A 426,214-nucleotide genomic window follows, 5' to 3' on the forward strand; every position below is an offset into this window, starting at 1 on the left:
CCCGGCGGTCAGTGAACCGTTGTCGGCGCTCATCACAGCCCTTTCGCGTGGCAAGGATCAAAGCCTTGTGATCTTTGAACGAGGCATCCGCGACGGCTGTTCCAAGCCGGTGCAGGGGCAGTGGCCGAGGCGGCGGCGCAAGCCTGAAGGGCCGAGGGGATGCTGTGCCCCTGGTGGATCTTGGCGCGTGTGTCCGGATTGTGTCAGGAGACCCCGTTTGTCATCCAGCTTGGGGAATCGGGCGTCCTGCTGGGTACGGGGCCCGATCTGACCCGGGAGGCTCGATGCGTCGACGAATCAGAACAGTGAGCGGGCTGGCGGCGGCGGTCGTTGTGGTGGTGGCGGGTACGGGTGGCACGGCGGCGGCGACGCCCTCGGCGAAGGCGGCTCCGCTACCGGTGTTCATCCAGAACTTCTCCCTCTTCCAATGCCTGGACCAGCACTTCGATGCGGCGGGCCAGCCGACGGTCCTGGTGTTCGGTTGGCCGCGCCCCTGCCATTGGCAGGGCAACCAGCAGTGGCGGTTCTATCCGGACCCGCGCTATAACAACGCCTACAAGATCGTGAACGAACGCCGGGGCTGGTGCCTGTCCCATGCGGGGGGCCGGGACGGCCGGGTGTACGCCGAACTGTGCGTCGATCATTTGAAGCAGATCTGGGTCCCGAGAGTGTGGCCATCGACGGGCCGCAACCGCCTCCAGAACCTGTGGACGAACCAGTGCCTGGCGCTGAACGCCGACATCGACGTATTCGGATTCGACTGCGATGAGCGTTACTGGACTCAACACTGGTCCTGGAACACCATTCCCGTGTGACGACCAGGTCGGCGGCCACGCGGTCGTCGTGAAGGCCTCAGCCGCCACCAGCGCGCCTGATCAAGGCCCTCCACTCGGGTCCGCGCGACCAGCCCAAGTAGCTGTAGGTAGTCGACGTAACTGACTGTTATTGAGTCGGGTGGCTCAGGGGGCTGACGCCGCTGGTGATCCTCAACGTGATTTCGGGATCGTTGATCTCGGGCCGGGTCGGAGGCTGGATCTCACTGCAGGGTAGGCGGCCGACAGCTGCGAGGCGGGGCCTGTGAGGGTGAGGGCGGCTGGTCAGTGGGTGCGGCGGGGTGGCGAGGATGCCGGTGATCTCGGCGATGGCGCTGGCGAGCACATGCGCGCTGGCGTGGCCGCGTCCCCAGAACAGCTCCGGCGCCTCGGCCGCGAGCCGCGGCTTCCCCGCCCCGGACGGTCCGGTGATCAGCACCGCCGCGCAGTCGCGTCCTCCAGCGCGTCGCCGATCCGCTCCAACTCGCCCCGGCGGCCCACGAACGGCCACTGCCGGGCAGACGGCCCCGCCACCAGCGCCCCGTCCTCCGCAGTCCTGCCGGCACGACGAGAGCAGTATGGCAGGGCGTCCGCCCCTCGCCGACTGCGTCAGCTGGTCTCCACCCGGAACTGGACCACCGCGTTGTTGCCGCTGCCGCCGCTGCGGGTGATCTTCACACCCGAGCTGGTGCCGCTGTTGTCGTAGGAGTTGGCGCCGACGTACGGGTTGTTCCAGTGGAACTTGACCACCTTGAAGTTGTTCGCCGGGTTGACGCATTTGCGCAGCAGGGAGCTGGCGGTGCCCTCGGTGCCGGTGAACACGCCGTTGGACTCGGAGCTCCAGTCGCCCCAGGTGCTGTTGATGATCTCGCTGGGCGGCCAGTTGGTCCCGCTCCAGACGCCGTGGCTCAGGTCGGCATCGTGGAAGTCCATCTCGCACTGGGTCCAGTTGTTCACCTCGACGAAGACGCTGCGGGCCGCGCCGGAGGCCGAGGCGGAGGCGGCCGACGCAACGGCGGCGGCGAGAGCGGTGCGGAACACCTCGCCCCACCGGGTAACCGTCTCGGGCACGCTGGTGGTCTTGACGTTGATCAGGAACGCCGACCGCACGCTGTACAGCAGCGCATCGACGTAGGGCACCGGCTCGCCGGGGAACCCGGCGTACTTCACCCCAACCGCGACCAGCGCCACCACCACCACAAGCGTGGCGATCACCCGCCAGGCCCGCAGACCGTAGCCCGACACCAGCCAGTACAACCCCACCAGGGTCCGTTCGGCGGCACCGCGGCTGCCGGCGCCGCCGCCGAGCCACCGCATCTGGTCGGGTAGCCCGGCCGCATTACTGCGACCGGGCCCCCTCAGAACCGGCCGTGCCCATTGCTGAGCAACCGGCTCAAGCAGATCTATGCATCACACGCCTGCAGAAACACTATTCGCAGGATCCTCACTGCGGCGTTGGCAATGAGTATGTACAAGGGATGTTTTGGGCGCGTTCTTTCGCTGCGATGACCTGATGCCCGGCCATTCTCAGACAGTCCCGAATCGCGTTCAGGAGCCACCGACGATAGGGAGGTCATTGATGAGATTGGTGACAGGGCTGGTGTTGAGGCCGGTGGTGGCCGAGGCGCTTTGGGTGAGGTTGTCAATGATGTCGCCGAGGTCCTGGGCGTGGGCGGGCGCCGTGAGGGTGGCCAGGGCGGCTGTCGCCGTAGTGGTGGTCAGGGCCAGTGTGAGGAGCCTGCGCATGAGGGTCAGTGCACCGCTGGCGGTCCTTGCCATGATCTGCTTCTCCGCTCCGTGAGCTCTGGGCTTGGTGTCACCTAAGAGAGAAACTCCATAACGTGTCCGGGGGGCCACGCTCTGCTTTCGGGCGAGGATTCGCTGGATCCAACTCTCCAGTCGCCACGGCGGCAGACCTGCCGCCAACCGCTGGCCCGGACGAGCACTCACCGTCCGCAGCAGGTTCTCCTCGCCGGCGCCGACGGCCACCGCCGAGACGTGCTCACTCAGATCAAGGCCACTACCTGCAGCCCAGCGCGCTCGCCGCCCGAACCGCAACTCCACCGACAGACGCAGGCGCGGCAGCGCCCCCCAGCACTCGCCGACTACCTTCACCAGGTGCTCAACAGCCGGCGCCTGACCCTGCAGGCGGACAAGGACCCCTCCAGTTGCGTGCCGTCTTCGGCCAGGTGGGTGAGCCGGGAGTGGCGGAGCTGGTGGAGGGTGTAGCCGCGTCGGCGCGGGTCGTGCTGCTTGGTGTCCCGCTTGAACAGGTACTCGGCGCTCGTAGGAGAGCCTGCCGCGGCCGGTGTGCGGGCACACGTCGGCGGCCGCGGGCATTCGGGTCGGCGCGAGGCGGCGGTCGGCCAAAAACAGCGGACCTGAGGTGCGGGCCCCGACCAGCCGCGGCAGCAGGCGGGCGGTGCCGGATTGCCAGTGGATCCAGCGGACGGTGCCGCCCTTGCCGGTGATCCGGCCGCACTTGTTGTCCAGGCCCAGGTCCTCGATGTTGAGCGCGAGGACCTCGTCGGCGCGGGCCGCCGATTCGTACAGCAACCGCCGCAGCGTCTTGTCCCGTAGCGCGACGTCGCGGCGGTTCAGGAGCGCGGTGACGATGTGGCGGTCGATGGCGCGGGTGCGGTCGCGGGTGTCGGGCCTCCGTTCGATGAGCGCGGCCAGGTCGGTGGTGACCCAGCCGCGGCCGGGCCCGGCGGCCCAGCTGGTGAAGGAGCGCAGCGCCGAGCGGTGACGGTTCCAGGTCCGCGGGGCCGCCTCGCCCCATGCGGCGGTGAGCACCGCGGCGGTCTGGTCGGCGGTCAGCTGGGCGAGCGGGACGGTGTCGCCGAGTGCGCGGCGCAGCCGCCGCAGCATCTGGCCGTAGGAGCGCAGCGTGTCGGCGTCTAGGTCACGGCGGGCCAGGAACTCCCCGGCGGCCCGGCCGAGGGTGACGGCCGGCAGCGGGACGATCTGGGTGGTCACGGGGTCGGCGGAGATGAGGAGACGCCCGCCTCTCTCAAGTATCTGGTCGAGCGCGTACCGGCCCGTCCTCACCGACCTCGACCAGGCGGCCAGCGCCGGTGGAGACGATCTGCAGGCGCACCCACCGCTCACCGCGCGGGCCGTCCAGCGGGTAGACGACGTACCGGCCTGCGTAGGCGCGCTCGGTCGCCGCGCTCACGCCGATCATCGAGTTCCGCCGCAACCTCACCCGCGACCACGAGATGAACGGGCACACCTGCAAAAAGGGCGACAAGGTCATGCTCTTTTACAATTCCGCCAACCGCGACGCCGCCGTGTTCGACGACCCCGACACCTTCGACATCACCCGCGATCCCAATCCGCGCCTCGGCTTCGGGGGGCCCGGTCCCGGTCCCCATCTCTGCCTCGGCACCCACCTCGCTCGCCGCGAGATCACCGTCATGTTCCGCGAGCTCTTCAGCCGCCTGCCCGACATCCGTGCCGCCGGTGAGCCCGACCGGCTGTTGTCAAGCTTCAGCAACGGGATCAAGCACCTGCCCTGCACGTTCACCTTGCCCCGGACCGGCCGAGCAGATCGAATCACGGCTCGGGCAGGGTGACCGGCTGTTCAGTGCAAGCCGGCGACACCGCGGATGCGGTGGAGCAACTCGACCGGATGCGGGCGCGGTTCTTCGCCAACCGCCCAGACGACCGCCCGGCGGCGCGTCGACTTACGGGCCGTGCCCTTGTCAGCGGTGGCGCGGGCGAGGCAGCAAGGCGAACGCGTTCTCCGCAATCGAGGTCAGGCGGGCGGGACTGTGGCCGTACGCGCCTACGACATCGGTCCCGCGGATGATGGTCAGCAGAAGGTACGCGAGGTCGTCGGGATCCGCGTCGGGGTCGATGTCACCGTTGCGCTGCGCCGCTCGCACACACTCGGCCACCGCCGCCGCGACCACGGAGAAGCAGTCGTTGGCCAGGCGTTTCACCTCGGGGTCGGAGGTGCCGACCTCCAGGGCCATCTTGGCGGCGAAGCAGGCCGCCGCCGCCCGGTCAGAGGCGGGGGGTACGTCGGCGGCGAGTGGCACCCCGTGGACGGCGCGGAGCAAGTATGCGTGCAGTCGTTCCAGGGCGCCCTCGTCCGGTCCGGCGAGCATCTTCCGCGGACCCTGCCCCAGCCGGGCGAAGTAGCCGGCCATCGCCTGCAGCAGCACTCCGTGCTTGCCGTCGAACGCGGCATAGAGGCTGCCGCGGCCCAGGCCGGTGGCGGCACTGATGTCGTCGACGCTCGTGCCGTTGTAGCCCGAGGCGCGGAACTGCCGCTCGGCGGCATGGAGGACGTGGTCGCGGTCGAAGCTTCGTGGTCTTGCCATACACAGAAGGTAAAGCTGACCCGCCGTACTTGACAAATCAGTACAGAACTACCTAGGTTTCTGACTGTTCAGTACACAACCATCCTGAGCTCACCGGACAGGGTGCGTGCACGCCTGGCGCGGTGGAGAGCAACCCATGCCTTTGCACTCCTCCGCGCCGCCCGGCATTGCGACGCCTTCCAGGCCGGCAAGGCCCGGTCGGATCCTGGCGATCCTGGCGACGGCGAGTTTCATCGCCGGACTGGATCTGTACATCACGAACGTCGGGCTGTCCTCGGCGCGGGGCACTTCCTGGGCTTCCTGAACAGCTGACCCCCTGCAACCACCCAGAACTCGAAGGGCTGACCGAACCATGACTGACAAGGAAAAGCAGGAGGCCATGGCTGTGACCACTCCTCCGTACGCGAGCGACGCACTGGCCGAGGGGACCGTCGACGCGGTGGTGATCGGCGGGGGCGCCGCGGGGTTGAACGGTGCACTGATCCTCGCCCGCTCCCGCCGCTCGGTCGTGGTGATCGACAGCGGCTCCCCGCGCAACGCGCCCGCGGAGGCCGTGCACGGCCTCCTCGCCCTGGACGGCACCCCGCCGTCCGAGATCCTTCGACGGGGCCGGGAGCAGGTGCGCCAGTACGGCGGACGCGTCGTGTTCGGCGAGGTGGTCTCGGCCGAGTCCGCCGCCCCGTCGGCGGACGGGGACCTGCGGTTCACCGTGAGCCTGGCCGACGGCCGCAGCATCACCGCCCGCCGCATCCTGGTGGCCACCGGCCTCACCGATGTGCTGCCACAGGTGCCCGGGCTCGCCGAGCACTGGGGGCACAGTGTGGTGCACTGCCCGTACTGCCACGGCTGGGAGGTGCGCGATGAGCCCATCGGTATCCTCGCCACCGGCCCGGCCTCCATCGGCCACGCGTATCTGTTCCGCCAGCTGACCGAGGACCTGACCTACTTCACCCACGGCACCGACCTGGACGAGGACAGCCGCGCCCGCTTCGCCGCCCGCGGCATCCGCGTCATCGACACCCCGGTCACCGAGGTCGTCAACGACCAGGACGGTGCCCTCGCCGGGGTGCGCCTGGCCGACGGCCAGGTCGTGGCCCGCCGCGTCGTCGCGGTCGCCTCGCCGATGCAGGCCCGCACCCAGGGCCTGGAAGGGCTGGGCCTGCCGGTGCGGGACCTGCCGAACATGGGCCGCGGTTTCGCCTCCGGCATGGCCGGCACCACCGAGGTGCCGGGTGTGTGGGTGGCCGGCAACGTCACCGATCTGGTCGCCCAGGTCGGGGCCTCCGCAGCGGCCGGCGCACTGGCCGGCGCCGACATCAACAGGATGCTGGCCATCGCGGACACCGACGCGGCCCTCCAGGGGATCGCCGAGGGAAGCACCAAAGCGGCCACAGGATGATCTTGAAGCCCTGAGATCTCAGCCCGTCACCCTCGCCTCACGAGCAATGAAGTGATTCCGCTCGTCCGCCCCGTCCCTCTCAGGAGCTACTGATGTCCTTCCTTGCGAACACCCCCGTGGAGAAAATGACCGGCCCCTACGCGCGGCGCTGGTGGGCGCTGCTCGTGCTGTGCCTGAGCCTGCTGATCACGGTGATGGCGAACACGTCGCTGATCGTCGCCGCCCCTGACATGACCACCGACCTGGGCCTGAGCAGCAGTGATCTGCAGTGGGTCGTCGACGGCTACACCGTTCCGTACGCGGCGCTGATGCTGGTGCTGGGCGCAATCGGCGACAAGTACAGCCGGCGCGGCGCGCTGGTGCTGGGTCTGCTGATCTTCGCCGGCGGTTCGGTGATGGGGAGCATGGTCGACGAGACCTCGCTGGTCATCGTGGCCCGCGCGATCATGGGTGTCGGTGCCGCGGTCGTGATGCCGGCCACGCTGTCCCTGGTGGTCGCGACCTTTCCCCGGAGCGAGCGGGCCAAGGCCATCACTGCCTGGGCCGCGACCTCCGGGGTGGCGGTAGCCGTCGGCCCGCTGGTCTCCGGCTGGCTGCTCGAGGACCACGCCTGGGGCTCGACCTTCCTGATCAACGTGCCGATCGCCCTCCTCGCCGTGTTCGGCGCGCTCGCCCTGGTACCGCCGTCCAAGGCTGAGGGCATGGGCCGGATCGATTACGTCGGTGGTCTGCTCTCGATCGTCACCGTCGGCTCCCTGATCTACGCCGCCATCGAGGGCCCGCACTCCGGCTGGGGCGTCGGCCCCGTCACCGCCGCCGTGGTCGCCGGTGCCGGTCTGGTCGCCTTCGTCGCCTGGGAACTGCGGCACCCGCACCCGATGCTGGACGTCCGAAAGTTCGCGCTGCGGCCCTTCAGCGGCTCGATGCTCGCGGTGATGTTCTTCTTCTTCGGCATGTTCGCCGTGATCTACTACGCGACGCAGTTCCTGCAGTTCGTCCTCGGCTACGGCGCCCTGGACACGGGTGTACGGCTGCTGCCGCTGGGCGGTGCGGTGTTCCTCGGGTCCGCGCTGACCGGGAAGCTCACCCCGAAGCTGGGGGTCAAGATGATGGTCGTGACCGGCCTGGCCGTCGGCACGGCGGGCATGTTCCTGCTCACCCAGATCGACAAAGGGTCGACGTACGGGGACTTCCTGGCACCGCTGATGATGCTGGGCCTCGCGCTCGGACTGGCCATCTCCCCGGCGACCGACACGATCATGGGCTCCTTCCCCGAGTCCGAGCTGGGCGTCGGCGGCGGTGTCAACGACACCGCGCTCGAGCTGGGCGGGGCGCTGGGCATCGCGGTGCTGGGCTCACTGCTGGGCACGGCCTACCGGGACGAGCTGACCGACCTGGTGGGCAACCGGCTCCCGGGCGAGGCGATGGAGACCGCCAAGGACTCGGTCGGCGCCGGCCTGGCCGTCGCCCAGCGGATCGCGCAGGATCCCTCCGCCGGGCCCCAGCAGGCCCAGACCGCCGTGGACGCCGTCCACCAGGCCTTCGCCCACGGCGTCGCCCAGACCAGCCTCATCGGCGGGATCATCATGGCCGCCGGAACCCTGATCGTCCTCGCGGTCCTGCCAGGCCGGCGCGGGTTCGCGAAGCAGAGCGCCGAGCCGGGGGCCGCGACGGCGGCGAGCGATGCGGCGACCGTGCGAGAGCACACCGGGTCCACCCGCTAGATCGCCGGCAGGGCGTCCACTGGATCGTCGGGGACGCGTCCGCCGGGTCGCCGGGCACCGGGACAATCTGCAGGCGATCGCCGAGATCGAGGCTCTGCTGACGACAGGTTGATCAGGCGATGAGGCCGTACTCGTCCTGGTCGGTGGCGTGGTGAACGCCTCGACCAGGATCGAGCAGCCCGCCGCGAGCGCCGGGATCCGGCGCACTACCTTGTGCGGCACCGGGCGATGTGGGTAAGGGTGGCTGGTTCGCCCATCCCCCCGCGGCCGTATGAGCGGGCAGCTCCAGGTAGCTCCCATGACGCCCGTGCGGTCGCGGTGATCAGGTGGCCTTGCCGCGGGCGATGTAGACGTTCATGTCGGTGAAGTCGAGGGTGATGTTGTAGGGCTTGTAGAAGGAGTGGAAGAAGCCTCCCAGCGAGTCGAACCCGTATTCGTCAGCCTGCATCTGTGGGGCCGCGTTGCAGTAGATCTCCCTGGCGACGGCGTTGCCGATGCGGATCTCCGTCGGGTAGCAGGGGTAGACGACCGTTGGGTGGCTGTGGCCAAAAGTCTCGAGCGGGCGGTCGTAGTCGGTGCGGATCCGCAACTGCTTGGCCACCTCCCCCTTCATGACCGCGGCGCACTCGCTGAGTCCGCCGATGTTCACGCCCACCACCCGGGGGCCGGAGCCGGCGAAGCTGCCCGTGCTGTGCACATACTGCTCACGGGCCAGCCACAGCGGCAAGGGCTTTGCGCCCGCCCGGATGGCGTCGGCGCGTACCTTCCTGGCCACCTCGGGGGTCCGGCGGCGCAGGATCAGCGACCGGCCCGCGTAGTCAAAGGTGGTCAGGAAGTGGTAGAAGACCCACGTGCCGATGATGCCGTCGCCGGACGTGGGATCATCCTGGTCCGTCTCCGTCCACTCGACGGGGATGTTGCGCAGTTCGATGCCGCCCAGCTTGAAGGAGTTCGCCACCCCGAAGTACATCCATGCGGTGCCGTTCTTGTAGTCGATCTTTTGCTTGGCCACGGCGCGTAGCCCGGCTTCCTCGGCTACTTTTGCGGACATGCCCAGCCACGGGGCGCCGGTGTAGAACGTGAAGCGTTTCGGCGGTCCGCCGTTGACCGAGGCCTCCACCAGCGGTGACGGATCCATCTGCTTCCATGGCACGCGGCCGATGTCGCCGTGGATCTGATACGGCTTGCCGCGGACTGCCGCGAACCACTTGGCCCGGGTTTCCTGGCTGGCCGCTTGCCAGTGTGGTACGGAGAGGGAGAGTTTGTCTTGCCGGATGTAGCAGTCGCCCAGGAACCGGTTGGTCTGCTTGTCGTCGGGCGCCAGTGTGAGGGCCATCGTGAGATACTTTTCCGCGTCGGGGAACTTGTTGCCCAGTAGCCCGACGTAGCCGCGCTGGCGGGCCGCGTGCAGGTTCGTGGGGTCTGTTTTTAGGATCTCCTCGTACGCGCGGTCGGCCTGCTCGAACTTCCCGGCCTTGAATAACGCGTCCGCGTCACCGCTGTCGGCGTGCGCCCTGGCCGCCTCGCCCAGCAGCGGCGCCGCGGCGGCACCGGCCACCACGGCGGTGCCCCGGAGCAGCGAACGCCGGTCCCATTCTCCGCCATCAGCCACGGCCTTCTCCCTTTTCGTGATCACCTTCCGGAGCCGGGGCACCATGCCCTCGGCACGGACCGCTGTGGTCCATGCCTCCACTGAAGACGGGAGACTGTCGCGGTGGCGTGTGCGTTTTTCGATACGCCCGCGATACATGCAATCCCCGGCATCCCCGCCATCGAGGAACCGGCGCAAGCCGGCGGTGAGAGCGGCCCGCCGCTGGTGATCGCGGGAGCCCGGCTACCCCAGTGGATGGCGGGGGCGGCCACAGAACGGTTGCCGCTGGGGGGAGCCCCTGACGGAGTCGACGGGCCGTTCGGCCGCCTGTTCCTGCAAAGCCTGGCCATGGTCGCTGAGTTCGAGGCCAACCTGGGGCACCTGCGCACCCGCGAGGGCATGAGCTGGCCAAGCGCCAGCGCAAGCAGTCCAGGCTCCCCGGATCCACGTAGCGGCCGTTCCGGGGCCGCTACGCCACCGGCGGAGTCTCCCTCGCGGAGCCGGCCACCGAGTTTCCAATGGCCTGCGACCCGAGCGCATCCGCTCCTTGCCTCCACGTCCCGTCGCGGTCGATGGTCAGCTCGTCGGTGTCGAATCCGCTGGAGCGCAGCGCCTGCGCGACCGCCGTGGCAGTCGCCAGGGAGACCTCGTGCTCGGCGTTGGCTCCGCCGCCGATAACCACGATGCGCCGTGTCATGCGGTGCTCCTTTTCACGCGCGGCCCGATGCCGGTGACGATGGTGTGCGGAATGGTCCCGGCCCAACGAGCCCAGTCCCCGATGGTCGGGGTCGCGCCCCCGGCCGGGCTGAACATGGTCGCGGACGTGCCGACCGGGAAGAACTCGGCACCGGTATCGATCACGATCTGGTCCATCGAGACCCGTCCGACGACCGGGAAACGGCGCCCGCAGATCTCAACGGACGCGTGGGGCGAGAGCTCTCGCTGGATCCCATCGGCGTACCCGACAGGCAGGACGCTCAGATGGGTGGCACGATCGGTGACATACGTGCCGGCGTAACCGACCGGGGTGCTGGCCGGCGCCGCCGTCGTGTGCGCGATCGGTGCGGTCAGACGGGACGCGCCGTGCATCTCCACGGTCCCGGAGGGGTCGATACCGACAAGTCCCGCCCCGACGCGGACCATGCCGAAATGTGTCGCCGGGTCGGTCACCGTCCCCGACGTGGCCGCAAGATGGGCAAGCGGCGAACCGAGCCCCGCCGCCCGGACCGCCTGCCGCGCCTGGCGCATACGTGCGACCGCCGGCGCGTTCGCCGCGGGGTCGGCCCGGTCGGCCCGGTCGGCCCGCGGAAGGTGTCCCATGACACCCACGACACGGACCCTCCGAGCCTGCTGACCACGCTGTGCGAGACCGATCAGTTCGTCCCACTGCCCGCGGGGGCAGCCGCCACGGGACATTCCAGTGTCCACATGTAGATGAACCCGCACCGTCGACGCGGCTTGCGCAAGAAGCGCGCCGAGCTCGTCCACCGACCCGACCGCGACATCGATCCTGGTGGCTGCCGCCGCCTCGGCGTCGATCCCGGAGGGGTGCAGCCAGGTGAGGATCGGTACCGCCAGCCCCGCGGCGCGCAACGCACAAGCCTCTGCGACACTGGTCGTCCCGAGCCACTCGGCACCGGCGGCAACGGCGGTCTTGGCGACCGTGACGGCGCCGTGGCCGTAACCGTCGGCCTTGACCACGGCCATGATCGTGCTCGCGGTCCGCGCACGAATCTTGGCCACGTTCGTCCCCACCGCCACCGGCAGCGTCTGCAAGGTCGGCGGTCGAAAGGCACCTGCCCGGCGCTCAAGCGCGACCGGCACCCGATTCACGGCTGCCTCCTCGGGTCCTCAGCCGGATCCGCGTACATCGGCGGGCAACGGTCGTCGACAGCATCGGGACGCAGCTCGTCACGCCAAGGCTCATTGCCGTGGATCTGACACAGCCCGTGCGCGGCACCATGCTCAGACAGCCAAGGCGCGCGCCGCGCAGTGGACCTGCTGGAAGCGGACGCCCTGCAGATCCACCTCAACGCGGTGCAGGAGATCGTGATGCCCGAGGGCGACCGGTCCTTGACCGCCTGGCCCGCGCAGATCGAAGCCATCGCCGCCGCCGCAGGCGTCCCCGTCATCGTCAAGGAGGTCGGCTTCGGTCTCAGCCGCACGACCATTTGCCGACTGCGCGACGCCGGTGTCGCGGCGGCCGACGTCAGCGGACGCGGCGGCACCAACTTCGCCCGCATCGAAAACCAGCGCCGCCCCGCCGGCGACTTCGCCTTCATCGCCGAATGGGGCCAGTCCACCCCCTGCTGCCTGCTGGACGCCGCGGACATCACCGGTAGCGACATCCTGGCCTCCGGCGGTGTCCGCTCCCCCCTCGACGTCGCCCGCGCCCTGGCCCTGGGCGCCACCGCGGTGGGCCGGGCGTTTCCTCGGTGTCCTGGTCGAGCGGGGCGCGCAGGCGCTGATCGAGAAAATCGGCGGCTGGCTGCAGCAACTCCGACTCATCATGACCGTCCTCGGGGCGGCCACACCGGCCGCCCTTGCGGGCTGCGACCTGCTCCTCACCGGCGAGGTGGCCGGCTACTGCCAGGCCCGCGGCATCGACCCGGTTCCCTACACCTCCAGGAGTACCCGCACATGACCACGCACACCACCCCGCCTGCGACTGCGCAGGCAACTGATTCGCACGCCACCGATTCATTCGCCTCGGTACCCATGAAATGGGTGGGGCCGATCCGCATCACCGGCAACACCGTCAACGAGGAGGTGTCGGTGCCGCTGGCCACCTTCGAATCACCGCTGTGGCCCTCGACCGGGCGCGGCGCACGCCTGTCCCAGCACGCCTGTAACGGCATCGTCGCCACGCTGGTCGATGAGCGGATGACACGCTCGATCCTGCTGGAAGCCGACGACGCCGCCACCTCCCACCGCGCTGTCCAATACCTGGCCGTGCACTTCGCCGACCTGCAGGCCATCGCCGCCGCCTCCAGCCGGTTCGCCCAGCTCATCGACTGGCACCACCAGATCGCCGGAAATCTGCTGTTCCTGCGGTTTGAGTTCGCCACCGCCGACGCCACCGGGCACAACATGGTCACCCTGGCCTGCGACCACCTCATGAACCACATCCTGACCCAGGTGCGCGGCCTGCGGTACGGCTCGATCTCCGGCAACTACTGCACCGACAAGAAGGCCACCGCCGTCAACGGCATCCTGGGCCGAGGCAAGAACGTCATCACCGAAATCCGGCTGCCCCGCCAGGTGGTCGAGGACAAGCTGCGTACCACCGCCGCCGCCATCGCCACGCTCAACATCCGCAAAAACCTCATCGGCACCCAGCTGGCCGGCGGCATCCGCTCGGCCAACGCCCACTACGCCAACATGCTGCTGGCCTTCTACCTGGCCACCGGCCAGGACGCCGCCAACATCGTCGAAGGCTCCCAAGGCCTCACCCACGCCGAAGACCACGGCGGCGACCTGTACTTCTCCTGCACCCTGCCCAACATCATCGTCGGCACCACCGGCAGCAGCAAAACACCGGCTTCGTCGCCGACAACCTCACCCGGCTCGGCTGCCGCGACCCCCGCGAACCCGGCGCCAACGCGCGCCGCCTGGCCGTCCTGGCCGCGGCCACCGTCTTGTGCGGCGAACTGTCACTCATGGCCGCTCAGACCAACCCCGGCGAACTCATGCGCGCCCACCTGAAACTCGAACGCCAACCCAGCCCCGGCAAGCCCGCCACCAGCTGACCCTGCCACCCGTTCAGCCTGCTACCAGCTGAGCGCTGCGCGACAAGACGCTGCGGCGGTTGCTGTACGAATCGGCGGCCCGCGCCGACGAGGTCCTCGCGCTCAACATCGAGGACCTGGGCCTGGACAACAAGTGCGGCCGGATCACCGGCAAGGGCGGCACCGTCCGCTGGATCCACTGGCAATCCGGCACCGCCCGCCTGCTGCCGCGGCTGGTCGGGGCCCGCACCTCAGGTCCGCTGTTTTTGGCCGACCGCCGCCTCGCGCCGACCCGAATGCCCGCGGCCGCCGACGTGTGCCCGCACACCGGCCGCGGCAGGCTCTCCTACGAGCGCCGAGTACCTGTTCAAGCGGGACACCAAGCAGCACGACCCGCGCCGACGCGGCTACACCCTCCACCAGCTCCGCCACTCCCGACTCACCCACCTCGCCGAAGACGGCTGGTCAGCCCCGATGCTCATGGCGCTGTCCGGACACGAGAACATCCGCAGCCTGGCCATCTACACCAAATCTCAGGAATTGCATCAGACGGGCGAGAATCCGCAGGTCGCCTCCTGAAGGCATTACCGGAGTGAGGTGCTCGGTCTGTGGGTTCATGCTGCTTGACCTGAACCACTTACGGGGTGCTCCCGTTAGATGCAGGATCCAACCGTCAAACGGTTGCGATTGTGGGGGCTGGAGGGGCGTGTGGGACAGAGCGACCTGGCGGGCGCAGCCCATCTCGAACTGGTCTCCGGGGTCGTGCAGTTGCGGCCGGAAGACGCGCTGTTCGAGGCGATGCTGAGAGGATGGCGGGCGCAGCAGGCCGCCCGCGGATTGCAGGAGAGCACCATCGCGCCGCGCGAGCGCTTGGTCCGCAGCTTCTTGGCGTTCTGCAACGAGTACCCCTTGCAGTGGCAGCCCGGCCACGTGGACGAGTGGACACTGTCGCTGACCAGCGAACATCACCTGGCGCCGTCCACGATCCGCAACTATCAGACCGATCTGCGGTTGTTCAGCGAGTACCTCACTGACGCCCGCTACGGCTGGGCGGCCGAGTGTGAGGCCGCGTTCGGGCCGGGCGTTCACCCGGTGCCGATCTGCCACGAGTGGAACACCATTGCCCACCTGAATGACTACGAGGGTCGCCCCGAGGCCCGCCCGTTTACCCGCGATGAGCTGCAGCGGTTCCTGGACTATGCCGACGATCAGGTGGAACGCGCGGTCAAGGCCAAACGGAAGGGGGCGCTGGCCGCCTACCGGGACGCGACGTTGTTCAAGGTCATGTATGGGTGGGGGCTGCGCCGCACCGAGACCTCCGAGCTGGATGTGGTCGACTGGGGCCGCAACCCGGCGGCTCCGGAGTTCGGCCGGTACGGCATGCTGCACGTCCGCTACGGCAAGGCGGTGCGGGGGCAGCCGCCGCGGCGGCGGAACGTGCCGTCGGTGATGGGCTGGGCGGTGTCGGCTGTCGCCGACTACGTGGAGAACATCCGGCCGCGGTTCGACTGCGCCGATCATCCGGCGTTGTGGGTGACTGAACGCGGGGGCCGGGTGAAACCGGCGGAGATCAACGCCCGGTTCGTCACCTACCGCGACGCGCTTGGCATGCCCAAGGATCTGTCGCCGCACTCGGCCAGGCACGCGTATGTCACGCATCTGACCGAGGACGGCGTGGACCGCCGGTTCATCCAGGAGGCTGTCGGGCACCGCTGCGACACCTCCACCGCGATCTACACCCACGTCAGCGGGGACTTCATGAACACCGCACTGCGCAAGGCCCTGAGCCCTGCTCTGGACGAGGCCAGCGGCGAGCAACCGGGTTGAGGATCGGAGGGATCGATGACGCGCAAGTTCGACTACCGGTGGAATCTGCGGCAAGTGATGGCGACCCGCGAGATGTTCCAGACCACGGACCTGACCGAGCCGTTGGCCGAACGCGGTATCCACCTGTCGTCCAGCCAGGTCTACCGGTTGGTGGCTGAGCGGCCCGAACGGCTCAGCCTCAAGGTTTTGATGGCACTGCTGGACATCCTGAATTGCTCGATGGAGGAGCTGATCGAGCCGATCGCGAACGCCACTCCGTCGCGCGGACGCAAGACCGCTTCTGGAGACGAGGCTGGCGTTGGTGACCTGCGGCCTAAGCGTGCCAGGATCACCCGACCTGGTGAGTGAGCGATGACCATCGACGCTTCTGAGGCCGACCCGATCAGCGCCATCGTCGACCTGATCGCCGACGTCGAGCTGCGCCTGGACCGGATGACGCTTGAGAAAGTCGCCACTGGGGTCGCTGGAGGGCGGGCCAAGCGGCGCAGGATCGTCAAGGCTCTGCTGGATCGACCGGCAGTCCTGACTGATGGACGGTCGCCGGCCCCCCGCGCCATCGGGGACCTGCTCATCTCGCTGCGAGCGGCAGGCGCCACGTCGGTCTCGCCGCCGGTCTGTGCCGAGTGCGGCAAGCACCTGCGGACTCTCCAGCGCCGCGGCCAAGACTGGTACTGCGGGGTCTGTGGTCCGAAGCGCGAGACTTGCGCTGTCTGCCGAAACCTCCGCCGGGTCCGTACCCGCGATGCGGAGGGAAAGCCTCGATGCGTTCGGTGCCCGCCTGATGATGTCGGCGCTGCTATGGACGCCATCGTGAACGTCGTCGCCGGGATCGACCCCACCCTGCCCGCCGAGGTGGTGATCACGGCCGTGAAGGCGGCCGTCCCTCAAGTGGGCAGACGCCACCAGCTCGCACGGGCCTTGCGGGATCAACCCGAGCTGCTCACCGGCTCCGGAGCCGAGGCGCCTGTTCCATCGGTGCTGAGGCTGATCGACGAGCTGAAGGCTGTGGGCTCCTCCCGCATCGTCCCGCCGGGATGTGCTCGGTGCGGCCGCACAATCCGCCTGACCAAACGGCACGAGGGCAGGCGGATCTGTCGGACCTGCTACGCGCACCTCCACCTTGAGGAATGCGCCCGGTGCGGCACCGTTCAGCAGACGGCGATCCGCGACGGCCATGGGCGGTCGCTGTGTCCCCGCTGTTTGATCACTGATCCGGCGAACCAGGAGACCTGCACCCAGTGCGGCCGCCGTCGTCCCGTGGGCGTCCGTACTCCCGACGGGCCCTTGTGCGAGAACTGCCGGCCCTGGAAGATCTTGATCTGCAGCATCTGCGGCCGACAAGCACCCTGCCTGATCTCGAAGACCACCGGCCAACCGTGGTGCACAGCGTGCAAACAACGATGGGCTCGATGCAGTGGCTGCGGCGAGGTCAGGCCGATCCGCGGTGGCACCACCTCCGAGCCCTTGTGCTCGACATGCACACGCCCCGACCCCGAGTTCTGGCGCAGTTGTCCGATCTGTCGGCAGCCCGGCCGGATCCACGCGGGCCGATGCGCCCGCTGCACCCTGAACCGACGGCTGCGGGAAGCAGTCAGCGATGAGACCGGTCAGATCCGTCCCGAGCTTGAGGATCTCTACCAAGCCCTGGTCTCGACGGAACGTCCCGGCACCGCCGCCACATGGCTCGATCGCAGCTCGGCACCACAGATCCTGCGCGAGCTCACGCCCGGCCAACAGCTCACCCACCAAGCCCTCGACGAACTGCCTGAAAGCAAGACCGTCGAACACCTGCGCGCCGTCCTGGTCGCCATCGGCACCCTCCCACCACGGGATGATCAGATGGCCCGCCTGGAACGTTGGATCACCCGCACCATCAGCGAACAGCCCGACCCAGACCAACAACAATTGCTGCACCGCTACGCCACCTGGCACCTGCTCCGACGGCTTCGCCGCAGACTCAACGGTGCCCACACCGTCCACAACCAGATCGTCAACGTCCAGCAGCACGTCAGAGCCGCCATTACCCTGCTCAACTGGCTCACCGCCCACCATCTGACCCTCGCGACAGCTCAGCAGGGAGACCCGGAAACCTGGCTGACCAGCAACGAAGCCACCCATCGTCGCGAAGCCGGGAGCTTCGTCCGTTGGGCCAAGAACAACAAGCTCACCCAGCTCGATCTGCCTGCTATCAGGTGGGGCGGCCCGTCCGGCCCCATCGACGCTGAGACCCGGTGGAAACAGGCCCGCCGACTCCTCCACGACGACACTCTCAGACCCGAAGACCGGGTCGCCGGGCTGCTCGTCCTCCTCTATGCCCAACGGCCCGCCACGATCAGTCGGCTCACCATCGACCACGTCCAAACCAGCGACGACCAAGTACGTCTCGCCCTCGGCCACCAACCGGTCATCGCCCCCGAACCCCTGGCCACTCTCCTCACGCAGCTCCTCACAACCCGGCAAGGACATGCCGCCATCGGTGACCAGCACAACTCGACCTGGCTGTTCCCCGGCGGACAGCCCGGGCGACCAGTCAGCGCGTTCCAACTCGGCGAACGACTCCGCCGGCTCGGTCTGCGTCCTGGCCAAGCCCGCTCCACCGCGCTGTTCCAGCTCGCCACCGACCTTCCAGCCGCCGTCCTTGCCCGCATGCTCGGCATCCACATCAGCGTCGCCGTCGCCTGGCAACGCGCCTCCGCCGGCGATTGGACCGCCTACGCCGCCGAGGTCAGCCGACGAACCAAGCACCCGTGACCAGACCACCCCGAACTGAAAGGCACGATCATCGGCATGCGAAACGACCAGCCGGCGCCGGACGAGGAACCGCTGATCGGGGATGGCGTTACCCCGGACATCGTCCGTGTCGCCGACACCGTGCGTCGTCCGGTCAGGCCCTTTACCGCCACGATCCAGGCCTACCTCGCACACCTGCACCAGGCCGGGTTCTCCGCCGCTCCCAGGCCACTGGGATTCGACGAACAAGGCCGGGAAGTACTGTCCTTCGTGCCGGGTGAGGTCCCGCGCGAGCCGCTCCCGCCCGAGGCGACAGGCGACGAGGTCCTCATCGCCTTGGCCCGTCTCATCCGGCGACTGCATGACGCCGCGCAAGGCTGGACACCCCCCCAAGACGCAGTCTGGGCCACCCCGCCCGGGACAGCGGGAATCCCGTTCGTCGACACCGGCGCCGAACTGGTCAGCCACCGCGACTACTGCCCGGGCAACGTGGTCTTCCGCAACGGCCTCCCCGCGGCGCTCATCGACTTCGACCTCGCCCGGCCGACCACCAGGATCTACGACATCGCCAACGCCCTCTACTGGTGGGCGCCGCTGGCACACCCCAAAGACCGAACCCCCGCCCTCACCGACGCCGACATCCCACACCGCGCGGCAGTATTCGCCGACGCATACGAGATGACCCATCAACAGCGCCATGAACTGGTGCCCCTGGCCACGCGGATGATTCAACGCTTCCACCGGACCAGCCGCGCCGCAGCCGCCCTCGACCCGGTGTTCCGGCGCTTCTGGGAAGAAGGCGTCAAGGACCGCCTCCCCCGAGCCGAAGCATGGCTCGCACACGAAGGTCCCGCCATCGCCGACCGGCTCACAGCAACCACCCCCGACCGCAAGCCATGAAGCAGGCATTCGGAGAGTTGCGATATCTGAGTCCGCCAGAGAACGTCAGCACCGAAGCCGTCGGCGCAGCCCTCGCCCAGCAAGACCCGGGCCGCCGACACCGCAGTCGCTGACGAGCACATCCGCATCGCCGCGGTGGATGGCGGTAACTCCGCCCTCGGCGAGCCACTAACGCCACTGGCCGAGTGGTTGTCGCTCAAGCCCGGAATCGTCGGCGTGTCCGGACCGGGCTGCGCGATCCTTGGCCCTTTGCCCCGATCTTCCCCCCAGGAGGCACACAGTGGTTGAGAAGACGCACCCGGCCCTGGATGACGTTGTCGACGACCTGGCAGACGATGACCTGGACGGCGACGACCTGGACGACGATGAGGGCGGCGGGGTCGTCATCATCGAGGAGCGTGATGGGCCGCCGCGCCGCCGGTGGGTGCGCTACGTCATGCCGGTGATGGTGGAGGTTGACCCCGACAGCGACCAGATCACCCGGGTGGTGACGCTGCCCGAGGAGACCCGCGACGACGGGGGCGACTTCCTGGTCTATGACGAGAAGTTCGTCCGGCGCCGCATGGACTACGACCCCGTTGACTAGCCCGAGCTGCACGCCTGGAACGTCGCCGAACCGCGGTGGAACTCCCGGTTCCGGGTCGGCGGCCCCGACAACTGGCCCGACACCGGCCAGTGGGAGGAAGGTTCGACCTGACCGAGGCCGACGACGCCTACGCCGAGATCAACCCCTACGACGCCCCTAAGTAATCAAGGTTCGGAGGGCGGCGGCCGTTCCCATGGGGTGACCGTGCCGTCTGTGTTGAGTTGCAGTCGGCGGACGTTCTCGTACGCCACCGACGGCGCCAGCGGCTTGACGTTCCCCGCTCTGATCTCGACCAGCATCCGCTCGGGGGGCCGCTCGCCCGCGAGGTGGCTGGCCGGGTTAATCCGCCCAGCTCAGATCACCGCAAGGGGGTCTAGCGGAGTCACGTACGGCCGGGCCCCCGGATTTCCGCAGGCGAGTGGCCAGGCGCGAAAAAGAGTGGGCCTGGCGATCAGCGCGCTGCCACCATGACCGCATGAGCAACGAGGCTCCTCCTTTTCTGCCCGGTGGACGCCTTCCTGCCCATCGAGGACGTGGTCGACGAGACTCCGGTCTTCTACTTCGCTTGGGCTGGCGGTTTCCTCACCTCAGACACCGCGATCATCGTCCTGCTGGGAAGGACCAAGGACGATCCGGAGTGGTCTCGCAGCTACCGCGTCGATGTGCGGTCCGGCCAGGTCGAGGGGCAGTTCGACGGCGGCAACGAGCATCCCTATGACCTCCAGCCCCTCGGGGATGGCACCTGGCTCACCACGGATCCAGGTGGCCACCCGATCCGCTGGTCGAACCGTGAACAGCGTCATCTTCCAGAAGGAGCGACAGCCGCTCCGGCCGGCCAGTCGTCGGGAGGCTGGTGATGGCGCTGCCCGGTTCCCGCACCAGGTCGACCGACGTGTGGCTCCTGCCCTCAGATGAAGATCTCCTGGACGTCCAGGTCGCTCGCACGCTTCCCGGAGCCGGGTGGATGTGCAGCCATCCCGGCCCGGTCGGGCTCCATCAGGTGCATCTCCACCGCTCGCTATCGCAGGCGATGGAATGCGGTGGGCGGCAGGCATTCATCCCGCTGCCGGCGTGTGCGGCTCTGCCTGACACCGTCCAACTGGCCGAGGGGATCGAACCTCGCTCGGCGGAACCGCAGCAGGCGATCGTCCAGTTGCTGCGGTCCGACCTCTACGAGGACGAACTCGGCGAGCATTTCCGGCCCGGACGGCTCGCCGTCCGCTGGTTCGAGGACGAAGTCGGCCCGGACATGCATGATCTCCTGACCGACCAAACCCGCCTGATCTGGCAGGCCCTGCGCGCAGCGACCAAACCCGCCGCGGTCGTCCACGACTCCGGCCGCCGCACCCGCGGCATGCGCATCGGTCCAGCAGCCCGCGAAATGGTCATCGACCAAGACCTTCCGCTGACAAGGGGCGGCTGGATCCGTCATCGGCTCGGCTGAGTTGGACGCCATAGGGGTTCGGGACCAGCTCCGCCTTTCCGAGGTCGTCAGCCCGAAGCTGCGGGCTGGGCGTCGATGGTGCTGAGGGTGAGGCGCTTGTGGAGGTTGAGCTGGATCTCGCCGTACGGGGTCATGTTGGTGTGGAATACAGGGGTCAGGCCGCGCCGGTCGGCGTCGGTGAGGGCGTCCTGCCATTCGGAGAGGGCGAGGGTGTCCTGGATCATGAGGGTGTTGATGTAGCCGAGGCAGCTCTGGAGGATGTGCAGGCACAGCATGCCGAGCTCTTGTTCCTCCTTGCGGTTGGAGGCGAGCTCGCCGCGTTTGCCGAAGCGGATGTAGTCGTTGACGCCGTTGTAGTTCTCGACCACGTTCAGCCCGCACTCGGTCTCCCGCTGCAGGTCGCGATCACGCAGGTAGCCGGCGAGAAAAATCGACCTCTGGGCGCGGCCGACCTCGAGCATGGCGGCGTAGGCCGGGTGGGTGGTCTCGCTGGTGAACCGGCGCAGCAGCGCTTCGGTGGTGGCGGTGCGTAGCCGGATTGCGGTGGCGTATTTCATCATCAGGTCGTAGTTGTTGGCGATGATGTCCCATCTGATCGGCCGGGTGAGGGCCGGGCCGAGGAGCGGGTAGGAGAAGTTGTCGCCGCGTCCGGGCACGTACAGCTTCATCCGGTTGATCAGTTTGAACCGGGCGACCAGGTCGAAGTCCAGGAGCCGGGTGATGCCGAAGCCGATGATGCTGGCGCCGTGAGAGTCCACGAAGTTCTGCTGGATCTCCATGTCGGTGCCGTGCCGCATAGCGCCCTCGACCATCGCGTGGACCTCGGAGGCGGAACAGCTGATCAGCTGGCTGTGCACGGCCATCGCGCCGGACGTCTCGACCGTCCAGTAAATCAGGACGCCCCGTTTGGAAGCGCGCAGGTTCGTCGATTCCTGACCATAGGTCGGACGGAACCCGCACCTGAAGGTGGCCGTGAGCGGCGTGCTCGGGCGGGTTCATGAGTTGGGGCTAGCCGGTGCTGGGTGCGACCTCTGCTTGCCGGAGGTACTGGTGTCAAGGGCTGAGGGTGACCGTGGCGTTGTCCAGTCGGCGGTGCATGAACGACAGCGTGGAGAAGAGATCTAGGGCGTCTGGCTCCGAGATGGCCCATCCAGCAGTGGCGCGAGGAGTGTGCGCCGGAGGGTTGCGGAAGGTGCCGAAGACTCCCTTGAGCAGGTTGGCGAATCCCTTGTGTTCGCTGATCTCAGTCTCGGTAGCGAAGCTGTTGATCCGGATTACCGGTGGGGGGTTCCGAGTGCTGAAGCAGTGGTCGACGAGGTCGGCGCCGTCGAGAGTGGAATGGGCCATTTGGCGTATGCGTTCGGCCAGGCCCTTGGTTGCTTCGAAGACGGCATGGAAGAGCGATTTGCGGAGAACCTCTTCTTCGCAGTACTTCATGATCTCCGTGTGAACGCCTCGGCGTTTGAGCTCGGTTTGCAGCCGACCGGCGAGCCTCGCCAGGTCGTCCAGGGTCCTCGCGGCCTTGGCTCTGGCGAGGAGCCCTTCGTCGTTGACACGTAGGCCCATCAGGGCAAGGGCCTCGCTGAGGCCATCACGGAGAGCCTCGAAGCGAGACGGATCTTGTAGGTAGCGTCCGGGAGCCATGGCTTCGGTGATGAACCGGATGATGCAGTTGCCGGCTTGGTTGGCCTGCTGCTTGGTGATCAGCGCGGCCACGAGCCGGTCCCGCTTGTTGGCCGTGGGGCTCACATCGGGGATCCCGAGCATCGTGAGCAGCTCGCCGATCTCCTTGCCGGTCAGTCCCGGCCATTCGGTGCTGGCCAGGACCTTGCAGACAGCTTCAACGCTGGCAGGAGGCCACATGGGGTGCAGGGTCGTGGCCATCGCTATCCAGCCCCCATCCGGCCGGTCTGGCGGAGGACAAAGGCGATGAGGCTGGCGAGGCGGATGAACACGTAGTCGAAGGCGGCGTCACTGGGAAGATCGTGTTTGTCGTGCTCGTGATGCCGGATCGTGAAGTTGTTGCCGATACCGGTGAGCGTTTTGAACTCTGCGTCGAGCTCGGTGCGGAACGGCTCAGGTGCGGTGGCGTCGAGCAGTTTTGCCGCGGAGTCCTTCTTCTGTCCGCCGAGTTCAAGGGTCTTGAGGCGCTCGAACGCGTCCCAGAGCTTCTCGAGGGCGTCCTGGCGGTCGGCGGGCGCGCGGGAGAGGAACCGAGTCATCGCGTCATTGAGCTTGGCGTCAAGCTGAGGGTCTCCGGTGGCAGGCTTGAAGTCGGAGATCAGGGGACGCGCCTCCGGGGGGCCCAGGCGGTGGACGCGCATGTCCTCGTTCAGGGTGAACGTGATCCCGTTCCGAGCGAAGATCAAGTTGATGTCATCCCGGAGCCCGGCCTGACCGGGGGTGAGCTCATCACCCAGCCAATCGTCGGCGCGGTGATCTCCGAAGTAGAGATGTTCATGGCGGAAGTAGCTGTGTGAGCTTCGCCTGCTGGGCCGGTCGATGTGGAGCGCGACGAAGTCGATGATGTCAAGCACAGTGGTGGTGTCCGGCGGCTGCCGCTCAAGCAACACGTCGTGACTGATCCTGGGGATGTGCCCTGCGAGTGAGTCGAGGAACATCTCCTCGTCAGTGCCGGTGATGGCGCCGCCCTCGTCCGGACAGTGCTGTTCGGGAAACGCTCGCGCAAGTGACCCGTTGCTGAGGTGACGCCGGATGAGCGCGACGAGACCGCGCCATGCGTCTCCTGAGACCTCTTCGATCGTCCGCGGGATGGCCTTGCCAGCGCGGTCGGAGTAGAAGGTGCTGTCGGTGTCGGACACAGGTTCAGCCTGGCAGCAGGCAAGACCGAGCAACAACAAGGTTTCGTGTTAGCCGTCCTGCCAATCAGCTTCAAACAGTCGAGCTATCGAGGCAGTATGGATCGCCGTTCGGGGTGGGCGGTGTAGACGTACTTCATCGCGGTGGCGGCGGAGATACCGAACACGCGCATGAGGTGGACGGGGTCGGCGGTGTGGCGAGCCTCGTCGAGGATGCGGTCCTGGCGGAGCTTGGACGGGCTGATGCCGAGCGGTCGGAAGATCTCGTTCATGACCATGAGGGAGGCCGGGGCGTCTGTAACGGCGGTCTGCTGGCTGACCAGCAGATAGCGGTTGGTGCAGCGGGGCCAACGGCGACGGCGTTCGCCCAGCCAGGCGATGGCGAGGGTATGGGTGAGTTCGTCGAGGTAGACGGTGTGACGGGCGAGCTCACGGCGGACGAGAAGCGTCCCGTCTTGAAGGTCGAGGTCGTCCAGGAGGAGTTTGGGGGTTTCATTGCGGCCGAGGCCGTGGATGGCGACCAGGGCGACAACGAGCTTGGCCATCGGCCCCTCAGCCCGGTCGATGAGTCCGCGAAGCCGGTCGGTGGGAATTGGGACGGGCAGGCGAACGACGGCGGTCATGGTGATGCCGCGGGTGGGGTCGCGGAAGATGAGCCGTTCCTGCTTGAGCGCCTGGAACAGGCTGCGCAGCGCGCTGGCCAGGTCCAGGCCGGGTTGCCCGGGGCGTTGCTTGAGAACGGCGTCGACGTCGTCACGGGTAATCTCGCGCAGGCTGGTGACCTGCCCGGCCCAGAGGCCGAGGACGGGGATCAGGTAGCCGAGGTACTTGCGGATCGTCTCGAACGGCATGGCGCGGTGCTCGCGGCGGCCTTCCCCGCGCAGGACCCGGACCCAGGCGCGGAGCTCGTCGGCGATGCCGGCGGGGAGTTCGGCGAGCCGCTGCCCGATGGCGCGCTGGTGGATGTCGATCTGGCGGTCGGGGTCGGGAATGACCAGAGCATGCTGGTGCAGGAAGCCGAGGATGTGCCGGGCGCTGGTGCCGGGCCGGTCGGCGGGCAGCGACCAGATGTCGGCCTCGTGGACGGGGGCGTCCGCGCCCAGCCAGGCCAGCACGATCCGCAGGCTCCGAGCGGCGATCCGGTCGACCTGCTCGTCCAAGCCACGCTCGGCGGCGTGTCGCCGGAACTCCTCAAGCAGGGCCTGGGCGTTCGGGGTGAGCGACGGCAACTGGTCCAGGGTGCCCTTGGCGAAGCAGCTCCAGTCCCGGCGGGAGTCGAACAGTGCGCCCTGGCCGGGGTCGATGAGATGCGGTGAGATCGGTGGGGGCAGCGGTCGGCGGGCCGCGGCTCGGGCTCGCTTTTTCTGGTGCGGGGCGACGTAGTCGAGGGTGCCAGTCCGCGTCGCCAGGCGCGGGGCGAGGTCTCCGCCCAGCCAGAGCTGGGTCCACGATTCGGCCCGCGCCTCGGGGCCGTGCTCGTTGATGTGCAGGCAGCAGGCTCGGCAAAGCCCGTCGAGCAGGGGAACCTGTGAGCGGCTGCAGCGGCCGCAGTCGCCGACGTGGTGCAAATGCGGCAGGTGCTTCCACGGGGTGCAGCCCGTGCAGGTGGCGCGGAATCCCCAACAATCGCAGTACCGGCAGCTGCGGTGCGGCTTGTGCAGAACGACGGGACGGGGGCGACGCCGCGGCCGCAGGAACCCTGCGCTGGTCAGGCCCGCGTGGCGCAGCACGTCGGCGACCGCGTTGCGGGAGTGAGGAAGCTCGTCGAGGGTCTCCTCCGGGATCACCTCGTCTCCGTCGGCTTCGCGGATGGCCAGGGCCAGCCGGAGCATGAGGCAGGTTCTCCGCCACCATGCCTTGCTCAGTCCGCGCTCGGCGGCCAGGGCGATCGCGGTGTCCTTGAGGCGCTCGTAGTCGGCCAGGTCGCGGTGCTTGATGCGGCGGGCGTAGGTCTCGGTAAGGTGTCGGCGCGGCCGGAACAACAGGAGCTGGCCGCGGATCGCGGCCGCGCAGACGTATGGGTCGTCGACAGGTTCGGCGGTGGCGATGCGCAGCTGGTCCAGGAGCGATCGGGGACGGGTGCGGTCGGGTGCTTGGCCGCGGACCGGCCGGTCGAGTGGCTGGGATCTGGGGAGCCGGTCTCCCGGCAGGATCAGCATGAGTTGCGCAGGTCGACCGCCGCACGGGTTGGCGACCCATTCGGGGTCGTCGAGGCGGATGGTCAGCAGACACAACCGGCAGAGCCCGTCGGTGTTGACGTGGCTGCCGTGCCCGCAGCGTCGGCAGGACACCTGCTCGGGGTGCAGCTGCCGCCAAGAGGAGCATGCGCCGCAGTCGGCGAACTGCGGTTTCTCACCCCAGCCGAAGCAGACCCGGCACTGGCCGATCGGCCATGACCTATGGGGTTGCGCCATGGTCAGTTCGGCGGCAGCGAACGGCGTGACCCGCCCCGCCGCGGCGTCGGCCGGGCCGGCCCGGCGGGCTGATCACCGGCGCCAACCGCCCGCTTGGTCTGCTCCTGGCCGCTCTCGGCGGTGGCGAGCGGTTCGGCCTCCAGCAGGTCGGCGATGGTGCAGCCGAGAGCGGCACACATCTTGTCCAGGTCGTCCAGCCGCACCGAGATCGGTTTGCCGCTCCAGAGCGCGGCGACCTTGCTGAGCGAGGGGGTGAATCCGACCTCCTCGAAGGCCTTCAGCAGATCGCTGGGCCGCCAGATGTCGCGCTTGGCCGCGGCCCAGCGTAGGTTCCATTTCACCGCAGGTTCCCCTTGTCCATCGTCAGCCGTTGCACCGCCCGCCCGGCGGCCTCCAGGCTGGCCTTCTCCGGATCGGCATGGGCGGTGGCCAGGTACGAAACCGTGGTCGTTGGACGATCATGACCGAGCATTTTCTGTACCTCCCATAGCGACATCCCGCGCTCGTAGTTGTGCGTGGCCGCAGCATGGCGGAGCAGGTGAGGGTGCAGGTGCTGAACCGGACCGGTCAGGAACCGGTGCCCGGCGTCCTTCAAGGCGCGCCGGAAGGTCGACGGCGTGACCGCGATCCCCGGCACTGCCACGTTCAACGCCGCCACCGCCTGCGGGATCCGTTCGGACGGGAACAGCGGCGCGTTCGGGTCGTCGGGGTCATCGCAGAAGCCGCCGCGGCACTCCTCGACCCACCACCACAGCAGATCGCGGCCATCGGCGAACATGTAGGCCTCACGCGGTCTGGGCCCGGACCCGCGCGCGCCCTTGCCGTTCACCAGGAACCGGCCCCACTGCCCCGACTCCCAGTGCAGATCACCCATCGTGACACCGCACAGTTCAGCGGCCCGGACGGCAGAGATGTAGGTGAGCTTGCCCATCACATAGTCGCGGCGGGCGATCAGCGGCTTGCGCGCCGAATCCAGCGACTCGCGCCACCGGGCGAAGAACTCCCGGGTCGCCCGCTGCGACGGCGGGATCCGCAGCCCGAAGTCGCCGCGGTGCTGTGGCCGGTTGAACGGATCGATCGGCGACTCGACGGCCACCCCGTAGCGGCGAGCGATCTCGCCGGCGTACCGCTGCTCCAGGAAGGCGAAGTAGCTGTCGATGATGTTCGTCTTCTGCCGGACGGTCGAGCGGCCGCGCTTGCCGACCCCGGCGAAGTATTTGTCGAGGTGGCGGGGGGTCAACCGCCAGGGTGCCAGCCCGTAGTGCTCGCAGATCTCCAGGACCGGCTTGGTCAGCCGCTCCAGCGTGGTCGCCGCCAGCCCGGCCGCGTCGCGAGCCCACTGGTACTCGGCCAGGGTGTCCAGGAAGAAGCTCTGCTCGTCGGCGTCATCGAGCTCGGCGTCCTTGCGGCGTTGCAGCGTGACGACATCGGCCAGGCCCGGCTCCAGCAGCAGGCCGTCCGCAGGAAGCTCGCCGGGGTCGACGGAGGTCGCTGCCTGTACGACCGACAGCAGACGACTCCTAGAATCACTCACGGACCGTGAGATTACACGAGTTACTCCAGGAATCCTGGTTACGGTGGCAGAATCCCGTTGGGTTGAGACCAACAGCCGAAGCAGGCAATGACCTGCTGAGATGCGGCTACGCAGCCAGCGCGAGGCTCAGGGAACCCGTGCGTACTCCAGTTGCCCGTCGGTAGCGGGAGTGCCATTCGGTGAAGATGTTCTGGTCGTAGGCGGAGAAGTGGGTGGAGTCCGAGGCGACCGCGGTCGTCCCTTCGCCCCACAGGGTGGTGTGCCGGGCGGCGAAGGTGGCGTTGGCGATGATGCGTGCCACCTCGCGGCAGCCCTCGACGGTCAGGAACCTGCGCCGCACGTACCTGAGGCCGTCCTCGCTGCGCACACCGACCGGGTTGAGGACGGACAGGCAGCTGGTGCGCAGAGCGGTCTCGGCGAACATGTCCATCAGCGGGACCACGCCCCATCGGGAGCGGATCGCGGCCTTGAGCCGGCGCAGGTTGACCGGCTCGGGCGCCGCGCCCAGCGAGGATAGCTGGATCGCGCCGGTCTTGCGGTCGGAGATCTTCAACCAGGGCAGGCCGCGCCCGCCCAGCGCGTCGTTGAGCTGCGACAGTTCGAAGTCGAGCTCATCGCGTAGTCCGTCGATGAACACGCTCGGGTCGAGGGGCTTGCGGAGCTTGGCGTAGTTCTCGGCGCGCCGGGCCTCGTAGTCGGCGGGTAGGTCGTCGTCGGGATTGCGCCACCGGTCCGCCCCGACCACCCAGATCTCCTTGCAGCGCAACTTGTCGCGCAGGCTCTGGAACACCCCGCACTCATACACCGTCCGCAAGATCCGCTGACGGCGCTGGCTGTCGGCCCGGTACATCAGCTCCACCAGCTCCGTCGGCATCACGCCGTCGACCGGCACATGCTCACCGAGCGCGTAGCACTTGATCCGGTTCGACTGCTCAGCCTTGTAGCGTTTGATCAGCGCCAGCGCGGCCATCATCGGCGCGTGCACCGTGTTCGTGGACCCGAACTCCAGCACCTCGATGATCTGGATCAGGCCGGTCCGGTAGTGGTTGGTATAGGAGGCCTTGAAAACCCGCTGCTTGTGCTGCCGATACGAAGTCCCTTTGGCCTTGAACTCGTGCAGCAGCGACACCAGCGTCTTGTAGCCGCCCGGCACCGCCGGATAGATCACGTCCTCCACTCGGGACTCTGGTGCCTCCAACGCGGCCTCGGCCATCTTGAACAGAATGTTCTCCTTGCCCGACACCCGCTTCAGCTCCGCCACGAAATCGCTGGTCACCTTCGTGTCCGCGCGGGCGTTGATCCGGTGCACCGTCGCGATCAGCAGGTCGACAAGCGTGTCGGTGATCTCGCGGCCGCGGCACGACAGGTACGCGGCCAGCAGCGTCACCTTGATGTCATGCGGATGCCGACGCAACTGACTGGGCGCCTCGGCCGCCACCCGCACCCGCCAGGAGACGAGATTCCTCGGCGCGACATCGCCGAACAGGCCATCGGGCAGACCGACCTGACGCACCGCCTTGAGCTTGGCCACCTCCTTCTCGATCGTCTTCACGCTCACGTTCCCCGGCTCTTCCCGGATCCGCGCGAACACATCCGTCCCCGACACCTCAGCCGCGTCGAACAACGCACCCTCTTCCCCGTCCTCGGCGTCCTCCTCCGCGCCGGGATCGGACGTCCGCGCGATCAGAGCCAGCATCCGGGCGACCGCCTCTGGCGGGACCCGGCTGGCGATCAGCGCGGTCTGTGCCTTCTCGGCCTGGCTGATCGCCGATCCGATGATCCGTTTCATGCGGTCCCGGGTGGGCTGCTCGATCTTCTCCTCCCGCAGGTGCGCCAGGAGCTCCTCGCGCACCCGGTCTTCCTGCCACTCCTTGTCGCACACGTTCGCCGCAAGCCAGTCCGCGGCCTTGTCGGCGTCCGCGACCGAGCACTCCCGGAACCCAAAGAACTCGCGGATGTCCTTGCGGTGACCCTTGATCGTCCGGCCGTCCCACTCATACAGCGCCAGATCCTCCGCCGGGACCTTCACCAACCGCGCCACGTAACCAACCGCCTGGTCCGGCAGCTCATAGCGCCTCTTGGGGAAGCGGCCGTTCAGCGCGTAGAAGCGCAGCAGCAACGCGAACGCCAGCTTGGTCGGCCCGCGGCGATTCGACAGCAGCGCCAGCTCTTCCCCGACCAACGTCCAGTTCCCGACGAGCTCGTCCTCGTCCAGCACACGTGCCACGATGCACCCGGCTCTCTCGCAAGCCGCAGGCACCAGCTCGCGAACCGCAGCAAACCGACGAATCCGGATCAATACTGGCCGCACAAGATCGAGCCCACCTGTCGATCCAGGAAAACGAGCGCAGATCCGCCGCTGACCTGGGCAAGCGTCAACGCGTGTACTTCATGACAGCTTCGTTACCGACACCCCGGGACCTTTCTCCCCGGCGCCCGTGCGTCAGCCGTCCACGACACCGGCCGTCCCGAGACCCGATGGCGGACGCGGTGCAGCGGGAGGAGTCGCAGATGTTGAGGCGATCTGGGCCCGGCGGCGGCGCCACTGAGCGAGATGCTCGCTCAACCGCCGCCGATGCAGCAGGTCGGCAGGAGATCCGGCGTTGCTGCCGGGACGCAGGTGTTCTGGGCACCCGGAGCCGTCTCCGGGTGGGTGCTGGTCGGCCCAGACGAATCCGCATGCGCAGCGCGCCCGGCCGTAGTCTGGGTCGGTGGGGGTGTGGATGGGACGGCCGCTCGGTGTGCGGCCGTAGCGAGGGATCTGGGCGCGGATGGCAGCCGGCCATGTGCGCGCCGTACCGCCCAGGACCGTGTCGCCTGGTGCCATTCTGGGCCGGCGCACCGTCAGGGGAAAGCAGGCCCGGCGATGGACCGCTATAAGCAAATCCGGTACATTGGTTATATGGCTAGTACGAGAACGATCGCGGTGAGCGTCCCCAACGAGGTCGCGGATCTCCTCGACAGGCAGGCGAACAAGTCCGCGTTCGTCACCGCCGCGCTGCAGGAGAAGATCCAGCGCGACGCCGACAACGCCATCATGGACCGGCTGTGGGGCGAGGGCTGGCGCGACAACATCCCGGCCGACGCCATGGCCGAGGTCGAGCGCCGCCACATCGCGCACTTCGGACAGGACGACAACGCACGACGGGCCTCGTGATCGCCCCGTGCCTGTTGATTACCTGACCGGCTATGTCCTTGGATACTCCGGCGTCATGGCGATGGGCGCCGACAAACCCTCTCCGCTTGCCGCCGCGCTGCGCGCATGGGTCGGGCAGCGCAGCTCGGCGATGCTGATCCCGGCGCTGGCCGCGCAGCTGGTCCCGCTGGAGTTCACCGAGTTCCTCGACCAAGGCCTGGTACAAATCGCCGACCTCACCGCGACCAGCGCCCGCGAGGCGGCACCGGTGATGCGCGCCTTGGCGATGACCGGCGACAGGCCATCCGGTACCGACTGGACCGGGGATCTGAACGCCGAACTCGACGCACGCCTGGACGAGACACTGGAGGCCACCGTTGGCGGCCACGCGGTGCTGCTCGCCCGCGAAAGAAACTGGCCGCTCGTCACCAGCAAGCCCTGGATCTACGAGCCTTACGTCGGCGAAATCAACCTCTGGGATCTGCAGTGAATCCGGTGATCGGAGAATAGATCTCCGGCGGAAAGTCTCAGCGCCAGCTATTGTTTATGATGCTAATTTACTAGTATGCACCTGTGGCTCATCCAGACGCCGAGGGAGCGCCTGTAGGCGGCATTGTTGCTGCGCAGAGTTGTGCATTGCGTGTACCGGATGTGCGCAACTTCCGCGACGCTGGCATCGCCTCGATGAAGAGCGGTCTCCTCTTCCGGTCGGGGTCCCTCAACCGCCTCGTAGAGGCGGGGGCCGAGCGTGTGCGTGAACTGGGCATCCGCACAGTGATCGATCTGCGCGGCGGCGCGGAGGTGGCCGTGTGGCCTGGACAAAAGCACGGCTTGGACGTGGAGTGGATCTCACTTCCCGCGCTGCCTGATCGTCTTGGCCTAGAACGGGCTGGGCTGAAGGACTTTTCGGGGTTCGAGGGCAAGGACTGGCCGGTTGATCCTGCGCAGTTGTACCCGTTCATGGCCATCTACAGTGGGCCTTCGGTACTAGCTTCAAGAACCCCGATACCGTGGTGTACCGGGCGTAACTGGCCAGCTCCGCCAACCTGCGGGGCGGCACCAGCGCCTCCACCCCGAGCTCGGCCGTGCCCAGCCCCATCACCTCGGCGACCTGGTCCAGCGCCTTGATCATTGTCGGCGATCCCGAGCCGCTCGGCAACGAAATCCAGCACCACCCCGGGGACATCCAGTGGATCCTCCAGGAACGTCCCCACCCAACGCACCGTCACGAGCTGGAGGCTGAAGCCGAGCCTCATGTGCTCACCGCGATGCCGATCGACCAGTACCCGATCCTCATCATCGAGGAAGAACACCCGCTCCAGATCCGTCCGCGACGGCGGGCCCGTGTACCGGCCGTACGCCATCGCCTCTTCGTCGGTCAGGAAGTCCACCATCGGCATACGCCGCAAAGTAGGACCGACCAACCGGTAACCCACTCACAGCAACCGAACCGGCACTTGGCCGAGTGGTTGTCGCTGAAGCCCCGTCTACCAGATGCTCGACGAACGCGGCCCCGACGGCCGGTCCGTCTGGAACGTCACCGGCATCGCCCGGCACTTCACGGTGTCACGCCCGACCATCTACAAACTCATCGAGGACCGAGCCGAACTGGCCGCCCGCCTCACCGGCCGATAGCCGTACCCGGCGGCCACCTCGGAGAAGAGCAGCGCGGGGCACTCCCGGCCAACGGAGCCTCCCCAAAGCCGCTTCGGCATGTCGTTGCTTTTCGCTGAAAACTACGGCTGGGCCCGTATGCCAAGGGCTTGACCACCGGCGAGAGTGCGTCGTGAGGCGCTGGTTGGTCGTGAGGGGTGAAAGGCATTCTCCTTCGGGTCGTCGCAGCGGCCCGTTGAAGCTGAGGGCAGCCTGATCCGGGAGGTGCCGGGGAGGGCGGCAAGCGGCCCCTGACAAAGCCGGGGGCCTGGCCAGGACTGCCAGATGGTGCGGGCCCGGCGAGCGAATCGAAGGTGCACGCAAGGAACCGACGTGTTACGTCCCAAGCTGTGATCAGAAGGCACGAGAGCATCCGTGGGTCATCGGGGTCACGGCAAACCGCAGTGGCCGCTGCGAAACACGGGCCAATTGGTTACAGGATGTAACCGAGTAGGGCATCGGGTTAATGGGAGGACGGAACCTACGATGTCGGCGTGGCGATGCGGCGACGAAGGTTCCCCTGCAACTTCTACCTGGTCGCGCTCGGTGTTCTGCTTTCCGCGGCGGTGGCTGGTGCCTGCACGGGTAGGGGCGACGGCAAGAAGGTACAGCTGGGTAGCGTTGGGCGCTCGGATGTCGTGGAGGTCGTCGAAGCGCCTGCCTCGGTCCTACCGCGGGCGTCGGCGACGCAGCGTGCTTCGGCAGAAGGCACGATCAGGCGGGTGTTCGTCGACGACGGCGATCGCGTGCGCAAGGGTGAGGTGCTGGTCAAGATCGATTCACCCATGGCCCTGGAGCAGCTTGATCAAGCTCGGGAGGCCGATCGCATTGCCTCAAGTGGCGCGTCGGCGGGTGTCAGGGCGGTCGGGTTCCGAGGCCATGATGGTGGCAGTGTTCGCCGGGGGTTTGACGCGGCGCGGCAGGTGACCCGGCGAATTGCCGATCCTGGGCGGCGTGCCCGTGTGTTGGCAGAGATCAGCCGGGCCGAAGGCGACTACAGGGCTGCGGAGGCCGGCGCCCGTACCGCTGTGGCGCAGGTGACTGTGGGATTGGCAGGCATCACTCGGGCGATGTCGTCGATGGGTGCGGCGCAGCGGGTTCAGACGGGGGCAGCTGTGCGTGCGGCTGAGCGCACGGTGTCGGACTTGACCCTGCGGGCTCCGTTCTCGGGTGTCGTAACCCTGGGCGGGCTGGCCGCCGGAGGTGCGGGTGGGCTGGGCGAACTGGCTGACCGGCTTCCTCAGCAGCTCCGAGGCCAGGTGACAACCGACCAGGGCGCCCCATCTCTGGCCGGGGCGGGCGGATCAGGCCAGTTGGGCGGCGCACCGCGGGTGGGGGCTTTGGTGACCGCAGGGAGCTCGGTAGGCCGGGGGGATGCGATGGTCACGGTGGTCGATGTGTCTGAGTTGGCGTTGTCGGCCGATGTGGACGAGACCGACGTGCTGAAGGTGCGGCCGGGGGTGCCTGCCGACGTGGAGCTGGATGCGGTTCCGGGCGGCAGGTATGCCGCCGAGGTGACCGGGGTCAGAGTGACTCCGAACACCTCCGGCGGCGGAGGAGTCAACTACCGGGTCACCTTGAAGCTGCGGCACGGCACCACCGTTGACGGTGTGGCGGCGCCTTGGCCCAAGCCAGGAATGAGTGCGGTGGTGAAGCTGCGCGTGCGGCAGGTGCTGGGCGCGGTGTCGGTGCCATCAGCGGCGGTGGTCACCAGCGGGCAGGTCCCGACAGTGTGGGTGGTCTCCGGTGGCCGGGCGCAGCGCCGGGTGGTCAAGCTGGGCGCTCGTGGGGAGGCGGCGGTACAGGTGCTCTCCGGTGTCCGGGAAGGCGAGCGCATCGTCCTCGGCGGTGCCGATTCCGTCCGGCAAGGCGAGGAGATCTCAGGATGACGGGACGAACGGCGGGAGGGGCCGGCACGCCATATCAGCGTGACGCCGGACGGGTTCAGCGCCGGCGGGCGGCGTGACCGCCGCGGCGCTGGAGGCTGTCGAGATCACCCGGACCTACGAGATGGACGGCATCGCCGTGCAGGCTCTGCGCGGGGTGAGCCTGACGCTCGGTGAGGGGGAGTTCGTAGCGATCCTAGGTCCCTCTGGATCGGGCAAGTCCACGCTGATGCACCTGCTGGGCTGCCTGGACCGACCCTGCAGCGGGATGCTCCGTGTGGGCGGCCGCGATGTGGCCCGCCTCACTGACACGGCACTGGCCGAGCTGCGTAATTCGCGGGTGGGTTTTGTGTTCCAGTCCTTCCACCTGCTGGCGCGCACCAGCGCGCTCGACAACGTGGCGCTTCCCTTGGTCTACCGCGGGGTGGCGCGCGGGCAGCGCCGTCGCCGGGCCGCCGAGGCCTTGGCGATGGTGGGGTTGTCGCACCGGCTGGAGCATCGGCCCAGCCAGCTGTCGGGTGGTGAGCAGCAACGGGTGGCGATCGCGCGGGCACTGGTCGGCACGCCCCGTGTGGTGCTGGCCGACGAGCCGACCGGCAACCTCGATACCCGCACCAGCGAGGACATCATGGATCTGCTGACCCGGCTCAACCATGAGCGGGGCGTCGCCATCGTGCTGGTCACCCACGAACGCCACGTTGCCCAACGGGCCGCGCGGCAGGTCCACATCCGCGACGGCCTGATCGAACACGACACCGCACGTCCCGAACGCGACTCCGCAGCCGGGTGGTTGGAATGAGGTTCGGTGAGTTGTTGTGCATGGCGCTGGAGACATTGCGGGCCAACCGAATGCGCAGCGCCCTGACGATGCTCGGCGTCATCATCGGGGTGACCGCCGTCGTGCTGCTGGTGGCGGTCAGCAGCGGCGGCCGCGACCTGGTGCGGCGCGAGATCGAGGGCATGGGATCCAACGTCATCGTCGTCGGACCCGGACACGTCTCCCTCGGCTCCTTGCCCGCGACACCGACCATCAGCCGCATGCAGCTCGAAGACGTCGACTACCTCGGCCGGGTGGTGGGAGACCAGCGAAGCATCGTGGGCGGGCTCAACTCCCGAGAGACGATACGTGCGGGCCACACACAGATCTTCGCCACGGTCCAGGGATTCAACGACAACGTCCAGAACGTCTTTGACCGGCCGCTGCGCAACGGCCGCTATCTGGTTCGCAGCGACCTGCTGGCGCGGCGCCGGGTCGTGGTCCTCGGCTCGCTCGCCGCCCGCAGGCTCTTCGGCCACCGCGACCCCGTCGGCCAGAATGCCACGATCGCCGGCGGCGGCCGATTCCGCGTCGTGGGCGTCTACGAACCGGTCGGTGACAGCTTCACCGAAAACCGTGACACCGCCGTGCACATCCCCGTAACTACCGCGCAGCGGCTGTTCGGAGTCCGCCGGATCAACTATCTGGCGTTGCGCGCCCCTTCCGCCGCCGACGTACCTCGCCTGCAGCGCGAGTCGGTAGACGCACTGCAGCGCAAGTATCCTGGCGAACAGTTCACGGCGGTCACCCAGACCCAGCTACTCGGAACCATCGAAACCATGTTGGGCGCCCTCACCGGCGTGCTGGCCGCCACCACTGCCATCTCCCTGGTGGTCGCCGGCGTCGGGGTCTCCAACATCCTGCTCGTCAGCGTGCGGGAACGAACCCGCGAGATCGGACTGCGCAAGGCACTGGGCGCCCGGCAACGCGACATCCTGGCCCAGTTCCTTCTCGAGGCCGTCCTGCTCACCACCATCGGCGGCCTCATCGGCATCGCCATCGGCATCAGCCAAGCCCTTGCCATCTCCGCCGTCTCCCCCATCCCCGCCGCCATCACCTGGTGGTCACCGGTCCTGGCATTCGTGGTATCGGTCAGTGTTGGCGTCTTCTTCGGGGTCGTCCCCGCCCGCCACGCCGCCCGCCTGCCCCCTGTCACCGCACTGCACGCCGAGTAGCCGAGCCAGCCCATTGCCCAGAATGACTGATGAGCAGCCCGAACAAGCCCTCTCCGCCGAACGCAGGTCGTGCAGACGGGATGCTCGCCGCCCAGGCCTGGAATCGTTCTGGGGAACGATGCACCTCGAACTCCTCGACACCAAGCAATGGCAAATCAGTAGGTGGCTTCACCCAGCTTCCGGACTATCCTGAACTGGGTGAACCCCGTGCCTCGCGAAGGGCGGCGTCCTCCGGAGTCTCCTCCGGTTGGATGCTTCCGGCAGGGACTTGGATTCCGACCTCCTCGTAGCTGTGGTCGGTGTGCCGGAAGACCCAGCAACCGGCCGTCACGAACGACGTAGCACAGCACTTGTTCTTGATGACTTTGTCCGTCATCAGTTCCTTCCCTGGATCAACCTGTAGTGACAGAACCAGCCAGGCTCGGTCGTCTTCGCCGTGATCCTCGGTGGCGCGGGCGGTCAGCAGCAACGCCGCCGACGGCTCGGCGCACCAGTCGCATTCGAACGTCGGGGTGAGGGTGTCCGCCCACGCATACAGGTCGCCGTAGTACATCCCGTGCCACCATGGCCGAACTCATCCCCGACTAGCTAGGCCGCCGCCAGAGCGTCTCCCCTGGTGATCGCCTCAAGATATGGCGAAGGCTTGGGCCGCGCTTGGCGTGTCCGATGGTTCCGTGGGCAAGGATCACGAACGTGTGCGCTCGTTGGGGTTGTGAAGGCTGGAGGCGGAAATGCGACGCGGCGGACGACCGACGGGAACCACCCAGAACTTCGAGGAGGCGGACGGCGGCTACGTCACCTCCGCACGCGGGCAGCAGGTCCTGCGCGAGCCGCTGCTGAACAAGGGGACGGCCTTCACCCCCGAGGAACGCGACGAACTCGGGTTGCACGGCCTGCTTCCGCCGACGGTCGAGACGATCGACCAACAGGCCCGCCGGGCGTACGCGCAGTATCAGGCGCAGGCGACCGATCTGCTGAAGAACGTCTACCTGGAGGCCCTGCGCGACCGCAACGAGGTTCTCTACTACCGCCTGCTGTCCGATCACCTGGAGGAGATGCTGCCGATCGTCTACGACCCCACGGTCGCGCAGGCCATCGAGACCTACAGTGACGAATACCGTCGGCCGCGCGGTGTGTACCTGTCGATCGACGACGTCGACGGCATCGAGCGGGCCTTCGCGAACCTCGGCCTCCACTCCGATGAGGTGGATCTGGTGGTGGCGTCCGACGCCGAGGAGATCCTGGGCATCGGCGACTGGGGGGTGGGCGGCGCCACCGGGATCGCGGCCGGCAAGCTCGCGGTCTACACCGCCGCGGCCGGGATCGACCCCGCGCGTGTCATTCCAGTGGCGCTGGACGTCGGGACCGACAACGAGGCGCTGCTGAACGACCCGGGGTACGTCGGCAACCGGCACGCGCGGGTACGCGGGCAGCGCTACGACGACTTCATCGACGCGTACGTCACCACGGTCACCCGGATGTTCCCCGGCGCGATGCTGCACTGGGAGGACTTCGGGCCGTCCAACGGCCGGCGGATCCTGGAGAAGTACACCGGCCGGATCCCCACCTTCAACGACGACATGCAGGGCACCGGCGCGATCGTGCTGGCCGCGATGCTCGGGGCGGTACGGGTATCCGGCACGCCGATGCGGGACCAGCGGATCGTCGTGTTCGGCGCCGGCACCGCGGGCATCGGGATCGCCGACCAACTGCGCGCCGCGATGGTCCGGGACGGGCTGGACCGCGACACGGCCACCCGCCGGATCTGGCCGATCGACAAGCAGGGCCTGCTGGTCGACGACATGGACGACCTGCGGGACTTCCAGGCTCCGTACGCGCGCCCGGCCTCCGAGGTCGCCGACTGGAAGAAGGATCTGCTCGGGGTTGTCCAGCGGGTCAAGCCGACCATGCTGCTCGGCACCTCGACCGTACACGGCGCCTTCACCGAACAGGTCGTACGCACGATGGCCGACGCCGTCGACCGGCCCGTCATCTTCCCGATCTCCAACCCGACCGAGCGGATCGAGGCGATGCCCGGCGATCTGCTCCACTGGACCGACGGCCGGGCGCTGATCGCCACCGGCGTCCCGGTCGACCCGATCACGCACGGGCGCGTCACCTACTCCATCGCCCAGGCCAACAACGCCCTGCTCTACCCGGGCCTGGGGCTGGGCACGATCGTCTCCCGCGCGCGGCGGGTCAGCGACGGCATGCTGCAGGCCGCCGCCGAGGCCGTCGCCGGCATGGTCGACGCGGCCGATCCCGGCGCGTCACTGCTTCCCCAGGTCGAGAATCTGCGGGTGGTCTCCGCGACCGTCGCGGTCGCGGTCGCCGAACAGGCGGCGCGGGAGAACCTGGCCGACGCCGACCTCAAGGAGCCGGTGCAGGCCGTTCAGGACGCGATGTGGCAACCGGAGTACAAGCCGGTCAGCAGGCGGCGGTCATGACCGGCGGCGACCCGGACGCCGGCACCGCACCGCGGGTCAAGGACCTGCCCATCGGTCTCACCGCCACCGGCACCCGCACCGAGACCGACTCGATCGGCGAGATCGAGGTGCCCGCGGACCATTACTGGGGCGCGCAGACGCAGCGTTCGCTGATCCACTTCGACATCGGCGACGACCGCATGCCCAAGGAGATCTACCACGCCTACGGCCGCATCAAGAAGGCCGCGGCGATCGTCAACGCCGCGGCCGGCCGGCTCCCTCGGTGGAAGGCCGACCTGATCGCCCGCGTCGCCGACGAGGTGATCAACGGTGAACTCGACGCGGAGTTCCCGCTGTACGTCTGGCAGACCGGCTCGGGCACCCAGTCCAACATGAACGTCAACGAGGTCATCTCCAACCGGGCGATCCAGTTGCTGGACGGGCGGCTCGGCGGCAAGGACCCGGTGCACCCGAACGACCACGTGAACATGTGCCAGTCCTCCAACGACACGTTCGTCACCGCGATGCACATCGCCGCCGTCGAGCTGATCGAGACCAGACTGCTGCCCGCCCTCGACCGGCTGCGGCACGCGGCGGAGACCAAGAGCCGCGAGTGGGAACACGTCGTGAAGATCGGCCGTACCCACCTGGAGGACGCCACCCCGCTCACGGTCGGCCAGCAGTGGTCCGGCTACGTCGCCCAGCTCACCGACGCCGCCGACCACCTGCGCCATGTCACCCGCGGGCTGTACCGGCTGGCGATCGGCGGGACCGCCGTCGGCACCGGGCTCAACGCCCCGCCCGGCTTCGGTGACGAGGTCACCGCGAAGATCGCGGACCTGACCGGCCGGCCCTTCAGCAGCGCGCCCAACAAGTTCGCCGCCCAGGCGTCCTGCGACGCGCTCGTGCGCGTGTCCGCGGCGATCCGCGCCCTCGTCGCGCCGCTGTTCAAGTTCGCCAACGACCTGCGCTGGCTGGCGTCCGGCCCACGAACCGGTCTCGGAGAGCTCACCCTCCCCTCGAACGAGCCGGGCTCATCGATCATGCCCGGCAAGGTCAACCCGACCCAGGCCGAGGCGATGCTGATGGTCGCCATCCAGGTGATCGGCAACGACACCGCCGTCTCCATCGCCGGCGGCGAGGGCAACTTCGAGCTCAACGCCTTCCGCCCCGTGATCATTAACAACGTCCTGCACTCGACGCGGATCCTGTCGGACATGATCGAGCACTTCCGCCTCTACCTCGTCGAAGGCGCCGAGCTCAATGCCGAAAAGCTCAGCGACAACCTCGAACGCTCGGTCATGATGGTCACCGCCCTCAGCCCGGTCATCGGCTACGACAAGGCCGCCCGCATCGCCCACCGCGCCCTCGACGAGGACTTGACCGTCAAGGACGCCGCGCTGAGATCCGGGGTCAGCCGCGACCTGTACGAACGCGTCGTCGTCCCCGAGAATCTCACCCGGCCGGGAGTCGCCGACGCCGACGGACCGACGGCATCGAGCGGCCACACGCGGCACGACCACACGTGAGCAGCGCCCGGGTGCACGGTCACCCGATCACCCGGCGGAAGCGCTCGCCGAGGCCAGTTAGCTGGCCCTGGAGCAGTTGGTCGGCGTGCCTCTCACCCAAGATCCGCCCTTCGGCAGCGACCAAGGGCGACGGGGCCGCCGCCCTTCCGGCGAGCCGGTCATCGGCTCGACCGGTCCTGACTCGGCACGCTGGCCGTGGCCGCGGTGGGGTTGATCTCGGGCGGGCGTTGGCGGGCGAGAGCGGTGGCGGTCAGGGCGGTGACCGCCATCGCGGCGATGCCGACCAGCGCTGCGGTGGTGTAGGCGTGGTCGTTCGGGAAGAGATGACCGCTGTCGGTGCCAGTGGTCAGGACCAGGCCGCCTATCGCGCTGCCCAGGGAGTACCCGACGCTCCGGACGACGTAGTTGAAGCTCATCGCGCTCGACGTCTCGCTCTTGGGCGTGACGGCCAGGATGACGCCGGGCATGGCCGCTGAGAAGCTGCCGACCCCAAAGCCCAGCACACCCATCGCGACGAGCAGTTCGGCCAGGTTCGACCGGGCCACGGCGAAGAGGACGAACCCGCCGCCGACGATGACGGCGCTGCCGGCCAGGAGCACGGGTGCGTCGATCAGCGTCCGAACCCGGGGCGTGAGTTTGCCGGCGACGAACCCCAGTACCGAGAATGGGACGAGGACCAGCCCGGCGACGAAGGTGGTCAGCCCGAAGCCGTAGCCGGCGCTGTGCGGCGTCTGCGCGTACCGCGTGATGAGCGTGAGCAGGAGGTACATGCCGCTCCCGCCGACGAACATGGCGATGTTCGCTCCGGCGACCGCCGGGTGCCGTACCGCCCGGACATCGACCAGGGGCGCCTTGCTGCGCAGCTCGGAGGCGGTCCAGACGCACAGCAGGAGCACGGCGACGACGGCGAGGATCACCGCCACGGCGAGGTGACGGCTCCACAGGCTCCGCTGGCCGGTCGGGAACAGGACGAGGAACAGTCCACCCGCGAGGACGAGCGCGCCCGCCACGGTCACGTGAGCGGAGCGGCCTTCGGGAGCCGCGGGTATGGAACGCCACGCGATCACGAAGGCGACAGCGGTGACGAGCAGACCGAAGCCGTAGGCGGCCCGTACGCCGCCGATCTCGGCGAGCAGTGCGGTGAGCGGGTAGCCGACGCCGGCCCCGATGATCGACACCACCGAGATCAGGGCGATCGTCGCCGTGCTGCGCTCCTCGGGAAGATGGTCCCGGGCCACGCCCATCATCAGCGCCGTCAGACCGACCCCGACGCCTTGGGCCGCCCTGCCGATGAGCAGCCCCGCGAACGGCAGCGGCAGCACGGTCAGCGCACTGCCGACGACGACGACCGCCAGCGTGACGAGGATCGTGGCCCGCCGGTGCGGACCGGCTCCGAGCCGGCCGAGGACGGGCGTGGCGACGGCGCCGCTCAGCAGTGCGACGGTCAGCGTCCACTGCGCGCTGCCGAGCAAGACGTGGAACGAGGTCGCCACACTGGTGATCAGCGGTGTTCCGAGGCTGGCGACCGCCGCCACGACCAGGGCGATGAACATCAGGGCGGGGACCAGCAGCCGCGCCTCGGACCGCTCCACGGCGCGCCCCGTCACCGCTTCGGCCCTTCGCGGTCCCGGCTCTCGAGCTCTGCCGCCCGGCCCGGGGCGGGTACGGCGTGGAGCGGGTCAGCAGTACTTGCTGTCGCCCGTGGATCCCCACGAGCAGGAGTCGGCGGTGGTGCCGCCGGGGTAGCGCAGGGTGGCGGTGTCGCCGGTGTTGTTCCACACATAGGCGCGGCGGCCCCAGTACCGGTGCGTGGCGGTGTTGTGGCCGCGGCCAGTGTGGATCTTCACCGTGGCGCGGCCCTTCAGGGTGAAGGAGCCGAAGGTGTAGGTGTAGCCGGTCTTGTCGTGCAGCCGGTAGCCCTTGAGCTGCCGCGCGGTCCGCGTCTTGTTGATCAGTTGCACCCACTCGCCGTTCAGCGAGGCGTTGGAGCGGGTGTCCTTGCCCGGCGAGTCGTAGTAGACGCGGTAGATCTGGATCGCTGATGCCGCCTGGGCGGGCGCTGCGGCCAGTCCTACTCCCGCGGCCGTTATCACTGCGGCCGCCCCCGTCGCGAGAACCTTCTTCAACCCCGTGTCCCTCCTGTTGAATGAACCCCCAGGTCCATCAGCCACCGAGCGGTTACAGAATGTGATGGCCGGGAGTGGACCTGCGGTGAACCCGCAGGTCGCGCCCGGCGTCCGCGAGGCCGCCTTGAACGATCCGCATGAGCTCCTGGGGTCGTTGCGATCCTCCGCACGGGGCCGCTCCACAACTGCGCGTGTCGAGTCCCCCCGCCAAGGCCACCCAACCCCCCGAGGTCAGCGCGGATCGTCCAGGCCCCCATCCATCAGTCCGCCTCGGTCGCCGTGCTGCCACAACCGACTGTCGTCAACGCGTGATGGAAGGTGTCCTGACCTGGACGCGGGCTTTGCTGCGGGAACGACGGGGTGGTCGGGTGGCTGGTCTCTACGGTGAGCAGATGACCGGGGATCAGATGCAGCCGGTGCCGAGCGGGCGGCGGGTCGCGGTGGCGTGGCGGTTGGGATTGGTGGTCGTGGCCGCGGGGGCGGTGCTGCTGGCGGCAGGGGTGGTGTGGGTGCTGGGGCCGGGGGCGGCGTGGTGGCTGGAGCACGTCGACAAGGTGCCGGTGGACGGCAAGGACGGCCTCAAGGGCAAGGAGCGGGCCGAGGCGCTGGACACCATCCGCGGCCGCGCGATGGCGGTCGGCACCGGATTGCTGGCCGCAGTGGCGATCTACTACACCGCCAACAACGCCGTCTCGGCCCGCCGGTCCGCGCAGGCCGCCCAGGACACCGCCGAAGCGGCCCGGCGCAGCGCCGAGATCACCGAACGCGGCCAGCAACGCAGCCACGAGCTGACCGAACAGGGCCTGGTGACCGGCCGCTACACCACCGCGATCGAGCAACTCGGTTCCGGCAGCCTGGACATCCGGCTGGGCGGCATCTACGCCCTGGAACGCATCGCCGCCGACTCCACCCGCGACCACCCCACCGTGATGGACGTGCTGACCACGTTCGTGCGCGAGCACCTACGAGATACCGACGCCCGCAGCGAAGAATCCACCACCCATCCACCAAGCACAGCCAGGCGAGTCCTGCGGCCTGACTTGCACGCGGCCTTGACTGTCCTCGGCCGGCGCAATCTTGATCACGACACCCGTCCACCTGATCTGACACGCCTGGGCCTCACTGGCTTGGACCTGCACCGCCTGCCCCTCCGCAAGATCAACCTCATGCACACAGACCTGAGCGAAAGCGATCTGTATGGCGCAGATCTAGACGGCGCGAACCTGTATTGCGCCAACCTGAGCAGAGCCCACCTGGCCAGCGCAGATCTATCCCGCGCAAATCTAAATGGCGCAAACGTGAGCGGTGCCTACCTGGGCAGCACGGACCTGTCCAACGCGAACCTGACCGACGCGAACTTGTCCAGCGCGAACCTGACCGACGCAGACCTGACCGACGCGGACCTGAGCCGCGCAGACCTGAGGGAGGTACAGGGCCAGTCGGCTGCAGAGATCCGGGCGCAGGCGCGGTCGGTGGAGGCAGCCGTGTTCGATCCACCCGATGGCACAGCCCAGCCCCGGGGGTCCCAGGCCTGACCGCCGGTGGTCGGGCGGTCGGCCCCATGCAGTTGAGATCGACATCGGGCATTCCCCCTTGATTGTGGACACCTCGTGGCCTGGGCCATGATGGGTGGTTCGGGGAGAGGAGTCCTGTTGGGGACGTATAGGTATCCGGCGGAGTTTTGGGCTGACGCGGTGGCGTTGGTGCGTTCGTCGGGTAGGCCGGTCGCGCAGGTCGCCAAAGAGTTCGGGGTGAACCACGAGACGCTTCGGTCCTGGGTCCGTACCGCTGAGCGGGCTGAGCGGCCCGAGGCGGTGGCCGAGTCGGTCAAAGACGCCGAGTTGGCCCGGCTGCGCCGGGAGGTTGCCGAGCTGAAGCTGGAGCGGGAGATCCTGCGCAAGGCAGCCGCCTATTTCGCCAGGGAGACGTTGGATTGAGCCGCTTTTCCTTCGTTGAGGCCCACCACCGCGCGTTTGGCGTGAAGCGGCTGTGCAGGATCTTGAAGGTGTCGCGGTCGGGGTTCTACCGGTGGCGCCAGGCCGCCCCGGCTCGGGCCGCCCGCCAGGCCTGCGATGTGCGTCTGGCCGAACAGATCGCCGCGATCCACGCCGGCTCCGGCGCGACGTACGGGTCGCCGCGGGTGCACGCCGAACTGCGCGACCAGGGGCAGCGGGTCAACCGCAAGCGGGTCGAGCGGGTGATGCGCGAGCACGCCATCGTCGGCCGGCGCCTGCGGCGCCGGTGCCGCACCACTATCCCCGTCCCCTCGGCCGTACCGGTGCCCGACCTGCTGAAGCGCGACTTCAGCACCGGCGCCGCCAACGCTCGCTGGTGCGGTGATGTGACCTACCTGCCCGTCGCCGGGAGATGGATGTATCTGGCGACCGTGATCGACATCGGCACGCGGCGGCTGATCGGCTACTCCATGGCCGAGCACATGCGCGCCGACCTGGTCATCGACGCACTGAACGCCGCCGTGACCACGCGGGGCGGGAACGTCGCCGGGGTGATCTTCAACTCCGACCACGGCGCTCAGTACACCTCCCAGGCCTTCGCTCAGGCGTGCGCGAAGGTCGGAGTCCGCCAGTCGATGGGCGCGGTCGGGACCAGCGCCGACAACAGCCTGGCCGAGGCGTTCTTCGCCAGCCTCAAGCGGGAGATCCTGCCCGCCGGTGGCTGGCCCACCGCCCGCCAGGCACGGCTGGAGGTGTTCGGTTGGCTGACCTTCTACAACACCCGAAGGCGGCACTCAGCCCTCGGCCACCTCAGCCCAATCGAGTACGAACATCGAGCATCTATGCTGGCAGCCGCCGCATAGCAACCGGTGTCCACGATCAAGGTGGAAGCCCCGATGGTTCAGAACAGATTGTTACCCATGTGGACGGTGGACAAGAAGGCGGCGGCTTGCTATTGCGAGTGAGAGGTGTCGAGGGCGCGGGGTGCGATGAGTTTCGAGCGGGGGACGCTGATCGGCGATGAGCTCGGGCAAGCGCCTAAAGGGCGTTGGGCCTGTGCTGAGGCTGTCCCGGCGCCGGGAAGAGACATATGGAGGCACCGATGCGGAAGTTGATTCTGGGTTTTACGTCTCGCTGGACGGCAAGGGCCCTGACGGGGACAACGGAATCCGGGACGTCATGATGAGCATCGAGCGAGGGTGGCACTCGTTTCTGGCCGACACGCTGCGCATCCTCAGCCGCGCCTACCGGGCGGACACCGCCGAGGACGCGGCCCAGCGGATGTGGTTCGAGGCACTCTGGCTGGACGAGCGGCTGGACGACAAAGACGCGGTCGCCGAGCTGTCCGGGGCTTCTCAGCGAGCAATGCATCACCGGCTTGCGGGACTGACACGCGAACCCGGCGCGAGCGCCGTCCGCGATGCCGATCCAAGAACTCCCGGCCAGGGCTGGTGCTCAGGGCCGATCTAAGTACTCGCGCCCATGTGGCGGCCGGTCGGCTTGCGAGAGCGTGGACCAATGGACACCACACGCTGGCGCCCTCTCGCCATCTCGTTCAAGGCCGCCCTGTTCGTTCTTCTGGCAATCGCACTGCTGTTCCCCGAGTGGGACCGATTCGCCGACAAGGCAATGGGCACCCGCGCGCTGGCCTATCCTGCGGCGGTCATGCTGGTCGCCGCCATCTGGGCACTGCGCAGACGCCGCGCCCCTTATCCGTGGGACCTCGACGCCCTGCTCACGGCTCCCTTCCTCGTCGACGTCGCCGGCAACGCCGCCGACCTGTACGACACCGTCGAGTGGTTCGACGACGCCTGCCACTACGGCAACTGGGCGCTGCTCACGGCCGCCGCCGGTCTCTCGCTGCGCCGCTGGAGCCCCCTGCCAGCCTGGGCCCTGGCCCTGACCTGCACGGGCATCGGCGCCATCACCGCGATCCTGTGGGAGTTCGCCGAGTACGCCATCTTCATCCTCGACACCCCCGAATCGGTGTCGATCTACCGCGACACCATCGGCGACCTCATGCTCGGCCTCCTCGGCGCCGCCACGGCGGCCCTGGCCACCGCCGCCCGCAGCCGCAAGACCGCGGCGGACGTGGCGGAACGCAGAGACGCCACACGCGGAGACCTCGTAGGCGCCGAGTCGGCCCTTGCTCCGTGACGTATCCGGTGGCCGGCAGAGCCGTTTGATCTGCCGATCAGGTACCACACAGTTTCTCCTGCACGTCCTCGCTCGGCGGCCTGGGCTGCCAGTTCAGCGTTAACAGCCCAGTGGTCGGAGCGGCGACAAGCCGACGAGCAAGCCGCAACGGGCAGATCATCAGCCCATAACAGGGCGAGAAGCGGACGGGCGTGCGCGTACCGGAGGGAGTGACTCTCCCGTCTCAAGAGAATCTGACAAGCGCGTGAAGTCGGAGGCCAACTGATGCCCGTTCCGGCTCGGGCAGGCAACGACCAAGCTGCTGGCTCACCGCCGGCTAATTAACCGCAGCAACGACGGGCCTGAACGCTCCACCCGGCGACGCCCGAAAAGCCGGTGCCGCAGGATCCGCTGCGGGCGGTTCATGCCAGCGCGCCGACGGGCACGCCGTCGTCGAGCAAGGCGGGGCTGGCATGTGGGTCCAGCAGGCAGATGGAATCCAGCCGCTTGGGCCGAGCGCGCAGGACCCGGGCGCGGTAGCCCAGGCGGAACGGCACACGTGGCGCTCCATGCCTGCTGGATCAACGGTCGGGACGTCACAGGCTCGATCGAGTTTGATGCCACCAGCGTGGTGGACAGGGTGTCGTTGGCGGACTCCTTTACCAATGTGCCGCTCAATTCGCGGACTATCGACGCGGCGGTGAACCGATCTCGTCGTGCCATCGGGCAAGCTCGCCGCGAGACCACGCGGCTTCTCAAGGGCATGCTGGCTTTGCTACTGAGTCCAAGAGCCACATGCAGGTCAGTTTGGGAGCCGGGTGTCGATCTCCCGGTCCGCAGCATGTCGGTGAGAACGAGAGCCACCTGGTCTTGCTGCCGACGCGTGACTGTGCCGGAAGTCTCGGTTCGATCCCGGCCCCGTATCCCGATCGTGGTCCGCGACAGGCGCAGTAGGGAGCCGGCCAAGCGGGATTCGGGGGAAGGGGCTGATCAGTCCCCGGGGCTTTGGCCGGGCTGTGGATCGATGCCGACCGATCGCCAGGCGTCTTCAGTTGCTGCATATTCTGGGCTGTGGGCTCCGTATCGGTTGCTGGCGGCGGTCAGGGTACGGCCAGCGAAAGTTGCGAAGTCGAGCGGCGCCGTCGTTGCCTCCACGGCGTCCCACCAGATCAGTCCGGCCCTCTCCCATGCGTTGCCGCCCAGCGCGCATGCGAGCTGGTAGAACGCATGACTGGGGATGCCGGAGTTGATGTGGACTCCTCCGTTGTCCCGCTGCGTGGTGACGTAGTCGTTGATGTGCGCGGGCTGCGGGTCCTTGCCTAGCACCGGATCGTCGTAAGCCGTTCCTGGTGCGCGCAGGGAACGAAGTCCGACACCTTTGACGCCCTCGGCGAGCAGGTGCTCGCCCATGATCCAGGAAGCCTCAGTGACCGGCTGACGGCGGTGGTACTGCAGCACAAGCGCGCCGAAGATGTCGCAGGTGGACTCCGATAGGGCGCCGTGTTGCCCCCAGAACTCCAAGGCGACGATTCCCGGGACGCCGTGGAAGAATTCGTGCGCCAGGACGTCCAGGCAGCCGCTGAACCTGCGGAAGATTACGTTGTCGCCTTCGCCGATCGCCAGAAGCTGGCCGTTCCAGAAGGCGTTGTTGAAACGGCGCCCATAGCGGACCACGGCACTCAGCGGCTCGCCATCGTCGGACAGCGAATCACGGCCCAGCACCTCTCGGGCGAAGGCCCAGGTGGCGACCATGGCGTCATAGGTATCGTCGACCGTCGGGTCTCCAGTGGGCGGGTCACCCGAACTGCGCACCAGCTTGAGCCTCCGAAGAGACTCCCTGCCGCGCGCATCGTATACAGCCAGCCGCATGCCGTCAGCGATGGGGCGGGGGGATGCCGCAGGAAGATCCGAATGCCGAAGCGCCTCGGCGGACGGCGTGGACCTCGCTGCTGTCACCTGAACCTCGACGCCGCCGCGGTCGACGATCCTGGCGAGCACGAACGGCGGCACCGCCCCAGAGAGTACAGGCGGGTGAAGTGCGCGCGTTGCCGCTACCGGCGTCGTGGTCAACCGCCTGGCCTCGGCGTCCAGTCGCTCGCGGGGAATCCTGGCGACCTCACCGATCGCGCGCACTGCCACGACGAGTTCACCGATCGCATGGTCCAGCAGATCACGACGCTGCTGGACGGCGAGCGCGGAGTCGTGCGCGATGTACTGAACCGCCTCCAGCGCGGCGTAACCACGGTGTACGGCATCGAACGCGGCACTACGGCGCAGCTGAGCCAGCGCCTTGCCATGCTGATCCCATGCCGTGTAGGTCATGGAAGTCACCGGCCAGGTGCCACTGGCCCGGAAGTAGGCGACCGACGCCCCATTCCGGGTGAGTTCGGCATAGATCAACCGCGCAGCGGTACGGGCCCCACCACGATCCCGCAACACCGCACCCCAAGCCGCAACGATTCCGCCTCCGAGGGCACCGATACCGGCCACGACCACCGCGCCGATCTCCACACCCGCCATGGGCAGCGCTCCATCGATAGAATCGTGAACTGTCGCCATGCTCTCATGCGGAAACGAGCAGCGACCACGTGTGGCACGGTTGACCCTTACATGGGCGCGCCGAGGCACACCATCTGGTTCAATTCCCGACCGACCGTTGGCACTGTCGCCGTCAAGGCGCGGGCCATCGATCACCTCCCCGCCCCGGTCCGACCCAACCCGGCACCCCGATTCGCACGCCGAGGCCGCCGCCCGCGGCGCCGCCCTGGCCCGCCGCCTACTCGCCGAAGCGCGCACATCGGCGTAAGAAGCTGTTCGAGAACCTCAAGGTCAACAAGACATCGGGGTGCTGGCGTGACGCTCTGCGCGTTCCTTGGGCACCTCATGTGGCGGGTTGGACCCACTGGCTCCTCACTGACATCACGGCACGGCGCCCGGACCGCCGATGTGGCGGCCGCGGGACGCTTAGACCCCGCCACCTGGGGCAGTCTGTGACCAACCAATTCCATATAGTGATCGGGGTTGTCTGTGCGTACCACCCGCAACCTGCTGACCACGCTGGCCCTGGCCACCGCCATTCTGACCACCGCCACCCCGGCCCACGCCGACCCGCCCCCTATCGGAGCCGAGGGGCCCGCCGCCGGGGCCGCCGGCATTGGCCTTCTCGACAGGCTCATCAACCTCAAACTCCTCCTCAAGTTCCTCAACTCTGAAGCTGGGCTGCTAGCCAAGGGCAGCAACGCCGGTGCTAACGGATAACGACGAACGCCATTCGCTGTGGTGATGGCCCGGAGGGCCTCAAGCACGGCGGGCCGCAAGGTAGGGGTGCAGGTAACCGTCGTGTCATATGCCGCAAAGCCGGGGATGCCGCAGCGCGCTCCTCCTCCCCTCACTCGCGGAGAAGCCGCCGGTTCCCAGGCCCCAAGTCCGTCAGTGCCCTGCCCGGACCGAGACGCAAACGATCACATCTTCCTGCCGTTCGCCGTCATGACCAGCGACACCAGCGACACCACTGCCCGCATCGGGCGGCCCCTCAGGCTCCTGAATGACGATGTACGCGATCAGCTCCTGGAAGCGATCTCCCACGGCGCCACCATCGAGTCCGCGGTGGCCGCCGCCAGCATCAGCACCACCACCTACTACCGGTGGATGGAACGCGGCCAAGACGCCCTCGACACGCTCCAGGAGACCGGCGAGCTGGACCCGGCGGAGGAGCCCTTTCGGGAGTTTCGGGAGGCGGCTACGCGCGCGCACGCGCAAGGCGAGGTGTTCAACGCCGCCCTGCTCCGCAAGATCGCCGAGGGTGGGTACGTGGTGAAGACCCGCACCAAGCGGTACCGCGACGCCGCCAGCGGCCAGGTGGTCGAAGAGACCGAGGTCGACCTGGCGCCGCCGGACCTGCGGGCGGTGACGTTCTATCTGGAACGCCGGCATCCGGACGGCTGGGGCAAGACCGTCGAGCAGTTGGAGGTGTCCGGTCCGGAGGGCGGCCCGATCCCGATGGTCGGGCCTGGCGGGCTGGCGCCGTCGGCGGCGCGGGTGGAGGAGAACCTCGCCGAGTACCGCGCCGAGCTCGAAGCGACGGCTGCGACCGACGCCGACGAAGTCGGGCCTGGGCAGGCGTGAAAACGATTGACGAAGCTCTGCCGCCTCAGAATCGCACACCGTAGCAGTTGGTAGCGCATGGTCATATTTGGGGCTCTGGGGGCACCAAATCCTCGGTTTTATGGCGCACAGCGCATCGCGGCCTGGCAGTCTCTCAGCGGTTGCTCTGTCCGCCGTCCCGGTCGGGCAGCTGCCGAACCGGTCCGGTCCGGCAGGGTGACCCCGACCCCCTTGGGGTGGGAAGGGAAAGGGGCCTCATGGCCACTGACCCCAACGGGAAGCAGCAGCACGGGAACGAACGGGCGTTCTGGACGATCCGTACTGGCCTGGAGATCCTTAAGGCCGGCGCGTGGATCGCCCTCCAGTACATCCGGACCTTCACCGGCTTCTGGTCCCAGTAAGCAAGAGCCCCCGTCGCGGCGGCGTCCTTGGCCAAATCCCAGTTGGCCAAGACCCCCACCGGCGGGGGCTTCTTGTTGTGCGCGTAATGTGACCTGGATCACATCGAAGGTTCGCGAACGCCACACACGATAGGGGTGCTGCGGAAGCTCAGGGAACATTTTGGAACATTTTTGAGAGTCTCTGCAGGTCAACTCAACTATCCGGGCATCCAACAGGCAAGATCAAGTTTCCGAAAGGTGAGGAACATTCATCTTTGGTCCCGTGGAAGCGCCCTATGGACTATGACCCCGTCGCCCAACCCGAGCTGCGCGCCTAGAAGGTCGCCGAACCACGGTGCGGACACGTCCGGGAGCGGAGGGCCGTATACGCCGACGCGGACCCGTCCGAGTTCGGCGGCCTGCCCCGATGTGGCCATGCGGTGGTGAGAAGGAGCCCTACCTCGTTGACTCGGCCCTTGAGCAGCAACCGACCGGCCAACGGCGTTAGCGCCCGGGGGTGACCGGAGTTACCGCCGTCGAGCGCTCGGATGCGGGTCGGTGTTCGGAGGGCGTCTGGGGCGGGTGTGGCGCGATGCGGTCAGTGCCGGTTTGGTTACTGTGAGCCGGTTACGGTGGGTCGGCCCTACTTTGCGGCGCATGCCGGTGGATTTCCACCTTGGCGCCCCGCCCGATGCCCTGGTCGTTCATGGCGTTGAGCCAGGTCATGCCGCGGCGGGAGCCGAAGAACTTACGGTTGGGTCGGGCGAAGGCGGCCGGGACCGGGACCACGAACCGCATTCCGTCGACCGCGGCGACCAGGCCGCCGCCCCATGCCTGGGCCAGCGGCAGCCCTGACTGCCGCGCCACCAGCGGCGCGTTGGCCGGCGCGAGGGTCTCGGGCCGGAAGTAGTTCTGGAACACATGTGACAACCGTGACCGCTCCAGGGCGGGCACGCCCTTCTTGGCGATCGGCCGGTACCCGACGTTCATGGAGTGGGCGGCCAGGCACGCCGCGATCGAGGTGGGCAGGTCCTCCAGCCGGGACCGGCCGCCCGACACCGCGGTGAACGCCTCCACCAGCTGCGGCTCCCACGACATCACCTCCAAGATGACCTCGGACAGGTCCACGCGGGGCAGCATCGCGGTGGTGCGTGCGCGCAGGTCGACCAGCGGCGGCGGTTCCTCGATCGCCTTCACTCCGGTCAGGTGGATCTTCCCCGCGTCGTCGACGTGGACCTCGGTGTTGGCGACCAGGCGGCCGCCGACCTGGCGGTAGGCGGCATCCAGCGTGCGGGTGTGCTCGGCCAGCAGCGCGTCCGGGCTGGTCGGCAGGCCCAGCGCGGTCAGCACATCCGGCCTGACCTGCGCCCACTGCTCGCCCTCCAGCAGCTGAGCCTGGGGATCGCGCCACTTGGTGGAGGCGTCGGCGTAGATCTCGCGGCGCTTGAGGTGCCGGTAGAACTGCTCCAGCACGCAGAAGGTGTAGGCGTGGCGGTTCACCGCGCCGCCCCCGTGCCCGCCACTGTGCGCGGGGTGGCCGAACACCAAGCGCTTCCACGGCCCGTTCACCACCGCCGCGTCGATCATCTTGGCCGGGATCAGCGGCGCGGTCAGGCGGCTGCGGTAGGCCAGCACGTCCGGCAGCATCTGCATCGCCGCCAGCACCGCCGCGCCCTCGGCGTTCGCGCCGAACTCGATCACCTTCGGCAGCACCTTCAAGAACCCCGACACGGTCGTGTACCGGGCGACCAGCTCGGTCCGCCAGTCATCGGGGTCGGAGGCGTCGGCCGGCGCCACGTTCTGGTTCACCAGCACCAGCGCGGCCCGCAACTCCGCGCGCGACACCACCGCCTCGATCGCCTCCCACACCTCGGCCACACCCGGCTCCTCCTGCGGGCCGCCCCACCCGTCGGACTCAAACAGCGCCTCCACCGCCACCGCCAGCCGGGCCGAGGCCTTGGCCAGCTTGGGGTGCTTGCGGATCGTCTCCTTGTTCGCCGCCGTCTGCGCCTTGTTCAGCAACTCGATGGCCATCAGCAGGTCCAGCAACTCCAGGGTGTCGTCGACCGACTTGGCCTCCAGCAGCCGCACGGTGGCCACCAACGTCGCCAGCCGGCACCCGTCGCCATGGCGGCGCAGCTGGGAGGCGTCCGCGTTCATCCCGTACTTGGCCAACTCCGCCAACCGGCGCGGCGGCACCAAGGCCTCGGCGCCCAGATCGGCCATGCCCAACCCCATGACCTCGGCGACCTGATCGAGCGCTTTGATCATCGTGGGGCCGCTGCCGCGCGGCGCCGGACCCTTGCGCCACCGTTCCAGGTCCGAGACCCGCGACCCGGGCGGCACCTCCAGCAGCTGATCCAGCACGTACCGCTGGCCCACCGTCAACCGCCCTTCCAGCACATCCCACAAACGCCGGGTGGTGTCGTCACGGACCTGGGCGACCAGCCGCGTCAACGTGGTCAGGCCCGGCAGCAGCACGCGCCGCTCCCGTAGCCACCCCACCGCGTCGGTGAAGATCGCCTTCGGGCCGTCCCCCGACGTCCACGAACGGGCCGCCACCCACTCCCGCAGCTCCGCCTCGGCGGCCGTGAACTCCCTCAGCCCGTGCACCCGGCGGATCTCCCACTGGTGATCCAGCTTCGTCTTAACCCGCTCGATGTACCGCTTCGCCGTCGACGGATCAGCGATCTCCAACTGCTCGGCCACGAAGTCCAGCACCACGGTCGGCACGTCGAGGGGATCCTCCAGGAACGCCCCGAGCCAGCGGACGGTCACCAGTTGCAGGCTGAACCCGAGTTTCATGTGCTCGCCACGACGGCGATCGATCAGCGCCCGGTCCTCGTCATCGAGGAAGAACACCCGTTCCAGGTCCGCCTGCGACGGCACCCCGGCGTACCGGCCATAGGCCGCCGCCTCATCATCAGTCAGGTTGGTGTCGGGCACCGTCCGCGACTCGTTGCACATGGTCGACGTCATCTTCGGGCTGGACGGCGGGGAACTCCTCGAGATCGTGGTGTCCGACACCGGCTCCTACAGCGACGTTGTCTTCGGGCTGCTGGAGCTGCTGGGGATCTCCTACCGGCCCGCGCTGGCCGACCTGCCCGACCAGAAGGGCTGGCGGATCAGCGCCGACGCCGACTACGGGCCGCTCAACACCTTCGCCAGGGGCAAGATCGATCTGCGTAAGGTCCGCAAGAACTGGGACGACATCCTGCGGGTGATCGCCTCGATCTACACTGGCACCGTCCGCGCCTACGACGTGGTGACGATGCTGCAGCGCGACGGGCACCCGACCGCGCTCGGCGAGGCGATCGCCGCCTACGGCCGGATCTTCAAGTCGCTGCACATCCTGGCGTTCATCGACGTCGACGAGACCTACCGGCGCGACATCAAGCACATCCGCAACCTGCAGGAAGGCCGCCATTCCCTGGCCCGCAAGATCTGCCACGGCCGCAAGGGCGAGCTGTACCACCGGTACGAACGCGGCCTGGAGAACCAGCTGGGCGTCCTGGGGCTTGTTTTGAATTGCGTGGTTTTGTGGACAACTGTCTACCTTGACGCCGCCGTCCGCCAGCTCAAGGCCCAGGGCTACCCGGTCCGCGACGAGGACATGGCCCGGCTCAGTCCGTTCGTTCACAAGCACCTCGGTGTGCACGGCGCCTACTTCCTGCTCCCCGATCTGGCCCCCGGCGCCATCCGCGACCTGCGTGACCCCGACGCACCCGACGACGAAGATGAGAGCTGACGACCCTGCCCCCACAGGGAGCGCCCGACCCCCGAGGGAGCACACATCGTGACTGTCGCAGGAGCGCGGATCGACACGGTCACCCGCGACCGGCTGGGCCGTGAGGGACTCGCTGAGGTCACCGGCTGCCATGGGCCAAGGACTGCCAGACTTGCGGGCGGCCGCTGGCCGACGGCAAATCGGCACCGGCCCTGACGGTGGACGACATGGGCGAGTTCGCGCTGGCGGGCCTGCATCACGACCGGTGCCGGCAGGCCAGGTGGAACGACTCGGGGCACATGAGCGGGCCCGCCCTCGTCGATGCCGACGCTGAGCAACGCCAGCCAGATGCTGGTGCTGTCGTTTCCCGGCCGCCCCGGCCAGTGGGCGATGATGGTCGCCAACCCGGCGCTGGAGGCGATCCCGCTCGTCCGCGACGACCAAGGCCGCTGGCAAGTGAGCCTGCGCCCGTTCACCGACGTCGGGCTCAAGAGCGGAACGCTGGACATCGGACCCGCAGCCGCGGTCAATGGTGCGACCGCCACCGTGGGCCGCGGCCAGGCCACGGTGACGATGTCGGTGCTGCCGTTCGACTCCTACACCGCCCCAGGCGCCGCCACCGCCGAACTCAAGCTGGCCCGCGAGCAGGGCGGGCTGGTGTGGGGCGTGTCGTACGCGCTGCACCCGGAGAACCTGACCGATGAGGCGATGGGCGCGGCGATGAAGTCCGGACGCCTGATCGCCAGGTGGGTCGCGCTGGGCAGCGGCTGACCGGGGGCGCTGGTAAGGATCGTGTCACCAGGTGCAGACGAGCCAGGCGCGTGATCTGGCGATCAGTCCGTTGAGCTGTCGTGCCGTTGGAGTGTCCGGTACACCGTGGTGCGGGAGACCGTGAACAGTTCGGCGAGGTCGGCGATGGTGTATTCGCCGGTGCCGACCATGCGGACGAGTTCGCGCCGTTGTTTGGGTGAGAGCTTGGGCTGTTTCCCGCGGATCGCCCGTGTGATTGAAGCAGGCGATGCCGATGGGCGGTGCAGGCACGTCCACCCTGACTATGGTGCCTGGCCGACCTCGGTCTCACCTTGTCGAGGAGGTCCACACCGACGACATCCACGCGCGTCTTGCCGAGCTCGACCACTCGGCCAGCTGACCGCCGGTTCAGCTCGTCATCGCCGCACGACATCGAACTCCGTGCCGAACGGGTCCGTGATGTTCGCGACCCGCCCGTAGATCATGTCGTAGGGCTCGGTCGAGGTCCCACCCGCGTCGACCGCTCGCCGCGCCGCCGCATCGGCGTCGTCCACCTGGAACAAGGTCCCCCAACGGGACTTCGTGGCCTTTGGGTCACCGGCGATGCCGCCGATCTCGTGGCCATCCGGTCTGCGCAGGAACGTGAAGTCGAGCTCGGGCATGTCCGGGTTGGCATCCAACGTGTAGCCGAAGACCGCGACGTAGAAGTCGCGCGCGGGCCCGGATTCCGCGGTGACCAGGTCGTTGCGGAGCAGGGCGTTCGGCTCGTTGACGATCTCGCAGCCGATGTGGGCACCGGCCTGCCACAGTCCACACTGCGCACCGGTGGTGTCCTTGATGATCGCCGTCCGGCCCTGGTCCAGCACGTCCATCGGACCGGTGATGATCGAGCCGCCCGCGTCCCGCGCTCGGGCGGCCGCGGCGTCACAGTCATCCGTCGCGAAGTAGACGTTCCACCAGAAGTCCGTGGCGTCGGGATCGGGGTTCGGCCTGATGGCCGCGACGGGTCTGCCCCGTAGCAAGCACTGGGTGTAGTGGCCGAACTCCGCCGGTCCCACATCGAACTCCCAACCGAACAACGCGCCGTAGAAGGTCATCGCGCGGTCGAGATCCGGGATGCCCAGGTCGATCCAGGTCGGTGTGCCAGCCGGCTGTGTGGTGGTCAGCTCGCTCATCGTCTCTCCTTGTCGTGTCCCCATCTTGTCCTGCATGACCCCGGAACCTAAAGCACCGGTGTAAACCCAGCTCACACCGACGTGGGCTGCCCCCTCCGTCACTTGCACTTCGGGCCAGGTTCGGGAGTTCCGGGCTTGGTACCGGTGATGGCGTTGGCCGAGTGGGCCGGGTTGTCGGAGTTGATTTCGACCAAGTGCTCGCGGTAGCGGCATCTACTTCTTGTTGCGGTAGAGGCCCAACCGTGTCGGCCCACGCTTGCCCGCCACCAACGCCAGCTCGTCATCAACCAGCATCCATCGATCGATCAGCTCATCTTGATCAAGCTCCCGCGCCACGCGCGGACGCTACTCCCATCACCCGCACCCTGACCAGGCCCCATTCGACGCGACTTGCACCTGATGACACGTCCTTACCGACACCCCGACCGGAAAGACCTCCCAGTGTCGACAAACAGTCATATGCCGACACAACCAAACCCCGGAACCCCATACCCCGACCGTCACCAGAAGCCACCACAACTACACACAGCTACCTTTCGGGTGGTGACACGGACCCGAGTGGAGGGCCAACCGCCCCGTTCCAACGTCCTCAAACCGGTGCGCGACTCGCTGCAACGAGGGGCGGAATCGGTCGACTCCGCCCCCTCGCCAGATCAGAACTAACTCTGCGCCCGCCCTCCTGGAACAGAGCGCCAATCCAATCAGCTCCGATCAAGCTTTCCGCCTCCCCTTTTCGCCCCCTACGATGGCGATCACGGCACGTTGAACACGCGGAAAGATCGGAACATCATGAGCCACGAACCGGACCCAGCCGTCCTCTATCCGGACGTGGCCGCCCACGGCAGCCTTGCCGCAGCTCTCCAGGCCGCAGCCGCCGACTACGGCCTGTCCCTTCTCTTAGAGATCACCCCGTCCGATCCACTGCGTCATGCCACGATCGCCAGTGTCGTCCCGCATCGCGACTCGGCCTACGTCTCAGCGTGGCACCACGAACGAGCCTGGACCATCTGGGGTTCGTCCAACAGAAAGCTCATGATCTGCGGATCCACCAAGGACCTGCGTGAGCTTCCCGACGTGATCCGCGGCTGGGTCGAAGGGGCCAGCTTGGAGGAGATCGGCCAAGCCGCGACCTTCGACCTGCTGACCGGACGTTTGGAGGTCCCCGACAACAACCTCACCGACGTCATCGAGTCGGAATGGCAATATCTCCTCAAGGAAGCCCGCGACCGCGACTGGCCCGAATATCAGACGCTCATCGAGGCCGCCTATGCCGAGCCGAAGCTCCGCAGGCTGTACCCATTCACCAGCCACTGGACGCTGGGCTTCTCCACCACTCCCTACCCCTTCAGCCCCGAGTTCGTCGGGGTGAGCTCGCCGAGTGGAGAGGGCGGCTACACCATCAGGGACCGGGCGAACGGGATCGCTCTCACCCAAGTCACCACGCATACCGAAGCGATCGCTGTCGCTGTCGACCGGATATCCGCTGGCCTGCTCCAGCAGCCGCCCGAGGTCCCTGCGCAAGACTCCTGATCTCGGGCCCCGGGAGACTTGGGAAAGGGCACGATCGGGCATGGCCGACCGCATCTATCTCCGGCACTCCACCGACAAACAGAGCGACGCACGCCAACGGCACGCCCTGGCCGCCCTGCTGACCGCCGGCGCCCCCGTCTATGAGGACCCCGCCACCTCCAGCCGCCAGCTCTCCCTGGACCGCGCCGGATTCACTCTGCTCCTGGACGAGGCCGCAGTCGGCGACACCATCCGCATCGCCGACGCCGCCCGCCTGTTCCGCTCGGTCGCCGACATCCTCGCCCTGCGCCCCGTGCTCATTCGCCGCGGCCTGCACCTGCGGGTCGAGTCCGGACTGCTGTCGGGCATCGACTTGGCCTCCGATGACCCCGGCACCAAGATGATGGTGTCCGTCCTCGCCGCCGTGCTGGAGTTCCAGCGCGACATGATCAGCGAGAACACCCGCAAGGGCGTCGCCGCCGCCGAGGCCGCCGGAAAGAGCCTCGGCCGCCCTGCCGCCCTCGACTCCGACCAGGCGGCCGCCGTCGTGGCGGCCTACCGGGAGGGCACCGCCGTCAAAGCCCTGGCCCGCCAGTACCAGGTCGCCCCCAAAACCATCCGCCGCATCCTGGACGTCGCCCGCGTCCGCGAACTGCCCGACCAGCTCGACATGCCCCCGGCCGCCCCAGGCCACGAGCGCCACGTGCCCGCGGCGGACCAGGAGGTGGTGCTCGACCTGCCCGGCCTGCTCGCCGACCACCTGCGCACCGTCGGCGATGACGCCGTCCGTGACGCCATCGGCGCCGGGCGGGCCATCCGCCGCGGCCAGGGCCACACAGTCCGTATCACCGCACCGCTCGCGCTGCACCGTGCCGCGCTGCGGCAGGCCACCGCCCTCGCTGCCGAGGCCGCCGGACCGGCCGCGCGCAAGGCGCATCGCGTGTATGCCGCCCGGATCACAGCCGCCGATCAGCAGATGACGCTCGGCACCTGAACCGATCCGCGCCGCCCGACGGCCAACGCGAATGACGCTGACCACCAACTACCTCGGCCCGCGGCCCGTTTCTGCCGTATTCCGGGAATGGCGCGTATTGCATCTGATGCGAATACGTCAAGGATCGCGTGGTCCGCCGGTGTGGAGCTCCGGAGAGGTTGCTGACCTGGGCGAGCAGCGCCGAAGAGGCTGTGGGCGAGAGTAGCGGGACTCTTGGTGCAGGTGCGGCTGGTTGGCCGAGTTTGGCCGTCTGGGCTGGTTCTTCCCGATGGCTCGCATCTGATGCGAATAATTCGCATCAGATGCGGTCTACGGAGGGTGACGAGAATGACGAGTCTGGACGGCGCCTGCTGCGGCACCTCCGCGGCGGACACGGCATCGACCACGAGCGGCGCGGCTCGAGGCGAGCCTGCCAAGTTGATCGCCGAGGTGGTCTTGCCGAACTCGCCCACTTGATTGCTGAGAACGACCTCCACCACAGCCCTCCGTAAGCAAGGAAGCCAGGCTGGCGCGATCTGGACCGTCACGTAGCGAAATCAGCTCAGCCGGGTGGATGCTCTTCACCGTCCTGGCCGAGCACGGCTTGCGCGTCGAGGATCCGGACCCGGCAGGCCTGCGCGATGTCGCCCCACAAGGCGCCGTCCTGTCCCAGTCGCCGCACCGCGGCGCGCAGCGAGCCCTGGTGGGGGCGGCGGGCTCGGGTGAGCGACCGTCACCGGGCCGGTTCTGGGGAAGGGTGGGGAAGGCCGCAGTTGTGTTCGCACCATGGGTCCTCACAGCGGCTGCTGGAGTGGTTCTTTGGCCGGGGTGCGTCGGGTCGTTGGCCTGTGAGGTCGCCGGGTGCCCACTCGATGCAGCTGGGTCGGTGTCCGGTGGCCTCGCGGCAGAACTCCTGGACGGCGGCGCGGATCTGGGCTGCTGGCAGCGTGCTGCGCGGGTGGTGGTAGCTGGGGAGGCAGGGGTCGGCGAACACGTGGGGATCGGAGGCCGGCGGGCTCGGGTTGTCCGACAGCCAGATCTGATCGGCGAGTTCGGGTGCGACCGGCAATCTGGTGTCTGGAGAGACCAGCCATGTCAGAGCGCCGTATCCGGTCAGGGCGTTGACCGTGACGGCCAGGTAGCTGTCGAAGCCGTGAGTGAAAGGGGCACGGTGCTCGGCGTCGAGGGTGAAGATCGCCGTCGTCCCGCCGTAGGGCCGGACCGGCCTGGGAAGCTCTGCGAGCACTTCCGGTATGAGCGCGGGCACGTTGTCATTGACGGCTTCTGGCGCTGTGGGAGGTCGTAGATCGGGAAGGTTGTCCATCATCTCGGCGATCAGCTGTTTTGCTCGCGGCCGGGACAAGGCGAAGTACTGGGCGCCTCCCACATGGGCGTTCAGAATCAATGCCGGCGCCACGTGAGCGAGTTTCTCAGCGATCACGAGCGTGGATCATGCCAGGCCGTCAGGACAACCTGCACGTCAACCTCGCACAAAGGGGCCGTTCTGTAAGGGGAGATCCCCCACTGGAACACCACCCGCATCGATTCCTGATGTCGAGGGGCCGGTTCTTTCCGGCGCGGGCAGTGGGTGTGCGCTTGGATCGGGCTGCTCAGATCCAGGTCACTCTGGTGACGACCACGCGGTGTTCGTTGATCTCGTGGTGTTCGATGATCACGTAGCTGGCGAGTCCGCGTCCGGCTCCGAACGCTTCTGTCGGCTGAGGTCGCTGACGCCGAGGCGTTCGAGTGCGACTTCTCCACCAGCACCGACGTCGAGCGGATGGCAGGGAAGGTCGCCCTGCTCGACGCGTACTCGCCTTACTTCGCGTACTGGATGACGTTCGTCTGCGGGATCCCGTCCATCACCCTGACCGGTACCGTCGAGGACTGGCGGAAGATCCGCGCGCGGGTCGACACGATCGCGACGTTCGGGCTGGACACCTGGTGCCGGTCGCTGATCCCGATCACCGACCAGTTCGTCCGGGCGGCGGGCGGCGACGTCGACACCGCGTTCTGGCGGCGCATCTACAGCCCCGCCGACGCCTACGGCGGCAAGGTGATCACCGGCTGGATCGCCCGCCTCTACCCCCACCTGACCGGAAAGACCATGGCCGAACGGCCGAACCCGCTGCTGGACCTGCCGATCGACCAGCCGCGCGACCTCACCGTGAAGGGGCACATGGGCTACGACGGCCCCGGCGTCCGCAGCGATTCCGTGCCCGCCACCTTGTCGATGGCACGCGTCGACCTCAACGACCGGGCCGAGGGCGAGAACCGCAGTGTCGCGCTGCACGCCGGTCTGGTCGGAGTCGCCCAGGACGGCGACGGCACGCTGCGGCCGGTCGCGGGCTGGCACCTGGCCCCGGCGGAGGTCGAGATCGACGACGTGGTCGACCGGATCGTGCGGGACCACGAGACCACCCCGCCCGAACCGGTCGCGCTGTGGCAGGCGTCCGCCGACCTCATGGGCCTCTACCGGCGCATCGGATCGGCCGCGCTGTTCGACGGCGCCTGGCGGCTGCGGCCCGCCGCCGCGCACCGGCGAGTACGGCCCTTCCCGAAGGGCCACTCCCTTCACACGATCATCGACCTGCCCGACGGCAGATGCGTCGCCGCGGCCAACGACTCCAGGACACAGACCAGCCACTGGATCGTGTGCCACGTCGAAGAGGACGGCAACGACCTCCGCCTGATGGACGACCCATCCGACGTGCCCGTGTACGGGACGTCGCTCGCGCTCCTGCTGAACGCCGCCCTCGACTCTGACGGCGACATCGCCCATCTGGAAGTCGGGCGACTCGACGGGCTCACCACTCCGGAGTGAGCCCCTATCGCAGGTCGGCTATGGCCCGTCCGATGATGCCGATGCGCTTCACTGTGCCTGCTCCGATAGTGCGTGGTGGCCCCGTCCGGGCTGGGGGCGTCAAGTCTGCACCAGCCGCCTGCCTGCCGCGGGGGCAGCGCGGTGCCCGCGGCAGGCAGGCGGTGCCTCAAGGACGCGTGCGGCCAGCGCACAGCGCGTCGTCGATCAGCTTGCTCTCGGCCTGGGTGATGCGCAGGACGTGGTCCTCCGACTCGGCGACCGCCCCCGACATCGAGAGCGTGACGCTGCGCCGGCCGTCGGCCGTGACGCCGACGGCGGTGATCCAGCCCGCATCACCGCCCTCGTGACCCCAGTAGGTGCCACCGCAGGTCAGGGGACGTGAGAAGAGCCCCAGCCCGTCACGGGCACCCGGCATGAGGGGCTCGAACTTCTTGCTGATCTCGATGGTCTGTTGCATCTGCGCCATCTGCGCAGGGCGCAGAAGCCGTCCGCTGAGCACGGCGCGGAAGAACCGGCCGAGATCGGCCGTGGTGGAGACGAGCCCAGACTCTCCATTGGTGAGTCGGCCGACGTGCTCGGTGACGTTCACGAGCGGTTCGCCGGGCTGGAACCTCTGATAACTCTCGGCGTGCGGCCGGGGCAGTTTGGGCGAGGCGCCCGGCCAGAAGGTGTGCTTGAGGCCGAGCGGCCGGACGATCCGATCCCGCACCTCCTCATGCCAGGGGTTCCCGGTGACCTTTTGGACGACCATGCCGAGCAGGACGTAGCCGGTGTTGGAGTAGCCCCAATCCTTTTCGGGCTTGAAATCCGGACGGTGGCGCATCGCGCGGGCGACGGTCTCCTCAGGTGTGTAGGTGTCGTATCGGTGCTGGTAGAAGTCCTTCGCCGAGGTGTAGTCCGGGTAGTCGTCGTGGATGCCGCTGGTGTGCTGGAGCAGCTGGCGGACGGTGACCGCGCGGCCGTCGTTGCCGTTTCCAGAGACGACGCCGGGAAGCCATCGCTCGACTTTGTCGTCCAAGGAGAGCCTGCCGTCGCCGACGAGCTGCAAGATCACGGTGGCCACGAACGTCTTGGTGACGCTGGCGATCCGGAGGTAGCCGTCCGGGGAGACCGGCCGCCGGCTCGTCAGGTCGGCCACGCCGCTGGTGGCGGTCACGTTCCGGTCGCTGGAAGTGATCAAGCGCGCCTGGACTCCCGTGACGCCGAGCGCGGTGATCGCGTCAGCATCGCGCTGGAGCCGGGCCCTGTCGTCGCGCTGGAGCAAGGCCCCGTCGTCATGCTGGCGTTGAGTTCGGTCGTCATGACCCTTGGCGGCGGTCGCGCCGGTGGAGAGAGCACCGACGGAGAGGGCACCGGCCACAATGGCGGCCAGGGCCAGGTTGCGCCGCCGTGATGAATGCGTCATGGGGCTCGAAGCTACGTTCGGCAGGACGGGCGGACGATACCCCTCACCAGTGGGAAAAGGGGGTAGCAGGCTGTAGTGCCGGGCTCGGTCGCCATGGCCCAGACTTGTCCGGATGAACGTCCATGGAACCGATCGGCTTCCGGCGGTATGGCGTGGCCTGGGCTACCTGCTCGGCAGCCTGCTGACCGCTGCGGTCGCCCTGCTCGCGCTGCCCGTGCTCGTCGTCCCGGCGATGACCCGCGCCTGGGCGTCCTGGCATCGCCGCCGCGCCGACCGGTTGCTGGATGCCCCTCGTTCCGCCCCCGTTCGCGCCGGGACGTGGCGTCTTCTCGGATGGCTGTGCACCTACATCGTGACCAGCCTGACGTTCGGGCTCGCGGTGTTGCTCTGCGCCGGCAACGCGTTCGCCACCGCCGTCACTGTGCCCTTCTGGTGGGCGTTTCCCGCCGACGACCGGCTGCGCTTTTTCTTCGACGTCGTTCCGCTGTCCGGGTGGGGCACGGTGTTGACCTTGGGGACGCTCCAGCTCATCGTCCTCACCGCCCTGACCTCCTGGATCGTGCCGCCCCTGGCGCGCCTCCACGCCCGGATCAGCGTCGCGTTGCTGTCTCCCTCGTCCGCCGAGCGGCTGGCGCAGCGGGTGGAAACCCTGACCGAGACGCGGGCCGGCGCCATGAACGCGCACGGCGCGGAACTCCGCCGGATCGAACGCGACCTGCACGACGGCACCCAGGCCCGGCTGGTCTCCATCGCGATGCGGCTGGGCGCGGCCCGCGAGTCGCTGAGCGAGGACCCTGAGATGGTTGCCAGACTCCTGCGGGAGGCGCACGAGGGGACCGAGGAGGCCATGGCGGAACTTCGAGAGGTGATCCGGACGATCTACCCGCCGATCCTGGCCGACCGCGGCCTCGCCGGGGCGCTGACGGCGCTGGGCACCCAGTCGGCGATCTCCCCGACGCTCGACATCGGCGACCTCGGCACCGTTCCGCCCGCGGTCGAGGCCGTCGCCTACTTCACGATCGCCGAGGCGCTCACGAACGCCGCCAAGCACAGCCAGGCCACCCACACCACCGTAAGCGTCACCCGAGCAGGTGACCGCCTGACGGTCGAGGTCACCGACGACGGGATCGGCGGCGCCGACGAGACCCTGGGCACCGGCATCGCCGGGATCCACCACCGCGTCCTGGCCCTCGACGGCACCGTCCACGTCCACAGCCCCGCCGGCGGCCCGACCACCATCACCGTGAGCCTGCCGTGCGGGTCGTGATCGCCGAGGACAACGTCCTGCTCTCCAGCGGCCTGGAGCTCCTCCTGAGCACCCGCGGCTTCGACGTCGCCGCGATCGCCCAGGACGGCCCCGGCTTCATCGCCGCCGTCGCCGAGCACCGGCCCGACATCACCATCGTCGACGTGCGGCTGCCGCCGACCTTCCGCGACGAGGGCATCCACGCCGCGCTCCAGGCCCGCCGCGAGCACCCCGGCCTGCCGGTGCTCGTCCTCTCCCAGTACGTCGAGCAGCAGTACGCGGGCGAACTGATCTCCGACGCGCGCGGCGGCGTCGGCTACCTCCTCAAGGACCGGGTGAGCCGGGTGAGCGCGTTCATCGACGCCCTGCGCCAGGTCGCCGCCGGCGGCACCGTCATGGACCCCGAGGTGATCACGCAGCTCCTCGCCCGGCACGCCCACGACCCGATCGCCGGCCTCACCCCACGCGAACGCGAGGTCCTCGCCCTGATGGCCGAAGGAAAGGACAACACCACGATCGCGGCCCGGCTCGTCATCACCGAGAACGCCGTCCACAAGCACATCGGCAACATCTTCGCCAAGCTCGGCCTCTCCCCGGCAGACAGCGGCCACCGCCGCGTCCTGGCCGTCCTCACCTACCTCAGCACCCAGTAACCGCAAGAGCCGGAAAGTCGATCTTTAGGATCGAGCGATGCGTTTGTATTTGTCCTCGTATCGGCTGGGGGAGCGCCCGGATCGGCTGCTCGGGTTGCTGCGGGCGACCCGCTGGCGGTCACTGTCGTTCATGGTGCTCCGCCGATCTGGGACGGGCTCGGCGTGATCGACCGCGCGCTGGTTCCCCACGTCGACTCTCCTGATCATCCTGAGAGCGAGATCTTGACCGCCGTCGCCGCACGTTACGCGGCGGAGGGCGTCCCTCACCATGCTTTGCGCGACGGTCAGGTTCTCGTCGTGGATGGCGTGCTGTAGTGCGTCCGCACTAGGACGGCCTGGCGGGTCGTCCGGGTGCACCAGAGGACGACGGTGGCCGGGGACGATGCCCGGCGGGGGCGCCGGAAGGAAGTGTTGGAGACGCGAATTCCCCTTCCTAACGGTGTCTGGAGTGATCAACAGGTGGCGAGATTTCTTTACCGGGTCGGACGGTGGGCCTTCCGGCGGCGCCGGCTCGTGGGCGGCCTGTGGCTGGCCGCCCTGGTGCTGGCCGTGGTCGCCGCCGCCACGGCGCCGGCCGGGGAGGAAGAGGACCTCTCCATGCCCGGCACCGAGTCGCAGAAGGCGTTCGACCTGCTGGACGAGCGCTTCCCCCAGAGCAATGCCCAGGGTGCCGAGGCGCGCCTGGTGTTCCAGGCCCCGGACGGGCAGCGGGTGACGGCCGCACAGAACAGGGCGGCCGTCGAGAACGCGCTCCGCTCGCTGGACGGGGACGATCAGGTCGCGTCGACCACCAACCCCTACAAGACCGGCGCCGTCAGCGAGGACGGCACCATCGCCTACTCCACGATCGCCTACACCGCTGACGTCGCCGACCTGACCGAGTCGACGAAGAGAGCCCTGGAGGACGCCGCGGGCCAGGCCCGGAACGCGGGACTGACCGTCGAGATCGGCGGCTCGGCCCTGGATTCGGAAGAGTCGCCGGGCGGTACCACGGAGATCATCGGCGTGGCGGTCGCGGCCGTGGTGCTCGTTCTCACCCTCGGATCGCTGGCCGCGGCCGGGTTGTCGCTGCTGACCGCCTTCGTGGGCGTGGCCATCGCCTTCGGCCTGGTCTCCGCGCTGGCCGTTCCGCTGGGCCTGACGTCCACCGTCGCCATCCTGGCGCTGATGCTGGGGCTGGCGGTCGGCATCGACTACGCGCTCTTCATCACCTCCCGCTTCCGCGACGAGCGCGCCCAGGGCCGCGAGCCGGAGGAGGCCGCCGGCCGGGCGGTGGGCACGGCCGGATCCGCCGTCGTCTTCGCCGGCGCGACCGTCTTCATCGCCCTGGTCGGGCTGGGGGTCGTCGGAATCCCCGAACTCACCAAGATGGGCCTGGGCGGCGCGGGCGCCGTGGCCCTTGCCGTGCTGGTCGCACTGACCTTGGTGCCCGCGCTGTTCGGCTTCTTCGGCCGGCGGGTGCTGTCGCGCGCCGTCCGCAAAGCAGCCCGGAAGGGAAGCGAGAGCTCGGTGGGTCGGCCTGGGCTTGGCACTCGCTGGGCGCGGTTCGTGCTGCGCCGGCCGGTGACCGTGCTGCTGATCGCCGGACTCGGTCTCGGCGCCGTCGCGCTGCCGGCGCTGAGCCTCGAACTCGGGCTGCCCGGGGACGAGGCCAAGTCGGTCGAGACCACCCAGCGCCGTGCCTACGACCTGCTGTCAGAAGGCTTCGGCCCCGGCTTCAACGGTCCGCTGACCGTCGTCGTGGACACCGCGGAGTCCAAGAACGCCCAGGCCGCCACCGACCTGGTCGCCAAGACCGTACGGGGACTGGACGGGGTCGCCTCAGTCGGTGATCCGTTCCTGAGCCCGGCCAAGGACACGGCCGTCCTCACCGTCATCCCGAAGACCGCGCCGAACAGCGGCGAGACCAAGGACCTGGTGCAGGCGATCCGGGGTGCGGCCGCCGGCGTCGAGGCCGACACGGGCGCCGGGATCCTGGTGACGGGCACCACCGCGCTGAACATCGACATCTCCGAGGCGATGTCCGACGCCCTCATCCCCTATCTGAGCGTGGTCATCGGCCTGGCGGTGCTCCTGCTGATGGTGGTCTTCCGCTCGATCCTGGTCCCGGTGAAGGCCGCGCTCGGCTTCCTGCTGTCGGTGGGCGCCGCCTTCGGCGTGCTCGTCGCCGTCTTCCAGTGGGGCTGGGCGGCGGACCTGATCGGCATCGAGCAGACCGGTCCGGTGATGTCGCTGATGCCGATCCTCATCATCGGGATCGTCTTCGGCCTCGCGATGGACTACGAGGTCTTCCTCTTCACCCGGATGCGGGAGGCCTACGTCCACGGCGCGTCCCCAGGCGAGGCGATCGTCAACGGGTTCCGGCACAGCGGACGGGTGGTCGCCGCGGCGGCGATCATCATGATCAGCGTGTTCGCCGGATTCATCGGGATGAACAACCCGACGATCCAGACGATGGGCGTCGGCCTGGCCGCCGCCGTCGCCTTCGACGCCTTCGTGGTCCGGATGGCGATCGCGCCCGCGGTGCTGGCACTGCTGGGCCATCGTGCCTGGTGGCTGCCCCGTATCCTGAACCGTGTGCTGCCGAATGTGGACATCGAGGGTGAGGCATTGAGCAGGCACGTCCCGGAGCCCCCGGCCGCACCGGACGCAGCCGTGCCGCCGCCGCTTCCCGTCCGCTGGCGATGACGAGCGCGGGTGGCGGTGGCCCTCGGCCACGCTTCGCGTGGTGGCGAGAGGGAGCGATCACGGCGAGCGTGTTCGCGATCTGCCTGATCGGCGGCTTCCTCCAGGTCGACGACACGCTGTCACCGCCGCCCGGCGCCGCCTACATGATCGCCGTGATGTCCTGTGCCGTGCTGCCGGTGCGGCACCGGGCGCCCCTGACCGCCGTGGCGGGCACGACCGCGGTCGGCATGCTCGTGCCGCCCCTGGACCTCCTGCTGAGCCCGCTCACCGTGGCCCCGGTCGTGGTCACCGCCTACTCGCTCGCCGTCCGCACCGAACGGCGGACGGCTAGCGCGGTGCTGCTCGCCTCCGCGGCGCTGCTGGTCATCTCTCAGATCGTGTCCGGGTTCGGGACCCTCTCGTGGCAGGACGCGAGCAGGATAGGAGTGGTCGCGGCGTTCCCGCTGGTGGCCGGCGTCCTCGGCCACGCGACGCAGAACCGGCGGGCCTACCTGGCGGCCGTCGAGGAGCGGGCCCGGCGGGCCGAGAAGAGCCGGGAACGCGAGGCGCGCCGCAGAGTGGCCGAGGAACGGGTCCGCATCGCCCGGGAGCTCCACGACCTCGTGGCCCACCAGATCACCCTGGCCAACGCGCAGGCCACGGTCGCCGCCCACCTCTTCGACGTCCGCCCTGAACAGACCCGCAAGAGCCTGAACGAGCTCGTCGAGACCACCCGCAACGCGCTCGACGAACTGCGGGCCACGGTCGGCCTGCTGCGCCAGTCAGGGGACGCGGCCACGCCCGCCGAACCGGCGCCCGGGCTGTCCCAGCTTCCCTCGCTCTTCGAATCCTTCCGCCGCGCGGGCCTGGAGGTTTCGGTGCACCAGGAGGGCGCGGCCAGGCCGCTGCCACCGGGAGTGGACCTCACCGCCTACCGCATCGTCCAGGAGGCCCTGACCAACGTGACCAAGCACGCAGGCACCGGCAGCGCCCGGGTGCGCCTCGCCTGGGACCACGACCGCGTGACCATCACCATCGCCGACGACGGAGGCGCCGCCCCCACCGCACCGGACCGTCCGTCCGGCTACGGTCTGATCGGGATGCGTGAACGCGCCACCGCGGTCGGGGGACAGCTCTCCGCGGGCAGGCGTCCGGAGGGCGGCTTCCTCGTCTCCACCCACCTGCCCCTCCCGCCCGCCAGGGATATGACGGCCGACCGGCCGGACGACGCGGAGGCCGGGGACACGCCGTGACGCTCCGGGTACTGCTCGCCGACGATCAGGCCCTGCTGCGCGGTGCCTTCCGGATCCTTCTCGACACCGCCGACGACATCACCGTCGTCGGCGAGGCGGCCGACGGCAGGGAGGCGGTGCGCCTCACCCGGGAGCTGCGGCCGGACGTAGTGATCATGGACATCCGCATGCCCGAGGTGGACGGTCTCACCGCCACGTCGGAGATCTGCGCCGACCCCGACCTACATGCCCGCATCCTTATCCTCACCACCTACGAAACCGACGAGTACGTCGCCCAGGCGCTGCGCGCCGGTGCCAGCGGCTTCATAGGCAAGGGCATCGGCGCTGAAGACCTGCTGGAAGCCGTGCGGACGATCGCCAGCGGCGACACCCTGCTCTCCCCGGCCGCGACCCGCTCCCTGGTCGCCCGTTTCCTGGCCACCCCAGACAACGTCCGGCCGCACCACCCCGAACAGCTCGCCGCGCTCACCCCGCGCGAACGCGAGATGGTGGCCCTGGTCGCGACCGGCCTGTCCAACCAGGAGATCGCCGAGCGGATGTTCCTCAGCCCCTTCACCGTCCGCGCCCACGTCCAGCGCGCCATGACGAAGCTGGACGCACGCGACCGGGCACAACTCGTCGTCATCGCGTACCAGACCGGCCTGGCCCAAGCCGCCCCCGACCACCTGCCGTAGGGGTTGCACCAACTCAGCGGTTTTGGATAAGTCTCACCCTTTATCGATCAGTAGCGTGACGGTCGGCCGCCTCAACGGCTCGGCGGAGATCAGCACCATGCAGGGCGACATCCGCGTCACCGAGGCCCGGCGCGGCGCGGTCGTGCTGCGCACCGGGGCGGGCCACGTCGCGAGGCGCCGCCGAGCTCACCATCCACGCGACCGCCGCCTACGGCGACATCACTTGCCCGCAGCCTCTGATCCCGTCCCCATCCGCCGCCCACGGCGGGAACCGGCAGGTGCCGGCGGCCGCGAACCGACCGGCACAGTGCGCACAGACTAAAGATGTGTGCGCTCACATGTAACGACAGGCATGACCGTGGCCCGCATCCTTTGGTGCAGGGAACGAGCAAGTGCTCTGGACGGGTACATGCGCACCGCGTTTCCGAAAAGCCTCGCCGTCACCGGTGCTCGCATTGGGGTCTGACCGACCGAAGCGGGTGCCGCGAGAAGGGAAGACCATGGCATCCAAACTCTGGCTCAAGGCTGGTACGACGCTCCTCGCCGCCGCGGCCGTCGCGGGCTTTGCCCCCGCGGCACAAGCCGAGGCCGCTCCCTTGGCCGTGCCTCCGGGGTGCACCCTCCGCAGCCTTGACGGCAACCGGTCGTCCGAGGCCAGGTGCCAGCCCGGCAACCACGTCCACTCCGTCGTCTGCAAATGGGGCGAGGACCTGACCGCCTACAGAAGGGCATTCACGACCTACAGCATGATCGTCTGCCCGAACGGCTACCGCATCTATTCACACAACATCTCCAATGCGTGACGAGCTGCGCGTCGGCGTTGCGTGTCGGGCTGAGGGCGGGCAGACCCCTCAGGTCTCCTGGTTCAGGCTTGCCCGGCGTGTCTGCAGGAAGGCTCGTTCGGTGTCGTTGGTGGCCAGGGCGATCGCCTCGTCGTAGGCGGCGATGGCGTCGGTCGTGCGGCCGAGGCGGGCGAGCAGGTCGGCGCGGGCGGCGGGCAGCAGGTGGTATCCGGGCAGGTCGAGCTCGTCGACGGCGGCCAGCGCGAGTGCCGGTCCGTGGACCTCGGCGATGGCGACGGCGCGGTTGAGCGCCACGATCGGGGTCGGGGCGTGTTGCCATAGCTGGTCGTAGAGGGCCAGCACCTGTGTCCAGTCGGTCGCCGGCCCGTCGGTGTGGACGGCGTTGATCGCGGCTTGCAGCTGGTACGGACCGGGCCGGCCACGGCGCAGGCACCGCCGCACCAGGTCATGCCCTTCGGCGATCAGCTCCCTGTTCCAGAGCGACCGGTCCTGCTCGGGGAGCACCACCAGTTCACCCGCGGGACCGACGCGGGCCGGGCGCCGGGCCTCGGTGAGCAGGAGCAGGGCCAGCAGCCCGAGCACCTCGGGTTCGTCGGGCATCAGCTCGGCGAGCGCCCTGGCCAGGCGGACGGCCTCCTGGCTCAGGTCGGTGCGCAGCAGCTGCCCGGAGGTGGACGTGTATCCCTCGTTGAAGATCAGGTAGAGGACGGTGAGGACCGGCGGCAACCGGTCGGGAAGTTCGGCGGCGTCGGGCACCCGGTAGGGGATGCCCGCGTCCCGGATCTTCTTCTTGCCGCGGACGATCCGCTGGGCGACGGTCGCCTCGGGCACCAGATGGGCCCGCGCGATCTCCGCCACCTCCAGGCCGCCGAGCAGGCGCAGCGTGAGCGCGGTCTGCGCGAGCGGCGACAGCGCCGGGTGGCAGCAGGTGAAGATCATGCGGAGCTGGTCGTCGCGCACCGGTCCCACCTCCTTCGGCTCGTCGGGTCGGTGCAACAGCAGCGCCTGCGTGTGGCGATCCTGGCGAGTGGACTCGCGGCGCAGGCGGTCGATCGCCCGGTTGCGGGCGGTGGTCACGATCCAGGCGCCGGGATTGGGCGGCGGCTCGTCCCACTTCTGGACGGCCGTCGCGAACGCCTCCTGCACGGCCTCCTCGGCGAGTCCGATGTCACCGAGGAGGCGCGTCAACGTGGCCACGCACCGGCCGTACTCCGCCCGGTAGATGCTGTCCAGATCCATCCGCGCTCATTCCCCCCGCGCCGGGCCGTCCCACTGCGCGTCCATGAACGGGCGCACCTCGATCGGAGCCCCGCAGGCCAGCGCGCACTTGTCGGCCCAGGCCAGCGCCTGGTCGAGGTCATCGCACAGGACCACCCAGAACCCGCCCAGCTGTTCCTTGGTCTCGGCGAACGGGCCGTCGGTCATCGTGGTCGTCCCGTCGCCCGGACGCACGACCGTGGTGGCGTGCGAGCCCAGCAGACCACCGACGAACACCCACGAACCCGCGGCCTGCATCTCGGCGGTGACCTTGGCCGTCCGGTCCATCTGCCGCTGCATCTCCTCATCGGACAGGGCCGGAGCGCTCTCGTCGAACTGGACGGCGAGCAGATACTTCTTCAACGCGGACTCCTTCGAAGGGTCAGGCGGACAGGCGGCGTGCGACGACCGGGATCACGATCGCGGCGGCGACCAGATGCGTCAACATCAGCAGCAGCTTGGTGGCCGCGTCCGCGTCCGCGACCACGTCGGGCACCAGCGACAGCGCGGTCAGCACGATCGTGGTGCGGACGAACACCACGCGCGGACGCCGCACCCAGCGAGCCAGCACCAGGGCCAGCGCCAGCCCCACGACCGAGAAGACGGCGGTCAGCAGGGCGAACCCGGACGGCGGGATCGGCTTGCCGCCGACAGCGAGGCTGATACCGGCGAAGTCGCCCGCAGCGGCGACGGTCGCGGTCGCCGCGGCGGCGACGGCTGCGGCGATCAGGCCACCGGCGATCAGGGACTTGGCCGGGGCGGTGGGGGTGGTGGCGATAACGGACATCGGGGACCTCCAGTGAGGAGCGACCGGCCCGTTGCCGGCCTCTCACCTTGGCTACGAACGGACTCGACGCCAATCGACACCCTCGGCAGAAAAATTCAGAAGCCCGTCATGAAGCTTCATCGCTGCGACGCGGCTTCGCCGCCCAGGAGGGGAGCCAGGTCGGCTCGGGAAGCGGAGCCAGGCTCGCGAAGTGGCTGATGATCGCCCGGAGCCCGGGGTGCGGGTTGGTTCTGGGAAGGATGAGCGACAGCGGATAGGCGAGCGTCGGATTCACGATCGGGATGCGGCGCAGGTCGTGGTTCGTCGGCCAGATGTAGCGGTCGCGCGCGCCAACGAGGGTGGCCACGTCCCCAGAATCCGCGAGGGTGTCCTGCAGCACCTCGTTGCCGAAATTGGGTCCTGCCGCGTCGACGCGGAGGTCGAAGCCGGTGGCGAGCTGATCGTAGAACTCGGCCCATTCGCTTCGCGGCGCGATGCCCGGCACCCAGATCCGGTGCTTGCGCAGCTGATCCGGCGTCAGCGTCCGTGCGGACGCGAGCGGATGCCTTGGGCCGACGAGGAGTTCCAGCGCGGAGTCGAACGCGCGGATCATCCGCACCTCCCGCGGCAGCGTGGCCGGATCAGTGACCGTCCGGAACGAGGCGTCGATATCGCCGGCCTGGACGGCGGCGACCGCCACCCTCGGATCGTTGACCCTGAGGGTCACCACGTCCAGATCGATGTCGGGATGCGACCGCCAATAGTCGTGCAGGACGACAGCCTGCGCCGATCGCAGCCCGAGAACGTCGATCCGAAGGGCCCGCGAGCCCGGCCTGACCGCGGTGATGGCCCGCTCGACACCCGCGACGATGCTCCGCGCGTGAGGCAGGAACGCCTGACCATCAAGCGTCAGCTCAACCCCGCGGGCGGTCCGTGTGAACAACCGAACGTTGAGATGGCGCTCAAGAGTCGCGATCCGCTTCGACACGGCCTGCTGCGTGACGCCGAGCTCATCAGCAGCGTGCTGCAACTGCCCGAGCTCAGCCGCACGGACGAACGATCGCACCGCCTCGGTATCCATCGATCAAGCCTATGGCCGCCCAACCAACCGTTGTGGCTCCCGCAAAACCGGTTGGGGGCCAACGTAACCAGCCGGCCCTCTACTGCTCCCGGGATGGACGGAGTACTCGGCGCACGGCGCTGCGCAGCCATTGGTGGGCGCCGTCGGCGGTGTGGCGGGGGTGCCAGGCCATGCCGATCGTCAGGGGCGGCAGGAGCAGCGGGATCTCCAACAGGTGCAGTCCCAGGGTGTGTGCTGCGTCGGTGAGTGATGACGGGGGTTCGTCCGCCAGGGCGGTCGGCACCAGGCAGACCACGTCGCTCACTGCGGCCAGCGTCATCGCCGCTAGATGTCCGGGCAGGACGGCGCTGACCCGCCGGCCGAGTCCTTGTTCGGCCAAGGCCGCGTCCAGCGGGCCGGTGAAGCGTCCCCGGCGGCTGACCGCCACATGCTCGGCCGCGGCCAGCCTGGCGGGCGTCAGGGTTCCTTCGATGAGCGGGTGTCCGGCTTTGACGGCGGCCGCCATTCGGAGCGTGATCAGTTCTTCGACCCGGGTTTCGGGGTCGACGTGGTCGATGGCCCCGATCTCCAGGTCGATCCGGCCCTCGCGCAGCGCGGGGCCCGCCTCCCACTCCTCGGCCAGCACCCGCAGCGAGACGCCCGGCGCCTCGTGCCGGGCCAGGTCGAGCAGACCCGGCGCCAGCGCCGCGCCGACCAGGTCCGAGGCCTGGACGGTGAAGGTGCGCCGCAGGGCGGCAAGGTCGATGCCGCCGCTCGGGGTGAGCAACGCCTCCAGCCGGCGCACCACCGCGGCGGCCTCGTCCCGCAGGGCCTCGGCGCGGGGCGTGGGCACCATCGCCTGTCCCGCCCGCACCAGCAGCGGATCCTGGAGAACCCTGCGCAGCCGGGCCAGGGTGCGGCTCATCGCCGCGGGCGAGGTCTGCAGTCGTGCGGCGGCACGGGTGACGCTCTGCTCGGTCAGCAGGGCGTCGAGGGCGACGGCGAGATTGGCGTCGAGGTTCGGGACTGGGCTGCTCACCGGTATTATTCCATTTCAGGCAATGATTGGATGCTGAAGTTCCCATTGTGGCAATGCGGGTCGGATCCGCACGCTGAAGGGGTCGTACCGATCCACAGATCGCGTGAGGTTTTCATGATCGTCATTACCGCACCTACCGGGAACATCGGCCGGCGGCTACTGTCGCTGCTGGTAGAAGCCGAAGAGGAGCTGCGCGTCGTCGTCCGCGACCCTGCCCGGCTCCCCGAGGCCGTACGCGGACGAGTCGAGGTGGTCACCGGCTCGCACGGCGACGCCGCCACCGTCGAGCGCGCCTTCACCGGAGCCGACGCCGTCTTCTGGCTGGTGCCACCGGACGCCTCGCTCACGCCCGACGAGGGGTTCAGCGGCTTCACCCGTCCGGCCGCGCGGGCTTTCGCCGCCCACGGCGTCAGCCATGTCGTCGGCGTCTCGGCGCTCGGCCGCGGCACCCCGCAGGCCGCCCAGGCCGGGCTGGTCACCGCCTCCCTGACCATGGACGACCTGATCGGAGACTCCGGCGTCGCCTACCGCGCCCTGGCCTGCCCGTCCTTCTTCGAGAACCTCCTGGAGGAGGCCGACTCGATCCGCGAGCACGGCGTCTTCACCGACACCGTCGCCGCGGACCGCCGCGCCCCGATGGTGGCCGTCGCCGACATCGCCGCGACGGCGGCCGGGCTGCTGCTGGACCGCTCCTGGACGGGCGTCGGCAGCGTTCCGGTCCTCGGCCCGCAAGACCTGTCGCCCAACGACCTCGCCCGCATCATGACCGAAGAGCTGGGCCGTCCGGTTCGCTACCAGCGCCAGCCACTCGACGAACTGCGATCCACCCTGCTCGGCTACGGCCTCAGCGAGGCGTTCGTCGAGGGCGTGGTCGACATGAAGCGCGCCAAGGACCAGGGCCTCGACGCGGGCGTCCACCGCTCGCCGCAGGCAGGCACCGGATTCGCGCAGTGGTGCGCGCAGACTCTCAAGCCCGCCACCATCCGGGAGGCAGCCGACGCCCACTGACCGTAACGAGCGGCCGACTCACCTCGCTTCCCGAACCGTGAAAGATGTCCGGGCACCCCCTGCTGACCTGGTCTGAGTCCAACGCTTGTACCTGGCTGCACGAGTCTTACCGACACCCCGTCTACGTGTCGTCGTCGTTGGTGGGGGAGAGGGCGGCTTCGGCTTGGAGGGCGCGTTGGAGGTGGGTGGTGGCTTCGACGCGGGCTGTGTCGCGTTCGGCGGTGAGGGCGTCGAGGGTGGCGGTGAGTCTGGCGGTGGTGGTGAGGTGGGTTTCGCGGACGGTGTCGCGTTCGCGGTGGGCGGCGGCGATCGTCTCGGCGGCGGCAGTGCGCTCCCGCTCTGCCCGCTGTTCGGCGGTGTCGGCTCGGGCGGTGGCGGTCTGGGCGGTGTGCTCGGCTCGGGTCAACGCCTGACGGAGTGTGCTGATCTCGTCCTGCAGAGCGTTTAGTTGTTCGGTGGCGTCGGCGAGCCGGCTGCCGGTGGCGGCGAGTTCGCCGGTGCGCTGGTCCAGGTCGGTGCGGGTGCGGGCGTGCGCGTCCTGAGCCCCGGTCAGGGCCTGACGGAGCTGACGCAGATCCTGTTCGGCCTCGGCCAGCCGCTGCTCGTTCTGGCCGAGACGATCCTGCGTGGTGCGTGCGGCGCGTTCGGCGGCCTGGCGGGCCTGGGCTTCGGTGCGGGCGGTCTGGTGGGCGGCCTCGGCGGCGGCCCGGGCGGTGCGGGCGATCTCTTCGGCTGCCAGCGCACGTTCCTCGGCGTGGTCGCGAGCGGTCTGGGCCGTGCCAGCCTGGACGCGGGCGGCGTCGGCGTCGAGCTCGGCGCGGTGCCGGGCTGACTCGGCCTCGCGGGCCCGAGTGTCGGCCTGGACGGCCTGCTGTTCCAGTTCGGTGTTGCGCGCCACGACCGTATCGATGATCTCTTGCAGCCGATCGGCGGCCTCCCGCTCGCGGTCGGCGCGGTCGCGGGCTGCGGCGGCCATCCCGGTCAGGACGGTGCGCAGCGCGGACAGCGGCTCGGCAACAGCGGTCGCCCCCGCGCTGCGGTTGGCAGCATGCGCCTCGGCCTGGCAATCGGAGATCACGTTCTGCTCAGCGTCCAATTGCGGCGGGCAGTATTCCGGACGGCGCCCACGGGCCTTAGGCGGCCGCGGCAACGCCGTGTCGCAGTACTTACACCGCCCCCACGGCGCCGCCGGATCCGCCCCAGGCCGCCGCCCCCCGCGGCCCGGCGGGATCTCACTGTCGGCTGCCTGCTCGATGGGCACCGCTACCGGCCCGGACTCTCCAAGGGCATCAAGATCACTGCTCACCGCACCATGCTCCCATTTCTTTTCTTGACAAGCAATGAAATCAGATAGGTCGATTGTCTGGGCAGGAAACCGAGACAGCGCATAATGACGGTTATGCGCCAGTCCGCCGCCGGCAGATGATCACGAATCGCAGAGAAGCAGACATCGGGCGTCGCTGATCAAGGAAGAGGCGTTGTCCACCAACGCCTTCCTCGGGCTGCAGGCCGCCGGGCTCCACGCGGTCCTGCCGCATGCCAGGCCCAGGCACGCGCTCTGCACCCATCCCGCCGACTGTCGATTGCCGAACGCAACCGCCGGTGGGATGGATCCCTCCGGAACTGACCGCCCGTCAACCACCGAAAGCACGGCCGATGGTGCCGCGTCCGCGCAGCTCAGTGCCCGACCCGCGCTCCAGTACACCGCGGCGGACCGGCCAAGTGCGTGTCATCACCACGCCGGGCGGGCTGGGCGGGCCCGCGACTCTGCAGATAACAACGCAAGCGCCACCAGATCCGGCCAGCTGGCGGCCGCAGGAGATCGTGTCAGAACCGGCTCCGACCGCCAGACCACAGGTCGGGCCAGGGTGGAGATGTTCGCCTCGATCCGGCGGGACGCGCGGATCGAGGGTTTGGGTGTCTGTGCGCTCGCCCGTAAGTACGGCATGCACCGTCGCACGGTGCGTTGATGTCGGCGTGGCCGAAGCCGCGCAGGTCTCGGCTTGATCCGTTCAAGCCGGCGATCGATGTGATGCTGTGGGCGGATTTGGACGCGCCGCGCGAGCAGCGTCATGCCAACAAGCGGATTCTTGATCGGCTGGTGGCCGAGGCGCGGAGCCTGGCCGAGCCGACCTGCCGAGCCGCTGACACCGTCGTCTGTGAGTTGCGGTCGCGTTGGTCAGGGCCGTTCGCGGTGGCGAGCATCGAACGTCGCGTATGGTCATTCAGTGGTTTGCGAGAGGGAGGCAAGCCATTCTTGGAGGACTGCGACCGTCGATTCCGCATGCTCTTCCAGCATGTTGAAATGGTTTCCCTGTGCCGTAAGTGCTTGGTGTGGAGGTGACCAGCTGAAGGTTATCGGCTCGCCGTCGGGAGCGGTGATAGGGTCTTTCGGCTTGATGACGACGCATGGCACGCCTGTGGGTTCTGGGGTCCAGCCGGCGAACACTCGCAGATAGGCGCCCATCGCAATGACCTTGCGGCTGTCCATGAGGCCGTACTGCTGGTCGAGGTCGATGGCGTTCGCGCTGACGCCTTTGGCGATCACAGGGAGTGTGTTCTCGTCGTCGGGCGCCGGAGGATCCATCAGCACCAGAGCTCTCGGGGACGCGCCGGTGCGTTCTAGTCGGGCCGCCACGGCGTGGGCCACCCATGCCCCTGAGGATCGGCCGACGATGACGAAGGGGCCGTCGGCGTGCGCCCGGACCGTCTCGGCTTGCAGATCGATGAGGGCTTCGACGGCCGCCGGGAGTGCTTCGCCTTCACGGAAGCCGGGGTGGGGCAGGATGGTCACGTCCCGCTGCCCGCGATATTGCTGGGCGAACCTGGCATATTCCTGGATCCCCGAGACCATGACCAGGGAGGGGAAGCAGAAGAGGGCCGGCCGCTGTTGTCCTTGGGCGAGCCGGACAGGCCGGAGATTCCTGCCGAGTTCCTCCGGAGTTTCAGCTGATCGAGACATTCGCGCGGCGGCCTGAATCATCTGCATGCCATCGTCGATCTTCCCCTGTGCGCAGGCTTGGAGGAATAGCGCCAGGATTGAATTGTCTGTCTCTGGCGTATCGTTTGGCGGGGTCTGTGGCGAAGGTTTCGCTTGGCCGTCGGTGGTGGGAAGCCGCTGTTCGATGTAGTGCGCCAGGGCCGCGGGCGTCGGATGGTTGAACACCGCCGAGACGGGGATGCGGAGCCCGGCTTGCGCGAGCAGGTTCCGGAATTCGACGGAGACCAGCGAGTCGAACCCCGCGGCAAGGAACTCCTGTTCTGCTGGGATCAGATCGGAGCCGTTGCGGCCGAGGGCGGCTGCCGCCTGGGCGCGGACAGACTCCAGCAGGACGCCTTCACGTTCCGTGGACGGCAGTCCCGCGAGACGGGCACGCAGTTTCCCTCCGCTATCGGGGTCTCCTTCTCCGGAGGCTCTCCGTAGCGGTAGCCGCACCAGTTCTCGGAACAGGTGCTGGACTGATCCCGTCCTTGACGCGCGTGCCTGCAGCCCGGCCGTGTCCACCCGCGCCGGCACGAGTGCGGGACGCCCGCTCCGCAGGGCGGTATCGAGGAGCGCGACGCCTTCGTCGGTGCTGAGTGGTGCCGCCATGCCCAGCCGGGCCATCCGGGCGAGATCGGAGTGGTCGAGGTGCTTGGTCAGGTCGCTGGCCTGAGCCCATAGACCCCACGCGAGTGACGTGGCGGGGAGCCCGTGAGCGTGACGGTGTGACGCCAGCGCGTCGAGGTAGCTGTTGGCCGCGGCGTAGTTCGCCTGGCCTGGCGACCCGACGGTCGCGGCGACCGAGGAGAACAGGATGAAGGCGTCCAGTCGGCGATCGATGGTCAGCCGGTGCAGGTTCGCGGCGGCGTCGACCTTCGGGCGCATCACGCGCTCGATGCGCTCCGGTGTGAGCGTCGGCACGACACCGTCGGCGAGTGCTCCGGCCGCGTGGACGACCGCGGTCAACGGATGGTCTTCTGGTATCGAGTCCAGGAGGAGTGTCAAGGCGGCGCTGTCGGCTACGTCGCAGGCTCTGATGGTGATGGAAGCGCCGAGGGCGGCCAGTTCTGAGTGCAGTCGCCTGGCCTCGTCGTTGTCCGGCCCGCGCCGATTGACGAGAAGCAGATGCCGGACCTGGTGTTCGGTGATGAGGTGCCTGGCGACGATGCGGCCGAGCGTCCCGGTCCCGCCCGTGATCATCACCGTTCCCCGCTCGGTGAACGTGACGGGTTCGGCGTCCTCGGGAGAGGTCGCGGCGACGAGCCGGGGAACCAGCAGGACGGACGACCGAATCGCGATCTGCGGCTCGCCGGTCGCGATGGCGGCCGGAACGTCGCGGAGCGACCGGTCATGCCGGTCGGCATCGATGATCACGATTCGCTCGGGGTTCTCCGCCTGGGCCGCGCGGAGCAAACCCCAAACGGGTGCGTGTGCCAGGTCGGTGACATCTTCGCCGGTAGCGGTCGATATGGCCTGCCGAGTCACGACGGTCAGCCGAGATTGCTGAAGCCGTTCCTCGGCGAGCCATTCTGAGACGAAGTCGAAGACCCGTTGTGTCGCCTCCCGTGTGGCGGGGCCGGTCCGTCCGTCCTGCGGCGGGAGTGACAGCAGGATCTCGTTCGGCGGCGCGGCGGGCGAGTCGAGCAGAGATTCCAGGCTCTCGTAGCTCTCCACCGGCTGCCCGGCCTCGATGAGCCTGGTCGTGAGCCGAAGGCCGTCGGAGTCGATGACGGCCCAGCTTGGCCCCGTTTCACAGGCGCCGCTCTGTGGAGCCTTGACCCATTTCACCTCGTATAGATCGTGCTGCCCTGACTCGTCGCGGAGCCGGCCGACTTCGGCGGGCCGCATGCTCAGGGAGGTCGCGGACAGTACCGTCGCCCCCGAGTCGTCCATGGCGACGAGGGAGATCTCCGCCGGCCCGCGCCTGGTCAGCCGGAACCTCGCAGCCGCGGCGCCGGGGGCGTGCACCCGCACTCCGCTCCAGGAGTACGGCAGCAGAATCTTCTGACCGGCAGCGTCGTCAGCGGCGGACGCGTCGTCGGCGGACGCGGCGTCGTCGGCGGACGCGTCGTCGCCCAGCGCGTGCAGCGCCGCGTCCAGCAGCGCGGGATGGAAGGCGCACCGGGACGCATGCTCCCGCTCCTCCGGTGGAAGGCTCACCTCGCAATAGAGATCGTTTCCAAGTCTCCATGCTGATCGCAGTCCGAGGAACGCCCCACCGTACTGGTAGCCGCGCCCGGCAAGGCTCGCGTAGAGCTCGGGAATGTCGATGGCGGCGGCATCGGCCGGCGGCCATGACGGGTTGTCGAGCGGCTCGGCCGGCTCGGGTTCAGCCTGTGAGAGGACTCCTACCGCGTGCGCGGTCCAGGGCTCCGTTCTCCCCGGCGCCGGCTGGCTGCGACGGGCATGGACGGTGAAGTGGCGGGAACCGATCTCGTCCGGCGGTTGAAGGGTGAGCTGAACGTCGATGGCGGAGTCGGCCGGAACGACGAGCGGCGTCTGGAGGATCAGTTCCTCGACGTGCGGCCGGCCGACGTGGCGGCCGGCCTCGGTCGCCAGCTCGAGGAAGGCCGTCCCGGGGAGCAACACGCGGCTCGCGATGGCATGTCCGGCCAACCAGGAGTGCGTCGGCAGGGAGAGCCGCCCGGTCAGCACCGTCTGTCCTTGGTCCGCGAGGTCGATGACCGCGCCGGCCAAGCAGTGATCGGTCGGCGTCAGGCCGGTGCCGCCGATGTCGCTGTGACCGCGGCCGGTGAGCCAGAACCGCTGGCGTTGGAACGGATAGGTGGGAAGTTCCACGTGATCCGCGCTCGTCTCAGGAGCGAGGGTCGACCAGTCGATTTCTTGGCCGTGGGAGTGCGTCCCGGCGACGGCTGCGCCGAAGGAGAGCAGGTCCGGCCTGTCCCTCCTGAGGGTCGCGGTGATGAACGGCCGGGCGGCGGTCGTCTCCGCCATGACGTGCTCGGCGGTATCGGCCATCGCGGCGGCCAGGAGCGGCTGCGGCCCGATCTCGATGAAGGCTCGCTTGCCGGATTCGACCAGTGCCGAGATGACGTCGTGGAACTCCACACGGTCGCGCAGGTTGCGATACCAATAGTCGCATCCCAGCGCCATGGAGTTCATGGGTGTGTCGTGGGGTTGGCCGGCGACGGTCGAGTAGAAGGGGATGTCGGCTGGTCGGGGAGTGATATCGGCCAGGGCGTCCATCAACTGGTCATGGATCTGTTCTACGTGGAAGGAATGGGCCGCGTACCCGACCGCGATCTGTCGTGCTCTCAACCCCTGCGCCGCGAATTCGCTGAGCATTTCTTGGATGGCCGGTTCATCGCCGGAGACGGTGACATCCTCCGGACCGTTGACGACTCCGACGCACAACCGGCCGTCCCATCCGGCCAGGTGTCCGCTGATCTCCTCGACGGGCATCTGTACGGCGGCCATTGTGCCTCGGCCTCCTTGGAGACCGGCGAGAGCCTTGCTGCGGAGCGCGACGATCCGGGCCGCGTCGTCGAGGGACAGCGCGCCGGCCACGTGGGCGGCTGAGATCTCTCCTTGGGAATGGCCCACGACGGCATCGGGATGAACACCATGGCTGCGGTACAACGCCGCCAGTGCGGTCATCAAGGCGAACAGCACCGGCTGGACCACGTCCGTGCGCTCCAGTGCGGGGGCTTGAGGTTCTTCACGCAGGACGTCCAGCACCGACCATCCTGTGTGCGGCCGGAGTGCTTCGTCGCAGCTGTCCAGGGCGTCCCGGAACGCCGGCAGAGTGGAATGGAGTTGCAGGCCCATGCCGGGACGCTGCCCGCCCTGCCCGGGGAAGACGAACACGATCCCGCTCCCGCTCCGGGCCGTGGACGCCGTTCCCCGCACGAGATGAGGGCTGTGCCGACCCTCTCTGAGTGCGTCAAGGCCGGTCATCAGCTCTTCCGCCGAGGTTCCGAGAAGCACCGAGCGTTGTTCGAAATGGGTGCGCCCGGAGGCCAGACGGTACGCGACGTTTCCGGTATCGACGTCGGTGAGTTCGGTCAGGCGGTCGTGGAGCCGGGCGGCGGCTGCTTTCAGAGCCTTGTCGCTCTGCGCGGAAAGCGGCCACAACAACAGCGGCGGCGTCTGAGCGGGAGAAGGGGCGGGGCAAGGCTCGGCACGAAGGGGAGGCGCTTGTTCCAGTATCAAGTGCGCATTGGTACCGCTCATTCCGAACGCGGAGACGCCGGCGCGAAGCGGGCGGTCTCCGCGTGGCCAGGGGACGGTCTCGGTGAGGAGTTCCACCGCCCCGCCGGCCCAATCGACGTGCGGGGAGGGGCGGCCGATGTGGAGGCTCTTGGGGAGCACACGATGGCGGAGCGCCATGACCATCTTGATGAGGCCCGCGACGCCGGCCGCGGCGACGGTGTGCCCGATGTTGGATTTGAGCGAGCCGAGCCGCAGGGGATCGTCCCGGTCCCGTCCGTAGGCGGCCAGCAAGGCGTTCGCTTCGATCGGATCCCCCAGCGGGGTGCCCGTCCCGTGTGCCTCGACGGCGTCGACCTGGTCCGCGCTCAGGCGGGCGTCGGTGAGGGCATCGGCGATGACACGCTGCTGTGCGAGCCCGTTGGGGGCTGTCAGACCGTTGCTGGCACCATCCTGGTTGATCGCGCTGCCGCTGATCACCGCGAGGACCGGATGCCCGTGGCGTAGCGCGTCGCTCAGCTTCTCCAGCAGGACGACGCCGCCGCCTTCTCCCCATCCGGTGCCGTCCGCGGCCGCCGAGAAGGATTTGCAGCGGCCGTCGGGAGCCAAGCCCCGCTGACGGCTGAACGCGATGAACCCGCCGGGGGTGGCCATCACGGTGATCCCGCCGGCGAGCGCCAGCGTGCATTCACCGCGGCGCAGCGCCTGGCAGGCGAGGTGTACGGCGACGAGCGACGAGGAGCACGCGGTGTCGACGGTCAACGCCGGACCCTCAAGGCCGAGCACGTACGCGAGCCGGCCTGCCACGACGCTGCCCGAGCTGCCGGTCAGCAGATGGCCTTCCATGGGGTCGTGCATCTTGTCGAGCCTGGGGCCGTAGTCCTGCCAGGCCACCCCGGCGAAGACCCCGGTCCGGCTGCCGCGCAACGCGGTCGGATCGAGTCCCGCGCTCTCGACCGCCTCCCACGCGATCTCCAGCAGAACGCGCTGCTGGGGATCCATGGCCAACGCCTCGCGCGGGCTGATGCCAAAGAACTCCGCGTCGAATCCGGCCGCGTCGCGCAGGAAACCACCTTCGCGCGCATAACTCGTCCCAGGCTGGTCGGGATCGGGGTTGAACAGGCCCGTGAGGTCCCACCCCCTGTCGTCAGGGAACGGAGAGATCGCGTCCACGCCGTCCCGGGCCAGCTTGAACAACTCCTCGGGGGATTCGACGTCCCCTGGAAACCGGCATCCGGCACCCAGGACGGCCACCGGCTCGTGCGCCTGTTCCCTCAGCTCCCGCAGCTCGGTCCGCGCACGGAGCAGGTCGGCCGTGGTCTGTTTGAGCAGCGATCGGAGCTTCTGTTCGCGCATTGCTCTACCCCTGCCTGCCGCGGACCGCTCGCTGGTGATGAGGCCTCATTTGATTCCGAACTCCTGCTCCAGCAGCTGCTCGAGCCGCTCGTCCGTCTCGTCTTCGAGATCCGTCTCGTCTTCGAGATCCGCCTCGACGGCATCGGCTTCGCCGGTGCCGCGGTCGAGGCTCGCCGTGAGCGACCCGAGCCGTTCGCGCAGCTTCATCCGTACCTCGCTGCTCAAGGCCGAGTTCCGGGTGGCCGCCTCGAGCCGATCCGCCAGGGCGAGGAGCTCAGTGGGGGCGGCCTCACCGGTGGCGCTCAGCAGCTCGTCCAGGTGGTCTGCGAGCGCTCGGGCAGAAGGATGGTCGAAGACAACGGTGCTGGTCAGATCGAAGCTGGTCGCTTTGACGAGCCGTTCGCGGAGGCGCATGGCGGCCAGGGAGTCCATTCCCGCCTCGGCGAAGGGGCCGATGTCCGGACGGCCGGCGGAGGCATCCAATCCAAGGACGGCCGTGACCTCGGTCTCCACCAGACGCAACAAGGCCTCCCTCCGCTCGGTTCGCCGAAGGCCGCTCAGTCGCTGGACCAGGTCGGGTGCCTTGGCTTCGTCTCGCGAGTCCTTGGCCTCCTCTGGGGAGCCCTTGGCTTCCTCCCGGGAGCGCGCATCGGCATGGCGGGTGGCCGACCTCTGGCCGAGCCAGTAGCGCTCGTGCTGGAAGGGATACGTGGGCAGGTCCACCCGTTTCCCGGACGGATAGAGCGTGCGCCACGAGGGGCACACGCCGCTGACGTAGAGGGCGGCGACGGCCTCACCGATCCCACCGAGCTCGTCGATGTCGCGCCGCAGGGCCGGTATGGCAGCGGCGCCGCGCTGGTTCTCAGCGATGAGAGGGGCGAGGACCGGGTCGGCACCGACCTCCAGATAGGTCAGCGCCCCTTGGGCTTGGAGGGTGCTGATTCCGGCCGCGAAGCGCACCGGTTCACGAATCTGCCCGGCCCAGTGGTCGGCTGAGCCGAGTTCCTCGGTGGTGATCAGCCGGCCCGTCCGGCTGGACACGATCGGCAGCTGCGCCTCAGCGAAGTGGCACCGTGCCGCGATGGGCCGGAACTGCTCGACCGCTGATTCCATGAGCGGCGAATGGAAGGCGTGGCTGACGTTCAGGTGCTTGGTGCGCCGGCCCTGGCCGGCGAAGTGGTCGGCGATCCGCTGAACATGGTCCTGATCGCCTGAGATGACGGTCGATGTGGGGCTGTTCACCGCTGCGATCGCGACACTCGCGCGGCAGTCCGCCAGCAGCGGCTCGACCTCGTCTTCCGCGGCCTGAATCGCGATCATCATGCCGGACGGGCAGGCTTGCATGAGCCGGCCGCGGGCCGCCACCAGGCCCGCGGCCTCGTCCAAGGTGATCGCCCCCGCCAGGTGGGCGGCGGTGAGCTCGCCGATGGAGTGGCCGAACAGGAAGTCCGGCGTGATGCCGAAACCGGTGAAGAGCCGGTGGAAAGCGGTTCCCACGGCGAACAGCGCCGGCTGGGCGTAGGCCGTCTGTTCCAGCAGTTCGGCGAGCGGGCTGCCTTCGTCGGCGAAGATCACCTCGCGCAGCGGCCGGTCCAGGTGGGGGTCCAGCGCGGCGCAGGCATCGTCGAAAGCACCGGCGAAAGCGGGAAAGGCCTGGTGGAGCGTGCGGCCCATACCCGCGCGTTGAGAGCCCTGCCCGGGGAAGACGAATACCGTATCGCCCGCGTCGTGGGAGTCACGATCCCCTCCCATCAGGCCGGGGTGCGGGCGGCCGGCGGCCAGCGCGTCCAGAGCCTGCGACAGGCCTTCCCTGTCGTTGGCGATGACGGCGGCGCGACGGCGATGGTGCGTGCGGGTCATGCCGAGCGAAAGGGCCACATCGACCAGGTCCAGGCCCGGTTGCCGGGTCAGATGCTCGCGCAGCCGAACCGCCTGATCGGCGAGGGCGCCCTGACTGCGCCCCGAGAGAGGCAAGATGGTGGTGAAGGGCTGTATTTCCCCTGCGGAGACGGGTCTCGTATCGGCCACGTCACCTGCGGCTTCCGCCGGTGCCTCCGCCAAGGCGATGTGAGCGTTCGTGCCGCTGATTCCGAACGACGACACCGCCGCTCGCCGCGGCGCACCGCCGGTATGCGGCCATTCGACGGGCTCGGACGGCAGCCTGACCGCGCCCGCCGACCAGTCGACGTGCGGGGTCGGCCGATCCACGTGGAGTGTCTTCGGAATGACCCCGTGACGCATCGCCTCGACGATTTTGATCATTCCCGCGACGCCCGCGGCGGCCTGCGTGTGACCGATGTTCGACTTCACCGACCCGAGCCAGAGTGGACGCCCTTCCTCTCGTTCACGTCCGTAGGTCGAGAGCACCGCGCCGGCCTCGATCGGGTCGCCGAGCGCGGTCCCCGTGCCATGGGCTTCGACCACGTCGACCTGGGCCGGGGTAAGGCGGGCATTCGCCAGTGCCGCACGGATCACACGCTCCTGCGAGGGGCCGTTCGGGGCGGTGAGACCGTTGGAGGAGCCGTCTTGGTTGATGGCGGTACCGACGATGAGGGCGTGCACCGGGTGGCCTTCGCGCAACGCGTCTGACAGCCGTTCCAGCAGGAGGATTCCGGCGCCCTCACCCCAGCCGGTTCCATCCGCCGCGGCGGCGAACGACTTGCACCGCCCGTCCGGCGAGAGGCCGCGCTGCCGCGCGAACTCGGTGAACGTCTTGGGTGTGGCCATGACCGTGACTCCACCGGCCAGGATCAACGGGCATTGGCGATCGCGCAGCGCCTGAACCGCCAGATGCGTCGCCACCAAGGACGAGGAGCAGGCGGTGTCGACGGTTATCGCGGGACCTTCGAGTCCAAGGGCGTAGGCGACACGACCCGACGCCACACTCGTCGCGGTCCCGGTCAACGCGTAGCCTTCGGCGTTCGCGGAGTCCTCGTCCTGGCGACCGGTCCCGTACCCCTGCGACCAGGTTCCGACGAAGACCCCCGCCGGCGTTCCGGACAGCGAGTGCGGAGCGATGCCCGCGGACTCGATGGCCTCCCAGCTGATCTCCAGAAGCAGCCTCTGCTGCGGATCCATCGCGGCGGCCTCAAGGGGGGAGATGCCGAAGAAGGCCGCGTCGAAATCGGCCGCATCGGGAAGGAAGGCGCCGTTGCGCGTGTAGGTGGTGCCAGGAACGTCCGGGTCGGAGGCGAACAGGGTCCCAAGGTCCCAGCCGCGTTCTTCGGGAAACCCGCCGACCGCGTCGCGTCCTGACGAGACCAGCTCCCACAGCTGCTCCGGAGAGGTCACGCCGCCCGGGTAACGGCACGCCATCCCGATGATCGCGATGGGTTCTCCCGCGGAGTCGACCAGCCGCTGGTTCGCCTGACGCAGGCGCTCGTTCTCCTTCAGCGCCGACCGGAGCGCGCGGATGACCTGATCATCGGATTTCGTCATCATCACTCCCGAGTGCGAGCCGCACCAGATCGTTGACGTCCAGGTCGTCGATCGGGCTTGCCGACGCCGGCTCGTCGCCGTGAGCCGCGCTTTCGTCGTCGTCGACACGACCGTTGTCCGGCTTGGCGTCCGACAGCCTTTGGTGCAGGTATTGGGCGAGCGCCGTGGGGGTCGGATGGTCGAAGACCAGGGTGGCCGGGAGGTTCAGCCCGGCTTCCGCGGCCAGGCGTTTGCGTAGCTCAAGGGCGGTGAGCGAGTCGATGCCCAGGTCCTTGAACGTCTGATCGGCAGCGGGCGTGTCGGAGTCGGGAAGGCCGAGAACCGCGGTGGCCTGGGTTTGAACGAGCGTCAGAAGGTGCCGGAATTGCCGCTCGGGGCTCAGCCGCACCAGGTGTGCGGCCAGATCGGGTTCGGTCTCGCCAGTGGTGGCGACCGGCCTCAGGGCCGGAACCAGTTCCCGCAAGATGGGCGGAACGTTCTCGTCCGGTTGCCGACGCAGGTCGCCGACATCGACGGTCATCGGCACCAGCGCGGCATGTCCGGAAGCCAACGCGAGGTCGAACAGCGCCAGGGCATGCTCGGTGCTGAGAGGGTTCATGCCGAGCCGCTTGAGACGGCTGGTATCCGCCGATGTGAGATGACCGGTCATACCGGTCGGGATCTGCCAGTAGCCCCACGCGAGGCTCGTGGCGGTCAGGCCGAGGTGGTGGCGGCTGTGGGCGAGCGCGTCCAGGAAGGTGTTGGCTGCGGCGTAGTTGCCCTGGCCGGGGGTTCCGAGGGTGCCCGCGACAGCAGAGGAGTACAGGACGAAGGCTGCCAAGTCCATGTGCCGTGTGAGCTCGTGAAGGTGCCAGGCGGCGTCCACCTTGGGCCGCAAGACCTCGTCCAGGTGTTCTGCGGTCAGGTTGGTCAAGGACGCGTCGGAAAGGACGCCCGCCGCATGGACCACGGCGGTGAGCGGATGTTCGGCGGGAACGGAGTCCAGGATCGCGGCGAGTTCAGAGCGATCCGCCGTGTCGCATGCGGCGATGGTCACGTCAGCCCCGAGGCCGGCCAACTCCGACCGCAGGCCCGCGGCGCCATCGGCCGCCATGCCGCTCCGCGAGGTGAGCACCAGCCGCCGGACGCCGTGTTCGGTCACCAGGTGGCGGGCCAGCAGGCCGCCGAGCGTCCCGGTACCGCCGGTGATCAGGACGGTGCCTTCCGCGTCGAGAGCGATGGATTCTTCCGCTTCGGCCTGCGGTGCCGGAGCCAGCCGAGGGGTATAGAGGGTGTCATCGCGCAGGGCGTACTGGTTCTCGCTCCCGGGACGCAGGCGCCGAAGCAGCGCGGTGAGGCCCGTGACCGATTCGGCGCCGTCGATGTCCAGCAGCGTGACGCGATGTGGATGCTCGTTCTGGGCGGTTCGGACCAGTCCCCAGAGGGCGGCATGCGCCAAGTCGGGGGGCGGGTCGTCGCGGGTGGCGTTGACCGCGTTGCGGGTGATGATCAGCATGTGGTCGTCGGCCGTCTCGGGGGCGGTGAGCCAGTCCTGAAGGAGCTTCAAGCCCTCCTGGCACACCTTCCTGACGGCGGCCGGGACATCGGCCGCCTCGTTCGCCGGCGGCTTCGGAACCTGCCAGGTCATCGTCTCCGGCAAAGGCCTTTCGGGCTCGGCGGCGGGGCGGGCGGACACGCGCTCCCAGGTCACGTGCAGCAGGTCGCGATGTCGCTCCGGTCCGCGGAGGCTGAGCGCTTCGGGCTCGATCGGCCGCAGGGACAGCGACTCGATGGTCACGACCGGCTGATCGGCCGGGTCCGTCGCATAGATGGCGACCGTGTCGGCTTCCGCTCTGGTCAGGCGGACCCGCAGCCGGGTCGCGCCGGTGGCGTGCAGGGTGATCGTTTCGAAGGCGAAGGGGACTCGCAGCGGCTGTTCCGGCTCGCTGGGGGCATCGCCGCTGATGAGCGGATGAAGGACCGCATCGAGCAGAGCGGGGTGGATGCCGTAGCCGGTGGTCGTCGTATCGCCGGGCAGTTCGATGTCCGCGTAGAGATCCGACCCGTGCCGCCAGATGGCGGTCACGCCTCGGAAGAGCGGCCCGTAGTGGTATCCGCGATCGGCCAGCCGTTCGTAGATGCCTTCCATCTCGACGGGCTGGGCGTCCGGCGGTGGCCAGGCCTCCCAGGGCGGCGCCGGCACCGCGGGAGCGGTATCCGCCGGAGCGGTATCCGCCGCGAGCCGGCCGTCGGCGCACAGCCTCCACGGAGGCTCTGGCTCAATGGTCTCGGTGGTCCGGGGCCGGGCATGGACGGTGAAGGAGCGTTGCCCACCATCGCTGGGATGTACGGCGATCTGCACGTCGACCGCGCCTTCAGCCGGGATCACGAGGGGTTCGCGCAGGGTCAGTTCCGTTACCGCTCGGCAGCCCGTCTGATCGGCGGCATGCAGTGCCATGTCGGCGAACGCCGTGCCGGGGACCACGATGGTGCCGTGCACGCCGTGGTCGGCGAGCCAGGGATACGTCGTCTGGGAGAGCTGGCCGGTGAAGACCGTCCGGGAACCGTCGGGGACGTCGAGGACGGCGCTCAGAAGAGGGTGATCGGGCGTGTGGAGGCCGGCGGCATCGACGTCGGCGGCCGGGGCGGAGTCGAGCCAGTACGACCGGCGTTCGAAGGGATAGGTGGGCAGTTCCACCGAGCCTCCGTGCTCGCCGAAGAAGGCGCCCCAGTCCGCGGGCGAATGGTGTGCGTGCACCCTGGCCAGGGACTTGGCGAACTGCAGGAGGTCCTCCTCGTCACGATGCAGCGTGCCCCCGACGAACACCCGCTCGGCCTCGCCCTCGCCGAGCCGCTGTTCAGCGGTCTGTTCCATCGCCGGTACGAGCACCGGATGGGGGCTGACCTCGAGAAGAGCGTGGTGACCGTCGTCGAGCAGGGCTTGGGTGGCGTCGGCGAAGCGGACGGTGCCCCGCAGACTGTCGTACCAGTACGCGGCGTCCAGCCGGCTCGCCTCGACCACGCCCGCGCGGAGCCCTGAATAGACCGGGATCCCGCCGGGCTTCGGTTCGATCTTCGCCAGATCGCGGAGAATCCTGTCGCGCACCCGCTCGACCGCGGCTGAGTGGGAGGCGAAGTCGACAGGCAGGCGGTGTGCACGGATGCCCTCGTCCTCGCAGAGCCGCAGGAGTTCTCGGACCGGCTCGGGCTCACCGGAGACGACCGTGGCGGAGGGGCTGTTGATCGCGGCGACCGAGACTCCGTCCTCCCAGCGGCGCAGGAGCCGGTCGGTCTCCTCGGCGGGCAGGTTCACCGCCGCCATGGCGCCGCTGCCGCTCAGGTCGCGCAGGGCCCGGCTGCGCGCGGCGACGATCCGGGCCGCGTCGTCGAGCGACAGGACTCCGGCGATATGGGCGGCTGCGATTTCTCCCTGCGAGTGGCCGGCCACGGCGTCGGGCTCGATACCGTGGGCCCGCCAAAGTCCGGCGAGCGAGACCATGACCGCGAACAGCGCGGGTTGGACGATGTCGACGCGTTCCAGGGCCGCGTCGTCCGCCACGGAGAGCAGCTGGGCCGGCGGCCGGTCGAGGTAGGGCTCGAGTGCCGCTCCGCAGGCGAGGATGTTCTCGCGGAAGATCGCAGAGGTCTCCAGCAGACCGCGCGCCATGCCGATGTACTGCGATCCCTGCCCCGGGAACACGAAAGCGATCTTCCCGGGACGGCCGGCCTTGCCGCCGATGACGTTCGCCGTCGCGGCGCCGGCCGCGAGGTGGCGCAGACCCTCCAGAAGCTCTTCCTTGCCGTGTCCGAGAACGACCGCCCGGTGCTCGAAGACCGTGCGTCCGCGAGCGAGTGAACGTCCAACTGACACCGGATCGAGCTCTTCACGCGTCATCGCCGCGAGCAGGCGCTCGCCCTGTTCGCGCAGCGCACGTTCCGATTTCGCGGAGACCGCGAACGGGATGATCGGGGGTCTCGTCGCATGCTCAGCCTCAGGCTCGGTCTCATCCGTCTTGGCCGGCGCTTCGAGGATGAGGTGCACGTTCGTACCCGAGATCCCGAACGAGGAGATCCCCGCGCGATGCGGCCTCGCCCGGTCCGGCCAGGCCCGCCCGTCGGTGAGAAGTTCGACGCTTCCTGCCGTCCAGTCGACCTGCGGGGTGGGCTCGTCCACGTGCAGCGACTTGGGGAGGTATCGGTGTCCGATGGCCTCGGCCATCTTGATGACGGCGGCGATGCCGGCCGCCGCCTGGGCATGCCCGATGTTCGACTTGAGCGAGCCGACATAGACCGGCTGCCCCGGCGGCCGGCCGGCGCCGTAGGTCGCGATGATCGCGTCGGCTTCGATCGGGTCGCCGAGCACGGTGCCGGTTCCGTGCGCCTCGACCGCGTCGATCTCCTGTGCGGTCAGGCCGGCGTTGGCCAGCGCGGCCCGGATGACGCGCTCCTGTGCGGGCCCGTTCGGTGCGGTCAGCCCATTGCTCGCGCCGTCCTGATGCATCGCCGAGCCCCGGATCACAGCGAGCACAGGGTGACGGTTGGCTTGTGCGTCCGACAGCCGCTCGAGCAGCACGACGCCCGCACCTTCGGCCCAGGCTGTCCCGTCCGCCGCCGCGGCGAACGGCTTACACCGCCCGTCGGGCGCCAGGCCGCCCTGGCGGGCGAACTCGGTGAACATTCCCGGTGCGGACATCACCGTGCCTCCGCCGACCAGTGCCACCGAGCACTCCTGCAGACGGAGCGCCTGTACGGCCAGGTGGGCTGCCGCGAGCGAGGAAGAACATGCCGTGTCGATGGTGACGGCGGGACCTTCGAACCCGAAGGTGTAGGCGATCCTTCCGGACATCACGCTGGCTGAGGTTCCCGTCAACAGCAGACCGGCGACGTCTTCCGGGGCGTCCTGCAGGCGGGGGCCGTACTCCTGTTGCATGGCGCCGATGAAGACCCCTGTGGCGCTGCCCCGCAGCGAGGCCGGGGGTATGCCGGCCCGTTCGAAGGCCTCCCAGCTGATCTCGAGCATGATCCGCTGCTGCGGATCCATCGCCGTGGCCTCGCGCGGACTGATGCCGAAGAAGGCAGGGTCGAACTGGTCGGCGTCGTGCAGGAATCCGCCCCTGCGTACTCGGCACGTGTCGTGGCCGTCGAGATCCCAGCCGCGACCGCGCGGGAACTCGCTGGTGCCGTCCTCGCCGCCGGCCACGAGATCCCAAAGTTCTGCGGGGGAGCTCACCCCGCCGGGCAGGCGGCACCCCATGCCAATGATCGCAATGGGTTCCGCCGCGTCGGAGGTCTCCGCCGCGCCGGAGGTCTCCGTCAGCGCCGCCGACCGGCCGAGGATCCCTTCGTGCAGGTGCGCCGCAAGCGCGAGTGGCGTCGGATGGTTGTAGATCAATGCGGCCGGCAGCCTCATATCGGTCACCGCGGCGAGCCGGTCACGGAACTCGACGGCTGTGGGCGAATCGAATCCAAGGTCCGTGAAGGGCCGGTCGGCGTCGATTTGCTCACCGTCCTCGTAGCCGAGGACGGCCGCGACGTGCTGCCTCACGAGCTCAAGGAGAGCCGGAGTCCGGTCTGCCGGGAGCATGATCTGCAGACGTTCGGCCCAGCTTTCGGGCTCCGGCTCCGGCTCCGGTTCCTGAGCCGCGGCCGGTTCGGCGATCGGATTTTCAGGCGGGTTCGCTGCGGGTCCCGGGGCGAGATCCAGCCAGAAGTGGCGCCGTTGGAACGCATAGGTCGGCAGCGGCACGCGACGGGGAGTGTCCGTCTCGAACAGGCCTTGCCAGTTGACGTCGATGCCGTTGGCCCACAACCGCGCTGCTGACCGGACGAACTCCAGCGGGCCCTCCGTGCCCCGCTTGAGGGTGCCCACCACGAGGGGGTCCTCCGCGACGCCTTCGAGGCTCTCGTTCAATGGCATCTTGAGGACAGGCTGGGCGCCGCATTCGACGAACACTCCGTGGCCGTCGCGGGCCAGTGCTTTGATCGCCTGATCGAACCGGACTGGACGGCGGAGATTGGCGTACCAGTAGTCCGGTCCCAGCGTGCTCGTGTCGATCTTCGCTGCCGTCACCGTCGAGTAGAAACCGGCCCGTCCGTGCTGGGGCGTGATCCCTGAGAACACGTCCATGAGCTGGTCCTTGACGGCGGCAACCACACCGGAGTGGGAGGCGTAATCGATCGGAACACGCTGGGCTTTGATCCCGGACGCGGCACACACCTGGAGGAGTTCCTCGAGCGCTCGCCCATCTCCGGAGACGACCGTTTGCGAGGGCCCGTTGAAGGCGGCGACATCGAGCGATCCAGGCCACCGCTCGAGCATCGTCTCGGCCTGAGCCGACGACAGGTTCGTCGACACCAGGCCGCCGGCACCCGCCAGCGAGGCCAGGACTTCGGCACGCTGCGCGACGATTCTCGCCGCGTCGTCGAGGCTCAGCGCGCCTGCCACGTGTGCGGCAGCGATCTCTCCCTGTGAGTGGCCGACGACGGCGTCCGGCCGGACACCCATGTGCTCCCACATCCGAGCCAGCGAGACCATGACCGAGAAGAGAAGAGGCTGGACGACGACGTCCCGGTCGATCGAGGGAGCTCCCGGCCCAGCCTCCAGCACGTCCCACAGTGACCAGGCGATGTACGGGGCAAGGGCGGAGGAGCAGGCGTCCATGGAGTCGCGGAACACGGCCGATCGGCCACGCAGGTCCTTGGCCATTCCGGCCCACTGCGATCCCTGGCCGGGGAAGACCAGTACGACCCCTCCGTGATCGCGTGCCGTCCCGCGGACGAGGCCGGGCACCTCGCGGTTGTTGGCGAAGCCTTCGATTCCATCCAGCAGTTCGTCTTTTCCGCTTCCCACGATCACGGCCCTGTGGGCGAACATGGTGCGGGTGGTCGCCAGCGACCAGGCGACCTCGGCCGGCTCTGCTTCGGTCTCGCGGAGTCGGCGGCTGAGCGATGCGGCTTGGCCGGTGAGCGCCGCAGGACTCCTGGCCGAGATCATCCAAGGCACGGCGGGCAATCGCGTCTGCGACCGTGCCGGGCCTGCCGGCGGCTCGCCGACGACGATATGGCAGTCCGTCCCGCCCATCCCGAAGGAACTCACTCCTGCCAGAAGCGTGCTGTCGGGTCGAGGCCAGCCGTCCAGCGTTTGCTGTACTCGCAGGCCGAGGCCGGCGAGGTCGATGGCGGGATTCGGCCGCTCGAAGTTCAAGCTCGGTGGTAGCCGCCGGTGCCTGACGCTGAGGGCCGTCTTGATGAATCCGACGATGCCGGCGGCTCCCTCGAGATGGCCCACGTTGGTCTTGGCGGAGCCGACGAGGAGCGGAACTCCGTCAGGACGTCCCGATCCGGCAGCCTCACCGAGCGCGGCAGCCTCGACGGGATCGCCGACCTTGGTGCCGGTACCGTGCAGTTCGACGTACTGGAGTGCGGCAGGGGCGACTCCGGCGCTGTGGCAGGCCGCCCTGATGACCTCCGCCTGGCCCCGGGCGCTGGGAGTCACCAAGGAGCTGGTCGTCCCGTCGTTGTTCACCGCGCCGCCGAGAATCACACAGTAGACGCGATCACCGTCCTCCAACGCTCGCGCCAGCGGTTTCAGGACGACCAGGCCGCCGCCTTCTCCCCGGACGTAACCATTGGCGCGGGCGTCGAAGGTGAAGCACCTGTGGTCCGGGGACAGGCCCCCGAACTCCTCGACCGCGGACATCCCGGAGGGGGCGAGGTTCAGATTCACCCCGCCTGCGATCGCCAGCGGAGCCTCCCCCCGCCGGACGCTCTCGGCCGCGTGGTGAACCGCGACGAGGGACGACGACTGGGCCGTGTCCAAGGTGATGCTCGGCCCCCTCAACCCGAGCACGTGGGAGACTCGGTTGGCGATGATCCCGCGGTTGGTCCCGACCAGCGTGTGCGGTGTGATCGATCGTTCCCCCTGGCCGAAGGTCAGCGTGGCGTAGTCGTCGCGGATCGCTCCGACGAAGACGCCGGTCCCGCCGTCCGTGAGCGTGCCCGGGACGATGCCCGCGTCCTCCAGGGCCTCCCACGCCAGCTCGAGCACCAGCCGCTGCTGCGGATCCATGGCGCGGGCCTCACGCGGTGAGATCGAGAAAAAGTCCGGGTCGAACTCACCCACCCGCTCCAGGTACCCGCCGGGACGCTCCATCCCCGTCCGGTCCGATGGCGGTTCGCTGATCGCGTGCCGGCCGTCGCGGAGCAGGCGCCAGAAGGCGTCCGGATCGGGAGCGCCAGGAAACCTACAGGCCATTCCGACCACGGCGACAGCGCCACTACCGGAGGTGTCGGTCATTGCGTTCATCTCTCGACTCCGTCGGGTCGGCTGATGGAACAAAGGTCGGAAAGCCACGTCAAGCCAGGCTCCGTGTCGCGATAGCCGCCCCATGCCCGTAGGTCGATCGCAGCCCGGCCGAGGCAGGGGGACCAGGCCACCCTCGTTCCGCCGACCGGACCTGCCGAGAAAGATCTTGGTCTGCGGCCTCTGCCCGCTCGACAAGCTCTCGGCACCTTCCATTACGCATCGACGCGTCCCGAGCGATCCAGGGGCTGGGGTGATCGAGATGTCGCGCTCCCGGCCTGTGTCGCGCTTTCGGGCATGTCCCGGTGGGCGACACCGAGTTGCCGACCGGACTACCGAGAGAGACGCCGCGAGGTAGACCCCGGCCGAGACCGCCCCGGCGTTCCGGTGCCGTCAACGTGCTGTCGCAGCGCCTGCGAGAGCTCGAGGACTCCGGCATCGTCGCGCGTCGCGTCCTGGCGCCGCCCGCCGGAGCCCGGGTCTACGAGCTGACGCCGCGCGGCCGCGAGCTCGAGCCAGTTCTGCTGGCGCTCGGCCAGTGGGGCAGCTCCATCCCACCTGCGAGCACGTCGGCGACCGAGTTGAGCACGGACGCGCTGGCTTTCGCCCTCAAGACCACGTTCGTCCCTGCCGCAGCGAGCGATCTGTGTGGCGGCTACCAGCTGCGCCTTGGACGCGACGCCTTCCACGCACAAGTCGCCGAAGGACGCCTGCACATCACCCGAGGCGAGGTTCCCGACGCGACGGCCACGATCATCTGCGAAGCCCGCGTCCTGCAGGACCTGGTATTCGGCGGCCGGGACCTCGACGACGCCGTGCATGCTGCAGACGCCGCCGTCACCGGCGACGCATCCACCCTGCGGCGCTTCCTGCGGTGCTTTGCGACCTGACCCCGGCCGTCGCGCCGACTGCGCCACCGCCGCATAGCGCTCCCGCCGCCCAGGGGCTGGAGGGCTACGCCTGGATCGGCCCGGTCCGTCCGGCCTGACGAGCGGACCGGTGTCTGCGGCTTCACCGCTCAGAAATCGTCCGCCACGCCGTCAGTTCTGGTGGCCCCTCGCCACTCGCGGAAGGATTGACGACTATGACCGACGCCAGATTGCCAGGCGACGACGAGGCCGCGTTCATCGCGGCGACCCGCTCAGATGACGCAGCACAGTTCGCGCTCATCACGGAGCGTTACCGGCGTGAGCTGCAAGTGCACTGCTACCGGATGCTCGCGAACTACGAGGACGCCCAGGACATGACGCAGGAGACGTTCCTGCGGGTGTGGAACAAGCGGGAGTCGTTCAAGGGCCACGCCGCGCTGCGGACCTGGCTGTACCGGATCGCGACGAACGCCTGCCTCGACTTCCTGGAGAAGCGCAACGACCGCACACCCGTGCCTGCCGAGCTGCCGGGCGCGGGCTCGGAAGTGCGCTACCTGCAGCCCTACCCGGACCGGATGCTCCCGGAGGACCCGCAGGAATCGGTGGTGGCGCGGGAGACGATCGAGCTGGCGTTCATCGTCGCCGTCCAGCACCTGCCGCCGCGGCAGCGGGTGGTGTTCATCCTGCGCGACGTCCTCGGCTGGCCGGCGTCGAAGGCCGCCGACACCCTCGAGCTGACCGTCGCATCGGTGACCAGCGCCCTGCAGCGGGCGCGCGTGACGATGCGCGAGCAGTTGCCCGACCGCCGCCTCGACTGGCGGAGCCCCGCCACGCACGAGTTGTCGGATGACGAGCGCGGCGTGGTGAAGTCGTATATGGACGCCCATGAGCGCAACGACCTCGACGGGCTGACGGCCCTGCTGCGCGACGATCTGCGCTTCGCGATGCTGCCCGACCCGGGCACCGTGATCGTCACGGCCAAGGACGCGGTGGACGGCTGGGTCTCCGGCGGACTCTTCCAGCGCGGCCACGACGACTGGCGCTGCATCGCCACGATGGTCAACCGCATGCCTGCCACCGTGCTGTACCTCCGCGGCCCCGACGACCCGGAGTACCGTTCGTTCGCCATCGCGGTCCTGCACATCGTCGACGGGAAGATCGCCGAGCTCACCGGATTCGACGTCACCGACGAACCATGGCTGGGCCTGCCCGCGACGCTGTGATCAGTCATCGCCGGGACCGGCGTCACCGCGGAATGAGCACCCCGGCCAGCTGAACACCAACGCGAACACCACCGCCCCGCCGGCGTTGCCGGCGGGGCATCGAACATCGTCACGATCAACGAGGCCCGGTCAACGCAAGGAAGGGCCCGGGGAAGGGCTCCCTCATGATCGAGGGTCACGGTGAGCACGCCAGGAAGGATTTCGACCTGGCCTTACGAGCCGGGCATTTGGCCCGTGCTCATCGCCTCCTCTCGTATCGGGTCATTATCACGCCGCCGGGAAATGTCCGCGTCTCGACCAGGTTCAGGTTCACCCAGCTGTCCAGCGCGGTGAAGAACGGCGTGCCGCCGCCCACCAGGACCGGTGCGGTGACCAGCACGTACTCGTCGATCAGCCCGGCCCGCATGGCCGCCCCGGCGAGCGTCGCGCCGCCGATGTCCATCGGGCCGCCGTCCTCCGCCTTGAGCCGGGCGATCTCGGCGACCGCATCGCCGGTGACCAGGCGGGTGTTCCAGTCGACCTTGTCGATCGTCGATGAGAACACCACCTTCGGCATGTCCCGCCAGCGGCGGGCGAACTCGATCTCCGCCGGTGTGGCGCCGGGCTGCTGGTCGGCGGTCGGCCAGGGGACGCTCATCGTCTCCCACAATTTGCGCCCGTACAGCGCCAGGCCGGTCGCCCCCACCCGGTCGGACCACCACTGGAACAGCTCGGCGCTCGGCGACGAGTCCGGCCCGTCACCCCCACTCCAGCCGATGTCGTCACCGGTCGCGGCGATGTAGCCGTCCAGGGTCACGTTCATGGCGAAGATCAGTTTCCGCATCGTGCCAGCCTTCCTCGAATCGATCTCACACGTACAGACGGGCACGGCGCGGAAACCTCATCGGTGCGCGATCTGCGTCCGCAGATAGTCCCGCCCGGCCGCCTCTGAGTCGCTCCTGGCCTTAACCTGATTCGCTCGCTCGGCGCTTCGGTGGGAGGCGTTCCTGCCGGGAGCGACGGGGCGTCATGTCTCTTCGTGCGCAGGCGCGGTGACCAGGCCTGCTTCGTGCACGAGTATCGCGGCCTGGACACGGTTGTCCAGGCCGAGGCGGGTGAGGATGCGGTTGACGCGGCTCTTCACGTTGGCCTCTGTCAGACCGAGCGCATCGGCGATCTGACGGTTGGACAGACCTCGTGCGATCAGGATGAGAACCTGCGGCTCGCGTTCGGTGAGCGAGTCGATGAGTCCGTGGCGCCCGGACGCGGACCGGCAGGTCCCGCCGAGGAGGCCTTCGGGCAGTGCGGCGAACGTGTTGATGAGCCGGTGCGTGACGCTCGGGGCGAGCATGGCCTCACCTGCGGCGACGACGCGGATCGCGTGCGCGAGCTGGTCGGGTGGGCTGTTCTTCAGCAGGAAGCCGCGAGCGCCGGCGCGCAGAGCGGAGTGCACGTACTCGTCCAAGTCGAAGGTGGTGAGCACCAGGACGCGGGGCGGCGGGTCGTGCGGCGGCCGGGGCCCCGCCGCCCCTGCCGACTTCTGACTCCAGAAGGTCATGCTAGGACGGTCGAGGAGCGGGGACGCTCAGCGCGATGCCCGCGTGCGTTGGGCTTTCGGTGCTTGAGACGACGATCGATATCCATTCCTGTATGACTGGATGATCAATATCTGTATTGGACACTCCCGGACGGTTTCTGATCTTCTCTCCGGCATGACACGACATCTCCGGCTGCGACTCGGGGCCGCGACATTGACAGCTTCTGCGCTGCTGGGCGGCCTCGCCTACGTGGCGGGCGCCGGCACCGGCGAGACGAGTGCCGCCAGCGTCGCCGCCCGGACGGGGGGCAACGCCTCTTCCGACCTGAACACCACGTTGCAGGAATTGGAAAAGTCCTATGCGGGGCGGATCGGGGCGGTGGGCATCGATCTGGGGACCGGCCGGACGGTCGGCTACCGCGCCGATGAGCGCTTCCCGTTCAACTCCATGTTCAAGGTGTTCGCGTGCGCGGCGGTGCTCCACAAAGCGCGCACCAGCGATCCCGGGCTGATGGACAGGGTGATTCGCTGGAAGCCGTCCGACATGGCCGAGCTGACCTCGAACTCCCCGGAGACCACCGAATACACCGACACCGGCATGACACCCGCACAGCTGTGCCGCGCCGGGATCACCAAATCCGACGGCTTCGCGGGCAACACGCTGCTGAAGCAGATCGGCGGCCCACGCGGGCTGACCGGGTTCTTCCGCTCCACCGGTGACCGGACGAGCCGCCTGGACCGGCCAGAGCCCAGGCTGACCGAGTGGACGCCCGGCGAAGAGCGCGACACCACCACCCCCGCGGCGGCCGCACGGACCTTCATCAAGCTCACCACCGGCAAGACCCTCCACACGCGCGACCGCGCCCGGCTGGTCGGCTGGCTGAAGGCCAACCGCACCGGCGCCAACCGGATCCGGGCAGGCCTCCCCACCGACTGGACGGTCGGCGACAAGACCGGCACCGGCGGCGCGAGCAACTACGGCACCGCCAACGACCTGGCGATCGTCTGGACGCCCGGATCGAACGCGCCGATCATCCTGTCGGTGTTCACCAACCGCAACACCGACGAGACCCCGCACGATGACAAGGTGATCGCCTCCACCGCGACCGCGCTGGCCAAGGCCATGGGTAAGTTGTGACCCGGCCGCCGGGTCGTGACTCACCCGGCGAGGCAAGACGAATCTGACAGGTCGGCACCAGCCAGCCACGGTCGTGCGGACGTGAGCATCAGTCCAGACCGATGTCCCCTGGGATGTTCCTAGGAGATCGCCGCCGCGCCGGATCGACACGAGTCGCGCGTTCAGGCAGGTGACGCCCTGAGTTCGGCTTGTTCGAACGTTCGTTGAATCGACAGAAGGGCGGGCATGGTCGGCACGGTGGGTTCGCCGCGTACCGGCGTCATCGACGCGGGTTCGCGCGCGCCGTTCGGCTGGGCGCCGCTGGTCGTCCTGTTCATCGTGGGACTGGTGGACCGGATCGAGCACAACCTGCTGTCCGGCGTGCTCCCGGCCGTGCAGAAGGAGTGGGGGTTCAGCGACACCGCCGCGGGCTCGATCCCGACCGCAGCGGCCCTGGCCGCTGCGGTGGTGTGCTTGCCCGCCGGGTATCTGGCGGACCGGCTCAACCGCACCCGGCTCATCGCGGTGGTCGTCCTCTTCTGGGCGATCGCCACGCTGGGCTCAGGCCTGGCCACCGGGTTCGTCACGTTCTACCTGATGCGCGTGCTGCTCGCGGCGGCCGAGAACATCGACAATCCCGCCGCGGGCAGCCTCCTCGCCGACTATTACCCGCCGGCCAGCCGAGCCACGGCCTACGGCCTCACACGCGCCACCACGCACCTCGGAGGCATCGGGACGCTGCTGGGAGGAGTTTTGGCGGAGGCGTTCTCTTGGCGCACGGCGTTCCTGGTCATGGTGGTGCCGGGTGTGCTCACGGCGCTGCTCGTCTGGCTGCTGCGCGAGCCGCGTCGCTGCGAGCTCGACCGCCTGGTGGCGGGCGGCGACGCGTCGCCGTCCCCGCCCGCGCTGAAGCCGCCGCCGTTCTGGCGGCAGGTCCGGCAGGTCCTCGCCATCCCCACTCTGGTCTTCGTCTGCGCCGGGCTGTCCCTGCTCACTCTCGGCCTGGCCGGGATCTTCTACTGGCTGCCCACGCTCATGGTGCGCACCCTCGGGGCCGGCACGGGCACGGCGGGCGCGCTGAGCGGACTGATCCCGGTCGTGGGCACGCTGATCGGCACTCTGGTCGGCTCCTGGCTGGGCGGCAAGTGGCACGGCACCCGCAAAGGCGGCCGCCTGCTGGCCGGCGGAGGCGGCATCACGGCGGGCTCGTTGGTCCTGGCCGTGGCGCTGTCGATGGAGTCGATCGTCTCCCTGGCCGCGCTGGTCCTGCTGTCCTGCTCGCTGATGGCCATCGCGATACCGAACATGACGGCATGCCTGGCGGACGTGGTCCCGGCCGCCTCCCGCGGGCTCGGCTTCGCCGTCCTGCAACTGCTCATCACGGGCGGCAGCGCGTTCGGCTCCCTGGTCGTCGGTATCGCCTCGGACCAGCTGGGGTCACTGCTCGCCGGAATGTACGTCCTGGTGATCCCGACGGTCGCCGGCGGGCTCCTCACCCTCAGGGCGAGGACGTCGTTCGAACGCGACGCGCGCAAGGTCATGGACGAGGCCGCCGGTTAGCGCCGACAACGCAAGAGCAATGCACATACATGAGAGCAGTGCTCTTGACATCAGCGCTCACAAACAAGATCATTGCTCTCATCAACAGATTGTGAGGACGTCATGGGAAAGCACGTCATCGTCGGGGCAGGGCAAGTCGGACGAGGGTTGGCCGGCCTGCTGGCCGAGCAGGGGCACGAGGTCGTGGTGGTCAGCCGATCGGGTTCGGGGCCGGACAACGTGACCAACGTGGCGGCGGACGCCACCGACCAGAACCGGCTGATCGAGATCACCAAGGGCGCGGACGCCCTCCACAACTGCGCCGCGCCGCCGTACCACCGCTGGCCGCAGGAGTGGCCGCCCCTGTTCGCCGCGCTGCTGGCGACGGCGGAGGCGACCGGAGCGGTGCTGGTCACGGCCGGCAACCTCTACGGATACGGGCCGGTCGATCAACCGATGACCGAGGACCTGCCGCTCGCCGCGACGCTGGCCAAGGGCCGGGTGCGCGCGAAAATGTGGACCGACGCGCTGGCCGCGCACCAGGCGGGGCGTGCGCGGGTCACCGAGGTGCGCAGCTCCGACTACTTCGGGCCCGGCGCGGGAGACCAGACCCCGGTCGGTTCGCGGTTCGTGCCGCCGTTGCTGGCGGGTAAGCGTGCGATGTTCCCCACCGACCCGACCGTCCCGCACAGCTGGACGTACCTGCCCGACGTCGTACGCGCCATGGCGTTGGCCGCCACAGACGAGCGCGCCTGGGGGCACGCCTGGCACGTGCCGACCAATGCGGCGATGTCACCCCAAGAGCTGGCCGAGCGGCTGTGCACGCTCGCCGGCGCACCGGCACCACGCGTCACCCAGATGCCACGATTGATGATGAGCGCCATCGGAGCCGCGTCGCCGGTGGTCCGCGAGCTCAAGAAGACCCGGTACCAGTTCGACCGGCCGTTCCTGCTCGACTCCACCGCGTTCGAGACGACCTTCGGCGTCAGCCCCACCCCGATGGACGACGCGCTTCGCGCGACCATCGCCTGGGAACGACGCGCGTAATTCAGCCAACCCGACAGGAACGCGTTATCGGTGGCTCAGCCGTCGAAGTCGGTCCACGGGATTCCGAGCCGTCCCAGCGGCCGGAGAACGCTGCGATGTACCGCGCCGACCCACACGGAGGTGTTCTCGTGCCACTGGTCCGTCGTCTTGGCGATCACGCCGGGTGTGACGTAGAAGCGTGTGGAGTCGTTCGGCCAGCGCCAGGGCTCCCACGGCACCGGAGTGAGTGCGGCTGTCTCCCGGCGCAGCTCGTACCCGTCCTGGTCGATCCATACGTCAGGGTCGGGGCGCGATGGATCGAACAGCCAGGTGAATCCGCCCTGGTTCTCGTCCCCGAAGACGATCAGGCCGTCGTGCTCCTCCCGCCACGCGTGTGGGGGCCGCAGACGGTTCTGAACGCCGAGCAGGGCGGGCCGGTGCCGGGCCAGCCGGTAGAACACGGCAAGCGGTGCGGGAACGTCCCATGGGGCTCCGGCGAACGTGCCGAGGTCCTGGCAGGTCTCGGGGATCCATAGCGGCGACCATGGCGAGGTACCAGAAGACCAGGAGGAAGTAGGTGGCGTTGTCTGCCCGAGGTCCGCGATAGCGGACCAAGCGGAAGGCGATCAAAAGGCAGATGGCAGATGCGGGCAGCTCCGCCAAGGGGAGGTTCTCGCGCCTGGTCGCGATCGCCAGGCCGCTGAGGTGGACGATGACGGGGCTGGCGAGCGCCGCCACCGCCAGGCAGGTGCGGGTGGTGCGTTCACCGGCGATGACTCAGCGGGTGTTCGATGTATGTGGGGGAGCTCGCAAGGCTGGTCGGTGGCCGGCGCCCGCGAGCGTTGTGGTTTAGCGCAGGGTTGAGATACCGGCGAGGAAGATGTCGACTCCGGCGAGGAATTGCTCGCGGTCGTCGTGCTCGCCCAACTGAGTCGCCGCCGCGTGCACGAACGGGTACCGGCCAGGGTCGATCTGCGCCCATCGCGCGGCGGTGTTCTCCAGGAAGGTCTCTCGGTCCGTGCCTGCGCGGAGCCTTGCGTTCGCGGCGTTCTGCGCGGCGACGCCGAGGACATAGTTCACGAGCGTGCCGGCCGCGTCGAAGCGCGCCTTTTCTGGGACGTCGAGGGCGTCCAGCAGGCGGCCGACGTTCTCGTAGAAGTCCAGCAGAGCGGGCCGCCACGGTTGGCGGGAGAGTTCCGCCCCGATCCAGGGGTGGGCATCGATCGCGTCGAACAGGCCGAGGACGAGGCGGCGCAGAGCGGTGCGCGGGTCCGCGTCGGCGACCCCGCCGGACAGGACGCCGGTGATGACGTCGTCAGTGGCCGTGGCGAGCAGATCGCCCTTGTCCGCGACGTGGTGATAGATCGCTCCGTAGCCGGTGCTCAGGCGCACGGTGAGCGCGCGCAGCGTCAGCGCCTGCTCGCCGCCGCCGTCCAGGATCTCGATCGCCGTCTGGATGATCAGCTCCCTCGACAGGCTGTCCGTTCGCCGCGCAGACCTCTTCGCCATGGCTCCAGCATCGCATGAATGGAGCGTCGATCCAACTCCGTGCTAGCGTGATTGGAGTGACGATCCAAAGTTTCGAGGAGCAGCCATGACGACACCTGTGACGATCATCGGAGCAGGCCTGGGCGGCCTGACCCTGGCTCGTGTACTGCACGTGCACGGCATCGTGGCCACCGTCTACGAGGCGGAGCCCGCGCCGGACGCCCGACGCCAGGGCGGACTGCTCGACATCCACCCCCACAACGGCCAGGCGGCGCTCAAGACCGCGGGCCTGTTCGAGGAGTACCGCAAGCTCATCCTTCCGGGCCGCGAGGCGTACCGGGTGATGGATCAGGCGGGGAACGTGCTGCTCGACCTGCCCGATAATGGAACCGGCGAACGTCCGGAGGTGCCGCGCGGCGAACTGCGGCAGATGCTGCTCGACTCCTTGCCCGCCGGCACCGTCCGCTGGGGCCACAAGGTCACCGCCGTGCGGGCCCTCGGCGAGGGCCGCCACCAGGTGGAATTCGCCGACCACACCACCGTTGTCGCGGACCTGCTCATCGGTGCCGACGGCGCCTGGTCGCGCGTACGACCGCTGCTGTCCGACGCTGTTCCGCAGTACTTCGGCGTCTGCAGCGTGGAGACGTTCCTCTTCGACGCAGGATCCCGCCATCCCGCCTCCGCGGACGCGGTCGGGGCCGGATCGCTGTTCGCGCTCGCACCGGGCAGGGGCCTGCTGGCCCACCGGGAGGGAACCGGGACCCTGCACGCCTACGCGCAGGTGAAAAAGCCCCAGGACTGGTTCGCCGACCTGGACACCGCCGCCCTCACCGAACGGGTGGCGAAGGAGTTCGACGGCTGGGCTCCCGAACTCACCGCCCTGATCACCGACAGCGACACCCCGCCGTCCCTGCGCCCCATCTTCACACTGCCCGCCGGACACCGCTGGGACCGCGTACCGGGGGTGACCCTGCTCGGCGATGCCGCCCACCTCCGGGCGCCGAACGGCGAAGGCGCCAACCTGGCCATGCAGGACGGCGCGGAACTCGGCCGGGCCCTCGCCGCGCACCCCGGCGATGCGGAGGCCGCCCTCACCGCGCACGAACAGGCCATGTTCGCCCGCGCCGCCGATGTGGAGGCGGACGACGACGGCTTCTACACGATCATGATCGACGACCGTGCGCCGCACGGCCTGCTCGCCCTGATGACCGGCGCCGAGCAGGACGCGTAGCAGGCAGGTCGCAGATCACTTGTGCCATGGGTCATGCCGTCCTCACTCAGCGTCGTGGACGAGCAGGGCGATCTGGACGCGGTTGTTCAGGTCGAGCTTGCGCATGATCCGTGACACGTACGTCTTGACGGTGGTGACGCTCATGTACAGCTCGGCGGCGGCTTCGGCGTTGGACAGCCCGCGGCCGACGGCCTCTGCCACCCGGCGCTCGCTGTCGGTGAGGCGGGCGAGCCGGGTGCGGGCGGCCGTGCGGGTCTGGTGGTCCCGGCCGATGGCATGGGTGATGAGCTTGCGGGTGACCGACGGGGAGAGCATGGGCTCGCCGGCGGCCACCCGGCGGATCGCCGTCACGATCTCGGCCGGTGGGGTGTCCTTGAGCAGGAACCCTCCGGCGCCCGCGCGCAGGGCACGCAGCACGTGCTCGTCGGTGTCGAAGGTGGTCAGGACGATGACCTCGGGGGCGCCGTCGGCGGCGCGCAGCAGGCGGGTCGCCGTCAGGCCGTCGGTCCCCGGCATCCGGATGTCCATGAGGACGACGTCGGCGCGGGTGGCGCGCACCGCCGCGGGCACCGCGGCGCCGTCGGCGGCCTCGCCGGCGATCTCGATCCCCTCGACGCCGCCGAGCATGGTGGCCAGGCCCGCGCGCACCAGCCATTCGTCGTCGACCAGCAACACCCTGATCGGTTCCGGCATCACGCCTCCCATGGCAGCCACGCGCGCAGCAGGTGGGCGCCCGCCACCGGGCCGTGCTCCAGCCGCCCGCCGGCCAGCGTGGCACGCTCGGACAGCCCGGTCAGGCCGGTGCCGGTCCCCGGGATCGCCGGGCACCCGCGATCGAGGCCGGGGCCGGGCAGCGGCTGGTGGATCCGGACCTCCAGCCCGTGCCCGGCCTCGCCCCGCACGGTGACGGTGACCGGCATGCCCGGCGCGTGCTTGCGCGCGTTCGTCAGTCCCTCCTGGACGACCCGGTAGGCGGTACGTCCGGCCAGGGTGGGCACGGCCTCCGCGTTCCCGACGTCCATGTCCAAGGTGACCTGTGCGCCCGCGCGCCGCGACTCCTCGACGAGCCCGGCCACGCCGGCGAGCGAGGGCGGCGGGGCGTCCACGCCGTCGACCGGGTCCTCGCGCAGCAGCCCGATCACTTCGCGCAGGTCGACGAGCATCTGGTGGACGCCGCTGCGGATCACCCCGGCGGCACGGGATATCTCCTCCGGCGAAGCGTCCGGGCGGAACTCCAGCGCACCGGCGTGCACGCTGAGCAGGGACATGCGATGGGCGAGCACGTCGTGCATCTCGCGGGCGATCCGCACCCGTTCCAGCCGCCTGGCCTCGCCCTCCCGCAGGTGCCGGTCGCTCTCGGCGCGGCGGGCCCGCTCGGCGAGGGAGGCCAGGAGCTGGCGTCGCGCGCGGATCGCCTGCCCCCAGCCGACCGTCGCGGCGGTCAGCAGAGCGATGATCGCGACGCTCGCCGCGTAGGGCAGCTCGGGAGGGGGACGCAGCGCCACGGCGATCATCCCGGTCAGCACGCCGAGCGCGCCGATCCCCGCCGCCACGGGCCAGGGCCGCCGCACGGCGACCGACAGCGTCGCCACGAACGCCGCGCCGCCGGCCGCCAGGGACACGGCCGAGACCGCCGTGACGACCAGCGCCAGCCCGACCGGCCGGCGGCGGCGCAGCACCAAGGCCGAGCAGCAGGCGAGCCCGGCCGCCAGGTCGGCGTTGGCGAGCGTGTCCGCTCCTCGCGCGTAACGAGGCCAGAGGTTCAGCGCGCCGATCACCACCGCGACGGTGATGGCGACGGCGTCGACCATGGGGGCCGGCGCCGACCCTGCGGTGGCCGGGCCGCGATCCGGCTCGGCCCGACGCGCCTTCGGTGCCGGCCACCACGGAGTCCTCATGTCCGTGACGTCCAGAATCGGCATGGTGACGGGCGGCCACATCGGTCTGGGAGATCCCACCGCGCGCGGAGTCCAGCGACTGGGTGGCCGGGAACCTCGGCCAGCGGGGGAGTCCCGCCCTGTTCGGATCGCCCTGGGCGGCGAACGCGGCCCAATACATGATCATCGATCTGGACAGGTTCCGCTGCGCGGCGTCGAGCGGCACAGACGTGCCCGCGATGTCGAAGAGCAAGGGGAGCTCCGAGCCGTGAAAGGCGCCGGGCGGGTAGCCCTTGGGGAAGATGCCGAGGAAGTCCGGGACGTTCGGCTCGGCGAACTCGAAACTGAAGACGGGCACATGCCGGGCCAGAAGCCGGTCGGCGGCCAGGGCCGGGCACACCCATCCGACGTCGGTGCCGACCGCGGCCCAGGCCAGCGCGGCCGGAGAACCCGACTGGCCGGAGTACGCCCGGGGCGGATACCGGACGTGGACGCGACGGGCCATGCGCTCTCCGAAGGACGTCGCCAGCAGAGCCCGGTAACGGGCGTCGTCGATGGGCTTCTCCGCCTCGAAAAGGCTCCCGAACAGCCGGTGTTCGTCCCGGGTGTTGCCCTGCATCACCGGTACCCGATGGAAGGCGCCGGTCCGCAGTGCCTTGACCGGGTCGGTGGGCAGCGCCCGGGTCCCGAACGCCGGCGTGACGAACTGGCCGTTCAACGCCAGGAGCTTTCCGGTTTCCTTCCGGCGCAGGCATGCCGGTCCGTCCGGTCCCGCGCAGCCCAGCTTCGCCGCCGCGGCGGCGCCCCGAGCCTGCACGGCCGTTCGGGGCGCCCAATAGGAGATGGCGTCGAGCCTCGGGGCCATCACGTTCTTGGGCCACCTCTGCAGGCAGGATCCACTCTGGATGATCGCGCGATGGAAGAGCCCGGCCGCCGGGGGCGAGACCAGCTGGGCGCAGACGCTCGCCCCGCCCGACGACTCTCCCATCAGCGTGACGTTACCCGGATCGCCGCCGAACGCCCGCGCGTTGGCCCGTACCCAGCGCAACGCGGCCCGCTGGTCGGCCAGAGCGAAGGTGCCCGACCCGGCCGTCCGGGGATGGCCGAAGAACCCGAACACGCCGAGCCGGGAGTTGACGGTGACCACCACCACGTCGCCCGTCGCCGCCATGCGGCGGGCGTCGAAGTCGCTGCCCGAACCCGAACTGAACGCGCCCCCATGCAGGTACACCACGACCGGCCGGCGCTCAGAACGGTTCCGGCGGGGCCTGGTGACGTTGAGGTAGAGACAGTCTTCGGAGGAATTCGCCGCGACGCCACCGGTCTCGTCCAGCTGCGCGCATGCCGGTCCGGGCTTGCTCGCGTCCCGTACCGCCGTCCAGGGACGAGGACGGACCGGCGGGCGCCAGCGACTGGACCCGGTCGGCGGCTGGGCGTAGGGAATGCCCTGAAAAAGCTCCGTGCGTCCCGTCGCGACTCCGCGCACCGGACCCAGATCGGTGCGCACCACCGGGCCTGCCCCGCCCGTCGTGACCGACGCGCCGACCGCCGGGACGCTCAGGGCGATCGTCATCAGGGCCGTCACCGCCCCTACCGGCTTGGCCGTCCGCCACCTCCGTCTCACGCCCGGCTCAGCCATCGCCCGGCACCAGCCAGCTCCTCAGCAGGCGGGTCCACTTGCGGTTGGCGGTGGTCTCCAGGAACGTCTTGTGATCCACCATCAGGTAGATCTCGCCGGCCGTGACCGTGTCCACGATGAGCGGCCTGCCCGAGTTCAGCAGCCCGCCGACGAACCGTCCGTACAGGTCGGTGTACTCGTTGGCCACCGACCTCACCTCCTCCGGCCGCAGCACGAGATCGGCGCCACCATGCCAGCCGCCGATCACGAGGCGGTCGGGATGGAGCTCCAGCCGTCCGGTCCGCGAGAACAGCACCCGCTGGTCCACGCCCGCGGCGATCCGGTGACCTCGCTTGCGCCCAGCGAGCTCCTCAGCCGGGGAACCGACGTACGAGCCCGCCGCCAGGGGAACCTTCGATTCGCTCATGATCCCAGGCTCCCGCCACGCCCGGTACGCCCACAGCCTCCAAAAGAAGGCAACGCGACACCGACTTTGGATGACCCACCGTCTCGCCCGCAAACAGCCAGGAAATCAGGGGGAGTTTCATTCCGTAGCCAGGGGCCATGAAGCCGACTACTTCCGTTCTGACCTGGAACGATATGGATCTTGATATTTTCGGACGATCAATATCAGTATTGGACACCCGGCGGCTGGTTCTGATCTTCTCGCCTCGTGATCGAACTTTCCTCTCGGATTCTCCGTTTCCGGCTGGGCGCCGCCGCGCTCGCCGTCCTGCCCCTCTTCGGCACCGCCGCCTGCGGGGCCGCCGCTCATGAGGCCGCCCCGCGCGGCGCGGCCGTCGCCGCGACCACCGGCGTCGTCCGGCCCGGCATGACCGTGCGCGACGACCTGCGCGCGGTGTTCGACGCGGCGGGCGTGCGCGGCTCGTTCGCGCTGCTGGACGTGACGGCACGGCACACGACCGTGGTGGACCGGCGGCGCGCAGAGACGCCGATGGTGCCCGCCTCCACCTTCAAGGTCCCGCACGCGCTCGTCGCGCTGGAGACCGGCGCGGTCAAGAGCCCCGACGAGGTGATCCCGTGGGACGGGACACCGCAGCCGTTCCCCGAATGGGAGCAGGACATGAGCATGCGGGAGGCCGTCCGCGAGTCCAACGCCGCGGCGTTCCAGGTGATCGCTCGCCGCATCGGCCTGCAACGCGAACGGCAGTGGTTGCACCGGCTGGGCTACGGAAACCGCCAGATCGGGACGGCGGTGGACCGGTTCTGGCTGGACGGCCCGCTGAAGATCTCGGCGGTGGAGCAGACCCGGTTCATGCAGCGGCTGGCGGCGCGGCGCCTGCCCGCCTCGCGTGACCACCAGCGCACCGTCGCTGAGCTGATCAAGCAGGAGGAGAAGGACGGATACACGCTGTACGCCAAGTCCGGCTGGCAGAACGCCCCCGACCCCGGCACCGGCTGGTGGGCCGGGTGGGTCGAGCACGGCGGACGCGTGCACACCTTCGCGCTGAACATCGACATCGCCAAGGACGGCGACGCGGGCAAGCGCGCCACGGTCGCGCGTGAACTGCTGAAGCGGCTGAGCGTGCTGCCCACCGCGTGAGCGTGTCCGATCCGGGCCACGGCGACCGTCACACGGTCGCCGTGGTCGTCGCCGTCCAGGCGGCCATCTCGCTGGGCTACTTCGCGGCGATGACGCACCTCGTGGTGCACCTCAGGGAGAACCTGGGACTGGCCGCCGGACTCATCGGCCTGGTGCTGGCGCTGCGCAACCTCGTGCAGCACACGCTCTCCCTGCCGGTCGGGGCGCTGGTGGACGCGCTCAACCCGGTCCGGGCCGGCATATTGGCGTGCCTGCTGCGCGCCGCCGGGTTCGCACTGCTGGGCAGCGTGTCCTCCCCGTCCGGGCTGATCGCCGCGGCAGTGCTGCTGGGCACGGGCGGGGCGCTGTTCCACCCCGCGGCGCAGTCACTGCTGGCCGGACTCGCCGAGCGGCGACGCGCCCGTGGGTACGCGGCATACACGATGACGTCGCAGGCGGCGGCGGTGCTGGGCCCAGCGCTGGGGCTGGCGCTGCTGAACATCGGCTACTGGCTGGTGGCGCTGACGGCGGCCGGGCTGTGGGCTTGCGCGGCGTTCCTGTTCTCGTTGCTGCGGCACGTCCCGTCCGTTCCGACCCGGGGCGGAGTCGTCACCGGCGTGCGGACGGCGATGCGAAACCGGATCTTCCTCTGGTTCGCGGCCGTGTCGATGCCGACGATGCTGCTGACGGACCAGGCGTCAGTGGTGGTCCCGCTCGGCGGCGCGGACCCGGGCGCGGTGACCGTGTTCTCCTGCGTGCTCGCGATGGTGTCGGCGGCGGTCCAGCCGTGGTGCGCGGCGGCGGGCCGCGCCGAACGGCCCGGCACGCTGCGCGCCGGGCTGCTGTTCGCCGGGGGCGCCTACCTGCTGCTGGCGGCCGGCGCGGCCGGTCGTCCGGCGGGTCTGATCGCGGTGGCCGTGCTCCATGGTCTCGCCGACGGCCTGCTGCAACCGGCGGTGTTCCAGACACTCGCCCGGCTCGCCCCACCAGCGCGCTTCGGGACGTACCTGGGCGTGCGGACGTTCTTCTCCGGTCTGCTCGCGTTCGCCGGTGGCCTCGCCGTGGGCCGGCTGTATGAATGGGGGCCGCGCGGAGCGGCGACGGCGCTGACCGCCCTGGCGTTGATCGCCTGCGCCGCGGCTGCCGCCACCCGCCCACGCACCGGGCAGAAGGTCCACGGTGAGCTGGGCGCAGCATCGCAAGGCACCACCGACCCTGAGCCCATGGTCGGCGCAATCAGCCAGAGTGACCTGTGTTCGCGCCCGCGGTAAGTGAGAGTCCTGTATCTCCGGCTCAAGTGCACGGGTTCGCCGGTGACGCGGCGGTCGATATGGACGAACATCATGCCGCGGCAATGCGAGCATGCCTGGCCGCGGCTCCGGCCTCCTCGGCCGCCGCCGGTCATGACCGTGGTGATGGTACGGGCCCGCTGCCCGCACAGATCACCTTCCCCGCCCCCGGCAAGATCACCAAGACGTTCACCGACACCTACGAGTACAGGCCCCCAGCCTGGCGGCTCTTCCGAGCAGCCGCAGCAGCAGCCGCCGTCCCAGCAGGCACCGCCCGCCGCCCGAGCCGGGCCCGGTCACCGAGGCCAAGGACGGCGTGGCCACCCAGGTCCAGACGGGCACCAACACAGTCTCCTCGGCCAGCAACGCCGCGTTGAAGTGACGGACCGGTCTGCCCGCCCCTCCGAGGTGGGCGGGCAGACCACGCGTGTCGTGGGGCCTGCGGTCTTGGCCGACCGCAAGCCTCGTCGGGTCACCTGGGTGGTGCGGCGCGCGAGGACGGCCTTGTCGCGCAGCTCCGGATCCGGCCCGTCCGGCGCCGCGGACCGCGAAGGTACGCACCGTCTCTGCCGAAAGGCAGTGATCAGGATTGGCCCAGCAACCGGTCGACCAGCCCGGCGATGTAGTCCGGGGTGAGCGGGCCCGCGCCGAACAGGACGCGGATGTACATCGGGGCCATGACGTGGTCGAGCACGCCCAGCACGTCGGGTGGATGCTCGCCGCGTTCGCTGGCGCGGTCGAGCATGGCCTGCACGAGCCGGGTGCGTTCGGCGAGAAAGTCGTCACGCGCCCGCAGACCCCGTTCGCCCCTGTTCGACAGGGCGACGGTCAGGCGCAGCACCGCCAGGCCGTCGGGCCCGGTGATCTCGCGCGCCACCTGGGCCGCGTAGGCGTGCAGGTCACCGGCCAGGCTCCCGGTGTCGGGCATCGGCGACCGCGCGTTCAGGCGCGTGAGCGTCACGTCGGTGAGCAGGGCCTCCAGGGTGCCCCACCGGCGGTAGACGCTGGTGTCGGCCACGCCCGCGCGGGCCGCGACGTCACCGACCGTGAACTCGCCGTAGCCGCGCTCGCCGACCAGGTCCGTGACGGCCCGGTGCACCGCCGCCCGGACGCGGGCGCTGCGCCCGCCGGGCCGCCGGACGGGCTGTCGCTCCTCCATGTCCTCACCTTATCGCAGCTCGCAGTTGCGTTTATGGGCTCCACTGTCTAGATTCCTAAAGCAGTAGACAACTGCTTTAGGGAGAACGATGAAGTCTGCACCGAACCGGGCGGCGTTGCTCGCGGTGACCTGCCTGGGGCAGTTCATGGTGCTGCTCGACAACACGATCGTCGGTGCGGCGCTGCCCGACATGCAGGAGCGGCTGCACACCCAGTTGACCGGGCTGCAATGGATCGTCGACGCCTACGTGCTGCTGGTCGCCATGCTGCTGCTGTCCGGCGGCGTCTTCGCCGACCGCTTCGGCCGCAAGAGGGTGTTCCTGGCGGGCGTCGTGGTGTTCACCGCCGCGTCCGTGGTGTGCTCGGTGGCGCCCTCGATCGGCTGGCTGATCGTCGGGCGGGTGCTGCAGGGCATCGGGGCCGCGGCGCTGAGCCCCGCCTCGCTGGCCCTGCTCGTCGCCGCGTATCCCGTTCCGCAGGAGCGGGTCAGGGCGATCGGCCTGTGGGCCGGATTCAGCGGCATCGGCCTGGCCGCCGGACCATTGGCCGGTGGCGTTCTGGTGGAGGCCTTCGGCTGGCCCGCCATCTTCCTCGTCAACGTGCCGGTCGGCGCGGTCCTGCTGGTCGCGGGCCTGCGCGTGCTGGGCGAGTCCCGCAACCCGAGCGCGCCGGCGATCGACGTCCCGGGAACGGCCCTGTCCGTCCTGGGCGTGGGGGCGCTCACCTACGGGCTGATCGAGGGCGGCTCCCGTGGCTGGACCTCGCCTGTGATCCTGAGCAGCTTCGCCGCCGCGGCGGTGATCCTCGTCGTCTTCGTGGTCGTCGAAGGACGGGTTCCGGCGCCGATGCTGCCTCTGCGGCTCTTCCGGCAACGGCTGTTCACGGTCTCCAACACGGCGATGATCGTGGTCGGTTTCGCCCTCATGGGCTCGGCGTTCTTCTTCTCCCAGTTCTTCGTCTACGTCCAGGGCAGCTCGATCCTGCGAGCCGGGCTGCAGACCCTGCCCGCCACGCTCGCGATGGTCATCGTCAGCCCGTTCGCGGGCCGGTTCGCCGCCCGGTACGGCTTCCGGATCATGGTCACCATCGGCCTGACGCTGGCCGGGCTGGGACTGCTGGCCCTGGTCTTCGTGCACGCCGACACCGGCTACACGAACGTGTGGTGGCGGCTGGCCGTCGTCGGGATCGGTTTCGCCCTGACCATGTCCCCGCTGACCGGCGCCGCCATCCAGTCGGCCGGCCCGCAGGAGGGCGGCCTGGCGTCGGGCGTCAGCAGCACCACCCGGCAGATCGGCGCGGTCCTCGGCGTGGCGGTGCTCGGCGCCGTCGTCCGCACCCGGGAGTCCGGTGGCGCCTCCTTCGAGGACGGGCTCAACAGCGCCTTCGTCGTGGCCGGCGTCGTCACCTTGGCCACAGCCGTGTTCACGGGCCTGTGGCTGACCAGGAGCACCGAACCGTCACGGCCGGCGAGCCCGGCCCCGCGCGTTCACGAGAACACCACGAGTCACTGACGCGGCCTTTCAGTGAAGATCCGGCTGGACTCGGTCAGTCGATGCCTTCGACGATGCGGAAGTCGCGCTCGACGCCGTCGGAGAGGGCGGCCAGCGCCTCCTGGTAGGCCGCGCTCTCGTGCGCCGCGACGGCCTGTTCGAAGCTGTCGAACTCGACCAGGACGGTGCGCTCGGCGATTCCGGCGTCATGCGCCACGACCCGACCGCCACGGACGATGGTGCGGCCGCCCCCGGCCTCGACGGCCAGCCGGGCCAGCTTGTTGTAAGCAGCCAGCTTCTCAGGGTCTGAAATGGTGCGGTAGGAGCTGACCCAGTAGCCCTTGGGCATGGAACCTCCAGTGTTGGGATGACTGCGGCTGAACTTACGGGGTGGTCTCGGACGAGTGACGGCGGGCGGCGAGGGCGAGGCTTGTCAGCGTCGTGATCGCCATGGCGCCGATGCCGGCCAGCGCCGCGGTGGTGTAGGCGCTGTCGTCGGGGAAGAGGTGGCCGGGGCCGGTGCCCGCGGCGAGGATCAGGCCGCCGATGGCGCTGCCCAGGGAGTACCCGACGCTGCGGACGACGTAGTTGAGGCTCATGGCGCTCGACGTCTCGCTCTTGGGGGTGACGGCCAGGATGACGCCGGGCATCGCGGCCGAGAAGCCGCCGACGCCGAAGCCGAGCACGCCCATCGCCGCGAACAGTTCGGCCAGGTCCGACCGGGCCGCCGCGAACAGGGCGAACCCGCCGCCGACCACGACGGCGCTGCCGGCCAGGAGCAGGGGGCCGGCGATCCGCGTCCGGACCCGCGGCGTGAGCTTGCCGGCGACGAACCCCAGCACCGAGAACGGGATGAGGACCAGCCCGGCGACGAAGGTGGTCAGCCCGAAGCCGTAGCCGGCGCCGTGCGGCGTCTGCGCGTACCGGGTGATGAGTGTGAGCAGGAGGTACATGCCGATCCCGCCGACGAACATGGCGAGGTTCGCCCCGGCGACCGCCGGGTGCCGCACCGCCCGCACATCGATCAGGGGCGTTCTGCTGCGCAGCTCGATGACGGCCCAGACGCAGAGCAGCACCCCCGCGACGACGGCGAGGCCCGTCGCCACGGCGAGGTGCCGGCTCCACAGATTCCGTTCGCCGGCGAGGAACAGCACCAGGAGCAGCGCAGCGGCCAGGACGACCGCGCCTGCCACGTCCACGTGGGCGGAGCGGCCTTCGGGGGCCTCGGGCATGGAGCGCCACGCGGTCAGGAGGGCGGCGGCGGTGACGACCAGGCCGAAGCCGTAGGCGGCCCGTACCCCGCCGAGCTCGGCGAGCAGCGCGGCCAGCGGGTAGCCGACGCCGGCCCCGATGATCGAGACCACCGAGATCAGGGCGATCACGGCCGCGCCGCGCTCCTCGGGGAGGTGGTCCCGGGCCACGCCCATCATCAGCGCGGTCAGCCCGAGCCCGACGCCCTGGGCCGCCCTGCCGGCCAGCAGCCACGCGAACGGCAGCGGCAGCACGGTGAGCGCGCTGCCGGCGACGACGACCGCCAGCGTGACGAGGATCGTGGCCCGCCGGTGCGGGCCGGCTCCGAGCCGGCCCAGGACCGGCGTGGCGACGGCGCCGCTGAGCAGCGCGACGGTCAGCGTCCACTGCGCGCTGCCGAGCGAGACATGGAACGAGGTCGCCACGCTGGTGATGAGCGGCGTTCCGAGGCTGGCGACCGCCGCCACGACCAGAGCGATGAACATCAGGGCGGGGACCAGCAGCCGCGCCTCGGAACGCGCCACCGCGACCCCGCCGACCGGCTGCCCGCTCACTGCTTCGCCCCTTCGCGGTCCTGGCTTTCGAGCTCTGCCAGATGCTTCAGCGCCGGAAGGGCCGCCACCAGCGCCTCGACCTCGTCGCCGGTGAGCTCGCCGATCAACCGCTCGAACGCCTGGACGCCCGCCTGGCGCCGCGTCCGGACATAGGAGGCCCCGGCCTCGGTCAGGCACACCAGCGTGACCCGCTTGTCGGACGCGTCGCCCCGCCGCTCGACCAGGCCGGCCTCCTCCATCACCCGGACCAGGGCGGTCATCGCGGGCTGGGTGACGCCCTCGACCGCGGCCAGATCGGTGATGCGCCGCGGCCCGGTCCGGTCCAGGGTGGCCAGGGTGGCGGCGGACGTCAGGCTCATGTCCCGGGGCAGGCGTCTCGCGGCCCTGGTGGCCAGGCCGTAGAGGGCTGCCCCGATGGCGGCGGACGCGCCAGGAGCGGCGCCTTGACGACTCACGCTCGAAGCATAGCACTTTTATATACATAGTTTATGTAAACCGATCGCGGCCACCGAGCAGGAGGTTGTCGCCGCCCCGCACGACAAGCTCGTGGATACGGACGACCGCGACCCTTGCTGCGGCCGCGGCACCTTCTGACCGAGGCTGATCTGGTGGTCCGGTTCGTAGGCGTCACCGGAGGGTTCCGCCCACACCTGGTGCTGGAGTTCGAGGACGCCTCGGTCACCTCGCCCCTGAGCGCTACCACTACGACTGGGGGTGGACGCAGAAGAACGAGCAGGGCGAGGAGGCATATCTGCCCGGCTACTCCTACTACCTGCTCAAAGATGGCAAGCCGTACCTGACCTACATGACCACCGCACGTGGCACCGAGGCGATCCTGCCGGTGCCGCACATCATGGACCGCACCGTTTATGGCCGCCAGCAGGACTGGGAAGACAGTCCCGAAGGCTGGCCGCAATATCCGACGTACGGGTGAAGGCCCGCGATCCTGACCGTGTCAGACGCCCACCCTGACCAAGGCGGCCTTCACTGCTCGTTGGAGGCTGCGGAGTGCGCCTTCACGATCACCGTCGCCAAACCGGCCGTTCGTAGGGGACGCTGCGCCAAAGCATGAAGGCGCGCGGGAGACAAACATCGGTGGTGGGCCGGAAACGGTCACGCGAGCCCGATCTTGGGTCTGGCGCGCCGGCTCGTGAGTGATCAAGCTACCTCCGAGACTGCCTGATCCGGTCGGGCAGAGGCGCGATGGCGATGGGAGCTGTAGTGGAGCTTGGCGTCCACGTTCGCGCGCGCGGGGCAGGCCGGCGGGTCACCGCGGGTTGCGCCGGGCTCGCCCTGATCGGCGGCCTGCTGGTCGGGCCGCTCAGCGGAGCCGCCGCGGCGGCGACCCCCGACACGACCCGTAACAACGCCTGGACGGGCTTCGTCAACAACAGTGACACCGAGAAGGCGCAGTGGAGCGGCGGCGACGGGACGATCGGGGTGAAACTGCCCGACGGGCGGGTGTCGTTCGCCTTCAGCGACACCATGCGCGGCCCGGTGACGCCAGAGGGGTTCCACCCGCCGTTCCAGACGGCGATGGTGCCCAACTCGATGGTCATCGCCAGTTCGTCGGCGGCCAACGCCACCCTGAGCACGGTGAAGGTGCCCAACGAGGGCAACAACTGGAACGCCAGACCGCTGATCCCCAGCACCGGGGCCGACAGCGACCCACCCCAAGATCGACAGAAGCGGTGGGCCGGGGACGGCATCGTCCACCAGAACCAGCTCGTCCGGTTCTACACGGGCACGTCCTTCCTCGCGGAGGGCTGTTACTCCTACAGCAAGCCGAAGAACACCGTCGTGGCGAAGTTCAGCCTGGCCGCCGAGCCCGTCCTGCAGTCCACCGAGATCGTCTACCACCAGGAGGGCGTCGCCAATCCCATCGCCTGGGGGACCGCGCTGCTCAACGACGGCGGCTACACCTACATCTACGGTGTTCAGGAACTGTGGACCGGAACGGCGCCCAATTGCACGCTCAATGGACGCAGGCTGCACATCGCCCGCGTACCGACCGGCCAGTTCAGCGGGAACTGGCAAACCTTGACGCCGACGGATGGACTGGCTCTTTCTGGGGGCCTGTTCAGTGAGTTCAGCGTGGCCAAACTCGGGAGCACCTATCTGCTGGTGACGCAGAACTACGGCTCCGGAATCGTCGCCTACGCCTCCAGCACACCCACCGGTTTCGGCGGGACCCCGACCCACCTGTACTCGATCCCGAACTACAAGTCGGTCCTGCCGGGGTACTCGGGGCGCATGCAGCCCGCCCTGACCACCTCCAGTGAGATCGTGCTCAGCTACAACATGCTCACTTCCCGGGTCAGCCAGGACGGCTGCCTGGACGAGAACACCCTGGACGCCTCGATCTACCGGCCCCGCTTCGTCCGCGTGCCCCGCTCGGCGCTGCCGACGGTCGGCTCCGCCGCGTCGACCGCCCCCGCGAACGCGGCACGACCACCGGCCGTCATCTCCCAGCGGCCCCGCCTTGCCTGGCGACCTGCCCAAACCGCCGCTGCCCGCCCGCTGACGTCAACTGCCAAGAAGGCGGCCGCGGACGTACCCATTCCTGTTGGGAACATCAACTGGATCCCGCGGGTGTTCCAAGGCGAACCTCCGACGTGCGGGCTCAACGTCAACAACGACAACCACTTCACCGCTGAGTCCTACACCGACGCCGGAGGACTCAAGGCCCAGGTCTCCTGGGACTACAAGGGACCGACCGTCGACACCAGCGTCGCCCGCCAGCGGCCAGGAGAGGACTGGACCCCGTTGCCGCTGATGCTGCTCGGAGCCTCACCGCTTCCGGCGGTCCCGGCGATCGAGGGGCCGCCGATCACGGTCCTGCCCGGCAGTCCCCAACGGATCCGCTGGACCGACTCTCCCATGGTCTTCGGCGGCCAGACCGTCAAATACCGGCTCTGCATGAGGGCCTACGACAACAACCCGCCCTACGAGGAGCACTGCACGGAGACCTCAGTCACCCTCTGAGCTCCGCTTCCTGCGGGGACTGGCCGAACGGGCTGTGGCTGGTTCCCGCAGGAGCCGTCGCCGGGTTGGCGCCGGTCAGGACGCGGTCGATCAGATCGGGCAGATACCGGCGCACGGGGGCGGGGCCGCCGCGCAGGCCGACGTGGGAGAAGAACAGTTCCTGCCCGTCGATCGCGACGTCGTGGGGGACGCCGACGAAGCCCACGTTGCCGCCCGGCCGGGCCGAGTGCAGGGCTTGGCGCATCGCCTCGGCGGTGCCGACGCATTCGAGCACGCTGTCGGCACCGATCCCGCCGGTCAGCTCCTTGATCCGGGCCACGCCCTCGTCGCCGCGCTCGGCGACGATGTCGGTCGCGCCGAACTCGCGGGCCGGCTTCTGCCGGGGTTCGTGCCGCGACATGACGATGATCCGCTCGGCGCCCAGCTGTCTGGCCGCGATCACCCCGCACAGGCCGACCGCGCCGTCGCCGACCACCACGACGGTGGAGCCGGGCCTGACCTCGGCGGCGTCGGCGGCCCACCAGCCGGTGCCCATACTGCTCCGCGCATGATGAGATTCCTTCGCTTTCGCCATGCGCCTCCACAGGTAAGTGCGGGCGCGCCGGGTGCCGGGACTGCGCCGCAGCGAGGTCGCGGCCCTGGCCGACGTGAGCGTCCGAAGAAGGTCTGCGTCTGCTCGCCTCCTGGGCCGCCACCCCCTCACCGCACCCCGGCAACTGAGCTGAGAGCGGCCCTAGTCGTGCTTGGGCCAGATCGGGCCCTGGTCGGTCCAGATGACGCCCTTGTTGTGGCACAGGCAGAAGGGGTGGCCGATCGGGTCGGTGAAGATCCGCCAGCCGTAGCCGTCGGGGCCGATGAAGTCCTTCCGCAGCGTCGCGCCGAGGCCGAGGACGCGGCGCTGCTCGGACTCGATGTCGTCCACTTCGAAGTCGAGGTGGAACTGCTTGGGGTGCTCGCTGTCGGGCCAGTTCGGAGCGCGGTAGTCGTCCACCCGGATGAAGGCCAGCTCGATCTCGCCGAACTGGATGCCGGCCCAGTTCTCGTGGCTGCCTTCCTTGACGGGACGGCCTGTCACCTCGGAGTAGAAGGCCGCCAGCCTCATCGTGTCCGGACAGTCGATGATGAAGTCGGTGAGTCGCAGCATCCCGCGATCTTGTCACAACGCCGTCACGTCCAGCGTCGGCCCGGGCCGCGGTACGTGATGAACACCGGCCCGCGCCGCCTTTTCTCGTGGGAGCCGGACGGGGGGCCGGTAGCCGGTCAGGTCATCGGTCGATTCGGACCCGCGGGCCGCAGTCGCTGACGTCCTGGGTGCCGCGGCAGATCATCAGTTTCGCCGAGCTCAGCATGCCGGCGTCCTGGCTGATGTTGACCGGCGCGGATCCGGGACCGCACAGGCTGGCGTGCTTGGCGTAGTAGTAGGTGAAGTCGAGAGTCCAGACGCCCCAGAGCGTGTAGCACTCGGAGCCGGTGTTCTCCAGGTTGCCCTGGGCCTTCAGGTAGCCGTTCTCGTACCACCTGGTGCCTGAGGCCGTGGCCGTCCCGTGGCCGACCGACCACGGAACCGGGTCCGCCTTGCCGGTTGCGGCCGCAGCAGGCAGCGCCGACACCGACAGGCCGGCTAAGAGGGTCGTCATACAGAGGATCGCCCAACGCGTTCTCATGCTTGCCTCCACTTTGTCCGCAGGCGGTGACTCACCTGCTCTCCTATCTCCGGTCGCTTGAATCTATGAGCGGCCCCACAACTGGACCATCTCCGAATGGACGCCCATCGGGCATGCCCGACCGGCTCTTAGCTCGCCCTTCTACCTTCGCGGGCCGTCAGGCTCAGGGAGTGAAGCCGGGGCGCGTTGGTCAGTTCACCAGCACGATCCTTCCGGGCGAGTGGCGGCTCTCGCTCAGCTCGTGCGCCGCGCTCGCCTCGGTGAGCGGGAACGCCGCCGCGACCGGCACCCGCAGCCGGCCCCGCGCGGCGAGCTCGACCGCGATGCCGAGGCCGTGCACCGCCAGGGGGTCGGCGGCTCCGACGGCCGCCGCCGTGTCGCCGGCCGGCACGCCATGCGACAGGTGCACGCCGAGGGACGCCGCGGTGAGGTCGGGGGCGATCGTCACCACGCGCGCTGGGTCCCCGGCGATGGCGATCAGGTCGGGCAGTGCCCCTCCCGCGCAGTCGAAGACCGCGTCCACCCCGCCGGGTGCCAGCGCGCGAACCCGTTCGACCAGGCCCGCCCCGTACGTCGTCGGCTCGGCGCCCAGCGAGCGCAAGAAGTCGTGGTTGTGCTCCCGTGCCGTGCCGATGAGGGTGGCGCCACGGGCGGCCGCGAGCTGCACGGCGACCGTGCCCACCCCGCCGGCCGCGCCCTGCACCAGCACGGTGTGCCCGGCGCCAACCGCGAGCCGGTCGAGCACACGGGTGGCCGTCTCGACGCCGCCCGCGGCGCCACCGGCCTCCTCCCAGCTCCACCCGGCCGGTTTCGGCGCCCAGGCGACCAGGACCGCGTGATCGGCGTTGGCGCCGCGCGCGGTCGTCGCGGTCATCCCGAACACCTCGTCACCGACCCCGACACCCGTGACGCCGTCGCCGATCTCGTCCACCACGCCGGCGGCGTCGAACCCGGTGCGGTACGGGAACGTCACGGACACCACGTCACGCATCTTCCCTGAACGGACGGACGTCTCTCCCGTCGACAGCCCGGACGCCCGTACGGCGACGCGGATCGTCCCCGGCCCGGCGTGCGGCTCCTCGACCTCGGCGACCCGCACCACGCCGGCCGGGCCGTACTCCGAAAACTGAACAGCTCTCATGCGCCGCACCGTAACGGAACACCCCGTCCGTTTAGCTAAAGTGAGAGCGGTGACGACCGAAGTGAGTCAGAAGCTGCGTTCGGACGCCCGCGACAACCGCGCGCGCATCCTCTCGGTCGCCCGCGCGACCTTCGCGGCCGAGGGCCTCGATGTGCCGATCCGGGAGATCGCCCGGCGCGCGCAGGTGGGCGCGGCCACCGTCTACCGGCACTTCCCGACCAAGGAAGCGCTGCTCAGCGAGGTCTTCGCCGAGCCGATGGCCATGTGCTCGGCGGTCGTCGAGGAAGGGCTGGCGCAGGCCGACCCGTGGCACGGATTCTGCCTGGTGATCGAGAAGCTCATGGAGGCGCACGCCCTCGACCGTGGCCTGTCCGACACGTTCACCTCGCAGCTGCCGTACTTCACCGCTGACCGCGACCGGACGATCCGCCTGCTGGTCCGGCTGATCGGACGGGCGAAGGCGGCGGGCGGCCTGCGGGAGGACTTCGTCCTGGAGGACTTCATCCTGGCGATGATGGCGAACGAGGGCATCCGCGCCGAGTCACCCGAGCGACGCGCGGCGGCGTCGCGCCGTTTCGCGGCCCTGATGATCCAGTCGTTCCGTGCCGACCCCGTCCGCGCGCCGCTTCCGCCGGCGGTCCGGCTGATGCTGGACGTTCGGTAGCGTCTCGGCGGCGATCCGATCACGAGTCCTGGCAGCCGCGTTGTCAGCTGAAGGAGCGGCGGTAGGCGTGCGGGGTGACGCCGGTGGTGCGTTTGAAGCGGTCGCGGAAGGCCGTGGGCGAGCCGAAGCCGACCTGGGCGGCGATGCGTTCGATGGAGTGGTCCGTCGTCTCCAGAAGGTGCTGGGACCGGCGGATGCGCGCCCGGTGCAACCACTGGAGCGGGGTGCTGCCGGTCTGCTCGCGGAAGTGGCGGATCAGGGTGCGGGTGCGGGTGGCCGGGGACGATGAACTGGGCCTGCCCGCCTTCGCGTTCGAGCGACCAGAGCATCACCCGCACCCGCTGGCTGACGGCCAAGCTCGGGCTCGTCGGCCTGGCGGCCATGGCCGCCGCCGGGCTGGGCAGCCTGACGGTGACGTGGTGGGCCGGCCCCCTCGACAAGGCGGCCGCGGGCAACTCCCCCAGCCTGCCGCGCATGACGCCGCTGCTTGGTCCACGGCCGCCGCGGCCGGGCTGTCCGCCGTCCTGCTGGCCAGCCCCACCGCTGACCCGCAATGGGCGCGGATGCGCGGCTCGGACTGGCGTTGCGGCTGCGGCGCCGACCGTGGCGAGCGGTCGGCGCCCCGCCGGCGACACGGCCGGTTGCGGGTCAGCAGCAGGACGAGCCCGCGGCGACCTTCTCAGCGCCGGTCCGCGAGCCGGCGCTGGTGGCGGTGGCCTGGGGGGTGCAGCAGGCGGAGCCTGTGGCCTTGTCCAGGGTGTCGGCGTCGCCCTTGACCACGTACACCTCCCAGGGCTCATTGCCGGGGCCGGTAACCCACACCTTGTCCTGCAGTGCGTAGCAGCACTCGGTGTCGTTCTCCTCCAGGGTGACCAGACCGGACTCGGTCAGCCGTTCGGCGGCGTCGGCGACCAGGCCGGAGTCCTCCACCTCCACGCCGAGGTGGTCCAGGCGGGTCGGCTCGTCGCTCTCGCCTTCGATCAGGACGAGCTTGAGCGGTGGCTCGGCGATGGCGAAGTTGGCGTAGCCGGGACGCAGCTTGGCCGGCTCGACGGCGAACAGCTTGGAGTAGAAGGCGATCGAGCCTTCCAGGTCGGACACCCGCAAAGCGAGTTGAACACGGGACACCGGAACCTCCTGTTTCGATGTTTGTCTAATCAGTCCGAGTTTGCGCTTTGGATAGATGGATGTCAAATTAGAGCTATGTCGAAGCAAGAGCTTCCGGTGATCTCCTCGGTGTCCGCTCAAGGGGCCGAAGGGTGTTGCGCGCCCCTGGTGTGCGAACCCCTCACCGAGCCGGAGGCGGCTGAGCTGGCGCCGCTGTTCAAGGCGATCGCCGATCCGGTGCGGTTGCGGCTGCTGTCGCTGATCGCCTGCCATGAGGGCGGCGAGGCGTGCGTGTGCGACCTGACGGGCGCGTTCGAGCTGACCGCCCCGACGATCAGCCACCATCTCAAGGTCCTCAAGCAGGCCGGCCTCATCGATTCGGAGCGGCGCGGGACCTGGGTCTACTACTGGCTCAACCCCGCCGTCCTGGAGCGGCTGTCGGCCATGCTCGGGCCGGGTGCCGGCGTGCTGGCGGCCGCGGCGGCACGGACATGACCGGCCCAGTTCCAGCGCCGGTTGCGGTGCCCGAGGTGCTGTTCGTGTGCGTGCACAACGCCGGACGCTCCCAGATGGCCGCCGCGCTACTGGACCACCACGCCGCCGGACGCGTCCGGGTCCGCTCGGCCGGATCCGCACCCGCCGACTCCATCAACCCCGCGGTGCGGGCCGTGATGCGAGAACTCGGCCTGGACCTGTCCAAGCGGTTCCCCAAACCGCTCACCGGCCAGGCCGTCCAGGCCGCCGACGTCGTCATCACCATGGGCTGCGGCGACGTCTGCCCGGTCTTCGCCGGCAAGCGCTACCTGGACTGGCAGCTGCCCGACCCCGCCGGCCTGCCGCCCGAGCAGGTCCGCCCGATCCGCGACGAGATCGACGCCCGTGTCCGCGCCCTGCTCGCCGAACTGGTCCCCGCCACCTCCTAACTCGGCACGTCCGCAAGCGGCGACCTCATCTCCCGGCGGCGTGGTGGGTGCCGTGGCTGTTCGCCCAGATCTTCCCTCTCCACCTTTCATCGTTTATCGTCGATGGACGATGAATGAGGAGAAGGGGCCGCTCGACCGGCCCACCGCCGCCGAGTACGCGTCCTGGTTCAAGGCGCTGGCCGACCCCACCCGCGTGCAGATCGTCTCCCTGCTGGCCCGCCAGGGCCGCCCGATGAACGTGGGGGAGATCGTCGACCATCTCGAGGTCGGCCAGTCCACCGTGTCGGCACACCTCAAGGTCCTGGCCGAGGTGCGGTTCGTGCTGGCCGACCAGCAGGGCACCGCCCGCTTCTACCGGATCAACGACACCTGCGTGAGCTGCTTCCCCTCGGCCGCCGACATCGTCATGGGCCGCCCCGCACCCGCGACTCCCGCATGCGCGCCCCCCGACCAAGGAGGACCACGATGACCGACCACGCTGCGGTCCCGGTCGACCAGGTCGTCGACCGCTACTCGGGCCTGGCCCGCCTGGCCCAGGCCGGCGGCACCCCGCTCGACTGCGAATCCGACGACTTCGAGCAAGGCTGCTTCGGCGCCGCCGCCTACCGGCAGGACCGGCAGGACGTGCCGGAAGCAGCGCTGCGTGCCAGCCTCGGGTGCGGCAACCCGCTCGCCGTCGCCGAGCTCCGCGCCGGGGACACCGTGCTGGACCTGGGGTCGGGCGGCGGCCTGGACGTGCTGCTGTCGGCCCGCCGCGTCGGCTCGGCCGGCACGGTCTACGGCCTGGACGCCAGCGAAGACATGCTCGCCCTCGCCCGATCCAACGCCGCCCAGGCCGGCGTGGCCAACGCGCGGTTCCTGCACGGCCACATCGAGGACATCCCGCTGCCCGACGCCACAGTCGACGTCGTCATCTCCAACTGCGTCATCAACCTGTCCGCCGACAAGCCACGCGTGCTCGCCGAAACCTTTCGCGTGCTGCGGCCCGGCGGCCGCCTGGGCGTCAGCGACGTCATCGCCGACGACGATCTCGATCCCGCCCGCCGCGCCGCCGCCGAAGCACGCGTCGGCTGTGCCAACGGCACCCTCACCGCGTCCGGCTATGAGCGGTTGCTTCAGCGGATCGGGTTCGTCGACATCCAGATCACCGTCACCAGCGGCGCCGGAGACGGCCTGCACTCGGCGATCGTGCAAGCCACCAGATAGGCGCAGGTGACGACCGGGAAACTGGCTGAGTCTCGTCCCCCAAGCAAGAGCAGCAGCGGCACCAGATGATCGCGAGCCAGGGAGCCCACCTGCTCATCGCCGATCGCCAGATGCTGGTGATCGTTTGCGGCGGTGTCGTGGCTGCCCGCGCTGCTCAGGCGGCGCGGAACACGATGGTCGTGGTGAAACTCGTACCGTCGACCTGGATGGCGTAGCAGCCGGGTCCGCTGACCGTCGTGGTCCCTGGCAGGTCGCTGGTGGGTGAGTCGAGCACGGCGTAGTGTCCGCCGTCGCGCTGGGTGCCCCTGTAGGAGAACCTGCTGCTAGCGGTTCCTTCGGCGTCGATTCGGGCGGCGCGGACCAGGACCGGCCCGCGGTAGCCCGCCGCGATCCAGCGGACCTTCTTCACGTAGGAGCCGTCGGGCTGGCGGTCTTGAGCGCGCAGCGCGAGTACGGTGCCGTTGGTGAAGTAGTCGGCGACCGGATAGACCGGTCCGTCGCCGAGCACCGCCGTTGCCACACCGGGTCCGGTCCACGGGTGCGGTGCGGTCGTGGGACATTTGTTCCCGGCTGCGACGCGGGGGAGTCGGAGCGGCCGGGGCGCCATCGTCAGAGCGGGCGTCGAAGTGGAGGCCGACGGCGGCTCCGGGGACGCCAGACTCGATGGTGAACGATCGTTGCAGGAGGCGGCGACCAGCGGGAGCAAGGCGAGTACCGCCGCTGTATACCTTGATGGCTTCACCAGAGTCACTATCGACCATCTTCGTGTTCCTGGAGCTGCGGCACAAGGTCGAGACTCATCAGGTGACCGGCCGGGTCAACGTAATCCTCGGTGGTCTTGACGATCTCATGCGTAAGCCGTAGCTTACGGTTCGTGGACGCTTACCAAGATGGTTCTGGGTGGGAGGCGTTGGGCGATCCCACCAGGCGCGCCATCGTGGCCTGCCTGGCCGAGCGGCCGCGGGCCGTGGGGCAGCTGGCCGAGGTGTTGCCGATCAGCCGGCCGGCGGTGTCCCAGCATCTGAAGGTGCTGAAGGATGCCGGGCTGGTCAGCGATCACGCTGAGGGCACCCGGCGGGTGTATCGGCTCGATCCGGCGGGTCTGGCGGCGTTGCGGGATCAGCTGGAGACGTTCTGGAACCGGGCGCTGGACGGCTATCAGGACGTTGTCGACCAATCGAGCGAGGAGCAGTCATGACCCAGGCAGCGGATGTCGTTGTCCGCAGGCAGATCATCGTCGACGCGCCGGTCGAGAGGGCGTTCTCGGTGTTCACCGATCGGTTCGGCGATTTCAAGCCGCCCGAGCACAACCTGCTCGGCGCGCCGATCGCCGAGACCGTGTTCGAGCCGAAGGTCGGCGGTCACATCTACGACCGGGGCGCCGACGGCACCGAGTGCCGGTGGGCGCGTGTCCTGGCCTACGAGCCGCCGGACCGGGTGGTGTTCAGCTGGGACATCAGCCCGCAGTGGCAGATCGAGACCGAGCCCGACAACACCAGCGAGGTCGAGGTCCGGTTCATCGCCGAGACCCCGCAGCGCACCCGGGTCGAACTGGAGCACCGCCACATTGACCGGCACGGTCCGGGCTGGGAGTCGGTCCGCGACGGCGTCGACCACGACCAGGGATGGCCGCTGTACCTGGCCCGGTATGCCGCCCTGTTCACCGAGAACGGCTGAACCGGGGCCTGGGCGAGAAGCCGGCTGTCGGTGTCGTTGGTGCGCCGGGTGCGCAGCTCGGCCACCATCGTGATCAGATCCTTGAGCGACTGGCCGGAGCGTCGGTCACGCCCGCCATGATCTCTGCGGGGTTGTTTGTTGAAGTCTTGGGAGTCTGATCGGGCATCATGACGGGGCTGATCGGCCAGCGCGGTCGCCGACTCCAAGTAGACACTGCTATGCACCTACCTGTCGGCAGTACTCCTGGTCGGCCTGGCCGTCAACTCGCTGTTCGGGTGGGCGTGGACCGACCCGATCGCCGCCTTGGTGATCGCCGCGGTCGCGGTCAGGGAAGGCCGCGACGCCTGGCGCGGTGATACCTGCTGCCCCCGCGGTGGGCACCCAGGCCGTCCCGCGAACCAGTGCGGCCGGCTGCGGCGAGGCCGTTCAGCCCCCGGGGTGAGGTGGGTCGCAGCTCACAGGAGCATGTCCGTGACCGGGGTGGTGGAGTCGGCCTTCTTGCGCGACTCGTCCCCGAACCAGCAGCCCTTGAGGGTGTCGCTGTCCCGCATGCGGTGCGGCAGCGTCGTGCGATGCCGGGCGGCGCGCGTGCCGTCCCGGTAGAGCACCCAGAAGTTGGCCGACTCGACGGTCTGCACCCAGCCGATCTTCCACGCCTCTTTCCCGGTGAACTGCACCGTCGCGGTGAATTCGACCCCGAAAGAGCCCATCGCGTGGGACGGCGGTTCGGCGGCCTCGTCCCCTGACTCGCTGGACTCCGAGTCGGGCTGGTTCTTCTGGACGATCAGCCGGGAGTCGAAGCCGAGGGGCACGCTCAGCACTCGGAACCGTTCTCCGCGCGGGCCGACGATCTCCGGGGACGGCTCCTTGCTGCCCGCTTCCTTGTGCACGCTCTGGTTGGCCTGGATTGGCTGATCGGTCATGAGGGGCCCTTTTCTTCGACTTTGTTCCCCATGGCACCACAGCATCATTCGCGTCACAAGAACCGTTGGCCGGAGCGACCTCGCCGCGGACTGAGCGACGTCCGGACACCGGCCCGGCTGCCACCCGAGCAGGCCCAGGCCTGGGACCCTGCACCAACGGCGGTTGCCAGGAAGACCAGTCTCAGAAGGAACAACTGCGCGCAGATCGCACTTCTGGCGCGACGAGATCGCTCCCGAAAGATCGGCGGCGGTGAACGGCGAGGTGGGAAGGTCGAGCCGGTCGCGGCCGGATGCGGTCATGACAGGGAATGGGTCATTGGCCCGACGACGGACCCGCTTTCAGACAGCCGAAAACGGGGACATCTTTTCTTGAGAAGAAGTGCGGGAAGCTTGAAGTAGGATTTCTAGTCGAGGAATGCTGGCGCCGCGCGGCGTGTAGTCCTGGGTTTCGCTTATGTCTGTACGACGGTCTGGTTCTGTGGCAGCCGGTCGGGCGCCGAATCGGCGGTTGCGGGCACTGCTGGACGAGGCCGGCTGGACAGAGGACGAGCTGGCGCGGCGGGTCAACGGGGCGGCCGCCGAGTCGGGGCTGATGTCGCGGTTGGATCGCCGGTCGGTGACGCATTGGCTGGCGGGGCGCCGGCCCCGGCCGCCGATGCCCGCGCTGATCGCCGAGGCGTTCTCTCGTGGCCTGCGCCGGACGGTCACCCTCACGGATATAGGGCTCGGCCCGGAGGGGTGCCAGCAGGATGGGGCCACTGTGCCTGCCCGGCCGGATGCGGGGGCTGAGTTGACGCATTTGGCCCAGTTCACTGGAGGTCGTGCCCAGGCGTTGGCGGGCGGCGCTTACCGGTTGGCGTCGCTGACGGTTCCGGGGTGGGCCCAGGCGGTTGAGGCGCGTCCGGTGAGGGCGAGTGTGCCGGAGATTCCGCGGCCGGGGCCTGGTCAGGTCGCCACGATCGAGTCGATGGTCCAGGTGTTCTCCGACAGCGACACCACCTTCGGTGGCGGTCGTGCCCGTGCGGCGTTGATGGCCTATCTGGCCAGTGACATCGCGCCCTGGCTGCGTGCGTCGATCGACCGGCGGCTGCGTCGCCGGCTGCTGTCGGCCGCCACTGAGCTGACCTATCTGGCCGGGTTCATGTGTTTTGACGACGAGTGTCATGGGCTGGCGCAGCGGTACTACCGGGCGGCGCTGGAGATGGCCACCGCGAACCGTGACCCGGCCGCCTACGCGGTGACGTTGCGGGCGATGTCGGTCCAGGCCCGAGCGCTGGGGCATCGGCGGCACGCCGAACACCTCGCCGAGGTCGCCGTGGCCACCAGCCGCGGCGCGGCGCGTCCGGTGCACCAGGCCTTCTTCTGGGGGCAGCTCGCGGTCGCCACCGCCGCCGCCGACAACCCTCGCGGCGCGGTGTCGGCGTTGTCGGCCGCCGAACGCCACCTGGACCAGGCGACCTCGTCGGTCACCGCGTCGGCCGACGAGGCCGCCATGGGCGGCTACCACCCGGCGGCGCTGCTCCACCAGGAGGCAGCGGTCCGCGCGCTCCTGGGCGACGGCAAAGGCGCGATCACCGCACTGAGCGCCTCGATCCGGCACCGCCCGCTCAGCGAACGACGCTCACGCGCCATCCTGCACGCGCGCCTGGCCGAACTGCACCTGGACCAGGGTCACCTGGAACCGGCCATCGCCGCCTGGCAGACCTTCCTCGCCGACTACCCCCAGCTGTCCAGCGGCCGCGCCTGCACCGCACTGGACATCATGCGATCCCGGCTACGCCCCCACGGCGCCCACCCAGCCATCCGGCAACTGCTGGCCCGCGCCGCCGCCGCATGACCAGCCACCGCATGGCGACTCCCGCATTCTCGGCAGACGCTCAGACCTGCGCGGGAACCTCACTGTGGACGTCGTGATGGCGTGCGTCGTGATGCCGGTCGAAGGTCACCGTGCCGGTGCCGTCCGGGCGGGTGCGCATCCCGCGCCGGCGCACTGACAACGGGCCCAGCCCGGACAAGGCGTGGATCACCTGCCGGTCCAAGCCCTCGGGAGCGGTCAGGGTGGCGATCAGCCCGATCGTCGTGGCGGTCGCCAGGTCCTCCGGGCGCAGGCCGGACAGTCCTGTCACCACGCGCACCCGCGCGCCGGTGGTCTGAGCGGCGCGACTCGCCCGGGCATGGACGGCCCGGGTGTCGGTGTCGCCGGTGTCGCCGGTGACGATCAGGGTCAGGTCGCCGGCGGACGCGATGGCGGCGACGGTCTCCGATCGGTCGGAGGCGGCTTCGCACAGCACATCGAGATGGTGCCCGGCCAGGCGCGGATAGCGGTCTCGCAGGGCCGTCACGATCGGCATGGCCTCTTCGACCGGCATGCCGGGCTCGACCACGAAGGACAGCCGCTCGGCGTCGGGCACCGGCAGCGCCCGGGCATCGGCCACCGTCTGTACGACTCTTCCGGCGTCACCCGCCTGCTCGGCCAGCGCCGGCAATGCCGCATGTTCCTGGCGTCCGATCAGAGCCACGGTGTCGCCGCGGTCGGCGTAGACGGACGCGTCGGTGTGCGCCGCGGACACCAGCGGGCACGTCGCGTCCACCACCTTCCAGCCGCGGGCGGCGGCATGCGCCCGCGTTCCCGCTCCGTGCGCCGGGATCACCACCTGAGCGCCGTCGGGAATCGTGTCCGGATCATCGGCGAAGACCGCGCCCGCTCGTCGCAGCCCGTCGGCCACCGAAGGACCGGCGACCGGGCGCCCGAGGACGTACACCGGTCCGGAGCCCCGCGCCACCGCCTTGCTGATCATGTCGAGGGCGCGGGCGCCTCCCCAGCACAACGGTGCCGTGTCCGCCACCACGAGCCGGCGGCTGCGCAACGCCGCCCCCCACTCCCGCACCGTCCGTTCGGCCATCGTCAGCCCTGCGGGATCGTCGCGATGAGCTTGGACCGCGATACCCAACGCCATTCCATCGCGATTGACGTACGACATCGTGAACATCACCGCGTCGCCGGGCACCCCACCATCGGGCGACACGACGCCCGAGCAGACCGAAAGCGACATACCCGCGTCGGAGACCTGCTGCCGCAGGGCCGCAGCAAGCAAGGCAGCCGCCGGGCACCGTACACTCCCTCGCTCGGCATCGATGAAAGAACTGGCGACCAGCACCTTCCCTGGCAGCACATCACCCTTCGCCGGGAACCACCGAAACCGCAGTGTCCGCTTCACCATCGCCCCCCCGATAGACCTCACCACGACGATCCCCGCCATTGCGTCACCCCGTCACCAGAGGCAAGTCAGGAATCGCCAAATCGCCGGGCCGCGCGGACTCCCGCCCGAGAGCCGTGGTCAGTGCTCTCGTTGCAGGATCAGATCGGCCAGGACGGTCAGGTAGGCTGCCCCGTCGGCGGTGGGACGGGCGGAGTGCAGGGCGTCCATCGCTGCGGCCAGCCGGCGCTCGGCTTCCGTGGCGGCCCAGCTGCGGCCGCCCGCCGCCTCGACCAGTTCGGCGGCCTGCGTCACGTCCAGTTCGTCGGAACTGCGGTACATGCCGCTCAGCCGGAAGCTCGCTTTGGTGCCTGAGCGCAGGGCCGCCACTACTGGCAACGATCTCTTGCGGGAGGCCAGATCCGATCCGGCGGGCTTGCCGGTGACTTCTGGGTCGCCCCAGATTCCCAGCAGGTCGTCGACCAGCTGGAACGCGACGCCCAGCTGGCGCCCGAACTCCCGGTACCGGCCTGCGGTGTGCTCGTCGGCACCGGCGGTGATGGCTCCCAGCTCGCAGGCGGCGCCCAGAAGCGCGCCGGTCTTGCCCTCGGCCATCGCCAAGCACTCGGCAAGGTCGACATCGTCTCGCTGCTCGAATGCCACATCGGCCCATTGACCGGCGCACAGGTCCTGGACGGCGCCGGTCAGCGTCCGCACGGCGGCCCCGGCAGTGGGCTGGGTGTTCAGTTGCTGCACCGCAGCCGTCAGCAGCACGTCCCCGACCAGGATCGCCTGGCCGACTCCGAACACCGTCCAGGCTGTGGGCCGGTGCCGCCGCAGCTCATCGCCGTCCATCACGTCGTCATGCAGCAGCGAGAAGTCATGCACCAACTCCACGGCCACCGCCGCCGGCACTGCCTTCTTTACGGCGGCAGCTCCACCGACTGCTCGGGCACACGCCAGCGCCAGCGCCGGACGTACCGCTTTTCCGCCCTCATCAGCAGGGCGGCCCTGGGCGTCCCACCATCCCGCGTGATATCCCGCCGCATGCTTGATCTCCGCCGTCAGTTCCTCGACCGCTGCCCGCTGTGCGGGCTCGACGATCCGATGAGCTTCGGCCAGCACCGTCTCGGCTGAGCGTGGCGTCAGCGCTGCGGAGTTGAGCCGGGAATTAGTCGCCACTCTGCTTTCCATCACCACTCCATGGCCGAGACGGCCTGACTGCGTTGGCTGTTTCCGTCGGGTCGGCTACTACTCGCAGAGGCTGCGGAGGGCCTCCTCGAGACAATGCAGCTGGTCGGAGATCCAGGGCAGGTTCGCCGGGTCGCTGCTGTTCAGTGCTTCGGCTCTTTGGTCGGACGTGGTGCCGTACAGCTGGCTGGTCGCCACGCGCAGGCGGAGCGGGTCGTGGTGTTCTCCGAAGTCTCGTGCCGGCAGCACTTCGATGCCGTGAGCCTGGCGCAGGTGGGCGACCAGTTGCGTGCCGGTTCCGATCTGCCGGGCTGACCATAGGTCCGCCTGCAGCGGTTCGAAGTCGGGGTACAGGTAGAAGGCTCCGGCCGGCAGCGGGGTCAGCGCTCCCGCAGACCGGAACACTGCTACAGCGGCCTGCGCCACTTTTGCGTGCAACTCTCGTGCGGAGTTCAGGTATTCGGTGATCTCTGGAGGCTCGCTGAGAGCGTGCGCGGCTGCCTCTTGCACCGGTGTGCTGCCACATGACCAGATTTCACTGCCGATACCTAGAACATTGGATTTCAATTCGTCGCCGAGTTCGCTGCTGGGGAAGCGGGCTATCCCGATACGCCATCCACCCAGCGCCAGGTTCTTGCTGAGGCCGGTGGTGACGACGGTCCGTTCTGGAGCGAGCTGGCTCGGAGACAGAAACGTCTGGGCCGGGTCGTGGACGAGGTCACGGTAGATCTCGTCGGAGACGATGGTGAATTCGTGTTCACGCGCGACGGCGCACAGCGCCTCCACGGTTTCCGGACGCGCCAACGTACCTGTCGGGTTGTCTGGAAGGGTCACGATGACGGCCTTGAGGGGAGTTCCCATCTGCCGTGCCGCCGTGGCGATGGCGGCGAGCGTGCCGGGATCCGGGATCCCGCCGTCGTGGTCTGAGATGGGGATGGAGACGGGTTTGGTGCCGATCATGCGTAGCTGGGCGGCGTAGCTGATCCAACTGGGCTGGGGGATGGCGATGGGACCGCCGAGGGAGAGCACCAGGGCGTACAGCAGTGCCTTGCTGCCCGGCCCGGCCAGCACGTTTTCAGGATCGGTCGCCAGGCCGCGACGGGCCCAGTATCCGGCGGCGGCGGCGCGGAGTGTGCTCGAACCTTCGACCGGGCCGTAGGCGTTCAGATGCGCATGGGTCGCCAGAGCCTCGATCAGAACGGGCGGTGCGGGGATGTTGGCGTCGCCGAACGCCAGCGGGATGCGCCGCGCGGGACTCGTGTCGGCGCGCACGGCCGAGGTCCGCAAGGTCGCCGACACATCCGCCGTCAGGCCATCGGCCGGCTGCCCCTGGATGGACGTGGGTTCGACAGAAGTTGTTTCCGCAGGCATGGTTTTCGTGTCCATTGGTCGTGCCGGGTCAAATGGTCGTGCCGGGTCAGATCGTGGCCTCATAGATCCGTTGGTGGTCGGCGATCGCCGCCAGCCGGTAGGGGGCGGTGGTCTGCTCTTCGATCTTGCGATCGGCGTCGTCGGTCAGGTCGCTTTCGTGGTGGAGCCGCTGGTAGTGCTCGTAGTCGATGGGGTGGCGCCGGGCGATGGCGTGGGCGTTGACGGTGGTCCGAAGATGGTCGCGGTAGCCGGGGACCACCGTGCCGCCAAAGAATTCGGCGACGGCGCCTGAGCCGTAACTGATGATGGCGACGGGTTGGTCGGCGAGGTCTTTGCGGTGGTCGAGCAGGGACGCCAGGGCGACGTAGGCCGACGCGGTGTAGCTGTTGCCGATGGCGCGGTTGTAGTGGGTGGTGGCGGCCAGCGCCGCGTCCAAGTCGGCGGCGGAGTCGCCGGCGGGGCCTGCTGCGCCGGCGTGCTTGAGCAGGTGCCGGTGGGCTTTATAGGCCATCTTGGTGAACGGCTGGTGATAGCAGAACGCTGCGAACTGATCCAGGTCGCGGCCGCCGCGGCGATGATAGTCGGCGAAGGCGTGCTGGGTGGCGCGTTTGTAGGCGTCGATGGACAGCTTCCCGTCCACCACCGCTTCGGTGCGGTAATTGGGGCGCCAGAAGTCGGAGACGTCCTCGGAGTAGACCCCTGAGCACGGTTCGATGCGCAGGATGGCGGGATCGGCGGTGAGGAGCATCGCCGCGGCCGCCGCCCCCTGCGTCGGTTCCCCGTCAGAGCCGAGTTGGTATTTGGCGATGTCGCTGGCCAGCACCAGGATCTGCTGCTCCGGGTCGCGGGCGATCAACGCCGTCGCGAACTGCAGGGCCGCGGTGGCCGAGTAGCAGGCCTGCTTGAGTTCCACGACGCGGCACGTGGCGGGCAGGCCGAGAAGGCCGTGCAGGTAGAGCCCGGCGGCCTTGGACTGGTCGACGCCGGTCTCGGTGGCGAACAGGATGGTGCGGATCCGCTCCTGGCCGTGCCGGGCGATGATCGGCTGCGCGGCGGTCGCGGCCATGGTGACGATGTCCTCGTCGGCGGCGGGGACACTGAAGGCGTCCTGGCCCAGGCCGGTGTGCAGCTTGGCGGCGTCGACGCCGAGGTGGCTCGCGAGGACGTCCTGGTCGAGGCGGTAGTGGGTGGTCGAAAGCGACAGGTCCTCGATCCCGATCGGCCGCTCAGTGGTGTTCGGTGTCATGTCCGGCTCCTTGTGGTCTCTCTTCATGTGGCGGGCTCAGCAGCGGGGCGGCGTTCGTATTTCACGTGGGCCTTCATGAGTTCGCCGGGGTTGGTCTGCGCCGCCATCAGCGACAGCTCGCCGCACAGGACGGTGGCGGCGGCCAGAACGGCCAGGCGGCGGGCGTTCGCGCCGGGCTGGTGCTCGTCGCGGCAGCCCAGGCGAGTGAGGTTGTCGGCGACAAAGCCGTGGTTCTTGGCGCTTCCAGTCGTGCCGACGATGATGTTGGGCAGCGTGCAGGAGAAGTACAGGTCGCCGTCGCGGTCCTCGGCATGGGTGATGCCTTGCGATCCCTCGACGATGTTGGCGGCGTCCTGCCCGGTCGCCAGGTAGAAGGCCAGCAGCAGGTTGGCGTAGTGGGCGTTGGCCGAGCGGATCCCGCCGGCGAGCATGGTGCCGATGAGATTCTTGTGGACGTTGAGCTCGGCGATCTTCGCCGCGGTGGTGTGCAGCCGGCCGTCGACCAGCTCGGCGGGCAGCAGGATCTCGGTGACGACGTTCTTGCCGCGGCCCAGGATGCCGTTGATGGCCGTGGCCTTCTTGTCGGTGCAGTAGTTGCCCGAGATCGAGCCGTAGCGCAGGCCGGGCACCGTGGTCAGGACGTGGTCCATGAGATGGTCACTGGCCAGGGTGACCATGTTGTGCCCGGCCGCGTCCCCGGTGGCGAACTCGAAGCGCAGGAACAACAGGTTCCCGGTGATCTCGTGGTTGAGGTCGATGAGCCGCGCGAACCGGCTGGAGTCGGACGTGACCTCCTGGAGTTGGCCGAACTCGGCCGACAGTTGCTGCACCGCGTTGTGGGCGGTGGGCGCGTCGTCGGCCTCCAGCAGGATCGAGCGGGTCATGCGCTCGTCCACCAGGGTGGCGACGATCCCGTTCTCCACTTGGGCCGACAGACGGGCGCCGCGCTGCGCCGAGGGCCACAACGGGGACTCAAAGGTGGCCAATGGCACTGACACCTGGTCGTTGATGGTGTTGCCGGTGATGTGAATCGGGCCCACCCATTTCATGGGCACGACCGCGGAGCCTTCATCGGTGTGCTCTTCGTTGGCGTGCGTTTCGTTCGTGTCCGTGCTGTTCGTGTCCGTGCTGTTCATGTGCGGGTACTCCTGGTGCTGTAGGGGGCGGGGTCGATGCCACGCGCCTGGCAGAACGCGGCGACCTGGCCGGTCAACAGCAGGTCACAGCAGGTCAGGTCGGCAGGTGTGGGCGTGCCGAGGACGGTCATGAGGCGTCGAAGGGCTTCGAGCCAGTCCGCGATCTCGTCCACCAGCGCGGCCGTCCCCTGCTCGACGAGGACACCGAGGAAGCGGCCGGCCACCCCCACCGCCGTCGCGCCGAGCGCCAGGGCTCGGGCGACGTCCAGGGCAGAGCGGACACCGCCGGACGCGAAGACGCCGATACCGTCGACCCCTGCGGTGTCCAGCAGGCAGCAGGGCGTGGACTGGCCCCAGCTTTGGAGGAACGCGTAGTCGCCGCGGGACCGGCGGTTGTTCTCGATACGGGCGAAGTTGGTTCCGCCGCGCCCGCCGACATCGGCCGCCGCGACACCCAGTTCTCGCAGCCTGCGGACGGTGTTGAGACTGAGGCCGAACCCGACCTCCTTGACGATCACGGGCACCTCGACCGCGGCGGTGATGGTCTCGATGCGGGCGGGCCAGGCGGCGAAATCCCGGTCGCCTTCGGGCATCACGATCTCCTGCAGGGCGTTGAGGTGGATCTGCAGGGCGTCGGCCTCGAGCAGGGCCACGGCCCGCCGCGCCTGGTCGGCGTCGGCGTTGGCGTTGAGATTGGCGATCACCACGCCGTCGGGATTCTCGTCGCGCAGGACGCGGAAGGTACTGGCCAGGCTCGGATCGCGCAGGTAGGCGCTCATCGAGCCGGACGCGATCGGGATCCCCGCCTCGCGGGCCGCCACGGCCAGCTCCCGGTTGATCTTCCCGGTTCCGGCGCTTCCGCCGGTCATGCCGTTGATGTACAGCGGGGCCTGCCACGTGCCTGCGGGCGTCTTGACCGCCAGCTCGACGGAATCGCGGTCGATGCCGGCCAGAGCGTGGTGCACGAAGTTCACCGCGTCGAAGTCGCCGGCCGCGTGGTCGGAGGGCCGGCCGGCGTCCGGGCCGCTGTGCTGCTGGTCGACGGCGTGACGGACGTGGTCGTCCTTACGATTCCCAGTCCCGTCCGTGGCGCCGTTCGTGGTGCCGCTCGTGGTGCGGTCTTCGGTACGGCTTTCGGTGTTGTCCTCGGTCATGCCCGGTCCTGTTCGGTGGGGTGGACGCGCAGGTCGAGTGGCTGGATGCCTTCGCGTTTCCATCGGTCGTGCAGCTCGGCCACCTGGTGCTGCTGGTCGCGGCGCAGCAGGGCGATACCGCAGTCACCGCCGCCGGCGCCCGAGGGTTTGGCCGCCGCGCCGATCGCGTCGGCGGCGGCGCACAGTGCGCGCAGCCGGGGCGTCATCCAGCCCAGCGACATCTGGCGGTCCAGAACGCCCAGCACGTAGCGGGCACATCTGATCTGCTCCTGCATCCGCGTGACATCGCCGTGCGTCAGCCAATAGACCAGGGCTGACACACAATCGGCGCTGACGTTGAAGAACGTGCGGTGACCTGCGGCCCTGTGCTGGTCGCCCAGCAGCCGCCGGACCTGCTCAGTGGTGGCGGCGGGTTCGCCGGTCCAGCCGATCTCCAGATGGGCGTCCACCGGAGTCGGCAGCGGCCGCAATGTCAGCTCGCGCCACGGCGCGTCGAGTGCGGCAGTGATACCGCCGCCGTCTGCGAGGGAGGCCACACTCTGACGGTCGGGAGCGCAGTACAGCAGCCAGCCACCGAAGGCGCTCGCCGCCACATCGCCGCCGGAGGCGTCCGGTGCCACGGCGAGGGTGGCGAGCATCGCCAGCCGGTACAACTCCTCGCGGCCCAGCTTCAGGCGGTGGAAGCGCGCCAGTGCGTCACACGTCGCGACCGTGACCGCTGCGCTGGATCCAAGCCCCAGCTTGCGGCCGTCCGGCGCGGCCAGATCGGTACTGACCGACAGGTGGAAGCAACAGGTGGGCATGCCGCGTTCAGCGACCAGGCGCTCCACGACCCGCACGGCCGACAGCACGTACGAGAACGGTCCGTTCTTGGCGGCCTCGATGCCCGGCTCAACATGCGGCTCGGCCGCCGGTCGGCTGAGCCGTCCGCCAGAACTCCTGCCCGACGGCCGGCGCGGCAGGACGAGCTCTCCCGCGCGGTCGGAGGAAAGCGTGGTGGGGCCGCTCGTGGCGGTCACGGTCACGGTGGCGTAGCGGTCCACCGCCACCAGCACCGCGGGACAGCCCGGCTCCAGGACCGCATACTCTCCCGCGACGAACAACTTGCCGGGCGCCGTGCGGGTGATCATCGCTCATCACCGCCCGGGTGTTCGCTCTGGAGCCGTACGCCGGGACCGGGGCGCGCGAGGTGAACCGACCTGACCGCGTCGATCGCGTCCGCCGTCTCAGCGACGCGGTCGGCATCGGCGCGCGGGCAGAGCACGACGACGTTGGGGCCCGCGTCGGCCGTGGCGTAGGCGGCCACGTTGTCGGCTCGCAGCGCGTCCACCGCGTCCAGCACCGCCAGCGAACCCGCCGACAGATAACGCACGGCCGGACGCGCGGCCAGCATCGCGGCATGCATGCCCAGCGCATTGCCCTCGGCGATCGCGCCGATCGCCGGCAGGTCCCCGCGAGCCAGCGCGTCCCGCATCCGCTCCAGATCCGTGGCGCTGGCCTGGGCCCAGGCCCGATACAGCGGGGACGTGGCCACCGTGTGCCGCATCGCCTCCCGGCTCGGCACCTTCTTGGAACCCGCGTCGGTCACAGCGACCACCAGGACCAGATCGAGGGGCCCGACCGGCACCGGCTCGGCGAACGAGCTCACATCACCCGCACTGCCGTCCCCGCTGCCCGCGTGCCACTGGACGAATCCGCCGAACACCGAACGGCACGCCGAGCCCGACCCCCGCCGAGCCAGCCGCGACAGCGCACGGCCGTCCAGGTCGAGCTCGTAGGCCGCCGCCGCGGCGGCGGCCAGCGCCGCGAATCCGGCCGCCGACGACGCCAGCCCGGCCCCGGTCGGGACCTGGTTCACCGACTCCACCACCGCACGCTCCCGCCGGCCCGCCAGCCTCCGGACCAGGTCCAGAAATGCCTGGACCCGCTCAGCAGCGGCGCCCCCGGCCGTGTCGCCGTTCAGGGTGATCATGTCCGTGGACGCCTGGGGAGCGAGCGTGACGTGGGTGGTGGTCGCGAAGATGTCCAACGTCACCGACAGGCTGCCGGTGACCGGCAGCGCCAGCGACTCGTCCCGCTTGCCCCAGTACTTCACCAGCGCGATGTTCGGATGCGCCACGGCCGTGACACCCGCGCGAACATCCACCGATCCTTGGCTCAGCATGATGCGCCCCCCAACTCGACGGGCCACGTCCGCGCCGCTCCCGCCTGCTCCATCGCCTCGCACAGATGGGCGGCGTCGTCGCGGGGGTCGGCGAGCGCGATGACGCAGCCGCCCAGCCCGCCGCCGGTGACCTTCGCGCCCAGCGCCCCGGCCTCGATCGCCGCCGCCACCAGCCGATCGATCTCCGGAGTGTTCACTCCCAGCCAGGCGAGCACGTCGTGGAAATCGAGCATGCGCTGCCCCAACGCCGCGACGCGGCCCGCGGCCAGGTCGTCGACAGCCCCCCGCACCAGCCACGCGGCCCGTGCCAGTGTTTCCTCAGCGGACCTCGGATCGGCTGCCAGACGCGCACGGACGCGGTCCACCGCCTTCCGGGTACCGCCCGGCACCCCGGTGTCGGCCACGACCACCACCGCGTCTACTCCGACGGCGAGCGGGCGAGCATCCCCGTCCTCGAACCAGATCGGCCCGCGGGCGACCACCGCGCGGGCATCGACGCCGCTGGCCCGGCCGTGCGCCACACGTTCGCTCTTCTGGACCAGTTCATGCAGCGTTTCCGCGTCCACCGTCTCGCCGTGCAGGTCGGCGGCCGCACGCACAGCCGCCGCGGCGCAGGCGGCGCTGGACCCCAGACCCCGCCCGGACGGAATGGCACTGTCGAGCGTGAACTCCAGACCGTCATCGACCGCGACTTCCAAGTCCGGCTTCCCTTGCGTCCTCGCGCCATCACGCCGCACCCGAGCCGAGGCTGAAACAGCCAGCGCGGGAATGGGAACCGCGATCGCCGGCGTCCCGTAGACCACGGTGTGCTCACCCAGCAGAACCGCCTTACCGTGAGCGACACCGACACCGACACGTTCGTCCGAGACGCTCATCGACCCGCACACCACGACCACTCCGAAGCAGAGAATCGGTTTCGACTTCGCCGGCGGTACTGCCGACGTCCCTGAGGGATGACCCCGCGCGCACCCTGACCAACACGATCCGCCGAGGAGATGTGTCGCGCTTTACCCCGGTGTCGCGCCTTCCGCTCTGACCAGCCACCGAAGCACAGGGTCGTCGCAGACCTCGATCTGCCAGGAACTCGCTGTCATCGATGTGTGTTGTGGCTGGCGAGACACCGGCGGCACCGGCGGCCCGACTTCATCACAGTCGGTCTTGGAATGGACGACCATTGCCGGTGAGTGCGAGCAGGGCCCAGATGTCGGCGAACACCGGTGCGTCGAACAGCAGGGGCCGGGGAGCGACCTGGTCGGGGAGGGCCGTGTAGCCGCCGTCCGATTCCTGGCGGCGCAGCAGGTGGGTGATGCCACGGCGGATGACTTCGGCCTGTTCATCGATGGCCGACAGGGCGAGCAGCGAGTAGGCGGTGCTGGCGGTGTCACTCGGGTCACCTGGCCGGTAGCCCCATCCGCCGTCGTCGTTCTGGGCGGAACGCAGGAAGCCCAGGGACCGGTTCCGCGCTCGCTGGATCTCGTGGTCGAGGTTCGAGGCTTGCGGGTGCGGCAACGATCGGAGCGCCCACATCGTTCGCCAGATCGTGTTCGACTCGCTCAACGACCAGCTTCGTTCGAAGGTCCCATCCGGTCGCTGTGCCTTGAGCAGGAAGTTCGCCGAACGGCCGAGCAGATCGGCGTGGCGCTGCGGAAGGAAGCCCAGCGCGCAGGTGGCTCCGGCGGTCATTCCCACTTCGGGCGGATCCCCGGCCACGTAGGTCGGCAGGCCGCCGTCCAGGCCCGCCATCCCGGCCAGATACCGGCCGGCCCGGTCGAGGCAGGACCGGTGGCGGACGGGATCGGCGACGGCAAGGAAGGCGGTCGCGTAGGAAGTCGTGTCCACATCGCTCTGCGACGTACCTTCGCCGAACGGCCAGCCGCCGTCCGGCAGTTGCTGTCGCTCCAGGTAGTCGCCCATGCGCTGGAGCAGGTCCGGTTCGGCTCCTGCCCTGGCCAGGGCGAGACCGGCGGGGCCACTGGCGAAAACGGCCAGGTCGGCGATGGCCGGCATTCCCCCGTCGCGGTTCTGGCGTGCGACCAGTTGCTCGGCGCCCTCGGCCACCACCCGATGGCCGGGCGTGGACGTGCTGATCGCGAGGAGCCCCAGCACATTCGCTGTCATGTGGTTCTCCCAGACACCGTCGGGGCCGGTATCGAGGAGCCGCACCAACTGGTCGCATTCGGCGGCATCAGCGAGGTCCGGCCGTGCCAGACCAGAGGCGATCAGTACGCGCAGGCTGAGCCCTATCAGGTTCACCCAGCGCACCCGGCTGTTCGGGTGGATCTTGTCCGGCCGCATTCCCTCGTCGAAGGGAATGGCGCCGACGACCGCCAGGCACGCGTCGAGCAGCAGCCGCTTACGCTCCGTCGTGAAATGATCGAAATCGCCGAGCAGGTCGTCGTGAACGGCTTCGGCGTCGGCGGACCGCCCGTGGAGAAGCGCGTCACACAGGGCACTGTCGAATCGTGTCGTCCGCACTCCGGTGTCGCTGAGATAGCCGGCGAGGCGGTCCTGAGCCGCCGGATGCAGGCGCTCGCGGCGCAGCAAGCTCAACATCAGTGCCGATTCCAGGACTCTGCTGGCACAGCCGCCGGGTGCCGCGCCTGTCGTGCCGATCTGCCGGGCAAGATGGTCGACCAGCCGTCGCCGCGCTGACTCCATCACGCTCACTCCTCGCCGCGACGCGCCGCGACCAGTCCGAGCCGTACCGCGGGCTTGACCGTCATCCGGAAAGGGTCCAGGGCGATCGCCCTGCGGGCCTGCCCCTCCGGGAGCCGGACGGGCAGCCGGCGCGACCACGACGCGAGCCGCATCCTGGTCAGGCCGGGCCGGCCGCGGAGGCGGCCGGGCGACAACACGCGCTGGCCGTCGACCTCGCCGAGACCGGCCGTGAACAGCGGAAGCGCGGGGAGCCTCGACCGGTGCCGGCCGACCTGGACGGTGGCCACCGGTCCGTCGTCATCGGTTACCTCGACCATGCCGTCTTCCCACCTGAAGGTGGCCAATTGTTTCGGCAGCCCCCAGATCCGCCGGCCCCCCAGCTGCGACGCCCGGTCATCGACCCAGATCAGGTGAACGAACAGGCCCAGATGGCGACCGCGCCGCGCCATCGTGCCGACCGCGAACTCGTCGTAGCGCAGCGTCCCCTCCAGGTAGCGGATCAGCATCAGGGCGGTGAGCGCGGGCCGGACCGGCGTGAGGTCGGCCGGCAACGCCGGAGCCGGCTCGGCCCTGAAGAAGCCCGTCCACATCCGGCCCCTCGACCGCCAGGGCGGCGGCGGGTAACCGCTCTGATGGGGATCGTTCATGGTCAGCCGTCCTTCCACCTCGTGGAGCCGGTCCCGCCGACGGCGGTGTAGCCGCCGTCGGCATAGAGCACCTGTCCGGTGATGTAGCGGGCGTCATCCGAGCACAGGAAGGCCACCACGCCGGCGATGTCGCCGGGGACTCCGAGCCTGCCGAGCGGTAGTGCCCCACCCCGGCGCTGGACGACCGCCGCATCGCCGAAGTCCGATGCCGTTCCCTCGGTATGGATCAGCCCGGGCCCGACGGCGTTGCATCGGATTCCCAGCGGCCCGAACTCGACCGCGGCCTGCCGCGTCAGCGTCTCCAGCGCGGCCTTGGACGCCGGATAGATGCCCACCTTCGGTGTGGGCGTGTGCGCGGTCACCGAAGACAGGTTCACCACACATGCCCCCTCGGTCATCGTGGGGACGAACGCCTGCATGAGCAGGAGCGGCGCGAGCAGATTGGTGTCGATCACCTCCCGCGCCTGTTCCGGCCGTACGTCGGCAAGTGGGCCATATCGCCAGATTCCAGCGTTGTTGACCAGTGCTCGGCACTCGCCGACCCGCTCTGCCAGCCGAGTCACGGCCATCGGGTCGGTCACGTCGCCCACGAACGGCAGGGCATCGGACCCGGCGCACGCGCGCTCCAGTGCCGGGCCGTCGCGGTCGACCGCCGTCACCTGGTAGCCGTCCTGGATCAGCCGCAGGAGGATCGCCCGCCCGATGCCGCGAGCCGCACCGGTGACCACCGCCCGCGGCGCCGCCGTCCCGCTCATCGCCGCACCCGTACGGGCAGGCTCGTCCGGCCGCGGAGCAGGAAGCTGGACAGGTATCGCGGCTCGTGATCGACCACCTCGATTCCGCGGGTCCGCTCGGCCAGCACCTCCAGCGCGATGCGCGCCTCCATCCGGGCCAGCGCGGCGCCGACGCAGGCGTGGATGCCGTGGCCGAAGGCGAGTTGCCTGCGCAGGCCGGTCCGGTCGGGGGCGAACCGGTCCGGATCAGGGAAGACCGATTCGTCCCGATTAGCCGAGGCGAACGAGACCAGGACGGTGGCTTCGGCGGGCAGTCGCACGCCGGCGACCGTCACGTCACGGGTGACCCGGCGAAGCATCTGCTGGATCGGGCTGGCCAGCCGCGCCATCTCCTCGACCAGCGGTTCCGCGCGGTCAGGGGTGCGGCGCAACCGGTCCCATTCGAGCGGGTGCGCCGCGAGGAGCGCCATGCCCTCCGCCAGGAGCCGTGTGGTCGTCTCGTTTCCGGCCGCGAGCAGCTGACGGACCAGGCCGATCAGTACCGCCGACCGTTCGTCGTCGGCGGGCTCCGCGGCGTCGACCGCGCGCACGAGCCCGGTCAGCAGGTCCTCGCCGGGACGCTCACGCCGCCGCCGGCATTCGTCCATCAGCACCGCCTCGAACTCCGCGAGGTCGCGCTCGGCGGCGATCCATTCGGAGCCGTCGGCGGAACCGCCGATCGTGCCGGTCATCGCGCTGGTCCAGCGGCGAACCGAACCCCGGTGCGCCTCGTCCAGCCCCAGCACCTCGGAGATCACGAAGACCGGCAACGGGATCGCGAAGCGCTCGACGAAGTCGGCCTCGTCGGGGAGAGCGGTGGCGAGGTCCGTGGCGACGGCCCGTACCCTGCCCTCCATCCAGCCGAGCGCCCGTGGTGTGAACGCCTTGTTGACCATCCGCCGATAGGTGTCGTGTTCTGGCGGGTCATTGCTGAGCATCGGGCTGGTCGCGAGCCGCGCCGCCCGCAGCCGCGTCACCTCGTCCCGCACCTCGTCCGGCGGCGTGGTCCGCTTCCGGACCCGGGAGGAGTAGACCTCCGGATCGCTCAGGACGGCACGCGCGAGGTCCATCGTCGCCACGAAATACCAATTGCGTCCTGGCACGCGACATACGGGAGCGTCCCGGCGCATTGCCGCATACCAGGGATAGGGTCGCTGCTGAAAATCGGCACTATCGATATCCAGGCACGACAGATCTATTTCGGTCATGACGACCTCCAGAAGGTCCACATGGCCCTGCGTCTACATTAGGCAGACCGGAAGATCATTTCAAAGCCGCAGTTCTGCAAGGCGGCGCAGGATGTGGATCGGCGGCAATTTTTGCATGACAATGGGCCATGAGTACTTTGCAGGCGGAGATCACGACCTGGGCGAGGGAATTTCAGTTGATCTCCGATGACACTGCATGCCGGCGGCTGGCGGACATGCGGATCGAGCGTTTCGCCGAACGAGCACTTCCCGAAGCCGGCAGGGCCGACCAGGTACTGATCGCACAATGGACGGCCTTCATCTGCCTGGTCGACGACGAGCTGGACGTCACGCCCATGGGCGGGCGGCCCGAGCAGGTGGGGTCCGCGATGCACCGGCTGGTCGATGTGCTGGAACAGGATGGCCACGACGAGGTCCGTTCTCCCGCTGAGACCGCGCTGGCGGACCTGTGGCGGCGCACGGCCCCGCGCATGACCGGTGGACTGCGTGATCGTTTCATCGCGCACTACCGCGACTTCGTGGAAGCGACCCACGAGGAGGCCCTCGCGCGGGCTTCCGGCACCCGGCTGTCGTTGAGCCGCTACCTGCGACAACGTCATCGCAGCATCACCGCTCACCCGATGCTGGACCTCGTCGAGAGCACATATCCGGTGTCCCTGCCCGATGAGTGGCACTCCCGGTCGGCTGTCCGCGCACTGCGGGACGCGGCGGTCGACACCGTCGGATGGGTCAATGACCTCGTCTCGGCCGGTCCCGAGCTGACTCGAGGACAGGACAACCTCCTGACCGTCCTCGCACGCGAGCGTGGCTGCTCATACGCGGAGGCGAGGTCCACGGTCGTGGCCATGCTCGGCGAGAGCCGGCGCAAGTTCGATCAGGCGGCCGCCGAGCTGTCCCAGACGCCGGACGGACGGCGGTATGCGGCGTCCCTGTGTTCGTATCTGGACGCCGTGCTGAGCTGGCTGAGCGAGACCGCCCGCTTCGAGCAGACCGAGGATCTGATGGCGTACGGCCCCTCGCTCCTCGAGGCCGACAGGGAAAGCGGTCCCTGAAGTCATGATCAAATTGATGGCGCTGCTCACCAAGCTGCCGGAACTGACGCTGGAGCAATTCGACGCGCACTGGCACCGGCCGCATGGCGATCCGCTTACTCTGGCGATCCCGCTGATCCGCCACGCCGTGCAGAACGCACGGCTCGCCGCGGCCGAGGATCTCACCGATGCACCATTTCACGGCATCGCCGAAATCTGGCTGGACAATATGGCGGCGGTGCGCGGCCTGCCTTCCGATTCCGCGTATCTGGCGGCGGTGGCGGATCAGAAGTTCTTTATGGACGCCGGAAAACTACAGTTCCTGTGCACCCTGGAGACATCGGTCGACAATGCCGCCGTGCCCGCCGGTCCGCCCGCCGTCAAGCTGATCCGGCTATTTCGCGGTGAGGTCGCCCCAGGCCCCGCCGGGCTTGAGGCCGGCCCGCCCGACCCGCCCGACGTGGCGGATCGAGAGCGGGGGCGCGCTGTGGGTGCCGTCGGGCACACGTGGTCCCGATGCATCCCGATCGGCGACGGAGGCGAGGACGAGGACGGGAACGGGGACGGGGAAACGCCCGCTTTCGACGCGATCCGCGAGCTGTGGTTCCCCGATCTCGGCGCGCTGCGGGCGGCCCCGGCACGCGACCCGGTCGCCTGGGACGCCCTGTGCATGCCCACCGGAGCCGATCCCGGCTCTTCCAATACCTACGTGGCCACTGAGCGCAGGCTGCGGTGAGCTTCGCTGGAAAGGACCACCATGGCAGGAAGGCAGGCTCTGGACGCGGTCATCGTCGGTGCCGGGCTCTCTGGCCTGTACATGCTCCACAGGCTGCTCGGCCAGGGGATGTCCGCCCGGGTGTACGAGGCCGCGCCGGAGGTGGGCGGGACGTGGTATCTGAATCGCTATCCGGGCGCCCGCTGCGACGTCGAGAGCTTCGACTATTCCTACTCCTTCGATGAGGATCTGCAGCAGGAGTGGAGCTGGAGCGAGCGCTATCCCGCGCAACCGGAGATGCTGCGGTACCTGAGGCACGTCGCGGACCGGTTCGAGCTGCGTCGCCACATCACCTTCGGCGCTCGGGTGCGCGCCGCGCACTACCACGATGGCTGCTGGACGGTACGCACCGAGCGGGGTGAGGAGGCCGTCGGCCGCTTCTGCATCATGGCCACCGGGTGCCTGTCGATTCCGAAGGAGCCGGACATTCCCGGGCTCGGCGAGTTCGCCGGAGAGGTTCACCGCACGATGGACTGGCCCGCACACATGGACCTGTCCGGTCAGCGTGTCGGCGTGGTGGGCACCGGGTCGTCGGGCGTCCAGGTGATCCCGATTCTGGCCGAGCAGGCTCGCCATCTGACGGTGTTCCAGCGCACACCAGCCTTTTGCGTGCCCGCCAACAACGGCCCCCTCGATCCTGGAACCGAACGCGAGGTCAAAGCGGCCTATGCCGAGCGCCGGCGGCACAACCGCAGGTCGCAAGTGGGGTTTGTGCGTGACGACAACCCGCGGGCCGCCTTCGAGGTCGGCGAGCGGCAGCGCCGGGACGAGTACGCCCGCCGATGGGAGATGGGCGGCTTCGCTCTGCTCGGTGCTTTCGCGGACCTGCTGACCGACCAGCGGGCCAACGACACTGCGGCCGAGTTCATTCGCGCCAAGATCCGCGACACGGTGAACAACCCCGACGTCGCCGAACGCCTGCTGCCTTGGGGTTACCCCGTGGGGGCCAAACGCCTCTGCGTCGGGACCGGCTACTACGAGACCTTCAATCGCGACGACGTCACGCTCGTCGATCTGGCCAAGGCGCCGCTGGAGACCGTGACGGCCGCAGGGGTACGTACCCGGGAGCGCGAGCACCGGCTGGACACCCTCGTCCTGGCGACCGGATTCGACGCCATGACCGGTGCGCTGGAACGCATCGACATCCGTGGCAGAGACGGCTTGGCGCTCGCCGACAGATGGGCGCACCGGCCGCACAGCTACCTCGGGCTGGGTGTCGCGGGCTTTCCGAACCTGTTCATCATCGCCGGGCCGGGCAGCCCTTCGGTCCTCACGAACATGGTCACGGCCATCGAGCAACACGTCGAGTGGACGGCGGACTGCCTCGCCTACCTCCGCGGCCGTGGTCATCGCAGCATCGAGCCGGCCATCGAGGCCGAGGACGCGTGGACGGCGCACCTCGACGAGGTCGCCGGCCAGACTCTCTTCCCGCGAGCCCCGTCCTGGTACACGGGTGCCAACGTGCCGGGGAAACCGCGGGTCTTCATGCCGTACGCCGGCGGGCTGGCGACCTACGAGGAAACGTGCCAGGACGTCGCCGCGCAGGGCTACCGAGGCTTCATCCTCACCTGAGCCCGATCCGGACGGGAGATGGTCCGATGTCCCTGGACGAAGCCTCGGCCGCGCTCCTGGCCACGCTGGCCGAGCTGGGAGGCAAGCCGCTGCACGAGCTGAGTCCACACCGGGCGCGGGAGCAGGCTGCCGGGCTCAAAGAGCTCTACGGCCCTGGTCCTGAGATGGAACGGGTAGAGGAGCACATCACCGGTCCGGGCTCGACGCCGATCCGGCTGCTGGTCCCCAACGATCAGCCGCGTGGACTCGTCGTGTACTTCCACGGCGGTGGCTGGATGACCGGGACGATCGACGAGTTCGACACGCTGGGCAGGCAACTCGCCGAACGGACCGGCTGCGCCGTCGCGCTCGCCGGATACCGGCTCGCTCCTGAACACCCCTACCCGGCGGCGGTCGACGACGCGTGGTCCGCATTGCGATGGCTCGACGGGAACGCCGAACGGCTCTTCGACGTCCGGCTCCCGCTCATCGTGGCCGGAGACAGCGCCGGCGGGAACCTGGCGGCGGTGATGGCGCACCGAGCCCGCCGCGCGGGGACGCCCCGAATCGCGCTGCAGATCCTCATCTATCCCATCACCGACTGCGACCTGGAGACCGCCTCGTACGCCGATCCGGAGAACGAGCAGCTCCTCACCAGGAAGGCCATGGCCATGTTCTGGGACAACTACGTGCCGGACACCTCCATGCGACGCGCCGCCGACATATCACCGCTGCGGGCCGCCGATCTCACCGGGCTGCCGCCCGCCGTGGTGCTCACGGCCGAGCACGACGTGCTCCGGGACGAGGGCGAGGCTTACGCCGAACGCCTGAGGGCCGCCGGGATCGTAGTGACGCATCGGCGCTTCACCGGTCAGATGCACGGCTTCTTCACGATGGTCAACGTTCTTCCGGGCAGCGCGGCCGGACTTGACCACGTCAGCGCGGAGATCGACATGCGGCTCCGCGATCTGGAATCACGTCCCTGAGGTGGCAGACAGAAGCGTGACATGTTCCGAAAGCGCGACAAATCCGGACGGACATCCACGTTGGCAGGTGCCGCCCAGGGGTTAAGGACTAAGAGCCCCGTCGACCGGCCGCAAGGCGCCGGTCCAAGGGACACCGTGTGTCTGAGCCAGGCAATGAGACCGCGGCGATGGCGCTGTGAGAGGAGTCATGACGTGACCTACGTCATTGCGGAGCCCTGTGTGGACCTGCTCGACAAGTCGTGCATCGACGAATGTCCGGTCGACTGCATCTATGAGGGCAAGCGGATGCTTTACATCCACCCGGACGAGTGCGTCGACTGCGGCGCCTGTGAGCCGGTCTGCCCGGTCGAGGCCATCTACTACGAGGACGACACACCGGAGCAGTGGAAGGACTACTACAAGGCCAACGTGGAGTTCTTCGACGACCTCGGCTCGCCGGGCGGCGCCTCCAAGGCCGGGAAGATCGACAAGGACCACCCGCTCGTGGCGGGGCTGCCGCCGCAAGAGCACGACGAGTGATCCCGAGAGCCTGATGCCATCACGGCTGTGATCTTCTTATGCGTCGGCGGGTGCGGATGCGCTGTGGTGGGCTCGGTCGTTGCCGATTTTTCCTGGTTGGGCTTCGACCAGGCTGCCGAGCCCTTGCGCGTAAATGATGCCGGACCACCACTGTTCCATCACCAGGAGGCTGAACGCCGTGACGAATTCTCTGCTGAAGTGTGTGCGGTGGCCGGCTCCCACGAGGATGGCGTGGTGTTCGCAATAGTCCTCGTCCATGTGTGCCAGGAACTCCGCGGGGGTGATGGCCTTGTGGAAGAGCAGCCGGGGAATGATGAACTGCCATTCGACGGCTTTCATGGGGAGGACGCCGGCTTCGACGGCGTCGACGATCGTGCTGTGTATCTTGACGCGACCTCGGTGCCGTCTTCCCCTGACCGTGAGATCGTAGGACAGTTCCCGGCGGGGCACGGAAATGCGTGTCGAGGTATCAGGCATGGTGGGCCGCAGGTCGTTCGTGTAGCAGTCCGCGAGCTGGCAGGACCGGTACGGGTCGAGCTCCTGAAGCTGGGCGCAGGCGTCGGCTGCGATCGCATAGTAGCGCCACACATCGTGCCGGTGATTGCACATGTTCCAGACGTTCACCCCGAGCGTTATCGCCGTCATGGAGAAGCGTTCGTCCCGGATGCCCGCGTCTGGAGTCAGATGCGCGTTGAGCATCCACAGGGCGCGTTCGTAGCACGCGCCGAGCGCGTCGGTGGACAGCGATCCGCGGGTCAGCGTCAGCACGCTTTGCGCGCACTCGCCGAAGCGGAGGTCGGGGCCGAGGTCGGCCCAGTCGTTGACCAGCCCGCTCACCATCATGTCGTCACGACCGATCTCTCCGGGGACACAGGAGAGGTAGTGGCCCCAGATCGCTGAATCGCAGGCCTTGAAGTCACGCCAGCGGTCTCGGTCTTCGAACACCCAGGCGGTCGCCCCGGCCGTCGGCACCGAGCGAAGGGTCGTCTCACTGTTGCGTTTTTCGTCGAAGTACGCCAGGTCGCACATCATGTGCGCCCTTCGCGCCTTCAGGTCCGCGGGCAGGTTCGGCATGTCCCACATGCACACCAGATCCCGCAGGATGTTGTTCGGGTGCTCGCTTCCGACGCGATCCCAATTATATTCGAGATAGAAATCGAAGGTCAGGCACGCCAGGTAATCCTGACGCCAGTCTCCGTATTCGCCGGTGCTCAACCCGCCGAGCCACCCGCCGGAGGCGAAGGTCGGATAGGCCGCGGTCCCGCAAAGGCCGTATTCGTTCGTCACCTGCAGCCACGAGGGCTGGGCACAACCGGCGAGCCCTGTGGATTTGGTGCTGCTGCCGTCGTTGGCGCCCGCCCGTGCTCGCCCAAGGATTTCCCTGGCCAGTCCGGTCTCGCCGTGCACGGTCACCGGCCACACCGGCCCCGTTCTCGGCGGCCTATTTGAATTATTCTTCTTGTCTTCGGTGCGGATCTCGTTGATGTCGGCCAGGAGAGCGCACCCGTTCTCGATGACCTCGCTGCATTCCCGACTTCGATCCTCGTATTCCTGGCCGAAGACTCCGGGGTCCTCTCGCATCAGGCACCGAAACGACTGCGGATCGTAGCTCCATTCGATCTCGGACGCGCCGGCGTCGCTGGCTTCGTACAGCCTCTTCCGCAGCCGCCTGATGTGTTCAGCGAATGGCGACCCCGAAATGGCCGCCCTGTACTGAAGTACGTCGAGCAGAGATTCGCCGAACGTCGGGGCGGTCTGCCCAGCATGAACACGCTCGGCCAGCTCGGGCGTTCCACCGAGGGCGCTTCCATCCTCGTCCTTGCGCGTCACGTCACGTTCCCTTCGAGTGCCGGGCGGAGCGGCCGGGGGAGCTTGCTCCCTCCAGAATGCGCGGTTGCCCACCGGCGTTCAGGGACTGCGCTTGAGCGATGTGTCGCGCTTGGCCACCACGTCGCGCTTGAAAGGGAAGTGGAGGTCAGGAGGATGTTGCGGGGGCGGGGCCCAGTGCTTGGATCGCGGCGTCGATCGAGGTGGTCAGACGCGCTGGGTCGTGGCCGGCGCGTTCGCGTACCCGCAGACCGAGCACCGTGGTGAACAGCAGTTCCACGGTGGCGTCGATGTCGAGGTCAGTGGGCAGTTCGCCATCGCGACAGCCCTGGTGCAGCAGTGATCGCAGTGCTTGCCGGGTGACCTCGAAGGCGGCCTCGGTCCGCTGACGGGCTTCGGCGTCGGCGGTGCCGAGTTCGGTGGCGGTGTTGACCACGAAGCAACCTCGTCCGGACTCTCCGTCGGACGGGCAGGAGACCAGCCACAGCAGCCAGTCCCGCAGCACTTGGCGGACCGGACGGCCGGCGCCGTCCAGCCGCTGCTCGGCCTCGGCGGAGTCGGTGGCCCGGTAGTGGTCGAGCGCGCGCAGGAACAGCGTGTGCTTGTCGGTGAACGTCCGGTACAGACTGCTGGGAGTGAGTTCGAGTTCGGCGCCCAGATCGCGCACCGAGGTGGCGTTGTAGCCGCGGCGCCAGAACAGGTCGGTCGCCCTGACGACCGCGTCCTGCTCGTCGAATTGTCGGGGACGTGCCATGCCCGTCACTCTACCGAACTTGTGGAGCGATCGTTCCCGTACTAGGGTCCGTCAAGTATGGGAGCGATCGCTACCAAATGAGGGGTGCCCATGACGACCAAAGAGCAGACCACAGCCGAGCCGGCCGGCCGGCGAGCCCCGCAGCGGAGTCACTGGCCGGCGGTCACCGCGGTGGCCTTGGGAACGTTCCTGCTGGTGACCGCCGAGCAACTGCCGATCGGGCTGCTGACCGCCGTGGGGTCGGCGCTGTCGGTCTCCGAGGGGACGGCCGGGCTGATGGTGACGGTGCCCAGCCTGGTCGCCGCCGTCGCGGCGCCGCTGGTTCCGGTGCTCGTCGGCGGGATGGACCGGCGGCTTCTGCTGCTCGGCCTGATGGGGCTGATGACGCTCGCCAACGTGGTCTCCGCCCTGGCACCGAGCTTCACCGTGCTGGTGTCCTCCCGGGTGCTGGTCGGGGTGGCGATCGGCGGCTTCTGGGCCGTCGCCAGCGGCCTGGCCGTCCGGCTCGTGGCCCCCGCGAACGTGCCCCGGGCCACCGCGATCATCTTCGGTGGTGTCGGAGCCGCGAACGTGTTCGGCGTCCCCCTCGGCACGCTGCTCGGCGAGTTCTCCGGCTGGCGCATCGCTTTCACGACGCTGAGCGCCCTCGCGCTCGTCGCGTTGCTCGCCCTGCTGGCCGTGCTGCCGCCGCTGGCCGCCTCCCAGCCCGTCCGCCCTCGGCTGCTGGCCGAACAGTTCCGCAACCCAGGCGTACGCGTCGGCATTCTCGCGACGTTCCTGATCGTGACCGGCCACTTCTCGGCCTACACCTTCGTGAGCCCGGCCCTGCAGAAACTGTCGGGCATCGACGAACGACTCGTCGGCCCGCTGCTGTTCGGATTCGGCCTCGCGGGCATGGTCGGCAACTTCATCGCCGGCGCGGCGCTGGCACGTCACCCGCACCGGACGGTACTGATCATCACCGTGACCCTGGCCGCCGCGATGCCCCTCTACGTGCTGCTCGGCCGGGGCCCCGTCGGCGGGGCCGCACTGTTGATCGCCTGGGGCCTGGCCTTCGGCGGCGTGTCGGTCGGCCTGCAGACCTGGATGATCAAGACCGCGCCACAAGCAGTGGAAGCGGCCTCCGCCCTGTGGGTCGCGGTGTTCAACCTGTCGATCGGCCTCGGCGCGCTGACCGGCGGCGTCATTGTCGACTCGCTCACCCTCCAGGCCGTCCTGTGGCTCGGCGGCGCCTGCGCATTGGCCGCCGCACTGGCGGTCTGGAGCGCCCGCACCAACGAGAACCTGCGATGACCTGGTGAGGCGGGCGACCTCGGTCGTGGTGCCGGTCCGCAGCTCTCAAGCTGACGACTGGCAGGCGGCCGGGTTGGGCACTGGCCACGGGGCTAGTACCTGCGGGGGAACGGGCGGGAACGGGGTCCACCTGCGTGGGGGAGGCGTGTGGCAGGGGTGATCGCAAGTATTGCAGGGCCAGGTCAAACCCCCCTTGAGGAGCATCAGATGAGCACGATTGTGAACCTGCCGGCCGCCCCGGTCCGCTCGGCGCGGGCGAAGCCGAGGTCGCCGTTCCGTACGGTGCCGGGTGTGCCGCGGTGGGCCGTGTGGGCGGCGCATGCGGCGGCGTTGGCGGCCGTCCCCTCGGGGCTGTGGCGGTTGCCGATGGCGTGGGGGAACTCGATGGGCTTCGACCAGGAGTTCATGGACGCGCTGCAGGCACCGGGCTGGGGCTCGGTCTACGTGGTCGTGCTGGGTCTGCTGACCGAGGTCTTCGCGTTCCTCACTCTGGGCCTGATTCAGCCGTGGGGTGAGAGATGGCCGCGCTGGGTGCCGTTCGCCGGAGGCCGGCGCATCAGGCCGTTGGCGGTGATCGTCCCGGCTGCTGTCGGAGTGGCGGGGGTGACGCTGTACGACGTCGGCTACATCTACACCACGTTCTTCGCCAACGCCGACCAGCCCACGGGGGCGGCGCTGTGGCTGATGAACGCCTGCTACGCCCCGATGCTCGCCTGGCCGCCGCTGCTGGCCGTGGTCACCGTCCACTACTGGCGGCGCCGCGAGACCGAGGCAACGGCCTAGAGCCAGCCGGCGTCGCGGGAGATGCGGATGGCATCGATGCGGTTGCGGGCGCCGACCTTGCTGATCGCGTTCGACAGGTAGTTGCGGACGGTGGCCTGCGACAGCGACAGTTCGGTCGCGATCTGGGTCACCGGCACGCCGGTCGCGGCGACGCGCAGGACCTCGGTCTCGCGGGCGGTGAGGGGGCTGCTGCCGGTTTCGAGGGCGGCGGCCACCAGGTCAGGGTCGATCACCCGTTCGCCGCGGGCGATGCGGCGGATGCCGTCGGTGAGGTCCCGCGCGGGGGCGTCCTTGACGATGAAGCCCTGGACGTGGACCTTCAGCGCCCGCAAAAGGTTGCCGGGCTGGCTGAGCCCGGTGAGGACGAGGGTGCGGCAGCCGGGCAGCTCGTCGTAGAGGTGCTCAGCCGCCGTCAGCCCGTCCAGCCCGGGCATGTCGATGTCCAGCACCGCGACGTCGGGCCGCACGCGCAGTGCGGTGGCGACGACCTCGTCCCCGCGTTCCAGCTCGGCGACGACCTCCATGTCGTCCTCGAGCGTCAGCAGCGCGACGAGCGCACCGCGGATCATGTGCATGTCCTCGGCGATCAGGACGCGGATCACAGGGCCTCCTCGGGGACCTCGACCTCGGGAACCTCGACGCGGAGCCGGAACCGTCCGTCGCGGACCGTGGCCGACGATGTTCCCGAGACCGCGCGGGCCCGTTCGGCGACGCCGGACAGGCCCGAGCCGTGCTCGGCCGTCTCGCGGACGCCGTCGTTGACGATCTCCAGCCGCACGGTCCCCTGATGGCGCGACAGGCTGATGGCGCAGGACTGGGCCTGGCTGTGCCGCAGCAGGTTGGTGGTTCCCTCGCGGATCGCCCAGGCCAGTGCGCTCTGGACGGGAACGGAGAGCGCCGGCAGGTCGGCCACGTCCAGGCGGGTCTGGACGCCCGCGGCGCCGAGCAGGGCGGCCGCCCCGTCGATCTCGGTGCTCAGCGACACGGCGTGCTCGTCACGGGTGATGGCGCGGGTGTCGCGCAGCGCCTCCCGGGCCACCTCGGTCAGGCTCTCGATCTCGGCGCGGGCGGCGGCGGTGTCCCTGGCGAGCAGCCGCAGCGCCAGGTCGCCCTTGAGGGAGATCGCCGACAGGCTCTGGCCGAGCAGGTCGTGCAGGTCGCGGGAGAGCCGCACACGTTCCTGCCCGACGGCGTTGACGGCCAGCTCGGTCCGGGTGGCGTACAGCTCGTTCACCAGCCGCACCAGCCGCGTCCCGCCGATCAGCGCACCCGCGTACAGGACGGGCATGACGACGTTGTAGACGCCGATGACGATGACGAACGCGGTCGTGGATCCGGACATGGACAGGGCGCCCAGCACGCCGACCAGTTCGGTGATGAGCAGTTGCACGCCTGCCAAGGCCCACCTGGCCCAGCCGCGCAGCAACATCGCCGAGACGATGACGAAGATGCCCAGCGCCTCCCAGTCCTGCCCGAACCACGGCAGCGGGACGTTGACCAGAACGGCGAGCGCGGTGAGGGTCCAGGGCCATGCCGTGGGGAGCTCTCCGCGGGCGGCGTGCAAACTGTGCCGCAGCTGCAGGGCTCCGATGGCGGCCGCCATCGGGACGGTGAGGAGCGGGCTGTGCTTCGTGCCGTCGCTCAGGCCGATGGTCGTGTAGAACGGCGCCTGGGCGGTCAACAGCACGATCAGCGCGATCAGGGGCCAGTGGGGGCGCCGCATCACCCAGGCCGGCGGGATCATGCCGCTCACGCGGCCACCTCGATCGTCTCGGCCGAGTCGCCGGTGCGCAGCTCCAGCTGGACACGGCCGCCGCGAGCGGAGACCGTGATCACGCACGTGCGGGCCGTGTGGTCGCGCAGCAGGCGGGTGACCGTGGAACGCAGAGCCGCCCGCGGCCGATCGTCGATCGTCGCGGGGATCGGGCCCTGCGGCAGGTCCAGGCGGGTCGTGATGCCGGCGGCCGACAGCAGCGCGGCGGCGGTCTCCAGCTCGGCGCGCAACGACGGCCGCCGGTAGCCGCGCACGCGCTGTCTCGCGTCGGCGAGGGTGGTCCTGGCGTCCTCGGAGAGCCTGGTCATCTCCACCGCGAGACGGTCTTGATCACCGCGCGCGAGCAGGTCGCGGCTCCGTTCTCCCCGGGCGGCGATCGCCGCCAGCGCGGCACCCAGCGTGGAGCGCAGGTCGTCGTCGATCCGGCGGCGTTCCTGCGCGACCGCCTGCTGAGCCAGCGCCTCCCGGGCCGACTGCAGGCGGATGAGCGCCGCCGCCAGCCAGACCAGCAGAAGCAATGCCGTACTGCCGGACATCAGGGTGAACCAGACCCATGGGACCTCCGTCCATGCCAGCCCCAGCTCGTAGCCCACCGGGCCCGACGCCAGGACGAGCACAGCGCCCGCCGGGTAAGACCAGCGGCTGGGCAGCACCAGGACGGCCGACACGACCAACGCCACGTAGGCCCGCACCCACGTGCCCCCGGCCAGCGGCGTCGCACCGAGGATCACGACCGCCATGGCCGCCAGGCTCCAGAGCCCGGCCGGCGGTCGAGCGCCACGGGCCGCGTGCCAGAGATGACGCATGTGAAGCGGCAGGTAGGCCGCGGTCGCGGCCAGGCTCCAGAGTGCGGCGCGGGTGCCGCCCGGATATCCGAAGGCGAGGGCCACCTGCACCGTGGGGAACAGCGCGCTGCAGGCGACCGCGCCGCCCGGCGCCAGCCGGACGACGCGGTCGAGATTCCAGCGCTGCTCGGCCCCGTCCACCACCCGTCCTCCCATTTCGGACGACCAGGGTAGAGGCTGCGGCACGGTGACGTCCGCCGGCGGCCAGCGCCGGGCCGGTACGAGCAGGAAGGTCATCAGGCGACGGGCGCCTCGTATCGCAGCACGACGCTGTCCGAGCCGTCGAGCCTGCGGATCTCCGCGAGCCGCAGCCGGCCCGACGCGCCGGTGAAAACGGGCGTACCCGTGCCCAGCGCCGCGGGGCCGACGACCAGGTGCAGCTCGTCCACCAGGCCCGCCTGGAGGAGCGCGTTCCAGGTGATCCGGCTGCCGAAGGTCACCAGGTCGCCGTCGGCCTGCTGCTTGAGCTCCTTGACCCGGGACTCCGCCTCCGCGCGCCCGATCACCGTGGTCTGCTCCGACCAGGGCGCGATGTCGTCGGACGTGAGCGAATCGGAGATCACGTTCACCTTGATCCGCCCGTAGATCCCGCCGAACTCCTGGTGCACCGCCGGGGCCTCGGGGTTGCCCGCCTGGGCGGGCCAGAATCCCATGAACATCTTGTAGGAGTCGGCACCGAGCAGGAGCGCATCGGCCGCCCGTAGGCGTTCCAGGTTGTAGGCATCGAACGCGGCGTCCATCTCCAGCACGAGCGGGTTGCCGTCGCTGTCGGCGTAATAGCCGTCGAGGGACATGATGTTGCAGACCACCAGCTTGGCCATGGGGTGCTCCCTGCGATGAGGTTTTCGTGGCCCCCATACCTTTGTCGCGCTCGCGGCCCGTCAGTAGATGCAAATGTCACGAGGAGCATCGTGAATTTCGCGAGACCGGTCTCCAGGGGGTCAGCGGCGCGGCAGGGTGGCCAGCACCAGGTTGGGGTCGGTGGCGGTGGTGTAGGCGGCGCTGAGCACGTAGACGGTGCGGCCGCGCACGGCAACCGAGGTCGGGTTCTGCAGCCCGGCGGCAGCCGTCAGGCCACCATGGCCGGCATCATCCAGCGCTGTCGCCCCACTGGAGTGGGGTGGGTCAGGCGTTGGCCGGGGCGACCGGTTCGCGGTCGGTGGGGGTCACGCCGGCGGCGATGACGTGCTCGATCACCCGGTCGAGTTTGGTCAGCGCCGCGTTCAGTTCCTGGATGCGTTCGGCGATGCGGGCCCGTTCACTCATGATCGTGTCCAGCATCTGCTGGGTCGCCATTCCCGTGGACACGCAGGGCAGCAGGTCGACGATCGCCCTGCTCGGCAGGCCGGCGGCGTAGAGCTGCTGGATCAGCCGCACGCGGTCGACGGCCCCCTCGGGATACTCGCGCTGCCCGCCGGACGTCCGGGACGACTCCAAGAGCTCCTGCTCCTCGTAGTAGCGCAGGGCCCGGACGCTCACTCCCGACCGGGTGGCGAGTTCACCGATGCGCATCTCGCGGCTCTCCGTCCCTCAGATTTGCAGCTGACGTCAACGTCAGGTTCTAGCTTAGTCCCGCAGGCCTGGAGGAGCGAATCCCCTCTGACCGGCACGGTCGTGCACCCCACGGCCGTCCGAACCGATCCGGCCCCGGTGGCCGGTGATCATTCAAGGAAGCACAGCATGGACATCGCTGGATCGATCGCACTGGTGACCGGCGCGAACCGCGGCATCGGCCGTCACTTCGCCGCGCAGCTCCTGGAGCGGGGCGCCAAGAAGGTGTACGCGACCGCCCGGCGCCCCGAACTCGTCGACCTGCCGGGCGCGCAGGTGCTCCGCCTCGACATCACCGACCCGGCGTCGGTGCGGGCCGCGGCCGAAGCCGCCCAGGACGTCACGCTCCTGGTGAACAACGCCGGCATCGCGACCGGAACGAACCTGGTCACCGGTGATCTCGACGGCATCCGCCGGGAGATGGACACCCACTTCTACGGCACCCTCCACATGGTCCGCGCCTTCGCGCCGATCCTGGCCGCGGGCGGGGGAGGGGCGATCATCAACGTGCTGTCGGCGCTGTCGTGGTTCTCCCATGACGGGGCGAACGCCTACGCGGCGGCGAAGGCGGCCGAGTGGAGCCTGACCAACGGCGTCCGGCTCGAACTGGCGGGCCAGGGCACGCTGGTCACCGGCCTGCACCTGGGAGCCGCCGACACCGACCTCATGGCCGACTACGACGGCGACAAGATCGACCCCGCCGAGGTCGTCCGCGCCGGGCTCGACGGCGTCGAACGCGGCGCGTTCGAGGTCCTCGCCGACGAGTGGAGCGCCCACATCAAGGCGTCCCTGGCCGACGACCCGAGCCGGTTCTACACGCAGGCGCACCCAGCGGCCTGACCCATCGGACACTGCTCAGGACGTGTGGCCTGGCGGGGTCCAGCGGGGGTCGCGGCCAAGGAGCGCGACGATGGTGTCCATCTCCGAGTTGGCCGGATCCTCGCCGAAGGGCGGACGGTAGGCACCGCCAGGCTGGTTCAGCGGACTGCCAGGGGCGGTGTTGGCGCGGGCGAGCGGCAACGCGGCCTGCTCCAACGCGGCCGGTACGGTCAGCGGGACCTGAAGTGCACGGGCCAGGTCCCAGCGGTGGACGAGCATGTCGACGACGTGAACGCCGAGTACCCATTCGGTCGAGACGGGTCCCCGGCTCGGGAGGTTCAAGGTCGGACCAGTGGTCTGGAGCGCGACCGACCAGCGCGCCGCGATGCGAGCGAAGTCAGCGCGCGGGTCGTCGTCCTCCTCGCCGAGCGGGCCGAGCATGGTCTGCGCGACGGCGTCGTGGCGTTCGTTCATGTGGCGGAGCAGATCCGCGACCGTCCAGCCCTCGCACGGGGTCGGCCTGGTCAGTGCGGAGTCGGCGATCAGAGCCACGTCATGGCCGATCAAGGCGAGTGCGGTCGCGTCCAGGCGCAGCAGTTCGGTCACGTTCATGAGAGCCCTCCGAAAAATAGCGAACGAACGTACGCCAAAATAGCGTACGTTCGTTCGCTATGCTTGGCCGCATGTCTCCTCGTCACTCGGCGCACGAAGCGGAGCGGACGCGGGCGCGGATCGTGCGGACCGCGGTGCACGAGGCGTCCCGGCTGGGCCTGGAAGGGTTGACGGTCGGGTCGCTGGCGCAGCGTCTCGACATGAGCAAGGCCGGGCTGATCGGGCCCTTCGGCTCCCGCGAACGGCTGCTCGAGGCCGCGCTCGACCAGGCCGGCGCCGTCTTCCGCGCGGCGGTCCTGGAGCCGTTGGACGACCTGCCGCCCGGCCGCCACCGGCTCGAACGGCTGATCACGTCCTGGGTGGACTACCTGGCCGACTGCCCGTTCCCCGGCGGCTGCTTCGTCACCGCGGCGTCCTCCGAACTCGACGGCCGCCCCGGCCCGCTGCGCGACCGGCTGCGAGGCATCGTGGTCGCCATGCGCGCGTCACTGGCCACCGAGGTCGCCGCCGCCCAGGCCGAGCTGCCCGGACCGCATCGGCCGCCCGACGAGGTCGTCACCACCCTGATCGGGCTCTCCATGGCCGCCAACCAGGAGATCCAGCTCCTCCAAGACCCATCGGCCGCGTCCCGCGCCCGGACGGCGATGTGCCACGCGGCCGGCCTCGACCGCTGACCCTCGGCGATGGCCGGTCTCCGGACCGATGCAACCGATCGGGCGGTCGGCGGCATTAGGAGGGTGTGGAGCATTCGATGAGAGGGCCGAGCGTATGAGGGCATCGGCCCGCGACGAGGAGTACACCGCGTACATGACGGCCAGACTGCCCTGGCTGCAGCGGGTGGCCTACCTCCTGTGCCAGGACTGGGACCGTGCCGACGACCTGGTCCAGACCGCCATGACGCGGCTGTACGTCAACTGGCGGCGGGCCGGGGCGGTCGAGAATCTCGACGGCTACGCCCGGACGGTGCTCGTCCGCGTCTTCCTTTCCGAGCAGCGCACCGGCTGGTGGAAGCGCGTGGCGGTCGGGTCCGATCCGCCGGAGCCGGCGGTGACGACCGACCATGACGCGCGCCTGGATCTGCGGACGGCGCTGGCCGCCTTGCCGCCCCGGCAGCGGGCCGCGGTGGTGCTGCGGTTCTACTGCGACCTCTCGGTCGAGCAGACCGCGGACGTCATGCACTGCTCGACAGGCAACGTCAAAAGCCAGACCGCGCGCGGGCTGGCGGCGCTGCGCCGTGCCTTCGAGCCGGCGGGCGTCCAGGAGGGGGAGTCATGAACCAGGACCTGAAGGGCCGGCTGGAGGAGATCGCGCGGACGCCCCGTCCCGGCCCGGCTCCGGACGTCGCCGCCGCGGCCGCGCGCGGGCGCAGGGTCCTGCGGACCCGCCGCGTGACGACGGCGCTCGCCTCCGCCACGGCGATCGGCTTGGCGGCCACCGTCACGGCGAACGTGCTGACCGGCGAGCCGGGGGACCCGCCTCCGGTGACGGCGGCGGGGCCCGGGACGCTGACGCAGCCAGGCACCTTCGGCTGGCTTCCGAAGGGATACGAGGTGACCCGCCTGCAGACGGACGGCCGTATGTCCTCCGCGGAGGCGAACGCGGCGGGCAGGAGCGGCGGCCAGGGCGATCCTGCGGCCATCAGCCTGAACGTTCTCCAGGCGGGAGCCAAGGTGATCACGGGCCGGGAGCCGTCCGCCGGCCAGATCAAGGGACGTCCCGCCTGGTGGAAGGTCCGGCCGGGCCCGCAGGTTCCCACCGAGGCCCAGCTAATCTGGCAGCGCGGCAAGGATGTCTGGGCCAGCTTGATCGTCACCGATCCAAAGGTCGCAACGGACGGCGTGATGCGGCGGATCGCCGAGTCGGCCGTCTTCTCCGCACAGCCGATCGCGCTGCCGGTGAAGGTCAAGGGTGTTCCACGCGCGGATTTCGTCGCCGTGGCCCTCACCCAGAAGCCGCGCCTGAGCGTCACTCTCGGCATCACGCTCCACCAAAGCCGTTCGGAGCAGGACCTGACCATCACCGTGGCCCCGGCCCGTCCGCCGTTGAGTCACGGGAAGCCGCTCAAGCCCAATGCCCGCGTCGACGGCCACTCCGCGTACACGGGGGTGCGGCGGCCTGGTCAGGGACAGCCCGACTACTCGTATCTGTGGGTCTTCGGCACCGACGGTTTCGACGTCAAGATCGAGGCGGCGGACGATACCGTCCAGCGGCTCCAGGCGTCGGGCGGGCTCGCCGGGCTGTACCGGCGGATCACCCTGCTCGGCACCGACCCCGCCCGCTGGAGCAGGACGCCGCCGCTGGAGTGATCACCTTCGCCGGTCACGTGGGCGAATCGGAAGTCGCCATCGAAGCCTGCCACGTGGGAGGCGCTCCGCCTTCCCGGAGCCGTCCAACGCGCGACCGCCCTAAAGGCGCGCTTGCGCGTAGCGAGCCGCGAGTGAGGGCTGGTTGCCGCCCGTGACGAAGGCGGCCTCGGCGGCGAGCAGGGCGTCCAGGGCCGGGTCCTGGGCGTCCAGGCCGGGCGCGCAGACGGTCTCGCCGAGGCGCAGGCCGGTCAGGCTGGCGGACGCGACGTCCTCGGGCGACATCGCCCAGGGGATGTCGTGGCCGGCGCCGTTGTTCCAGTCCGTCGCCACGACGCCGGGGCACACGACCTGGACGCGGACCGGGGTGTCGGCGATCTCGGTCGCGAGGGTGCGGGTGAAGCCCAAGGTGGCGGCCTTGGCGGCGACGTACAGGGTGCGCCGGGGCGCTCGCGGATCGGTGACGCCCGCGCTGAAGGCCAGCAGCGAGGCGACGGTGATGATCGAGCCTTCGCCCGCCGCGAGCATTCCGGGAAGCGCGGCGCGGACCAGTTGAATGGGGGCGACGGCGTTGAGGGTGAGCAGGCGGTCGATGTCGCCCGGCTCGACATCGGTGAGCGGGGCGTAGATGAGAGCAATGGTGCGAGTCATGGAATCAACTCTCCTCAAACGCTGGTCTTGAGTCAAGCGTTTGATATGCGTGAAATGTCATACTCTTGTCCTGTGAGACGAAACGACGAGGAGCCCGTCGGGCCCGCCGCTCTCGACCGCGTCACCTGGGCGTTGCGGCGCGCGGAACTGGCGGTGCAGACACTCAAGGAACAGCGATTGCGCCCGCTGGGCCTGGCGGCCTCGCACTACACGCTCCTGATCTCGGTGCACTCCGAACCGGGACTGACCGGCGCCGAGCTGGCCCGCCGGCTCAACGTCACCCCCCAGGCCATCGCCTCACTGGTGGCACGCCTGGAAGGCCGCGGGCAGGTGGAGCGACGCGAGCACCCGCGCCACCGGCACGTACAGGAACTGCACCTCACCGACGCCGGACGGGAGACGCTGCGCGCGGCCGACAAGGTGATCGCCGGCATCGAGCAGCAGATCACCGCTGGCGTCGGCCGGCAGGAGTCGACCCGGCTGCGAGAACTGCTGGACCAGGTGGCCGACGTGGCCCGGAAGGCATAAGTCCAACGTTGAGAGGCAATGAAGGGCGTCGTGTCCCCTGGTAGCCTGAGTTTAGGTCTAAACTCAAGGAGGGGTCGACATGACGCGCACAATCGTGGTCAGCGGCGGTGGCAGCGGCATCGGCAAGGCGGTGGCGGCGCGCTTCGCGGCCGACGGGGACCGGGTGGTCGTCATCGGCCGCCGCGCCGACGTGCTGGAGAAGGCGGCAGGGGAGGTGGGCGGCACGGCGCTGCCGGCCGACCTGAGCGACCCGGCAGAGGTCGAGCGTGTGCGCGCCGAGCTGGCCGGGCGTTTCGGCACGATCGACGTGCTGGTCAACAACGCGGGCGGCAACTCCGAACGGCACGGCGGGCACGGCGGCGTCGCGGAGCGGTGGACCGCCAACTTCCAGGCCAACGTGCTGACGGCGGTGCTGCCGACTGAGGCGTTCACCGAGCTGCTGAACCCGTCCGGCCGGATCGTGTTCCTCAGCTCGATCGCGGCCTTCCGGGGGTCGGGCGGCACCTCCTACGGGCCCATGAAGGCGGCGCTGCACCCGTACGCGTTCGACCTGGCCGCCGCGCTGGGGCCGCGCGGCATCACGGTGAACGTGGTCGCCCCCGGGCTGATCGAGGACACCGAGTTCTTCGGCGGCACGCTCGACGACGAGCGCCGCGCGATGCTCGTCGAGCAGACCTGCACCGGCCGGGCCGGGACGCCGGACGACGTCGCCGAGACCGTGCACTGGCTCGCCTCGCCCGGCGGCGCGCACGTCACCGCGCAGATCATCCAGGTGAACGGCGGCGCCGAGCGTGGCCGCTGAGCCGCCGCGCGACCGCGCCGACGCCATCCAGGACGCCTGGCGGCGCGAGCTGCCGGGCGTCCCGGTGGAGTCGATCGGGATCATCACCCGGATCTGGTGGGCCGCCAAGGTCTTCGGCGACCAGCGCCGCCGTCTGCTCGCGGACTTGGGCGTGGACGTCGCGACGCTGGACCTGCTGTCCACGCTGCGGCGTTCGGGCCCGCCGTACCGGCTGAGCCCGGGCGAGCTGGCCGACGCCTGCATGGTGACGCGGGGTGCGATCACCCAGCGGGTGGAACGGGCGGCCCGGGCCGGGCTCGTCGAACGGACCACCGCCGGATCGGGCTACCACGCACGTGCGGTCGCGCTCACCGACGCGGGCCACGCACTGCTCAACCGCGTCGTCGCCGACCTGCTCGCGACCGAGGAGCGCCTAGTCGGCCACCTCGCCCCCGAACGCCGCGAGCAACTCGCCGACCTCCTGCGCGAGCTCCTCGTGGGCCGCGGCCCGGACCTGGCCGGCCAGGTCGGCGACTGAGCCTCAAGGCGTACCTCCCAGACCACGGCGTTGTCGGCGGTGTAGTAGATCGCCATTGCGGCCAGCAGCCCGGTCCCGACCGCCATCACGCGGCCGCGGATGGTGCCCAGCGCCTCGGCCCGGTCCTTGCCCCCAGCCCGTCCTTGCCACCCACCGGCACCTTGTCGACATGCTCCAGCCACCATGCCGCCCCCCGTCCCAGCACCCACGCCACCCCGAAAGCCAGCAACAGCCCGCTCACGGCGACGATCACGACCACCACCTGCCGCGGCGCCGCCCGCTCGGTGCCGGCTCTACCTGATCCCCAGCCATCTGCTCACCGTAGAGACCAATTGCCCGGCGAACCCGCCGTTCTCACCACTTTAGTTCGAATCTGTCAGCGCTTGGAGGATCAGATCGGTGAACTCCTTGGTGGTGGCGGTGCCACCCAGGTCTGCGGTGCGGGCGTCGGTGGTGGCCAGGGTGGTGGCGAACGCGTTGAAGACCTCGGCGGCTGCTTCTGGATGCCCTAGATGGTCGAGCATCATCGAGGCGCACCAGATGGCGCCCAGGGGGTTCGCGGTGCCCTGGCCTGCGATGTCGGGGGCGGAGCCATGGACGGGTTCGAACATCGAGGGGTGGTCACGTTCGGGGTTGAGGTTGGCGGCGGGGGCGATGCCGATGCTGCCCGCCACGGCTGCGGCGAGGTCGCTGAGAATGTCGCCGAAGAGGTTGGATCCGACGATGACGTCGAAGCGTGCGGGGTCCAGGACGATCTTCGCGACGAGGGCGTCGATGTGCTCCTGGCGCCATGTCACGTCGGGGAATCGGGCACCGGCCTCCTTCACCAGCTCGTCCCAGAACGGCATGGTGTGCACGATGCCGTTGGACTTGGTCGCGGAGACCAGCTCGCCTCGCCTGGTGCGGGCGGTCTCGAACGCGTAGTCCAGGATTCGCTCGGTGCCCTGCCGGGTGAAGATCGCTTCCTGGACGGCCATTTCGGTGGGCAACCCGCGGTTCACACGGCCGCCGATCTCGGAGTACTCGCCCTCGACGTTCTCTCGCACCACGACGAGGTCGACGTCCGGGGTCGCCCTGGCGAGGGGGCTCGGCACGCCTTCGAGGACTTTGATCGGACGCAGGTTCACGTACTGCCGGAACTGCCGGCGGATCGGGATCAGCAGGCCCCACAGCGACACGTGGTCGGGAACGGTCGGCCATCCGACGGCGCCCAGCAGCACGGCATCGTGGTGGCGGATGAGGCCGAGGCCGTCCTCGGGCATCATCGCGCCTTCGGTGACGTATCGCTGGCACGACCAGTCGAAGGTGTCGTAGGTGAAGTCGAGCCCGTGGCGGCGTCCGGCGGCGTCCAGGACGGCGCAGGCCGGAGGCAGCACTTCGGTGCCGATGCCGTCTCCGGGGATGAGCGCGATGCGATGCCGTGTGGTCATGGAACAAGTGGAGCGCCGCGCCGGCCTTCATGTCCAAGACGCGTTGGCAGCCCGATCGATAGCCGGAGCCTATCGACCTTCGACGAGGGCCACGAAGGCGGCCGCCGCGGGGCTGAGGCGGTGCCGTTGCCAGACCAGCGCGACGTCGAGCCGGTCGTTGATGTCCAGACGTCGGACCCGCAGCCCCACGGCGTTCGCGAGCCCGCTCCAGGCGTCGGCGACGACCGCGACGCCCACACCGCTGAGCACCAGAGGGAGCAGGCCCTCCCGGTGCTCGATCTCGACGACGATGCGGCAGTCGGTCGCGGCGGTGATGGCGTCCGCGACCCGCCGCATGCCGGTGCCCGGCTGACCGGCCACCAGCCGCAGGCCCGCGAGCTCGTCGACGGTCAGCGCGTCGTCGCCGGGTGGGAGGGGGGCGTCGTCGCGGGCGACCAGCACGAACGACTGGGACTGGATGGGCAGCCGGTCCAGGTCGGACAAGGCCTCGGTGCGGCCCGCCGCGACCAGTCCGATCTCCGCGACGCCTCGCCGCAGGGTGTCGCGGACGTCGTCGGGACGGGCGGCCGCCGCGACGGCGACGTTCACCTCGGGGTAGCGGCGCGAGAATTCGGCGACCAGGCCGGTCAGCGGGCTGACGACCTGCGAGGGCATCGAGGCGATCCGCAGTCGCCCGCCACGCAGTCCCTCGACGGCGGCTACGGTCTCCCGGGCGACGTCCAGGGACCGGACGACCTCGCGAGCGGGTTCCACCAGGGCGGCTCCCGAGGGGCTCAGGATCAGGCCGCGGGACTGCCTCAGGAACAGCTTGGTGCCGAGTTCGGACTCGAGGCGGCGAATCGACTGGGTGATCGAGGGCTGCGCCACGAACAGGTGCTCGGCCGCGCGGTGCACGCCGCCGTGGTCCACGACGGCCAGAAAGTAGCGCAGCTGTCGAACGTCCATGTCCACCCCCTGAGCGGCCGGCGACAGATCGTCCAAGCCCTGTCCGATAGGCGAACCCTATCGATTGGCCTGCATGGCCGAGATGCCTGTCGTCACCATCTGGTCCGCGTCTCACCGGCGCTCGAGCGCAACGAGCCGCGGTCGATCAGGTTTTGCGTGAGATGACCATGATGTATTCGCAGGGGGCGTTCGTTCGGTTGGCGAAGCCGTGGTCGGCGTCGGCTTGGAAGAACATGGAGTCGCCCGTGTTCAGGGCCTCGCTGATCCCGCCGATCGCGACGGTGAGGGTGCCTTTGAGCACAAGGAGTTGTTTCTCGCTGCCTGCCGGATACCCGGGCAGCAGCCCGGTGGAGACCTGCGCGGGGAGGTAGTGGACGACCATCTCGGCTCCTCCCGCGCCCGGGGCCGCTGACACCATGTGCCGCTCGAAGCCGGTTTCCGGGTCACGGAAAACGGGGCGATCGTTCTTGCGCATGACGATGGCCACGGCGGACGCGGCGGCGGCCGGCGCACCGACCAGGTCCGAGAGCGAGGCGTCCAGCGCGTGGGCGATCCTGGACGCGACGCCGATCGTCGGGCTCTTCTCACCGCGTTCGACCTTGGACAGCATCGCCCGGCTGACCGACGACTGTGTGGAGAGCTGCTCCAGCGTCAGGCCCGCCTCCTCGCGGCGTCGCCGCACGTTGCCGCCGAACGCGCCGGCCAGATCGTCACCGTGCCGCGGTCCGGCCTCGTTCGCGTCTTGCTCGACCACCGTGCTCCTCGATCGATGGATACCTCGCCGCCCACAGTGTAGGGTTTCTCCTAAAGAAGATTTGATCTTCTATTGGAGACACGCGATGGAGGTTCCATGCGATTGATCTCGAGTGGCCGGCACCATGCCACGTTCGAATTCGGCGAGCTGCAGGTGATCTCGTTGCGAGACGGGTACATCGACATGCCGCCGACACGGCTCCGCGACGAGGACGGGCGCACGCTCGACGAGTTGCCGGCCGCCGTCCCGCTGGCCGGCGACAACCTGCGGCTGTCGGTCAACGCCTTCTTCGTCACCGACGGCACGCGGTCGGTTCTCATCGACACCGGCGCGTCCAACGTCTGGCACGACCCCACCATGGGATTGATCTACGACGCGCTCGACGAAGCGGGAATCGACCGCGCGCAGATCACCGATGTGGCCATCACCCACAAACACGAAGACCACGTCAGTGGCCTGATCACGCCGGACGGTTCAGAGGCGTTCGGCAAACTCGAGCGCGTGTGGATCGGCGCGGGCGACACCTCGGTGTTCACCGGGCGGCTTGAGTCGATCCGCGACCGGGTCGTGCCCGTGTCGGAGAAGGTCGCGATCAACGACTGGACCACCGCGATCCCGACCCCGGGCCACACTCCCGGCCACACCGTCTACGAGGTGAGGAGCAGCGCCGGCCACCTTCTCGCCTGGGGCGACACCGTTCACGTTCCCACGCTCCAATTCGACCAGCCGAACGTGTCCTGGGAACTCGACGGCGACCAGCCTCAGGCCCGCGCCGCGCGAGCCGCGCTCCTCGAACGACTGACCCGACCACACCACTTCGTAGCCGGCGCCCACCTCGACTCACCCGGCATCGCCCGCGTAACCCCCTCCGGCGACGGCTACGCGCTCGAATACCTCGCACCACCGATCGGCTGAAGACCCGTCAATCCCCGGCCGGCGTGATCACTTGGCTGGAAAAGGGTTGGACGGGGTGATGCTCGGGCTTGTAGCTTCCAGGTGACCGTGACTCCGCCCGAGGAGGTGAGACCCATGAACGCTGTATCGATGTGGGTGCTCCGCCTCCCGTCATGGTCGGGCGATTGACGTAGGTGTCGCCGGGAGCGCCTCGACAACAAGGCACTCCCGAAAGGCAACACCAATGCGTTCTCTGCCGTTCTCCGCCGAGTCGTCATCGAACGACGTTCTCGGATCACCGGCCTCCGGCGCCGATCGTCCCCCGCTCATGTTCGATGTGATCATTGCCGGCTGCGGGCCGACCGGTGCGATGCTGGCCGCCGAACTGCGGCTGCACGATGTGCGGGTACTCGTTCTGGAGAAGGAAACCGAGCCCGTGTCGTTCGTCCGCATCGTCGGTCTGCACATTCGCAGCCTCGAACTGATGGCGATGCGAGGCCTGCTGGAGCGCATTCTCGAACACGGAAGGCAGCGTCCGGCCGGCGGTTTCTTCGCCGCCATCAACAAACCCGTTCCTGCGGGCCTGGATTCCGCGCACGCCTACCTGCTGGGCATCCCGCAGCCGGTCATCGTTCGACTGCTTGAAGAACACGCGATCGACCTGGGTGCGCAGGTCCGGCGCGGATGCGCGGTAGCCGGATTCAAGCAGGACGACGAGGGCGTGACCGTCGAACTGTCCGACGGAGAACAGGTGCGTGCGCGCTACCTCGTCGGCTGTGACGGCGCGCGCAGCACGGTGCGCAAACTGCTCGGCGTCGGATTCCCCGGCGAGCCCTCGCGGACCGACACGCTGATGGGCGAGATGCACGTGGACGTGCCGCCGAAGGAGATCGCGGCCAAGGTGAAGGAAATCAACGAGACGTACAAACAATTCTGGCTCAGGCCGTTCGGCGAAGGGGTCTACAGCGTCGTCGTCCCCGCAGCGGGAGTCAGCGATCGCACCGAACCGCCCACTCTCGAGGATTTCAAACAACAGTTGCGAGCCATCGCCGGAACCGATTTCGGCGTGCATTCCCCGCGCTGGCTGTCCCGCTTCGGGGACGCCACCCGGCTGGCCGAACGTTACCGGGTCGGACGCGTGCTGCTGGCCGGCGACGCGGCGCACATTCACCCGCCCACCGGCGGGCAGGGCCTCAACCTGGGTGTTCAGGACGCATTCAACCTCGGCTGGAAACTGGCCGCACAGATCCGCGGCTGGGCGCCGGAGACACTACTGGACACCTACCACGCCGAACGCCATCCGGTCGCCGCGGACGTGCTCGACAACACCCGCGCCCAGATGGCACTGCACTCCACCGAACCGGGGCCGCAGGCCGTGCGCAGGCTGCTCACCGAGCTGATGGACTTCAACGAGGTGAACCGCCATCTGATCGAGAAGATCACCGCGATCGGCATTCGCTACGACTTCGGCGAAGGCCCCGACCTGCTCGGCCGCCGCCTGCGCGACATCGAGGTGAAACAGGGCCACCTCTACGATCTGCTGCGTCGCGGCCGCGGCCTGCTGCTGGACCGCACCGAACGCCTGACCGCCGATGGCTGGTCGGACCGCGTCGATCACCTCGCCGATCCCACCGCGGCACTGGATGTGCCGTGCGTCCTGCTACGCCCCGACGGCTACGTCGCCTGGATCGGCGACGATCAGCAGAGCTTGAACGACCAGCTCTCCCGCTGGTTCGGCAAGCCCTCCGACTGATTTCGCCTAAAGCCGCGGTCGCGATAGATCTGCCGGCCAGGAGTCGGCATTCTCGTCGGACGATCACCGCCCGCCGGCATGGCGGAAATGGCCATGCCAGCGGGCGACAGCGACCGCATCGGCGTCCACGGAGATCGCTACGACCAGCACCACATGTCGCTGGTCGACAAATAGAGCTCAGAGGGCGCTGCGGGCGGCGGCGCCGCGCAGCGCGTGATTACCGTCGCAGAACGGCTTGAGGGCGGACAGGCCGCACCGGCAGAGCGCGATCGTCTCCCGCCCAGGGTCGATCTCGTTGCGGTCTCTGTCCTGGAGCTTGTAGGCGCCCCGCACGATGGCCGGTCCGTTCTCGTAGACGGTGATCTCGACCGGCGGCTGCTCGTCCGACATGATCTGCTCCCTCAAACCGTGGCGAGTTCGCGCAGCGACGTCGTCTCCGCCGCCCACGCGTCGGTGACCGCGCCCGCGAACAGGCCCCGGATGTTGAGCGTGGCCAGCGCGCCGATGACGACGCGGTCCCATTCGTCCGGGTAGTCGGCCACGAACGCGCCGCACATGTCGTGGGCGGCCAGTTGCTCGTGGACGGCGTCGGCGAGGACGTGCTCGTCGTAGAACCAGCGCGCCTTCTTCGACCCGCCGACCCGGGCCAGGCCCTCGCTGAAGCGGCGGTTGATGAACGACGAGCCGATCTCGGTCGCCGCGAGGTTGCCGAGGATCCCGCCGCGCCAGCGGTGGTGCAGGCCGAACATCGACCTGAGGTTGTGGATGGCGAGCGCGACGGCCGGGATCTGATCGATGTACGCCCCGTACTCGGGGTCGAGCTCCAGCTCGGACATCAGGATCGCGTACAGATCGGAGTGGCTGCGGCCCGGCATCCCGCCGCCGTACTCGTCGGCCTGGATCTCGATCAACGCGCTCTTGGCGCGGCCGGTCACGCGCGGGATGGCCCACGTGTGGGCGTCGGCTTCGTGCAGCCCGTCGATCGACCGGTGGATCGCCAGTTCCTTGAAGTGCTCGAGGGTCGCGTTCTGGTGCATGAACTTCAGCAATCCGGCCGGGGTCGTCGCGGGGCCGCAGATGTCCATGAGCCACGCGGGCACCTTCTCCGGAGTCAAGTCTTCGGGCATCCGCACCTCGGCGAGGACGTCCCGCTCGAAGACCGCCTCCAGGACGCCGCGCACGGTCAGCAGCGACGGCTGCCACTCCCACCGCTCGTCGACGCCGTCGAAGCCTTCGTAGGTGAGCCCGTAGCAGGTCCACAGGCTGATCTGGACGTCCTCATCGGACCTGGCGTCGGCGGTGGTCTCCGGGAGCGCGCCGACCAGCTCGGTGAGCCGCGACGGCACCGGCCCGGGTTCGCCGAACAGGCAGGCGAACAGTGCGGTGCTAATGGGTCCTCGGGGGGCGGGCAGCCGCATGGCGTTCTCCGATCTGACGGGTCGGCGCGGTGGCGCGGGCCTTGAGCACCGCCGTGGCGTGGATGCCGGTCGACATGACGTTCAATATGCCAACCACCGTTGACATGCCGCTGGCCGAGCGCTGACGCGCAGCCCCGGCCGGCGGACGGCCATGGGGGCTTCCTATGCCGGAATCAGGCCGAGCTGTTTCATCTGCGCGAGGACGTCGACGATTCCCCATGTTTCCGCGATCCGGCCGTCCCTGAAGCGGACGATCATGATCTCCCGGTAGGTGATGGATCGTCCGGTCGGCGGAACGCCCATGTACTCGCCCTGGTGCGTCCCGGTGACCGTGTTCCTGAAGACGACCTTGTCGCCGTCCGCGATCACGTCCTCGACCTCGACGTGAAGATCCGGGAACGCGCGAAGGAGCATCGTGCCCACCTGCTTGAGCGCCTCCGCCCCCGTCGCCTCGATCGGCAACGGTGTGCGGATCAGCACGTCCGGCTCGACGACCTCGTCGACCGCCTTCCGGAAGACCGCCACGTCGCCGCTGCTCTGGGCGTCGTGGAGACGGGCGAACGCGGCCTTGTTGCGTGCGATCTGATCCGTTGACATTTCGCTTTTCTCCTCCGCGTCAAAGTTGATGTGGGTGGTTCAGAATCCGATGGCTTCACGGAGCAGCAGGACGGTGCCGCGTCCGGGGTGGGGTTCCGCGTTGAGGACGAGGAGGCGGTTGAGCGCGCTGGGCTGCCCGTAGACCTCCATGGCGCGTTCGTTCTCCAAAGGAAGGCAGTGGTCTTCGATGCGACTCAGCGCGGCATTCAGGTCGGGTACCACTTTCTGCGCCCCGACGATCCAGATCGCGCGCGCCGCGGCGCCCGAGTAGCCGGCCAGCTGGCTTCCGCTGGCCGAGGCGGCCACCAGGGACCCCGTCTCGGTGACCGCGGCGACGCTGCCGACGATGACGTCCGGGCAGGCGATCATCCGCCAGATCTCGGCCGATTGGGTGGCGCGGTCCATGGTCCGGCTGCGCGCCTTGACCGACTCGTAGCGTCCACTGGCGTTGAGGTCCTCGTCGATGCCCGACAGACGAAGGGTCTCGCTGGCCCCGGTGAAGACGCTGGCGCCCTCTGGGATCAGCTCTTTGACGCGGGCACGCGCGGCGGCGGCGTCATCGAGGATCTCGACGTCGAAACCGTGTGCGGTCAGCGCGGCGGCGGTCCGCTCCAGGCGCCGCGCGGGCGCCGGTTCGGTGAACGGTGGTACCGGAGTCTGGGTGGTCATGATGCCTGTGAGCTCTCTGTTCGCTGGATGATGTGTTCCGTCTCAACCGTTCGACAAGACAGCCCACGCGAATGTGAGGCGGCGCACCGGCCTGACATTCCGGAGGGCTGTGTTGTCGAACCGGTGAAAGCAACTGCGACCAAGGGAGCCGTCGACACCATGACCACCCACGGCACGGGCGGGCCCGATTCCGGCCTGGAGGCGATCATCAGCGAGCGCCGCCGGCTGATCAACCTCGCCTACCGGCTGCTGGGCTCCCTGGCCGAGGCCGAGGACGCCGTCCAGGAGACCTACACCCGCTGGTACGCCATGTCCCGGCAGCAGCAGGACGCGATCGAATCTCCCGCCGCCTGGCTGACCACGGTCGCCAGCCGCATCTGCCTCAACCTGCTCGGCTCGGCCCGGGCCCGCCGCGAGACCTACGTCGGCGAATGGATCCCCGAACCACTGCCCGAACACACCCAGTGGAGCACCGGCCGGCCCGAGGCCACCGACCCGGCCGACCGCATCACCCTGGACGAGTCGGTCAGCCTGGCCTTCCTGGTCGTCCTCGAATCGATGACCCCGGCCGAACGCGTCGCGTTCATCCTGCACGACGTCTTCCGCTACCCCTTCACCGAAGTGGCCGAGATCGTCGGCCGCACCCCGGCGGCCTGCCGCCAGCTCGCCTCCTCGGCCCGCCGCCGCGTCCAGGCCTCCCAGCCGTCCGCGACTCCGGCCGCCCAGCGCGCCGGCATCGTCAAGGACTTCAACCAGGCATGGCAGGCCAACGACATCAACGCCCTGATCGGCCTGCTCGACCCCAACGCCACCGCCATCGCCGACGGCGGCGGCCTGGCCACCACCTTCCCGCACCCCATCCACGGCGCCGAAGACATCGCACACGCCTGGATCGAAATCGCCCGTCACAGGCCCGGCGACATGACTTTCCTGGAACGCACCGTCAACGGCCAGCCCGGCCTGGTGGCCCAGCAGAACGGCATCACCGTGACCGTGTTCGCGTTCGAGATCACGGGCGACCGAATCACTCACATCTGGGTCATCCGCAACCCCGAAAAACTCCGCCACTGGACGACAAGCTGACTGCGGGCGCATTCAGCTTGACGTTCCGTGGTGCGCGGATGCTCTATAGGTGAGCGCGCAAAATCAAGGACATGGCTCCGCCTGTAAAGGACGGTTGGACCGCAAACCTGTGTGGATCTGATCGCCTCGAAGGAGCGCCATGCAATTCCGGAAGCTCGTATCCGCCGCCGCCGCCGTCGGCTCCATGCTCGCCTTGACCACAGCGTTGGGCGCCACTCCGGCGAACGCGGCGACGTGCTACTGGCTGTACGCGAACGGAATGGACGGCGACCGCGGAAGGCTCTACTACTGCTACGCCAAGAACTCGTCCGGCTCCTACACGGCCTGGGCGGAGAGCATCCTCATCACCGACACGACGAGTGACAACGCCACGGCGATCATCCAGGCCCGGGGCGACGGGTTCGGGCAGAAGACCATCGCCGAGGACAACTACGGAGGCGATGGCCACGGCGGATACTTCCGCGAGACGAACACCGCCAACGTCAGCTTCCATGTCTGCGGCAACCTGGGCGGGATCATCGTCAACTGCTTCAGGATGACCAAGAACGGATGACCCACAGTGACAGCGGCAGCCCCTGACGGGTCCCGTGGGGGCTGCTTCTAGACTTACGGCATGCCGGATACGCAGTACGAAGACCTCCTCCGCCACGTCCTCACCACGGGAGCCCGCAAGCAGGACCGCACAGGCACGGGGACGCGGTCGATCTTCGGCCACCAGCTGCGCTACCGGCTGTCCGACGGCTTCCCGCTGATCACGACGAAGAAGGTCCACTTCCGCTCGATCGCCTACGAGCTGCTGTGGTTCCTGCGCGGCGACGCCAACGTCGGGTGGCTGCGGGAGAACGGCGTCACGATCTGGGACGAGTGGGCGGCGCCAGACGGTGATCTCGGCCCGGTCTACGGCGTCCAGTGGCGGTCATGGCCGACCCCTGACGGCGGGCACGTCGACCAGATCGGCGAGGTGCTGCGCACGCTGCGCGAGAACCCCGACTCGCGGCGGATCATCGTATCCGCGTGGAACGTCGCCGACATCCCGCGCATGGCGCTGCCGCCGTGCCACGCGTTCTTCCAGTTCTACGTCGCCGACGGCGAGCTCTCCTGCCAGCTGTACCAGCGCAGCGCGGACCTGTTCCTCGGCGTGCCGTTCAACATCGCGAGCTACGCGCTGCTGACGCACATGATCGCCGAGCAGGTCGGGCTCGGCGTCGGTGACTTCATCTGGACCGGCGGCGACTGCCACATCTACGACAACCACGAGGACCAGGTCCGCACGCAACTCGCACGCGACGTGCGGCCGTTCCCCACGCTGAGCCTGAAGCCGGCCGACAGCCTGTTCGACTACACCTACGAGCACTTCGCGCTGGACGGCTATGACCCGCATCCCGGCATCAAGGCACCGGTGGCGGTGTGATCGGACTCATCTGGGCGCAGTCATCGAACGGCGTGATCGGCCGTGACGGCACGCTTCCGTGGCACCTGCCAGAGGACCTGAAGCACTTCCGGTCTGTGACCGCTGGCGCGACCGTGCTCATGGGCCGCCGCACCTGGGAGTCTCTGCCGCCGCGGTTCCGTCCCCTGCCGGGCAGACGCAATCTTGTGCTGTCACGCACACCGCAGGAGGACGTGGAGACGTTCCCCGACCTGCCGCAGGCGCTCGCCGCGGCGGCCGGGGACGTGTGGGTGATCGGCGGCGCGGCCGTGTACCGCGCGGCGCTGCCGCTGGCAGACCGGATCGTGGTCACCGAGATCCGCGAGGTTTTCGAAGGAGACACGCACGCGCCGGACGCGGGTCGCTCGCCGGACACCGTCGGGCCCTGGCAAGAGTCCTCGACTGGATTGCACTACCGGTTCCTGACCTGGGACTGAGGCCGGCACCAGCCGATGGATCATCGCCGCGACCAGAGCCACCCGGCGATTCTCCGGATTCCAAAGCGTGACATCACCTGAAAGCGCGACATGTTCGCGGCCTGCTCGGGGTTGGCCAAGGGCCGCCAACGGCTATAGGGGTGAGCATGAGCGCTACAAGGCGACTCCATGCAGAAGGGGTCGTAGAGGAGTTCCGAGAGTTGGTCGGGTCGAACATCAGCGTCCGCCAGCCGGAGCATCTGCGGCGAGAAGCGGCTGGGCTCGCCCGTCTCGCCGCAGCGGGCGGCCGATCCGCACCGGTGAATCGAGCGCAGATTCTCGTCGATGGCGCGCTGGCTCATCCGTCAACGGAACTCATGTGCCCCGACGAGCAGGGGCAGGCCCGGTTGCTGGAACTGGACCGGAGGCTGGCGGCCATCCGGGACGAGTTCCCGTTCGCGTCCACCGACACGCGGATGTGCAGGCTCGCATGTGAGTTGCTGGAATCGGCCTGGCGCCAGCGAGCCGAGGCCGCGCTCGCAAAGACTTCGGATTCCACCGGCTGCACCTGTCCGCTCTGCTCGCACCTGCCGACGCCACCTCCGCGCCGGCTCGAAGACTACGACTGGAGGAAGAGCGCAGGCGCGCCACTCCTGATCAAGACGTGGCCTTATCGGCGAGAACTCGACAGCGTCCTGTCCGCCGGATGGTCATGGACCCGGAAAATGAACGACTCCGACCACGACCTCGGGCTCCGATTCCGATTCGAGGACGACATCCTCGTCTTCCAGGAGTACAAGCGTGTCGCGAACTCCGTCGATATCGCGGGCCTCCGCCGCAAGGTCGGTCGAGAGCTCGGACACCAGGCGAGCACGAATGGGGTCCGCGCGCTGGTGAGCGGCCTTTTCGCCACTCATAAGCGCATCGTGGACGAGTACTGGCTCGCTCGTCGCACCTGTGGATCCATCAGGCTCCCGCAGGCGAATCCGCTGGACAAACTGACCTATGCGCTGCTGCAAACGTTCGACTGCCTGTTCTGGCATGTGGCGCCTGACGCGGAGTTGTGGCAGGAGGGAAATCTCGTCCCACTGATCCTGTCCCGGGCGCTGGACGACATGACCGACGCCAGAGCGGACGCCGTCACAGGCGAGATCAGCAATTTCTGGCTCAGCTCCATGTCCACGCACGACAAGGCCATGTACGCCGCGAACGCCATCGCACTCGTCAAATACGGCTGCATGCCTGAATCACATGGCGTTCTGTGGAACACGTGGCTGATGGACACCACCATCGTCTGGATGGCCCTCACCGGCCGCCACGCGCTGTGGTTCGACGGCATCATCGACGAACTGCCGCCCTTCGAGGACTGCCCGCTCTGCGGCATCGAACCGAACTCCTGCATCGGACTCCTCAACGGCGGCATCACCCTGAGATTCGGCCCGCAGATCCGTGTGAACGCCCTGGGCCCCCAGGCCAGTCGCCTCTCGAAGCGGTGCCGTGTGTACGCACCCGATGTCTGGCCTCTCTTCGATCGAGAGCTGGCAGCATTCGAGGCACTCCACGGCGAATGGCGCGGAGACCTCGAGACCACCTGGAAGATCCTCAGCCGCACTTACGTGGCGGGAGCGCGAGCCTGCCAGGCCGGAGGGAACGGCGCTCGCGAGGTCCAACTCGACGCCGGCGCCGTGGGAGCTGAACTCTTTCACGCCCTCAACGAGCCTCCGACCTGGAAAGAGGACACGGCACTCCTCGCCTACATGTTCGGCTGCGCACACCCGCATTTCCTCTGGAACTGCGTGGGCTACCGCCGTGGAGCAGTCGTCGGCGACGAACTGGATGGCTAGAACGGCGGGATGGAGAAATGAAGCGCAACTCCAGCCGATCGAACTCATATGACTACGTCGTGGTCGGCGCCGGATCCGCCGGATGCGTGCTCGCGGGCCGGCTGACCGAAGATCCGGGAACTCGCGTTCTGCTCATCGAAGCGGGGCCACGCGACAAGAGCCTGAAGATGCGAATTCCCCTGGTATTCGCGGCGCTGTTCGACAGCGAATATGACTGGGCGTTCCGCACCGAACCGCAAGAACAGTTGGGCGGACGCAGCATCCGCTTGCCCCAGGGCCGGACACTCGGCGGAAGCTCATCCCTCAACGGCCAGGTCTACTGCCGCGACCGCGCCACTGACTTCCAATCATGGGGGCCTGGCTGGTCCTTCGACGATCTAGAAGGCGTCACAGAAATGGTCAGCTACGATCGCGGCCCACTCTCCACGACCACGCCGCTGTCAGAACGCCGCCTTCAGCTCCTTGAAGAGGGCTGATCCCAAGAGGGGCCAGAATCATAGAGCGGGTCGGCGGGTGCTGGGTGAGGACTATCCCGGGGGGCGGACTCGCGAGGGGGCTGGGCTCGGCTGTCCGCGCCATTGGTACAGGCGGGTCAGTGGGCGTGGTGCCCACCAGTTGGCATGGCCGAGCAGGCGCATGGTGGCCGGGACGAGCAGTGCGCGCACCACGGTCACATCGATGACCAAGGCGATGATCATGACGACGCCGGTCATTTTGATCGAGGTGACGTCCGAGGTGGAGAAGGCCGCGATCACGACGATGAGGAGCAGGGCGGCGCTGGTGATGATGCGGCCGGTGCGTTGCAGGCCGGCGGCGACGGCGCCGGTGTTGTCGCCGGTGAGGTCGTAGTGCTCGCGGATCCGGGACATCAGGAAGACCTCGTAGTCCATGGAGAGCCCGAAGACCACGGCGAGGACGAGGACGGGCGAACCGGCGTCCAGGCTGGTGGCGGGGGTGAAGCCGAGCAGGCCGTCCAGATGGCCGTCCTGGAAGATCCAGACCATGGCGCCGAAGGACGCGCCGAGGGAGAGCACGTTCATCAGCAGTGCCTTGATCGGCAGCACGACCGATCCGAAGGCGAAGAACAGCAGGGCGAAGGTGCTCCCGGCGGTGATCAACGCCATCCAGGGCAGCCGGTCGGTGAGGGCGGTGAGCATGTCCGCGGTCTCGGCGGGCCTGCCTCCGATCAGCACCTGGCCGCCGGGCGGCGGGGGCAGCCGGCGGAGCCGTCGCACGAGATCCCGGCTCTGCGCGCCGATGGGATCGGCGCGGTGGCCGATGGTGATCCGGACGGTGTTGCCCGCCGCGGCGGTGACGTCGGCGGCGCTGACACCGGGCACGGTCTTGAGCGATCGCAGGTAACCGTCCAGTGCCGTCTTCCCGGCGGGAGAGCCGGCCGGCCGGCTGAGAGTGACGATCGCTTCGGCGGGGCCGGTCAGGCCGGGGGCGAGACCGTGGCTGAGGGTTTCGCTGACCCGCCGGCTCTCCGAGTCGGGTGGCAGCAGCCGGTGATCCACCCCGCCGAGCTCGATGCGCAGGAGGGGCAGCCCCAAGAAGATCAGGAGGGCGGTCACGCCCAGGGCGACGGTGGCAGGCCGGCGCATCACGATGCGGGCGAGGCGGTACCAGGCCCCGTTCTGGTCGCTCGTCTGGCGGGCGGCCGTGGGGCTTGCCGGGAGAGCGGCTGGAGGGCCGGTCGTGTGCCGTTTCAGCAGGCGTAGTGCGTCCACGCGAGGCCCGAGCATCCCCAGCAGAGCCGGCAGGAGGACGAGTGTGACGAGCATCGTGCTCAGCACCGCCGCCATACCGCCCAGCCCCATGGACCGGTGAAATCCGGCGGGAAAGATGAGCAATCCCGCCAGGCAGGCCGCCAGAGTGACTGCGGAGAACGCCACCGTGCGCCCGGCCGTCGCCATCGTGCGCGCCACGGCGTCCTCGACGGCCAGGCCCCGCCGGATCTCCTCGCGGAACCGGGTGACCATGAAGAGCCCGTAGTCGATGGCCAGGCCGAACCCGATGAGCGTCACCATCTGAACCGCATAGACCGAGATGTCGGTGACAACGGTGAGGCCGTACAGGGCGGCCAGGGCCGCGACGAAGGCCGTGACGCCGACCGCGAGGGGAAGCGCGGCGGCGACCAGACCACCGAAGATCACGACCAGGAGCACGAGCAGGACGGGGAGCGAGAACATCTCGGCACGGACGATGTCCGCGGCCACCCGATCGGCGATCTCACGGTCGACGGCGGCGCGACCGCCGATCTCCGTCTCCAGAGTGGGCGTGCGCAGCGTGCCCTCGATCCTTTTGAGCCCCTCCATGCGCTGCTTGGGGTCGTCACCATGCAAGGTGAGAGCCACCAGGGTCGTCCGGCGGTCGGCACTGACCAACCCGGCCGACCCGTTCGTCCAGTACGTGACCGCGCGAGCCACCACCTCGGACGGCAGCGCGTCGACCATGGAGGTGACGGCCTGCCGGTAGGAGGGGTCGTCGACGGTGGCCCGGTTCGAAGCGCGATAGAGCACGACCACGTCCGCGTCGCCACGGCCCAGCCGCTCGGCACCGAGCTGCGCCGCTCGACGGCTGTCACTGCCGGGGTCTTCGGGCCCGCCGCTTCCGAGCCGGCCGAAGACCTGAGCGCCGAGGCCCCCGGCCGCGAGGACGAAGCCCACGGCGATGCCCGCCACCCACCGACGGCGGCGATACATCACCCTTGCCAGCAGCGCGTACATCGGATCCCCGGCTCACCACGTCAGCGGCAGCCTGGTGGGGTAGCGGACGAACAGCCCGGTGAACCACTGAACCTGATCGGGCGGCACGGCCAGGCGCAGACCGGGCAAGGTGCTGGTCAGCGCGGTGAGGCCTGTCTGCAGCATTTCCCGGCCGAGATTGGCGCCGACGCAGTAGTGCGCGCCATGCCCGAGGCCCAGGTGGGGGCATTCGGCTCGGTCGATGTCGAAGCGATCCGGATCGGCGAAGGCCTGGGGGTCGAAGTTGGCGGCCACGGTCGAGGCCAGCACCGTCTGCCCCTTCTGGACCGTTCCGGAGGGCAGCCTCACGTCCTCTCTCGCCATGCGCAGCATCTGGGCGACGCCACCGGTGTAGCAACGCAGGATCTCCTCGACGGCCTGGGGGATGCCCGCCGGGTCGTCGACCAGGGCCCGGTAGGCGCCCGGAGTGCTGAGCAGGCCGAAGACGCCCCCTCCCACGGTGGTGGGAGCGGTCCTTCCGCCCAGGATGAGGGCCGTCGTGATCGAGTCGAGCTCGGCCTCCGACAGGTCGCCGGCCGCGTGCGCATCGATCAGCGAGTCGATCAGGGCGCAGCTGAAGTGCCCGCCCGAACGTTCGGCGCGGTCGGCCTGCCGGTCGCGGACCAGCCCCTGGGCGAATTCGAAGCATTCCAACCCGGCCGACATGCGATCTTCACTCGCCGCGACGCCGGTCATCGCCAGGGTGACGTCGGACCAGTGGCGCACCCGGGCGCGATCGGCCGCCGGAATCCCCAGCAGCTCGTCGAGCACCTGATCTACCAGGGGGAAGGCGAAGCCCTCCATGAAGTCGCCGGGCTGGGCGCGCGCGGCGAAGTCAGCGGTGATCTGCTCGGCGAGCTCGGTGATGTACGGACGCCAGGCCCGGATGTTGCGGGGGCTCATGGCCTCGATCGCGGCCCGCTGCGCGACGGTCTCGACCTCGTCGGACTGGATGGCGTCCTGGACGATGTCGGCCCATTCGCACAGCTGGTCGCCGCCGTGATCGTCCGGGTAGTACCGGATGCGCGTGAACCGCGGATCGCCGAGCACCTGACGCACGTCCTCATAGCGGACCGCCACCAGCACCTGGTTCCCGTTGGGCAAGGTCACCGGCGCGAGAGGGGCCGCGAGGCGACGCTCAGCGAACTCCGCTGGAGGGTCGCCTCGGTCGTCGGGGGTGAAGGGCAGGTGTTGCGACATGCTTTCCTCCCGATGAGAGCAGGTCGAACCGGCACTATTCGGTGGCCACTCTGCGGCAGATCTTGAATTGCATGACCCTCCATTGAGGCTCCGGTAATCGCGGCGGAGCCCTCTCACAAGGACATTGGCAGTACCCCACCTTCTTCGGCCGGCTCCGTTTAACTAAACAACATGTTGACCAAGAGCGCAAATGTGCGATACGCCTGTACGAATTATATTACTAATGACCGAGAAGTGCTAATAAAGGGAAAGTTCGAAACACGGCAAACGTGGCAAAATTGGGGCCGTGGCATGCGACAGGGTCAGAGGGTTAAAGCGGGCCGGTCAGCGGTGTGCCTGGTCGTCTGCCGGCAGGAGGCGCGGGAACGCCGGCGGCCGGTGCGGCCGGTGTTCGGGTGCCTCGACTTCGGTCAGTCCCGCGCGTTGCTGCAGCCGGGCGAGCGGCCTCGGTGCCCACCAGTTGGCGGGGCCGGTGAGCCGCATGAAGGCCGGTACGAGCAGGCCTCGTATCACGGTGGCGTCGACCAGGACGCCCAGCGACGTGCGCAGATGTCCGTCTTGGAACACGGCCACCACCGCGCCGCAGATGGCGGTCAGGCTGAGCGCGCCCATCGCCACCGCCTTGGCCGACACCAGCAGGCCGCCGGTGAACAGGAACAGCAGCACCAGCACCGAACCGGCCGCCAGCACTCCGGGTCCCCGCGGTCGATGCGCCGGCCGACCGCCGCCAGCATCACGGGCTGGACGAGCATCGTGGACGTGGCCGCCATGAGCACGACGACGATCGTCGCCCACGCCGGCGATCGCACCACGCCGAGCGGAACGGCCAGCAGAGCGGCCGTGGCGGTGGCCACGGTCAGGCCCGAGAACAGGACGGTGCGGCCCGCGGTCATCATCGTCCGCTGCAACGCCTCGTCGACCGTGGACCCGCCGCTGAGCTCGTCGCGAAACCGGGTGGTGATGAACAGGCTGTAGTCGATCGCCAAGCCGAAGCCCAGCCCCACCATGACGTTGGGCGCGTACACCGGCACCGGCGTCAGGTGGGTGGTCAGCCGGAGCACGGCCATCGTGGCGACGACGGTCAGGCCGCCGATCAGTGACGGCAGCAGCGCCCCGTAGGCCGACCGGAACGCCACCAGCAAGATGACGGCCAGCAGCGGCGTGGTCAGCAGTTCGGCACGGCGCAGGTCCTGTCCGACATTGCGCAGTGTCTGCACCGACGCCCAGGCGTACCCGGTGGCCGCCACACGCAACGATCGTGCCCGCTCGGCAAGCCGCGGCACCAGATCTTCGGCCGACCGGGCCGCCCGTGCCTGGTCTCCGGACAGGTCCACCTGGATCAGCGCGGATCGCCGGTCGGTGGATCGCAGCACCGCATTCCCCGACGTCCAGTACGACTGGACACCGTTGACGCTGACCTGGGCGGCGATCCAGCGGGTCAGCCGGACGCCGGTCCTGATCGCCTCGGGCGATTCCACGCGACCGCCGGCGGTCACCCGCAGCACCAGGTCGGCCGTGCTGATGTGGAATCGCCGTGCCAGCACGGCATCGGCCCGCACCGACTCGGTGCCGGCGGTGACGTACCCGCCGTTGGACAGCCGCCGGTCCAGTCCGAGCGCGGTCAGCCCCAGGACCGCCATCAGCAACAGCGCCGTGGCCAGCAACCGCCGGTGATGGCGCTCGGCGACGGCGAAGCGGCCGGCCGGAACGCCACCGGCAACGCGGCCGCGATCCGGGCGTTCAACGCCATCGTCCGCGACGACCCCGGGTCGAGTCGGTCATGCTGCCCGTCGCCGACGGCCTGACGCTGGCCCGCAAGCGAGAGGCCGGACCGTGATCCCGTCCGCGGGCCCCCTTCCGGCCGGATCCGATCCCGCCCATGGTCGCCTCGCGGGAACCACCGCGCTGGTCACCGGCGGGCTGGGCGGGGTGCTGGCGACGGCGCTCGGCGACGCCGGCGCCGACCTGGTGCTCACCGGCCGGAACCGCGCCGGCCTGGCGAGCCTCCGCGACCGGCTCGCCGCTCGCGGCATCGCGTCGTCCGCCGTACCGGCCGACCTGACCGACCCCGACGCCGCCCTGCGCGTCACCCGTACCGCGACCGAACTGTTCGGCGGCATCGACCTGCTGGTCAACTGCATCGGCGTGGCCGGCCCGCACGGGCAGAACCCGGACGCGGACTGGTGGCACACCACGGAGGTCAACCTGCACGCCACGGTCCGCGCCGTCGTGCCCGGCATGATCGCCCGAGGCCGGGGCCGCGTGGTCAACGTCGTCAGCGCGGCCGGCCGGCATCGCTGGCCCGGCGCCTCGGCGTACTCGGTCTCCAAGGCCGCCGTGATCAAACTGACCGAGAACCTCGCCCAGGAAGCGCCGGGCCGGGGCGTCACGGCGTTCGCCTTCCATCCCGGGCTGCTCCACATCGGCATTACCGCCGCACACCTGGCCAGAGGGCAGGTAGGAGACCCCACCTCCGACCACATCTGGGCGTGGCTACGCCAAGAAAGAGACACCGGAGGCTTCACTTGCCTGGACAGCACCGTGGATGCCTTCCTGCTGCTCTCCGACGGCACGGCCGACCCGCTGTCCGGCCACTACCTGACCACCGACGACATCTTCGGACTGCGCGAAGAACCCGACGCGTGACCAGCACACCGCGCGGGAATGACAGACTGATCCCGCAACGAGAACGCACCCTTCTGCTGCCGGGTGTCTGAGCTCGCACCACGTCGGGGGAGACGATTGGTGGACGAGGAGGCCGCGCCGGTCATGTCACCCACACAACCTGATGGTGGTGCAGACCGGTCAGAGCCGGTGCTGCTGCACGGAGCGGTGCTCGGCACAGACCTCACGAACGCTGCGACGCCACGCAAGACCGATCAGGGACCCGTGGTTGTACCGGTGCCCCGGCAGGACGGGACGCTGGCGTGGTCCACCATGCCGCTGGCCGCCGACGCGTTGGCCAAGCTGGACGATGACCTGGGCCAAGTGCAGGTCGCGCGAGTGGGTGGCCGCCGCATCTACCGGCGCCGGATCGAGCTGCTGGCCGAGGCGTGCACGGCTGAGACGTTCGGGCTGGTGCTCGACTGGCTCAGCAGCACCCGCCGCGCCTCGGCTGCCACCAAACGCAACTACGTCGACGACCTGCGCCGCGTCTGGGCGCCGCTGGCCCGCGAACTCGGCCACGACGCCTTCGCCGTCGGCTGCCTGACCCGCGAACACGTGCGGATGTGGCGGCTGCGCCAAGAGGCCGACGGGGTCGCCCAGCGCAGCATCGCCCGTTACGTCGCCTGCCTGTCCTCGCTGCATGTGCATGCGGCCGGACGGCTGGACGCGCCGCTGCTCAACCCCGTCACCGAGGACGACCGGCCGCGCATCCCCACCGGCAACACCGCCACCTCCACCCCCGTCCTGGAGGTCGCCCAGGTACGCGCCGTGGCCGCCTGCGCGCGCAGCGACCTGGACCTGCTGGCGGTCATGCTGCTGTACACCCTCGCCGGCCGGGTCACCGAGATCTGCGCCGCCAACGTCACCGACCTGGCCGTCGAAGGCGACCGCACCGTCCTGCACCTCACCCGCAAAGGCGGCAAGCAACGCGCCCTGCCACTGCCCGACCGCTGCACCCGGCTCCTGCGCCGCGTGATCGGCGACCGCACGTCCGGGCCGCTCCTGCTCGACGCGGCAGGCCACCGCCTGGACCGCCACGACCTCGACCGCATCAGCACCCGGCTGGGCCGCGCCGCCGCCGTCCTGCCCGGCCGCGACCTCACCCCGCACGTCTGGCGCGCCTCCCGCATCACCCACATGCTCGACGCCGGAGTACCCCTCGCCGAAGTCCAGGAATTCGCCGACCACGCCAACCCCGCCACCACCATCGGCTACTGGGAACGCCGCAACCGGGCCCAGCGCGCCACCGCCCACGTCGACCAGGCCATCACCGTCTTCGACGACCTCGTCCCGCCCCGGTGACGATCATCCGGCGGAGGCGGACCGGCTGCGGGCCCTCGGCGCCACCGACCTCGACATCGGCCAGCGTGACGTTCCGTGGACGGTGCTGGCCGACCCGGAGGGCAACGAGTTCTGCGTCCTCACCCCGGCCTGACCGCGGACACGGCCGGCCGGGAACCCGTTTGAGCCGTCCCTCCGCGTGGACTGCCGGTCGCAGTCGGCCACTACCGGCGAGGGCAGGTTCCGCGTCTACGCCAGCGGTCTTCGATGATCCGAGACCGTTCCGGTGTCTCCGGCGATCAGCTCTGGGCGATCTTGTCGAGGAGGAGGCGTGCGGCTCGGTTCGCGCCGTCGGTGCGGATCGTCTTGGCCACGGCGGCTGCGCGGGCGGCGGTCTCGGGGGCCAGGGCGATCTTGAGTGCGGCCGACAGGGACTCGGCGGTCGGGGTCGGACCGTCGTGTCCCGTGCCGATGCCCAGCTCGGCCACCCGGCCCGCCCAGTACGGCTGGTCCGCGACCTGGGGCACGAGCACCTGCGGCGCGCCGGCCCGGGCCGCCGTCCTCGTGGTGCCCGCGCCGCCGTGGTGCACGACCGCGGCCACCCGGCGGAACAGCTCCTGCTGGTTGACCTCGCCGATGACGAAGCAGTCGTCCCGGTCGTCGACCAGGGTCAGGTCGGCCCAGCCGCTCCCGAGAAGAACGCGGCGGCCCTGCGTACGGACCGCCTCGACGACGGCCTGGGAGAGGTCCTGCGCGGTCGCGCCGCGCATCGGCATGCTGCCGAAGCCCACGTACACCGGCTCCTCGCCGGCGGACAGGAACGCCTCCAGGTCGGCCGGGAGCGGGCGCTCGTCGGGCCGGATCCATGCGCCGGTGTGCGCCACGGCGAGCTCCGGCGTCTCCTGCCACGGCCCTAGGACGGGGTCGGCCGCCAGGAACGGGTGGTCGGTGAAGACATGGTCGCGGAGGCGGTCCACCGGCGGCAGACCGACCGAGGCCCGGTGGGCGTTGACCGTCTCGCCGAACATCGTGTTCATGCGCTCGGCGTTGAGCTCCCACAACTCCCGGTTGCCGGTCACCTCAGGGGGGATCACCTGGCCCGGCCAGCGGAGCGGCGGGTGATGCGGCGACGGCAGGTAACAGGGGGAGAGGGACGCGTGCATGTAGGGCACGTGCAGCTTCTCGGCTGCACTGCGGGCACCGGCCACGGCCGGGAACGAGCCGGTGGCCACCACCGCGGCGCAGTCTTCGGCCAGCTCGGTGACCGCCTCGTAGGCCATGGCGGTCAGGTCTGCGGCGATGTCGGCCAGGCTCGTCTTGCCGGGAACCCCTCCCGTCGCCAAAGCGCGGATCGGCCAGGCGAAGGGACTCAGTGGCACGCCGACATCGTCCAGCAGATCCGCCAAGTCCGGCGGCGCGCACACCCGCACCTTGGCGCCGAGAGCCTGCAGTTGCAGCGCCAACCCCGTCATCGGCTCGACGTCCCCGCGGGACCCGTAGGTCACCAGTACAACGCGCATTCCGCGCCCCCAATTTTCCTTGCGTTCCGGCGTCGAGGGGTGATTGTGCGTCATGACCGGGGTCTTGTGGCAAGGCCCCCTGTGCGCTATACCTTGGAAATGCGGGGAGTGGTCATTCCTCCCAGCTCATTGGCGGCTTCGACGGCGAGGTCGATGGCTCGGGTCGCGAGCGGCGATCGGGTGCGTCCACTCGGCCAGTACAGGTACCACGTGCAGACCGGTGACGGCCGCAGCCGGTGGACGCCGAGCCGGTCGTCGGACCAGACATCGGACCCGTGGAGCGCGAGCCAGGGCATCACCGCCGAGCCGATGCCCGCCCGCACCATCGACACGATGGACTCGTGGCCGCCGGTCCGGAAGACGATCCGTGGCCGGGCGCCGGCGCCCGCGAGCGTCCTCTCCAGCCATCTCTGGTGATGGGTCGGAGGCCAGGAGACCATCGGAACATCGTCGAGCTGCTTCACTTCTACTGGCCCCTCGGGGAACGCGCCGGCGCCGGCCACCAGAAGGTACGGTTCGTCGACCAGCTCGACGTGCTCGACGTCGCCCTCGATCCGGCCGTAATGGAACAGCAGGTCGAGGTCTCCGATCTGCGGATCCTCCGGTTTCACCTCGGACAGCCTGATGTCGCAGCCGGGGTGCTCGCTCAACAGTCCGCGCACGACGGCCGGCAGGATCAACCTGGTCGCGCCCTGGAAGGTGCCGATGTCGATCCGGCCGTGACCCGCCCTGAAGCGATCGACGGCGTCGGCCAGCCCCTCCGCCTTCGTGAGCAGATCGCGCCCATGGGCCAGGACCACCTCGCCGAGGGGAGTGATCCGTACGGGCCTGGGGCCGCCGGGCCGGTCGAAGACGGCGCCGCCGACGGCCTTCTCCAGCGCGGCGACCTGCTGGCTCACCGACGACTGGGTGTAGCCGAGCCGGGTCGCCGCTCGCCCGAACGTCCCTTCCTCGGCGATGGCGGCCATGGTCCTCAGGTGGCGCAGCTCGACGTCAGCCATAGCTCAAGCATAGCCAATGGCGATTGACTCGATCAGAAACAATCGCTTTTCATGATGGGCTAGGCACTCTTAATGTCATCGACATGACGACCTACAGCACCACAGCCCAGGAGCTGCCACGCCTCGTCCGGGGCCTGGCGGCGACTCATTTCGTGAGCCGAGCCGGGGGAGTCGTGCAGCCGTTCCTCGTCCTCTACCTGACGCAAGAGCACCAGCTCACGCCGACGACCGCGGGCGCTGTGGTGGCGGCGGTCGGCGTCGGAGGCATCGGATCCCAGATACTCGGTGGCTGGCTCGGCGACCGGATCGGCCGGCGCCACACCATGCTGGTGGGGCTCTTGGGCACGGCTCTCGCGCTCGTCGCACTCGGCTCGGCCGGCACGGTCCCGGCGATCTGGGCGGCGGCCGTGGGCGTCGGGCTGATGGCGGACCTGTTCCGGCCGGCCGGGGCGGCCGCGGTGGCCGACCTCCCGCCACAGCAGCGGATCCGGGCCTTCGGGTTGCTGTTCTGGACGGCCAACCTCGGCTTCTCCGTCGCGACGGTCACCGCCGGGATCCTGGCCCGGTACGGCTATGGGCTCCTGTTCTGGATCAACGCCGCGACCTCGATCTTCGCGGCGCTGATCGTCTGGCACCAGGTTCCCGAGACTCGTCCGCCGGCGCGGGAGGAGCCCAGGCGAGCGCTGCTGCCGGTGCTCCTGCGCGACCGGCTGATGATCACCATGACGCTGCTCTACGTCGCCTACTTCACGCTGTTCCTGCAGACGTTCGCGACGATGCCGCTCGTCATGACGGCGGACGGTCACGGCCCCGCCATGTACGGCGCGATGCTGGCGCTGAACGGGATCCTCATCGTCGTGGGCCAGCCACTTGCGGTACGGCTGCTCGCAGGTCGCGACCCCAGCGCGGTGCTGGCGGTTTCCATGCTCACGGTCGGTGCCGGTGTCGGTTCGAGCGCCATCGTGCACAGCGTCACCGGCCAGGCGGCGTCGGTCCTGGTCTGGACCCTCGGCCAGATCGGCATCGCCGTCATGTTCGGCGCCACCTTCGCCAATCTCGCACCGGCTGACCTGCGCGGCAGCTACATGGGCGTCGCCTCCGCCACCTTCAGCTTCGGCGCCGTGCTCGGCCCGCTGGCCGGCACCGTCCTGCTCAACCATGCCGGACGGGCGACCCTGGCGGCGGCGTGCGTGGTCGCCGGGATCGCTCTCTGCGCCGCCCAGCACGCGCTCGGCACAGCGCTCCGCTGCCGAACCGCGACGCGACGTCCCCCCCGCCGGCTGCGAATCGTCCCGCCCGAGCCACCTGGCCTACGCGAACGCATGAGCCAAGCAGACGGTCAGCCACAACAGCGAGCGCCGCGCCGCCGACCGCACGACCTGACCCGAACGAGGAGAGATCATGATGCGACTCATCCAGACCAACGGCGCGACCCTGGCCACCGGCAGCTTCGGTGCCCCCACGGCTACGTCAGCCTGAGGCCCCGGCACGATGAGGAGCCTGCCCGTCGCTGTTCACCAGCTGATTCCGGCGGTCACGGGCAGGTGGTCGCTGCCGGTGGCCGGCAGGACTCGCGAGCTCCTTGGCTCCACGCCCTCGACCAGGATCTGGTCGATCCGGGCCATCGGGAAGGACGCCGGCCAGGTGAAGCCGAAGCCGTCCCCGGCCGCGTCCTGGACCGAGCGCATCTTCGAGGTGATGCCGGCGAACGCGCGGTCGTCCACGGTGCCGTTCATGTCGGCGAGCAGGACGACCCGCTCGTTCCGCTCGGCGGCGATGGCCTCGGCGAGCGCCTGCGCGTTTCTGTCACGGTGGTTCGTCCCGAAGCCCGCCCTGGGATTCACGCGTACCGACCCCAGATGGGCCACATAGACCGCCAGCGGCCCGTGGTTCGTCGCCACGGTGGTGCGCAGCCCGCGGTTGTAGGACATCTTGACCTCTGCCGGTTTGGCGGCGCCCAGTGGCCCGGCGTCCATCTTGATGTCGACCGGCTGGGTGTCCGACATCGGCAGCTTGCTCCACAGCCCGACCGTGCCCTGCACAGCGTGGTGCGGGTACGTCTTCGCCAGCTCCTTCTCGTACGTGCCCGTGGCCTCCTGGGCCAGCTCCTGCAGCGCCAGTACGTCCGCCCCCGAGGCGGCCAGGCGGCGGGCGGTGCCGGCCGGATCGGGGTTGTCGGCACCGACGTTGTGGCTGAGCACGGTGAGGTCGCTGCCTGGGCCTGACTTGTCGTTGAGCATCCCGCCGAAGAGGGTCAGCCACACAGTGACCGGCAGCAGGAGCGCGGTCACCGCGGACGCGGAACGGCGCCACAGCGCTGCGGCCAGCAGCACCGGGACGAAGAGGCCGAACCACGGCAGGAACGTCTCGACCAGGCTGCCGAGATTCCCGATCCGGTTCGGGATGTACGCGTGCAGCATCATGAGCAGGCCGAGCAGCAATGCCAGCGCTGTCAGAACAGGGCCGCGCTTCCAGGTCTCCGGCTGGGAGGCGATATGGATGGCCTTGCGGAGACGCACGCGCCAGGTGCCGGAGTCCGTCTCCCGGGGGCCGGTGTCGTCCTGCCTGGTCTCCACCGTCTCTACCGTCTCCACCTGCGCCATTGCCTGCTCTCGCTCACTGCCGGTCACTGCTGCATCCTCGAGGTCACCTTCCGCACACGAACTTTCTAGCCACCCGGCGGTCACAGCACGGTGCCCAAAGCTGTGACCCGGCTGTGACCGGCTCTGCGGTCGGAGATCCGGTTGTCACCCGCTTTCCGGCAACGTAACGTTCTGTATATGTTTCGTGGCGGAAGGCTGCAGCATCGAGGGTGAGCGATACGGCCCCATGTGCGGTCAGGTGGCCGGCTACAACAAGTGGACGCCGATCAGAGTGGGCGACCTGTCCGGTTGGCTCCAGGACGTCTGCCTCTTCCTCCGGACCGAGTGACGCCCCGAGGCAGCGATGCCCCGGGGCGTCCGGTGGTCAGCGGACGCTGAGGACCTTGCTCATTGGTGGGTCGCCTTTCCGAGTTTCGTGTGGCTCCGCTTGCGGCGGTACGGGCTAACGGTCGTGCTTTCTCAGCCAGTCGACGTAGTCCGGGACGGCGCGTTCGACGTCGTACTCCGGCTCGAACCCGGTGTCCGCCTGGAGCCGGGTGATGTCGAGGTAGGTGTCCGGGGGCCGGTCGGGATTGCGTCCCTCCGGGAGCTTGAGGTTCGCGCCTGGAGCGGCGGCGTTGATCGCGGCGGCGACCTCGCCGTAGCGCACCAGCCGTCCGGACGAGACGTTGTAGGTGGTGTGGTTCAGCCGCTCCGCGAGCATCAGCCGCGCGATCGCCCGGCCGCAGTCCTTCACGTAGCAGAGGTCCGTGCCGTCCTCGGCGTACGCGGGCGCGGCGAGATCGGGGTCCTCGCCCCGGACCGCCGCGCTGACGAGGCGGGGGACCGGCGTGAACGGGTTGTCCGGCACACCGAGGGGCCCGTAGACGGTGCCGATCCGCAGGTTCACCGTCTCGAATCCGGCGCTGTCGCCGGTCAGCGCGGCGAACAACTCCGCGGTCTTCTTGAACACCGGGATCTGGTGCGCCGCCACCGCCGGCAACGGCATCTCCTCGCGCAACGGAACCTCGTCCACCCCCATGTACACGGCGATGCTGCTGGCGACGGAGAACCGCCGCACGCCCCACTCCGTCGCCGCCTTGAGCGCGTTGAGCAAGCCGCGGGTGTCGGCGCGCAGGTACTCGACCGGGTCGGGCAGGTCGTACCGCGCCGCCGCGAGGTGGACGATGCCGGTGATCTCGTACCGCGTCCCGAGGTCGAGGAAGGCCGCCTCGTCCATGGTGTCGAGCGGTTCGACGACGACCCGGCCGGCGGGCTCGCCGGTGAGGTACTCGGGCGGCCGGGTCGACCGGTGCGCGGTGAGCACGACGGATTCGCCCAGGTCGAGCAGTGCCCGTGCGGTGTGCGACCCGATGGAACCCAGGCCGCCGGTGATGAGGATCATCCGAGCACTCCGTCCACGTGCACGATCAGGGCAGACATTTCGCTCCAAGGATTCGGTGTCAGATGCATTGCGGAAAATCGAAGAGCCGGTCGGGGTCGTAGGTCTTCTTGACCGCCGCCAGCCGGGATCGGTTGCCCGCGTGATAGGCGCCGGCCCAGTCGTCCAGCCGCGGATCAGGGAAGTTCGGATAGATGCGCCCGGACCCGTCGGCGTGGGCGATCTCCCAGGATTGGTCGATCCACGCGTTGGGCGTCTCGGCGGTGTGTTCCAGCATGAAGAGCGCGTTTCGATGGGCGAAGGCGGTCGCGGTTTCCGGTACGCGGTTGTAGGCGCCGCCCATCGCCGTGAACGCCAGTTGCCCGCGTCCCCTGCGCTCGCCGAAGAACGCGGAGAGCAACGCGTCGGTCGTCGACGGACGCATCGGCCGTGCGAACAGCTCCGATCGGCTGCGAAGAACCGGAGCGCCGGGCTCCTCGCGCAGGTCGAGGTCGTCGAACGAGGTTTTGAGGCGGTGATGGGGCAGCCCACCGCGCACGTCGGCCTCGGGATCCGCCCCGGCCGCGCCGCGGAACTCCTCCAGCAGGTCACGGGTGGCGGCCTCGTCCAGCAGCGAGGCCCCGAACAGGACGGCCGTGAACGGCTCGGCGGTCACGGTGAGGTTGGTGGTGATCTCATCGGGCGCGTCCGGCGCCCACCGCTGCCAGGCCTCGACCGTGCGCGCGGCCTCGTCCGGGGACAGGTGCCAGCGCAGTTCGAAGCGGGTCGTCACCGGCTCGGGGACGGTGTCGAAGACCAGCGAGGTGACCACGCCGAACCGGCCGCCGCCCGCGCCGCGCAAGGCCCAGAACAGTTCCGGCTCCCGGTCTGCGTCGCAGTCGACGGCGCGTCCGTCCGCGAGCACGACCCGGGCGCCGGCGAGGCGATCGCAGGTGAACCCGTATCTGCGTCCGAGCAGGCCGATCCCGCCGCCGAGCGTGAGGCCCGCGATGCCCACGGTCGCGCCGCAGCCGGCCGGAACGGTACGTCCGTGCAGGTGCAGTGCGGTGTACACGTGCGCCAGCCGGGCTCCGGCGCCGATCGTCGCGCGCCCGTCGCCCGTCACGGCGATGCCGTCGAGCCTGGCCAGGTCGAGGACGATCCCGTCGGTGGACGACCGTCCCGCGAAGCAGTGGCCGCCACCGCGCGGGACGATGGGAACGCCGGCCTCCCGGGCGTAGCGGATCCCGCTGGCCACGTCCGCGGCCGAGGCGCACCGGATCACCGCGCGGGGACGCACCTCGCGGAACGCGGGGTTGGCGGGACGCCTCACGTCCTCATAGCCGGGGGATCCGGGGGCGAACAGCTCGCCGTCGAGTTTCGCCCGCAACCCGTCCAGATCGGTCACGGGTGTGAGGCTAGGAGGGGCGCGATCTCGCGGGCTTGAACGAAACGAGCATCCTTCTAGGCCCGCAGGAGCGGCATGGCGCGGGTGGCCAGGAAGGGTTCGTAGGACGCCGAGTGATCGTGGCCGCAGCCGCATCGATCGACATCGCCCTTGAGAAGTTCGCTGGGGGTGACCCCTGTGAGGCGTACGCACTCGCGGCTGAGGTGCGCGTGGTCGGCGTACCCGACGTCCACCGCGAGCCCGGCCAGCCCGTCCGCGCCGATCCGTCCGCTGGGCGTCGCGCCCGCCTGGGCGAGAGCCAGGAATCCTTGGAATCGCAGCGTCCGTTGCAAGACCTTCGGGCCGACACCCACCAGATGCAGGCAGCGGCGGCGCAACTGGCTGGTGGAGATCGCGAGGTGCCCGGCGAGCGCATTGATCTCGATCGGGTGCCACGGCATCAACCGCCGCGCCGCCTCTCCCACCAGCGGATCGAGATGGCCCGCGCAGCGGAAGGTCTGGAGGAGATGAGCCTGGACAGCGGCCATTGCCTTCTCCGGATCGGGCGCAGTAGCCACGTCCTCGGCCAGTCGCTCGGCCGTGACGCCCCACAGGTCGCCGAGGCCCACCCGCTCGTCCAAGAGATCGTCCAGGGCGATGGGGAGCGGTGGCGCCGTCCCAGGGTGGAAACGGACCCCAACGAGCGTCGTGTTGGGCGGGATGACTTCAACCTTGGGGCCGGTGAGTGGCCCGAGCAATCGCGGCGGTCGGCCGATCGGAAAGTGGAGCTCCACGCCTCCCGTCGGCAGATGCCGCTGCACGTACGGCGCCTCGCCCGTCCGTTGAATCCAGACCGTCCGCACCACACCGCGCAACTCGACGATGGGCGAATGCTCAACATAGGACTCCGCCGTCACATCGGCAGATTATCCCCGCGACAGCGGGCGTCAGCTGGGATCACCGGCGTCGGCTGGCGCGCACGACGACATCGTCGAGAGGGACCGCTCGGCCGCCGTCGCCGGTGAGCGTGCGACGGCGCTCCTCGGCGGTGACGATCTCCCACTCCGCGCCGTCCATGCGCGCGGTGATCGCCGCGGACGTGGCGGACGCTTCGGCAGGAGGATGGTGCCCGTGGCCAGTAGAGCCGGGGGTGTGCAGGTGCCCCACGATGAGCAGCGTGCCGCCGGGAGCCACCCATTCAGAGATGCGGTCGTAGAAGTCCAGCTGGGGCATCGCCGGGTGGGCGTAGTGGGTCGTGACCAGGTCGAACCGGGTGTCGGGGCTCCAGCTGCTCAGATCCGCCTCAACCCACTGCAAACGCTCGGAAACCCCGCTCATCGCCGCGTCCTCACGACCCTCGCTTGCCGCCGCGTCTTCCAGCGCCGCGCTGGTCGCCGCGCGCTCGGCGGCGCGGGCGAGTGCCTCGGACGAGATGTCGGCCGCGGTGACGTGCCAGCCGCGGGACGCGAGCCAGATCGCCTCGGCACCGGCGCCGCACCCCGCGTCCAGTGCCGTGCCGGGCGTCAGGCCGCTGGTCTCGCTCGCCAGGTACGGGTTCGGCGGGTGGCCGCCCAGGGATCCGGGGTCTCCGGCTCGCCCCTCTCGCCAGTGCCGCTCCCAGAAGTCCTTGTCGAATCCTTGCGTCACAGGTTGTTCTCCTCGTTCGCGATTGCTCGTTCTTCATGCTGCTGAGAGGGCGGCGGATGCGCAAACGTTGTTGCCGAACGGCAAAATGGAGCGGTGGACGAAGCCATTGATCGCACCCTGGACGCCGTCGGATCGAGGTTGAAGCGCCTCCGGACGCAACGCGACGTCACGCTCGCCGACCTCGCGGAGGAGACCGGCATCTCCGCCAGCACCCTGTCCCGGCTCGAAGCGGGCCTGCGACGGCCCACGCTCGAACAGCTGCTTCCGCTCGCTCGCGCGTACGGGGTCACCCTCGACGAGCTCGTCGACGCGCCGCCGACCGGCGATCCGCGCATCAATCTGCGTCCCATCCCCGGCGGCGACGGCTCGGTGGTCCTGCCGCTGACCCGTAGGCCCGGCGGGATCCAGGCCTACAAGTTCGTCCTCCCGGCTCGAAGCGACACCGCCGAACCCGACCTGCGCACCCACGAGGGCTACGACTGGGTCTATGTCCTGAACGGAACGCTCCGGCTCGTCCTCGGGGAACACGACCTCGTCCTCAAGCCGGGGGAGGCCGCGGAGTTCGACACGCGCACGCCGCACTGGTTCGGGGGGACCAGCGCCGGCCCCGTCGAGTTCCTGAGTCTCATCGGAAGGCAGGGCGAACGCGCGCACGTCCGCGCGGCACCAGGACAGGGCACGCGCCCTCCCGAGGCATAGTTCGTTGTACGAATTACCGGGGTATCCTGCCCGCGTGAGTAAGAGTGATGGCCGAATCGGGGTCGTGGCCGCGCTGGTGCGGTCGTCGTTTCTGGTGAACGCCGTGTACGCCGAGTCGGGGCGCGAGTACGGGGTCACCCCGCAGCAGGGCCAGCTGCTGTGCGTGCTGATGGTGCGTCCGCATGGCATGAGCGAGCTGGGAACGATGCTGAAGCTGGCCAAGTCGAGCCTGACCGGCCTGGTGGACCGCACCGAGCGCAACGGCCTGGTGCGGCGGGAGCCAGACCCGCAGGACACGCGTGCGGTGCGGGTCGCACTCACCGCTCAGGGCGAACGCGTGGCGGAGGAGTTCTACACCGAGACCTGCAGGCGCGTCGAGGCGTTGCCGTCGAACCTGAGCCCGTCCGAACGCGAAGCGCTCGCCGCCCTGCTGGGCCGCGTCGTGCTGGACAACGAGGTTCCGGCGGTCTTCCAGGAGCCGGCCGAAGGAGCACGCTGAGACGCGACACCGCGTTCCCGTTTGCAGTTCGTAGTACGAACTAATATAGTTCGTGACACGAACTCGCCCACTTTGCATACGGGGGCGTTAAAATCATGAATCGTACAGTCGCGGTCATCGGTGGTGGCTGCGGAGGCAACTCGACGCCCTGGGCATCGACGTGCGCCTCGGCACCGGTCTGACGGCCCCACCGCTGAATGAAAGGCAGAACATTGTCTACACAAGAAGTCGTCTTCGGTTTCGGCGCGCACAGCACCATCGATGACGGGCCAGAGCTACTACGCATGGTGCAACAGGCCGACCGTGACGGCCTTGACCACTTCTCGCTCTCAGACCATCCCTATATCGGCGAACGCCTGGATGCCTACGCCACCGTCGGCTTCCTCCTGGGACGCACGCAGCACATCGCGGGCTTCGCCAACGTCACCAACTTGCCGACCAGGCCCGCCCCCATGCTGGCGCGAACGGTGACGACGCTGTCGGCGCTCTCCGGCGGCCGCATCGTTCTCGGCATGGGCGCGGGCGGGCTGTGGGATCGGATCTCCGACATGGGAGTGCCGCGACTTTCGCCCGCCGATGCCGTGGACGCGTTCGAAGAGGCGATCGTCCTGGTCAAGCGGCTGTCCGGCGGCGGACCGCCGGTCACGTACCAGGGCCGCCACTACCAGGTGAACGAGATCGAGCCTTCACCAGTGCAAGCGGCCCCAGTCTGGACGGGATCGGTCGGCCCGAAATCCCTGGCGGCCACAGGCCGGGTAGCCGACGGCTGGATCCCGGGCCACGCGGCGGACTGGCTCAGCGAGCGCTACCGGACGTCGCGGCCGCTCATCGACGAGGCAGCCGCGACCGCGGGCCGCGACCCGCGCGAGATCCGCACGATCTTCAACTTCCCCGGCCGCATCACCGACCGGCCGCTGCCCGCCACGCGCAACGATGACGGACGCTGGATCGGCGGTTCCGTGGACCAATGGGTCGAAGAGTTGACCAACGCCGTACTCGAGCACGGCGCGTCCGGCTTCACGCTCTTCTCGCCCAGCGGCGGAACGCAGGACACCACCTCCCTCGCCCGCTGGGGCAGCGAGATCGTCCCCGCCGTCCGCGAAGCGGTCACGAAAGCCCTCTAGCGCATGCTTATCCACCCGGATAAACTTATCCGCATGGATAACAAGCTGTACGAGAGAGTCCGTGCCCTCTTCGGCGCAGTCCTGGCCATCTCGATCGCCACCCTCGGCGTTGCCGCCCTCATCGGCGGCAACGCCGCCGTGTGGGTCCGAGGCGCCATCGCCACCGTGCTCGCCGCCCTGCTCATCGTGCTGGCCAGGCGCGCCTTCCACGGCAACCGCCGCGCCTACCTGCGCATGCGGTTGATGTCCACCGTCGCACCGGCGGCCATAGTGGTCATCGTCGCGCTGCCGCACGACGGCTTCCCGGTCTGGATGAAGGGGGAGCAGGCCGCCGTCGGCCTCCTGCTGGCCCTGGCCGCGATCATGGTGAGCCGCAAGCCCGTCCGCCGCGCCTACCAGTGACCACCCGCCAGGCGGCGACCGCCGCCCGCAAGGAACAGATCACCCGCGCCGCCATCACCTTGCTGGCCGAGCGCGGCTACCAGGCCACCACCTTCGAAGCGATCTGCAAGGAGGCCGGCCTCAGCAGCAAGCGGCTGATCACCTACCACTTCTCCAGCAGGGGCGAACTCCTCGCGGCCGTCGCCGACCAGATCGTCGCCGACGCCGAGACCTTCATGCGGCCCGCCCTCGACACCGCGACCGGCCCCCGCGACCTGCTCGCCACCGTCATCCGCGCGAACATCGCGTTCATCGCCCGCAATCCGCCACAGGTACGGGCACTCCAGCAGATCCTTCTCAACGGCCTAGGCGGCTGGGAGCGGCACCACGTCGAAGCACTGCGCAGGCTGGCCACCCTGTTCGCCGACGGCCAGCGCACCGGAGCCTTCCGCCCCTTCAACCCACGGGTGATGGCCTCCGCACTACGCGCCTCGATCGACAACGTGCCCGCCCTCCTCGCCACCGGCCTCGACCCCGACGAATGCGCGAACGAACTGATCGAACTCTTCGACCGCGGCACCCGCCCCCAGCCCGGATAACGTGGAGACGTCGACCCGCTGCTCACGGCCTGAGCGACGCCGCCTGATCGTGGTCGGCGGGTGGTTGTCCATGCTCGCCGCGACGTGCGACATCGACCCTGGCCGCCGTCCGGCCGCCACCGCCCGCCTGCGGACCGCCGCACAGGGGCATGCCGAGATCCTCGCTTGGACGCTGGAGACGGAGGCGCGGGCAGCAGGAACATGAGCACGGCCGTGGCGAGGTCAGGTGCCGAAGATCGCGGTGGGGTCGCCGGTGTACCAGGCGTTGTCGATGCGCATGCGGCGGATGACCCAGCGGTCTCCGTCGCGGACGAGATCGACGTCGTACGGGTTCTTCAGCAGGGCGAAGGTGCCGTGGTCGGCGGTGAGCAGATGCTGGGCCTCCACCAGGGCGGTGAGGTGCGCGGTGTCGCCGGTCACGACGATGCGCGGGTTGGTCACCTGGTGCGTGGTGTCCACCCGGCCGCTGAACAGGTCGAGGATGGGCGTGACGATCGCGTCCCGTCCGGACATCAGCGGCGGCCGGCCGCCCCACTTGGCGGCGGCGGGACGGAAGTCGAGCTCGGCGTCGGCGGCGAAGGCCGAGGCGAACAGCTCCCTGTCCTTGAGGTCCTGGCCCAGGCCGAATCGATAGAGGGCGTCGAGGATCTCCGTACGGTCCTGAAGCTCCCGGACAACCGCGTCCGTGTCGTACATGGCTACTCCTGTGCAGGTCAGAGGGATCTCTACTCTCGGCCGGGGCGAGGTGTCGATCAATGCGGGCCTGTGCAAGGATCGTGAAGCCTGCGTTAACGATGGGAGCGTCCATGCTGGAACGACATGAGCTGGAAGCGTTCCTCACGCTTGCGGAGGAGCTGCATTTCGGCCGCACTGCCGAACGCCTGCACGTGTCCACCGCCCGGATCAGCCAGACCATCGCGAAGCTGGAGCGCCGGATCGGGCTCCCGCTGTTCGACCGCACCAGCCGCCGGGTGGAGCTGACCGCGGTGGGACGCCAGCTGTACGAGGACGTGCGGCCCGCCTGGGACCAGATCACTACTGCGGTCGAGCGGGCGATCGACACTGGGCGCGGCCTGGCGGGCACCCTCCGCGTCGCCTTCGTTGGCGCGGCCGGCGGGCAACTGCTCGTCGGAGCCACCGAGCTGTTCCGCGAGGCCCATCCTGAGTGCGACGTTCAGCTCCGCGAAGCGCAGATGGCCGACCTCATGCCCTGGCTGCGTGACGGCGAGATCGACATCGCCCTGGGAACGTTCCCCATCGATGAGCCCGGCATCGCCACCGGGCCGGTCCTGGTGTCCGAGGCGCGGATGCTCGCGGTCCCCGTCCAGCATCCCTTCGCCCGCCGCGAATCCGTCTCCATGGAAGACCTGGCCAGGGTGAAGGTGCTCCAACTGCCGGACACGCTGCCCGTCTCCCTGCGCGAAGACCGCACCCCGCGCACCACCCCCGCCGGCCGCCCGATCGAGCCCGGCCCCTCAGCCTCGACGTTCAACGAGATGCTGACCCTGATCGGCGCTGGCCACGGCGTGCTTCCGGTCGGCGCGCAGGCGAGGCGCTACTACGCCCGTCCAGACGTCGCCTACGTCCACATCCGCGACGCCCCGCCACTGCAATGGGGCCTGCTCTGGCGCGCCGACAGCGCCACCGCCCGCGTCCGCGCCTTCGTCCAAGCCGCCCACGCCCTCCTCGCCGACGCGAAAAGGGAGGACGCTGGGGAGTCAGGCTCCCCAGCACTCACTGCGTGGGCCTAGCGGAGCCAGAGCGTGTACGGCGGGTAGATCGCGGGACCCGCGTACGTGCACTTGTACTCGTTGAACCCCTCACGAACATACTGCTGACCAGCGTCGATGCACTTGCTCTTGGTGGTGTAGCCGCCGTAGGACTTCCACGGGGCCGCCTGCGCGGGGACGCCCAAGCCGACGACCGCCGTTACGGCGATTCCGACGCTGGCGACTGCGGTGCGGACGCGCATCTGGTCTCCTTGCGATGGGGGAACTCGGACTTGCGTCAAGGACCGTTCCGTATCGACGGCAAGCTCGCGCGACCCGCCGGGAAGCGTCCCGACAGGCTGCTCACCAGGATCGATCCATCAAAACGATCTTGACGCGACGAAGATCAGGATGCCCCGGCGCCCCGGCTCGTGCAAGGGCCCCCGGACACTATTCCGGTCCGGTGGCAGGGCTCGCGCCGGCGGTTCAGCATGGTGCGGACCTCATCGGTCATCGGAACGCTGTGGCGGTGGGTCGGGTGCCGACGGCCATTCCCACAGGCCCTCGCAGCTCCGGCCCAGGTCGAGCAGGCGCGGGTCGCAACCGGGCGGTGCGCACAGTTCCAGGCCGATCGGCAGCCCGTCGTCGCTCAATCCGGCGGGCAGCGCCAGCGCCGGCCAGCCGATGATGCTCGCGAGGTCGGTGTTGCGTATGCAGGTGGCGAACAGAGGCACCTGGCGTCCGTTCAGGCGGACGGTGTCGTCGTGCCCCACCGGTTGCGCGGGCAACGGGCAGGTGGGGTAGACGAGAGCGGCCAGGTCGTGGTCGCGGACGTAGCCGGCCACGACCGCTTCGAAGGCGGGCACGACCGAACGGCACGCTTCCTGGTATGCCGACGCCGGAGTTCGCACGACGTCGTCGAGCAGGGCGCGCACGTCAGCCCCGGCGATCTGCTGGACCAGCTCGTCGAACGTCGGGGCGGGAGGCGTCTGAGCGAGGTAGTACGGCAATTCCCAGTGCGCCTCGTACAGGGCCATCGCCATCCCGGCCTTCGACGCTTGCTCGACTGTCTGTGGCGGCAGGTCCGCCTCGACCAATACCGCACCGGCACGGCGCAGATCCTCGAGCCGCCGCTCGGTCACGGCCGCGGTCGAGGCGTCCAGATCCTGCCAGAACGGCGCGCGGGGGACTCCCAGCCGGACGCCGGCCGGACCGCCGTCCCGGCCTTCGCCGGTGCGTCCGCGCGCGGCCGGTGGGGCTATGACCGAGTCCAGCAGGGCGACGTCTCCGACCGAACGTGCGATGGGGCCGACCGTGTCGCGGGTGCGGGACACCAGCAGCACACCGTGCCGTCCGTAACGGCCTCGGCTCGGGCGAAGCCCCACGGCCGCGCAATGGGCCGCGGGGATGCGGACGGAGCCGCCCGTGTCGGTCCCGAGACCGGCCGGGGCCAAGCGGCCCGCGACCGCGGCGGCGGTGCCGCCGCTGCTGCCACCGGCGGTCCGGCCGGGATCCCAGGGATTGAGCACCGGTCCGTACGCCTGATTGTTGCTCGTGACGCCGAAGGCGAGTTCATGCATGTTCGCCTTGCCCAGCAGGAGAGCCCCGGCCGTCTGGAGGCGCGTCCAGACCTCGGCGTCCCGCTTGACCGTATGGTCGCGGAGAGCGGGCGTTCCGCCGGTGGTCGCCTGCCCCGCGACGTCGATGTTGTCCTTGACCACCAGAGGTATGCCGTGCAGCGGGCCCGGCGTGGAGGCCTGGTCCCCGTGGGCGCGCAGCGCTCTGTCGGCCCGCCGCGCCCGGTCGAGCACCGCGTCCGGATCCAGCGAGGTGAAGGAGTTCAAAGCTTCGTGGCGCCGGCATCGACTCAGCAGTTCTTGCGTATATTCAACTGCGGAGATCGTTCGATCGCTGATCCGCGCGGCGGCCTCGGCGATGGTCCAATAAACCGGATCGGCGTTTTCCATCACATTTTCTTGTCCCGGGTGTTCGTCTTCAAACTCCGGTACTCGTGAGGCCCACGTTCAACGAATCGAGCCGACCGCCCTTATTGACACCTGGGGCGCAAGTGAAAGGCAATTCCTCTAGCGTCGTGTTACGCTGGTTTTCGGGCCGAAATTGCTGATGGGGCCGCAGTTTGCGGAGGCGCGATATGTCGTCGATCCTGTCCGAAGTCATGGAAGACGCGAGCGTGCGTCGCCGTTTCGAGGACACCGCGTGGGTCGACGAGTATCTCCAGGCCGGTTCGGCGCACGGTGAACCGATATATCTCAGTGTCGGCGAGACGTGGTCACAGGCACCGGACGGCCTGACGCGGCTGCTCGGTGCGGAGATGCCCGATCACGTCCACGGCTATGTCATCTCCCAGTACGGCCTCCCCGCACTGCTGCGCGTCCTGCGGTCCTACATTCCACGGACGGCCGGGTTGCCCGGCGACGTCGGCGCGAGCGGGGACTTCGACGTCGCGGTCGCCTGCTCCGGGACGCGCAACAGCATGTACGACTTCGGGAGGTTAATCCGGGACCGCGCCCGGGGCCGCCCCGTCGTGATCATGTATGCGCCCGGCTGGGACTACCACGGCGTCTTCCACGGCCTGGGCTTCCGGTTCACGTATCTGCCGCTGCGTCCCGACGAGGCGTTCCAGCCCCGCCCGGCCGACCTCGAAGAGGAGTTGCGAGATCTCGACGTTCCCGGGGACGCCATCGTCGTCGTCAACGCCCAGCACAACCCGACGGGAATGAACTGGGACGAGGACAACGTCCGCCGGATACTGGGCGCCGCGGCCGGCGCGGGTGCCAACATCCTGATCGACGACGCCTATTTCGGGGTGACCGACCCGGGTACCCCGGCCACCTCGGCCCTGCGGCTGCTGCTGGAGGACCGTCCGCGCCCGTCCGGCCGCTGGCTCGCCGTCCGGTCGCTCGGCAAACAGTTCAACTGCAACGGCTGGGGTGTCGGCTCGATCGCGGCAGGCCCGGACACCATCGACGAACTCGTCAATAGATATCTGGCGAATCGCTCCTTCACCTGCGCGGTGCCATTGCAGTACGCCATGGCCCAGTGGCTGGAGAGTGAGGCGTCGCGAACCTATCTGGATTGGTTCCGGAGACTCTGCGCCGAGAACAGAGCACTGGTCAACGATTTCCTCGTCCGCGAACTGAAATACCCGGCCGAATCGTTCCAGGCGGGGAGTTGCACCAGCTATCTGGTGTTCCCCATCCCACCGGCATACCAGGAACATGCCGACGGAGTGCATCGATACCGGCGCGACTGCTTCAACGAAACGGGCGTTCTCCTCGGGGCGGGCACCATGACGCCAGAGAGTTCCACTGACCAGAACCGGCCCGATCCGTTCCCATACGCGCGCATGTTCCTCGCGCCGTCGAGCGACACGGTCATCACCGCGCTGCGCCGTATGGCCGAGGCCCGTTTCTCGTGGGATCGCCCATGCTGAAACGGTCACGCGCAGGCGGCCAAAGCGACGATCTGACGTACGAGAGCTATCTGGGCCTGGACCGGCTTCTCACCGCGCAGCACCCGCTCGCCGATCCGCCGCATCCCGACGAACTGCTGTTCATCGTCCAGCATCAGACGGCCGAGTTGTGGGCCAAGCTGATGCTGCACGAGTTCTCCCGCGTCGTGCGGCTGCTTCGCGAGGACGATCTGCCCGGTACTTTTCGCGTGCTCGACCGCATCTTCTGCGTCCAGGCACAGATGATCAGCCAGTGGACCGTGATAGGCACCCTCACCCCGGACGCCTTCACCGAGTTCCGTCCCGTTCTGGGCGGGGCGAGCGGATTCCAGTCGGCCCAGCTACGGGCACTGGAATTCCGGCTCGGCAACAAGCATCCGGAGTATCTGGCGGAGTACGACTGGTCGGCGCAGCGCGAACTCCTCGAATGCGCGTTGAACGAGCCGACGCTCTACGACGAATTTCTCCTTTTCCTTGCGCGGCAGGGGCATCCCCTCCCGGACCACTGTTCCGATCGCCGGTACTGCGGCGGCCAGGAGCCGGACGAGGCCGTCGTGGCAGCCCTGCGCCGCATCTATGAGAATCGCGCGAGGTACATGGCCGAGTACGAGATGGCCGAGCGGTTGGTCGAGCTCGAGGAAAGGCATCAGCTCTGGCGGTTCCGGCACATGCGGACCGTGCGCCGCATCATCGGTGACCGGCCCGGCACCGGTGGCACTCGGGGAGTCCGCTACCTGGCCGAGATGGTGAACGATCCGCTGTTCACCGAGATCTTCGCGGCGCGTGACGTGATCGACCCCTGATTCGCGAACAACCGGCGAGGGAGCGCAATGACGAATGTTCCGAACGAGCGCCGCCGGCGCGGCCTGGAGACGATGCGCCAGGTCAACGAAAGCGGCGGCGAGCGAATGCTCGACGAACTCGCAGAGATAGCACCCGACCTCGGCCAGTTCTTGCTGGAGTTCGTGTTCGGCGACATCTACAGCCGATCGCAGCTTTCGCTTCGTGAACGGCAACTCATCCGCCTCACGGCATTGGCCACCCTTGGCGTCGACTACGAGCCCATGAAGGCCAACGTCGATTCCGCGCTGAACGTCGGGGTCGAGCAGGCCGACATCATCGAGGTGTTCGTGCAGTGCCTGCCCTACATCGGATTCCCGCGGGTGCTGGCGGCCGTGCAGCAGACCAGGAAAGTGCTCGACGAACGGCCGCCGCAGAAATGACCGCAGGCCGCCGGCACGGCGTACCGCACAGAGAGGAGACGTTGTTGACCGACACCGTAGTCATCGCGGAACGCTGCTGGGACGGCCAGGCCGAAGGGCTGCTCGGACACCACGAGGTGCTGGTGCATGACGGCCGCGTTCAGGAGATCGGCGCGCGGGTACGCCGCCCGTCCGGTGCGGACGTCGTGGACCTCGGTGACGCGGTACTGCTGCCAGGCCTCATCGACTGCCACGTGCACCTGGCGAAGGCGGAATCGGCCGCGCGGGAAGCACTGGCGGCGGTCCCGGTCCTGCGAACGTTGCTCGACCAGGGCTTCACGACCGTCCGCGATCTGGGCGGCCGGAGCCCGGGGCACAGCATGATCGCGGTGCGGGAGGCGGTGGCCGCCGGGGCCGTCCCGGGTCCGCGGCTGTTCGTCGCGCCCCGCATGATCTCCGCCCGCGCCGGGCACGGCGACGACACGTCCTACGGCTCCAGCGACGAGACGGGTGCGCTCGCGGACGGCATCGACGAGATCGTACGGGTGGTACGGGAACAGGCGCGCGACGGCGCCGACTGGATCAAGTTCGCCGCCACCGGCGGAATGCTCGCCAGACAGGACGAGCCCCATCACCGCGGCTACAGCGAACGGGAGATGAAGGCGCTCGTCGGCGCGGCACGCGACCTCGGTTTGCCCACCGCGGTGCACGCCTTCGGCGATGAAGGCGTGCGGCGCGCCCTGCGCGCGGGGGTGACGACGATCGAGCACGCCCACCTGTGCTCCGATGAGACCCTCGCTCTGATCGCCGAGAGCGGCCTGCCGGTCGTCCCCACTCACTACGTGGCACGCCTGCATCTGGATCTGCTGGACGATGACGCCTTCTGGGCGGACAAGCCACCCGGATCCCGCGACCAGGTCGCGCGCAACGTCGGTGACATCCGCGCAGGGCTGGCCCGGCTCGCCCGCGGAGATCTCACTCTCGCCTTCGGCACGGACGCCGGCATGTTCGACCACGCTGACGGCTGGCGGGAGTTCCCCGCGATGGTGAGCTCCGGTGTCGGCCCGCTGCGGGCGCTGCGCGCGGCGACCTCGGTGGCCGCCGATCTCCTCGACCGGCCCGACCTCGGCCGCCTCAGAGAGGGAGCCACCGCGGACCTGATCGCCGTTCCGAACGATCCGTTCACCGACATCGAAGTGCTGGGCGAGGTCTGTTTCGTCATGACCGAGGGGCGGATACACCGCCACCCGAAGTAGCAGGACGCTCATGGCGCCAAGCGTTTCCTGGGTCCGCCCAGGCGGACGCGGCATGCGCTGGGGGTCAGGTTGGCGGGGTAATGGTGATGACTACGTTGCCTAGCTTCTGGCCGGTTTCGACGTAGCGGTAGGCGTCGACGATCTGCTCCAGCGGGTATCGGCGGTCGATGACCGGCTTGAACGCTCCTGCTTCGATCACGTCGCGCAGGTCTCGTACCATCTGCTGGCCTTGCACGGGGAAGGGGAACTTCACCCTTCTGCCGCGGAACAAGGGCGTGACGAGGGGGAGAAGTAGGTTCTGCGCCCAGGGGCCCAGGTCTGAAGACAGATATAGGCCGCCGGGCTTCAATAGCCGCTTGCAGCGACCGAACGTGCTCTTGCCGACGGCGTCGAAAACCGCGTCGTAGCTCTGCTCGTCCTTGGTGAAGTCCTCGGTTGTGTAGTCGACGACACGGTCCGCCCCTAGGCCCTTCACCAGCTCTATGTGGGCGGTGGCGCATACCGCTGTGACGGTGACCCCGCGATGCTTGAGCAACTGCACCGCCGCGGAGCCGATGGCGCCGGTCGCGCCGTACACCAGGACGTCCTGGCCGGGCTGCACGTCTGACGTTCTGAGGAATGCCAGCGCGTAATGCGACCCTTCGGTTCCGGGAGCGATCTCCTCGAAGGTCATGTTCGCCGGCATGGTCGCGATGACGCCGTTCTGCGGGACGGAGAGATATTCGGCATGGGCACCGAACGCGCCCTCGTTGTAGCCGAACACCTGGTCGCCGACCGCGAAGGACGTGACGCCGGCGCCGACCGCCTCCACCACGCCCGCGTACTCGGTCCCGAGGACGCGGCGCCGCGGGCGGGTGAGGCCGGTGATCGCGCGAATGAAGAAGGGCTTGGCCGCCCGGTAGCCGCAATCCGTCCGGTTGACCGTTGTCGCGTGCACCTTCACCAGGACGTCGTGGTCCCCGATCGAGGGTTGGTCCACCTCGACGACTCCGACCACGCCCGGTGGCCCGTACCGATGATGCACCGCTGCCCTCATGAGCGAACCTTAGCGGCCGTACGGCCCGTTTTGTCTGGCCGAGCCGTACGGCCCCGCGCTATTGAGGCAGCATGTTGTTGAGCACTTGCGCGGCGAAGGCGTTGACGGTGTCCGCCAGTGTGACTTCCTGCTCCAGGACGTGGTGGAGGCTGGTGATCAGCGCGAAGTCGACGATGCGCTTGGGGACTTCGCGTCCTGGAACATTCAGCTTGGCCTCCCATGTACTCCCCGAGGCCAGCGGCAGGATGCCGTTCTCACCGGTGAGGAGGGTGTCCGGGGTCGCCGCGAGCGTCGCGAAGAGGTTGTAGATCTGCTCCTCGGGCCACCGGGTCGGCTCGGCGAAGAACGCGCAGACGAAGTCGTCGATGTCGTCGCGGCTGATTTTTCTGTCCTCCGGCTGCTCGAGCTCGGCCAGGATCGAGCGTGCGGCCGCGACCGTGAGGCCGTGGTAGACGATGCTGTCCGCGCCGCGGTACACGTAGATGTGGTTGTCGACATCCGGGAACGGCTTCTTCAGCAGGTACTGCTGATTGAGGAAGCTGAACGGCCCTTCCGCGGCAGTCTGGAAGCCCGTGCACAGTGGCGCGATCAGTGCGAACTTGATGCACCAGCCGGCCTTCCAAGACCCTTTGCGCAGCGCGGCATTGTCCGGCTCCGCGAGCATCCTCTGGCTGTACATGAGGAGGTACTTGGTGACGATGCGAGTGAGCGTCCAGTAGTAACCGGCCTGGTGGCTGACGAATCGATAGGTCACGTTCGGCTTGATCAGCTCCAGGAGCGATTTTCGGGCCGTCTCCTCGTACCAGTCGGGCAGCTTCTTACCTTCCTTGAGCTTCCCTTCCTTGATTTTCGCGATGAGGAGGGCGAGATTCTCGTGGTCGTAGGTCTCGCGGACCATGTTCGGTCCCGCGTCGCCGATCTCGATAGTGCCTTGGGGTGGCTGTTCTTCGGACATGACGGTCCCCTTTCGTCGTTCGGTTCTTTCCGGTCAGCCCAGCGTCCGGCCGTAGCCCTGCCTGCGGAGGTTCTCCCAGTACCGCAGGCGCCCGACCTCCATGTGGCCCTCGGTCGTGAGCGTGACCTGGTCGGCGTTGAGCAGCTTGAAGTAGGGCCAGCACTCGCGGCCGTTCGGCTTGTCACCGTCCGCCAGCGCACCACCCGGCACCTCGTACTGGGCGTAGTGGCCCGTCAGGTAGAAGTCGCCGGTCCCGTAGTCGAAGACCAGCCGGCCGTTGGTGTCGAACCGCACGTTGAACTCGGTCATCCCCTGGGGCACGAGCTTCTTGTTCTCCACCAGCGTTCGATCCACTTTCTTGCGGTTGCGAACGTCGGCGGCCGCCTCGATGCCGTACCCGTTGGCGAACTCGTCCTGGTTGGCGGCCAGGTACTTCGCGGCTCGGTCGGAGGCGATCCCGGCTCCGCGGTGTGGGCTGATCCAGTCGTTGACGTCCATGTGCCAGCTCCGCATCACCCCGTAGTTCTTGGTTCCGACGGAGCGCTCACGGGCGCCGATGGTCCGCGTCTCGACGACCATGGCGGCGGCATAGACCTGCTCGGCGCCCTGCTGCGGGGGCGGTTGCCGGTCGCGCTCGTCGGCGCCGTAGACGATGCCGACCACGTCGTCGGTGCTCAGGATGAACGCGACCAGGGCGCTGACCTCTGCCGGAACGCTCTTGTGATTGATGTCGACGGGAATGGGGCGCGTCGCCCAGTCGTCCTGCCAGCCGCGGACGCCGTTGGTCGAGGCCAGCAGCAGATCGGTAGCGGTGCCGGGATTGACCTTCGCGCCGAGGAGCGAATGTTCCGACTGCACCTTCTCGTACGGGGCGCGCTCGTGCTGAATCCTGTGCACGGTGTCGGCCAGGTCGGTGGCCGCCTGGTCGAGCAGACCGGCGGTGTTCACGGCCAGCACGCCCTGCTGGGCCTGCCAATGATTGGTGAAGGCGGTCCATGCGACCAATGCCGGGTCGCCCCTTTCGATGGTCGCGATCTGCTTCAGCCGATTCGACGTCGGCTGCACGACCGTCTTCACGTACCTCGTCAGCAGGTCGGCTGTGGGGGCCTGCACGCCCAGCCAGCGCGTCCAGGTGATGGGCAATGGGGATCTGAGGTTGGGCACCATGGTTCTCCCTCGTCACGTACGCACCCCGCGACCCGGGAGAACGGAGTTTCGCCCAGGCAAAACGCAGCACACCACACCTGTGGAGGGTCCTGAAGTACCATTTAGCAGTCATTTTAGAAAGGGTGCTGTTTCTCTATGGAAAGTGGAAACAGGGCACGGGACATGCAGGCGCACACGGAATGGCTTGTATAAATCTTCCGACTGTCGTCCGGCATATTCCCTTACCTGCGAGGTAGCCTTCGCCGGGGTCATTCTTGATGTTCCAGGGTCCATTGTGGGAAGCGAGCGGGGGAAGGGCCCTGGCATCGGATGGTGCAGATGTTGGCCGGACGGGGCGCCGCATCCGGCCGCGGATCGCCATTCGGTCCGGTATCGGACAATCGGCGGTGGCGGGGGTCTCGGAGCGGCCGTAACAGAAGTGGCTGGCGCCACTCATCGTCCGGGTGTTCCCGGAGTGGTCGTTTCTCGGCTGTGTGATGTTCATCTTCCGAACGGCAACCGTGGTCAGACGATGCTCGTCACCTTCATGTGAGAATTCATCGCATTCTTGTTGCCGCCGTTGTCGCGGCGGGCTCGGGCCTCGTAGCGGTTCCCGAAGGACGTGGTCAACACCCTGTCGGGCGACGGCAAGGGCGGCATCTGGGCGGCCTCGTACCAGCAGTCCATCACCGCCACACCCGAGGGGCAGGATCCGTACGCCTACAGGACCCTGTCCATTGACGCGTTGCGCCACACGGGCGCAAAACTGACCCGGCGCAACCTCACTCCCGTTTCGACCGGATTCCAATGGAGCGACATCGTCGCCGTTCCCAAGACGGACCACCGAAGGTGTCACCGCCGCCGCGTTTCCCGCGGACGTGCTCGACCGCGACGCGCTCAGCCAGGCGCTCAAGGACGCCGCCACGCGTTTCGGCGGCATCGACGTCCTGCACAAGGAACTGGCCGGCACCGGTGTCCAGGCCGCCCACGTCGGCATCAACGTGTCGATCGGGGTCTGCGTCATCCCCGGCCTGCCGACGGCCCAGCCCGAGGAGATCTCACCCGTCTACTGGGACCTCCACACCACCCATCGCGACGAGGCCGAACGCGTCCTCAACCTCTGACACCACCTGACCTCTGCAGGTGCCACCGGAATACGGCGGACACGGGCCGCGCCGACAGAATCCATGCTTGGTCGAGTTCGGTCCCTGGCGCGTCTTCATGGGCGGTACGAGTGCGGGTGGCCTCCTATCAAGATGGGGGCCTACTCTTCGTCCGAGTCTTCGAGAAGCTCGCGCACTTCGATGACTTCGGTCGGGACCTCCTCCGCGGGCCAGCTCGCGGTGAGGGCCGCGATCATCGGACGGTGCTCTTCGAACGTCTCGTCCCGTGCGAGGATCAGGGCGGCGGCCGCCTGGATCTCCAGTTCGGGGCAGCGGGTCGCGTTCAAGAGGACGTCGATGGAGTTGTCGCTCCGGAACTCCCCCAGCAGATACAAGGCCTGGCTGCGCTCGCTCGTCGGGACGGCTTCGTCGCACACGATGTCCCCAAGGGCCTGGACGAGCCGGGGGTGGGAGTGGTCGACGGACCAGAGGACGTCTCTCACGGTGTCGAGGACCTGGTCGCGAAGCGAGCCGGCGCTCACGAGCGAGTCGGCGAGCACGGACAGGTCGTCCTTCGCGGCGATCCTCAGTGCCGACAGGGCGGTGAGGTGGGCGGCGCGGGGACCGTACTCGCGGCTGATCCGGTCGGCGTCCGCCTCTTCACCCAGGTGCCACACCATGGTGAGCGACCAGGACAGCGCCCGATGCCGGTTCTCGTCATCGAGCCTGGACGACCGGTCCAGGAGGTCGCGGGCGACGAAGAGCACCTCGTTGTTCAGCGGCCAGTATGGGTTGTCCACTCCCCACCTGGTGTCGGCCTGCGCCTGCTGATAATCGCTCAGCGCATCGCACACGACACCGAGGTCACCGCTGTGCAGCCGCTGACTGAACTCCCCGAGAAAGGGCGCTTCATCGCCGTCCGGCATAGGGCCTCCTCCATGATCGGCTCGCCAGACTGGCAGACCCGTCCGCCCCACGTCCTCCCGTTTTCAAGGCCCCCTTCGCCGTCTCCGCCCCGGCCCCCGCCGATCAGTTAGACGTCTACCGGCGCCTCTCATCCGAGGCTTGCGCGTTCTCCGGCCGATCCGGTTACGTGGCGGTTCTCCGTTTACCAACAGCCGCGAGGAAGCACACGATGACCCCCGACGACCTTCTTGATGAGATCGCTGCAGACCTCGCGATACGCGGCGCCACCAGCGGCGCGATGTTCGGCAAGCGTGTCCTCAAAGCACACGGAAAGGCCTTCGCCTGCCTCAAGGGCGACCTCCTCGCCTTCAGGCTCGGCGACGGCACCCCCACCCACGCCGACGCACTCGCACTGCCCGGCGCCGAGCTCTTCGACCCTTCCGGCAAGGACCGCCCTTTCAAGGACTGGGTCGCCGTCCCCGCCGCCCATGCCGAACAGTGGCCCGGCTACGCAGAGGCCGCACTCGACGGCCTCACCCGCTGAGCGGGTTCGACGCCGCCACATCTGCACCAGTCCGGGCCCCCGTCACACGCTCGGCGAGGCGGTCGAACGAGATCGGGAACCCCACGCCGGGCCCTGCCCCTCGACGCGGGTCGCGAGCGCTTTGGCCTCGACCACGTGCATGTCGCGAGATGTTGAAGGATGCGCTGGGTATCCGCGAGGTGACCTGCCAAATTGGCACCCAGTCGCTCGCGGTCCGGGACGTGAGGCTCGCATGACGCCGGCTGTGACGGCCGTTGTCCGGTACGGGTTCGCGGCGAGCGGCTACAGCCACGCGGATCTGTACGTGCACGGCCGCGACCCGATAGCGGTCCTATCGCAGGACGGTCGCGGCGTGGGTGAGGGCGTCGAGGAGTGCGGCGGTGGCGGGTGGATCGGGTGGGTCGCCGTAGGTGGCCGCGTAGATCCGGCGGGGTGGTGTCGGCAGCGGGGTGGCGGTGATCGCGGGGTGTTGATGGGCGCGCAGGGCCAGCCCGGGAATGGTGGTGACGCCCATCCCCGCGGCGACGAGGCTTTGCATGACGACCATGTCGTCGGTGGTGTAGGCCAGGCGCGGGGAGAAGCCGGCGCGTTCGCACATCTCGACGAGGTGGCGGCGGCAGCGTTCGCAGCCCGCGATCCAGGGCTTGCTCGCGTGGTCGGCGAGGAGGGTTCCGCCGCCGGTGGTGAGCAGGTAGAGCGGGTCGTCGAGCAGGTGGGTCAGGCGGACGGAGCCGTCCTCGGGGACGGTGTCGTCGTACCGGAAGATGACGGCGACGTCGACCTGGCCGGCCCGGAGCAGCTCCAGCGCATCCTCGGGGTGGCTGTCGGTCAGGCCCAGCTCCAGGCCGGGATGCTGCCCGGCGAGGACGGTCGCCGCCTGCGGGACCAGTGAGCTCATGACGGAGTTGAAGCCGGCCAGCCTGACCCGGCCGGCTGTCAACCCGACCAGTTCGGCCAGTTCCGCGGTCGCCGATTCCACCCGGCCGATGATCTCGGTCGCCCGGTCGGCCAGCAGGCGGCCGGCCGCGGTGAGCCGGATCCCGCGGCCCACCCGCTGGACCAGGCGGGCACCGACCTGCGTCTCCAGCCTGGACAGCTGGTGGCTGATCGACGGCTGGGCGTACCGCAGCTCCTTCGCGGCCGCGGTCACCGAGCCATGCCGCCCCACGGCGTCGATGACGCGAAGCTGCACCAGAGTCACCATGCATAGATTCTAGGCATGTGTCCGGGCGAGAATTGGCATTGGACCTATCGATCGTCACCCGGCATCGTCGTTACCGAGCGAAGGAGACAACGATGGTGACGTTCGCGATCGCGGTGCACCAGTGGTGAAAAACGATGAGCGCCGCACGTACGTCGTCGTCGGCGCGACGGGCAAGACCGGGCGTGCGGTCGAGCGACACCTCACCGGCCATGGCCACGACGTACGGGCCATTGCCCGCAGCCGCGGGATCGGCGTTGATGACGCCGTGGCGCTCGAGCGTGCCTTCGAGCACGCCGACGGGGCGTTCGTGCTCGTTCCTTTCGACCTTGCCAGTGCGGACCTGCATGCTCGCGACGATGCGATCGCCGAACGGCTCGAACGCGCCATCCGCCGCAGCGGCGTGCCTCGCGTGGTGCTGCTCAGCGGGCTGAACGCGCACCTGCGCCGTGGCACATCCCTCGGCGCGGCCCTGATGGAGGAGCGGCTGCGCGCCTGCTCGATCCCCGAGCCGATCGTGCTGCGTGCGGGCTGGTTCATGGAGAACTTCACCGACGGGCTCGGTTTCAGGGCACAGGCAGAGAACACCGGCGTGTTCCGCACCCCCTTCACCGCCCATCGGCCGATGCCGACAGTGGCCGCGCGCGACGTCGGGCAGCGGGCCGCCGAACTGCTGACGCAGCGCCATCCGCGACTCGGCGTCCACGAGCTGCACGGCCACGCCGACCTCACGATGACGGAGGCGACAGCGATCCTGGCGGAGGCCGCCGGACTCTCCGACGTGGCGTACGAGCAAGTCGGCTACGAGACGGCGAGAGCGAGCATGCTCGCATCAGGCATGCCGCCGTCCTTCGCTGACGCTGTCGTCGAGACCGCCCGCAGCTTCAACGACGCCCAGCCGTGGGCACTGGCACCTCGCGACGACGAGACCACGACGTCCACCTCGCTTCGGGACTGGGCGCACGCCGCGCTGGCCGGGGTCACCACATGAGCAGACTCATCGTGCAGATGCAGACGTCCGCCGACGGCCATGTCGAAGCGGCCGACCCGGCGGTGCGGTGGCAGGTCTGGGACTGGGGGCCGAACTGGCCATGGGACGACGAGCTCAAACGAGACTTCAACGAGACGTTCCGCGCGATCGACCGGATACTCCTCAGCCGCACAATGGTCGAGGAGGGCTACATCGATCACTGGACGCGAACCGCTGAGAGTCATCCCGACGAGCCCGACTTCGCCTTCGCCCGTAAGGTCGGCGACGCGGAGAAGATCGTTTTCTCGACGGCCCCCGAAGGCGGTCCGTTGCGATGGCCGCGCACCCGATGGGCGGCAGGCGGGCTTGCTGCGACCATCGCTCGTCTCAAGGCAGGGCCGGGCGCCGACATGATCGCCTTCGGCGGCACGGGATTCGTCGCCGCTCTCGCCGGCGCGGGCGTGGTCGACGAGTATCAGTTGTACGTCAATCCAACGGCGGTCGGTCGCGGCGAGTCCCTGTTCCGGTCCGTCGCCGGTGGTCTCCGGCTGACGCTTGTACGCTCCAAGCCGTACGCGTGCGGCATCGTCGTCAACACGTACACGCCGGCCGAACAGGTCAACCCGTGAACCCAGGTCGTCAGCGCCAGCGTGCCCTCGGACTCCAGCAGGTCGGAAACGGTCACCGCCACGCGGCGTTCCCCGTCGGGACGCGGTTCCGCCAATCTGCGGCAGGGGAGAACTGAGGCGGCCCGGGGATTCTCCCCGGGCCGCCCACCGTTTAGTTCAGCGGGACTGTCCAGATGTCGGCGATTGAGGGGTCGAAGTCGCCTGGGACGTCTTGGAAGCGGATTCGGACCTTACCGTCAGCGGTGTCCGCGGACGGTTGCACCACGAATTGATAGGTCACCGTCCCGTTTCCACCCGCGGTGCGCTGGAATCGTCGCTGCGCCTGGAGACGGCCGTCGAGCATCACGTCGTAGGTCTTGAGCTGCGCCGAGTCGTAGGTCTCGACTGCCCGGATCACGAACGCCCGGCCCGCCGGCACCTTCAGGTCGACCTCGAACCACCCGTCGGTCGCGCTGTTGTTGGTGTAGCGCCTGGTCAGTCCGGCCTCGGTGTTGGTGCCCGAGGACGCGGACGCCGTGAGTGCGTGCGCGGTCTCCGAGTCCGCGTTCCCGAGATCCACGGAGTCGACCGGGTCGGCCGGGGGGTTCACGAATTCGACCATGGTCGTCGCGGTGCCGCGTTCCTCCGGCAGGGCGCCGGTGGCCGCGACGATGGTGGCGTCGCCCTGGGTGAGGGCGATCGGTACGTCGATCTTGACGGGGACCGTCACGGTGGACTTCGCGGCGATGTCGTGGGACTGCTTCGCGGGTGCGGTCCAGCCCGTCGGCACCTGGACGTCGAGGCTCCGCGTCACGGCGTTCTCCGTCCGGTTGGTGAGCTGGACCGACGCGGTAAGGGCTCCCCCGGGCTCGACCTTGGCCGGCGAAAGAGAGACGGATTTGACGATGACCGGCGCGGCGACGGCCACGGACGCGCCCACGGGCAGCTTCGCGGTTCCCTTCCGGTAGTCGTAGCTGACCGTGCCCTCCAACTGCGCCGGTCCCGAATCGGCGTTCTGCGGCACCCGGACGTTGTACCGCAGCTGTGCCGTCTGACCGGGCTTCACGAGCTCGGGGTTGCCCCCGGCCTCGCTCACCTGCCACCCGGAAGGGGCCTTGAGTGTCGCGGTGAGCGACGTCAGGTCCCGCTTCCCGGCGTTCCGGACCGCGATCGCGACGGGGATGGTCGAGCCCGGGAACCATTCGCCGACGGGCATCCCGATCGTGGCCGAGGCTCCCAGGACCAGCCCGGAGACCGCCGACAGTTCGGCCTCGACGCGGTCGTGCAGCGACTCGACCGCTTTTCCATCAGCGGCGCTCAGGTGGCCCTTGCTCACCTGCAAGGCCGTCCAGCGGCTGAGGTCGCCCAGGCGTGCCAGGGCCCGGTGCACCTGCCTGGCCGTGTCCTTCTCCTCACCGGCGAGGTGGGCGTCCCGCGCGGCGCTGACGGAGTCCTGGGCCTGCCTGGTCCACTCGCGCGCCGCCGGTGCGCCGGGAGCGTTGAGCTTCGCGACCAGGTCACGCAGCTCCTTGACCGCGTCGGCGCCGTCCCCGAGCCCGCCGAGAACGGGGTCGACACCGAAGCCGTAGGAGCCGGATCCGACTTCGAACACGGCCGCTCCGCTCTCCATCCGGAGGAAGCGAACGCCTGGTGCGCCGGTCGCCGGCCGGCCGCCTTCGGTGACCGCCCAGCGCGTCTTCGCCGGCACGTGCACCTCGGCGACGGTGTTCACCGGCACGGAGACCTTCAGGTCGACACCGCTCGTGGACGTTCGCCACGTCGACGACAGGGGACCGTACACGGTGTTGAGGCGTCCGGAGCCCTCCGTCAGCCCGCCGCCGATCGCCGGAGCGATCCGGGAGCGCTTGTAACCGGGCTCGAGTGCCGACAGGCCACCGATGTTCTGGAACATCCAGTCGGCGACGGCCCCGTAGGCGTAGTGGTTGAACGAGTTCATGTCCACGGGCCCGAACGAGCCGTCCGGCTGGATCGAGTTCCAGCGCTCCCAGATCGTGGTCGCGCCGTTCCTGATCTCATAGCCCCAGGACGGGTAGTCCTCCTTGAGCAGCAGCGTGTAGGCGAGGTCGGCCCGGCCGATGTTGGACAGGGCGGGCAGCAGCCACGGGGTGCCGATGAAGCCGGTCCGGAGGTGGTTGTCGGTCCGCGCCAGTTTGGCCACGTACTTCTGGCCCGCCTTCTGCTTCCGGGCGGGGTCGGTGACCAGGTCCATGCCGAGCGCGAGGGCGTACCCGGTCTGCGAGTTCCCGAGTACCGTGCCGTCCTGGGCCACGTAGGCGTCCGTGAACGACCGGCGGACGGCCTGGTAGAGGTCGGCGTACTCCTTGGCCTCGTCGTCGCGGCCGACGGCCTGGGCCATCTCGGCCATCATCCGCACGTCCTGCGCCCAGATGGCCGTACCCAGGACACCCTGGTTGGACGGGTCGTCGAGGTGAAGCCAGTCGGCGGTGTAGAACGTCGTCCGGCCGGTCTCCAGGTTGTCCGCGCCGGCGCTGGCGCGGGCAAAGGCGAAGAACTTGCGCATCGTCTCGTAGTTGTCCCGCACGACCTGGGTGTCCCCGTATGCGCGCCAGAGTGCGTGGGGCACGGTGATGGTGGCGTCCTCCCAGCCCACGCCGCTCTCCGCGAACACGCCGTTGGTGGCCGGGACGACGGCGGGGATCGATCCGTTGCTCTGCTGCTCATCGCGCACGTCGGTCATCCACTTGCCGAGGAAGGCGCGCATGTCACTGAGATAGGTGGCGGTCGGGGCGAAGATGCTGATGTCGCCCGTCCACCCCAGCCGCTCGTCGCGGGCGGGGGTGTCGGTCGGGATCGACAGGAAGTTGCCTCGCGCACCCCAGGAGACGTTGCTGACCAGCTTGTTCAGCATGGTGTTGGACGTGCGCAACGTTCCCGTGCCGGGCAGGTCGGAGCCCCACACGACGCCCTTGACGTCCGCCGCCTCGGGCGCCTGGCTCAGGCCGGTGATCTCGATGTAACGGAAGCCGTGCTGGGTGAAGGTCGGCTGGTAGGTGACCGTGCCGTCCTTCGCGAACGTGTAGTAGTCGGTGGCCGAGGCGGCGCGGAGGTTCGCGGTGTACATCGTGCCGTCGCGGTTGAGCACCTCGGCATGCCGGAGCCGGACGGTCTGCCCGGCCTTGCCCGTGATGGTCACGCGCGGAACGCCCACCATGTTCTGCCCGAGGTCGTAGATGGTCGTGCCGGAGCTCGGCCGGGTGACCTTGACCGTGTCGAGGACCTCCGTCTGACGGACGGGCTCGTCGGGCTGAGGCGACAGCTTGGCGGTGTCGGACGGCTGGACCGCGACGGGCTTCCAGGCCGAGGCGTCGAACCCCGGGCCGTCCCATCCCGGCTGTTCGAACCGTGCGGAGTAGGTCTCACCCAGCTGGTTGTCGGTGGCCACGAACGGCCCGGGGGCCCACTTCCAGTCCGATCCGGTGTCGACCCACTGCACGCTGCCGTCGCCGTAGGTGATCTTCAGTCGTGCGACGAGCGCCAGGTCATTGCCGTACTGCCCCTTGCCCCACAGGCCGATCTTGCCCGCCCACCAGCCGTCGCCCAGCTTGGCACCGAGCCCGTTGCCGCCCTCCCGGACCAGGCGGGTCACGTCGTAGGTCTGCGACTGGATGCGCTTGGCGTACTCGGTGTAGCCCGGCGCCAGGAACTGGTCGCCGACCTTGCGGCCGTTGAGGGAGAGCTCGTAGACACCGTGCGCCGAGGCGTACATCCGGGCACTCTTGACGGTCTTGCCCGGGCCGGTCCTGAAGCCCGTCCGCAGCAGCGGCCCGTTGTCATCCGGCCCCAGGAGGAACGCGTCGGTGGTCCCGGTCACGGTGACCTGCCGGTCGCCGAACGACCCGCCGTTGAACGGGTTGCCGCTGAAGTCGGGATTCGCCAGCACCGTGCCGTCAGCGCCGGTGACCTTGAACGAACTGACGGTCACCGACTCGGCTCCGTGCGTGCGCAGACCCACCCGGCCGGAGCCGAAGTTCGTCATCGTCCGGGTGTCGACGACGACATCGTCCAGAGTGGTCTTGATGGTGGTGCCGCTCACCGCGTAGGTCACCGTGTGCGTTCCCTTGAGGAGCGCGTCACGGGTGAAGCCGTAGGGCCGCAGATCCACGGCTTCGAGCACCGAGTAGTTGCCGTTGACCCGCAGATGCGGGACCAGCTTCGGGACGTCGGTACCCGCGGTTCCGACATTGATCTGCCACATGTAGGCGTTGTTCGCGTTCGGGGAGCGCAGGAACGTTCCGAAGGCGGTGTCGTTGAGCTTGAAGCTCAACGTCGCCGTGTAGTCGGTCCAGTTCTCGTACGTGGGGGCCGGCTTGCCGATCCAGGCCGCCGAGCCCCAGTCGCCCGCCGAGAGCAGCCCGGTCTCGAACCAGGCCGGCGCGCTCCAGCCACTTGCCGAGCCCCGGCCATCCCACACGCGGACCCGCCAGTGGTACCGGGTGCCCGACGAAAGCGCCGGGCCGTCGTAGGCGACGTTCACCTGCCGGTCAGAGGCGACGCGGCCGGTGCTCCACACATCGGACGAGCCCGGGGAAGAACCGACCTGGACCTCGTACGCCGACTGTGTGACACCGCGACGCGAGGACGTCGACATCCAGCCGAAGACCGGATTTTGACCGGGTATGCCCAGCGGATCGACGCGCCCGTTCGTGGTCAGTCCCCCGACCGCGAGCGAGGCGGCCGCCTGCGCCTGCGCCGCGACGGCGGCCGGCACCGACAGGCCCCCCAGGCACACCGCGAGGCACGCGACCAGCGCCGTCAGCCGACGCTTGATCCCTCCCTGCCTGGACCGCCGAAGTGGAACGTGAATCGCCATACGCACCATGCCTTCCAGCCAGCAGCCCGGCACCGGGCTTTCGGAGGGGTGATTAAAACGTTTTAATCGCTAGGAATTGACCTGAATATAAGTGGCTTACGTCACGAAGGTCAACAGTCGCGCGCAGGCCGTCCGGAGCCGCCCCCCGCTGACACCGCCCCGGACCCGGACGACGAAAACTCTGATGCGATACTCAAAGCGAGTGATCCACTACTGATTGTGCACATCGTTGAGGCGTGGCGGCGGCGGTGACCGGCCTAGGCGATGGTCCAGGTGGGGGGTGCTGCCAGCCCCTGCCAGTGAGCGCGTTCGCCAGGTTCGGACGAGCGCCGCGCCACCAAGGTCCTCCTGACCGTCTGACGCACAACGCCCGCCCCGCCCGGGCGGGCGTTAGCGAGGCCGAGGCAGGCAGGCGCAGCGCAACAGCTGCGGTCAACCAGTACGGCGCGGCCCGGATGGACAGCCGCCGGCGCGCATCAGGTCACCTCACAGATCTACGGTGGAGGACATGAGCAGGAAGGACGAGGTGCGGGAGTTCCTGATCTCCCGCCGCGCGCACGTGACGCCCGAGCAGGCGGGGCTTCCCGACTACGGCGGCGAACGGCGCGTGCCCGGCCTGCGCCGCGAGGAGGTCGCCATGCTCGCCGGCGTCAGCGTCGACTACTACACCCAGCTCGAACGCGGGCACCTGTTCGACCTCGCCCGCACCGCACCGTCCGCCGGCAGGTTCGCTCTTCTCTCCAGTTGGGCGGCCGCCCAGGAGTTCGGAGCCGGCGACGCCCGCTGCGTCACCCTCTCCAGTTCCAGACCGGTCTCTTCTCGATGAAGTCGATCTGCAACGCCCGGCGCGCGATCCGCCAGAAGCCGTTCTCACGCCGGTAGGCGTCGGTGTACCGCACGTGCCAGACGAAGTCGGTGGGCTCTCCGGGCACCTCCTCGACGAGGTGGTGCGCCACACAGGCGATCTGCCCGGTCGCGGTCGCGTTCTCGCGTCCTGGATCGAACACCTGGCCCACGATCTGGTGCGAGGTGAGCGCGAAACCCTCCAGCGAGCGCAACGCCTCGGCGATCTCGTCCCGTCCCTTGAAGGAACGGACGGGCCCGAGCCGCTGGGGCGGGTCCGGCAGGACGAGCACCCCGTCGTCGGCGAAGAGACCCACGAGACTGGAGTACTTGACGTGGTCGGCGTAGAGCGCGTACCGGGCGACCATGTCGGCGAGCGCGACGCGGTCGCGCGGGTCGAGCACCCTCATGAAAACCCCAGGCGGACGGCCGGTTCACCGCACGGTGACATCCCAAGATCCAGCGACATGTCCGGAGCCTACAGCCGCCCGGCTCGCGCGCGACAGCCGTGCATCAGCGTGTCCAGGGCCGGAGCTTCTCGGGATTGAGCACTGCCCAGATGTGTTTGATCCGGTCGTCCGCGATGTCGAACGCCAGCACCGACACGGTGACGCCGTCCAACTGGACCACCAGACCGGCCTGACCGTTGACCGCGCGCTCCAGGATCGTCACGTCGGCCAGCTGGCGGGCCCGATCGGTGAAGAAGCGCGCGACCTGCTCGGCGCCCGTGATCGGGCGGAGCACGGCGGTGACCAGTCCACCACCGTCGCCGGTGGCCGTGACGTCGGGGTCGAGGAGGCCGATGAGGGCGTTGTTGTCCTTGGCCTCCCATGCTTGTTTGAACGCGCTGACGACGCAGGTGCGCTGGGTCGCCAGGGCCGAGGAAGGCTCCGACGCGCGGATGCGGCGCCGGGCTGACGAGGCCAGCTGGCGGCACGCCGCCGGGCTACGGCCGACGATTTCGGCGACTTCGGCGAAGGGGTAGCGGAAGACGTCGTGCAGGATGAACGCGACGCGTTCGGCCGGGGTCAGCGATTCGAGGACGACGAGGAAGGCCATGTTGACCGACTCGTCCAGAGTGACCCGATCGGCCGGATCGGTCACGGTGCCGTCGGCTGCTCCGGGAAGCGGCTCGGGGATCCATTCGCCCACATAGCTCTCGCGCCGGGCCCGTGCCGAGCCGAGCAGGTCCAGGCAGATGCGGCCGGCGACCCTGGTCAGCCAGGCGCCGGGAGCCTCGATGGCGTTCTGCTGCCGCGGGGACATGGCGTACCAGCGGACGTAGGTCTCCTGCACGACGTCCTCGGCGTCGGCCAGGGAGCCCAGGAGCCGGTACGCCAGATTGATCAGCTGCCGCCGCTCGCTCATGATCGCGCCCAGGTCGTGTCCTGTGGTCATGGTGCCGCCGTTCCCCTCGCTCGCCTTCTCTCAGTTCGACGACACAGCGCCGCGGATTGTGAGGCGAGGCACCTCACAATCCGGCGCGCTGTCTCGTCGTAGCGATGAACCGAAAGGAAGCACATGAACGTCGCGATCATCTACTACAGCGCCACCGGCACCGTGCACGCCCTGGCGCAAGCCGCCGCTGAGGGCGCGGAAAAGGCCGGCGCGCACGTGCGGCTGCGCAAGGTCGCCGAGACCGCCCCGCCGGAAGCGATCAACGCGAACCCGGCCTGGGCCCGACACTTTCAGGACACCTCGGACGTCGCCGAGGCGAGCCTGGACGACCTGGCCTGGGCCGACGCGGTGCTGTTCGGAACGCCCAGCCGTTTCGGAAACCCGGCGAGCCAGCTGCGAGCGTTCATTGACACCACCGGCCCCCTGTGGTTCCAGGGTGGGCTCGCGGACAAGGTCTACTCCGCGTTCACCGCGTCCAACACCGCTCACGGCGGGCAGGAGTCGACCATTCTCGCTCTGGGAAACACGTTCTACCACTGGGGCGGCATCATCGTGCCCCCTGGCTACACCGACCCGATCCAGTTCCAGTCGGGCAACCCCTACGGCACCTCCCACGTGGCCGGCGATGGTCCCCCTGGCGAAGTGGCTCTGCAGGCAGCCCGCCACCAGGCCCGCCGGGTCGTCGACATGACGGCCTCTCTGACCCGGACGGCCCAGGAGGACGGCGACTCGCCGCCGCCCTCCGCCGGTCGGGCCTAGTCGCAGTTCATGGTCACGGAAGCGCGGAAAATGTGGCCGAAGTAGGGGTCGTCGAAGACTTCGAAGACCTGGGGCTCGCCGTCGAGCACGCAGTGGAACCTGCCGTCGCTACTCGCTGAGACGTTGGCGTCGTCGATCGCGGACTGGATGGCGACGTCGCGGGTCAGACCGCGGCCGGCGCCGCAATACAGCGCGCCGCTCGCCAGCGAGGGTCCGGCGGCGGCCACCAGCGCGGCGGCGGAACCGACCGCGAGTAGCGCGCCCCGGGTCATTCGTCGGGAAAGCATCATTCTCGAGCTCCCTGCTTCCGGATCGCCCCGGCGAACCGGCCGGGGCCTGGGTCCCTCCTCGCAGGGATCACGGATCATCTTGGACGAACGTTCAACGAGACCCAGTCCAATTCCGGCCACCTACCCGATGCCAAGCGGGGCGGGCAGCCCTACCTGGAACACCCAGGTCTGCATGGGGTCGCTTGGGTGATGGTCGCCGTCCGCCACCCTCCAGACGGACGGCTCGTCACCGTCCTCCCGCCCGTCATGACGAGCTAACCGAGCATGGCTGTGCCCAGCTCAAGCTCGGATAAGGCCGCTTTTCATCGCTCGCTAGCCGATCTGGTGGAGTTGCCAGTGAGGCGTCACCTGTGCCGCGACAGAATCTGATGCGCACATCTCGCCGTGAAGCTCATCGGGTATGACGATCATGCTGGTGGGCGGTGGTCTAGGCAGGAGCGGACGAAGTCCTGGATGACGGGGTCGCCGTCGTCGGCGGGAGCGGCGACGAACGGCTCGTCCCACAGGTCGGGGAACGAGATCACCTCGCTGGCGGCGAGGGGGTGGGCTGTGGGAAGCGCGATGCAGCGGGGCTCGGTGAGCAGAATCTCCAGCCGCAATGTGTGCTGGCCGGGGAAAGGAAGCCTCACCAGGGCCACATCGACGTCTCCGGTGGCGAGCCCCGCGGTCGGGTTCGACCAGTCGGCCTGCCGCATCTCCGCCCGCCAGTCCGGCCGGCGCCGGGAGAACGCCGCGATGATGTGCTGCGTCGCCTCGTTGGCGGCACTGGCCAGATAGCCGACCCGCAGCACGCGCTCGGCCCGGCTGGCCGCGCCCTTGGTCTCCCGCAGGATCCGGTCCCAGCCGGCCAGCAGGTCGGGCACCTGTTCGGCGAGAACCCGGCCCGGCTCGGTGAGGGCCATGCCGGCCCGTGACCGCGTGAAGAGACGGACGCCGAGCAGGTTCTCGAGCTGCTTGATCTGCTTGGTGAGCGCCGGTTGCGACACGAAGAGCCGTTCCGCGGCGCGCGTCAGGTTCCCTTCTTCCGCGACGACGGCGAAATACCGCAGTAGCCGGGTGTCGACGTCCATGCCGCCAGGTTATAGACGCAGGTATTGGACGCCAAGCGGCGGCTGCGGTGAGGCTGGTGCGGTGAGCGGGCGAAGGGCTCGCCTATAGATTCGGCGGGAGAAGCCATCCGGAATGTTCCTCACTTACGTTGTGGTCACCGTCATCACGGTCGCGGCCAACGCAGGCATTGCCATCGCAGACCTCGCGCGGGCGAAGTTCGTCCTCGCCAATTCGGAGGAGGTGGGCGTTTCCCCGTCCTGGGTCCCTTTGCTCGGCGCATTGAAAGTCGCGGGGGCGGCGGGACTCATTCTGGGTCTCCTGGGGGTCCGCCTTATCGGCGTCGCAGCCGCCGCCGGACTCGTTCTGTTCTTCGTCGGCGCGATCGTGGCGCACGTCCGCGCCCGGGTCTTCTACAACATCGCCGTTCCCGGTGGCTTTCTGGCGCTGGCCATCGCCTCTCTTGCCCTCGCCACCGTCCGCTAGCAGTTATCGTGCGTCGCGCAGCTTGAGGATGTATGTCGCAGTGAGTGCGACAGCGCGGTCCTGGTCATGTGACAGATCTGCCAGGACGCGTGAGGTTGCGCTCCCAGGGATATCCGCGAGCGCCTGTGTCAGCCGTAGGCGTGCAGGCGCGCCGATGGCGTCGTCGGCGAGGCGGTCGATGAGCCTCGTGGCGATCTGCTCCGCCAACGCGGGATCACTGGCCAGCCCGCCCAGCGCATCGGCCGCATCGACGTCGTTCACCTCATGGACGATCATGTCGACGAGGGTCGGGACGGCCTCGGACACTCCGCGCGCTCCGAGCGCCAGGGCCGCGCATCTGCGGACCACGATGTCGGTGTCGCTGAGGGCGTCCCGCAGCAAGGCGGTCGCCTCATCGTTCGAAATCTCGGCGATGGACTGGACGGCGCGTTTCCGTACGTCGGCCGCCGGTGAGCCGAGGCCCTCGCCCAGCAGCGCCAATCCGTCCTCGCCCGATTGCGCCAGAGCCCATCGCAGGGCTCCGGCGACGACCGGGTCCGTCTCGCTCAACGCCGCCTCGACCAGGGCTTCCGCCGGCACCGGAACCTCCGCGATGGACGACAGGGCCGCGCGCTGCCGCTTCCCGGCGCTCTCCGATCCCAGGGCGTGCAGGAGCGCGACGATCTGGAGGACGTCCTCCCAGCCGGCGGGTCCGGCGGCGTCGATGCGACGCAGCCGCGTGAGCAGCGCCGTCTCGGCCGCGATGCGTTCTCGTGCCTGGCGGATGAGATCGGCGACGAGCTCGGACGGCTGGAAACCGGGATCGTCCAGCGCGGACCCGACCTCACGCAGCGACAACCCCAGCGACCGCAGGCTCTCGACATGGAAGATCCGCCGGATGTCCTCGCCGGAGTACTCCCGATAGCCGGCCTCGGTGCGTCCCGTCGGCCGCACCAGACCGAGCGACTCGTAGTGCCTCAGCATGCGGGCGCTCACCCCGGACCGCCGTGCCACCTCGCCGATCAGCACTGTCACCCCTCCTGGCCGGTTGCGCCGAGGGCCATGACGCGTTTCGCCTCCTCGATCGCGAACTCGAATCCGGCCTCCGGGTCGCGCGCCAGTCGTTCCGTGGCGATCGCGTGCCGGCGGACACGGGGATCGGGCTCGTTCATCGCGGCACGCAGGGCCGGCATGATCACGTCACCGAGCGCGATCAGCGCTCGGCTGAGGCTCAGTTGCGTCGCGCGCTCGCCGCGCCCGAGTTGCGTCGCCAGCACTTCGGCCAGCTCGAGTTTTTCGCCTTCGGGGACGAGTATGACCGCTACCCGCCAGGCGCTCCGTGCCACCTCGTCGTCGGCGTCGGTCAGCAGCGCCCGCGTGATCGCCGGCCATGCCAGGGATTCCCCGATCTTGGAAAGCGTGTGCAACGCCTGGCTCCGTGCCTGCGCGCGCTCCGAGTTCAGTTCGGCGATGAGCCTGGGGACCGTCTCGGACGATGAGTGGCAGGTGAGCGCCCAGGTCAGCATGTCACGCACGTAGAAGTCGGGCTCGATCGCGCATCGCTCGATGAGCTTGCCGATGAACCGCGGGTCAGGGTGCGTGCCGACCGCCAGGGCCGCCTTCAGCCGCACCGACGGGTCGCCGTTGTCCAGCCCTTGCAAGGCTCGAAGCGTATCCGTGTCCTGTTTCGACATGATTGTCGGGACCACCTCCCTGGCCCCAGTAAAGACGTTGTCACCGTGTCAAGGTCAAGCGGGGCGTCCTCCCGGCGATCCAGGAGAACGCCCCGCCAGAATCACCCGGCGATCGTCCGGTCAGGACCGCTCGGAGCCGGGACGTTTTCGGCTAGCTGGCCTTGGCGACGGCGAAGTTAACGCCTTGGGTGGGCATTCCGTTGGTGAAGTAGGAGAGGTGAGCGAGGAAGTTGCCGGTGCTGCCCTGGCACACGAAGTCGCTGCGAACGCAGTAGTTCTGGATGCGGGAGGCGTACGTGCTGAGGGCGCCCGTGGGCCTGGCGGGGGGATTCTCCGACTGCTTGCCGGGCTCGAAGGTCCCGACGTTGTACGGCTCGCCCGCACGGAACCGGATGTCGCCGAACATCACGATGGCAACGATCTTGTTGCTGGCGGCGGAGCTGACCGTGCCCTTGTCGGCACCCCAGATCCGCGCGGACGTGGCGGCCAGCGCGTCGCCGACCACACCGGCGCCCTGGGAGTAGCCCAGCAGGATGTACTTCTGGTTGGGGCACGCCTGCGTCTCGGAGTTGAGGGTGCTGATCAGGTTGCCGACGCCCACCGGCGCGCTGGTGTTGAACGACGGCTGGGCGGGATAGGTCAGTTCGGTGTACTTCGACTGGCCGGGGAACTTCTGCAGGATCAGATCGCCCATCGGCTTCTGCAGCCAGCTTCCGTCCTGGGGTTCCCAGGTGCCGCGGGCGGAGATGACGCTGACCGCCTTGCACTCGGCCGCGGCGGCCGCCGCGGGCGCCGCGGCGACGGCGGACACGCCTGCCGCGGCCACCGCCATGGCGGCCGCGCCCGTCGCGATTCGCCGGCCGGATCTGTGAGTGAAGCACCGCATGACGCGGCTCCTTCCGCTCGGGGTGGGGAGACTCGGCCCGAAGTTTGGCGACGACGCCCGCGCCGGACTACGCATCCAACTGAGCGGAAAGGCGGCGGACGTTTGTCATACGCAGCCACCTCCGCCGACGCGGCGCACTTCAACCGGCCCCGCCCACGGCATGCGGCCCGGTGACCACCGGCGCCAGGCAGTCGACGAACTCTGACGCCGGAGCGACGACATCCGCTGCACGGAACGGCAACATCCCTTGCGCGGATAGTCAATGACATACCGGACGCTCCTCCACGAGGATCGCTAATGGGCCGTGCGCACTCGTCGCAAAGAAGCATCATGCGATTCTGGAAGCTCGTATCCGCCAACGTGGAGTTCTACGTCTGTGTCGCTCCAGGAATCGCTCTTCCTGGACGAACGCGGTCAATGACTTGGCACGGGACGACCCCGGCGGTCGCAATACTGATAGCGGGTCGTTTCGTTTAGTGACCGGCCCCCAAGTGGCCTACAAAAATATGCGGGATTCCCACTGGCGAAAAGCCGGACGATCCACGAATATCAGTGTTCATGAAACTCCCCTCACGTCGTCTCGGCGGGCTCGCCACGTCCGTCGCCCTCGCGATCGGCCTGCTCACCCCGGGAACCGCGCACGCCGCCGCCTGGCATCCGGTGCCGCTGCCCTTCCTGTGGTGGCAGAACCGCATCCTGGACATCGCCGCCTCCGCACCCGACAACGTCTGGATCGGCGGTCTCCAGGGCTTCATCCCCGCTCTGCCGCTGCCCGCCAGCTACGGCAACCCGGTCGTCCGCCGCTGGAACGGATCGAGCTGGAAGGAGTACCCGCTGAACGGCTGGAGCGGCCAAGGCTCGATCTACCAGGTCGCCGCGCGCCCTGGAGAAGTCTGGGTCACCGGCGACAAGTACTTCGCACGCTTCGACGGCACCGCGTTCCAGAAGGTCACACCGCCTCCGAACATCAGGGACATCGAGGCCGGCGCCAGCGGCGTCTACGCCATGTCGTACACCGACAACACGCTCTACAAGTGGAACGGCTCCGGCTGGGACGCGTCCCCCCTCGTCCCCAACGCCAAGTGGACGGGTGACCGCTACGAGACGGTCGATCCCCCCGCCGCCGAGCCGGTCATCGTCGCGGCCAACGGCTCGTCCGGCCTCTACGCGGTGACCGACCTCGACCTGTACGACGACATCGCGCCCCGCCTGTGGCACAAGACGGGCGGAGACTGGTCGCAGGTGACACTCCCCGCCGGGCTCACCATCCGGACCATCACCCAGGACGGGACCGGCAGGATATGGGCGGCCGCGGAGCCGTCGAACCAGTACACCCTGCACACCTTTGACGGCACGACCTGGACCAAGCAGTTCGGCCCGTCCCGTGACGGCATCGAGCAACTGGTCGCCGTCCCTGGCACCGGCACCGTGTGGGGCCGCGGCTTCGGCGCTCCTTGGGGCGACGCGCAGATCACCACCAACGCCTGAGCCCCTGCAACGGCGGGCGCCCCCAGCCCTAGGGCGCCCGCCGCAGGCATCAGGGCGCGATCGGTGCGGGTTCGCGCGGCCTCGGCTAGGGGCCGACCGGCGGGCCGGGCTGGACGAGGCCGGTCTGGTAGGCGATGACGGTCAGCGCGACGACCACGGCGACGACGATCGCCGCGGCAGCGGCAAGGCCCATCTTGGCCAGCACCGGAATACCGACCACCGCCACCCACAGCAAGGCGACGTACCGGCGCCACCGGAAGGCCCAACGGCCCAGTCGATACAGCAGAACAGCCACGGCAGAAGCCCTCCACGTCTGACCTCGGATCGATATCCATGCTGGTCAGGCGAGGGCCCTCACGTCGTCATGCGGCTGCCGACACTTTCCGGTACTGAGAACGCAGTAGTGCTCGGCCGCCACTCCACCGGAAGTACTAGTGCCCGTCGGGCTGGTCCGGGGCGAAGGGCCACTCCTCGAACCCGGCGCAGCGGCCGTCGCCGCCGAACCGCAGGATCCACAGGTCGCGCCAGCGCACGGGGTCGTCGCCCGGGTATTCGACCTCGACCCGCACCACCGCCGTCCCCCCGTCGACGGCCACGACCTCACTCATGATCGTGAACGGCTCGCCGGGGCCGTCGCGCTCGGCCTCCCACCACGGGCCGAGCCGCGTCAGGCCCACGATCGGTCGCGCCCATGGCGACGGCAGGTACGACACGTCCGGCGAGAACAGCTCGGCAAGCGGCTCAGTGCCGGGCGTACGCCAAGCCCGCTCGTACCCGGCGACCCACCTTTCGACGGAATCTCTGTCCATGCTCGGGCTCAGAAGGTTCGGTCGGCGACTCGTACACGTTCGGCACGGGCCAGCGCGGCGCGGACCTGCGCCGCTGGCACCGGGGCGCCGGGAGCTTGCAGGATCCGGTCGTCGGGCGTGGCCGGGTCGGCGAGGTACATGCGGGTGTAGGCGGCGGCCTCCGGCTCGAACCGCCAGCTTTCTGAGAGCGGTCCGGCGTCGACGGTGTCGAAGCCGAGCCGGTCGATCAGCGCCGCAGCCGCCTTCTTGGCGCCCTCGTCGTCGCCCGCGATGGGCAGGGCGGCGCGCTCGGGGGTGTCGGCGGGGCGGGCGAGCTGCGGGATGTGGTGGGCCAGGATGTTGTTGAACGCCTTCACCAGGTGCGCCCCGGCCAGGTGCCTTTGGACCAGTTCGCTGGTGGTCACCGTGCCGGCGTCGAGTTCGGCGACCCGGCCATCGCGGAAGGGGTAGTAGTTGGTGGTGTCCAAGACCGTTCGTCCCCGCAGGATCTCGGCGGGGATGGCCTCGATCGCGGTCAGCGGGACCGACAGCACCACCAGCTCGCCGGCCTGCGCGGCCTGCTCCCGCGTGCCCGCACTGGCCGGCGGACCCAGTTCGCTGACGAGGTCGGCCAAGCTTTCTGGGCCACGGGAGTTGGCGAGGACGACCGGAATGCCGGCCGCCACCGCCAGACGCGCGATCGCCGTCCCGATGCTTCCGCTCCCGATGATTCCCAACGTCGACATGCGTTCCCCAGTTTCGTAAAGGTGCCGCAGCGAGCCCACCACATAGGCGGCCGAAGCCCACCCTATGTTCACGACGACGCGAACATCCGAGGGCGGGGTCCTGGCCCGATGGCCAGTCGTACCTCTACCCGGATCAACGTCGCCTCACCAGCAAACACGCAACCCGCATCCCTTGCCGCTCTCCGCCATCGCATGGTGGTGGGAGACTCACGACCCCAAAGTAGGGGGCGGCCTGAGTGTGGTCGTCGTGGCCACGGTTCTCAAGGCAACCCGGGCCTACCGCAGGGTGGTGCAGAGCTGGGCGGCCAAGGTGGCGTAGGCCCACTCTTCCCACTCTTCCGGCGACCAGTTGCGGTCCTGGACGAAGAGCAGGTACAGCTGCGGGCTGAGCAGCCCGAACAGCAGGTCGGCGGCCGTCTGGACGGAGACGTCGGGGCGGGCTCCGGGCTTGCCGGCCAGTGTCTGGGCCGCGGCGTGCTGCACGGTGTAGCGCGGGTCGGGGCCGTCGGGCCATTGCGCGGCGATCTGCGGATCGGTGGCCGCGGCGGCCGCGATCAACGGCATGATCGGGGCGACCCGGCCCAGGATCTCGCGGGTGCCGTGGACGTGCGCGCGCAGTTGCCCGGCGGCGGTGGGTTCGGCGCATGCGACGCGGAACCACTCACGGTCCATGGTGGCGACCGGCTCGGCGTCGCCGGCGATGGCCGTGTCGACGACGTCCTTGAACAGCGTGCGTTTGTTGCCGAAGACGAAGTAGACCGTTTGGACGGCCACGCCCGCCCGGTCCGCGACCTCCTGCAGACTCGTCGCCCCGTAACCCTGCGCGACGAACAGCTCACGAGCCGCTTCGACGACCTTTTCGCGGGTGCGGCGTGAGCGCTCGGCCCGCCTGTCCGGCCGCTTGACCTCGTCCATATTGCGAGTATATCTCTAGAGTCCATCACTAGAGTTCAACTCTAAAGACTTGGAGGGGACAATGAACCAGCCCAACGACACCCAGAAGGCGGAACCGGACCCGGCCTCAACGCAGCGAGACCGTGAGGAGGAATCCGTCCACCGCGCGCTGCAGGGCTACTACCGCACCGGCAAGCCACCGTGGGACACCGGCGTGACGCCACCCGAGCTGGTCGCCCTGGTAGAGGGCCACGACGCGCTGCCACCCGGCCGCGCCCTGGAACTGGGCTGCGGCACCGGGACCAACGCCACCTACCTCGCCCGCCACGGCTGGGAGGTGACGGCCGTCGACCTGATCGACCGAGCCGTCGGCCAGGCCCGGGAGAAGGCCGCGGCGGCGGGAGTGGCGGTAGAGCTGCTGCACGGAGACGCCACCCGCCTCGACGAGCTGGACGTGCCGGGTCCCTTCGACCTGTTCTTCGACCTGAGCTGCTACTGCGGCATCCCGCTGCACCGCCGCGACGCCTACGCCGCCGGGCTCACCCACCGCGCCGCTCCCGGAGCACGGTTGCTGATGTTCGGGTACGGTCCCGAGCCGCTCGGCAATCCGATCCCCGAGGTCACGTCGTGGGCGGCAGGCGTCACAGCCGACGAGCTCCGCGCCAGGTTCCCCGGCTGGGACCTACTCGACGTCACACCAGGCACCAACTCGGTGCCGACCTTCTGGTTCACACTGCGCCGCAACGCCTAGAAGGCCATCAGCCAGCCGGTGTTCTTCCGAGGCCACCGAACCCGCCGTAGTCGCGGGCGGACACCGGCCGGGGGCTGGATGACGAAAGGGATCTTCTGGCGCAATCCGGATACACGCGCTCAAGATCAACCAGGCTTTGCGCGGCTGCCGGTATAGCGCTTGAAGCCGGGTCGGGTGCGCGTGGAGCGGTTCGATAGGCGTCGGCCCGTGGTGGGGATCAGGGTTCTTCTGCGGGAGGGTGGGGGACTGGGCGCTGTGTTTTCGGGGGAGGGGTCCAGGCTATGCCTGCGGCGGCGCCTGTCAGGGCTAGCAGGTGGCCTATGAGGAAGCCTCCCGGGTTGGTGCGGCGAATGCGGTGGCGATGGTGAATACCGCGGTCAGGGTGCGATGGGCAGGCGCCGCCCAGAACGCCAGTCCCAGGCCGATCAGGACGATGCCGAGCAGGAAGCCGGACGTTCCGGCGAGTCCGGTGTTGATGACCAGGCCGACGCCGATGACGGGGGCCAAGAGGATTTCGGCTCCGGCCAAGGCGGTGAGCAGGCCCGCGCCGAAGGGGCGACGATGTCGCCAGGCTTGGAAGTGGTGGGTCATGCGCAGGTCAGAAGCACTCGCGTTCGGTGCGTGCGTGCACCGAAGGCGACCAGCGACCGGCATACAGATCGTCCGGTTCGACCCCGAACCGGTCCAGGTCGGCCAGCGGAAGGTAGAGCCGGTGCTCGCGCAGATCCACTGCCAGATCGCAGAGGATGTCGGTGAGCTGTCCCGCCTCGCCGACATCCGCCGGCAGCGCGGGCGGCGGGGCCGGACGCGTCGGGGTGCCGGAAGATCGGCCACCCCAGCCGCGCCATCGCGCCCCCCACCGGCCGCCACCGCGCTCAGCGCCGCGTCCGCCCACGCGTCCAGCCGGCGCCGCCGATCCGCGGGATCTCCGGTGTCCGAAAGATCATCGGCCGTCACACCAGAGCCACCAGCGAGAACCCGTACGGCCGTAACGACGCCGGCAGCAGCCGGGCCGAGAGCCGCGCGGCATCACCTTCACGTGCGACGACCGTGCGCACGCAGGCGGTGTAGGCCAGCCGCAGTCGCGGATCGGCGATCCCGGCCGCGTCCAGCCACCGCCGCACCAGCATGATGAGGGCCTCCCGGGGCCGTCTGGACCTCACCCTGTCCGAACGCCAGTCAGTCAGCAAGAAACAGTTTCGTTGCCGGACAGTAATCAAATGAGTTCCCTGAGTGACCGCGTACCGCCTCCGGCAGGACCTGCCGGAGGCGGCGAGGCCACATCACGCGACGGCGGTGCCTTCAAGCTCGACCATCAGGGTGGGGATCGCCAGCCGGGTCACTCCGAGCATCGTGGTGGTCGGCGCCACCCCGGAGGCGCCCAACCGCGACGCCAGCACGCCGTAGTGCTGGAAGAGCAGGTCGACGTCGGTCGTGTAGACGTTGAGCCGGATGAGGTTCGAGAGGGACATGCCGGCCTCGCCGAGCACGGCCTCCAGGTTGTCGAGGCTCAGCGCGAGCTGCGCCGCCATGTCATCGGTATGCTGCGGCTTGCCGTCGGCGTCCATCGCGGTCTGCCCGGAGATGTACAGGGTCCGGGTGTCTCCGGAGACGACCTCGCCCTGGTTGAATCCCATCTCCACCGACCACGTCACCGGGTTGACCGCCGTGCGCTCGATCGCCATATCGCTCCGTTCGATTCGTTCAGAGTCCGTCAGCTCGGTCCTGACGTCGTGGTGGCAAACCTCCCAAACTAATCACGACATCCTGTGTCGTGTATTTCGATAAAGTTCAGGCATGCGCGCCGACCGGCTGGTCTCGCTGGTACTGCTGCTGCGGCAGCACGGCCGGATGTCCGCGACCGCGCTGGCTCGCGAGCTTGAGGTGTCCACTCGCACGGTGCTGCGCGACATCGAGGCGCTGTCCGCGGCGGGCGTCCCGGTCTACGCCGAGCGCGGCCGGCACGGCGGGTTCGCGTTGCTGCCCGGTTTCCGGACGGAGCTCACCGGGCTGAACCACGACGAGGCGCTGGCCCTGCTGATCGCCGGATCGCGCCGCGGCGCGCAGGCCTTCGGTCTCGGCTCGGCGCTCGCTTCGGCGATGCTCAAGGTGGTCGACGCGCTGCCCGAGAGCTACCGGAACACCGCGGCCGGAGCGGCCGAGCGTTTGCTCATCGACCCGGAGACCGATCTCCTCTCGCGCCGCCAGGTCGCCGAGGAGGTGCCTGACGCCACAGTGGCCGAGGTGCGGCGCGCGGTGTTCGCCGGACACAAGCTCCGCATCCACTACGCGGCCGTGGGTCAGAGCCCCGAGTGGCGCACCGTGGACCCGATCGGCCTGGTCACCGTACGCGACCAGGGCTACCTGCTGGCGACGAGGTCCGGCGCGGACCGCACCTACCGGCTCTCCCGGATCTTGGCCGCCGAGGAACTCGATGAACCCGCTCAGCGCCCGGACCGCGTCGATCTCGACCGAGCCTGGCAGGAGCGCAGCACCCGGTTCCGGACGGGCGGCGACCAGGTCACCGTGCTGGTAAGGCTGCACCCGGCGCGGCGCGAAGAGCTGGCGGGCACCGCGCTGGCCGTCCACAGCGAGGAAACCGACGCCGACGGATGGCTGCGGCTGGAAGTGTCCTTCCAAGATTCGCGACATGCCGAGTGGGCCCTGTGGCAGCTCGCGACGAGCGCGGAAGCCCTGGCCCCGCAGTGGTTGCGCACCTCCCTGCGCGACCGCGCCGCCGCGATCGCCACCTGCTACGGAGTGTGATCTCTCAACCGGGGCAGCGGCCCTGGGCGCGACAGCGACTGGCGGGTCCACCGTCGAGGATCAGGCCGCTGGCAGAACAAGAACGTTCTCGTCGTTGCGGCTTGGGTTCGCACACATGTTCGACTAGGGTTCGGGTGTGCAGCTTTACAACGAGCCGGTCGCCGTCACCGGACACAGCCCCTCGGGGGCGCCGACAGCGCTGACCTGGCGGGGGAACCAGTTCCATGTCCGGTCCGTCCGCGAGATCTGGCAGATGCCCGGAGAAGCCCGCCTGTATCGCGTGAACGTGGCGATGGAGGGCGGACGGCAGGGGATCGCCGAGATCGCGGGAGGCGAGTCCGGCTGGCGCCTACGGCACCTCTGGCTGTGACCGGCAAGATGATCGGCGGGATGGACGTCGAGGCGATCGGCAACCACGTCCCGTTCCTGTGCCCCTATGGCCACCCACTCGGCGAGAACAAGGTACTGGTGGGATGGATCCCTTGCGACTGCACACCCGCCCTGAGCTGGCACCGAGGTCATCGCAGCTTCCAATGCCGCGTCTGCCAGGAGCAAGAGGGGCGTACGAGCATCTGCTACCTGCCACCGCACCAGGCAGCGGATTGGCTCGGCCACACCAGCGCGAGCAATCGAAAGTGACCACCGAGCGAACCCACCCGCCCGGACGTCAATCCACAGGAACGTGAGTCCACCTGCCAGGGGCCCCTCGCGCTCGCTTCTCCCCCAACCCCCAATGACGATCTGCACCACCCGCGCCTAAACCCAACACCGTCCGCGCGTGCCCAGGCGCCGCCTGAAGCGGCCGGGGTTGCCGGGAAGATCACTTCGGGTTATCTTGGAATGGTCGTTCCAAGATTGGTGGTGCCCATGCCCGACGTCAAGCACTTCGACCCTGAGCGGGTGCTGGACCAGGTGGTGGAGTTGTTCTGGCAGCGCGGCGCGGCGGCGACCGGGATCGGTGAGGTCGTGGCGGTGACCGGGCTGAGCCGCTCCAGCCTGTACGCGACGTTCGGCGGCAAGCAGGAGCTGTACCTGGCGGCACTGCGCCGCTACGTCGATGAGCGGTCCCGCCCGGTGCTCGACGCCCTTGCCGGCGACGACCAGGGACTGCCGTCGATCGCCGGGTTCTTCGACCGGTTGATCCAGGCGCGCTGCGAGGGTCCGCATGCCCGGTGGGGCTGCATGGTCTCCAACGCCCACGCCGGCACTGGCGCGGACGCCGACGTGCGCCAGGTGCTGGACGCGCACCATGAGCGGTTGCGAGCGGCGATGCGAGCGGCGCTGGAGACCGCGCGATCATACGGCCGGCTGCGGCCCGGCCTGGACGCGGCGTCCACCGCTGATGTTCTTGCGTTGCTGGCCTATGGCGTGAACCTGCGATCGCGGGCTGGGGCGTCGGCGACCGATCTGAAAGCGACCGTGACGGCGGCACTGGAATCGCTGTGCGCGCCGGACCCCCTTGTGAAGGAGAGATGAGAATGGCCGAGTTCACCGTCTACGACGAGACCACCGCACCCGAGCAGGCGCGCCCCTATCTGGAGGCGGCCAAGAAGCGGATGGGGTTCGTCACCACCCTCAACGGCGTGATGGCCGAGTCGCCCGAGCTGCTGGCCGGCTACAACGCGCTGGCCGAGTTGTTCGGCAAGTCCTCGCTGCCGGTGCGGGCCAAGCACGTTGTGTGGATCACCGCCAGCGTGGCGAACGGCTGCGAGTACTGCGTGGCCGCCCACTCCACCATGGCGTTGCGTTCGAAGGTGTCACCCGCGGTGGTGGAGGCGTTGCGGGAAGGCAAGCCGCTGGAGGACCCCGCCCTGGAGGCGGCGCGGCGCTTCACCCAGCTCATGGTCTCTGGCCGCGGCTGGGTGGACGAGACCGAGGTGCAGGCGTTCATGGACGCCGGATACACCCGCCGCCACGTCATGGACATCATCCTGGGCGTCGGGATGAAGACGCTGTCCAACTACACGAACCACATCGCCCACACCCCGCTGGACCCTGCCTGGGCCGTCCAGCAGTGGAGCCGCGCTTGACGCGCCGGGCGCCCTGCTGTTGGTGGCTCGACGAACCCAGGCTTGGGCGAGCCCTCGCCGGGGCGTGTGGTGCCTACTCGGGCTCGTCTTCCTCGGGCGGTTCCGTGGCGGTCTTGTGTTCACCGGCGGCCACCGCGCGGGCGTCGTGAGCCACCTGGCGGGCATGTTCGGCGCGTTGGCGGTAGCGGGGGTCGCCGGTGCGGGCGGCCATCGCGTCGTAGGTGTCGGCGACCTCCTCGCGGACCCGCGCCACTTCCTGCTCGGTCTCGGCGATGTCCTTGGCGGCCCGGCGGCTGCGCTCGACCTGCCGATCCCGCTCCCGTGCCAGTTGCTCTTTCAGCCGCTCCTGCGGGCTGTCTCCGGGCCCGGGCGGAGAGACGGTGGGCTCGTCATCCCTCATGTGCGGTGCTGTACCCCCAACGGCCGTCCTCATCCAGTACGCCGGGACACGCCTGCCGCTGGCAACTAATTTGCCAACGCCACACCCCTAGTTGATCTTGCCGGAGAGCCGCACCGGCAAGGACAAGAGGCATGAAAGCTCGTGTCATCTTCTGTGTGTCGTCCCTGGTGATGGGCGTCGCCGTGCTGAGCGCCTGCACGGACGACAAGAACCTCGCGGCCGACGCGAAGCTCAACCAGGCGAAGGCGGCCAAGGCCGCCGCCCAGTCCAAGCTCTCCACCGCGGCCGCGGCCAAGGCGAACGAGGTGGGGGACGTCCCGGTGCTGATGTACCACCGGATCGTCGCGAAGACCGCGGTGCCGGACGACCGCACCCCCGCGCAGTTCCGCGCGGAGCTGGAGCGCCTGGCCAAGGAGGGCTACGTACCGGTCACCGCCGCCGAGTACGTGACCGGACGGATCAACATCCCGGCCGGACGGCATCCAGTGGTGATCACCCTGGACGACTCGTCGCCCTCGCAGCTCACGCTCACGGGGAACGGAGAGCCGAAAGCCGACAGCGCGGCGGGCATCCTCCGCGAGGTCGCCACGCGATACCCGGGCTTCCGGCCGGTGGCGACCTACTTCGTCATCCGGGACCTGTTCCAGCTCCATGACAACTCCGACCAGCGCCAGGCGCTGGCATGGCTGACGCAGAACGGATTCGAGGTCGGCAACCACACCAAGGACCACATGGACCTGTCCGGCAAGAGCCAGGAGCAGGTGGCCCAGCAGATCGCCGCGGGACAGGCGCTCATCACGGGGCTGGGCGCCCCGGCACCGATCACGCTCGCCCTGCCGTACGGCAACACGCCCCGGAAGCTCCAGTGGGCCGCGACCGGCCGCGCAGGTGCCACCTCCTACGCCAACCAGGGGGTCTTCCGCGCGGGCTACACTCCGGCGCCCTCACCGTTCGCCGCTCGTTTCGACCCCCTGGCGATCCCACGCGTCAGGGCCGGCAACTCGGGGGGCAACTGCGAACAGTTCTGCTCGCAGGGCTGGCTCGACTCGCTCCAGAAGAACCCGACCGACCGGTACACCTCCGATGGCTCGCCCGACACCGTCGCCGTTCCGGCGTACAAGGCCGAAGAGGTGAACGCGAAGTTCCGCTCCAAGGTGCTGACCTACAAGCCCACCTGAGCGGACGCCCACGCCGAGGCCGCCGGTCGGAGTCCTTTCGGGCCATTTCTTGGGCTCTTCGGGGGATGCCCTTGTCGGCGAAGCGGACACAAGTCGGCATAGAGGCCCTGGCGGATACACGGCAACCGGTCGCTCGGGCCCGTCGCGCACTCAGGAAGACGCGCGAGTTCGGCCCGGTCCTGTCGTCTAACACGGACCCGGCCGGAGCAAGGCCCCGGCAGATCACCACGCTGACCTGCCGGGGTCCTGCCATCGACGGCAGGACGAACGCTCATGCCCGCGCCACCTCATCGGCCTCCGGCGGGGACGCCGCCGACCGCGAGCGGCGGGTCCGCCAGCAGATGATCGCCCCTGCCAGCAGCAGCGTCACGCCTGTAGTGACCAGCGCCGCCAATGTCAGCAGAGACATACCGGTGTGCGGCAGCTTCTCAGCCGCATCCCGTGGCCTGTGCGGTGCCGGTTCGTGGGCCGCAGGCTTATGCGCCAGCGGTTTGTGGGCCGCGGGCCTGTGCGCCACCGGCTTGTGCGCCACCGGTTTGTGTGCGGCCGGTTTGTGGGCCGCAGGCTTATGGACGGCGGGCTTCTGCGGGTCGTTGTTCGGTGCTGCCAACTTGGGCGGGGCCGGCTTCAGAGGGAGGAGCCGCAGGGTGTGAGAGGCGGCTTTGCGTCCGCCAAGGTACGTCAGCACGGCCCTATTGCGTAGCCGACCGCTGCCTTTGGCGGACGGTGACACCCGCACTGCGACACGCACGGAAATTGAGCGCCGATAACCGATCTGCTTCCAGCGGCAGGACACCGCGGTCGCCTTCCCACGGCAGCCAGGCCCACGCACCTTGGTCACGTTCAGCCCAGCGGGCATATGGTCGGCAAGCTTCACACCGTAGGCAGGAACCAGGCCCACGTTGCGCACCCGCAACACATAGCTGAACCGCTGTCCTGGCCGAGCGGACGACAGCGACGCCTGCTTCTGCATCGACAGGCGCGGCAACGTCGGAGGGCCATCGGCTGGCTGCGCCGACGCGGGCAGCGTCCCGGCCGCGCCGACCACCCAAACCGCCGCCACACCGGCCAGCATCATGCGGGCGCCCGCAGCCCGTGAAGTGGCTATGCGTCGTGCCGCCTTACAGACGATCTGGCAGCGCTCGCCTGGCGTTTCTGGTTCGCCAGTTGGCCCCTGCATCAGCTTGGACGACGAGTGGTGCTTCGACTTGGCCATGTTCCCCCCGCGTACCCCTGGCGGGCCCCCGCCCGCTCCCGTCGTTCACCCGCGTGGTGGCGAAGTGACCGTCCGGTGGATGAGACGCGGGTAAGCATCTACCAATCGCAAGACCACGTCCGCCTCCAACATGCGCCCGCTGGGTAAAGTCTGCGACCCGGCACCCTCGTCCGCCGGAAGTCCACGACATGCCGAAGGCGCCCCTCCGGCGGCGGGTGGGGCGCCTTGGTGTCGCGCGGGTGGTCAGCTGCTGACCGCCTTGTTGTAGAGGCGGGTCGCCAGCGGGATGAACACGATCAGCATCACGGCGATCCAGAGCAACGATGCCGGGATGGCGTGCTGCATGGGCCAGGCGTCGGAGGTCTTCATCGCGGTGCTGGTGTTGCCGAAGAGCTCCCGTACCGCCTGGGTGAACGTCGAGACGGGGTTCCAGTCGGCGATGACGCGCAGCGGCGTGGGCAGCCGGGAGGCGTCGAGGTAGGCATTGGAGATGAACATCAGCGGGAACGAGACCATGGTCGCGATGTTGTTGAAGCTCTCCGGGGTGCGCAGGGCCAGCGCGATCGCCGCGGTGACCCAGGAGAACGCGTAGGCGAACAGCAGCAGCAGCGCGAACCCGAGGACGCCCTCGAAGGGCGAGGTGTGCACCCGCCAGCCGACGATCAGGCCCATGCTCGCCATGACGACCAGGCTGGCGAGGTTCATCAGCAGGTCGCTGACGGTCTGGCCGATCAGCACCGCGGACGGGGCCATGGGCAGCGAGCGGAACCGGTCGTAGACGCCCTTCTGCAGGTCCAGGGTGAGGCTGTAGCCGGTGATCTGCGCACCCATGATCACGGCTTGGACGAAGATGCCCGGCAGCAGGAAGTCCTTGTAGGACATCCCGGGGATCTCGATGACGCTGCCGAAGACGTAGGCGAACAACAGCACGAACACGACCGGGAACATGACCGCGGCGCCGAGCAGGTCGGGGGATCGCCTGATCTTCAGGGTGTTGCGCTTGGCGATGGTCCAGCCGTCGGTGATGGGCATGGTGAGGGCGTTCATCGGATGGCCTCCCGGACCTGCTCGTCGGTGCCGGATGTCTGGCGTCCGGTCAGGGTGAGGTAGACGTCGTCCAGGGTCGGGCGGCGCACGCCCGCGTCGCGGACCGTCACACGCTGCTCGGCGAGCCGGTCGAGCGCCTCGCGCAGCGCCGTGGGGCCGTCGGTGACCGGAACCGTGACGCGCAGCGCCTCCGGCTCGGTCCGCAGGGCGCCGGTCGCCAGCCACGCCAGCGCCTCCTTGGCGGTGTCCAGTTCGTCGGCGTGGCCGACGGTGAACTCCAGGCGGCTGCCGCCGACCTGGTCCTTGAGCTCGTCGGCGGTGCCGGAGGCGATGGCGCGGCCGTGGTCGACCACCAGGATCTGGTCGGCGAGACGGTCGGCCTCGTCCATGTACTGGGTGGTCAGCAGCAGCGTGCTGCCGCCCTTGACGAGTTCGGAGATGGTCTCCCACAGCGCGGCGCGGGCGCGGGGATCCAGACCGGTGGTGGGTTCGTCCAGGAACAGGACGGACGGGTCGGCGACCAGCGCGCCCGCGAGGTCGATGCGCCGGCGCATGCCACCGGAGTAGCCCTTGACCGGACGGTCGGCGGCGTCGATGAGGTCGAAGCGTTCCAGCAGCTCGCGGGCCCGCGCCTTGGCCCGCTTGGCGCCCAGGTGGTAGAGACGTCCGACCATCTCCAGGTTCTCGGCGCCGGTCAGGTGCTCGTCGACGGCGGCGTACTGGCCCGACAGCCCGATGTGGGCGCGCAGCCGCCGCGCGTCACCGACCACATCGCATCCGGCGACCGTGGCGCGCCCGGCGTCGGGGCGCAGCAGCGTGGTCAGCACCCGCACCGCCGTGGTCTTGCCCGCGCCATTGGGACCCAGCAGCGCCAGCACCGTCCCTTGCGGCACCGAGAAGCTCAGCCCGTCCAGGGCCGTCACCTCGCCGTATCTCTTGACCAGTCCTTCGGCCGTGATCGCATCGCTCATGGGAGGTTCCTTTCGCGTGTTCAGGGGGTCAGGCCCGGTGGATGTCGATGTCGCCCCAGTTGGTGTGGGCGTGCACCTCGGCGACCGCGTCGGTGGTTTCGGGGCCTTCGGCGGCGGTGAGGTTGTTGCGCACCACGCCGTTCTTGGAGTGCAGGTCCAGCCAGGCGGCGGTGCCCTTGGCGATGCCGACGTCGAGCTTGCCGTGGCCGTTCTCGAGGTGGACTGTGCCGCGTACGACCGCGCCGATCCGGATCCGGCCGTGTGCGGATCTGGCGGTGAGACCGGCCAGAACGCGGCCGATGGTGACCTCACCGGTGCCTGTCTTGACCTCCAGATCACCGGTCACGTCGCCGAGAGCGATGGTGCCGGTGGAGTTCTTGACGAGGCCGGGGCCGTCGACGGTGCCGATCCGGATCGCCCCGGTGGAGGCGGTCACCTCGACGGGCCCGCTCACCCGGTCCGCGGAGATGTCGCCGATGGACGCCTTGGCCTCCAGCGGACCGGTCTCCTCCAGCCGGACGTCGCCGTAGGAGTTGCGCACCACGCTCCGGCCGAGCCGGCCGGTGGCGATGAAGTCAGCGGCGACCTCGGCCTCGACACCGGAGCCGGCCGGCACCTCGATGGTCACCTCGATGGAACCGCGCCAGGCCCGCAGGTGCGCCAGCCCCCTGGGCTTGGGCCCCTTGACCAGCAACCGGCCGCCGGAGAACTCCACGATCGTCTGCTCGGCGGCCTTCACGCTCGCCTCGGCGGACGGGTCGCTCGGGCCGACCTCCACCACGGTGTCGGCGCGATCGCTCGCGTGGACGCGGACCCGGCCGAGATGGACCTGGATGTCGGCGGTGATCGGCTCGGGGGTATCGAAAGCAGGCATGGCGAAGCCCTCCCTATGGGCTCGTGCTCCGTTCCGGCCTTCAGGGGCCGGATGATCAGTGATGGACCGGTGCCGCTACCGCACCCAGCCGGTGTAGCTGCGCCCGCTCGGGGACGGCTGCGACTGCTCGACGGGACCGCTGCCGACACCGGGTTCGAACGCCGTGGAGATCGCTCGCACCAGCCAGGCGTTGACCGACAGCCCCTGCCGCCCGGCCGCCTCCTCCACCCGCAACTTCAGATGCTCAGGCAGCCGCAGCGTCATCCGCGCGGTACCGCCATCATCGAAAGGCGACACGGCTTGCGTGGTCGCAGGCGGCGACACCGCAGCCCTGGCGGCCTCCGCCGCACCGGCCGCCTGTCCCACCGGAGGCGACTGCGGCGGCGTCACCACGAACGCCGGATCACCGCCACGCAACCGCACCTCGACCGACCCCGGCGCCAGATCACCGGTGATCTCGTCCGCCGCCGCCGACAGCGCCTCCAGCAACGTCAACCGGGCAGCCGACTCCAACGCCCCGGTCAACCGCTCGGCGAGCGCCCGAGCCTCCGGACCGCCCGCCTCAGCGGCCACGGCAAGCTCACGGCGAAGGTTCTCCACGTACGGCATCAGGTCCATGCCACAACTATGACGTCAGAACGACACCACGTCAAGCGCAAAATGACGTCACATCACCGACCCTGACGCCACAGCCACCCGACCCTCATCACACCCCGCACCAACCGCCTCTTCGTCAACAGCCGAATCAACCTCTCGAGCAGCAAAAACCCAAGGACGCTTAGCGTGCAGAGAGACGCTGCCAGCGCGAGCCGACACAAGCCCGGCTGCTCACACCCGCCCGCCACCCGCTACACACGCCCGCACCATGCTGACGTCAGACGGCGTCATGGCCATGGCCGACGACCTGGGATCGCGGGTCAGGTTTTGGTCGTGGTCAGTGGGAGCGGCGGCAGTCGAAGAGGGCTCGGGCAGCCGTTTCATCGCCTTCGATGTCGACGAGACCGCCGACGTCGTCGAGGGTGAACGCGGCCGCTGCCAGCCCGAGGACGATCGGGGCGTCGGCACGCACGACGGCATCCAGAGCGCCGCCAGCATGCAGAGTCACCTCGACGCCCGAGCGCGTCGCCCGGAGCTGGAGCAATTGGCCGTCGACCGCGATCCCCACCGTCGATGCCCGGGACGCGGTCCTGCCGGCGAACAGGGCAGCGAGCCCGACGACGAGCCATTCGGCGTGGAAGCGGTCGTCGGCCGGCCCGCGCGCCATGAGCGGCGTCGACCAGCGGATGAGGCCTTCGACCGGCTCCCGCAACTCGGCGCCCCATGGCGTGAGCGCGTACACGATCGCGTTGGGCTCCTCGGCCAGGCGCCGTTCGACCACCCCGGCGGCCTCCAGGTCACGCAACCGGTCGGCGAGCAGGTTGGTGGCCACACCACCTAGCCCATCGAGCAGCTCGCGGTAGCGGGCGGGAGCGATGAGGAGCTGGCGGACGATGAGCAGATTCCACCGGTCGCCCACGGCGTCGAGCGCCCGGGCGAGACCGCAGTACTGGCCGTAGCTCCGACTCATGACGAGCACTTTACATTCTCAAGCGCACCTGAAAATATCCAGCACATCGTTGGGAGGTGCTGAGATGGTCCCGGCTGCGACGCACAGCGGTGCACCCGCCACCATGGCTCAGGCTCGTGTGGCATTGCGGGAGGTGGTTCCCCGCCTGGTCGCGCTGGTGCGCAGCGTCCCCGACGCTCACTCGGTGTCGGTCGGCACGTGGACGGTGGGCGACGTCGCCGCTCACCTGGCTCATGTCTTCCGAATGGACACCGATGCGATCAACGGAAGGCCGGTCCCCGACGCCACGGTGACGTCGGCGGGAATGGCCGAGGTCAACGCCGCCATGCTCGCCGGGGACGGCGAACGGGCCCCGTCTGTTCTGGCGGATCGCCTCGGCGCGCTAGCCCAGGAGTTCGACGACATCGCCTCGCGTTCGCGAGCGGCCACCGTTCGCTGGTTGCAAGGCGCCCACCTGCCGCCGTCGGCGGTCGCGTGTCATCTGCTGGAAGAATGCCTGATCCACGGCCATGACATCGCCACGGCCATCGGGCGCTCGTGGCCGATCCAGCGTCACCACGCCCTGCTCGCGATCGAGGGCGGCGTGCTTCCGCTCATCGCGGCACTGCCGCCCACCGCCATGCTGAACCAGGAGAAAGCCCGATCCTTCCGGGCCCGCTTCGATGTGCGCCTGCGTGGAGGCGGACGCACGTTGATGGTCTTCGACCGCGGCTCGCTGACGCTCGGCTCGGGACGTGCACGCGACGTCGACGCCCACGTGTCCGCCGATCCTGCGGCTCTCATGCTGGTGTTCATCGGCCGGCAAGGCATAGGGAGGCCACTTCTCGGCGGAAAGCTCACCGCCTGGGGCCCACGTCCATGGAAGCTCGCCCGCATGCTCACCGTCATCAACCCCCCGTGAGCGACGCGCCGGTGGCCAGGTGGCGCACGCAACGGTTCTGGGGACGGTGCGACATGCGGCTGGGGCGTGGACGCGGGCGAGGGTGTTATGCGCTGCGGCGGTCTTCCAGGGCCCACTTGCGGCGCCAGCGGGCGGCGATCTCGGCCGCTTCTTCGGGCGTTCCGTTGAGGGCGTCGTCGTCCACGGCGGCCGAGCGAAGCCGCTCGTAGTCGCCGTGCTCAGGGGTGATGACGTCGGCTCCGCAGCCGGTGTCGTGCGGGAGCAGCAGCTCGCCGTCCCGGAGGACCGCCTCCGCCATGGTCACACCTCCAGCCCGTAGTGCCTCACATAGTACCGGGTGATGATTTCGGCGACAGGCTCTGACCCCGACAAGGTCCGGATCAGGCGCGGAAGCTGGCCGGTGGCCACCAGCGCCCAGGCCTCCGCCCACCACTCGTACGGGTCGTGCCACCGGTCCACCACCAGCAGGGGGCGGCACCGAAGCATGATCGTTTCCCATTCGCAGGTCTCCGCGGCGCGGCGGCGGCGCTCCACGACGTGCCCGATCTCGTGATCGGCGAGGGAGCCGCTGACGTGCGGGCCCGTTCCGACGACCATCATGCGGGTCTCGTGGTCCCACAGGGTCGCGCCGGGGACGTGGTCCCAGAGGATCTCCGACTTCTCCCTGATCGGCTGTCCGGCCAGGTGGCCCAGGTGATCGAGGCCCGGTACGGGGCCGACCCCGATCCAGAGCCCGTCGGTGAGCGCGTCGGCGACCTGGGCGGCGATCGGGCCCGGCAGCGCGGCGAGCCGGTCGATGACGGTGATCACCTCGGGCGGCGGCGGACCCTCGGCGGGGTTCCACTGCCTGCGTACGCAGCTCTCCAGCACGCCCAGGTGCCGGCGTCCATCGCGGGGGAGCAGGTCGGTGTCGGCCGGGTGCGGGTCGCACCAGTACGGATCGCGTTCATCATGGGGGGTCGTCATGGCCCGCCACATCCTGCCAGCCGCCGGCGGACGGGAGAGGCTCGGGCGGCCCCCTAGTGGCGCCTGCCGAACGCGACAGGGCCGTGGTGCCGTATGAACCGGCGCCACGGCCCTTCCTCCAGGGTCAGTGGTGGTGGTGGCTCTTGTGAGCGGGCCAGTTGACGGTGGAACCGTTGATGCAGTCGCCGTACTCGTAGGTCATACCGAGGATGTTGTGGATGGCCGCGCCGATGCCGGCGATGTCGATGCCGCGGCAGGTCTGGACGCCCACGATCTGAACGGGGCCGGGGACTTGGCTGCCAGGGGGGTCATCGTGCGCCTGAGTGGTGGCCTGGGCAGGGGCGGCGGCGAACGCCATGAACGCGGCGGACCCGGCGAGGCCTGAAATGGACAGCTTCTTGAGCATGACGTTCTCCATTCACGGTGAGTGCAGTCGAACAGCACGCAGTAGGCCGAAGCCTGCCGCGTGCAGGCATCGCATCCCAACCGTCGCCGGAAAACAAGCATGACAAACGGAATTTCATAGGCTGTTGATCCAACGTGGTAAAGCCTTTCCATAGGCTGCGCAGATAAATCTGACATATTCCGCACATTCTAGGTGAAGCGCTCAGCTCGCCGAAATAAAGCAGTGGCGCTCTCCGGCCCTCTCCGAACGCACTTCCTTTTGCGCGTCCCAACAGATACAGGGGTGCCCCAAGGAGCTTTCCGTCCTTTGGCAACCGAAGGCAAAGGAGCCGGGTCGGCAACAGGGATGGGCGGTCGAGAGTTCGGCTGTACTTCGCGGCTCGCGCGACGGAGGCCACGTTCGCCGCCGCTCGTGAGTCATCGGGGCAATGGCACCGCAGGCTCGGCCCCGAGAAGGCCAGGGCCTTCTTTGACAATGGCGACGTCAAGATACGCCAATCGCGCGATTGGCCGCCGGAGACCGGCGTCCGCGGCTGTTAGCGTCCCTGCCGTCATGCCGAGCGAGGGGTGTTGTCGATGCGGCTACTGGGGCCGACATGTCACGGGGGCGCCGTACCCCGAGGCCGGCTCCAGCCTGCGCTGATCTCGTGCGCGCTGCGCGTCACGGCGACCGGCTTCCTCGTGGCCGCCGGCTGGCTGGTGGTCGCGATGCTCTCCGAAGCGGACTCGCATGCGTCCTCGCAAGTGATGTGTTCAGGATCGAACGCCGCCCGCCCGGAGCGCGCGACCACATCTTCCAGCGCCGCTTGCCCGGACAGGTCCGTGCGAGCGAATCCCGGTCGCGCAAAGCGCTTCGCCATTGTCGTCTCCGAGGCTGGCCGTTCTGCCGCTTCTAGAAGCCGCAATCCCGTCGACTCCGTGGATCGCAGTTCGCTGCGAAGGGACCGCGATGCGTCGGCCAGGGAAGGCTTCCAGGCGGCCATCGGGTTTCGTGCTCGGCCGGTCGGCCACGAGCTCGCGGAGACGAGCCGGAGTACGGCCGGCAGCGGTTCCGTCCGTGCCGCCGGGGAGGGTCTCGCCGGGACACTGATCGCCACGGCCGACCGGCTTCAGCGATCGGCCGTGACCGCGCTCCAGACGCGATCGCTGGGAACGGCGTCGCTACCTGCCGTCCCAACGGCGTCGCTACCTGCCGTTCAAGGGCTTCTCGCCGTGCCGGTGAGATCGCCGGAAATCCTGTCAGAGACTTCGGAGAAGCTGCTCGGCAGCGCGGTAACGCTCCGGTCGGTCGTTCTCACGCCTCCGGCTCGCCCTTCGTCCACCGAGAGTCGTGCGGGGTCCCGAGCGCATTCTCCGGTCGTGGACGGCGAAAACGAGACCTTCGTCCAGCCTTCGCCCGCGTCCTCAAGCCGAGACTCGACGATGCCGCAGCGAGCCGCGGCGTCCGATCCGACGATCGGGGCCGACGCCGGCCGCGCGGATCAGGCCGGAGAGCCGGCCGGGGTGCCGCCGGCGGACTCGGGCGGGCACGTCGCCGGCGGCGCCTCGAGCTCCTCGGCCGGTCAGGGTTCCAGCGTGCTCGGGACGCTCGCGGCAGCCCAGATCTCGCCGGCGCGCGCGTCCCTCGTACGGCGCGGACGACCTGCCCCGGCCCTGACCACCTCCACGACGGACGTACCGGTTCCTGTTCCCGAATAGGCGACCGGCCGCTTCCCGCGCGTGCCACCTGCCCTTCGAGGCACGCCAGCGAACTGCCTTCCCGCGGACGTGGTGCTCACGCCATCGCCGCTCGGGCGCCGCCCATCGCGCCCGATGCATCCACATCGGAAAAGGAGCAACAAGAATGCGAAACTGGGCCAAGAACTCTGCCCGGGCCGCCCTGGTGGTGGCCGGGATGACGGCCGTCAACACGGGCATCGCCGGAGGGACGCGGGCGGATTCGAACGGCGGCGCCCTCGGCCTGCTCGCCAACAACCAGGGCGGCTCGCCGATATCCGTGCCGATCGACTTCAGCGGGAACTCAGCGGCTGTGCTGGGAGTGGCCAAGTCCCACTCCCAGGGGGGAGCGCACGTCATCAACGTCGACGAGGGCGGCGGATCCTCATCGGGTGCCCTTTCGGCGGGCAACGGCAACCAGATGCGCGCCCCGGTCAGCGTTCCGATCAATATCTGCGGCAACACGCTGGCCGTCCTGGGGGTCGGCAAGGCCGCCTGCGAAGGCTCGGCCACCGTCATCAACCACGGCTCCAGTTCGGGCAGGGGCGGCATCCTGAGCGGCAACCGGGGCCGCGCGCCCATCAGCATCCCCATCAACATCTGCGGGAACGCCGCGGCGGTGCTGGGCACGGCCAGCGCGTACTGCGGGGGCGGTGCTCATTCGATCAACGACGGCACCGGGTACGGCAAGGGGACGGGCGGGTTCGGCGGGTTCGGCGGCAGCCACAGCAGTGCGCCGGTCAGCGCGCCGGTCACCGGTCCGGGACGCCAGGCGGCGCCGCACAGCGTGGCCGGCAAGCCCGCGAAGGCGATGCCGACCAAGCGCAACCCGGCCGGCAAGCCCGCGAAGGCGTTGCCGGCCAAACGTAACCCCGCTGGCAAGCCCGTGCACAAGGCGGCGCCGACCACCAAACGCGACCCGTCCGCCAAGTCAATGCATAAGGCAGTGCACAAGGCGGTGCCGTCCACCAAGCGCAATACGGCCGGCAAGCTCGCGCACAAGAAACTGCCGTCCACCAAGCGCACCGCGGGCGGCAGGATGTCGCGCCAGGCGCGGCCGTTCCTCGCCGGCGCGCCCGCGGGTTTGTCGTCCACCAGGCGCCTCGCCAAGCCGCCGTGGCAGTGGAACGACGACACGGTAATGCCCAAGGCGGCGCAGACCGTGCAGGACCTCATCCGGTCGCTGGGAATTCCCGTCCCGTCCCCGGAGCACGCGAAGGACTACCGGCCCACGCTGGCAACGGTGCAGGGCATCCCGCTGACGGTGGCGGGCAACCCCATCCTCCGCTGAGCGCACGGCTCAGGCGACCTGATCCGTGCTCTGCCGCGCCGAGGTCAACGGAACGGCAAGGCATCGCCCAGCCGAGGGAAACGCGGAAGGGGGCGGCGCGTCCTCAAGCGCTGCCCTCTTCGGAGACCCCGAAAAAGGGCGTCAGTTGCCACTTTCAGTCACCAGAAAGGCCTCGACCCGGGAATCCGAATGAACGATAGACACTGGTTGCGTTTCGTCTGGCCCGCGGCCATCTCTGCGGCCGTGGTGGCCTCTACCGCTGTGGCGTTCGTCAGTACGCCACAGCGGGCAGCAGTCGCATCACCCCAGGCGGCAGGCTTCGACCCGGTCGCCGGCCACCAGTCCAACGGACCCCGAACGTCGGTGCGCATCGCATCCCCCATCGCCACTCTCGTGATCCGTAAAATCCGGCTGAACGAGAGGATCCGGGAAGGCATTGGCAAAGCGGATCTGAGACGCGGCGTCGGACATTACCCTGGAACGGCTTATCCCGGCCGGCCAGGAAACGTGGTGCTACTAGGTCACCGGACCACTGGCCGGGCTCCCTTCGGCAAGCTCGACCGTATAGCCCGCGGCGATTCCCTCGTACTTAATACCGTGTCACATTTCTTTCGTTACGAAGTTCGAAGAACTCTTATCATCTCGCCCAGGCGGAGAAGCGTCCTCCATCCGGTGCCCTTCCGCGCTGGAAGCACCCCCAATGGAAGTTTCCTAACGCTCATCACCTGCCACCCCAAGGGCAGCGACGCCCGGAGACTCGTCGTCGTGGGCAAACTGGTTGAAAGTCGCCCCGGCTAGACGTTCAATTGCGATGCCCTCTCAGGCATTGGCCCCCTTTTTGCCGTGGGCGCGGGTGACCTTGGTGAGCCGGGGGGAAGGGACAGCCTGGGGTTGAAGGTGCTTGGCGTCATCTTCGCCCGGTGCGGTCGGAGGGGGCGGCGTGCCCGGCAAGGGGGTCTCCAGCCTGATGCAGGCGGCACGCCGCCCGGCGGCGAAGAACGACGGCTCGCACACCCGATGATCTGCGGCCGACGGGACCGGCCTACCGCCCTGAGGGCAGCCACATCGCGCCTCCACGGCCACGACACTCCGTGACTGACCGAACGGATACTGTCACTTTCCCCTGGTAGACGATGAGCTGTACGCGGTTTTGCCGCCGGTTGACCTGGGGAGATCCCCCGATGTTCCTCCGTGTGGAGGGGATCCAGTGCGAGCCGCCCCGGACCGACCCCTGCGGCCCGCACCTCGACTGGCAGGGCCGGGCCCAGGAGCGGGCCGAACCCGGGCGGGTGTCTCACCCTGGACCCGGCCCCGCCTGGAGCCCCGACGAGAGGGCCCGACGAGGACCGGGCCTCTGGTTCGGGCCGGACGATCCAGCACACGGCGAGGCTCCCGCGGATCTCCGAGGCGACCTCCGTTTACTGCCAGTAGTTGCGGGGAGACTGACTGTCGTCAGGTATGTCCCAGAAGATCGCCCAGGTGCGGAGGTGGCGGTGCGCGACGGGCTGCTTCGTTTTCGCCGCCGTCGTCTCCGTCCAGAAGGACTGTCGGCCGCACCCGTGCCGATCAGCTGGATGAGGGTGTCCCGAGGCCACGGCCGGCCCGCGCCGGCCGGCACGGCCGGGCACCGGGGTTCCGGTCTCGCTCTGCGTGAGAGGTGATGGCGATGCCCGACCGGTTCAAGATCGAGTACCGGCCGGCGGCGGATCTGCATGATCATTACAGGACGATGGAATCCAAGATGTGGAACCACATCCTGGTGTTCCTGGTGATCGTGGGGGCGATCGTGCTGGTGGCGAATCTGGCCGCGGGCTTCATCAACGAGCGGGGGACCATCTTCCTGCTCGCCGTCGAGATCCTGGGTCTCATCGTGCTGATGCTGAACCAGACCTGGACCCGGCTCGACAAGCTGGCGCACGACCAGGACAAGGTGCTCGCGATGCTGCTCGCCATCACCAACCAGCCGTTGCAGCCCGGCGGCCCGCCGGAGCCGGTCGCGGACCCGCCAAGGTCGCAAGCCGGCTCGTAGCCGCGCGGCGAGCCAGCACGCGAGCCGGCACAGTCAGCCGCTGGGGCCTCCGGCCGTGGCTCTTCAGCCGTCGTAGAAGACTCGGCCGGCTCTCCCGCCGGAGACCGACCAGACCTCGGTGATGAGGCCGTCCTCGATGCGCAGCATGTCGATCCCGCTGATGCGAAGGTCGTGCCCGGCTTCGTCGGTGAAGCGCGCCAGATAGGGCTGGGCGATCTTGCCGTGGGCGACGCCGCCGGCGAGGCGGACGTCCGCGACGGCCTCGCCGTCGGGGGCGAAGCGCAGTCCGGGCCGGGCCTCCCGGAACCGGGCGATGATCTCGGCCAGCTGCCGAGGGTGCCGGACGTGGTCGAAGGCGTCCGTGCCCGGCTGGGCGTAGCGGAGCCGGAACCGCGGCGCCATGATCCGATCGGCCAGGCCCAGCTCGCCGTTCCATAGCGCTGACCACAGCTCGAAGATGCGGACGTTGAACTCCTCGACGTCAGCGGCCTGGGTCTCGACGCTCATCATGCTCCAATAGTCTCATTGATACGGTACCAACGAGATGGACACTATGCTCTCAATGAGACGGTGTCAATGGAAGGACGTGGGCAGGTGCCGGAGCTCACCCCACCCGACTGCGTGGTGCTCGGGCTCATCGCGCGCCATGGCGCGATGACCCCCTACGAGTTGAAGGCCAAGGTGGAGGAGTCGGTCGACTACTTCTGGCCGATCCCGCACGCGCAGCTCTACCGGATCCCGGCGCGGCTGGCCCAGCTCGGCCTGCTGCGCGAGGAGACCGAGCACACCGGCCGCCGCCGCCGCGTCTTCCACCTCACCGACGCCGGCCACACCGCGTTGACGCGATGGCTGGCCGACCCGCACGCCCCTGAGCCGGAGACCCGCGATCCGGCGCAGCTCAAGCTCTTCTTCGCCGATCTGGGTGACGCCGGCGACGTAGTGGCCCTCGCCAGGGAACAAGCGGCGCAGCACCGCCGCTGGCTCGAGCTCTACACCTCACGGCACGCCGAGCTCGGTGCGCGGCAGACGTCGCGAGCGCGCCTCCTCAAACTCGCGATCCTGCACGAACAGGCATACGTGGAATTCTGGGAGTCCCTCTCAGAAGACGCCACCTGAACCAGGCCGACGAGACCGTCCAGCCGAAACCGCGTCGCCGGGCTCGTCAGTAGCGCCTGCGGGCCTGTCGCTGACCACGTCGCCAGCACCAGCGTGCGTAGAGATCGAGCCACCAGCGCCGCGCGACTCTGAACGAGCGCGGGTGGCTGAGGCAGAGCTCGTCGTCACGAGCGGGCACGAGGAAACTCCTGGTGACAGAGGGGCCGGAGAACGCGCTTGTCCCGGTTTGGCCTGACTCGGGCGGGGCAACCGTGCGAGGACGTGAGAGAGGCATCCCTGCAGGTCTTTCCGGTTTCCGGCAGCAGGAATCTCCTCAGTGACGTCCAAGCCTCGCCAGCAGCGTCTAAACCCCCACAATTCACTCAGCCTCAGCAGCGGAATTTCCGCGGGTGAGAGCTGGTCGGCAGGCTAGGTAGGCGTTGAGGGCGGCGGCGCCGCTGAGCATGGCGCGGCTCCTGGCCGACAGGCGCGCGCGCCAATCGGCGAGCATGGACTCGAGCGGCGCGACGCCTCCGGCGGAACGGACCTGGGCGATCAGCGGGGCGATCTGCTCCAGCAGGTAGCCGCCTCGTCTGAGCTGGTGAGCCAGGAGGGCATCGCGGACGTCGGCCGGGCTGTAGACCCGGTAGCCCGTGACCGGGTCGCGGCGCGGCTGGATGAGGCCGGCGCGTTCCCACTTGCGCAGGGTGGCCGGGCGAATGCCGAGCCTCTTCGCCAGCGGACCGACGAACATGTCACCTCGTTCCGGCGGCGGGGGCACGAGGTCGCGGACGGCGGCTTCGACGGCCTGGAGGGTGCGGCGGTCGTCGAGAAGCTGAGCGTGGCTCTCGTCGATGAGCTGGAGCGCGTCCTCGATCGCGTCCCGGTTGATCGCCTGCATGATCGACGTGGCCGTCTGGTGGCCGTGCCCGGGTGCGAGGGCGAGGAAAGCGCTGAGGGCCTGCGCGTGCAGTGGCGCGTAGGTGCGGTATCCATGCGGGGTGCGTGCGGCCGCCGGGAGGATGCCCGCCGCCTCATAGTTCCTGACCGCTTGCGTGGACAGGCCGTGCGCTCTCGCCAGGTCAACCGGCCTGAGTTGTCCATCGCTTTTAAGGTTTCGTCGCACAGTCCTGCCGATATTGAGAAGAAGTTTCAATCGCTGGTTCAACGATACCGTTGAGGTCATGACTGCTGAGATCGCAACAGCCGTCCACGCGGCCACCGTCATGGGATCGCTCCCGTCCCGGCCGCGCCTGCTCGCCCTGGGTGAGCCGACGCATGGCGAGGACGCGCTGCTCGAACTGCGGAACGATCTTTTCCGGCAGCTCGTCGAGCAGGAGGGCTATCGCACGATCGCCATCGAGAGCGACTGCCTGATGGGCCTGATCGTGGACGAGTACGTCACTTCGGGCAGGGGCACCCTCGACGAGGCCATGGAGCGCGGCTTCAGCCACGAATGGGGCGCCTTCGCGGGCAATCGCGAGCTGGTGCGCTGGATGCGCGCGTACAACGAGGGCAGGCCCGCGTCCGAGCAGGTGCGCTTCGCCGGTTTCGACGGTCCGCTGGAGATCACCGGCGCGGCGAGCCCCCGGCAGGCCCTCACCGCGCTCCATGCCTACCTCGCGGCCCAGGTCGGTGCCGGCCTGCTGCCCTGCGACGCGGCGACGCTCGACCGCCTGCTCGGCTCCGACGACCAGTGGACCGAGCCCGCCGCGATGATGGATCCGTCCAGGTCCGTTGGGCGGACGAGCGAGGCCAAGAAGCTGCGGCTGCTCGCCGACGACCTGGCGGCGCTGCTCGGCGCGCACTCGCCACAGCTGATCGCCGCGTCCTCCCCGGACGACTGGGACCGGGCGCTGCTGTACGGGCGTACCGCCACCGGCCTGCTGCGTTACCACTTCTGGATGGCCGACACGTCACCCGGCCGCATGGCGTGGCTGCTCAGCGTGCGGGACTCGATGATGGCCGCCAACCTGCTCGCCATCGCGGAGCGGGGCCCGGCGCTGGTGAACGCTCACAACGGGCACCTCCAGCGGAACAAGAGCGAGATGCGGATGAGCGGCCTGCCGGTGGAATGGTGGAGCGCCGGCGCGATCGTCAGCGCCCGGCTGGGAGAGGAGTACGCCTTCCTGGCCTCGGCCCTCGGCACGATCCGCCACCAGGGAGTGGACGTCCCGCCTCCGGACACCCTCGAAGGACTCCTGTACGCGCTCCCGGAGGATCGCTGCTTCGTCCAGGCCGACCGATTGTCCGCGATGTTCGGCGACGCGACGCCCGCCCCTCGCGTGTCCCCTTGGTACGGCTATGCCCCGCTCGACCCGGCGCACCTGGCCGGCAACGAAGGAATCGTGTTCGTGAAGGACGCTTGACCGTGTCAACAGCCCGGGATGCTGGTGTGCCGCCACCTTGAGGCGTGCTACCCGCCCCGCATCCCGGCACGACCTGGTCTTCTTCCGGCCCGGCGCCGCTCCCGGCGATCAGGCTCCGGGCTGGCGTGGGGCGCTCTTCCGGCGCGGTTTCGCCGACCGCGGCGGGATGGAGCGCATGTGATCGCGGACGAGGGTGAGAACACGAGCGAGGCTGTCGACGTCCTCGGGCGCGAGCGGTGCGAGGAAGAGTTGCCGCAGGATGTCGATGTGGCCGGGGAACACCCTGGCGAGCACGCCCCGTCCCGCCTCGGTGATGGTCACCGTCACGCCCCGGTCGTCCTCCGCGGATGGGCCGCGGGCGACGAGTCCGGCCTTCTCCAGCAGCCCCACCTGGTAGGTCAGGCCGCTGCGGCTGTACACGACCCCGTCCGCCAGCTCGGTCATGCGCCGGCTGCCGTCCGCCGCGTCCCCGAGCGTGGCCAAGAGCTGGAACTGGACGTAGCTGAGGTCGCCGGCGTCGCGCAGCTGCTGCTCCACCGTGTGGCGCAGCAGGCTGCTCACTTCGATCAGGGCGAAGTACGCACCGAGCTCGGCGGGATCGAGCGGCGGGGAGCCTTCTTCGGTCATGCCGCCATCGTATTGCTTCGAGTTCGAAGCAGTGCTATCTTCAGGTGGTGCTTCGAATTCGAAGCATTTCTCTGTGAGAGAGGTTCGCCATGAAGGCAGTGCGATTCCACGAGTACGGCGATGCCGATGTCCTGCGCTACGAGGACGTGGCGCTGCCCGTCCCCGGCGCCGGTGAGGTTCGCATCCGGGTCGCGGCGACGTCGTTCAACCCGGTCGACGCCGGCATCCGCGGCGGTGGTCTCCAGGGCCCGTTCCCGGTGACGCTCCCGCACACGCCTGGCATCGACGTCGCCGGAACAGTCGACGCGCTCGGTGACGGCGTCGACGCGGTGGCGGCCGGTGACGAGGTCGTCGGATTCCTCCCGATGATCGGCGACGGCGCGGCCGCCGAGTACGTCATCGCGCCCGCCGAGGTCCTGACGGCCGCGCCTTCGAGCGTGCCGCTCGCCGACGCGGCTGCCCTGCCGCTGGTGGGCCTGACCGCATGGCAGGCGCTGTTCGAGCTCGGCGAGCTCACCGCCGGGCAGCGCGTGCTCGTCACCGGCGCCGGAGGCGCCGTCGGCGCCTACGCGGTGCAACTGGCGAAGACCGCCGGCGCGCACGTCATCGCCACGGCGAGCCCGCGCAGCGCGGACCGGGTCCGAGCCGCCGGTGCCGACGAGGTCGTCGACCACACCGCGACCGGCGTGGCGGACGCGGTGACCGAGCCGGTCGATCTCTTGCTCAACCTCGCGCCGATCGAGCCCTCGCAGCTCGCCGACCTGGCCGCTCTCGTGCGGTCCGGCGGGGCCGTGGTCAACACCACGGTGTGGATGCAGGCGCCGAGCGACGAAGAGCGCCAGGTGCGCGGGCTCAACGTCTTCGTCCGGAGCGACGCCAAGCAGCTCGCCGGCCTCGTGGAGGCCATCGACCGAGGCGAACTTCACATCGACATCAGCCGCCGCATCCAGCTTGAGGATCTCCCGGCGTTCCATGCGGAAGTCGCCGCCGGTGCCGTGTCCGGCAAGGTCATCGTCCTTGCGCCGACCGCCTGAAGTCGCCGGAGCCGGCGGCGGCTTCGATGGCTACGTTGTCGCGGCGGTTTCGTCCGGCTGCGCGGGCATGGCCGCGGTGTTCGGTGGGGTGCGGACGCGGTGTTTGGCCAGGTTGTTCGCTATGCGGCGGGCGGCGAAGGAGCTGCCGTGCACGAAGCGCATGACCGGGCCGAAGCTCGCCGCGGCCGTCAGGCCGGCGAAGTACAGACCGGGGACGGAGCTTTCGAAGTGACGCGACAGGTCGGGCGACCGGTGCTGGAGGCGCAGCCGGCGGCGAAGGTCCGGATCCAGGATGGTGATCTTGTCGATGTCGGGGACGTAGCCGGTCGCGGCGATGACGTGGTCGGCCTGGGAGAGCTGGATGGCACCGCGGCTGGTGACCGCCGAGAGCTGCGCCCGGCCGTTGCGCACGTCGGCTTCGACGACGCGTTCGCCCAGCCGGACCGTGACGCGGTGGTCGAGACGTTCGCGCAGCCACCAGGCGCCCGCCGGGCCCAGCGTGGTGCGGACGATCCGGTGCCGGGTCTCCTCGGAGAGGACGCGGGTCGAGGCGGGGTGTTCGGACCACAGCCAGGTGCGCCAGCCGCGTCCCAGCCCGGACTGGGGGCCGCCGAAGATTCTGCTGGTCAAGGACGGGTCGAGCTGGGGGAGCGCGTTCCAGGCGAGCTGGTCGTTGCGGGAGATGAGGGTGGGCCTCGCTCCCGCGTCGGCCAGCAGGACCGCGGTTTCCAGCGCCGACTGGCCCGCGCCGATGACCGTGACGTCGCGACCTGCGAAGCGGCTGAGGTCGTGGTGCTCGACGCTGTGGGTGGCGAGCTCGGCGGGCAGCGAGCTCAGCTGGTCGGGCACGTGGGCGAACTGGCGGACACCGATGGCCATGACGACGGTACGGGTGCGGACCTCCTCGCCGGTGCTCAAGGTCACGGTGAAGCCGGGCGCGGTGGCGCGGACGTGGTCGACCTGAACCTCCTCGATACCGCGGACGGTGTTCTCGGCGAACCACCGGCCATAGGAGACGAAGGTCGTCAGCGGGATCGGCTGGCCCATCGACCAGCCGGGGTGCAGATCGTTGAAGGCGCTGCCCGGTGCGGGACAGCTGAGGTTGGAGGCGAACGGCTCGGATTTCAGGAGCATGCCGGCGGGCATGTGGCGTTGCCAGAAGTCCATGGGCGTTCCGATGACGCGCACGTCCAGCCCGTGCGCCTGCGCGTGCGCCGCGATCGACAAACCGTAGGGTCCGGCCCCGACGATGAGGGTGTCGATGAGTGAGTCGTGCACGAGGTTCCTCCCTGAAGTGCGGTGCCGCCGCCCGCGTGGATCGAGGCGAGGCCCGAGCGTTGGCGGTGTCGGACGAGGCGTGAGCGTCAGCGTTGTCGGCGGCCTGGTCGCGCGCGGGTCAGGACGCGGGCCAGGCTGAGCCGGCCCATGACGAAGAAGGGACGGGGATCGTCGGCCGCCCACCAGGCCAGCTCGTCGGCCCGGCGGCCGTGGCGGATCCCGCCCCGGGTGCGCCGGAGCGAGGAGAGCGTGTGCTGCGCGTACTGGTTCTCCACGATCATGGTCCGGCCCGGTGCCGGGCGGGGCCGCGGTACGCCGCGTCCCGACTGGTCGAGGTGCAGGGCCCGGATGAGGTCGAGACACTGGCGATCTTGGAAGAGCCGGAACTGCGCGCCGAGCCGGGGGTTGAAGTCCAGCAGGTGGTACGTGCCGTCGTCGGAGCCCCTGCCGGTGCCCTCCGCCTCGAAGCGGAAGTCGAGATCGACCAGGCCGGTGTAGCCGAGGGCGCAGACGATCTCGTGCGCCAGCCGTTCCAGCCGGGGATTGAGGACCCATTCGCCGGCGACGGTGTGGCCGGCGTGGACCGGGCGGGCCACGTGCTTGCGGCCGACGCCGCCGAACAGGCAGCTGGAGGACGCGTCGAAGTAGCCGTGGAAGAACCAGTCGCCGCCCGCGGGCGGGACGCGGCGCTGCAGGATCAAGGGACCGGCCGCCTGGTTCGCCGGGTCGCGCGTCCGGGCCAGTAGCCGTTGCGCCTGCTGGAGCGTCGACACCAGCGTGGTGCCGCGCAGGCCGGCCGGCAGCCGCCAGGGCCGCGCCCATTTCGCGATCAGGGGGAGGCCGAGGGCGCCGACGGCCTCGCGGAGCTCGGCGCCGGTGGCGGGGATCCGGCTGGACGGCATGGCGATGCCGTTGCGCTGGGCGGTCTCCAGCAGCGTCGCCTTGTCGGCGACCATGCGCGGGGTGCTGGGCCACTGCGTCGGGAAGACGAACCCGGCCCGCAGCGCGCTCGCGTTCTCCGCGATATAGATCGCGGCGGCGTCGTCCAGCGGGACGAGCAGGGCGGTGCGGCCGATCCGCGTGGCGATCTCGTCCAGATACTTGGCCAGCGAGGTCCCCAGATGAGGGGCCGGGCCCCAGTCGTGGCCGTGATGCAGGTACTTCGAGGTGGCGGCCGGCGTGGTGCCGGGTTCGAGGATCGCGTGGACCTCGACTCCGGCCCGGCCCAGCGATCTGATGGCCGCCAGCGTGCCGTGATGCAGGGGATACCGGTTGGTGCGCAGCAACAGGACGGGCAGCCGGCCGTCGAGTTCCGGTTCGGGCAACTGCGGGGAATCACGCAGCATGGGGCATCCGGCCAATTCTCCTGTTTCTGTAATGAACGAGGTGGCTATAGGGTGGGTAAAATCTTTTAACGGCACCGGACTGGGACAGTTCGGCGCAACGTCGGCCGGGCATACGCTACGCATGGCACCTGACCACATCCACTATGCCTCTGGGCGATTCTATCGAGGATGGAGGCGGCGACTCCTGAGTTTCCTTAAAAGTGGTGTCGCCTGTGCCTCGATTTTTGCCGTGACGGTGGTCGGCTCGTGCGTCGCCATCGGGCCGTCGACCGCGGGCGCCGTCGACTCGGGCGATCCTGCCGAGAAGCCGAATGCCGCTCCTCCGCTGGGCGCATTTCTGGGATCGGGCGCCGAGGGCGTCGCGCGAATAGCCAAATTCGAAAAATGGCTTGGCTCCCCGGTCAAAGTCGGGCATACCTATCTGCCGGGGGAGAACTGGGCAGGGATCGAGGGGCCCTCGGAAATCATCGGGCCGTGGGCGCGCTGGCGGGCCAAGGACCGCTCCCACCTGCTCGTCGTCAATGTGCCGATGATCGCTTCGAACGAGGTGACGCTCCCGGACGGCGTCGTGTCGTCCCTCCTGCGGGGCGGCGCGTCCGGCGCGTTCGACAACCACTTCCAGCGGCTCGCCGAGCGACTGGTCAAGGCCGGAGCGCCGGACACGGTCATCATTCCGGGCTGGGAGATGAACGGCATCACCTACACCAGCCGGTGCCATCCCGACCCGGTGATGTGGAAGATATATTGGCGCCGCATCGTCGCGACGATGCGTTCGGTCACCGGCGCGCGTTTCCGGTTTGACTTCAATGCCACCCGCGGCCGGGACGCCATCCCGTGGACGGAGTGCTATCCCGGTGACGACGTCGTCGACATCATCGGCTCGGACAGCTATGACCAGCCGCAGGGGATGTCCTTCGCGGAGTTCATCAAGGAGCCTTACGGCCTCCAGGCCCAGGCGGACTTCGCGGCCGCCCGCAAGAAGCCCATCTCATTCCCGGAATGGGGGTTGTTTCACAACTCCGACAATCCGGATTACATCCAGGGAATGCACAAATGGATGACGTCTCATGACGTCGCCTATCAGACGCTCACCGACTACTGCCCGCACGGCGTGTGGCAGTGCGCCGCAAACCCCCAGGCGTCCCGGACGTACCGGAGTCTCTTCGGCGGCCTGCTGAACGGCGTGTCCAAAGCCGTGCCCGACCTCTCCTGCCCGCCGACCGTCCCGACGCCGCCGCCAACGCCGACGCCGACAGTGCCGAGCCAGGCGCCCATGGCCGCGCCCTCCCCATCTCCAGGGGCACCCGTCCCAACCGAGGCTCCGTCGCCATCTCCACCGGCGCCCGTCCCGGCCCAGGCTCCCTCACCACCGTCCGCTCTGCCGTCACCAGCGACACCACCTGCTCCAGTGGCGCCCACCCCGACCGCCTCAGACCCGGCCGCCGCCATGTCCACCGCCGCGTCCGCCGCTGCCGCGGTCGCGTGCGGCGCACTGAAGGCGGCTGAAGCCGCAGTGCGGACGGCGGGCGTCTCTGCGACGGCAGAGCCCGCCGTAACGGCGATGCCCGGAACAAGCCCCGCCCCGGTGGTCAGGCCCAGCGACGGCGAGTGAACACCTGGGCAACGTCAGAAGGTGATGGCGACTTTGCCTCTGGCGTGGCCGCGCTCGACGTAGCGCACCGCTTCGGGAATCTCGGTGAACGGATAGGTCCGGTCGATGACGGGCGTGATCTCTTCCTTCTCCATGAGGTCCGCCAGAAGTCGCAAATCTGCGGAGTTGGGCTTCCAGCTCACACTGGCGATGCGCTGCCTGACGAAGGGGGACACCAAAGCCCCGCGGAGCATCTGCGCCGCCGGGCCGAGCAACCCGCCGCGCGGCGAGGCGATGCCGCCCACGATGACGAGCGTCCCGCGCGAGGTCAGGGGACGCCGCAGCCGCGCCAGCGACCGGTCGCCCACGATGTCCATGACCAGGTCATATCGCTCCTCGCCTTCAGTGAAATCCTCGCGGGTGTAGTCCACGACGTCGTCCGCGCCCAGGGAACGGACCAGTTCGACATTGCGGGCGCTGCAAACACCGGTGACCTCGGCCCCGAACGCCTTGGCGAGCTGGACGGCGAACGTGCCGATACCACCGGAGGCCCCGTTGACGAGGACCCGCTGCCCGGCGGAGATCATCCCCTTGTCCCGCAGGCCCTGCAGCGCGGTGTGCGCGGCCATCGACACCGACGCCGCCTGTTCGAAGGTGAGGCGCGCGGGCTTGATGGCGAGCCTGTTCTCCGGCACGGCGACGGTCTCGGCGAACGAGCCGAGCTTGACCTCCCCGAAGACCTCGTCGCCGGGCTGGAATCCGGTCACGCCGTCGCCCACCCGTTCGACCACGCCGGCGAGATCGGCGCCAAGAACCAGGCCCGGTTTCGGCCGTCGCAGGCCGATGCTGAGCCGCACCAGCTTCGGGGCGGCCCGCATGTGCCGCCAGTCGTAGGGGTTGACGGACGCCGCCCGCACCCGCACGAGCACCTCGTCCCGGGCTACGCCGGGCTCGTCGACGTCCTTGAGGGTCAGCACATCAGGTGATCCGTAACGCTCCCAGCTCCAGGCCTTCATGGCGCCTCCCTTTCGACGGCGTCACCAACAGTCATACGCCGTAAGGTTGTCATACGCCGTAAGGCTATCGTACGACGTAAGGGAGTCAAGGGCCACGGCGCGTTCTCCTCGGCGTCCAGTTCCCGGCCGCCCCGGTCGCCCGGCGGTTCGGCCGACACCGGGCCGAGGATCAGCGGGTAGTCGGACAGGAAGAGCAGCCAGTCGCGGATGATCGCATGCCGGTCAGCGGTGAGCTGGAGGTAGCCGGCGAGGTCCAGCGGCGGCTGCCGCCGCAAGTTGAGCTCCATGTGCCGGGCGCTCTTCCCGGTCAGCAGCGTGCGCAGGCATCGAGGCCACCTTCACGGCTCTCGGTGCCGCCCCATCGGCTGACCCGGCCTTCCTGGCCCTGATCGTGCACGCCCTGGAGGACGGCCTGCTCATCCAGCGGATGCTGTTCCCGGACGAGATCTCCGACGAGGTCATCGTCGACGCGGCCGAGCTGCTCATGCGCTCTTGGTCGGCCTTCCCGCCCATAGAGCACGACACCTGAGCCCCCAAGCGGTTATGGGCGTTCGGCTGATCTTCCTGCGGGGACGGGGACGGCCGTCTCCAGGCTCGTCGGCATCTGCCAGCCTTCGGCCAGCCTGGACGGATGCACGTTCGCCCCGCCGCCGAAGAACTCGCAGAACTTCATGATCAACGGGTCCCACGCGACCGGGTCCACGTGGTGCGTGCCTGGAATCACCAGCGACTGCTCGACGTGCGTCCGCAGCACCTCGACGTGGAACGCCGTCGCCTGTACCGAAGGCCCCTCGATCGGGTGGTGCGCGACCAACCGACACTCCAGTTGGATCGGGCACTCCGCCACCCGCGGCGGACCCACCAGATCCGAGGGCTGTTCGGTCAGTCCCGCCAGCGCGAACTTGTCCGCCACATGCCGATAGCCCTGCGCCGCCTTGTGCTCAGGCACGTCCGGCCTGCCCGTCGTCATCGCGATGCGGTCGACAGCCTGCGCCATCCCCGACGAGGGCAGGTTCAGAACGCACTCCCGTTCCCTCAGCAGGTTCGCCGTCGTCCGCCCGCTGTTGCCGAGCCCGAGCATGCAGTGCTGCCCCAGCCACCACGCCGATGACATCGGCGCCAGGTTCGCCGTCCCGTCCTCGTTCCGCGAACTGATCAACACCACGGGCGTCCCGAAGTACAACACCTTCAGCCCAGGAATCACATGCATCACAAACCCCCTCGACGCAGCGACTCTCCCGGATGCCCCCACCGCATCGCTGGCAAGAATCCGCCATCACGTTCTCCGTGGAGGGCTTATGGGGGCTCGTTCGCGGGGGTCGGGGTGGTGTCGTGGCGGTGTTGCGGGCCCAGCACGCGCAGCATGTCCAGTGCCTCGGTGCCGCCGGGCGGCGGGGTGAAGACCCGCAGTTGCTGGTCCGCCGCGGGCGTCGCCAGCAGCTCGCAGTCGAACTCGATCATGCCGAGCTCGGGGTGCACGAGCCGGAACGGGTGCGACCGGCGCACCGCGACCTCGTGCCGGTCCCAGAGCGCCGCGAACTCGGGGCCGGCCGCGCGAAGCCGCGTGACGAGGGCGCGGGACGCCGCGTCGTTCCCGCGGCGGGCCACCGCGGCGCGCAGGTCGGCGACCAGTTGCCGGGCCTGCTCCTCGTGCTCCTCGGGTGCGAAGTGCATCCGCACGTCCGGCTCGGTGAACCAGCGCAGCACGATGTTGCGGTCCTCTTTGGCCACCGTGCACACGCACCCGAACAACGCCTGCGCCATGTCGTTCTGCGCCAGCACGTCGCCCAGGTCGCTCAGGACCTGAACCGGAACGCTGTCGAGCTGGTCGAGGAGGTACAGCATGCCCGGACGCAGGTACTCCCCGGCCCGCGCCCCCTCGGGCGGGCGGTGCCCCGCGAGGAGATAGAGGTGGTCGCGCTCGTCGATGGTGAGCCGCAGCGCGCGCGTCAGCGCGGCCAGCATCTGGATCGAGGGCTGCGGGCTCCTGGCCTGTTCGAGCCGCATGTAGTAGTCGGCCGACATCCCGGCGAGCGCCGCGACCTCCTCGCGCCGCAGTCCCGGCGTGCGCCGCCGCGGCCCCTCGACCAGCCCGACGTCCCGCGGGGTCAGCCGTGCCCGGGACCGGCGCAGGAAGTCGGCGAGCTCGTCACGGTTCATCCCCATATCGGTAGTGATATCACCGTTCGCCAAACGCATCCTCGGACCGCCGATCCTAGGGAGAGCGCTCCGTTCCTGAACCGCCGCGGGCCAAGGCATGGTCGAGGGGCTGGCCGAAAGAGGAGGAGTGGTGATCATGAAGGCGGTGCGGTTCCACGCGTACGGCGGGATCGATGTCCTGCGGGTGGCGGAGGTGGAGCGGCCGGCGCCCGGCCCCGGGCAGGTGCTGGTCGAGGTCCGCGCGGCCGGGATCCAGCCCGGCGAGGCCCATATCCGTACCGGCGATCTGCACGAGCGCTGGCCGGCGACGTTCCCGTCCGGGCAGGGCAGCGATCTGGCCGGTGTCGTGGTGGAGACCGGCCCGCACGTGCGCGGCTTCGCGGTGGGCGACGAGGTCCTCGGCTTCACGCACAGGAGGGCGAGCCACGCGGAGTTCGTCGTGGTCGACGACGTGAACCTGACGCCGCGTCCGGACGGGCTGTCCTGGGACGTGGCCGGGTCGCTCTACGTGGCCGGGACGACCGCGTACGCCACCGTGTTCGCGGTCGACCCCGGACCGGGCGACACGGTCGTGGTGTCCGGGGCGGCGGGCGGCGTCGGGTCCCTTGCCGTGCAGCTCGCGCGGCGGCGCGGCGCCACGGTGATCGGGCTGGCGAGCGAGCCGAACCACGCCTGGCTGAAGGAGCGCGACGTCGTCCCGGTCGAGTACGGGGACGGGGTGGTGGAGCGGATCCGGCAGGCGTCCGGCGGGAAGGTCGACGCGTTCATCGACACGTTCGGCGACGGCTATGTGGAGCTGGCGGTGGAGCTGGGCGTGCGGCCCGAGCGGATCAACACGATCAGTGATTGGCAGGCCGCGGCCAAGGTCGGTGCGCGGACCGCCGGGGAAGGCTCGGCGGCGTGCGCGGTCGTGCTCGGCGAGCTGGCCCGGCTCGCCGCGCGCGGGGAACTCGAAGTGCCGATCGCTCGCGCCTACCCGCTGGAGAAGGTGCGGGACGCGTTCGGCGAGCTGGAGCGGCGGCACACCCACGGCAAGATCGTGCTCCGGCCCCACGGCGGCTGAGCGGGAACGGCGGCCCCGGACGCGTTCCAGGCCGTTCGGCGCCGCCGGTAGGGTCTGTTGATCATGAGGCTGCGAGGGCGCACGGTCGTGCTGTTCGGGGACTTCCGCGAGATCGAGAGGAGGTCGGCGATACGGCGGCTCCAGGCGGTCGGTGCGCAGGTGGCGCACCAGGTGACCGAGGAGACCGACCTCATCTTCCTCGCCCCCGGTGAACGAGGGCCCATTCCCCGCACCGACACGATGCTCCGCACGCCTTACCTGGACGAAGACGCCCTGATCGGCATGCTGGAGCGGGAGGAAGCCGTCAATCGGCCGGCCGCAGCGCCTCCTCGGCCGTTCCTGTCGGCATCAGAGCTGGCAGGGGCGCGGGATGCCCGTGCGGTGTACGACCTCCTGGACGCGGCCGACTGGTCGGCCTTCACGCCCCAACGCGACGTCCCGCCGCTGCGCGCCCGGCTGGCCGAGCTTGAGCGCGACGAAGGGGTGACCGGCGCCCACCGGCTCGCCACGCGGCGGCTGATCGACACCGACGAGGCGCGGCTCCAGCACCCGTACGGCCACGACACGGAGATCGTCGCCCACGCCCTGAGCCCGGACGGCCGCCATCTGGCCACCGGCAGCTGGGTCGGTGACGACTACGAGGCGGGCGGCGTCCTCCAGATCTGGGAGGTCGCCACAGGCCGGTGCGTCAACACCGTGCGCCGTATCCAGGGCGGCATCGGGTGGCCCGGCTACGCGGGCACGATCCAGTGGTCGGCCGACTCGTCCCGCATCGCCATGGCCCACTCCACGAACAGGGTGGGGGTCTGGACGTTCGGCGGCGAGCGGCTCGCCACGATCGACGTGTCGGACGGCAACTCGCGCCCGTCGCAATTCGCACTTTCTCCCGATGGGCGCAGCGTCTATTTCCACTGCGGCACCAACGGCGACGGCGGGCTCCAGGGCTGCGTCGTCCCGCTGGATCGAGGCGCGTTGTGGTGGCTGCCCAACCACGTCGAGACGGACCACCCGTACCTCATGGCGCGCCGGCTGCCCGCGGCCGTCCAGGACGACTTCGCCCAGCGCGACGACGGCGACGGCGAGTGGAAGGTCGGGCAGTGGATCGACGACCCGCAGTGGTCGCCCGACGGCTCTCGGCTGTTCGGGGCCAACGCCATCAGCGTGGACGCCGAGACCCGCGAGGTCGTCTGGTACGCGCCCGGCAAGTTCGCCCGGCTCAGCCCGGACGGCAGCCTCGTCGCCGCCGTCACCCGCCGCGGCCTTTTCCTGCGCGAGGCGTCCACCGGGCGGATCCGCTGCGGCCCCTACGCGCTCGGCAAGCCCGTCTCGCTGCACTGGGCGCCCGGCCGCGCCGTCAACCGGCTGGCCGTCCTGACACCTCCCACGGGCACCGCCGAGACGGGCGGCGTCCATGTCTTCGACGACGACCGCCTGGTCTTCAGCGCCCAGGTCCCGCACGGCGGATGGGGGAGCCGGGAAGGTGACCACAATGCCTGGGCCTGGGCGCCCGGCGGGGAACGGGCCGCCTTCCTGACCATCACGGGAACCGCCGAGATCTGGTCGTTCGCCGACCCGGCCGACCCCCGGCTGGTCCAGACCGTGCTCGCCGGGGGTGCCGACACCGTGTACTGGGGCGCGGACGACACGCTGGTGGTGCTCGACGACGTGGTCATGCAGTTCGTCAAGGTCGAGACCGGCGAGGTCATCGGCGACTTCTACTCCCTGTACGTCCCGCCCGGCCCGCGTCCGGTGGAGGGCGACCTCGTCGAGGAGTTCGACGGGCGGATCTTCGCCCTCGGCGAGGACACCTGGGCGATGACCCTCCAGCCCGATGCCGTGATCGCTCCGGAAGGCAGCGAGGACGAGCTGGACGCCCTCCTCGCCTGGGGGGTCGGAGGACGCCACGCCTGGCCGGTGCGCTGGGGCGAACTTCGCGTCCTGCCCGACGCCCTCACCGCCGCCGAGGTCCTCGGCTCCGAGGACGGCGGGCTCCTCCGCGAATACCGCGAGGAACTGGAGGAGGCGGACGCCGACGAACCCGCCGAGTGGCCGCCCCCGAACACCGCCACCGTGGACGACCTGTTCGAGGCGGCGCGCGACTCGCTCACCGGCCTCGACCGGCACGGCTGGGGCTCCCACATGGCCGACTACCTGCGGGCCGCCGCCCGGCTGCGCGCACGGAACGGCGAGCCCGAGGCCGCGATGACCCTGATCGGCGACATCCCCGAACCTGCCGACCGTCTCGCCGCCGCGTCCGACGTCGCCGTGATCCTCGCCCGGACGGGAGACACCTCTTCCGCCCGCACAGCCTTCTCCCTGGCCCAGTCACTCTTCCCCTCGGTGGACCAGAAGCTGTTCGATGCCGACAGGTCGGCCTCGTTCGGCGCGGCCTGCCAGGCGCTGGGCGACACGGGCACCGCCGAGCAGTGGTTCCAGCACGCCCGCGCGTCCATCACCCTTGAGCCCAACGCGTGGCAGGACCACGTCGCCGTCATGCACTCGATGCTGGAATGCGGACGCGACGACCTCGTGCGCGTCCTCCTGGACGACCGCGCCGGGCATCCGAACGGAAGCTTCTTCTGGGAGGCGGAGTGGCTGGTTTACCTGCTGCGCACCGGCCGCGACCATCTGGCGCGTGAGTTCCAGAGCCTGCCCGGCTGGGACGTCCCGTACGAGGTGCTGACCGTCCTCGCCGAGCAGGGACGGACCGACCTGCTGGAGACCTGGGGAGATCACAGCTGGGCGGTCGGCGACGACCTCGTCGACCTGGCCCACCGCGGCACGCCGCCATCGCGGCCGCCGACGCCGACCGAGCCGGACGTCCGGGAACTGGCCAGGCGCCACGCCGTGCTTCAGGGTGTGGCGCACGCGCAACGCGAGCAGCCGACCAAGGAGCTGATCGGGAAAGCCGCGGAGTGCGGGCACATCTCCGCCGTGCTCGACCTCCTCGAACTGCTGCCGGAGCGCGGCGACTTCAACGATCGTCCCTCATCGGCCTTCGGCGCGATCTGGCTGCTCTACACCGGTTTCAGCCGGCCCCCGTTCTAGGCTCACGCACCGGCGGCGCGGCGGCGTTCCAGACCTTCCAGAATCAGGTCGAGCGCGAATTCGAACTCGAACTGGTCGTCGCAGAAGCCCAGGGTGCCGTCCGGATCGTCGTGGACGGCGTCCGCCAGCATCCCGACGAGGTTGGGAAAGGTGTCGGCCATCTGCTCCATCATCGCCGCGGCGTCAGCGTCCGCGGCTCCGTCGGGCTGGAACAACTCCTGAGTGAACCCGAGCGCGCGGCTGCCCAGGACGTGCAGCGCGCGGTGGGCCAGATCGAAGGAGAACCCGCCCGCCCGCAGGATCGCGACGACGTTGTCGTAGTAGGCGATGAAGACCGGGCTCGTGGTGGTGCGGCTTTCGAGGACCCGCGGAGCCCAGCGATGGCGCAGGAAGACCTCCCGGGCGGCGAGGATCCGCGCGCGCAACGCCGCCTGCCAGTCCTCTTCCGGGGACGGAGCGTCGACCTCGTCCACGGCCGCCATGACCTCGCCCAGGATCACCTCGACGACGCCATCGAAGACGGCCTCCTTGTTGGCGACGTGGTGGTACAGCGACATCGCCTCGACCCCGACCTCCTGGGCGAGCCGCCGCATGGTGAGCGCGTCGAGACCGTCACGGTCGATGAGCCCCACGGCCGCACGCAGCACCCGCCTCCGGCTCAGCGGAACCCGGGGCTGCTCGTCGGCGTCGGTCAGCAGGGTCATGGATCTTCCTCCCCGCGCACTCTACCCGTACAAGGTAAGTCTGCCCGCTCCCAGCCGGGCGACGGCCGCGTGCGGCTATACCGGCATCGACTTCGAAGGCCTGGGCTTGGAGGTGGTGACCCGCCCCCCGTCCCATCGAGGGCGGTCGCAAGTATGTGGGAGTCAGCTCCTCGGGCTTCGGCGGCGCCAACGCGCACTTCATCGTGACCACCGCGCCTCCGCGGCGCCCCCGACGTCCGTCGCGGACCAGCTCGCCGCAGCGCCCGAGCTGTGGCGGCTGGAGTCCACCGAGGTCGCCCGGCCGCTGCTGTTCGCCGTTCAGGTCGGCGTGAGCGAGATGCTGCGGGCCCGCGGGATCACGGCGGCGGGCGCCGTCGGTGACAGCGTCGGGGAGATCGCCGCGGCCTGGGCGGGGCGCTCACGCTGGAGCAGGCGGCGCGGGTCGTGGTCGCCCGCAGCCGGGCGCAGGAGCCCACGGCCGGAGCCGGGCGCATGGCCGCCGTCGGTCTTCCCGCTGCCGAAGCCGAACGGCTGCTCGCCGAGCATCCCGGCCTGGAGGTGGCGGCGCTCCACAGCGAGCGTGACGTCACGATCAGCGGTCCGCTGGAGGAGCTCGACGCGCTGGGCGAGGAGCTTCGGGACCGGCAGGTGTTCTTCCGGATGCTGGAGATCGACTACGCCTTCCACAGCGCGGCCATGGACCCGATCCGCGGTCCGCCGACCGCGGCGCTGGCCGACCTCCGGCCCAGTGCGCCCGCCATCCCGCTGGTCTCCACGGTCACCGGTGAGCTCGTGACCGGCCCGGACCTGGACGGGTCACGCGGCTGCCGAGGGCACTGCCGTCCTGGGCCCCCACCTGCAGCGCTCAACAGGTCGCCGACGCCGTCTGCGACGCCGTCCGCGCCAACCGGGCGGAGATCACCGTCGCCCCCTGGCACATGCGCCAGGTCGTGCGGCTGGGCGCCCTGTCCCCGGCGGCCGCCTCCCTCCTGCGACGCCTCTCCGGCTACGACCGCCGGGTCCGGGCCATCAGCGACGACCTCGCCCACCACCAGACCTCCCACCTGCTCTGACCGGCCACGCGATGGACGGGCTGTCGGTGGATGGGCTGTCGGTGCGTCGGTTTTGGGCACCGTGTGGGGTGTTGGGGAAGGCGGCGGCTATAGCGGTGGTCAGGGCGCAGAGGCGGTCCAGGGTGCGGGTGACATCGAAGGTCGCGGCTCTCTCTGCCCCTTCGGCGCCTTCGGCATCGGCCAGGTCGGGCGCGACGAGGCGTGCGGCGACCGCCTGGGCCAGTGCCTCGGGGCACTCGACCGGGACGAGCTCGCCCGTACCGCTGGTCACGACCTCGGTCAGCCCGGGAATGGCCGTTCCCACCAGGCTGCGACCGGTGGCGAGGGTCTCCAGAGCGGTCAGCGGCAGCCCTTCCCATCGCGACGGCATCACCGCGACGTTGCAGGCCGCCAGCCAGGGACGCGGGTCGGCGACGGGTGGGATGAACGAGACTGAATCCGCATGGCGGGGCGGCGGCTCCATGCCGACGAACGCGAGTCTTGCTTGCGGGCAACGGGCCAGGACGCTGGGCCAGGCGGACATCAGGACGTCCTGACCTTTCTGGCGGCTGTGGCGGCCGATGCATAGGGCAAGGGGCACTTCTTCAGGGATGCCCAGAGCTGCCCTGGCCGCGTGCCGTTCGGAGGGGGTGAACGGGCGGAATCGAGTGAGATCTACTCCATTCCGGACGATGAGGAGGGGCCCTCGGATCCGGGCGTCCTGCCCCTGGTGTAGTTCTCCCTGGCCGACGCACACCAGCGCGTCGCAGGTCGTTGCCGCCATCCTTTCCCAGGCCTTGCTGGCTCGGGCGAGTATGGCTGTGCCCGCCAGCCACGACCAGCCGTGCGGCTGGAAGATGAGCCCATGCTGTCGGAGTTGACGTGGGTTGAGGAGTCGCCCGGCCAGGCCCGCCTTGGCTGAATGCAGGTGCACGACGTCCGGGGTGAACGCTCGCACGATGCGGCGCAACTGCCATGTCTCGCTCAGCGTTTGCAGGTCTGGCGCACGTCCGGCCTGCCAGGCCAGCACCGGTATGCCGGTGTGGCTGAGGGTCTGCGCCAGTTCGCCCTGCGGCGGGCAGGCGACGGCTACCTGCCAGCCTCGCCGCTGTTGGTCGGCTGCCGCCTGGGCCACGTAGGTGGCGACGCCGCCACTGGTCGGCTGGGTGACGTGCAGGACGCGCAACGTCCGCTGCTCGACGGAGTGGTGCAGCGGGACGGGGCGGTGCGCCTGGACGGAGTGCTGAGCCTGAGCGAAGTGGTGTGCCGGAACGGGGCGACGCTTTGCCATCAGCGTTTGCCTGCCCGCGGGCCGGTCGCCTGACGCTGCTGGGGCGGCGCGGGCGACCCGGCCCGGCGGTTTCGAGCCGTGGACTCGTACCGGTGCTTGAGCTCGATGAGGAACGTGCGGACCACGACGGCGGCGGCGTACAGGCGGGCCTGGTGGCCGCGGCCGAGGATCAGCCGCTGGTTCACGACCGTGGTGGGCCGCCATTTGGCCTTGTAGGGCTCCTGGCCGCGCAACATGCTGAAGACGGGAAGGCCGCGGCTGTCGGTGCAGGCCAGGTCCTGCCGCAGCAGCATCAGCGTGACGTCGATGGAGTTGCGAAGGGTCGGCCGGCATCCGTACAGGTAGGCGCCGGCCAGGCGGTGCCCGATCAGGACGAGGTCGGTGGCGATGAGCCGGCCGCCGGCGTCCCTGTATTGGAAGACCACGGCCTCGTCGTGGCGGATCATCTCGGTGCAGGCCTGGGCGAGGTGGCGGCGGAACCGGTCCCGCATGTGCTCGGGATTGATCTTGCGCCCGTGCCATTGGAGGGTGTGCAGGCGGAGAAGTTCGTGTACGGCCTGAGGCGCCTCATGGGCCGCCACCTCGGAAACGGCGATCCGCTGGTTGTCGATCTTTCGGAGCTTGCTGCGCAGCTTGCCCGCCGTCCGTCCCGGATAGGTGGCCAGGAGCTCGCCGAGGGGACCGCCGGGAAGTTCCAGACAGGGCGCTGCTTGCGTCCGCCATACTCGGCCAGGCCAATGCCGTGCCAGGTCGTGCGCGGTGGAGCCCGGCCGCAGCTGGGTCAGGTCGATCGCCGACCAGTGGGGTTCGGCCAGCAGCGCCGTGATGAGCCAGGCGAGGGCCTCGTCGGCATGGTCGGCGTCGACCAGCAGGTCGCTGAAGTCGCTGATCGAGTGCGCCAGCGGCACCAGGACGGGCATCGTGGCCCGCCGGACGACCAGTAATGGCGCCGCCGCCATCAAGGTCTGGTCGCGCCAGACCAGAGCGAGGCGGAGGCAGCCCGACCGGCCGTAGTTCGACCACCACGCGGCCAGCCAGGCGGGGGACTGGAACGGCGTGGCGGCGGGGCTGCGCCTGTAGAGATCGCGCAGCGGGTCGACGAGCTCCAGCAACGCCTGCTCGTCGCGGCGAATCTCGGTCGTCCAGGTGGGGGCGGGGGTGGGGGCCGCCGGCGGGGCGGGAGAAGTGGTCATGTGGCCCCAGCCTCCGCCGCGTCCTCCGCGTCCTTGGGCTGCGCGGCGTCAGGCTGCGCGGCGTCGGGCTGTGCCGGGTCAGGCTGTGCGGAAGCGGGTTGCTTGCGGGCGGGTTGCTTGCGGGCGGCGGGCTTCTCGGCGGCCGGTTTGGTGGCCTTGGATCGTGCTGGAGCCCGTTTTGCCCGGCTGGCTCGCGCGGGCTTCTCCTCCTCGGGATCGGGTCGCGTGGGGGCCGGCGGCGGGGCGAGGTCGGCTTGCGCGCCGGCCCGTTCCGCAGGCTCGGTCTGCGCGCCGATCCTCTGCGCGGTGTCGGGTTGCGCCGTTGTCCGTTGGGCGGGTTCCGGCTGGACGGTTTCGGGTCGGGCAGGTTCCGGCTGGACGGGGGTTCGCCGTGTGGGGCTCCATCGTCCACTGCTCCGCCTCGCAGGAGTCCATCGGGCGGGCCTCCAGCGGGCGGGGACAGGATGCGCGGCCTCGGGTGAGGCGGAGGCGGAGGCGGAGGCGACGCGTTCTACCGGGTGCTCGGGGCCTGCCGGCCTGCGGGAAGCCCTGGAAAGTTTGGGAGGCCGGGCGATGCGCACACGCCGGTCCCAGCCGGTGGCCGCGATCAGCATGGCCAGCAGCACGCCCGCGGCCGTTCCGACCAGGGCGCTGACCGAGAGGCTCGGCCCCGAGGGCAACCTGGGCGGCGCGGCGGTGTTCATCAGGACGACGCGGACTCCGGTGTCATTACGGTGCGCGTTCCCGTACTGCGTCAGCGCGGTGGCCGCGGCGTTGGCGAAGGCGGCGGCCTGCGCGGGCTTCTCGGCCGACCCTGTGAGCCGGATCAGCGGGGCGTCGGGTGAGGTCGACACCTGCAGATGCTTGCGGGCGGTCTCCAGCGAGGCCCGTGGCAGGGGCGGTGTGGCGAGCGCCAGGGTTGTCGGCAGGGTGGCCAGCCTGCCGTAGGCCTGGGCAAAGCTCGTGGCTGCCGTCGCCTCGTTCGCTGATGCGGTCACCAGGACGTGGGCGTCCGCGGTGTAGTTGGCGGGGGAGAGAGCGCCGTAGCTCAAGCCGCCCAATAGCCCGATCGTGGCCACTGCGACCAGTAGCCCGGCCCGGGTGAGGGTGGTCGTGGTGCCGGTGTGAGGATGAGGCATCTGCGGCCCTTTCACGCTGGAGAAACGCTGGACGGTACGGAGGCGCCGATCGCTTGCGGTCCGTGCTCGTATAGCCGGACCAAAGGTTCGATCTGCCTGGTGATGGCGTAGTGCGCGACGGCAGGTGGGGGATGCAGGCGAACGTGTCGGGACGGGGCGGCGGCGGCCTGCTCTATCGCGGCACGCCAAGCCCCCTCTGTCGGCGGCAGCCGTTTTGCCTGCGGAGCTGCGTTGGAGGGCAGGTCCGTCAAGGCCGGGCAGACCGAATACAGCACGGGCAGGCCGCTGGCCAGGGCTTCGAGCACGCTCAGGCCGAACGTCTCCTGCGTTGAGGGCGTCGCGTACAGGTCCATCGCTGACAGCACGGCCGGGACGTCGGCGCGATCGCCGGTGAAGATCACCCGTTCGGTGACGCCCAGGTCCGCGGCGAGTCGTTCCAGATCGCCCCGCACCGGACCGTCGCCGACGATCAGCAGCCGCCCGCGTTCGGTGTGCGAAAGCGCTCCTATGAGCAGGTCAAGGCGCTTGGTGCTCACCAGACGGCCCACCGATCCCACGATGAACTCGTCGGCGCCGATGCCCAGGTGGGCGCGGACGGCGGCGCGGTGGCGGGGGTCGAAAGCGTAGGCCTCCGGGTCGATCCCGTTGGGCAGGGTGAGCAACCGGCTCGCCGGTACGCCCCAGCCTCGCAGGCGGTGGGCGACAGTGGGGGAGACAGCGATGGTGGCCTCGCCTAGGAGTTCGGTGGCGCGGTAGAGAAGGCGTACTGCTGCGCTGGTGCGGCGGCCTTCGATGTGCCCGTCCCCTAGCGAATGCTCGGTTGCTATCACTCTGCCAATCCCGGCGATACGGGCTGCAAGCCGTCCATGGACGCAGGCCCGGTAAAGATGCGTGTGCACCACGTCGTACTTGCCGCGCCGCATCAGCCGGGCCAGCCGGGGCACGGCTCGCGGGTCCGAGTTGCCGCGCATTCTGATGTGGTGAACGCCGGCTCCGGCGGCCCGAGCCGCGGCCGTGAGGTTCCCGGTGCCGGTGAGCACGGCGATGTCGCAGTGCACCGGCAGATGCCGCACCAGCAGCAGCACCTGTTGTTCGGCGCCGCCGCGGTCCCATCCGGTGATGACGTGCAGGACCTTGGTCATCGACGCACGTTCCAGCGAAGGTGATGGCGGGCGACCTTGGCCGTCAGCCGCAGACCGCCGTCCTGCTCGCCGATGTACGTGCGCGGAAGCGCGTGCGGGCCCGGGTGCTCTCCCCAGATGGCGCAGCCGTAGCCGTACCCGGCTTCGCGCACCGCGGCGATGACCTCCGGGCTGACGTGGCCATACGGGTAGGCGAAGCCTGGAACAGGACGTTCCAGGATGTATTCGAGTGCGGCCCGGCTCTCCTTGAGCTCCTGCTCGACCTGGTGGCCGTCCAGCGTGGGCAGGGACAGGTGCTGGGCGCTGTGCGAGCCGACCTCCATTCCGCAGCGCGCCACGGCCCGGAGCTGCGCCTCGTTCATCAGCGGTTTGCGCGGCCCGTCGTCCCAGGTGTTGGACGCGCCGATGCGCGCGGTGACCACGAAGACGGTGGCGGTGAACCCGAAGCGCGCCAGGAGCGGGACGGCATGCCCGAAGAAGTCGGCGTACCCGTCGTCGAACGTGAGGCCGACCAGCTTGCCGGCTTCGCCCGCCTCCCGGGCCTGGAGCAGCTCGGTCATGCTCACTCCGCGCAGGCCCCGCTTCTTCAGCCAGCGCAGCTGCCGTTCGAAACGGCGAGGCGACACCGTGATGAGATGCGGGTCGTCCTCCCGGCTGCCCACGGAGTGGTACATCAGGATCAGCGGCGTACGTTCGGTGGCTCTCTTCATCGGCCCCCCAGGGTCTTAGTCGGGATCGGAACAGCGGAGCGCGCGCAGGTTGCCGAGGGGGGACCAGGTGGTGCCGGCCAGAGCCAGCACCGCGGCGAAGACGGCGCTCACGACAATGAGGTCGGTAACAAGAAGTGGGATTGCGGCACTACGGCCCGCGAGCACAGCAGTGACGCCCGCGGCGGCGGCACCCGCGCACACGGTCGCGGCGGCCAGCTTGACGGCGTCCCCCGCCACCGCGCGCAAGGAGACCTGGATGCGGCTGCGCAGCCCGGCCAGCAGCAGGACGGCAGCCAGGGTGATGCCAATGGCGTTGGCCGCCGCCAAGGCGGCGGCACCGGTCGCGGCGGTCAGCGCGCCTCCCAACACGATGGTGACGGCGGGGCCCAGAGCGACGGTTGCCGCAGGGCGCCAACCTGGCCGCTGCTGCGCGAAGTAGGCCCGCGCGCAAACGCCCAGCGCGGCCTGACCCCAGAGACCAAGGCAGTAGATCCGCAGCAGCGTCGCGGTACGAGCGGTGTCGGCCGCCGAAAAGCGTCCATGTTCGAAGAGGAGCTGAATGATCACTTGGGCGGACCCGACGAGGAAGGCGGTGGCCGCCAGCACGATGGCGCTCACGATGACAAGGTCGGCCTCGACGCGGGAGCGCACCTGCCTGGTATCGCCACCCGCACTGGCACGCGCCAGCCGCGGAAAGGTGACCGTCACCACGAGCAGCGACAGCACCATCGGAACCTGGGCGACCTTCTGGGCGTAGTTGAGATGGGAGATCGAACCGGCCGCCAAGCCGGAACCGATGAACCGCTCGGCCAGCGTCTGCGCCTGCCGCGTCAACGTGTAAACGACAACAGGAACAACCCCGACCCAAGCAATGGCCGCAGCAGCAGGCGCAGCAGGCCGAGCGGGTCCGGGCGCCGAGGGGTTGCGTAGCTGCGCCAGGAACGCCGGTAGCTGTATGGCGACCATCAAGGCGCTGCCGAAGGCGACTCCGGCCGCGGCACTGGTGACGCCGAACGAGGTGGCGCCGGCGGCGATGACCGTCAGGATTCCCAGGTTGTAGGCGAGATAGATGCTTGCCGGTGGTCCGAAACAGTGCTGCGCGCGCAGGGTCGCGCTCATGAATCCGGCGATCCCGAACGTCAGGATCGTGACGGCTGTAAAACGTACGCACAGCACGGCCGGGGCAGCGTCGTGCAGGCCCGGGGCCAGGATCTCGACCAGGAGCGGCGCGCAGAGGATGACTCCCACCATGGCCAACGCCAGCCCGGCCGCCAGGCGCGGCAGCGCCGCGGCGATCAGCGGCCGGACGCCTTCGTGGTGCTGCAGCCGCCGGGCGACGGCAGGCACCATGATCAGAGCCATGGCGTCCTCGATGAGCAGCGGAGACATCGTCTCGGGCACCGTCCAGGCGACCAGGAACGCATCGGTGCTGCTGCTGGCGCCGAACAGGTGCGCCATCGTCAGGTCCCGGACGAAGCCGAGGACGGTGCCGCCACAGATCAGCACGGCGGAGATTCCGGCGGCCCAGCCGATCGACGATGCGCGGCTGAGCCGCTGGGCCGGCGTCGTCACCACCGGCAGTGCTCCCCAATGGCAGCGGCGGGCCGGCGGGCCGGCGACGACCACGGACGCGTGCGGCAGTGGCCGTTCTCGGCGGCACCGCCGAACACGGTGGCTCCCGTCACACCGACCATGATCGCGACGAGGATGCAGCTCGGGCCGCCCAGATCGCCGTACAGGAACGCCAGCAGGGAGGCGGTCATGAAGCCGGCGCAGGCCAGCCAGGCCGGATCGGTGCGGCGCCGCACCGCGATGATGCGCTGTGCGAGCGCACCGAGCAGAACCACGAAACCTGACAATCCCAAGAGTCCTTGCTCGGACAGGACAAGCAGATACTGGTTGTGCGGGGAGAGCAGAGGCTGCCGGATGTAGCCGTTGCCAGGGTCCTGGGTCTCGCTGGCGGAGGAGAGTTCGAGCGGGGCGTAACCGTCCCGGTGGGAAGGAAAGCCCTTCACGCCGACACCGACCATCGGATGATCCCCCCAGATCGTGACCGCCGTGGCCCACAGGCTGAACCGGTCACCCACCGACCGGTCGGGCGCGTCGAACGAGGCCGCGATCGACTGGGCCCGGACGGCGAGCGCCGAAGACTGCCAGCCCAGGCCACACACTGCCACGATCGCCACGGCGGCCGCCCCGAACGCCACGCGCAACGCCAACGCGCGTGACCTCAGCACCAGCATCACGGCCACACCCGCGCCGATGGCCAGCCAGGAGCCCCGGCTCAGAGCCAGCGTCAGCGCCAGGCAGAGCACGGCTGCGGGCGGCATCAGCAGGAGCCGCCTCCGCCCGGACCAGGCCAGCGCCGCCGCGACAACGACGATCACCGCGTAGCCGACGACCATCGACATCGCCATGACGTCGACCGCGCCGAACGTGCCCACCGCGCGGTTGTTGTGCCCGGCGAACGACGCTCCCGTACCGGTGAACACCTGCCAGATGCCGACACCCGCCTGCACCAGCCCGGCGAGGACGACGGCCCCCAGGACCACCGCGGTGTCGTACCCCCGCCGTACGGTGAGCATCACGGCCACGGGGACGAGCAGGAAGATCTCGCCCACCCGGACGAACCCCACAAGGCTCGCAGCGGTATCCCGTGCGCACAGGGTGCTGACCGTCAGCGCCACCAGCAATGGCCCGAAAACCCACAGAACCTGTGGAGGCAGACGCAACCTGTCCCTGACCGCCATCACCGCCGCAACGAACACCAAAACCACAGCAGCCAGGTCCCCTGCCGTCACCTGAACGGAGGAATCAACATGGGCTCGGCCAGGCGGAACACAGACGGCCAAGACGGCCAGCGCGGCCAGCCAACTGGCCCGTGGCCGCAACACACCAGCAAGCCAGTGACGGTCGAGCGAAGTCGCACCAGCCGACACCGGGAGCGGGAGAGCGCCAGAGAGGACACCGTCAGCCAAGGTCTCGCCGGACCTAGCAGCCTCAAGCGCCCCTGGCCCGGGCGGAGCCGTACGCGGGTTGGCCGTCGCGGACGCGGCACCATCAAGCGAAGTGGCACTGCCTGGGGAAGCGGCGGGCGCCGGGACGTTGGGCGGGGGGACACCGTCGGCCGGGGTTGCGGCGGACCCGGCAGCCTCAAGCGCCCCTGGCCCGGGCTGAGCCGTGCGCGGGTTGGCCGTCGCGGACGCGGCGCTGTCGAGCGACGTTGTATCGGGCGTGGGAGCGGTGGGCGCTGCGAGGTTGGGCGGGTGGGCGGGGGCGGGGAGGGTGGGTTTGGGCGTTTTTGGGTTGGGTGGGGGAGTGGTGGCCTTCTTGCGGGCGGGGGTCATGCTCTGTCTCCGAAGAGGACGGCGCGGATCGTGAGGAGCATGATTTTCAGGTCGCCCGTGAAGCTCCAGGTGTCGATGTAGTCGTTGTCGAACTGGGCGCGCAGTTCGATGCAGGTGTTGCCGCGCAGGCCGTTGACCTGGGCCCAGCCGGTCATCCCGGTGGGGGCGCGATGGCGGTGGGCGTAGGCGGGATAGGAGGCGGAGAAGAGTTCGACGAAGTACGGCCGTTCCGGGCGCGGGCCGACGAGGCTCATGTCTCCGCGCAGCACGTTCCAGAGCTGGGGAAGCTCGTCCAGCGACGTGCGGCGCAGCAGCCGTCCCACCGCCGCGATCCGGACGTCGCCTTCGACGCACCACCGGGTGTCCGACTCGTGGTCGTCGGTGGGTCTGAGCGTCCGGAACTTCAGGACGGTGAACTGGCGACCGTGCTGGCCGATGCGCGCCTGCCGGAAGATGACTCCCGGCCCGTCTTGAAGCCTCAGCGCCAACGCGCACACCGCGATGAGCGGAAGCGCCAGCGTCAGGAGGCAGATGGCCGCGATGACGTCGAAGGTGCGTTTGGCCAGCCGTGCCGAGGGCCGTTCCAGCTGCGGGACCAGATGCCGGCACGGCATGCCTGCCAGGCGCTGGACGCCTGAAGCGAGCATGTTGTCCGACGGCGCCAGCAGAAGGATCGTTTCGCGATGAGCCGCCATGCAAAGCCGCATCGCGGTCTCGCGTTCCTGCGCGGAGAGGCCGTCGCAGACCAGCAGCGCGACCTCGGCATCGCCGGTGTCGAGGAGGCGCGCCAGGTCCTCGACCTCGCCCAGGATCGGCAGGGGCGCCGGGGGTGCGTCGTCCTCCTGCTCGGCTGGAAGGACCTGCCCGGTCAGGGTCAGCCCGGTCGTTCGATGGTGGAGCAGCCGCTGGACGGCCGGGCCCGCGCGCTTGCCACAGCCGATCACGATGGCGGTACGGGATGAGGACCGGCGACGCCGGTAGGTCCTGAGCGCGAGATGGGCCGCACCCCGCCCCGTACCGGCCAGCACGCAGCAGGTGATCGTCATGGCCAGCCAGTCCGCCGATGCGTGCGGCGGGCTCGACGGAAGCAGCGCGCAGATCGTCAGGACCACGAGCAGGACGCGGGTCGCCGCCGGGACCAGATCGTGCTGCGGCGCCGAGACGCGGCGCGGCCGGTATCCGTCGGCCACGGCGTGCAGGCAGACGAGTGTCGCGGCGGCGGTCCACGCCTGGAGTGCGGCGCCGCCGTTGGCGCCCACCGCCACGGCCATCGAGACGCCGTCGATCGCCGCCATCACCGTGCGGAAGCAGGCGGCGCGCACGCGCGATCGAGGCTGCCGCACCGCGGCGAGGCGCGAGCGCGGCGCCGCCGTCTGCTCGGCGGTCAGCGAACGGGCGGGCCCTTCGGCTGCGACGACCGAGCTGGTCCCCTGGGCATTCATCTCGGGTCGGTCTCCCTACGGAACCGCATTGGGATCGGCGAGCGGTCGGCACAAATCTCAGAACACATCTGCGGGTCTGCCTAACCGCCACACCTGACGGTCGTCATTAGCGGAAGCGGACTTGCGTCCAGCATGCCAGCCCCCACGACATAGGACCCCGTGGCTTTAATCAACGTGTCCGAACGCTTGACAATCACGACCAGATGACGCCGGCGAGGGCAGCGAATCCGGCGGGTCACCGATGCGCCGAAACACCGCGCGACCCAAAAGCGGCGTTCTGGGAATACCGTACCGATCTGTTATATGACAGCGTCGAACGGGTTCAGGCCAGAGCAATGGTTTCCCTAGGTCTTCCCATAATGCCCCCGCAGAGGTTTTGGGAGGACGTGATCGTGCTACTCATACCTTTGTACGGCCGTTCATCAACGGATAAGCGGCCGACCGCAGTGACTGCAGTCAACAGTGAAGGAGAAAGACGATGATGAAGCGACTGGCGGCCACCGGAATGCTGACCCTGAGTGTCGGCGCGGTGCTCCTGGGGGCGACTCCGGCAATGGCGAACGACGAGCCGGACGGCGACAGCAACAACGCGTCGATCGTCGGCGTCCAGACCTGCCGCGCCGTCGAGGTCAACATCCTGATCGCGACCATCCACAACATCCTCGGCCAGACCCACGAGCAGGGTGACTGTAACACCGGCTCCAGCCTGGACGACAGCGGCTACAAGCACAGCGGCGACCACGGCAACGGCCGTTAATCAGAGTCATCGCACGAAAGACGAGGGGGGCGCCACATCCGTGGCGTCCCCCTCCTTTCTGTTGCCCCCAAAGGGGGGCTTTCAGCGAACCCCACCCTTGGACGCACAGCTTTAGTGGCGCCTGCGAGGCTCGCAGATGTGCTCCGCCGCCAGGCCTGTCGAGGGTTTCTACGGCCGGCAACGATCCCCGGATTTAGACGTCCTCCCCGGCTTGCAGGCCCGCCCGGAGACGGCGGCTTGAGCGGCCCTAGAGGTTGCTCCAGCGAGGGAAAACATCGTCCGGCCTACTGCCTCCCACTGTTCAGCCAGTTCTCAGGAGCGCGGGCGCAGCGATGCGTGCTTCTATCCAGCCTCTCCATAAATGTCGTAGAAGTCTAATTTTCTGGATTAGCCGGGAATGCTGCTCGCCGGGACTCGGTCCGTCCGCGAAAAACTAATACGCGCTTTGCCTGGCGGACGCCGTCGCCAGCGCCATCACACGGCAGAATCGCGGTGAACCTGAACGTGGAATCGCGAGCAAAGTCATGGGCCACAGCACAAGGTTGACCGCTCTCGCGCCGGGACGCGTCCTGCCGCCCGACTCACCGCACGCAGAGTGACGCCCTCGCACCAAGGCGAGGGCGCCACGGGATTGAGGTATACCTGGAGTTCTCACCCTGCCTGCCTCGAAGTTCGAGTGCCAGGGCCAGGAGCGTCCTCACCGGCGTCAATGGCCGGGTAACGACTCAGGTGTGCCGTGCGAGGTGTCGCTAGGATGCGCGCCCGTACAGCGCGATGAGCCCGTGGTAGTCACCGAGCCCGAGCGTGGAGGCCCTGTCGTCGCAAGGCTTCATCGTCGGGGCCATGGTGAGGTTGGAGTGCCTTCTCCCGCGGACATGCTTGAGGCCGAGGATGTGGCCCATCTCGTGAACGACGGCTGAGGGCGCGTGAAAACTACCTGCGGGGCAATTCGAGAGAGAATCGCTGCCCGCCGCGCCCGCCTTTTCGGCTGCCCACCAGTTCTTGTCATGGCTCTGAATGGCGATGTCGCCCTCGACGATGTTCCGTGATGACTGCCAGATGCAGGAGAGGGCCAGCGTCCCTGACTCGGCGTTCGTCATGTTCGCCCAGCCGATGGAATTCGTTCCATCGCGGCTCGAGCAGACACCGCCGTTGATATTCGGCGCGGCCGTGGTCGTCCCGGCAAGTTTCTCGTGGATGTTCGGCTGCGGGTCGAATCGCTTCGAGGACGTGCAGTCGGTGACCGCGTCCACCGCGCGCGTGACGCCGTCCGACACCGCGGCCTTCTCGTCCGGAACGCCGCGGACCTTTTCGCCTTCATAGAATTTCCAGTTGATGGTGGAGCCTTTCGGCCAGGCACTGAGGCCCGACGACCACGAGCGGTCCCGGCACGCGTCCTGCGCCAAGGCCGAGTGCTGCGGTCTGCCGTCCTCATGAGTGAAGGTCTGCTGCTTGATGCTCACCATTCGCCGGCCGGGCGGGATCTGGACGGTGAGTTCCGAACTTCCGCCGCTCTGCAGCACATGCGCCGTCACGGTGACGACCTCGCTACCGCGGGGCGGAACCGCGACTCGCAGGCCGTGTGCGCCTTCGATGACCCTGCTGCGAACGTCGCATTCTCCCAACTTCACCGACGAGGGCAGGGATTGCGCGTCAAGTGACCCGCCCCCCTTGCACCACGAGGGCGCGCCGCCCGCATCCCCGGCCGCCGTGCCCGCGGCCGGAACCAGAAGGCTCAAGCTGACAAGTGCGGTGAAGCAACTGGCCTGGCGTTTGGGCAGCTGCTGTAGGAGTGAGGTCACAAAGGATCCTTCCTGACATATTTCGCTGGCTGCTTGCCCGGACACGGGCCGGTCTCGGGGTTGTATCCCCAGTCGACCCGAGCGTTCAGGGCATTGATCAGGAAAGGTTTGGCAAGTACCCGCACCGATAGGCACTGTCGGCGGCGCCGGATGCGCGTCCTGACCCACAAGGTAAGAGAGCAGGAAAACTCAGGGCCAGGTAACGCCAAGGACGTTTCTCGGCGTATTCGGCGGGAGACACATCCGTGACTGTACGGCCTCCGTTGCGTGAGATCGGGGTGACCTATGCCCAGGCCGTGGTATATCGTCGAGCCACGCCAAAGGCGCTCGATCGTGGGTCATCGGCGCACCGAAATGTCTCGCCGACTGAAGCTGAAATATGAAGAAGGTAGGTCGATGCGGGAGCTGGCCGAACAGGAGCGGATCACTGAGAGCATGGTGCGCAAATTGCTCCAGGAAGCGGGCACCGAGATACGCCCCAGGGGCGGCGATCAGCGGCCGGGCCGAAAGTGATGGCCCCGGCAGTATTTCGCCGCCTTTCCACCCATTCTCAGCTGGGGGCAGCCATTCCTCTGGCCAGGCGGCGACCTATGCCCCGGCTCATCACTTTCAGTACGGCCTTGGCCGCTTCGATGACCATCGCCAATATCGCGGCTCCCGTATCCGGGGCTGAGGCCGCGTTCCCCAACCCCGTTCTGGTGGTGGGCGGCATTCGTGCCGACCAGAAGACGCTGGACGGCATGGTCTCCGTTCTGAAAGAGCGTGGCTTCCGTGCCTACTCGGTCCAGCTCGCGGGACGGACGCCCGGGACGGAGGCGATCCCCAAGTCCGCCCGGGTCGTGGCCGACAAGGCAGCCGAGATCCGCAAGAAGACCGGCGCGGCCCGCATCGACGTCATCGGCCACTCGATGGGCGGCTTGGCGCTCCGGCACTACATCAAGTCTCTCGGCGGCCGCACTCAGGTCGGGACGTACATCAGCGTGGGGACGCCCCACAAGGGCGACTGGCTGGGCCTGCTGTGCGCGACCACGTCACAAGGCTGCCGTGACCTGCTGCCCGGGTCGCCGTTCCTGAAGCAGCTCAATGCCCCGCCACAGCTGCCCGAAGGAATACGCGCGTTTCATATCTTCAGCGATCAGGGCACCGGCGAGAAGGCCTCGTTGCCCGGCGCGACGAACCTTCGCATTCAGCAGTTCTGTCCCAAACGCAGGGTCGAACATCCCGCGGAGCTGGTCGATGGGGCCGTGCAAGACCTCGTGGTGTCGATCCTCCACGGCGGCCCGCCCACGACGATCTGCCCCGTCGAGACCAAGATCAGCGTTCGGCCGCGAGGGTGACGCCCAGACCGATGAACACGGTCCCGGTCGCCGCGTCGATCCGGCGGCGCACCGCCTGACGGCCGCGCAGCCAGCCGCCGATCCGTCCGGCCAGGACGCCGACCGTTCCGTCCGCCACGAACTCCAGGACGATCAGAATCGCCCCGAGAACGGCGAACTGCAGCCAGACGGGCCCGGCCGCGGGATCGATGAACTGCGGCAGGAAGGCGACCATGAACGTGAACGTCTGCGGGTTGGCCGCGGACGACACCACCCCGTTGAGGAAGGCGCGCCGGCCCGACATCCCGCCGCCGATCTTCTCCTCGGCCGCACCGCTGTTGCGGTTGCGGATCATCTGCACCCCGAGATAGATCAGGTACGCGGCGCCGGCGATCCGGATCACGGTGAACACGACCGGAAACGTCGTCAGCAGCACGGCCAGCCCGGCGGCGGCCGCCGCGACGTACAGCGCGTCCCCCGTGATCACGCCGACCGTGGCCAGCAGCCCGGCGCGGGCACCGCCCCGCACGCCGCAGCCCAGCACGAACAGCATGTCGGGCCCCGGCGTGATCAGGGCGACGATGGTGGTCGCCGTGAACACGGCGAGCAGGTGCGGATCGATCGGCATCCGATGATCCTTTCACCTCCCGCCGGCAAGCACCCCCAAGGTGGCCATTTCCACAGGAAACACCGCGTAAGCCCAGCCGACGGTCGTGTGAGCATCGCGCACTGGGCACCGTGGACGCTTCGTCGCTTGCCCGCCGGGATGGTGGACAACGGTGGAGGCCCCAGGATCTGGCCAATGGAGCTCGGCAGATACCCAGGGCCCTCAGCGAAGCTCCGCATCCGAGTTGTGCGGATGCGGGGCTCCTTTTGTTACAGCGCTGCCTTCGAAACTGTTCACCGTGTGCTCACACCACCGCCGCTGCACAGGACGCAAGAGATGCATGCGCCCCGTCGCGGCACCCCCACAGGGTGACACGGAGTCGGCCAGCCTGTCCTCGTACGCGCCGGAGCTTCATCAGGCTCGCCCGATACACGCAGCGATTACTTTTTGGGTGCTCCCAGGTCTTCATGGAGGAACACCGCCAATACCTAGGAGACGACATGCGCAAGCTGACTGTGGGGAGCCTGGTCTCGCTCGACGGCATCCAGGAGGCACCTCGTTCGTGGGCGTCGGCCTACTTCGATGACGCCGCCGCAGAGGAGTCTCTGGCCAAGCTCATGGCCAGCGACGCGATGCTGATGGGCCGCAACACCTACGAGTACTTCGCGCCCGCCTGGCCCGCCGCGACGGGCCCCTACGCCGACCGCGTCAACGCCATCCGGAAGTACGTGTTCTCCTCGACGCTGAAGACCGCCGACTGGAACAACTCCGAGATCGTCTCCGGCGACGTCGTGAGCGAGGTCCGCAAGCTCAAGGAGGACGGCACCGGGGATCTCGTCATCTACGGATATGGGCAGCTCGCGCGCACCCTTATGGAGAACGACCTCGTCGATGAGCTGAAAGTGTGGATCCATCCGGTGATCCTGGGCCATGGCACCCCGATCTCCCACGCCGGGCACACGAAGACCCTGCAGCTGGCATCCGTGGAACAGCGACCGACGGGCGTGGTGACCCTCAGCTACACAGCCAAGCAATAGGGCCAGAACCGCCCCCGCGGTTCCGCACGCCCGCCGACTACTACGTCATCCCAACCCGCCGCGGACGAAACGTCCCGCACCGCCTGCCCGACGTCCGCGGAGCCGGTGGCTAACCGCGCAGTCGGGTGAGTGCCTGCGGGGTCAGGTGCTGCGCGAGTTCCTCCAGAAGGGCGACTAGCTTGGCGACCCGCTGCGGATCATCCGATCCCAGCGCGGTCGCCAGCGCGTTGTCGATGGACGTCGATCTGACCTCCTCGACCCGTCCTGAGATCTCGGGCGCGGGCTGGATCAGGAGCCGGCGCCGGTCGCGGGCATCGGGTTCGGTGACGACCGCGCCCGCTTCACGGAGCCGGGCCACCGCACCCGACACGGCGCTCTGCGGCAGACCGGTCCGGGAAGCGATCTCGCCGACCGCGGAGCCGGGATGCGCCCGCACGTCGCTGACCACGATCAGCACCGTCCGGACGCCGGTCGGCTGGTCACCGAGGCCGTCGGTGGGCAACGCCTCCTCGCCGATCTTCATCAGGGTCCGCCCCAGCAGGAACAACTCGACTCCGTTCACGCGATCCAAGATACATCCGAAGAGATGCATCTGTATTGATGTATCAATCCTGATGCTTTACCGTGGATCTCGAACCGAACGACTGGAAGGACCCTGAGATGACCACGACGGATCTGCTGCGCGTGCCGGGCGCCACCCTCTACTACGAGGTGCGCGGCACCGGCCCGATGCTCCTGATCTCCCAGAGCGGTGAAGGTGACGCCCAGCGCAGCGTCGACCTGGTCGACCAGCTGATCGGCGACTACACGGTGGTGACCTACGACCGGCGCGGGCTCTCCCGCAGCGCCTCAGGGCAGGGCGTGACGATGGCCGAGCACGCCGAGGACGTCCACCACCTGCTGGCCGTGCTCACCGATGAGCCGGTGCTGATGCTCGGCTGCAGCCTCGGCGCGGTCATCGGCATGCACCTCGCCATTCGCCACCCCGAACAGGTCAGCACCCTGGTGGCGCACGAGCCGGTCGCGCCACTGCTGCTACCCGCGGCCGAACGCGCCCGTCACCAGCAGGAACTGGCCGATATTCAGCAGCTCTATCGCCGAGACGGGCTGGCCCCGGCCCTCAAGGCCGTCGCCGAGGTTCTGGGCATCGACCCCGCCAATCCCGACGCCGAACAGGGCCTCACTCCGCAACCCATCAACCCGCAGCGGATCGCCAACTTCGCCTTCTTCATCGAGCACGACTTCACCGCCGTCATCAACGACGACCTGCCGACGAACGCGCTCACCGAAACCACCACGCGAATCCTGCCGGCGGCCGGCCGCACCACCCCGCGAACGGTCTTCGACTACCGGTGTGCCCAGGAACTGGCCGACCTCGTCGGCACCCAGATCACCGAGTTTCCCGGCGGCCACAACGGCAACACCTCCCACCCGCGCGCCTACGCATCGCGCCTGAGGGAGACCCTTCGGGCCGCCGCCTCCTAGTCCTGAAGGACGCCGACCCGGTAACGACCGTACGCGCCTGAACGATGACGCAGTGTCACGTTCCGGTCGTTCGAAGGGGTCGCATGCTCCTCCAGGCTCTGATTGTCGGTGCCCTCGCGGCGCTCGCCGCGGTTCTGGTGTTCGGTGGGCTGGGCAGGCTGCGGCCCGCGACGTGGCGGCAGAAGGACGACGAGGCCGCCGGAAGCCTGGTCATCGACCTGATCAAGACGATGTTCGCCTTCGTCTTCGCCTTCGTGGTCGTCACCGGGATGCAGCAGTACAAGGACGCCAGCGAGAACGTCACCAACGAGGCCAGTGATCTGATGCAGGTCTACTGGGCCGCGCACGGGATGCCCGACCCCGAGCACCGCGAGCTCCAGGGGCTCGTCCGCGAGTACGCCACGATCGTGGTGAACGAGGAGTGGCCGGCGATGAGCGACCGCCGGATGAGCCCGCGGGCCGCCGCGACGCTGGACCGTCTCCGCGATCGCATGCAGCAGGTCGAGCCGCGCGGCCGCAAGATGGAGATGCTGCACGAGAGTGCGATCACCAGTGTGCGCGAGGTGTCGGAGGCGCGCCGGCTGCGGATCTTGCAGGCCCAGCAGGGCGTGCCCCAGTTCCTGTGGGTCGGCCTGATGGTGGGCGCGATCCTGATGATCTGCGCGCCGCTGCTGGCCGGGGTGACGGTCACCGCCCGCAGCATGGCGATGGTCGGGCTGCTCGGCGCCTTCGTCGCGCTGGCCATGTTCCTGATGTGGAACCTCAACTACCCGTTCGGTGGCGGCATCAGCGTTCAGCCGGACGCGTTCCGCATGATCATCGTGCGCTTCGGGCAGGTCTCGTAGCGGCCGGTTGCGGCCGGATCATGTAACCCATATAACTAGTTACATGACACTGAGCTGGAAACTGGTCATCGACAGCGCGAACGCGCCCGCGCTCGCGGACTTCTGGGCCGCGGCCCTGGGCTACGAGGTGGAAGACCCCAGCGCCCTCATCGAGCAGTTGCTGGGCGCGGGCCACCTCGGGGAGGAGGCGGTCGTCGAGCATCGCGGCCGCAAGACCTTCCGCGGCTACGCCGCGATCCGCCACCCCGACGACCCGTTCGACGAGACGAGCGGCGTCGGACGCGGCCGCCGGCTGCTCTTCCAGGACGTTCCCGAGATCAAGTCGGGCAAGAACCGCCTGCACATCGACGTCCACAGCGAGCCCGGCGGCCTCGACAAGCTGGTGTCCCGGCTGGAGGAGCTGGGGGCGGCCCGCGTCCGCGAGTTCGATCAGGGTCCCGCCGGCCACTGGTGGGTCATGCAGGACCCCGAAGGCAACGAGTTCTGCGCGGCCTAGCAGACCAGGCCCGGCGATGCGGCCGGCCACCAAAGGTACGGCTGACGGCGCGCGCGTGAACAGCGTCCCAGCGAGTGGCCGGTGGGGCCGCCCAGCGGTGCCGACGACAGCCGCACCGAGGTCCACCTGTTTCCCGTCGAGTTCCCGCTGCCCTGAGAGCCTGGTGGGGGGCCGGAGGGTTTCTCCCGGCTCCCACTTGTCAGGAGTCCTCTACTTTGATCCGGTGCCTACCGTGTAGGCGTCGATGATGGTCTGGGTGACGGACGAGCCCCCGGACGGCGCGTAGGGATACTGTTCCCGGTTTCGCGCCGGTGATGATCACGACCCGATGGTCGCCGAGCTTCTTCACCGGGAGCTTCCGCCACGTCCCGCCACGGTCGAAGGACGCGTCCACGGTCACGATCTCGGAGGCTGATCCGTCGTCGCTGTCTGTCTGCAGTGAGACGGCGGTCGGCTTATCCGCGGGCGCCCGGTTGAGGTCGTCCAGCCCGGACGGCGCGAAACGAACGACACGCAGGGGGAGCGGCGTGGGCCTCTCCGTGTGCCCGGACCGGAACGTCCACGTGGGTGTGACCTTCGTCGACAGCTTCGCGCCGGGCTCGGTCCGTTCGGCGTCAGCGGTCAGCTCGTACTCGGCCTCGCCTTCGGGACGGTGGCGGTCAGCTCGTAGGACTCGAACGGGGCGTCCTTGATGACCTTTCCGCCCGATTTCAGTACGTCCGCGCACGGTGGCCTGGACCGTCGTCATGTCCGCGGTGCGGGCCTTGTAGGAGGGGTCCACCGGGAACTCGCCGCGCCGGTAGTCGTAGATCTCGTACCGGTACGGCCCCGGGGCGTCCGGCGTCGAGCCCTTCGTCCGCCAGCTCGTGTGGCTGTAGTAGGCGAGGCCGCTCTGCTTGGCGGGCAGGACGTAGCGGTGCGACAGGGGGCAGTCGCTCATCGGGGCGGAGTCGTACGCGACCTTGCCGTTGGCGTATCCGAAGCCGAGGTCGTAGAACTCCCGCATCTCGGCCGAGGGGTCGTCGACCGACACGCTGATGGGCTTCTTGGCCGCGCGTGAGCCGCGCCGCGGGCCAGCCGGGATGCCGCGCGGCGAGGATCGCGGCCGCGCCCGCGACGTGCGGCGCGGCCATGGACGTGCCCGACGCCCTCACGTAGTCGTCGTCGTAGGGCTCGTCGAGGAGGGTGTCCTTCGCTCGCGCCGCGACGATGCCCACGCCGGGCGCGGTGATGTCGGGCTTGACCGCGCGGTCGCCCAGCCGTGGCCCCCTGCTGGAGAAGCCGGCGAGGGAGTCGTTCCTGTCCACGGCGCCGACGGTAAGCGCGGAGTCCGCCGTGCCCGGGCTGCCCAGGGTGCGTTCGTCCGGGCCCTCGTTGCCGGCGCTGACGACGAAGAGAGTGCCGGTACGGGCCGTGAGCGTGTCGACCGCCTCCTCCAGGGGGTCGCTGCCCTGGGCGTCCCTGCCGCCGAAGCTCATGTTGACGACCTTGGCCTTCACTTGGGTGGCGGCCCACTCCATCCCGGCCAGGATCGAGGAATCGTAACCGTCCCCGGAGTCATCGAAGACCTTGCCCACCGCGATCTTCGCGCCGGGCGCGACGCCCGGAACCTGCCGCCCGAGGCCGCTCCCGACCCCGCCACGGTGGACGCCACGTGGGTACCGTGGCCGATCCTGTCCTGCACGTCATCGGGGCCTTGGTCGGTGAAGCCCCGCGACTGGACGACGACGTCCTTGAGATCGGGATGGCCCGTGTCGTATCCGGTGTCGAGGACGGCGACGGTGCCGCCCTTCCCGTCCCAGCCGCGTTCCCACGCGGCGGGGGCGCCGACCTGCTTGACGCTCTGGTCGAGGTGCGTCTGGCGCCTGCCGTCGAGCCAGATCCGGGTGACCGCGCCGCTGGAACGCAGGCCGTTCGCGGTGAGCGAGGCCCAGGCCGTTCCGGCGCTCTTCTTCTCGACGCGCAGGGTGTCCATGCCGAGCGCCGGAAGGGCGAGGGCCTTGGTGGCCCCCGCGATCGCCACGTGTCCCTTGCCGCGCTGCACGATCATCGGGATGTCCTTGCGGCGGGAGTCACCGTAGCCTTCAGCGCTCAGCAGCCCGATGTCGAAGAGCCGCCGGTCGAGCCTGCCCTGCCCGACGAGGGGCGCCGCGTCGGACGGTATGACGTAGCGATGCCCGCCGACGGTGAGCCGCTGGAAGGTTGTCTTCTCACGTCCCTTGCCAGGTCGGACGCCCAGCACGAAGGCCGTCGTGCCTTCCCCTCGCACGCGCACCGGCGCTCACCCATCGGACAGGTAGCGCTCCACCGTCTCGACCTTCGAGGTCATCGCGTCCGTCACGCCGGGACGTATGTCCGCCTTGACCACCAGGCTGACGCGTGGAGACCGCTCGGCGACCGCGTCGACCGCGCGCTTGATCACTGCCATCACCTCGTCCCACTCGCCTTCGATCGTCGTGAACATGGCGTCGGTGCGGTTGGGCAGCCCGCTGGCTCGGACGACGCGGACGGCCTCGGCGACGAGTTCACCGACGTCCTCGCCAGCGCCCAGCGGTGTCACGGAGAAGGCGACAAGCACGATGCGATCCCTTCCTTCGGTTCGAACGAAACGTCCTGGCAGTGATCCTCGGCCATTCTGCGGCGTTCCGAAGAACCACAGCGCCATGGCCGCGCGCACATGGACACGCGGTCATGAGCACGCGGCCGCCGGTCGCGCGTGAGGCCCCGCGACGGCGTGTCAGACGCGGACGTCCTGGGCGATCCGCGTCCAGAACGCGTCGAAGAGCGTGTGCGCGCGCTCGCGCAGTGCCTGCTCCCGCTGGTGTGCGTCGTCCAAGAGGGAGTCGGTGTCGATGCCCTGCTCCTGGAGCCAGTCGCCGTGGGCGTCGATCCACTTGCCGAGCTCCCGCGGTGTCAGGTCGGGGTGGAACTGCACGGCGAGGCAGCGGCCGTACCGGTAGGCCTGCGGAGCGGTCGGCGTGCGGGCGATGACGGTCCCGCCCGCCGGGACGGTCAGCAGGTCGGTGTGCCAGGTCAGCCACGGGCCGGGCGGCACCAGGTCGGGATCGCTGGTGTCGACCACGACGAAGCCGGCTTCGGGCTTGGGGGCCCGGCGTCCGGAGGCGTTGAGCGTGAGGCTCAGGATGTGGGCCCCGTAGCAGATGGCCAGGAGGGGCACGGCGGCCCCGACCGCCCGGTGGACGAGCCGTTCCTCGTGTTCGCGGGGGCCGGCGCTGTCCTCCTCGGTGACCGAGTCGAGCGAGCCCATCGTGATCAGGAGATCGAAGTCGGCGGGGTCGGGCCATGCGTCCGGATTCTCGCGAAAGCAGGCGTGCACCTCACCCAGTTCGTGTGCCCGCAGACGCTCGGCGAGGTATCCGAGATCGCCTGTCGACTCGTTCGATACGACCATGACGGCCATGCCGGATGCTCCTTCGTGTCCGTGTTGTCGGCGTCAGCTGCCGAGCGGGGGGAGGCGCCGGTAGATGCGCAGCGCGTTTTCGGAGCCGACCATCTGAGCTACACGTCGCGCGTCCTCGTCGGCCCAGTCACCGCTGGCGACGGCCTGCTCGCAACAGGACTGCATGGCGCGACGAAAAAGGACGGTGCCGAGGTAGTACAGGTCGGCCAAACCATATGCGTCGGTTGAGAAGAGAACCTTGGCGAATGGCGCCAGCTCAAGCACTTCAGAGAGAATCTTATGCGCCCACCTCCCGACATAGTTGAGCGATAGCCCTACGTCGGTATAGACGTGAGGATATGCATGAGCCAGGTAGCTCGCGTTCCGGTGGAACGGATAACCATGCAGGAGCACCACGGTGGTGCCGCAGTCTTGCACCTGGCGAATGAAATCCGTCAGATGCAGCGGATCGACCCGTCCGAGATGCAGGGAAGTGTCGCCCAGCCCCGTGTGGAACTGCAGCGGAAGCCCCATCTCCCCGCCGAGGCGCGCGCCGGTGTACAGCACATGCCGCAGGAGGACGGGGTCTTTCAGCTGAGGAACGGACTCCGGCTCTGCCGCCTGCAACCAGGACTCGGCGCAGCTCTTGACGGCAGCCGGACTGGGGGATTCGGCCTCGAAATCCAGGCCGTGACGGTAACCGATGACCGACTTCAGCCCGACGACGGCCTGGTCACCGCACTGCGTGGCCAGCTCGTGAGCGAACGCGTCCGCGAACTCTTCCGCGCTCACCCCGCGCTTCGCCACCTCCTCGGCCACGGCTTCAAGGCGCACGATACGGAACGCGCGACGGCCGGACAGCTCGGCCATCTCCGGGACCGTCAGCACCTCGTCGGCAGGGAAACCGTCATCGATGCACAGCGCCGACAATCCGCCCTGAGCGAGGAAGAGCCGATCGGCGTCCCGGCCCAAGGCGAGCCTCTGCTCCAGGTAGGTCTGCGCGTCCACGCCGGAATCGAGGGACAACACGGGAGCGCACCACCGGCGAACCGCGAACCCGAGGCTGGAATCCCAGAAGGACACCCCGGCGGGTGGCGGCGCGTCCGACTCGGTCAGCAATTGCCCGAACGCACTGGGGCCCAGGGGCGCTCGCTGAATTCCGTGACAATGGTGATCGACCAGATTCAGGTGGCCGCCCAGATCCACGCCCCACTCCAGTCGATCGAAGCCAATCGCGCGTCACCAGCAATGGTACGTCACGCCTCGGACATCGCCGATCCGACAACGCAATACAGCCCTTTTATCCGCATTTCTATGCTTTCGCATAGCGGCCACAGGGAGTGATCGTTAAAAGGAGGCGCCGCGCGTCCGCACGCGCTCAACGGCGACTTTGCCAGGTCCAGCGGAGGGCCGGGGCGACGGCTGTTCCTGTCAGGATTCCCGTGATCACCGCCCGGTACCAGGTGACGGGAAGGAACCCGGAAACGACGAAAATGAGCTCCAGCAGAAGGGCGATCAGGGCCACGCGGCCGGCGACTCGCATCGTTCTCCACCTCCGTTGAGCTCAGCATCAGGTGAATGGGCGCTCGGATCAACGCCGATGGGCGGCTGGACCGGTCCGGACCCGAGGCCGATGTGGAGTGCGCCGTGTCGCTCCGGCGTCCCGTGCGCGATGATCGGCATCCCGCCCCGAAGACCGCAGGTCGCCGAGCGACCACCTGGAGGAGCATCTATGAGTCGCCGCCCCGCCGACCCAGCCCCCTCTTCGCCGGAGGAGAAGGCGGCGTCTTCCAGAGGGGCCGTCGTGCGGTTGCTGGCGTTCGCCGCGGTGCTCGTTGGGCTCGGCGTGCTGGTGGCGATGGGCGGCGGCGCGCTCTGGGAGGACATCAGCGAATGGGTCGACTCGCTCGGCTTCTGGGGTCCGCTGATCTTCGCCTTCTGCTACGCGCTGGCGGTGATCGCGCTGATTCCGGGCTCGGTGCTGAACGCGTCCGCCGGAGCGCTGTTCGGCGTCGCGCTCGGCTCGGCGGCGGTGTTCGCCGGAGCCACGGCGGGCGCGGCGCTCTCGTTCGGGCTGGCCAGGCTCCTGGGACGTCCAGCAGTGGCTCGCTACACCGGATCGGGCCGGCTCGCCCGCCTGGACGCCTATCTTTCGCGGCGCGGTTTCGAGTCCGTGCTGGTGCTGCGCATGGTGTCGCTGTTCCCGTTCGGCGTCGTCAACTACGCGGCCGGGGTCGCCGGGGTGCGGTTCGCGTCCTACATGGCGGGCACGGCGCTGGGGATCATCCCGGGCACGCTCGTCTACACGGGACTGGGCGGAGCGCTGCGCGAACCCGGCTCTCCGGTCGTGTGGATCGCACCGGTCGGGCTGGTCGTGCTCAGCGCGGGCGGCTGGTGGGCGGCGCAGTTCGTCCGCTCCCGCACAGGGGAGGCCGACGCGGACCGCGAGGCCTCCTAGCGCGTTCCGTCAGAGGTGACGTGGCCGCCGAGCTCGTTCAGCACCATCGTCACGACCGCGTCGAATGCCACAGCTCCAGTGCGAGGTCGGCGGCCCGGCGGAGTTCCTCGCGCCCGGCGCCGACGGCGGCCTGGGACGGCTCATGCCGAGCCGCTAGTTGCCGGGGTTGCGCGAGACCCGCTCCGGCGTGAGAAGCACGGCGACCCGGCGCTCCTCGGCCATCGTCCGGTCGTACGCCGGCCAGTCGTCATGCGTGCCGCCGGCGGCGGTGAAGATCTCGCGCAGCAGCAGCCGGAGCCGCTCACCGTCCACGCCGGGCAGCGGATCGTCGGGCCCGGCGAGCTCGACCGGCCCCTCGGCCGCCGCCCACTCCCAGCCCGCTCGCACCACGACGCTCGCACGCGGCCGTTCCCGCAGGTTGGCCACCTTGCGAGTGCCGCCGACGGCGACCAGCCCGACCACCTGCGCGCCGGTCACCGGATGCGCGAGAACCCCCGCGTTCACCACCGACGACTGAATGGTCCCGTCCGCCCGCAGAGTCGACACCACGCACAGGCCATGGTCGCCCGGAACGAGCCGCGCGAAATCCTCAAGCCCGCTCATCGGCACACGCTCCTACGTCCCGCCATGAGCACCTCACTTGCAGAGAACGACCAAGAAATGATCGCACGCCGCGCCCCAGGGCGGGACTGACCGGAACAACATTCCGTGGCCATCGATCAGGGCGTCGCGCTGGCCAGGAGGTACCTCCAGTGATCAGCTGCGGGCTGTGATCTGCTGGACGGCCCAGCCGTTGCCGTCAGGGTCCTTGAAGAAGCAGAACCCGACGTTGTTCAGGTCGTCATCGTCCCGCGCGGGACGCTGCCCTTCCTTGGCGAAGACCGTGACCTCGGAGACGTCCACTCCGCGCTCAGCCAGCTCCGCCCTTGCGGCTTTGACGTCGTTCACCACGAGCTGCACGCCCTGCAGCGAGCCGGGCGCCATGTCCACGTGGCTGCTGCCGATCACCACCGAACAGCCCGAACCGGGCGGCGTGAGCTGGACGAAGCGCATGCCGGCGCCGCCCGTGGTGTCGTGGTCGACGGCGAAGCCGAGCTGGTCGGCGTAGAACGCCTTGGCCCGGTCGACGTCCGAGACGGGCACCGAAACGACTTCGAGAGTCCAGTTCATGCGCGGCCTCCAGGTGAGCAACGTCCTCTGTGTCCGGCGGACACAGAATTTACTCTAGACACTCCGGCCGAACAAGACCCACCTCTTCCGCGCCGCTTACGGAATGCCGCCGCGCGCCACCGACGCTCGATCCTGTTGGAACGCCGCGTGCACGGATCGTCAATAAAGGGGGCGCGGATAGACGATGCCAACATGACCAAGTTCCAGCACCCTGAAGACTGGTATCCGCGACTGGTCCCCGGGCGCGGACGGTGTCAACCGGTGGTCGAGGGGTTTCCTCGACGTCCGGTCGGGCTGGCCACGCACACCCAACTCCTCCTGCACCGCCTGATGCAGGAGGAGCGTTGACGGACAGCAGCCGCCCGGCGAACCCGGCCACACTGGTGCCCGCCGGTGGACGACCGGTGCTGATCAATCTGCGGGTGAGCCGGTTCTGCGACAACTCCGCATGCGAGTTGCGGGCCTCGCCGAGCAGGTGCCGGTGGTGGCCCGGCGGCATGCCCGGCCTGCGCCGCCGCGTCGTGCGCCGCCTGCGTCATGAAACCGGTCCGGCCGGTGTGGCGTTGGGTCAGGGCAGGGAGTCGGTTTCGCCGTCGATGACGACCTGGTCCCGGTCGGCTTGGGCGGCCTGACGGTCGGTGGCGGCCTTGTGCCGGTCAGTCTGGGCATCGAGGCGATCCTGGCCTGCGTCCTGCCGGTCGTTCTTGCTGTCGTAGCGATCCTGGCGGGCGTGCTGCCGGCTTTCGCGCGCCTTGAGCAGGAACTGGCGGATCGCCGCACGCTCGGCGCCGCGGGCCTCGTGGTCGGCCGCGGGCAGGCCGCCGGCCTCCCCCCGGTCACGCCGCTCGGCCTGCCGCAGCAGCTCGTGCAGCTCCCGGTCGTCGGCCGCGGCGGCCTCACCGGCCTGCAGTGCCTGGACGTCACGGGCCCGTGCCGCCGCGTCGCGCAGCGCGGCGCGTTCGTCCCGTTCCTTCGCCGACACATCACGCTCGCGTGCCACGTCATCGCGCTCATCTCCGGCGTACCGAGCGGCCTCCGTGCCCGCCCCGCCGGCCGGCGCCGGCCTGGCCCGCTCGCGCAGCACGGCCGCCATCTGCAACGCCATCGCGCTGAGGGGGTCGTCGGGATGGCGCTGCGCCAACTGCTCCAACACCATGGCGATCTGCAGCTCGTCCCACTGGTGCTGTGCGCGCACTCCTCCACCTCCGTCGGTCCGCTCACGCGGAACAGGTGCCGTACCGGCTCACTGACCACTTTCCTCCTCGCGTGCCGGCTTCGCGAACCGACCGCACGCGCCGGCAGGCGCGCCGTGAGAGCGTGACATTGCCGAGGCCGAGCGTCTCGATCGGTCGGGAGGGAAGGAGGCGGCCGCGTTGGACGTCCTTCAGCGGTTTCCCAGCGGGCAGCGGTTGCCGGCCTGGGCGCGCTCGGCGGCCTGCCAGACTGACGGGAGCGCGTCGGGAAGCACGCGCCGGCGAAGGTCGGAAACGTTCCGCGAGGAGGACGCGTGGCACGGGTACTGGTGATCGGACTCGATCCCGCCAAGATCGAGGGCTGGGACCCGAAGCCGGTTCAGGAGGCGCTCGCGCGCGGTCAGGCCCGCTTCGACGCTCACGGCATCGAGGCGGACATGTGCCTGCTGGCGCTCGACGACGATCCCGAGGGGACGATCGTGGCGGCGCTGACCGGCAAGGACTACGCCTGCGTGGTGATCGGGGGCGGCATCCGCAAGCACGAGCCGTTGCTCGAGTTCTTCGAGAAGGCGGTCAACCTGGTCCGCCGGCACGCGCCCGGCGCGGCCATCGCCTTCAACAGCGGCCCCGAGGATTCCGCCGACGCGGCGCTTCGGTGGCTGCGCTAGGTGATGTTGAAGTGGAGGAGCCGGTGCTTGGCGATGCTGTGCACTTCGGCGCCGTAGCCTGAAATGTGACCGGCCATCCATACCAGCAGTTCGTTCTGGACGGGGGTGGCATCGCCCCACATCCCGTAGAAGCGCTGCCTTGTGGTGCAGATAGGACGCAGCGTGCCGGCCAGGACCGATTGCCAGACGGCGGCGGCTGATGCTGGATTGTCTCCTGCTCGATAGTCGCTGATGGCGATGATACCGTTGGCCCGGAGCAGGAAACGGCCCATCTCAATGCGGTTCAGCAGTTCGTTGTAGGTCCCGCTCGCCGTGAAGTGGACGAAACGGAATCGCTTGGGGTTCTGGCTCCGAAGCGTCTTCCAGTCCGTCACTGCCAGGTCTGCGGAAAGGCAATTCTCGCCGTCTCGGCAAAAGCGCGACGCCCCTAGGGGGACGGGCCCCAACTCAAGCAAGTCTCCTTCGTGGCAGCAACTGATGGCCTGCCCCAGGAACCAGGCTGCCAGCGTATCTTCACGTGACGTCGGAATCGATGTCACATCTACTTCGCGGGTCGTCGGAACCGTTGCGTCAAAGTTCTTCATCTTCAGGCCCTCAATCACTGGCAGGAACTGGCATCGCCGGCACTCCGCCCAGCGATTCCGGCTGCTTTTTAAATGCCTTGGTCCAAGGACCTCCCAGATAGCGCGCCGCTCCGATGACCACGGCGTCCTGCGGGCATGCGTTCACGTGCACGGGCAGATCCAGACGCTGGCGCAGCAACGTCGGCAGCCTCGGCGCCAGTGCCCCGCCACCGGACAGCACCAATCCATGGATCAGCAGTTGCCGGGTCAGTTCAGGGTCACAGGAGTTGCGCAGATCCTCCAGCGCCTCAACGATCTGGTCGAACACCCGGGTGGAAGCGGAAGCTATTTCCCCGGCCGTCACGGTGTGGACCGTCGGCTTGCCCGAGTCGAGGTCCTGGCCGCAGATCTCCAGCGGCTCGTGGTCTCCCGCCTCAACGACCAGCGACTCCGCCTGGACTCTCGATCGTTCGGCCGCTTCCATGCTCACCACGAGCCGGTATTCCCGCAGGGCCCATGCCGCGACCGCCTGATCGAATCGCAGGCCGCCCACCGGCAAGGTGCGGTGCGTCCATACCCTGCCTTTGGCGACGATCGCCATTCTGGTCGCGTTCCCGCCAAGGTCCGCGACCATCCGCGCCGATATGCCGGCCCCGTCCACCTGGTGTCCGAGCGCGGCGGCGAGCCCATGGTCGACCGGTAGCACCTGACGGGCCCCCGCCCGCGAAACGACCTGCTCCAAAGCTCGCCGTTCCATTTTCGCGGCCCCCGAGGGCACCGCGACCGCGACTCGGGGCCGTACACGCACGCGTCCCTTATGTGCTTCCTTGAGCAACCATCGCACAAGCGCCACAGCCGCGCCGTATTCGGTTACCGTGCCATTCCAAACCGGCCGGACGAGCTCCACATCACGCCAGCCAAGTTCATCGCCTTCCAGCGCGTCCCGCCCCACGACCAGGGCCCGTCCACTATTGCGGCTCACCATCACGACCGACGGCACGCAAATGCGTATCTGCCGTTCAGGTACGAAAATACGCGAGTGGACGGTGCCCAGATCCAGCGCGGTATCGGCATTCACAACCGCTGAAAGCAATCCCATGGAAGACCCTTAAGTGATCTTGTTCATTCGCATACCGTAAATTACTCGATCTTGAGCCTGACCTAACCCATCGCCCGGCAAAAAGATCATCAAGCGCCCCCGACAAGGAGGCGATGAATTCCTCAGGTCGCGAGAATCCCGTCACAAGGACCCATTCAAACAACACCATCTACCCGAAAGCCGACGCACCCATACAATCGGGCTCCCCGCCGCCAACCGCCGCCGCTTTCCCGCCTACATGCCGGCGTCGAGAAGATCGTGGAGGGCTTGGAGGACGGCCTCGGGGTGCTCTTCGTGGAGCCAGCCGTGCCCGGCGTCGATGATCCGGTGCCGGCCGCGGCGCGCCGAGGCGGCCAGCTGTGCGTGCAAGGTGGTCTTGGCGTCGTTGATCTCTGCGAGCAACTCCGCGGGCCACAGCTGCGCCTGGGTGTCGTCGTGTCCCAGAGCGGTGAGCACGATCAGTGGCACGTCAGGAAGCCCGGCCCCCTTCCGCAGCTCCCCGGCGACCTGGTCGTAGAGATTGCGGTCCTCCAGCAGGCCCGCCTTCCACGCCGTAGTGAGGTGGTGATCGATGAGGGCCTGCCGCACACTGTCCGGCCAGGCGGAGAAATGCGGTGCGATCTGGTCGCGTGCCTGCCGGAGCTGCTCGGGCGTCAGCTCGGGAATCTGCTGGTGATGCATTTCCGCGAGCTTGTCTCGCGCCTGCCGGGGACCACGGTCATACAGTTCCTCGTGGAAGGGGTCCAGCAGCAGCAGAGCCGCCGTCTCGTCCGGGAAGCGCTGCGCGTAGTGACGCGCGTAAGCCCCGCCCAGCGAGTGGCCCACCAGCACATAGGGCGCGGGGATCTTTGCGGCGCGCAGCAATTCGTGTAGTTCGCCGGTGACCTCGGCAGCGGTTCGGGGCAGCTCGACCCGGTCGCTCCAGCCGGTGCCGGCCCGGTCGTAGAGGACGCTGCAGGTGAACTCAGCCACCTGGTCATGGATGTTGAGGTAGTCCAAGCCGACCTGTCCGGCGCCCGGCAAGAACACCACGGCCGGCCCTCCGGTTCCCGAACGGTGCAGCGCCAGTCGCCGTCCATGCACCGAGTAGAGACGGCCCAGCGGCGGCGCGCCGGTTCCCCGGCCGGACGAGATGGGGTGCATCGCCACTCCTTCGATGTCATGGCGAACGTCCACCATTCGCAACTTCTGCGAACGGTAGCATATGTGCGATCATTCGTCGGATGGACACCTTGGAACTGCTCGCTCACCCCGTGCGGCTGCGCATCGTCCAGGCCATGGCGGGCGGGCGGGTCCGCACCACCGCTCAGCTGGCCGGCCATATCCCCGATGTGCACAAGGCCACCGTGTACCGGCACGTCGGCCTGCTCGCCGACGGCGGCGTCCTGGAAGTGGTCGGCGAGCAGCGCGTGCGCGGCGCGGTGGAACGCCGCTACCGGCTGTGCCGGGAACGAGCCGTGATCAGTGCCGACACGATCGAGTCGATGTCACCGGCCGACCACCGCCGCGCGTTCACCGCCGCCGTGGCCGCCCTGCTCGCCGAGTTCACCGCCTACCTCGACCGCGACGACGCCGACCCGATCGCCGATCTGGTGGGCTACCGGCAGCACGTGCTCTGGCTCAGCCCGGACGAGCGCGCCGAGATGATCGACAAGATGCGCGACGCGATCACCCCCCAGCTGACGAACCCGCCCGCACCACACCGCACACCGCACCTGCTCAGCCCGATCCTGTTCCCAGTCGCCGAACCGCCGCAAGGCACCTCCGAAGACTGCCGTTGAGATCCGCCCCGTCGTCCTGGCTGCCCAGGACCCTCAAAGAGGACGTGGACGGTCGGCGTTAGCACCGTCCAGGAGAGGGCAGGCCGTGGCGGGCAGTGCTCAGCCTGAGCTGAGCTTGTCGCCGCAGATGCAGGCCAGCTTGCCGTCGGCGGTATAGGTGTCCAGCCGCGTGCCGGCGTAGTGGTCGATGTGGAAGACGAAGATGCGCCGGCCCGCCACCGGGCCCGGCAGCAGCGGCACCTGGTAGGCGGGGCCGTTGATGGAGGTGGACAGGACGAGCCGGGTGACGTCCTCGCCGACGAGCCCGGAGACCTGGGTCATGTCGTCGGGCAGCAGCATCGTGCTGTAGTTGACGTCGTGAAGACCGCGTGCGTCCAGAACACCACCGAGTCACGCGGCAACGCCACCGCCGCCGCGACGGTCGCCACGGCGAACACCCCGGTGGCGCAGCGCCGCCCGCCGCTCACCGATGACCAGCAGATACGGAACGAAGATCAGCGGCGTCAGCTTGATCGCACCGGCCAGCCCGATCGCCACACCCCGCCACCGCGCCGGCACCAGGCCCGCCGCGTCCGCGAACGCCAGCACCACCAAGAAGACGCTGACCTGCCCGAACCGCAGCCCGCTCTGCAATGGCACCGACAGCAACAGCAACGAAGCCGCCCCCAGCACGAGCGGCCATCGCGTCCGGCCGAGCCCGCGGGCCACCAGCCAGCCCGAGCGCCGCCCCGCAGGTCCTTGTGGTGTGAAGCCGAGCATGAGTAGATGCGGACGCGACTGGCTGGAGGACGACCAGAAGGGAGCGTTGTGATCGAAGTCGATGTCACGGACGGGATCGGGGTCGTGCGGCTGGCCCACGGCAAGGTCAACGCGCTGGATCTGGAACTGTGCGGGGCGATCGAGTCGACGCTGCGCGACCTGGACTCCGGGCAGGTCAGAGCCGTCGTGCTCACCGGCTCCGGGCGGGCTTTCTCGGCCGGGGTCGATCTGGAGCGCATCGTCGCAGGTGGCGCCGACTACGTCGCCGATTACCTTCCGGCACTGATCGCGGCGTTCCGGGCCCTCTTCGACACGGGCAAGCCCGTGGTGGCCGCGATCAACGGCCACGCGATCGCCGGTGGTTGCGTGCTGGCCGCGGCATGCGACCATCGCGTCATGGCCGCCGGGACGATCGGCGTGCCCGAACTCTACGTCGGGGTGCCGTTCCCCGCCGTGGCCCTGGAGATCATGGAGTACGCGCTGGGGCCGGTCGCCGCGCGCCGGATGATTCTGGAAGGCCGCAACCACGAGCCCGCCGAGGCGCTGGCGCACGGCCTCGTCGACGAGGTGGTCGAGCCTGAAGAACTGCTCGACCGCGCTATGTCAGTGGCCGACCGGCTGGCCACGGCCATTCCCGCCGACGCATTCCGCCACACCAAGCGCCAGTTGCACGGCGACGCGAGCGTTCGCCGCGATGCGGAGCCGACGACGCTGAGTTTGTGGCAGACCGCAGCGGCCGACGGCCGAATCAGAGCCTTCATGGACCGCACGATCACCTCCCGCCAGCACCCCCGTTGAAGGCAGTCGACGCCACAGGTGGTGCACGGCCTCGTCGGGGGCGGTTGTGTCCGCAGTGCGGGGTCTCGGGGAGTGTGACGATCAGCCATGGACGCGCGCTCTCGTAGCGTCGCCGGGCCGTATAGCCGACCTTGACGAGCCGTACGGCGAGTTGCTCCAAGTACTCGGTCGCGGCCATGGCTCACATCGTCTGCGGCTTTCACGGCGCGGTCAGCTGTACAGGACGCGATAGCGGAGATGCGTCACATCGCGGGCGTCCAGGCGTCGGATCAGGTCGAGCTCGATGCGGTCGTCAAGGTCGTCGAACAACCGGCGGCCGCCGCCGAGCAGGACCTGGACGAGGTGGATCTCCATCTCGTCCACCAGTCCGGCCCGTAGTAGTGCCTGGGCCGCGCTGGCGCCGTGCACCATGATGGGACTGTCGCCTGCCGCGGCGCGCGCTTGCGCTACGCAGTCTTCGACGTCGGTGACGAACTTCGCGCTGCCCGGCGGCACGTCCGCCTCGTCGATGTGGTGGGTCAGGACGAAGATCGGCACACCGTCGTGGTGATCACCCTGCCAGCGTCCGGCCAGCTCGAACGTGCGGCGGCCGGAGATCACGGCGCCCGTCGCCATGGCCTCGCGGTACACCTGTCCGCTCGGGCCATCGGACATCCGGTCGTCCAGCCAGTTGAACAGCCGCCCGCCGCCGCGGCCGAGCTCCTGGCCCGGGCGGTCGTCAGGTCCGGCGATGAAGCCGTCGAGGGACATCGACATGTAGAGCACTACTTGTGACATGCGTTCCTCCAATGTGGTCACGTTCGTGCTCAATGAGACCTTCCGGAGACTAAAAACTCATCGGTCCGCGAGTAGGTCTAGGGTTCGGGTGGCGTTGTGAGGGGCGTCGGTTGGTAGAAGCCGCAGTTGTACGTGGGTGACGCCCCATTCTCGGTATTGCTCTAGGTGTTTCGAGACTTCTTTTGGTGTGCCGACCAGCCAGGGCTCTGGGTCGTCTGTGGTTGCGCCGATGTTCCACAAGCCCGCGTTGGTGTAATAGCTGCGGATGTTTTTGAACGTCTGCTCGGCCTGGTGATGGGCCTCGGCGGAGTCTTCGGCGATCAGGCAGAGGCGGTTGACCGTGATCGTCGCGGGCTGTCCCTCGGTGAGGTGGCCCTGGTAGTTGGCGCACTGGCTGCGTAGGAGGCGGTCCGAGTAGTTGGTGGCCGCGTAATAACCGTCCGCGGAACGGGCGGCGCGGCGGGCGGCGGCGTCGCCCTGGCCACCTACCAGTAGTTTCGGGCCGGTGGGCCGGTAGTGCGGTGGCACGACCGGGCGCCGCAGCGAGGTGAGGAGACGGTCGATCGCCGCGCCGCCCGGCTGGTCGGGGCCGCCGAAGGTTCCGCGGAGAGCTGGGGCCCCTAGGCCGATGCCTAGGGTCAGGCGGCCCGCGCTGATCTGGTCGACGAGTGCGGCCTCCACGGCAAGGCGGGCGGGGTCGTATGTGCGGGCTAGGAGCACGCCGGTTCCTAGCTGAAGGGGTGTCAGCGCCGCTAGGTGAGACAGGCTGATGAGCGGGGACGGCAGGTGGAACGAGCGGGGGGACGAATGGTAGCTCTCGCCTAGCCAAACCGATTCCAGCCCGGCTTCCGCGGCACGGGAGAGAAACTGCTCTGCTGTTTGCAGTTGTGGCGGGAGGGGGCGGTCGGAGCCCAGGTCGAGGGCGAGGCCGAAGGTCAGGCCGCTCATGCCGGGATCGCGAACTGGGGAAGGGGCTCGCCGTCCTCGATGACGGTGATCACGCGGCGGCCTATCTCGACTGCGGTGAGGTCGTCGGTGATCACCCTGCCCATCGCACGGGTTCCCTCGTCCAAGTCGACGAGAGCCACGGCGTACGGGGCTAGTTCGGCGAATCCGGCGGGCGGGCTGTGGACGATCGTGAAGCTGTAGATGGTGCCGTGGCCGCTGACCGTGATCTCTTCGACTGGGCCTCCGCAGCTGACGCAGAGGAGTCTCGGGTAGAACTGCACGTTGTTGCAGGTGGAGCACTGTTGGATGCTCCGTGTGCCCTTCTCCGCCTCTTCCCAGTACCGCGCGGCGTCCGGGGTGATCTTCGGTAGTGGGCGCTCGCTCATGCCGCCTCCAGGCGCAGGATCGCGGTGGCGGCCGTGGAGAGCTGGCCGCCGGTTCCGTGGCAGAGGGCGGTCCGGGGCGCTCCCGCCTGGCGCTGCCCGGCCTCGCCGCGCAACTGGCGCACCGCCTCGATGATCAGAAAGATGCCGAACATTCCGGGGTGGCAGTACGACAGGCCGCCGCCGCTGGTGTTGAGGGGGAAATCTCCGTTCGGACGGATGCGGCCTGAGGAGATGAAGTCGGCGGCCTCGCCCTTGCCGCAAAAGCCGAGGTCTTCCAGGGTGAGGAGCACGGTGATGGTGAACGAGTCGTAGATCTGCGCGATGTCGATGTCGGCGGGGCCCAGCCCGGCACGGGTGAACGCGCGTCGTCCGCTCTCGCTCGCGGCGGTGTCGGTGATCTCGACCGCGTTCCCGATCGACTCGTGCGACTGCGCGTAGCCCGTCCCGCTGATCAGGACGGCGTCGGCGCGCAGGTCCCGGGCCCGTTCGGCGGACGTCATGACCACCGCCCCGCCGCCGTCGGTCACCAGGCAGCAGTCGAGCGCGCGCAGCGGGGTGCTGATCATGCGGGACGCGAGTACGTCGTCGACGGTCAGCTCGTCCTTGCGCATCGCCTTGGGGTTGAGCGCGGCCCACTGGCGTGCGGCCACCGCGACTTCGGCGAGGTCTGAGGGGGTTGCGCCGTACAGATGCATGTAGCGCTGAGCCGCGAGAGCGTAGCCGCCGAGGGGCAGCGGCAGCCCGTAGGGGACCTCGAACTGGTAGCCGAACTCGGCGGGCCTGCCTCCCAGCGCGCGCGTCCTGCTGGAGTACTGCGTCGAGCCGTAGCTGATCAGCACGGTCTCGCACAGGCCGCACTCGATCGCCGCCGCGGCCCGTTCCAGCGCGGCGATGAAACCGGACCCGCCGGTGTTGGTGTCGTCCACGTACCGGGGCCGCAGCCCAAGGTACTCGGCGGCACTGACAGCCTGCCGTTCGGTGTAGGGGTATCCGGACGTCATGAAGCCGTCCACGTCGGCGGGCCGCAGCCCCGCGTCCTGGAGCGCCGCCGCCATCGCCTGCTGTTGCAGGGAGAAGACGGTGTGCCCGGGGGTCTTGCCGAGATCGCTCTCGGCCACGCCGACGATGGCCGTCCGGTCCCGGAGGCCGGTTGACTGCATGCGAACTCCTATGTCGTGGCCGCGCGGAGCGCGACGCGCACCGGGGCGTCCGTGTTGTCGAGGACGTTCTGGACGTTCACTCCCGGGGCCAGCTCCGTCAGCACGAATTCGCCGCCCGCGATGTCGAGGACGCCGAGGTCGGTGATCACCCGATGGGCGACGCTCCGGCCGGTCAGCGGCATCGTGCAGGACGACACCAGCTTGGGCCGCCCGTGCTTGTCGGTGTGCGCGGTGAGGATCAGCACCTTCTTCGCGCCGGCGACCAGGTCCATCGCCCCGCCCATGCCGCGGACGAGGCTTCCTGGCACGGTCCAATTGGCGAGGTCGCCGTTGGCGGCGACCTGCATCGCGCCGAGGATCGCGACGTCGATGTGCCCACCGCGGATCATCGCGAACGACGCCGCCGAGTCGAAACAGGCGGCGTTCCGGACGAGCGTCACGGTCTCCTTGCCCGCGTTGACCAAGTCCGCGTCCACCTCGTCCGCCAGCGGGTACGGGCCGACGCCGAGCAGGCCGTTCTCACTGTGCAGCACGATGTCCGCGTCCCCGGGGAGGTGATTGGCGACCAGGGTGGGAAGGCCGATGCCGAGGTTGACGTACTGGCCGGCGCTCGCCTCCCGCGCCGCGCGCCGGGCGATCTCGTCTCTGGTCCACGCCATGTGCGGTCAGGCCTCCCGGGTCGTGATCTTCTCGATGGGCTTGCCGGATCTCTCGGCGAGGGTGAGCCGCCGGACGAAGATCCCGGGCGTGTGGACATGGTCGGGATCGAGCCGGTCCACGAGGTGTTCGGCCTCGGCGATCGTCACGGCGCCGGCCATCGCCACCAGGGGGTTGAAGTTGCGGGCGGCGAGGCGGTAGCGCAGGTTGCCCGCCGGATCGGCCTCGTGCGCCCGGACCAGCGCGAAGTCGGCGTGCAGCGCCTCTTCGAGCACGTGGCGGCGGCCCCCGAAGTCGCGGGTCTCCTTCGGCTCGCTGACCTTGGCGACGGTGCCGTCCGGCGCGTACCGGAGCGGCAGCCCGCCCTCGCTGACCTGCGTTCCCGCGCCGGTCGGGGTGTAGAACGCCGCGATGCCCGCACCGGCGGCGCGCATGCGCTCGGCGAGGGTGCCCTGCGGGGTGAGGTCGATCTCGATCTCACCGGCGAGGACCTGCCGGGCGAACTCCTTGTTCAGCCCGATGTAGGAGCAGGTGACCTTGCGCAGGCGTCCCGCCGCGAGCAGCTTGCCGAGCCCTTGGGCGTCGACGCCGCAGTTGTTGGCGATGATGTGCAGATCGCGGGTGCCCTGGTCGAGGAGGGCGTCGATCAGTTCGAACGGGGTCCCGCAGATCCCGAACCCTCCGACGGCGATGGTCGCGCCGTCGGGAATGTCACCGACGGCCTCGGCCCCGGTCAACAGCTGCTTGCCCATAGGGCCCTCCTTGCGTTGCGGTCTGTCGCGAGGCGTCGCGATCTTGCGCGAGGCGTCGTCGTCCTGGCAGGGGCGGGCGTCATTCGGAGGGGCCGCCCATCTTCGCCGTCAGCTGCCGCGCCGTGGACAGCAGCAGGCGCAGTTGCGGCGACTCCGGCTCCAGCGACATCGCCTGGACCGTGTTGAGCAGCGCCATCGACGCGCACAGCCCGGTCTCGTCGAAGATCGGGGCCGCGAGGATGGCGATGCCGCGGCCGTTGTCGACGGCCGCGTAGCCGCCTGCCTGCACGCCTTCCAGCCGTTCGCGGAGCCGGGCCTGCGCGTCGCTCGGCCAGGTGGCGATCAGCCGGTCCGCGAGCAGCTGGTCGCGGTGGAACGCCAGGAACACCGCGGCCTGGCCACTGCTCAGATCGAGCTGTGTGCCGACCTTGACCCGCACGGACACCGTGCCCGCCGCGTCCTCCTCGACCCGCGACACGACCGGGCCGGACGAGCCCCACAAGCTCAGCACCGCCGTGGAGTGCGTTCCGGCGGCGAGCTCGCTCATGTACGGGGGCGCCAGATCGAGGATCTCCCTGCGGGACAGGGCGAAGACCCCGAGCTGGAGGGCCAGCGGGCCCGGCGCGAACGATCCCTCGCCGCGGCGTTCGAGCAGCCCGGCCGAGGCCAGCGACGTGCAGTAGCGGTAGGTGGTGGTCCGGTTGAGCCCGATGGCGGAGGCGGCGCCGGCCGCCGTGATCTCGGGGGTGCCGGGGCCGAACAGCGCGAGGATCTGGGCCGCGCGGGCGACCGCCTGGATGTCGGCGGGCTGCCCACCAGGGCCTTCGGCGTCAGGACGACTCACCGAGCAACCTCCACGTTCGCATTTTGAATACGGTGTTCAAAATCTAGCCTTGGTTGGCTCGGGTTTTCAACTCGGCATGGCTTGAACTGGCAGTCTGAGGCTCTCAGACGGAGATGACGTTCGCAATGAGAGCTTGACATTCACGATACGAACGTTCCACAGTGGCACTGAGGTCACCAGGAGTCATTCCTTGGCCATGGACCGCCACAGCACCTGACACCACTGCACTTGGGAGCACCGCTCATGGCGTCACCGCCACCCGCCGCCGAAGTCCTCACCGGCCTCGTCGACCTGCACTGCCACTCCGGCCCCAACCCGTTCCCGCGCGAGTTCGACCATGCCGAAGGGGCCAAGGACGGCGAGCGCCTCCAGATGCGCGCGATGCTCGTCAAGTCGCACCACCACAACACCGTGATGGACGTGCTTGCCATGCGGGACAGGCTGGCCACGATCCGAACCGAGGTGTTCGGCGGGATCGCGCTCAACGCCCAGGTGGGCGGCATCAACCCCTACGCGGTCGCGATGTGCCTGCGCATGGGCGGCAAGGCCGTCTGGTTCCCGACCTTCTCCTCGCAGCGCCACCTCGACGCGCACCCCGAAGGCGGCGGCTTCCCGACCGCGACGGTCGAGCTACCGTCCCGGATCGTGCCCATGTGCACCGAGGACGGCAAGCTCGTTCCCGAGGCGCACGACGTGCTCGACCTCGTTCAGGAGACCGGGACGATCGTCTCCGGCGGCCACGGCCATCCCGAGCACATCCGCGAACTCTTCACCCAGGCCAAGGCCCGCGGCGTCGAGCGCATGCTGATCAACCATCCCGACTTCGTGATCGGCGCCGATCCGGCGCTGTGCAGGGAGTTCGTGCGGATGGGCGCCTACGTCGAGCACGAGGTCGGTATGTACGATCCGCTCGGGAACAAGAAATGGGATCCGGCGAACCTCCTCCACTGGATCCGCGAGGTCGGGCCCGAGCACACGGTCCTCGCCTCCGACCTCGGCCAGAAGGACCGGCCCATGCCGGTCGACGCGTTCCTGCGCGTCGGCCAGGCACTGCTGGACCTCGGTCTGCCCGCGGCCGACCTCCGGCGCGTGACCCGTGACAATCCCTCGTTCCTGCTGGGCCTTCCCAACTGAAACGACCTGACGGAGACGGCCTGACAGAGAAGGAGCCTTCATGACGTACGCGTCCGACGATCCCCGGTCCGCCCTGGCGGCCAAGCCGGGCGAGGCCGCTGCCGCGCCTGCCGCCGATCCCCACGCGCCGATCGCGGCCCCGGAGTACTACGACTTCAGCCGGCTCGGACCGGACGAGGTCAGCGAGGCGGGCTCGCGCACCTGGATCGTCCGAGCCCAGAACGTCGTGTTGCTCTACACGCGGGCCGTGGCGGGGGAGCGGCTGATCCGCGACGGGCAGCGCGACGAGTACATGGTGATCCTGCCGCACGACGACGCGAAGGTCGTGATCGAATCCGCGTCTGCGTCCGGGCGTGCGTCCGGCGGCGATGGCGAAAGCGTGACGGGGAGGTCGATCGCGATCGTCCCGCCCGGCGACAGCGTGATCACCGTCGAGTCGGCCACTGACGTAGTACGGCTGTTCACCCCCCACAACGACGACCTTGCGAGGCGCGCCCGCAACGCCGACTCGTACGCCGCGCCGCACCCCCGCGTCGCGCTGCTCGCCGAGTGGCCCGAGCCGGTGGGCGGCGACAAGCTGCGCGTCTACTCGGACATCTCCGAGATCGAGCGCAGCCCCGACCGCCTGGGCCGCATCTTCCGGTCGAGGGCTTTCATGGCCAACTTCCTCTACCACTACGACGGCCCGCGCGACGCGACCAAGCTCTCCCCGCACGATCACGCCGACTTCGAGCAGATCTCCCTGGCCGTCTCAGGCGAATTCGTGCATCACATCCGAACGCCTTGGACGAAGAGCCGGATGGCCTGGCGCGACGACGAACACGTCCGCGTCGGCAGCCCGTCCGTCGCGATCATCCCGCCGCCCGCGGTGCACACCACCGAGGCGTCCGGGCACGGCCGCAACCAGCTGCTCGACATCTTCGCCGGCCCACGCCGCGACTTCTCCGCCAAGCGGGGCTGGGTGCTCAACGCCGGCGACTATCCCGCACCGGACGACGTAGAGGAGCGCTGATGACCTTCGAGAACGCCTTCGCGGGGCTCGCGGGCCCGATCCCCGTGGGCACGTGGATCAAGCTCTCCGCCACGGAGTCGATCGAGGCCATGGCGCACGCCGGGTTCGACTTCGTCGTCATCGACCTCGAACACACCCTGCTGTCGGCCGAGACGGCGGCCCGGCACATCGCGCTCGCGTCGGCCCTCGGCATGCGGCCGCTGGTGCGCGTCCCCGACCACACGCCGTCCACCGTGCAGCGGCTGCTCGACGCGGGCGCGGGCGGGATCCTCTTCCCCCACGTGGACGACGCGCGCACCGCGGGCGAGGTCGCGGCGGCCACCCGCTTCCCGCCGCACGGACGGCGCGGCAGCGGCGGCACCTCCCGCGCCGGTGAATGGGGCACGCTGCCCCGGTCGGAGTATCTGCGGCGCGGCAACGAGGACGTGCTCTGCCTGCCGCAGCTGGAGAGCCGGGCGGCGATCGAGGCGGTCGACGACATCCTCGCCGTGGACGGCGTCGACGGCGTGTTCGTCGGCGCCGCAGACCTCGCGCTCGACCTGGGGCTCCCGGGCGGCGACCCGGAGATCAAGAAGCTCGTCGAGCGGGTGAGCGAGGCGGCGCGGCGGGCGGGCAAGCCGTCCGGCGTCGCCTACGGATCCGACGTGCAAGGACTGGACAGGGCCGTCCGGAACGGTCATGGCTTCGTGATTCTCGGGAACGACGCGTCCCTGCTGGTCGAAGCCGCGTCCGGGTTGCTCGACGGCGCGCGTTCGGCGGTGACGGCATGAGCGTCCAGGACGGCGGTGACGCGGCGGGCTTCCGGTTCGTCCCTGACCGGATCTACCGGATGCCCGTCCTCTTCGGGCCGACACCGGGCCCTCGCCAGCGGCTGGACGACTCCCGCTGGCACGGCGCGCCGTCCCCTCTCCAGACCACGGTCTGGGCCGACTTCCCCGCGGAGCCCGGCAAGCTTGAGGCCTTCCTGCCCGAGGGATTCCGGCTGGACGGGGAGCCGACCGTACGGGTGCGGTTCCGCTACCTCTCGCGGATCGCCTGGCTCGCCGGGCGCGGCTACAACATCCTGGACCTCGCGGTGCCGGTGACCTACGAAGGCCGGCAGGAGCGTGTCAGCGGAGACCTCGTGCTCGTGCTCTGGGAGAGCCTCGCCGACCCGATCATCTCGGGGCGGGAAGAGCTCGGATACGCAAAGCTCTACGCGGAGATCCCGCCGATGCGTGGCGCCGCCGAGAACGGTCACGTCGCCGCGCACGCCTCATGGGACGGCTTCACGTTCGCCGAACTGGCCATCGACGGCATCGGCGCCCCGGAACGCATCGGCGCGCCGGAAGCCCCCGGTTCGGGTGACGCGGACGCACCCCTCCTCCACGTCAAGTACGTCCCGTCCACCACGAATCCAGGCACGCCGGACGCGCACTACGTGACGGTCACCCCACCCGACTACCCCAAGCGCCGCGTCCTCGATCGGCGCTCGGGCAGCCGGGCGACCGTGACGTTCACCGCCGGTGACTTCGACCGGCTGCCCACCCTCCACCACATCACCGGACCGCTGGCCGGGCTCGGCCTGTCGGAGACGAGCGCCTGCGGGGTCCTGACGACGCTCGGCGGCAAGGACCTGTCCGACCAGTACACGGCGATCTGAGGCAGGAGCACGACCATGACCAGCGCGGAGCAACCACCGCCGATCATCGAGATCGATCACGTCGACAAGCAGTACAGGTCCCGCCGCGCGGAGGCAGTGCACGCCCTGAAGGACGTCAGCCTGTCCATCCGGGACGGGGAGTTCGTCTCGATCGTCGGGCCGAGCGGCTGCGGCAAGAGCACGCTCCTGAAGATCGTCAACGGGCTGGAGCACCACACCGGCGGCGTCCTGAGATTCCATACCGACTCCGAAGACCCGCGCCAGGCCATGGGCATGGTCTTCCAGCAGCCCCTCCTGCTGCCCTGGCGGACGATCCTCGACAACGTGCTGCTGCCCCGCGACCTGCGGGGCCGGGCCGGACGCGGCGCCGATGTGGAACGCGCCAAAACCCTCCTGCGCACCCTGCGGCTCGGCGACTTCATGGACCGGCACCCCAAGGAGCTGTCCGGCGGGATGCAGCAGCGCGTCGGCATCGCGCGGGCGCTCATGCACGATCCGCCGATCCTGCTGATGGACGAACCGTTCGGCGCGCTCGACGCGATGACCCGCGACCAGATGTCGCTGGAGCTGCTGCAGATCTGGGAACGCGACCGCAAGACCGTCCTGTTCGTGACGCACAGCATCTCTGAGGCCGTCCTGCTGTCGGACCGCGTGGTGGTCATGTCGTCGCGGCCCGGCCGGATCGTCAGCGTCGTCGACGTCGGGCTGCCCCGTCCCCGCCGCCTCTCCGACATCAACACCGAGCAGTTCGGGGCCTACGTCAAGGAGATCCGCACGACCCTCGACTCCCAGCACGAACTCGCCACCACCTGACCGCATCCGTCCCGCAGAGGAGAGCACCATGACGACGGTCGCGGATCGTCCGGGGCCTGCCGGCCCCGGGAAGACGCACACGATCGAGGCGCGCACGGCCGGCGGCCGCCGTTTCCGCCCCAAGGACCTGCCCGGCTGGGCGCTGAGCTCGGCCCTGTTCGCCCTCGTCCTGCTGGCGTGGGAGATCGTGGTCCGGGTGACCGACGTGTCGCCCATCATCGTCCCGCCGCCCAGCGACATCTCGGTGGCGCTGGCGAAGGGCGTGGTCGACGGCGATCTGGTCTTTCACACCTGGGTGACCCTTCAGGAGATCCTGGGCGGGTTCCTGCTCGCGACGGTTCTCGCGATGTCGCTTGCCCTGCTGGTCAGCCAGTCGACTCTGGCGGAGAAGGCGGTGCTGCCGTTGGTCGTGACGATCCAGGCGGTGCCGAAGGTGGCCGTCGCGCCGCTGCTGCTGATCTGGTTCGGGTTCGGGATGACCTCCAAGACCCTTACCACCGCGCTGATCGCGTTCTTCCCCCTGCTCATCAACGCGATCCTCGGGCTCAACTCCTCCGGGGCGGACGAGCGGAACATGCTCCGCTCGTTCGGGGCGTCGGAGTGGCAGGTGATGCGGCGGCTGCGCATCCCGGGGGCGATGCCGTACGTGCTCGCCGGCCTCGACTCGGCGGCGATCCTGTCGGTGCTGGGCGCCATCGTCGCCGAGTTCGTCGGCGCGCAGGCGGGCCTGGGCTATGTCATCCAGGCGTCCAACACCCAGCTCGACACCGCGTCCATGTTCGCCGTGCTGGTGATCCTGTCGATCATCGGCCTGGTGATGCACTTCCTGATCACCGGCATCGGCCGCAGGCTCGTGTTCTGGTCGGCCGACAACGACGTGCACGTCCAGGACGTGTGAGGAGGACAGGGGATGCAGCTCAAGCTCCACCCGAAAGCCCGGCCGGCGGTCCGGCCCCGGGCGGCGGTCCGGCGTCCCTCCCGGGCCGCCGCCGTCCTCGCGACCCTGGTGTGCGCGTCCGCCCTGACGGCGTGCGGCCAGCCCGTGGCGGGCGTCGGCGCGCCGGACGGCGACAAGGTCGTCATCACCCTGTCGGCCAAGACCTGGAACGCGGGCTTGGCGAGCCTTGCCGTCTCCGAGAAGCGCGGCTACTTCGCCGACGAGAACCTCAACGTCAGCTTCGTCCTGCTCGACGGGGCGACCATCCAGGCACAGCAGGTCGCCACCAACAACGCCACCGTCGGGGCCATCACCCCCGAGCCGGTCATCTTCGGCGACCAGCCGGGCAAACGGCTCAACCTGCGCTACTTCTCCTCGTTCTACCGCAAGAACATCTACGGGCTGCGCGTGCCGGCGGGCTCACCGATCAAGAGCCTGGCGGACCTGCGCGGCAAGAAGATAGGCGCCGCGTCCCTGGGCAGCGCCTCGGTGACCAACGTGCAGGTGGCGCTGCAGGACGCCGGGATCCCCAAGAGCGCGGTGACGTTCGTCGCGATCGGCACCGGCGCGCAGCAGGCGACCGCCCTGAAGAACCGGGACGTGGACGCCGTCGCCCTCTTCGACACCCAGTTCCAGATCCTGGAGAACAACGGCGTCCCGCTGCGCCGGATCCCGCTGCCGAAGATCGACGAACTCGCGGGCGGCGGCCTGGTGGCCACGTCCGCCAATCTCCGCCGCAAGCCCGAGCTGTACGCCCGCATCGGACGGGCCGTGGCCAAGGGCGTCGTCTTCGCCCAGGAGAACCCGACGGCCGCGATCAACGATCTCTATGCCGCGCATCCCCAGGCGCGCAACGCCGCCATCCCGCTGAGCAAGGCGCGGGCCAACGACACCAAGGTGCTCACCGTCCGCATGCAGACCCTAGGGGTGCAGCCCGGCGAGCAGCAGTGGGGCATCCTCAAGGCCTCCGAGCTGCAACGCAACATCGACTACATGAAACGGGCCGGCCTGATCACCCAGAACGTCGACGTGAACGACATCTTCACCTCCGACCTCACCGCCGAAATCAACAAGTTCGACCCGGCCCCCATCCGAGCGGCCGCCCGAGCGGCGCGGACGTAAGGCACAGACGTAGGCACGGGCGCAGACACAGGCGCAGGCGCGGGCCTGCTGCTCAGGCGCCGGTTCGGGAGGGCTCAAGTTCCAGTGCCTCGGCGGGTCCGGGAAACGTCGGCCGCGTTCGGGCGGGGGAGCGGCGGGAGAGCAGGCGTCCGATCAGTGCGGCGGCGAGGCCGGCCAGTCCGGCGGCCGCGAAGCCGCCCGCGGGGACGGAGGCGTCGATCGCCACCCCGACGATCGGGGAGCCGAGCGCGAAACCGGCGCTCAGCGCCGAGGACTGCAGGCCTGTCGCCTCGCCCCGCACGCCGGGCGGGGCCAGCCGGCTCACCGTGTCGGCCACCGTGGCGAGGGTCGGCGCGGTGAGGAACCCGGCGCCGACGACGGCCACGCACAACCAGGGCCAGTCGTGGGCGAGCCCGGCGGGAATCGTCACGAGCCCGAGCAGGCCGAGCAGCAGCCAGGTGGGCAACGGCCGGGTCAGCGCGCCATAGACCAGCCCGCCGATGACAGAGGTCACGCCGAGCACGGCGATGATCACGGCTGCCCAGGACACCTGACCCGCTTCTTCGAGCGTGGCGACGACGGCGAGGTCGATGCCGCTGAGCAACATCGTCGTACCGAACGCCATCGTCAGTACGGCGATCATGCGTGCGTCCAGCCATTCCCGGCGCGGGGGGCGCCCGGCCGCCGTCTCCTCCTCCTGGGCGCGCAGCGGCGGGTTGAGCATGGCGATCCCGGCTCCGCCGGCCACGATCGCGGCGCCGACGCCCCACGCGACCACGTCCGGGGACACCTTCGCCGCACACAAGATGACTATGGCCGGGCCCACCATGTACGACAGCTCGCCCTGCACCGATTCCAGCGCGAACGCGGCCCGGCGCTGTCCCGCCGTCGTCATCGCGGCGATCGCCTGCCGGGTCACGGGCTGGGCCGGCACCATCAGCAGGCCCCCCGCGAAGGCGGCGGCCAGCAGGATCCCGTACGGCATGATCGGCACGCTCAGCCAGAACACGACCTGCACCACGACGGTCACCAGCAGCACGGGCCGCAGGCCCCGCCGGTCGATCATGCGGCCGACCAGCGGCCCGCCCAGCGCCATCCCGGCGGTCAGAGCCGCCGCGACACCGCCCGCCGCCGCATAGCTCATGTCCAGGCCCAGCACGACGTACATCGTCAGCGCCATCGCGTCAGCCGTGATCGCGATACGGGCGATCATCGAGACGCCCAGCAGCGATGCCATCCCCGGCACTACGAGCACCTGTCGGTATCTGGTCACTTGTGTGACGCTAGATCACTCATGACACCATAGGAAGTGGTTAATTCGTTGGAGCCGATATAATGGATGCTTATGGCCAGGGATCTCGAAACCACGTTACTGCGCTCGTTCGTCACCGCAGTGCGGGAGGGCAGCATCAGCCGCGCCGCGGGCGCGCTCGGGCATACCCAGCCCGCGCTCAGCCAGCAGTTGCGCAAGCTCGAAAGCGCCGTCGGCCGTCCGCTGCTCTACCGGTCGTCGTCCGGCGTCTCGCCGACCCGGGCGGGTGAGCAGCTCCTGCCGTATGCCGAACGCATCCTCTCGCTTTCCGCACAGGCACTCACCGAGACCGGACGCGCGCTCACCGGCCACTGCGGCGTCGGGTTGCTCGAAGACCTCGCCGCGTCCCAGCTTCCGCAGGCCCTCGCCGACCTCGCCCGGCTGCACCCCGGTGCGACACTCGAAGTGCTCAGCGTTTCCAGGGCCGCGATGCGCGAGGCCTACGACTCAGGCCGCGTCCATCTCGTGTACGACGAGGTGCCAGACCTTCCCGGGCCGCCGCGCTGGACGGTGCGCCGCCCGCTGGTCTGGGCGATCGGCCAAGGCGTGGACGTGACCGCCGATCCGCTGCCGGTGGTGCTGTTCTCGAACCCGTGCTTCTGGCGTACGGCCGTGCTGGAAACGCTGGAACGCGCCGATCGTCCCTGGCGGGTGGCGTTCGAAAGCAACAGCCTGGTCAGCGTGCTCGCCGCACTCCGCGCCGGGCTCGGCGTCGCGGGGCTCATGCCCGCGAACCTCGAACCGGCCATGGCCTGCCACGATCCGGACGCCCTGCCCACCCTGCCGGACGTCGAACTCGGCCTGGCACGGCACCCCCGCACCGAAGGCGACCTGCTGATCGACGCCGTCGAGACCGCCCTGCGCCGCACGATCTGAGCTCCGCTCCCGCCCGTCGAGGCGGTGGATAGGGGAGTTGCGCCCACCTCGCTGGAGGGTTCAGGCCCACTGATTGTCCACGGCTCCGTTCCTAGGTTGAGATCACCCGGAACGAGGAGCCTGCATGACCGAGCACACCAGAAGAAACGTACTGCGGGGCGGCCTGGCCGCGACGGCGGCGGGCATGGCCGTCCCCGCGTTCGCCACAGGCCCCGCCGAGGCGGCCGCGACCCGCCTGACGCCGTCCTGCCCGCCGCCGCCTGGCCCGGCCAAGGTCGGACGGCGCGATCCGCGCTTCCTTTCGCTGGCCTCGCGGGGATACAACCGGCGGTTCGTGGGCAAGCCCGAGCACGTCTGGGTGGTCGGCACGACCGAGCATGTCGTGCGAGCCGTCCAGGACGCGGTCGACAGCGGTAAGAGAGTCACGGTCCGCAGCGGCAGCCATGGCTTCGAGGACTTCGTCGCCGATCCCGCAGTACGGGTTGTCATTGACACCTCCGCCATGACCGCCGTCTACTACGACCCCAGCCGCCGTGCCTTCGCCGTAGAAGCAGGTGCGTTGCTGGGAGATGTGTACCGCAGGCTCTACCTTGGCTGGGGCGTGACGATTCCTGCCGGATGGTGTCCTTCCGTAGGCGCGGGCGGGCACGTCCTGGGCGGAGGCTTCGGTCCCCTGTCGCGATCGATGGGTTTGGCCGTAGACCACCTCCACGCTGTAGAAGTCGTCGTGGTGGACCGTACAGGCAAGGCACGCAGCGTCGTGGCCACCCGCGAACCGTCCGACCCGAACCGCGACCTGTGGTGGGCGCACACCGGCGGCGGAGGCGGCACGTTCGGCATCGTCACCCGCTACTGGTTCCGCACGCCCGGCGCGCGCGGCGACGACCCCGCCCGTCTGCTGCCCGCGCCGCCGCCCACCATGGTGACCTTCACGATCGCGTGGGACTGGAACAAGCTGACCGAGACGTCCTTCGCCCGTTTGGTGCGCAACCACAACATCTGGGTGGAACGCAACAGCGCCCCGGGTTCGCCGTCCACCAAGCTCTACAGCGAGCTCCAGCTCAATCGCCGTGAGATCGGCTCGATCGGGATGATCGGTCAAGTGGCGTCCGAACGGCTCCTGGACGAGCATCTGGCCGCGATCAATCAAGGCGTCCCCGTCACCCCCACCCGCCAGGTGAAGACCCAGGCCTGGCTCGCCGCCGCCCTGGCCGGCTCGCCGGGCGACCCCGGACCCGCGTACCGGCTGAAGGTCAAGTCCGCGTACCTGCGGCGCCGCCTGACCGACCGGCAGATCGGCGTCCTGCACCACCACCTGACCCGGACCGACTACGACCATCCGGGCGGCAGCCTGAGCCTCTACACCTTCGGCGGCCAGGTCAACACGCTCCCCTCGGACGCGACGTCGGCGCCCCACCGCGACACGATCATGAAGCTGTTCTTCGTCAACGGCTGGGAGAACCCCGCCGACGACGCGCGGCACATCACCTGGCTGCGAGAGCTTTACCGCGACCTGTACGCCGACACCGGCGGCGTCCCCTCACCTGAGGACGGCGCGTTCATCAACTACCCCGACACCGATCTCGCCGACCCTGCCCTGAACACCGGCGCCCCCTGGCAGACCCTCTACTTCAGGGACAACTACGTCCGACTTCAGCAGATCAAGGCCAAGTGGGACCCGCGCGACATCTTCCACCACGCCCTCTCCGTGAGGCCGCCGAAGTGAGGGCAGGTCACACGAGCGCGCCGCCGTACGCCGCCTGGAGCGGCCCCAGGTCGGGCTCACCGAAGCGGTCCAGCAACGCCGCGAACCTGGCGGGCTTGTCGGCGCCGTACCGCGCGACGCTCACCGCAAAGGACGCGGCGCTCACGAACACCGGGGGATCGGTCTTGGAATGGAACTTGTCGGCGAACATGACCAGCTCCTCCTCACCGGTCTCCGCCAGGTAGTCCCCAACCGGAATGGACAAATTGTGAGTGGTCACATCGTCACGGCTCAGCCCCACACCGGTGTGACACGAGCAGAACCGGCACAAGACCTCCGGAAATCCCAAGCCGCGAAGGAGGGCATGGCCCAGCACGCCGTGGCGGATGTACCGGGAATGGTCCAGCTCGCCGGACGGCCCGTAAAGCGCGTAAACGCCGATGTCGTGCAGAAGGCATCCGGCGCGGACGAGCTCGGCATCCAGATCGACGTCATGCCGGGAAAGGAGCTGCTCGGCCACCTCGCAAACGATCTGGCAATGCGTGTAGACGAGCTCGAAGGCCGCGGCCGACGGGGCGTACTCCTCATGCAGGGCACGGATCTCGCGATCGCTGGGAATCTGGATGCCGGCTCGGCCTGGCAAGGAACCCCTCCTCCTTGCTCAGCGGACGTCGACGTAGTCGTCCGTCGACTTCTGCGCATCGTAGCGACCGGCGGCCGGCGGCCGGGAAGTAGGCGCGCCACGTTCCATCACGCTTCGCCGTGAAACTCTTGCGGGGACTGGTGGCGGACGTCGGCGGCGGGTAAGACATCAGGCCGGTGGCGCCTCGTCATCGATGTCGAGGGCGTCGAGCTCGTTGTAGATGTCGTCATTGATCGAATTCATCGAGCGCATTCCGCCGGTGGCCATCCGCAGGGCGCGCCCGAGTCCGCGCGCGTGCCCTGCGGCCTCCTGCACCGCCTCGGCCAGAGTGCGGGAGCCGTAAACGTCGCCGCCTTCCGGATCACGGTCGAAGCGGGGGGCGGCCGTCTGGGTGACGAAGTCGTGCGTCTGCTCCAGGATGGTGGGCAGCAGGTCGGCCGCGGCCGACAGCGCGCCCAGCACCTGGTGGGCGTCCGAGGGGTAGCGCAGCCCGCCACGGTCGGACGCGGTGGCACGAGCCAGCAGCAGGACCGCCTCGCGGATGCCCTCGGCGATCGCGCGGGTCTGCTCGGGCCCTTCGGGGTCGCCGGGAATCTCGATCACGTGGCCTTCCTCTCGCAGACGGGCTGCCGTCAGACAAACCTCCCGCACAGAATCCGGCAACCACCCCGACCGCGTCCACGACGGAAGCGGCGCCCGTCGTGATCGACCGAGATGTGGCCTGCCACCCGCCCCGACCATCACTTCGTGTTCGATCTGGAGCCGACCCGACGATCTGGGGATCTCCTGCCCAGAGCGACCGAGCTTCACTACCTGCTGGCGGAGCGGTTCGCGGGAGAGACGGCGCTGACCGAGTTCGCCGAGCAACTGCGTCACGAACGCTCGCCCGGTGAGCGATGAACCAAGCATGGAGAACGTTCTTGAGGCGGGCGGGCGGCGCCGGGGGACGTGACGGCGCCCCCGCCCTTCTCGCTTACTCGGCTTTGGCGGCTTCGAGGATGGGGATGGTGGCGGCTCGGCGGGCGGGGAGGGCCGAGGTGGCCAGGGTGACCAGGGCGGCTCCTGCCGTGATCGCGGCGAGCAGCCACAGGGGCGGGTTCGGCTCGGCGAACGAGCTGCCGGTGGCGGCGTGGAGGACGGCCACCGAGCCCAGCGCGGCGCCTGTGCCCAGGAGGGTGCCGAGCAGGACCACGGTGGCCGCCTCCCAGCGGACGACCTGCCGGATCTGCGACATGGTCGCGCCGACCGCTCCCAGCAGGCCGAACTCGCGCGTTCGCTCACCGACGCTCATGGAGATCGTGGTGGCCATGCCGAAGAGGGCGAGCACGAGGGACATGCCGATGAAGCCGTAGATCACCTTCATGCCCTTGGTGAGGGCCTCGGCGGCCATGTCGACGTAGGCGTTGCGGTCGACCAGTTTGGCGCCGGGGACGTTCGCGATGGCGCGGGAGAGGGCGTCGGGCGAGCCACCGCGGATCAGTACTGCCTGGGTCGCCGCGCTTGGGTCCAGTTTTTCCATCGTGGCGGGCGCGACGAGGGCCTGGTCGGCGAAGAGGTGGGACGGGTCGTGGTAGGCGCCGGCGATCGTGAGACGTACCCGGCCCTGCGCGGCGCGCAAGATTATGGTTTGGCCGCGCTTGAGTTTGTGCGCCTTCATGGTGGTCGAGGTGAGCCCGATCTCGCCGGGGGCGAGGGCGGGCAAGTGGCCGCCGAGACGCAGCACCTGGCGGAGGGTGGGCTGGTCAGCGCCGGTCACGGTGACGTAGGGAGGTACTTCGTCGGACGCTTTGGAGCCGATGATTTTGGCGTCCGAGGAGATGAGGGGGATCGCGGTGGTTACTCCTGGGACGGCGGCGATCTTGGCTGCCACGTCGCGGGGGAGCGGGGCGCGGCCGTCGCCCGTCATGGCCGAGGACGTGACGACGTGGTCGGCCTGCAACACCTCGCGTCCGGCCTCGTCGAAGCGCGCGTTCGAGGAGAGGACGAGCGTCGCGGTCGCCCCGACCAGGGCGACGCCGAGCATGAGCGAGGACGCCGCGGACGACACGCGGCGGGGGCTGCGGGTGATCGTGGCGCGGGCGACCCGTCCCGCTTCGCCGCTTACCGCCATGCCCAGGCGGCCCACCAGGCCGCCCAGCGGTCCGACGAAGAAGGGGCCCAGCACGGCGAGGGCGGCGACGGTGATCATCGAGCCGATCATCACCAGCGCGGCGATGCCCACGGTGCGGTCAGGTCCGGGCGCCTCGGTCGCGGCGATCCCGAACGCCGGGCCGAAGAACATCCAGGCGCAGGCGAAGACGGCCAGCGCGCCGACCAGGCGGGGCCACGAGCGGCCCGACGAGTCGGCGGCGGTCGTGCGCAGCGCCTGCATGGGGGAGATGCGGGCGGCGCGGCGGGCGGCCCGCCAGGCCGCGAGCTGGGTGACCACGATCCCGGCGGCGCCCGGAACGGCGAGCGCGACCCAGCCGAACTGCGCGTCCGCCGCCGAGATGTCGAAGCCGTCCTGGGCGAAGAGCCGCGTCAGCAGGCCCGACACCGGGTAGCCGAGCAGGACGCCGCCCACGGCCGCGACCAGCCCGACGGCGAGCGCCTCGAAGCGGATCAGCCGTTTGATCTGGCGCGGGGTGGCGCCGATCGCGGCGAGCAGGGCCAGGCGGCGAGATCGCTGGCGGACGAGGGTGCCGAAGGTGTTCGCCACGACGAAGAGCCCGACGAAGACGGCGACCGAGGAGAGCATGGCGATCGCCCCGCCGATCGAGGTGCCCATGCCCGCCACGTCGGCCGACTGGGCATCGCGCAGGGACTTCGCCGTTCTGACGGTCGCGTCGTTCTGGCTACGTTTGAGCTGGTCGCGCAGGCGGACGGCGGGAACGTCCGGCGCGGCCTTCACCCAGACGCTCTGCCAGACGCCCGGCGCCAATCCGGCGGCCCGGCTCATCGTCTCTGGGGTCGCCAGCACAAGCGCGCCGCTCGCCACGGCGCTGCGTCCCGACACGGTGACGACGCCGACGACCTTCGTCCGCAAGGTCTCGCGGGGGAGCGTCAGGTTCAGTTCCGCCCCTGTGCCGAGGCGGCCGGAGCGTGCGATGTGACGCACGACCGCGACCTCACCGGGCGCGGCGGGAGCGCGGCCGGACTCCAGCTTGTACGGGTTGAGCGAAGGCTCGGCCACCCACGGGCGCAGCAGCGTGCGTCCGCCGGCGGGCGGAACGATCATCTTGCCGCCGGGCGTCGCCGCGGTCACCGGGACCGCGGCATCGCCCGCCACCGCGGCGACGCCCGGACGGCCCGCCACCTGATCGAGACGGACGCGGCCGTCCGGCGCGGCGTACAGGTCATCGGGATCGGTCTGACCGCCCTGGACGAGCACGTCGGCGCGCGCGTACTCGCTGGCGTCGCTGCCCGACACCGCGGCCTGGGCGCGCAGCGTGAACTGGATCGATCCGGCGATCAGCCCGACCGAGAACATCGCCGCCAGCAACGTGGCGGTCAGCCGGAGCCACCCTTCGGCGAACGAGCGGCGTGCGATGAGCCACATCGTGCTCAGCCCTCCATCCGGCGCATGCGCGCGTGAACGCCGTCGATGGTCGGGGCGTGCAGCTCGTCCACGATCCGGCCGTCCGCCAGGAAGAGCACGCGGTCGGCGTACGAGGCGGCGACCGGGTCGTGCGTCACCATGATCACGGTCTGCCGGTAGGCGTCGACCGCGCGGCGCAGGAAGCCCAGCACCTCGGCGCCGGAACGCGAGTCGAGGTTGCCGGTGGGCTCGTCGGCGAACAGCACCTCCGGCCGCGTCAGCAGCGCCCGCGCCACCGCCACCCGTTGCTGCTGACCGCCCGACATCTCAGCCGGCCGGTGACCCAGCCGTGGGCGCAGGCCAAGAGCGTCCACGACCGTGTCGAACCATTGCCGGTCCGAGCGCCGGGCGGCCAGCCGTCCGGTAAGCCGGATGTTCTCCTCCGCGGTGAGCATCGGCAAGAGGTTGAACGACTGGAACACGAAACCCAGCCGATCGCGACGCAGCTTGGTCAGCCGGGTGCGGGAGAGCTTGGTGATGTCCACGTCCCCGATCAGCACGCTGCCGGACGTCACCGTGTCGAGCCCCGCGAGGCAGTGCAGGAACGTCGACTTGCCGGAGCCGGACGGGCCCATGATCGCGGTGAACTGCCCCCGGTGGAACTCCGCGGCGACACCGCGCAAGGCCGTCACGGCACCGTCGCCGGACCCGTACGACTTCACGAGATCGAACGCGGCGGCGACCCGTTCGGCGGGAGCGCCCGGGGCCGGGTGGGATGAGGCGGGGGACCCTGAGGCGGGGTGGGGTGAGGCGGCGGCGGTCTGCGTCATGCCCTCAAGCCAACCGTGGCGCCGCCCCCGGCACATTGGCGCGACCTGGAGACCTCGCCCTGGTGCCAGCCCTACCAGTAGCCGATGGTTTGCCGCCCTCCCCGCCGCGGCGAAAGGCGAGCGCGTCCCGGCGCCACGGGACCTGCCTGCTGAGGTGTCATGACCTGTAACCACCGAATTGGAAGGCGACTTGGCTGGCCCGCAGTTTGAAGTCGCCGAAGAGCTTGGTCCCTCCGGTGTGGAGGTTGATGATGAGGCCTCTGATGCCCGTGATGTCGTCTTGGCGGCCGGGCCGGCCAGGCGGGTTCTTCCAGGGCGACCCGGGCGGGTCCGTGGAGGTCAAGACCTCTGACGGCCCTGTCCAGCCGACGATGCCCGTCAAGGCCTCGCCGCCGGGCAGCCGGGTGCTGAGTGTCCGGGTGACCTTTCCCGTGCGCACGTCGACGAGCATGCCCTCGCCCTCCGAGTGGGCGTTGGCGAACAGCGTCCGGCCGTCGGGCGAAAGCCGGTTCTCGCCCGTCGCCATGGACAGATCCACTCTGGGGTCGAGCGGCACACGGTTACGCACCCGGCCGTCGGGGCCGGTGAGCACCAGGTTGGTCTGCTTGCCCCGCTTTTCGGTCAGGACGACAGCGGCAGAGTCCTGGCCGACGCCGACGCCGACGACGGACGTGCTGGGCAGGTCCGACACCGCACCGGTCGTCGTGTCTGCGAGCAGAGCCTTCCGGGCCACGGTGTCGTCAGCAGTGTGCGCCACGAGCCGCCGGCCGTCCCCAGAGAACACCAGCGTGTAGGGATTGCGGTAGAGCTCGGTCATCGGTACCCGCCGGTCGATCGGGACGATCCGGCCGGACGAGAGCTCACGGACCACGAAACGTTCGTCCTTCGCCTGGTAGTAGGCGATGCGCCGACCGTCCGGGCTGATCGTCAACGGGGCGTTGGAGTTCATGTAGCTACCGGTGCTCTTCGGGTACGAGCCGACGCCCTCGGTGAGACGCCACTGCCTGCCGGACCGGCCGAGCAGCCTCCATTGCGCACAGTCGCCCGTGAGCCCCTTGCCGCTCGGGACATCCTTCTGCTTGCACCGGTCGAGAAAGGCGTACGTGACCGGATCGTTCATCTTCTTCGGCAGGGGGCCGGGCAGCGCGCCGTCGTTGAGCACGCCGTTCCGCGGAACGGTCACGTTCACAGCGGGCGGAGCGGAGTCGGTGGTGCCGCCGACCAGAACCGAGCCCGTCACGACCGCGGCCGCGGCACCGGCGGCGGCGATGGGCATCGCGATCAGGCGCACGCGCCTGCGGCGGCGGGCCCGGGCGATGACGCGGCTGGTCAGCACGGTTTGCGGGGCCGGCGCCTGCTCGGCGAGGTCGCTGAGGGCGTGGTGGAGTCGCGAGGTCATCGGGCCGCCTCCGGGGTCTGGATGTCGGTCAGAAGATCGGCGAGGCCGGGTTCGAGGACGCGCAGCCGGGCCAGCGCGCGGTGCGTCTGGCTCTTGACCGTCCCGGTCGAGCAGCCCAGCAGCTCGGCGGTCTCGTGCTCCGAACGGTCCTCGTAGAAACGCAGCACGATCACGGCGCGCTGCTTGGCGGTGAGCTTGCCGAGCGCCTGCCGAAGGACCATCGACAGCAGCGCGCCGTCGGCGAAGTCGGGATATCGCTCGCCATCCGGGGGAGCCGCGCTGGGCAGCTCGCCGCGCCGTCCGCGCCGCCGCCACCAGCTGATGTGCTCGTTGTAGAGCATCTTCCGCACGTACGCCTCAGGATCGCCCACCGAGGCCACGCGCCGCCATCGCGGTGCGACCTTGACCAGCGTGCTCTGCACGAGGTCCTCGGCGAGGTGGCCGTCCCCGGTCAGCAGGTACGCCGACCGCAGCAGCGCCTGTCCCCGCGCCGCCACGAACTCGGGTAGACCGTCATATCGCGCCATTCCGCCTCCTTGTCACCCGTTACACACGCCAGGAGGCCCGCGCGGGTTGGCGCCTGCCTGAAAGTTTTTGATCTCCATACGAGCAGAGCCCTGGTGGGACGCGAGACGACGCCCGTGCAACCCGCGCCGGCCCGCCGGGGTTCCTCCTCCCATCGGCTTGATCGCGATCGAGAGGAACACGATGACCGAGCAGCTCATGGACAGGCCCGCCGAGCAGGTGATGACGTCCCGGCACAGGCTGATCCTGGTTCTCCTGCTCGGGGCCCAGTTCATGCTCGCGGTCGACTTCTCGGTGCTCAACATCGCCACGCCCGCCATCGGCTCCGAACTCGGTTTCGCGCCAGGCAACCTGCAGTGGATCGTCACCGCCTTCATGTTGCCCGCGGCAGGCCTCACCCTGCTGTTCGGCCGCGTCGCGGACCTGTTCGGCCGGCGCAACCTCTTCCTTCTGGGCATGCTGGTCCTCGGCGCGGCGTCGCTGATCGGCGGCCTCGCGCAGTCGCCCGCGATGCTCCTGACCGGACGCCTCGGGCAGGGGCTCGCCACCGCGATGGCCACCCCCGCCGCGATGTCGCTGCTCACCACGTCCTTCCCCGAAGGGCCGCTCCGCCGGCGCGCCCTCGGGCTCAACGGCACCCTGCTGACCGGCGGCTTCGCGCTGGGATCGGTGCTCGGCGGCGTGCTGACCGACCTGCTGAGCTGGCGCTGGGCGTTCCTGATCAACCTGCCGGTCGTCGCGCTCATCCTGCTCATCGCCCCGCGTGTTCTGGACGACACGAACGAGCGGACGCGCACCCGCCTCGACGTCCCCGGCGCGGTCACGGTCACCGGCGGCCTGCTGAGCCTGGTGTACGGGATCTCCGCGACCGAGCAGAAGGGCTGGGGCGACCCCCTTGTCATCGGCTGCCTGATCCTCGCCGTCGCCCTCCTGATCGCGTTCTGGTTCATCGAGCTGCGCAGCCCGCACCCCCTCGCGCCGGTCAGCGTGCTCAAGCGGCCGACCGTCCGCTGGGGCAACTTCGCGGGGCTCCTCGTCATCGGCATGCCCAGCGCGATCGTCTTCCAGATGACGCTCTACCTGCAGGACGTGCTCGACTACGAGCCGCTCGCGGCGGGCCTGGCGTTCGGCGGGTCCAGCATCGCGGCGATCGCGGGCGGGCTCCTCGCCCCCCGCGTGATCGGCGCCATCGGCGGCAAGCCGACCCTCGTCACCGCACTGACGATCCAAGGACTGGGCATCCTGGGCCTGCTGACCCTGAACGAGAACGCCACGGGCATCTACATCGTCCTCATCGCCGTCGCGGTCGCATTCTTCGGTCACGCCCTGGGCCTCGTCTCCTACACGGTCATCGCGACCTCTGGACTGCCCAACGAGGAGCAGGGCCTGGCCACCGGACTCAGCACGATGAGCCAGCAGATCGCCCTGACCCTAGGCACCCCAGTACTGGCCGCGGTAGCGCTCTACGGCACCGCCGCCAACGCCCTCAACGGCATGCGCCTAGCCGTACTCGTAGCCGCCGCAGCCAGCCTCACCGGCGCAGCCCTAATAGCCGCCTTCTTCCGCAGCCACAAAGAGAACCGGACGCCAAGCGAAAGCTGAGCGCTCGCCGTGGAAACTCGGTGGACGTGTGGTCGTTCGTGTCGTACACATGCTGGCCAAGGGGCATAGGCGCCGCTGGGGCCCGGGGAACTTGGTGAGGAGGCCGGGTGCAGGAGATCGAGTTCCGGCTGGTTGGGGGCGGGTCTATTGAGATCTTCATCGATGGCGTCCGGTTGCTGGATTTGGTGCGTACCGCAGAGCTTCCGTATGCGCGGGACGAGCAGCTTGAACGCGCCGACGAGTTCGTGCCTGAGGAAGCGCCTTTGCTGGCGGGCGAGTACAGCTCCTTCCTTGGGCGCTGGACGGGCTGGCCGACCCGGCACTATCTGGGTGAGCCTGTAGAAACGGCGTACAACCAGGAAGACGACGAGACCATGCTGCTGGGATGCATGTGCGGCATCTCGGAGTGCTGGGCGCTGCTGGCCAGGATCGAGGTCACCGATTCGCAAGTGCGCTGGTCTGGATTTCGCAACAACCACCGGGACTGGGACTTGTCGGCGACGCTCGGGCCGTTCGTCTTCTCGCGTCCGCAATACGAACAGGCCCTTGCTCGCACCGCGTCGTGATCAAACCGATGCGCGGATATGAGTATCCGTACTCAGGACCGGATGATCGTCGTGTGCGACCGTCAGCGCCATGGACAATCCAGGGTCGGGTGAACGATCGGCATTGATCCTCGCGGTGGCGGCGTCCGGGATCGGTGTGCTGGTCAGCGCCGGGGCCGGTCAGGGGCCGGTGCCCAGGGCGCTCGCCACTCGAAGCGTGGGCGGGCTTTGGAACGGCGACGCGCTTCTGGCGGCGGGCCTTCCGGTGGCGGCGGTCGTCGCTGGTCTCGTGTTGATCCGCTGGTGGCCCTGGCTGCTCCTGGCGGGAGCGGCGTTGACCCTGCCGGCCACGATGGTGCCCTATCTGGACGCGTTGCAGTCTCGTCCGACCGTGGGCCATCTGGGTTCGGCGGGGGTGGCGCTGGTGTTGGTGGCGGTGCTGGCCGCAGCTCAGGAGCTGTTGGACGGGGGACGCGTCAGAGCCGGGGTGGCGTTGGCCGGTTCCGCGGCGGGAGCGGGATTGGTCGGCGCCGCGCTGGTGGGTGCCGGCTGGCTCAGCATGCCGTGGCGAACGGACGCCTTGCATCTGGGGCTGACCGTGGTCGCCTTGGCCGGTGCTGGGGTGGCGGTGGCGCGACTACAGGGGACGGTGCGGCGGTGGCCAGGCGTCCGGGTCACGGTGGCCGGGGTGTTGGCGACGCTAGTGGCGTTCCTTCCGGCTGCAGTGACCCTGGACCGGGTGACCCGGCTGCTGGAGGTCTCCCAAGAGTCGCTGGCACGTCGACCGTATGTGATGGTCGGGATGCTCGGCTTGGCGACCCTGATCGTCGCCGGGATCGCCGCGATGCTGGCGGGAGTGTGGGCGGGGACCGCCGTGCTGGCGGTGGCCGCGGTGCAGGCCGGAACGGCCGCGCCGGTGTTGCTCGGGCTGTCCGGCACCGCGCAGCATCGGGCTTTCGCCGTGGTGGCGGCGCTGGTGGGGCTGGCTGCGGGCGTCGCGGCGGCGACCACCCGGTGGCGGGCGGTCCTGGCGATCTCCGGAGGCGTGGCCTGCGGTCTGGTGCTGCTCCTGCTGGTGGCGGCGACCGGCGGAGTCCCCGAGAAGCTGATCACGCAGGCGCGGTGGATTCCGGCGGGGCTGCTGCTGGCGCTGCTGGTCGCCACGGTGACGTGCACCGTGGCAGCGGTGGCCCCGGCCACGACGCGAGGCGGCGGAACACCGGCCGTGCTCGGTCCGATCGCGGGAGCCCTCGCGATCGGCGGCCGCGAGGCGATCACCCTGACCCAGCTCAACGACGGCCAACCGGAGCCCAGCTATCTCAACTCCGTGCACCACCTCGGTTCTTCTGCTGCTCTGCTGTTCATCGCCGCATTGCTGGTGGCCTTCCTAGCCGCAGCCCGCTTCCTGCTCGCCCAGCGCGATTCCGACACCTCCCCAGGCGATACGCACCTGGCACAGGTGTAGGTCGCTGTCGGCGCATGGCTGGGTAGTTGAGCGAGCGAGCTGGTGGGTTGGTGCGGTCGGGTGGGGTCTCTCCTGGGGCGGAGAGACGGGCGTGCGTCCCTTCGGCGCGGGTCAGTGCTTTTCTGGGACGAGTGGCTGCCAGGCCTTGGCGTGCTCCTGCGCGTACGTCTGCAATGAGCGGGCGGGGTGGCCGGTGATGCGTTCGACTGTGTCGGTCACCACGGCGTTGTGTCCGTCGCGGATGAGCTGGAACAGTGCCCGCTGCCATGTGATCGAACGTTCGTCGAGGCCCGCCTTCCGCAGCTCGGCGGCGTGCTCGTCCGGGGTGAGGGCGGCGTAGCGCAACTCTCGGCCAGCGGCCTCGGCCAGAATCTGTACGGCTTGGGCGTGGGTGAGCGCTCGCGGGCCAGTGAGGACGTGGACGGCGTCGGCGTGGCCCTCCTCGGTGAGGGCGGCGGCCGCCACCTCGGCGATGTCGCGGGTGTCGACGAAGCCCACTTCGGCGTCGGCGGCCGCCAGCGCCAGTACGCCAGGGTCGCGCAGGGACGAAGCGAAGCCTTCACCGAAGTTCTGCTGGAACCAGTTCGGCCGCAGGATCGTCCAGTCCTTTCCTGAGGCGCGCACGTCCTCCTCCCATCGCGCCATCGGGATCGCTTCGGGCAGCAGTTCCACGCCCAGTATTGAGAGGAGTGCGACCCGTCGCGCGTGCGGTGCCACGGCGAGAAGGTCGCCGATCAGACCCGGCTGGTCGGGATGCATGTACGGGCCGACCACGTACAACGCTTCGACGTCTCGCAGCGCCTCCTGCCATGTGCTGCGATCGGTCCAGTTGAAGCGCACCGGCTCGGCTTGGTGTGGGCGAGGTACGGGGTTGCGGCTGGCCGCGCGTACCGGCAGGCCGCGTTCAACCAGCGCGTTCACCACAGGCCTGCCGGTCTTGCCGCTGGCTCCGATCACCAGGACGGTCATCGTGGTTCTCCCTTCATCGGTCTTTCTGAGGCGAGGTTATGGAGCCCCGGCCGGACGCTGAATGCCTCAGACGCCGGAGAACATGTCTTATAGTCCGGTTCATGGACGTGCTTTCCGATGCGCTCGCCGCGATGCGGACGGGCATCACCCGTTCGGCACGCACCGACGTCCGCGCCCCCTGGGGGTTGCGCTTCCCCGCGATCACCGGCACGTCGTTCCACGTCGTACTCGAAGGCGCCTGCCTGCTGATGCCCGGCGGCGGCGACCCGCCACTCGCGCTCGGTCCTGGCGACGTGGTCTTCCTGCGCGAAGGCGGCGAGCACGCGCTGGCCGACGCTGAAGACACCCCATTGACCGACTTCGTTCCTGACCGGCCGGATCCCTCTTCGCCCGTCGGCCATGTTCACGTCGACGGCCCTGGAAAGCGGACGATCCTGCTCTGCGGCGCCTACCAGCTCGACCGGACGCGGCCGCACCCGCTGATGCGAGAGCTGCCAGAGCTCGTGCGCCTGTCCGCCCACGCCGAGCTTGGCCGCCTGGTCGACCTGCTAGCCGCCGAACTCGCCCGCCCGCGTCCTGGCAGCGACGGGATCGTGCCCGCCCTGATCGACGCGATGCTCCTGTACATCCTGCGTGCCTGGGAAGAGGAACGTGCCGCCGACTCCCAGTCTCCGCCAGGCTGGGCGCGGGCCCTCGCCGACCCGGTCATCGGCCGCGCCCTGCAGGACATGCACGCCCGCCCCGGACATCCCTGGACCGTCGCCGAACTGGCGGCGCGGAGAGGGCTCTCGCGATCGACGTTCGCGGAGCGCTTCACCGCGTTGGTGGGCGAGCCGCCGATGACCTACCTGACTTGGTGGCGCTTGACCAGCGCGGGCCGCCTGCTCCGCGAGCCCGGCGCCTCGGTGCGGACGGTGGCCGAACGCGTCGGCTACACGTCCGAGTTCGCCTTCGCCAAGGCGTTCAAGCGCGAGTACGGCATCGCGCCCGGCGCCTACCGCCACCAGTGAGGCTCCTCGTGACGGGAACGCCAACGCACCGATGATCAGCGTGGCTGGTCGCGTACCCGCCGATCGCCGCGACCAGGTCGATCGGCGGGTGACTGGGGAGCCTTGACCTCGCCGAAGATCAGGCGGTGGCCGCGGGCTGTGTCCACGTATTCGCGGACCCGGTGGATCAGGTCGTTCTTGAGCTCGAAGACGAAGCAGTAGTCGTTGGCGTAGTGATTGCCGTTGGCCAGGGTCGCCGTCATTGCCGCCTCCACGGTCGCCCGTTCGCCGCCGGTGTGCGACGCGTGGAGCGAGAGGGCGACGTCACGCACGAACAGCCGAGGGAAATCCTCGGCGAAGAAGCGCGCGATCGCCTTCTCGCCCACCATGTGGTGGGCCACCCCGAGCGCGACGGCGGTTGCGTTTCCAGGGGGTGACAGCCATTCGGCGTCCTCGGTGAGAACGGCGCAGATCTGATCGGGGTCGTTGCTGGCGAGCGCTTGGAAAGCGTTCTGGATGATGTCGTGACTCATGAGCCCAACTGTCACCGACGCGTGCCGTAGGCGTATTGGACAAATGTTCCGGCCGATCGCCTCTTAACATGGGGCCATGCGATCCACTGCGCACGAGCGTGGAGCTGTGGCCGGGTGGGGCGTGGTGAGGGCGCCGAGGCCCGGCCGGGTGGCCGGTGTCAGCATGGCCGTGTTCCGTGGCGGCTTCGCGGGTCCGGTCGACGTGCGAGTGGTTCCGCACCCTTCCGTCACGCTCGTCCTGGAGTTCGGCAACGGTCCGCTCGTCGTGGACGCCGCCACCGGCCTGCAGCAGCGGGGAAACCTTGCCGCCGGGTTCCTGCACGGCGCTCTTCGCGTGCGTGGCGAAAACATCGAGTGCTTGCAGGTGCGTCTGTCCCCGGTGATCGCATACGCCGTACTCGGCGCGTCGCCATCGGAACTGGACCATACCGTCGTCGCCCTGGACGACGTGTGGGGGCAGGACGCGGCACGGATACGACAGCGGCTCGGCGACGCAACGTCCTGGCAGGAGCGGTTCGCGTTGGTGGAGGCGTTGCTGGCCCGCCGAGCAGCGGTGGGGACGTCGGTGGACCCCGAGACGGCCCGGGTGTGGAACCAGATCGTCGTCAGTCGCGGCCAGGCCCGGATCGAGGACCTCGCGGCCGAGGTCGGGTGGAGCCGCAAGCGCCTGTGGTCCCGATTCCGGTCGCAGATCGGGCTTCCTCCCAAACGCGCGGCGAGGCTGGTCCGCTTCGACCATGCCGCGCATCGCCTGGCCGCGGGCCACAGCGTGGCCGAGGTCGCAGCCGAAAGCGGTTACGTCGACCAATCCCACCTGCATCGGGACGTTCTGGCGTTCACCGCGGTGACTCCGGCGACCGTGGTCGGTCAACCCTGGCTGGCGGTGGACGGCATCGCGTGGGCAGGGAACAGCGTCGCCAATTCAGCCTGACTCTCCGCCCACCTGCTTACCCATGCAGCCCGCATCGTTCGGCTCGGGTGCAGTTCTGTGAAACACAATCTGCATTCGGCCCTGCTCCCACTCCGCCACCACAACAGCCTTCTGTTTCCGCCGACTCTGGTTGCAGATCCGGGGTCACAGCCGGGTCACAGGTCTTGGCACCGTGCCGTGACCGTTCGTTGGCTAGAAAGTTGCGGCGGAAGGTGACCACAAAAGGAAGGAGCAGGCCATGGCCAAGGACGGGGAATGGGACCGGCGTTCGCTGCTGCGGGGCGCCGCCGTGGCGGCCGGTGCCGCCGCGACCGTGCCACTGCTGGGCAAGGCGGCCACGGCGCAAACCCGCGGCGGTGACGCGGACGCGCTGTTCAGGGCCGGGAAGTTCGAGCAGGCTGGCCGCGCGTACGAGGCGATCCTGAAAACAGATCCCAAGAATGTGCACGCGGCCCGCCAGCGCGGCTATGTCGGGCTGCTGAGCAACAGATTTCCCGAGGCTGAGAAATATCTCAAGACGGCCCTCGAACTGGCGCCCGCCGACAAGGAGACCAACCACCTCCTGGCCGACTGCTACATCCGGCAGGACAAATTCTCCCTCGCCGTGCCCCGCTGTGAAGCGGCCGGCGAAGACGTCTACGCCAAATGGTTCGGGGCGGTCAGCGGCGAGCCGTATCAGATCCACGGCGACATCGGGCGGGTGCCGTGGCAGGAGCTCGACCCGGCACCGCTAATGGAGGCCTCGCTCAACGGCGGACCGGCGAAGCGCCTTACCTTCTACACCCGCGTCCCGTGGCTGGGCCTGTCCGCGGACGTAGCCGAGGAAGCCGGGCTGAGGGCCGTCGCCAGCCAGACGATCGAATACCAGGGCCAGACCGTCTGGATGTACTTCGGGGTACTGGAATCGTTCAAGCTGGGCGGCATCGAACTGCGCAACGTCCCCGTGCAGTGGTCGAGGTCGGAGTCGGAGCTACAGGCGCCGGCCAGCGACGGCCTCATCGGCACGTGGATCCTGTACCACTTCCTGACCACCATCGACTATGCGGGCCGGTCGCTGATCCTGCGCCGCCGCACTCCCGAAACGGCCAGGAAGGTGCGCGCCGACGCCATCCAGGCGGGGGCCAAGCCCCTGCCGCTGTGGCTGGCCCGTGAGCACCTGCTCCACAGCAGCGGCAGCATCGCCGACTCCGGAACACAGGTGGTGGCCCTGAACATCGGCGGAGGCGGCGAAATGGTCGCGGGAATGTCCGGGGAAACGGCCGAGCAGCTGGGAATCCGCACCGACTATGACCGTCCCATCGAGGCCTTCGCCGGAGGCCAGCCGGTCGTCAGCTACCCCTGCTATCCGAAAGAGGTCCGCCTCGGCAACGCCGTCGCCAAGCACGTCTACTGCTACACGGACAAAGGTGGCGGCGCCGGCGGCTTCGCGTTCGCGGACGCGAAGGCTGCTTCACCCGGCGACTACGGGTTCGACATTCTGGGCCACTTCGCCCACAGCTTCTACAAGCCCTACAACGTCACCCTCGACTTCACCGATATGAACGTCTACATCGCCCGCGGCAAGGCCACCTGATCGCCGCGAAATTGCAAGAGGCGCAGACCTGAGCACGGCCAAGCGAGCCTCTTCGACGCTGACGACACCACCTTCGAGCACAGCGAACTCCTCACGGCGAGTGCGTCGTAGCGCCCCACGGACTCCTTGCGGGTAAGCGCGACGTAACGTCCGTCCTAGCGGGACGGTCAGCAGCGGTGAGCATGTGAATCGGCATGCTCACCGCTGCACCTGAACGACCGACCCCAGTCTCCGCAGGACCAAACGCCCGGCGGCAGCGGTCAGCGCATGGCCTGGAACAGTTCACGCCCGCCTTCGGGGAACTCGTCCCAGGACATGGGCTTCACGATCGTCTCCGTGAACGCGATCCCGCGCACCCGGCCGGGATGGCGGGCGGCCCAGTCGAATGCGAGCGCGCCGCCCCAGTCATGTCCGATCAGGACGACGTCGTCGAGCTCGAGTGCGTCGAACCAGGCGTCCAGATAGCGGGCATGGTCGTCGAAGCCGTAGCCGATATCTGGCTTGCCTGATTCGCCCATCCCGATGAGGTCGGGTGCCAGCCGCCGGCCGGGGTCGCCGACGGCCGGCAGGACGCGCCGCCAGAGATGGGACGAGGTGGGGTTGCCGTGCAGAAAGACCATCGGCACGCCGGTGCCGGTCTCCCGGTAGAAGATCGTCGAATCGAGAACATGGGCGACAGGCATGGAAGCTCTCCGTTTCCGTATGCGGACTCGGCGAGGCTACTGTCCCTGGGCTAGTAGGTACCTACAGGAAAGTGACCTGTTTGTGGGCTAGATCACTTGCCGGATGCGCGGTCGACGGTCACACCCAGACGTAGTTGTCGTCGGTGACGGCGGGCAGGGACGCGCTGGTGAGGGCGGCGCGCGGGCTGTGCAGCGCGGCCAACGCGCGGATGAGGGCTACCTCGTCGCCGCAGAACACCAGTGCGCCGACGCGGATCTTGATGCGGGAGAAGGGTGATGCGGGGCTGGACGAAGTCGTCATGGCGGCCAGTATCCGCGGTGGATGGCCAAGATCGGCCGGGTGGCCTCGGGCAACAACTACGCGACGGTGATCCGGACGATCCACCGCCGCTGACCGTAGAAACGGCCTCTCACCAGTTCTGGTGAGAGGCCGTTGGCGCGGACTATTTCTGGCAGTCGCGCCCCTTGCAGGTGGTCAGCTCACGCAGCATCGACTTCAGCTTTTTCAGTTGTCCGGGAGAAAGGCTGTTGACGGTGTTGTCGAGCTGGTTCGGGTCGCGGCGGATGTCGTAGTACTCGCGTTGGCCGTTGGCATATTCCACGTAGAGTTCGCGGGTGGTGCGCAGCGCGGAATAGGTCGGGGGATTGCCGGCGGGCGCGGCCTGGAAGTCCGGGTCGGACGCGACGGTGGACGGGCCGTGGTGCTCGACGAGTACGCCGTCGCGCGGGTTATGCGGGCTCTTGCCGGTGAGGTAGGGCACCAGCGAGATCCCGTCCACCTGCGCCGGGGGCTTGGCGCGGCCGAGCGCGGTGAAGGTCGGGCACAGGTCGGTGTTCTGCGTGAGCGCGCTGACGGTGCGCCCGGCGGGCACGCCCGGCCCGGTGACGATCAGCGGCACCTTGATGTCGGTGTCGTACGCCGTCTGCTTCCCGCCCGTGAGGCGGTGTTCACCCATGTGGAAGCCGTTGTCCGACGTGAACACGAAGTAGGTGTTGCGGTCGGCGCCGCTGGCCCTGAGCGAGGCCTGGAGGTCGCCGATCGCCTTGTCGATCGCCAGCACCGACCGGGCACGCTTGCGGAAGTTGGCGTCGATCGTGTTGATCTGCTTCTTGGTGAGCTTCGGACGGCCCTTGATCCAGTCGGGCTTGTCGGACATGTCGGCTTCATTGAAGGCCGGCGTGCGCGGTGCCTTGAGGTTCGGGAACTTGCCCTTGTCGCGCGGGGCCGGGGTGGACGGGCCGTGCGGCGTGAAGACCGAGAGCTCCAGCATGAACGGCTTCTTGGCGGCGACCGACCGCTTGGCGAAGTCGATGCCCTTCCGCGAAAGCACATCGGTGAGGTAATCGGAGGGCTTGTTGCCGTACGAGACGACGCGTCCGTTCTCGTTCAGCTTGTAGTTGTAGTTCGGATAGCCGTTCCCGGCGACGTACCATTCGCTCCAGCCGGGCGGAACCGCCATCGTGGGCTGATAGCCGTTGAGGTACTTGCCGAGCAGGGCCGTGTTGTATCCGGCGGCTTTGAGCGAGGTCGCGAAGGTGCGCTTCTGGTTGCCCTTCCGGTTGAACGTGGCGTAGCCGCCGTCGGAGCCCTGATTGGTGAAGACCCCGGTGTTGTGCGGATAGCGGCCGGTCATCATCGTGGCCCGCGACGGGCAGCACAGCGAATCGGTCACGAAATAGTTCGAGAACGTCATGCCGCGCTGCTGCATTCGCTGCACATTCGGCATGTAGGGGAGCAGATTCGAGGCCAGGTCATCGGTGAGCACGAACACGATGTTCGGCCGGGTTTCGGGTCCCGCCGCACTGGCCTTTTCCACGGACCGCGTGGGTGAGCCGGTGCCGCAGGACGCGGTGGCGATGACCGCCATGGCCGCTGCGGCGACTATCGCGAGTTTCCGAGGGGGCATGACTGCCTTCCTGGTACCTGAGGGGAGCGATCGTGCGGAAGCTTAGCGACCGAACTTATGCGCCACTTATGGAAAAGGCTGGGGAAACGCTGAGAGATTCGGACGGATGATCATGCCCGGGGTCGAATCGGGCACCTGGAACACCTCCGGCCCAGGCGGGCCGCGACCGGCGGGGTGGCGTCGCCCACAGACCGTCCGGGTCCGGCCACGGTGGCCGTGGAGGCCTAAACTCTATCTATATAGAGTTAAGGTATGGCGCGTTCTCGACGTCCCTCCGCCCAGACGACGGGCTCGTCCTGCGTTATTGGTGGCCGGGGATCGGCTCCCGGCTGTCGGCGATGTATCCGCCGGAGCGGTTGCTGGCGGCCGCGGTGGCGGCGCTGCCCGAACGCCGACGCGAGTGGGGCCGGGCGATGCTCGCCGAACTGGCGGGAATCGAGACCCGATCGGCTCGGTGGCGCTTCGCGTTCAGCATCTTCCCCGTCTTCGGCCTCACCCTCGGAGTGATCGGCGCCGGCCTGGGAGCCCGAACTCCCCGTCCACCCGCAGCCCAACCACCCACCTGACCCGAGCCGCGGGTTCAGACGGGGAACTTCACGCCGGTGAGGTTCTCGGAGACGGCCCACAGCCGTTGCTGGACGGCCACGTCGTGGGACTCCGGGCTGGACTCGGCGATCCGCGGGTGTCCCCGGTACCCGCGCATCCCGTCCGGACCGTAGTACTGGCCGCCGAGGACGGCGGGATCGGTGGCCGCGCGGAGGGTCGGGAGTGCGCCCATGTCCGGCCTCTGGCTCATCAAGGGCGCGATCAAGGGGTTGATCAACCGCATCGCGGCGGGGGAGTTGCGCATGAGATCGGTGTTGGCCAGGCCCGGGTGCGCCGCCACGGCGATCGTGGTGCCGTGCCGTGCGAGCCGGCGTTGTAGCTCGTAGGTGAACATCAGGTTCGCCAGCTTCGACTGCCCGTAGGCCGCGACCCGGCTGTAGGACCGCTCCGACTGCAGGTCGTCGAAGTGGATCGCGGCCCGGATGCGGTGACCGACGCTGCTGACCGTCACCACGCGCGAGCCGGGCACGGGAAGCAGCCGGTCCAGCACCAGCCCGGTGAGCGCGAAGTGCCCGAGGTGGTTGGTTCCGAACTGCAGCTCGAACCCGTCCCGCGTGGTCTGCCGGGGCGGGTACATCACGCCGGCGTTGTTGATCAGCAGGTCGATCCTCGGGTGCGTGGCACGCAGGCCGGCCGCGGCGGCGCGGACGGACTCCAGTGACGTCAGGTCCAGTTCCTGCACGGTGACGTCGCCCTGAATGCGGGCAGCCGCCTGCTTGCCCTTCTCGACGTTGCGCACGGCGAGCACCACCGTCGCCCCGTGCTCGGCGAGGGCCCTGGCCGTCTCGAAGCCGAGCCCGGTGTTCGCGCCGGTCACGACCGCCACCCGGCCGGTGTGGCCGGGGATGTTCCGCTCATTCCACTTCATGCCGATCTCCTTTCAGACCGTTGGTCTCTTATGCGTTCGACGGTAAGAGACCGATGGTCTGCTGTCAAGAGACCGACGGTTTGTAAACTGGGACGCATGACGTTCCAGCGGGCACGCAATGAGGAGCAGCGCGAGATCCGGCGCCAGACGATCCTGGACACGGCGGCGGCGATGCTCGACGAGATGCCGGTGGCCGACGTGACGCTCAACGAGCTGAGCCGGCGGGTCGGGCTGGCCAAGTCGAACGTGCTGCGTTACTTCGAGTCCCGCGAGGCGGTGCTGTTCGAACTGCTGGAGCGCGCCGTCGCGAGGTGGCTGGCGCAGGTGCCGGACGAACTGGCCGAGGGCGTCGACGCGCGCCTGTCAGCGCGCGAGCGCGGCGACCAGGTGGCCGCGGTGCTCGGCGCGTCCCTCGCACGCCAGACGGTGTTGCTCGATCTCCTCAACGCGCAGACCAACGTGCTGGAGCACAACGTGTCCGTCGACGTCGTCGTGCGGCACAAGCGGTCCGCCATCGCCGGCATCACGACGACGGCCGACCTCCTCCGCCGCCACGTCCCCGAACTCGGCGACGGCGCCCGGACGGTGGCTCTGATGATGTTGATCATGGCCGGTGCCCTGTCAACGTACTGCCGGCCCTCCGCCAGCGCGCTCGCCGCCTACGAGGCCGACCCCACCGTGAGCGAGCTCCGGATCGACCTGCGCGCCACCCTTGAGCACACCGTCGCCACACTGATCAGGGACACGCTCAATTGAGCCCGGAAAGTTTTTGAAAGAAATCTGGAAGGGGGTGTCGGGTCGGGCCAGTGGTGTTCGTAGCAAGAGTGAGTCCGCCACAAGGCGCGGGCGACTTCCCGTAAGGAGACACCATGGCTGCCACCTACACCTTCGACATCTTCTCCACGCTCGACGGCTTCGCCAACCACGAGGGCGACTGGGGCGGCTACTGGGGCAAGCAGGGCCCCGAGTTCCTCGCGCACCGCGCCGCCGCCTACCGCGACTCGCTGCGCATGGTGCTCGGCGCCAAGACCTACTCCTCCAACGCGCCGTTCCTCAAGCCGGGCTTTGACCGCAGCGTGTTCGACGGGTGGATCACGCGCATGTTCGACTCTCCGGTCACGGTGATCTCCAGCGGGCTGACCGAGCCGCTCGACTGGCCGGGCACCACCATCGAGTCCGGCGACCCGGTCGAGGTGGTCAGGCGGCTCAAGGCCGAATCGGACGTGCCGCTGCGCTCCCACGGCAGCCTGACGCTCAACCGGGCCCTGCTGAACGCCGGCCTGGTCGACGCCATCGAGGTGACGGTCTTCCCGGTGATCTCCGGCGCGACCGGCGTGGACCGGATCTTCGACGGCGCCGGCGACTTCGACCTCGAACTGCTCCAGGCCCAGACCTTCGACGGCCACACCCAGGTGCTGACCTACCAGCCGACCCGACACGGTTGAGTGCTACGCGTCCGAAGCACTGGGACCAGGCGTTCTCGCACACAATGACCGACCCTTTACTCTCTGTGACCGGACGTGGTCTGGTGCGAGTAGTGGATCTGCGTACCGGCAAAGTTCCCAGCGGAGTGAGCGAGTCCGCGGGATTCCGCGGCCACCACCTGCCCAGAAGGGAACAACCCTCATGAAGAAAGGCGCCCTGACCACCGCGCTGGCCGGCATCTGCGGCACGGTGTTCGTGCTCACCAGCGGCGGCGCGAGCGCTGTGGCAAGTTCAGCCTCCGCGCTGGCCGACTGCCAGGTCGGCTCGGCACCGAGTCTGACCTACAGCAACGTCGAGGTGAACACGGCGTTCAGCGTGTCCTGCACCACGGCACGTTCCGTCGCGGTGCGCTTCGTCGTCTATGACGCACAGAACGCCCCACTGGCCTGGGGAGACGGGGACGTGAAGTTCGTCCCGGGCGACGGCCAGTGGTACTCCATGTCAGGCCACTACAGCTGGGGGACCCCGCTGCCGGTCGCCCGCGCATGTGAGTGGATCGACCAGATCGGCCCGGTCGGACGCGTGGAGCTCTATTCCGCGTGCACGTTCTCGTAACGAATCCAACGTTCGCGTGACCAGTTGGCGAACAGTACATGCAAGATCTTTTGCCGGAGTGGTCCGTTCGATCAAGATCAGCAGCGGGCGGAGCAAGATCCACTCAAGGTAAGGGGAACGATGAAGAAAGTCCTCAGGACCGCTGTTGTCGGCGCCGGTGTGGCCACGGCATGCTTCGCGCTCGCGCAGCCGGCGCTGGCCAACTCGTTCTCGAAGGCGGTCGGCGACGGCACCGTCAGCTACAACGACGACTCGGACTCGTTCTGCGCGCAGGCGTACAACACCGAGGGCCTGCGTTCGGTGACGGTGAAGCTGACGCCGATCAGCGGGTCCGGCCCGAGCCACCACTGGACGGACAAGAACGTCAACTACTCCGGCGGCAACTCCGGCCCCACGTGCCGGAGCCTCGCCACCGCTTACGAGGACACCCAGTACCGCGCCGAGATCTGGTCCTACTGGGGCGAGCGGGGCACCACGGTCAGCCGTGGCTCCGTGACCTTCTACAGCTGATCGCGGCTTTGGCTCCCCGCATGCCGTCGCGCGGTATGCGGGGAGTTCCGCATTGGCCGGCAGGGATTCCGCGGCACGGCTGGTGCGCCCGAGAAGAGTCGGACTGCCAGGGACGGACAGCGGTTCTGTGTCCGCGGGGGGCCATAGTTTCGGTCTTTGGGGATGGCGCTGGCCTATCCCGGTCCTGGCATCTCCGGTTCCGCTTGCGTCGGCAGGCAAGTGCGCCTTCGCCACATCCGCTTCATTGTGAGGGCGGCTGGAATGGCGGGGCTTCGCTTTGGCGCCGTCCGAATCCGTTTCAGACAGGCCTGACCGACTCGGCCGTCTTGTGACGTTGCGGAGTGGGGCGAAGACTCTGTGCGGAAGTCGGGGCCGACGGAGGCCGCGACCGGACAGGCACTCCGGTGCCGTCAAGAGGTGCATCATGGCCGCAACTCGCGCAGCACTGCCCGACAGCACGACCGAGGCGTTCCAGACCGAGGCGCTCGCCGCGGCGAACGCCGACCGGGCCAGGCACCACGCGCCGGCGCTGGTGCTGGACGCCGACCTCTGCAAGTACGCCAAGGAGCGGGCGGCGTCCCGGTCCCAGTCGGAGAAGCTCAGCGCGGGCCACTCCGACCTGCGTGACGGTACGGGCGAGAACATCTTCTGGGGCGCCGGCTCGTCGTCCACTCCGCGGACGGGCTCGGACGCGGTCAAGTCCTGGTACAACGAGATCTCCGACTACGACTTCAACAAGCCGGAGTTCACCCCCAGCTCCGGGCACTTCACGCAGCTCGTGTGGAAGGGCAGCACGAAGGTCGGCATCGGACGCGTCTCGGGCCAAGGGTCGACCTACTACGAGACCTACATCGTCTTCGTCTTCGAGCCGCCCGGGAACATGGAGGGCGAGTTCGCCGACAACGTCCTGCGCGCCTAGGAACAAATGCCGCGGGTCGACGGAGGCGGCTGGATCGCCGGCGTGATCGCTGTGGCTGTTCAGCGGTCGCGGGGGACGACCAGGCCCGACTCGTACGCGAGGACCACGAGCTGGGCGCGGTCGCGGGCGTGGAGCTTGGTCATCGCCCGGTTGACGTGGGTCTTCGCGGTCAGCGGGCTGATCACCATGCGGGCGGCGATCTCCTCGTTCGACAGGCCCTGCGCGACCAGGGCGACGGCCTCGCGTTCGCGGTTGGTCAGTTCCTTCAGCCCGGTGCCGGCCGGGGTGGGGAACGGCTGGCTGACGTACCGTTCGATCAGGCGGCGGGTGATGGACGGGGCCAGCAGAGCGTCGCCACGGGCGGCGACGCGTACGGCGTGGAGGAGGTCCTCGGGGACGATGTCCTTGACCAGGAACCCGGCGGCGCCCGCGCGCAGCGCGTTGAACACGTACTCGTCGAAGCCGTAGTTGGTCAGGATGACGACGCGCACGCCGGTGAGGGCCGGGTCCGCGGCGATGCGCCGGGTCGCCTCGATGCCGTCCATCACCGGCATCTGGACGTCGACGAGGGCGAGGTCGGGCAGGTGTTCCCGGATGACGTGCAGGCCCTCCTCGCCGTTCCCTGCCTCGGCCACCACCTCGATGTCCTCCTCGACGTCCAGGAGCGCGCGAAAGCCGCTGCGCAACAGCGGCTGGTCGTCCACGAGCACGACACGGATCATGTCGGCAGCTCGGCCTGGACGGTGAAGCCGCCGTCGCTGCGCGGTTCCGCGCGCAGGCGGCCGCCGAGCGAGGTGACCCGCTCGCGCATCCCCAGCAGGCCGACGCCGGGCACCGGCGTGAGGTCAGGGGTGGCCTTGCCGTCGTCATCGACGCTGATGGCGAGCGCGTCCGGGCGGTAGGCGATCCGTACCGACGCGGTCGCCGCGGCGGCGTGCCGGGCGACGTTGGTGAGCGACTCCTGGACGATCCGGTAGGCGGTGAGGTCCACGGCGGCCGGGACGTCGTGGCGCTGCCCATCGACCGTCAACGTCGCGTCCAGACCGGCCGCGCGGGCCCGTTCCACCAGCTCCGGGACGTGGTCGAGCCCGTGCGGGACGGCCGTGTCGTCGTCGCGCAGGACCTCCAGGGTCGCGCGCAGCTCCCGGGTCGCCTCCCGGCCCGCCTCCTGGATCGCCAGCAGCGCCTCCGGCACCTGCTCGCCGCGCTTGCGGGCCAGATGCACGGCGACCTCGGCCTGCACCTTGATGATGGAGATCTGGTGGGTGAGCGAGTCGTGCAGCTCGCGGGCGATGTGCACGCGCTCCTCTTCGGCGCGGCGGCGCGCGGTCTCCTCGCGGGTGCGTTCGGCCTCGTCGGCCCGCCGCTCGGCCTGCCGCAGCGCCTCGCCCGCGGCACCGGCGGCGATCAGCCACGCGAGTTCGAGGGAGTCGCGGGCCTGGGCCAGCGTCTGCGCCGTCGACAGGCCGTGCGGGAGGGCCAGCGCCGTGAGCTGCATCGCCACCACGAGCGTCACCGACCCCGCCACCGTGATGGCGCGGTGCCCGGCCCGGACCGCCCCGTACACCGCGACCAGGAAGGCGATGCCGGGCACGTCGAAACCGGCCGCCAGGTAGGCCGTCGCGCACAGCCCGGTGACGGCCAGGACGGTGAGCGGCGCCCGCTGCCGCGCGGCCAGCGCCAGCCCGGCGACCACCGGCAGCACGTAGGTGAGAAGGTCCATGTACCCGCCGGGATGCCGGCCCGACAACCCGGCGAACAGCAGCATCGCCGCCGCGCCCACGGCGATCGCCCAGTCTCGGACGCCGGACGGTTCTGAGCTCATGCGTGAACGGTAGCCCGATCCCGTGACATGCGAATCCTGCCGGCGGACGACCCCTTGGCTACCACGCCCGCAGTAGGCGCCGGCGTCAGGCTGCGGCACACGTGGCCTGCCGCAACTCATTCCGGAGGGCCGCGAGGGACACGGCTCCGACGAGGACGGTCCCGTCCGGGAACCGGAAGACCGGTACTCGCGGGCCGGATCCGCGACCGGACCGCGCGAGGCGCGCGTCGAGCAGCTCACCGTTCCAGGGCACGCCGAGCACGGACGCCAGGCTCCGCAGCACGCCCGCGTCGGCGATGTCGAGGCCGTCGGTGAAGTAGGCGCGGTAGAGGCGGACGGCCATGTCCTCGGCCGTGCCGTGCACGGCCGCCGCCGCGATCAGCCGGTGGGCGTGGAAGGTGTCGGCGGGGACGATCCGGTCGAGGTTCATCACCAGGCCGTCCACAGCCGCCGCCCGCACGATCCGCTCGGCCCGCGCGGCGGAGGCCAGTTGAGGATGGACGCGCCCCGGCGACGCCCCCGCGACGTCGGACACTCCGACGACGTCGTACGCGCCCGCGACGCCATATGTCTCCGCGGCGTGGCGCGTGCCCGCGGCGGGCTGCGTGCCCACGGCCTCGTGCTTCTCCGCGGCGTGGCGCGTGCCCGCGGCGGGGTGCGTCTCCGCGATGTCGTACGGCCTGAAGGTGACTTCGAGCTCGGCGCCGCCCGCCCGGTGCTCGTCGGCGGCCCGGCGGAAGCGGGCGAAGCCGAGTGCCGACCAGACGCAGGCGATGTCGTGCGCGATCTCGACCTTCATGGATCTTCCCTTACTGGCGGCACGGATCGTTCCGTGCCGCTTCAGAATGCCCAGCCACGCCCACTAAGTCAATACGGAACGTTCCGTGCCGTCTGAGCGCTATGCTGGCCCCATGTCACCCAGACGTCCCGAACGCCGTAGCGAAGAGGCCGCCAACGCCGTCATCCGGGCCGCCATGGAGCTCTGCCAGGAGGTCGGCTACCGCAAGGTCAGCATCGAGGGCATCGCCGCCCGCGCCGGCGTCGGCAAGAACACGATCTACCGCTGGTGGCCGTCCAAGGCCGCCGTGCTGCTGGACGGCCTGCTGTCCACCTGGAGGATGGACGCGCCCTTCCCCGACACCGGCGACTTCGTCACCGACATCAAGACCCAGATGGCGGCGGCCTCCCGCTTCCTCGGCGATCCGGGCGTCTTTCCCCATTACCGCGCGCTGATCGGTGAGGCCCAGCACGACCCCCAGCTGCACCAGGCCCTCTGGGACCGCTTCATCAGCCACCTGGCAGGCGCCGCCGCCGAACGCATCAGGACCGCGCAACGCCAAGGCCAGATCCGTTCCGACGCCGACCCCGTCCTGGTCACCGAGCTGCTCTACGGCGCCGCCTACTACCGCCGGCTGCTCACCCCGCGCATCGCCGACACCGACCACGTCAACGCCATCGTCGACCTGGCCCTCGCCGGCCTCGCCCCACCCCCCGCCGACGCTCCTGGCCGCTGACGCCTACTGAGCGTCGGTTTTCCAGGCTGCGGCTGCGGTGAGGAAGGCTGCGTTCTCTTCGGGAAGGCCGATGGTGACTCGGACGCCTTCTCCTGGGAACGCGCGCAGGATGACTCCGTTGTCCAGGCAGTGGTCGGTGAAGGCGGTGCTGTCTTGGCCGAGGGGCAGCCACAGGAAGTTGGCCTGGGAGTCTGGCAGCTCGTAGCCGAGTGAACGGAGTTCGTGGGTCACGCGCTCGCGCTCCTTGACCGTGAGACCGGCTCGCCTGACGACCTCTTCGTTCTCCTGGAGCGCGGCGATGGCCGCCTCCTGGGCCAGGGCGCTCACGCTGAACGGGGTCTGCGTCTTGCGCACCTGCGCGATGATCTCGGGTGCGCCGACGCAGTAGCCGACGCGGAGGCCCGCCAGCGCGTACGCCTTGGAGAAGGTTCGCAGGACGACGACGTTCGGCCTGTCTCCGAAGAGCGCCAGGGCGTCCGGCACCTCGGACGGGTCCGCGTACTCGTGGTACGCCTCGTCCACGACGACCAGCACGTGCTCGGGCAGGCGGTCGACGAAGGCGCGGAGTGGGGTCTCGCCGACTGCCGTCGAGGTCGGGTTGTTGGGGTTGCAGACGAAGACCAGGCGGGTTCGGTCGGTGACGGCCGCCGCCATCGCGTCGAGATCCTGGTGGTGGTCGCGCAGCGGGACGTGGATGGCTGCGCCGCCCGCGACGGTGGTGAGGATGGGGTACGCCTCGAACGATCGCCAGCCGAAGACGGCCTCCGTCCCTGCCGACGACACCGTGTGCAGTAGCTGTCCGCAGACTTCGGAGGAGCCCGCGCCCACGGCGATGTGGCCGGGGGCCACGCCGTGCCGGGCGGCTAGTGCTTCGAGCAGGCGGACGGCGCCCATGTCCGGGTAGCGGGAGAGCCCGCCGGTCAGCTCGGCGAGCCGCGAGGCGACGCCGGGCAGCAGGCCGTACGGGGACTCGTTGCTGGCCAGGACGATGGCCCCGGGCACCTTGCGGCCCGGCACATAGGACTGGAGTTCGATCAGAGACGGACGCACGTGCACCACGCGGGTCTCCCTTCGGTCAGGCGTGGGCCAGCAGGATCGCGGGGCTCTCGACGCAGTCGGCCACGTAGCGCAGGAAGCCGCCCGCGGCACCGCCGTCGCACACCCGGTGGTCGAACGTGAGGGACAGCTGCGTGACCTTGCGGGCGATGACCGCGCCGTCGACCACCCAGGGGCGGTCGATGATGCGGCCCACGCCGAGGAGCGCGGCCTCTGGATGGTTGATGATCGGGGTGGAGCCGTCCACGCCGAAGACCCCGTAGTTGTTGAGCGTGAACGTTCCGCCGGTCAGCGCCTCGGGCGGCAGCTTGCCCGACCGGGCCAGGCCGGTGAGCCGGGTCAGTTCCGCGGCGAGCTGCGCGGTCGTCATCAGGTGCGCGTCCCGGACCACCGGCACGACCAGGCCGCGGTCGGTCTGCGCGGCGAAGCCGAGGTTGACGTGCCCGTACCGGACGATCTCGGCGCGCTCGGTGTCGACGGAGGAGTTGAGCTCGGGGAACCGCCGCAGCCCGTCCACGCAGATGCGGGCCAAGACGGCGAGCAGCCCGATGCCGAGGTCGGGACGGGCCCGCTTCAGCGCGTCCTTCGTTTCGAGCAGGCCGGTGGCGTCGACGTCCACCCAGGTCGTGGCGTCGGGGATCTCGCTGCGGCTGCGGCTCAGCTTGTCGGCGACCGCGCGGCGGATCCCGCGCAACGGGATCCGCTCGGTCGCCGGCGTGGACGCTGCGAGGAGCGGCCGTTCGAGGGGCGGCTGTTCGGCCGGTGTCGCGGCGGCTTCGAGCGGCTTGCGGGCTTCGGCGATGGCTTGCTCGACGTCGCGGCGGAGGATCACTCCGCGCGGTCCGGTGGGGGTGACGGTGGCGACGTCCACCCCGTGCTCCCGGGCGATCCTGCGGACGAGCGGCGAGATCACGCGAGGCGCGCGTCCCGGTTCGGCTTTCCGAGGGGACGCGGACGTCCGCTCCGTCTCCGTGGGCACGGCGAATCGGGAGCCGTTGCGCCGGCGCCTGCGTCCGCCGGACGCGTGGCCGGTGCCGTACCCGATCAGGACGTTGCCCGAGCCGGCTTGTTCCTCCTCGCGGTACCGGGCCGCGGCGGGGTCGACCTCCGGGGCCGTGTCCGCGTGCACCTCGCCCGGGGGGCCGACCTCGATGAGGGGTTCGCCCACCGCCAGCACGGAGCCCGTCTCCGCGTGCAGTTTCAGCACCGTTCCGGCGAAGGGGACCGGCACCTCCACCACGGCCTTGGCGGTCTCGACGTCCACGACGTTCTGGTCGATCTCGACCGTGTCGCCGACGGCGACCTTCCACTCGACGATCTCGGCCTCGGTCAGTCCCTCGCCGAGGTCGGGCAGCCGGAACACCTGCCGCACGGCGGTGGTCGTCATGATGCCTCCCGGGCCAGGTGCAGGACGTCCGGCCGATCGTCGAACTGGAGCCGGTCGACCGCGTCGAGGATCCGGTCGACGTCCGGCAGGTGCGAGTGCTCCAGCTTCGGCGGCGGGTACGGGATGTCGAACCCGGTGACGCGCAGCACGGGAGCGGCCAGCGAGTGGAAGCACCGTTCCTGGACGCGGGCCGCGATCTCCGCGCCCACCCCGGCGAACCCCTGGGCCTCCTGGACCACCACGCAGCGGCCCGTCTTGCGCACCGACGCCGCGACGGTCTCGTCGTCGAACGGGACGATCGTGCGCAGGTCGACGACTTCGAGGGAGACGCCCTCCGCGGCCGCCGTCTCGGCCGCCTTGAGGGCCACCGGCACGCTGGGCCCGTAGGCGACCAGGGTCGCGTCGCGGCCCTCGCGCCGGACGGCCGCCCGCCCGAACCCCTCGGCCCGCCGATCGTCCAGGCTCGTCTCGTCCTTGGACCAGTACAGCCGCTTGGGCTCCATGAAGATCACCGGGTCGGGGTCGGCGATGGCGTCGCGCAGGAGCCAGTACGCGTCGGCCACGGTCGCCGGCGTGACGACCTTCAGGCCCGGCGTGTGGGCGTAGTAGGCCTCGCTGGAGTCGCAGTGGTGCTCCACGCCGCCGATGCCGCCCGCGTACGGGATGCGGATCACCAGCGGCAGCGGCACCTTGCCGCGGGTGCGGTTGCGCATCTTCGCCACGTGCGAGGCGATCTGCTCGAACGCCGGGTAGGCGAACGCGTCGAACTGCATCTCGACGACGGGACGGAAGCCGCCCATGGCCATGCCCACGGCGAGCCCGACGATCCCCGACTCGGCCAGCGGCGTGTCGAAGCAGCGGTCCTCGCCGAACTCCTTGGTGAGCCCGTCGGTGATGCGGAAAACCCCACCGAGCGGACCTACGTCCTCGCCGAAGACCAGAACCTGCTCGTCGTCGCGCAACGCGTCCCGCAGCGACGCGTTCAGCGCCTGCGCCATCGTCATCGCGGTCATGTCAGCCCTCCAACTCGGACGCCAGCTGCTCCCGCTGCTCGCGCAACTGAGGCGTGGGCTCGGCGAAGACGTGGTCGAACAGCTCGTACGGGTCGGACTCCGGATCGGCGTTCATCGCGTCCCGCAGCCGGGCGGCGAACTCTTCGGCGACCTTCTCCGCCACGGCGATCTCCTCCTCGTCGAGCAGGCCGCGGCCGCGGAGGTAGGTCTCCAGACGGAGAAGGGGGTCGGCCGATTCCCAGCGTTCGACCTCCTCGTTCTCGCGGTACCTGGTGGCGTCGTCGGCGTTGGTGTGGGCGTCCATGCGATAGGTGTGCGCCTCGACCAGGAACGGGCCGTCGCCCGTCCGCGCGTGCCGCACGGCCTCACCGAGAACCGCCAGGACGGCGACGAGGTCATTGCCGTCCACCTGCTCAGAGCGGACGCCGTACCCGATCCCCTTGTAGGCGAGGGCGGGGGCCGCGGTCTGCTTGGCCAGCGGCACCGAGATCGCGTACTTGTTGTTCTGGACGAAGAACACCACCGGCACCTGGAGCACCGCGGCGTAGTTGAGCGCCTCGTGGAAGTCGCCCTCGCTGGTGCCGCCGTCGCCGATGAACGCCATCACGACGGCGTCCTCGCCCTTGCGGCGCAGGGCCTCGGCCATGCCCACCGCGTGGATGGTCTGCGTGGCCAGCGGCGTGCACTGCGGCGCGACGCGCGTGGCCGCCGGGTCGTACCCGCAGTGCCAGCCGCCCCGCAGCAGCTCGAGCACCTCGACGGGATCGACGCCGCGCGACACCAGTGCCACCGAGTCGCGGTAGGTCGGGAACAGCCAGTCGTCCTCGCGCAGGGCGAGCACGCCGGCGATCTGGCAGGCCTCCTGCCCACGGCTGGACGGGTAGACCGCGAGCCTGCCCTGCTTGGTCAGCGCGGTCGCCTGGCGGTCGAACCGGCGGCCGAGGACCATCCGGCGGTAGGCCTCCACGAGCTGCTCGTCCGCCGGCGCCTGATATCCCTCCGGCGGCTCGACGGCCGTGCCGTCCTCGGCGACGAAGCGCACCGGAACGGCTGCGGGAAGAAGATGATCGACCGCATGTGTCCCCACGGGCATGACAGCGCTCGCTTTCTCTGGACGCTTGACACGCAAAGCGTCCTGCGACGTCGCCATCTGTTCAAGACATCGGGCACAATGAGCGACAAATAGCTAAAAACCACACCCCCTGGAGGCCAAATGTCGGGAGACGAGGGCGAACTCACGGGACGGCCGGGACATTCTGCCGACCGGCTCGACGGGGTGGACCGCGCGATCATCGCTGAGCTGCTGCGCGACGGCCGGATGTCCGTCCGTGCGCTCGCCGAACGGATCCACATCTCCCGCGCCAACGCCTACGCGCGCCTCACCCGGCTGACCGACGACGGAGTGATCACCGGCTTCACCGCCGAGCTCGCCCCGCACAAGGCGGGCCTCGGCACCAGCGCCTACATCTCGCTCACCATCGAGCAGAACACCTGGCGCGCGGTGTCGGCCAAGCTGCAGGAGATCCCCTACGTCGAGCACTTCGCGATGGTCGGCGGCGACTACGACATCCTGGTCCTGGTCAGGGCCCCGGACAACGAGGCGCTCAAGCACGTGGTGCTGGAACGCATCCAGGACATCCCCGGAATCCGCGGCACCCGCACCTGGCTGGTCTTCGACGAGGCCCGCGGCCGCGGCACCGACTGGACACCCCCGGCCGGTTCGACATGATCAAAGGATGCCGAGCATCGATTCGGCCGCTTAGCGGGATGCTTTGTAGTCCGCGAGGAGCGCTTTGAGCTGCTCCACCATGAAGGTGTAGTACTCGTGCATCTCGCGCAGGCGCTCGCGTTGCCGGGCGGGGAGGTCGGCGCCGGTCGTCTGCGCGCTCTCGGCGAGGGTCAGGAGTTCGACGGTCTGCTCCAGCTGGTGCTGGAGGCAGCCGATCCAGGCGTCGTCGCGCCACTCGTAGACGTACTGCCGCGCGCCCGGCTCCTTGAAGCGGCGCACGGTCCCGCTGATCACGAGCAGGCGCGTCGTCTCCGACATCGAGCCCTTGCTCGCGTTCAGTGCGGTCTGCAGCTCGGTCATCGTGAGGGGCGTCTCGCTGAGCATGAGAACGCCCGCGGCGCGGCCGGCCATCGGGGGCCAGCCCATCGCGCGGCCGATGCGGAGGCCGAAGTCGTCGATGAGGGCGTTCACGGCGCCGCTGGGCACGGGCTCGGCTCCAATCGATCAGGAAAAAATGAACTTTCACTCTTGACTGAACTTTCTGCCAGGGGGCAGTCTACCGCCTACAGCGGTTCGGACGTTTCCGCAGCCGTGCTCACCTGGAGGTTCGCCGTGTGGGACATCATCGTCGTTGGTGCGGGGTCCGCGGGCGCGGCTCTCGCCGCCCGTTCCGCCGAGCGAGGCAAGCGCGTTCTGCTCCTGGAAGCCGGGCCCGACTACCGGTCCGCGCAGATGCCGGAGGCGTGGCGGTCACCGAACCCGGTGAAGGCGCTGCTCGACCCCGGCGCCGCCGAGCACCTGGTCTGGATGGGCGTCGATTCCGCGCGGACCGAGAAGCAGGCGCAGGCTCCGTATTGGCGCGGCAAGGGCGTCGGCGGCAGCTCGTCCATCAACGGTCAGATCGCGATCCGCCCGCCGATGGAGGACTTCGACGACTGGGCCGCGGCGGGATGCGCCGGCTGGTCGGCGAAGGACGTCCTGCCGTACTTCGCCAGGCTGGAGGACGACGAGGAGTTCGGGGACGAGCCGTACCACGGGCGGGGCGGGCCGACGCCGATCTTCCGGATGCCGCAGGAGCGATGGGGCGGGGCGGACGCCGCCCTGTGCGCCGCCGCGCTGTCGGCCGGGCACCCTTGGGCGCCGGACGTGAACGCCCCGCATGCGAGCGGGGTCTCGCCGTACCCGATCAACTCGCGCGCCGGACGCCGGGTCTCGGTGAACGACGCGTACCTCGAACCGGCCCGTTCGCTGGGCGGCCTCACCATCCGCGGTGGCGCCCTGGTCGACCGGGTCGTCTTCGAAGGTGACCGTGCCGTGGGCGTCCAGGTCGTCGTGGACGGGACGGCGGTGACCGAGTACGCCGACGAGGTGGTGCTCAGCGCCGGGGTGATCCACTCGCCGGCGATCCTGATGCGCTCAGGGGTGGGCCCGGCCGACGACCTGCGGCGGCTGGGGATCGCGGTACGGCAGGACCTCCCGGTGGGCGTCGGAATGCAGGACCATCCGATGGTCGTCGTCGAGCTGCCCCTGACGCGGGAGGCCGCGATCAAGACGGCCGACGATCGCCACACCAACGTCTGCGTGCGCTACAGCAGCGGGGTCATGCCCAACGACATGATGTTCGTTTCGCTCAACCAGAACGTGCTGGCCATGGGAGCCGCCGACACGCGCTTCCCCGCGGGCGGCCTGGGCGTGTGGCTGAACCAGAGCTTCTCGCGCGGCGTCCTGAGACTGACGTCCGCCGACCCGCAGGCGCAGCCCGAGGTGCGGGAACGGATGTTGTCGGACGCCCGTGACCTGGAACGGCTGCGCCAAGGGGTGCGGGCGCTGGTCGAGATGGCGCGCGGCCCCGAGGTGGCCCCGCTCGTCGAGGGCTCGATCGAGGCGCGCAACAGCCGGCTGTTCGCGGTGCTGGACGACGACGCCGAACTCGACGACCACCTGCTGGCCACCGTCGTGGACGCCCAGCACGGGACCAGCACGTGCCGCATGGGAGCGCCCGACGACGCCGAAGCGGTGGTCGATCCCGAGTGCCGCGTCAAGGGCGTCGACGGCCTGCGCGTGGTCGACGCGTCGATCTTCCCCGCCGTCCCCCGGGCCAACACCAACCTGGCCTCGATCATGGTCGGCGAACTCATGGCCGACCGCCTCACCTGACCCCGCCGCCCGCCCGCCGAGCCGCATTCGTCAAGGAGAACATCGCGTGAAGACCCTGCAGAACCTGATCGGCGGAAACTGGGAGGACTCCCGTGGCGACGAGTTCCACGAGGTGATCAACCCGGCGACCGAGGAGCCCGTCGGCCGTTGTCCCAGCGGCTCGCCGGAGGACATCCGTCGAGCCGTCGACGCAGCGGTCCGCGCCCAGCCCGCCTGGGCGGCGCTGCCCGTCGCCGAACGCGTGCGGCTCCTGTCACGGTGGGCGGACACGGTCGCCGAACACGCCGCCGAACTGGCGGAGATCGAGTGCCACGAGATGGGCAAGCCAGTCGCCCTCGGCACGGCGTTCATCGGCGGCGCCGCGCAGGCGTTCAAAGCGGCAGTAGCCGAGGCCCTGGACTACGCGTTCGAGGAGACCATCACGAGCCCGGCCGGAAACACCACGATCGCGCGCCAACCGCTCGGCGCCACTGCCGTCATCGTGCCGTGGAACTTCCCGGTGCCGATGACGCTGGGGGCCCTCGGCCCGCTGCTGGCCGCGGGCAACACCGTCGTCCTCAAGCCGTCCGAACGCTCGCCGCTCTCAGCGGTACGGCTGCTCGAACTGATGGACCTGCCCGCCGGAGTGGTGAACCTCGTCCTCGGCGACGCCCGCGCCGGTGCGCCGCTGGTCGCCGACGAACGGATCGGACTCGTGCACTTCACCGGCTCCGTCGACGCCGGCCGCCGGGTCGGCGCGGAGACCGGCGGCCGGTTGCGCCGCTCGATCCTCGAACTCGGCGGGAAGGACCCGGTGGTCGTCGACGCGGGAGTCGACCCCGTCGCGACGGCCGCCGCCGTCGCCTTCGGCGCGTTCGCCAACTCCGGCCAGATCTGCACGTCGATGGAACGCGTCTACGTGCACCGCGACATCGCCGGGGAGTTCATCGACGCCCTGACCGACGCCGCCCGCACGTACACCCTCGGGGACGGGCACGACGAGACCACGGTGCTGGGCCCGCTGGTCGACCAGCGCCAGCGCGACATCGTGCACCGCCACGTCACCGACGCGGTCGAACGCGGCGCGGCCGTCCACACAGGCGGGACCGTGCCGGAGGGCAAGGGCTTCTTCTATCCCGCGACCGTTCTCACCGGCGTGGACGACTCGATGCTGGTCATGCAGGAGGAGACCTTCGGCCCGCTCGCCCCGGTCGTCATCGTGTCCTCGTTCGAGGAGGGCCTGGAGAGGGCGAGCGCCTCGCGCTTCGGCCTGGCCGCGACCGTCTACACCAACGACCCCGCGCACATGGCCGCCGCCCGCGCGATCCCCGCCGGTGTCCTCTGGGTGAACCAGTGGCAGGGCGGCGGCCCCGAGCGGCTGTACGAACCGGCCGGCGACAGCGGCATGGGCGCGACCGGCGCCAGAGCCGCCTACGACGCGGCGACCCGTCCGACCTCGATCCACACCGCAGCCTGATGACAGCCGCAAAGCAACCCGCACCCACGCAAGAAGCCGCAGCCGCAGCCGCGGCGAAGTCCGCAGCGGACGACATGGGTGCAGCTGCAAAGCGGCACGCTGCGGAGGTGGTCGCCGCCTGGAGTGACCGCCTGATCGGCCTGTCCCACCGCATCCATGCCCACCCCGAACTGGCCTTCGAGGAGACACGCGCCAGCACCTGGGTGGCCGAAGCGCTGCACATGGCCGGTTTCGAGGTGGAGCACGGCTGCTACGACCTGCCCACCGCCGTCCGCGCGACCGTCGGCTCAGGTCCGCTCCACATCGGCATCTGCGCCGAGTACGACGCGCTGCCCGACATGGGGCACGCGTGCGGGCACAACATCATCGCGGCCGCCGCGGTCGGCGCCGGAGCCGCGCTGGCGGGCCTGGCCGACGATCTGGGCCTCACCGTGACCGTGCTCGGCACCCCGGCGGAGGAGGGCGGCGGAGGCAAGGTCCTCATGCTGGAACGCGGCGCCTTCGCGGATCTCGACGCCGCGATGATGGTCCACCCCGCCGCCGTCGAGATGGCCGCGATGCCCGGATCGGCGGTGGCGCAGTTCAAGGTCTCCTACCAGGGCAAGCCCGCCCACGCCGGCGCCTACCCCGAGCGCGGCGTCAACGCGGCCGACGCGATGACCATCGCTCAGGTAGCGATCGGACTGCTCCGCCAGCAGACAACTCCCGACGACCGGATCGCCGGCATCGTCACCCAGAGCGGCACCGCACCGAACGTGATCCCCGACGCTACCGAAGGCCGATGGATCGTCCGTTCCGCAACGCTGGAGGCGCTCTCAGAGCTCAAGCCCCGCGTGCTGCGCTGTTTCGAGGCCGGAGCCCTCGCCACCGGATGCGACCTGACGATCACGCCACCGGCCCCTGACTACGCGGACCTCCGCCCGGACGCGGCCATGCTGCGCCTCTACCGGGCCAACGCCGAGGCGCTCGGCCGCGTGTTCCCGGACCTCCCCGCCGGTGCCCCGGTCGGCGCCGCCACGGACATGGGCAACGTCTCCCATGTGGTCCCCACCATCCACCCCATGCTGGGCCTGGACTGCCTGCCCGCCGTCAACCACCAGCCCGAATTCACCGCGGCATGCGCGACCCCGACCGCCGACAGGGCAGTCCTGGACGGCGCCACCGCCATGGCATGGACGGCCATCGACCTGGCCCACACCACGTCCGTCCATCAGCCCTAGTCAGTCGACGCGGCGGAAGGTTCCGCGCTCGGTGTCCTCGCTCCCGTCCTCGCGGAAGACGAAGGTCATGGTGCGGGGGCCGCGGAGTGTCAGCTCATACGACCCGCTGGACCCGCACACTCCGAACCCGCTGCCGCCGAAGTTCGCCAACATGGTCACCCGCTTGCCGTTGACCGCGATCGGCACGGCACGGCCCCGGTCACGGTAACAGTCGCTGCGGGCGACCTGGCTGACGGCTTCGGGGGCCTCGTTGTCGAGATCGAGGGTGGTCCGGGCGTCCGTGCCGGTTGTCTTGCCGACCCAGGTGCCTTTGAAGGAAGCCGGTAGCTGGAGCGGGCCCTTCGCCGACGCACGCGACATGATCGTCGTGGAGTTGACCTGGGAGGTGAACTCGGCATAGGACAGGACGCTGAGCCGGCCGTCCTTGCGCTTGCGGATGCGGAGCTCACCGTCCTCGCAGGCGTCGCCGTAATTCTTGATCTTCTTTTCGAGTACCAGCTGGTCGCCCGCCATCCGCAGCGCGCTACAGCGAGAGAGCGGATACAGGGCGGTGCCCGTCGCCTGTCCGATGGGAAGATGGATGCGGATGAGCCGCCGCCCGTTCCCGTCCACGCTGGTCGCGGTGCCCGTCCAGTCGCCGGAGAGCTCCGTGGGGACGGCCACCTGGGGCTTGTCGCTCACGTCAAAGTCGATGTTCGCGACCGCGACTCCGATGGCCACCAGCCCGAGCGGGACGCCGATGAGCGCGGCGACGAGCACGATCGACCTTGGCCACGTCCGGCTCATCGTCGTGTCCGGGCAGCCGTAGCAGGACCACCTTGGCGGTGGGACGGTCCGCGGGCTCTTTCGCCAGGCAGTCGGCGACCAGCGAACGCACGGCGCCCGGCAGCTCGCCGAGGTCCGGTGAAGCCCAGCGGATCGCATCGAAGATCTCCGCCGAGGGACCGGTTCCGAACGGCGGGCGCCCCGTCGCCGCGAACACCATGACCGAGCCCCGGGCGAACATGTCGACGGCGGAGGTGATCTGCGCCCCCTGCGCCTGCTCGGGCGCCATGTACGGAGGGGTGCCGATCACACCCTGGGTGAGCTCAGAAGACGTGTTCGCCTCGCGGGCGATACCGAAATCGATGACGCGAGGACCGCTCACGCCGAGAATGACGTTGGCGGGCTTGAAATCACGGTGCACGACCCCGGCCTTGTGGATCGCGGTCAACGCGGTGGCCGTCCCGATGGCCAGGCGTAAGAAATCGTCCCCCGCGCGCGGCCCGCTCTCCTCGACCGCCTGCTGCAAGGTCGGTCCTTCGACGTACTCGCTCACGATGTAGCGGGATGACCCAGCGAGGTCAGCGTCCACGATGCGGGCCGTGCAATGCGACGGAACCCGCCGAGCCGCTTCCACCTCGCGAACGAAGCGTTCTCCGGCCGCGACCATGACCGCTGTCGTCACGAAGCACCTTCACTGCCACCGGCACACCGTCCTTGGAGCGCCCGAGGCACACGACCCCGAACCCGCCATGGCCCGACCGCCCGTCCAGCCGGTACGGACCCAGCTCAACCGGATCTTCCCAAAGGGACCAGAACCTTCGGCTGAGCTCCGCCGCACAAGGTCGGATTACCGCTGGATCGGTATTTCGCTCGGCAGTAGACGATCTGCTGTCTAAGGTCGCTCCTATGCGCCCGTGCGGCGGACCCTGACGAACGGAAACGGCCTTGGCTCAACCCCCGGCACCACCGCCCGCCCCGCAGCCGCCGACCGGCAGGCGGACGGTCATCGCCCTCGTCGCCGTGCTCATCGTGCTGATCGGTGGCGTCATCATCTTCGTGCTGCTGAGCGACGACAGCGGGGGCGACGACGTTGCCGTTCCGATCGGCAGAGGCAAGGGGGAGCCCCCCGCGTCGTCGGGCCCCGTCGACCTGCGTGAGCCGCTGACGTTCACGCTGCTGGCAGGCACATCGAGCCCGCCCTGCAAGGCTCCGTCCCTTGCCAGCGGCAACGAATGCGTGAAGCTGGGCCCGGACGCGCTGACCGTTCGCCGCCTAGAGAAAGTCGCGGCGACGCCACCGAACCCCGCGCAGGGCTCCTCGACATGGACCGTGAGTATCACGCTGACCTCGGCGGACACGTCCGGCTTCACCGAACTGACCCGCAAGGCCGCCGAGGCGTTCAACGGCCAGTTCCCGGCCGGGCGGATGGCCATGCTCATCGGCGGCTCGCTCGTCTCCGAACCGGCGCAGGTGGCCACGCCCATCACCGGTGGTGAGGTGCAGATCTCCGGCCCCCCGTCCCAGTTCACCCAGGCCTACACCGAAACCCTCGTCCACCGCCTCATCGGCCGCTGACCGCGCCGCTCCATGATCAGCTTCTCGCTGGCAGGAGGGGGCGCATGAACGTGCGGCGGTAACGGATGACGCAGCCGCTCCGGTCACGGATCTGATCGGCGGCGATGAAGTCGGGATCGGAGCCGAACCGCGATCGGTACTGCTCGTAGGCCGCCAGGCTGTCGAAACTGAACAGCGCGCGGGCCTCATCGCTGGCGCCCTCGGCCGGCAGGAAGTACCCGTGGTGGACGCCGCCGTGCCGTTCCACCAGCTCCATCCAGGCGCGCGCGAAGCGCTCGAAGTCGTCGATCTTGCCGGGATCGATCTCGTAGTCAACCACGCAGGTGATCATCCCGACAGGCTATGCGGCACTCCGCACAGCGCCTCTTCGTCTGAGGTGGGCTGCGAAACCGGACGGCGATCACAGCGGTCTGACAGGGATGCGCTCATTGAGCTCACACTGGTCGCTCGCCCTGCTCCCGGCCCGGTCTTCCTTGACGGCGCGCGATCGCCCTCGTCTGCGGCCCTATAACGCTTGTGGCGGGACGGTGTCGCGAGGGAGTCTGAGGCAGTTCGGCGAGACCGGTCACGGGGCGGTGTAGGCGCTGGGGAGCTGGCCTGTGACCCGGCGGAACGCCTCGGCGAAGGCTGCGGGCTTGCGGTAGCCGACCGCGCGCGCCGTCGCTCGGACGGGGGCACCGTCTGCGAGGTGGGTGAGTGCGGCGCGGATGCGGGCGTGGGTGCGCCATTGTGCGAATGTCATCCCGGTCTCGGCCTGGAAGAGCCGCGTCACCGTGCGCACGCTGGTGGCGGCGTGGTCGGCCCACGCGGCGAGGTCGCGGTCGTCGGCGGGATCGGCGAGCAGGGCTTCGGTGATGTCGCGCAGGCGCGGGTCGGTCGGGATGGGGAGCTGGAACGTCGTGGTGGAGACAGGCTCCAGGAGCTCGACCAGGAGCGCCTCGGCCGGCGTACGTGCCTGTTGCGGATGCCGGTCCAGGTGCACGATCAGCTCCCGGACCAGCGGTGTGACCAGTACTCCGGTCGGCTCGGTCCATGGGGTGTGCCGCGCGTTCAGGATGACGCCGTAGCCGCGCCCGCCGCGCACCACCGCCACGGCGTGCGGGACGCCGGCGGGCATCCACAGCGCGTGGGTCGGCGGCACCAGCCAATCGCGGTCGGTGGTGCGGTGGGTGACGGTGGCCGTCTCGGACCAGCTCAGCAAGTGGAAGGGGTGCACGTGCAGGCCGAAGGAGGTACCGCGGTCGAACTCGGTCCGCGCGGTCGCCATCACGGTTCCCGGCACGCCACTCTCCGATCCTGGCCAGATCACGGCACACCTTGGCCACCGGCCGCCGTCTGGTCACCCTACCGTCGGGACGGACAGGTGAGGAGAGGGCATGCGTACACCGACCACGGTCGCCGACATCGATGCGATCATCGGAACTCCGTCCAGGATGGTTTTGCTGAAGGCGACCGGCGTCCTCGACGAGGGCTGCCGGGCGGTGTTGGCGGCCGCTCCGGTGGCGGCATTGGGCATCCGCGATGCCACCGGCGCGTCCCGCACGATGCTCGTCGGCGGGACGGCCGGGTTCGCGCACGCCGAGTCGCGGACGCGCCTGTCGCTGGGGATGCCGGACGGGGCGCCGATCCCTGCGCTCGGCACGGGGGTGTCCATGGTGTTCCTGCTCCCCGGGCTCGGGGAGACCTTCCGGCTGAACGGCACCGCCGCCGACGTCGGTGACGGGCGCCTCGCGATCGACATGACCGAGGCCTACGTGCACTGCGCACGGTGCGTGCTGCGCGCCAAGCTGTGGACGGTCGTCCCGGACTCGCCTGCGCGCTCCCTTCCGGCCGCCCCGGCCGAGGGGCCGCTGTCCACGCCGGGCGTCTGCGCGTTCCTGGCAGCCTCGCCGTTCGCCGTCATCTCCTCGCGCGACGGCGACGAGCGGGCCGACACCAGCCCGCGCGGGGACGGGCCGGGCTTTCTGCGCGTGCTCGACGGCGCCACCATCGCGGTCCCCGACCGCCGCGGCAACAAGCGAGCCGACACCCTGCACAACCTCATGACCTGCGCGGACGTCTCGCTCGCCGCACTGGTTCCTGGCCGTGGCGAGGTCGCCTACCTCAGCGGCACAGCACAGGTCAGCACCGACCCGACGCTGCTGGCGACGATGGCGTTGCGCGACAAGCCACCACACGCGGCGATCGTCGTGCACGTCCAACACGCCGACCTGGCACCCACCACGACCACCCATGCCCTGTGGAGCGGCCCACGCGATCCCGAGCGGCTACCGGACCTGAACGCGATCGCGGCCGAGCACCTGGCGTCCAACACCGACGGCGGCCGCGCCACCCGCCTGCTCTCGCGCGGCCTGGCCACCGCGCCCAAGGCGCTCACCCGCCGCGCCATGGACGCGGCCTACCGCTCAGCGTTGCGCGACGAGGGATACCGACCGTCAGCCTTCCGTGCGGACGATCACCCGTGAGTGCAAGCCCGTCACCAGCAGACACGCGCACCGCAAGTCGACCCGGTCACTGCGATCGAACTGCACCCATCCCGATTCGCCCGCGCAGTCACCGCGAACACCGGCTGATCGGCGAACTGCTACGGGCCGCCGGGTATTGGGTTGTCGTCGAGCCAGACGGACTGGCCCTCAGGGGTGACGGTCAGACCCCAGCGGTCAGCCGTCGGGCAGCCGAGTCCCTGCCACCACCAGTAGGCGTTCTCATCATGCTTGCCCATCTCGAATCCCCTTTCTCGATGCGCGCGCGACTGCACCCGAATGATGCTGAGGTGGTCTGACGACGGGTAGGTACGCGGCGAGCTCACGAGCGATGCGTTCGGCTGCGTGTGTCACGTCTCGGACCGGCGCGAGCGGCGCACCGGTGGAGGAGTAGAACCACGGCTCACCGTCCGGGCCGTCCTCGACATGCAGGCTGTCACCGAACCGCGGAGTCTCCGGGAGGAACACGCGTTGCCGTGGCGGAATCTGGTCGTACTTCGGCACGCTGGACACCCCGCGCAGCGCAAGCGCCCGGCCGAGCGCGTCCAGGTGTTCGGTGACCTTCACCGCGACACGACTCCGTGAGCCTCGACGTCACGCATGTGACGTAGCAGTGTTCCTTCGTCGTCGGCCTCGATGATCTGGACAACGGCGCGCCAACGCGGAACAGCCCAGAACCGGTGTGTCCGGGACCCCCACCAGATCACCCAGTGCGGATGATCGTGGTCGAGCACGATGGCGCGGGCGAGCGGATCCTGAGACCTCATGAGGCGTTCCTGGCTGGCACGCCGAGCAGGAACGCCAGCCGATCCGCGGCGCCCCCCTCTTCGCCGACCCGGCCGAGCTCGTAGTTCCATGAGGTGAGGTAACGGCCAGCGTCGCAGTGGACGACCTCAGTGAGACCGGATGCCACCGGATTCCTGACGGCCAGCTCCGCGACGGAGCCCTCCGTCGCCCAGAGGCCACGGGCTCCGAGCAACCTGGCAAGCTTGTCAGTCCGTCCATGTCGCTGAGTACATCGATGTTCGGAAGCCAGCGGCAGATGACATCCGATGACACACGGAGGGCGTGCGATGCCGCAAGCAGTCACGGTCACCGGAACCAGGACGACCGGTCACCGGCCCCTGGCGGGCTATCGGGACCTGTTCGAGGTCTTCATCAGGCCGTTCGCACGGCAAGGCACACGGTTCTACCTCGGCGGCGCCATCGGGATCGACTCGCTGGCGCTGCTCTGGCTCGCAAGCGAGGTTGAGGCGAGTCTCGTCGTCGTCGTTCCTGCCCTGCTGGCGGACCAGCCGGCGGAAGCGCGCCAGGCGATCGCGTCCACGCGAGAGGTCGGCCGGCTGGAGGCGGTCGTGGAGCTCGGCGGGGAGACTCGTACCGACGGCTACCACGCGCGCAACGAATACATGGTCGACCGGTCCGATTTCGTGATCGGGTTTCCGCGCGCGGGCAAAATCACCAGCGGAACGATCTTTACGTTGGACTATGCGGCAAGTCAGGACAAACCGCGGCTCACCGTGCCTGTGTGACGCACCGGGTGGTGTACTGCGACTATGGACATGCAGCGGAAAGCGGGGGCTGACGCCCTCCGGCGGCTGCGCACGTCCCGGGGCATGTCCTGGGCGGCACTGGCCCAGGCGCTCCGCGGGCACGCCGGTGGGCTGCGGATCGCGCGGATCGCCGCCGCACAGACCGCGAGCGTCCAGCGCACGATCGCTCGGTGGGAAAGCGGCCGGTCGGTGCCCGACGAGCAATACCAGTTGCTGCTCTGCCACGTGTACGCGCGGACGGCGACCGGGGCGGCGGCGATCGGCCCCGGCTCGGACTTCTCCGCACTCTTGGACGCCCTCGCGCACCTTGGCGCAACGTCGGCCCGGCTAAGCGAGCTGCGCGCCGCAGTGACGAATGCGGTCACTGCCAGTGGTCTGGGGCTCCTCGCCTTCATAGGCGCGCCGCTGCGCGCCGGGTTGGCGTCGGCGCTCGCTGACCCGGACCGCGTGGATGAACCAGTCATGGACGAGCTGGCCACGGTGAGCGACGCGGTCAACGCGCAGATCGGCTCGGTGCCCTTCGTCCGGCTGCACCTGGCGCAAGCCGCCGTGGTGGACGCCTGCCGGCAGCTCCTCGTCGGCGAGCAGCCCGGCGCCATCCGCGTCCGGCTCCAGGACGTCGCCGGCCGTGCCTTCGCACTAGCTGCCCGCCTGGCGTTCGAGTCACATGACGACGTCGCAGCGCTTCGGCTGTACGAAGAGGCAGTGCAGACGATCGGGTCGATCGAGCTTCCCACCGCGCCCTGATCAGGACCAGCCAGACGATGGTGGTGTTCTACGCCACCGGGGACGTGGCACGCGCACGGCGGATCGCAGACACGGCCGTGCAGGATGCCCGCAGAGGCCCGAGCGTCCTGATGCGTGCACGAGCACATGCGCTTCAGGCAGAGATGGCGGCCCGGTCCACGCCGACGCAACGGCGCCATGCTCAGGCCGCGCTGCATCTGGCGTGGCATGACCTGGATGGGGATCTGGACGGCGACCCGATGCCCGCCGCGTTCTCGACAGGCATGCTGCGCGGATTCGAGGGCGTCTGTGGTATCTACCTCGGCCAAGCACAGTCCGCCGAGCAGCAGTTGGCCAAGTCCGCTCATACGCTGACCCAGCCACGCGAGCGGGTGCAGCGAGCCATCGTGCTCGCCGACCGGGCCCTGGCGCGACTGCGCACAGGAGACGAAGGTGCCGCCGAAGAGTCGGCCGACCAGCTTCACGCGTGCGTGGATCTCACGGCGGCGACGCGAGGCCGCGTGCCCGCCCAGCGTCTCCGCCGGGCGCGCTTGGAGTTGAGGTCGTGGCGCGGTGAGGCGTTCGTCGCCGAGCTCGACGACCACATTCACACCGCACTGATCGGACTCTGATCGCGCACGGGCTGCATGACGAGCTGCTCGGCGGGCCTTCGCGCCCGGCGGTCGGCCGGGCATCAGATCCGGGCCTGGACATCAGGGTGAACATTTTCGGGAACGCGTCGGCGACGACGAACTGGTGCCGCGTCTGCAGGAGGTCGGTGGCCACGCTGAGCTCACACTGGTCACTCGCTCTGCACGACTGAACGACTAGCGGCTCGTCGAGAGCGTGCGGGGCCGGCGCCCCGGGTTGCCGGGGCGCCGGTCTGGTTTTCAGTGGCCTTCGAAGGTGGGTTTGCGTTTGGAGAGGAACGACTCGACGGCGTTGGAGTGGTCGGCGGTGAGGCCTAGGCGGGCTTGGGCCTTGGCCTCTGTGGCCAGGGATGCTGCTAGGTCCTGGCCCCAGGATTGTGCGATCAGTTGTTTGGATTCGGCGTAGGCGGCGGTCGGGCCGGTCGCTAGGCGGGCTGCGAGCTCGCGGGCCGTTGCGACGACGTCTGCCTGGGGGACGATCCGGCCGGAGATGCCCCAGGCGATGGCCTGGGTGGGGGTGAAGCTCTCGCCTAGGAGAATGAGCTCGCGGGCGCGGGACTCGCCTACGGCGCGGGGGAGTGTTGACGACAGGCCCGAGTCGCAGGTGAGGCCTATGGCTGTGAAGGCGGTGGCGAGGGTTACCTCGTCGGCGAACACGCGTAGGTCGCAGGCGAGCGCCAGGGCCAGGCCGGCGCCCACGCAGGTGCCATTGACGGCGGCGATCACTGGTTTGGCCATGGTGGCCAGGAGCCGGATGATCGGCGCGTAGTCTTCGTCGATCGTGTCGAACGCGTGGGCCGGGTCGGCTTGGAGGGCCGCGGCGTGCTCGGCCAGGTCTTGGCCCACGCAGAACGCGGTGCCCGCTCCGGTGAGGACGAGCGCGCGGATGGTGTTGTCGGCGGCCGTCTCTTCTAGTGCCTGGCGCAAGGCGGTTTTGGTACTCGCGTCCAGTGCGTTGCGTCGGTTGGGGCGGTTGAGTGTGACGACGGCTATGGCTTCGTCGCGGTCGACGGCTACCGGGGTCTCGCTCATCGCTGCTCCTCAGGCTGCGGCCAGGTCTTGGCCACCAGGGTGAGGACGTCGTAGGTGGCGACCGGGTCGTCGTTCTGGTTGGTCACCACGGCGTCCCAGCGCACCTCGCCGTAGTCGGCGTTGCTGCGCGGGGTGATCTGCTTGACCGTGAGAGCGACCCGGATGGTGTCGCCGGCCTTCACGGGGGTCAGGAAGCGCAGCCCGTCGACGCCGAAATTGGCGAGGACCGGGCCGGGCGGCGGGTCGACGAAGAGGCCGGCGGCCAGGGAGACCACCAGGTAGCCGTGGGCGACGATCCCGCCGAAGAGGGGGTTGCGCGCGGCGGCCTCGGGGTCGGTGTGCGCATAGAAGGTGTCGCCGGTGAACTCGGCGAAGTGCTCGATGTCGTCCAGTGTCACCGTGCGCGTCGCGGAGCTGATCGTGTCGCCTATGCGCAGGTCGGCCAGGGACTTGCGGAACGGGTGGACGTCGGTTGTGAGGCGTTTGGATCCCGTCGTCCATCGGCCCGTGACGGCGGTGAGCAGGTCGGGGGACGCCTGGACGGCGGTGCGCTGCATGTGGTGCAGGACGCCGCGAATGCCGCCGAGCTCCTCGCCGCCGCCGGCGCGGCCGGGGCCGCCGTGGACGAGGACGGGCAGGGGTGAGCCGTGGCCGGTGGACTCCTTGGCGTCGTCGCGGTCGAGCACGAGGACGCGGCCGTGCCAGGGCGCCAGGCCGAGCACGATCGTGCGGGCGACCTCGGGGTCGTGGGTGATCAAGGAGGCGGCGAGGCTGCCCTTGCCGCGGGCCGCGAGGGTGATCGCCGAGTCGAGGCCGTCGTAGGTGATCACGGTGCTCACCGGGCCGAACGGCTCGACGTCGTGGGGCTCGGTGGCGCCGGGGCGCGCATGGAGCAGGAGCGGGTTCATGAACGCGCCGCGTTCGGGGTCGCCGTCGAGGAGGGTTCGGTTCTGCGGGTCGCCGAAGACGATTTCGGCGCTGGCGCGGAGGGCCTCGACGGCTTTGGCGACTTCGTCGCGCTGGCCAAGGCTCGCGAGCGCGCCCATCCGCACGTCCGGGTTGCGCGGGTCACCGACGGTCACCTTGGCAAGGCGCGCGGAGAGCGCCTCGATGACGGGCTCGGCCATCGGCTCGGGGACGAGCACGCGGCGGATGGCGGTGCACTTCTGGCCCGCCTTGACCGTCATCTCGGTGACCACACCCTTGATGAACAGGTCGAACTCGGGGTCGCCCGGCTGCACGTCCGGGCCGAGGATCGAGCAGTTGAGCGAGTCGGCCTCGACGCCGAGGACGACGCCGCCGTCCAGCACGTTCGGGTGGCGGCGCAGGATGCCCGCGGTGTGCGCCGACCCGGTGAACGCGACGCTGTCTTGGATCGTCAGGGCGTCGAGCAGGCCGGTCGCGCTGCCGGCGAGCAGTTGGAGGGTGCCCTCCGGCAGGATGCCCGATTCGATGATTTGCCGGACGGCGAGCTCGGTGAGGTAGGCGGTCTGGCTCGCGGGCTTGACGATCGTCGGCAGACCCGCGAGGAACGCCGGGGCCAGCTTCTCCAGCATGCCCCAGACGGGAAAGTTGAACGCGTTGATCTGGACCGCGACGCCTGGCCGGGACGCGTAGAGGTGCTGGCCGACGAACGTGCCGCCCTTGCCGAGGCGCTCCAGGCCTCCGTCGAGGACGACCGTGTCGTTCGGAAGCTCGCGCACGCCCTTGCTCGCATAGCTGAAGAGCGTGCCGATGCCGCCGTCGACGTCGACCATCGTGTCGCGTGACGTGGCGCCGGTGCGAACGGACAGCGCGTAGAGCTCGTCCTTGCGGGCCATCAAGTGCTTGGCCAGCGCCTTGAGCAGCGCCGCCCGCTCGTGGAAGGTCAGCGCGCGCAGCGCCGGACCGCCGATCTGGCGCGCGTGGCCGACCATGGCCGCGACGTCGAGGCCGTGGCTCGAGAGGCGCGCGACCTCCTCGCCCGTCGCGGCGTCGAGCAAAGGCTCCCCGTCGCCCGCCGCACGGAACCATCGTCCGGCGGCATAGCTCTCCAGCAGGGCGCTCACGCTGTCTCCTCTCTCAGGGCCGCACGGTACCCGCGACCTCGGACATCCGCCGACGTTGACCGCCGGCGCCACTTGCGCGGGGACGCCGACTCGTGCCAACGTTATTACTGATCGATCGGTAAGTAAATACGTCGACGTGCGGAGGGACCAGTGACGACGACCCCGGTGGAGCCCGAGCTCCAGGCCTCGTTCGACGCGACGATCGCGCGCCACGACCGCATCGAGCCCCGCGACTGGATGCCGGACGCCTACCGCCGCACGCTCGTGCGCCAGATCGCCCAGCACGCCCACTCCGAGATCATCGGCATGCAGCCGGAGGGTGCCTGGATCGGGCGCGCGCCGTCCCTGCGCCGCAAGGCGATCCTGCTGGCCAAGGTGCAGGACGAGGCCGGGCACGGGCTCTACCTGTACTCCGCGTGCGAGACCCTCGGCGTGTCCCGCGCCGAGCTCACCGAACTGCTGCTCTCCGGCCGGCAGAAGTACTCGTCGATCTTCAACTACCCGACGCCGTCCTACGCCGACGTCGGCACGATCGGCTGGCTGGTCGACGGAGCCGCGATCTGCAACCAGGTGCCGCTGTGCCGGACGTCCTACGGGCCCTACGGCCGCGCGATGATCCGCATCTGCAAGGAGGAGTCGTTCCATCAGCGGCAGGGTTACGAGCTGCTGATGACGATGATGCGCGGCACCGACGCCCAGCGCGCCATGGTCCAGGAGTCGGTCGACCGGTTCTGGTGGCCGTCGCTGATGATGTTCGGCCCGCCGGACGGGCGTTCCCCCAACAGCGGCCAGTCGATGGCGTGGGGGATCAAGCGGAATTCCAATGACGAGCTGCGGCAGCGGTTCGTCGACATGACCGTTCCCCAGGCGGAGGCGCTCGGGGTGACCCTGCCCGACCCCGAGCTTCGCTGGAACGAGGAACGCGGCCACTACGACTTCGGCGAACCGGACTGGGAAGAGCTCACCGCGGTCATCCGCGGCGACGGCCCCTGCAACGCCCAGCGAATGGCCCACCGGCGCGCCGCGCACGAGGACGGAGCCTGGGTACGCGAGGCGGCCACGGCATTCGCGACCCGTTCCGCTGGCGAAGCGACGCGTGCCCATGGCGAAGTGACCCGTTCGGCTGAGGAGGAGATTCGATGACGAACGACAACCGGCGCGAATGGCCACTCTACGAGGTCTTCGTCCGCAGCAAGCGCGGGCTCAACCACGTCCACGTCGGGTCGCTGCACGCTCCCGACGACGCGCTGGCCCTGCGGCACGCGCGCGACGTCTACACGCGCCGCAACGAGGGCGTGAGCATCTGGGTCGTGCGGGCCGACGCCATCACCGCGTCCAGCCCGGACGAGAAGGACCCGCTGTTCGCGCCGAACGGCGACAAGGTCTACCGGCACCCCACGTTCTACGAGATCCCCGAGAACGTCCCGCACATGTGACCGCCGCGCCCCTGACTCCCACCCCACCGCACGATCGGAGACCACGACCACCATGAGCGACAGCGTCTACGACGGCCTGCTCGGCGGCGACTCCTCCCAGTGGGCGTTCGGCACCGACTTCGAGGACCCGCTGGCCGGCGTCGACACCACGGTGCCCGAGGGCACCGACCCCGCCCTGCTCGCCGGCTACTGCCTCATGCTCGGCGACGACGCCCTGATCATGTCGCAGCGGCTGTCGGAATGGTGCAGCCGCGCACCGGACCTCGAAGAGGACATCGCACTGGCGAACATGGCCCTCGACCTGCTCGGGCAGGCCCGCCTGCTGCTGACGCGGGCGGCGGCCGCGCACCCGGCCATGGTGCCCGCCCTCCCCGAGGGCTCACCGGTGCCCGCCGAGGACGCGCTCGCGTTCTTCCGTGACGCCGGGCAGTTCCGCAACGTGCGGCTCGTCGAGGTGCCGAACGGTGACTTCGCGCACGTGGTCGTACGTCTGCTGCTGTTCTCGGTGGCTCGGCTAGCGCTACTTGAACGGCTGCAGGGAAGCACTGACGCCGTGCTGGCCGCAGTGGCGGCCAAGGGCATCAAGGAGATCGCCTACCACCGCGACTGGGCCGGACGCTGGTTCCTTACCCTCGCCCAGGGCACCGAGGAATCACGCCGCAGACTCCTGAACGCGCTGGAATCGTTGTGGCCGCTCTACCCCGAGCTGACCTGGACGCATCCGACAGAGCAAGCCCTTGCCGCCGCCGGTACCGGCGTCGACCCGGCCACCTTCCGCGACGAGATGGACGCCGTCCTCAACCAGGTCTTCGCCGTCAGCGCCGTAGACCGCCCAACCACCCCAACACCTGACGGTGTTGGCGGGGAGATGGGGCGGGACGGGGTGCATACCGAGGCGCTCGGCTCGTTGCTTGCCGAGATGCAGGTGGTCGCGCGCGCACACCCTGGCGGGCGCTGGTGAACGCGCCAGAGCGGGCGGCCGTGAACGCCCAGGCGGTGGGCACGGGTAGCGCCCGGGAGCGGGCGGCTGAGGTCGCCGCGCAGGTTCGCGACCCTGAGATGCCCATGCTCACCCTCGCCGATCTTGGCGTGCTGCGCGACGTCGCCGTTCGGCCGGGTCCGGATGGTGAGCAGAGCGTCATCGTGTCGATCACGCCCACGTACACCGGCTGCCCGGCCATGGCCACCATGCGCGACGACCTGGTCAGGCGCCTGAACGACGCCGGATTCCCCCGCGCCGAGGTGCGCGTCGTCCTCACGCCGCCCTGGTCCACCGACTGGATCTCCGAGCGCGGGCGGGACGCGCTGCGTGAGGCGGGCGTGTCACCTCCGGGAGCAGCGCCCCGTCCGTCCGGGCCGGTGGCGCTCACGCTCGGGCTGACCAGGCGCGCCGCCCCCGCCTGCCCGCGCTGCGGCTCGACCGCGACCCGTCTCACGTCGGAGTTCGGCGCGACCGCGTGCAAGGCCCTCTACGGCTGCACCGAGTGCCTCGAGCCGTTCGAGCACGTCAAGGAGATCTGAGAATGACCACGTCCGCGCCCGCTTCCGCGCAGTCCCGGTCGGCCGTGTTCCATCCGCTGACCGTCACGGCGGTCGACCGGCTGTGCGATGACGCCGCCGCGATCACCTTTGCGGTGCCGGCTGAACTGCGAGACACGTACGACTTCCGCGCCGGCCAGTCGCTCACCTTGCGCCGCGTCCTGGACGGCCGGGAGCACCGCCGGTCCTACTCGATCTGCGCGCCTGCCGGTGACTCACCACGCATCGGGGTCCGCGAGATACCTGGCGGCCTGTTCTCCTCCTGGCTCGTCCACGAGGTCAGGCCGGGCACGCGCATCGACGTGCAGCCCCCGGCAGGCGCCTGGCAGGCCGCTCCCGAACGCGGCGAACGCCACCTGTGCGTCGCCGCGGGGTCGGGCATCACCCCGATGTTGTCGGTCGCCTCCACGGTGTTGGCGCACCCGCAGGCCCAAGTGTCGCTGCTGTACGGCAACCGGACGGGCCGCACTGTGATGTTCACCGAAGAGCTCGGCGATCTGAAGAACCTCTACGGGCCGCGGCTCCAGGTCGTGCACGTGCTCTCGCGCGAGCCGCGCGACGTCGAGCTGTTCTCCGGACGGCTCGACGCCGGCAAGCTTCGGCGGCTGCTCACGGGTCTCGTTCCCGCCGAGGTCTTCGACCACGTCTGGCTGTGCGGCCCGCTGGAGATGGTCCAGGACGCGCGGAAGGTGCTCGCCGACCTCGGCGTCCCTGCCGACCGCGTCCATGTCGAGCTGTTCTACGTCGACGCGCCGCCACCCCAGCCGCGGCGAGCCGCCGACGCGCCACCGTCCGGGGCGACCACCGAGCTGACCACGGTGCTCGACGGCCGGCGCGTGACCTCGACGGTCTCCCAAGAGACGACGATCCTCGACAGCGCTCTGGCGTCGCGTTCCGACATGCCGTTCGCGTGCAAGGGCGGCGTCTGCGGGACCTGCCGCGCCGTCGTCAGCGAAGGCGAGGCCGACATGCGCCGCAACTACGCGCTCGAACAGGACGAGGTCGACGGTGGCTTCGTCCTCACCTGCCAGACGTTCCCGACCGGCGATCGCGTCACCGTCGACTACGACGCCTGAGCCCCGCCCCGCCCCCGAAATCCGCCCGCGTGCGTACCAGCACCCCGACCACAGGAGCCGCTCTGTGACCGAAGCCTTCGTCGTGTCCGGCGTCCGGACGCCGATAGGGCGCTACGGCGGCGCACTCGCCCACGTCCGCCCCGACGACCTCGCCGCCCTCGTCGTGGGGGAGGCGGTCAGCCGGGCCGGGATCGAACCGGGCCTCGTCGACGAGGTGATTTTCGGCGCCGCCAACCAGGCGGGCGAGGACAACCGCAACGTCGCCCGGATGGCCGCCCTGCTGGCGGGCCTGCCCGACACGGTCCCCGGCTTCACGGTCAACCGGCTCTGCGCGTCCGGGCTGACGGCGGTCGCGACCGCGCGGGCGCTCGTCGCGGCGGGGGACGCCGACGTGGTCGTCGCGGGCGGCGTCGAGTCGATGACGCGGGCGCCGTGGGTGACCGAAAAGCCGGCCAAGGCGTTCGCCAAGCCGGGACCGTCCTTCGACACCTCGATCGGCTGGCGGTTCACCAATCCGCGCTTCGACGAGGCGACGACCGCGTCCATGCCGCAGACCGCCGAGACGGTCGCGCGACGCTGGGGCCTGACCCGCGACGAGCTCGACGCGTTCGCGCTGCGCTCGCACGAACGGGCGGTCGCGGCGATCAAGGACGGGCGGTTCACCGGCGAGATCGTGCCCGTGCCCGTCGCCGGCGGCGTCGTCGACACCGATGAGGGCCCGCGGCCGGACACCAGCCTGGAACGGCTGGCACGGCTGCGTCCCGTCAACGGCCCTGACGGAGTCGTCACCGCCGGCAATTCCAGCTCCCTCAACGACGGCGCCGCGGCCGTCGTCGTGGTGAGCGACCGGTTTCTCGAACGTTCCGGCCTGGTTCCGCGAGCACGGCTGGTGGCGGCGGCGAACGCCGGAGTGGCGCCGGAGATCATGGGCATCGGACCGGTCCCGGCGACCCGCAAGGTGCTCGAACGCACCGGCTGGAGCGTCGATGACCTCGACGCGGTCGAGCTCAACGAGGCGTTCGCGTCCCAGTCCCTGGCCTGCGTCCGCGACCTCGGGCTCGACATCGACACCGTCAACGGCGACGGCGGCGCCATCGCCCTCGGGCACCCGCTCGGCGCCTCTGGCACGCGCATCCTCGTCACCCTGCTGGGCCGGCTCGAACGCTCTGGCGGCCGGAGGGGGCTGGCGACCATGTGCGTAGGCGTGGGCCAGGGCAGCGCGCTACTGGTGGAGCGCCCATGACCGCCGACGCGAACCTGATCATCGAGGACGGCCCGGACCGGGTCGTGTGGCGGCTCAACCGCCCGGAGGCCCGCAACGCGATCGACCGCGAGATGGTCCGCGCCCTCCATGAGGCGTGCGCCGCGGTCGAGGACGAGCCGCGCGTCGTCCTCCTCACGGGCGAGGGCCAGGCCTTCGCGGCGGGCGCCGACATCGGCCAGCTCCGCGACAGGCGCCGGGACGACGCGCTCCAGGGCATCAACTCGAAGATCTTCGACCGGATCCACCGGCTGCCCATGCCGACCGTGGCGCTCGTCGACGGTTACGCCCTGGGCGGCGGGGCCGAGCTCGCCTACGCCTGCGACTTCCGCATCGGCACGCCGCGCACGAAGATCGGCAACCCCGAGACCGACCTGGGCATCCTCGCCGCGGCCGGAGCCGCCTGGCGCCTCGCCGACCTCGTCGGGGAGCCATTGGCCAAGGAGATCCTGCTCGCGGGCCGCGTGCTCACGGCGGACGAGGCGCGGGCCGTCCACCTGCTGAACGACGTGGTCGACCCGGACGACCTGCTCGCGGCCGGGCACCGGCTCGCCGACCGCATCACCGCGCGGGCTCCGCTGGCGACCCGGCTGACCAAGGCGGTGTTCCACGCTCCGCGGGACGCCCATCCGTTCGTGGACGACCTCGCGCAGGCGGTGCTGTTCGAGACCGCCGACAAACACGACCGCATGACGGCGTTCCTGGACCGGCGGAAGGACAAACGATCATGAGTGACCTGCCGCAGCGGGTGGGGATCATCGGCGGCGGCCGGATGGGGGCCGGAATCGCCCACGCGTTCCTGATCTCCGGCAGCCGGGCCGTCATCGTCGAGGACGACCCGCGAGCAGCCGGCGCGGCCCGTGCCAGAGTGGCCGGCAGCCTGGCCAAAGCACACGCCAAGCGCACGGCGGCACCGGACGAAGGTGTGGCAGCGCCAGACAACGGTGCGGCGGCGCGGAACGAAGGTGCGGCGGCGCTGGACGACAGCCTGGCTCGCCTCCAGACGACGACCGACCAACGCGACCTGGCGGGGTGCGAGCTGGTGATCGAGGCGGTCCCCGAGAACGCCGAGCTCAAGGCCGAAGTCCTCGCCATGGCCGCCGCGCGGGCACCCGAAGCGGTGCTCGCCTCCAACACCAGCAGCCTGTCGATCGACGGGCTCGCGTCCGGCCTGCCCGCCCCCGGACGATTCATCGGCCTGCACTTCTTCAACCCCGTCCCGGTCAGCGACCTCGTCGAGATCGTCGTCGGCTCCGGCACGGAGCCGGCGCTGGTGACGCAGGCCCGGCGCTGGGTGACCGCGCTCGGCAAGACGCCGATCACGGTGTCCGACTCGCCGGGTTTCGCGAGCAGCCGGCTCGGGGTCTGCCTGGCGCTGGAAGCGATGCGGATGCTCGAAGAGGGCGTCGCGGACGCCGCCGACATCGACACGGCGATGACGCTCGGGTACCGCCATCCGATCGGGCCCCTGCGGACCACCGACGTGGTCGGGCTCGACGTCCGCCTGGCCATCGCCGAGCACCTGGCGCGCGAGCTCGGCCCCCGCTTCGAGCCGCCCCGGATCCTGCGCGACCTCGTCGCCGCCGGGCACCTGGGACGCAAGACCGGCCAGGGCTTCTTCACCTGGTGACCGCGCCGGCCAATCCTCACCCACGGATCAGCGAGTCATGACCCTCATTACTGCCAACCTTCGCCCTACCCCTGCCAATTGACGGGATCAGGGACGGGACAATCCGTCGAACGCGACGGTGGCGATCGCGTCGGCGACCGTCGCGGGCGCGAACGCCCCGTCCGGCCGGTACCACTCGACCAGCGAGTTCACCATGCCGAAGAGCAGCCGGCTCACCAGCGTCGGCGTCACGTCGTCGCGCAGCACACCCTCCGCGATCGCGTCCGCCACCAGCTCCGCAAGCCGCTCGTCGAGCCACCGCCGTCGTTCCAACGCGGCCAGCTCGACCTCGCTGTTGCCGCGCACCCTCAGCAGAAGCGTCACCGAAGGCTGGTGAGCCACCAGAACTTCAACGCTGCGCCGCACCACCTCGCGCAGCCGTTCGTACGCGGTCGTCCCGAGCTGCCTGCGCGCGGCCTCGTCCACCACGGCCGTGAGCTCGTCGAGAGCGTCGTCCAGAGCCGCCTTGAGCAGCTCTTCCTTGCTCGTGAAGTGGTGGTAGATGGCGGGCTTGGTCACCCCCAGCGCCTTGGCCAGGTCGCCCATGCTCGTGGCGTCGTACCCCCTGCGGTTGAACAGCTCCACCGCTGTGTGCAGGATCGTCGCCTGGTCGTAGCCGGGACGGCCGCGACGGCGAGGCGGAGTCGGTTCGGCGGTGGTCACGCGGGCAGGATCTCACGCCCGGCCCCGCCACCCCCAAGCCGACCGACCCGCTCAAGCGTTCTGGAAGGGCCCTTCGGCAACGGATAACCCTTAGTCCCGCAGGGCGCTGACGGCCGCGGCGCAGAAGGACGCGGTGACGGAGTACGGCGGTAGCAATCTCTCGGTCTCGCACAGCAGCACGGTCATGTGCGGGTCGATGTCCTGGAACGCCGCCAGCTCGTAGAGCCACGACGCGCAGTTGAAAGCGACGACACCCGACGGATGGCGCCCCTGCGGGTCACCGCGGAGATCCCACCAGTGGGCGCCGAGCTGCGTGACGGCGTCCCACACCGAACCACCGACGCCCAACCGCCAGGCCCGCGCGATCAGCCCGGCGACCACGTCCCAGAACGGGAGCCGGTCCTCGTCGCCGAGGTCGACGGCGACCTGCCGCTCCAGGCGGGCGACAGCGGCAACGATGGCGCTGTCGCCCGGTACGGCCGCCAGGTCCGCAACGGCCGGCCAGCCGGCACCGCAGGCGAGCAGCGGGGCGGCCAGCCCCAGCCAATCCTGCGGTTCCCAGACCCTGTCGCCGTCCGCCGCAAGGGCGTGAACGATCTGCGCGAGCCCTATCCGGTTGGTCGGGGGGACCTCCGGCGCCGCGACGGTGGGCTGCCCGCCGGGCTCCGGCTCATACGGCCCCGGATCCGGGGCGGCTCCACGCTCAAAGGCCAGGTCCTGGATCGACACAAGGTCCAGGGCTGGCCGACCAAGCGACGCGTCCACCACCCATGTCACGATATCCACGACGGCGTAGGCGATCACGAAAATCCCCAGCCATGACGTCCCCTCGTCCGCGCAAATCCAGCGTCGGGGGCCGCAGGCACCTATGCCAAACGGCGATAGCCAAGGCAGAGGGGACACGGCGCGGGTCTTACCGGCAGGCCGTTATTCGGTGACGGTGATCGCTGGGGTGAAGGCCGAGTTCTGCTTCGGGTTGGTCACCTTGAGGCTGCAGGTCACCTTCCATGGGGTCGCGGGTTCCCAGATCCCGTTCGCCTTCTTGTGGTACTGGAGGCTGAGGATCACCGACGTGGCCGACACCGTCGCGGTGCCCGGCGCGCCCGCGGTCAGCGAGGGCACGCTCGAATCCGCCGACTGCGCGAAGGGAATCGTCATCGAGCCGCCGAAAGGCGCGATCGTCTCCGGAATCGTCAGCGCGGATGCCGCGGGCCCGGACAAGGTGGCGCCGGTGGCCGTCAACCCGGCCGAGACCTGGCCGCGCAGGCCGTCGAACCCCATGGTGTCGAGGAGGGCGTGGGGTCCGGGGGCCAGCACCAGCGTGCCGGACACGTTCGTCGGCGTGATCGATGTGCCCGAAGGCACCGACGCCGGCGCGTCGAAGCGGGTTTCGATGTTCATCGGTTGCGGCGAAATGCCGGGGATGAAGTTCTCGCAGAAGTAGAGGAGAGGGGCTGTCGCCCCGGTGCGGTAGGTGGTGGTCTCGGTGGCCGAGGCGTTGCCCGCGGCGAGGACTAAGGCGGCGGCGAAGACGGTACAGGTCACCATGGATCGCGAAAACATTCGACTCCTCGGTCGAAGATGGGTGACCCGGACTGGTTCCGGGCCATCTCCGGGGGAAGCATAAGCACCGGTCCGGGCCCGATGATCTCTTCGTGGCTGTCCGGATCAGGACGTTGCGGGCGACGTCCGGCGTCTGATAAACCCCGCGGTTTCTGAACCAACCGGTGGCCGTCCTCGGGGACACTCGAACGCACGAGCGCGGGGCCCGCCTACGTGCCGCGCACGGGGCGGCGTTCTGGCGCGCGGGATCTGGGGTGGCTTACGCGCGGCCTGACCCGGAACCAAGGCTCCCGAAGTCACTGACTTGGTCGGTGACCGAGTGCTTGGTCGAGGCGATCGCTGTGCTCGAGGAATATTCTGTAGGCGGTCATGGAGGGGCGCTCGTATGCTCCCCGGGTGTCCGAAGCGCTGACCGTGGAATGCGCAGCCGAACTTCTTAGTGATCTGCTGCCTGCGTACGGCCCGGTCCGCGCTGTCTCGCGGTTCGCTGAGGGGTCGGTCACCGGTGCTTACCGCGTCGAATTCGCCGGCACCGATTCGGCACTGGCCGTCCTGAAGATCTATGAAACCGACGACCTGACGTTCGCCGCCAAGGAAGCGCGTGCTCTGCGATTCCTGAACGATCACGGCATCGACATCTCACCGCGTGTTCTGGCGTTCAGCAGGTCCGCGAAAGCGCCCCACGGCCGTCCCTGTGTTGTTTCCTCGCTTCGACCGGGCCGCACGCTCACGGCGATCGACGATCAGCTGACGCGCGCTCAGCGCCATGAGGTCTACCGGCAGCTCGGCGAGGTGCTCAAGCGCCTGCACGCCATCCCCGCCAGCGGCTACGGCTACGTCAACGGCGAGATCCGCGACCCGCTGCCGGACAACTCCGCGCACATGGCCCGCATGTTCGCGCGCGAGTTGCGGGAGTTCGGTAAGAACGCCGCCGATCCGGCCCTGACCGAATCGAACGCTTCTTCACCGGCCTGGAACTGGTCGAACCCGGCCTCACCCCTACGGTTCACTGGTGCGCGCCGGACAAGGCGACAGGCGTCGACCAAGTACGTGGTGTGGCGACGGCGCTAGGTCTCGGCGGAGCCGCCCGCAAACCCTGAACGGCCCCGCAAACCCTGAACGGCTACGAGATGGCTTCCAGCGGGAGGTCGCTGCCACGCCAGGTGGCCGCCAGTTCCTGAACCGGCACGTTGAGCGCCTCGCCGAGGCCGACGATCGTGCCGAATCCGGGGGAGGGCAGGCGGCCGGTCTCGATCTTGCGCAGGGTCTCCGGCGAGATGCCGGCCGCGCGCGCGACCTCCGCGAGCTCGCGGCCCGCCCGCGCGTGGCGCAGCAGGACGCCGAGACGCCTGCCGGCTTCGATCTGTTCGGGCGTGAGCGGTTGGCGGACCATGCCCCCAGACTAGGAGTGGTATTTCTATACCGTCAAGCGTTAGAGTGCCGGTATAGAAATACCAGCACTCCTGTACGTGAGGTACTCGTGATCGAACTGAAGACGCCCGCGGAGATCCAGCGCATGCACGTGACCGGGCGTTTCGTCGCCGAGGTGCTCTCCGAGGTCAGCCGGCTCGCCGACGTGGGCGTCAACCTGCTGGACCTGGAGCACCACGTGCGCGGCATGATCAAGCGACGCGGCGCGGAGTCGTGCTACTGGGACTACGCGCCGTCCTTCGGCCGCGGCCCGTTCCGCAACGTCATCTGCCTGTCGGTCAACGACGCCGTCCTGCACGGCCTGCCCCACGACTACACGCTGCGCGACGGTGACGTCCTCAGCGCGGACATCGCGGTCGGCATCGACGGCTGGGTGGCCGACTCGGCCTGCACGGTCGTCGTCGGGACCGCCGCCGAGGAGGATCTGCGGATCATCCGCGCCACCGAGGAGGCGCTGGAGGCCGCGATCGAGACGGCACGCCCGGGCAACCGCGTCGGCGACATCTCGGCGGCGATCTGGGCGGTGGCCAGCGACTACGGCTATCCGGTCAACGACGAGTTCGGCGGCCACGGCCTCGGCCGCACCATGCACGAGCCGCCCCACGTGTCGAACAGGGGCCGGGCCGGACGCGGCCTCACGCTCCGTCCGGGCCTTGTCCTCGCGCTCGAACCCTGGCTCGCCCGCACGACCGACCGCATCGTCTACGACGCCGACGGCTGGACCATCCGGTCGGCCGACGGCTCGCGCACCGCCCACTCGGAGCACACGGTGGCCATCACCGAGGACGGCCCCCTGGTGCTCACCCGGCGCGAGTCGGAACTCGGCGCCCACCCGGCGTGAACGGAACCTGGTGCTCAACCGGCGTGAAGCGGAACGCCCCGCGCCGAGCGCGGATCAGCCGTCCGGTCGCCATCGCGGCTTGCCTTTGACGCATGGGTCAGGGGTTAACGTCGCGCAGCCGTCCGGACGTCCCGGACGGCCTCGCCGCGCGTTCAGAATCGAGATGCGACCATGCTCGAACTGCCCCGTACCCACCGCGAAGTGCGGCTGGCCGGCAAGCCCGCCGACGGCCTGCCGCGACCGGAACACTTCGAGATCGTCGAGGTGGCGCTGCCGGCCCCCGGGGCGGACGAGGTGCTCGTCCGCAACCGCTTCTTCCACGTCTTCGCCGCCCTGCGCACCCTGATCGGCGGTGGCCTGGACGGCGCGCCGTTCCCGCCGCTGCACCCGGGCGACACCCTCTTCGGCGCGGCGATCGGGGAGGTCGTCAGCGCACCGGAGGGCGCCGGGTTCGAGCCCGGCGACCTGGTCTCACACTGGCTGGGATGGCGCGAGTACGCGACCTTGCCCGCCGGCCAGTGCACGGCGCTCCCCGGCACATTGCCCGACCCCGTCGCGTACCTGGCGCAGGGGGCCACGGCGTACGGAGCTCTCACCCGCGGGGCGGACGTGCGGCCTGGCGACACCGTGTTCGTCTCCGGCGGCGCGGGCTCGGTCGGCTCGATGGCCGGGCAGATCGCCCGGTTGCTGGGTGCCGGACGCGTGATCGGCAGCACCGGCTCGCGGGAGAAGGGCGACCGGCTCGTCAGCGAGCTCGGTTACGACGCCGCCGTGATCCGGGGCGCCGGGCCGATCGCCGACCAGCTCGCCGAGGCGGCGCCCGACGGCCTCGACGTCGTCCTCGACAACGTCGGCGGCGAGGATCTGCAAGCCGCCGTCACCGCGGCCCGGACGGGAGCCCGGCTCGTCCTCGTCGGCGCGCTGTCCGGGCAGCTCTCGCCGTCCGGCAGGGGCACGACGTCGCCGGTCGAGCTGGACTCGTACATGCTCATCGGCAAGCAGATCACGTTGCGCGGCTACAGCGCGGGCGGCGACGAGCAGATCCGGTCGGAGTGGCTCGACCGGTTCGGCGGCTGGCTGCGCTCCGGCGAGATCACCTTCCCGTACGTCGGCGTCCCGGGCATCGACGCGGCCCCGCAGGCGTTGCACGACATGATGAACGGCCGGCACCTGGGGACCGTCGTGGTCGCCCTCTAGACACTCGGGAGGCCCGATGCGGATCGGCGACGCCGCGGCGGCGGTCGGCACCACCCCGCGCGCCCTGCGGTTCTACGAGCAGCAGGGCCTGCTGCCCCCGCCGCGGCGCACCGCCACCGGGCAGCGCCACTACGGCCCCGAGGACGTCGCCCGCGTGCGCGTCGTCCGCGAGCTCCTCGCCCTCGGCCTGACGGTCGCCGACCTGCGCGGCTGCGCCGACCGCCTGGCCTTGCTGGACGTCGACGCCCTTCCCGCATATGGAGCTCAGGAGGGCGCCTGCTCCCGCCCCTCGGGCATCGCCGAACGCCGTCTGGCCAGCCTCAACGCCGAGATCGCCCGCCTGACCGACCTCCGCGACCGCCTGGCCGCCCAACTGCCTCCAACGCTGGACGAGCAGGCTCAACTGGGCGGGGGAGCCTGATCCCCGACGGCGACCACCTCAGCCTTGGGCAGGGGCCCGTCACGGCGGCGGAGAGCACTCGTTTGTGATCCGGACGTCCCATGCCTTTCCGGCGTGGGCACCGGGCTGATCCGCATATTCGTGCTGCGCTACCAGCGGTTCGAGAACGAGTTCGTGCGTTTCGTGCGCAGCGACGTCACCGAGGGGCTCAAGCGCATCGACCGCAGCATCGACGACCAGGCGCAGCAATTCGTCGAGGCGGTCTCCTCATTGGAGGCGATGCGCGAGAGCCGTGTGTCCCGCATGTACGCCAGCCGCCTCCAGGCGAGCACCGACATCGCCCGTGGTGACCAGCCCGCACCGCACGGGGCGTGGCAGCACCTCGAAGGGCTCATCAGGGGGCAGGATCCCGCGTCCGAGCGGGGCGGCGGCCTGGACATCAAGGTGCGGCTGTACGACTCGGCTCTCCCTCCTCATAAGCACCACCCTGTCGTGAGCGCCACCTTATGGTAGGCGCCGCGTCATGGTGAGCGCCGCGTCGTGCTCAGCGCCGGCTCGTCGTCAACGCCGCCTCGTGACGAGCGCCGCTTCGTCGTGAGCGCCGCCGCCTCGCGGTCGCCGTCGGCTCGTGACGAGCGTCGGCTCGTGGTGAGCGTCGGCTCGTGGTCTGCGTCGCTCGTTATGAGCGTCGTACCGGGGCCGTCATGAGGCGGCCCCTTGGCGCGGGGCCCGGTGGGGGAGGGCCTGCGCTTGGGGGGTGGTCACGGCTGTGTGCGGGGCTTGTAGCTGTTGATCGTGATGCCGCTGGCGGTGCGCTTGGACGAGACCATGTCTAGACGCTGGAGCGATCCGCCGTCGTTGAAGAGCCGCGTGCCCTTGCCCACGATGACCGGGTAGATCATCAGCTCGAGCTCGTCGAGGAGCCCGGCCTCGAGCAGCGAGCGGACCAGCGTCACGCTGCCGGCGGTGCCGATGTTCTTGCCCGGCTGCCCCTTCAGTTCGGCAAGCGTGCCGGCCAGCTCGCTCCCCTTGACCAGCGACGCGTTGGTCCAGCCGACGCTATCGAGGCTGTCGGACACAACGTACTTGCGGATGTTGTTGATGTGGCTGGCGGCCGGCTCGTCGGTCGAGGTAGGCCAGTACTGCACCCACTCCTGGTAGGTCTGGCGGCCCAGCAGCAGAGTGTCGGTCACGGCGAACGACTCGCCCATGTGGGCCCCCGCGTCCTCGTCGAACAGGTCGAACGACCATTGGTCCGGCGACTCGACGACACCGTCCAGGCTGATGAACAACGATCCGACGACCTTGCGCATGTCGATATCCCTCCGAGGGGTGTACAGTACGGTTCTGTACGGCGTGAACCGTACAGTACGGTACACCCCTTAGGAACGTCAACGGTTTCAGGAGAACGACGATGCCGAGACTCGTCCCGGCCGCGCAGGGCCCCGCCGCGGAGGCCCGGCGCCGCATCATGGACGCGGCACTCGAGGTGTTCGTCCGCGACGGTTACGTCGGCGCCAAGACCGACGAGATCGCGTCCGCGGCGGGATCGTCCAAGCAGACGATCTACAAGCACTTCGGGCGCAAGGAGAAGCTGTTCGAGCAGATCGTCCTCGAAGCGCTCGTCGGCATCGACCAGCTGTTCCAGGACGCCATGGACGAACTGGCGGCCGCCGAGGACGTCGCGCCGACCCTGCGGGCGCTGGCGCGCAGATTCGTCCACGCCCTCACACGGCCCGCCCATCTGCGGATGCGCCGGCTCGTCATCGCCGAGGCCGGCCGCTTCCCGCAGCTCGGCCACGCCTATTTCCAGGCGGGCCCCGAACGCGTGCACGCCGCGCTGGCGTCCTCGTTCCAGCAGCTGAACGACCGCGGCCTGCTGCGAGTGGACGAGCCCGTCCTCGCCGCCAACCACTTCACCTGGCTCGTCACGTCGATCCCGGTCAACAAGGTGATGTTCTGCGGCGACGACGTCACCTTCCCGCCGGACGAGCTCGATCACTACGCCGACGCCGCCGTCCGGGTCTTCCTCGCCGCCTACCACGCGCCCGGGTCGACGTGATCACGCCCGCCCGCGTTCACGTGGCGCCGGACGGATTGCCGGTTCGGGACCGTCGCCGGACAGCTGACCACCACGTCGGCGAAATCGTGTCGGGATCGGCGAGGAGGCGGCGGCGGTGATCGGCGGCCGCGGCACCGTCGTGGACGCAGGACCATTCGGGGTGGTCCGCCTGGATCGGTGAGCGCAGGGCGTCACCGGAGGCGATCAGCCGGGTCCCGCCTCCGGTGATGACGTACTGCGCGTGTCCGGTCGTGTGACCGCCGGTGATCCGCACCTCGACGCCCGGGCCGCCGGCAATGTGCCGCTGCGAATGGCGCCGTTCGGGGTCGCCGGATCGGCCGGTGCCGACTGCGCTGCCCTGGTGGCGGTCGAGGTTGCGGTTCGTCAGGGGGTGGCTTCCTGGAGACGGACGCAGCAGTGGCCGGGTTCGGGTTGCAGGCGGGCGGTCAGGCCGGTCGCGTTCAGTTCGTCCAGCAGGCCGTTGAGCAGGCACAGGTTCATGCCGCACACCAGGTCGGTGTGCTGTTGCGCGAGGGTGTGGAACGGGCAGTTGCCCAGGACGATCTCGGCGTCGGCGGTGCGCGGCTCGAACCCGAAGTCTTCCAGCGTTTCCATCACGGCCTGCCGGCCGGCGTGGGCGTCACCCGCTGGCGGGCCAGAGTGCGCGTCACGCGCTGGTCGGCTTGAGCTGTCGCGAGCTGTCCGGCTGGGGTGGGCGTCGCGGGCTGCCCGGCCGATGTCCTGGCCCAGCTGGCGGGCCAGCCGATCCAGGATCGTTCGTGGCGACTGGCCGGTGGCGTCGGCTTCTTGAACGGCGGTGGCCAGCAGTCGCCCGGCCAGTTCGTACTGCCGGCCAGGCAGTGACACCGCGATCTGCTGCCCGGCGCGCCGGTAGAGCTTGGACGGGCGGCCGGCGCCGGGCCCGCCGGTGCGGCGCTCGGACACCACGTCCAGCAGTCCCTGGCCGACGAGCCGGTCCAGGTGGAAGACCACGGTGCTGCGCGACAGGCCCAGCGCCTCGGCGGCGGCGTCGCGGCTGACGGGCGCCGGCTGCCGCACCACGAAGTCGTACAGCCTGCGCCGGGTCGGCTCGTCGAGCGCGGCCACCGCCGCGACGCGCGAGGTCAGCGACTCGTCCATCTCTAAAAACCATTTCTGTTGAATAAATCTTCGTTACGTTCTAACGTTAACAGAAGTTGTCGATACACGAGGAGGAACGTGATGACGGCACCGCTGTCCACACGAGCACCCGGCCGGGAGGTGCTGGCCGATCCCGGTTACCAGGCCTACCTGGTGCTGCGGGTGGTCTTCAGCGTCGCGCCCGTGCTGTTCGGGCTCGACAAGTTCACCGGCTGGCTGGTCGACTGGCCGGTCTACCTGGCGCCCTGGATCAACGATCTGGTTCCGGGCACCGGGCAACAGGCCATGTACGCCGTCGGAGTGGTCGAGATCGTCGCGGGCCTCGTCGTCGCGGTCGCGCCGCGGTTCGGCGGCCTGCTCGTGGCCGCGTGGCTGGCAGGGATCATTCTCAACCTGCTGACCATCCCGGACTTCTATGACGTGGCGTTGCGCGACGCCGGGCTGCTGGCCGGTGCCGTGGCCCTGTCCCGGCTGGCCTTCCGCTACAGGACCGTCCGGCCGGGCGACCGCGGGCCGGTGGCATGAGCGTCACCGAGCCCGGCGCCTTGGCCGAGCCGCCGGTGCCGGACGTCCGGCACCGGCGGCTGTCGGTGGTCGGCGGCGGCCCGGGCGTGGATCTGCAGGCCGCCCAGCGGGCCGTCGCCGATCTGCTGATCGCCCTCGGACGGGACCCGGCGAGCGACCATCTCGCCGACACGCCCCGCCGGGTGGCCGCCGCCTACACCGAACTGCTCACCCCGCGCGAGTTCAACCTGACCACGTTTCCGAATGACGAAGGCTACGACGAACTCGTCCTGGCCAAGAGCATTCCGGTGCAGTCGCTGTGCGAGCATCATCTGCTGCCGTTCCAGGGCGTCGCCCACGTCGGTTACCTGCCGGGCGAGCGAATCCTGGGCCTGTCGAAACTGGCGCGCGTGGTCGAGCTCTTCGCCCGCGACCTGCAGGTGCAAGAACGGCTGACCAAGCAGGTCGCCGACTGGCTGAACGAACACCTGGCTCCCAAGGGCGTCGGCGTCGTCATCGAGGCCGAGCACATGTGCATGTCATTGCGCGGTGTACGCGCGGCCGGATCCGCCACGGTGACGTCCACCCTGCACGGCGTTCTCCGTCACGACGCGCGTTCCCGCCAGGAATTCCTCGCCCTTGCAGGGGGTCACCCACTAACGCCGTCACGGCCGCAAGGGCTTGAGCAGCTCGCGCCCTGGGGCTTCCTCGGTCACGTGAATCTTCCGGAGGACGGACGTCCGCGAGTGTTGTCGGGGGTGACGCGTAGCATCCCTCGGCATGCTTGGAGTGCACTTCGCCATCACCGCCGACCAGGAGCGGCTGCTGCTCGCGAGCGACGCGGGCATCGGGGAAATCCTCGAAGACATCGAAGAGAACTGGAATGAGGACGCTCTGTCGGTCTCCACTGACAAGGCGTGGGACGCGATGCACCGCTGCCTCAGCGACGGAACACTGGACCCCGATGGCGGCGAGTATCCGCTGTCGCACGCCGTTCTCGGCGGCCGGCATCTGCACGAGGAAATCTATGTGGTTCACCTCACCGTAGCCGAAGTACGCGATGTGGCCGAGGCGCTGAGCGGGGTGGACGAGGCGTGGCTGCGCCAGCGATTCGACGCCATAGACGACCCCGACTATGGCGGACCCCACGACGACGAAGACTTCAAGTACACCTGGACGAACTTGTTGGACGTGCGGGCGTTCTACGAGCGGGCGGCCGAAGCCGGGCGTGCGGTCATCTTCACGGCGACCTGACCTCGGCACCGCCCCCGGAAGCGGCGGCCGTCACCCCGCTCGCCGTCCATGCCGCAGAGGCCGCCTGGGAAGAACAACCGCGTCCGCGAAAGTCGCTAGGCAGTCGTGGTCGTCAGGATCGGTGTGTGGTGGCGGGGGCACCGCTCCACGGCGGCGCCTGCGGCGTCCACGGGGATGACGTTGCACAACACCGGGCGGCGGCGTCGCAGGGCGGTGAGCTGGAGTGCGCCGTCGGCGACGCGCGCGTGAAAGAGCCGCCAGAGCAGATGAAGGTGGCCGCAGGACGGCATGCGTGCCGCGTAGTAGCCGAGCACCGGGTCGTATGCCACGACCGGCCCGGCCATGCCAAGGGCGTCGGCAAGCCCCGCGCGGTGGAGCACCCGAAGCGAGGCCGCGCCGATCTCGGGGAGCACATCCGCGAGCTCGTTGCGCGTGCCCACGATGACGGCCCCGCTCGTGGCCAGTTCGGTTGCGCGGCGGTTGAGAGCGGCGCGCCGTTCCTCGTTCACCACGTCGGCCTTGGGGGAGAGGAGCGCCGCGTAGGGGACTCCACGACCGAGCCAGCGCCGATCGATCATCGCATCACGCACCTCAAGCACAGCCGTCCAACGACGCCCGAACACCGCGCGCCCAGTGGCACGATGGCCGAACACTGCGCGCAGTACAACTGCCCGGTCGAATACCGTGCGCGCAGCGGCCGGGCCGGATGCCGCGCGCACGGCGGCCCAGCGGTCGGACAAAGCACGCACGGCGGGACGGCGACCAGATGACGCTTGCGCGGTGGCCTCGCGACCGAAAACCGCGTGCGTGGCGGTACGGCTGTCGGACGCTGCGTTTATGGCGACTCGCAGCGTCGTGCCGTCGTCTGACCAGAGGGTCGGCTCGCGGGACGGTTGGAACGGGCGGCCGAGCGGGCAGAGCCGGAAGAGCTGATCGATCAGTTGCTCAGAGGCCACCGGCACTGGCTCGTCGAGTACGCGGCCCGCCACCGCCCACTGCTCGCGATAGAACGGCACCGTGCGGAACGCCCGCGCCACCGTCCGGCGGCGGGCCGCCTCCCACCGCAGGGCGGAGAACCCGGCTCCGGTGAGCGTCAGCATGCGATCTCCCGTATGGACGTCCAGGAACTGGACCCTGCAGCGGTGGCTGAGCTCCTTGCCTGGATCGCCTTCTGCCGCAGTTCGGTGACGAACCGCCGCCCGTCCTCTTTCTCGGAATCCAGTGTCACACTGGCGGCGTGTTCGACCGTATAGCTCCCGTCCGTCGGGTGGAGGGCCTCGGCTGGACGTGCGCGGTGCCCGAGGAGGCCTGGTCTCTTCTCACTGGCGCGTCCCGGTTGCGCCGCGTACCAGTGATCCTCGTTGTCCGGTCGCCGGGACAGAGCCGTGGGCTCTCGAACGTCTTGCGAATGGGCCGATGAGCGGGTTTCGGTCGATATTGCGAGGGCGCCGGGAGGGCGTGTCGGCGGTCTGCGAGCAGTGTGGGCGTCCGGATGCGGACATCCTGGACGTGTCGCGGCGAACCGTGCGCCGGTCGTGCCGGGTCTGTGGTGCTGTGATCACGTCTCGGCGGGCCGCGGACGCCGGCTTGCCGGTGGAGGCGGTGGATCCGCCGTTCATGCCCGCCGCGATGGTTCGGTGGCTGCGCGAGCGCGATGCCGGAGCCGCAGAGCCCGACAAGGACACGCTCACTCGCTGGTACAACGAGTTCGATGCGTCCCACTCGCCGGACCGCAGGCCACCGAAGTTCACCAAGGTGCTCGGCGCCCTGAATGCGACCTGCTTCGATGCCGAGCATGCCGTTCGGCGGCTGCTTCCAGCGACGCCGGCGGGGACCGTCTCCAAGGACGAGACCGTGCGCGAGCGGGCGGCGCAGGAGGCGGTTGTGCGCGAGCGGGTCAGGTGTGCGCTCGCCTGGCTCGCCACCCCGGCGGGCAGGAAGAGCACCTGGCTCGCGGCGGCCGTCGCCGACCCGGATCCCGCTGAGGCCGCCGCGCTGCTCGCGCTGGACGACCTCGTGCACGGGGTCAGGCATGGGTACAGCCAGACCTTCCGCGCGGCGCTGTTCAACGTGAAGAAGGGTCCGTCGGCTGATGATGTGATCGCGCAGTTCGGCGAGGATGTGGTCCGCGCGGCGCTCCGTGCCCATCTCGACGACGGCTCCCGTCCCCTGCTGGACGCCGTCCGCGCCCGACTCGAAGAGGTCACGGTCGTCGACAGCTTTCACATCTGTCACCGACTCACAATGGGCCCGCTGGATGGTAAGCCGCTAAGTCAATAGTGACAAGGCCCGTTCGGGGACGCTGAAAATTGTTTCGGCTTTGACCAGAACTCGGATCGGTAACGAGTCTGTGCGGTCGGCATTTCGGGCTGCTAAGTTCCGCGAAAAAGCCCTCCACCTGGGCCGGCCATCCCGCTCCGGCCGTGGGTCTCGCGGCTGCGCGGAGCGTCACCACCGCTCCGCACAGCGCGGTGCGGAAGGAGAATTGTGGTGTCCACACCCGTCTTCATCACAGGGGTCGCCGGATTTCTCGGCAGCCATCTCGCGGACGCACTTCTAGCCCGCGGACACATCGTCCGCGGCATCGACAACCTGGACGGCGGCTACAAGGACAACGTTCCGGACGGAGTCGAATTCCGGGACGCCGATTGCCGTGACATGGCGTCCTATGCCGACCTCCTGACCGGCGTCGACCTCGTCTACAACTGTGCCGCGGCCGCCTACGAGGGGCTCAGCGTCTTTTCTCCCTCACACGTCTACGAGCACACCTGCGGCGCCACCGTCGCGGTGGCGTCGGCGTCCATTCAGGCGGGTGTCCGCCGCATCGTGCACTGCTCCTCGATGTCGCGTTACGGCGAGGGCGAGCCGCCGTTCACCGAGGACATGACCCCCGCGCCGCTCACCCCGTACGGCATCGCGAAATACGCGTCCGAGCTGACGATCCGCTCGCTCTGCGACACCCACGGCGTCGAATACAACATCGCCGTTCCGCACAACATCATTGGACCGCGACAGCGGTACTGCGACCCCTACCGCAACGTCGCGGCGATCATGATCAACCGCATGCTGCGCGGCGAGCGCCCGGTGATCTACGGTGACGGTTCCCAGATCCGCTGCTTCAGCTTCGTCGACGACGTCGTCTCCTGCCTGGTCCGGCTGGGCGAGGACCCGGCGGTGCGCGGCGAGGTGGTGAACGTCGGCCCGGACGAGAACCCCGTCACCGTCCGCACCCTCGCCGAGACGATCGCCGAGGTCATCGGCATCCCGTGCGACCCGATCTTCATGCCCGAACGGCCGCTGGAGGTGCACCACGCCACCTGCGACTCCGGCAAGGCACGGCGGCTCCTCGGCTACGAGACCAGGACGACCCTGCGGGAGGGCATCGTCAGCATGGTCGACTTCATCCGCGAACGGGGCGTCCGCGAGTTCGACTACGACATCGAGCTGGAGATCGTCTCCGGGCTCACGCCCGCGACGTGGACCGAGCGGCTGATATGAGCGGGCTCACGGTGGTGGTGCCCTGCTTCAACGAGGGCGTCCAGACGGAGACGGCGCACCGGGAGCTCACCGGCGCGCTCGGCGGGATCGAGCCGCTGGAGATCCTCTTCGTGGACGACGGCAGCACCGACGACACCCTCGACCGCATCCGCGGCCTCGCCGAACGCGACCCGCGCGTCCGGTACGTGTCGTTCACCCGCAACTTCGGGCTCGAGGCGGCGCAGGCCGCCGGCTTCGCCTACGCGGGCCAGCCCTGGTGCGCCCAGATCGACGCCGACCTGCAGGCGCCGCCGGAGGAGATCCCGAACCTGCTGGAGAAGGCGGCGGAAGGCTACGACGTCGTCTTCGGCATCCGCCGCGACCGGAAGGACCCGCCGCTGCGACGGTTCGGCGCGTCCGCCCAGCAGTGGACGGCGCGGCGGCTGCTCGCCATCGACATCCCGCCCGGCGCCTCCACGTTCCGCGTCGTCCGGACGGAGGTCGCCCGCACCCTGGTCGGCCTCCGGCTCGGCAGCCCGTACTTCATCGCGATGGTGCCGATGGTCGGCGCGCGGTACGCGGTGGTGGAGACCGGTCACCGTCCGCGCGCCGGGGGCGGCTCGAAGTTCCGGCTCACCCGGCTGGCCGGGCACAGCTTCGAGCTCTTCTTCGGCTACTCATGGCGCCCGCTGAACGCCGTCTACCTGGTGGCCGCGCTCGGTTTCGCTCTCGCTTTGCTCACCGCGCTGTTCGGCTACGCCGGGACGGGCGGCGCCACCACGCACGCGGCCACGGCGGCACTGCTCTCCGGCCTGGCCCTGGCATCGACGGCGCTGGTGGGCCGCTACCTCTACCGGCTGCTGCTCGACATGCAGCGGCCCCGCCCCTACTACATCAAGGAGGCCAACGTGAACCTCCACCCAGAGGACACCCTGAACAACGGCCTCCCCACCCCACCCCCACCGGCCGCGCACCCACCGACCGCCCCGCCGTCCAACTCGTCGTCTGTGCCGCCGGTCGTTGCGTCGTGAGCGGGGAGCTGGTGGTTCTTGGCGCGGCGGAGGAACAGATCCCGATCTACCGCGAGGCGCGGCGGCGGGGCGTGCGGGCGATCGCCGTGGACTTCCGCCGCGACCGTCCAGCGCTGCCGTTCGCCGACGGGTTCCTGCACTGCTCGATCCGCGACGCCGACGCCATCGCCGAGGCGCTCGGCGACACGCGTCCGGCGGGCATCGTGTCGGCCGCGAGCGACGCCGGGTTGTCGGCCTGGCACGAGCTGTGTGTCCGGTACGGAACGCCGTACGTGTATCCGCGGGAGGCGGTCGCCGCGTCCATGGACAAGGCAGCCTTTCATGAGGTCGCCAGGGCCGCGGGCGTCGACGGTTACCGCTGGGTCTGCTCGGCCGACCCCGACGAGCTGGCCGTCCGTGCCGCCCTCCTTGACCGTCCGCTCGTGGTCAAGCCCGCCGACGGCTCGGGCAGCAAGGGCGTGCGCCGCGTTGCCGACCCCGCCGGACTCCCTGCGGCGATCGCGCACGCCAAGGCGTACGCGAGCGGCGCGGGTGTTGTGATCGTCGAGGAGGTCGTGCAGGGACGCCAGCTCGTCGTGGAGACGTTCATGCGCGGCGGCGCGGCGCATTTCACCGCCGTGCTGGAGAAGACGTTCGTGCCGGACGGCGACTTCGTCGTGCGGCGGCTGCGGTGCCCGGCGCTCGTTCACAGCTCTACAGCTGCGCGGCTCGCGTCCACCGCCGAACGGCTCTGCCGCGCGCTCGGCATCACCGACGGACCCGCCAATTTCGACGTCGTGCTACCGCCGTACGGGCGGGAACGCGTGATCGAGGTGAACGCGCGGCTCGGCGGCAACGGCATCCCGCGCCTGCTGTCGGCGGCCTACGGCGTCGACGTCGTGGCGGCGCTGGTGTCGCTCGTGCTCGGCGAGCCGTTCGACCTCACCCCGGCCGGACGGCCCCGGCACGCGCTGCTCGAGCTGCTCGGCTCGCCGCTGGAGAAGCCGGGCGAGTTCGTGGCGGTCAATGGTCTGGACGACGCGCGCGCTTCCGGCGGCGTCGCCGACCTGGAGCTCTTCGCCGGGCCCGGCGACATCGTCGATCCGTTCGACCAGTCCGGCCACAAGATCGGCCACATCGTCAGCACCGGGGAGTCAGCGGCCGCCGCCGAGCAGGCCCTGGACACCGCCGTCGGACGGCTGCGCCTGGACGTCCGTCCCGTGCTCCCCTCATCCGAAGCCGCAGAAGGAGAACACCATGTCGTCCGCTGAACCGACGGGACCAACGCAAGTGGCCGACACACCTGAACCCCAAGACGCTCCTACCGCCCCTGGAGCCGCTGCGGTCGAGACCTCCAAGACCGGCGAGCCTGCTGAGACCGCTGAGACAACGGAGGCGGTCGAGGCCACCGAGGGGGCGGCTGGAGCGGGTGCGTTGCCGCCGTTCTTCCGTGCGAACGCGGTCACGCTCATCGCCGGGGCCGTCGCCGCGGTCCTCGGCGGCATCGTGTGGTTCGCGCTGCCGCATGAGCACGACATCGACTCGCTCTGGGTCTTCCTCTTCAAGCTCACCCCGTTCATCACCGCCGCGGTCGGGATCGGCCACCTGCACCTGGGGTGGGCGCACCGGCTGCGGCTTTCGCTCATCGCGATCCCGGTCTGCTTCCTGGCGTTCTTCTGCTTCTTCGTGCCGCGGATGTTCTTCGTCGCCGGGAAGCCGGGCTCGGACCTCTACTACACGGTTCTCACGCTGGTGCCGTTCATCATCCTGGCGCTCGCGCTCGCCTACCGGCTCGGCGGCGGCTCGCGGAACAACACGCTGCGCATCGCCTTCGCCCTGCTCGCCCTCCAGCTCTCCGGGCTGGAGGACCTGGCGTTCCTGACGGTCAACCCGCACACCGACCCGAAGTGGACGCCGATTCCCGAGGTCTGGACGTGGGCCGACCACATGAAGGTGCGCCTCGGGCACTATCCGACCAAGAACGAGGCGTTCGTGTTCATCGCCGTGCACGTCGCGCTGGCGCTGGCGATCCTGTTCACCCCGGGCCGGGCGGTGCGCGCGGCCTATGCGCGGCTGCGGCGGCGATGATCGAACTGGACGTCCTCGACCCGCGCCGCGACCCCGAACCGCCGTACTGGCGGGCGCTGGTAGCCGACGCGGGGCGGCACGCCGTCTGGTCGTACGACCTGCTGCGGATCGCCGCCTGGACGTCGCGCCACCAGTTGCGGCTCAGCGTGGTCCACGACTCGGGCCGCCCCGCCGCCGTCGTGTGCGCCGTGCTCGCGGGGATGCGGGCGGTGTCGCGCCGGTACGCGTCACCCGGGATGGCGCGCCTCGGCGTACCGGCGGTGCTGGTCCCGTCCGCGAGCGCCGAACGCGGCTGGTGGTTCGTCGGCGAGCCCGCGCCGGAACACCGCCGTGACCTGCTGCGGCACGCCACGCGCGGCTGGTTCCGGCCGGGCGTGCTCTGGCTGCGCGCGGGGGAGCGGGACCGCCCGACGATCCCGGGCGCGGTGCGGCTGACGCGGCCGCTCAACCCGGTCGCCCGGGTGGCCACGCCTTGGCGCGACGTGGACGGCTGGTACGCGGCACTGTCGCAGTCGCGGCGGGCCGATCTGCGGCGGCAGCGGCGTGGCCTGCGCGACCTGGAATGCCTGACGGGCCCGGCGCGCGACCTGGCGAGCGCGGCCGAGTTCGCCGCGCTGCTCTGGCGGAACGAGAACAAATACCGGGGCGGGCTGCTGTCTGGGCTGGCGCCCTCGCCGCCACTGCCGTTCCCCTACATCGAGGCCCTGATCGGCCAGCCCGACGTGCAGGCGATCACCTACCGGGACGGGCGGGACCGGCTCCTCGGCGCCGGGTTGATCCTCGACCATCCGGAGTGGCCGCTCTACTGGCGCTGGGGGGCGCTGCCCGTCCGGCACCTGTACTTCGACTCCTACGGCCGGCTGATCGAGTGGGCGATCGCCGCCGGTAAGACCGGGGTGATCCTGGGCAAGGGCAAGAGCGACCTCAAGGCCGCTCTCGGCGCGGAGCTCGTCCCCTCATACGCGATCGCCGCAACCCCATGAACACCGGAACCCCGGGCCCCGCCGAGGAGGTCCCCAGCCACGCCGGGAGCACCGGGATTTCGGGTAGCGCGGGAGACGTCGAGGTCTCGGGGAGCGTCGGGATCCCGGTGGAGGCCAGGGTTTCTGAAGGTGTCGGAACCCCTGGGAGCTCCGGAGGCGCGGGCACCGCAGCGACCGCGGGCAGCACAAGCACCGCGGGCAGCGCGGGCACCTCAGGCAGCGCGCGCAGCGCGGAAAGTGCGGGCAGTGCGGGCACCTCAGACAGTGCGGGGAGTGCGGGGGACGTTGGGGGCTTGCAGGGGGTCGGGGGCCCGGCGCAGGTCGCGGTCTCCGGGAATGCCGGAAGCCCGGGGGGCGCCGACGTATCCGGAAAGGCCACAGGTGGGGCTCTGGGTGAGGACGCGGCGGGTCGGGGGCGGTCGGGTGAGGGTCGGAGTGGGGACGCGGGGGGTTGGGGGCGGTTGGTTGGGGCTCGGGTGTTGGTGTCGCTCTTTGCCGGGCGAGCCGTGTTCCGCGTTGTGTTGTACGTGTCGGGCGTGGCTCTGCTCGCCGCGTGGGGGCGCACCGAGTTCGGTCGGTATGCGGCGGCTGTGGGGGCGGCGGTCTGGCTGACGCCGCTCGTCCAGGCCGGGCCGGAGAAGGCGATCCTCAAGCTGTTCCCGCGGGCGCGCCGGACCCGAAGCGATCTGATCAGGCCGCTGCGGGCGGCGGTGGCGTTTCTGCCCCTGCCCTTCGGCGCCGTGGCCGTGGCCGTCACGGTGGTGCAGCCGTCCGGTACCGCCGCGCTCTATTGCACGGCCGCCGCCTACCACGTCTCCCTGGGCTGCACGCTGCTCGGCACCGCACTCTACCGCGCGCTCGGACGCCCGGGTTACGACCTGGCTGGGTACGCCGTCCTGTCGGCGGGGCTGGCCGTGCTGCTCGGGTCGACGTTGCTCGTCGGGCTGCCGCCGATCGTCTTCCTGTGGGGGCTGCTGACCCTGACGACCGCGTTGAACGTGGCTTTCGTCCGCGGGCTGCCCGCCGGGGGCCCACGAACCGGACGCACCGGCCGGTTGCTGGCGGCCACCGTCCTGCTCATGGGCGCGCCCGAGGTCATGACGAACGCCGCGACCAGCGCCCTCTACGTGGAGCTGGCGTTCACCGGCCACGCCGATCAGAGCGGCGAGCTGTACCTGGTGCTGATGGGCTGGTCCCTGCTCATCGCTGCGGGTTACTTCGCGCAGCGCATGTTCCAGCCCGCCGCGTCCGTGCGCCTGACCGGCCACGGCGCGGCCCTCGGACGGGCGCGTGCCCGTCGGCTCGCGCAAGCGGTGTTGTGGGCCGGGCCCCTGTGGTTCGCCGCCGCGGCCTTGGCGGTGGCGGTCGTCGACGCGCGGATCGTCCTGCTGGTCGCGCTCACCGCGAGCCGCGTGCCGCTCTACCTCGCGATGGCCTACGCCACATACCTGCTGGAGAACACCGGATCGCGCAACCTGCGCAGTACGGCGGCCGGCGGCGTCGCGGGCCTGGTCGCCGTCGTCCTGACCGGAGCGGTGACGGTTCCCCTCTTCGGGGCGGTCGGCGCCGTCTTCGCGCTGGCGGTCAAGGAGGTCGTCCTCGCACCGGTCGTCATCAGGGCGGCCGGACGGACGTAAGCGGCCCGCCCAGAGCGCCGCCGGGGGCGATCTGTACCAGTCTCGGACACTTCGACCCTTGCCCGCGCCAACCCGGGTTTCAACGTCCTCTTGCCGACATCAGTCGACAGGTGTTAAAAGTGTGTTCATCCAATTACAAAGAGTGACGAGCGGAGGCCCGGGCCGTGGCGGAGAATTCATCTGGGATGGGTCGGCGTGGATTTCTGGCGGTCTCCGGGGCCGGGGCGGCGGCGTCGCTGCTCGCCGGGGCCCGGCCGGCGCAGGCACTGCAAGGGATGCCGCTGCGGCAGTCCCGGGCGGTCAGCGACGACCTCGCGAAGATGACGCTCCTGGTGGGGCCGGCCGGCGAGGACCTGAAGCTCCAGTACCTGCGGATCCTCATCGACGAGGGCCTGCCGAAGGCGACGCGGCCGAAGCGGATCGTGGTCGTGGGGGCCGGGCCCGCCGGGCTCGTCGCCGCCAGGCTTCTCAAGGCCGCCGGTCACCGGGTCACGATCGTGGAGGCCAACGGCAACCGGGTCGGCGGCCGGGTCAAGACCTTCCGGGGCGTCTTCGCCGACAAGGCGCTCTACGCCGAGGCCGGGGCGATGCGGCTGCCTGACTCGCACCCTCTCGTCCTGGCGCTGGCCGACAAGCTCGGGCTGCGGCGCCGTCCCTTCTACCTGTCCGACGTCCTGCCCGGTTCCCGGCCCGGAGCCACGCCCTCGGTGGTCTACCGGTCGTGGACCGGGCACGAGTGGAGCAACGGACCCCGGCGAGGGTTCCGCGCGCCCAAGGCCGGGGGCCGGACGCTGATCCAGGTGAACGGCAAGCGGGTCACCCGGGCCGAATACGCCAAGAACCCGGGGCCGGTCAACGCCTCGTTCGGCGGCGTGCGCATCCCGACGTCCACCCGCGCGGCGCTCGACGCGGCCCTCGCCCCGCTCCACGTGCCGGCCGACAAGCCGATCGCCGAGCAGATCCGTGGCTGGACGAGGGTGTACCGCGACTTCGACGACCACTCGATGCACCGGTACCTGGTGGAGAAGGGCTGGGAGCTGCCGCGCATCCAGGCCGTGGGGACGCTCGACAACCTCACCTCACGCCTGCACTACTCGATCATCCCGGCCGTCGTCGACCACGCCCTCATCGGGCCGTCCACGCAGTTCTGGGAGCTGCAGGGCGGCACGGCGTCGCTCACCGACGCTCTCGCCAAGGAGCTCAAGGGCGACATCCACCAGGGCCGCCGCATGACGCGCATCACCCAGTCCGACGACGGCGTCCACGTGCACACCACCGCCGAGTCCGGCACCGAGGACAGCGACGGAGCCCCGACCGACCCGGTGAAGGTCTTCGACGCCGACTACGTCATCGTGACGATCCCGGCGACCGCGGCCCGCTTCTGCACGTTCGAGCCCGCCCTGTCGTACGCCAAGCGCCGCGCGATCACCGAGCTGCACTACGACTCGGCCACCAAGGTGCTGCTGGAGTTCAAGACCCGCTTCTGGGAGCAGGGCGCCAACGGGTTCGTCGGCGGCGGCTGCGTGTCCGACCTGCCCAACCGCTTCACCTACTTCCCGTCCCACGTCGACGGCGACTCGCGCGGCGGGGTGGTGCTGGCCAGCTACACCTGGTCGGACGACGCGATGCGCTGGGACTCCCTCACCGAGAGCGAACGCGTGCACTTCGCCCTGCAGGGCATGGCCGCCATGTTCGGCGACCAGGTCTACAAGCAGTTCACCGGCCACGGCATCTCCCAATCCTGGACCCGCGCCCGGTACGCCCTCGGCGAGGCGGCCATCATCACGCCCGGCCAGCTCCACGAGCACCACCCGGCCACCCGAACCCCCGAAGGCCGCATCCACTTCGCCGGCGACCACACCAGTCTCAAGCCGGCCTGGATCGAAGGCGCCCTGGAAAGCGCCGTCCGCGCCGCCCTGGAAGTCCACCGTCGCTGAGAGACCACGTCCCACCCGGAGCTGTGGGCGGCACATGCCGGCGGCTCCGCGACGCAACGGCCTCTCGCCAGCCCACACGCTGGCGAGAGGCCGTTGTCGCGCCCGCCCGCGCGGTGGCCGCTCAGCGGAACTGGATGATCTGGAGGTAGTTGCCGTCGGGGTCGGCGAACGTTCCGAAGCGGCCGGAGGGGCGATCGTCGGGGGGAACGACCCAGTCCACGCCGGCCGTCCGCAACCGCGCCTCGACGGCGTCGAAGATTCAAGCGGCCATCGGCCCCGGCATGACTCCCGAGCGCATGCCGCAGAACGCCTGACCCGCGGACTTTGCCGGGCGGTGCGCCGCGGCAGCGCGACACGCGCGGCGCACGCCAAACCCGACCTCGTTTATGTGTTTTGAAGCAAGCCGGCTCGCTGGCCGCCTGGGAGGACGTGACGGCGGCCGACGCAGAGGCCCAGCCCCGGTGAACCATAGGTGATTTCGATCACCACGGGCTCGGGCCGGTCATGCGGCCCACCCGCGTCAATCGCCAGGTGGGCTGGGGTTCGCGGGCTGTCGGGTGGGCGGCAAAGCGTCAGGATGTGGTCAAATCGCTGCGCCGGTTTCTGTGCGGACGGTGACAGGCGCTGGCTAAATTTACGTTCTTACAGGGGGTGGAACGTGATCGCGACGACCGAGGCCGGCCCGGGCCAGCGACCCACGTGGGCTGGGAAGACGCTGGCGGAACTGACCGGCCAGGAGATCGGGGAAGCGCTGGTGTACCTGGCCGGCCATCACCCGGAGGACGAGGCCCTGCCGCGCGCGCTGGTCGCCTCGCTGGACGCGGCTGCTCTGCAGTCGTTGTACGACGGGCCTCCCGACCTCGCCCAGTGACGGGGCTCCAGCCACCCAACGGCCGTCACAGCGCGAAGCCGCGACCGCTGGCGGCTAACGCGCGACGTTGAGCCCGCAGCCCGCCGCAGCACGAAGCCGAGGCGCGACGCTGGGCCGCGAAGCCGCGGCCCGCTTTCAGGGGAGTGTGGTGTGGCCGGCTGTGACGCGGAGGAGGTCCAGTTTTCCCGCGTCGCTGCTCGCGGCCGCCGCCGTGTAGGTGACCATGCGCAGGTCCGCACCTGGGACGATGAGGACGTCGCAGTCGAGGAGGATGTCGCCGATCTCCGGATGCCTGATCGTCTTCTGGTCGGTCACGTGCGAGCTCGGCGTCGCCGTGGCCCAGTGATGTTCGAAGGCGTCGGACGTTTCGCGCAGCTCTTGTACCAGGCGTCCCAGCCGGGCGTCCTTGGGGTAGCGGGAGACGGCGTCCTTGAGGTCGGCGACGATCGACGCCGCGAAGGCGTCTTCGCCGCGTTCGGAGTGGACGGGGCGCAGTGCGTGGCTGGCAGGGCCGTCTCCGAACAGGGCGCGGGCGAGGTTGCGTTCGGCGGCCGGGACGGCGGAGGGGTCGCCGAACAGGGCGTTCCACATGCCGTTCCACCACACCAGCGTCCAGTCGGCGCTGAACACCCCGATCGGGAAGTCTCCGAGGCGTGCGGCGAGCCGCTGGATGCCCGCCGGTACGTGGGTGTTGACGGTTCCGTCCTGCGGCGGCAGGAGTCCGGCGCCGCGGTAGAGCCGGTCGCGTTCGGCGGGGGAGAGCTGCAGGGCCCGGGCCAGGGCGCCGACGACCTGTGCCGACGGATTCGTCGCGCGTCCCTGCTCCAGGCGGAGGACGTAGTCGACCGACAGCCCCGCCAGTTGCGCGAGCTCCTCACGGCGCAGCCCCGGCGCGCGACGGCCTGGCATCGCGGGAAAGCCGGCGTCGGCCGGGGCGAGGCGGTCGCGCCAGGCGCGCAGGAGTTGCCCGAAGTCAGCCATGGCTTCATTCTCGCTGGCCGGCGGGGCGAGGCAGCGCACCAGCCTGGTACTGCCGGTCCTAGTGACCAGGACGGCACTGGCTGGTGATGGCCACAGCGGCGAACCTGGTCGGTGCCCTCGTCCGACCAGTGAAGGAGCCTGTCGTGCAGCACACCATCGTGATGACCGGCGCCAGCCGCGGGATCGGCCGCGTCGCCGCGGAGCACATCCTGCGCCGGTCGCCGGACGTGCACCTCCTCGTCGTCGCCCGCGAATCCGCCGGCGCGTCGCTGGCCGCCGAGCTCGCCGCGGGCGGGCGCACGGTCTCGCACGTCGCGGCCGACCTGGGCTCGCTCGGCAGTGTCCGGTCGGCCGCCGCCGAGATCCGGGACCGGCTGGAGCGCGGTGACCTGCCGCCGCTGCGCGGCCTGGTGGGCAACGCGGGCATGCAGTACACCAATGCCCTGACCGAGGGGCCCGACGGGCTGGAGTCGACGTTCACCGTGAACGTGCTCGCCAACCACCTGCTCGTCCGTCTGCTCCAGGATCGGTTCGCCGCCCCGGCCCGGATCGTGATCACCGCCAGCGACACCCATTTCGGTGACTTCAGGCACAACATGGGCATGGTGCCCGGCCCGGTCTGGACGTCCCCGGACGTCCTCGCCCGCCCGGGCGCCTTCCCCCGGCCGGGCGGCACCGGCGCCGGACGCACCGCGTACTCGACGAGCAAGCTGGCCGCCATCTACCTCGTCCACGAGTACGCGCGCCGCCTGCCGGCCGGGATCGACGCCGTCGCCTACAACCCGGGCCTCGTCCCCGGCACCGGCCTGGCCCGGAACGCCGGGCCCCTGACCCGGTTCGCCATGCGGCGCGTCCTGCCGGTGATGACCCTCACGCCGTTCGCGACCAGCCCCGGCACCGCGGGCCGCTGCCTCGCCGACGTCGTCCTCGGCACGACCAAGGCACCGACGGGGTCGTACGTCGACCGTGACCGTGTGGCCAGGTCGTCCGAGGAGTCGTATGACCCCCAGCGCGAACGCCAACTATGGGACGCCGCCGAACGGTTCACCGCGGCGCACGTTCTCTGACCCGCGTCCGCTGCCGTTCGCGGGTGATCATGCCGTAGAGCACCAGGTCGAACGCCAGCCATGCCGTCGAGGCGAACTGCCCGTAGGAGAAGCCGAACATCCGGGTGATCAGCAGGTCCACCAGCACCGCCCAGCGCAGCCGGTCCAGCAGTACCTGCGGCCGGTCGCGCGGCGCGGCCGCGGCCGCCGCCCCGAAGCCCGCCGAAACCAGTGCCGACACCGCCGTGCCGATCGAGGTGATCTCCGAGACGGTGTCCAGCGAGGCGACGAGCTCGGGTGGATCGGTGATCCGCCCGACGTAGGACACCACGACGGTGATGCCGGGCACGGCCTGCGCGACGAACACCAGCGCCACCAGCACCACCGCCCAGCGGCGCTGAAGTTGCCGGGCGACCGCGTCGGCGGCGCGGCGGGTCCACCGCACCGGCGCGGTGACCTCGTGCCGCGCGGGGGAGTGCGACAAACCGTCGCCGGGGTGGCGGGCCACCAGCAGCCGCACCACCGCCAGCACCACGAACGACAGGTAGATGACCGCTCCGGCAGGTTGGTAGAAGTAGTCGTTGTCGCTGGTGATGAACTTGCCGACCTCGTCCACGAACAGCCCGTAGCCGACGCCGCCGAGCAGCGCCACCCAGCGGCGGGCGCGGCGGCCGTCGTACAGCAGCGTCAGCACCAGCGCGGCCAGCATCAGCAGGCCGCCCCACAGCACGTGCGAGATGTGCAGCCCGTCCCCGCCGATCTGCGGGTAGCCCGTCACCTCCAGGTAGCCGCGGGTCAGCAGGACGGTGCTGATCCCGGCGAGAACGAACCATTCCAGCAGCTCACCCCCGCGATCGGCGCGCGGCAGCCCCCGACGTCCCCCCATGCCCTCAGGCTAGGGCAGCCGCCCAGCGAAGCCGCAGGTCAGCAGGGCCAAAACGCCATCGCCGCAGGACGAGATCCTCTCAGGCGTGTTGACCGTCCTAGGCGCACGGCGGGGACGGCCATTCGTGATTAGTGCCGAAGAGCCATGTGCGCCCGCTCGCAGACGGTGCCCAGGCGCCTTGTGGGCCGTTCACCCGATCGAAGATCGTTTGAAGCCACGGCCGTTCACCCGAATCGCGAAGAGGAGTTCTCTTGTCTTTCAGAACGCGCACGCTGGGCGTCGGCATCGCCGCCGCGGCCGCCTTCGTTCCGTTCACCGCGACCGCCGCGCAGGCCGCCCCGGCCACCGCCCAGCGGGCCTGCACCTATGACGTCTGCATGTACACCAAGGCGAACTTCAAGGGCACCTGGAAGGGCTACAACCACTACAAGAACAAGTGCGTCAACTACGACAACGCCTTCAAGATCCGGTCCCTTAAGATCAACAGCTCCAAGGGCACGACGTTCTGGTCCAAGAAGGGCTGCAAGGGCACCCCTTCCATGAGCTTCAAGGGCCACGCCAAGGTCAAGAACTACGCGTTCACCGCGCGGTCGAGCCGCTGATCTCCTGACGACGGCGCCCCGTGCGGCAGCGGTCCGCGGGGCGCCGGTCGGTTCTACTTCTGGGCGTCGAGAAAGTCGATGATGTGGCCGAACACGTCCAGGGCCGCGCCACGTCCGATGAACGGGTCGACGTGCCCGTAGCCGGGAACCTCGACGTACCGTACGTCGAGCTGCGGCTGGCGGGCCTTCAGCACGTCATGGCACAGCTTGTTGGCGTCCAGCCAGAGCCGGTTCTCGCTGCCCGACAGCAGCAGCACCGGGCAGTCGATGCGGCCGGCGTTGTCCAGGGCGTTCTCCGGCAGAGCCCGGTAGCGGTGGTCGCTGAGGTTCCAGCGGACCATCGTGTGCGCCAGCTCGATGCGCCGCAGGTGCGGCAGCACGCACAGCGGCACCGTCCCGAACAGGTCGGCCAGGCGGTCGTGGGTGCGGGGATGCAGGTTGTCGTGCACGAACAGCGAGGCCCCGACGCTCCACGCGGAGTTGTGCAGCATCTGGCAGGTGGGGTCCGGGCAGTCCGCGCCCAGCGACGCCAGCGCGAACAGCGGGGTGTACTTCGAGCGGAATCCGGCCTTGCGGAAGTCCACCGGAAGGTGGTGGACGCGTTTGCGCAGCAGCTCGAAGCTGAGGTGCATCCGGAACCGGGTCGGCACGGTCACCTTCGGCGTCATGAAGACGCCCTGCGCCACCACGCCCGCCAGCCCCGGCACGAGGCCCGCCGCCATGCTCATCGACAGCGACAGCGCCCCGAGGCAGTGCGCGACGACGAACAGGCGCCGGGTGCCGATGCGGGCCCGGACGAGGGACACCGCCTCGGGGATGTCGTGGAGCGCGACGTCGTCGAAGGTGTAGGTCGTGCCGTCCTCGTTGTAGGGGAGGCGGCAGCTGCCCCGCCAGTCCAGCAGCCACGGCTCGTAGCCGGCGTCGAGCAGGGCGTCGACGAGGTTGCGGGTCTCGGGCAGAACGAACATGTCCGCCGACGCGGTGTGGCCGTGCAGGAGCAGCACCGCCGGCCGGTCGTCGTCCACCCGGTAGACCCGGTGCAGGGCGAGCTCGGTCCCGTCGGAGACGCGGAGCGGGACCTGCTCGACCGTGGCGTCGTCGAGCCTGGCGTGCAGCGGGCGTGACGCGGCGCGTGACGCTGGGCGCGGCAGGGCGCGTGACGCTGAGCGTGGCGGAGCGTGGGACGTCGAGCGCGGCGGGACGTGGGACGTCGGTCGGGGCATCAGCGGATCTCCTTGGTACGGGCGACGTCGCGGCGCAGGTCCAGCAGTTCCGCGCCCGCGCGCAGCGACGGCTCCAGCAGGCCCCAGCCCATCTGGGCGAAGAACCAGCCGAGCCACATCAGCTTGGCCAGGCGCTGCTCCGGCGCGGGCAGCGCCGGGTTCACCTCGATGCCGTCGATCTGGTCGCGGACGTAGCTGTCAGGCGGCACCACGACCTCGCCGGCCAGGTGCGCCGGTTCTCCTTCGCGCCCGACCCGGATCGCCAGCGTGCGCGACTGGCGCCAGAGGTCGCGGCGGGCACGGGCGGTCTTCAGCCCTTCCAGCCACCACCCCTGCCCGGCGGCGTCGCGCAACCGCAGCCGATAGCTCAGCAGGGGATGGCTCAGGCCGTGGCGGTGCGGGATCCCGTCCAGGGGGCGGACCCAGATGTCCCCGGCCTCGACGGTCAGCGGCTCGGGATGCAGCAGGGCGCAGGTCACCTCGCCGGTGACATCGAGCCTGCGTTCCCTGGCCAGCTGGTACATGCCCGCGATGGACAGCCGCAGCGACAGCTCGCACCGGGTGTCCTCCAGAACGCCCCGCATCGTCTCGCGGAACGACAGGAACGGCGGATCGTCCTTGTCGGGCAGGCGTGCCAGCCCGTCCTCGGCGAGCCGCTCGTAGGTCTTCAGTTGCGCCTGCGCCCCGTACCGGGCCGGCGCGGGCAGGCCGTGCCGGGCCACGAACGCCTCGGTGCGCCCAGCCGACGCCGCCGGGCCCAGCAGCGTCGCCTCGCACAGCTTCACGGCGGTGGGACTGCGCAGGATCCGCACCAGGAACTCCAGCTCGGGCACCGGGTCGGCCTCCATGAACTCCAGGAAGGCGCTCCGCCACTCCTCCCAATGCATCACCGGGACGTTCATGCCGCCCGTACGCATGTCGCGCAGCACGTCCTGAAGCGTGTTCGGCTCGCCGGTGAGGTTGTACGTGGTGCCCCAGGCGCTCGGCTCGTACACGATCGCGGCCGCCACCTGGCTGACCCAGTCCACCGGGGAGGCGTTGATGTACCGGAAGGCGGGCACCGCGCGGAACCGCGAGAACGCCGACAGCAGGCCGCTGCCGAGATCCTTGGGGTTGTGGGCGCCGGTGCGGGTGTGCCCGCCGATGCCGCCGGGCCGCATGAGGGTCACCGTCACGCCGTGCTCGCGGGCGCGGCGCAGCGCCACCTCCGACGCCCACTTGGTCTGGTCGTATCCGGTGAACAGCCGGTCGACGTGCCCGAGCGGATCGTCCTCGCCCATCGCGGTGATGCCGAGCTCGTTGAACACCGCGATCGAGGAGATGTGGTGCAGCGGCTTGACCGGGCCGGTGGCCGCCAGCTCCGTGAGGGTCAGCGGGCCGAGCACGTTGGTCTGCCGCAGCGAGCGGTAGCCGCGCAGGAAGTCCACCGCCGCCGCGACGCTGACGATCGCGTCCACCTCGCCGGCCAGCGCCTGCCAGCGGTCCTCGTCCAGGCCGAGTCTCGGCCGCCGGATGTCGCCGGGCAGCACGGTCACCCGCCGGGCGACCTCGGCGGACCAGGGGAGGTGGTAGCCGGTCAGCGCCTCGGCGAGCCGCCGTTCGCCCTCCCGCTCATCGGCGGCGCGGACGAGGCAGACGACGTGCGCGTCGCCGCGCCGCAGCAGGTCGAGCAGCATGTGGCCGCCGAGGAACCCGGTGGCGCCGGTGAGCAGGATCCGGCGGGGCTCGGCCTGTTCGGACGGCCCGACCCAGGGCAGGTCGTCGGCGCGGGCGAGGTCGGCCTTGACAGCGCCAAGCTCGTCACCGGACACCGCAACAGACGTCGCAGACCCCGTCCCGCCCCCCACACCGGCAGCCGCAGCAGACGCGGCGGCAGCGGGCACGGCCGACGTGACGGCGGAGGACGCGGCGGACGTGGCGGACGTGGCGGACGTGGCGGCAGGCGCGGTAGCGGGCGCGGCAGACCCGGGGGTGGTCGGTGTGGGGGGCTCGCGTGTGAGCCACAGTTGTGCCAGGCGGCGCGGACGCCCGTCGGCGAAGACGTCGTCGAGGGTGATCCGTACGCCCAGTTCCCGGGCGAGGACCGCGGCCAGCTCCACGGCGTCCACCGACGTCGCTCCGGCGTCGAAGAGGTCGGTGTCGACGTCGACGCGTGTGCCGTTGAGGAAGCGGTCCGCCCGCTCGGCGATGGCGGCGGCCAGTCGTTCCAGGTCCCAGGTGCCGGTGGCCGGTGGCGCGTCCTTGGTGCTCCGGGACCGGACGCGGGCCAGCAGGTCCGCGACGCCGGATCCGTCCCCGCCGCGGCGTTCGATCAGTTCGGCCTCGCGGCCGCGGTCGGTGCCGCGAGGCGGCGGGCCGCCGCCCGTTTCGTTCACCGTGGAATCAGTCACCGTGGGCCTCCCCGCGTGCCGCTGTCGTGTCCTGTTCGCCGGTGTCCTCGGCCCACGAGCGGTACGCCCGGAGCCGCGAGGGTTCCACCGTCAGGTCGAGCACCGGATCGTCGGCGCTCACCCCGCCGAGCGCGGCGACCAGCCGACGCGCGGGGACGTTGCGGGCCGTGTGCTCGGCGACCAGCCGGACGTTCGCGCAGCCCAGCGCGTCCGCGCGGTCGGCCAGCCAGCCGAGCAGCCGTTCCTCGACGCCGCGGCCGAGTGCGCGGCAGCTGAGCATCCAGGCGACGACCTCGAGCGTGCCGTCCGCCGGCCGGACGGCCAGGACGCCGACCTGCCCGTAGTCGCCGAACCGGTCGCGGGCCGAGGCCGTCCAGACCTCGCCGTCGCGCCGCCAGCGGTCCAGCGCCGCCGCGTCCGGGGTGGCCGGGCGCAGGTTGAACTGGCTGGTGCGGCGGCCGAGCTGGAGGGTGCGCTCGACCGTGGCCTCGTCGAGCGGTGCGATGTCCACCTCCAGCTCCAGCCGTTCGAGGAACTCGGCGAAGCCGGTGCGCATGCGTTCGCGGCGGCGGACGTGCTCCTGCCGGTAGAAGTCGGCCCGGTCGGCGTCCTCGCGTGTCGCGGGCCGGGGCGTGACCGGCCAGAGCCGCGCCAGGAACGCCTCCAGCTCGTCCGCCGGCGGGCAGGTGACCGAGAGGACCTCGGGCAGCTCCGCGCGGACCGCCGCGACCTGGACGGGATTGTCGTCCAGGAACAGGAAGGCGTCCAGGCCCAGCCCGAGGTCGGCGGCGGCCGCCTTGATCCGCTGGGGCTTGGATCCCCAGTCCGCCGAGACGAGACTGAAGTGCTCGGCGCGGAGCGTGCCGTCCGGCCTGGCCAGGACCTCCCGCACCGTGGCCTCGTCGTTGTTGGTCACCAGCACCAGCAGGACGCCCGCGGCGCGCCACTCCAGCAGCCGCCGGGCGAGGGTCGCGTAGGGCCCGGCCAGCTCGACGCCGCCGGGGCCGGTCTCGGCCGCCACGCCGCCCCACAGGGTGTCGTCGCCGTCCACCACGATCACCTTGGGCGGGGGACGGCGCACGGCCCGGATCGTCTCGGCCGCCGCGAGGGCGAGCGCCGCCTGGAACTCGGGCCGGAACGGCAGGTGGGCGAGGGTGTCGGTCTCGTCGTCGAACGGGTCGCCGGCGGGATGGTGGCGTGCCCAGTCGTCGCGGGACAGGACGGCGACTCCGGGAACTGCCGCGACCCGGGCCGCCAGCTCCCGTTCCCACCGTTCGAGGCGCTCGTCCGCGGACCGGGCGGGGAGGAACACGACGATGACGGGGATGCCCGTCCGCTCGTGGAGTGTTCGCAGCGCGTCGGGGTACTCGCCGGCCAGTTCGGCGAGGAGCTCGTCGGTCACCGGGCCGAACCGGGTCAGGTCCGCGGCCCGCAGCAGGACGACTCCGGCCGCGGCCGTGGGCAGGGCGAAGGCGCCGCCGGGATCCCGCAGACTCGCCAAGACCTGGTGGTACGGGGCCTCGGTGATGTCGAACTCGTCGTCCAGTGCGGCGCCGAGCAGCGCGGGCAGGTTGCCGAGGGCGAACGTGGCCGCCACGGCGACCGACGGCCGGGCCTCGGCCGCGGTCGTAGGCGGCGCGAGCTCGTCGGCTGGAACGCGCGACGCGAGTTCGTCGGGCTCGTCCGCCGCCGGGATCGAGGTCGACGCCGTGGCCGCCGCCGGACTCGCGGCGAGCTCGGTCAGCAGGTCGAGGTAGTCCCGTCCGAGGCGCTCGCAGGTCGGCTCGTCGAGGATGTCGAGGCTGTGGTCCAGCCGCAGGTGGCCCAGGTCCGGCGCCATCGTGATCATCAGGTCCAGGTCGGAGTGGCCGGTGCCGGCCGGAAGGAACTCCAGCGCGTCGCCAGGAGGGGCCGGCGTCCTGATGAAGTTGAAGTACACCTCGACGAGCGGCGCGTCCGGCCGGTACAGGCCCTCCTCGGCGAGCGCCGCCATCGCGTCGAAGAACGAGGCGCCCTTCTCCAGGACGCCGCCGAGCCGCTCGTCGGTGCGGCGGAGCACGTCGGCGATCGGTTCGTCCGGCGCGACCTCGGCCGCGAACGGGACCGGGACGCCGAAGAACCCGAGCGCGCCGAGGGCGCCGGCGTGCATGCGCGTGTCGACCGGAACGGCCAGCGCGAACCGGGTGCGGCGCCGGAGCCGGGCGAGGAACACCGTCAGCGCGCCGAGGCAGAACGCGGCCGGCGTGATGGAGAGCCGCCGCGCCTGCTCGGCCACCCTGTCGATGAGGCCACCGGGGATCTCGACCGCGACGGTTCCGGCGCGGAAGGTGCGTTCGGCTGGTCGCGGCCGTGCCAGCGCCAGTTCCAGGCGCCGCGAACCGGCGATCTCCCGGCGCCACCGCCGCATCGCCTCATCGCGCTCGCGGGGCGTCCGCGAGGGTTGCGCTTCGATGAGGAGGTCGAGGTCGCGGTTGGACGGCGTGGCGTCCAGCGGCGCGCCCGCCAGCTCGGCGCCGATCTCGCCCATCACCAGCATCAGCGACTGGAGGTCGCTCACCGCGTGGTGCGCGCCGTAGAGCAGGTACTGCTCTCCTGACGGGGTCTCCAGCATTTCGAACCGCCACAGCGGAGCGGCGGTGAGGTCGAACGCGGGCTCCATCAGCGTCCGCAGCCGTTCACCGGGATCGACGTCCTCGGGGACGGCCGACCAGCGCAGGAGCGGCTCGGCGGTACGGCGCCGTACTTCGAGCACCTGCCCGTCCTCGGGATCCTGGACGATCGCCATGCGCAGGGCGGCGTGGCGGTCGGCGATCCGGGCCAGGATCCCGGTCAGCCGTTCGCGCGCCACGGGCGAGGTCAGCCGGACGGCCAGGCCGAGGTGGTGCGCGGCGGCCGGGGTCCCCTGCCGCCCGGTTCGCAGCAGGCGCAGCACGTCGCGCGGCGCGGGCCGGGTGGTCAGCTCGGGCACCTCGTCCTCGGTCTCGGGCGCCTTTTCCCGGGTATCAGGCGGCTGGCCGGCCGCACCCGCCGAGGCCGCCGAGGCGCCTGTTCCTGCGAGGGCCTGGAGGACGAGTCCGGTGAGCTCGCGGAGGTCGGACGCGGCGAGCGCCGTGAGGGACACCTCGATCCCGAGGTCGCCGATGATCGACGTGTGCAGCGTGACCAGCGTGTGGGAGTCGAAGCCGAGCTCCTTCAGCGGCCTCCCGGACGGCACCTCGGCCGCGTCGTCGCCGGTGATGTCGCCGACCGCGCCGCGCAGGTAGGTCTCGGCGAGGCCGGTCCGCTCCGCCGGGGTGGCGGCGGAGCGGATCCGCTCGGCGAGCCTGCCGGGCGGCGGGGCGGCCGTCTTCGGCACCAGTTCCGACAGCAGCGGATGCGCCGCGAACGCCGTGGCGTGCCGGGTCAGCGCCGCCTGGTCGACGACGATCGGCGCGAGCTGGCGCCGGGCCGTGCCGAGGAGACGCGCGAACAGGGCACCGCCCTCGTCGGGGGAGAAGGCGCCGAGACCGGTCCGCGGGCCCGCGTCCGCCGTGCGGCTCGAGTCCGCGGCCGCCGCGCCGGCCGCGGCGAGGCCGGTCGGGTCGGCGGCGGCCGCCATGCCGACCTGTGACCACGCTCCCCAGTCCAGGCTCAGTGCCGGGCGCCGCGCGGCGTGCAGTGAGTGCGCCCACGCGTCGAGGAAGGCGTTCGCGGCGGCGTACGAGCTCTGCCCGACCGGCCCGAGCAGGCCCGCGGCCGACGAGAACATGACCAGGAACTCCGCCTCGGGCACCAGCGCGGTGAGCAGCGCCGCGCCCAGCACCTTGGGCGCCAGGACCGTGCCGATCCGGTCGGGGGTGAGCGTCAGCAGCGTCGCGTCGTCGAGGACGCCCGCCGTGTGGACGATCCCGCCGATCGGGGGCGCCTGGGCGCGCAGGCCGTCGAGCGCCGCCGCCAGGTCGGCCTGGTCGGCCACGTCCTCGCGCAGAACGTGGACCTCGACCCCCCGGCCCTCCAGCGTGCCGATCCACTCCTTGGCCTCGGGGCCCGGCTCGCGGCGGCCGAGCAGGGCCAGGTGGCGTGCGCCCTGCGCGGCGAGGCGTTCGGCCGCCACCCGGCCGAGGCCGCCGAGACCGCCTGTGACCAGGTAGGTTCTGTCGGCGCGGACGGGGGAGTCCGCGGTCGCGGCGCGGGCCCTGCGCAGCCGGGGGACCATGCGGCCCTTCTCGCGGAGCGCGACCCTCGGCTCGCCGTCCGCGTGGCGCAGTTGTCTCCAGAGCGCGCCGGTTCCGCCGCTGGACGGAAGGTCGACCAGGGTGGTCCGCAGCTCGGGGCACTCATGGGTCACGGTGGTGCCGAAGCCCCAGCCGAGCGCCGTCTGCGGATGCGTCACCGCACCGCTGCCACCGGCGGCCTGCCCGCCGCGGCCGACGAGGAACAGCCGCGGGCTCCACGAGCGTTCGCGGAGCGCGGTGACGAGATGCAGCGTGGAGGTGCAGCACAGGAGCGCCGCCTCCGCCATGGTCTCGGCTGATGTGATGGGCGGCGCGTCCAGGCCGAACAGCTGGACGACGCGTTCGGGCCGCCCGCCGGGGAACGCCTCGTCGAGCAGGCGCGCGAACTGCGCGGCGTCCGCCGGATCGATCCGGTAGCGGGCGGGCGCCTCGGCCTCGAACGCGTCGCCACGCCGGACGATCACGTGCGGACCGACATCGCCGAGCCGCTCGGCGAGATCGGCTCCCACGCCCGACTCGTCGGCCAGCACCAGCCAGGCGCCCTCGCCCGCGGGCTCCTCGGCGAGGGGACGGTGCCGCCATTCCACTTCGAACAGCGACTCCTCGGGCCGGGGCTGGGACGGTAGCGCCGCCAGGGCGAAGCCTTCGACGGTCAGGACGAGTCGCTCGTCCTCGTCGAGCAGCCACAGGTCCATGAGGGCGCCCCGGGCGGACAGCGACCGGACGCGGCAGGCCACCCAGGCCGGGCGGGTGCGCAGGCCGCTGAGGCGCACGCGCCGCGCCCCGGCGGGCACGAGCGTCGCCCCGGCCGGGCCTCCGCCCGGCAGCGCCGTCGCGCGGAAGGCCGCGTCCAGCACCGCCGGATGCAGGACGTAGGACGACGGAGGCGGCTCGGCCAGGCGCCCCAGCGCCATGTCCTGCCCTGCCCATCCGGCTTCGAGGAGCTGGAAGGCCGCGCCGTAGTCGAGCCCGGTCTCCGCCATCGCGGCGTTGAGCGCGGAGATCTCGACGGGTTCGGTGCACAGGTCGCGCAGTTCGCCCAGCGGGCCGGGCACGTCCGCCGCCTCGCCCGCCGCGCCCGCCGCCGCGTCCACCTCGTCCGTCGCCGCGCCCGCCTCGTCCGGCTCATCCGCCGCGGTCTCGAACCGGCCGGAGGCGTGGCGCGTCCATGCCGCGTCCAGGTCGCCGACCGGGCGGGACGACACCGTGAAGGCACGGATCTCGGCGGCGTCGGGGGGCTGGACGTCCAGTTGCAGGACGACCGGTTCGTCCTCGGCCAGCCTGAGCGGCCGTTCGAACCGCACCCTGGAAAGGTCCGCGCCGGGCGCCAGCGCGCCGGACGCTTCCAGCGCCATCTCCACGTACGCGGCGCCGGGCAGCCAGACCGCCCCGCCCACGCGGTGGTCGGCAAGGTAGGCGAACCGGTCGTCGCGCAGGTCGATCTCGGCCTCGAAGAGGTGGCGGCCGGGAGCGCGGCCGTCCTCGACACGTCGATGCAGCAGGGGCGGGCCGTCCGGGGGTTGCCGGGCGGGTGTGGGGGAGGTCCAGTGCCGGTCGCGCTCGAACGCGTAGGTCGGCAGGTCCACCAGGGAGCCCGCCGGAACGGCCTTCGACCAGTCGGGATCGTGACCGGCGGCGGCAAGGAGCGCGAGGTTGCCGAGCATCGAGTCGTGGCCGTCCTCGCCGCGGGCCAGGGAGCCCACCGCCACAGCGGCGATCCCCGCCTCCGCGGCGACGGTCTGGATGGCCGAGACGAGCGTCGGATGCGGCCCGACCTCCACGAAGTACCGGAACCCGTCGTCAAGCATGCGGCGCACGGTGTCGGCGAACCGGACCTGCTCGCGCGCGTTCCGCACCCAGTAGGCGGCGTCCAGCGCGCCGGCGGGAAGCGGCTCGGCCAGCACCGTCGAGTACAGCGTCGGCGTCGAGTCCGTCGGCGTCGAGTCCGGCGGCGGCGTTGCCGCCGAGCCGCCCGTCGCACCGGCAGCATCGGGTGGGTCGGCCAGGGCGGTTCGCAGGTCGCCGGTTATGGCGTCCATGTGGAAGCTGTGCGCGGCGAAGCCGACGGGGACGTCCCACACGGGCACCTGCGCCTGCCGCAACGCCGACCTGAACTCCGACAACGCGTCCAGGTCGCCGGAGACCGTGGTGGACCGGCCGCTGTTGACGGCCGCGACCTCCAGCCGGGTTCCGAAGCCGGTCAGCAGTTCCCGGACGCGGCCGGCCGGCAGCCCGGCCGCCACCGCGCCGCCCCGGCCCGCGACCGCCCGCATGGCGAGGCCGCGCCGGGTCACGACGGCCGCCGCCTGGTCCAGGGTGAGCAGGCCCGCCGTGTACGCGGCGGCGATCTCACCGAGGCTGTGCCCGGCCACCGCGCCGGGCTCCACGCCGAGCGAACGCCACATCGCGGCCAGCGCGCAGTGCAGGGCGAACAGCACCGGCTGGGTCACCTCGACCTGGTCGAGGCCGGGAGCGCCGTCCTCGCCGCGCAGCACCGAGAGCACCGACCAGCCCGCGTGGCGTCCGATCGCCTCGTCGCAGCGCGCGAGTTCCTCGGCGAAGGCGGGGGACCGGTCCAGCAGGTCGGTGCCCATCCCGGCCCAGCGCGCGCTGTGGCCGGGGAACACGAACGCCACCTTGCCGTGCAGCGGCTCGCGGGCCGCGGGCGTCACGACCGGGGATCGCCGGTCGGCCGCGACCGCGTCCAGGCCCGACAGCAGCGTGTCCCGGTCGGCGGCCAGCACGATCGCCCGGCGGTCGAAGTGCGTCCGGCGCAGCGCGAGGGTGTGGGCGACGTCGGGCAACGCGGCGGCGGGGTCGTCGGCCAGGTGCGCGGCCAGCCGCCCGGCCTGGCGGCGCAGCGCGGCCGGACCGCGTGCCGACACCACGAACATCCGCCGGCCCGTCCCGGACTCGCACGGCGGCGCAGGCGGTTCCGCTGGCGCCTCCTCCGGCACGAGCGGTTCCTCCGGCGCCTCCTCGACGATCACGTGCACGTTCGTGCCGCTGATGCCGTAGGAGTTCACCCCGGCGCGCCGCACCCGATCGCCCCGCCGCCAGGGCTCCGGCTCTTGGAGCAGCCGCAGGCCGCTGCGGTCCCAGTCGACCCGGCGGCTCGGCGTCCCGGCGTGCAGGGTGCGCGGCAGCCGCTCGTGCCGCAGCGACAGCACCACCTTCATCAACGCGGCCAGCCCGCTGGCGGCCTGGGTGTGCCCGAGGTTGGACTTGAGCGAGCCCAGCAGCAGCGGACGGTCCGCCGGGCGGCCGTCGCCGAACACCCGCGACAGCGCGTCGGCCTCGACGCGGTCGCCCACCGTGGTGCCGGTGCCGTGCGCCTCCACGTGGTCGATGTCGGCCGGGTCCAGCGCCGACGCCGCCAGCGCGCGGCGGATCACCGCCTCCTGGGACGGGCCGTGCGGCACCAGCAGCGCCTGGCTGCGCCCGTCCTGGTTGACGGCCGTGCCGCGCAGGACGGCCAGTACCCGGTCGCCGTCCCGCCGCGCGTCGCCGAGCCGCTTCAGCACCATCATCACGACGCCTTCGGAGAACCCGGTGCCGTCGGCGTCGTCGGAGAACGACCGGCACCGCCCGCTCGGCGACAGCGCCCGCAACCGGCTGAACTCCACGAACGTCTGCGGCGTGGTCATCACCGTCGCCCCGCCGACCAGCGCGGTGTCGCACTCGCCCCGCCGCAGCGCGGTCGCCGCCAGGTGCACCGCCAGCAGCGACGAGGAGCAGGCGGTGTCGACGGTCATCGCCGGGCCGACCAGGCCGAGCGTGAACGCCAGGCGGCCCGAGGCGACGCTCAGCGCCGAGCCCGTCGCGACATAGCCGTTGAACTGGTCGAGGCCGATCCCCGACAGGTAGTCGCTGCCGAGCATGCCGACGTAGACGCCGGTCGGGGTTCCGGCGAGCCGGGCGGGCACGGTCCCGGCGCGTTCCAGCGCCTCCCAGGCCGTCTCCAGCAGCAGCCGCTGCTGGGGGTCCATCGCCGCGGCCTCCCGCGTGGTGATCCCGAAGAAGCGCGGGTCGAACGCGTCGATGTCGTCGAGGAAGCCGCCCTCACGCGCGTACGTGGTGCCCGGCGCCCGCGGGTCGGGGTCGTAGAGCGCCCCGAGGTCCCAGCGGTCGGACGGGAACGCGCCGACCGCGTCCCGGCCCTCGTCCAGCAACCGCCAGAGCCGTTCCGGGCCGGTGACGCCGCCCGGAAGGCGGCAGGCCATCGACACCACCGCCACCGGCTCGTCGGCCGGCCGCGGCGTCGCGGAGTCTTCCAGGTTCCGGGGGGCTTCCAAACGGCTCACATCCTCGACGACGGGGGGCGGCGCGGACGCGCGTCGCCCTGCGTTCCGGCGGCTTCGGCGGCTTCGGCGGGGACGAACCCGGGGGTCGGCTCAGGGCCCGACCCGAACGACCGGGGAGGTGCCCACCGTCCTGCCGTGGGCGTCGAGGGCCTCGACGCTCACGAACCGGCCGGGCGCGATCTCGGGAATCTCCGCGACCGTCTCCAGGCCGTCCCACGCCACGAGGGCGACGGCGCGCCGCTCGTGCTCGCCGCCCACGTGAACCCGCCATCGGGAGACGCCGGTCGCGCCGTTCCAGATGGCGCGCACGCGCCGCCCGTCGACGTGCACCTCGGGCGGGGCGGCCGGGAACCCATCCCATTCCTGCCGGTACACGCGATAGGTGGTCCAGCCGTTGCCCGTGGGGGAGCAGGCGTCGAACAGCAGGGTCCCGTCCGGCGCGAACTCCGAGATCCGCGCCGCGCGGCCCCAGCCGACGAGGGTGTTGCCGTTCGGCAGGTCCTGGGCGTTGCCCTCCGCCACCGACGACAGATGCTCGGGATGGGTGATCTGCCGGACGAACGTGGCCGTCCCGCTTCCGGGGTCGACGCGGATCCACACCACGCGGGACTCGTAGCCCTCCATCATCTCGTTCGCGGCGTTGTCGAACAGGCGGTAGACCCCGTCGCCGCACGGCTGCCCGTCGTGCGGCCAGAAGCACCGCACTCCCACGCCGAGCACCAGCGTGCTCGCGGAGCTGCCGAGCTTCCAGACGATGTCGCCGGTGCGCCGGTCCACCTTGTAGAGCGCGGACGACATCCGCGCGGTGACCAGCAGGTCGCCGTCCTCGTCCACCGCGACCGAGTTGACGTGGAGCTGGTCGTACGGCTTGGAGATGGCCTCGGGAATGTCGCTCTCGGTGAGCGGGACGTGGTCCAGGCCGCTCCACTCCATCAGCAGCTCGCCGGTCGCCACGTCGATCTCCTGGACCACGCCGTCCAGGGCGACGCCGTCCTCGGCCCCGCCGACGGTCCGCAGGTCGTACGGCCGGGGGACGTAACTGACCAGCAGGGCCGTGCCGCGGTCGGTCAGCAGGAACTCGTGCAGGTCGAAGGGCCGCCCGCCGGCCGCGCGCACCGTCGCCACGACGCGGTAGCTCTGGTCGAGGACGTAGCCGATCCCGTCACCGACGCCGGTCGGGGTCGCGGTTCCCTGCCACCACGTCAGGACGGGCTCGTCCCGGTACCGCTGCACCCGGACGTTGGTCGCGTACTGGCCTTCCGGGACGGGATGGAACCAGACCACGCGTCCCTGGTCGTCCACGATCTGCGGGCCGTGCGGCCGGTGCGGCTCCATGAGCGACTGCGGCGACATGAACAGGTAGCCGGGCGCGATGCCGGGCCGCGCGGTGATCACCCGGATGCGCGGGATCTCCGCGGCGGCCGGCATGACGCCGGCCTCGGGCGCCGGCTCGACGGACAGTTTCATGAGATCCCCTTCACCTGAGGGCGCTGAACGGAAAGCCACTGCTCGATGACGTCGCCCGCCCGGCCCACCGGGTCCTCCCGGCACAGGCCGGCGCCGATCGCCTGCGCGCGGGTCCGGTACGCCGGGTCCAGCACCCGGTCGAGGGCGCGTCCCAGCCGCGCGGGCGTCAGCCTGCGGAACGGCATGGCGGCTCCGACGCCCAGTTGCTCGGTCCGCCAGCCCCAGAACGGCTGGTCGGCGAAGACACTGGCCACCACCGCCGGCAGGCCGGCCCGCAGCGCCGCCGCCGTCGTTCCCGCGCCGCCGTGGTGCACCGCCGCCCGGCACCGGGGCAGGACGCGGTCGTGGTCGAACTCCGAGCGGGCGAGGAACAGGTGGCCGGGCAGGCCGTCGGCGTACCTGCCGAGCTCGCTGCCGCCGGCCCCGACCAGGCCGCGGATGCCGCGCCGCGCCGTGACGTCCACGAGATCGCGCAGCGTGCGTTCGGGATTCAGGACCGGCATGCTGCCGAACCCGAAGTAGACCGGCGCCGGCCCGGCGTCGAGCCACCGGTCGAGTTCGGGAACGACGGCCCGTTCCCCGAGCCGGTCGCGCAGCTCGTCCGACAGGACCGGGAAGCCGACCAGCTCATGCCCGCCGGGAAGGTCGGACGGCTCCGGCACGACCCGCGGGCTGTACAGGTGGAGGGCGGGCCACTCCTCCTGCCGGGGAAGCCTCTTGATCCGTGGCGCGCCCAGGAGGTCGCACATCTCGTCGAGGTTCGGCTTGTTCCTCAGCCAGTACAGCTGGTTCAGCAGGCGCGAACTGCCACGGTTGGCCCACGCCACCCGGAAGTCGCGGATGCCGGGCATGATGCTGGCGAAGTCGCCGGTCGGCAGAATGGGAAAGGCATAGAGGATCCTGCTCGGCACACCGGTCGCCTTCTCCAAACAGAGGCCCCGCAGCGCCATTGTCAACGTCGTGAGCACCACGTCGGCGCCCTCGGCGGCCTGCGCGCAGGCAGTCACGATCTCCTGGTTGACCCGCTGCTCGTCCTCGGCGATGTGCTTGATGGTCGTGGCCACCTTGCCGCGGGCGAGCATGCGCCGCGACTCGGGCGAGTTGAGGAAACGCCCGACGTCCACCCCGGTCGGCACGGCCCGCAACCCGGCCCGCGTCACCCAGCCGGCGAGGTCGGAGTTGACGGCGACCACCACCTCATGGCCACGCCGGACCAGCTCGTCGCCGACCGCCACCATCGGCTGGACGTCGCCACGGGTACCGGCCGCGAGCATCGCGATACGCATCGCTGCCACCTGTTCTGTTCACGGGAGCACGGTGCCAACGACGGTATGCACGGAGCCTCCGCCGCACACCGCACGATCGGGCGCACCTCCGTCCGGCAAAACTCCCACCCCAGCCAGACGAACGGCGTCCGCCACGGCGGCCTCTACCGTTGTGCCGGTGACCTCTCAGGAACGGCGGGGGAGACTGGGGCATGTCTACTGGATCGGCGGCAGCGGAGCGGGGAAGTCCACCATCGCCCGGCGCATCGCCGGCCGGTACGGGATGCTCCTATACGGCACAGACGCGGCGATGTCCGGCCACGCCCGCTCCTGCGCCGGGTCTCGGTGCTGTTCGGCCTGGAGCCCTGCTGGTGACCTCCGATATTCGATCCGGCTTCGGCATTGGCTGTCGATCTCGACGGCGGCTCAGGGCCGCACTGTCGCGTAGCGTGGCGGACATGGACAGCTGAACGACGCCGACAAGCGGGACGTCTCCCTGGACGTCACGATCCAGATCCGGGGCGAGGTTTTCGAAATGTCCGGCGACGTCATGGTGGATGATCCGCTTCCCGGCCTCGAACAGGACGGCAACCAGCGGTTCATCCGCGAGCTGCCCGAGGTCCGCACCACCGACCTCGGCGAGTGCATCGCCACTCTCAAAAGCCACACGGCGGCCCTGTGCTCCTACATCTCGGTCTTGGAGGAACTCGGCGTGCCGCGAATGCCCCGCAGCACCTGACAGGAGCCCCGGCCAGATTCCCAGCATGCAAGAACCTTCGGTCGCTAGAGAGCCCCAAGGGGCGATCGCGCATCGATGCACTACCGGCCATTCATGTTGACATAATCGTACTTATCGCTGATTCGGGATGTATCCCTCAGGAGGGCCTCGTCCACCCGTTGGCTCGCGACGAACCACTCGCCCAGGCCCGCGTGTAACATTCGGCAAAAGGCAGTGGGGGGCCGTCCGCGTGAGCGAGTGCGGCCCCGCGCGGCGTTGCGGAGATGGTTGCTTGCCGGATCGGGGGATCGGGCGCGCGAGTAAGGCGGCTCGCCACCCAGGGCGGGCATGAAGTGACCGACCGATTCCGCACCGTGAGGAGAATTCTCATGCGCATCGCCCGTCATCTGATCGCGGTGCTGGCCATCGCTGCCGCGACGCTGTCGGCCGCCACGGCACCGGCCTACGCCGACGACGGCAGCGGCCTCGACAACATCGGAGGACTCCTCAGCCAGCTCGTCAGCGGCCTCCTCTGAGTGGGTGCGCCGGAATGCGGCGTGGAAGCGTCGTAGAGCCGAAAGGAACAGCGTCATAGAGACGGTGTTTGTTTCGGCTCGTTGATCCCTTATCGGGTCGATATGGCCAGTGAAGCGGGAACGGTATGCAGCCCGCTTTTGGGGACGGCCGCTGCCGACGGCAAGGCCGGCTTTCGGCAGCGGGGGTCGTCAAATGATCGTCGGGCTGGTGCGGCGGGTCTCGGTATGCGCCGGTGTGATCGCTTCACTCTCTATATGGACACTAAAGGCCAAGGCCGTGTAGTTAAGGGCTGATCGGGCTGGTCAAGATGTCGATGCTGATTGTTGCTTTGTAGGTGCGGCGGTCGACGCGCAGGCTTTTGTAGGCGTAGCGGCTCATGGGGCGTTTGACGGCGCGGGGGCTGATGCGCAGGCGTCGGTCGGGCATGAGGTTGTTCAGGACGTGTCGTCCGATGGTGCCGACCAGGTCGATCCTTTGTTCGGCCAGGATGTTGGCGGCTCGGGTGACCTGGTCGCGGGCGGTGGCCAGGGCGATGGTGAAGCTGGCTCGGTCGGGGTCGGTGCCGGTGGTGTCGGCGGCGTCGCTGATGGCGATGCGTAGGGCCTGGTAGACGGTCAGGAGTGCGTAGATTTCCTGGTCGATGCCGGGTGGGTGGTCGAGCGCAGGACGCGGCGGCCGAGCATCGTCTTCTTGATCGCGAAGTAGGCCGATTCGACCTCCCAGCGCTGGTGGTAGAGGATGACCAGCTCGGCGGCGGGGTGGGTGCGGTGGTCGAGCAGGGTGGTGGCCAGCCGGTAGTGGCCGGTCTGGGTGCCGGCGGTGATGGAGATGGTGATCTGGCATTGGATGATGCGGACCGGTACTCCGCCCGGGTTCGACAGGATCGAGCCGTCTGACAGCCGGCCCAGGAGCGGGGGCCGCCGGGAGGCTGACAGGCGTGCCAGCAGGTGCGCGCCGGTGCCGTGCGTGGCGACCAGCAGCGGGTTGCCTGACAGGCCACGGTCCAGCAGCACGATCATCCCGGCATGCAGTGGGCGCAGCAGTCGTGTGGCGTAGGTGCTCTCCCCGGTTCCGGGGCCTTCGGCGGGGCCGAACACCGCATCGATGATCGCGCGGGTGCCGCAGGCGACCAGCACGACAAGTCTGATCTGGGGGTAGCCCGCGGTGGTGTACTGGTTGCCGCGTTTGCCGAGCCGGGCTCGATGCGACGGCGAGTCGGGCACGTCCAGGCTGGTGCCATCGATCGCGCACACCAGCAGCCCACGCCAGCGGACCGCCCGGGTCAGCGTGGTGGCGGCGGGTCCGGCCAAAAGTTCGAACAGCACCCGCAGCGGAGCGGGCCCAAGCCGGGTGCGGGCCTGCCACAACGCCGACGCGGTGAGGGTGGGGATGGGCAGGCCGTCCAGGGCGCCGGTCAGCTTGCGCCAGACGCCCAGATAGCCGACCTCGCTGAACAAGGCCGCGGCCAGCAACAGGTAGACCACGACCCGGGCCGGGAGTTTACGCACCCGGCGCTTGAGACCATCGACCTCTGCCAATACGGCATCGACCATGTCGAACGAGACGATCTGGGTGAGCTCTCCCAGATGACCCGGCGCGAACACGCCTCCAGCCACCGTGATCTTGCTGATGATGACAGACTGGACAGACAGCGGAGCCTCCGTGATGCGACGTGTCTTTGGCGGACAAGTCGTTCTACCGGGGCTCCGCTTCTTGTTTCCCGAGATCAACCAGACCGTGATCAGCCCTTACGGGCAGGCACTCCGCCCTTAACTACACGGCCTTGAGCTTTAGATGGGAAGGGGAAGGCCGAGGAGACCTCCCCCGCCGGCGCTCTTAGCACCCCCGCCTAGGAGGCCGCTGAGACCTGGAATGTTGGCGAGGGTGGATTGGGGTGGCTTCGGGGCTGCCGCCGGGACGGCGGACGTGGGTGGGGGGGCCGGAGCGCCGGTGGCCAGCAGGGCGGCCGCGGCGGCGCAGGTGAGGATGAGCGTACGCATGGGGGGCGCCTTTCAGAAGACGGGCATCCTTCCCCATGCAGCTACCCGCCGCTTACATTCGTATGCGGTAGGTGAGCGATTGTCTGTCCAGCAGCGCCGACCCGCCCCGCCGACCCGCCACCGACATCAACTCGGCGCGCGGCCACCGACTACTGATTGCCTGCGAGCCCCAAGGTGCGCCGCGCGTGATGCGCGCAGGTGGAAGCGCCGGTGCGCCAGGCCAGACAGAGCCCCCGCTCTGTCGAGTTCCGTCCCTGGCCTGGCGTGGTGAGCGGTACGGCCCGGTCTGGGAAGACCTGTCCGCACTGCGGATGTTCGAGGCGATCAACAACCAGCTACCCATGTGCGAAATAGCCCTGGGTTCCCAGCCGCCAGGTAGCCGAGTGAGAGGTCACGATTGCGGCCCGTGATCGTTTCGAGTCGGGTTCACTGCGCGGTGGCGCATCTCGGTGGTTCAAGGCTGTTCCCGACCTCAAGTCATCTGGTTGCCTCGCGGCGGTGATGGCACTCTTGCTCTCGGGTTCGCTCACCACCTCACCGTGACTACCTAAAGTGTCAATGTGAACTCAGTAAGTCATGAGAGGGTGGGTGTGTCTGGGATGCTGACCGACCTGCAGCGAACAAAGATCGAACGGCGCTTCCAGGCGCTGGACCACGATGGTGACGGGTTCTTGGAGCAGAGCGACTACGCCGGGCTGGCCGCCGACCTGGCCGAACGGCTCGGGCGCGCCGATCCCGCCGCCATGCGGCGGGTACACGACGCCTACCTGGGAATCTGGGAGGCCATCCGGCGAGGCGCCGACACCGACGATGACGGGCGGGTCGACCTGGCAGAGTTCACGGCCGCCCTGGAGAAGGGCGTCATCGGCCGCGACGGCGGCTTCGACCGAGCGATCCTGCCCTCCGTACTGGCCGTGCTGGACTTCGCCGACCTCGATGGCGACGGCTACATCGACGCCATCGAGTTCCACCGCTGGTACGTCGGCCCCGACCGCCCCCAACAGGACGCCGAAGCCGTCTTCGCCCGGCTGGACACCGACGGCGACGGCCGCCTCAGCAAGGAAGAACTCACCGCCGCCATGCGCGAGTTCTACTGCGGCACCGACCCCAACGCCCCGGGCAACGACCTCTACGGCCGCCTGACCTAGCGGTGGCGCGATGCCGGCGCCGCACCACAGACCGTCGTCGAGACCGGCATCTACAGCGCTGCCATCGCCCCACCGCCACAGCCCGACGGATCACTTACCCGTAAAACCGCAGGTCTGGCGGCAGACAGTCCCGCGCATCTGAGGCAAATCGTCGAATGCCTTGGGTTGAACGTGACTGCCTCGGTCTCGATGGGACGCAACAACCCGCCCGCGCGCGGGCGGCTTGAGCCACCGGTGCGCCACATCAGACAGAAAGGGGCACGGTGCTCGGCGTCGAGGGTGAAGATCGCCGTCGTCCCGCCGTAGGGCCGGACCGGCCTGGGAAGCTCTGCGAGCACTTCCGGTATGAGCGCGGGCACGTTGTCATTGACGGCTTCTGGCGCTGCGGGAGGTCGTAGATCGGGAAGGTTGTCCATCATCTCGGCGATCAGCTGTTTTGCTCGCGATAGATCAACGTCCGCCCTCGAGATCGGCGATACGCCGCCTGATCATCTGTGTGGCGTCGACCGTCGCGACCCGCTCACCACGCACCAGGGCCTCAGCGGTGCCACGAGCGGCGCGGTGCTTGTCCGGATCCATCGAGAACACCGCGATACGCCACCAGGCCTCGATGAACTCGTGAACGGGCGCCAGATCCAGATGGTCGGCCGCGGTGTTCATCGCCCGCCGCAACCCAGAGTCGAACCCAGCACGGTCCTCGGGCAGCAGCGCCGCCCGGATCGACTTCAGGTCTTTGCCCGGCGGTGCAGCAGCGGGTTCCGGCGCGCTGGCGGTCATGCCCCCAGTCTATGACCTGCCCGACCAACGGATCCTCGGTCGGCGGCGATGCCGCCGCCAAAAGCAGCCCCCTGCGCCTGACCGGTGCCGTGTCGTATTCGACTGTGTCGTATTCGTCAAGGGGGCGGTTGGTAGGTGGCGGCGATGTGGTCGTGGAGTTCGGCGTGGCGGAACTGGTAGAGGGGGCCAACTGCCCGGAGTGGCCCGAGGCGATGGCAGTCGTCCAGGAACGGCCCGGGCCGGCCGCCAGGTGGCGACCAGGTACGCCACCCAGGCCCGATGCCTCCCGAACGTGAGCCCGACTGCGAGCCCGACCGCGAGCCCGAAAGTGGGACAGGGTGCCCCGAACGGTCCCCGTTCTCCTGATCCCGGCTGGCGGCTCCGGTGCGGTTCACGAGGTATCACGAACAGACATGAACGGACGTGATTCGCACCTGGATTCGTCGCGTTAGGGGAAACTTCGACGAGCGACCTGATCGGCCGCTGTCCCCGCGCTGTCCTGTCCCGGGAGGAAGCCAGCCATGAGCCAAATGGACCTGTTCATGGTCGTGTTGACAGCGGTCTGCGGGGTGTACGCCGTGCTCGGCGTGCTGTGGTGGGTCCGTGACCGGGCCGACCGGGCAGCCGTCGCGCGGCTGGACGCGATGGACATTGACCCGTACCACGCGGTCGCCACGGCCGACGGCGACCGCGGCGCGGACCGGGCCGGGGCCGCCGAACTGCTGCTGGCCGGCCTTATCCGGATCGAGGAGGACGGGCAGGTGGCGGTCACCGCCAGGGGGGCCGATCCCGGCCGGACGCCGGAGCATCCGGTCCCGGCCGCCGTGCTGGCCACCCTGCGCGGCCACGCCGGGCCCTGGCCGCTGGGCTACCTGTATGTCGACACCGAGCACTGCGGGCGGCGCGACCCCTTCCTGCGGGGCGAGGACGCCAGGTGGCCGCGTTGGTCCACGCGTGACCGGGATCGCGTCCGGCCCGTCGCGATCCTGACCGCCGTGCTGCTCGCGGGCTGGTGCGCTGCCCAACTGCTTTATGCGGTCGGGGCGTTCTCCGGGCCCGGCGACGAGGTCGTGGCCGCCGTGTTCGTGGGCCTGCTGATGTGGGGGGCGTTCGCGCTGGTCCTGGGTGTGATAGTGCTCATCGTGTGGCCGTGGCGCCGGGACTGGTTCGCGGAGTACTGCCGCACCCTTCTGCCGCACCCGGCCGAGGATGCCCTCGACACCGAGCAGCGCCAACAGCTGCACCGGGCCATGGCCTTCAGCTTCCCGAAGGAGGAGGTCGTCGAGGACATGTCGTGGGACCCGGGTGCGTTCTGATGGCGTGGCGGGGTTCTGTCGCCTTGTGAGGGGCCGTCCGCTGCCTGCCGAAGGTGGGTCGAGGGGGCTGCGGTAGTCGACTTCCTGAGGCATCAGTGGGAGGCGCAGGGGATGGCGGGGTGGGGCCTGAGCCAGGCCGTCCCTGCGCGCCCAGGAATATCGTCCTCGAACCGGGCCGTCACACACTCCCCGAGGACGCGGCCGGTGCCCATGGCATCCCTCCGACTCTGGTCCCGTTAGATGCGAAGAATTCGCATCCGATGCAATACGACGTGGCTAACTTGACGTAATCGCCATATCACTCATTCGGGCATGTATCACCTAGGAGAGCCCTGCCGCTCAGCGCTGGACGATCCGCGTTCTGCACGGCCAGCGCATACTCGATTGGCAGGCTGATCACCAGGCCCATAGGATCCCTGCGATCTGCTGACGGAGGCCGCTGGTCGATCGCCGGGCCTGCCGTCCCGCACATCGAGGACTTGGATCCCGAACCACCAGCCCGAGGTCATCGTTGAAACTCCTTTCCGCTGCTGTCCTGCTCGCTGCCGGCGCGGCCGCCTGCACCTCGCCCGCGACGAACCCGCAAGCCCCGGCGACTCCTCAGGCGGGCGGTGCGGCCACGGGCTATATCACCGCGCGGACCCTGCCCCCGGGGCGGCGGACGTTGAGTTCGGTCGAGGGCGATATCGCGCTGGATCTGCCGGCCGGCTGGCGGCGGATCGACCTCAACGCCACCTCGCTGTCTCGGGAGATCAAGAAGGCGGGCTTCGGCGGCCCTGCCATGGCCTACATCAAAGACAACGCCAAGGGCCTGGGCCGCAAGCACGCCTTGTACGTCGCCGACTCGCGCGACACCGCCAGGTCACCGGTCAACACCATCAGCGGCACTTGCGACGGAGGCGAGGAGCGGTCGATCTCTGTCCAGATGGCTGAGGTGAGACAGCAGCTCGCGAGACGCGAAAGCATCGTCGGCCCGGTCGCGGTGTCGCAGGTGGCGATCGGCGATCCGGGCGGTATGAAGGCCGACTACCTGGACGGCCTGACGCGCTTGGTCTACTTCCGGATCATGTATCCAGGGCGCAAGGTCTGCACCGTCACCTTCACCGCCAGGCCCGGCTCACTGACCCCCGAGCTCGATTCGATCGCCAAGAGCATCCGCCCTCTTCCGCCATCCACCGGGCTGGACAACTGATCACGCGGGTGACGCGCCCCGTCGGCCGCTGCCTGCCCGGCTTGGGCGCCTTCGGTTGCGGCACAACGCCTAGGGAAGTCACCGAACTCGACGAACTCCGGCGACCGGCGAGGGCGTCGTAGCCGTCCCGGGTGGTGGGGGCCAGGCCGTGAGGCTCCAGCGCGGTCACGACGTCGCGTAGCGCGCCGGTGACCGGGCGCAGCACGGACGGGGTGTGATGGCCTGCCTGTGGCCGGCGGTCCAGCGGACCGCGTGGAACCGCCCGATCGTCCGCCACACCCCTACCGGTGAGCTCTCCCCGCTGTGGCAGCGCTACGACCAGCTCGCCGCCCAGGCCACCGTGCCAGGCCAGATCTGGCGCGCCGGCCTGGACCACCTCGTCCGGCCCCCGACAGCAACCACCCACCCCCACCTAGCCCCCGGAATCCGGGCGTCGACGTCGCCGCCGACCACCTGCTGTCCTGATGCGCGCGGGTCTGCAGGGCGGCGCGGGCTTGAACGCTTTACGGACCGGACAAATTGTTTGGTCAGAGAGGCACACACATCCGTTGGATATTTCGGCGATTGAAATCGGGGCCTCACTAGCTACGACGTCGACCTGCATGACCGCTGCCGGGGTTTGTTGTCTGCCCGGCGGCGAGGTCTTTATACGGCCAATCCCGGCCACTGTGATGGTGTGCTGTTGCTTTATATTGGAGCATGGATGGCACGAGTTGGCGGCCACGACGCCATTGGAGATGATCAATGGTAAAGGCAAAGCAGAGGATCACGGGGAGGAAACGCGGAAGTCTCGGTCTCGCGGTGCTCGCATTGAGTGCCGGTGCAACGGTCCTGATGCCCGCGAGCCCCGCTCAAGCCGCCCCGCGGACGTGCTACATCGAGCTCGGCGCCCGTCATGGAGGTGGCATTTGCACGGGCTTCCGCTATTTCGGCGGGGTCCTATGCACCGACGGCCGTTGGTATTACGGCCCATGGCGTAATGGCGGTGACACAAGAGGCTCGTACGGGTATTGCCCGTCTGGCTCCTATGCCAACCATGCCTGGGTCGGTGGCTTTTGAGTGCCGTTGGCGGCGACACTACGAGTTGGCAGTGGATCGTCAAGATCGATGGTGATCCGCTCCCCACCGTTTGTGGCGAGGACGACATGACGCTTGCCATCTGAGCTCGCCCACTGGCGGGTTAGGAGGCCGGCCCTTCCTAACCTCATGTGATCCGGTCTCCGCAGATGTCCGGGATCTCATGCTGCGACGCCCGGCATCACGACGGCCTGGCTCCCCGGGCGGACGGGGCCGTCTTGATCCCGGGGACAGTTAACCGGACAGAACAGAGAACTGCCCCCCTTCCCGGCCAGGGCGCGCAGCAGGTCGGCGTGCGCGGCGGTGGTCGTGCGGCACGGGCCGGGCCGGTCGACGGGGTGGCCGGGGAGCGGGACCGCGAGGGCATCCACCTCGATGGCGCCGACCTGGCCGCGGGTGGTGGTGCCGTCCTCGCCGTCCAGGGGCCGCGCCCTCCAGCCCATCGCCTCGGCGATGGTGCGCACGATGGCGCGCTGGACGTCGCCGGGCAGGGTGACCGAGGCGGGCGTGATGGTGACCGGCGGCAACGACCGGCTAGCCCGGTCACACCTCACGCTGACCGGGCCGATCTCGCCGGCCCGCTCCAGCACCACGGCGGCGGCGGTCAGCAGCGCGGGCAGTTCGTGACCGGACATGCGAGCCTCTCTGTCGGCAGGGAGTCGGCAGCGCGGCGGCGGTCGACAACCGTCAAATTTCATCACGCCTTTTCGTCACAACACATGGGTGACGGTGTCGGCGGGGTCGCCGAACAGCGGGCCGGGAGTGGCCAGCAGCCAGTCGATGGCCTCGGTGCGGGTGGCGGCGCCGTGCACCAGGACGCGCCGGCGGTCGGTGGTGGCCTGCCAGCGCCGCCCGGTGCGGTACACGTGGCCGAGCACGACCCGCTCGCCGTAGTCGTCGACCACGACGGCGTAGCCACCGCCGTCCAGGCGCGGCGGGTCCAGGGCGGTGGCGAGCTGCGCGGCGGTGTAGGGGCACAACGGCCGCTCGGTTTTGGGGCGGTTGCGTGGCCGCCGCGGCGTGCGGGCCCCGGGCCCCAGGTCGGGCAGCGGCGCGGGCGCATACAGCGCGGCGAACAGCAGCATCACCGCGTCGACCACGGTGGCGGCCGGGCCGCCGTCCGGGGTACGGACGGGGCCGTCCGGGGTGCAGGCGACGTGGCGGCGGTAGTGGCGCTGGAGCCAGCCGACGCACCGGCCCCGCACGATCACGTCGGTGCGCTCGGCGACGCGGCCGCGCATCCCAGGCGCGCATCGTCGGCCAGCAGCAGGTAGTCCTCGCCGTGCAGCCGCGCCAGGTACAGCTCAGCGACATCGGTCCCGACGTCCGCCCCAGATTCCGTCACACTTTTCGTCACGGGCGCGGCCTTCGGCATGGAAGGCGCTCGCGGCACGGGCATGGGCGCGGCGGCGGCATCGAGCCGCTCGGCCCCGCGCGCCAGTGGCTCGATGACGGGCGCCAGGGCGGGCACCAGAGCGAGGGCCGCCTGTTGCGTCACCGGTACCGGCTCTTCGTCACACCCTCCGGTGGCGGGTAGGAGTGCGCGGCGGACGCGGGCCACCAAGTCGTCCAGGCCCCGGCGGGTCGCTGCCGCGGCGGCCGTGACGGTCTCGGTATCGACGTCGCGGCCTGCCTCGACGGCGCGGACCGCCTCCACCAGGACCAGCACGTCCCGCCACAGGATCTCGGCCAGGCCCTGCACGGCTGGCCGCCCCGGAACGGCAGGAGCGTCCTCGCCGGCCTTACGCGCCCGATAAGCCTTGGCCTGGCAAGCGCGCGAACAGTACACCGCTGGACGGCCGCGTGGCTTGACCCGCCACCTCACCGCCACACACCGCACACCCCATCACGACCACCCTTTTCGTCACGGCCGTAGTGACGAAATGCTGTGCCTCGCCGTGTGACGTATTCAATCGCTCGCGTGACGAAATCACGCCACTCACGCACAGTCTGATGATCTCGGCTTGCGCCGGCGTGGTGGTTGGGGCCGGGGAGGTTTTGGCTGGGGTGGTGTCAGGTGGGGTTGTCGGTGGCGAGCGTGCGGGAACGCGGTTGCGCCTAGGTGCGGTTTGACCGGGTAGGTGCGGGCGTATGAGCGTTTACGGCATACACGCCTCTCACGAGCAGGTGCACCCGAGCGTGCTGCTCAGCGCGATGGAGCGGGCCGAGCAGGCGGGCTTCGCGGCGGCGATGTCGTCGGACCACTTCTCGCCGTGGAGCGCCCGGCAGGGACAGTCGGCCTTCGCGTGGTCGTGGCTTGGTGCCGCGTTGCAGGCCACGGGGTTGCCGTTCGGTGTGGTGAGCGCGCCGGGGCAGCGTTATCACCCGGCGATCATCGCGCAGGCGATCGGCACGCTCGGCGCGATGTATCCGGGCCGGTTCTGGGCGGCGCTGGGGAGCGGCGAGGCCAGCAACGAGCACATCACCGGCGACGGCTGGCCGCGCAAGGACGTGCGCATGGCGCGACTGCTGGAGTGCGTTCAGATCATCCGGGCCCTGGGGGCCTCACCCCTGAGTGTGGACACCTTGGAGACTGGATCTTGAGGTCCAGGGGAAGAGATGTCACTGATGGCTCTGAAGAACTACCCGGAGGA

Annotated in this window: 426 protein-coding genes and 15 pseudogenes (1 of these 441 running past the window's edge); 211 read left to right on the top strand and 230 right to left on the bottom strand. The window is 69.5% G+C overall.

Annotated features, from left to right (window positions below):
- On the bottom strand, positions 1 to 33 hold the start of the coding sequence (locus tag ACGFNU_RS37095) for a pyridoxamine 5'-phosphate oxidase family protein (RefSeq protein WP_392601259.1). It extends 396 nt beyond the left edge of the window; the window shows 33 of its 429 coding nt (coding positions 1-33); its start codon is at positions 31 to 33; its stop codon lies beyond the left edge, outside the window.
- A 272-nt stretch (positions 34 to 305) separates the two neighbouring features.
- Between ACGFNU_RS37095 and ACGFNU_RS37100 the strand changes: the two genes are divergently transcribed.
- The gene (locus tag ACGFNU_RS37100) at positions 306 to 815 is read left to right on the top strand and encodes an RICIN domain-containing protein (protein ID WP_392601260.1); all 510 of its coding nucleotides are present in this window, start codon (positions 306 to 308) and stop codon (positions 813 to 815) included.
- 606 nt (positions 816 to 1,421) lie between these two features.
- Here the strand turns inward: ACGFNU_RS37100 and ACGFNU_RS37105 are convergent.
- The 3 genes from ACGFNU_RS37105 to ACGFNU_RS37115 all read right to left on the bottom strand — a co-directional run bounded on the left by ACGFNU_RS37105 (position 1,422) and on the right by ACGFNU_RS37115 (position 4,071).
- Positions 1,422 to 2,129 (bottom strand): hypothetical protein, encoded by a 708-nt coding sequence (locus ACGFNU_RS37105; RefSeq protein ID WP_392601261.1) that lies wholly within the window; start codon positions 2,127 to 2,129, stop codon positions 1,422 to 1,424.
- A gap of 231 nt (positions 2,130 to 2,360) precedes the next feature.
- Entirely contained in the window at positions 2,361 to 3,791 is a 1,431-nt protein-coding gene (locus ACGFNU_RS37110; protein WP_392601262.1) for a tyrosine-type recombinase/integrase, read from the bottom strand.
- A 34-nt stretch (positions 3,792 to 3,825) separates the two neighbouring features.
- Entirely contained in the window at positions 3,826 to 4,071 is a 246-nt protein-coding gene (locus ACGFNU_RS37115) for a hypothetical protein (RefSeq protein WP_392601263.1), read from the bottom strand.
- Here ACGFNU_RS37115 and ACGFNU_RS37120 point away from each other — a divergent pair.
- Positions 3,989 to 4,390, top strand: a pseudogene (locus ACGFNU_RS37120) (cytochrome P450); the annotation flags it as partial. The gene ACGFNU_RS37115 and the pseudogene ACGFNU_RS37120 overlap by 83 nt on opposite strands.
- Positions 4,391 to 4,519: 129 nt before the next feature.
- Here ACGFNU_RS37120 and ACGFNU_RS37125 read toward each other — a convergent pair.
- Positions 4,520 to 5,143: a TetR/AcrR family transcriptional regulator gene (locus ACGFNU_RS37125; RefSeq protein WP_392601264.1), complete on the bottom strand. Its 624-nt coding sequence runs from the start codon at positions 5,141 to 5,143 to the stop codon at positions 4,520 to 4,522.
- A gap of 352 nt (positions 5,144 to 5,495) precedes the next feature.
- On the opposite strand from ACGFNU_RS37125, the gene ACGFNU_RS37130 reads away from it, so the two are divergent.
- Positions 5,496 to 6,542: an NAD(P)/FAD-dependent oxidoreductase gene (locus ACGFNU_RS37130; protein WP_392601265.1), complete on the top strand. Its 1,047-nt coding sequence runs from the start codon at positions 5,496 to 5,498 to the stop codon at positions 6,540 to 6,542.
- 92 nt (positions 6,543 to 6,634) lie between these two features.
- Entirely contained in the window at positions 6,635 to 8,266 is a 1,632-nt protein-coding gene (locus tag ACGFNU_RS37135; protein ID WP_392601266.1) for an MFS transporter, read from the top strand.
- Positions 8,267 to 8,588: 322 nt separating this feature from the next.
- Here ACGFNU_RS37135 and ACGFNU_RS37140 read toward each other — a convergent pair whose 3' ends face one another.
- The 3 genes from ACGFNU_RS37140 to alr form a co-directional block, all read right to left on the bottom strand.
- Positions 8,589 to 10,055, bottom strand: a complete 1,467-nt coding sequence (locus tag ACGFNU_RS37140) for an aspartyl protease family protein (RefSeq protein WP_392601267.1) — start codon at positions 10,053 to 10,055, stop codon at positions 8,589 to 8,591.
- Between the two features lie 271 nt (positions 10,056 to 10,326).
- A complete protein-coding gene (locus ACGFNU_RS37145; protein ID WP_392601268.1) occupies positions 10,327 to 10,554 on the bottom strand; it encodes a hypothetical protein in 228 nt (75 codons plus the stop codon).
- Entirely contained in the window at positions 10,551 to 11,690 is a 1,140-nt protein-coding gene (gene alr / locus ACGFNU_RS37150) for an alanine racemase (protein ID WP_392601269.1), read from the bottom strand. The genes ACGFNU_RS37145 and alr overlap by 4 nt, the downstream gene beginning before the upstream one ends.
- A 219-nt stretch (positions 11,691 to 11,909) precedes the next feature.
- Here alr and ACGFNU_RS37155 point away from each other — a divergent pair.
- The 7 genes and pseudogenes from ACGFNU_RS37155 to ACGFNU_RS37185 all read left to right on the top strand — a co-directional run.
- Positions 11,910 to 12,266, top strand: a pseudogene (locus ACGFNU_RS37155) (alpha-hydroxy-acid oxidizing protein); the annotation flags it as partial.
- Between the two features lie 100 nt (positions 12,267 to 12,366).
- Complete coding sequence (locus ACGFNU_RS37160; RefSeq protein ID WP_392601685.1) at positions 12,367 to 12,501, top strand: hypothetical protein; 135 nt, start codon at positions 12,367 to 12,369, stop codon at positions 12,499 to 12,501.
- Positions 12,444 to 13,376, top strand: a pseudogene (locus ACGFNU_RS37165) (hypothetical protein); the annotation flags it as partial. The gene ACGFNU_RS37160 and the pseudogene ACGFNU_RS37165, both read left to right, overlap by 58 nt.
- A 101-nt stretch (positions 13,377 to 13,477) precedes the next feature.
- On the top strand, positions 13,478 to 13,606 hold the full coding sequence (locus ACGFNU_RS37170; RefSeq protein ID WP_392601670.1) for a hypothetical protein: 129 nt from the start codon (positions 13,478 to 13,480) through the stop codon (positions 13,604 to 13,606).
- 342 nt (positions 13,607 to 13,948) lie between these two features.
- On the top strand, positions 13,949 to 14,164 hold the full coding sequence (locus ACGFNU_RS37175; RefSeq protein WP_392601671.1) for a tyrosine-type recombinase/integrase: 216 nt from the start codon (positions 13,949 to 13,951) through the stop codon (positions 14,162 to 14,164).
- Positions 14,165 to 14,293: 129 nt separating this feature from the next.
- On the top strand, positions 14,294 to 15,412 hold the full coding sequence (locus ACGFNU_RS37180; RefSeq protein ID WP_392601270.1) for a tyrosine-type recombinase/integrase: 1,119 nt from the start codon (positions 14,294 to 14,296) through the stop codon (positions 15,410 to 15,412).
- A 15-nt stretch (positions 15,413 to 15,427) separates the two neighbouring features.
- On the top strand, positions 15,428 to 15,760 hold the full coding sequence (locus ACGFNU_RS37185) for a helix-turn-helix domain-containing protein (RefSeq protein ID WP_392601271.1): 333 nt from the start codon (positions 15,428 to 15,430) through the stop codon (positions 15,758 to 15,760).
- An 800-nt stretch (positions 15,761 to 16,560) separates the two neighbouring features.
- Here the strand turns inward: ACGFNU_RS37185 and ACGFNU_RS37190 are convergent.
- Positions 16,561 to 16,740, bottom strand: a complete 180-nt coding sequence (locus ACGFNU_RS37190) for a hypothetical protein (RefSeq protein WP_392601272.1) — start codon at positions 16,738 to 16,740, stop codon at positions 16,561 to 16,563.
- 136 nt (positions 16,741 to 16,876) lie between these two features.
- Between ACGFNU_RS37190 and ACGFNU_RS37195 the strand changes: the two genes are divergently transcribed.
- The 5 genes from ACGFNU_RS37195 (at position 16,877) to ACGFNU_RS37215 (ending at position 21,072) form a co-directional block, all read left to right on the top strand.
- Positions 16,877 to 18,163, top strand: coding sequence for a hypothetical protein (locus ACGFNU_RS37195; protein WP_392601273.1), 1,287 nt, complete (start codon positions 16,877 to 16,879; stop codon positions 18,161 to 18,163).
- Between the two features lie 36 nt (positions 18,164 to 18,199).
- Positions 18,200 to 19,042 (top strand): phosphotransferase enzyme family protein, encoded by an 843-nt coding sequence (locus ACGFNU_RS37200; RefSeq protein WP_392601274.1) that lies wholly within the window; start codon positions 18,200 to 18,202, stop codon positions 19,040 to 19,042.
- 280 nt (positions 19,043 to 19,322) lie between these two features.
- Positions 19,323 to 19,628 (top strand): hypothetical protein, encoded by a 306-nt coding sequence (locus ACGFNU_RS37205; protein ID WP_392601275.1) that lies wholly within the window; start codon positions 19,323 to 19,325, stop codon positions 19,626 to 19,628.
- A 506-nt stretch (positions 19,629 to 20,134) separates the two neighbouring features.
- On the top strand, positions 20,135 to 20,485 hold the full coding sequence (locus ACGFNU_RS37210; protein ID WP_392601276.1) for a hypothetical protein: 351 nt from the start codon (positions 20,135 to 20,137) through the stop codon (positions 20,483 to 20,485).
- A complete protein-coding gene (locus tag ACGFNU_RS37215; RefSeq protein ID WP_392601277.1) occupies positions 20,485 to 21,072 on the top strand; it encodes a hypothetical protein in 588 nt (195 codons plus the stop codon). The genes ACGFNU_RS37210 and ACGFNU_RS37215 overlap by 1 nt, the downstream gene beginning before the upstream one ends.
- Before the next feature lie 47 nt (positions 21,073 to 21,119).
- Here the strand turns inward: ACGFNU_RS37215 and ACGFNU_RS37220 are convergent, their stop codons facing one another.
- The 7 genes from ACGFNU_RS37220 to ACGFNU_RS37250 form a co-directional block, all read right to left on the bottom strand.
- Positions 21,120 to 21,992, bottom strand: coding sequence for a Tn3 family transposase (locus tag ACGFNU_RS37220; protein WP_392601672.1), 873 nt, complete (start codon positions 21,990 to 21,992; stop codon positions 21,120 to 21,122).
- 133 nt (positions 21,993 to 22,125) lie between these two features.
- Positions 22,126 to 22,956 (bottom strand): TIGR02391 family protein, encoded by an 831-nt coding sequence (locus tag ACGFNU_RS37225; RefSeq protein ID WP_392601278.1) that lies wholly within the window; start codon positions 22,954 to 22,956, stop codon positions 22,126 to 22,128.
- A 2-nt stretch (positions 22,957 to 22,958) separates the two neighbouring features.
- Positions 22,959 to 23,894 (bottom strand): hypothetical protein, encoded by a 936-nt coding sequence (locus ACGFNU_RS37230; RefSeq protein WP_392601279.1) that lies wholly within the window; start codon positions 23,892 to 23,894, stop codon positions 22,959 to 22,961.
- 83 nt (positions 23,895 to 23,977) lie between these two features.
- The gene (locus ACGFNU_RS37235) at positions 23,978 to 26,305 is read right to left on the bottom strand and encodes a hypothetical protein (protein ID WP_392601280.1); all 2,328 of its coding nucleotides are present in this window, start codon (positions 26,303 to 26,305) and stop codon (positions 23,978 to 23,980) included.
- 2 nt (positions 26,306 to 26,307) lie between these two features.
- Complete coding sequence (locus tag ACGFNU_RS37240) at positions 26,308 to 26,646, bottom strand: helix-turn-helix domain-containing protein (protein ID WP_392601281.1); 339 nt, start codon at positions 26,644 to 26,646, stop codon at positions 26,308 to 26,310.
- Complete coding sequence (locus ACGFNU_RS37245; protein ID WP_392601282.1) at positions 26,643 to 27,839, bottom strand: tyrosine-type recombinase/integrase; 1,197 nt, start codon at positions 27,837 to 27,839, stop codon at positions 26,643 to 26,645. The genes ACGFNU_RS37240 and ACGFNU_RS37245 overlap by 4 nt, the downstream gene beginning before the upstream one ends.
- A gap of 106 nt (positions 27,840 to 27,945) precedes the next feature.
- The gene (locus ACGFNU_RS37250) at positions 27,946 to 30,066 is read right to left on the bottom strand and encodes a DUF4158 domain-containing protein (protein ID WP_392601283.1); all 2,121 of its coding nucleotides are present in this window, start codon (positions 30,064 to 30,066) and stop codon (positions 27,946 to 27,948) included.
- Positions 30,067 to 30,741: 675 nt separating this feature from the next.
- Between ACGFNU_RS37250 and ACGFNU_RS37255 the strand changes: the two genes are divergently transcribed.
- The 3 genes and pseudogenes from ACGFNU_RS37255 to ACGFNU_RS37265 all read left to right on the top strand — a co-directional run.
- The gene (locus tag ACGFNU_RS37255; RefSeq protein ID WP_392601284.1) at positions 30,742 to 30,996 is read left to right on the top strand and encodes a hypothetical protein; all 255 of its coding nucleotides are present in this window, start codon (positions 30,742 to 30,744) and stop codon (positions 30,994 to 30,996) included.
- 55 nt (positions 30,997 to 31,051) lie between these two features.
- Positions 31,052 to 31,465 carry a hypothetical protein gene (locus ACGFNU_RS37260; RefSeq protein ID WP_392601285.1) on the top strand — a complete coding sequence of 138 codons (414 nt, stop codon included), beginning with the start codon at positions 31,052 to 31,054 and terminating at the stop codon, positions 31,463 to 31,465.
- 161 nt (positions 31,466 to 31,626) lie between these two features.
- Positions 31,627 to 31,824 (top strand): annotated as a pseudogene (locus ACGFNU_RS37265) (tyrosine-protein phosphatase); the annotation flags it as partial.
- Between the two features lie 119 nt (positions 31,825 to 31,943).
- On the opposite strand, the gene ACGFNU_RS37270 reads toward ACGFNU_RS37265, so the two are convergent.
- On the bottom strand, positions 31,944 to 32,375 hold the full coding sequence (locus ACGFNU_RS37270; RefSeq protein WP_392601286.1) for a DUF4158 domain-containing protein: 432 nt from the start codon (positions 32,373 to 32,375) through the stop codon (positions 31,944 to 31,946).
- A gap of 94 nt (positions 32,376 to 32,469) precedes the next feature.
- Between ACGFNU_RS37270 and ACGFNU_RS37275 the strand changes: the two genes are divergently transcribed.
- The 4 genes from ACGFNU_RS37275 (at position 32,470) to ACGFNU_RS37290 (ending at position 36,506) form a co-directional block, all read left to right on the top strand.
- Positions 32,470 to 32,610, top strand: a complete 141-nt coding sequence (locus tag ACGFNU_RS37275) for a hypothetical protein (protein ID WP_392601287.1) — start codon at positions 32,470 to 32,472, stop codon at positions 32,608 to 32,610.
- A gap of 518 nt (positions 32,611 to 33,128) precedes the next feature.
- Positions 33,129 to 34,517, top strand: coding sequence for an efflux RND transporter periplasmic adaptor subunit (locus ACGFNU_RS37280; RefSeq protein WP_392601673.1), 1,389 nt, complete (start codon positions 33,129 to 33,131; stop codon positions 34,515 to 34,517).
- Between the two features lie 73 nt (positions 34,518 to 34,590).
- On the top strand, positions 34,591 to 35,313 hold the full coding sequence (locus ACGFNU_RS37285) for an ABC transporter ATP-binding protein (protein ID WP_392601288.1): 723 nt from the start codon (positions 34,591 to 34,593) through the stop codon (positions 35,311 to 35,313).
- Positions 35,310 to 36,506, top strand: coding sequence for an ABC transporter permease (locus ACGFNU_RS37290; RefSeq protein ID WP_392601289.1), 1,197 nt, complete (start codon positions 35,310 to 35,312; stop codon positions 36,504 to 36,506). Before ACGFNU_RS37285 ends, ACGFNU_RS37290 begins: the two co-directional genes overlap by 4 nt.
- A gap of 184 nt (positions 36,507 to 36,690) precedes the next feature.
- On the opposite strand, the gene ACGFNU_RS37295 is transcribed toward ACGFNU_RS37290, so the two are convergent.
- Positions 36,691 to 37,059, bottom strand: coding sequence for an NUDIX domain-containing protein (locus ACGFNU_RS37295; RefSeq protein ID WP_392601290.1), 369 nt, complete (start codon positions 37,057 to 37,059; stop codon positions 36,691 to 36,693).
- Positions 37,060 to 37,237: 178 nt separating this feature from the next.
- Between ACGFNU_RS37295 and ACGFNU_RS37300 the strand changes: the two genes are divergently transcribed.
- Both ACGFNU_RS37300 and ACGFNU_RS37305 read left to right on the top strand, forming a co-directional pair.
- Positions 37,238 to 38,953 carry an NAD-dependent malic enzyme gene (locus ACGFNU_RS37300; protein ID WP_392601291.1) on the top strand — a complete coding sequence of 572 codons (1,716 nt, stop codon included), beginning with the start codon at positions 37,238 to 37,240 and terminating at the stop codon, positions 38,951 to 38,953.
- Complete coding sequence (locus ACGFNU_RS37305) at positions 38,911 to 40,461, top strand: class II fumarate hydratase (protein WP_392601292.1); 1,551 nt, start codon at positions 38,911 to 38,913, stop codon at positions 40,459 to 40,461. The genes ACGFNU_RS37300 and ACGFNU_RS37305 overlap by 43 nt, the downstream gene beginning before the upstream one ends.
- 158 nt (positions 40,462 to 40,619) lie before the next feature.
- On the opposite strand, the gene ACGFNU_RS37310 is transcribed toward ACGFNU_RS37305, so the two are convergent.
- A complete protein-coding gene (locus ACGFNU_RS37310; RefSeq protein WP_392601293.1) occupies positions 40,620 to 42,068 on the bottom strand; it encodes an MFS transporter in 1,449 nt (482 codons plus the stop codon).
- A gap of 72 nt (positions 42,069 to 42,140) precedes the next feature.
- Positions 42,141 to 42,587 (bottom strand): lamin tail domain-containing protein, encoded by a 447-nt coding sequence (locus ACGFNU_RS37315; RefSeq protein WP_392601294.1) that lies wholly within the window; start codon positions 42,585 to 42,587, stop codon positions 42,141 to 42,143.
- A gap of 392 nt (positions 42,588 to 42,979) precedes the next feature.
- Here ACGFNU_RS37315 and ACGFNU_RS37320 point away from each other — a divergent pair, with 392 nt between their 5' ends.
- From ACGFNU_RS37320 to ACGFNU_RS37335, 4 genes are all read left to right on the top strand, one after another.
- Positions 42,980 to 44,122 (top strand): pentapeptide repeat-containing protein, encoded by a 1,143-nt coding sequence (locus tag ACGFNU_RS37320; protein WP_392601295.1) that lies wholly within the window; start codon positions 42,980 to 42,982, stop codon positions 44,120 to 44,122.
- 90 nt (positions 44,123 to 44,212) lie between these two features.
- Positions 44,213 to 45,405 (top strand): IS3 family transposase gene (locus ACGFNU_RS37325; protein WP_392601674.1). Its coding sequence is split into 2 segments (ribosomal slippage): positions 44,213 to 44,518 and positions 44,521 to 45,405, totalling 1,191 coding nucleotides; the frame shifts between segments, so codons are not numbered across the junction.
- Between the two features lie 319 nt (positions 45,406 to 45,724).
- Entirely contained in the window at positions 45,725 to 46,012 is a 288-nt protein-coding gene (locus tag ACGFNU_RS37330; RefSeq protein ID WP_392601296.1) for a hypothetical protein, read from the top strand.
- Between the two features lie 48 nt (positions 46,013 to 46,060).
- On the top strand, positions 46,061 to 46,699 hold the full coding sequence (locus ACGFNU_RS37335; RefSeq protein ID WP_392601297.1) for a hypothetical protein: 639 nt from the start codon (positions 46,061 to 46,063) through the stop codon (positions 46,697 to 46,699).
- Positions 46,700 to 47,100: 401 nt separating this feature from the next.
- Here the strand turns inward: ACGFNU_RS37335 and ACGFNU_RS37340 are convergent, their stop codons facing one another.
- Entirely contained in the window at positions 47,101 to 47,235 is a 135-nt protein-coding gene (locus ACGFNU_RS37340; protein ID WP_392601298.1) for a hypothetical protein, read from the bottom strand.
- Between the two features lie 433 nt (positions 47,236 to 47,668).
- A complete protein-coding gene (locus ACGFNU_RS37345; protein ID WP_392601299.1) occupies positions 47,669 to 49,198 on the bottom strand; it encodes a M4 family metallopeptidase in 1,530 nt (509 codons plus the stop codon).
- A 501-nt stretch (positions 49,199 to 49,699) separates the two neighbouring features.
- Here ACGFNU_RS37345 and ACGFNU_RS37350 point away from each other — a divergent pair.
- The 3 genes from ACGFNU_RS37350 (at position 49,700) to ACGFNU_RS37360 (ending at position 51,183) form a co-directional block, all read left to right on the top strand.
- The gene (locus ACGFNU_RS37350) at positions 49,700 to 49,936 is read left to right on the top strand and encodes a hypothetical protein (RefSeq protein WP_392601300.1); all 237 of its coding nucleotides are present in this window, start codon (positions 49,700 to 49,702) and stop codon (positions 49,934 to 49,936) included.
- 228 nt (positions 49,937 to 50,164) lie between these two features.
- Positions 50,165 to 50,803: a hypothetical protein gene (locus tag ACGFNU_RS37355; protein ID WP_392601301.1), complete on the top strand. Its 639-nt coding sequence runs from the start codon at positions 50,165 to 50,167 to the stop codon at positions 50,801 to 50,803.
- 236 nt (positions 50,804 to 51,039) lie between these two features.
- On the top strand, positions 51,040 to 51,183 hold the full coding sequence (locus tag ACGFNU_RS37360; RefSeq protein ID WP_392601302.1) for a hypothetical protein: 144 nt from the start codon (positions 51,040 to 51,042) through the stop codon (positions 51,181 to 51,183).
- A gap of 606 nt (positions 51,184 to 51,789) precedes the next feature.
- On the opposite strand, the gene ACGFNU_RS37365 is transcribed toward ACGFNU_RS37360, so the two are convergent.
- A complete protein-coding gene (locus ACGFNU_RS37365) occupies positions 51,790 to 54,141 on the bottom strand; it encodes a Tn3 family transposase (protein WP_392601303.1) in 2,352 nt (783 codons plus the stop codon).
- Between ACGFNU_RS37365 and ACGFNU_RS37370 the strand changes: the two genes are divergently transcribed.
- Positions 54,128 to 54,910, top strand: coding sequence for a Tn3 family transposase (locus ACGFNU_RS37370; protein ID WP_392601304.1), 783 nt, complete (start codon positions 54,128 to 54,130; stop codon positions 54,908 to 54,910). The genes ACGFNU_RS37365 and ACGFNU_RS37370 overlap by 14 nt on opposite strands.
- Before the next feature lie 300 nt (positions 54,911 to 55,210).
- Complete coding sequence (locus ACGFNU_RS37375; RefSeq protein WP_392601305.1) at positions 55,211 to 55,660, top strand: hypothetical protein; 450 nt, start codon at positions 55,211 to 55,213, stop codon at positions 55,658 to 55,660.
- 62 nt (positions 55,661 to 55,722) lie between these two features.
- Here ACGFNU_RS37375 and ACGFNU_RS37380 read toward each other — a convergent pair whose 3' ends face one another.
- The 3 genes from ACGFNU_RS37380 to ACGFNU_RS37390 form a co-directional block, all read right to left on the bottom strand.
- Positions 55,723 to 55,926 carry a helix-turn-helix domain-containing protein gene (locus tag ACGFNU_RS37380; protein WP_392601675.1) on the bottom strand — a complete coding sequence of 68 codons (204 nt, stop codon included), beginning with the start codon at positions 55,924 to 55,926 and terminating at the stop codon, positions 55,723 to 55,725.
- Between the two features lie 129 nt (positions 55,927 to 56,055).
- Positions 56,056 to 56,814: a VOC family protein gene (locus tag ACGFNU_RS37385; RefSeq protein WP_392601306.1), complete on the bottom strand. Its 759-nt coding sequence runs from the start codon at positions 56,812 to 56,814 to the stop codon at positions 56,056 to 56,058.
- Between the two features lie 213 nt (positions 56,815 to 57,027).
- A complete protein-coding gene (locus ACGFNU_RS37390) occupies positions 57,028 to 57,150 on the bottom strand; it encodes a hypothetical protein (protein WP_392601307.1) in 123 nt (40 codons plus the stop codon).
- Between the two features lie 492 nt (positions 57,151 to 57,642).
- On the opposite strand from ACGFNU_RS37390, the gene ACGFNU_RS37395 reads away from it, so the two are divergent.
- On the top strand, positions 57,643 to 58,344 hold the full coding sequence (locus tag ACGFNU_RS37395) for a DUF6193 family natural product biosynthesis protein (protein ID WP_392601308.1): 702 nt from the start codon (positions 57,643 to 57,645) through the stop codon (positions 58,342 to 58,344).
- 40 nt (positions 58,345 to 58,384) lie between these two features.
- Positions 58,385 to 59,317 (top strand): recombinase family protein, encoded by a 933-nt coding sequence (locus ACGFNU_RS37400; RefSeq protein WP_392601309.1) that lies wholly within the window; start codon positions 58,385 to 58,387, stop codon positions 59,315 to 59,317.
- 712 nt (positions 59,318 to 60,029) lie between these two features.
- On the opposite strand, the gene ACGFNU_RS37405 is transcribed toward ACGFNU_RS37400, so the two are convergent.
- Complete coding sequence (locus tag ACGFNU_RS37405; RefSeq protein ID WP_392601310.1) at positions 60,030 to 60,737, bottom strand: Imm1 family immunity protein; 708 nt, start codon at positions 60,735 to 60,737, stop codon at positions 60,030 to 60,032.
- Positions 60,738 to 61,007: 270 nt separating this feature from the next.
- Here ACGFNU_RS37405 and ACGFNU_RS37410 point away from each other — a divergent pair, with 270 nt between their 5' ends.
- A complete protein-coding gene (locus tag ACGFNU_RS37410; RefSeq protein ID WP_392601676.1) occupies positions 61,008 to 62,120 on the top strand; it encodes a DUF4419 domain-containing protein in 1,113 nt (370 codons plus the stop codon).
- 166 nt (positions 62,121 to 62,286) lie between these two features.
- Here the strand turns inward: ACGFNU_RS37410 and ACGFNU_RS37415 are convergent, their stop codons facing one another.
- On the bottom strand, positions 62,287 to 63,525 hold the full coding sequence (locus ACGFNU_RS37415; protein WP_392601311.1) for a serine hydrolase domain-containing protein: 1,239 nt from the start codon (positions 63,523 to 63,525) through the stop codon (positions 62,287 to 62,289).
- Between the two features lie 112 nt (positions 63,526 to 63,637).
- Here ACGFNU_RS37415 and ACGFNU_RS37420 point away from each other — a divergent pair, with 112 nt between their 5' ends.
- The 8 genes from ACGFNU_RS37420 (at position 63,638) to ACGFNU_RS37455 (ending at position 70,821) form a co-directional block, all read left to right on the top strand.
- Positions 63,638 to 64,792, top strand: coding sequence for a histidine kinase (locus ACGFNU_RS37420; RefSeq protein WP_392601312.1), 1,155 nt, complete (start codon positions 63,638 to 63,640; stop codon positions 64,790 to 64,792).
- Positions 64,780 to 65,424 carry a LuxR C-terminal-related transcriptional regulator gene (locus ACGFNU_RS37425; protein ID WP_392601313.1) on the top strand — a complete coding sequence of 215 codons (645 nt, stop codon included), beginning with the start codon at positions 64,780 to 64,782 and terminating at the stop codon, positions 65,422 to 65,424. The genes ACGFNU_RS37420 and ACGFNU_RS37425 overlap by 13 nt, the downstream gene beginning before the upstream one ends.
- 37 nt (positions 65,425 to 65,461) lie before the next feature.
- Positions 65,462 to 65,590, top strand: a complete 129-nt coding sequence (locus tag ACGFNU_RS37430) for a hypothetical protein (RefSeq protein WP_392601314.1) — start codon at positions 65,462 to 65,464, stop codon at positions 65,588 to 65,590.
- Positions 65,587 to 65,739, top strand: coding sequence for a hypothetical protein (locus ACGFNU_RS37435; protein WP_392601315.1), 153 nt, complete (start codon positions 65,587 to 65,589; stop codon positions 65,737 to 65,739). Before ACGFNU_RS37430 ends, ACGFNU_RS37435 begins: the two co-directional genes overlap by 4 nt.
- A gap of 144 nt (positions 65,740 to 65,883) precedes the next feature.
- Positions 65,884 to 68,112, top strand: a complete 2,229-nt coding sequence (locus ACGFNU_RS37440; RefSeq protein WP_392601316.1) for an MMPL family transporter — start codon at positions 65,884 to 65,886, stop codon at positions 68,110 to 68,112.
- Between the two features lie 68 nt (positions 68,113 to 68,180).
- On the top strand, positions 68,181 to 69,344 hold the full coding sequence (locus tag ACGFNU_RS37445; protein WP_392601317.1) for a sensor histidine kinase: 1,164 nt from the start codon (positions 68,181 to 68,183) through the stop codon (positions 69,342 to 69,344).
- Positions 69,341 to 70,018: a response regulator gene (locus ACGFNU_RS37450; protein WP_392601318.1), complete on the top strand. Its 678-nt coding sequence runs from the start codon at positions 69,341 to 69,343 to the stop codon at positions 70,016 to 70,018. The genes ACGFNU_RS37445 and ACGFNU_RS37450 overlap by 4 nt, the downstream gene beginning before the upstream one ends.
- A gap of 500 nt (positions 70,019 to 70,518) precedes the next feature.
- Entirely contained in the window at positions 70,519 to 70,821 is a 303-nt protein-coding gene (locus tag ACGFNU_RS37455; RefSeq protein ID WP_392601319.1) for a hypothetical protein, read from the top strand.
- Positions 70,822 to 70,869: 48 nt separating this feature from the next.
- Here the strand turns inward: ACGFNU_RS37455 and ACGFNU_RS37460 are convergent, their stop codons facing one another.
- The 5 genes from ACGFNU_RS37460 to ACGFNU_RS37480 form a co-directional block, all read right to left on the bottom strand.
- On the bottom strand, positions 70,870 to 72,060 hold the full coding sequence (locus ACGFNU_RS37460; RefSeq protein WP_392601320.1) for an RNA polymerase sigma factor: 1,191 nt from the start codon (positions 72,058 to 72,060) through the stop codon (positions 70,870 to 70,872).
- Positions 72,061 to 72,066: 6 nt separating this feature from the next.
- On the bottom strand, positions 72,067 to 72,441 hold the full coding sequence (locus tag ACGFNU_RS37465; protein WP_392601321.1) for a YciI family protein: 375 nt from the start codon (positions 72,439 to 72,441) through the stop codon (positions 72,067 to 72,069).
- Between the two features lie 19 nt (positions 72,442 to 72,460).
- Positions 72,461 to 72,865 carry a DUF6069 family protein gene (locus ACGFNU_RS37470; RefSeq protein ID WP_392601322.1) on the bottom strand — a complete coding sequence of 135 codons (405 nt, stop codon included), beginning with the start codon at positions 72,863 to 72,865 and terminating at the stop codon, positions 72,461 to 72,463.
- A gap of 106 nt (positions 72,866 to 72,971) precedes the next feature.
- The gene (locus ACGFNU_RS37475; RefSeq protein WP_392601323.1) at positions 72,972 to 73,925 is read right to left on the bottom strand and encodes a LysR family transcriptional regulator; all 954 of its coding nucleotides are present in this window, start codon (positions 73,923 to 73,925) and stop codon (positions 72,972 to 72,974) included.
- Between the two features lie 79 nt (positions 73,926 to 74,004).
- On the bottom strand, positions 74,005 to 74,943 hold the full coding sequence (locus ACGFNU_RS37480; protein ID WP_392601324.1) for a LysR substrate-binding domain-containing protein: 939 nt from the start codon (positions 74,941 to 74,943) through the stop codon (positions 74,005 to 74,007).
- Between the two features lie 114 nt (positions 74,944 to 75,057).
- Here ACGFNU_RS37480 and ACGFNU_RS37485 point away from each other — a divergent pair, with 114 nt between their 5' ends.
- A complete protein-coding gene (locus ACGFNU_RS37485; protein ID WP_392601325.1) occupies positions 75,058 to 75,951 on the top strand; it encodes an NAD(P)H-binding protein in 894 nt (297 codons plus the stop codon).
- 121 nt (positions 75,952 to 76,072) lie between these two features.
- On the opposite strand, the gene ACGFNU_RS37490 is transcribed toward ACGFNU_RS37485, so the two are convergent.
- The 4 genes from ACGFNU_RS37490 to ACGFNU_RS37505 all read right to left on the bottom strand — a co-directional run bounded on the left by ACGFNU_RS37490 (position 76,073) and on the right by ACGFNU_RS37505 (position 96,182).
- On the bottom strand, positions 76,073 to 77,029 hold the full coding sequence (locus ACGFNU_RS37490; protein WP_392601326.1) for a hypothetical protein: 957 nt from the start codon (positions 77,027 to 77,029) through the stop codon (positions 76,073 to 76,075).
- Positions 77,030 to 78,172: 1,143 nt separating this feature from the next.
- On the bottom strand, positions 78,173 to 84,460 hold the full coding sequence (locus tag ACGFNU_RS37495) for a type I polyketide synthase (protein WP_392601327.1): 6,288 nt from the start codon (positions 84,458 to 84,460) through the stop codon (positions 78,173 to 78,175).
- Positions 84,461 to 84,505: 45 nt separating this feature from the next.
- Positions 84,506 to 87,901 (bottom strand): type I polyketide synthase, encoded by a 3,396-nt coding sequence (locus ACGFNU_RS37500; protein WP_392601328.1) that lies wholly within the window; start codon positions 87,899 to 87,901, stop codon positions 84,506 to 84,508.
- Entirely contained in the window at positions 87,882 to 96,182 is an 8,301-nt protein-coding gene (locus tag ACGFNU_RS37505; protein WP_392601329.1) for a type I polyketide synthase, read from the bottom strand. The genes ACGFNU_RS37500 and ACGFNU_RS37505 overlap by 20 nt, the downstream gene beginning before the upstream one ends.
- Before the next feature lie 395 nt (positions 96,183 to 96,577).
- Here ACGFNU_RS37505 and ACGFNU_RS37510 point away from each other — a divergent pair, with 395 nt between their 5' ends.
- Both ACGFNU_RS37510 and ACGFNU_RS37515 read left to right on the top strand, forming a co-directional pair.
- The gene (locus tag ACGFNU_RS37510) at positions 96,578 to 97,069 is read left to right on the top strand and encodes a winged helix-turn-helix transcriptional regulator (protein WP_392601330.1); all 492 of its coding nucleotides are present in this window, start codon (positions 96,578 to 96,580) and stop codon (positions 97,067 to 97,069) included.
- A 194-nt stretch (positions 97,070 to 97,263) separates the two neighbouring features.
- A complete protein-coding gene (locus ACGFNU_RS37515; RefSeq protein WP_392601331.1) occupies positions 97,264 to 98,271 on the top strand; it encodes an RNA polymerase subunit sigma-70 in 1,008 nt (335 codons plus the stop codon).
- A gap of 238 nt (positions 98,272 to 98,509) precedes the next feature.
- Here ACGFNU_RS37515 and ACGFNU_RS37520 read toward each other — a convergent pair whose 3' ends face one another.
- Positions 98,510 to 99,094, bottom strand: a complete 585-nt coding sequence (locus tag ACGFNU_RS37520; protein WP_392601332.1) for a dihydrofolate reductase family protein — start codon at positions 99,092 to 99,094, stop codon at positions 98,510 to 98,512.
- 183 nt (positions 99,095 to 99,277) lie between these two features.
- Complete coding sequence (locus ACGFNU_RS37525) at positions 99,278 to 99,808, bottom strand: LuxR C-terminal-related transcriptional regulator (protein ID WP_392601333.1); 531 nt, start codon at positions 99,806 to 99,808, stop codon at positions 99,278 to 99,280.
- A 154-nt stretch (positions 99,809 to 99,962) separates the two neighbouring features.
- Here ACGFNU_RS37525 and bla point away from each other — a divergent pair, with 154 nt between their 5' ends.
- The 3 genes from bla to ACGFNU_RS37540 all read left to right on the top strand — a co-directional run bounded on the left by bla (position 99,963) and on the right by ACGFNU_RS37540 (position 103,490).
- Complete coding sequence (bla, locus tag ACGFNU_RS37530; protein WP_392601334.1) at positions 99,963 to 100,925, top strand: class A beta-lactamase; 963 nt, start codon at positions 99,963 to 99,965, stop codon at positions 100,923 to 100,925.
- Positions 100,926 to 101,150: 225 nt separating this feature from the next.
- The gene (locus ACGFNU_RS37535) at positions 101,151 to 102,464 is read left to right on the top strand and encodes an MFS transporter (protein WP_392601335.1); all 1,314 of its coding nucleotides are present in this window, start codon (positions 101,151 to 101,153) and stop codon (positions 102,462 to 102,464) included.
- Between the two features lie 102 nt (positions 102,465 to 102,566).
- The gene (locus tag ACGFNU_RS37540; RefSeq protein WP_392601336.1) at positions 102,567 to 103,490 is read left to right on the top strand and encodes an NAD-dependent epimerase/dehydratase family protein; all 924 of its coding nucleotides are present in this window, start codon (positions 102,567 to 102,569) and stop codon (positions 103,488 to 103,490) included.
- Positions 103,491 to 103,525: 35 nt separating this feature from the next.
- On the opposite strand, the gene ACGFNU_RS37545 is transcribed toward ACGFNU_RS37540, so the two are convergent.
- Together ACGFNU_RS37545 and ACGFNU_RS37550 are read right to left on the bottom strand one after the other, a co-directional pair.
- Positions 103,526 to 103,930 carry a hypothetical protein gene (locus ACGFNU_RS37545; RefSeq protein WP_392601337.1) on the bottom strand — a complete coding sequence of 135 codons (405 nt, stop codon included), beginning with the start codon at positions 103,928 to 103,930 and terminating at the stop codon, positions 103,526 to 103,528.
- Positions 103,931 to 104,318: 388 nt separating this feature from the next.
- On the bottom strand, positions 104,319 to 104,978 hold the full coding sequence (locus tag ACGFNU_RS37550) for a TetR/AcrR family transcriptional regulator (protein WP_392601338.1): 660 nt from the start codon (positions 104,976 to 104,978) through the stop codon (positions 104,319 to 104,321).
- Between the two features lie 85 nt (positions 104,979 to 105,063).
- Between ACGFNU_RS37550 and ACGFNU_RS37555 the strand changes: the two genes are divergently transcribed.
- Positions 105,064 to 106,188 (top strand): FAD-dependent oxidoreductase, encoded by a 1,125-nt coding sequence (locus ACGFNU_RS37555; protein WP_392601339.1) that lies wholly within the window; start codon positions 105,064 to 105,066, stop codon positions 106,186 to 106,188.
- A 42-nt stretch (positions 106,189 to 106,230) separates the two neighbouring features.
- Here ACGFNU_RS37555 and ACGFNU_RS37560 read toward each other — a convergent pair whose 3' ends face one another.
- From ACGFNU_RS37560 to ACGFNU_RS37575, 4 genes and pseudogenes are all read right to left on the bottom strand, one after another.
- Positions 106,231 to 106,881 (bottom strand): response regulator, encoded by a 651-nt coding sequence (locus tag ACGFNU_RS37560; RefSeq protein ID WP_392601677.1) that lies wholly within the window; start codon positions 106,879 to 106,881, stop codon positions 106,231 to 106,233.
- Positions 106,881 to 107,999 carry a sensor histidine kinase gene (locus ACGFNU_RS37565; protein WP_392601340.1) on the bottom strand — a complete coding sequence of 373 codons (1,119 nt, stop codon included), beginning with the start codon at positions 107,997 to 107,999 and terminating at the stop codon, positions 106,881 to 106,883. The genes ACGFNU_RS37560 and ACGFNU_RS37565 overlap by 1 nt, the downstream gene beginning before the upstream one ends.
- 232 nt (positions 108,000 to 108,231) lie before the next feature.
- A pseudogene (locus ACGFNU_RS37570) lies at positions 108,232 to 109,704 on the bottom strand (carboxylesterase/lipase family protein); the annotation flags it as partial.
- The gene (locus ACGFNU_RS37575; protein WP_392601341.1) at positions 109,697 to 110,110 is read right to left on the bottom strand and encodes a hypothetical protein; all 414 of its coding nucleotides are present in this window, start codon (positions 110,108 to 110,110) and stop codon (positions 109,697 to 109,699) included. The pseudogene ACGFNU_RS37570 and the gene ACGFNU_RS37575, both read right to left, overlap by 8 nt.
- 246 nt (positions 110,111 to 110,356) lie before the next feature.
- On the opposite strand from ACGFNU_RS37575, the gene blaOXA reads away from it, so the two are divergent.
- Both blaOXA and ACGFNU_RS37585 read left to right on the top strand, forming a co-directional pair.
- Positions 110,357 to 111,247, top strand: a complete 891-nt coding sequence (gene blaOXA, locus ACGFNU_RS37580) for a class D beta-lactamase (protein ID WP_392601342.1) — start codon at positions 110,357 to 110,359, stop codon at positions 111,245 to 111,247.
- Between the two features lie 2 nt (positions 111,248 to 111,249).
- Entirely contained in the window at positions 111,250 to 112,497 is a 1,248-nt protein-coding gene (locus ACGFNU_RS37585) for an MFS transporter (protein WP_392601343.1), read from the top strand.
- Between the two features lie 601 nt (positions 112,498 to 113,098).
- Here the strand turns inward: ACGFNU_RS37585 and ACGFNU_RS37590 are convergent.
- Positions 113,099 to 113,674 carry a TetR/AcrR family transcriptional regulator gene (locus ACGFNU_RS37590; RefSeq protein WP_392601344.1) on the bottom strand — a complete coding sequence of 192 codons (576 nt, stop codon included), beginning with the start codon at positions 113,672 to 113,674 and terminating at the stop codon, positions 113,099 to 113,101.
- A gap of 88 nt (positions 113,675 to 113,762) precedes the next feature.
- Between ACGFNU_RS37590 and ACGFNU_RS37595 the strand changes: the two genes are divergently transcribed.
- On the top strand, positions 113,763 to 115,184 hold the full coding sequence (locus tag ACGFNU_RS37595) for an MFS transporter (protein ID WP_392601345.1): 1,422 nt from the start codon (positions 113,763 to 113,765) through the stop codon (positions 115,182 to 115,184).
- Positions 115,185 to 115,218: 34 nt separating this feature from the next.
- Here ACGFNU_RS37595 and ACGFNU_RS37600 read toward each other — a convergent pair whose 3' ends face one another.
- Genes ACGFNU_RS37600 through ACGFNU_RS37610 form a run of 3 tightly spaced genes read right to left on the bottom strand, consistent with a single transcriptional unit; the run spans position 115,219 to position 117,423 of the window.
- The gene (locus ACGFNU_RS37600; protein ID WP_392601346.1) at positions 115,219 to 115,512 is read right to left on the bottom strand and encodes a DUF1330 domain-containing protein; all 294 of its coding nucleotides are present in this window, start codon (positions 115,510 to 115,512) and stop codon (positions 115,219 to 115,221) included.
- A 34-nt stretch (positions 115,513 to 115,546) separates the two neighbouring features.
- On the bottom strand, positions 115,547 to 116,968 hold the full coding sequence (locus ACGFNU_RS37605) for an MFS transporter (RefSeq protein WP_392601347.1): 1,422 nt from the start codon (positions 116,966 to 116,968) through the stop codon (positions 115,547 to 115,549).
- On the bottom strand, positions 116,965 to 117,423 hold the full coding sequence (locus ACGFNU_RS37610; protein ID WP_392601348.1) for a MarR family winged helix-turn-helix transcriptional regulator: 459 nt from the start codon (positions 117,421 to 117,423) through the stop codon (positions 116,965 to 116,967). Before ACGFNU_RS37610 ends, ACGFNU_RS37605 begins: the two co-directional genes overlap by 4 nt.
- 284 nt (positions 117,424 to 117,707) lie before the next feature.
- Between ACGFNU_RS37610 and ACGFNU_RS37615 the strand changes: the two are divergent.
- Positions 117,708 to 117,902, top strand: a pseudogene (locus ACGFNU_RS37615) (DUF899 family protein); the annotation flags it as partial.
- A 275-nt stretch (positions 117,903 to 118,177) separates the two neighbouring features.
- Positions 118,178 to 119,953: a hypothetical protein gene (locus ACGFNU_RS37620; RefSeq protein WP_392601349.1), complete on the top strand. Its 1,776-nt coding sequence runs from the start codon at positions 118,178 to 118,180 to the stop codon at positions 119,951 to 119,953.
- 73 nt (positions 119,954 to 120,026) lie between these two features.
- Here ACGFNU_RS37620 and ACGFNU_RS37625 read toward each other — a convergent pair.
- The 4 genes and pseudogenes from ACGFNU_RS37625 to ACGFNU_RS37640 form a co-directional block, all read right to left on the bottom strand.
- Positions 120,027 to 120,491, bottom strand: a pseudogene (locus ACGFNU_RS37625) (zinc-binding dehydrogenase); the annotation flags it as partial.
- A 195-nt stretch (positions 120,492 to 120,686) separates the two neighbouring features.
- Positions 120,687 to 121,097, bottom strand: a complete 411-nt coding sequence (locus tag ACGFNU_RS37630; RefSeq protein ID WP_392601350.1) for a VOC family protein — start codon at positions 121,095 to 121,097, stop codon at positions 120,687 to 120,689.
- Between the two features lie 121 nt (positions 121,098 to 121,218).
- Positions 121,219 to 121,590: a hypothetical protein gene (locus ACGFNU_RS37635; protein ID WP_392601351.1), complete on the bottom strand. Its 372-nt coding sequence runs from the start codon at positions 121,588 to 121,590 to the stop codon at positions 121,219 to 121,221.
- Between the two features lie 217 nt (positions 121,591 to 121,807).
- Positions 121,808 to 122,758 (bottom strand): NADP-dependent oxidoreductase, encoded by a 951-nt coding sequence (locus tag ACGFNU_RS37640; protein ID WP_392601352.1) that lies wholly within the window; start codon positions 122,756 to 122,758, stop codon positions 121,808 to 121,810.
- Between the two features lie 49 nt (positions 122,759 to 122,807).
- Between ACGFNU_RS37640 and ACGFNU_RS37645 the strand changes: the two genes are divergently transcribed.
- The gene (locus ACGFNU_RS37645) at positions 122,808 to 123,422 is read left to right on the top strand and encodes a TetR/AcrR family transcriptional regulator (protein WP_392601353.1); all 615 of its coding nucleotides are present in this window, start codon (positions 122,808 to 122,810) and stop codon (positions 123,420 to 123,422) included.
- Between the two features lie 43 nt (positions 123,423 to 123,465).
- On the opposite strand, the gene ACGFNU_RS37650 is transcribed toward ACGFNU_RS37645, so the two are convergent.
- Both ACGFNU_RS37650 and ACGFNU_RS37655 read right to left on the bottom strand, forming a co-directional pair.
- Positions 123,466 to 123,633, bottom strand: coding sequence for a helix-turn-helix domain-containing protein (locus ACGFNU_RS37650; RefSeq protein ID WP_392601354.1), 168 nt, complete (start codon positions 123,631 to 123,633; stop codon positions 123,466 to 123,468).
- Between the two features lie 437 nt (positions 123,634 to 124,070).
- Positions 124,071 to 124,550, bottom strand: a complete 480-nt coding sequence (locus tag ACGFNU_RS37655; RefSeq protein ID WP_392601355.1) for an ArsI/CadI family heavy metal resistance metalloenzyme — start codon at positions 124,548 to 124,550, stop codon at positions 124,071 to 124,073.
- Between the two features lie 75 nt (positions 124,551 to 124,625).
- Here ACGFNU_RS37655 and ACGFNU_RS37660 point away from each other — a divergent pair, with 75 nt between their 5' ends.
- From ACGFNU_RS37660 to ACGFNU_RS37675, 4 genes are all read left to right on the top strand, one after another.
- Positions 124,626 to 125,024, top strand: coding sequence for an ArsR/SmtB family transcription factor (locus ACGFNU_RS37660; RefSeq protein WP_392601356.1), 399 nt, complete (start codon positions 124,626 to 124,628; stop codon positions 125,022 to 125,024).
- On the top strand, positions 125,021 to 125,452 hold the full coding sequence (locus ACGFNU_RS37665; protein WP_392601357.1) for an arsenate reductase ArsC: 432 nt from the start codon (positions 125,021 to 125,023) through the stop codon (positions 125,450 to 125,452). Before ACGFNU_RS37660 ends, ACGFNU_RS37665 begins: the two co-directional genes overlap by 4 nt.
- 109 nt (positions 125,453 to 125,561) lie before the next feature.
- Positions 125,562 to 125,921 (top strand): ArsR/SmtB family transcription factor, encoded by a 360-nt coding sequence (locus ACGFNU_RS37670; protein ID WP_392601358.1) that lies wholly within the window; start codon positions 125,562 to 125,564, stop codon positions 125,919 to 125,921.
- Complete coding sequence (locus tag ACGFNU_RS37675; RefSeq protein ID WP_392601359.1) at positions 125,918 to 126,658, top strand: methyltransferase domain-containing protein; 741 nt, start codon at positions 125,918 to 125,920, stop codon at positions 126,656 to 126,658. The genes ACGFNU_RS37670 and ACGFNU_RS37675 overlap by 4 nt, the downstream gene beginning before the upstream one ends.
- Before the next feature lie 154 nt (positions 126,659 to 126,812).
- Here ACGFNU_RS37675 and ACGFNU_RS37680 read toward each other — a convergent pair whose 3' ends face one another.
- A complete protein-coding gene (locus ACGFNU_RS37680) occupies positions 126,813 to 127,178 on the bottom strand; it encodes a hypothetical protein (protein ID WP_392601360.1) in 366 nt (121 codons plus the stop codon).
- 390 nt (positions 127,179 to 127,568) lie between these two features.
- Between ACGFNU_RS37680 and ACGFNU_RS37685 the strand changes: the two genes are divergently transcribed.
- From ACGFNU_RS37685 to ACGFNU_RS37695, 3 genes and pseudogenes are all read left to right on the top strand, one after another.
- Entirely contained in the window at positions 127,569 to 127,856 is a 288-nt protein-coding gene (locus tag ACGFNU_RS37685) for an ArsR/SmtB family transcription factor (protein ID WP_392601361.1), read from the top strand.
- Positions 127,853 to 128,335, top strand: a complete 483-nt coding sequence (locus tag ACGFNU_RS37690; protein WP_392601362.1) for an SRPBCC family protein — start codon at positions 127,853 to 127,855, stop codon at positions 128,333 to 128,335. Before ACGFNU_RS37685 ends, ACGFNU_RS37690 begins: the two co-directional genes overlap by 4 nt.
- A gap of 180 nt (positions 128,336 to 128,515) precedes the next feature.
- A pseudogene (locus ACGFNU_RS37695) lies at positions 128,516 to 128,713 on the top strand (cobalt transporter); the annotation flags it as partial.
- Between the two features lie 77 nt (positions 128,714 to 128,790).
- Here ACGFNU_RS37695 and ACGFNU_RS37700 read toward each other — a convergent pair.
- Complete coding sequence (locus tag ACGFNU_RS37700) at positions 128,791 to 129,258, bottom strand: hypothetical protein (protein WP_392601363.1); 468 nt, start codon at positions 129,256 to 129,258, stop codon at positions 128,791 to 128,793.
- A gap of 904 nt (positions 129,259 to 130,162) precedes the next feature.
- On the opposite strand from ACGFNU_RS37700, the gene ACGFNU_RS37705 reads away from it, so the two are divergent.
- The gene (locus ACGFNU_RS37705; RefSeq protein WP_392601364.1) at positions 130,163 to 131,095 is read left to right on the top strand and encodes a tol-pal system YbgF family protein; all 933 of its coding nucleotides are present in this window, start codon (positions 130,163 to 130,165) and stop codon (positions 131,093 to 131,095) included.
- Positions 131,096 to 131,135: 40 nt separating this feature from the next.
- Here the strand turns inward: ACGFNU_RS37705 and ACGFNU_RS37710 are convergent, their stop codons facing one another.
- From ACGFNU_RS37710 to ACGFNU_RS37770, 13 genes are all read right to left on the bottom strand, one after another.
- Positions 131,136 to 132,311, bottom strand: coding sequence for a hypothetical protein (locus tag ACGFNU_RS37710; RefSeq protein WP_392601365.1), 1,176 nt, complete (start codon positions 132,309 to 132,311; stop codon positions 131,136 to 131,138).
- A gap of 285 nt (positions 132,312 to 132,596) precedes the next feature.
- Positions 132,597 to 133,649, bottom strand: coding sequence for a polyprenyl synthetase family protein (locus ACGFNU_RS37715; protein WP_392601366.1), 1,053 nt, complete (start codon positions 133,647 to 133,649; stop codon positions 132,597 to 132,599).
- Positions 133,650 to 133,706: 57 nt separating this feature from the next.
- On the bottom strand, positions 133,707 to 135,032 hold the full coding sequence (locus tag ACGFNU_RS37720) for a pyridoxal phosphate-dependent aminotransferase (protein ID WP_392601367.1): 1,326 nt from the start codon (positions 135,030 to 135,032) through the stop codon (positions 133,707 to 133,709).
- Between the two features lie 31 nt (positions 135,033 to 135,063).
- A complete protein-coding gene (locus tag ACGFNU_RS37725) occupies positions 135,064 to 136,263 on the bottom strand; it encodes a hydroxymethylglutaryl-CoA synthase (protein WP_392601368.1) in 1,200 nt (399 codons plus the stop codon).
- 23 nt (positions 136,264 to 136,286) lie between these two features.
- The gene (locus tag ACGFNU_RS37730; RefSeq protein WP_392601369.1) at positions 136,287 to 137,399 is read right to left on the bottom strand and encodes a hypothetical protein; all 1,113 of its coding nucleotides are present in this window, start codon (positions 137,397 to 137,399) and stop codon (positions 136,287 to 136,289) included.
- On the bottom strand, positions 137,396 to 138,553 hold the full coding sequence (fni, locus tag ACGFNU_RS37735) for a type 2 isopentenyl-diphosphate Delta-isomerase (RefSeq protein ID WP_392601370.1): 1,158 nt from the start codon (positions 138,551 to 138,553) through the stop codon (positions 137,396 to 137,398). Before fni ends, ACGFNU_RS37730 begins: the two co-directional genes overlap by 4 nt.
- Positions 138,550 to 139,683 (bottom strand): phosphomevalonate kinase, encoded by a 1,134-nt coding sequence (locus ACGFNU_RS37740; RefSeq protein WP_392601371.1) that lies wholly within the window; start codon positions 139,681 to 139,683, stop codon positions 138,550 to 138,552. Before ACGFNU_RS37740 ends, fni begins: the two co-directional genes overlap by 4 nt.
- Complete coding sequence (gene mvaD / locus ACGFNU_RS37745) at positions 139,680 to 140,717, bottom strand: diphosphomevalonate decarboxylase (protein ID WP_392601372.1); 1,038 nt, start codon at positions 140,715 to 140,717, stop codon at positions 139,680 to 139,682. Before mvaD ends, ACGFNU_RS37740 begins: the two co-directional genes overlap by 4 nt.
- A complete protein-coding gene (gene mvk / locus ACGFNU_RS37750; RefSeq protein ID WP_392601373.1) occupies positions 140,711 to 141,592 on the bottom strand; it encodes a mevalonate kinase in 882 nt (293 codons plus the stop codon). Before mvk ends, mvaD begins: the two co-directional genes overlap by 7 nt.
- Before the next feature lie 271 nt (positions 141,593 to 141,863).
- Positions 141,864 to 143,261, bottom strand: coding sequence for a prenyltransferase/squalene oxidase repeat-containing protein (locus ACGFNU_RS37755; protein ID WP_392601374.1), 1,398 nt, complete (start codon positions 143,259 to 143,261; stop codon positions 141,864 to 141,866).
- Between the two features lie 119 nt (positions 143,262 to 143,380).
- Positions 143,381 to 144,022 carry an acetoacetate decarboxylase family protein gene (locus tag ACGFNU_RS37760; RefSeq protein ID WP_392601375.1) on the bottom strand — a complete coding sequence of 214 codons (642 nt, stop codon included), beginning with the start codon at positions 144,020 to 144,022 and terminating at the stop codon, positions 143,381 to 143,383.
- Positions 144,023 to 144,024: 2 nt separating this feature from the next.
- Positions 144,025 to 144,777, bottom strand: coding sequence for an SDR family NAD(P)-dependent oxidoreductase (locus ACGFNU_RS37765; RefSeq protein ID WP_392601376.1), 753 nt, complete (start codon positions 144,775 to 144,777; stop codon positions 144,025 to 144,027).
- Positions 144,774 to 145,865, bottom strand: a complete 1,092-nt coding sequence (locus ACGFNU_RS37770) for a cytochrome P450 (protein ID WP_392601377.1) — start codon at positions 145,863 to 145,865, stop codon at positions 144,774 to 144,776. The genes ACGFNU_RS37765 and ACGFNU_RS37770 overlap by 4 nt, the downstream gene beginning before the upstream one ends.
- A 353-nt stretch (positions 145,866 to 146,218) precedes the next feature.
- Here ACGFNU_RS37770 and ACGFNU_RS37775 point away from each other — a divergent pair, with 353 nt between their 5' ends.
- From ACGFNU_RS37775 to fdxA, 5 genes are all read left to right on the top strand, one after another.
- A complete protein-coding gene (locus ACGFNU_RS37775) occupies positions 146,219 to 147,055 on the top strand; it encodes a terpene synthase family protein (RefSeq protein ID WP_392601378.1) in 837 nt (278 codons plus the stop codon).
- A gap of 16 nt (positions 147,056 to 147,071) precedes the next feature.
- Entirely contained in the window at positions 147,072 to 147,770 is a 699-nt protein-coding gene (locus ACGFNU_RS37780; protein ID WP_392601379.1) for an EthD domain-containing protein, read from the top strand.
- A gap of 21 nt (positions 147,771 to 147,791) precedes the next feature.
- Positions 147,792 to 149,381, top strand: a complete 1,590-nt coding sequence (locus ACGFNU_RS37785) for a flavin-containing monooxygenase (RefSeq protein ID WP_392601380.1) — start codon at positions 147,792 to 147,794, stop codon at positions 149,379 to 149,381.
- A 26-nt stretch (positions 149,382 to 149,407) separates the two neighbouring features.
- Entirely contained in the window at positions 149,408 to 150,346 is a 939-nt protein-coding gene (locus ACGFNU_RS37790; protein WP_392601381.1) for an alpha/beta hydrolase, read from the top strand.
- A gap of 192 nt (positions 150,347 to 150,538) precedes the next feature.
- A complete protein-coding gene (gene fdxA, locus ACGFNU_RS37795; RefSeq protein WP_392601382.1) occupies positions 150,539 to 150,865 on the top strand; it encodes a ferredoxin in 327 nt (108 codons plus the stop codon).
- Positions 150,866 to 150,901: 36 nt separating this feature from the next.
- Here fdxA and ACGFNU_RS37800 read toward each other — a convergent pair whose 3' ends face one another.
- Together ACGFNU_RS37800 and ACGFNU_RS37805 are read right to left on the bottom strand one after the other, a co-directional pair.
- Positions 150,902 to 152,695: a hypothetical protein gene (locus ACGFNU_RS37800; protein ID WP_392601383.1), complete on the bottom strand. Its 1,794-nt coding sequence runs from the start codon at positions 152,693 to 152,695 to the stop codon at positions 150,902 to 150,904.
- A 145-nt stretch (positions 152,696 to 152,840) separates the two neighbouring features.
- Positions 152,841 to 153,446, bottom strand: a complete 606-nt coding sequence (locus ACGFNU_RS37805) for a TetR/AcrR family transcriptional regulator (protein ID WP_392601384.1) — start codon at positions 153,444 to 153,446, stop codon at positions 152,841 to 152,843.
- Between the two features lie 90 nt (positions 153,447 to 153,536).
- Here ACGFNU_RS37805 and ACGFNU_RS37810 point away from each other — a divergent pair, with 90 nt between their 5' ends.
- Together ACGFNU_RS37810 and ACGFNU_RS37815 are read left to right on the top strand one after the other, a co-directional pair.
- Positions 153,537 to 154,739 carry an MFS transporter gene (locus ACGFNU_RS37810; protein ID WP_392601385.1) on the top strand — a complete coding sequence of 401 codons (1,203 nt, stop codon included), beginning with the start codon at positions 153,537 to 153,539 and terminating at the stop codon, positions 154,737 to 154,739.
- A gap of 207 nt (positions 154,740 to 154,946) precedes the next feature.
- A complete protein-coding gene (locus ACGFNU_RS37815; RefSeq protein ID WP_392601386.1) occupies positions 154,947 to 155,522 on the top strand; it encodes a hypothetical protein in 576 nt (191 codons plus the stop codon).
- On the opposite strand, the gene ACGFNU_RS37820 is transcribed toward ACGFNU_RS37815, so the two are convergent.
- The 5 genes from ACGFNU_RS37820 to ACGFNU_RS37840 all read right to left on the bottom strand — a co-directional run bounded on the left by ACGFNU_RS37820 (position 155,519) and on the right by ACGFNU_RS37840 (position 159,653).
- On the bottom strand, positions 155,519 to 156,124 hold the full coding sequence (locus tag ACGFNU_RS37820; RefSeq protein WP_392601387.1) for a DNA-binding response regulator: 606 nt from the start codon (positions 156,122 to 156,124) through the stop codon (positions 155,519 to 155,521). The two genes, ACGFNU_RS37815 and ACGFNU_RS37820, sit on opposite strands and share 4 nt — an antisense overlap.
- Positions 156,121 to 157,266: a sensor histidine kinase gene (locus ACGFNU_RS37825; RefSeq protein WP_392601678.1), complete on the bottom strand. Its 1,146-nt coding sequence runs from the start codon at positions 157,264 to 157,266 to the stop codon at positions 156,121 to 156,123. Before ACGFNU_RS37825 ends, ACGFNU_RS37820 begins: the two co-directional genes overlap by 4 nt.
- Before the next feature lie 5 nt (positions 157,267 to 157,271).
- On the bottom strand, positions 157,272 to 158,378 hold the full coding sequence (locus ACGFNU_RS37830; RefSeq protein WP_392601388.1) for a hypothetical protein: 1,107 nt from the start codon (positions 158,376 to 158,378) through the stop codon (positions 157,272 to 157,274).
- Entirely contained in the window at positions 158,378 to 158,962 is a 585-nt protein-coding gene (locus tag ACGFNU_RS37835) for a dihydrofolate reductase family protein (RefSeq protein WP_392601389.1), read from the bottom strand. Before ACGFNU_RS37835 ends, ACGFNU_RS37830 begins: the two co-directional genes overlap by 1 nt.
- A gap of 304 nt (positions 158,963 to 159,266) precedes the next feature.
- Positions 159,267 to 159,653: a MerR family transcriptional regulator gene (locus tag ACGFNU_RS37840; protein ID WP_392601390.1), complete on the bottom strand. Its 387-nt coding sequence runs from the start codon at positions 159,651 to 159,653 to the stop codon at positions 159,267 to 159,269.
- Positions 159,654 to 159,821: 168 nt separating this feature from the next.
- On the opposite strand from ACGFNU_RS37840, the gene ACGFNU_RS37845 reads away from it, so the two are divergent.
- Complete coding sequence (locus tag ACGFNU_RS37845) at positions 159,822 to 160,532, top strand: SDR family oxidoreductase (protein WP_392601391.1); 711 nt, start codon at positions 159,822 to 159,824, stop codon at positions 160,530 to 160,532.
- A gap of 15 nt (positions 160,533 to 160,547) precedes the next feature.
- Here the strand turns inward: ACGFNU_RS37845 and ACGFNU_RS37850 are convergent, their stop codons facing one another.
- A complete protein-coding gene (locus ACGFNU_RS37850; RefSeq protein ID WP_392601392.1) occupies positions 160,548 to 161,123 on the bottom strand; it encodes a TIGR03086 family metal-binding protein in 576 nt (191 codons plus the stop codon).
- A gap of 71 nt (positions 161,124 to 161,194) precedes the next feature.
- On the opposite strand from ACGFNU_RS37850, the gene ACGFNU_RS37855 reads away from it, so the two are divergent.
- The 3 genes from ACGFNU_RS37855 (at position 161,195) to ACGFNU_RS37865 (ending at position 163,429) form a co-directional block, all read left to right on the top strand.
- A complete protein-coding gene (locus ACGFNU_RS37855) occupies positions 161,195 to 161,797 on the top strand; it encodes a TetR/AcrR family transcriptional regulator (RefSeq protein WP_392601393.1) in 603 nt (200 codons plus the stop codon).
- 94 nt (positions 161,798 to 161,891) lie between these two features.
- The gene (locus ACGFNU_RS37860) at positions 161,892 to 162,398 is read left to right on the top strand and encodes a SigE family RNA polymerase sigma factor (protein WP_392601394.1); all 507 of its coding nucleotides are present in this window, start codon (positions 161,892 to 161,894) and stop codon (positions 162,396 to 162,398) included.
- A complete protein-coding gene (locus ACGFNU_RS37865; RefSeq protein WP_392601395.1) occupies positions 162,395 to 163,429 on the top strand; it encodes a hypothetical protein in 1,035 nt (344 codons plus the stop codon). Before ACGFNU_RS37860 ends, ACGFNU_RS37865 begins: the two co-directional genes overlap by 4 nt.
- A gap of 99 nt (positions 163,430 to 163,528) precedes the next feature.
- On the opposite strand, the gene ACGFNU_RS37870 is transcribed toward ACGFNU_RS37865, so the two are convergent.
- The gene (locus ACGFNU_RS37870; RefSeq protein WP_392601396.1) at positions 163,529 to 164,113 is read right to left on the bottom strand and encodes an SDR family NAD(P)-dependent oxidoreductase; all 585 of its coding nucleotides are present in this window, start codon (positions 164,111 to 164,113) and stop codon (positions 163,529 to 163,531) included.
- Between the two features lie 36 nt (positions 164,114 to 164,149).
- Between ACGFNU_RS37870 and ACGFNU_RS37875 the strand changes: the two genes are divergently transcribed.
- The 3 genes from ACGFNU_RS37875 (at position 164,150) to ACGFNU_RS37885 (ending at position 165,924) form a co-directional block, all read left to right on the top strand.
- Positions 164,150 to 164,605, top strand: a complete 456-nt coding sequence (locus ACGFNU_RS37875) for a MarR family winged helix-turn-helix transcriptional regulator (protein WP_392601397.1) — start codon at positions 164,150 to 164,152, stop codon at positions 164,603 to 164,605.
- Positions 164,606 to 164,684: 79 nt separating this feature from the next.
- Positions 164,685 to 165,407: an SDR family NAD(P)-dependent oxidoreductase gene (locus ACGFNU_RS37880; protein WP_392601398.1), complete on the top strand. Its 723-nt coding sequence runs from the start codon at positions 164,685 to 164,687 to the stop codon at positions 165,405 to 165,407.
- Positions 165,397 to 165,924, top strand: a complete 528-nt coding sequence (locus ACGFNU_RS37885; RefSeq protein WP_392601399.1) for a MarR family winged helix-turn-helix transcriptional regulator — start codon at positions 165,397 to 165,399, stop codon at positions 165,922 to 165,924. Before ACGFNU_RS37880 ends, ACGFNU_RS37885 begins: the two co-directional genes overlap by 11 nt.
- 85 nt (positions 165,925 to 166,009) lie before the next feature.
- Here ACGFNU_RS37885 and ACGFNU_RS37890 read toward each other — a convergent pair whose 3' ends face one another.
- From ACGFNU_RS37890 to ACGFNU_RS37905, 4 genes are all read right to left on the bottom strand, one after another.
- Positions 166,010 to 166,177: a hypothetical protein gene (locus tag ACGFNU_RS37890; protein ID WP_392601400.1), complete on the bottom strand. Its 168-nt coding sequence runs from the start codon at positions 166,175 to 166,177 to the stop codon at positions 166,010 to 166,012.
- A 109-nt stretch (positions 166,178 to 166,286) separates the two neighbouring features.
- A complete protein-coding gene (locus ACGFNU_RS37895; RefSeq protein WP_392601401.1) occupies positions 166,287 to 167,354 on the bottom strand; it encodes a tartrate dehydrogenase in 1,068 nt (355 codons plus the stop codon).
- A 69-nt stretch (positions 167,355 to 167,423) separates the two neighbouring features.
- Entirely contained in the window at positions 167,424 to 168,299 is an 876-nt protein-coding gene (locus ACGFNU_RS37900) for a LysR family transcriptional regulator (protein WP_392601402.1), read from the bottom strand.
- 145 nt (positions 168,300 to 168,444) lie between these two features.
- Positions 168,445 to 169,053, bottom strand: a complete 609-nt coding sequence (locus ACGFNU_RS37905; protein ID WP_392601403.1) for a helix-turn-helix domain-containing protein — start codon at positions 169,051 to 169,053, stop codon at positions 168,445 to 168,447.
- 96 nt (positions 169,054 to 169,149) lie between these two features.
- On the opposite strand from ACGFNU_RS37905, the gene ACGFNU_RS37910 reads away from it, so the two are divergent.
- Both ACGFNU_RS37910 and rox read left to right on the top strand, forming a co-directional pair.
- On the top strand, positions 169,150 to 169,968 hold the full coding sequence (locus ACGFNU_RS37910) for an MBL fold metallo-hydrolase (protein ID WP_392601404.1): 819 nt from the start codon (positions 169,150 to 169,152) through the stop codon (positions 169,966 to 169,968).
- 307 nt (positions 169,969 to 170,275) lie between these two features.
- Positions 170,276 to 171,700, top strand: a complete 1,425-nt coding sequence (gene rox, locus ACGFNU_RS37915; protein WP_392601405.1) for a rifampin monooxygenase — start codon at positions 170,276 to 170,278, stop codon at positions 171,698 to 171,700.
- A gap of 177 nt (positions 171,701 to 171,877) precedes the next feature.
- On the opposite strand, the gene ACGFNU_RS37920 is transcribed toward rox, so the two are convergent.
- The 4 genes from ACGFNU_RS37920 to ACGFNU_RS37935 form a co-directional block, all read right to left on the bottom strand.
- Complete coding sequence (locus tag ACGFNU_RS37920; RefSeq protein ID WP_392601406.1) at positions 171,878 to 172,090, bottom strand: CDGSH iron-sulfur domain-containing protein; 213 nt, start codon at positions 172,088 to 172,090, stop codon at positions 171,878 to 171,880.
- An 11-nt stretch (positions 172,091 to 172,101) separates the two neighbouring features.
- Positions 172,102 to 173,118 (bottom strand): iron-containing redox enzyme family protein, encoded by a 1,017-nt coding sequence (locus tag ACGFNU_RS37925; protein WP_392601407.1) that lies wholly within the window; start codon positions 173,116 to 173,118, stop codon positions 172,102 to 172,104.
- A 162-nt stretch (positions 173,119 to 173,280) separates the two neighbouring features.
- Positions 173,281 to 173,715: an ester cyclase gene (locus ACGFNU_RS37930; protein ID WP_392601408.1), complete on the bottom strand. Its 435-nt coding sequence runs from the start codon at positions 173,713 to 173,715 to the stop codon at positions 173,281 to 173,283.
- A 39-nt stretch (positions 173,716 to 173,754) separates the two neighbouring features.
- Complete coding sequence (locus ACGFNU_RS37935; RefSeq protein ID WP_392601409.1) at positions 173,755 to 174,384, bottom strand: LUD domain-containing protein; 630 nt, start codon at positions 174,382 to 174,384, stop codon at positions 173,755 to 173,757.
- Between the two features lie 123 nt (positions 174,385 to 174,507).
- Between ACGFNU_RS37935 and sigJ (ACGFNU_RS37940) the strand changes: the two genes are divergently transcribed.
- From sigJ (ACGFNU_RS37940) to ACGFNU_RS37965, 6 genes are all read left to right on the top strand, one after another.
- Positions 174,508 to 175,467 (top strand): RNA polymerase sigma factor SigJ, encoded by a 960-nt coding sequence (gene sigJ / locus ACGFNU_RS37940; RefSeq protein ID WP_392601410.1) that lies wholly within the window; start codon positions 174,508 to 174,510, stop codon positions 175,465 to 175,467.
- Positions 175,468 to 175,606: 139 nt separating this feature from the next.
- Positions 175,607 to 176,020: a hypothetical protein gene (locus ACGFNU_RS37945; protein WP_392601411.1), complete on the top strand. Its 414-nt coding sequence runs from the start codon at positions 175,607 to 175,609 to the stop codon at positions 176,018 to 176,020.
- A 60-nt stretch (positions 176,021 to 176,080) separates the two neighbouring features.
- Entirely contained in the window at positions 176,081 to 176,878 is a 798-nt protein-coding gene (locus tag ACGFNU_RS37950; protein WP_392601412.1) for a thymidylate synthase, read from the top strand.
- Positions 176,875 to 177,333, top strand: coding sequence for a dihydrofolate reductase (locus ACGFNU_RS37955; protein ID WP_392601413.1), 459 nt, complete (start codon positions 176,875 to 176,877; stop codon positions 177,331 to 177,333). The genes ACGFNU_RS37950 and ACGFNU_RS37955 overlap by 4 nt, the downstream gene beginning before the upstream one ends.
- 200 nt (positions 177,334 to 177,533) lie before the next feature.
- A complete protein-coding gene (locus ACGFNU_RS37960; protein ID WP_392601414.1) occupies positions 177,534 to 179,156 on the top strand; it encodes a hypothetical protein in 1,623 nt (540 codons plus the stop codon).
- A 17-nt stretch (positions 179,157 to 179,173) separates the two neighbouring features.
- Positions 179,174 to 179,632, top strand: coding sequence for a GMC family oxidoreductase N-terminal domain-containing protein (locus ACGFNU_RS37965; protein ID WP_392601415.1), 459 nt, complete (start codon positions 179,174 to 179,176; stop codon positions 179,630 to 179,632).
- A gap of 51 nt (positions 179,633 to 179,683) precedes the next feature.
- Here ACGFNU_RS37965 and ACGFNU_RS37970 read toward each other — a convergent pair whose 3' ends face one another.
- The 4 genes from ACGFNU_RS37970 to ACGFNU_RS37985 all read right to left on the bottom strand — a co-directional run bounded on the left by ACGFNU_RS37970 (position 179,684) and on the right by ACGFNU_RS37985 (position 184,767).
- Positions 179,684 to 181,885, bottom strand: a complete 2,202-nt coding sequence (locus tag ACGFNU_RS37970; RefSeq protein ID WP_392601416.1) for an MMPL family transporter — start codon at positions 181,883 to 181,885, stop codon at positions 179,684 to 179,686.
- A 12-nt stretch (positions 181,886 to 181,897) separates the two neighbouring features.
- Entirely contained in the window at positions 181,898 to 183,103 is a 1,206-nt protein-coding gene (locus ACGFNU_RS37975) for a cytochrome P450 (RefSeq protein WP_392601417.1), read from the bottom strand.
- 324 nt (positions 183,104 to 183,427) lie between these two features.
- Positions 183,428 to 183,769, bottom strand: coding sequence for a hypothetical protein (locus ACGFNU_RS37980; RefSeq protein WP_392601418.1), 342 nt, complete (start codon positions 183,767 to 183,769; stop codon positions 183,428 to 183,430).
- Positions 183,697 to 184,767, bottom strand: coding sequence for an MMPL family transporter (locus ACGFNU_RS37985; RefSeq protein WP_392601419.1), 1,071 nt, complete (start codon positions 184,765 to 184,767; stop codon positions 183,697 to 183,699). The genes ACGFNU_RS37980 and ACGFNU_RS37985 overlap by 73 nt, the downstream gene beginning before the upstream one ends.
- Positions 184,768 to 184,936: 169 nt before the next feature.
- Between ACGFNU_RS37985 and ACGFNU_RS37990 the strand changes: the two genes are divergently transcribed.
- From ACGFNU_RS37990 to ACGFNU_RS38000, 3 genes and pseudogenes are all read left to right on the top strand, one after another.
- On the top strand, positions 184,937 to 185,749 hold the full coding sequence (locus tag ACGFNU_RS37990; RefSeq protein WP_392601420.1) for an SDR family NAD(P)-dependent oxidoreductase: 813 nt from the start codon (positions 184,937 to 184,939) through the stop codon (positions 185,747 to 185,749).
- Positions 185,750 to 186,040: 291 nt separating this feature from the next.
- Entirely contained in the window at positions 186,041 to 187,072 is a 1,032-nt protein-coding gene (locus ACGFNU_RS37995) for a tyrosine-type recombinase/integrase (RefSeq protein WP_392601679.1), read from the top strand.
- Positions 187,065 to 187,205, top strand: a pseudogene (locus tag ACGFNU_RS38000) (VOC family protein); the annotation flags it as partial. The gene ACGFNU_RS37995 and the pseudogene ACGFNU_RS38000, both read left to right, overlap by 8 nt.
- A gap of 145 nt (positions 187,206 to 187,350) precedes the next feature.
- Here the strand turns inward: ACGFNU_RS38000 and ACGFNU_RS38005 are convergent.
- Both ACGFNU_RS38005 and ACGFNU_RS38010 read right to left on the bottom strand, forming a co-directional pair.
- The gene (locus ACGFNU_RS38005; protein WP_392601421.1) at positions 187,351 to 188,571 is read right to left on the bottom strand and encodes a glycosyltransferase; all 1,221 of its coding nucleotides are present in this window, start codon (positions 188,569 to 188,571) and stop codon (positions 187,351 to 187,353) included.
- Positions 188,572 to 188,657: 86 nt separating this feature from the next.
- Positions 188,658 to 189,572: a LysR family transcriptional regulator gene (locus ACGFNU_RS38010; protein WP_392601422.1), complete on the bottom strand. Its 915-nt coding sequence runs from the start codon at positions 189,570 to 189,572 to the stop codon at positions 188,658 to 188,660.
- A gap of 83 nt (positions 189,573 to 189,655) precedes the next feature.
- Here ACGFNU_RS38010 and ACGFNU_RS38015 point away from each other — a divergent pair.
- Positions 189,656 to 190,729 (top strand): annotated as a pseudogene (locus ACGFNU_RS38015) (MFS transporter); the annotation flags it as partial.
- Positions 190,730 to 191,086: 357 nt separating this feature from the next.
- Here the strand turns inward: ACGFNU_RS38015 and ACGFNU_RS38020 are convergent.
- The 5 genes from ACGFNU_RS38020 to ACGFNU_RS38040 form a co-directional block, all read right to left on the bottom strand.
- Complete coding sequence (locus tag ACGFNU_RS38020) at positions 191,087 to 192,202, bottom strand: endonuclease/exonuclease/phosphatase family protein (protein WP_392601423.1); 1,116 nt, start codon at positions 192,200 to 192,202, stop codon at positions 191,087 to 191,089.
- 415 nt (positions 192,203 to 192,617) lie between these two features.
- The gene (locus tag ACGFNU_RS38025; protein WP_392601424.1) at positions 192,618 to 193,559 is read right to left on the bottom strand and encodes an NAD-dependent epimerase/dehydratase family protein; all 942 of its coding nucleotides are present in this window, start codon (positions 193,557 to 193,559) and stop codon (positions 192,618 to 192,620) included.
- 58 nt (positions 193,560 to 193,617) lie between these two features.
- Entirely contained in the window at positions 193,618 to 194,943 is a 1,326-nt protein-coding gene (locus ACGFNU_RS38030) for an FAD-binding oxidoreductase (protein ID WP_392601425.1), read from the bottom strand.
- 56 nt (positions 194,944 to 194,999) lie between these two features.
- A complete protein-coding gene (locus tag ACGFNU_RS38035; RefSeq protein ID WP_392601426.1) occupies positions 195,000 to 195,839 on the bottom strand; it encodes a helix-turn-helix domain-containing protein in 840 nt (279 codons plus the stop codon).
- Positions 195,840 to 195,879: 40 nt separating this feature from the next.
- On the bottom strand, positions 195,880 to 196,569 hold the full coding sequence (locus ACGFNU_RS38040) for a class I SAM-dependent methyltransferase (protein ID WP_392601427.1): 690 nt from the start codon (positions 196,567 to 196,569) through the stop codon (positions 195,880 to 195,882).
- A gap of 93 nt (positions 196,570 to 196,662) precedes the next feature.
- Here ACGFNU_RS38040 and ACGFNU_RS38045 point away from each other — a divergent pair, with 93 nt between their 5' ends.
- From ACGFNU_RS38045 to ACGFNU_RS38070, 6 genes are all read left to right on the top strand, one after another.
- Positions 196,663 to 197,268, top strand: coding sequence for a helix-turn-helix domain-containing protein (locus ACGFNU_RS38045; RefSeq protein ID WP_392601428.1), 606 nt, complete (start codon positions 196,663 to 196,665; stop codon positions 197,266 to 197,268).
- A 34-nt stretch (positions 197,269 to 197,302) separates the two neighbouring features.
- Positions 197,303 to 197,767 (top strand): MarR family winged helix-turn-helix transcriptional regulator, encoded by a 465-nt coding sequence (locus ACGFNU_RS38050; RefSeq protein ID WP_392601429.1) that lies wholly within the window; start codon positions 197,303 to 197,305, stop codon positions 197,765 to 197,767.
- Positions 197,768 to 197,979: 212 nt separating this feature from the next.
- Positions 197,980 to 198,891: an LLM class flavin-dependent oxidoreductase gene (locus ACGFNU_RS38055; protein ID WP_392601430.1), complete on the top strand. Its 912-nt coding sequence runs from the start codon at positions 197,980 to 197,982 to the stop codon at positions 198,889 to 198,891.
- A 33-nt stretch (positions 198,892 to 198,924) separates the two neighbouring features.
- A complete protein-coding gene (locus ACGFNU_RS38060) occupies positions 198,925 to 199,293 on the top strand; it encodes a hypothetical protein (RefSeq protein WP_392601431.1) in 369 nt (122 codons plus the stop codon).
- Positions 199,290 to 199,871, top strand: a complete 582-nt coding sequence (locus ACGFNU_RS38065; RefSeq protein ID WP_392601432.1) for a TetR/AcrR family transcriptional regulator — start codon at positions 199,290 to 199,292, stop codon at positions 199,869 to 199,871. Before ACGFNU_RS38060 ends, ACGFNU_RS38065 begins: the two co-directional genes overlap by 4 nt.
- 70 nt (positions 199,872 to 199,941) lie before the next feature.
- The gene (locus tag ACGFNU_RS38070; protein WP_392601433.1) at positions 199,942 to 200,076 is read left to right on the top strand and encodes a hypothetical protein; all 135 of its coding nucleotides are present in this window, start codon (positions 199,942 to 199,944) and stop codon (positions 200,074 to 200,076) included.
- A gap of 17 nt (positions 200,077 to 200,093) precedes the next feature.
- On the opposite strand, the gene ACGFNU_RS38075 is transcribed toward ACGFNU_RS38070, so the two are convergent.
- A complete protein-coding gene (locus ACGFNU_RS38075) occupies positions 200,094 to 200,567 on the bottom strand; it encodes a nuclear transport factor 2 family protein (RefSeq protein WP_392601434.1) in 474 nt (157 codons plus the stop codon).
- Between the two features lie 110 nt (positions 200,568 to 200,677).
- Here ACGFNU_RS38075 and ACGFNU_RS38080 point away from each other — a divergent pair, with 110 nt between their 5' ends.
- A complete protein-coding gene (locus ACGFNU_RS38080; protein ID WP_392601435.1) occupies positions 200,678 to 201,622 on the top strand; it encodes a LysR family transcriptional regulator in 945 nt (314 codons plus the stop codon).
- Here ACGFNU_RS38080 and ACGFNU_RS38085 read toward each other — a convergent pair.
- Together ACGFNU_RS38085 and ACGFNU_RS38090 are read right to left on the bottom strand one after the other, a co-directional pair.
- Complete coding sequence (locus tag ACGFNU_RS38085) at positions 201,619 to 201,843, bottom strand: hypothetical protein (RefSeq protein ID WP_392601436.1); 225 nt, start codon at positions 201,841 to 201,843, stop codon at positions 201,619 to 201,621. The genes ACGFNU_RS38080 and ACGFNU_RS38085 overlap by 4 nt on opposite strands.
- Before the next feature lie 240 nt (positions 201,844 to 202,083).
- The gene (locus tag ACGFNU_RS38090; protein ID WP_392601437.1) at positions 202,084 to 203,547 is read right to left on the bottom strand and encodes an amidase family protein; all 1,464 of its coding nucleotides are present in this window, start codon (positions 203,545 to 203,547) and stop codon (positions 202,084 to 202,086) included.
- A gap of 185 nt (positions 203,548 to 203,732) precedes the next feature.
- Between ACGFNU_RS38090 and ACGFNU_RS38095 the strand changes: the two genes are divergently transcribed.
- From ACGFNU_RS38095 to ACGFNU_RS38110, 4 genes are read left to right on the top strand one after another with little or no spacing between them, the layout of a single operon-like run.
- Positions 203,733 to 205,034, top strand: a complete 1,302-nt coding sequence (locus ACGFNU_RS38095; protein ID WP_392601438.1) for an aminotransferase class I/II-fold pyridoxal phosphate-dependent enzyme — start codon at positions 203,733 to 203,735, stop codon at positions 205,032 to 205,034.
- A complete protein-coding gene (locus tag ACGFNU_RS38100) occupies positions 205,028 to 205,855 on the top strand; it encodes a tryptophan 2,3-dioxygenase (RefSeq protein ID WP_392601439.1) in 828 nt (275 codons plus the stop codon). Before ACGFNU_RS38095 ends, ACGFNU_RS38100 begins: the two co-directional genes overlap by 7 nt.
- Positions 205,856 to 205,882: 27 nt before the next feature.
- Positions 205,883 to 206,275 (top strand): carboxymuconolactone decarboxylase family protein, encoded by a 393-nt coding sequence (locus ACGFNU_RS38105; RefSeq protein ID WP_392601440.1) that lies wholly within the window; start codon positions 205,883 to 205,885, stop codon positions 206,273 to 206,275.
- A 44-nt stretch (positions 206,276 to 206,319) separates the two neighbouring features.
- Positions 206,320 to 207,510, top strand: a complete 1,191-nt coding sequence (locus tag ACGFNU_RS38110; RefSeq protein ID WP_392601441.1) for an amidohydrolase family protein — start codon at positions 206,320 to 206,322, stop codon at positions 207,508 to 207,510.
- A 64-nt stretch (positions 207,511 to 207,574) separates the two neighbouring features.
- On the opposite strand, the gene ACGFNU_RS38115 is transcribed toward ACGFNU_RS38110, so the two are convergent.
- The 4 genes from ACGFNU_RS38115 to ACGFNU_RS38130 all read right to left on the bottom strand — a co-directional run bounded on the left by ACGFNU_RS38115 (position 207,575) and on the right by ACGFNU_RS38130 (position 211,343).
- Entirely contained in the window at positions 207,575 to 208,546 is a 972-nt protein-coding gene (locus ACGFNU_RS38115; protein WP_392601442.1) for an NAD(P)-dependent alcohol dehydrogenase, read from the bottom strand.
- Positions 208,547 to 208,604: 58 nt separating this feature from the next.
- Positions 208,605 to 209,501: a hypothetical protein gene (locus ACGFNU_RS38120; protein ID WP_392601443.1), complete on the bottom strand. Its 897-nt coding sequence runs from the start codon at positions 209,499 to 209,501 to the stop codon at positions 208,605 to 208,607.
- 33 nt (positions 209,502 to 209,534) lie between these two features.
- Positions 209,535 to 210,668, bottom strand: coding sequence for a hypothetical protein (locus tag ACGFNU_RS38125; protein WP_392601444.1), 1,134 nt, complete (start codon positions 210,666 to 210,668; stop codon positions 209,535 to 209,537).
- Positions 210,669 to 211,172: 504 nt separating this feature from the next.
- A complete protein-coding gene (locus ACGFNU_RS38130; protein ID WP_392601445.1) occupies positions 211,173 to 211,343 on the bottom strand; it encodes a hypothetical protein in 171 nt (56 codons plus the stop codon).
- Positions 211,344 to 211,525: 182 nt separating this feature from the next.
- Here ACGFNU_RS38130 and ACGFNU_RS38135 point away from each other — a divergent pair, with 182 nt between their 5' ends.
- Positions 211,526 to 211,771, top strand: coding sequence for a hypothetical protein (locus ACGFNU_RS38135; protein WP_392601446.1), 246 nt, complete (start codon positions 211,526 to 211,528; stop codon positions 211,769 to 211,771).
- A gap of 140 nt (positions 211,772 to 211,911) precedes the next feature.
- On the opposite strand, the gene ACGFNU_RS38140 is transcribed toward ACGFNU_RS38135, so the two are convergent.
- Positions 211,912 to 212,676, bottom strand: a complete 765-nt coding sequence (locus tag ACGFNU_RS38140) for a hypothetical protein (protein ID WP_392601447.1) — start codon at positions 212,674 to 212,676, stop codon at positions 211,912 to 211,914.
- Between the two features lie 209 nt (positions 212,677 to 212,885).
- Between ACGFNU_RS38140 and ACGFNU_RS38145 the strand changes: the two genes are divergently transcribed.
- Positions 212,886 to 213,200, top strand: a complete 315-nt coding sequence (locus ACGFNU_RS38145) for a hypothetical protein (RefSeq protein WP_392601448.1) — start codon at positions 212,886 to 212,888, stop codon at positions 213,198 to 213,200.
- A gap of 331 nt (positions 213,201 to 213,531) precedes the next feature.
- Here ACGFNU_RS38145 and ACGFNU_RS38150 read toward each other — a convergent pair whose 3' ends face one another.
- Together ACGFNU_RS38150 and ACGFNU_RS38155 are read right to left on the bottom strand one after the other, a co-directional pair.
- A complete protein-coding gene (locus tag ACGFNU_RS38150; RefSeq protein ID WP_392601449.1) occupies positions 213,532 to 214,404 on the bottom strand; it encodes a LysR family transcriptional regulator in 873 nt (290 codons plus the stop codon).
- Between the two features lie 70 nt (positions 214,405 to 214,474).
- A complete protein-coding gene (locus ACGFNU_RS38155) occupies positions 214,475 to 214,750 on the bottom strand; it encodes a hypothetical protein (protein WP_392601450.1) in 276 nt (91 codons plus the stop codon).
- Here ACGFNU_RS38155 and ACGFNU_RS38160 point away from each other — a divergent pair.
- Together ACGFNU_RS38160 and ACGFNU_RS38165 are read left to right on the top strand one after the other, a co-directional pair.
- Positions 214,712 to 215,392 carry a hypothetical protein gene (locus ACGFNU_RS38160; RefSeq protein ID WP_392601451.1) on the top strand — a complete coding sequence of 227 codons (681 nt, stop codon included), beginning with the start codon at positions 214,712 to 214,714 and terminating at the stop codon, positions 215,390 to 215,392. The genes ACGFNU_RS38155 and ACGFNU_RS38160 overlap by 39 nt on opposite strands.
- The gene (locus tag ACGFNU_RS38165; RefSeq protein WP_392601452.1) at positions 215,389 to 216,000 is read left to right on the top strand and encodes a dihydrofolate reductase family protein; all 612 of its coding nucleotides are present in this window, start codon (positions 215,389 to 215,391) and stop codon (positions 215,998 to 216,000) included. The genes ACGFNU_RS38160 and ACGFNU_RS38165 overlap by 4 nt, the downstream gene beginning before the upstream one ends.
- A gap of 151 nt (positions 216,001 to 216,151) precedes the next feature.
- On the opposite strand, the gene ACGFNU_RS38170 is transcribed toward ACGFNU_RS38165, so the two are convergent.
- Positions 216,152 to 220,831, bottom strand: a complete 4,680-nt coding sequence (locus ACGFNU_RS38170; RefSeq protein WP_392601453.1) for a family 78 glycoside hydrolase catalytic domain — start codon at positions 220,829 to 220,831, stop codon at positions 216,152 to 216,154.
- Positions 220,832 to 221,339: 508 nt separating this feature from the next.
- Here ACGFNU_RS38170 and ACGFNU_RS38175 point away from each other — a divergent pair.
- Positions 221,340 to 221,543: pseudogene (locus ACGFNU_RS38175) on the top strand (transcriptional regulator); the annotation flags it as partial.
- Positions 221,544 to 221,619: 76 nt separating this feature from the next.
- Here the strand turns inward: ACGFNU_RS38175 and ACGFNU_RS38180 are convergent.
- Complete coding sequence (locus ACGFNU_RS38180; protein ID WP_392601454.1) at positions 221,620 to 222,084, bottom strand: nuclear transport factor 2 family protein; 465 nt, start codon at positions 222,082 to 222,084, stop codon at positions 221,620 to 221,622.
- Between the two features lie 103 nt (positions 222,085 to 222,187).
- Positions 222,188 to 223,072 (bottom strand): RNA polymerase sigma factor SigJ, encoded by an 885-nt coding sequence (sigJ, locus tag ACGFNU_RS38185; RefSeq protein ID WP_392601455.1) that lies wholly within the window; start codon positions 223,070 to 223,072, stop codon positions 222,188 to 222,190.
- A gap of 123 nt (positions 223,073 to 223,195) precedes the next feature.
- Between sigJ (ACGFNU_RS38185) and wrbA the strand changes: the two genes are divergently transcribed.
- Positions 223,196 to 223,831 carry an NAD(P)H:quinone oxidoreductase gene (gene wrbA / locus ACGFNU_RS38190; protein WP_392601456.1) on the top strand — a complete coding sequence of 212 codons (636 nt, stop codon included), beginning with the start codon at positions 223,196 to 223,198 and terminating at the stop codon, positions 223,829 to 223,831.
- Here the strand turns inward: wrbA and ACGFNU_RS38195 are convergent.
- A complete protein-coding gene (locus ACGFNU_RS38195; protein ID WP_392601457.1) occupies positions 223,828 to 224,121 on the bottom strand; it encodes a hypothetical protein in 294 nt (97 codons plus the stop codon). The two genes, wrbA and ACGFNU_RS38195, sit on opposite strands and share 4 nt — an antisense overlap.
- A 407-nt stretch (positions 224,122 to 224,528) precedes the next feature.
- The gene (locus ACGFNU_RS38200) at positions 224,529 to 225,191 is read right to left on the bottom strand and encodes a LysR family transcriptional regulator (protein WP_392601458.1); all 663 of its coding nucleotides are present in this window, start codon (positions 225,189 to 225,191) and stop codon (positions 224,529 to 224,531) included.
- A 112-nt stretch (positions 225,192 to 225,303) separates the two neighbouring features.
- Here ACGFNU_RS38200 and ACGFNU_RS38205 point away from each other — a divergent pair, with 112 nt between their 5' ends.
- The gene (locus tag ACGFNU_RS38205; protein WP_392601459.1) at positions 225,304 to 225,654 is read left to right on the top strand and encodes a DoxX family protein; all 351 of its coding nucleotides are present in this window, start codon (positions 225,304 to 225,306) and stop codon (positions 225,652 to 225,654) included.
- A 3-nt stretch (positions 225,655 to 225,657) separates the two neighbouring features.
- Here the strand turns inward: ACGFNU_RS38205 and ACGFNU_RS38210 are convergent, their stop codons facing one another.
- The 3 genes from ACGFNU_RS38210 to ACGFNU_RS38220 form a co-directional block, all read right to left on the bottom strand.
- Positions 225,658 to 226,668 (bottom strand): HEAT repeat domain-containing protein, encoded by a 1,011-nt coding sequence (locus ACGFNU_RS38210; RefSeq protein WP_392601460.1) that lies wholly within the window; start codon positions 226,666 to 226,668, stop codon positions 225,658 to 225,660.
- Positions 226,665 to 227,327 (bottom strand): HEAT repeat domain-containing protein, encoded by a 663-nt coding sequence (locus ACGFNU_RS38215; protein ID WP_392601461.1) that lies wholly within the window; start codon positions 227,325 to 227,327, stop codon positions 226,665 to 226,667. Before ACGFNU_RS38215 ends, ACGFNU_RS38210 begins: the two co-directional genes overlap by 4 nt.
- Positions 227,328 to 227,478: 151 nt before the next feature.
- On the bottom strand, positions 227,479 to 228,213 hold the full coding sequence (locus tag ACGFNU_RS38220) for a cutinase family protein (RefSeq protein WP_392601462.1): 735 nt from the start codon (positions 228,211 to 228,213) through the stop codon (positions 227,479 to 227,481).
- A 558-nt stretch (positions 228,214 to 228,771) separates the two neighbouring features.
- Between ACGFNU_RS38220 and ACGFNU_RS38225 the strand changes: the two genes are divergently transcribed.
- Positions 228,772 to 229,701, top strand: coding sequence for a hypothetical protein (locus ACGFNU_RS38225; protein WP_392601463.1), 930 nt, complete (start codon positions 228,772 to 228,774; stop codon positions 229,699 to 229,701).
- 85 nt (positions 229,702 to 229,786) lie between these two features.
- On the opposite strand, the gene ACGFNU_RS38230 is transcribed toward ACGFNU_RS38225, so the two are convergent.
- From ACGFNU_RS38230 to ACGFNU_RS38245, 4 genes are all read right to left on the bottom strand, one after another.
- The gene (locus ACGFNU_RS38230; protein WP_392601464.1) at positions 229,787 to 229,996 is read right to left on the bottom strand and encodes a hypothetical protein; all 210 of its coding nucleotides are present in this window, start codon (positions 229,994 to 229,996) and stop codon (positions 229,787 to 229,789) included.
- A 136-nt stretch (positions 229,997 to 230,132) separates the two neighbouring features.
- Positions 230,133 to 230,510 carry a nuclear transport factor 2 family protein gene (locus tag ACGFNU_RS38235; RefSeq protein WP_392601465.1) on the bottom strand — a complete coding sequence of 126 codons (378 nt, stop codon included), beginning with the start codon at positions 230,508 to 230,510 and terminating at the stop codon, positions 230,133 to 230,135.
- Between the two features lie 8 nt (positions 230,511 to 230,518).
- Complete coding sequence (locus ACGFNU_RS38240) at positions 230,519 to 231,235, bottom strand: NADPH-dependent F420 reductase (RefSeq protein WP_392601466.1); 717 nt, start codon at positions 231,233 to 231,235, stop codon at positions 230,519 to 230,521.
- Positions 231,236 to 231,511: 276 nt separating this feature from the next.
- On the bottom strand, positions 231,512 to 232,150 hold the full coding sequence (locus ACGFNU_RS38245; protein WP_392601467.1) for a TetR/AcrR family transcriptional regulator: 639 nt from the start codon (positions 232,148 to 232,150) through the stop codon (positions 231,512 to 231,514).
- A 61-nt stretch (positions 232,151 to 232,211) separates the two neighbouring features.
- On the opposite strand from ACGFNU_RS38245, the gene ACGFNU_RS38250 reads away from it, so the two are divergent.
- A complete protein-coding gene (locus ACGFNU_RS38250) occupies positions 232,212 to 232,880 on the top strand; it encodes a class I SAM-dependent methyltransferase (RefSeq protein WP_392601468.1) in 669 nt (222 codons plus the stop codon).
- 318 nt (positions 232,881 to 233,198) lie between these two features.
- Here the strand turns inward: ACGFNU_RS38250 and ACGFNU_RS38255 are convergent, their stop codons facing one another.
- The 4 genes from ACGFNU_RS38255 to ACGFNU_RS38270 form a co-directional block, all read right to left on the bottom strand.
- Positions 233,199 to 233,471, bottom strand: a complete 273-nt coding sequence (locus ACGFNU_RS38255; protein ID WP_392601469.1) for a DUF6114 domain-containing protein — start codon at positions 233,469 to 233,471, stop codon at positions 233,199 to 233,201.
- Between the two features lie 7 nt (positions 233,472 to 233,478).
- The gene (locus ACGFNU_RS38260; protein ID WP_392601470.1) at positions 233,479 to 233,775 is read right to left on the bottom strand and encodes a squalene/phytoene synthase family protein; all 297 of its coding nucleotides are present in this window, start codon (positions 233,773 to 233,775) and stop codon (positions 233,479 to 233,481) included.
- A gap of 58 nt (positions 233,776 to 233,833) precedes the next feature.
- Positions 233,834 to 234,010: a hypothetical protein gene (locus tag ACGFNU_RS38265; RefSeq protein WP_392601471.1), complete on the bottom strand. Its 177-nt coding sequence runs from the start codon at positions 234,008 to 234,010 to the stop codon at positions 233,834 to 233,836.
- 153 nt (positions 234,011 to 234,163) lie between these two features.
- The gene (locus ACGFNU_RS38270) at positions 234,164 to 234,559 is read right to left on the bottom strand and encodes a RidA family protein (RefSeq protein ID WP_392601680.1); all 396 of its coding nucleotides are present in this window, start codon (positions 234,557 to 234,559) and stop codon (positions 234,164 to 234,166) included.
- A gap of 118 nt (positions 234,560 to 234,677) precedes the next feature.
- Here ACGFNU_RS38270 and ACGFNU_RS38275 point away from each other — a divergent pair, with 118 nt between their 5' ends.
- The 5 genes from ACGFNU_RS38275 to ACGFNU_RS38295 all read left to right on the top strand — a co-directional run bounded on the left by ACGFNU_RS38275 (position 234,678) and on the right by ACGFNU_RS38295 (position 237,676).
- Positions 234,678 to 235,646 carry a helix-turn-helix transcriptional regulator gene (locus tag ACGFNU_RS38275; protein ID WP_392601472.1) on the top strand — a complete coding sequence of 323 codons (969 nt, stop codon included), beginning with the start codon at positions 234,678 to 234,680 and terminating at the stop codon, positions 235,644 to 235,646.
- 136 nt (positions 235,647 to 235,782) lie between these two features.
- Positions 235,783 to 236,016: a hypothetical protein gene (locus ACGFNU_RS38280; RefSeq protein ID WP_392601473.1), complete on the top strand. Its 234-nt coding sequence runs from the start codon at positions 235,783 to 235,785 to the stop codon at positions 236,014 to 236,016.
- On the top strand, positions 236,013 to 236,285 hold the full coding sequence (locus ACGFNU_RS38285) for a hypothetical protein (protein WP_392601474.1): 273 nt from the start codon (positions 236,013 to 236,015) through the stop codon (positions 236,283 to 236,285). Before ACGFNU_RS38280 ends, ACGFNU_RS38285 begins: the two co-directional genes overlap by 4 nt.
- A 228-nt stretch (positions 236,286 to 236,513) precedes the next feature.
- Complete coding sequence (locus ACGFNU_RS38290; protein WP_392601475.1) at positions 236,514 to 237,122, top strand: TetR/AcrR family transcriptional regulator; 609 nt, start codon at positions 236,514 to 236,516, stop codon at positions 237,120 to 237,122.
- Positions 237,123 to 237,124: 2 nt separating this feature from the next.
- A complete protein-coding gene (locus ACGFNU_RS38295) occupies positions 237,125 to 237,676 on the top strand; it encodes a carboxymuconolactone decarboxylase family protein (RefSeq protein ID WP_392601476.1) in 552 nt (183 codons plus the stop codon).
- Between the two features lie 73 nt (positions 237,677 to 237,749).
- Here ACGFNU_RS38295 and ACGFNU_RS38300 read toward each other — a convergent pair whose 3' ends face one another.
- Complete coding sequence (locus tag ACGFNU_RS38300) at positions 237,750 to 238,076, bottom strand: hypothetical protein (RefSeq protein ID WP_392601477.1); 327 nt, start codon at positions 238,074 to 238,076, stop codon at positions 237,750 to 237,752.
- A gap of 131 nt (positions 238,077 to 238,207) precedes the next feature.
- On the opposite strand from ACGFNU_RS38300, the gene ACGFNU_RS38305 reads away from it, so the two are divergent.
- On the top strand, positions 238,208 to 239,254 hold the full coding sequence (locus ACGFNU_RS38305) for a polysaccharide deacetylase family protein (RefSeq protein WP_392601478.1): 1,047 nt from the start codon (positions 238,208 to 238,210) through the stop codon (positions 239,252 to 239,254).
- 271 nt (positions 239,255 to 239,525) lie between these two features.
- Here ACGFNU_RS38305 and ACGFNU_RS38310 read toward each other — a convergent pair whose 3' ends face one another.
- From ACGFNU_RS38310 to ACGFNU_RS38335, 6 genes are all read right to left on the bottom strand, one after another.
- Positions 239,526 to 240,470, bottom strand: a complete 945-nt coding sequence (locus ACGFNU_RS38310) for a hypothetical protein (RefSeq protein ID WP_392601479.1) — start codon at positions 240,468 to 240,470, stop codon at positions 239,526 to 239,528.
- Positions 240,471 to 240,713: 243 nt separating this feature from the next.
- Positions 240,714 to 241,517: an ABC transporter permease gene (locus ACGFNU_RS38315; RefSeq protein WP_392601480.1), complete on the bottom strand. Its 804-nt coding sequence runs from the start codon at positions 241,515 to 241,517 to the stop codon at positions 240,714 to 240,716.
- A complete protein-coding gene (locus ACGFNU_RS38320) occupies positions 241,514 to 242,488 on the bottom strand; it encodes an ATP-binding cassette domain-containing protein (RefSeq protein WP_392601481.1) in 975 nt (324 codons plus the stop codon). Before ACGFNU_RS38320 ends, ACGFNU_RS38315 begins: the two co-directional genes overlap by 4 nt.
- A 28-nt stretch (positions 242,489 to 242,516) precedes the next feature.
- Positions 242,517 to 243,362, bottom strand: coding sequence for a DUF4097 domain-containing protein (locus ACGFNU_RS38325; RefSeq protein WP_392601482.1), 846 nt, complete (start codon positions 243,360 to 243,362; stop codon positions 242,517 to 242,519).
- A gap of 75 nt (positions 243,363 to 243,437) precedes the next feature.
- A complete protein-coding gene (locus ACGFNU_RS38330; RefSeq protein WP_392601483.1) occupies positions 243,438 to 243,980 on the bottom strand; it encodes a toxin-antitoxin system HicB family antitoxin in 543 nt (180 codons plus the stop codon).
- A 316-nt stretch (positions 243,981 to 244,296) separates the two neighbouring features.
- A complete protein-coding gene (locus ACGFNU_RS38335) occupies positions 244,297 to 244,929 on the bottom strand; it encodes a winged helix-turn-helix transcriptional regulator (protein WP_392601484.1) in 633 nt (210 codons plus the stop codon).
- Positions 244,930 to 245,032: 103 nt separating this feature from the next.
- Between ACGFNU_RS38335 and ACGFNU_RS38340 the strand changes: the two genes are divergently transcribed.
- A complete protein-coding gene (locus ACGFNU_RS38340) occupies positions 245,033 to 245,830 on the top strand; it encodes a maleylpyruvate isomerase N-terminal domain-containing protein (protein ID WP_392601485.1) in 798 nt (265 codons plus the stop codon).
- A gap of 85 nt (positions 245,831 to 245,915) precedes the next feature.
- Here the strand turns inward: ACGFNU_RS38340 and ACGFNU_RS38345 are convergent, their stop codons facing one another.
- The 3 genes from ACGFNU_RS38345 to ACGFNU_RS38355 all read right to left on the bottom strand — a co-directional run bounded on the left by ACGFNU_RS38345 (position 245,916) and on the right by ACGFNU_RS38355 (position 247,202).
- A complete protein-coding gene (locus tag ACGFNU_RS38345; protein WP_392601486.1) occupies positions 245,916 to 246,128 on the bottom strand; it encodes a hypothetical protein in 213 nt (70 codons plus the stop codon).
- 2 nt (positions 246,129 to 246,130) lie between these two features.
- Complete coding sequence (locus ACGFNU_RS38350; protein ID WP_392601487.1) at positions 246,131 to 246,796, bottom strand: hypothetical protein; 666 nt, start codon at positions 246,794 to 246,796, stop codon at positions 246,131 to 246,133.
- 124 nt (positions 246,797 to 246,920) lie between these two features.
- Positions 246,921 to 247,202, bottom strand: coding sequence for a hypothetical protein (locus ACGFNU_RS38355; protein ID WP_392601488.1), 282 nt, complete (start codon positions 247,200 to 247,202; stop codon positions 246,921 to 246,923).
- A gap of 1,358 nt (positions 247,203 to 248,560) precedes the next feature.
- Here ACGFNU_RS38355 and ACGFNU_RS38360 point away from each other — a divergent pair.
- From ACGFNU_RS38360 to ACGFNU_RS38375, 4 genes are all read left to right on the top strand, one after another.
- Positions 248,561 to 248,899 carry a hypothetical protein gene (locus tag ACGFNU_RS38360; RefSeq protein WP_392601489.1) on the top strand — a complete coding sequence of 113 codons (339 nt, stop codon included), beginning with the start codon at positions 248,561 to 248,563 and terminating at the stop codon, positions 248,897 to 248,899.
- 145 nt (positions 248,900 to 249,044) lie between these two features.
- Positions 249,045 to 250,208: a chaplin family protein gene (locus ACGFNU_RS38365; RefSeq protein WP_392601490.1), complete on the top strand. Its 1,164-nt coding sequence runs from the start codon at positions 249,045 to 249,047 to the stop codon at positions 250,206 to 250,208.
- Between the two features lie 189 nt (positions 250,209 to 250,397).
- Positions 250,398 to 251,006 (top strand): class E sortase, encoded by a 609-nt coding sequence (locus ACGFNU_RS38370; protein ID WP_392601491.1) that lies wholly within the window; start codon positions 250,398 to 250,400, stop codon positions 251,004 to 251,006.
- Between the two features lie 868 nt (positions 251,007 to 251,874).
- On the top strand, positions 251,875 to 252,237 hold the full coding sequence (locus ACGFNU_RS38375) for a hypothetical protein (protein WP_392601492.1): 363 nt from the start codon (positions 251,875 to 251,877) through the stop codon (positions 252,235 to 252,237).
- A gap of 63 nt (positions 252,238 to 252,300) precedes the next feature.
- Here ACGFNU_RS38375 and ACGFNU_RS38380 read toward each other — a convergent pair whose 3' ends face one another.
- Positions 252,301 to 252,747, bottom strand: a complete 447-nt coding sequence (locus tag ACGFNU_RS38380) for a nuclear transport factor 2 family protein (protein WP_392601493.1) — start codon at positions 252,745 to 252,747, stop codon at positions 252,301 to 252,303.
- A gap of 66 nt (positions 252,748 to 252,813) precedes the next feature.
- Here ACGFNU_RS38380 and ACGFNU_RS38385 point away from each other — a divergent pair, with 66 nt between their 5' ends.
- Positions 252,814 to 253,353 carry a PadR family transcriptional regulator gene (locus ACGFNU_RS38385; RefSeq protein ID WP_392601494.1) on the top strand — a complete coding sequence of 180 codons (540 nt, stop codon included), beginning with the start codon at positions 252,814 to 252,816 and terminating at the stop codon, positions 253,351 to 253,353.
- A gap of 358 nt (positions 253,354 to 253,711) precedes the next feature.
- Here the strand turns inward: ACGFNU_RS38385 and ACGFNU_RS38390 are convergent, their stop codons facing one another.
- Positions 253,712 to 254,458 carry a TioE family transcriptional regulator gene (locus tag ACGFNU_RS38390; protein WP_392601495.1) on the bottom strand — a complete coding sequence of 249 codons (747 nt, stop codon included), beginning with the start codon at positions 254,456 to 254,458 and terminating at the stop codon, positions 253,712 to 253,714.
- Between the two features lie 58 nt (positions 254,459 to 254,516).
- Here ACGFNU_RS38390 and ACGFNU_RS38395 point away from each other — a divergent pair, with 58 nt between their 5' ends.
- Complete coding sequence (locus ACGFNU_RS38395) at positions 254,517 to 255,701, top strand: erythromycin esterase family protein (protein ID WP_392601496.1); 1,185 nt, start codon at positions 254,517 to 254,519, stop codon at positions 255,699 to 255,701.
- Between the two features lie 108 nt (positions 255,702 to 255,809).
- Here ACGFNU_RS38395 and ACGFNU_RS38400 read toward each other — a convergent pair whose 3' ends face one another.
- On the bottom strand, positions 255,810 to 256,328 hold the full coding sequence (locus ACGFNU_RS38400; protein ID WP_392601497.1) for a MarR family winged helix-turn-helix transcriptional regulator: 519 nt from the start codon (positions 256,326 to 256,328) through the stop codon (positions 255,810 to 255,812).
- An 89-nt stretch (positions 256,329 to 256,417) separates the two neighbouring features.
- Here ACGFNU_RS38400 and ACGFNU_RS38405 point away from each other — a divergent pair, with 89 nt between their 5' ends.
- Entirely contained in the window at positions 256,418 to 257,362 is a 945-nt protein-coding gene (locus ACGFNU_RS38405; protein ID WP_392601498.1) for an NADP-dependent oxidoreductase, read from the top strand.
- A 30-nt stretch (positions 257,363 to 257,392) separates the two neighbouring features.
- Here the strand turns inward: ACGFNU_RS38405 and ACGFNU_RS38410 are convergent, their stop codons facing one another.
- Both ACGFNU_RS38410 and ACGFNU_RS38415 read right to left on the bottom strand, forming a co-directional pair.
- Positions 257,393 to 258,640 carry an NAD(P)-binding domain-containing protein gene (locus tag ACGFNU_RS38410; RefSeq protein ID WP_392601499.1) on the bottom strand — a complete coding sequence of 416 codons (1,248 nt, stop codon included), beginning with the start codon at positions 258,638 to 258,640 and terminating at the stop codon, positions 257,393 to 257,395.
- An 86-nt stretch (positions 258,641 to 258,726) separates the two neighbouring features.
- The gene (locus tag ACGFNU_RS38415) at positions 258,727 to 259,986 is read right to left on the bottom strand and encodes an ATP-grasp domain-containing protein (RefSeq protein ID WP_392601500.1); all 1,260 of its coding nucleotides are present in this window, start codon (positions 259,984 to 259,986) and stop codon (positions 258,727 to 258,729) included.
- A 229-nt stretch (positions 259,987 to 260,215) separates the two neighbouring features.
- On the opposite strand from ACGFNU_RS38415, the gene ACGFNU_RS38420 reads away from it, so the two are divergent.
- Positions 260,216 to 261,598 (top strand): glycoside hydrolase family 26 protein, encoded by a 1,383-nt coding sequence (locus ACGFNU_RS38420; protein WP_392601501.1) that lies wholly within the window; start codon positions 260,216 to 260,218, stop codon positions 261,596 to 261,598.
- 14 nt (positions 261,599 to 261,612) lie between these two features.
- On the opposite strand, the gene ACGFNU_RS38425 is transcribed toward ACGFNU_RS38420, so the two are convergent.
- Positions 261,613 to 262,593, bottom strand: a complete 981-nt coding sequence (locus ACGFNU_RS38425) for an NAD(P)-dependent alcohol dehydrogenase (RefSeq protein ID WP_392601502.1) — start codon at positions 262,591 to 262,593, stop codon at positions 261,613 to 261,615.
- Complete coding sequence (locus tag ACGFNU_RS38430) at positions 262,590 to 262,880, bottom strand: hypothetical protein (protein ID WP_392601503.1); 291 nt, start codon at positions 262,878 to 262,880, stop codon at positions 262,590 to 262,592. The genes ACGFNU_RS38425 and ACGFNU_RS38430 overlap by 4 nt, the downstream gene beginning before the upstream one ends.
- A 104-nt stretch (positions 262,881 to 262,984) precedes the next feature.
- On the opposite strand from ACGFNU_RS38430, the gene ACGFNU_RS38435 reads away from it, so the two are divergent.
- On the top strand, positions 262,985 to 263,122 hold the full coding sequence (locus tag ACGFNU_RS38435) for a hypothetical protein (RefSeq protein WP_392601504.1): 138 nt from the start codon (positions 262,985 to 262,987) through the stop codon (positions 263,120 to 263,122).
- 12 nt (positions 263,123 to 263,134) lie between these two features.
- Here the strand turns inward: ACGFNU_RS38435 and ACGFNU_RS38440 are convergent, their stop codons facing one another.
- The gene (locus ACGFNU_RS38440; protein ID WP_392601505.1) at positions 263,135 to 263,803 is read right to left on the bottom strand and encodes a flavin reductase family protein; all 669 of its coding nucleotides are present in this window, start codon (positions 263,801 to 263,803) and stop codon (positions 263,135 to 263,137) included.
- Between the two features lie 86 nt (positions 263,804 to 263,889).
- Positions 263,890 to 264,759: a helix-turn-helix transcriptional regulator gene (locus ACGFNU_RS38445; RefSeq protein WP_392601506.1), complete on the bottom strand. Its 870-nt coding sequence runs from the start codon at positions 264,757 to 264,759 to the stop codon at positions 263,890 to 263,892.
- A gap of 130 nt (positions 264,760 to 264,889) precedes the next feature.
- Between ACGFNU_RS38445 and ACGFNU_RS38450 the strand changes: the two genes are divergently transcribed.
- Positions 264,890 to 265,816: an NADP-dependent oxidoreductase gene (locus tag ACGFNU_RS38450; protein ID WP_392601507.1), complete on the top strand. Its 927-nt coding sequence runs from the start codon at positions 264,890 to 264,892 to the stop codon at positions 265,814 to 265,816.
- Between the two features lie 63 nt (positions 265,817 to 265,879).
- Entirely contained in the window at positions 265,880 to 268,864 is a 2,985-nt protein-coding gene (locus ACGFNU_RS38455) for a hypothetical protein (protein ID WP_392601508.1), read from the top strand.
- Positions 268,865 to 268,866: 2 nt separating this feature from the next.
- On the opposite strand, the gene ACGFNU_RS38460 is transcribed toward ACGFNU_RS38455, so the two are convergent.
- Positions 268,867 to 269,568 carry a TetR/AcrR family transcriptional regulator gene (locus ACGFNU_RS38460; protein ID WP_392601509.1) on the bottom strand — a complete coding sequence of 234 codons (702 nt, stop codon included), beginning with the start codon at positions 269,566 to 269,568 and terminating at the stop codon, positions 268,867 to 268,869.
- Between ACGFNU_RS38460 and ACGFNU_RS38465 the strand changes: the two are divergent.
- Together ACGFNU_RS38465 and ACGFNU_RS38470 are read left to right on the top strand one after the other, a co-directional pair.
- A pseudogene (locus ACGFNU_RS38465) lies at positions 269,567 to 270,321 on the top strand (acyltransferase domain-containing protein); the annotation flags it as partial. The gene ACGFNU_RS38460 and the pseudogene ACGFNU_RS38465 sit on opposite strands and share 2 nt — an antisense overlap.
- 185 nt (positions 270,322 to 270,506) lie before the next feature.
- A complete protein-coding gene (locus ACGFNU_RS38470) occupies positions 270,507 to 270,641 on the top strand; it encodes a hypothetical protein (RefSeq protein WP_392601510.1) in 135 nt (44 codons plus the stop codon).
- On the opposite strand, the gene ACGFNU_RS38475 is transcribed toward ACGFNU_RS38470, so the two are convergent.
- From ACGFNU_RS38475 to ACGFNU_RS38510, 8 genes are all read right to left on the bottom strand, one after another.
- On the bottom strand, positions 270,598 to 271,911 hold the full coding sequence (locus ACGFNU_RS38475) for a glycosyltransferase (RefSeq protein WP_392601511.1): 1,314 nt from the start codon (positions 271,909 to 271,911) through the stop codon (positions 270,598 to 270,600). The genes ACGFNU_RS38470 and ACGFNU_RS38475 overlap by 44 nt on opposite strands.
- Complete coding sequence (locus tag ACGFNU_RS38480; protein WP_392601512.1) at positions 271,911 to 273,104, bottom strand: GNAT family N-acetyltransferase; 1,194 nt, start codon at positions 273,102 to 273,104, stop codon at positions 271,911 to 271,913. Before ACGFNU_RS38480 ends, ACGFNU_RS38475 begins: the two co-directional genes overlap by 1 nt.
- Positions 273,101 to 274,243, bottom strand: a complete 1,143-nt coding sequence (locus ACGFNU_RS38485; RefSeq protein WP_392601513.1) for a hypothetical protein — start codon at positions 274,241 to 274,243, stop codon at positions 273,101 to 273,103. The genes ACGFNU_RS38480 and ACGFNU_RS38485 overlap by 4 nt, the downstream gene beginning before the upstream one ends.
- An 11-nt stretch (positions 274,244 to 274,254) precedes the next feature.
- Positions 274,255 to 275,385, bottom strand: a complete 1,131-nt coding sequence (locus tag ACGFNU_RS38490) for a glycosyltransferase (protein ID WP_392601514.1) — start codon at positions 275,383 to 275,385, stop codon at positions 274,255 to 274,257.
- Complete coding sequence (locus ACGFNU_RS38495) at positions 275,382 to 276,095, bottom strand: polysaccharide deacetylase family protein (protein ID WP_392601515.1); 714 nt, start codon at positions 276,093 to 276,095, stop codon at positions 275,382 to 275,384. Before ACGFNU_RS38495 ends, ACGFNU_RS38490 begins: the two co-directional genes overlap by 4 nt.
- A gap of 15 nt (positions 276,096 to 276,110) precedes the next feature.
- Entirely contained in the window at positions 276,111 to 277,670 is a 1,560-nt protein-coding gene (locus tag ACGFNU_RS38500; protein ID WP_392601516.1) for a lipid II flippase MurJ, read from the bottom strand.
- A complete protein-coding gene (locus tag ACGFNU_RS38505) occupies positions 277,664 to 278,716 on the bottom strand; it encodes an O-antigen ligase family protein (protein ID WP_392601517.1) in 1,053 nt (350 codons plus the stop codon). Before ACGFNU_RS38505 ends, ACGFNU_RS38500 begins: the two co-directional genes overlap by 7 nt.
- A gap of 722 nt (positions 278,717 to 279,438) precedes the next feature.
- Positions 279,439 to 280,884: a sugar transferase gene (locus tag ACGFNU_RS38510; protein WP_392601518.1), complete on the bottom strand. Its 1,446-nt coding sequence runs from the start codon at positions 280,882 to 280,884 to the stop codon at positions 279,439 to 279,441.
- Between the two features lie 478 nt (positions 280,885 to 281,362).
- Between ACGFNU_RS38510 and ACGFNU_RS38515 the strand changes: the two genes are divergently transcribed.
- Positions 281,363 to 281,641 (top strand): hypothetical protein, encoded by a 279-nt coding sequence (locus tag ACGFNU_RS38515; RefSeq protein ID WP_392601519.1) that lies wholly within the window; start codon positions 281,363 to 281,365, stop codon positions 281,639 to 281,641.
- A gap of 749 nt (positions 281,642 to 282,390) precedes the next feature.
- Here ACGFNU_RS38515 and ACGFNU_RS38520 read toward each other — a convergent pair.
- Entirely contained in the window at positions 282,391 to 283,443 is a 1,053-nt protein-coding gene (locus tag ACGFNU_RS38520) for a matrixin family metalloprotease (protein WP_392601520.1), read from the bottom strand.
- A gap of 285 nt (positions 283,444 to 283,728) precedes the next feature.
- Between ACGFNU_RS38520 and ACGFNU_RS38525 the strand changes: the two genes are divergently transcribed.
- Both ACGFNU_RS38525 and ACGFNU_RS38530 read left to right on the top strand, forming a co-directional pair.
- Entirely contained in the window at positions 283,729 to 283,956 is a 228-nt protein-coding gene (locus ACGFNU_RS38525; RefSeq protein ID WP_392601521.1) for a helix-turn-helix domain-containing protein, read from the top strand.
- Positions 283,957 to 284,075: 119 nt separating this feature from the next.
- Positions 284,076 to 284,780, top strand: a complete 705-nt coding sequence (locus tag ACGFNU_RS38530; RefSeq protein ID WP_392601522.1) for an alpha/beta hydrolase — start codon at positions 284,076 to 284,078, stop codon at positions 284,778 to 284,780.
- Here ACGFNU_RS38530 and ACGFNU_RS38535 read toward each other — a convergent pair.
- On the bottom strand, positions 284,758 to 285,387 hold the full coding sequence (locus ACGFNU_RS38535; protein ID WP_392601523.1) for a LysE family translocator: 630 nt from the start codon (positions 285,385 to 285,387) through the stop codon (positions 284,758 to 284,760). The genes ACGFNU_RS38530 and ACGFNU_RS38535 overlap by 23 nt on opposite strands.
- A gap of 479 nt (positions 285,388 to 285,866) precedes the next feature.
- Here ACGFNU_RS38535 and ACGFNU_RS38540 point away from each other — a divergent pair, with 479 nt between their 5' ends.
- Entirely contained in the window at positions 285,867 to 286,403 is a 537-nt protein-coding gene (locus ACGFNU_RS38540) for a dihydrofolate reductase family protein (RefSeq protein ID WP_392601524.1), read from the top strand.
- A gap of 109 nt (positions 286,404 to 286,512) precedes the next feature.
- On the opposite strand, the gene ACGFNU_RS38545 is transcribed toward ACGFNU_RS38540, so the two are convergent.
- Entirely contained in the window at positions 286,513 to 286,965 is a 453-nt protein-coding gene (locus ACGFNU_RS38545) for a MarR family winged helix-turn-helix transcriptional regulator (protein ID WP_392601525.1), read from the bottom strand.
- Positions 286,966 to 287,063: 98 nt separating this feature from the next.
- Here ACGFNU_RS38545 and ACGFNU_RS38550 point away from each other — a divergent pair, with 98 nt between their 5' ends.
- The 3 genes from ACGFNU_RS38550 to ACGFNU_RS38560 all read left to right on the top strand — a co-directional run bounded on the left by ACGFNU_RS38550 (position 287,064) and on the right by ACGFNU_RS38560 (position 289,229).
- Positions 287,064 to 287,888, top strand: coding sequence for an alpha/beta fold hydrolase (locus ACGFNU_RS38550; RefSeq protein WP_392601526.1), 825 nt, complete (start codon positions 287,064 to 287,066; stop codon positions 287,886 to 287,888).
- A gap of 83 nt (positions 287,889 to 287,971) precedes the next feature.
- Complete coding sequence (locus tag ACGFNU_RS38555; protein WP_392601527.1) at positions 287,972 to 288,733, top strand: DUF4239 domain-containing protein; 762 nt, start codon at positions 287,972 to 287,974, stop codon at positions 288,731 to 288,733.
- Between the two features lie 43 nt (positions 288,734 to 288,776).
- Positions 288,777 to 289,229, top strand: a complete 453-nt coding sequence (locus tag ACGFNU_RS38560) for a VOC family protein (protein ID WP_392601528.1) — start codon at positions 288,777 to 288,779, stop codon at positions 289,227 to 289,229.
- A 199-nt stretch (positions 289,230 to 289,428) separates the two neighbouring features.
- Here the strand turns inward: ACGFNU_RS38560 and ACGFNU_RS38565 are convergent, their stop codons facing one another.
- The 7 genes and pseudogenes from ACGFNU_RS38565 to ACGFNU_RS38595 all read right to left on the bottom strand — a co-directional run bounded on the left by ACGFNU_RS38565 (position 289,429) and on the right by ACGFNU_RS38595 (position 294,172).
- Positions 289,429 to 290,262 (bottom strand): hypothetical protein, encoded by an 834-nt coding sequence (locus ACGFNU_RS38565; protein ID WP_392601686.1) that lies wholly within the window; start codon positions 290,260 to 290,262, stop codon positions 289,429 to 289,431.
- Positions 290,263 to 290,353: 91 nt separating this feature from the next.
- A pseudogene (locus ACGFNU_RS38570) lies at positions 290,354 to 290,806 on the bottom strand (S8 family serine peptidase); the annotation flags it as partial.
- The gene (locus tag ACGFNU_RS38575) at positions 290,725 to 291,504 is read right to left on the bottom strand and encodes a S8 family serine peptidase (protein ID WP_392601529.1); all 780 of its coding nucleotides are present in this window, start codon (positions 291,502 to 291,504) and stop codon (positions 290,725 to 290,727) included. The pseudogene ACGFNU_RS38570 and the gene ACGFNU_RS38575, both read right to left, overlap by 82 nt.
- A gap of 6 nt (positions 291,505 to 291,510) precedes the next feature.
- On the bottom strand, positions 291,511 to 291,807 hold the full coding sequence (locus tag ACGFNU_RS38580; protein WP_392601530.1) for an MTH1187 family thiamine-binding protein: 297 nt from the start codon (positions 291,805 to 291,807) through the stop codon (positions 291,511 to 291,513).
- A 159-nt stretch (positions 291,808 to 291,966) separates the two neighbouring features.
- Positions 291,967 to 292,650: a type 1 glutamine amidotransferase gene (locus tag ACGFNU_RS38585; RefSeq protein WP_392601531.1), complete on the bottom strand. Its 684-nt coding sequence runs from the start codon at positions 292,648 to 292,650 to the stop codon at positions 291,967 to 291,969.
- Positions 292,651 to 292,683: 33 nt separating this feature from the next.
- Entirely contained in the window at positions 292,684 to 293,835 is a 1,152-nt protein-coding gene (locus ACGFNU_RS38590; RefSeq protein ID WP_392601532.1) for an amidohydrolase family protein, read from the bottom strand.
- A gap of 172 nt (positions 293,836 to 294,007) precedes the next feature.
- Positions 294,008 to 294,172, bottom strand: a complete 165-nt coding sequence (locus ACGFNU_RS38595; protein WP_392601533.1) for a hypothetical protein — start codon at positions 294,170 to 294,172, stop codon at positions 294,008 to 294,010.
- 189 nt (positions 294,173 to 294,361) lie between these two features.
- On the opposite strand from ACGFNU_RS38595, the gene ACGFNU_RS38600 reads away from it, so the two are divergent.
- Positions 294,362 to 295,087, top strand: coding sequence for a TVP38/TMEM64 family protein (locus ACGFNU_RS38600; protein WP_392601534.1), 726 nt, complete (start codon positions 294,362 to 294,364; stop codon positions 295,085 to 295,087).
- A gap of 153 nt (positions 295,088 to 295,240) precedes the next feature.
- On the opposite strand, the gene ACGFNU_RS38605 is transcribed toward ACGFNU_RS38600, so the two are convergent.
- The 3 genes from ACGFNU_RS38605 to ACGFNU_RS38615 form a co-directional block, all read right to left on the bottom strand.
- A complete protein-coding gene (locus ACGFNU_RS38605; protein WP_392601535.1) occupies positions 295,241 to 295,690 on the bottom strand; it encodes a pyridoxamine 5'-phosphate oxidase family protein in 450 nt (149 codons plus the stop codon).
- A gap of 153 nt (positions 295,691 to 295,843) precedes the next feature.
- Positions 295,844 to 296,257: a VOC family protein gene (locus ACGFNU_RS38610; RefSeq protein ID WP_392601536.1), complete on the bottom strand. Its 414-nt coding sequence runs from the start codon at positions 296,255 to 296,257 to the stop codon at positions 295,844 to 295,846.
- Positions 296,258 to 296,825: 568 nt separating this feature from the next.
- Positions 296,826 to 297,452 (bottom strand): hypothetical protein, encoded by a 627-nt coding sequence (locus ACGFNU_RS38615; protein ID WP_392601537.1) that lies wholly within the window; start codon positions 297,450 to 297,452, stop codon positions 296,826 to 296,828.
- Between the two features lie 312 nt (positions 297,453 to 297,764).
- Between ACGFNU_RS38615 and ACGFNU_RS38620 the strand changes: the two genes are divergently transcribed.
- The gene (locus ACGFNU_RS38620; protein ID WP_392601538.1) at positions 297,765 to 298,118 is read left to right on the top strand and encodes a hypothetical protein; all 354 of its coding nucleotides are present in this window, start codon (positions 297,765 to 297,767) and stop codon (positions 298,116 to 298,118) included.
- Here the strand turns inward: ACGFNU_RS38620 and ACGFNU_RS38625 are convergent.
- The 3 genes from ACGFNU_RS38625 to ACGFNU_RS38635 form a co-directional block, all read right to left on the bottom strand.
- Positions 298,115 to 298,702: a hypothetical protein gene (locus tag ACGFNU_RS38625; protein WP_392601539.1), complete on the bottom strand. Its 588-nt coding sequence runs from the start codon at positions 298,700 to 298,702 to the stop codon at positions 298,115 to 298,117. The two genes, ACGFNU_RS38620 and ACGFNU_RS38625, sit on opposite strands and share 4 nt — an antisense overlap.
- 10 nt (positions 298,703 to 298,712) lie before the next feature.
- Positions 298,713 to 299,780 (bottom strand): rod shape-determining protein, encoded by a 1,068-nt coding sequence (locus ACGFNU_RS38630; protein WP_392601540.1) that lies wholly within the window; start codon positions 299,778 to 299,780, stop codon positions 298,713 to 298,715.
- Between the two features lie 234 nt (positions 299,781 to 300,014).
- Positions 300,015 to 300,923 carry an alpha/beta fold hydrolase gene (locus ACGFNU_RS38635; RefSeq protein WP_392601541.1) on the bottom strand — a complete coding sequence of 303 codons (909 nt, stop codon included), beginning with the start codon at positions 300,921 to 300,923 and terminating at the stop codon, positions 300,015 to 300,017.
- 80 nt (positions 300,924 to 301,003) lie between these two features.
- Between ACGFNU_RS38635 and ACGFNU_RS38640 the strand changes: the two genes are divergently transcribed.
- Positions 301,004 to 301,561, top strand: coding sequence for a helix-turn-helix domain-containing protein (locus ACGFNU_RS38640; protein WP_392601542.1), 558 nt, complete (start codon positions 301,004 to 301,006; stop codon positions 301,559 to 301,561).
- 99 nt (positions 301,562 to 301,660) lie between these two features.
- On the opposite strand, the gene ACGFNU_RS38645 is transcribed toward ACGFNU_RS38640, so the two are convergent.
- Both ACGFNU_RS38645 and ACGFNU_RS38650 read right to left on the bottom strand, forming a co-directional pair.
- Positions 301,661 to 301,900 (bottom strand): hypothetical protein, encoded by a 240-nt coding sequence (locus ACGFNU_RS38645; RefSeq protein ID WP_392601543.1) that lies wholly within the window; start codon positions 301,898 to 301,900, stop codon positions 301,661 to 301,663.
- A 51-nt stretch (positions 301,901 to 301,951) separates the two neighbouring features.
- Positions 301,952 to 302,419 (bottom strand): glycosyltransferase family 87 protein, encoded by a 468-nt coding sequence (locus ACGFNU_RS38650; protein WP_392601544.1) that lies wholly within the window; start codon positions 302,417 to 302,419, stop codon positions 301,952 to 301,954.
- On the opposite strand from ACGFNU_RS38650, the gene ACGFNU_RS38655 reads away from it, so the two are divergent.
- Positions 302,405 to 303,118: an enoyl-CoA hydratase/isomerase family protein gene (locus ACGFNU_RS38655; RefSeq protein ID WP_392601545.1), complete on the top strand. Its 714-nt coding sequence runs from the start codon at positions 302,405 to 302,407 to the stop codon at positions 303,116 to 303,118. The genes ACGFNU_RS38650 and ACGFNU_RS38655 overlap by 15 nt on opposite strands.
- A gap of 210 nt (positions 303,119 to 303,328) precedes the next feature.
- Here ACGFNU_RS38655 and ACGFNU_RS38660 read toward each other — a convergent pair whose 3' ends face one another.
- The 7 genes from ACGFNU_RS38660 to ACGFNU_RS38690 form a co-directional block, all read right to left on the bottom strand.
- Entirely contained in the window at positions 303,329 to 303,916 is a 588-nt protein-coding gene (locus ACGFNU_RS38660; protein ID WP_392601546.1) for a dihydrofolate reductase family protein, read from the bottom strand.
- Between the two features lie 36 nt (positions 303,917 to 303,952).
- Complete coding sequence (locus ACGFNU_RS38665; protein WP_392601547.1) at positions 303,953 to 304,843, bottom strand: LLM class flavin-dependent oxidoreductase; 891 nt, start codon at positions 304,841 to 304,843, stop codon at positions 303,953 to 303,955.
- Positions 304,840 to 305,229 (bottom strand): Zn-ribbon domain-containing OB-fold protein, encoded by a 390-nt coding sequence (locus ACGFNU_RS38670; protein WP_392601548.1) that lies wholly within the window; start codon positions 305,227 to 305,229, stop codon positions 304,840 to 304,842. The genes ACGFNU_RS38665 and ACGFNU_RS38670 overlap by 4 nt, the downstream gene beginning before the upstream one ends.
- On the bottom strand, positions 305,226 to 306,389 hold the full coding sequence (locus ACGFNU_RS38675) for an acetyl-CoA acetyltransferase (protein WP_392601549.1): 1,164 nt from the start codon (positions 306,387 to 306,389) through the stop codon (positions 305,226 to 305,228). Before ACGFNU_RS38675 ends, ACGFNU_RS38670 begins: the two co-directional genes overlap by 4 nt.
- A gap of 8 nt (positions 306,390 to 306,397) precedes the next feature.
- A complete protein-coding gene (locus tag ACGFNU_RS38680; protein WP_392601550.1) occupies positions 306,398 to 307,048 on the bottom strand; it encodes a 3-oxoacid CoA-transferase subunit B in 651 nt (216 codons plus the stop codon).
- Between the two features lie 6 nt (positions 307,049 to 307,054).
- Positions 307,055 to 307,798: a CoA transferase subunit A gene (locus ACGFNU_RS38685; RefSeq protein ID WP_392601551.1), complete on the bottom strand. Its 744-nt coding sequence runs from the start codon at positions 307,796 to 307,798 to the stop codon at positions 307,055 to 307,057.
- Positions 307,799 to 307,877: 79 nt separating this feature from the next.
- On the bottom strand, positions 307,878 to 308,642 hold the full coding sequence (locus ACGFNU_RS38690) for an IclR family transcriptional regulator (protein ID WP_392601552.1): 765 nt from the start codon (positions 308,640 to 308,642) through the stop codon (positions 307,878 to 307,880).
- A gap of 243 nt (positions 308,643 to 308,885) precedes the next feature.
- On the opposite strand from ACGFNU_RS38690, the gene ACGFNU_RS38695 reads away from it, so the two are divergent.
- The 7 genes from ACGFNU_RS38695 to ACGFNU_RS38725 are packed head-to-tail and all read left to right on the top strand — an operon-like array spanning position 308,886 to position 315,302.
- The gene (locus ACGFNU_RS38695; protein ID WP_392601553.1) at positions 308,886 to 309,776 is read left to right on the top strand and encodes a DUF6282 family protein; all 891 of its coding nucleotides are present in this window, start codon (positions 308,886 to 308,888) and stop codon (positions 309,774 to 309,776) included.
- A 40-nt stretch (positions 309,777 to 309,816) separates the two neighbouring features.
- Positions 309,817 to 310,788, top strand: coding sequence for a hypothetical protein (locus tag ACGFNU_RS38700; protein WP_392601554.1), 972 nt, complete (start codon positions 309,817 to 309,819; stop codon positions 310,786 to 310,788).
- A complete protein-coding gene (locus ACGFNU_RS38705; RefSeq protein WP_392601555.1) occupies positions 310,788 to 311,558 on the top strand; it encodes an HpcH/HpaI aldolase/citrate lyase family protein in 771 nt (256 codons plus the stop codon). The genes ACGFNU_RS38700 and ACGFNU_RS38705 overlap by 1 nt, the downstream gene beginning before the upstream one ends.
- Positions 311,555 to 312,430, top strand: coding sequence for an acetoacetate decarboxylase family protein (locus tag ACGFNU_RS38710; RefSeq protein WP_392601556.1), 876 nt, complete (start codon positions 311,555 to 311,557; stop codon positions 312,428 to 312,430). Before ACGFNU_RS38705 ends, ACGFNU_RS38710 begins: the two co-directional genes overlap by 4 nt.
- Positions 312,431 to 312,445: 15 nt before the next feature.
- Positions 312,446 to 313,243: an ABC transporter ATP-binding protein gene (locus ACGFNU_RS38715; RefSeq protein WP_392601557.1), complete on the top strand. Its 798-nt coding sequence runs from the start codon at positions 312,446 to 312,448 to the stop codon at positions 313,241 to 313,243.
- Between the two features lie 28 nt (positions 313,244 to 313,271).
- A complete protein-coding gene (locus ACGFNU_RS38720; RefSeq protein WP_392601558.1) occupies positions 313,272 to 314,141 on the top strand; it encodes an ABC transporter permease in 870 nt (289 codons plus the stop codon).
- A gap of 12 nt (positions 314,142 to 314,153) precedes the next feature.
- Positions 314,154 to 315,302 carry an ABC transporter substrate-binding protein gene (locus tag ACGFNU_RS38725; protein ID WP_392601559.1) on the top strand — a complete coding sequence of 383 codons (1,149 nt, stop codon included), beginning with the start codon at positions 314,154 to 314,156 and terminating at the stop codon, positions 315,300 to 315,302.
- Positions 315,303 to 315,354: 52 nt separating this feature from the next.
- Here ACGFNU_RS38725 and ACGFNU_RS38730 read toward each other — a convergent pair whose 3' ends face one another.
- Positions 315,355 to 316,575, bottom strand: a complete 1,221-nt coding sequence (locus ACGFNU_RS38730; RefSeq protein WP_392601560.1) for an MFS transporter — start codon at positions 316,573 to 316,575, stop codon at positions 315,355 to 315,357.
- Positions 316,576 to 316,647: 72 nt separating this feature from the next.
- On the opposite strand from ACGFNU_RS38730, the gene ACGFNU_RS38735 reads away from it, so the two are divergent.
- Positions 316,648 to 317,490: a LysR family transcriptional regulator gene (locus tag ACGFNU_RS38735; protein WP_392601561.1), complete on the top strand. Its 843-nt coding sequence runs from the start codon at positions 316,648 to 316,650 to the stop codon at positions 317,488 to 317,490.
- Positions 317,491 to 317,614: 124 nt separating this feature from the next.
- Positions 317,615 to 319,216: an FAD-binding protein gene (locus ACGFNU_RS38740; protein ID WP_392601562.1), complete on the top strand. Its 1,602-nt coding sequence runs from the start codon at positions 317,615 to 317,617 to the stop codon at positions 319,214 to 319,216.
- Between the two features lie 7 nt (positions 319,217 to 319,223).
- Here ACGFNU_RS38740 and ACGFNU_RS38745 read toward each other — a convergent pair whose 3' ends face one another.
- Both ACGFNU_RS38745 and ACGFNU_RS38750 read right to left on the bottom strand, forming a co-directional pair.
- Positions 319,224 to 319,820, bottom strand: coding sequence for an HDIG domain-containing metalloprotein (locus tag ACGFNU_RS38745; protein WP_392601681.1), 597 nt, complete (start codon positions 319,818 to 319,820; stop codon positions 319,224 to 319,226).
- A gap of 186 nt (positions 319,821 to 320,006) precedes the next feature.
- Positions 320,007 to 320,441: a hypothetical protein gene (locus ACGFNU_RS38750; protein WP_392601563.1), complete on the bottom strand. Its 435-nt coding sequence runs from the start codon at positions 320,439 to 320,441 to the stop codon at positions 320,007 to 320,009.
- A gap of 144 nt (positions 320,442 to 320,585) precedes the next feature.
- On the opposite strand from ACGFNU_RS38750, the gene ACGFNU_RS38755 reads away from it, so the two are divergent.
- A complete protein-coding gene (locus ACGFNU_RS38755; protein WP_392601564.1) occupies positions 320,586 to 320,738 on the top strand; it encodes a hypothetical protein in 153 nt (50 codons plus the stop codon).
- A gap of 73 nt (positions 320,739 to 320,811) precedes the next feature.
- On the opposite strand, the gene ACGFNU_RS38760 is transcribed toward ACGFNU_RS38755, so the two are convergent.
- From ACGFNU_RS38760 to ACGFNU_RS38775, 4 genes are all read right to left on the bottom strand, one after another.
- Positions 320,812 to 323,376: an FtsX-like permease family protein gene (locus ACGFNU_RS38760; RefSeq protein WP_392601565.1), complete on the bottom strand. Its 2,565-nt coding sequence runs from the start codon at positions 323,374 to 323,376 to the stop codon at positions 320,812 to 320,814.
- 5 nt (positions 323,377 to 323,381) lie between these two features.
- A complete protein-coding gene (locus tag ACGFNU_RS38765) occupies positions 323,382 to 324,185 on the bottom strand; it encodes an ABC transporter ATP-binding protein (RefSeq protein ID WP_392601566.1) in 804 nt (267 codons plus the stop codon).
- A 157-nt stretch (positions 324,186 to 324,342) separates the two neighbouring features.
- Positions 324,343 to 325,584: a hypothetical protein gene (locus ACGFNU_RS38770; RefSeq protein ID WP_392601567.1), complete on the bottom strand. Its 1,242-nt coding sequence runs from the start codon at positions 325,582 to 325,584 to the stop codon at positions 324,343 to 324,345.
- Positions 325,581 to 326,111 (bottom strand): SigE family RNA polymerase sigma factor, encoded by a 531-nt coding sequence (locus ACGFNU_RS38775; protein ID WP_392601568.1) that lies wholly within the window; start codon positions 326,109 to 326,111, stop codon positions 325,581 to 325,583. Before ACGFNU_RS38775 ends, ACGFNU_RS38770 begins: the two co-directional genes overlap by 4 nt.
- A gap of 181 nt (positions 326,112 to 326,292) precedes the next feature.
- Here ACGFNU_RS38775 and ACGFNU_RS38780 point away from each other — a divergent pair, with 181 nt between their 5' ends.
- From ACGFNU_RS38780 to ACGFNU_RS38790, 3 genes are all read left to right on the top strand, one after another.
- Positions 326,293 to 327,711, top strand: a complete 1,419-nt coding sequence (locus ACGFNU_RS38780; RefSeq protein WP_392601569.1) for an MFS transporter — start codon at positions 326,293 to 326,295, stop codon at positions 327,709 to 327,711.
- A gap of 107 nt (positions 327,712 to 327,818) precedes the next feature.
- On the top strand, positions 327,819 to 328,277 hold the full coding sequence (locus tag ACGFNU_RS38785; RefSeq protein ID WP_392601570.1) for a hypothetical protein: 459 nt from the start codon (positions 327,819 to 327,821) through the stop codon (positions 328,275 to 328,277).
- A gap of 70 nt (positions 328,278 to 328,347) precedes the next feature.
- On the top strand, positions 328,348 to 329,721 hold the full coding sequence (locus tag ACGFNU_RS38790; protein WP_392601571.1) for a hypothetical protein: 1,374 nt from the start codon (positions 328,348 to 328,350) through the stop codon (positions 329,719 to 329,721).
- A gap of 111 nt (positions 329,722 to 329,832) precedes the next feature.
- Here the strand turns inward: ACGFNU_RS38790 and ACGFNU_RS38795 are convergent, their stop codons facing one another.
- Complete coding sequence (locus ACGFNU_RS38795; RefSeq protein ID WP_392601572.1) at positions 329,833 to 330,690, bottom strand: NAD(P)H-binding protein; 858 nt, start codon at positions 330,688 to 330,690, stop codon at positions 329,833 to 329,835.
- A gap of 101 nt (positions 330,691 to 330,791) precedes the next feature.
- On the opposite strand from ACGFNU_RS38795, the gene ACGFNU_RS38800 reads away from it, so the two are divergent.
- On the top strand, positions 330,792 to 331,700 hold the full coding sequence (locus ACGFNU_RS38800; RefSeq protein ID WP_392601573.1) for an AraC family transcriptional regulator: 909 nt from the start codon (positions 330,792 to 330,794) through the stop codon (positions 331,698 to 331,700).
- 35 nt (positions 331,701 to 331,735) lie between these two features.
- Here ACGFNU_RS38800 and ACGFNU_RS38805 read toward each other — a convergent pair whose 3' ends face one another.
- Positions 331,736 to 332,212 (bottom strand): nuclear transport factor 2 family protein, encoded by a 477-nt coding sequence (locus tag ACGFNU_RS38805; protein ID WP_392601574.1) that lies wholly within the window; start codon positions 332,210 to 332,212, stop codon positions 331,736 to 331,738.
- A 163-nt stretch (positions 332,213 to 332,375) separates the two neighbouring features.
- Between ACGFNU_RS38805 and ACGFNU_RS38810 the strand changes: the two genes are divergently transcribed.
- Together ACGFNU_RS38810 and ACGFNU_RS38815 are read left to right on the top strand one after the other, a co-directional pair.
- Complete coding sequence (locus ACGFNU_RS38810) at positions 332,376 to 333,143, top strand: helix-turn-helix domain-containing protein (protein WP_392601575.1); 768 nt, start codon at positions 332,376 to 332,378, stop codon at positions 333,141 to 333,143.
- Positions 333,144 to 333,381: 238 nt separating this feature from the next.
- A complete protein-coding gene (locus tag ACGFNU_RS38815; protein ID WP_392601576.1) occupies positions 333,382 to 334,716 on the top strand; it encodes a tetratricopeptide repeat protein in 1,335 nt (444 codons plus the stop codon).
- 260 nt (positions 334,717 to 334,976) lie between these two features.
- Here the strand turns inward: ACGFNU_RS38815 and ACGFNU_RS38820 are convergent, their stop codons facing one another.
- The 3 genes from ACGFNU_RS38820 to ACGFNU_RS38830 form a co-directional block, all read right to left on the bottom strand.
- A complete protein-coding gene (locus ACGFNU_RS38820) occupies positions 334,977 to 335,399 on the bottom strand; it encodes an alpha/beta fold hydrolase (protein ID WP_392601577.1) in 423 nt (140 codons plus the stop codon).
- 118 nt (positions 335,400 to 335,517) lie between these two features.
- Positions 335,518 to 335,700 carry a hypothetical protein gene (locus ACGFNU_RS38825; RefSeq protein ID WP_392601578.1) on the bottom strand — a complete coding sequence of 61 codons (183 nt, stop codon included), beginning with the start codon at positions 335,698 to 335,700 and terminating at the stop codon, positions 335,518 to 335,520.
- 142 nt (positions 335,701 to 335,842) lie between these two features.
- Entirely contained in the window at positions 335,843 to 337,306 is a 1,464-nt protein-coding gene (locus ACGFNU_RS38830) for a sulfatase (protein WP_392601579.1), read from the bottom strand.
- A 338-nt stretch (positions 337,307 to 337,644) separates the two neighbouring features.
- Between ACGFNU_RS38830 and ACGFNU_RS38835 the strand changes: the two genes are divergently transcribed.
- Positions 337,645 to 337,872, top strand: coding sequence for a hypothetical protein (locus tag ACGFNU_RS38835; RefSeq protein ID WP_392601580.1), 228 nt, complete (start codon positions 337,645 to 337,647; stop codon positions 337,870 to 337,872).
- A gap of 14 nt (positions 337,873 to 337,886) precedes the next feature.
- Here the strand turns inward: ACGFNU_RS38835 and ACGFNU_RS38840 are convergent, their stop codons facing one another.
- Positions 337,887 to 338,780: an SDR family NAD(P)-dependent oxidoreductase gene (locus tag ACGFNU_RS38840; RefSeq protein WP_392601581.1), complete on the bottom strand. Its 894-nt coding sequence runs from the start codon at positions 338,778 to 338,780 to the stop codon at positions 337,887 to 337,889.
- Positions 338,781 to 338,876: 96 nt separating this feature from the next.
- On the opposite strand from ACGFNU_RS38840, the gene ACGFNU_RS38845 reads away from it, so the two are divergent.
- From ACGFNU_RS38845 to ACGFNU_RS38865, 5 genes are all read left to right on the top strand, one after another.
- Positions 338,877 to 339,536 carry a TetR/AcrR family transcriptional regulator gene (locus ACGFNU_RS38845; protein ID WP_392601582.1) on the top strand — a complete coding sequence of 220 codons (660 nt, stop codon included), beginning with the start codon at positions 338,877 to 338,879 and terminating at the stop codon, positions 339,534 to 339,536.
- A gap of 113 nt (positions 339,537 to 339,649) precedes the next feature.
- Positions 339,650 to 340,225 carry a dihydrofolate reductase family protein gene (locus ACGFNU_RS38850; protein WP_392601583.1) on the top strand — a complete coding sequence of 192 codons (576 nt, stop codon included), beginning with the start codon at positions 339,650 to 339,652 and terminating at the stop codon, positions 340,223 to 340,225.
- 181 nt (positions 340,226 to 340,406) lie between these two features.
- The gene (locus ACGFNU_RS38855; protein ID WP_392601584.1) at positions 340,407 to 340,820 is read left to right on the top strand and encodes a hypothetical protein; all 414 of its coding nucleotides are present in this window, start codon (positions 340,407 to 340,409) and stop codon (positions 340,818 to 340,820) included.
- 120 nt (positions 340,821 to 340,940) lie between these two features.
- The gene (locus ACGFNU_RS38860; protein ID WP_392601585.1) at positions 340,941 to 341,330 is read left to right on the top strand and encodes a hypothetical protein; all 390 of its coding nucleotides are present in this window, start codon (positions 340,941 to 340,943) and stop codon (positions 341,328 to 341,330) included.
- A gap of 424 nt (positions 341,331 to 341,754) precedes the next feature.
- Positions 341,755 to 342,249 (top strand): CAP family protein, encoded by a 495-nt coding sequence (locus tag ACGFNU_RS38865; RefSeq protein ID WP_392601586.1) that lies wholly within the window; start codon positions 341,755 to 341,757, stop codon positions 342,247 to 342,249.
- 59 nt (positions 342,250 to 342,308) lie between these two features.
- On the opposite strand, the gene ACGFNU_RS38870 is transcribed toward ACGFNU_RS38865, so the two are convergent.
- The 3 genes from ACGFNU_RS38870 to ACGFNU_RS38880 all read right to left on the bottom strand — a co-directional run bounded on the left by ACGFNU_RS38870 (position 342,309) and on the right by ACGFNU_RS38880 (position 344,873).
- Positions 342,309 to 342,971 (bottom strand): response regulator, encoded by a 663-nt coding sequence (locus ACGFNU_RS38870; protein WP_392601587.1) that lies wholly within the window; start codon positions 342,969 to 342,971, stop codon positions 342,309 to 342,311.
- Entirely contained in the window at positions 342,968 to 344,074 is a 1,107-nt protein-coding gene (locus ACGFNU_RS38875) for a sensor histidine kinase (protein WP_392601588.1), read from the bottom strand. Before ACGFNU_RS38875 ends, ACGFNU_RS38870 begins: the two co-directional genes overlap by 4 nt.
- Before the next feature lie 85 nt (positions 344,075 to 344,159).
- Positions 344,160 to 344,873, bottom strand: a complete 714-nt coding sequence (locus tag ACGFNU_RS38880) for a DsbA family protein (RefSeq protein WP_392601589.1) — start codon at positions 344,871 to 344,873, stop codon at positions 344,160 to 344,162.
- 112 nt (positions 344,874 to 344,985) lie between these two features.
- On the opposite strand from ACGFNU_RS38880, the gene ACGFNU_RS38885 reads away from it, so the two are divergent.
- Positions 344,986 to 345,588: a TetR/AcrR family transcriptional regulator gene (locus ACGFNU_RS38885; RefSeq protein WP_392601590.1), complete on the top strand. Its 603-nt coding sequence runs from the start codon at positions 344,986 to 344,988 to the stop codon at positions 345,586 to 345,588.
- Between the two features lie 3 nt (positions 345,589 to 345,591).
- Here the strand turns inward: ACGFNU_RS38885 and hisC are convergent, their stop codons facing one another.
- The 4 genes from hisC to pdhA are packed head-to-tail and all read right to left on the bottom strand — an operon-like array spanning position 345,592 to position 350,137.
- Positions 345,592 to 346,647: a histidinol-phosphate transaminase gene (hisC, locus tag ACGFNU_RS38890; RefSeq protein ID WP_392601591.1), complete on the bottom strand. Its 1,056-nt coding sequence runs from the start codon at positions 346,645 to 346,647 to the stop codon at positions 345,592 to 345,594.
- 16 nt (positions 346,648 to 346,663) lie between these two features.
- On the bottom strand, positions 346,664 to 348,031 hold the full coding sequence (locus tag ACGFNU_RS38895) for a dihydrolipoamide acetyltransferase family protein (RefSeq protein WP_392601592.1): 1,368 nt from the start codon (positions 348,029 to 348,031) through the stop codon (positions 346,664 to 346,666).
- Entirely contained in the window at positions 348,028 to 349,044 is a 1,017-nt protein-coding gene (locus ACGFNU_RS38900) for an alpha-ketoacid dehydrogenase subunit beta (protein ID WP_392601593.1), read from the bottom strand. The genes ACGFNU_RS38895 and ACGFNU_RS38900 overlap by 4 nt, the downstream gene beginning before the upstream one ends.
- Position 349,045: 1 nt before the next feature.
- Entirely contained in the window at positions 349,046 to 350,137 is a 1,092-nt protein-coding gene (gene pdhA, locus ACGFNU_RS38905; RefSeq protein WP_392601594.1) for a pyruvate dehydrogenase (acetyl-transferring) E1 component subunit alpha, read from the bottom strand.
- 120 nt (positions 350,138 to 350,257) lie between these two features.
- On the opposite strand from pdhA, the gene ACGFNU_RS38910 reads away from it, so the two are divergent.
- Positions 350,258 to 350,773, top strand: a complete 516-nt coding sequence (locus ACGFNU_RS38910; RefSeq protein WP_392601595.1) for an Lrp/AsnC family transcriptional regulator — start codon at positions 350,258 to 350,260, stop codon at positions 350,771 to 350,773.
- A 30-nt stretch (positions 350,774 to 350,803) separates the two neighbouring features.
- Here ACGFNU_RS38910 and ACGFNU_RS38915 read toward each other — a convergent pair whose 3' ends face one another.
- A complete protein-coding gene (locus ACGFNU_RS38915; RefSeq protein WP_392601596.1) occupies positions 350,804 to 351,259 on the bottom strand; it encodes a GbsR/MarR family transcriptional regulator in 456 nt (151 codons plus the stop codon).
- A gap of 126 nt (positions 351,260 to 351,385) precedes the next feature.
- On the opposite strand from ACGFNU_RS38915, the gene ACGFNU_RS38920 reads away from it, so the two are divergent.
- From ACGFNU_RS38920 to ACGFNU_RS38930, 3 genes are all read left to right on the top strand, one after another.
- Entirely contained in the window at positions 351,386 to 352,930 is a 1,545-nt protein-coding gene (locus ACGFNU_RS38920; RefSeq protein ID WP_392601597.1) for a GMC family oxidoreductase, read from the top strand.
- 46 nt (positions 352,931 to 352,976) lie between these two features.
- The gene (locus ACGFNU_RS38925) at positions 352,977 to 354,386 is read left to right on the top strand and encodes an aldehyde dehydrogenase family protein (protein ID WP_392601598.1); all 1,410 of its coding nucleotides are present in this window, start codon (positions 352,977 to 352,979) and stop codon (positions 354,384 to 354,386) included.
- Between the two features lie 107 nt (positions 354,387 to 354,493).
- Entirely contained in the window at positions 354,494 to 355,606 is a 1,113-nt protein-coding gene (locus ACGFNU_RS38930) for a M20 family metallopeptidase (RefSeq protein WP_392601599.1), read from the top strand.
- Here the strand turns inward: ACGFNU_RS38930 and ACGFNU_RS38935 are convergent, their stop codons facing one another.
- Both ACGFNU_RS38935 and ACGFNU_RS38940 read right to left on the bottom strand, forming a co-directional pair.
- Positions 355,607 to 356,392, bottom strand: a complete 786-nt coding sequence (locus tag ACGFNU_RS38935) for a hypothetical protein (RefSeq protein WP_392601600.1) — start codon at positions 356,390 to 356,392, stop codon at positions 355,607 to 355,609.
- Positions 356,289 to 357,053: a serine/threonine-protein kinase gene (locus ACGFNU_RS38940; RefSeq protein ID WP_392601601.1), complete on the bottom strand. Its 765-nt coding sequence runs from the start codon at positions 357,051 to 357,053 to the stop codon at positions 356,289 to 356,291. Before ACGFNU_RS38940 ends, ACGFNU_RS38935 begins: the two co-directional genes overlap by 104 nt.
- A 263-nt stretch (positions 357,054 to 357,316) precedes the next feature.
- On the opposite strand from ACGFNU_RS38940, the gene ACGFNU_RS38945 reads away from it, so the two are divergent.
- The gene (locus tag ACGFNU_RS38945; RefSeq protein ID WP_392601602.1) at positions 357,317 to 357,946 is read left to right on the top strand and encodes a hypothetical protein; all 630 of its coding nucleotides are present in this window, start codon (positions 357,317 to 357,319) and stop codon (positions 357,944 to 357,946) included.
- A 16-nt stretch (positions 357,947 to 357,962) separates the two neighbouring features.
- Here ACGFNU_RS38945 and ACGFNU_RS38950 read toward each other — a convergent pair whose 3' ends face one another.
- Complete coding sequence (locus ACGFNU_RS38950) at positions 357,963 to 358,265, bottom strand: NIPSNAP family protein (RefSeq protein ID WP_392601603.1); 303 nt, start codon at positions 358,263 to 358,265, stop codon at positions 357,963 to 357,965.
- A gap of 246 nt (positions 358,266 to 358,511) precedes the next feature.
- Positions 358,512 to 359,228 carry an AraC family transcriptional regulator gene (locus ACGFNU_RS38955; protein WP_392601604.1) on the bottom strand — a complete coding sequence of 239 codons (717 nt, stop codon included), beginning with the start codon at positions 359,226 to 359,228 and terminating at the stop codon, positions 358,512 to 358,514.
- Between the two features lie 94 nt (positions 359,229 to 359,322).
- Here ACGFNU_RS38955 and ACGFNU_RS38960 point away from each other — a divergent pair, with 94 nt between their 5' ends.
- Positions 359,323 to 360,411, top strand: a complete 1,089-nt coding sequence (locus ACGFNU_RS38960; RefSeq protein ID WP_392601605.1) for a pyridoxamine 5'-phosphate oxidase family protein — start codon at positions 359,323 to 359,325, stop codon at positions 360,409 to 360,411.
- Between the two features lie 119 nt (positions 360,412 to 360,530).
- On the opposite strand, the gene ACGFNU_RS38965 is transcribed toward ACGFNU_RS38960, so the two are convergent.
- Genes ACGFNU_RS38965 through ACGFNU_RS38980 form a run of 4 tightly spaced genes read right to left on the bottom strand, consistent with a single transcriptional unit; the run spans position 360,531 to position 361,408 of the window.
- Entirely contained in the window at positions 360,531 to 360,668 is a 138-nt protein-coding gene (locus ACGFNU_RS38965; protein ID WP_392601606.1) for a hypothetical protein, read from the bottom strand.
- Positions 360,655 to 360,996 (bottom strand): hypothetical protein, encoded by a 342-nt coding sequence (locus ACGFNU_RS38970; RefSeq protein WP_392601607.1) that lies wholly within the window; start codon positions 360,994 to 360,996, stop codon positions 360,655 to 360,657. The genes ACGFNU_RS38965 and ACGFNU_RS38970 overlap by 14 nt, the downstream gene beginning before the upstream one ends.
- Positions 360,993 to 361,196 (bottom strand): hypothetical protein, encoded by a 204-nt coding sequence (locus ACGFNU_RS38975; RefSeq protein ID WP_392601608.1) that lies wholly within the window; start codon positions 361,194 to 361,196, stop codon positions 360,993 to 360,995. The genes ACGFNU_RS38970 and ACGFNU_RS38975 overlap by 4 nt, the downstream gene beginning before the upstream one ends.
- Positions 361,193 to 361,408, bottom strand: a complete 216-nt coding sequence (locus ACGFNU_RS38980) for a hypothetical protein (RefSeq protein WP_392601609.1) — start codon at positions 361,406 to 361,408, stop codon at positions 361,193 to 361,195. Before ACGFNU_RS38980 ends, ACGFNU_RS38975 begins: the two co-directional genes overlap by 4 nt.
- A 94-nt stretch (positions 361,409 to 361,502) precedes the next feature.
- Here ACGFNU_RS38980 and ACGFNU_RS38985 point away from each other — a divergent pair, with 94 nt between their 5' ends.
- The 3 genes from ACGFNU_RS38985 to ACGFNU_RS38995 are packed head-to-tail and all read left to right on the top strand — an operon-like array spanning position 361,503 to position 363,340.
- Positions 361,503 to 361,961 (top strand): hypothetical protein, encoded by a 459-nt coding sequence (locus ACGFNU_RS38985; RefSeq protein WP_392601610.1) that lies wholly within the window; start codon positions 361,503 to 361,505, stop codon positions 361,959 to 361,961.
- A 24-nt stretch (positions 361,962 to 361,985) separates the two neighbouring features.
- Positions 361,986 to 362,729, top strand: coding sequence for a hypothetical protein (locus tag ACGFNU_RS38990; protein WP_392601611.1), 744 nt, complete (start codon positions 361,986 to 361,988; stop codon positions 362,727 to 362,729).
- Positions 362,730 to 362,746: 17 nt separating this feature from the next.
- Positions 362,747 to 363,340: a hypothetical protein gene (locus tag ACGFNU_RS38995; protein WP_392601612.1), complete on the top strand. Its 594-nt coding sequence runs from the start codon at positions 362,747 to 362,749 to the stop codon at positions 363,338 to 363,340.
- Between the two features lie 258 nt (positions 363,341 to 363,598).
- Here ACGFNU_RS38995 and ACGFNU_RS39000 read toward each other — a convergent pair whose 3' ends face one another.
- The gene (locus tag ACGFNU_RS39000; RefSeq protein WP_392601613.1) at positions 363,599 to 364,390 is read right to left on the bottom strand and encodes an enoyl-CoA hydratase/isomerase family protein; all 792 of its coding nucleotides are present in this window, start codon (positions 364,388 to 364,390) and stop codon (positions 363,599 to 363,601) included.
- Positions 364,387 to 366,438, bottom strand: coding sequence for a phenylacetic acid degradation bifunctional protein PaaZ (gene paaZ, locus ACGFNU_RS39005; protein WP_392601614.1), 2,052 nt, complete (start codon positions 366,436 to 366,438; stop codon positions 364,387 to 364,389). Before paaZ ends, ACGFNU_RS39000 begins: the two co-directional genes overlap by 4 nt.
- A 150-nt stretch (positions 366,439 to 366,588) precedes the next feature.
- Between paaZ and paaA the strand changes: the two genes are divergently transcribed.
- The 8 genes from paaA to ACGFNU_RS39045 all read left to right on the top strand — a co-directional run bounded on the left by paaA (position 366,589) and on the right by ACGFNU_RS39045 (position 373,380).
- Positions 366,589 to 367,581 carry a 1,2-phenylacetyl-CoA epoxidase subunit PaaA gene (paaA, locus tag ACGFNU_RS39010; RefSeq protein ID WP_392601615.1) on the top strand — a complete coding sequence of 331 codons (993 nt, stop codon included), beginning with the start codon at positions 366,589 to 366,591 and terminating at the stop codon, positions 367,579 to 367,581.
- On the top strand, positions 367,578 to 367,874 hold the full coding sequence (paaB, locus tag ACGFNU_RS39015) for a 1,2-phenylacetyl-CoA epoxidase subunit PaaB (protein WP_392601616.1): 297 nt from the start codon (positions 367,578 to 367,580) through the stop codon (positions 367,872 to 367,874). Before paaA ends, paaB begins: the two co-directional genes overlap by 4 nt.
- Positions 367,875 to 367,926: 52 nt before the next feature.
- Complete coding sequence (paaC, locus tag ACGFNU_RS39020; protein WP_392601617.1) at positions 367,927 to 368,835, top strand: 1,2-phenylacetyl-CoA epoxidase subunit PaaC; 909 nt, start codon at positions 367,927 to 367,929, stop codon at positions 368,833 to 368,835.
- On the top strand, positions 368,829 to 369,395 hold the full coding sequence (gene paaD / locus ACGFNU_RS39025) for a 1,2-phenylacetyl-CoA epoxidase subunit PaaD (protein WP_392601682.1): 567 nt from the start codon (positions 368,829 to 368,831) through the stop codon (positions 369,393 to 369,395). Before paaC ends, paaD begins: the two co-directional genes overlap by 7 nt.
- A gap of 2 nt (positions 369,396 to 369,397) precedes the next feature.
- Complete coding sequence (gene paaE / locus ACGFNU_RS39030; RefSeq protein ID WP_392601618.1) at positions 369,398 to 370,489, top strand: 1,2-phenylacetyl-CoA epoxidase subunit PaaE; 1,092 nt, start codon at positions 369,398 to 369,400, stop codon at positions 370,487 to 370,489.
- Between the two features lie 64 nt (positions 370,490 to 370,553).
- Complete coding sequence (locus ACGFNU_RS39035; protein WP_392601619.1) at positions 370,554 to 371,732, top strand: thiolase family protein; 1,179 nt, start codon at positions 370,554 to 370,556, stop codon at positions 371,730 to 371,732.
- Entirely contained in the window at positions 371,729 to 372,481 is a 753-nt protein-coding gene (locus ACGFNU_RS39040; RefSeq protein ID WP_392601620.1) for an enoyl-CoA hydratase/isomerase family protein, read from the top strand. The genes ACGFNU_RS39035 and ACGFNU_RS39040 overlap by 4 nt, the downstream gene beginning before the upstream one ends.
- A complete protein-coding gene (locus ACGFNU_RS39045; protein ID WP_392601621.1) occupies positions 372,478 to 373,380 on the top strand; it encodes a 3-hydroxyacyl-CoA dehydrogenase family protein in 903 nt (300 codons plus the stop codon). Before ACGFNU_RS39040 ends, ACGFNU_RS39045 begins: the two co-directional genes overlap by 4 nt.
- Positions 373,381 to 373,467: 87 nt before the next feature.
- Here the strand turns inward: ACGFNU_RS39045 and ACGFNU_RS39050 are convergent, their stop codons facing one another.
- From ACGFNU_RS39050 to ACGFNU_RS39060, 3 genes are all read right to left on the bottom strand, one after another.
- On the bottom strand, positions 373,468 to 374,082 hold the full coding sequence (locus tag ACGFNU_RS39050; RefSeq protein WP_392601622.1) for a TetR/AcrR family transcriptional regulator: 615 nt from the start codon (positions 374,080 to 374,082) through the stop codon (positions 373,468 to 373,470).
- A 90-nt stretch (positions 374,083 to 374,172) separates the two neighbouring features.
- Positions 374,173 to 374,811, bottom strand: coding sequence for a hypothetical protein (locus tag ACGFNU_RS39055; RefSeq protein WP_392601623.1), 639 nt, complete (start codon positions 374,809 to 374,811; stop codon positions 374,173 to 374,175).
- Positions 374,812 to 375,009: 198 nt separating this feature from the next.
- A complete protein-coding gene (locus ACGFNU_RS39060; protein WP_392601624.1) occupies positions 375,010 to 375,645 on the bottom strand; it encodes a DUF6801 domain-containing protein in 636 nt (211 codons plus the stop codon).
- 369 nt (positions 375,646 to 376,014) lie between these two features.
- Between ACGFNU_RS39060 and ACGFNU_RS39065 the strand changes: the two are divergent.
- Positions 376,015 to 376,524: pseudogene (locus ACGFNU_RS39065) on the top strand (phosphotransferase family protein); the annotation flags it as partial.
- A gap of 98 nt (positions 376,525 to 376,622) precedes the next feature.
- Positions 376,623 to 376,745: a hypothetical protein gene (locus ACGFNU_RS39070; RefSeq protein WP_392601683.1), complete on the top strand. Its 123-nt coding sequence runs from the start codon at positions 376,623 to 376,625 to the stop codon at positions 376,743 to 376,745.
- Positions 376,746 to 376,768: 23 nt separating this feature from the next.
- On the opposite strand, the gene ACGFNU_RS39075 is transcribed toward ACGFNU_RS39070, so the two are convergent.
- The gene (locus ACGFNU_RS39075; RefSeq protein WP_392601625.1) at positions 376,769 to 377,038 is read right to left on the bottom strand and encodes a helix-turn-helix domain-containing protein; all 270 of its coding nucleotides are present in this window, start codon (positions 377,036 to 377,038) and stop codon (positions 376,769 to 376,771) included.
- Positions 377,039 to 377,125: 87 nt separating this feature from the next.
- Between ACGFNU_RS39075 and map the strand changes: the two genes are divergently transcribed.
- The 4 genes from map to ACGFNU_RS39095 all read left to right on the top strand — a co-directional run bounded on the left by map (position 377,126) and on the right by ACGFNU_RS39095 (position 380,027).
- The gene (map, locus tag ACGFNU_RS39080) at positions 377,126 to 377,917 is read left to right on the top strand and encodes a type I methionyl aminopeptidase (protein ID WP_392601626.1); all 792 of its coding nucleotides are present in this window, start codon (positions 377,126 to 377,128) and stop codon (positions 377,915 to 377,917) included.
- A 171-nt stretch (positions 377,918 to 378,088) separates the two neighbouring features.
- Positions 378,089 to 379,114 carry an MDR family NADP-dependent oxidoreductase gene (locus tag ACGFNU_RS39085; protein ID WP_392601627.1) on the top strand — a complete coding sequence of 342 codons (1,026 nt, stop codon included), beginning with the start codon at positions 378,089 to 378,091 and terminating at the stop codon, positions 379,112 to 379,114.
- Positions 379,115 to 379,130: 16 nt separating this feature from the next.
- A complete protein-coding gene (locus ACGFNU_RS39090) occupies positions 379,131 to 379,535 on the top strand; it encodes a MerR family transcriptional regulator (RefSeq protein ID WP_392601628.1) in 405 nt (134 codons plus the stop codon).
- A 93-nt stretch (positions 379,536 to 379,628) separates the two neighbouring features.
- Positions 379,629 to 380,027, top strand: a complete 399-nt coding sequence (locus tag ACGFNU_RS39095) for a hypothetical protein (protein ID WP_392601629.1) — start codon at positions 379,629 to 379,631, stop codon at positions 380,025 to 380,027.
- A gap of 248 nt (positions 380,028 to 380,275) precedes the next feature.
- Here ACGFNU_RS39095 and ACGFNU_RS39100 read toward each other — a convergent pair whose 3' ends face one another.
- Positions 380,276 to 380,827, bottom strand: coding sequence for a dihydrofolate reductase family protein (locus tag ACGFNU_RS39100; RefSeq protein ID WP_392601630.1), 552 nt, complete (start codon positions 380,825 to 380,827; stop codon positions 380,276 to 380,278).
- Positions 380,828 to 380,928: 101 nt separating this feature from the next.
- Here ACGFNU_RS39100 and ACGFNU_RS39105 point away from each other — a divergent pair, with 101 nt between their 5' ends.
- Positions 380,929 to 381,576, top strand: coding sequence for a TetR/AcrR family transcriptional regulator (locus tag ACGFNU_RS39105; RefSeq protein ID WP_392601631.1), 648 nt, complete (start codon positions 380,929 to 380,931; stop codon positions 381,574 to 381,576).
- Positions 381,577 to 381,592: 16 nt separating this feature from the next.
- Here ACGFNU_RS39105 and ACGFNU_RS39110 read toward each other — a convergent pair whose 3' ends face one another.
- Together ACGFNU_RS39110 and ACGFNU_RS39115 are read right to left on the bottom strand one after the other, a co-directional pair.
- Positions 381,593 to 382,069, bottom strand: a complete 477-nt coding sequence (locus tag ACGFNU_RS39110) for an MBL fold metallo-hydrolase (protein WP_392601632.1) — start codon at positions 382,067 to 382,069, stop codon at positions 381,593 to 381,595.
- Positions 381,961 to 382,716 carry a helix-turn-helix transcriptional regulator gene (locus tag ACGFNU_RS39115; protein WP_392601633.1) on the bottom strand — a complete coding sequence of 252 codons (756 nt, stop codon included), beginning with the start codon at positions 382,714 to 382,716 and terminating at the stop codon, positions 381,961 to 381,963. The genes ACGFNU_RS39110 and ACGFNU_RS39115 overlap by 109 nt, the downstream gene beginning before the upstream one ends.
- Before the next feature lie 81 nt (positions 382,717 to 382,797).
- Here ACGFNU_RS39115 and ACGFNU_RS39120 point away from each other — a divergent pair, with 81 nt between their 5' ends.
- The 3 genes and pseudogenes from ACGFNU_RS39120 (at position 382,798) to ACGFNU_RS39130 (ending at position 384,474) form a co-directional block, all read left to right on the top strand.
- Positions 382,798 to 383,241 carry a hypothetical protein gene (locus ACGFNU_RS39120; protein ID WP_392601634.1) on the top strand — a complete coding sequence of 148 codons (444 nt, stop codon included), beginning with the start codon at positions 382,798 to 382,800 and terminating at the stop codon, positions 383,239 to 383,241.
- A gap of 86 nt (positions 383,242 to 383,327) precedes the next feature.
- Positions 383,328 to 383,861: pseudogene (gene folE, locus ACGFNU_RS39125) on the top strand (GTP cyclohydrolase I FolE); the annotation flags it as partial.
- Positions 383,862 to 384,009: 148 nt separating this feature from the next.
- The gene (locus ACGFNU_RS39130; protein WP_392601635.1) at positions 384,010 to 384,474 is read left to right on the top strand and encodes a YfbM family protein; all 465 of its coding nucleotides are present in this window, start codon (positions 384,010 to 384,012) and stop codon (positions 384,472 to 384,474) included.
- Positions 384,475 to 384,569: 95 nt separating this feature from the next.
- On the opposite strand, the gene ACGFNU_RS39135 is transcribed toward ACGFNU_RS39130, so the two are convergent.
- Complete coding sequence (locus tag ACGFNU_RS39135; RefSeq protein WP_392601636.1) at positions 384,570 to 385,574, bottom strand: hypothetical protein; 1,005 nt, start codon at positions 385,572 to 385,574, stop codon at positions 384,570 to 384,572.
- Between the two features lie 487 nt (positions 385,575 to 386,061).
- Between ACGFNU_RS39135 and ACGFNU_RS39140 the strand changes: the two genes are divergently transcribed.
- From ACGFNU_RS39140 to ACGFNU_RS39175, 8 genes are all read left to right on the top strand, one after another.
- On the top strand, positions 386,062 to 386,754 hold the full coding sequence (locus ACGFNU_RS39140; protein WP_392601637.1) for a hypothetical protein: 693 nt from the start codon (positions 386,062 to 386,064) through the stop codon (positions 386,752 to 386,754).
- A 210-nt stretch (positions 386,755 to 386,964) separates the two neighbouring features.
- Complete coding sequence (locus tag ACGFNU_RS39145; protein WP_392601638.1) at positions 386,965 to 387,972, top strand: NAD-dependent epimerase/dehydratase family protein; 1,008 nt, start codon at positions 386,965 to 386,967, stop codon at positions 387,970 to 387,972.
- Positions 387,969 to 388,982: a glycosyltransferase family 2 protein gene (locus ACGFNU_RS39150; RefSeq protein WP_392601639.1), complete on the top strand. Its 1,014-nt coding sequence runs from the start codon at positions 387,969 to 387,971 to the stop codon at positions 388,980 to 388,982. Before ACGFNU_RS39145 ends, ACGFNU_RS39150 begins: the two co-directional genes overlap by 4 nt.
- Positions 388,979 to 390,232 carry an ATP-grasp domain-containing protein gene (locus ACGFNU_RS39155; RefSeq protein WP_392601640.1) on the top strand — a complete coding sequence of 418 codons (1,254 nt, stop codon included), beginning with the start codon at positions 388,979 to 388,981 and terminating at the stop codon, positions 390,230 to 390,232. The genes ACGFNU_RS39150 and ACGFNU_RS39155 overlap by 4 nt, the downstream gene beginning before the upstream one ends.
- On the top strand, positions 390,219 to 391,049 hold the full coding sequence (locus ACGFNU_RS39160) for a hypothetical protein (protein WP_392601641.1): 831 nt from the start codon (positions 390,219 to 390,221) through the stop codon (positions 391,047 to 391,049). Before ACGFNU_RS39155 ends, ACGFNU_RS39160 begins: the two co-directional genes overlap by 14 nt.
- Complete coding sequence (locus ACGFNU_RS39165; RefSeq protein WP_392601642.1) at positions 391,046 to 392,032, top strand: hypothetical protein; 987 nt, start codon at positions 391,046 to 391,048, stop codon at positions 392,030 to 392,032. Before ACGFNU_RS39160 ends, ACGFNU_RS39165 begins: the two co-directional genes overlap by 4 nt.
- Positions 392,033 to 392,568: 536 nt before the next feature.
- Positions 392,569 to 393,669 (top strand): hypothetical protein, encoded by a 1,101-nt coding sequence (locus tag ACGFNU_RS39170; protein WP_392601643.1) that lies wholly within the window; start codon positions 392,569 to 392,571, stop codon positions 393,667 to 393,669.
- Between the two features lie 185 nt (positions 393,670 to 393,854).
- The gene (locus tag ACGFNU_RS39175; protein ID WP_392601644.1) at positions 393,855 to 395,606 is read left to right on the top strand and encodes a flavin monoamine oxidase family protein; all 1,752 of its coding nucleotides are present in this window, start codon (positions 393,855 to 393,857) and stop codon (positions 395,604 to 395,606) included.
- A gap of 121 nt (positions 395,607 to 395,727) precedes the next feature.
- On the opposite strand, the gene ACGFNU_RS39180 is transcribed toward ACGFNU_RS39175, so the two are convergent.
- Positions 395,728 to 395,865 (bottom strand): VOC family protein, encoded by a 138-nt coding sequence (locus ACGFNU_RS39180; RefSeq protein WP_392601684.1) that lies wholly within the window; start codon positions 395,863 to 395,865, stop codon positions 395,728 to 395,730.
- A gap of 399 nt (positions 395,866 to 396,264) precedes the next feature.
- Between ACGFNU_RS39180 and ACGFNU_RS39185 the strand changes: the two genes are divergently transcribed.
- Positions 396,265 to 396,477, top strand: coding sequence for a hypothetical protein (locus tag ACGFNU_RS39185; RefSeq protein ID WP_392601645.1), 213 nt, complete (start codon positions 396,265 to 396,267; stop codon positions 396,475 to 396,477).
- Positions 396,478 to 396,612: 135 nt separating this feature from the next.
- Here ACGFNU_RS39185 and ACGFNU_RS39190 read toward each other — a convergent pair whose 3' ends face one another.
- Positions 396,613 to 397,458, bottom strand: a complete 846-nt coding sequence (locus tag ACGFNU_RS39190; protein ID WP_392601646.1) for a helix-turn-helix transcriptional regulator — start codon at positions 397,456 to 397,458, stop codon at positions 396,613 to 396,615.
- A gap of 143 nt (positions 397,459 to 397,601) precedes the next feature.
- Here ACGFNU_RS39190 and ACGFNU_RS39195 point away from each other — a divergent pair, with 143 nt between their 5' ends.
- A complete protein-coding gene (locus ACGFNU_RS39195; protein ID WP_392601647.1) occupies positions 397,602 to 398,525 on the top strand; it encodes an SDR family NAD(P)-dependent oxidoreductase in 924 nt (307 codons plus the stop codon).
- Here ACGFNU_RS39195 and ACGFNU_RS39200 read toward each other — a convergent pair.
- Positions 398,503 to 399,390: a hypothetical protein gene (locus ACGFNU_RS39200; protein ID WP_392601648.1), complete on the bottom strand. Its 888-nt coding sequence runs from the start codon at positions 399,388 to 399,390 to the stop codon at positions 398,503 to 398,505. The two genes, ACGFNU_RS39195 and ACGFNU_RS39200, sit on opposite strands and share 23 nt — an antisense overlap.
- A 251-nt stretch (positions 399,391 to 399,641) precedes the next feature.
- Here ACGFNU_RS39200 and ACGFNU_RS39205 point away from each other — a divergent pair, with 251 nt between their 5' ends.
- Positions 399,642 to 399,992 carry a hypothetical protein gene (locus ACGFNU_RS39205; protein ID WP_392601649.1) on the top strand — a complete coding sequence of 117 codons (351 nt, stop codon included), beginning with the start codon at positions 399,642 to 399,644 and terminating at the stop codon, positions 399,990 to 399,992.
- A 53-nt stretch (positions 399,993 to 400,045) separates the two neighbouring features.
- Here the strand turns inward: ACGFNU_RS39205 and ACGFNU_RS39210 are convergent, their stop codons facing one another.
- The 5 genes from ACGFNU_RS39210 to ACGFNU_RS39230 all read right to left on the bottom strand — a co-directional run bounded on the left by ACGFNU_RS39210 (position 400,046) and on the right by ACGFNU_RS39230 (position 414,876).
- The gene (locus tag ACGFNU_RS39210) at positions 400,046 to 401,215 is read right to left on the bottom strand and encodes an alpha/beta hydrolase (protein WP_392601650.1); all 1,170 of its coding nucleotides are present in this window, start codon (positions 401,213 to 401,215) and stop codon (positions 400,046 to 400,048) included.
- Positions 401,215 to 403,605 carry a thioester reductase domain-containing protein gene (locus ACGFNU_RS39215; RefSeq protein WP_392601651.1) on the bottom strand — a complete coding sequence of 797 codons (2,391 nt, stop codon included), beginning with the start codon at positions 403,603 to 403,605 and terminating at the stop codon, positions 401,215 to 401,217. The genes ACGFNU_RS39210 and ACGFNU_RS39215 overlap by 1 nt, the downstream gene beginning before the upstream one ends.
- Entirely contained in the window at positions 403,598 to 412,114 is an 8,517-nt protein-coding gene (locus tag ACGFNU_RS39220; RefSeq protein ID WP_392601652.1) for an SDR family NAD(P)-dependent oxidoreductase, read from the bottom strand. The genes ACGFNU_RS39215 and ACGFNU_RS39220 overlap by 8 nt, the downstream gene beginning before the upstream one ends.
- A 99-nt stretch (positions 412,115 to 412,213) precedes the next feature.
- Positions 412,214 to 413,590 carry an arylsulfotransferase family protein gene (locus ACGFNU_RS39225; protein WP_392601653.1) on the bottom strand — a complete coding sequence of 459 codons (1,377 nt, stop codon included), beginning with the start codon at positions 413,588 to 413,590 and terminating at the stop codon, positions 412,214 to 412,216.
- Positions 413,587 to 414,876: a glycosyltransferase gene (locus tag ACGFNU_RS39230; RefSeq protein ID WP_392601654.1), complete on the bottom strand. Its 1,290-nt coding sequence runs from the start codon at positions 414,874 to 414,876 to the stop codon at positions 413,587 to 413,589. Before ACGFNU_RS39230 ends, ACGFNU_RS39225 begins: the two co-directional genes overlap by 4 nt.
- Positions 414,877 to 415,390: 514 nt before the next feature.
- On the opposite strand from ACGFNU_RS39230, the gene ACGFNU_RS39235 reads away from it, so the two are divergent.
- From ACGFNU_RS39235 to ACGFNU_RS39245, 3 genes are all read left to right on the top strand, one after another.
- Entirely contained in the window at positions 415,391 to 415,594 is a 204-nt protein-coding gene (locus tag ACGFNU_RS39235; protein WP_392601655.1) for a hypothetical protein, read from the top strand.
- Positions 415,595 to 415,962: 368 nt separating this feature from the next.
- The gene (locus ACGFNU_RS39240) at positions 415,963 to 416,109 is read left to right on the top strand and encodes a hypothetical protein (RefSeq protein WP_392601656.1); all 147 of its coding nucleotides are present in this window, start codon (positions 415,963 to 415,965) and stop codon (positions 416,107 to 416,109) included.
- A 442-nt stretch (positions 416,110 to 416,551) separates the two neighbouring features.
- Entirely contained in the window at positions 416,552 to 416,710 is a 159-nt protein-coding gene (locus tag ACGFNU_RS39245; RefSeq protein ID WP_392601657.1) for a hypothetical protein, read from the top strand.
- A gap of 14 nt (positions 416,711 to 416,724) precedes the next feature.
- On the opposite strand, the gene ACGFNU_RS39250 is transcribed toward ACGFNU_RS39245, so the two are convergent.
- Together ACGFNU_RS39250 and ACGFNU_RS39255 are read right to left on the bottom strand one after the other, a co-directional pair.
- Entirely contained in the window at positions 416,725 to 417,714 is a 990-nt protein-coding gene (locus ACGFNU_RS39250; RefSeq protein WP_392601658.1) for an IS4 family transposase, read from the bottom strand.
- A gap of 186 nt (positions 417,715 to 417,900) precedes the next feature.
- Complete coding sequence (locus tag ACGFNU_RS39255) at positions 417,901 to 418,110, bottom strand: hypothetical protein (RefSeq protein WP_392601659.1); 210 nt, start codon at positions 418,108 to 418,110, stop codon at positions 417,901 to 417,903.
- Positions 418,111 to 418,709: 599 nt separating this feature from the next.
- Between ACGFNU_RS39255 and ACGFNU_RS39260 the strand changes: the two genes are divergently transcribed.
- Positions 418,710 to 419,258 carry an EF-hand domain-containing protein gene (locus ACGFNU_RS39260; protein WP_392601660.1) on the top strand — a complete coding sequence of 183 codons (549 nt, stop codon included), beginning with the start codon at positions 418,710 to 418,712 and terminating at the stop codon, positions 419,256 to 419,258.
- A 450-nt stretch (positions 419,259 to 419,708) separates the two neighbouring features.
- On the opposite strand, the gene ACGFNU_RS39265 is transcribed toward ACGFNU_RS39260, so the two are convergent.
- On the bottom strand, positions 419,709 to 420,035 hold the full coding sequence (locus ACGFNU_RS39265) for a DUF6247 family protein (protein ID WP_392601661.1): 327 nt from the start codon (positions 420,033 to 420,035) through the stop codon (positions 419,709 to 419,711).
- A 521-nt stretch (positions 420,036 to 420,556) separates the two neighbouring features.
- Between ACGFNU_RS39265 and ACGFNU_RS39270 the strand changes: the two genes are divergently transcribed.
- Complete coding sequence (locus ACGFNU_RS39270) at positions 420,557 to 421,351, top strand: hypothetical protein (protein WP_392601662.1); 795 nt, start codon at positions 420,557 to 420,559, stop codon at positions 421,349 to 421,351.
- Positions 421,352 to 421,862: 511 nt separating this feature from the next.
- On the top strand, positions 421,863 to 422,543 hold the full coding sequence (locus ACGFNU_RS39275) for a hypothetical protein (protein ID WP_392601663.1): 681 nt from the start codon (positions 421,863 to 421,865) through the stop codon (positions 422,541 to 422,543).
- Between the two features lie 1,238 nt (positions 422,544 to 423,781).
- Here ACGFNU_RS39275 and ACGFNU_RS39280 read toward each other — a convergent pair.
- The 3 genes from ACGFNU_RS39280 to ACGFNU_RS39290 form a co-directional block, all read right to left on the bottom strand.
- Positions 423,782 to 424,255, bottom strand: coding sequence for a hypothetical protein (locus ACGFNU_RS39280; protein WP_392601664.1), 474 nt, complete (start codon positions 424,253 to 424,255; stop codon positions 423,782 to 423,784).
- A gap of 75 nt (positions 424,256 to 424,330) precedes the next feature.
- A complete protein-coding gene (locus ACGFNU_RS39285) occupies positions 424,331 to 424,861 on the bottom strand; it encodes a hypothetical protein (protein WP_392601665.1) in 531 nt (176 codons plus the stop codon).
- Entirely contained in the window at positions 424,828 to 425,322 is a 495-nt protein-coding gene (locus tag ACGFNU_RS39290; RefSeq protein ID WP_392601666.1) for a hypothetical protein, read from the bottom strand. Before ACGFNU_RS39290 ends, ACGFNU_RS39285 begins: the two co-directional genes overlap by 34 nt.
- A gap of 437 nt (positions 425,323 to 425,759) precedes the next feature.
- On the opposite strand from ACGFNU_RS39290, the gene ACGFNU_RS39295 reads away from it, so the two are divergent.
- A complete protein-coding gene (locus tag ACGFNU_RS39295; protein ID WP_392601667.1) occupies positions 425,760 to 426,164 on the top strand; it encodes an LLM class flavin-dependent oxidoreductase in 405 nt (134 codons plus the stop codon).
- Positions 426,165 to 426,214: the final 50 nt, after the last annotated feature.

Origin of the sequence: Spirillospora sp. NPDC048911, assembly GCF_043198015.1 — a bacterium.
In the GTDB taxonomy this organism is placed as follows: domain Bacteria; phylum Actinomycetota; class Actinomycetes; order Streptosporangiales; family Streptosporangiaceae; genus Spirillospora.

Coding starts and splice junctions, on each gene's coding strand:
- ACGFNU_RS38780 (WP_392601569.1), top strand. CDS start 326,293: ATGACCGAGCAGCTCATGGACAGGCCCGCCGAGCAGGTGATGACGTCC.
- ACGFNU_RS38125 (WP_392601444.1), bottom strand. CDS start 210,668: ATGGTGCCCAACCTCAGATCCCCATTGCCCATCACCTGGACGCGCTGG.
- ACGFNU_RS38340 (WP_392601485.1), top strand. CDS start 245,033: ATGGCTCAGGCTCGTGTGGCATTGCGGGAGGTGGTTCCCCGCCTGGTC.
- ACGFNU_RS38455 (WP_392601508.1), top strand. CDS start 265,880: ATGAGGCTGCGAGGGCGCACGGTCGTGCTGTTCGGGGACTTCCGCGAG.
- mvaD (WP_392601372.1), bottom strand. CDS start 140,717: ATGCTGAGCCAAGGATCGGTGGATGTTCGCGCGGGTGTCACGGCCGTG.
- ACGFNU_RS39075 (WP_392601625.1), bottom strand. CDS start 377,038: ATGGTCCGCCAACCGCTCACGCCCGAACAGATCGAAGCCGGCAGGCGT.
- ACGFNU_RS38845 (WP_392601582.1), top strand. CDS start 338,877: ATGACGTTCCAGCGGGCACGCAATGAGGAGCAGCGCGAGATCCGGCGC.
- ACGFNU_RS38770 (WP_392601567.1), bottom strand. CDS start 325,584: ATGACCTCGCGACTCCACCACGCCCTCAGCGACCTCGCCGAGCAGGCG.
- ACGFNU_RS38095 (WP_392601438.1), top strand. CDS start 203,733: ATGTCGTCGATCCTGTCCGAAGTCATGGAAGACGCGAGCGTGCGTCGC.
- ACGFNU_RS39280 (WP_392601664.1), bottom strand. CDS start 424,255: ATGTCCGGTCACGAACTGCCCGCGCTGCTGACCGCCGCCGCCGTGGTG.
- ACGFNU_RS37970 (WP_392601416.1), bottom strand. CDS start 181,885: ATGTACGCGCTGCTGGCAAGGGTGATGTATCGCCGCCGTCGGTGGGTG.
- ACGFNU_RS38820 (WP_392601577.1), bottom strand. CDS start 335,399: ATGCCTGTCGCCCATGTTCTCGATTCGACGATCTTCTACCGGGAGACC.
- ACGFNU_RS37475 (WP_392601323.1), bottom strand. CDS start 73,925: ATGGATACCGAGGCGGTGCGATCGTTCGTCCGTGCGGCTGAGCTCGGG.
- ACGFNU_RS38080 (WP_392601435.1), top strand. CDS start 200,678: ATGCTGGAACGACATGAGCTGGAAGCGTTCCTCACGCTTGCGGAGGAG.
- ACGFNU_RS37935 (WP_392601409.1), bottom strand. CDS start 174,384: ATGACCACCCAGACTCCGGTACCACCGTTCACCGAACCGGCGCCCGCG.
- ACGFNU_RS38460 (WP_392601509.1), bottom strand. CDS start 269,568: ATGACCCTGCTGACCGACGCCGACGAGCAGCCCCGGGTTCCGCTGAGC.
- ACGFNU_RS38605 (WP_392601535.1), bottom strand. CDS start 295,690: ATGAGCGGGCTTGAGGATTTCGCGCGGCTCGTTCCGGGCGACCATGGC.
- ACGFNU_RS37600 (WP_392601346.1), bottom strand. CDS start 115,512: ATGCCCAAGGGCTACTGGGTCAGCTCCTACCGCACCATTTCAGACCCT.
- ACGFNU_RS37710 (WP_392601365.1), bottom strand. CDS start 132,311: ATGTCGCTTTCGGTCTGCTCGGGCGTCGTGTCGCCCGATGGTGGGGTG.
- ACGFNU_RS37660 (WP_392601356.1), top strand. CDS start 124,626: ATGTCGAAGCAAGAGCTTCCGGTGATCTCCTCGGTGTCCGCTCAAGGG.
- ACGFNU_RS38150 (WP_392601449.1), bottom strand. CDS start 214,404: ATGGTGACTCTGGTGCAGCTTCGCGTCATCGACGCCGTGGGGCGGCAT.
- ACGFNU_RS38255 (WP_392601469.1), bottom strand. CDS start 233,471: ATGACCCACCACTTCCAAGCCTGGCGACATCGTCGCCCCTTCGGCGCG.
- ACGFNU_RS39115 (WP_392601633.1), bottom strand. CDS start 382,716: ATGGACGAGTCGCTGACCTCGCGCGTCGCGGCGGTGGCCGCGCTCGAC.
- ACGFNU_RS38965 (WP_392601606.1), bottom strand. CDS start 360,668: ATGGGCAAGCATGATGAGAACGCCTACTGGTGGTGGCAGGGACTCGGC.
- ACGFNU_RS39150 (WP_392601639.1), top strand. CDS start 387,969: ATGAGCGGGCTCACGGTGGTGGTGCCCTGCTTCAACGAGGGCGTCCAG.
- ACGFNU_RS38995 (WP_392601612.1), top strand. CDS start 362,747: ATGGTGGTGTTCTACGCCACCGGGGACGTGGCACGCGCACGGCGGATC.
- ACGFNU_RS38440 (WP_392601505.1), bottom strand. CDS start 263,803: ATGCATGTGATTCCTGGGCTGAAGGTGTTGTACTTCGGGACGCCCGTG.
- ACGFNU_RS37815 (WP_392601386.1), top strand. CDS start 154,947: ATGAGCACGATTGTGAACCTGCCGGCCGCCCCGGTCCGCTCGGCGCGG.
- ACGFNU_RS37520 (WP_392601332.1), bottom strand. CDS start 99,094: ATGCGGAAACTGATCTTCGCCATGAACGTGACCCTGGACGGCTACATC.
- ACGFNU_RS37115 (WP_392601263.1), bottom strand. CDS start 4,071: ATGACCTTGTCGCCCTTTTTGCAGGTGTGCCCGTTCATCTCGTGGTCG.
- ACGFNU_RS37855 (WP_392601393.1), top strand. CDS start 161,195: ATGTCTCCTCGTCACTCGGCGCACGAAGCGGAGCGGACGCGGGCGCGG.
- ACGFNU_RS37760 (WP_392601375.1), bottom strand. CDS start 144,022: ATGAACGATCCCCATCAGAGCGGTTACCCGCCGCCGCCCTGGCGGTCG.
- ACGFNU_RS38740 (WP_392601562.1), top strand. CDS start 317,615: ATGACCGAGCACACCAGAAGAAACGTACTGCGGGGCGGCCTGGCCGCG.
- ACGFNU_RS38225 (WP_392601463.1), top strand. CDS start 228,772: ATGAAACTCCCCTCACGTCGTCTCGGCGGGCTCGCCACGTCCGTCGCC.
- ACGFNU_RS38715 (WP_392601557.1), top strand. CDS start 312,446: ATGACCAGCGCGGAGCAACCACCGCCGATCATCGAGATCGATCACGTC.
- ACGFNU_RS38325 (WP_392601482.1), bottom strand. CDS start 243,362: ATGCCTGCTTTCGATACCCCCGAGCCGATCACCGCCGACATCCAGGTC.
- ACGFNU_RS37320 (WP_392601295.1), top strand. CDS start 42,980: ATGACCGGGGATCAGATGCAGCCGGTGCCGAGCGGGCGGCGGGTCGCG.
- ACGFNU_RS38975 (WP_392601608.1), bottom strand. CDS start 361,196: ATGAGGTCTCAGGATCCGCTCGCCCGCGCCATCGTGCTCGACCACGAT.
- ACGFNU_RS38350 (WP_392601487.1), bottom strand. CDS start 246,796: ATGACGACCCCCCATGATGAACGCGATCCGTACTGGTGCGACCCGCAC.
- ACGFNU_RS38595 (WP_392601533.1), bottom strand. CDS start 294,172: ATGCGAGTCGCCGGCCGCGTGGCCCTGATCGCCCTTCTGCTGGAGCTC.
- ACGFNU_RS37270 (WP_392601286.1), bottom strand. CDS start 32,375: ATGCCGATGGTGGACTTCCTGACCGACGAAGAGGCGATGGCGTACGGC.
- ACGFNU_RS37945 (WP_392601411.1), top strand. CDS start 175,607: ATGCAATTCCGGAAGCTCGTATCCGCCGCCGCCGCCGTCGGCTCCATG.
- ACGFNU_RS37825 (WP_392601678.1), bottom strand. CDS start 157,266: ATGATCCCGCCGGCCTGGGTGATGCGGCGCCCCCACTGGCCCCTGATC.
- ACGFNU_RS39040 (WP_392601620.1), top strand. CDS start 371,729: ATGACCGCCGACGCGAACCTGATCATCGAGGACGGCCCGGACCGGGTC.
- ACGFNU_RS38275 (WP_392601472.1), top strand. CDS start 234,678: ATGCGCGCCGACCGGCTGGTCTCGCTGGTACTGCTGCTGCGGCAGCAC.
- ACGFNU_RS37790 (WP_392601381.1), top strand. CDS start 149,408: ATGTCCCTGGACGAAGCCTCGGCCGCGCTCCTGGCCACGCTGGCCGAG.
- ACGFNU_RS37950 (WP_392601412.1), top strand. CDS start 176,081: ATGCCGGATACGCAGTACGAAGACCTCCTCCGCCACGTCCTCACCACG.
- ACGFNU_RS37635 (WP_392601351.1), bottom strand. CDS start 121,590: ATGACGACCCTCTTAGCCGGCCTGTCGGTGTCGGCGCTGCCTGCTGCG.
- ACGFNU_RS37965 (WP_392601415.1), top strand. CDS start 179,174: ATGAAGCGCAACTCCAGCCGATCGAACTCATATGACTACGTCGTGGTC.
- ACGFNU_RS38675 (WP_392601549.1), bottom strand. CDS start 306,389: ATGCAGTCAACCGGCCTCCGGGACCGGACGGCCATCGTCGGCGTGGCC.
- ACGFNU_RS38145 (WP_392601448.1), top strand. CDS start 212,886: ATGACCCCCGACGACCTTCTTGATGAGATCGCTGCAGACCTCGCGATA.
- ACGFNU_RS37495 (WP_392601327.1), bottom strand. CDS start 84,460: ATGCGCGAACAGAAGCTCCGATCGCTGCTCAAACAGACCACGGCCGAC.
- paaB (WP_392601616.1), top strand. CDS start 367,578: ATGACGAACGACAACCGGCGCGAATGGCCACTCTACGAGGTCTTCGTC.
- ACGFNU_RS38530 (WP_392601522.1), top strand. CDS start 284,076: ATGACCATCGCCAATATCGCGGCTCCCGTATCCGGGGCTGAGGCCGCG.
- ACGFNU_RS37275 (WP_392601287.1), top strand. CDS start 32,470: ATGCTCGACGAACGCGGCCCCGACGGCCGGTCCGTCTGGAACGTCACC.
- ACGFNU_RS38645 (WP_392601543.1), bottom strand. CDS start 301,900: ATGCTGCTGCCCGACGACATGACCCAGGTCTCCGGGCTCGTCGGCGAG.
- ACGFNU_RS38760 (WP_392601565.1), bottom strand. CDS start 323,376: ATGTGGCTCATCGCACGCCGCTCGTTCGCCGAAGGGTGGCTCCGGCTG.
- ACGFNU_RS38990 (WP_392601611.1), top strand. CDS start 361,986: ATGGACATGCAGCGGAAAGCGGGGGCTGACGCCCTCCGGCGGCTGCGC.
- ACGFNU_RS38490 (WP_392601514.1), bottom strand. CDS start 275,385: ATGACCAAGGTCCTGCACGTCATCACCGGATGGGACCGCGGCGGCGCC.
- ACGFNU_RS37125 (WP_392601264.1), bottom strand. CDS start 5,143: ATGGCAAGACCACGAAGCTTCGACCGCGACCACGTCCTCCATGCCGCC.
- ACGFNU_RS38825 (WP_392601578.1), bottom strand. CDS start 335,700: ATGACGACTTCGTCCAGCCCCGCATCACCCTTCTCCCGCATCAAGATC.
- ACGFNU_RS39265 (WP_392601661.1), bottom strand. CDS start 420,035: ATGACCGCCAGCGCGCCGGAACCCGCTGCTGCACCGCCGGGCAAAGAC.
- ACGFNU_RS38315 (WP_392601480.1), bottom strand. CDS start 241,517: ATGAACGCCCTCACCATGCCCATCACCGACGGCTGGACCATCGCCAAG.
- ACGFNU_RS38790 (WP_392601571.1), top strand. CDS start 328,348: ATGGACAATCCAGGGTCGGGTGAACGATCGGCATTGATCCTCGCGGTG.
- ACGFNU_RS37295 (WP_392601290.1), bottom strand. CDS start 37,059: ATGTACTACGGCGACCTGTATGCGTGGGCGGACACCCTCACCCCGACG.
- ACGFNU_RS37330 (WP_392601296.1), top strand. CDS start 45,725: ATGAGCATCGAGCGAGGGTGGCACTCGTTTCTGGCCGACACGCTGCGC.
- ACGFNU_RS38835 (WP_392601580.1), top strand. CDS start 337,645: ATGTATCCGCCGGAGCGGTTGCTGGCGGCCGCGGTGGCGGCGCTGCCC.
- ACGFNU_RS38810 (WP_392601575.1), top strand. CDS start 332,376: ATGGCCGTGTTCCGTGGCGGCTTCGCGGGTCCGGTCGACGTGCGAGTG.
- ACGFNU_RS38380 (WP_392601493.1), bottom strand. CDS start 252,747: ATGATGAGCGTCGAGACCCAGGCCGCTGACGTCGAGGAGTTCAACGTC.
- mvk (WP_392601373.1), bottom strand. CDS start 141,592: ATGAGCGTCTCGGACGAACGTGTCGGTGTCGGTGTCGCTCACGGTAAG.
- ACGFNU_RS37675 (WP_392601359.1), top strand. CDS start 125,918: ATGACCGACCACGCTGCGGTCCCGGTCGACCAGGTCGTCGACCGCTAC.
- ACGFNU_RS38855 (WP_392601584.1), top strand. CDS start 340,407: ATGAAGAAAGGCGCCCTGACCACCGCGCTGGCCGGCATCTGCGGCACG.
- ACGFNU_RS38865 (WP_392601586.1), top strand. CDS start 341,755: ATGGCCGCAACTCGCGCAGCACTGCCCGACAGCACGACCGAGGCGTTC.
- ACGFNU_RS37370 (WP_392601304.1), top strand. CDS start 54,128: ATGGTCGACGTCATCTTCGGGCTGGACGGCGGGGAACTCCTCGAGATC.
- ACGFNU_RS37860 (WP_392601394.1), top strand. CDS start 161,892: ATGAGGGCATCGGCCCGCGACGAGGAGTACACCGCGTACATGACGGCC.
- fni (WP_392601370.1), bottom strand. CDS start 138,553: ATGACCGAGGACAACACCGAAAGCCGTACCGAAGACCGCACCACGAGC.
- ACGFNU_RS37835 (WP_392601389.1), bottom strand. CDS start 158,962: ATGGCCAAGCTGGTGGTCTGCAACATCATGTCCCTCGACGGCTATTAC.
- ACGFNU_RS38375 (WP_392601492.1), top strand. CDS start 251,875: ATGCCCGACCGGTTCAAGATCGAGTACCGGCCGGCGGCGGATCTGCAT.
- ACGFNU_RS37845 (WP_392601391.1), top strand. CDS start 159,822: ATGGACATCGCTGGATCGATCGCACTGGTGACCGGCGCGAACCGCGGC.
- ACGFNU_RS37360 (WP_392601302.1), top strand. CDS start 51,040: ATGGCCACTGACCCCAACGGGAAGCAGCAGCACGGGAACGAACGGGCG.
- ACGFNU_RS37300 (WP_392601291.1), top strand. CDS start 37,238: ATGCGACGCGGCGGACGACCGACGGGAACCACCCAGAACTTCGAGGAG.
- ACGFNU_RS37810 (WP_392601385.1), top strand. CDS start 153,537: ATGACGACCAAAGAGCAGACCACAGCCGAGCCGGCCGGCCGGCGAGCC.
- ACGFNU_RS37780 (WP_392601379.1), top strand. CDS start 147,072: ATGGCGCTGCTCACCAAGCTGCCGGAACTGACGCTGGAGCAATTCGAC.
- ACGFNU_RS38680 (WP_392601550.1), bottom strand. CDS start 307,048: ATGGCGTGGACCAGAGACGAGATCGCCCGGCGCGCGGCGCGGGAGGCG.
- ACGFNU_RS37400 (WP_392601309.1), top strand. CDS start 58,385: ATGGCCGACCGCATCTATCTCCGGCACTCCACCGACAAACAGAGCGAC.
- ACGFNU_RS38425 (WP_392601502.1), bottom strand. CDS start 262,593: ATGAAGGCCTGGAGCTGGGAGCGTTACGGATCACCTGATGTGCTGACC.
- ACGFNU_RS37565 (WP_392601340.1), bottom strand. CDS start 107,999: ATGGTCGACGCCGTCGCCATCACCGTCGCGGTGGTGATCGGCGCGCTG.
- ACGFNU_RS37415 (WP_392601311.1), bottom strand. CDS start 63,525: ATGACGCATTCATCACGGCGGCGCAACCTGGCCCTGGCCGCCATTGTG.
- ACGFNU_RS38635 (WP_392601541.1), bottom strand. CDS start 300,923: ATGCACCCCATCTCGTCCGGCCGGGGAACCGGCGCGCCGCCGCTGGGC.
- ACGFNU_RS37235 (WP_392601280.1), bottom strand. CDS start 26,305: ATGGCGCAACCCCATAGGTCATGGCCGATCGGCCAGTGCCGGGTCTGC.
- ACGFNU_RS38610 (WP_392601536.1), bottom strand. CDS start 296,257: ATGAACTGGACTCTCGAAGTCGTTTCGGTGCCCGTCTCGGACGTCGAC.
- ACGFNU_RS37470 (WP_392601322.1), bottom strand. CDS start 72,865: ATGTCCGTTATCGCCACCACCCCCACCGCCCCGGCCAAGTCCCTGATC.
- paaE (WP_392601618.1), top strand. CDS start 369,398: ATGACCACGTCCGCGCCCGCTTCCGCGCAGTCCCGGTCGGCCGTGTTC.
- ACGFNU_RS38815 (WP_392601576.1), top strand. CDS start 333,382: ATGGCCAAGGACGGGGAATGGGACCGGCGTTCGCTGCTGCGGGGCGCC.
- ACGFNU_RS38300 (WP_392601477.1), bottom strand. CDS start 238,076: ATGAGGGATGACGAGCCCACCGTCTCTCCGCCCGGGCCCGGAGACAGC.
- ACGFNU_RS38625 (WP_392601539.1), bottom strand. CDS start 298,702: ATGAAGAACTTTGACGCAACGGTTCCGACGACCCGCGAAGTAGATGTG.
- ACGFNU_RS37865 (WP_392601395.1), top strand. CDS start 162,395: ATGAACCAGGACCTGAAGGGCCGGCTGGAGGAGATCGCGCGGACGCCC.
- ACGFNU_RS38885 (WP_392601590.1), top strand. CDS start 344,986: ATGTCACCCAGACGTCCCGAACGCCGTAGCGAAGAGGCCGCCAACGCC.
- ACGFNU_RS37805 (WP_392601384.1), bottom strand. CDS start 153,446: ATGGCACGTCCCCGACAATTCGACGAGCAGGACGCGGTCGTCAGGGCG.
- ACGFNU_RS37740 (WP_392601371.1), bottom strand. CDS start 139,683: ATGATCACCCGCACGGCGCCCGGCAAGTTGTTCGTCGCGGGAGAGTAT.
- ACGFNU_RS38840 (WP_392601581.1), bottom strand. CDS start 338,780: ATGAAGTGGAATGAGCGGAACATCCCCGGCCACACCGGCCGGGTGGCG.
- ACGFNU_RS38290 (WP_392601475.1), top strand. CDS start 236,514: ATGCCCGACGTCAAGCACTTCGACCCTGAGCGGGTGCTGGACCAGGTG.
- ACGFNU_RS38395 (WP_392601496.1), top strand. CDS start 254,517: ATGACTGCTGAGATCGCAACAGCCGTCCACGCGGCCACCGTCATGGGA.
- ACGFNU_RS38695 (WP_392601553.1), top strand. CDS start 308,886: ATGGCGTCACCGCCACCCGCCGCCGAAGTCCTCACCGGCCTCGTCGAC.
- ACGFNU_RS38875 (WP_392601588.1), bottom strand. CDS start 344,074: ATGAGCTCAGAACCGTCCGGCGTCCGAGACTGGGCGATCGCCGTGGGC.
- ACGFNU_RS39175 (WP_392601644.1), top strand. CDS start 393,855: ATGGGTCGGCGTGGATTTCTGGCGGTCTCCGGGGCCGGGGCGGCGGCG.
- ACGFNU_RS37525 (WP_392601333.1), bottom strand. CDS start 99,808: ATGACCTTCTGGAGTCAGAAGTCGGCAGGGGCGGCGGGGCCCCGGCCG.
- ACGFNU_RS37895 (WP_392601401.1), bottom strand. CDS start 167,354: ATGACCACACGGCATCGCATCGCGCTCATCCCCGGAGACGGCATCGGC.
- ACGFNU_RS38640 (WP_392601542.1), top strand. CDS start 301,004: ATGGACACCTTGGAACTGCTCGCTCACCCCGTGCGGCTGCGCATCGTC.
- ACGFNU_RS38200 (WP_392601458.1), bottom strand. CDS start 225,191: ATGGACGTCGACACCCGGCTACTGCGGTATTTCGCCGTCGTCGCGGAA.
- ACGFNU_RS38335 (WP_392601484.1), bottom strand. CDS start 244,929: ATGAGTCGGAGCTACGGCCAGTACTGCGGTCTCGCCCGGGCGCTCGAC.
- ACGFNU_RS38450 (WP_392601507.1), top strand. CDS start 264,890: ATGAAGGCGGTGCGGTTCCACGCGTACGGCGGGATCGATGTCCTGCGG.
- ACGFNU_RS38220 (WP_392601462.1), bottom strand. CDS start 228,213: ATGCGGTGCTTCACTCACAGATCCGGCCGGCGAATCGCGACGGGCGCG.
- ACGFNU_RS39260 (WP_392601660.1), top strand. CDS start 418,710: ATGCTGACCGACCTGCAGCGAACAAAGATCGAACGGCGCTTCCAGGCG.
- ACGFNU_RS39090 (WP_392601628.1), top strand. CDS start 379,131: ATGCGGATCGGCGACGCCGCGGCGGCGGTCGGCACCACCCCGCGCGCC.
- ACGFNU_RS38345 (WP_392601486.1), bottom strand. CDS start 246,128: ATGGCGGAGGCGGTCCTCCGGGACGGCGAGCTGCTGCTCCCGCACGAC.
- ACGFNU_RS38295 (WP_392601476.1), top strand. CDS start 237,125: ATGGCCGAGTTCACCGTCTACGACGAGACCACCGCACCCGAGCAGGCG.
- ACGFNU_RS38090 (WP_392601437.1), bottom strand. CDS start 203,547: ATGGAAAACGCCGATCCGGTTTATTGGACCATCGCCGAGGCCGCCGCG.
- ACGFNU_RS38535 (WP_392601523.1), bottom strand. CDS start 285,387: ATGCCGATCGATCCGCACCTGCTCGCCGTGTTCACGGCGACCACCATC.
- ACGFNU_RS37975 (WP_392601417.1), bottom strand. CDS start 183,103: ATGTCGCAACACCTGCCCTTCACCCCCGACGACCGAGGCGACCCTCCA.
- ACGFNU_RS38585 (WP_392601531.1), bottom strand. CDS start 292,650: ATGGCCGTCATGGTCGTATCGAACGAGTCGACAGGCGATCTCGGATAC.
- ACGFNU_RS37560 (WP_392601677.1), bottom strand. CDS start 106,881: ATGCCGGAACCGATCAGGGTGTTGCTGGTCGACGACGAATGGCTGGTG.
- ACGFNU_RS37770 (WP_392601377.1), bottom strand. CDS start 145,865: ATGGACCTCGCGCGTGCCGTCCTGAGCGATCCGGAGGTCTACTCCTCC.
- ACGFNU_RS37535 (WP_392601335.1), top strand. CDS start 101,151: ATGGTCGGCACGGTGGGTTCGCCGCGTACCGGCGTCATCGACGCGGGT.
- ACGFNU_RS37850 (WP_392601392.1), bottom strand. CDS start 161,123: ATGAACGTGACCGAACTGCTGCGCCTGGACGCGACCGCACTCGCCTTG.
- ACGFNU_RS38540 (WP_392601524.1), top strand. CDS start 285,867: ATGCGCAAGCTGACTGTGGGGAGCCTGGTCTCGCTCGACGGCATCCAG.
- ACGFNU_RS37725 (WP_392601368.1), bottom strand. CDS start 136,263: ATGACACCGAACACCACTGAGCGGCCGATCGGGATCGAGGACCTGTCG.
- ACGFNU_RS38250 (WP_392601468.1), top strand. CDS start 232,212: ATGAACCAGCCCAACGACACCCAGAAGGCGGAACCGGACCCGGCCTCA.
- ACGFNU_RS38495 (WP_392601515.1), bottom strand. CDS start 276,095: ATGAAGAGAGCCACCGAACGTACGCCGCTGATCCTGATGTACCACTCC.
- ACGFNU_RS37200 (WP_392601274.1), top strand. CDS start 18,200: ATGCGAAACGACCAGCCGGCGCCGGACGAGGAACCGCTGATCGGGGAT.
- ACGFNU_RS38700 (WP_392601554.1), top strand. CDS start 309,817: ATGACGTACGCGTCCGACGATCCCCGGTCCGCCCTGGCGGCCAAGCCG.
- ACGFNU_RS37715 (WP_392601366.1), bottom strand. CDS start 133,649: ATGGAAAGCAGAGTGGCGACTAATTCCCGGCTCAACTCCGCAGCGCTG.
- ACGFNU_RS39230 (WP_392601654.1), bottom strand. CDS start 414,876: ATGCGTATCGCGATGCTCGCGGCCGGTACCCGTGGCGACGTCCAGCCG.
- ACGFNU_RS39165 (WP_392601642.1), top strand. CDS start 391,046: ATGATCGAACTGGACGTCCTCGACCCGCGCCGCGACCCCGAACCGCCG.
- ACGFNU_RS38370 (WP_392601491.1), top strand. CDS start 250,398: ATGAACGATAGACACTGGTTGCGTTTCGTCTGGCCCGCGGCCATCTCT.
- ACGFNU_RS38415 (WP_392601500.1), bottom strand. CDS start 259,986: ATGCTGCGTGATTCCCCGCAGTTGCCCGAACCGGAACTCGACGGCCGG.
- ACGFNU_RS37540 (WP_392601336.1), top strand. CDS start 102,567: ATGGGAAAGCACGTCATCGTCGGGGCAGGGCAAGTCGGACGAGGGTTG.
- ACGFNU_RS37505 (WP_392601329.1), bottom strand. CDS start 96,182: ATGAACGCAATGACCGACACCTCCGGTAGTGGCGCTGTCGCCGTGGTC.
- ACGFNU_RS37765 (WP_392601376.1), bottom strand. CDS start 144,777: ATGAGCGGGACGGCGGCGCCGCGGGCGGTGGTCACCGGTGCGGCTCGC.
- ACGFNU_RS39135 (WP_392601636.1), bottom strand. CDS start 385,574: ATGCTGACGCTCACCGGAGCCGGGTTCTCCGCCCTGCGGTGGGAGGCG.
- ACGFNU_RS38330 (WP_392601483.1), bottom strand. CDS start 243,980: ATGGACCTGATGCCGTACGTGGAGAACCTTCGCCGTGAGCTTGCCGTG.
- ACGFNU_RS37550 (WP_392601338.1), bottom strand. CDS start 104,978: ATGGCGAAGAGGTCTGCGCGGCGAACGGACAGCCTGTCGAGGGAGCTG.
- ACGFNU_RS39235 (WP_392601655.1), top strand. CDS start 415,391: ATGTCCGGCGACGTCATGGTGGATGATCCGCTTCCCGGCCTCGAACAG.
- ACGFNU_RS39210 (WP_392601650.1), bottom strand. CDS start 401,215: ATGCCCCGACCGACGTCCCACGTCCCGCCGCGCTCGACGTCCCACGCT.
- ACGFNU_RS38470 (WP_392601510.1), top strand. CDS start 270,507: ATGCGCCAGGTCGTGCGGCTGGGCGCCCTGTCCCCGGCGGCCGCCTCC.
- ACGFNU_RS38880 (WP_392601589.1), bottom strand. CDS start 344,873: ATGAAGGTCGAGATCGCGCACGACATCGCCTGCGTCTGGTCGGCACTC.
- ACGFNU_RS38665 (WP_392601547.1), bottom strand. CDS start 304,843: ATGAGCGGCCTGACCTTCGGCCTCGCCCTCGACCTGGGCTCCGACCGC.
- ACGFNU_RS38215 (WP_392601461.1), bottom strand. CDS start 227,327: ATGTCGAAACAGGACACGGATACGCTTCGAGCCTTGCAAGGGCTGGAC.
- ACGFNU_RS37555 (WP_392601339.1), top strand. CDS start 105,064: ATGACGACACCTGTGACGATCATCGGAGCAGGCCTGGGCGGCCTGACC.
- ACGFNU_RS37255 (WP_392601284.1), top strand. CDS start 30,742: ATGGCTAGTACGAGAACGATCGCGGTGAGCGTCCCCAACGAGGTCGCG.
- ACGFNU_RS38060 (WP_392601431.1), top strand. CDS start 198,925: ATGGATAACAAGCTGTACGAGAGAGTCCGTGCCCTCTTCGGCGCAGTC.
- ACGFNU_RS38850 (WP_392601583.1), top strand. CDS start 339,650: ATGGCTGCCACCTACACCTTCGACATCTTCTCCACGCTCGACGGCTTC.
- ACGFNU_RS38900 (WP_392601593.1), bottom strand. CDS start 349,044: ATGACCGCGATGACGATGGCGCAGGCGCTGAACGCGTCGCTGCGGGAC.
- ACGFNU_RS37460 (WP_392601320.1), bottom strand. CDS start 72,060: ATGGATCTGGACAGCATCTACCGGGCGGAGTACGGCCGGTGCGTGGCC.
- ACGFNU_RS38515 (WP_392601519.1), top strand. CDS start 281,363: ATGATGAAGCGACTGGCGGCCACCGGAATGCTGACCCTGAGTGTCGGC.
- ACGFNU_RS38010 (WP_392601422.1), bottom strand. CDS start 189,572: ATGGCTGACGTCGAGCTGCGCCACCTGAGGACCATGGCCGCCATCGCC.
- ACGFNU_RS39085 (WP_392601627.1), top strand. CDS start 378,089: ATGCTCGAACTGCCCCGTACCCACCGCGAAGTGCGGCTGGCCGGCAAG.
- ACGFNU_RS39240 (WP_392601656.1), top strand. CDS start 415,963: ATGCGCATCGCCCGTCATCTGATCGCGGTGCTGGCCATCGCTGCCGCG.
- rox (WP_392601405.1), top strand. CDS start 170,276: ATGTTCGATGTGATCATTGCCGGCTGCGGGCCGACCGGTGCGATGCTG.
- ACGFNU_RS38085 (WP_392601436.1), bottom strand. CDS start 201,843: ATGCGCGTCCGCACCGCAGTCGCCAGCGTCGGAATCGCCGTAACGGCG.
- ACGFNU_RS37595 (WP_392601345.1), top strand. CDS start 113,763: ATGAAGTCTGCACCGAACCGGGCGGCGTTGCTCGCGGTGACCTGCCTG.
- ACGFNU_RS37590 (WP_392601344.1), bottom strand. CDS start 113,674: ATGGAGGAGCGACAGCCCGTCCGGCGGCCCGGCGGGCGCAGCGCCCGC.
- ACGFNU_RS37385 (WP_392601306.1), bottom strand. CDS start 56,814: ATGAGCGAGCTGACCACCACACAGCCGGCTGGCACACCGACCTGGATC.
- ACGFNU_RS38830 (WP_392601579.1), bottom strand. CDS start 337,306: ATGCCCCCTCGGAAACTCGCGATAGTCGCCGCAGCGGCCATGGCGGTC.
- ACGFNU_RS38775 (WP_392601568.1), bottom strand. CDS start 326,111: ATGGCGCGATATGACGGTCTACCCGAGTTCGTGGCGGCGCGGGGACAG.
- ACGFNU_RS38895 (WP_392601592.1), bottom strand. CDS start 348,031: ATGACGACCACCGCCGTGCGGCAGGTGTTCCGGCTGCCCGACCTCGGC.
- ACGFNU_RS37430 (WP_392601314.1), top strand. CDS start 65,462: ATGCGTTTGTATTTGTCCTCGTATCGGCTGGGGGAGCGCCCGGATCGG.
- pdhA (WP_392601594.1), bottom strand. CDS start 350,137: ATGCCCGTGGGGACACATGCGGTCGATCATCTTCTTCCCGCAGCCGTT.
- ACGFNU_RS37215 (WP_392601277.1), top strand. CDS start 20,485: ATGGCGCTGCCCGGTTCCCGCACCAGGTCGACCGACGTGTGGCTCCTG.
- ACGFNU_RS38795 (WP_392601572.1), bottom strand. CDS start 330,690: ATGACCGTCCTGGTGATCGGAGCCAGCGGCAAGACCGGCAGGCCTGTG.
- ACGFNU_RS37225 (WP_392601278.1), bottom strand. CDS start 22,956: ATGGCCACGACCCTGCACCCCATGTGGCCTCCTGCCAGCGTTGAAGCT.
- ACGFNU_RS37700 (WP_392601363.1), bottom strand. CDS start 129,258: ATGACCGATCAGCCAATCCAGGCCAACCAGAGCGTGCACAAGGAAGCG.
- ACGFNU_RS37335 (WP_392601297.1), top strand. CDS start 46,061: ATGGACACCACACGCTGGCGCCCTCTCGCCATCTCGTTCAAGGCCGCC.
- ACGFNU_RS37355 (WP_392601301.1), top strand. CDS start 50,165: ATGACCAGCGACACCAGCGACACCACTGCCCGCATCGGGCGGCCCCTC.
- ACGFNU_RS38105 (WP_392601440.1), top strand. CDS start 205,883: ATGACGAATGTTCCGAACGAGCGCCGCCGGCGCGGCCTGGAGACGATG.
- ACGFNU_RS38025 (WP_392601424.1), bottom strand. CDS start 193,559: ATGATCCTCATCACCGGCGGCCTGGGTTCCATCGGGTCGCACACCGCA.
- ACGFNU_RS38100 (WP_392601439.1), top strand. CDS start 205,028: ATGCTGAAACGGTCACGCGCAGGCGGCCAAAGCGACGATCTGACGTAC.
- ACGFNU_RS38630 (WP_392601540.1), bottom strand. CDS start 299,780: ATGGGATTGCTTTCAGCGGTTGTGAATGCCGATACCGCGCTGGATCTG.
- ACGFNU_RS37345 (WP_392601299.1), bottom strand. CDS start 49,198: ATGGCGGGTGTGGAGATCGGCGCGGTGGTCGTGGCCGGTATCGGTGCC.
- ACGFNU_RS38910 (WP_392601595.1), top strand. CDS start 350,258: ATGTCGGGAGACGAGGGCGAACTCACGGGACGGCCGGGACATTCTGCC.
- ACGFNU_RS37630 (WP_392601350.1), bottom strand. CDS start 121,097: ATGCTGCGACTCACCGACTTCATCATCGACTGTCCGGACACGATGAGG.
- ACGFNU_RS38430 (WP_392601503.1), bottom strand. CDS start 262,880: ATGGAGCTCAACTTGCGGCGGCAGCCGCCGCTGGACCTCGCCGGCTAC.
- ACGFNU_RS38475 (WP_392601511.1), bottom strand. CDS start 271,911: ATGGCAAAGCGTCGCCCCGTTCCGGCACACCACTTCGCTCAGGCTCAG.
- ACGFNU_RS37785 (WP_392601380.1), top strand. CDS start 147,792: ATGGCAGGAAGGCAGGCTCTGGACGCGGTCATCGTCGGTGCCGGGCTC.
- ACGFNU_RS39045 (WP_392601621.1), top strand. CDS start 372,478: ATGAGTGACCTGCCGCAGCGGGTGGGGATCATCGGCGGCGGCCGGATG.
- ACGFNU_RS38165 (WP_392601452.1), top strand. CDS start 215,389: ATGAGCAGACTCATCGTGCAGATGCAGACGTCCGCCGACGGCCATGTC.
- ACGFNU_RS38710 (WP_392601556.1), top strand. CDS start 311,555: ATGAGCGTCCAGGACGGCGGTGACGCGGCGGGCTTCCGGTTCGTCCCT.
- ACGFNU_RS38670 (WP_392601548.1), bottom strand. CDS start 305,229: ATGAGCGAGCGCCCACTACCGAAGATCACCCCGGACGCCGCGCGGTAC.
- ACGFNU_RS38400 (WP_392601497.1), bottom strand. CDS start 256,328: ATGACCGAAGAAGGCTCCCCGCCGCTCGATCCCGCCGAGCTCGGTGCG.
- ACGFNU_RS37670 (WP_392601358.1), top strand. CDS start 125,562: ATGAATGAGGAGAAGGGGCCGCTCGACCGGCCCACCGCCGCCGAGTAC.
- ACGFNU_RS39225 (WP_392601653.1), bottom strand. CDS start 413,590: ATGAAACTGTCCGTCGAGCCGGCGCCCGAGGCCGGCGTCATGCCGGCC.
- ACGFNU_RS37135 (WP_392601266.1), top strand. CDS start 6,635: ATGTCCTTCCTTGCGAACACCCCCGTGGAGAAAATGACCGGCCCCTAC.
- ACGFNU_RS37260 (WP_392601285.1), top strand. CDS start 31,052: ATGGCGATGGGCGCCGACAAACCCTCTCCGCTTGCCGCCGCGCTGCGC.
- ACGFNU_RS37130 (WP_392601265.1), top strand. CDS start 5,496: ATGACTGACAAGGAAAAGCAGGAGGCCATGGCTGTGACCACTCCTCCG.
- ACGFNU_RS38705 (WP_392601555.1), top strand. CDS start 310,788: ATGACCTTCGAGAACGCCTTCGCGGGGCTCGCGGGCCCGATCCCCGTG.
- ACGFNU_RS38120 (WP_392601443.1), bottom strand. CDS start 209,501: ATGTCCGAAGAACAGCCACCCCAAGGCACTATCGAGATCGGCGACGCG.
- ACGFNU_RS38765 (WP_392601566.1), bottom strand. CDS start 324,185: ATGACGCAGACCGCCGCCGCCTCACCCCACCCCGCCTCAGGGTCCCCC.
- ACGFNU_RS37930 (WP_392601408.1), bottom strand. CDS start 173,715: ATGTCAACGGATCAGATCGCACGCAACAAGGCCGCGTTCGCCCGTCTC.
- ACGFNU_RS38800 (WP_392601573.1), top strand. CDS start 330,792: ATGGACGTGCTTTCCGATGCGCTCGCCGCGATGCGGACGGGCATCACC.
- ACGFNU_RS37190 (WP_392601272.1), bottom strand. CDS start 16,740: ATGCTGCAGATCAAGATCTTCCAGGGCCGGCAGTTCTCGCACAAGGGC.
- ACGFNU_RS39060 (WP_392601624.1), bottom strand. CDS start 375,645: ATGTTTTCGCGATCCATGGTGACCTGTACCGTCTTCGCCGCCGCCTTA.
- ACGFNU_RS38480 (WP_392601512.1), bottom strand. CDS start 273,104: ATGACCACTTCTCCCGCCCCGCCGGCGGCCCCCACCCCCGCCCCCACC.
- ACGFNU_RS37730 (WP_392601369.1), bottom strand. CDS start 137,399: ATGAACAGCACGGACACGAACAGCACGGACACGAACGAAACGCACGCC.
- ACGFNU_RS38365 (WP_392601490.1), top strand. CDS start 249,045: ATGCGAAACTGGGCCAAGAACTCTGCCCGGGCCGCCCTGGTGGTGGCC.
- ACGFNU_RS39000 (WP_392601613.1), bottom strand. CDS start 364,390: ATGAGCGAGACCCCGGTAGCCGTCGACCGCGACGAAGCCATAGCCGTC.
- ACGFNU_RS38725 (WP_392601559.1), top strand. CDS start 314,154: ATGCAGCTCAAGCTCCACCCGAAAGCCCGGCCGGCGGTCCGGCCCCGG.
- ACGFNU_RS39270 (WP_392601662.1), top strand. CDS start 420,557: ATGAGCCAAATGGACCTGTTCATGGTCGTGTTGACAGCGGTCTGCGGG.
- ACGFNU_RS38075 (WP_392601434.1), bottom strand. CDS start 200,567: ATGTACGACACGGACGCGGTTGTCCGGGAGCTTCAGGACCGTACGGAG.
- ACGFNU_RS38805 (WP_392601574.1), bottom strand. CDS start 332,212: ATGAGTCACGACATCATCCAGAACGCTTTCCAAGCGCTCGCCAGCAAC.
- ACGFNU_RS38550 (WP_392601526.1), top strand. CDS start 287,064: ATGACCACGACGGATCTGCTGCGCGTGCCGGGCGCCACCCTCTACTAC.
- ACGFNU_RS37665 (WP_392601357.1), top strand. CDS start 125,021: ATGACCGGCCCAGTTCCAGCGCCGGTTGCGGTGCCCGAGGTGCTGTTC.
- ACGFNU_RS37920 (WP_392601406.1), bottom strand. CDS start 172,090: ATGTCGGACGAGCAGCCGCCGGTCGAGATCACCGTCTACGAGAACGGA.
- ACGFNU_RS39105 (WP_392601631.1), top strand. CDS start 380,929: ATGCCGAGACTCGTCCCGGCCGCGCAGGGCCCCGCCGCGGAGGCCCGG.
- ACGFNU_RS38005 (WP_392601421.1), bottom strand. CDS start 188,571: ATGCGCGTTGTACTGGTGACCTACGGGTCCCGCGGGGACGTCGAGCCG.
- ACGFNU_RS38860 (WP_392601585.1), top strand. CDS start 340,941: ATGAAGAAAGTCCTCAGGACCGCTGTTGTCGGCGCCGGTGTGGCCACG.
- bla (WP_392601334.1), top strand. CDS start 99,963: ATGACACGACATCTCCGGCTGCGACTCGGGGCCGCGACATTGACAGCT.
- ACGFNU_RS37830 (WP_392601388.1), bottom strand. CDS start 158,378: ATGACCTTCCTGCTCGTACCGGCCCGGCGCTGGCCGCCGGCGGACGTC.
- ACGFNU_RS37620 (WP_392601349.1), top strand. CDS start 118,178: ATGGGAGCTGTAGTGGAGCTTGGCGTCCACGTTCGCGCGCGCGGGGCA.
- ACGFNU_RS38235 (WP_392601465.1), bottom strand. CDS start 230,510: ATGGACAGAGATTCCGTCGAAAGGTGGGTCGCCGGGTACGAGCGGGCT.
- ACGFNU_RS38245 (WP_392601467.1), bottom strand. CDS start 232,150: ATGGACGAGGTCAAGCGGCCGGACAGGCGGGCCGAGCGCTCACGCCGC.
- ACGFNU_RS37925 (WP_392601407.1), bottom strand. CDS start 173,118: ATGCGGCTGCCCGCCCCCCGAGGACCCATTAGCACCGCACTGTTCGCC.
- ACGFNU_RS38155 (WP_392601450.1), bottom strand. CDS start 214,750: ATGCAGGTCCGCACTGGCAAGGTCGAAAGGAACGAGCACGAACGCCCC.
- ACGFNU_RS38735 (WP_392601561.1), top strand. CDS start 316,648: ATGGCCAGGGATCTCGAAACCACGTTACTGCGCTCGTTCGTCACCGCA.
- ACGFNU_RS38685 (WP_392601551.1), bottom strand. CDS start 307,798: ATGGGCAAGCAGCTGTTGACCGGGGCCGAGGCCGTCGGTGACATTCCC.
- ACGFNU_RS39255 (WP_392601659.1), bottom strand. CDS start 418,110: ATGCGTACGCTCATCCTCACCTGCGCCGCCGCGGCCGCCCTGCTGGCC.
- ACGFNU_RS39285 (WP_392601665.1), bottom strand. CDS start 424,861: ATGCGCGGCCGCGTCGCCGAGCGCACCGACGTGATCGTGCGGGGCCGG.
- ACGFNU_RS38485 (WP_392601513.1), bottom strand. CDS start 274,243: ATGCCTCATCCTCACACCGGCACCACGACCACCCTCACCCGGGCCGGG.
- ACGFNU_RS37145 (WP_392601268.1), bottom strand. CDS start 10,554: ATGACACGGCGCATCGTGGTTATCGGCGGCGGAGCCAACGCCGAGCAC.
- ACGFNU_RS38385 (WP_392601494.1), top strand. CDS start 252,814: ATGGAAGGACGTGGGCAGGTGCCGGAGCTCACCCCACCCGACTGCGTG.
- ACGFNU_RS37485 (WP_392601325.1), top strand. CDS start 75,058: ATGATCGTCATTACCGCACCTACCGGGAACATCGGCCGGCGGCTACTG.
- ACGFNU_RS39200 (WP_392601648.1), bottom strand. CDS start 399,390: ATGGGGGGACGTCGGGGGCTGCCGCGCGCCGATCGCGGGGGTGAGCTG.
- ACGFNU_RS38305 (WP_392601478.1), top strand. CDS start 238,208: ATGAAAGCTCGTGTCATCTTCTGTGTGTCGTCCCTGGTGATGGGCGTC.
- ACGFNU_RS38310 (WP_392601479.1), bottom strand. CDS start 240,470: ATGGCCAAGTCGAAGCACCACTCGTCGTCCAAGCTGATGCAGGGGCCA.
- ACGFNU_RS38405 (WP_392601498.1), top strand. CDS start 256,418: ATGAAGGCAGTGCGATTCCACGAGTACGGCGATGCCGATGTCCTGCGC.
- ACGFNU_RS38510 (WP_392601518.1), bottom strand. CDS start 280,884: ATGAATGCCCAGGGGACCAGCTCGGTCGTCGCAGCCGAAGGGCCCGCC.
- ACGFNU_RS39190 (WP_392601646.1), bottom strand. CDS start 397,458: ATGGCTGACTTCGGGCAACTCCTGCGCGCCTGGCGCGACCGCCTCGCC.
- ACGFNU_RS37185 (WP_392601271.1), top strand. CDS start 15,428: ATGACGCGCAAGTTCGACTACCGGTGGAATCTGCGGCAAGTGATGGCG.
- ACGFNU_RS38870 (WP_392601587.1), bottom strand. CDS start 342,971: ATGATCCGTGTCGTGCTCGTGGACGACCAGCCGCTGTTGCGCAGCGGC.
- ACGFNU_RS39100 (WP_392601630.1), bottom strand. CDS start 380,827: ATGCGCAAGGTCGTCGGATCGTTGTTCATCAGCCTGGACGGTGTCGTC.
- ACGFNU_RS37365 (WP_392601303.1), bottom strand. CDS start 54,141: ATGACGTCGACCATGTGCAACGAGTCGCGGACGGTGCCCGACACCAAC.
- ACGFNU_RS37720 (WP_392601367.1), bottom strand. CDS start 135,032: ATGGACACGAAAACCATGCCTGCGGAAACAACTTCTGTCGAACCCACG.
- ACGFNU_RS38935 (WP_392601600.1), bottom strand. CDS start 356,392: ATGAGCCGGACGTGGCCAAGGTCGATCGTGCTCGTCGCCGCGCTCATC.
- ACGFNU_RS38555 (WP_392601527.1), top strand. CDS start 287,972: ATGCTCCTCCAGGCTCTGATTGTCGGTGCCCTCGCGGCGCTCGCCGCG.
- ACGFNU_RS37375 (WP_392601305.1), top strand. CDS start 55,211: ATGCCGACGCTGAGCAACGCCAGCCAGATGCTGGTGCTGTCGTTTCCC.
- ACGFNU_RS38355 (WP_392601488.1), bottom strand. CDS start 247,202: ATGCTCAAGAAGCTGTCCATTTCAGGCCTCGCCGGGTCCGCCGCGTTC.
- ACGFNU_RS37280 (WP_392601673.1), top strand. CDS start 33,129: ATGCGGCGACGAAGGTTCCCCTGCAACTTCTACCTGGTCGCGCTCGGT.
- ACGFNU_RS37910 (WP_392601404.1), top strand. CDS start 169,150: ATGCGATTGATCTCGAGTGGCCGGCACCATGCCACGTTCGAATTCGGC.
- ACGFNU_RS37515 (WP_392601331.1), top strand. CDS start 97,264: ATGACCGACGCCAGATTGCCAGGCGACGACGAGGCCGCGTTCATCGCG.
- ACGFNU_RS38205 (WP_392601459.1), top strand. CDS start 225,304: ATGTTCCTCACTTACGTTGTGGTCACCGTCATCACGGTCGCGGCCAAC.
- ACGFNU_RS37105 (WP_392601261.1), bottom strand. CDS start 2,129: ATGCGGTGGCTCGGCGGCGGCGCCGGCAGCCGCGGTGCCGCCGAACGG.
- ACGFNU_RS38525 (WP_392601521.1), top strand. CDS start 283,729: ATGCCCAGGCCGTGGTATATCGTCGAGCCACGCCAAAGGCGCTCGATC.
- ACGFNU_RS38115 (WP_392601442.1), bottom strand. CDS start 208,546: ATGAGGGCAGCGGTGCATCATCGGTACGGGCCACCGGGCGTGGTCGGA.
- paaC (WP_392601617.1), top strand. CDS start 367,927: ATGAGCGACAGCGTCTACGACGGCCTGCTCGGCGGCGACTCCTCCCAG.
- ACGFNU_RS37690 (WP_392601362.1), top strand. CDS start 127,853: ATGACCCAGGCAGCGGATGTCGTTGTCCGCAGGCAGATCATCGTCGAC.
- ACGFNU_RS38320 (WP_392601481.1), bottom strand. CDS start 242,488: ATGAGCGATGCGATCACGGCCGAAGGACTGGTCAAGAGATACGGCGAG.
- ACGFNU_RS37420 (WP_392601312.1), top strand. CDS start 63,638: ATGAACGTCCATGGAACCGATCGGCTTCCGGCGGTATGGCGTGGCCTG.
- ACGFNU_RS37575 (WP_392601341.1), bottom strand. CDS start 110,110: ATGAGCGAATCGAAGGTTCCCCTGGCGGCGGGCTCGTACGTCGGTTCC.
- ACGFNU_RS37900 (WP_392601402.1), bottom strand. CDS start 168,299: ATGGACGTTCGACAGCTGCGCTACTTTCTGGCCGTCGTGGACCACGGC.
- ACGFNU_RS38445 (WP_392601506.1), bottom strand. CDS start 264,759: ATGGGGATGAACCGTGACGAGCTCGCCGACTTCCTGCGCCGGTCCCGG.
- ACGFNU_RS38720 (WP_392601558.1), top strand. CDS start 313,272: ATGACGACGGTCGCGGATCGTCCGGGGCCTGCCGGCCCCGGGAAGACG.
- ACGFNU_RS37995 (WP_392601679.1), top strand. CDS start 186,041: ATGCCGCTGGCCGCCGACGCGTTGGCCAAGCTGGACGATGACCTGGGC.
- ACGFNU_RS37640 (WP_392601352.1), bottom strand. CDS start 122,758: ATGAGAGCTGTTCAGTTTTCGGAGTACGGCCCGGCCGGCGTGGTGCGG.
- ACGFNU_RS37455 (WP_392601319.1), top strand. CDS start 70,519: ATGGCATCCAAACTCTGGCTCAAGGCTGGTACGACGCTCCTCGCCGCC.
- wrbA (WP_392601456.1), top strand. CDS start 223,196: ATGAACGTCGCGATCATCTACTACAGCGCCACCGGCACCGTGCACGCC.
- ACGFNU_RS37840 (WP_392601390.1), bottom strand. CDS start 159,653: ATGCGCATCGGTGAACTCGCCACCCGGTCGGGAGTGAGCGTCCGGGCC.
- ACGFNU_RS38240 (WP_392601466.1), bottom strand. CDS start 231,235: ATGTCGACGTTGGGAATCATCGGGAGCGGAAGCATCGGGACGGCGATC.
- ACGFNU_RS37500 (WP_392601328.1), bottom strand. CDS start 87,901: ATGATGACGAAATCCGATGATCAGGTCATCCGCGCGCTCCGGTCGGCG.
- ACGFNU_RS38195 (WP_392601457.1), bottom strand. CDS start 224,121: ATGATGCTTTCCCGACGAATGACCCGGGGCGCGCTACTCGCGGTCGGT.
- ACGFNU_RS38140 (WP_392601447.1), bottom strand. CDS start 212,676: ATGCCGGACGGCGATGAAGCGCCCTTTCTCGGGGAGTTCAGTCAGCGG.
- ACGFNU_RS38170 (WP_392601453.1), bottom strand. CDS start 220,831: ATGGCGATTCACGTTCCACTTCGGCGGTCCAGGCAGGGAGGGATCAAG.
- ACGFNU_RS37880 (WP_392601398.1), top strand. CDS start 164,685: ATGACGCGCACAATCGTGGTCAGCGGCGGTGGCAGCGGCATCGGCAAG.
- ACGFNU_RS37775 (WP_392601378.1), top strand. CDS start 146,219: ATGCGGATCGAGCGTTTCGCCGAACGAGCACTTCCCGAAGCCGGCAGG.
- ACGFNU_RS38560 (WP_392601528.1), top strand. CDS start 288,777: ATGACACTGAGCTGGAAACTGGTCATCGACAGCGCGAACGCGCCCGCG.
- sigJ (WP_392601455.1), bottom strand. CDS start 223,072: ATGACCACAGGACACGACCTGGGCGCGATCATGAGCGAGCGGCGGCAG.
- ACGFNU_RS38265 (WP_392601471.1), bottom strand. CDS start 234,010: ATGCTGGTGCGGCGGTGGCTGGACGCGGCCGGGATCGCCGATCCGCGA.
- ACGFNU_RS38985 (WP_392601610.1), top strand. CDS start 361,503: ATGCCGCAAGCAGTCACGGTCACCGGAACCAGGACGACCGGTCACCGG.
- ACGFNU_RS38600 (WP_392601534.1), top strand. CDS start 294,362: ATGAGTCGCCGCCCCGCCGACCCAGCCCCCTCTTCGCCGGAGGAGAAG.
- ACGFNU_RS38960 (WP_392601605.1), top strand. CDS start 359,323: ATGCGTACACCGACCACGGTCGCCGACATCGATGCGATCATCGGAACT.
- ACGFNU_RS38070 (WP_392601433.1), top strand. CDS start 199,942: ATGCTCGCCGCGACGTGCGACATCGACCCTGGCCGCCGTCCGGCCGCC.
- ACGFNU_RS37160 (WP_392601685.1), top strand. CDS start 12,367: ATGACCGTCCTCGGGGCGGCCACACCGGCCGCCCTTGCGGGCTGCGAC.
- ACGFNU_RS38180 (WP_392601454.1), bottom strand. CDS start 222,084: ATGAGGGTGCTCGACCCGCGCGACCGCGTCGCGCTCGCCGACATGGTC.
- ACGFNU_RS37290 (WP_392601289.1), top strand. CDS start 35,310: ATGAGGTTCGGTGAGTTGTTGTGCATGGCGCTGGAGACATTGCGGGCC.
- ACGFNU_RS39160 (WP_392601641.1), top strand. CDS start 390,219: ATGTCGTCCGCTGAACCGACGGGACCAACGCAAGTGGCCGACACACCT.
- ACGFNU_RS39120 (WP_392601634.1), top strand. CDS start 382,798: ATGACGGCACCGCTGTCCACACGAGCACCCGGCCGGGAGGTGCTGGCC.